The organism is Plantactinospora sp. BB1 (assembly GCF_003030385.1).
Lineage (GTDB): Bacteria > Actinomycetota > Actinomycetes > Mycobacteriales > Micromonosporaceae > Plantactinospora.
This window is the reverse complement of the sequence record NZ_CP028159.1, coordinates 7,914,905-8,307,500: the sequence shown is the minus strand read 5'-3', so window position 1 is coordinate 8,307,500 and position 392,596 is coordinate 7,914,905. Positions and strand designations below refer to the sequence as shown.

Sequence of the window (392,596 nt, the reverse complement as noted above, 5' to 3'; positions counted from 1 at the left end):
AGTGGCGAGCGAAAGCGGATTGAGGCTAAACCGGTTGCGTGTGATACCTGTCAGGGGTTGCGTGGTCGGGGTTGTGGGACCTCATGACACGAGCTGACACTCGTGTGGGGAGTTATAAAGCCAGTTGTTAGCTGAATGGTGTGGAAAAGCCAACCGTAGGCGGTGATAGTCCGGTAGGTGAAAGCAGCTGGTCTTCCTTGTGGGTGTTCCCGAGTAGCGGCGGACTCCTGTAATCTGCCGTGAATCTGCCAGGACCACCTGGTAAGCCTAAATACTTCCTGGTGACCGATAGCGGACGAGTACCGTGAGGGAATGGTGAAAAGTACCCCGGGAGGGGAGTGAAATAGTACCTGAAACCGTTCGCCTACAATCCGTCGGAGCCTTTAGGGGTGACGGCGTGCCTTTTGAAGAATGAGCCTGCGAGTTAGTGGCATGTGGCGAGGTTAACCCGTGTGGGGTAGCCGTAGCGAAAGCGAGTCTTAATAGGGCGTGTAGTCGCGTGTTCTAGACCCGAAGCGGGGTGATCTAGCCATGGGCAGGCTGAAGCGTGGGTAAGACCGCGTGGAGGGCCGAACCCACCAACGTTGAAAAGTTGGGGGATGACCTGTGGTTAGGGGTGAAAGGCCAATCAAACTCCGTGATAGCTGGTTCTCCCCGAAATGCATTTAGGTGCAGCGTCGTGTGTTTCTTGCCGGAGGTAGAGCACTGGATGGTCTAGGGGCCCTACAAGGTTACTGAAATCAGCCAAACTCCGAATGCCGGTAAGTGAGAGCGCGGCAGTGAGACTGCGGGGGATAAGCTTCGTAGTCGAGAGGGAAACAGCCCAGATCGCCAGCTAAGGCCCCTAAGCGTGTGCTAAGTGGAAAAGGATGTGGGGTCGCATAGACAACCAGGAGGTTGGCTTAGAAGCAGCCACCCTTTAAAGAGTGCGTAATAGCTCACTGGTCAAGTGGTTCCGCGCCGACAATGTAGCGGGGCTCAAGTACACCGCCGAAGCTGTGGCATTCACATTTTAACTTCGCGATCACTTTTGGGTGGTTGTGCAGGTGTGTGGATGGGTAGGGGAGCGTCGTGCCGGGGGTGAAGCAGCAGGGTGACCTAGTTGTGGACGCGGCACGAGTGAGAATGCAGGCATGAGTAGCGAAAGAAGGGTGAGAAACCCTTCCGCCGGATGACCAAGGGTTCCAGGGCCAGGTTAATCCGCCCTGGGTGAGTCGGGGCCTAAGGCGAGGCCGAGAGGCGTAGTCGATGGATAACGGGTTGATATTCCCGTACCCGTGTAGGAGCGCCCGTGATGAACCTCGTTGTGCTAACCACCCAAACCATCCAAGACCTTCGGGTTGAGGGTGGGGAGCGTGGGAACCTGGCGGGTAGTAGTCAAGCGATGGGGTGACGCAGGAAGGTAGCTGAGCCCGGCCGGTGGTTGTGCCGGGGTAAGCGTGTAGGCCGGTGTGTAGGCAAATCCGCACATCATTGAGGCTGAGACGTGATGCCGAGCCGATTCAGGTGAAGTCAGTGATCCTATGCTGCCGAGAAAAGCCTCTAGCGAGTTCCGAGCGGCCCGTACCCTAAACCGACACAGGTGGTCAGGTAGAGAATACCGAGGCGATCGGGTGAACTGTGGTTAAGGAACTCGGCAAATTGCCCCCGTAACTTAGGGAGAAGGGGGGCCGGAGACGTGAAGCCCCATGCGGGTGGAGCGTTGTATGGCCGCAGAGAGCAGGGGGAAGCGACTGTTTACTAAAAACACAGGTCCATGCGAAGAAGTAATTCGATGTATATGGACTGACGCCTGCCCGGTGCTGGAACGTTAAGGGGACCGGTTAGTCTTTCGGGGCGAAGCTGAGAACTTAAGCGCCAGTAAACGGCGGTGGTAACTATAACCATCCTAAGGTAGCGAAATTCCTTGTCGGGTAAGTTCCGACCTGCACGAATGGCGTAACGACTTCCCCACTGTCTCAACCACAGGCCCGGCGAAATTGCAGTACGAGTAAAGATGCTCGTTACGCGCGGCAGGACGGAAAGACCCCGGGACCTTTACTATAGCTTGACATTGGTATCTGAATTAGCTTGTGTAGGATAGGTGGGAGCCGGTGAAGTCCATACGCCAGTATGGGTGGAGGCAATCTTGAAATACCACTCTGGTTGGTTTGGGTATCTAACTTCGGGCCCTTATCGGGTTCAGGGACAGTGTCTGGTGGGTAGTTTAACTGGGGCGGTTGCCTCCTAAAATGTAACGGAGGCGCCCAAAGGTTCCCTCAGCCTGGTTGGCAATCAGGTGTTGAGTGTAAGTGTATAAGGGAGCTTGACTGTGAGACTGACGGGTCGAGCAGGGACGAAAGTCGGGACTAGTGATCCGGCACTTGCGTGTGGAAGCGGTGTCGCTCAACGGATAAAAGGTACCCCGGGGATAACAGGCTGATCTTCCCCAAGAGTCCATATCGACGGGATGGTTTGGCACCTCGATGTCGGCTCGTCGCATCCTGGGGCTGTAGCAGGTCCCAAGGGTTGGGCTGTTCGCCCATTAAAGCGGTACGCGAGCTGGGTTTAGAACGTCGTGAGACAGTTCGGTCCCTATCCGCCGTGCGCGTAGGATACTTGAGAAGGGCTGTCCCTAGTACGAGAGGACCGGGACGGACGAACCTCTGGTGTGCCAGTTGTCCCGCCAGGGGCACGGCTGGTTGGCTACGTTCGGGAGGGATAACCGCTGAAAGCATCTAAGCGGGAAGCCTGCTTCAAGATGAGGTATCCCACCCCGTTGTGGGGGTAAGGCTCCCAGTGAGACGACTGGGTTGATAGGCCGGAGATGTAAGCCAGGTAACTGGTTCAGTTGACCGGTACTAATAGGCCGAGGACTTGACTACAAAGTTGCTACGCGTCCACTGTGTGATTCACAGCAAACGAACAACAGTTTTGCTCCTGCGTGTGGGTAGGGGGTTGTTGTTTGTGTTGTTGATAGGGTTACGGCGGTTATGGCGGAGGGGAAACGCCCGGTTACATTCCGAACCCGGAAGCTAAGCCTTCCAGCGCTGATGGTACTGCACTCGGGAGGGTGTGGGAGAGTAAGACGCCGCCGGACATCTTGAGTTGTTCGGTGGTGGAGGTTCGTTATGTGGTGGTCGGGTGGTGGAGGTGTCGTGTGGCTGTTCAGGCATCACCTTAGCCCGTTGGTATCGGAGGATGCTAGCCGAACGGCTGATGTATAAAACGGGCGCACCCGACGGAAAGCCAACAAAGCATTTAGCCGATCCGGCACACCCGCGCCGACTCCCACGGGATGATTACCGCCTGTGAGCTGGGCGCGACACCGTGTGCCGGGCCGGGCGGGCCGCACCGGCGGCCGGAGCACGACATGATCCGGCCACGTCGGATCATCGAGCGCTGGGGGCTCGACCCGGAGTCCCTGCCCGGCGAGAACGAGGCACGACACGCCTCCTGGCTCGAACTCTTCTTCGACCTCGTCTTCGTCCTGGCCCTCGCCGCCGTGCAGAACCGGCTCACCGACGCGGTACCCGACGTCGACGAGATCCTCCGGACCGCCGGCCTCTTCGTGATCGTCTGGTGGGCCTGGGTCGGGCAGGCGTTCTACGACACCCGGTTCGACCCCGACGACCTCCGCCACCGGTTGGCGGTACTCGTCGGCATGATCGGAGCCGGCATCATGGCGGTCGGCGCCAAGGACGCCCCGGACACCCTGCTGCTGCCGATCGGCTACCTCGTGGTCCGCGGCACCCTGCTGGCGCTCTACCTCCGGGTACGCGGCATCGGGGCCACCGCGCGCGAACTGACCACCGTCTACCTCATCGGGTTCAGCGTGGGGCTGTCGTTCTGGGTCGCCTCCCTCGCCGTACCGGCACAGAACCGGGCGCTGCTCTGGCTGATCGGGCTGATCGTCGAACTGCTGACCCCGTGGCTCGGCCGACGCTGGCTGATCAAACATCCCGTCCATCCGGCACACCTGCCGGAACGGATCGGACAGTTCACCATCATCCTGCTCGGCGTCAGCCTGACCGACCTGATCGGCGCCGTGCCGACCCGGCCGTCGCCGGCCGTCGTCGTGGTGGCGATCACCGGATTCCTGATCCCGGCGTCGGTGTGGTGGGTCTACACCACCTTCGTGACCATGGGGCTGACCACGTCGCGGCTGAGCGCCGGTCTCGGCTACGCGACCGTGCACGGCGCGATCGGCTCCACCCTGCTGCTGCTCGGCTGGTGCCTGGGACAGGCGGTCCGCGAGGTCAGTACCGGCCGGGAGGACCTGCCGGAGATGCTGCGCCTGCTGATGGCCGTCTCGCTGGCCAGTTGGATGGTCGGCGGCCTGGCGCTGCAATGGATCGCACTGGGCACCGTACCGCCACTGCGGATCGGGATCGCGGCGGTCGCCATCGCGCTGGTCGGCGCCGTCGCCCTGGTGCCGCCGCCGCTGGCCCTGATGCCGCTGCTCGCCCTGCTGATGATCGGCTACGCGGTGGTGGTCAGCCGGCTCATCGTCCGGTTCGCCGGGAACCGGATCGAGACGTAGCCACCCCCGACGGACCCCGGCCGCCCGACCACCCGAACGGGCGGCCGGGCTGGCCGGGCGGCCGGGCGACGGTGGACCGGCCAGGACGAGGGATCAGGTGGCCGGGCCGGGTCAGGTCAGGCGGCGGGTGCGGTCGCGTACCCGTCGGGCGGCGAGGTGCGCGGCCGCGAAGCTCCGGCCGGCGGCGATCCGCAGCGGCTCCGGGATGTCGTCCAGCCCCCGGTAGAGCACCCGGAGCAGTTGCAGCCAGCTCATCAGGCCGGCGAGTTCCCCGCCCAGCGGGTCGGGGCGGCCCGCCGGGTCCACGGCCAACGGCCCGGCGTACCCGTCGACGGCCGCCTGGAGTGCGTGCTGCCGCGCGGTCAGCAGCGGCAGCAACTCGGCGACCGGAAACGGCACCCCGGGCCGGATCTGGTACGCGCCGAGCAGCTCGACCACCTCCCCGGCCGCCTCGGCGACGGCGGCGGCGAACCGGCGACGCTCCTCGTCGACCACCCGGGTCATGCCGTCACCTCCGCCAGCCCCAGGGCCCGCCGCAGGTGCACGCCGGTCGGCGAGCTGGCCAGTTCGACCAGCCCGCGCGGCTCGCCCTGGTAGAGCACCCGCCCGCCCCGACTGCCGCCCTCCGGCCCCAGCTCCAGCACCCAGTCGGCGTGCGCGACGACGTCCAGGTTGTGCTCGATCACGAGTACGGTCGCGGCGTACTCGTCGACCAGCCGGTCCAGTACCCCGAGCAGCCGCCCCACGTCCGCCATGTGCAGCCCGGTGGTCGGCTCGTCGAGCACGTACGCCGGGGCGCCGCCGTGCAGTCCGGTGGCGAGCTTGATCCGTTGACACTCACCGCCGGAGAGGCTGGTCAACGGCTGACCCAGCCGCAGATAGTCCAGTCCGACGTCGGCGGTCGCGGCCAGTACCGGTGCGACCCGGCGGTTGCCGGCGAAGAACTCCCGCCCCTGCGCGACCGTCATCTCCAGTACGTCGCTGATGGTCCGGCCGCGCAGCCGGTAACCGAGCACCTCGTCGGAGAAGCGGCGCCCGTCGCAGGTCTGGCAGACCAGCGAGACGCCCTCCAGCGCGCCGAAGTCGGTCTGCACCACGCCCAGCCCGGCGCAGGTGGCGCAGGCACCCGAGGAGTTGGCGCTGAACAGGGCCGGGCTGACCCGGTTGGCCCGGGCGAACTCGGCCCGGACCTGGTCGGCGACCCCGGTGTAGGTGACGACGGTGGAGCGGCGGTTGGCGTGCGGCATCGACTGGTCGATGATCACCGCCTCCGGGTGCTGGGCCCGGAACGCGCCGCCGACCAGGCTCGACTTGCCCGCGCCGGCCACCCCGGCGATCACGGTGAGTACGCCCGCCGGGATGTCGAGGCTGAGGTCGCGCAGGTTGTGGGTACGCGCGCCGACGATCGGGAGTACGCCGGTCGGGGTGCGTACCGCCGCCTTCAACCGGGTGCTCCCGGTCATCGCCCGGCCCGTCGGGGTGTCCGCGTCGGCGAGCGCCTCGACACCTCCGGCGTAGACCACCCGGCCGCCCGCCGTACCGGCACCGGGGCCGAGGTCGAGGACGTGGTCGGCCGCCGCGATCACGTCCCGGTCGTGCTCGACGACCAGCACCGTGTTGCCCTTGTCCCGCAGGGTGCGGAGCAGGTCGGTGAGCCGGTGCACGTCCCGGGGGTGCAGCCCGACGCTCGGCTCGTCGAAGACGTAGAGCAGGTCGTTGAGGCTGCTGGAGAGGTGTCGCACGATCTTGACCCGTTGCGACTCGCCCCCGGAGAGGGTGCCGGTACGCCGGTCCAGACTCAGGTAGCCGAGGCCGATCTGCACGAGGTGCCCGACCTGGGCGACCAGGGTGTCGAGTACCGGCTTGGCCGCCGGCACCTCCAGCCCGGCCAGTACCCCGAGCAGCTCCTCGGCCTCCATCGCGCAGAGTTCGGCGATGTTGTGCCCGCCGACCCGGCTGGAGAGCGCCAGCGGCGAGAGCCGGCTGCCGCCGCAGGCCCGGCACGGGACGGTGGTGGTGTAGTCCGCCACCATCCGCCGGGTCCGCTCCGCCGGCTCCGCCTGCTGGTCGAGGTAGCGGCGGCGGAACTTCACCACCGCGCCCTCGTAGCTCAGGTTGAGCGTCGAGCCGGCCACCTCCAGCGGCACCGTGCCGTCGGTGGCGTAGAGCAGGTCGTCGAGTTCGCGCTCCGAGTACGCCGACACCGGCTTGTCCGGGTCGAGCCGGCCCGACGCGGCGAGCAGGTGCCAGTCCCGGCTGCCCACCTTGAAGGTCGGGGCGAGCAGCGCTCCCTGGTTGAGCGACCGGGTGGGGTCGAGGAAGGCGGCCAGGTCGACGTCGGTGATCTCGCCGAGGCCCTCGCACTCCGGGCACATCCCGGCGGCCATGTTGAACGAGAACGCGTCGGGGTAGCCGACGAACGGCTCGCCGACCCGGGCGAAGAGCAGCCGCAGCAGCGGGGCGATGTCGGTGATGGTGCCGACGGTGGACCGGGGCCCGCCGGTCAGCGGTCGCTGGTCGATCGCGACCGTCGCCGGCAGGTGCTCGATCAGGTCGACGGCCGGCCGGGCCGAACTCGGCATGAAGGTACGGACGAACATCGGCAGCATCTCGGTCATCTGCCGCTGGCCCTCGACGGCGATCGTCTCGAAGACCAGCGACGACTTCCCCGACCCGGAGACGCCGGTGACGACGGTCAGCCGGCGCTTGGGGATCTCGACGTCGACGGCCGCGAGGTTGTGCTCGCGAGCCCCGGTGACCCGGATCCACTCGGTGACCGGCGCACCCTGCCCGGAAGATTGGACGACCCCGGAAGATTGGACGACACTCATTCCCTCAACTCTATCGTTGAACTTCCATCTTAAGAGTTGACGAGGGGGCCACGGTGTCAGCGGGGCTGAAAGTCTCAACTCCCGGGTCAGGGCGGCGGGAAGCGGCGCCGAGGGGCAGCCAGACGAAGGCCGGGAAGCGGCGCCGAGGGACGGGAAGCTAGGCGAAAGCCGGGAAACGGCGGCGGGCGGCCGGTGGCGGCGGTCCTAGTCCCGGAACGGGGTGACCGGCAGCCCGGCGACGCCGGGGTCGGCCCGGAAGAGTGCCCCGGCGGCCGGCTCCGGGTCCTCCAGGCCGAGCCGCGAGGTGGTGATGTAGAGGTCGCGCAGCTCCGGCCCGCCGAAGGTGCAGGCGGTGACCTGGCCGGCCGGCACCGCCAGCCGTACGTCGAGTCGGCCGTCCGGCGCGTAGCGGCGTACCTCCCCGCCGCCCCAGAGCGCGACCCAGACCCCGCCCTCGGCGTCCACGGTCAGCCCGTCGGGTGCGCCGTCGGCGGACTCGATCCGGGCGAACGGCCGTCGGCCGGTCAGCACGGGCTGCTCCGGGTCGTAGTCGAAGACGTCGATGCGCTGGGTCGGGGTGTCGACGTAGTACGCCAGGGTGCCGTCGGGTGACCAGGCGATGCCGTTGGAGATGGTGACGTCGGCGAGCACCCGCCGGGCCACCAGGTCGGCGTCGAGCCGGTAGAGCGCCGCCGCACCGGGCCGGGTGTCGTACGCCATCGAGCCGCAGTAGAACCGGCCCGCCGGGTCGCAGCCGCCCTCGTTCATCCGCAGGTCAGGATCGGTCCAGAGGTCGGGCAGCCGGCGTACCGTGCGAAGTTGCGGGTCGGTGAGGACGAACCCGCGCTCGACGGCGACCAGATAGCCGTCGCCGGCCCGGGGCCGGACCACCGCCGCGACGCTGTCGACGTGGTGCCGGTCCACCCGGTCCGTACCCGGGGTCATCGTCAGTACGTCGCCGGCCAGCATGTCCACCCACAACAGCCGCCCCGTCCGGGGATCCCAGACCGGTCCCTCGGCATGCTCGCAGCACGGATCCGTCACCTGCGTCGCGTCCACCACGTCGCGCTCCTTTCGACAGCCCCGATCATGTCAGCGCGGTACGGCCCGATCACGCCCGCGCCGGTACGGCCGATCGTGTCAGCGCGGTACGGCGCCGACGGTGGCGATGCCGTCGGATATCTCGGCGGTGCTGCTGGCGGCGTAGCCGAGCACCAGGCCGGGCGGGCCGGGACGTTGCCGGTGCCAGGTGAGCGGCTGCACCTTGACCCCCCGGGCCAGTGCCGCGGTCGCCAGCGCGACGTCGTCGACGGCGCCGGCACCGCCCGGAAAGGTGATCATGAGGTGCAGTCCCGCCGCCGCGCCGTGCACCACGGCGTCCGGCAGGTGGGTACGGATCGCCGCGATCATCGCGTCCCGGCGGCGTACGTGGCGACGGCGCAGGAACCGCAGTTGCCGTTCCAGCGCCCCCGACCCGATCAGCTCGGCCAGGACCAGTTGCGGCAGTGCGGCGTTGCCGAGATCCGCGGTCCGCTTCGCGTCGACCAGGGCGGCCCGGTACCGGCTCGGCGCGAGCAGCCAGCCCACCCGCAGGGCCGGGGCGAGCAGTTTGGAGACGCTGCCGGCGTAGCAGACCTGTTCGGGCAGGACCGCCCGCAGCGCCGGTACGGGTGGCCGGTCGTACCGGTGCTCGGCGTCGTAGTCGTCCTCCACGATCAACCCGCCGCCGGCCGCCCAGCGCATCAGCTCGCGCCGCCGGGCACCGTCCAGCACCACCCCGGTCGGGAACTGGTGTGCCGGGGTCAGCATGACCGCCGGGGCGCCGCTGGCGCGCAGCTCGTCGACGCGCAGCCCACCGGCGTCGACCGGGATCGGCGGCGTCGCCAGACCCCAGCTCCGCAGTTGCTGCCGTACCCCGAGCGACCCCGGGTCCTCCACCGCCACCGTCCGTACCCCGTCGGTGTGCAACACCTGGCCGAGCAGGGTCAGCGCCTGCGCGACCCCGGCCACCACCAGCACGTCGTCCGGGTCGACCGCGATCCCCCGGGTCCGGGCCAGCCAGTGCGCGACGGCCAGCCGCAGCTTCGGGGTACCCCTCGGGTCGCCGTAGCCGAAGTCGCCGGGCGTCAGGTCGTGCAGCACGGCGCGTTCGGCCCGCAGCCAGGCCGCGCGGGGAAAGGCGGCGAGATCGGGTACGCCGGGCGTCAGGTCGATCCGGGCCGGCGCGGCGCGGAGCGAGTCGAACATGTCGGGGCGGGGATCGGTGCCGAAGAGTCCGGGGGCCGGTGCCGGGGTGCCGGTCGACCGGGACGGCACGGCCGGCGCGTCGAGCGGGGCGGAGACGACGACGGTCCCGCCCCGGCCCCGGCCGGCGACGTGTCCGTCCTCGACGAGTCGCTGGTACGCCTCGGTGACCACGCCCCGGGAGACGCCCAGCTCGGCGGCGAGTACCCGGGTCGCCGGCAACCGGCCGCCCACCGGCAACCGGCCGTCCGAGATCGCCACCCGCAGCCGGGTGGCGAGCCAGTCGGCCCGGCCGCCGGCCGGCGCGTCGCCGATGTCGAGCTGGAGGAAGTCGGAGCCGGCAATGGACCGGTCGGCTGCTTCCTGTTTGGCCCTGTCCATCAGGCCATTGTGCCGGGCAGAGTGAGTGGACCGACGCCGCCGCAGGCCGGCGGAGAGCGCGCACGACGACGGGGTGAGACGTGTACTTCCAACACTCGGCCGAGATCTGGTCCGACCATCCGGAGTTGGTGGCCGGGGTCGTCGCCGCCACCGGCCTCGCCCGGAACGCCGACCCGGCGATCGACCCGGTGATCGCCGGGTTCACCGCCGCCGCCGGGACCCGCCTCGGTGCGGGACCGGCCGCCGAGCAGCCCGAGATCCGCGCCTGGCGCCGCGCCTTCGCCCGGATGGGGCTGAAGCCGACGCAGTACCGGTGTGCGGCGGAGGCGCTGCTCCGGCGCTTCGCCCGGGAGGGTTCGCTGCCCCGGATCCACCCGCTGATAGACCTCTGCAACGCCGCCTCGCTCGCCTTCGCGATCCCGGTCGGGGTCTTCGACGTCACCCGGATCGCCGGGGGCCTGGAGGTACGGCCGGCCGACGGCACGGAGACCTACCTGACCTTCTCCGGCGAGTCGGAGCAGCCGGCCGTCGGCGAGGTCGTCTTCGCCGATGCCGACGGTCGGGCCCACGCCCGGCGCTGGACCAACCGGCAGAGCGGCTACTCGGCGGTCCGGGAGGGGACCGACGAGATCCTGATCGTCGTCGAGGCGCTGCACGGGACCGCCTCGGCCGACGTCCCGAAGCTCACCGCCGCGCTCGCGGACGAACTGGCCGCGCTCTGGTCGGTCGAACCGACGACCGCGATCCTGAGCCGGGAGAGCCCGCGATTCGACTTCGGCACCTGAGGCCGCCGGCTCGGGGGCGGCGGGCTCCGGCACGTACTGTTCCGGAGACGACGAATGGGCCAGCCCCGGGGTGGGGCTGGCCCATTCGGTCGTGCGTTATGCGGAGTATCCGCGTTCGGCGGCCCAGTTGGCGAGGGTGATGGTGCTCATCCAGTACTCGCTCTGGTTCGGGTTCGCCGGGTCGGCGATCTTCACCTTCCGGCCGTGGTCGTCGTAGCCCACCTCCAACAAAAACCATCGAAAAATTTGCAACCCGGCAACAATAAAAACACTTGCTGCCAAACAAACAAACAATTTGGCACTGGCTTATCAAGCACCCTGTTGAGTTCTCAAAGAACAACCACACACCGAACACGAACCTCGCTGGGAGGACCGCCCTCGGGGCAACTTGCCCAACCTACCCGCTCGGCCTCACAGTGTCAAGCCCCAACTTTTGGGCCCGTCCGCTTCACCCGAGAGGTTCCCCGTACGCACGCACACCTGACGGTGGTCGCTTCTGTCGGGGGGAAGCCCGCAGACCGGCCGATGGCCGCTCGCGGCGCATCTGCCCGGCTCCTGCCGGCCTGGAACACTCTACCCGGTTGGTCCCGCAATCTCAACCTGACGTTCATCCGGTCGAGCGCACCACCCGGCCTCCGTCCCCGTCGGGCGGATGCCCTCCGAGAGACCGAGGTGCTCGCGGCCCGGCCTTTTCGTCCGGGGCGCCGCGCGCAGAGAGAAAGTTACGCCGCCGAGCCGCTGGGCGCAAATCGACGTACTCCTCCTCGCTGTACCGCTGTGACCTGACCGTGCCACGGTTGTCCGTGTCGGAGCGGGCCCGTCGTGTCAGAGTGGCAACCATGGCCGCGTTTGCGAGCTCCACACAGATCACCCTCGCGCAGGACAGCATCACCGCGCTCCTGCTGCCGTTCTGGCAGCTCGTGATCGGTGGGCTGGTGCTGGTGGCCGTGGTCGCCTCGGTACGCCGGCTGGCCCGCCGTGGCCGATCCCGGATGACCACCGGGCTGCTCGTGACGGCCTCCGCGATCATCGGCCTGGCCGTCGTCGGCATGCTGCTCCAGTGACCGTACGGCGGCCGGTGGGCCGATCGCTCCCGTGATCCGGGCCACCGTGGAAGCCCCCGACCGGATCGGTCCGCGCGTCAGAGGCGGCGGTTCGCCAGGCTGGGCAGCTCGGTGCGGATCTCCCGCAGCCGGTCCAGATCGAGGTCGCTGACGACGATCCCCACCGTGTCGGGCGCCTGGCCGATCACGGTCCCCCAGGGGTCGACCACCATGCTGCGGCCGAAACAGGTACGCCCGGGATCGTGGTCGCCGATCTGCGCCGCCGCCGCGACGTAACACTGGTTCTCGATCGCCCGCGCGCGCAGCAGCACCTCCCAGTGGTCCCGACCGGTGTGCAGCATGAAGGCGGCGGGCACCACCAGCAGCTGGGCCTGGCCGACGACCGCCAACTGCCGGTACAGCTCGGGGAAGCGCAGGTCGTAACAGATCGACAGGCCGATGCGTACCCCTTCGACGTCGACGGTGACCGGCTCGGAGCCGGCGGCGACGGTCTTGGACTCCAGGTAGGAGACCCGCTCCGGGATCTCCACGTCGTAAAGATGGATCTTCCGGTACGTCCCGGCGAGCGCACCCGTGCGGTCGAAGACCAGCGAGGTGTTGTAGGTGTGCTCCGGATCCGGGCCCGTCTCGTGAAACGAGCCGGCGTGCACCCATATTCCGTGCTGCCGGGCCGCCTCGGCGAAGAACTCGGCGAACTCGCCGTCGACCGGCTCCGGGGCCGGCAGCCCACGCGACGGGCCGAGATAGTCGACGTACTCCGGCAGGATCGCCAGGTCCGCCCCGGCGGCCGCAGCCCGGGCGAGCAGCTCGCCGGCGGCGGTCAGGTTGGCCTTCCGGTCGTCGCGGGCGTTGAGCTGGCAGACGGCGACGCGCATGCGGAGAGCCTACGGGGACGGTCCCCGGGTGACCAGGCTTACCGGAACGGTCGGCGGAGCGGCCTCAGGCCGAGCGCTCCTCACGCTCCCGGCGGGCGCGCCGGCCGGTGAACTCGCGCGGCACGATCGTCGGGTTGACGTTCTCCAGCACGACACCCCGGGTGATCAGGACGCGGGCCGCGTTGGGGTTGCTGGGCACCTCGTACATCACGGAGAGCAGGACCTCTTCGAGGATGGCGCGCAGGCCCCGGGCACCGGTGCCCCGCAGCATCGCCTGGTCGGCGATCGCCTCCAGCGCCGCCGGCTCGAACTCCAGCTCCACGCCGTCGAGCTCGAAGAGGCGTTGGTATTGCCGGACGAGCGCGTTGCGGGGCTCGGTGAGGATCCGGACCAGCGCCTCGCGGTTGAGGCTCCGGACGTTGGTGATCACCGGAAGCCGGCCGATGAACTCGGGAATCAGACCGAACTTGAGCATGTCCTCCGGCATCACCCGGCCGAAGATGTCGTCGGTCGAGCGCTCGGAGACCGAGCGGAGGTGCGCACCGAAGCCGAGCCCACCCTGACCGGTACGGGCCTCGATGATCTGGTCGAGGCCGGCGAAGGCACCACCGCAGATGAAGAGCACGTTGGTGGTGTCGATCTGGATGAACTCCTGGTGCGGGTGTTTCCGGCCACCCTGCGGCGGCACGTTCGCCACGGTGCCTTCGAGGATCTTGAGCAGCGCCTGCTGCACACCCTCACCCGAGACGTCCCGGGTGATCGACGGGTTCTCCGACTTACGGGCGATCTTGTCGACCTCGTCGATGTAGATGATCCCGGTCTCGGCCCGCTTGATGTCGTAATCGGCGGCCTGGATCAGCTTGAGCAGGATGTTCTCGACGTCCTCGCCGACGTAGCCCGCCTCGGTCAGCGCGGTGGCGTCGGCGATCGCGAACGGCACGTTCAGCATCCGGGCGAGGGTCTGAGCCAGGTGTGTCTTGCCGCACCCCGTCGGGCCGATCAGCAGGATGTTGGACTTCGACAGCTCCACGCCGTCGCTCGCGCCGGGCCCGCCGGCCGACTCCGCCTGGATCCGCTTGTAGTGGTTGTAGACCGCGACCGCGAGGGCCTTCTTCGCCTGGTCCTGACCCACGACGTACTGGTCGAGGAACTGGCAGATCTCCATCGGCTTGGGAAGCTCTTCCCACTTCACCTCGCCGGACTCGGCCAGCTCCTCTTCGATGATCTCGTTGCAGAGGTCTATGCACTCGTCACAGATGTAGACCCCGGGGCCCGCGATGAGCTTCTTGACCTGCTTCTGCGACTTACCGCAGAAGGAGCACTTCAGTAGGTCGCCACCGTCGCCGATCCGTGCCACCTACGTTCTCCCTGCGCTCATCGGCCAGCCTCGCTGAGCGGAGGCCCTGGCCTGCGGACGGTACACCCCGTCGGTTCTCTTCGCCGGCCGGTTCCGACCGGCCGTGGGCGGTGCAGAACCGACGTTACCCGCTGCGCGAGGTTTCTCCGACCCCCAAAACGGGTGTGTCAGAGGCCGGCCGCCGGACAGCCGGTCGGCCGGCCTCTGACCCAAGATGATCAGCTCGAGGCGTTCGCCGCGAGCAGGCCCTTCTTTCGGCTGGTCAGGATGGTGTCGACCAGGCCGTACTCACGGGACTCCTCGGCAGTCATGAACTTGTCACGGTCGATATCACGACGGACTCGTTCAATCGGCTGGTTGGAGTGTCGGGAGAGCATCTCCTCGAGCTGGGTACGCATCCGGAGGATCTCCCGAGCCTGGATCTCGATGTCCGAGCCCTGCCCGTAGCCGCCCTCGGTGGCCGGCTGGTGGATGATGATCCGGGAGTTCGGCAGCGCCATGCGCTTGCCGGGGGTACCGGCGGCGAGGAGTACGGCCGCGGCGCTGGCCGCCTGCCCGAGGCAGACGGTCTGGATGTCCGGCCGGACGTACTGCATCGTGTCGTAGATCGCCGTCATGGCGGTGAACGAGCCGCCGGGCGAGTTGATGTACATGATGATGTCGCGGTCCGGGTCGGTGCCCTCCAGCGTCAGCAGCTGGGCCATCACGTCGTTGGCCGACGCGTCGTCCACCTGCACGCCGAGGAAGATGATCCGGTCCTCGAAGAGCTTGTTGTAGGGGTTCGACTCCTTGACGCCGTACGAGGTGCGCTCGACGAAGGAGGGCAGGACGTACCGGTTGTGCACGGGCTGGAAGCCACCACCGGCAAGCAGGGTCGGGTCAGTCATCGTTTCCGCTCCTCAGCTCAGGGTCCCGGCGCCTTCCGGAACCTGCGCGGCTCCGGTGATCACCTTGTCGATGAAGCCGTAGTCCTTGGCCTCGGTGGCGGTGAACCAGCGGTCCCGGTCCGAGTCGGCCTCGATCTGGGCCTGGTCCTGGCCGGTGTGGTGGGCCACCCGCTCCTGGAACATCCGCTTGGTGTAGAGCATCTGCTCCGCCTGGATGGCGATGTCCGATGCCGTACCGCCCATGCCGCCGGAGGGCTGGTGCATCATGATCCGCGCGTGTGGCAGGGCGTAACGCTTGCCCTTGGTGCCGGCGCAGAGCAGGAGCTGGCCCATCGAGGCGGCCATGCCCATGGCGACCGTGGAGACGTCGTTGTCGATGAATTGCATGGTGTCGTAGATCGCCATGCCGGAGTAGACCGAGCCACCCGGCGAGTTGATCCACAGGTTGATGTCGCGGCCGGGGTCCTCCGCGGCGAGTAGCAGCAGCTGTGCGCAGATGCGGTTGGCGACCTGGTCGGTCACCTCGCTGCCAAGGAAGATGATCCGCTCCTTGAGCAGCCGGTTGTAGACCGAGTCGTCGAGGTTGCCACCAAGTGCGTCCGCACCGCGGGCTTCGGTCACCCGCAGGGGCATAGCTGAGAAGTCTGAACCAGTCATGGCAGCCCTTCGCTCTCCGTGCGTCTTACGCCCGACATTAACCGCTGGCCGGGGTCGTAACGTCCCGGTCCGGGCACTGTTCGCTAACAGCGCAGTTGCCGGCGGTACGGCAGCGGCGTGCTGACCGCCGGGGCGTACCCGGTGGGGTTCTGGTTGGTCGGGCCCGGAGCGGAGCGTCCGGGCCCGGCGGTCCGCGACCCCGCGCGGCTCAGTGCTCGTGGTCGTGGTCGTGCTCCTCGCCACTCGCGGCGCGGAGCTCGTCCATGTTGATCGGGTTGCCGGCCGAGTCGGTGATCTTGATCCGCTCCATCACCATGGCCAGCGCCTTGCCGCGCCGGACGTCGCCGAAGACCGCGCCGGCCGCGCCGGAGCGGACGAGCTGGTCGTAGTACTGCTGAGGGGCCATCCCGGCGCGCTGCGCCCGGTGCACGATCTCGTGCCCGAACTCGTCGTCGGAGACCTGGACCTGCTCGGCGTCGGCCAGGGTGTCCAGCAGCAGCTGGATCTTCACTCCCTCGGTGGCCGCGTCCTTCAGCTCGGCGTCGATCTGCTCCTCGGTCTTCTCCTCGGAGGTCAGGTATTCCTCCAGGGAGGCGCCGATCCGCTCAAGCTGGTCGACCATGGCCTGCTTGCGGTGCTCGACCTCCTCGCGCACGACCCCCTCCGGGGCCGGCACGTCGGCGGCCGCCACCATCTGCTCCAGGGCGCGGTCCCGGGCGGCGTAGATCTGCTCGATCTTCTTCGACCGGCTCACCCGCTCGCGGATGTCGCCACGCAGCTCGTCGAGGGTGTCAAACTCGCTGGCGAGCTGGGCAAAATCGTCGTCGAGCGGCGGAAGCTCCTTCTCCTTGACCGTGCGGACCGTCACAGCGACGTCGGCGTCCCGGCCGGCGAAATCGCCGCCGACGAGCTGGGTCTGGAAGGTGGTCGAGTCGCCGGCCGAGAGGCCGACCAGCACCTCGTCCAGCCCCGGCAGGAGCTGCTTGCTGCCGACCTCGTGCGAGATGTTGGTGGCCGAGCCACCCGGCACCTCCTCGCCGTCGACGGTCGCGGCCAGGTCGATCTGCACGTAGTCGCCCTCCTGGGCGGCCCGCTCGACCGTCTTGAGGGTGGCGAACCGCTCCCGCAGACTGGCAACCTGGGCGTCGATCTCGCTCTCGTCGATCTGGAGCTCGTCGACGGTCACCTCGACCGTGGAGAGGTCGGGCAGCGTGATCTCGGGCCGGACGTCGACCTCGGCGGTGAACTTCAGCGAGTCACCGTCGTTGAACTCGGTGATCTCGACCTCGGGCCGGCCCAGTGTCTTCACGTCGTGCTCGCGGACCGCGGCGAGAATGTTCTCCGGGATGGCGTCCTGGACGGCCTCGTTCAGCACCGTGCCCCGGCCGACCCGCTGGTCGATCACGGCGGCCGGCACCTTGCCGCGCCGGAAGCCCGGGACGTTGACCTGCGAGGCGATCTCCCGGTACGCCTTCTTGAGGCTCGGCTCGAGCTCGACGAACGGCACCTCGATGGCGAGCCGCACGCGCGTCGGGCTCAGAGTCTCGACGGTGCTCTTCACAGGCGTACTCCTTGACGGATCTCGATCTTAATTCTGGGCCGGTCTTCAGCCCATCGCCGGTCTTCAGCCCATCGAGTGTAGGCGAGCCGGCAGCGGCGGCTGACGGCGCGGGGTGGTAGGACTCACCCCGCAGCCGAGGCTCACCCGCCCCGCGACCGAGGCTCTCCCCCGCAGCCACAGCCGCGGGCGACAGTCGGGGTGGCGGGATTTGAACCCACGGCCCCTCGCTCCCAAAGCGAGTGCGCTACCAAGCTGCGCCACACCCCGTGGCGGTGAAGAGTGTATGCCGTCCGGTCAGGGTCGCGCCCGCCCGGTCTCCGTGCCGGGCCGCCGTGTCGTCCCGATCCAGCTTGATCCTGGCGTACGCGGGGTGCTGGCGCTTCCGGTTCCGGTTGTCGGGTGAGGGGTGGGCGGCTGTCGGTGAGGGGTGGGCGGCGGTCGGCGGGATGCCGGTATCCAGGGGGCGGGGCGACCCGTTAGGCTATCCGTCGCGCCCCGAGATGATCGGGGCGAGCGCGGGCGTAGCTCAATGGCAGAGCTTCAGTCTTCCAAACTGACGGTGCGGGTTCGATTCCCGTCGCCCGCTCCAGTCCTTCCGGCCCAGGTCAGCGGTGGTTTCGCCGAGCCTGGACCGTTCTGTTTCCGGCTCTGATCGATCTTGCGGGCCATTGGTGTGGGACGGGCTGGTCAAGTAGCACCTGCGCGGCAAGCGGCTCCCTCCGGTCGCCGGCCCGACAGGTAGAGGCTCACTGCGAGGATCGGTCGGTGGCCAGCCGGGAGGCACGGACGAGGACCTGGGCCTGGTCGCCGGAACGACCGTCGTAGCCGATCTTCACGCCCTCCAGCCACACCCACTCGTCCTGCTCCGGCCGATTCGCCACCAGCCGTACGCCGGTCACCCACAGCACCACCGGACCCTCTGTCGGACGGAGCCGGTCGGCGGCGGACAGCCGGATCACCTCGCCGAGCCGCACCCGAAGGTCAAACACGACGCCCCCTCGCTACCGGCGGACGTCCCGCCGAGACCGAACGCCGAGCCGGAGCGGCCAGACGGAGGCCGGCGAGGCGGACGAAGACATCGCGCCGGTCGAGCGCCTACCCGCGCTGATCGAGGACGTAGCCGGTCAGCCAACACCAGCCGTGGTATGTCGGACGGCCACAGACCACGGTCACTCGGAGCAGGATCGACCGGCCTCCGGCGAACTGGACCGACGCGTGACCATCCAGCAACAACAGGTCACCCGGCTTTGGAACCACCCGCCATCCCTCCCCACTCGTTGGACGGGCGTCGAGGCGGGCGGGCATTCAGACGGCCGTACGTCGACCGCGCGGCCTGGCGCCGGTACCCACCCCGACGCCCAGCTCACGAGCTGGGCGTCGACCCGAAGAGCGTCGAACGATGGATGACGCAGGACCGGACGCCGTACCCCCGTCACCGGCACGCGATCGGCGGCGACCTGTTCGACACGTACGCCGACAGCTTCGACCGGGTGGAGGCCGCAGCACGCCCGGCCTGGCCAGCAGAGGTGACAGCCTAGACATGACCAGGACCGATCACTACCACGAGCCAGACGCGCCGAAGGCCAACAGCATCGTTGTCGCCGTCACCGTGTTCGTTCGGGACGACCAGGACCGCGTACTGCTCATCCAGCGGGCCGACAACGGACTGTGGTCCATCCCCGGCGGCGGCCACGAGATCGGTGAGTACATCGCCGACACGGCGGTCCGGGAGACGCACGAGGAGACCGGCATCGACGTGGAGGTGACCGGGATCGTCGGCGTCTACTCCGACCCCAACCATGTCGTCGAGTACTCCGACGGCCAGGTACGCCAGCAGTTCTCCGTCTGCTTCCGGGCCGAATACCGAGACGGCAGCCCGACAACCAGCGACGAGTCACCTTCCGTCCGCTGGGTAGCACGCGACGAGCTGGACGATCTGACCATTCACCCATCGATCCGACTACGGATCGAGCACGGCTACGATCGCCGCGATCCCTACATCGGTTGAGCCAGCGACCTCCGGGCCAACCGCTGCTCCGTACGCCGCACTGCGGCCACGATCTCCGGCTCGGCCCGATTGATGAAACGGGTCACCAGATGCTCAGGTCCGTAACGGGAGCAGATCTCCGCCAACCGCTCCAGCACCTCGAAGCTCTGCCCGTCCGGACCGGTCGTCATGTCGGCGTAGCAGAGAGCATCGGTGACCGGGCCTTCTTCCCGCTCGAACTCCTCGCGCAACGCCTGGCCGAGCCCGCGCTCCTCTGCCTCCAGCCAGGCACAGGAGTGATGGGCGACCAGTGCGGTGACGCGCTCGTCAACCTGTTGTCGCCGGAGCCACCGGGCACCCGTCCAGCGAGTGGAAGCCGGTATCCACAAGTCCCGGGCTGTAGCCCACGTCGTGAAGCCACGCGGCAGCGATCAAGGTTTCCCGATCCGAGGACGGGACCGCACCAGCAGCTTCTTCTGCTTTGGCTGCGACGGCTTGGACATGTCGCCACCGGCGAGGCAGCGTCTCCTCTAGCTGTAGTGACCATGAGCGTTGTTGACGGCGTGTCGGCTTGATCCATGGAGAGACCTCCGGCGAGGTGTGAGGTGCTGACGCCCATACCTACCGGAGGTCTCTATGGCCCACCGTAACGCCCGGCTGACGGCGGGGCCGGCGACAGCGCCACCGACGAACGCCAGACCAGCAACACCCAGAGCGGTCCTACGAACCAGGGAAGTCTGCTCGATGGCCGGGAGCCATCGGCTGAACAGAGTCGTGTTCATGATGGTCCTGCCTTCCAATCGGGGGAACAACACCCCACGGGGGAAAGCCGGGGTGTCATTGGAAATCACACGTCCCGAGACCGTCACGGCCTCAAGGGACGAAAGAAGGTTCGCCCGGCACACATGCACGGGGGGGTGCTGGTACTCAGGCGAACACCATATGTAACGACCGGCGGCCCCGGATCATTCCCCGAGGCCCGGCCACCAGCCCAGGTCACAGGCGGTGGTACTCGGCCGTACGCATGGTGTAACGACCGAGGCCCCGACGGCATTCCGCCGGATGCAGACCGCGTCCAGTTGATCACGAGCGAGATTCGGACATTCGGGCCAGCCTCGCCGATCCCGCACCGACCCACACCGGGATCGACGGCGACCCGCTTCCACATGCGGTCGTATCGATGCCGCCTTATCCTGGTGCGATGTTTATCCGAAGAGTGACGTCCGGATTACTTGGCGCGACATTTGTCGTGTTCGGCACCAGTGCGGCGGCGAACGCCGACGAGACCAGACAGTTCCGTGGTGAGGGCTACAGCAGCATGGGGCTGGCGTACGACTGGGCGTACGGTCAAGCCCTGGGTCGGGCCCGGGACGCCGGATTCACCGATTGCGAAGTGATCGACAGCTACACCTGGCCGGGTGGGTACGAGGCGTGGGTCCTGCTGGAGTGCAGCCGCTGACCGACCGGGCCGGCTCGGCTTCCGGCTGGTCGTCGCGACCGAGGGACGCCCCGTTACACCGGGTTGTCGGCGTTCTCCGGCGGTTCCGCCGGGTTCAGCGCCGCGACGATCGCCTCGGCGGTACGTCGGCCCACCCCGGGCACTTCGGCTATCTCGTCGACGGTGGCCGCCGTCAGCCGTTTCACCGAGCCGAAGTGCCGCAGCAGCGCCTTGCGGCGTACCTCGCCGAGGCCGGGGACCTGGTCGAGGCCGGAGACGGTCATCCGCTTGGAGCGGCGCTGCCGGTGGAACGTGATGGCGAACCGGTGCGCCTCGTCCCGAACCCGTTGCAGCAGATAGAGCCCCTCCGAGGTGCGGGGCAGGATCACCGGGAACTCGTCACCGGGCAGCCAGACCTCCTCCAGCCGCTTGGCCAACCCGCAGAGTGCGATGTCGTCGATGCCGAGTTCGGCGAAGACCTCCGCCGCGGCGGCGACCTGCGGCTGCCCGCCGTCCACCACCACGAGCTGCGGCGGGTACGCGAACTTGCGCGGCCGCCCGGTCGTCGGGTCGATGCCCGGCCGGTCCGGGTCGGAGGCCATCTCGTCGCCGATCTCCCCGGTCTCGCCGCGCGCCTGGAGGTAGCGGGCGAACCGGCGGCGCAGCACCTCGGAGAGCGCCGACAGGTCGTCGGTGGCCCCGCGCACCACGAAGCGCCGGTATTCGCTCTTGCGCGGCAGGCCGTCCTCGAAGACCACCATGCTGGCCACCACGTCGGTGCCCTGGATCTGTGACACGTCGTAGCACTCGATACGCAGCGGCGCGGTACGCATCCCGAGCGCCTCGGTGATCTCGTCGAGCGCCTCGCTGCGGGTGGTCAGGTCACCGGCCCGGCGCAGCTTGTGCCGGGTCAACGCCTCGGCGGCGTTGCGGGCCACGGTCTCCAGCAGCGCCTTCTTGTCGCCGCGCTGCGGCACCCGCAGGGCGACCTTGCCACCGCCCCGACGCGCCGACAGCCACTCGGCCAGCGCGTCGACGTCGGCCGGCAGCGCGGGCACCAGCAGCTCGCGGGGCACGTCCCCCTCGCCCTCGGCCCCGCCGTAGACCTGGGAGCAGAAGTGGTGCACCAGGTCGCCGGTGGTCAGGTCCTCGACCTTCTCCACCACCCAGCCGCGCTGGCCGCGTACCCGGCCGTCCCGGACGTGGAAGACCTGGACGGCCGCCTCCAGCGGATCCTCGGCGAACGCCACCACGTCGGCGTCGGTGCCGTCGCCGAAGACCACGGTCTGCTTCTCCATCGCCCGGCGCAGCGCCACGATGTCGTCCCGCAGCCGGGCGGCCCGCTCGAACTCCAGCGCCTCGCTGGCCTCGGCCATCTCGCGCTCGAACCGGCGGACCATCTGGTCGGTGCGGCCGGCCATGAAGTCGCAGAACTCCTCGACGATCTGGCGGTGCTCCTCGGGCGAGGCCCGCCCGACGCACGGCGCCGAGCACTTGCCGATGTCGCCGAGCAGGCAGGGCCGGCCGATCTGCGCCTGCCGCCGGAACACCCCGGCCGAGCAGGTCCGGGCCGGAAAGACCCGGAGCAGCAGGTCGAGCGTCTCGCGGATCGCCCAGGCGTGCGAGTACGGCCCGAAGTAGCGCACACCCTTGCGCTTGGCGCCGCGCATCACCTGGAGCCGTGGGAACTCCTCGTCGAGGGTGACCGCGAGATAGGGGTACGACTTGTCGTCCCGGTAGCGCACGTTGAACCGAGGGTCGTACTGCTTGATCCAGTTGTATTCGAGCTGGAGCGCCTCGACCTCGGTGCCGACGGTGACCCAGTCCACGCTGCCGGCCGTGGTGACCATCTGCTGGGTGCGCTGGTGCAGATTCCACAGGTCGCCGAAGTAGGAGTTGAGCCGGCTGCGCAGGCTCTTCGCCTTGCCGACATAGATCACCCGGCCGCTGGGATCGCGGAATCGGTAAACCCCGGGCAGGTCGGGAATGGTGCCCGGTGCCGGGCGATAGGTAGCGGGGTCGGGCACGCCGACAAGCCTAGACCCAGGCTGGGACACCGCCCGGCGCGGCGACAGAGGGTCGACCGCGCCGGGCGAACCGGCGCTCAGGCCAGGACGATGTTGTCCCCGTCGACCGTGATCTTCTGCTCGGCCAGTGGCTTGGTGGCCGGGCCGCCCTTGGGTGAACCGTCAGTCACGGAGAACTTGCTGAAGTGGCAACTACAGTTGATCGTGCCCCCGTCGACCCCGGTCACCGGGCACTGCTGGTGGGTGCAGATCGAACTGAAAGCCTTGAACTCACCCTCGGTCGGTTGGGTGACCACGACCTGCTGGTCGGCGAAGATCTTGCCGCCGCCGACCGGGATCTCGCTCTTCTTGGCCAGTGCGGCGCCGCCGCCACCCTCGGCCGGAGCGCTCGCCGAACCGCTGGGAGCCGGAGCGCCACCGGCCGACGGGCTGTTTCCGGTGCCGTCGAGCGCGTCGTCGTCACCGGTGCCGCACGCGGCCAACACCACGGAGACGCCCACCGCACCCGCGCCCGCCAACAGCGCCCGTCGGGTCTGCGTGCCCGGCCCGGTCAGTTCGTCACTCATACCTAGCCTTCCTCTTCGGCGCCGCGCTCCTGGTCGTCCGCGGCCACGCCCGAAGACACGGATATATCCACCAACCGGTTCAACCGGACCGGCGTCAGGACTTTCCGGTACGCCGGCTCTTCGCCGTACCGGTCTTCGCGGTCGTGGCCTTCGCCGTCGTACCGGCCCGGGCGGCGCCGCCCTTCACCGTACCCTCGACGGCCCGGCCGTTACCGGCCTTCACGGCACCGTCACCGGCGCCGTTCGCCCTGGTCACGCCGCCGTTGGCGGACGCGGCCCTGGCGGTGCCGTTCGCCTTCGCGGTGCCGTTGGCCCGGGCCGCCCGGGTGGTGGCGGCACTCGCTCCCCGGGGCGGGCCGGTCAGCCCGAGCACCGGCCGGAGGAACTGGCCGGTGTGGCTCTCCGGCACCTCCGCCAGCTCTTCCGGGGTACCGGTGGCCAGCACCAGGCCGCCCCGGTGCCCGCCCTCCGGGCCCATGTCGACCAGCCAGTCGGCGGTCTTGATCACGTCGAGGTTGTGCTCGATGACGATCACGGTGTTGCCCTTGTCGACCAGGCTCTCCAGCACCCCGAGCAGCTTGCGGATGTCCTCGAAGTGCAGCCCGGTGGTCGGCTCGTCGAGCACGTACACCGTCCGGCCGGTGGAGCGCTTCTGCAGCTCGGAGGCGAGCTTGACCCGCTGCGCCTCGCCGCCGGAGAGGGTCGGCGCCGGCTGGCCGAGCCGGACGTACCCGAGGCCGACGTCGACCAGGGTCTTCAGGTGCCGGTGGATGGCCGGGATCGCCGAGAAGAACTCGGCCGCCTCCTCGATCGGCATCTCCAGGATGTCCGAGACCGTCCGCCCCTTGTAGTGCACCTCCAGGGTCTCCCGGTTGTAGCGGGCGCCCTTGCAGACCTCGCACGGCACGTAGACGTCCGGCAGGAAGTTCATCTCGATCTTGATCGTGCCGTCGCCGCTGCACGCCTCGCACCGGCCGCCCTTGACGTTGAAGGAGAACCGGCCCGGCCCGTACCCCCGGACCTTCGCCTCGGTGGTCTCGGCGAAGAGCTTGCGGACGTGGTCCCAGACCCCGGTGTACGTCGCCGGGTTCGACCTCGGGGTACGCCCGATCGGCGACTGGTCGACCCCGACCACCTTGTCGACGTGCTCCAGGCCGGTGATCCGGGTGTGCCGGCCGGGCACCAGCCGGGCCCCGTTGATCTGGTTGGCCAGCACCGCGTAGAGGATGTCGTTGACCAGCGTCGACTTGCCGGAGCCGCTGACCCCGGTGACCGCGATGAACTGGCCGAGCGGGAAGGAGACGGTGAGGTTGCGCAAGTTGTGCTCGCGCGCCCCCTGCACCACCAGCTCCCGGCCCGGCATCTGCGGCCGCCGCCCCTTCGGGGTCGGGATCGACCTGCGCCCGGAGAGGTACGCCCCGGTCACCGACTCCTCGTTCGACAACAGCTCCGGCACGGACCCGCTGTGCACGATCTTGCCGCCGTGCTCGCCGGCCCCCGGGCCGATGTCGACGATCCAGTCCGCCGTCCGGATGGTGTCCTCGTCGTGCTCCACCACGATCAGCGTGTTGCCCAGCCCCTTGAGCCGGACCAGCGTCTCGATCAGCCGGTGGTTGTCCCGCTGGTGCAGCCCGATCGACGGCTCGTCCAGCACGTAGAGCACCCCGACCAGGCCGGAGCCGATCTGGGTGGCGAGCCGGATCCGCTGTGCCTCGCCGCCGGAGAGGGTGCCGGCCGGCCGGTCCAGCGACAGGTAGTCCAGGCCGACGTCGACCAGGAAGCGCAGCCGGGCGTTGATCTCCTTGAGCACCCGCTCGGCGATCATCTTCTGCCGGTCGGTCAGGGTCATCCCGCCGAGCAGCTCGGCGCACTCGCCGACCGAGAGCGCGCAGACCTCGGCGATGTTCCGTCCGCCGAGGGTGACCGCCAGCACCTCGGGCTTGAGTCGGCTGCCCCGGCAGACCGGGCAGGGGACGTCCCGCATGTAGCCCTCGTACTTGTCCCGGGACCACTCCGACTCGGTGTCGTTGTGCCGGCGCTCGATCCACTGCACCACGCCCTCGAAGCCGGTGTAGTAGGAGCGCTCGCGGCCGTACTTGTTGCGGTAGCGGACGTGCACCTGGTCGCCGGAGCCGTGCAGGATGGTCTTCTGCGCCCGGGACGGGAGCGCCCGCCACGGGGTGTCGAGGTCGAAGTGCTCCGCCTCGCCCAGCGCCTGCAACAGCCGGAGGAAGTATTCCTGGGTCTGCCCGCCGGACCACGGCTGGACGGCGCCCTCCCGCAGGGTCCGCTCCGGGTCCGGGATGATCAGGTCGGCGTCGACCTCCTTCTTGGTGCCGAGCCCGGTGCACTCGGGGCAGGCGCCGTACGGGGCGTTGAAGGAGAAGACCCGGGGTTCGAGGTCCTCGATCGCCAGCGGGTGGTCGTTGGGGCAGGCCAGGTGCTCCGAGTAGCGCCGCTCCCGGGCCGGGTCGTCCTCGGGCAGGTCGACGAAGTCGAGCAGCACCAGCCCGCCGGAGAGCCCGAGCGTGGCCTCGACCGAGTCGGTGAGCCGCTGCTTGGCGCTCGCCTTGACGGTGAGCCGGTCGACCACCACCTCGATGGTGTGCTTCTCCTGCTTCTTCAGCTTCGGCGGCTCGGTCAGCGGATAGACCACCCCGTCGACCCGGGCCCGGGCGTAGCCCTTGGCCTGTAGCTCGGCGAAGAGGTCGACGTATTCGCCCTTGCGGCCGCGCACCACCGGGGCGAGCACCATGAACCGGGTGCCCTCCTCCATCGCCAGCACCCGGTCGACGATCTGCTGCGGGCTCTGCTTGGAGATCTTCTGGCCGCAGATCGGGCAGTGCGGCTCGCCGACCCGGGCGAAGAGCAGCCGGAGGTAGTCGTAGACCTCGGTGATGGTGCCGACGGTGGAGCGCGGGTTGCGGGAGGTGGACTTCTGGTCGATCGAGACGGCCGGGCTGAGCCCCTCGATGAAGTCGACGTCCGGCTTGTCCATCTGGCCGAGGAACTGCCGGGCGTACGACGACAGTGACTCCACGTAACGCCGTTGCCCCTCGGCGAAGATCGTGTCGAAGGCCAGGCTGGATTTGCCGGAGCCGGAGAGCCCGGTGAAGACGATCATGGCGTCGCGCGGCAGGTCGAGGTTGACGTCGCGCAGGTTGTGTTCACGCGCGCCACGGATGATCAGTCGGTCGGCCACTGTCCGCGCACTCCCGGGGAGAAAAGATATGTTCTGTCCGATTTGGTGGCGCAGAGAAGCGCCTCGGCAACTCTAGCCCCGGCGTATGACAGTTTTCCGCACCGGCAGATTCCCGCAGCTCGACGCCGCGCCCCGACAACCGCACCGGCCCCGGGTTCCGGGCCGATCAGCGCCCCGGGCCGCCCCGGCTCCGCTGCTCCTTCCGAATCCGCTTCCATTTGTACCGCTCCTCGGCCGCCAACCGCGCGTCCCGACGGCGTGTCTCGTACGCCACCTCGCGCTGGAGTTTCTGCCAGCTCGCCCAGCGCCGCGGGCTCAGCTCACCGGTCTCCAGCGCCACCTGGACCGCGCAGCCCGGCTCGCCCCGGTGCCCGCAGTCGGCGAACCGGCAGGCCGAGACGAGCGCCGTCACGTCGGCGAAGGCCTGGTCCAGTCCGGCCGCCGCGTCGAGCAGGCCGACCGCCCGCACGCCCGGGGTGTCCAGTACCGCTCCCCCGCCCGGGATCGGGATCAGCTGCCGGTGCGTGGTGGTGTGCCGGCCCTTGCCGTCCACCCCGCGTACCCCCTGTGTGGTCATCACCGTCGCGCCGGCCAGCGCGTTCACCAGCGTCGACTTGCCGGCGCCGGACGGCCCGAGCAGCGCCAGGGTCCGGCCGGTCGCGATCCACGGACGCAACCGGGCCAGCCCGGTCCCGCGCTGGGCGCTCACCGGCAGCACCTCCACACCGGGCGCCACCTGACCGAGCTGCTCGGCCACCGCCGACGGATCGGCCACCAGGTCGCACTTGGTGAGCACCAGCAGCGGGGTGGCGCCGGACTCCCAGGCCAGCGCGATCAGCCGCTCGATCCGGGCCACGTCCGGGGACGGGTGCAGCGGCTCGATCACCGCCACCGCGTCGGCGTTCGCCGCCAGTACCTGCCCGGACGAGTCCTTGTCGGCGGTCCGCCGCACGATCGCGGTACGCCGGGGCAGCACCGCCTCCACGGTCAGTCGCCGGTCCGGCCAGTCGCGGACCAGTACCCAGTCACCCGCACAGGGCAGGTTGACCGCGTCCCGGGCGGCGGCGATCAGTACCCCGCCGCCGAGGCTGGCCCGGACCGGTCCCCCGGCACCGAGCACCGTGCAGATCCCCCGGTCGGCCCGGACCACCCGGCCGGGCCGTAGTTCGTCGCCGCGTTCCGGGTACGGAGCGGCCGCGGACGCGTCCCAACCGAGGGACGCGAGATCGAAGGTCATGTCAACCCTTGTCGTCAGGAGTGAGATTCAGCAGTGGAATCCAGAAGTGGAAACGGTGGCCCCGCGCACTGCGACCGGCATGCATCCCACCTCCTCACGCCTTGCGGGTGTGTGTACCCGAACGGTAGGTGCTGGCCCGACCACACCGAAAGCCAATTCCTTCTCCGCCACTCCCGGCGCAGGCGCCGCGCCCCGCCGGCCGTCGACCGCTATCGTCGTGAGTCGTGACACTCGACCCGCTCGCGCTGCTGCCCGAGGTGGACCGGGCGACGGCCCGGCTGTTGCGGACCGTCGACGGGCTCGACGACGCGGCGATCGGCGAGCCGTCCCTGCTTCCCGGCTGGACCCGGGGACACGTCCTCACCCACCTCGCCCGGAACGCCGACAGCTTCGTCAACCTGCTGACCTCGGCGCGTACCGGTGCGGACATCCCGCAGTACCCGAGCCCGGCGGCCCGGAACGCGGAGATCGCGGCCGGCGCGGCCCGGCCGGCCGCCGCCCAGCTCGCCGATCTGCGGGCCAGCGCGCAACGCTTCGTCGACGCGGTCGCGGAACTGCCGACGGAGGCCTGGGCCGCGCAGGTCCGCTCCGCCCGCGGGCTGCGTCCGGCCGCCACCCTGGCCTGGGGGCGGCTGCGCGAGGTGGAGGTGCACCACGTCGACCTCGCCGCCGGCTACCGGACCGCCGACTGGCCGGACGCGTTCGGCCAGCGGCTGCTGCACGAGGTGGTGCACGACCTGGCCGAGCGGGACGATCCACTCGCCCTGGTGCTGGTTCCGGCGGAGACCGGGCAGCCGCTGACCGTCGGCACCGGCCGGGGTCGGCCGGTGGGCATCCCGGCGTCGGAGAGCGGCCCGGAGCTGCGTACCGTCGCCGGCCCGGCGCACGAACTGGCCGGCTGGCTGACCGGCCGCAGCGCCGGTACCAGCCTCGTCGTCACGCCGGCCGGGCCACTGCCGGCACCCCCGCCCTGGATCTGATCCGCCGACCCGACTCGGAGGCCCTGTCACATGAGCTACACCGGAGACGTCGTCACCGACGGTCCGCCCGACGTACGCGAACTGGCCGGGCTCACCGTCAGCAAGCTGTCGGTCGGCCCGATGGACAACAACGCGTACCTGCTGCGCTGCAACTCGACCGGCGAGCAGGTGTTGATCGACGCGGCCAACGAGGCGCCCCGGCTGCTGGAACTGGTCGGCGACGCCGGGCTGGCCGCCGTGGTGACCACGCACCAGCACATGGACCACTGGGTGGCGCTGGAGGAGGTGGTGGCCAGCACCGGCGCCCGGTCGCTGGTGCACGCCGCCGACGCGGACGGGCTGCCGATCCCCTCCGAGCCGCTCACCGACGGCGACCGGATCCGGGTCGGTGACCGCGAAATCGAGGTGATCCACATCGTCGGGCACACCCCGGGCTCCGTCGCGCTGCTCTATCGGGACGACGCCGACGGGACGCACCTGTTCACCGGGGACTCGCTCTTTCCCGGCGGCCCGGGCAGGACGACCAACCCGAACGAGTTCGCGCAGATCATGGACGACCTGGAGGCCAAGGTCTTCGACGTCCTGCCGGACGACACCTGGTTCTACCCCGGCCACGGCCGGGACTCGACCCTGGGCGCGGAGCGTCCGTCGATTCCGGAGTGGCGGGCCCGGGGCTGGTAGCCGGACCGGCGACCGGACCTCGTGCTGCCCGGCGCGCCCGCTCAGCGACGGACGAGCCGGGACCCGGAGACCCGTTTCACGGATCTGGTCGCCGCCGACCACCACGGAGCCATCGGCCGGGCCATCCGCAGCAGCCGTTCGGCGTTCCAGCCGCGCCGGCGCCTGGCCCGGGCGGCCGCCATGCGCCGGCCCGCCGTCAGCACGCCGACGAGCACCGCGACACCACCGAGGGCGAACGGCACCGGGTTGTGCCGGACGATCCCACCCGCCCGGTTGACCGAGGCGCCCATCATCTCGGCGCCTCGGGCGCCCTGCTCGCCGACATCCGCGGCCATCTGACCCACCCTCCGCTGCGCCTGTTCCACCTTCTGGCCGACCACGTCCGGCAGATGCGCGACCTTCTCGCGTACCGTCCCGGTGGCCTGTGCCGAGCGTTCCCGGAGCCGGTTCGTGGTCTCTTCGGCCTTCTGGCTGCCCCGGGCCCGTACGTCCGTCTTGGCCGCCAACGCCTGGACCGTTTCGCCGAGTTCGGCACGCCGTCTGTCGATCTCCGCACGGGTCCGGTCCACGTCCCCGGCGCCGTCACCCATCGTCATGACCGTCCCCGATCCTTCGCCGCGTTCCGTACCGTTTCGGCATCGGCGCGCAGGCTTCCCACCGTCGATTTCGGCATCGCCGGCGTCGCACGGCGGACCTGTTTGCGGCCGGACCGCGCGAGCAGTCCCGCGACAGCGGCCAGGACGACGCCGACGACGAGTGCGGCCAGCGCTGCCGGGATGACGTAGCTCAACGCCACCACGGCGGCGGCGACCAGCGCGGCACCGGCGTAGAGGGCCAGAGCGCCGCCGCCACCGAACAGTCCGGCGCCGAGTCCCGCTCGCTTGCCCTTCTCCGACATCTCCAGCTGGGCCAGGGCGAATTCCTCGCGGAGCAGTCCGGAGATCTGCTCGGCAGCCCGCTGCACCAGCTCGGGTGTGGTGGCTCCGTCGCCGCTGGTACTCGTGCTGGCCCGGGTGTCTGCCATGGCTTTTCCTCCCGTACGGCTGTCGGACCGGACCCGCGCGACCGACGCGCGCGTTGCGAGCCGCCAGGGTTGGGCCTCGCGGCAACGGCACCCTTCCCGTCGCGAAGATGACCGCCACAGGCGTGTTCAGGGGTGCCGCACCGCCGCCCGCACGGGCCGACCCCGGCCGGGGTTGGTCCCGAGGGTTCAGGCGACTCGGCAAAGACCAACTGCTCTCTCATGGTGCCACCAGCCATCGCCGGGCCGGGACGAAACGGCGCTTCCGCCCCGCCTGACCTGGTGGTACACCTCGGGGCCCGGTCTTCGGGGCGGCGTGCCGAAGGGCCGTCGCCACCGGGAGGGCGCGGCCGGGGCGGTGAACCGGTCCGCCCGGGGACGGGTCCACCCTTGGCGCGGTTGGCTAATGGGTGTAGCTTTTAGGCTATGACACAGATCCACTACCTCCGCCGCCCCGAGGGGCGCCTCGGCTACGAACTCTGGGACGGCGACGGCCCACTGGTGATCTGCTCGCCGGGGATGGGCGAGCTGCGCCAGTCGTACCGGCTGCTCGCGCCGAGGCTGGTCGAGGCGGGCTACCGGGTGGCCGTGCTGGACATCCGGGGGCACGGCGACAGCGACGCCAGCTTCTCCCGGTACGACGACGTCGCCCTCGCCAGCGACCTGCTCGCGCTCCTCGACGAACTCGGCGGGTCCGGCTACCTGGTCGGCAACTCGATGGGCGCCGGAGCCGCCGTGATCGCCGCCGCCGACGCCCCGGAGAAGGTACGCGGACTCGCCCTGCTCGGGCCCTTCGTCCGGCAACCCGCCGGCGCCGCCGTGCTGAACCTGCTCTTCCGGATCATGCTCGTCCGGCCCTGGGGCCCGGCGGCCTTCCTCGGCTACTACCCCAAGTGGGTGCCCGGCACCAAGCCCGAGGGGTACCGGGAGCACCTCGCCCGGGTCCGGGAGAACCTGCGCCGCCCCGGACACTGGCGGGCCTTCGTGCGGACCACCCGCACCTCGCACGAGCCGGCGCGGCAGCGGCTGCCTGAGGTGTCCGCCCCGGCCGTCGTCCTGATGGGCGCCGCCGACGTGGACTGGAAGGACCCGGCGGCCGAGGCCCGGTGGATCGGCGAACAGCTCGGGGCCGAGGTGGTGATGCTCCCCGGCGTGGGCCACTTCCCGCAGGCGCAGGCCCCCGAGGCGGTCGCCGCCGCGGTGACCCGGCTGGTCGAACGGGTCCGTTGAGTCCGGAGTGGGTCGTGCCGGCACCGTTGTCGACCGGTGCCGGCAACGCCATCTAGCAGCTATTCCAGCCCGCCGAATCGACGGTACGCGGGAGAAGCCGAAAAAGATGTTGCTCCGCACGGGAGCGGCCCCTACCGTAGTTGACACAGCGGTCGACAAACCGACAACGAAACGACAGGGAGCATCCGATGTTGTGGCAGACCTCAACGCGAGCGTGGCGGCAACTGCCGTACGCCTCGTCGAGTCACGCCATGCTCGGGCGCCCCGTCCACCTGAGCGCCGGCGAATGTGCCGAGCTGGGCGGCTGGCGGACGTAACGCGACTCCACTCGCGTTCACGCCGCCCTCCCAGACCCGGGACCGGGCGGCGTTTCTTTTACCCCACGGGTTCCACCACACAGGGGTGTGGCGCAACTGGCAGCGCAGCGGCCTCCAAATCCGAAGGTTGCAGGTTCGAGTCCTGTCACCCCTGCTTCTCCCCCGACCTCGGCCGGCGGGACCGGTACCACGTTGAAAACTCCACAGTGGATGGCATAGATAGGGCCCGGCCGGCGCCGTAGCAACGCGTCGGCCGGGCGGATCCGGGGCGAGGGAGACGGCTGACCCGCCTGTTTTGGGTACAGGAGAAACCGAGTTCGATTCTCGGGTCCCGGACGAGTTTGCGTGCACCTCGGGGCGAGCGCGCCCCACCCGGACCGTTGGAGTAGTGGTTATCTCGCCAGACTCTCAATCTGGAGAAGGCCGGTTCGATTCCGGCACGGTCTACGCACGACACCATCCGTCGGGGAATGCTCATGACCCCGACCGCCCGCTCCGGTAGCCCAACGGCAGGAGGCAGCGCGCTCAAACCGCGCACAGTGTGCGTTCGAATCGCACCCGGAGCATCTTCGCACGCGGCTGTAGCGCAGTTGGCAGCGCGCCACCTTGCCATGGTGGAGGTCCCGGGTTCAAATCCCGGTAGCCGCTCCGAACGTTCGTCACGAGTTCCGTGACAACGACGAGAGACTTTTCACGACATCGACGAGAGACAGGGAGGAATCCGGTGGACGTCCTGGTCATCAATGCCGACCTCGGCCCGCTCCACCGGGTCAGTCTCCGGCACGCCGTACGAATGCTGGTCCGGCGGGTCGCCGAGGTGCACGAGGCCGTACCCGACCGGCTGATCGGGGTCTACCCGGTCCCGACGGTGGTCCGGCTCGTCCGGTACGTCGTCACCAGGTGGCGCTTCAGTTCGGGACCGGCCTGGTCCCGGCCGGGTGTGCTGGCCCGGGACGGGCGCCGGTGCGGCTACTGCGGCGCTCCGGCGAGCACCGTCGACCACATCCTGCCCCGCTCCCGTGGTGGCCGGAACACCTGGACCAACACCGTCGCGTGCTGCGACGGCTGCAACCAGCGCAAGGCAGACCGCACCCCCGCCGAGGCGGGCATGGTGCTGCGGTCGGCGGCGACGGTCCCCGGTTGGGCCGCGCTGACCCGGCGCTGACGGCGGCCGGCGGACTCTCCCCCCGCCGGCTGTCAGTCCCAGGTCGTCTAATAGGTAGGACATGCGTCTCTGGAGCGCATTGTTTAGGTTCGAGTCCTAACCTGGGAGCGAGTTGAAATGGCTGGCAAGCCCCGCAAGTGGAGCGATGAGGATCTACGGCCGCAGTCGCTGCCGTCACCTCCTGGGAGCAGGTGACGAAGATCCTAGGCCTAGCCGGTGGGGGCGGCAGCTACCGCTCAATCAAGCTTGACCGCAATGATCGACGACGACGCAAGCTAGTTACTCTATTGAGGTCGTTCAAAGACGAGCCCTGCACCGACTGCGGGGGCAGATACCCGTTTTCGCGATGGAATTCGATCACCGCGACGATGAGGTGAAGGAATTCAATATCGCTGATGGCGTACGATCTCTGGTTCGCACCGGGAGACTGATTGCGGAGATAAAAAAAAATGCGATCTTCCTCCGGGAGCGCGATGCCCTCGTGGCCCAATTGGTAGAGGCGCCAGGTCGAGAGCCTGGTCATCGTGCGCGTTCGAGTCGCGCCGAGGGCACTTCGGGGTGGGTGCTGGTGCACAGCGTTGCCTTGCAAGCTTCGCGTGCGCGGTTCGATCCCGCGTCACTCCACGCAGGCCCGGGTAGCCCAACGGAAGAGGCCGCCGGCTCAGAACCGGTGTGTTGCAGGTTCGACTCCTGCTCCGGGTACGTACGCGCCGTCGGCGCGGTTCGGAAGGATGGCCGAGAGGTCGATGGCACCGCCCCGCTAAGGCGGACCGGCGCACCGCCGGCGGGGGTTCGAATCCCTCTCCTTCCGCTTCATGCCCCTGTAGCTCAGTGGACAGAGCGCCCGGCTACGAACCGGGAGGTCGAACGTTCGAACCGTTCCAGGGGTACGACATCGGGACGTGGCGCAGCTTGGCAGCGCGCCGCACTGGGGGTGCGGAGGTCGTCGGTTCGAATCCGGCCGTCCCGACTTCGACAGGGTCGCCGTACGTGGCGACGACGACTATCGTCTGCCCGACGAGACCGGAAGGATCATGGTGCCGAATCCCACCGAACTGCACAAGATCAACGCTCTGGTGCAGGGCTTCAAGCCCCAGGCCAAGCGGGAACTCACCGACGCGCACCGGCGTACCCAGAAGGCGCCGCCGCTCTCCGGCATCTCCCGCACCTACCAGCCGTTCGCCGACGACATCCGGGAGCAGTTGCCGCCGGAGTCGACCCGGGTGCAGTACACCGTCCAGGAGGTCCTCGACGAGGTGGCCGGCACCATGGGGCGGCTCTTCGACCTCCAGTTCCTCCAGGACACCGGCAACGCCACCGCCAAGGCCGACGTGGTGGTCGACGGGCGGACCCTGGTCCGGCAGGCACCGGTCACCTACCTGCTCTTCCTGGAGAAGCAGCTCGTCGACCTGCGTACCTTCGTCGACGGGCTGGCCACCCTGGACGCGGCGGAGCGGTGGGAGTTCGATCCCGACCGCGGCTGCTACGCGAGTACGCCGAGCCAGACGCAGAAGATGCGCAAGGTGCACCGCAACCACGTCAAGGCGGAGGCGACCGAGAAGCACCCGGCGCAGGTCGAGGTCTACACCGAGGACGTACCGGTGGGCACCTGGACCACGGTGAAGCTCTCCGGCGCCCTGCCGGCGGAGCGGGTCAAGGTGCTGCGCGGCCGGGTCGACAAGCTGCTGGAGGCGGTGAAGGTGGCCCGCGAGGAGGCGAACAGCACCACGGTCGAGGACCGCACGGTCGGCGACGAGGTGTTCGGCTACCTGTTCGGGTAGTCTCCCAGGCACCCCCGTGGAGCGGGGGGTGGCGCACCAGTGCGCCGAGACTGAGGCTGATTTGTCAGACTCATCAGAGGTGACGGTTCCAGTGGAGGTTCGAGTCCTCCCCTCGGCACTCCGGGCCGAGGTAGCCCAACCGGCAGAGGCAGACCGGCACCGAGCAGGCTGAGACTATCGCTCCAGACTCAGCACCCCCACCGATCGCCAGATCTACCGACCACGACGATCTCGACGAGATGCTGGTTCGAGTCCAGTCTGCCGCTCTCCCTGCGGCGGTCGCTTAATGGCAAAGCACGTCGACTGCAGACTGATCGTGGAGCTTAAACGCCGCTGGCGTGCGAACGGGTGGAACTTCAGGGCCCCCGGGGTCGGGCATACCCCGGGGGTCCGCCAAACTCTCGGAAGGCGCCGCCCGGTGGCGGGTGACCGGTCTTGAGGCCACAGTAGATAAGGCCTCATTCAAGACACAACCGGACGACATTGTTTTCCGCGCCCGGAGCCTATCGCCATGAAACGAGTTTCAAAATCGATCTTAGCTGCGCGCGCCTGCGAGGTGTAGCGACCGTTTCTCCGCGTTATCGCCTTGTACTCCTCAACCAACATGCGCGCGCGCTCTACCTTGACTTGACACCGCATGTAGGGAAGGATCTGACGCAGAAGTTCGACGATATTGCCGGCTCCATATAGTCGCCATGACCAGGCTTGTCTATGGTGCTCACGGTACCTTTGCTTGGCGACGAGACCACCCCCGTGAAGGCGCCGCAACTCTTCAAGTATCTCTTGGTCGGTGTTGTCAACGCAAATGACTGGCCTCCTGAAGCCTGAACCATTGCTACCGTTGACGCTCAATGTAATGGTTCCGTCGCCGTCCAAAATGCCGGCAGTCCAGGCGAGTATCCACGTCGGATAGCATGGATACAATCTATCAGATCCAATAGTCCATGGGAGCCTCAAATCACTCGCTGATCAAGGGGTCCATCAATCTCACCGAAGCGCCAAACGGCCCCTAACTTTGGCTGGTCAAGCACAGCCTGCGCCGCTAGCTCAACTGGTCAGAGCAACGCACTCTTAATGCGTGGGTTCAGGGTTCAAGTCCCTGGCGGCGTACTGCTCCGATGGCGCAGTGGTAGCGCGGCGGTCTCATAAGCCGCAGGCTCCGGGTTCGACTCCCGGTCCCGCCCCCGTTCCGGTAGCTCAGTCGGGAGAGCATCGCGTCGACATCGCGAGGGTCGCTGGTTCGAGTCCAGCCCGGAACACTCACATGGCGCCGTGGACGAGTGGCAAGAGTCGCCAGGCTTTCACCCTGGATTTCGCGGGTTCGAATCCCGTCGGCGCTACCTGTCTCCCCGCCCGGGGAGCGACGCCCGGACAGCTCAGTGGTGGCAGCGCCTCGTCCACACCGAGGAGGTCCCTGGTTCGATCCCAGGTCCGGGTACCGGCCGAACGGCCGCGATGGTGACTGTAGCTCAGCCGGAAGAGCGCCGGACTGTGGATCCGGAGGTCGCTGGGTTCGAGTCCCGCCAGTCACCCATGCGGGTGCGCCGACGCTGGAGAGTCGGGCCTGTCTGTAGAACAGGTGCTTCGCGCTGAGGGGGTTCGAGTCCTCCCACCCGCACGTCGGGCCCGATCCTCGGGCACAGCCCGGCCTCGTTTCGTCCCCGGTGGGGCGCCCCGCCTGCAAAGCGGGTGCTGCGGGTTCGACTCCCGACGAGGTCTCGATGCCCTCCACTGTGGATGCCATGGGCGCGGGCGTTGGCTGCTCGGCCGCCACTCATGATGGCGGTGTGCCCGGTTCGACACCGGGGCCCATGACTCGCCGGCCGGCGGTGGTGGTGACGGGGGTACGCCGGCCGGCGCCGAACCACGCCGCGCCCAGCTCAGGAACGAGGCGGGCTCGCGGATCGCGGAGGCCGCCCGGCCCGCCAGCCGCGTACGCCGAGGATGCCGACCGTGCTGCCGATCGCCAGGGACGCCCCGATCAGCAGCGCGTGCACCCAGAGGAAACCGGTCGGGCTGCCCTGCCCGATCTCCCCGGTCGACCAGGCCCGGGCGTCGTTCCAGATCGCGACGGCGAACCGGGGCCAGATCACCCAGGTCCACACGCCGACCAGGATCAGGAAACCGGCCCAGCGCCGCGACAACACCATGGCGGCCCAGTATGCCAGTCACACCATGGCAGCCCGGTATGCCGGTCAGGCAGCGACCCGCCCCGCCCGGCGACATCGCCCGGCACCGGCGGCCGGTCACCCCCTGACCGGCCGCCGGTCCGCAGCGGCTGCGCGACCACGTCCCCCGACCGGCCGTTGCCCCGACCCGTCCCGGCACCCCGTGACCGCGTTCCGCGTCCCCCCGGGTGGCACCGGCCGGCGGCCCCAGCCGGCCGACGCCACCCATCACCCCCCGACCACCGACAGCCGCCGTCAGCCCTGGACCGTCGCCGCGAGCCGGCGGCGTACGCCCAGCAGGACGAGGCCGCCGAAGACCATCCCGAAGCCCACCGTGCCGAGCAGCGCGAACGACTCGCCGGGCAGCAGCCCGCCGACCGACCGGGCCAGGATCCCGAGCACCATGTAGAGCCCGGCCCAGAGCACCGCGCCGACGGCCGCGAAACCCAGGAACCTCCGGTACGACATCCGCAGCCCGCCCGCGGCGAGCGGCAGCAGCGCGTTCAGCACCGGCAGGAAGGGCGCGACCATCACCATCCGGCCCCCGCCACTGCCGAGGATCCGCTCGGCGGCCGACCAGCGCGCCTCCCCGATCCACGCCCCGGTACGGCTGCGCCGCAGCCGGGCACCGAACCGCCGACCGGCGAAGAAGGTCAGCGACCAGCCGCCGAGGCAGCCGCCGATCACCGCCAGGAACGCCCCCAGACTCGCCGGCCGGCCGACCCCCACCGCGGCCAGTACCGCGACGTCGCCCGGTACGAGTACGCCGAGCAGCGGAATCGCGTCCAGCATCATGACACCGCCGAGCACCGCCAGAAAGACTCCCGACGGCAGTTCCCCCACCTGAACCAGCCAGTCCGCCACGTCAGGAACGTTACGGGCGGAACGCCACCTGGACATCCGGGTCGAGCCCTGGTAAGCGGCGTGGGCAACCCTGACTCCGCCTAGGGGTGACTCCGCCGTCCGGCGTAGGCCGGAGGTTTGTACGACTCCCGACTTCCGCCCGCACCGGCGACCCGGGGAGGCTACTGTCGGTGGCGTACGAGGCACGCCACGCACCGGGCGCGCCGCAAAGGAGACACCCATGGCAAGCGGAACCGTCAAGTGGTTCAACTCGGAAAAGGGCTTCGGCTTCATCGAGCAGGACGGCGGGGGGCCGGACGTCTTCGTCCACTACTCCGCGATCGCGACGTCCGGCTACCGCGAGCTCAACGAGGGGCAGAAGGTCGAGTTCGACGTCACCCAGGGCGACAAGGGCCCGCAGGCGGCTAACGTTCAGCCGCGCTGAGCAGTTCGCGACGCACTGACCGGGCCGGCGCGGGGAGTTCCGCGTCGGGCTCCGGCGGTTCGGCGTCGTGCTCCGGTTCGGGCAGGTCGCGGCGCTTGCGCAGCGGGCCGACCAGCAGGATCAGCCCGCTCAGCGCCAGCCCGGTGGTGATCACCCACATCGCCGGGCGGAGCCCGAGTGCCGTACCGAGGGCACCGCCGAGTACGGCACCGAGCGGGATGGTGCCGAGGTTGACCACCTGCATGGTCACGCTGACCCGGCCGAGCAGCCGGTGTGGCACGTACGCCTGGCGGAAGCCGGCCTTGATCACGTTGCCGGCGACCACTCCGGCGCCGATCACCACTCCGGCGAGCACCGGCAGGGCGAGCCGGGCATCGGGTGCGGTCATCGGGATCAGCAGTCCGAAGGGTTCGGCGCCGAGGGCGCAGAGCAGCAGCGCGCGGGCACTGCCAAGTCGCCGGGAGAGCGTGGTGGCGATCGCGGCGCCGATGACCCCGCCGAGGCTCATCACGGCGACCAGGCCGCCGACGGCACCCGGGCCGAGCCCGACCTCGCGGACCAGGAAGACGACCAGGATCGCCTGGTAGCCGATCAGGCCGAGGTTGCTGACCCCACCCCAGACGGTGAGTACCCGCAGGTAGGGATCGCGGGCGGTGAAGCGTACCCCCTCGGCGATCTGCCGGCCGAGACCCGCCGCCGGATCGGCGGCCCGGCGTGGCTCCCTGCTGCGGATCGACAGCAGGCAGGCGGCCGAGCAGAGGAAGCCGAGCACGTCCGCCAGCAGCGCGGTGGCCGCGCCGACCAGGCTGGCCAGCAGGCCGGCGGCGCCCGGACCGGCCACCTGGGCGACCGCCTCGGTGCCCTGGAGCTTCGCGTTCCCCTCGGCCAGGTCGGCCCGGTCGAGCAGGGTGGGCAGGTAGACCTGGTACGCGGTCTTGAAGAAGACGCTCACCGTGCCGCCGGCCAGCGCGACGGCCAGCAGGTGCCCGATGCTGAGTGCCCCGAGCCAGCCGGCGACCGGCACGCTGGCGAAGAGCAGCGCGGCGACCAGGTCGCAGGTCACCATCACCGGCCGGCAGCGCAGCCGGTCCACCAGGGCGCCGGCCGGCAGCCCGACCAGCAGCCAGGGCAGCCACGCGGCGGCGGTCAGCAGCGCCACCTGGAAGGTGCTGGCGTCGAGGGTGGCGATCGCGACCAGCGGCAGCGCCACGCTGGTGACGCTGGCGCCGAAGGTGCTGCCGGCCTGGCCGATCCAGAGCAGCCGGAAGTCCCGATGCCGGAGCAGGCTCATCTCTTCTCCTCGTCTCGCTCGCTCGCCGGCCGGTTCAGGGCTGGGCCGGGATGCCGTAGGCGAAGAAGAAGACCGGCTCGCGGCGCTGCCCGTCCTCGGGCAGCTCGCGGTCGCCCCACCGGGCGAGCAGGGCGAGCAGTTCGGCCTCGAACTCGGCCAGTTCGGCCGGGGTGAACCGCAGCCAGCGGTCGGTGGAGAAGGGCGCCTCACCCCAGGCGGCCCGCTCGTCGGGACCGGTGGCGTGCCAGTCCCGGACCAGCCCGACCTGGCGGTCGAGGTTGAGTGAGACGGCGGCCTGCTGCACCGCCTCCCGGGACGGGTCGTCGGCGAAGTCGGCGCTGGACCAGCGCAGCCCGGCCGAGACCAGCCGCCACCACCGCTCCCGGCGGTCCCGGGCCAGTTCGGGGGCCTCCTGGACCAGGTCGGCGGCGGCGAGCACCTTCAGGTGGTGGCTGACGTTCGCCACCGCCTGCCCGGTGCGCTCGGCCAGCGCGCTGACGGTGGCCGGGCCGTAGACCTTGAGCACGTCCATCAGCCGGCGGCGCAGTGGGTGGGACATCGCGGCCAGCACCCGGGAGTCGGTGACCTGGCGGACCTCTCTCTTCATGTACCCACGCTGACACAGGCAAGAGCAATTGCGCAAGAGCTATTGCACAACTACGGTTGCAGATAGCTGCGCCGGGCGGCTCTGCCCCGCTCGTACGCCACCCGCGCCTCGACCGCGCTCTCCAGCGCCGACACCTCGGCCACCGGCACGTCCCACCAGGCACCGCCGGCCGGCCCCGGCGCCAGCGGATCGGTCTCGACGTGCACCACCGCGGTACGCCCGGACTCCCGCGCCCTGCCCAGCGCCACCCGCAACTCGTCGACACCCCGCGCCCGGAACACCTCGGCACCCAGGCTCGCCGCGTTCGCGGCCAGATCCACCGGCAGCACCGGCCCGGCCAGCCGCCCGGTCTCCGGGTCGCGGTAGCGGTGGGAGGTGCCGAACCGCTGCCCGCCGACCGACTCGGAGAGCGCGCCGATCGAGGCGTACCCGTGGTTCTGCACCAGGACCACGATCAGCTTGACCCCCTCGGCTACCGAGGTCACCAGCTCCTGGGCCATCATCAGGTAGGAGCCGTCCCCCACCAGGACGAAGACCTCCCGGTCCGGCGCGGCCAGCTTCACCCCGAGACCGCCGGCGATCTCGTAGCCCATGCAGGAGTAGCCGTACTCCACGTGGTAGCCGAGCGGGTCGCGTACCCGCCAGAGCCGGTGCAGTTCCCCGGGCAGCGAGCCGGCCGCGCAGACCAGCACGTCCCGGGGGCCGACCACCTCGTCGAGTACCCCCAGCACCTCGGTCTGGGCCGGCAGCGGCGTGTGCCGACGCGCGTAGACCGCCCGGACCGTCGCCGCCCAGCCGGCGGCGAGCCGCTCGGCCCGCCGCCGGTGCCCGGCCGGGGCGGACCAGCCGTGCAGCGCCCCGGTCAGCGCCTCCAGCCCGGCCCGGGCGTCGGCCCGCACCGGCACCGCCGAGAGCTTCGCCGCGTCGAAGGCGGCCACGTTCAGGTTGACGAACCGCACCCCCGGATCGGCGAAGAGCGTCCGGGAGGCGGTGGTGAAGTCGGTGTACCGGGTGCCGACCCCGAGCACCACGTCGGCGTCGGCGGCCAACTCGTTGGCGGCGTGCCCGCCGGTCACCCCGAGCGCGCCGACCGCCAGCGGATGGTCCGACGGCAGCGCACCCTTGCCGGCCTGGGTCACCGCCACCGGCACGCCGGTCACCTCGGCGAACTCGCGCAGCGCGGCGGTCGCCTCGGCGTAGAGCACACCGCCGCCGGCCACCAGCAGCGGGCGGCGGGCCGTCCGCAGCAGCTCCGCCGCCCGGGCCAGCGCCGCCGGCTCCGGCACCGGCCGGGGTACGTGCCAGGTCCGCTCGGCGAAGAGTTCGACCGGCCAGTCGTACGCCTCGGCCTGCACGTCCTGCGGCAGCGCCAGGGTCACCGCCCCGGTCTCGGCCGGATCGGTGAGCACCCGCACCGCACCGAGCAGGGCCCCGGGCAACTGCTCGGGCCGGTGGATCCGGTCGAAGAACCGGGAGACCGGCCGGAAGCAGTCGTTGACCGAGACGTCGGACGCGCGCGGATCCTCCAGCTCCTGGAGCACCGGCGTCGCCACCCGGGTGGCGAAGGCGTCGCCGGGCAGCAGCAGTACCGGCAGCCGGTTGATGGTGGCCAGCGCCGCCCCGGTGACCATGTTGGTGGCACCCGGGCCGATCGAACTGGTGCAGGCCCAGGTGCTCAGCCGGTTGCGCATCCGGGCGTAGCCGACCGCGGCGTGCACCATCGCCTGCTCGTTGCGGGCCGGCAGGTAGCGCAGCCCGGGGGCACCGGCGATCTCGTGCTCGGCGAGTGCCTGACCGAGCCCGGCGACGTTGCCGTGCCCGAAGATGCCGAAACAGCCGGCGAAGAGCCGGTGCCGTACGCCGTCGCGTTCCGTCCACTGCGCGGCGAGGAACCGGAGCAGCGCCTGCCCGACGGTGAGTCTGGTCGTCGTCGTCATCGGAGCCTCCGGTCGGTGGGTGCGCCGCCGGCGGTCAGCGCAGGTCGGCAGGGGGCGGCCGGAGGTCGCGGCCGAACGGGAGCCTCGGGTCCACCGGCTGGCCGGCCCAGGAGGCGCGCACCCAGGCGTGCGCCGGATCGTCGGTGATCAACCAGGCCCGTTCCTCGGCCGGCCCGGCCATCGCGTTCAGGTAGTAGAGCGGGTGGCCCGGTGCGGCGATCGACGGGCCGTGCCAGCCGTACGGGACCAGCACCGTGTCGCCGGAGCGGACCTCGGCCAGTACCTCGATCGGCCGGGCCGCCGTGCCGTAGACCCGCTGGTAGCCGTGGCCGGGGGTACCGGTCGGGCCGGCGCCGACCTCGAAGTAGTAGATTTCCTCCAGCACCGCCTCCGCCCCGGCCCGCTCCTCGTCGTGCTTGTGCGGCGGGTACGACGACCAGTTGCCGTCCGGGGTCAGCACCTCGCAGGCGATCAACCGGTCGGTCCGGAAGGTCTCCGGGGTGGCGAAGTTGTGCACCTGGCGGCTGCACGTGCCGGCGCCGCGCAGTTCGACCCGTACCCCGTCGGCCGGTGCATAGCGGGCCGGGAACCGGCGCCGGGCCCGGGCCGACGGCAGCGCGTACCGGCCGCCGCCGGGGCTGGACAGCTCGGCCCGGGTCCCGGGCGGCAGGTAGCCGAAGTCGGTGGTCCCGGCGAAGACGCCGGAGCGGCCGACCAGCTCCATCGTCCGGTCCACATCGGACGCGTCGGCGCAGCGCAGCACCGCCGAGCCGGCCAGCGGCAGCACGATCACCTCGTCCGGCCCGGTGTCGAAGCCGATCCGCCCGCCCGGCGGCAGCGCGACCACCCGCAGCCCGGTGTGGGCCCAGCCGGCCCGCTCCGGGTCCAGCGACACCGACCACGGGCCGGCGGCGGCGCTCCCGGCCGGCCAGTGCCGGCGACCCGACGCGGGACCGGACATCAGGATCCCGTCCCGTGCACCAGCGCGGCGGCCCGGTCGACCGCGCCGGCCACGTCGTCGTCGGGCGGGAAGAGCAGGCTCCGGCCGACCACCAGGCCGCGTACGCCGGGCAGGGCCAGCGCCTCGGCCCAGGCCGCGAAGGTCCGCGCCGGGTCGTCGGCCGGATCCCCGCCGAGCAGCAGCGTCGGCAGCGTCGTCGCGGTCATCACCCGGGCCATCCCGGTGACCACCGGCAGCTTCAGCCAGGTGTACGCCGAGGTCGGGGCGAGGCCGGAGGCGATCGCCACCGACCGGACGACCGCCTCGACGTCGAGGTCGTTGCGCAGCCGCCCACCCGTCCGGCTGGCCAGGAAGGGCTCGACCAGCGCCATCAGCCGGTAGCGGGCCAACTCCCCCACCGCCCGGCCGCAGGCCGCCAACGTCCCGGCGGTGGCCGGATCGGCCAGGTCCACCCGGCAGAGCATCTTGCCGCCGTCGAAACCCATCTCGGCGATCGTCGGCGCGTCGTAGGCGGTGAACCGGTCGTCGGCCTCGAAGACCGCGCCGTGCAGCCCGCCCCGGTTCATCGAACCGACCACCACCCTGTCGTCCAGGCAGTCGAGCAGCAGCAGGTCCTCCAGGATGTCCGGGGTGCCGAGCACGCCGTCGACGCCGGGCCGGGCCAGGGCGGTGCAGAGCCGGTCGAGCAGCCGGTAGCGGTCGGCCATCACCCCGGTCGCCTGCCCGACCCCGAGCACGCCCCGGGCCGGGTGGTCGGCGGCGATCAACAGCAGCCGGCCGGTCTCGCCCAGCAGGGGGCGACGTCGCCGCCGGGCCGCCGCCGCCCGGATCGCCTCCGGCTGGCGGGCACGGACCTCCCGGAGTTGGTCGTACCGGTCGGACATCTCTCCACCTTCCCCGCCGAAGTCGACCTTTGTCAATACATAGTGACAACCTCACCTCAGCACGATGCCGTACGATGACGGTCGTGGTCCTCGCCGGTGAGCGCGGTGCGAAGGTCTCCCTGGACGGTGTCGTCATCGACCGGGACAGCCCGATGCCGCTCTATTTCCAGATCGCCCAGCAACTGGAGCAGGCGATCACCGCCGGCACGCTGCCACCGGGCGGCCGGCTCGACAACGAGATCGAACTCGCCGACCAGCTCGCGGTCAGCCGGCCGACGCTGCGCAAGGCGATCGAGACCCTGGTCCGGCAGGGGCTGCTGGTCCGCCGACGCGGCCTCGGCACGGTGGTGATGGCCCGGCCGGTGCGCCGGCCACTCGCCCTGACCAGCCTCTTCGACGACCTCGCCAGCGCCGGCCGCCGCCCCTCGACCGAGGTGCTCCGGCTCGACCGGGTGCCGGCCGGCCCCGACGAGGCGGCGGCGCTCGACGTGCCCGAGGGCGCCGAGGTGATCGCCGTGGAACGGCTCCGCTCGGCCGACGGCCAACCGCTCGCGGTGATGCGCAACTACCTGCCGCCGGCACTGGTCAGCGTGGATCGGGCCGGGCTCGGCGAGCACGGCCTCTACCAGTTGCTCCGCCGCCAGGGCGTGACACTGCAACTGGCCAACCAGCAGGTGTCGGCCCGGCCCGCGCTGGCCGGCGAGGCCCGGCTGCTCGGGGTTGCCCGGGGCAGCACGGTGCTGACCATCCGGCGCACCACCTACGACTCCGCCGGCCGCGCCGTCGAGTACGGCGCGCACGCCTATCTGGCGGCCCGCTATTCGGTGGAGATGACCCTGGTCACCCGCTGACCCGACCCGCCCCGGCCGGTTGACGGAGATCGACGGGCGGCAGGTTCGGCTGACAGCGGAAGCGCTCGCAACCTCGGCGACGCGGATCTAGCGTGACGGTATGGAGAAGCTCGCCCTGGTCGTCGGTGCCACCGGGCAGGTCGGTCGGGCCGCGGTCCGGGCCCTGGTCGCCGACGGCTGGCACGTCCGGGCCGCCGCCCGGGGCCTGCGGGCCGGTGCGCCCTGGCCCCTGGACTGGAACGTCGAACTGGTCCCACTGGACCGCGAGGACGACGCCGGGCTGGCCGCCGCGGTCGGTGACGGCTGCGACGTGCTGGTCGACACCGTCGCGTACGACGCCCGGCACGCCCGCCAACTGCTCCGGCTCGCCGACCGGATCGGCTCGGCCGTCGTCGTCTCCACCGCCGGGGTCTACCTGGACGACGCGGGCCGGGGGTTCGGCACCGAGGGAGTCCGGTTCCCAGTGCCGATCGCCGAGACCCAGCCGACCGTCGCACCCCTGGACCCGGACGCGACGGCGAGCGCGCAGACCTACGCGGCCGGGAAGGCGGCGATGGAGCGCGAACTGCTCGCCGCCGGAGCGGTCCTGCCGACCACCCTGCTGCGGGCCGGTGCGATCCACGGGCCGCACACCGTGCACCCGCGCGAGTGGCATTTCGTCAAGCGCGCCCTGGACAACCGGCCGGTACGGGTGCTGGCGTACGCCGGGGAGAGCCGCTTCCACCCGATCTGCACCGCCAACCTCGCCGAGCTGATCCGGCTCTCCGCCGCCGAGCCCGGAGCCCGGGTGCTCAACGCCGGTGACCCGGAGCCGCCGACCGTACGTGAGATCGGTGCCGCCGTGCACGCGGTGCTGGGCCACGACGCGGAGGACGTGCTGATCGAGGGTCCGTCGCCGGCACCACCGGTCGGTGAGACGCCGTGGTCGACGCCGTACCCGGTGGTGCTGGACATGAGTGTGGCGGAACGTCAGCTCGGCTACCGGCCGGTGACCAGCTACCTCGACTCGCTGCCGGCGACCGTGCGGTGGCTGGTGGACGCGGCGCACGGCCGGGACTGGCGGACCGTCTTCCCGGATCTCGCGCAGAACTACCGGACCGACTACTTCGACTACCTCGCCGAGGACGCCTGGCTGCGCCGCCGCACGCCCGGCTGACCGGACGCCGGGCCACCCGGCCGAGGGCGCGACCCGGCTGGCGGGGCCGTGACCGGCACCACCCTGCCGAGGGCGCGACCCGGCTGGCGGGGCCGCGACGGCGCGGCGGGACGCTCAGGGCGCGGCGAGTTTGGCGGCCAGCTCCGCGATCCGGTCGCCGAACGCCGCGCGCAGCGCGGTCGCCGCGTCGTCGAGGTCTTTCGAGCCGAGCCCACTGAGCACGCCGTCGATGATCTCCTGCTCGTTGACCCAGTCCTTGCCGAGCATGGTCATCTGGTTCGCCTTGACCTCGGTCAGCATCCCCTCGATGTTGTAGAAGTGCTGCCGGATGTCGGTACGGCCGCTGCCGTCCGGCTTCTGCGCACCCTGCCAGAGGATGTAGTTGACGTCCTTGGCGTACTTGAGCAGCTGTTCCTGCTCCTGATCGGACAGTGCGGGCATGATGTTCTCCCCTCCGGACGATGCCGCCGCGACGTCGCGCCGGAACTGGTTCATGTTGAAGCTCGGGTCCGTCTTGACGCTCGGGTGTCCGTAGCCGGCCGGCTGGTGCTCCTTGTGGCCGGCGATCCCCCAACCGGTACGGTCCCGCAGCGCCCGGACACCCCGCACATAGGACTCGTACTGCCGCTCGGTCCACGGCTCGCCGAGGGCGTGCTGCGCCTCGATCCCGACCAGGCCGGAGTTGCCGACCCCCTTGAACGGCCCGGCCCAACCGACCCGGACGTGGTTGCACCGGCCGGAGGCGATCACGTGCCAGTGCCCGGTGCGGGAGAGGTAGAGCTGAGCGATCGGTGGCGGCGCCGTCGCGGAGCCGTTGAGCAGGACGTGTATCTCACCGGCGTCGGTGGAGCGGAGCGAGCCGCGGGTCTCGTGGCACATGATCCCGTGTGGATCGAAGGACGTGGACCCTCGACTTCGCCAGCCGCCGACCTCGTGCACGGTGAGACCGGCGGACCGGAGCACGTCGGCTAGCCAGAGCAGTCGCATCGGTCGTTCCTCCTGACTCGGAGGCAGGTGTTCACTACTGACCGTATCCGCGACATCGACCGGAGTCCAGTCGTCCAAGCTGCCAATATGACCAAAAGCAGTGGTCAACCCATCCGAGGTCGGGTGGGGACGGTCAGCCGGCCCGCGAACTCAGAAGGCCAGGCATTCACACTCCGTCATCAGTGCCCGGACGTTGCGGACGTACTGCGGATTGGGGATCTTCAACCCGTCGTCGGTCACCACCGCCCCCGGACCGAAGTTGTACGCCGAGATCACCGCGTTCAGCAGGCAGGAGTCGAGTGCGGTGGTGCAGTCGTCGGCGGAGACCCCGTAGTCGCTCTCGAAGAAGGCGTCACCGATGTACTTGATCAGCCAGGCGAGGTAGTTCGCGCCGAGCGTGGCGTTGTCCCGGTAGGCGTCGATGTCGTACGACTGGTCGAAGCGCTGGTTGACGAAGGCGGCGGTGTCCGGCATGACCTGCATCAGCCCCACCCCGCCGTCGCAGGCGATGATGTTCGACTGCCAGCCGCTCTCCTGCCAGGCGGTCGCCTTGACCAGATCCACCGGCACCCGGATGCCCGGCGCCGAGTTCGGCCAGTAGGTCCGGCCGGCCGCCTCGGTCAGCGCCTGCTTGACCTGGGCCCGGCTGGCCTGGCTGCCCTCGTAGCGCGGCTTGGTGCAGCCGGTCTCCGGCTTCGGCGGCGGCGGGGGCAGCTTCGTCTCGGTCGGCGGCTTCGGGACCTTGCGCGGCCCCGGCTTCTTGCTGGCGGTGCGGCGCGGGGTCGCCGACGGGGTCGGCCGGGCGCCGAGCCCCACCACAGCGGGCGGCTCCGGGTCGGTCGTCGACTCGCCGGCCGCGCTCGGCTCCGCGGCGGCGGTCGGGTCGGTCTGCGCCGCGACCGTGGTGGTGCCGCCGTCGCCGCCCTGCTCGCCGTTGGCGCAGCCGACCACGGTGCCCAGCGCCAGGACCAGCGCCCCCGACACCAGGCCGGTGCTGCGTAGCCACTGCGTCATGCGAGTCCCCCGAATCTCCCGGCGCACCATAACAGGCACACCGGCGGCTCAGGGGGCCTCGACCGTCCGGCCGGCCTGGGCGGCTCCGGCGGCCGGCGTACCGCCCCGTTCCGTCGGCGACCGGGCCGCACTCCCGGCCGCCAGTGCCTCGTCCACCGAGGGCAGAGCCTCGCCGGCCGAGGGCCGGGCCTCGGCCGGCGAGGGCAGGGTCTCGTCCGCCGAGGGCTCGGGCCGGTTGGCGGTCGACGGCCCGGTCGAGGTCCGGCCGGCGCGTACCAGCCGGTCCCGGGTCGCCCAGGCGACCATGAAGACCGCCGTCCAGAGCACCCCGAGCAGCATCGAGGTGACGGTCTCGCTCGCCGAACTCCAGCCGACGTAGAGCCGGGCGGCGCCGACCGTCACCACCCCGACCGCCGCCACCGTCCAGGCCGCCACCGCCATCGGCCAGCGGCTCTGCCGGGCCAGCAACCAGGCCAGCGTGCAGAGGCTGGCCGCGACCACCGCGTTCTGGGCCGGCAGCAGCCGTACCGGCGCCCCGCTGGTCGGCCCGGTGACGTCGGTCACCAGGACCAGCACCAGCAGCGGTACGAAGGCGCCGACCGTACCGAGCACGCTGAGCAGGTCGGCCCGCCACGGCCGGGTACGCCAGCCGACCACCGCGGCGACCAGCGCCACCACCAGAATCAGCACCGGCCCGCGCAGCGCGCCGATCGCCCCGTGCGCCAGCTCGGCCACCCCGTCGGTACGCCGGGACGCGAACCACTCCGCGATCGCGCTGTCGACCACCGACAGCCCGCTCTGGGTGATCACCAAATCGAGCAGCCAGGCCAGGGCGAGCCCGGAGACGAAGAGCAGCGCCAGCCCGGCGACCAGGTTCGCCAGCAGCGTCCAGCCCGGCCCGATGTGCATCGACAGCAGGAAGAAGAGCACCCCGTACCGCCGGGCGAGCCAGCGCAGCGGCGGCCGGGCGACGGCCCGGGACAGCAGCGACCGCACCGGATCGGGATTCCGGCCGAGCCAGCGGCCGACCAGGACGATCGCCACGATGAAGACGATCAGCAGCAGTACGGCCCCGGTCGCCTTGCCGAGATAGTGGGAGACCGTCTCGTAGGACTCCCCGGCCAGATAGCCGGCCAGCACCGAGCCGCCGACCCAGGTCACCACCCCGGCGAGGTTCCACGGCGCGAACCGCCGGTACGGCATCCCGGCGCTGCCGGCCAGCCGGGGCACCAGGGTCCGGGCGAACGCCACCCAGCGGGCCGCGAACACCCCGCGCCCGCCCAGCCGGACCAGCATCGCGTCGGCCTTCGCCCAGCGCCGCTCGCCGACCCGGCTCCCCCACCGGCCGGCCCGCATCCGGGGTCCGTGCCGCCGGCCGCTGCGGAACGCCAGCGCGTCGCCGAGCACCGCTGCGACAATCATCACCACCAGCGCGGGCCCGAGTCGCAGCATCCCGGTGTAGGCGAGGAAGCCGACCGCCAGCAGGGTCGCCTCGGCCGGCATCACCAGCCCGATGATCACCGCCGTCTCGGTGGCCACCAGCAGCGCTGCGGCCAGATAGACAAGCACCGGCGGCAACTCCCGCACCACCGTCAACACATCCTGCACGGCGACCCCCCGAACACCCCGGCCAGCATGCCAGCCGCGTGGTGTGATGGCACAGCGATTCCCGCCGAGAGCGGGGTTACCTCAGGGGGAACCCGGACGCCGGCCCGGATCGCGCAGGCGGGAGGATGGAGAGCATGCAGACCCGCGGGGACCTTCGTAATGTCGCAATCATCGCCCACGTCGACCACGGCAAGACCACCCTGGTCGACGCCATGCTGCGGCAGTCCGGCGCGTTCTCGGCCCGGGCCGAGCCGGCCGACCGGGTGATGGACTCCATGGACCTGGAGCGGGAGAAGGGCATCACCATCCTGGCCAAGAACACCGCCGTGCGCTATCTGCCGGCGGACGGTTCGGACCCGGTCACCATCAACATCATCGACACTCCCGGGCACGCCGACTTCGGCGGCGAGGTGGAACGCGGGCTGACCATGGTCGACGGCGTGCTGCTGCTGGTGGACGCCAGCGAGGGCCCGCTGCCGCAGACCCGGTTCGTGCTCCGCAAGGCGCTCCAGGCCCGGATGCCGATCATCCTCGTGATCAACAAGGTGGACCGGCCGGACGCCCGGATCAAGGAGGTGGTCGACGACACGTACGAACTCTTCCTGGACCTGGACGCGGACGCCGAGCAGATCGACTTCCCGATCATCTACGCCTGCGCCCGGGACGGCATCGCCTCGCTGACCCAGCCCGCCGACGGCACCGTGCCGAGCGACAGCAGCTCGCTGGAGCCGCTCTTCCGCAGCCTGCTGGAGACCATCCCGCCGCCCGCCTACGACGAGAACGCGCCGTTGCAGGCGCACGTCACCAACCTGGACGCCTCGCCGTTCCTCGGCCGGCTGGCGCTGTGCCGGGTCCGCCAGGGCACCATCACCAAGGGTGAGACCGTGGCCTGGTGCCGCACCAACGGCACCGTGGAGCGGGTCCGGGTCTCCGAACTGCTGATCACCGAGGGGCTGGAGCGCAAGTCGGCCACCTCGGCCGGGCCGGGCGACATCATCGCGGTCGCCGGCATCCCCGAGATCATGATCGGCGAGACCCTGGCCGACCTGGAGGACCCCCGGCCGCTGCCACTGATCACCGTCGACGAGCCGGCGATCTCGATGACCATCGGCACCAACACCTCGCCGCTGGTCGGCCGGGTCAAGGGCGCCAAGGTCACCGCCCGGATGGTCAAGGACCGGCTGGACCGGGAACTGATCGGCAACGTCTCGCTCCGGGTGATCCCCACCGACCGGCCGGACGCCTGGGAGGTGCAGGGCCGCGGCGAGCTGGCGCTGGCCATCCTGGTCGAGCAGATGCGCCGCGAGTCGTACGAGCTGACCGTCGGCAAGCCGCAGGTGGTGACCCGGGAGATCGACGGCAAGATCTGCGAGCCGGTCGAGCGGCTCACCATCGACGCCCCGGAGGAATACCTCGGCGCCATCACCCAGCTGCTGGCCACCCGGAAGGGCCGGATGGAGCAGCTCGTCAACCACGGCACCGGCTGGATCCGGATGGAGTGGCTGGTACCGGCCCGGGGGCTGATCGGCTTCCGCACCGAGTTCCTCACCGACACCCGGGGCACCGGCATCCTGCACCACGTCTTCGAGTCGTACGAGCCGTGGTTCGGCGAGCTGCGCACCAGGAACACCGGCTCGCTGGTCGCCGACCGCTCCGGGGTGGCGACCGCGTTCGCGATGCTCAACCTCCAGGAGCGCGGCACCCTTTTCGTCGAGCCCTCCACCGAGGTCTACGAGGGGATGCTGGTCGGCGAGAACTCCCGCTCCGACGACATGGACGTCAACATCACCAAGGAGAAGAAGCTCACCAACATGCGCTCCTCGACCAGCGAGGAGACCGAGAAGCTGATCCCGCCGCGCAAGCTCTCCCTGGAGCAGGCCCTGGAGTTCTGCCGCGAGGACGAGTGCGTCGAGGTGACCCCGGTGGCGATCCGGCTCCGCAAGGTGGTGCTGGACGCCCCGTCCCGGGCCCGCGCCGCCGCCCGGCGCAAGCACGCAAACTGAGTCCGGTCGTACCTCACTCCGATGCCCTGGGACACGCTCGACGGTGAGCTGGCGGCGCTGCCCGGCACCGTCTCGGTCTACGCGGGGCGGCTCGGCCGCCGGCCCGCGTACACCCGGCTGCCGGACACCCCGCACTACGCGGCCAGCACCATGAAGGTGGCGGTGCTGGCCGCCCTGTACCGGGCCGCCGAGGCCGGCGAGGTGGAGTTGGACGCGCCGGTGCCGGTGGTCAACGAGTTCGACTCGGCCCGGCCGGGCGCGGGCCGGTTCTGCTGCGCGCCGGACTACGACAACGACGAGGCGGTCTGGGCCCGGGTCGGCGGCACCGCCCCGCTGCGCTGGCTCGCCGAACGGATGATCGTCCGCTCCAGCAACCTCGCCACCAACCTGGTGCTCGGGCACGTCGGGCTGCCCGCCGTCGCGCAGGTCTGGGCCGACAGCGGCGCCCGGCACAGCCACACCCGGCGGGGCATCGAGGACTTCGCCGCCCGGGACGCCGGGCTCGACAACCAGGTCACCGCGGCCGACCTGGCCCGGCTGCTCGGCGGGATCGCCCGGTCCCGGCTGGCCTCCCCCGGCGCCTGCGCCGCGATGCTGGACGTGCTGCTCGCCCAGGAGCGCGGTGAGGACCTGGCCGCCGGGCTGCCGCCGGGCACCCGGATCGCACACAAGAACGGCTGGGTACGCGGCGTCCGGCACGGCGCCGGAGTGGTCTTCCCGGACGACGCGCCCCCGTACGCCCTGGTGGTCTGCACCAGCGCCCCGCCGGACGGTGCCGGCGGCCCGCCCGGCGAGGACCGGGACGCGCGGGCCCGACGTCTCGTCGCCCGGGTCTCCGCCCTGGTCTGGGCCGCCCGACACCGGCTGGGGACCGTCGGCTGAGCCGACCCTCGATATGGTGCCTGCATGTCGATCGCCTCGGTACGCACCCACCGGCTCTCCGCTCCGCTGCACACGCCGTTCGTGACCGCACTGCGTCGTACCTCCACAGTAGAGACCCTCGTGGTGGAGGTGGTCGACGCCGACGGGCGGTCCGGGTTCGGCGAGGCACCGCAGGTGTGGCGGGTGACCGGGGCGTCGATCGGCGGTGCGCGGGCGTGTGTCGAGGAGGTGCTCGCCCCACTGCTCACCCGACGGAACCCGGACGACCTGGTGGCGCTCTGCGCGGAGGTGCGCCGGGCGGTGGTCGGCAACGAGGCGGCGAAGGCGGCGGTGGACGTCGCACTGCACGACCTGGCGGCCCGGCGGCTCGGCGTACCGCTGGTACGGCTGCTCGGCGGTACGTCCCGGCGGGTCGGCACCGACGTCACCCTGTCGGCCGGGGACGCGGTCGAGTTGGCCGGGGCGGCGAAGCAGCGGGTGGCCGACGGTTTCGACGTACTCAAGGTGAAGGTCGGCACCGACGCGTCGGGTGACCTGGCCCGGGTCCGGGCGGTACGCGCCGCCGCCGGCCCGCAGACCCGGATCCGGCTCGACGCCAACCAGGGCTGGACGCCCCGGGAGGCGGTCCGGGTGATCCGCAGTGTCGAGGACGCCGGCCTGGACGTGGAGTTGGTGGAGCAGCCGGTGCACGCCCGGGACGTCGCCGGGTTGGCCTGGGTGGCCGAGCGGGTGGACGTGCCGATCCTGGCCGACGAGTCGGTCTACGGGCTGCGCGACCTGGTCGAGGTGATCCAGCGGCGGGCCGCCGACATGGTGAACGTGAAGCTGGCCAAGTGTGGCGGGCTGGGGCCGGCCCGCGCGCTGCTGGAGTTGGCCGCCGAGCACGGCCTCGGCACGCTGGTCGGCTCGATGATGGAGAGTCAGATCGGGATCGGCGCGGCCGCCAGCCTGGTCGCCGCGTACGGCACCAGCGCCGTCTCCGACCTGGACGCCGCCTGGTGGCTGGCCTGGTCGCCGGTGCAGGGCGGCATCCGGTACGAGAATGCCGCCGTGCTGCTGCCCGACGCTCCCGGCCTCGGCATCGCCGGCCTGCACCGAACGCCCCCGCCGACGTCCTGACCCGGGCAGACCGTCCGCCACCCGCCAGAGCCCGCCACCCGTCAGAGCCCGCCACCCGTCAGAATCCGCCGCCCGTCACATCGACGGCCGTCACCTGCCGCCCGTGAAGGCAACATTCAGTGGCTTGTTGCAGTACGGCGGTAAGTTTCATATGGTCGGGCGGAGAGCGGGCGAGGACGGGTGGTACTGACATGGTGCTGCGCTCGGGGCACGAGGCCGTTGTCCGGGTCGCCGTCGCCACCCTGTGGGCGCGTCCGGAGGCGGTCCGCCCGGTGGACGCACCGGCGTTGTCCCGCCGGACCGACATCGCCGGCTGGATCTCCGGGATGACCGCCGACCAGCGGGTCGGCGAGTGCGTGCTCAGTCAGCTCCTGCTCGGCGAGCGGGTACTGGTCGAGGAGGTCCGCCCGGACGGCTGGGTCCGGGTCGTCGCCGTGGAACAGCCGGCGGCCAGGCTCGACCCGAGGGGATATCCGGGCTGGCTACCGGGCGAGCAGCTCGTCGAGGCCGCCGACCCGGCGCCGGCACCGCCGGACCTGGTCGTCGCGGCGACCGTCACCCGGCTGCACGACGCCCCGTCCGGCGCGGTGCTGCTGCCCGGGGTCATCCTGGGCACCCGGCTGGCCAGCGCGGGACCGCCCCGGGGCGGCTGGCGGCCGGTGCGGGTCCCCGACCACGGGCAGCCGCTCTGGGCTCCCGACACCCATCTCGCCCCGGCACCGAGCCGGCTGCCCAGCGCGACCGAGGTGCTCACGGTGGCCAGTCGGCTGCGTAACGTGGTCTATCTCTGGGGCGGCGTCTCGGCGTACGGCATCGACTGCTCCGGCCTGGTGCACCTGGCCTGGCGGCGCTTCGGCGTACGCCTGCCCAGGGACGCCGACGACCAGGCGGCGGCGACGGTCCCGGTGCCGCTCGGCGCGGAACGCCCCGGCGACCTCTACTTCTTCGCCCGTCCCGGCCGGCCCGTGCATCACATCGGCATCGTCACGGCCCGTCCCGGACCGGACGGCGACCGGCGGATGCTGCACGCCTGCTACACCAAGCGCCGGGTCCTGGAGGAACCGATGCCCGCCGACCGGGTCGCGACGCTGGTCGGCGCGCACCGGGTCACCGAACCCTTTCCCGGCTGAACCGACGGGGGGCCTCGACCCCGCTCCCCTCGCGGGCCAGGTGGCCCGCGAGGGGAGGTGAGAAGGTTCGCTCCCGATCCGCCGCGCCGGCGGTCGCCCGAGGCGACCTGGACGCGGCGGTCGTGTCAGCCGACCGGGACTCGGCCGTCGCGTCAGGCGACCGGGACCTTGTCGGTCGACCGGCGGTCCCGACTCGACTTGATCAGGCTGGCCACGGTCGCGATCGCCAGGGTGCCCAGGATGACGGTGAGCGAGAGCCAGATCGGGATGTGCGGCGCCCAGCTGATCGGCTCGCCACCGTTGAGGAACCCGAGGTTGTTGCCGGCCAGCGCCTCCAGCACCAGCTTGACCCCGATGAAGCCGAGCACCACGGCGAGCCCGATGTTGAGGTAGACCAGCCGGTCGAGCAGCCCGCCGAGCAGGAAGTAGAGCTGCCGCAGCCCCATCAGCGCGAAGACGTTGGCGGTGAAGACCAGGTACGGCTCCTGGGTGATCCCGAAGATCGCCGGGATGGAGTCGAGCGCGAAGACCAGGTCGGTGGTGCCGATCGCGATCAGCACGATCAGCATCGGGGTGAAGAGCCGGCGGCCGTTCTCCTGCACCGTGAGCCGGGTGCCGGAGAAGTCCCGGGAGATCGGCAGGGCCCGCCGGCTCCAGCGGATCAGCAGGTTCTCCTTGAAGTCGTCCTCGGTCGGCTCACCCTGGCGGAAGAAGTTGATCGCCGTGTAGATGAGGAACGCGCCGAAGATGTAGAAGACCCAGGAGAACTGGTTGATCAGGGCCGCACCGGCCGCGATGAAGCCGCCGCGCATCACCAGCGCCAGCACGATGCCGATCAGCAGCACCTTCTGCTGGTACTGCCGGGGCACGCCGAATCTGGACATGATGATCACGAAGACGAAGAGGTTGTCCACCGAGAGGCTGTATTCGGTCAGCCAACCGGTGTAGAACTCCCCGGCCACGGTGAAGTTGGTGGTCAGGGCCAGACCGACCCCGAAGACGATCGCGAGGCCGACGTAGAGGGCGACCCAGAGGCCGGACTCCTTCAGGCTCGGCTCGTGGGGTCGTCGGCCGATGATCACGAGATCGAGTAGCAGGATCGCCGTCAGCACGACCAGCGAGACGACCCACACCCAGGCGGACACGTTCAAAGCACTCCTCCGGCAGGCACGCGGCACCGCCGTCAGCACGCGGATGACGCGCGTCAGGCGGTGTAGACGGTGGTGACTGTCGGAGGTCTCTTCCGCCGTCGCCACGCGGAGACGCCGTGGCGACAACCTACGGTGCCGGGTCTTCGTACCGGTCTGCCGGCCGATGACCGTGTTGACGACACCGTCGCGAAGGAATACTCCCCTCCTACAGCGCCATTGTTCACCATTCCCCGTCGGTTGCGCATCTCCCCCTGTCCGGGCGACTCTGGTCACCACCGCTGACCATCCTAGGAACCTAGGTGCTATCCCGGGGCCAGACCGGGTCGGCCAGGGACCAACCGGCCGCGAGGATCGCGTCGCAGGCCAGGATCGCGGCGCGCAGCCGGTCCCGGAGCGGACCGGTGAGTTCGATCACGGGTACCCCGGACTCGGCCAGGACGGCACGAAACCGCTCGGTCATCCAGCCCCGCAGGTGTGCCCCGTCCCGCAGTCCGTCGTCGGCGAACGGCACCCCTCGGTGGTCGGTCAGCAGATAGAGATCGGGTCGGCGGGCGGCGGCCCGGACCCGGGGCGAGGTAGAACCGAGATACCGCTCCTCCCAGACGGCGGTGGCCCGGGCGTCGGTGTCGCAGAAGAGCAGCGGCCCACTCCGCCGGGCGGCGGCGTCCTCGGCCGCCTGCTGCTCCCGGACCACCGTCTCGAAGTCCGCCCGGTCCCACTCGACGTCGAAGATCGACGCAGCCGGGTCGGTACGCCGCAGCCGGCCGAGCTTCGCCTCGGTGAGTTCGCGGCCGTACTCCGGCACCCAGCGGGTGCGGTAGTGCCCGGCCAGCGCCTCGGCCACCGTGGTGGTACCGGTCGACTCGGCGCCCACCACCACGATCCGGCGGACGAACCAGGCCCGGACCGGCGGGCTGAGCATCGCCCAGTGCCGCACCGGATCGGCCCGGACCGCGGTGCCGGAGACCGGAAGGGCGGCCCGGGCCGGATCGACGGGTACGTCCACCGCGTCGAACCGGCGGGCCAGCTCCGCTCCGTACGCCTCGGAGGAGAAGACGGCGTCGACCCGGTCCGGTCCGACCGCCGCCCGGAAGACCGCACAGTGCGCCTCCCAGGCCGCCGGATCGGCGTAGTCGACCGGATGGTCGTCGTACCGGCCGACGAACCGGACGTGCCGGTCGGCGGCGTGCACCTCGCGCAACCAGTCCAGCCGCAGCTCCAGCGGGATCGACTCCCGCCGGGACGGCGCCACCACCACCGTGACGGCGGCGCACCGGCGGGCCGCCTCGGCGATCAGCGCGTGGTGCCCGGCGTGCGGCGGATAGAACTTTCCCACCACCAGCCCGTGCCCGAACTCCGGCCGGCCGGCCGCCGCCACCACCGGGTGGGCCGCCTCCGCACCCCGGCCGGGCCGCCCGGCGGGAAAGCTTCCGGCGTTCCGTGCGGTCGGCGGAGCCGCCCGGCCGGGCCGTGGTGCGGCGGCGGGGCCGCCCGGGTCGCGCACGCTCACGGGGTGGCCGGCGCCGGCCCGGGCGCCATCGGCCGGGCGGCGGCCGAGAGCCGGCGCAGGTCGGCCCGCCAGTTCCGCAACCCGAGTACGCAGAGCCCGAGGAAGACCACGTACAGCGCGGCGGTCAGGTAGAGGCCCTTGTAGGCGTAGAGCGGGATGTAGACGAGATCGGCGGTGATCCAGATCCACCAGCTCTCCACCCGCTTGCGGCACTGGCCGTACGTCGCCATCAGCGAGAGCGCGGTGGTGACCGCGTCCGGCAGCGGCACGGTCGAGTCGGTCGCCCGGTCCAGCAGCAGCCAGAGCAGCAGCGTCAGCACCGCACCGGCGCCGACCAGCACCGTCCACTCCCGACGGCCGGTCCGGCTGACCACCAGCCGGCTCCGCTGCGCACCGCCGAAGAGCCAGGCCCACCAGCCGTAGAGGCCGAGTGCGACGTAGACGATCTGGAGCCCGGCGTCGGCGTACAGGCCGGCGGTCCAGAAGAGCAGCATCAGCAGCAGCACGTTGGCGATGCCGACCGGCCAGTTCCACATCTTCTGCCGGGCCAGCAACCAGACGTTGAGTACGCCGGTCGCGAAGCCGAGCAGTTCGGCCCGGCTGGTCGGCGTATCCGCCACGGTGAATGCCGTACCGGTCAGCCAGTCGAGCATGGCGCACCTCCCGCAAGATCCTTCGGAGTTCCTACCGTAGGTACCGGCGGGCGGGACGGGTATACCCCGATCGACCAGCCCGGGCGCTGCGTGCCATGCTGCGAATCATGGTGCTGGAGATTGCCCTGATCGACGTGCTGGCCGGTCAGGAGGAGGCGTTCGCCGAGGCGTACGCCAAGGGTCACCCGACGCTGGCCGGTACCCCCGGCTGCCGGTCCGTCCGGATGACCCGGGGGATCGAGTCGCCGTCCCGGTTCGTGCTGCTGGTCGAGTGGGAGTCGATCGAGGCCCACCTGGAGAACTTCCGGGCCACCGAGCGGTTCGACACCTGGCGCTCGCTGATCGGCCCGTACTTCGCCGCCCCACCGGTGGTCGAGCACTTCACCGACGTACCGGCGCAGGGCTGACCCGCGACGCGCGCAAACTGTCGTACGCCGTCGTTAGCGTCCCCGGGAGACAACGCGGCTCCGTCGACCGACCCGAACACCGGCGCCGCTGGACCCGGCGGGTTCGGGGCCGCCGGGTCCGGCGGGTCGACGCTCGCCGGCCGCGCTAACCCGTCGAGCGAGCCGGTCACCCCGACTGTTCCGGCCCCGGCCAGTCGCCGGGCTTGCCCCAGTCCCCCGGTTCGAGGACGAACTGCCCGTACGGCACCGTCCACACCACCTCGTGACCGAGCCGGTGACCGCTGTGCCCCTCCTCGCCGTACGCGGTGCCGTGGTCGGAGCAGAGCAGCACCAGGCAGGGCCGGTCCCGGGAGGTCGCGAGGGCGAAGAGCCGTCCGATGTGCCGGTCGACGTACTCCAGCGCGGCGGCGTGGCTCTCCCGGGAGTCCCGGTCGGCGCCGGGCAGATAGTGCCGGTTCGGCTGGTGGATCGCCGCGACGTTGACGAAGAGGAAGAGCGGCCGCTCCTCCGGCACCGTCGGCAGCACGGTGGCGATCCGGTCGAGCTGCGCCTCGAAGCAGCGGGGCGCGGACACGCCGAACTCGGGCTCCCAGTGCGCCTCGGCGAAGAGGGCCGGCAGCACGCCGCCGAGCGGGGACCGGCCGTTGAAGAAGCCGACGCCGCCCACGCAGACGGTGTGGTAACCCGCCCCGGCCAGGGCCCGCACCACGTCCGGGGCGTCGAAGGTCCAGGTCTGCTCACCGGTGCTCTCGCTGCCCGGGGCGGCCGCCGCGAAGAGCCGGGTGTGCGGGCCGGGTGTGGTCGGCGTGGGCAGGAAGCCGGCGAAGAACGCCTGGTGCGCCGCGTAGGTGAAGCTGGCCGGACTGTGCCGTCGCTCCCAGACCCCGCCCGGCAGCGCACGCACCAGATTCGGCGTACGCCCGGCCGAGGCAAGCTCCTCGGCCACGTCGTACCGGAGTGTGTCCAGGGTGACGAACAACAGGTCGTGGCTGCCGATCAGCTCCTTCATGCCGCCCTCCCCACCTCTCTGTCACGTCCCGGATTCCCATGCTGCCCGGTGCCGCCGTCGCCCGCGCCCCCGGAACCCCTGCCACCCGCCCAGCGGCGCCCTGGCAGTCATCCGTCGATCATGCCAGTCACCCGTCGACCGCCACGTACCGGTCGCCGTCCCCGCCGGGGAGCGCCAGCGCACCGAGGCCGCCCTCCGGCCCGGTTCGCACCATCGTCCACTGTGGCGTCTGTCGACCACCGCCGGGCCGGCGAATGCGCTGCCGGTGCGCATCGATCGTCGTCGTGTGGCGGCTCCGGTAGGGCTCGGGGGCGGCAGAACCCTAGCAAGGCGGCCGGACATCCGACCGCCCGACGCCGAACCCTGGGGGGCGTCGGCCGTTCCACCGGCGATTCCCGCTGGCCCGGACGAGGCGGATCGGGTTGACTCTGCGGCATGGCGGAACGGGTCGCACTGGTAACCGGAGTCAGTCGCCGGGCGGGGATCGCCGCCGCGGTCGCCCGGCGGTTCGCCGCCGCCGGCTACCGGCTACAGCTGACCGGCCTACCCGGGTACGACGAGGCACAGCCGTACGGCGGCGACCCCGAGGGCATCCCCGGACTGCTCGCCGAACTGGAGCGGCTGACCGGCGACCCCGACCTGACCCGGTACCGGGCCGCCGACCTGACCTCGCCGACCGCCCCGGCCGAACTGGTCGAGGCGGCGGTACTCGCCCACGGCCGGCTCGACGTGCTGGTCGCGGCGCACGCCTATTCGACGCCCACCCCGCTCGGCAGGCTCGACGCGGACGAGATCGACCGGCACCTCGTGGTCAACGTGCGGGCGAACCTGCTCCTCGCCGAGGCGTTCGCGGCGGCGTTCGACGCCGGCTCCGGGGGCCGGCTGGTGCTCTTCTCCAGCGGCCAACGGCTCGGCCCGATGCCGGACGAGCTGGCGTACGCGGCCAGCAAGGCCGGGGTGGAGAACCTGGCCCGGCAGTTGAGCCCGCTGCTCATGCCCCGCGGCATCACGGTGAACTGCGTCAACCCGGGGCCGACCGACACCGGTTGGGCCTCGCCGGAGGAGATGACGGCCGGCGGTCACCTCTTCCCCGGCGGCCAGTGGGGGCAGCCGGACGACGCCGCCCGGCTCGTCGAGTGGCTCTGCTCGCCGGACGGCCGCTGGATCACCGGCCAGGTGATCGACTCCGAGGGCGGCTTCAACCGGTACGCCTGACGGCGCCGACCGCCGCCGGCCACGCGGCCGGTGGTCAGTTGACCCCGGCCGCGTCCATCCCGCGCAGTTCCTTCTTCAGCTCGGCCACCTCGTCGCGGATCCGGGCGGCTAGCTCGAACTGCAACTCCCGGGCGGCGGCCAGCATCTGGTCGTTGAGTTCCTGGATGAGCTGGGCCAGCTCGGCCCGGGCCATCCCCTCCCGGGCCGGTGCGGCACCGACCCGGCCCCGGCTGCGGGTCTCCGGCGTCGGCGCCTTGCCCCGGGACATCTGCCGCACCGCGCCGCCGACCCGGGTGGTCGCCCCCTCGGTGTCCTCGGCCTCCCGGTAGATGTCGTCCAGGATGTCGTGGATCTTCTTGCGCAGTGGTTCCGGGCTGATCCCGTTCGCCTCGTTGTGCGCGACCTGCTTGGCCCGGCGCCGGTTCGTCTCCTCGATCGCCTCGGCCATCGACGGGGTCATCTTGTCCGCGTACATGTGCACCTGGCCGGAGACGTTTCGGGCGGCCCGGCCGATGGTCTGGATCAGCGACCGGCCGCTGCGCAGGAAGCCCTCCTTGTCGGCGTCGAGGATCGCCACCAGCGACACCTCGGGCAGGTCCAGCCCCTCCCGGAGCAGGTTGATCCCGACCAGTACGTCGTAGTCGCCCTTGCGCAGCTCGCGCAGCAGCTCCACCCGGCGCAGCGTGTCGACCTCGGAGTGCAGGTAGCGGACCCGGATGCCGTGCTCCAGCAGATAGTCGGAGAGATCCTCCGCCATCTTCTTGGTCAGCGTGGTGACCAGGACCCGCTCGTCCCGCTCGGTGCGCAGCTTGATCTCGTGCATCAGGTCGTCGATCTGCCCCTTGGTGGGCTTCACCACCACCTCGGGGTCGACCAGGCCGGTCGGCCGGATCACCTGCTCGACCACCTCGCCCTGGGCCTGCTCCAGCTCCCACGGGCCGGGGGTGGCGGAGAGGAAGACCATCTGGCCGACCCGGTCCAGGAACTCGTCGAAGCGCAGCGGCCGGTTGTCGGCGGCGCTGGGCAGCCGGAAACCGTGGTCGATCAGCATCCGCTTCCGGGAGGCGTCGCCCTCGTACATGCCGCCGATCTGCGGGATGGTGACGTGCGACTCGTCGACCACGGTCAGGAAGTCGTCGGGGAAGTAGTCGAGCAGACAGTGCGGCGCGCTCCCCGGCGACCGGCCGTCGATGTGCATCGAGTAGTTCTCGATGCCGGAGCAGAAGCCGACCTGGCGCATCATCTCCACGTCGTAGGTGGTGCGCATCCGCAGCCGCTGCGCCTCCAGCAGCTTGCCCTGCCGCTCCAGCTCGGCCAGCCGCTCGGCCAACTCGGCCTCGATGCCGGCGAGCGCCCGCTCCATCCGCTCCGGGCCGGCGGTGTAGTGGGTGGCCGGGAAGATCAGCAGATGGTCGACCTCCCGGACCACCTCGCCGGTCAGCGGGTGCAGGTAGTAGAGCTTCTCCACCTCGTCGCCGAAGAACTCGATCCGGAGCGCCAGCTCCTCGTACGCCGGGATGATCTCCAGCGTGTCGCCCCGGACCCGGAAGGTGCCCCGGTTGAAGGCCATGTCGTTGCGGGTGTATTGCACGTCGACCAGCCGGCGGAGCAGCTTGTCCCGCTCGACCTCCTGGCCGACCCGGATCCGCACCGACCGGTCCAGGTATTCCTGCGGGGTGCCCAGACCGTAGATCGCCGAGACGGTGGCGACCACCACCACGTCCCGGCGGGTCAGCAGGGACATCGTGGTCGCGTGCCGAAGCCGCTCGACCTCCTCGTTGATCGAGGAGTCCTTCTCGATGTAGGTGTCGGTCTGCGGAATGTACGCCTCGGGCTGGTAGTAGTCGTAGTAGGAGACGAAGTATTCGACGGCGTTGTTCGGCAGCAGCTCGCTGAACTCCTTGGCGAGCTGGGCGCAGAGGGTCTTGTTCGGCGCCAGCACCAGGGTGGGGCGCTGCAACCGCTCGATCAGCCACGCCGCGGTCGCGCTCTTGCCGGTGCCGGTGGCGCCGAGCAGCACACTGTGCCGGTCGCCGCGACGGACCCTGCGCTCCAGGTCGTCGATGGCGGTCGGCTGGTCACCCGAGGGCTGGAACTCGGAGATCACCTGGAAGCGGCCGTCGAGCCGCGGAATGTCGAGCGCCATGACCTCAACCGTACGCCGACGGTGTGACAAGCCGCCGGGCCACGGTGGGTACACGATCGGCTTCGATATCGTCATTGTGTGTGTAAGATCACCGCGCTACCGTTCTAGGGTAGGCCGCTCGCGGCGGCCGACCGGGTCTGCGACAACAGCCGCCACACCGGCTGCGTCGCATCCGGCGCAGGAGTTGCAGCCCCGGCTCAGGCCGGCGAGCGCACCGATGCGGTCGCGCAGAGCGCAGACCGGCCGCCGCGAGCGCCCTTTACGTCCCCTCCCCGGCCGCTGTCCGCCGCACCGGTTGTTCTGCGGCGCCTCGCCCCTGCGGACCCTTCACCGCTGCGGACCCCTTCACCCCTGCGGGCCCCTTCACCCCTGCGGGCCCCTTCACCCCTGCGGGCCCCTTCACCGCTGCGGGCTCCTTCGCCTCTGCGGCACCTCGCCCGGGTCGGCACCTCGCCCGGGTCGGCACCTTGCCCGGGTCGGCACCTCGTCCGGGTCGCGGCCGTCCGCCGGCTCCGGCGCCGTTCACGACTCCTCCTCGGGCGGCCCCGGTTGCCAGCCGACGGCCGCCGCCCACTCCTCGGCGTACCGGTGCTCCCGGTCGAACCACGGCTCCTTCGCCTCGGCGTAGGCGTCGAGGTCCGGGCCGGCCGCCGCCAGCCGCCGTTTCACCGCCAGATAGTCGGCCCGGCGCTCGGCATCGGCCCGCAGGTGGTCGCGCATCAACAGGGCGAACCGCCAGCCCGGCGAGCCGATCTCCCGGACGTGCAGGTTGACCGGCCGGCCCGGGTCCGCGCCGCCGTGCAGCCGCTTCTCCCACCGCGAGGTGTCGCCGGGGTGGCGCGGGTTGTCCCACCACTGGCCGGGACAGCGCGGGAAGCCCGCCTCGGCGAGCCGGTCGGCCAGCGCGTCCGCCTCGGCCAGCGAGGTCACCCCGAGCTGGAGGTCGACGACGTCCTTGGCGGCCAGCCCGGGCACGGAGGTCGAGCCGATGTGGTCGACGCGTACCTCGGCCGGGGCGACGGCGTGCCGGATCCGGGCGGCCAGCCGCCGGTACTGGGCCGACCAGCCCGGGTCCGGCTCGACCAGTCGCGCCTCGGTCGCCCGTACCGGCCGGCGCTGCCGGACGTTCTGCTCGTACGGCGTCAGCCGGTCCCGCCACAGCACGTCCAGCGCGGCGTGCAGCTCGGTCAGCTCACCGTCGTTGTCCAGCAGTACGTCGGCGGCAGCGGCCCGCCGCTCGTCCCCGGCCTGGGCGCGGATCCGCTGCGCCGCCTGCTCGACGGTCATGCCACGGTCCCGGACCAGCCGCCGCACCCGGGTCGCCTCGGCGGCCCGCACCACCAGCACCAGGTGGTACGTCGGGGCGAGCCCCACCTCGACCAGCAGCGGTACGTCGTTGACCACGATCGCGTCCGGAGCCGCCCCGTGCACCAGTTCGGCGCTGCGTCGACGTACCCGGGGATGGATGATCGCCTCCAGCCTGGCCCGCGCCGACGGGTCGGCGAAGACGATCTCGCCGAGCGCTGCCCGGTCCAGGGTGCCGTCCTCGGCACAGACCCGGGCGCCGAACGCGGCCACCACCTCCCGCAGCCCGTCGGTACCGGGTTCGACCACCTCCCGGGCGATCCGGTCGGAGTCGACCACCACCGCCCCGAGGCGGGCCAGCCGGGCCGCGACGACGCTCTTGCCCGATCCGATTCCACCGGTGAGTCCGACCTTCAGCACCGGTCCAGTCAACCCGATCGCCGCCCACCAGCCAAGATCTTCGGGGTTCCGCGACCCGTCCGTGCCGCCGGAGCCGGTGGTGACGCACGGCCCCGCGCCTGCCCGGACCCGTCCGGACGCGCCCGCTGCCGCAGTGCCGGCCGGAAGAGGCCGGGGAGAAGGGCGAAGAAGTAGCAGGGGCAAAGGGGAAGGCCCGCTTCCCGGACCGGTCGAGCCGGTCCTGGAAGCGGGCCTCCGCCGCGTGTTACTCCGCGTCGGCTACTTGCCGCCGGCGAGCTTCTCCCGCAGTGCGGCGAGCGCCTCGTCGGTGGCCAGCGTGCCGGCCGGCTCCTCCGCCTGGCGGGCCGGAGTGGTGCTGCTGGACGAGGTGGCGCCGCCGCCACCGCCACCGCTGCCGGTGCCACCGGTCGCGGCAGCCGGGTTGGCCGCAGCCTCGGCGTCGGCCGCCCGGGAGTTCTGCACCTGCTTGGTGTGCGCCTCCCAGCGGTTGCGAGCCTCGGCGTACTGCTGCTCCCAGGCCTCCCGCTGCTTGTCGAAGCCCTCGAGCCACTCCCCGGTCTCCGGGTCGAAGCCCTCCGGGTAGATGTAGTTGCCCTCGTTGTCGTAGGTCGCGGTCATGCCGTAGAGGGTCGGGTCGAAGTGCTCCTCGCCCTCGACGAAGCCCTCGTTGGCCTGCTTGAGCGAGAGCGAGATCCGCCGCCGCTCCAGGTCGATGTCGATGACCTTGACCATGACGTCCGAGCCGACCTGGACGACCTGCTCCGGGATCTCCACGTGGCGCTCGGCCAGCTCGGAGATGTGCACCAGGCCCTCGATGCCGTCGTCGACCCGGACGAACGCACCGAACGGCACCAGCTTGGTGACCTTACCCGGCACGATCTGCTGGATCGCGTGGGTACGGGCGAACTGGCGCCACGGGTCCTCCTGGGTCGCCTTCAGCGACAGCGAGACCCGCTCGCGGTCGAGGTCGACGTCCAGCACCTCGACCTCGACCTCCTGGCCGACCTCGACAACCTCGGACGGGTGGTCGATGTGCTTCCAGGAGAGCTCGGAGACGTGCACCAGGCCGTCCACGCCGCCAAGGTCGACGAAGGCGCCGAAGTTGACGATCGAGGAGACGACGCCCTTGCGGACCTGGCCCTTCTGGAGCTTGTTGAGGAACTCGGTGCGCACCTCGGACTGGGTCTGCTCGAGCCAGGCCCGGCGGGACAGCACCACGTTGTTGCGGTTCTTGTCCAGCTCGATGATCTTGGCTTCGAGCTCCCGGCCGACGTACGGCTGGAGGTCCCGCACCCGACGCATCTCGACCAGGGACGCGGGCAGGAAGCCGCGCAGCCCGATGTCGAGGATGAGGCCGCCCTTGACCACCTCGATGACGGAGCCGCGGACGACGCCGTCCTCGTCCTTGATCTTCTCGATGGTGCCCCAGGCGCGCTCGTACTGGGCCCGCTTCTTCGAGAGGATCAGCCGCCCCTCCTTGTCCTCCTTCTGGAGGACGAGGGCCTCGATGTGATCACCGACCGACACCACCTCGGCGGGGTCGACGTCGTGCTTGATCGACAACTCGCGCGAGGGGATGACGCCCTCGGTCTTGTAGCCGATGTCGAGCAGGACCTCGTCCCGATCGACCTTGACGACGGTGCCTTCGACAATGTCGCCGTCGTTGAAGTACTTGATGGTCTCGTCGATCGCGGCGAGGAAAGCTTCCTCGGAACCGAGGTCGTCGACGGTGACCTTGGTGGCGCTCGAGGGGGCCTCGATGCTGCTCGTCATGTGGGCGGTTGCTCCGGTCGGATGGATGTCACAGCAGGTTTGTGTCGCGGTGACCCTTTACGCTCCGCGGATCCGTCGTCAGGTGCACCGGGCGATCGCTGCCTCCGACCGCTGGGATTATCCGACGACCGCGGACCTGCTCCCTGCCGAGGCACACGATCCGCGAGCGCATCGAACAGCTTACCGTGCGCATTACCACAGCATGCAAGCCCTCCCCGCACGTGATGAGATCCGCTGTCCACTGCTCGGGAAGAGGTCGCCGGGGGCCGTGACCGCACCCTACCCCGCACCGGTACCGGCAAACGGCGACCGACCGCGCGGCGCGCGGGTTGGCCCCGCGTGGCCGCCGGCCCGATGGGTGCCCGCGCCCGTCCGGGGCACTAGCGTTGCGGGGTGCCCGAGAACACCCTGGCCGAGCTGCCCGAGGACGACCTGCCCGGAGTGCTCCGCCGCCCGGTCAGCGACGGCGAGAGCCGGTGGGCCAACCGCCGCTGGTGGGACGCGGACGCCGACGACTACCAGGCCGAACACGGCGCGTTCCTGGGCCAGGTGGACTTCGTCTGGTGCCCGGAGGGGCTGCGCGAGGCCGACGCCCGGCTGCTCGGCGAGCTGACCGGCCGGCGAGTGCTCGAACTCGGCTGTGGCGCGGCCTCGGCGGCCCGCTGGCTCGCCGCCGAGGGTGCCCGGCCGGTCGGGCTCGACCTCTCCGCCGGCATGCTGCGGCACGCCGCGCTCGGGGCCGCCACCTCGGGGGTACGCGTGCCGCTGGTCCAGGCCGACGCCCTGGCACTGCCGTTCCGGGCGGCCAGCTTCGACATCGTCTGTACGGCGTTCGGCGCGATCCCGTTCGTGGCCGACTCCGCGGCGGCGCTCCGCGAGGTGTACCGGGTGCTCCGCCCGGGCGGCCGGTGGGTGTTCTCGGTCACCCACCCGATGCGGTGGATCTTCCTGGACGACCCGGGCGAGGGTGGACTGGTCGCCACGCACTCCTACTTCGACCGCCGGCCGTACGTCGAGCAGGACGCCGACGGCACGCCTACCTACGTCGAGCAGCACCGCACGCTCGGCGACCGGGTACGCGAGATCGTCGGCGCCGGCTTCGTCCTGCGGGACGTGGTGGAGCCGGAGTGGCCGGCCGGCCACGAGCAGGTCTGGGGGCAGTGGAGCCCACTGCGCGGCCGGCTCTTCCCCGGCACCGCCATCTTCGTCTGCGACAAACCCGTCGGCACGGCCGCCTGACGTCGGGCCGGCTCCGTATGCTGGGCCGATGAGCGCTGAGCCGGTCGCCGAGATGCCCGGCCCCTGGCAGCCGGATCCGGTCCGGCAGCGCCAGGCCGGCTACCGGCTGGAAGACCTGCTGCACCTGCCGCCGGACGCCCCCCGGGTCGAACTCGTCGACGGAGTCATCCGCGTGGTCCCCTCCCCCACGCTGGGCCATCAGAACATCTCCTACCTGCTGCGCCGGTGGCTGGGCCAGCATGCACCCGAGCACCTGCGGGTGACCCAGGCGGTCGGGGTCGCGTTGAGTCCGGACTTCACCCGGGAACCGGACGTCCTGGTCCACCGGGCCGAGGTCACGGCGGACCGGCACTTCCTGCTGCCGCACGAGGTGCTGCTCGCCGTCGAGATCGTCTCCCCGGGCACCCGCCGAACCGACCGGTTCAGCAAGCCGGCCGAGTACGCCGCCGCCGGCATCGCCACCTACTGGCGGGTGGAGCAGGACCCGGTCCGGGTGTACGCCTACCGGCTCGCCGACCGGCCCGGACGCAGCGGCAACCGGGAGTACGAACTGCTCGCCGAGGCCGACGAGGTGCTGGAACTGACCCAGCCGTTCCCGATCAAGCTGCCGATCGGCGACATCACCCCGTAAGTCCCTTTCCCGTTCCCGGTGGCGCCCCGGTTACCGCTCCGAGCCGCCGGGTAGACCCCGGTATGCCAGAGCGAAGGAAGCTGCACAAGGGCGACCGGGTGAGTTGGCGCAGCCACGGCTCCAGTGCGCACGGCACCGTCCAGGAGGAGATCACCGAACGGACGTACGCCGGGAAGCGCACCGTCGCCGCGTCGAAGGAGAACCCGCAGTACCGGGTTCGCACCGACGAGGGACGGGACGCGGTGCACAAGCCGGAGGCGTTGTTCGATGAGTAGCCGGGACGAGGACGGCCGGGACACCGTCCGGGAGTTCCGGGACGCGGTGAACATGAAGCCGGGCGAGCTGGGCAAGTGGCTGGCCACCGACGAGGCGAAGGCGGTGGGTTGGCGCAGGCGCGGCAGCGGCGGCGGTGAGTCGGTCGGGCACGAGTCCGGCCGGCGCATCATCGACCTGCTGCGCAAGCGGGCCAACCAGTTCACCGACCGCGACTTCGCGCACATGCGCAAGGTCGTCGGCTACGTACGGCGGCACATGGCGCAGCGCCCGGCCGGGGACGTCCGGAACACGAAGTGGCGGTACTCCCTGATGAACTGGGGCCACGATCCGCTGAAGGCGCCGCTGCCGGCGGTGGGCGGACCGTCCCGGAAGGCGCTGCAACGGCACCGGGAGACGGAGCGCTCCTCGGACCGGAACCGGCGCCGCTGACGCCGGCCGGCCGAGGCGGTCAGTGGTCGGCGCTGTTCCAGTCCGAACCGACGCCGACCGAGACCTCGAGCGGTACGGCCAGCGGATAGGCGCCGCCCATCTCGCGCCGGACCAGCGCCTCAAGGTCGGCCCGCTCGCCGGGCGCCACCTCGAAGACGAGTTCGTCGTGCACCTGGAGCAGCATCCGGGAGCGCAGGCCGGAGTCGCGCAGCGCGGTGTCGACGTGCAGCATCGCCACCTTGATGATGTCGGCCGCCGAACCCTGGATCGGGGCGTTGAGCGCCATCCGCTCGGCCATGTCCCGGCGCTGCCGGTTGTCGCTGACCAGGTCGGGCAGGTAGCGCCGACGGCCGAGGATGGTCTCGGTGTAGCCGTCCTTGACCGCCTTCTTCACCACCGTCTGGAGATAGTCCCGGACCCCGCCGAAGCGGCTGAAGTATTCCTCCATCAGGGCGCGGGCCTCGTCGGCGGCGATCCCGAGCTGCTGGCCGAGGCCGAACGCGCTCAGCCCGTACGCCAGGCCGTAGTTCATTGCCTTGATCTTGCGCCGCTGGTCCGGCGTCACCTCGGCCACCGACACCCCGAAGACCGAGGAGGCGGTCGCGGCGTGGAAGTCGGCGCCGGAGTTGAACGCCTCGATCAGCGCGGCGTCGCAGGAGAGGTGCGCCATGATCCGCATTTCGATCTGGCTGTAGTCGGCGGTGAGCAGGCAGTCGTAGCCCGGCCCGACCACGAAGGCGCGGCGGATCCGCCGGCCCTCCTCGGTGCGGATCGGGATGTTCTGCAGGTTGGGGTCGGTGGAGGAGAGCCGGCCGGTCGCCGCCACCGTCTGGTGGAAGGTGGTGTGGATCCGGCCGTCGTCGGAGACCGACTTGAGCAGGCCGTCGACGGTGGACTTGAGCCGGGCCACGTCGCGGTGCCGGAGCAGGTGCTCCAGCAGCGGGTGCGGCTGCTGCGCGTAGAGCCACTGGAGGGCGTCGGCGTCGGTGGTGTAACCGGTCTTGATCTTCTTGGTCTTGGGCAGGCCGAGTTCGGTGAAGAGGATCTCCTGCAACTGCTTGGGCGAGCCGAGGTTGAACTCCCGCCCGATCACCCCGTACGCCGCCTGGGCCACCGCCTTGACCTCACCGGCGAAGTGCGCCTCCAGCTCCGAGAGGTAGTCGGTGTCGGCGGCGATGCCGGTCCGCTCCATCGCGGCGAGCACCTCGATCAGCGGCTGCTCCACCTCGTCGAGGAGGCGGGCGGACTGCTCGCCGTCCAGGGACAGTTCGGCGCCGATCGCGTCGGCCAGATCCAGGGTGGCCCGGGCCCGGAGCATCAGGTTCTGCTCGACCTCGCCGTCGTTGCCGAGGCCGTCGAAGGCGAGCTGGCCGGTCTCCGGCACGTCGACCTTCAGCTCCCGGTGCAGGTAGCGCAGGGCGAGGTCGGTCAGGTCGTAGGAGCGCTGGTCGGGGCGGGCCAGATAGGCGGCGAGCGCGGTGTCCCGGGCCACCCCGCGCAGCGTCCAGCCGTGCGCGGCGAAGGCGAGCCGCGCCGGCTTGCTGTCGTGCAGCACCTTGGGGCGTTCCGGGTCGGCGAGCCAGTCGGCCACCGCCGCCTCGTCGGCCGGGGCCAGGCCGGCCGGGTCGAACCAGCCGGCCACCCCGGTCGCGGTGGCCAGCGCGACGCCGGTCAGCGCGCCGGTGCCCCGGCCGAACGAGCCGGCGACGGCGACCCCGACCGGAGTGCCGGGCCGCACGTGCTCGGCGAGCCAGCCGGCCACCTCACCGGTCGGCAGGACCTTGCCGGAGAGGTCGAACCCGGACTCGGCCTCGGGCTCCACGGCGTCCAGGTATTGGTAGAGCCGGTCCCGCAGGATGCGGAACTCCAGGGTGTCGAAGACCTGGTGCACCGCCTCCCGGTCCCAGCCCTGCCAGCGGGTCTCCTCGGCGCGCAGCGGCAGCTCCAGGTCGGAGACCAGACAGTTGATCTCGTAGTTCCGGATCACGTCGGCGAGCCGTTCGCGCAGGTTGTCGCCGGCCTTGCCCTTGATCTCGTCGGCCCGGGCGACCACGCCCTCGACGCCGCCGTACTGGAGGATCCACTTCGCGGCCGTCTTCGGGCCCACCCCCGGCACGCCGGGAAGGTTGTCGCTGGTCTCGCCGACCAGCGCGGCGAGGTCGCGGTATTGCTCCGGGCCGACACCGTAGCGCTCGGTGACCGCCGCCCGGTCCATCCGGGCCAGGTCGGAGACGCCCTTGCGGGGGTAGAGCACGGTGGTCCGGTCGTCGATGAGTTGGAACGCGTCCCGGTCGCCGGTGCAGATCAGCACCTCCATGCCGGCCTCCCGGCCCTGGCAGGCGAGGGTGGCGAGCACGTCGTCGGCCTCGTAGCCCGGCTTCTCCACCGTCGGCACCCGTAGCGCGGCCAGCACCTCCTTGACCAGGCTGACCTGGCCGGCGAACTCGCCCGGCGTCTCGGAGCGGCCGGCCTTGTATTCGGCGTAGCGCTCGGTCCGGAACGACCGCCGGGAGACGTCGAAGGCCACCACGATGTGCGTGGGGCGCTCGTCGCGGAGCACGTTGATCAGCATCGAGGTGAAGCCGTAGACCGCGTTGGTCGGCTGCCCGGTCGTGGTGGAGAAGTTCTCCACCGGCAGGGCGAAGAACGCCCGGTATGCGAGCGAATGACCGTCGAGCAGCAGCAGGCGCGGCGTGGAGGCTGTCACGATAGGCGACTCTAGTCCGAACCCCCGACACCGCATCCACCGCCGGGCCGCCCGGCGGGCCTGCGGGTACCCCCGGCGGACGCGGCAGGCCCCGGTCCGGAGAACCGGACCGGGGCCTGTCGGGTACGGGATCAGGCGACCCCGAGATATGCCTCCTTGACCGACGGGTCGTGCAGGAGTTCCTGGCCGCTGCCCTCCTTGACGATCCGGCCGGTCTCCAGCACGTAACCCCGGTGTGCCCGGGAGAGCGCCTGCTGGGCGTTCTGCTCCACCAGCAGGACCGTGGTGCCCTGCTGGTTGATCTCCGTGATGATCTCGAAGATCTGCTGGATCACCATCGGGGCCAGGCCCATGGACGGCTCGTCCAGCAGCAGCAGCTTGGGCCGGCTCATCAGCGCCCGCCCCACCGCCAGCATCTGCTGCTCACCGCCGGAGAGCGTGCCGCCGGCCTGCTTGCGCCGTTCGGCCAGCCGGGGAAAGAGCCCGAAGACCCGCTCCAGGTCGGCGGCGATCCCCGCGCTGTCCCGCCGGGTGTACGCCCCCATGTCGAGGTTCTCCAGCACCGTCATGCCGGGGAAGATGCCCCGGCCCTCCGGCGACTGGCAGATGCCCCGACCCACCCGCAGGTCGGCACGGAGGTTGGTGATGTCCTCACCGGCGAACCGGATCCGGCCCCGGGCCACCGGCCGCAGCCCGGAGATGGCCCGCATCGTGGTGGTCTTGCCGGCGCCGTTGGCGCCGATCAGGGCCACGATCTCGCCCTCGTCCACGTGCAGGCTGATGCCGTGCAGGGCCTCGATCCGGCCGTACAGCAGGGTCAGGTCCTCGATCTCAAGCAGCATCTGCCGGCACCCCCAGGTAGGCCGCGATCACCTTCGGGTTCTCCCGCACCTCGGCGGGGAGCCCTTCGGCGATCTTCTTGCCGAACTCCAGCACGACGATCCGGTCGGTGACACCCATCACCAGCCGCATGTCGTGCTCGATGAGCAGCACGGTGTAGCCGAGGTCGCGGATGCGCCGGATGAGCTGGAGCAGCTCCTCCTTCTCCGCCGGGTTGAAGCCGGCGGCCGGCTCGTCCAGGCAGAGCAGCTTCGGCTCGGTGGCCAGCGCCCGGGCGATCTCCAACCGCCGCTGGTAGCCGTACGGCAGGTTGCGGGCCAGTTCGTTGGCCCGGTCCCCGATGCCGACGAAGCGGAGCAGTGCCAGCGCCTTACGCTCACCGGCCCGCTCCTCCAGGGTGTGCCGGGAGATGCCGAAGATCTTGGCACAGGTGAGCCGGACCTGCTGCCAGGCCCGGTAGAGCGGAACCTCGGAGTCCACCACCGGAAGCTCCTCCGGCTTCGGCCGGACCCGGTAGAGCCGGAACAACGCCCCCGGCACGCTGGTGAAGTGCTGTGAGTCGGTGCCCACCATCACGTTCTCCAGCGCGGTCATCTCCGGAAAGAGCCGGATGTTCTGGAACGTCCGCGCGATGCCCATCCGGTTGATCTGGTGCGGCTTGCGACCGCTGACCCGGGTGCCGTCGAAGCGCACCTCGCCCTCAGTGGGGCGGTAGACCCCGGTCATGGCGTTGAAGCAGGTGGTCTTGCCGGCGCCGTTCGGTCCGATCAGCCCGATGATCTCACCCTTGTAGATCTGGAAGCTGACGTCGTCGAGCGCCACCACCCCGCCGAACCGGAGGGTGAGGTGGTCGACGTCGACCAGTACCTCCCGCTGGCGTGGGATCGCCCCGCCGATTTTGATCTCGTCCTTGATCTCGTCCTCGGACAACGCCTGGATCTCGTCCTTGATCTCGTCGTCAGGCATTCGCGGACACCTCCTTCGCCCGATCCTGCAACTCGCGGGCGCGGCGCCGGCTCGGTATCAGACCCTGCGGCCGGAGCAGCATGATCAGCACCAGGGCCACACCGAAGACCAGGTACCGGTACTCGGCGAAGTCCCGGAACCGCTCCGGCAGGTACGCCACCAGGAAGGCGCCGAGCGCCACCCCGGCCATGTTGCCCGCGCCGCCGACGACCACCATCGCGACGAACAGGATGGAGAGCAGTGCGTTGAACTGGTTGGGTTCGATGAACGCGTTCCGGCTGGCGAAGAGGAAGCCGGACATCCCGCCCAGCGCGGCACCGATGGCGAAGGCCCAGAGCTTGAACTTGAAGCCGTACACCCCCATCACCGCGGCGGCGTCCTCGTCCTCCCGGATCGCCAGCCAGGCCCGGCCGACGCGGCTGCGCTCCAGTCCCCGCACCGCGAAGATCAGCACGATGCCGACGGTGAGTGCCAGGTAGTACCACGGCTTCATGTCGATCAGGCCGAAGATGTCGTTGTCCGGTGAGGGCACGCCCTGCGGTCCCGGGATCCCCGCGATGCCGGAGGGGCCGCCCGTCCAGGCGACGTTCCGGGCGACGATGCGGATGATCTCGCCGAAGCCGAGGGTGACGATGGCCAGGTAGTCACCGCGCAGCCGCAGCGTCGGCCAGCCGAGGATCACCCCGGAGATCATCGTCAGGGCGATGGCCAGCGGGATGCAGATCGCCCAGGCCACCGACCAGTTCTCGGAGAGCCCGAACTGGCTCTGCAACGCCTTCACCACCGGCGACTGCTTCGAGCCGAAGAGCGCCACGGAGTACGCGCCGATGGCGTAGAAGCCGACGTAGCCCAGGTCGAGCAGGCCGGCGAGCCCGACCACCACGTTCAGGCCGATCGCGATCAACACGTAGATGGCGCAGGTGAAGAGCACACCTGCCCAGTTGTTGCCGCCCGGGATCGAGTCGGTGCGCAGCCAGGTGAGCCCCGGGATGCCGAGGTAGGGGAGGTAGTAGAGGAAGGCGAGGAAGGCGAGGAAGGCCAGCACCCGCTGCCACTTCGGCAGCGCGCGGAACCGCGCGCCGATCCCGCCGGTCACCCCGCTCACCCGACCGGTCAAGTTCCGGATGGTGTCGGTCATGCCCGTGCCCTCCCCAACGACTCTCCCAGCAGGCCGGTCGGCCGGAACAGCAGCACGACCACCAGCACGACGAACGCGGCCACGTCCTCCCAGTTCGACGAGGTGAGGGTCGCCGCGTAGACCTCGACGATGCCGAGCAGCAATCCACCGAGCAGGGCGCCCCGCAGGTTGCCGATACCGCCGAGCACAGCCGCGGTGAACGCCTTGAGCCCGAGCAGGAAACCGACGTTGAACCGGGTGTTGCCGTACCGGATGTTGTAGAGCAGCGCCGCGGCGCCGGCCAGCAGTCCGCCGAGGAGGAAGATCAGCAGGATCACGCGGTCCTTGTTCACGCCCATCAGCGCGGCGGTGTCCGGGTTCTGTGCGACCGCGCGCACGCCCCGACCGTACCGCGTCCGGTTGATGAACTGGTCCAGCGCGGCCATCATCAGCAACGCGGCGCCGATCGTGATCACCTGGGTGTTGGTGATCTGGGTGTTGCCGATCGTCAGCCAGACGTCCCGCTCGATCACGTTCGGCATGCCTTTGATCAGCCGGCCCTGCCAGACGCCGAACGCCTCGGAGATGGCCAGCGACAGCCCGATCGCGGTGATCAGGAAGATCAGCGGTGGAGCGTTCATCCGGCGGAGTCGCCGGTAGGCCACCAGTTCCACCGCGACGGCGGTGGCGCCGGAGGCCAACGCCCCGGCGAGCAGACCTGCGGCGAGCAGCAGCAACAACATGCCGATCGACGGGCCGTCGGTCGCACCGAGCATGCCCCACACGCCGAGGACCGCGAAGGTCCCCACCATGAAGACCTCGGAGTGGGCGAAGTTGATCAGCCGGAGTACGCCGTAGACCAGGGTGTAACCGAGTGCCACGAGCGCGTAGATCGAGCCCTTTGCCAAACCGTCAATGGTGTGCTGGCCGAGATGCCCGAAGAGTTCATCGAAGTTCACGAAGTCTCCCTTTTACACCGCGTGCGGCCGGGGGATCCCCCCGGCCGCACGTCGGTTGTCTGGCTCAGCTGAGCTTGATCTCCTGCTGGGCCACGAACTGCTTGGCCTTGACCTCGTAGGCCCAGATGACCACACGAGAGCGGTCGACGTCGCCGTTCGCGTCGAACTTCAGGTACTTCGAGACACCCTGCTTGTCGTAGCTGCGGACCCACTCGACCAGTTCCTCGCGGCTGGTCTTGCCGGCGGCGTAGCCCTCCAGCAGGATCTTCGCCCCGTCGTAGCCCTCGGCGCCGTAGGAGCCCGGCGCGACACCGTACTCCTTCTGGAAGTCGGCGGCGAAGGTGCCGCCGGCCTTGTCGGCGGGCAGGCAGGGGCAGGTCACGATCGCGCCCTCGGCGGCAACCTCGCCGGCACCGTTCGGGAAGCCGGGGTCGTAGAGGCCGTCGAAGCCGAGGAACTTGGCGGTCACACCGGCGGCCCGGGCCTGCTTGAGCAGCGGGGCGGCCTCGTTGGTGTAGCCGGCGTAGGCGATGACGTCCGGCGCGGCAGACTTGATCTTCGAGATGGTCGCGTCGAAGTTCTGCTGGTCGGCCTGGACCTTGTCCTCCGCCACCACGATCGGACCGAGGCCGCTCTTCACCTCGGCGATGATGCCCGCGCCGTAGGTCTGGCTGTCGTCGATCGCGAAGACCTTCTGCGCCTTGAGTACGTCCTTGATGTAGGTGACCGCGGCGCCGCCCTGGGTCTTGTCGTTGCCGACGACCCGGAAGAAGTTCTTGTTGCCGAGGGTGGTCAGCTCGGCGGCCGTCGCCGACGGGCTCACCATGACCAGGCCGGCGGCCTGGTAGGTGCCCATCGTCGCCTTGGTCTCAGCCGAGAAGTGGCCGCCGATCACCGAGGTGAAGCTGGTGTCCTGGGCGACCTGGCTCGCGACCGGGGTGGCCTGGTCGGCGTTGCCCTGGGTGTCGAACTCCTGCAGGGTGACCTGGCAGTTCGGGTTGGCGGCGTTGTGCTCCTTGACGGCCAGCTTCGCGCCGTTCAGCGACGGGGTCACCAGACCGGCGTTCGGACCGGTGAACGCGCCGAAGATGGCGATCTTGCCACCACACTCCTTGTCGCCCTCCGCGGTGCCGCCGCCGGAATCCTGGCAACCGGCTGCGGCGAGCATCGCCACCACCGCCAGTGCGGCGGTGCCGACGGCCCGTACATTCTTTCGCCTCACGGCTTATGACCTCCTCCAGATGCAGGGCGCGGCATCGGTGACGGCAGAACCTCCGCGTTGCCGTCCCGAACCTGAACCGCACACCTGCGCTACGGCTCGTGATGGCGCAGCGTAGCGGAGGCGTAATCCGTCCCGGAAGAGCTAATGGGCGGGCTTGCCAAACCGTTACGAACACGAGTGCAACAGGCCCCTCGTCCGTAACATTTGACTCATCCATAGGCTCCTATCGGCCGCTGGACAGCGCGTCTGTGATCCACAATCCGCCGCGCTCCCCGTCGTCGACGGCGAGCAGTACCCGCGCTTCGTCGGCGCGCACGACGACGTCCTGATAGACCCCGGCGGGCATCCGAACCGGAGCGGTGACCGTCTGCCAGGTTGACCCTGCGTCACCGGACGCCCACAGCTCGTGTTCGCTTCCGTTGGAGGTCGCGGCCAGCAGCCGGTCTCCGGCCGTGGTGAGCGCGCGTACCCGGGGCACCCCGCCCTGACCGGCCGCCCCGAACCGCCCGACGGCGCTCCAGCCGGAGGACCCCGGTCCGGCGGACGGCCCACCCGCCGAGGCGGCGGCGCCGCGCCACGCGCCGAAGGCGCCGCCCCGCAACCCAACCGCCACCGGCGTGCCGCCGAGCAGGACGACCCGCTGGAGTTCCTCGTACTCGTCGGTGGCCGGCAGGTCGAGCCGTTGCCACCGCCGCCCGTCCGGCGAGGTCCAGGCGAGCGGGTCCCGATCCGTCCGGCCGGCCCGGACGATGCCACCGACCAGCAGCCAGCCGGGTGCGGTGGCGATCCCCTCGAAGGCCCACGTCTCGCCGACGCCGTCGTGGGCCAGGCCGGGCGCGGCCTCCAGGATCTCGAACCGGGCGGCGTCCGGCGACAGCCAGACGGCGGCCCCGCTCATCCGGTTGCCGGCGATCAGCCAGCCGTCCGGACCCGCGCCGATCCGGGCCACGTCCATCGCCTGCGGTCCGCCGTACAGCTCGAACGGCGCCGGCACCTCGACCAGTGACCCGTCCGCCACCTGCCGCCAGGTGCTGACCCGGGGGTTGGCGTGCGCACCGCCGCGCTTCGCCCCGATCACCGCCGCACCGCCGTCGGCACAGGCCACCGAGTAGAGGACGCTGCGCTCGCCGTAGTACGACCGTGGGGTCAGCCGGAGCGAGGTCCAGGAGCGCCCGTCCGGGCTGGTCCAGGCGACGGGCCGGGTGTCGGCGTCCCGGACACCCTCCTCCGGGTTGGCGATCGCGCCGACCACGTACCACCGACCGGCACAGGTGGCGATGTCGCGGATCATCAACCGTCCCGACATACCGGACGGAACGGGCAGGGTCACCGGCTGCCACCGGGCCGTCAGGACGGGGTCCGGTTCCTCCCGGGGGGCGTCGCAGCCGGCCGCGACCAGCGCCAGGCAGAGCAGGACGGCGGCACCCGGACGGCGGAGCCGACCGGGCCGACGACGGGCGCGCGGGTGCCGGATCCACATGTGGCGAATCCTAGGTGCCGGTGCGCGCCGGATGCCATCCGTGGTCGCCGCCCGGTGTCGGCGTCAGCCCGCCTCGGCCGGCTCGGTGCCGGTGCCCTCGGCGAGGATCCGCTCGGCCACCTCACGCATCGTCATCCGGTGGTCCATCGCGGTGCGCTGGATCCACTTGAACGCCTGCGGCTCGGTCATCCCGTAGGTGGTCATCAGCGCGCCCTTGGCCCGCTCCACCGTCTTGCGGATCTCCAGGCGGTCGGTCAGGCCGGCCACCTCGGCCTCCAGGGCGGCGATCTCCGAGTAGCGCGACAGGGCGATCTCGATCGCCGGCACCAGGTCGCTCTTCTGGAACGGCTTGACCAGGTACGCCATCGCGCCGGCCGCCCGCGCCCGCTCCACCAGGTCCCGCTGGCTGAACGCGGTCAGGATGACCACCGGGGCGATCCGGCCACCGGCGATCCGTTCCGCCGCGGCCAGCCCGTCCATGATGGGCATCTTGATGTCGAGGATGACGAGGTCGGGCTTCAACTCCTCGGCGAGGCGCACCGCGGTCTCGCCGTCGCCCGCCTCCCCCACGACGTCGTAGCCCTCCTCGACCAGCATCTCGGCCAGGTCCAGCCGGATGAGCGCCTCGTCCTCGGCGATCAACACCCGCCTACGCTCGGTACCAGCCTGAATGTCGGCCACGAGCCCCTACCCCCAACTACACGTTTCCGACACCTGCCCAGCCGGGTGTCGCCGCCCTCAGCGTAGTGGGTAGTCTTATCGACGCCAGGCCCCTGTAGCCCAACGGCAGAGGCGCGATTCTCAAAAGATCGACAGTGTGGGTTCGAATCCCACCGGGGGCACGCGAAGCATCCCAAAACGGCCGACCGGAGCGCTCCAGCGACCGGTCCGGCGTCCGGCCGGTCGGCCGTCGACGCCGCCGTGACCGCCGGGCCAGGAGCGCCCCCGGGCCGACGCGGGTCGATCTTCATTCGGTACCTGTGTGCGCCGCCCCGGATATGCAATTGCTTGACTTGATCAGCGACATCGATGAAGGATTCCTTCAGAGCTGCCGTCGCGCCACCCCGCCCCGGCGATCGCTCCGGTCGCGGCCCGGCACCGGAAGGACAGAGATGACACTCAACCGTCGCTCGTTCCTCGGCAGGCTGGCCGCCGTGGGTGCCGCCGCGTCGATCGTGCCGACCCTCGCGCTGCCCGGCACCGCCCACGCCGCCACCTGGAAGAAGCGCCTGACCGGTGCCGACCTGGACACCAACAGCCGGTGGCGGGTGGCCGGCACCGACCTGGGCATCCCGTACGTGCTGGAGAACGGCTCCATCGGCTATCTCTTCGGCGACACCTTCGACACCCCGTGGCCGGAGGGCCCGCCGCTGCCCAACGACTGGCGCTCCCCCGTCATGCTGCGCTCCAACGTCCATCCGGGGGCGGCCGGCGGCGTCGTCTTCGACAGCGCGGCCCGGGTCGCCGGCAACGGCCGGGCCCCGGAACTGATGCGCAACGGCCACAACGGGATCGGCATCGACGGCCTCTGGGAGGTCACCGTCATCCCCAACGACGGGATCAGCTTTCCGGAGACCGGCCGGCAACTGATCTCCTACATGAGCATCGAGAACTGGAACGCTCCACACTGGCGGACCCGGTACGCCGGCCTCGCCTACTCCGACAACGGCAACGACTTCGTCCGTACGCCGCTGAAGTGGTGGAACAACGGCAGCAACACCGACCCGTTCCAGATGTGGACGATGCAGCGCGACGGTGACTGGGTGTACGTCTTCTCGGTCCGGTCCGGCCGCCAGGACGGCCCGATGATGCTGCGCCGGGTCCGCTGGGACCGGATGTTCCAGCCCGAGTCGTACGAGGGCTGGGGCTGGAACGGCACCGACTGGGGCTGGGGCCGCCCCTGCTCGCCGATCCTGACCGGCCGCTTCGGGGAGCCCTCGGTTCGGCGGCTGGCCGACGGTACCTGGGTGATGGCCTACCTCAACTGCGTCACCGGCTGCATCGTCACCCGTACCGCCACCGGCCCCGACCGGGTCTGGACCGCCGAGAAGGTCCAGGTGCACCCGTGGCAGGAGCCGGCGCTGTACGGCGGTTTCATCCACCCCTGGTCCAGCCGGAACCCGAACGACCTGCACCTCATGGTCTCCAAGTGGACCCGGGGACCGGACGGCCGGAGCACCGCCTACCACGTGAGCCAGTTCGTCGGCACGGTCTGACCCCGCCGGGGGCAGACCGCTCAGGGGGTCAGCGTGAAGCCCCGGTACCCGTCGGCGGCGACGCCGTCGCAGATCCTGCGGTACGCGCCCACCCCGCCGGCGTACGGCATGAAGACCCGCGCCTTGCCGGGCACGTTCGCGCCGAGATACCAGGAGTCGGTCCTCGGGTAGAGGGTGCCGCTGGCGACGGCGGCGACGTGCGCGACCCAGTCGTCCTCGGCCGAGCGGGTGGCCTCGATCGTACTCAGGCCGCGCTCGCGCAGCCACCGGATGCAGTCGGCGATCCACTCCACGTGCTGCTCGATGGAGACGATCATGTTGCTGAGGGCCGACGGGCTGCCCGGTCCGGTGATCATGAACAGGTTGGGGAACCCCGACGTGGCGAGCCCGAGATAGGCGCGGGGTCCGGCGGCCCACTTCTCCCTGAGCGACCGCCCGGACCGGCCCCGGATGTCGATGGCGGTCAGCGCGCCGGTCATCGCGTCGAAGCCGGTGGCGAGGACGATGGCGTCGCACCCGTACTCCTGGCTGGACGTCCGGACACCCCGCGCGGTGACCGCCACCAGCGGGGTCCGGCGCAGGTTGACCAGGCGTACGTTGTCGCGGTTGTAGGTGGCGTAGTAGTCGGTGTCGAGGCAGGGCCGCTTCGTCCCGAACGGGTAGCGGGGGCAGAGGTCCTCGGCGACCACCGGATCCCGGACGATCTGGCGGATCTTCGACCGGACGAACTCGGCGGCGGTGTCGTTGGCGTGCTCGTCGACCGCCAGGTCGGTGAAGGCGCTCATCAGGGCGGTGACGCTGCCGAACTCCCACCTCTGCTGGTACGTCCGGTTCCGTTCCTCGGCCCCGACCTGGAGCGCCGACCGGGTCGCCGGTGGGTGCGGGCTCGGCACACCGAAGCCCGACTCGCGCTGCTGCTGGCGGAACATCCGGTACCCGGCCTTGAGCCGGTCGCGTTCGGCGTCGGTCAGCGGCCGGTTCCAGGCCGGCATGCTGTACGCCGGGGTCCGCTGGAAGACGGTGAGTTCGGCGGCCTGCCGGGCGATGACCGGGATCGACTGCACCCCGGAGGAGCCGGTGCCGACGAGCCCGACCCGCAGCCCGGTGAAGTCCACCCCGTCGTGCGGCCACCGCGCCGTGTGATAGACCGGTCCGGCGAACGAGTCGATGCCGGGGATCTCCGGTGCCTTGGCGACCGACAGGCAGCCGGTGGCCAGCACGCAGAACCGCGCCGTGACCGGCTGCCCGTGGTCGGTACGCACCCGCCAGACACGGGTCCGCTCGTCGTGGTGCACGGCGAGGACCCTGGTGCCGAACCGCACGTGTCGGCGCAGGTCGAACCGGTCGGCCACGTGCCGGATGTACCGCAGCAGCTCCGGCTGGGCCGGATAGCGCTCCGACCAGTTCCACTCCTGTTCGAGTTCGGGCGAGAAGGAGTACGAGTAGTGCATGCTCTCCACGTCGCAGCGCGCCCCGGGGTACCGGTTCCAGTACCAGGTGCCGCCGACGTCGTCGCCGGCCTCGATGGCGCGGACGGCGAGGCCGAGCTGACGCAGCCGGTACAGCATGTACAACCCGGCGAGGCCGGCCCCGACGACCACGGCGTCGACGTGCTCGCCGGGCTCGCTCGCGGTGTCGGGTGGGTTCGTCGCCATGGGCATCCTCGGTCGGTGGGCTGCGGGAGGGGTGCGGCGGGTCGCCGGGCCGTACCGGCTCAGCGGGCCTGGTAGCCGCCGTCGACGTAGAGTTCGGAACCGGTCATGAACGAGGCGTCGTCGCTGGCCAGGAAGGCGACGCAGGCGGCCACCTCGGCGGGTCGGCCCAGCCGGCCCAGCGGGGTGAGCGCGACCATCCCGGCCTCGGCGTCGGTACCCCGGACGAAGTCCAGCAGCGGCGTGTCGATGAACCCGGGGTGTACGGAGTTGACCCGCACCCCGTGCTCCGCCCAGCGCAGCGCCAGGTTCTTCGTCAGCACCCGGACCGCGCCCTTGCTGGCGTGGTAGGCCGGCGAGGTACCGAAGCCGCCCGAGGTGCCGAAGATGGAACTCACGTTGACCACCACACCGTGGCCGGAGACCTTCAACGCCGGTGCGGCGGCCTTCAGCCCCAGGAAGACCCCGGTCTGGTTCACCGCGATCGTCCGCTCGTACTCGTGCAGGGTGGTCTCCTCGATCCCGGCGAGGTCCAGCACACCGGCGTTGTTCACCAGGATGTCGAGCCCGCCGAAGAGGTCGACGGCCCGGCCGACGGCGGCCTGCCAGGAGGACTCGGCGGTGACGTCGTGGTGCCGGAAGGCCGCCCTGCCGCCGCTGTCCCGGATCGCGGCGGCGACGGCCTCCCCCGGCTCGTCGTGGACGTCGGTGACCAGCACCGCGGCGCCCTCGTCGGCCAGCCGCAGCGCGGTGGCCCGGCCGATCCCGCCGGCCGCGCCCGTCACCAACGCCACCCGGTCAACGAGTCGGGCCACCGGTACTCCCCTCGGCTGCTCCGCCGGTCGCCGCCCGCCCCGGCCGGGCGGCCGCCCCGGCGCTCCCCGGGCTCGGCGCCGACCGGGCGCGGCGTCCACGCACGGCGACGGGCAGCCGGAGGAAGCCGCGGATCGTCGCGCTCCGGCGCCGGCTGACCCGGCCGGCGGGGACGAGGTCCAGCCGCTCGGCGATGGTCGCCAGCGCCACCTCACCCTCCAGCCGGGCGAGCGAGGCCCCCAGGCAGTAGTGGATGCCGCTGGAGAAGGCCAGGTGGTCGGCGACCTGCCCACGGGTCATGTCGAACCGGTCCGGGTGCGGATACACCTCCGGGTCGCGGTTGGCGGCACCGAGCAGGGTGATGACCCAGTCGTTCGGGCGTACCACGGCACCGGCGACCTCGATCTCCTCGTGGGCGACCCGCGCCGCGCGCTGCACCGGGGCGTCGTAGCGCAGTGTCTCCTCGACGACGGCGGCGGCCAGCGACGGGTCCGCGCGGAGCAGCGCCCACTGCTCCGGATGGTCGAGCAGCGCGTGCACGGCGTTGCCAATCAGGTTCACCGTCGTCTCGAAGCCGGCGATGAGCAGCAGGGTGCACATCGCGAGCAGCTCGGCGGAGCTGATCTCCTCCTCGGCCGCGACGAGCCTGCTGACCAGGTCGTCGCCCGGCTCGCGGCGACGCCGCGCCACGAGGTCGGTGAAGATGGCGTCGACCTCGGCCCTCGCCGCCACCAGACCCCGGAGCTGGCGTACCGAGCGGACGCCGTCCAGGGCGCCGCCGATCGCGAGTCCGTAGCGGGCGAAGGCGGCCTCGTCGACCCCTGTGACGCCGAGGAGGTCGGCGATCACGGTGATCGGCAGGGGGGCGGCGATCGCGGTGACGAGATCGAAGCTGCCACGGCCGGCGGCCCGCTCGACGAGCCGGGCGGCGGTCTCCTCGATCCGGGGACGGTACCCGGCCACCCGCCGCTGGCTGAAGTCCGGTGCCGCGAGCCGGCGCAGCCGGGTGTGCTCCGGCGGGTCCCGGTCCACGAACGACAGGTCGGTCGGGCTGGTGCCGACCGTGGCACCGAGCCCCTGCACCCCGAACCGGCGGTCCCGCAGCACCTGGTTGCAGACCCGGTGGCCGGTCGCCGCCCAGTTGCCCAGACAGGTCGGGACGATCGGCCCCACCGCCCGCATCCGGTCGTAGAGGCGGTAGGGCTCTACCCGCCCGGGGCGGGTCTCCAGCAGGGCCATCGGGTCGCGCCGGGCGAAGCCGTGGTAGGCGATCTCCGCCCGCCGTCGGTACAGCCGCAGCGCGAATGTCGCGGAGTCAACCACTCTGCCCAAGGCTCCCCCAATCCGACGACCTCGGCACCCGCACGGTCTCCCGCCAGGCCACCCGGCACGGTTCGTCGCCGCGTACCGCCACCGCCGCCGTACCCGGCAGTGGCGGGTGCAGGTCGGTGACCCACCAGGGCCCGGGCAGGCCGGCCGGTCCACCCGGTACGACGGTGCCGCTGGTCGGTGCCGCCGTACCCGTGTGGTCGACCCGCAGCCGGAGCCCGTGCCGCAGCCGTGCGCCGTCCGCCTTGACACAGGCCTCCTTGCGGGTCCACATCCGCAGGAATCTCCGTCGCCGGTCGGCCGGGTCCGGTACCAGCAGCGCGTCGACCTCGTCCGGGGCGAAGAAGCGCCGCGCGAACGCCTCCGGCGACCGGGGGCGGGGGCCGTCGGCGACGTCCACCCCCACCGGCCGGTACGCCGTCACCGCCAGCAGCGCCACGTCACCGTGGTGCGAGACGTTGTGTTCCAGCCCGTCCAGCCGGGGCTTGCCGTGCCGGCCGCGGCGCAGTACGACCAGGTGCGGGGCGCGGTCGAGGTAGCCGCCGAGCACGCTCCGGGTCAGTCCGTGCGCGACGACGAAACGCCGCCGGAGCGCCCCGGCCAGGCGGGCGGCCCGCTCCCGCTCGGCGGCGTCGAGCAGCCCGGTCAGCCGCCGGACGTCGTCGGCACCCGCCGTCAGGTCGAGCGCCCACAGGTCGACCTGATCCCCGTCGCAGCCGAGCGGACCCATCAGCGGTCCCGCCCGCCGGGTCCGGTGGTCGCGGGGAGGTCCACCGCGGCGAGCGACAGGTGGCGCAGCCGGGACTCGTACTCGACGAGGACGAGCCGGCCCGGCGCCCCGGTACCGGCCGGGTCGCCGCCGCCCGGGGTCGCGGTCGACCGGGTGGCCTCGGAGAGGTACGCCCAGCCCGACGTGCAGAGCAGGCCCGCCGGTCCCGCCACCACCGGCACGTCGAGCCCGGTCAACTGCCCCGGCGGCACCCCCGCACCGGCCACCACGCGTACCGGCCCCGGCTGCGTGGTCAGGGCCGGAAGCCGGGCCCGCAGAACCTCGCCGACCTGCCCCGGGTCGACCCCGGCATGCTGCTGGAGCAGTATCCCGCCGTCGGGCCGGGCGGGCACCCGGTCCAGGACCAGCGCCACTCCGAGGTCCCGGCTCGGCAGGTCCGCGCGATCGTCGACCTCCCAGGGCACGGTGCTCTGGTCCAGCACCAGCACCAGGGCGCGACGCAGCGGCACGCTGTCGAGGTACGTCCCGGCGACCCGCAGCGCGCTGAACGGCGCGACCCGCCCCTGGTCGCAGAGGGTGAAGGCGACCGGCGTGCCGGGGGCGGCGTCAACCAGCGAGCAGGCCGGGGACGTCCCGGGATTGAGTTCGGGCACGGCGTGGCAGAGCACGATCAGGTCGACCGAGGGCCACTCCGGGCCGATGTCGCCGACGAGGTCGTGGGCCATCGTGCTGAACGAGGTGCCGGCGCCGGCCCGCAGCGCCTCGGGTCGGAAGGTACCGTCCCGGCTCGCCACGAGATCGCGCAGGTACCGCTCGACCGCGGGCTGCACACCGGTGTCGGCACCGCCGTCGGTACCGCCGTCCGGCCCGAAGGCGCGGTGCCGGGCCGAGACGAGCCGCAGCGGCAGCCGGACGGTGGGGCCGGCCCGGACGGCCCGGGCCAGCGGTGGCGCGGCGGTCACCAGCACGCTAGCCGTCCAGCTGGCACCGCACGTAGCCGGCCAGGGCCCGTACGCTGGTGAAGTGGTGTTGTTCGAGGGTGTCCATGTCGAACTCCACACCCGAGTCGGCCTCGATCTCCATCAGCAGTTCGAGGGCACTCGTCGAGTCCAGGCCGAGGTCGTCGAAGAGCCGGGAGTCCGGCCCGATCTCCGCCGGGTCCCGGTCGAGCACCTGGGCGATGGCCCGGCGCACCAGGTCGAGAAGCTCCTCACCCGGCTCGACGTACGAGGTCGAGATACTGTGCGTCATCCTGGTACTCCCTGGTCGGACCCGGCGCTGGCCGGTTCGGTGTACAGAACTTGCGGGTTCAGCAGGTCGTCCACGGTGTCCCGGCGGCGGACGAGATGGGCCCGGCCGGCGTCCACCAGTACCTCGGCCGGATGGCCGTGGCTGAGGAAGAGCACCGGTGACGCGGACGGCCCGTACGCGCCGGACCGGAGGACCCCGACGAGGTCGCCCACCCGTACCGGCGGCAGCCGCACCGCCTTGCCGAGGGTGTCGTTCGGGGTGCAGAGCGGCCCGGTGACGTGCCAGGACTCCGAGGCCGGCTCCTTGACCCGGTTGAGCAGGGCCAGCGGATAGTTGCGCTTGACGAAGGAACCGATCCCCACCGCCGCCATGTGGTGGTTGGTCCCGCCGTCCACGATCGCGAAGTTCTCGCCCATCGACGACTTCACGTAGTTGACCCTGGTCAGGTAGACGCCGGCCGGTGCGGTGAGATATCTGCCGACCTCCAGCAGCACCCTGGTCCGGGGGTGTCGCCGGACGAAGTCCCCGACCACCGGGTTGAGCAGCCCGGCGAGCACGGCCAGGTCGAGGTCGTTCTCGCCCTCGAAGTAGGCGACCCCGAGCCCACCGCCGACGTCGACGACCTCCAACGGGAAGCCGCAGTGCCGGCTGACCCGCTCGGCCAGCTCGAAGATCCGACGGGTGTTCTCGACCACCACCTGCTCGCTGAGGATCCGGGTACCGACGTACACCTGGATTCCGATCAACCGGATCCCGGGCCTGCGCAGCCGGCCGGGGTCACCGTCGCAGAGCTGGCTCTCGTCGATGCCGAACTGACGCGGCCGGCCGCCCATGGTGAGTCCGGAGCCCTTCACCGAGAAGCGGGGGTTCACCCGCAGCACCACCGGCGCGACGACACCGTGCGCCCGGGCCCGCCGGTCGATCAGCTCCAGCTCGCCGTACGACTCGCAGACGATCGCTCCGACGCCACCGCGTACGCAGGCGTCCACCTCCTCGGCGGTCTTGCCCGGCCCGAGGAAGATCACGTCCGGCGCGGCGACGCCGGCCCGGTCTGCCGTGGCCAGCTCGGCCAGCGACGACACCTCCGCCTTGGCGCCGAGCGAGCGGAGCAGCGCGCAGACCGAGACGTTCGGGTTCGCCTTGAGCGAGTAGAAGATCTCCAGGGCGGGGTGCAGGGCGGCGCGGAGTTCGGTGAACCGTCGGCGGAGTTCGGCGCCGTCGTACAGGTAGACCGGCGTGCCGAACCGCTCCGCCAGCTCGCTGACGCTGAACCCCTGGATCTCGAACTCGGCACTCATCCGGTCACCTCCGCCAGGGTGCGCAGCCGCCGGCCGACCTCGGCGTCGAGGGCGCCGAGCCGGTCCGCCGAGTCGGCCACCAGCAGCGTGTAGAGCCGGCCGTCGAAGGTCTCCGCCCCGGGCCGCCCGGCGGCGGCGTTCACCGTCGCGAAGGTGGTCACCAGCACGCCGGTACCGCCGGCACCGGGAAGCAGCAGGTCGTCGAGCCGGTCGTGGAACGTCTTGAACGGCACCCGGGTACGCAGCCGCACCGGATAGTGCCGGGCCATGGCCCGCTGCCCCGGTGCCAGCAACAGCTCCTGCACCCGGGCCTGGTACGTCGACATGTTGTGCCGGGCGTTGATCTCGATCACCGGAAGGACCCGGCCGTCGTCCCCGACCATCGCGTCGATCCCGACCACCCCCCGGTAGCCCTCCCCCGCCAGCCGCCGCCCGATCAGCTCGCCCGCGTCCCGCAACTGGCCCCGCTCCGCCGGGCTGAGCCGGGCCGGGAAGCGGTGCCCCTGGTGCACGCCCCCCTCGGTGATCGCCTCCTTGACGAAGTCGAAGTGGACGGTGCCGGTACGCCCGACGGTCACCTGGTAGTTCAGGTCGGTACGCTTGCCGACCCACTCCTCGACGACCAGCGCCAACCGGTCGTCGCCGCTGCGTTCCGCCCGCCGCCGCAGCATGCGGTCGAGCTGGTCGAGCCGGGACCCGTCCCGGAGCACCAGGATGCCCCGGCCGGAGACCCCGAAGGCGTCCTTGACGGCGACCGTTCCGCCGGCCGCCAGGATCTGCCGGGCCCGTCCGGCCGCCGCCGCCCACTCGGCGAGCGTCTCGCTGGTCCAGCCGGCCGGCTGGGGCAGGCCGAGTTCGTCGGCGAGCCGACGGCTGTAGATCTTGCTGTTCACCCGCTTGCAGAGCGTCGCCGGGCCGCCCGCGACGGGCAGGTCGCCGGCCCGGGCGAGCCGCTCCTCCAGCACCGAGACGCCGTGCGGCAACAGTTGCGCGCCGGTCGCGGCCAGCGCCCGCAGCCGGGCCAGCACCGGCTCGTCGTCGAGCACGTCCGCGGTGACGACCCGCTCGGGATCCTGCCGCTCCGGGCAGAGCAGACCGGGCAGCGGCACGCCGAGCGCGGAGAGATAGCCGAGGAAGTCGGGGTCGGGCGCCTCCTTGAGTACGACGTGGTCGTCCGGGCCGGCCAGCAGCAGCGCGAACTCGTCCATCCGGTTCACCACCGCGCCGGACGTGCTGAACCCGGCCCTCGGCAGGCCGTACTCGCCCTCGGCCCAGTACTGCTCGACCTCGAAGTTCCCCACCACGACGAACGGCGTCCGGCCCTCCCCGACCAGGGACGCCTTCAGCCGGCTCAGGAAGTCGCCACCCGACCTCGGGAGGTCGCCACCCGACCTCGGGAGGTCGTCGCTCGACCGATGCACGTCAACCACGTGAGCCCGCACCACCGTTTCAGTGTTCGAAGACCATTGCGGAAAATGTGGCGCCGAGACCGACGGAGGCCATCAGGTAGCGGTCCCCGGGCCGGAGGCGCCCCGTCTCGACGGCGGTGGTGTAGTTGATGAACGGGTCGGCGGAGTAGCAGTGCCCGAGACTCGGCACGTTCGCCAGCAGCACCCGCTCCTCCGGGAACCCGAGGTGTCGGCAGACCCGCGCCCAGGAGTAGCGGTTGACGTTGTGCGGCAGCACCAGGTCGAGGTCGGGCAACCCCAGCCCGGCCTCGTGCAGCGCGGCCAGGATGACCTCGGCCAGGTACTCGAAGTACCGGAGCCGGAACTCGTCGGCCAGCTCTCCGGTCAGGTACAGCCCACTGTGGAACTGCCCGTAGGTGCGGGTGGCGTACGACAGCATCCGGTCGCTGGGCCCGCCGTGCCGGACGAGCACCGCGGCCGAGCCCTCCCCCATCACCGACGTCTCCGGGATGAGCTGTACACCCGGGGTGAATGCCTTCTCCCCGGCGAAGACCAGCGCCAGCCCGTCGGGGTCGCCGTCCTCGGCGAGCAGCCGACCGGCCAGGTCGACCGCGAGCAGCCCGGAGGCGCAGCCGTGCTGGGTCACCGTGAACGCCGTCGCGTGGCCGAGCCGCAGTGCGTCGCAGACCTCCCGCAGGGCGGAGACCGGGTACGGCTCCACCGCCTCGATCGTGCGGGCCTGCACCACGTACCGCACCCGGTCCTCGGCGCCGCGCAGGGCGTCGAGCTTTCCGGCCGCCGCGAGCATCAGGTCGGCCAGCGTGCCGGTCGGGTGCAGGCAGACCTCGCCGAGCCCGTAGAACCGCCGGAACACCCGGAGCTGCCGGTCGTCGATGCCCAGCCACCGCGCCAGGTCGCCGATCGGTGCCCGCGTCGACGGCGTGAACGCCGACACCGCCGCCAGCGCGGTCACGGCGGACCCTCGCCCCGGCCGACCACGGTCGACAGGTGTGCGACCAGCGCGTCGACGCTGGGGTGGTCCCAGACCAGCGTCGGTTCCAGCCGGACGTGCAGGTGGTCCTCGAGGTCCGCGCAGAGCGAGAGGGCCAGTACCGAGTGCAGGCCGTAGTCCGCGAGCGACCGGGCCGGGTCGACCTGGGCGGGTCCGCACTCCAGATAGCTGGCGACCCGCTCGATCAGCCAGGCGCGGAGGGTCTCGGTCTCGTCACCGGTGGCAAAGCTGGTCACTGCGCTCCCTCGGTTCTCTGCTGTGGTCATGCCCGCAACGGCCGGTTGGCCAGGTCGAACGAACGTCCGTCGGCGAACCGGGCAGCCAGTTCGGCGTAGAGCAGCGGGCGGCGGGCCGCGACCGGCGCCGGATCGGCCGCGACCGGCAGCCCGGCGTCGCGGGCCAGCCGGTGCAGGGCCACCACCAGCCAGCCGGGATCGCCGAGAAACGCGTCGTCCCGCTCGTGCGCCCAGACGTTGAGACACGCCGCCGCCGCGAGCACGGTGGCGTAGCGCGCCGCCAGCGCCAACGCCTCGGGACGGGCGCCGGGGCCGAGGTCAGCCGGGCGGAGCTGGCCGCACTGCGCCGCCACGTCGGCCAGTTCCGCGCCGAACGCCTCGGTGAGCCGGCACAGTGCCGGGTCACCGGAGTCGGCCACCGCCTCCCGGCCCCGGGCGAGTGCCCCGGCGAGGGTGTCCCGGCCCCCGGTCCGGACGGTCAGCCGGTCGAAGGAGAGCGGCGGCAGCGGGGCACCGCGCCGGTACAGCTGCTCGGGTACCGCCGGTGGCTCCCGGACCCAGGCCCGGCGGGCCAGGATCGGCAACTGCGGCAGCATCGTCATCAGGCAGGCGACCCGGGCGGCGTGGCCGAACCCGGCCGGTGGTACGTCGCGGAGCAGCTTCTGGAAGATCCCGTACTCACCGTCCCGGACGTAGAAGTGGGCCCCGAGCAGCAGGGAGAGCCGGTTCATCGCGTCGATCGCCCGCCCGCCGACGAAGAACTTGGACGCCGACGCCGCCACGCTCGTCTCCTCGGGTAGCAGGTGGATCGCCCGGGCGGTCACCAGCCCCATCGCGTCGGCGACGAGCAGGTCGGTGAAGACGTCCACCAGCGTGGCGCGCACGGTGGGCAGGGCGTCCACGGTCCGGCCGTAGAGCGTGCGGCCGGTGGCGAACCGCAGCGCCGTCCGGATCGCGGTGTCGAGGGCGCCGACGAGCATCGCCGGCAGGCAGGCCCGGGTGATCTGGAACGAACGGAGCGCCACCTCGACGCCGTGCCCGGCGGGGCCGAGTACCGCCGTCTCGTCGACCGGGCAGTCGCGGAACTCCACGCCGCCGAGCTGCACCCCGCGCATCCCGACGCTGGGGTACCGGCCCAGGTCCTTCATGGTGTCCGGCGGCACCACCGCCCGGTCCACCAGTACCTGCGACAGGCTCCGGCTGCCGGGCTCGGTCGCCGTCCGGGCCAGCAGCACCAGCGCGCTGGCCCGGGCCACGTTCGTCACGATCTCCTTGCGGCCGTTGACCAGCAGCCGGCCGTTGCCGTCGGGGAGCGCGGTCAGCTCGATCCGGGAGAAGTCGTTGCCGTGCTCCAGCTCGTGATAGACCGAGGCGACCCGGTGGTTGCCGAGCAGCAGCTCCGCCACCCGCCGGCACTGGTCGGGCCGGCCCGCCGCCCAGACGTTCGCACCGGCGATGAACGAACTCAGCCCGTACCCGAGGGCGAGGCCGGGGTCGCGGCGGCAGACGACCCGGGTCAGCTCGATCAGCTCGTCCAGCCGGGCCAGCCGGCCGCCGTGGACCGTCGGGACGAACTCGGCGTTGAACCCGTACTCGTCGAGGATCCGCTCGCCCTCGACGCAGGTCTCCGCCCGCTCGTCGGCCCGCAGCACGGTGGCGTGCGGAAGCGCCGACTCCGGCGCCCACGGGTCGCCGAAGCGCTCCTCCAGCGCCTCGACCCGGGACCTCCCGTCCCCCGTCATGCCAGCTCGCCTTCCACGTCGGCGACGGTGAGCAGGGTCGGCAGGCCGGCGTGCCGGATCGCCCCGGCCAGCTCGTCGAAGACCGCACCGGCCGGTGCCGGCGGGCGGTGCCCGAGCCGGGACAGCGCGAGCGTCAGGGCGGCGCGCAGCCACCGCGCCTCGTGCCACCAGTCGGCGTCGTCCCGCCGGTCCGCCCGGCTCGTCCGGTTGGCCAGCCAGACCTGGATCGCCGCCGCGGCGGCGAAGCACCACTCGTACCGCTCGACCAGCTCGAACGCCTCCGCCGAGTGGCCGTACACCCGCTGCCGCTGCCCGGCCATCTCCTCGTGCAACCGGTCGGCGAGCCGGACCAGCGCGGTACCGAGCGGCCGCAGCGGCTCGTCGAGTTCGGCGACGGCGGCCGGCAGCGACTGCACCACCGAACATCCGGTACGCGAGGTCAGCAGCAGCTCGCCGATCTCGCCCAGCCCGGGGCGCAACGTCGCCGCCGTTCGCAGCGACTCGGACTCGACGGTGCCCGCTCGCCACGCCTGGACCAGTACCGGGAAGTGGTTCGCCACCGCGCTGCGGTTGACGGCGGTGTTCCCGTCGAAGATGCCGACGATCCGGTGGTCCCGCTCCAGCTTCGCGAAGGCGCCGTGCGCGTAGATGTTGGTCATGAAGGCCCGGGCCCCGAGCAACTCGGCGCAGCCGGCGACGAGTTCGTCGACCACGGTCGGGACGAATGCCTTGACCAGCGACGACACCACCGGCATCTCCCCGGTCGCGGTGTGCGTCAACCGGGCCGCCAGGATGCTCGCCGACTCGGCCAGGAAGGCCCGGGCACAGAGCTGGCCCAGGGTGCGCCGCACGTGCGGCATGTCGATCAGCAGGTGGTCGTAGAGCCGGCGCCGGGTCAGGAAGTCCCAGGTGAGCCGCAGCGCGTGGTCGGCCGCGCCGAGCGACAGGCCGGTGCAGACCACCCGGGTCAGTTGCAGCGCACGCAGTACCGTCTCCAGTCCGGTGCCGGGCCGCCCGATCAGGGCGTCCGGCCCGACGGGGGCCGCGACCAGCTCGATGCCGCTGATGTCCGCGCCCCGGATGCCGTGGGTGGGGACCTTCGGCAGGCAGCGGAAGCTCCCGTCCGGCAGCCGCCGCTTGTCGACCAGCAGCACGCTCAGCCCGCGCGGGTCGCGCTGCGCACCCGTGCGGGCGAGGACGCAGACCAGCTCGCCCCGGGTCGCGTTGTTGACCGGGCGCTTCCGGCCGGTCAACCGGAAGCCCTCCGGGGTGGCCTCGGCGGTCATCTCGGTGGCCATCAGGTCGCTGCCGTGGCCCGGCTCGGTCAGCCCCCAGGCGACCGGCGCCCCGGCGAGCACCCGGCCGGCGAGTCGCCGGCACTGCTCCGGATCGCCGCCGACCCAGACGCTGGCCGCGCCGAGGAACGTCTTCGCGTGCGCCACCGCCACCGTCAGGTCGCGCCGGCTCATCGCCCGGACCAGGTGCACGAGTTCGTCATGGTCGCGCCAGGCGCCGCCGTACCGGGCCGGTACGTAGTGCGCCGGCACCGCCAGGCCGTCGAGCCACCGACAGGCGTCGACCGGGAAGGCCTCCCGCTCGTCCAGCGCGGTGGCGGTGGCCCGGGAGAACCGGCCGGCGTCGTCGGCGAAGGCGCCGAGTTCCGCCACGATGCCGGCCACCCCGGGGTACAGCGGGGCGGCACGGGTCGGCACCGGTGCGCTCATCCCACCGCTCCGCCCGCCGGGGCCGCCGCCACGGGTTCCGCCGGATACCTGGTGCCGACCTCGCAGCGCCGGGCCAGGGTGGTGAGGTTCGCCGCGACGGGTCGTACCGCACCGTCGAGGAACAGTTGCCGGGCCCGGTGGCGCTGGACCTTTCCGCTCGTGGTGCGCGGGATCGTCCGGGGCGGTACCAGCACGACGCTGACGGCGGCGCCGAAGGCCCGGGACAGGTGCAGTTGGAGGGCGTCGGCGAGGCGGCGCGGGGCCTCGTCGGCACGGTCGCCGTCGACCTTGCCGGGCCGGTACTCGTGCAGCAGGACCACCTCCTCGTGCGGCACCGGGATCGTGAACGCGGCGCCGACGAGCCCGACCAGCGACTCGTGGTACGCCCGGGCCTCGGCCTCGATGTCCTGCGGGTAGAGGTTGCGGCCGAAGACCACCAGCACTTCCTTGATCCGTCCGGTCACGTACAGCTCGTCGCCGTGCAGTACGCCGAGGTCGCCGGTGCGCAGGAAGCCGGACTCCCCGTCGGCCGTCACCGCCGCGAACGTCTCCGCAGTGGCCTCGGGGGCCGCCCAGTACCCCTCCGCGACGCTCGGGCCGCGCACCCAGATCTCGCCGACGGTCCGTTCCGGCAACACCTCCCGGGTCTGCGGGTCGACGATCCGCACCTCCGGCCCGGCCGCCTGGCCACTGCCGACGAGCCGGGGCAGGTACCCCCCGGCGTCGGGCCGGGCGTCGACGAGCGGGCGCAGCACGTGCCGGGTGAGCGGCTCCGCCTCCACCGGGATCACCGTGGGCCGGTTGCGGTGCCACTCCAGGCTCACCGCGAGGGTGGCCTCGGCGAGGCCGTAACCGGGGCAGACGGTCTCCGGGCGGAGCCCGGCGGCGGCGAAACGCCGGGTGAACTGCTCGACGGTGTGCGCCTGCACCGGCTCCGAGCCGTTGATCGCCACCGTCCAGCGCGACAGGTCGAGCTGGCGGATCTCCTCGTCGGAGACCCGGGCGACGCACATGTCGTAGCCGAAGTTCGGCGCCGCCGACATGTAGAGCCGGTACCGGTCGATCAGGGTCAACCAGGCGCCGGGTCGGCGCAGGAACGACGTCGGGGACATCAGCACGCTGGTGCCGCCGGAGAAGAGCGGGGTGACGACGTGGCCGACGAGCCCCATGTCGTGGAACATCGGCAACCAGCCGCCGATCGACACCGGTCCGGTGATCCCGAGCATCGCCAGGAACATCCGGGAGTGCTCCGCCAGGTTCCGTTGGCTGACCATCGTGCCGCGCGGCGCCGCCGTCGAACCCGAGGTGTACTGGAGGAAGGAGAGCGCCTCGGCGCGGGGCTCGTCCGGGGACGGGTCGGCGAGGTCGCGCCCCGTCGGTTCCCGGTCCTCGGTCTCGGCGTCGGTCGTGACGACGGGCAGCCGCGCCCCGACCGCCTCCATCCAGCCGTGCACCTCGGACGCCCGGGAGTCGGTCGTCAACACGGCGGCGCTGGTGCTGTTCCGCATGATGCCGAGCAGCCGCTGCCGCCGATAGGGATGCCGGTCCGGCTCCGGGGCCGGTACGGCGACCAGCCCCGCGTACTGGCAGGCGACGAAGGCCACCACGAACTCCAGCCCCGACGGATAGAGCAGCAGCATCCGGGAACCGGGCTGATACTCCGCGCGCAGCCGCGCCGCCAGCCTGGTCGCGGCGGCGTGGAGTTGCCCGTAGCTGAGCCGGGACTCGGCGTCCGGCGAGCGCGGATCCTCGGTGAAGACCACCGCCGGATGCTGTGGCCGGTCCCGGACATGGCGCAGCAGTTGGCCGGTGAACGTCTCGGCCAGCTCCATCACGGCTCCTCCAATCCTCGGGCGCTCCCTCGACGTGGTTCACGCATCGAGAATCGACCGCACGGTCGCCGAGACCAGGTCCCGGCAGTCCTCCGCCGAGAGCAGGTGCACTCCGGCGCGCAACTCGACGGTCAGGGTGGACTCCGAGACCGCCAGGTGGAAGTTCGTGCCCAGGCAGGGCCGGTCCAGGGTGTGCACGGCGACGGTCGGGAAGGCGTCCGCCGTGGCCGGTACGAGTCGCGGGTCGTCGACCGCCGCCGCCTGCATGACGTTCACCCCCGGCGGCGTGACGACGTAGCCGTGCTCACCGACCTGGGCCGGGGTCATCCGCTCGGTGAGCTCGTCGTGGTCGCAGTAGCCGTACGCCTGCGCCCGGACCAGTGCGGACCAGGCGCGGCCGACCACGGCGTGCAGCGAGTCGTGCGGGCGTACCTCGACGACGCAGAGTCCCGCCTGCGCGAGCGCGCAGACCGAGTGCTTGACGCCGGGCAGGTGCCGGTTCGGCACCAGCAGCATCATCGGGACCCGGGCACAGCCGAGGAACCGGGCCAGCGAGATCGCCACCGCGCCCAGCAGCACCGCGCCGCGCCCTCGGCCCCGGGCGATCGTGTCCAGGTGGTCTCCGCCGACGTCGGCCGTGGTCCGCGCGACGTGCAGGGCGTCGGCCGGCCGCTCGGCACCACCCCGGGTCATGGTCGAGATCACCTTTGCCATCTCGTCGGCGTGCCGCTGCCAGTACGCGATCGTCCTGGCGCTGGTCGCGACGCCCTGGGGTGACGCCTCGTACTCCGCGATCTCCACGGCGTGCCGGCCGACCGGCGGCAGGGCCGGCTCGCCGCCGGCCAGGTAGGCCCGGACGGCGGTCTCGAGTTCGGTGCAGAGGAGGTTGAAGCCGTAGAGGTCCGTCGCGATGTGGTGCACCGCCACGCCCAGCCAGGTCCCGCCCGGGGCGGATCCGGCGAGCGCGGCCCGGATCGGCCAGCCGGCCTCGATGTCGATGTCGCCGGCCAGCCAGCTCTCGCACCCGGTCCGGCCGTCGAACTCCCGGAACTCCCAGCACGCGCCGTCGGCGGACCACACCTGCTGGCACGGTTGCCCGTCGTGCACGAAGAAGGTGCTGCGCAACGACGAGTGCCGGGTGACGGCGAGGGTTACGGCCCGGCGGGCCAGCTCCGGTCCGACCCCGTCGGGTATCCGGATCATCCGCCGGAAGAGCAGGGTCGGTGCCCTGCGTCCGGGCGGCAGCTGTTGCTGGTGCCAGCTCCAGCGCTGGCCCCAGCAGAGCCCGGCCCGGGAGACGACGCCCTCCGTCGGGAAGTTGCCCGGCGGAGGGGGCGGCACCGGGTGCGGGGTGCCCGCCGTCGGTTCCGGAAGGAGGGCGCGCAGTCGTCGCCGGTCCGTCTTGCCGGCGACGTTCCTCGGCAGCGCGGTGACGGTGACGACCCGGATCCGTCCGGCGTCGGCGCCGAACCGGTCCGCCAGCAGCTCGGCCAGGGTCGCGGGAAGGCCGTCGGGCTCCGACCCGGTCCCGGCGACCTCCGGTACGGCGTTCGCCCGGTCCGGCCCGGCCGGGACCACCGCGGCCACCAGCAGCGGCTCCCGACCGGCGTCGGAGTCGGAATCGGAATCGGAGGACCCGACCACCACCACCGCCGCGTCGTCGACCTCGGGCTCGGCCGCCAGTACCGCTTCGACCTGGCGAGCGGTCACCGGCCCGCCGGGCAGCGTCAGCATGTCGTCGGCCCGGCCGGCGAGGAGGAGGCGTCCGGAGTCGTCGACCAGACCGAGGTCGTCGGTGCGGACCCAGCCGTCGACGAAGACGCCGGGCCGGCCGTCGCCGTCGCAGTAGCCGAGCGAACTGGGCAGCCCGGGACGCAGCCAGATCCGTCCCACCGATCCGACATCCGCCGGCGCTCCGGCGGCGTCGGTGATCCGGACCTCGGTGCCGAAGATGGGGCTTCCGACGGGTACGAGTCCGCCGGCCGGGTACCGGGGCTCCGCCGCGTCGTCGGTGGACTCCCGCAGCGGCGGATAGCGCTGCCAGACCTGTCCCCGCCCGGCCTCCGCCACCGAGTAGACGTTGGTCACGGCCGCCCGGGGGAAGCGGGTCCGCAGCGAACGGATCGTCGCGCTGTCGGAGAAGTCGGAGGTCAGGTAGATGGAGAGGACGGCCTCCACGGCGTCCCGGTCCGGCCTCGGCACGGTGCCGTCGAGCAGCGCCCGCGCGCTGGTGGCCGCGAGCAGCAGGTCGGCCGGCCGGTACCGGTTCAGCAGCCCGACGAGCGCCGCCGGCTCCCCGGGCCGGCTCCGTACCCCCGGATAGCGCAACAGGGTGCGGACCAGGCGGCCCAACGCGTCGCCGGTGTCCGGCGGGAACTCGTGCAGGTGCGGTCGCCGCGCCGGGGCACCGGCCCAGCCGGTGAGCCAGCTGAGCAGGTCGGAGTGGGTCCAGCGGACCGCCGCCGGCCGATCGGTCGTGCCGAGGGTGTAGGTGATCGCCCCGCCGGGCGGAAGCTGCCCGGTGCCCGACTGCCGAATCTCGGCGCCGGTCCGAATTCCGGCGCTGGTCCGACTCTCGGCGCCGGTCCGACTCTCGGCGCTGGTCGGGGAGCCGTCGAAGCGGAGGGTCTCCGGGACGGCTCGGCCCGTCCCGGACGCTGCGGTCTCGCTGTCGACCACCACCAGGCCGACCCGGTGCCGCTCGACGGCGCGCTCCACGTCGCCGTCGGAGAACCGCCCGGACATCGGCAGCAGGAAGCGGCCGGACCGGATCGCGGCGAAGAGGGCGACCGCGCCGAGCGCGTCGGACCGCTCGCCGAGACGTGCGACGACGCTGCCCCCGACGGGGGTACGCGCACTGATCAGGCCGGCCAGGACATCCGCCTGACGGTCCCACTCCGCGTAGCTGAGGGTGGAACCGTCCCGGCCGATCAGCGCGACCTCGTCACCGGCGGTGCTCGCGCAGATCTCCAGGGCGGCGCTCAGGGTCTCCGGCGTGTCCATCACGGTTTCCCGCCGTCACCACGGCATCCGGGCCGCCGCGCGGAATGTGGCGACAGACTCCGCGACCCGACTCCCCGACATTCACCAGTCGGCATTCTCCGAACGGCCCCTAGCCCCCGCAATGGCCACCCCCGTGACGCACGCAACGACGTACACGAAAACGTGTCAGGAATTCGCTGCCGTGATGGTAGGAAGACCTCCGGTCCGTACTCCTGTCCGATGTACTCGCCGCCTCATGCTACCGACGCCCGGTGTGCGGGCAAGAGCACCTTTGTACGCCGCACCCCGGCTGTGCCGAATGCCCACGGCGACGCGGTCGGGACCGTACGGCCCTGCTGCGCTAGCCTCGGAGAAATGACCGCCGCCGATGTCGTACGCGCTGGTGAGCTGCGCCGACGACGTCCGGCCGCGCCCGGTCGGCGACGGCACGTCGGTGCTGCCGCCCCGCCGGACCGACTGCGGCGTGCCGGCTGACCGGCACGCGGCGAGCCGTCTCGGTACGGATCGCCGGCCCCGTCCGCGACCCGGCCGACGGCCACGACAGGAGAAGGGTACGAGATGACGGGTGTCCGCACCGGTCCCCTGACCTGGGGGCAGCACATCTTCTGGTTCTACAACCATCCGTGGCGGGAAGAGAGTCACCGGCCACCGGAGTTCAGCCGGAGTCTGGAGATTCCCGAGGGCACCACCGTCTCCGCACTCCAGGATGCGCTCAACAGGTGCGTACAGAAATTCGAATCCCTTCGCACGACATATTCCCGACCGGGCACCGACCCGCCACGGCAGCACGTGCTGGCGTCGTACGAGGCACCGGTGCTGAGCTTCGAGGAGGCGCGCCGCACCGAGTTCTCCATCCTCGACCGGCCGGCCGTCCGGGTGGCGGTGCCGGACACGCACGGTGCGGTCGGCAAGGCCTATCTGGTGGTGAACCAGGTGGACCTCGACTGGCTCTCCTTCGCCATCGTGAAGCGGTTCGTCGAGTGTGACCTGGCGCGCGGCCGGCGGGGGCCGGCACCCGAGTTCAACGCCGACTTCCACAACATCGACCTGGCCCGGTGGGAATCCGGGCAGGTCGCGCAGAGCACGCGTCGGATCGAGTGGATGCGGGAGCTCCGCCGCCGGATACCGCGCAACGTCATGCCGGTCCGCCGCGACGGGTACCCGGCGGGCGACGAGGGACGCCGGGTCGTCGCGGAGGCGCTGGTACCGGAGATCCTGCCCCGGGTCGAGGCGCTGGCCCGCGCCTGCCGGGTCACCGTGCCGACGGTCGTGCACGCGGTCATCGGGCTGCTGCTGGCCGGCTGGCTGCGCCGGGACGACGTGTACCTCTACTCCGAGGTGGCGAACCGCTGGCAGCCGGAGACCCTGCACATGGTCGGCCGGGCAGCCACCGTGGTCATCTGCGAGGTCCGGGCGGACCCGGCGCAGACCGCGCGATGGCTGCTGGTGGAGACGCACAAGGCCCTGTTGAAGGCGTACTGGAACAGCCAGCGCGACTTCGGCGCGTGGCGGATGGACGGGATCAGGGAGGACGCCGAGTTCGGCAGCAGCTTCGCGCTCCCCGTCGTGGTCGACTACGCCGACGGGCTCGGCGGGCGCCCGGAACCCGGTCAGCAGCTCGACCGGGAGACGGTACGGGTGGAGACCCGCGACGGCGGCGCCAACGAGGCGAACTTTCACCTGACCCCGCTGGGGACAGGCCTGCGGATCGAACTGACCGCCGACACGTCCGCCTTCTCGCCCGAGGAGGCGGCCACCGCGCTGCGGCTGCTGGCGCAGTTGCTGCGTACCGTCAGCGGCCAGCCGGAAACGCCGGTGGCCGACCTCCTCCGGCTGGTCACCCTCGGGCCGCCGCGCGGGGTCGAGGGCCTGGCCCGGCTCGGCGAGTCACGGTTCGACGCCGACCTGATCCGGCGGCGGATAACCGAGTTCCCCGGCGTCGAGCGGGCCGAGGTCTTCGTCGACGGCCTGGCCGGCTCGCCCGTCCGGGCGCACCTGGCCGGCGCCGCCGTCGACCTGACCGGGCTGCACGAACACATGATGCTCGCCGCCGCCGGCAGCCCACTGATCCACCTGCCCACCGCCTACCGGCTGGTCCGGACCGCTCCGGACGGGACGGCGGGCGAGGCCGGCTGGCTCGCCCGGGAGGCCACCGCGCAGCTGCGCCCGCGCGACGGGTACCGGCCGACGGTCGAGGACGACGAGCGGATCCGCGCGCTCGTGCGGGTCTTCGAGAGCCGGCATCCCGGCTCGGCCTGCGACCCGGCCCGGTGTTACGCCCGGGCCGGCGGCGAGTACCTGCTGGTCCCGTCGATGATGGTCGGGCTGCGGGAGGCCGGATTCGAGGGCGCCGAACCGGCCGACTTCATCAGCCTGGCCTCGCTCGCGGCGGTCGCCCGGAAACTGCGCCGCCGGGCGGGCACGGCGGCCGACGGTGACGGCGGGTCGGGCGCATCCGTCGTTCAACCGGGTGGCCCGCCCAGTTGCACACCCGGCCGCCGGACCGATCCGGCCGGTGGGGTGCCCGGTATGGTGGCGGCGGGCGGGTCGGTGTGAGCACGCCGGCCCGGGCCGCCCGTGCCGAGGAGGTCGAGCCGACGAAGCCGACTGCCAGCGCCCCGCCCCGGGCCGCCATCTCCCGCCTGCCGGACACCCCCGGCGTCTACCGGTTCCGCGACGGCCGTAACCGGGTGCTCTACATCGGACGGGCGGTCAACCTCCGGCGCCGGGTCGCCTCGTACTGGTCAGACCTCCGGGACCGCGCCCACCTGAGCACGATGGTCGGTCGGATCGCCCGGATCGAGGCGGTGAGCTGCGCCTCCGAGCACGAGGCCGCCTGGCTGGAACGCAACCTGCTCGAAGCGCACCTGCCGGCCGCCAACCGCACCCGGGGCGGACAGGAGGTTCCGGTCCACCTGCGGCTGGACCCGGGACCCGAGACCCCCGGGCTCAGGGTCGTGCACCACCCCGGGCCGGCGTCGCAGGTCCGGCACTTCGGTCCCTACCTCGGCGGCACCCGGGTACGGCTGGCCGCCTCCGCGCTGCACCGGGTGCTGCCGCTGGCGTACGCCGGCACCGGCATCACCGGCCTCGACCTCGACCTCGCCGGCAAGCTGGGCATCGACCCGAGCCACCGGGCCCGGCTGGTCGACGCGCTGGTCGCCGTGCTGTCCCGGGAACCGGCGGCGGTGCGGGACGCCCGCGACCGGCTCTGCCAACGGCGGGACGACGCCGCCGGCCGGCTCGCGTTCGAGCTGGCCGGCCGGTTGCAGGCCGAGATCGAGGCCGTGGAGTGGATCACCTGCACCCAGCGGGTCACCCTGGCCCGACCCGACGACCTCGACGCGTACGGGTGGGCCGACGACCTGCTGGTGCGGTTCCAGGTCCGGGCCGGACGGCTCTGCGGCTGGAGCCAGCGGTCGTGCACCCTGGAGCGGGCCCGCCGGTACCTCGACGCCACCCCGCCCGACTGGGCCGAGTTCGCCGGCGGCACCGCGGAACTGGCCGCCCGGCTGGCCCGGTAACCGGCTCCGCCGGCGGTTTTCGCACCGTTCACCGTGGCGTCGCCTCGCCGTACCCTTCGGTCATGTCGATCGATCATGCAGCGCAGTCCGTACCGGACCCGGACGATCGCCGTTCCAACCCGTCGACCAGCACCCCGTTCCGGGACCTGCTGAACGCCCGGGTCTCCCGACGCGCCCTGGTCCGCGGCGGCACCGTGGTCGCCGCGACGGGTTTCCTCGCCGTCGCCGACAGCGCGCCGCTGGCGCGTACCCTCGGCGTCCCGGCGGCCGGCGCCTCCGGTCGGAGCCTGCTCGGCTTCGCGCCGGTGGCGGCGAACGCCGACGACGCCGTCACGCTGCCGGCCGGCTACCGGGCTGACGTGATCATTCCGTGGGGGACGCCGATCCGCTCCACCGGCCCGGCCTGGCGTCCCGACGGCACCAACAGCGCGGCCGAGCAGGCCGAACAGGTCGGCATGCAGCACGACGGCATGCACTTCTTCCCGCGCGGCCCCGGACCGGCCGGCAACCGGCGCGGCCTGCTGGTGGTCAACCACGAGTACACCGACCGGACGCTGCTGCACGCCGACGGCGACGCGGTGATGACCCGGGAGAAGTCGGACAAGACGCTGGCCGCCCTGGGCGTGACCGTGCTGGAGATCGCGCAGCGGGACGGCGCCTGGCGGCCGGTCGACTCACCGTTCAACCGGCGGATCAACGGTACGACCCGGATGACGTACTCGGGGCCGGTCTCGCCGCGCCATCCCGCGCTGCGCGCCGTCGGCCTGCCACGGGGAACCCTCAACAACTGCTCGCACGGGGTCACCCCCTGGGGCACCTACCTGGCCTGCGAGGAGAACTTCAACATCTACTTCGGCACCGCCGACCCGGCCTGGACGCCCGGCCCCGAGCACGACCGGTACGGGATCTCACGCACCGGGCTGGACTACCGGCTGCACCTGGCGGACCCCCGGTTCGACCTGGCGCGCAACCCGAACGAGCCGAACCGGTTCGGCTGGGTCGTGGAGATCGACCCGTTCCGGCCGGACTCCACCCCGGTGAAACGTACGGCGCTGGGCCGGTTCAAGCACGAGGGCGCGACCGTCACCGAGTCGCGCGGCCACCTCGTGGTCTACAGCGGCGACGACCAGGACGGCGAATACATCTACAAGTACGTCAGTGCGGCCCCCTGGGCGGCGATGCGGGCCCGGGGTCGCAGCCCGCTCGACGAGGGCACCCTCTACGTCGCCCGGTTCGACGACGACGGGACCGGCCGCTGGCTGCCGCTGCGCTTCGGTCACGGGCCGCTCACCCCGGCGCAGGGCTGGACGGACCAGGCCGACGTGCTGCTGCGGACCAGGCGGGCCGCCGACGCGCTCGGCGCGACCCCGCTGGACCGGCCGGAGTGGATCAGCGTGCACCCGGAGAAGTCGGCGGTCTACGCCAGCCTCTCCAACGGTTCCGGCTGGGCGCACGCGGTGACTCCCCGGACCCCCAACCCGTACGGGCACATCATCCGGTGGCGGGAGAGCGGCGACGACAACACCGCCACCACCTTCGAGTGGGACGTCTTCGTGCTCGGCGGCGACCCCGCGTACGACGACCGGGTCCGGTTGGACGACGACGGCATCTTCGGCTCGCCGGACGGGCTGTGGTTCGACCCCGACGGTCGGCTGTGGATCCAGACCGACGTGTCGAACTACGTGCTGAACTCCCCCGGCTGGGGGTACGACCGGATAGGCAACAACGCGATGCTGGCGTGTGACCCGGGTACCGGCGAGATCCGCCGGTTCCTCGTCGGTCCCCGCGGCTGCGAGATCACCGGGATCACCGTGACGCCGGACCGGCGGACGATGTTCGTCAACGTGCAGCACCCCGGCGAGCTGACCCCGGCCTGGGGCAGCCCGACACCGGAGAACCCGCGCGCGGTGAGCAACTGGCCGGACTTCGATCCCGCCGGCCGGCCCCGCTCCGCCACCCTGGTGATCCGCAAGGAGGACGGCGGGATCATCGGGACCTGACCGGTTGTCGCCCCGTCACCGCGCCGCCTCGTCACCGCGCCGGCCGCCGGCCCGCCCGGTTCGGCGCGGCGACCGGGCCCGGTCACAGCCTGACGCGGTCACGGTCCGGCACGGTCACAGTCCCGCGCGGTCACAGTCCGGCGCGTACGGCGGCGACCACCGTCTCGACCTGCTCCGCCGACAGGTGCGGGCCGATCGGCAGGCTGAGCACCTCGTCGGCGAGGCGTTCGGCGACCGGATATCCGCCGGCCGGGAAGTCGAGGCCGGCATAGGCCGGGGCGAGGTGCGGCGGCACCGGGTAGTGGATGATCGTCTCCACGCCGGACCGGTGCAGTGCCGCCCGCAGCCGGTCCCGGGCCGCCGTCCGGACCACGAAGAGGTGCCACACCGGTTCGGCCCAGGATGCCACCCCGGGCAGTGTCAGTCCGGGCAGCCCGGCGAGGTCTGTCAGGTACCGCGTTGCCACCTCGGCGCGACGGCGGTTCCACTCCGGCAGGTGGGCCAGTTTGACCCGCAGGAACGCCGCCTGGAGTTCGTCGAGCCGCGAGTTCGTACCGCGCAACTCGTGCTGGTACTTGACCCGCGAGCCGTAGTTGCGCAGCAGCCGTACCCGCTCGGCCAGCCCGGCGTCGGCAGTCAGCACCGCTCCGCCGTCGCCCATCGCGCCGAGGTTCTTGCCCGGGTAGAAGCTGAACGCCGCCACGGTCGAACCCTCGCCGACCCGGCGGCCACGGTACCGGGCGCCGTGGGCCTGGGCCGCGTCCTCCAGCACCGCCAGGCCCCGGCTGGCGGCCACCTCGTTGATCCCGTCCAGGTCGGCCGGGTGGCCGTAGAGGTGTACCGGCATGATCGCCCTGGTCCGACCGGTGATCGCGGCCTCGATCCGGGCCGGGTCCATCGTCCCGGTCCGCTCGTCCGGCTCGACCGGCACCGGCCGGGCGCCGGCCGCCGACACCGCCAACCAGGTCGCGATGAAGGTGTGCGACGGCACGATGACCTCGTCTCCGTCGCCGATGCCGAGTGCCCGCAGGGCCAGTTCCAGCGCGTCGCATCCGCTGCCCACCGTGACGCAGTGCGGTGCGCCGCAGAAGGCGGCGAACTCCGCCTCGAACGCCTCCGTCTCGGGCCCGAGCACGTACCGCCCGGAGGCCAGCACCCGGGCGTAGGCGGCGTCCAGTTCGGCGCGGAGTTCGGCGTACGCGGCGCGCAGGTCCAGGAAGGGCACCGTCATCGGAGGGCTCCCTGCCGGTGCCGCGCGGCGCCGTCCGGGGCCGGCCCCGGGCCGGCCCCGGTGAGCAGCGACCGCACCAGGGCCCGCAGCACCTGCTCGGCCGGGGCGTCGGCGGGCACGATGAGCGCCCCGTCCGGGCCGACGTCGCCGTCCCGGCCGTTGGCGGTGTCCCGGCCGTAGTCGTCGGTGTCCCGGCCGTTGTCCGTGTCGCCGTCCGGGGCGGACGCCGCCTCGATGAGCTCGGCGTGCGACCACGTGCCGGTCGGCACCGCCGGAAAGCCGCGCCAGGTCGTCAGGGCGGGATCGGAGGGCCGGCAGCGAGCCGGCCACGAGGCGGGCGGCAGGGCCAGGTTCTCCGGGGGTACGGCCGGCACGTCGCGATGCCGGAAGTGCTCCTCGTCGACGATGTCCCCCGGGTCGCAGACCTGTAGTGCCGCACCGAGGTCGAGCGCGATCCGGTCCCGGCGACCATGGTCCGACTCGGCGACGTAGGCGACCTGGTGCCCGGCCCACCACGCCCCGAGGGTGAGCGCCACGATCTCCGCCGGCCGGCGCAGGGCGATCAGCACCAGTGACCCGTCCGGATAGCCCTGCTCGGCGAAGCCCCGCCCGTACCCGCGCGCGCTCTGCTCGTACCGGCCGGCCGGCGCCGGCGGCCTGGTGCTGGCCGCGCCACGCCACAGCAGCTCGCAGACGGTTCCCGGCGCACCGGCCAGCCGGCCGGCCGATCCGGCGGTCAGCGACGACGACATTCGGGTCTCCCCCCTCGATACGACTCTCCTCGGGCCGGTGGAGCCGATGCCTCGCCTGCCGGCGGAGGCGATGGATTGACTGCCGTCCCCGTCTCCGTCCCCGGCCCCGGGATCCCGATACGGCCGCGCCCGGCGGGTCAGCCGGGTCGTACCGCCACCACCTGGCCGGCGCCGTGCCGGTCACCCGCCCGGCGCAGCGCCGCCGCCAGCGTGCCGACGCCGCGCCGCAGCTCCGCGTCGGTCACCGTCAGCGGCGGGCAGAGCTTCAACACCTCGCCGTCCCGACCGCAGGTCTCCAGCAGCAGGCCCTGCTCGAAGGCGTACCGGGCGACCAGGTCCGCCACCCCGCGACTCCGGCAGGGCAGCCCGAGCAGCAGTCCGCGCCCCCGCACCGGCCCGGCCAGGCACCCGCCGTCGTCGTCCAGGGTGGACAGTTCCTCGGCCAGCAGCGCCGACTTGCGCTCCACCTCCCGGCGCAGGTGCTCGGTGCGCCACCACCGCCTGATCGCCAGCGCGCCGGTGACGAAGGCGAGCTGGTTGCCCCGGAACGTTCCGGAGTGCTCGCCGGGCGCCCACACGTCCAGCTCCGGAGCGATGAGCACCAGGCTGAGCGGAAGCCCGAGGCCGCTGATCGACTTCGACAGGCAGACGACGTCGGGCCGCAGCCCGGCGGACTCGAACGAGAAGAACGGTCCGGTACGCCCACCGCCGGCCTGGATGTCGTCCACGATCAGGATCGTCCCGGTGCGCCGGCAGAGCGCCTGTGCCTCGCTCAGGTACCGCGCCGACAGCGGCCGGACGCCGCCCTCGCCCTGGAGGGTCTCGACGACGAACGCCGCCGGTGCGCCGTCCGGGCCGTCGAGCGCGCTCGCCAGGGCGGCCAGCGCGTGCTCGGTGCCGGGCGCGTCCATCTCGTGCGGCACCCGGGTCACCCCGGCCGGGTCCAGGGTGGGCAGCCCGGCCGGCCCGGAGATGTCGGAGACCGCGATCGAGTCGACCGTCATCCCGTGGTAGGCGCCGGTGAGGCAGACCACCCGGCGCCGCCCGGTCGCCTTCCGGGCCACCCGGAGCGCCGCCTCGACCGCGCTGGTGCCGGTCGGCCCGGTGAACTGGATCCGGTAGTCGAGCCCGCGCGGCGCCAGTACCACGTCGGAGAGTGCCCGGACGAACTCGCGCTTGGCCACCGTCGCCGTGTCCAGCCCGTGCACCAGCCCGCCGGAGCGCAGGTAGTCGATCACCGCCTCGACCAGCTCCGGCGGGTTGTGACCGTAGTTGAGCGTCGCCGCGCCGGCGAAGAAGTCCAGGTACTCCCGGCCGTCCTCGTCGTACAGCCGGGCGCCCTCGGCCCGGGCGAAGACCGCCGGCCACCGCCGGCAGTAGTACCGGACCCTCGACTCGTACGTCTCCAGTACGTCCACGCTGCCCCCGCCCTCGTCGACCTGACCACCCGTCCTCACCAACAGCTCACCAGGCACGCGGATCCTCCGCCACCAGCCGGGTGAGGGCGGCACAGAGCTCGTCGGTGACCTGCCGCGCCGCCGCCTCCGCCACCGTCGCCGGGTCGAACCGGACGCGCAGCCCGAGCCGGGCGTCCGGGTGCACCTCGACGGTGAGCGGATAGTTGTTCCGACCGGCTCCCGGCCCCCGGCGCACCGACAGGGTCTCCCCGGCCGGGTACCGTCCGCCCTTGAACAGCGGGAAGTTCTGCACCCCGACGGTGGTGTCGAAGAGCGGCCGGCCCGGCGGTGACCCGGCCGCCCGCTGCGCCTCGGCCACCGACATGTACTCGAACCGGCCCAGCCCGATCAGCGTCGACTGCACCTCCCTGAGGAAGGTCGCCACGTCGTCGTGCCGGGGCAGCCGTACCCGCATCGGCAGGGTGGTCGAGAGGAGCCCGGCCATCCGCTCGATGCCCGGAAGCGGCGCCGACCGGCCGGAGAGGATCACCCCGAAGACGAGGTCGCGGTCGCCGGTGACCCGGCTGAGCGCCACCGCCCAGGCGCCGTAGACCAGGGCGCCGAGGGTCAGCCGGCGACGCTTGCAGAAGAGTTCCACCTCGGTGGTGAACTCGGCGGAGAGTTCCCGCCGCAGCACGCGTTCCGCCGACGGGCCGGCACCCTCCGGGCCGGTCCGGGCCGGCGTGCCGGCGCCGCCGACCGGTTTCGGCAGGCCGGCCGGGTGCGGGAGGTCGGCCAGCAGCTCGCGCCAGAACCGTCGCTCCGGCCCGGGGGTCCGGGTCTGGATCCACCGTACGTAGTCCCGGTACGGTGCCGCGGGCTCGTCGTCCACGGGTCGGCCGGCCAGCAGGTTCGCGTACGCCTGGAAGCACTCCGTGAACACCAGGCTGCTGCTCCAGCCGTCCATGATCGCGTGGTGGTTGGTCCAGACCAGGTGGTGCAGGTCGTCGGCGAGCCGGACGGCGGTGACCCGGTACAGCGGTGCGGTGGAGAACTCCAGGTCGAGCCGGCCGTCCTCGGCGAGGATGTCGGCGATCCGGAACGACGCCGCCGCCGTCCCGGACCGGTCGACGACGGTCAGCGGCGGCACCACCTCGGCGTGCACCACCTGGTGCGGTTCGGCCAGCCGCCGCCAGCGGATCGCCGTACGCAGCGCGTCGTGCCGGCGGGCCACGGCCGTCAGCGCGGTCCGGAACAGTTCCGGGTGGAACTGTCCGGTCAGGGTGAAGCTGGTCTGGTTGAGGTACATGCCCTCGCCGGGGCTGTAGAGGGAGTGGAAGAGCATTCCGTGCTGGGCGGGGGTGAGCGGGTACACCTCGCGTACGCCCGGCTCGGCGCAGACGTCGTCGAGCTGGGCGCCGGTCAGGGTCGCCAGCGGGTGCCGCGCCGGTCTGCCGGGCCCGTCGACGCAGCCGGCCAGCCCCTGGGCCAGGGCGGCCCGCAGCCGGTCGACGAGGTTCACGCAGAGCCGTTGGATCGTCTCCGCCCGGTGCCGGCCGGCCGGGTACGCCCAGGTGATCCGCAGCCGACCGGCGGCCACCTCGCACCGGACGTCGAGCCCCGGTACCGGCTCGGCGGGGCCGAGCGGCACCGTCCGGACCCCGGCGTCGAGCGGCACGCCGTCGAACGCGAACCCGACCGCCTCGGCATCGGCCCGGGCCAGCCGGGCCCGCAGGTCCTGATCGGGTGACAGGTGCCGCAGCACCCCGTACGCCAGGCCGGCGCGGGGAACCCGGCGCAGCTCCCGGGCCACCGCCCGGGCGGTGGCGGTGATGTCACCGGCGACCGCCGGCAGCCGTACCGGACAGCTGCCGGTCAGCCGCCCGACCGTGCGGCTGAGGTCGACCTCCGGGAACGGCGAGTCGCGTCCGTCGTCGCGCAGGCGTACCGCGAGCGCGCCGCCCCGGGTCTCGGCCGTCGCCGTCAGGACCAGGGCGGCGAGTACCAGTTCCGCCGGGGTCACCCCGAACCACTCGGCCGCGACACCGGTCAGCCCGGCGGTTTCGGCCGCGCTCAGCTCCGCCACCACCGACCGGGCGGGGACGGTCTCCGGGCGGGCCGTCGGGTCGGGGCCGTCCGGGGGCAGCGCCGGGGCGGGCTCGTCGGCCATCAGCCAGTAATCGGCCTCGGCCCGGGCCGCGCCGGATTCCGCGTAGCGGCTGATCCGCTCGGCCCAGTACCGGTAGGAGGTGGTCGGCTCCGGCAGCCGGGCCGGCCGACCGGCGGCGATCCGCGCGCACAGGGTGCCGATGTCGGCCGTGACGATCCGCCAGGAGGCCCGGTCGAGCAGCCGGCGCAGCGCCACGAGCACCAGGTGGCGGTCTCCGGAGGACCCGCCGACCAGGGCGGCCCGGACCAGCGGACCGCTCGGGGTGCCGTCGGGCGGCGCGGCGGTGCTGGTCTCGACGATCGTCGCGGCGAGCGTCTCGGCGGCGTCGCGCAGCGCCGACGACGGATCCGTGGCACCGCCGTCGACCTGGCGGATCGACAGCGGCACCGGCCCGACGGCCGGCACCGACAGCCGCCGGCCCTGCGCGTCGACCAGCAGCCGGGCCCGCAGCATGTCGTGCTGCTCGGCGAGCGCGGCCAGCACCTCCGCCACGGCCGGCTCGCCGAGTCCGGGGGGCAGTTCGACGGCGACGGCCCGGACCGCCGGGGTCCCGGCCGGGTCGAGCAGGTCCCGCTGCCCCGGGGTGAGCGGGACCGGGCCGGCCGCCGCGCCGCGGACGACGGTCGGCGCCGCGTCGGCGTCGACGATCCTGGCCAGCTCGGCCACGGTCTGGAACTCGAACACCTGGGCGGGGACGAGCCAGAGGCCCGCGTCACGGGCCCGGGAGACGACCTGGATACCGAGGATCGAGTCGCCACCCAGCTCGAAGAAGTTGTCCTCGATCCCGACGTCGTCCAGCCCCAGCACGTCCGCCCAGATCCCGGCCAGGAGTTCCTGGGTGGGGGTGGACGGCGGGGCGTATCCGGTGGACTGCCCGGCACTCTGGTCGGGCGCCGGCAGTGCCCCCCGGTCGAGCTTGCCGTTCGGGGTCAACGGCAGCGCCGGCAGGTCGACAAAGGCGGCCGGCACCATGTAGTCGGGCAGCCGGTGCCGCAGGTGGTCGCGCAGGGCCGACGGGTCGGGCAGCCGGCCACCGTCGGCGACCAGGTACGCCACCAGCCGTACCCCGCCCGCGTCGTCGGTCCGGCCCACCACCACGGCCTGGCGTACCGCCGGGTGCCCGAGCAGCGCCAGCTCGATCTCGGCCGGCTCCACCCGGTGTCCACGGATCTTGATCTGCTGGTCGACCCGGCCGAGGAACTCGACAGTCCCGTCCGGGCGTCGCCGGCCCAGGTCGCCGGTGCGGTACATCCGCCGCCCCGGCGCAGCCGCGAACGGGTCGGGCCGGAATCGCGCCGCGGTCAGCCCGGGCTGGCCGTGGTAGCCGCGCGCCACGCCGGCACCGCCGAGGTAGATCTCGCCGACCACGCCGACCGGCGTCGGGGCCAGCCGCGAGTCCAGCACGTAGAGGCCGGTGTTCGCGATCGGGGCGCCGATCGTGATCGGTGCCGCCGTACCGTCCACCACGCCGGCCGTGGACCACACCGTGGCCTCGGTCGGCCCGTACACGTTCCAGAGCGTGCTCTCCGGGGCGAGCAGTTCGCCGGCCAGGTCCGTCGGCAGTCGCTCGCCGCCGCAGAGCCGGATCCGCAGCCCCGGCGGCACCCCGACCGACTCGGTGAGCATCCGCCAGGTCGCCGGAGTGGCCTGCATGACGGTGCCGCCCTCGTCGCACACCAGGGCGTGCAGCGCCAGCGGGTCGGTGGTCTGCGCGCGCTGCGCGACGATCACCCGTCCCCCGGTGACCAGCGGCAGCAGCAACTCCAGCACGGAGATGTCGAAGGAGAGGGTGGTCACCGCGACCAGGGCGTCCCGGGGTTCCGGTCGCAGCAGTGCGGCGAAGGAGGTCAGCAGGTTCACCACCGCCGCGTGGCTGACCTGCACCCCCTTCGGTCGTCCGGTGGAGCCCGAGGTGAAGATCACGTAGGCGAGGTCGGCGGGGTCGGCCGGCCCGGCGCCGAGGACGGCGTGGGTCCCGGCGTCGGCATCGGCATCCAGCGCGCCGGCGTCGGCGTTGGCGTCGGCGTCGGCGTCGGCGAGCAGGAGCGGTGCGGGGCCGCCGTCGGGTAGGGCTCCGGCCAGGGCGCGCTGGGTCACCACGATCGGTGCCATGGTGTCCGACAGCGCCTGGGCCACCCGCTCCGCCGGGACGGCGGGGTCCAGCGGGACGTACGCACCGCCGGCCTTCCAGACTCCGAGCAGGGCCACCACGAGATCCACGCCGCGCTCCAGATAGAGCCCGACCAGGGTCCCGGGCCCGACGCCCCGTCGACGGAGCCGGGCGGCCAGCGCGGCGGCCCGACGGTCCAGTTCCGCGTACGTCAACGACCGGCCGCCGGAGGTGACCGCCGTGGCGTCCGGGGTACGGGCCGCCTGCTCGGCCACCAGCTCGTGCGCGCACCGGGGCGGGATCTCGACGACCGGGCCGTACACCGCCGGTCCGGCCGGTGACTCCTCGGCGACGGGCAGGGCGCCGACCGGCTGCCCGGGGTCGCGCACCACCGCCCGCAGGATCGCCTGGTAGTACGCCGACATCCGCCGGACCATCGCCTCGTCGAAGAGTTCGGTGCTGTACTCCCAGCTGCCCCGCAGCCCGGCGGCGGACTCGGTGACCGCCAGGGTGAGTTCGAACTTCGCGGTACGCTGCTCGACCCGGAACGGCAGCACCGCCAGGTCGTGGAACTCCTCCTCCGTCGGCGGGCGTTCCAGCTGGTGGCTGAAGGAGACCTGGAACAGCGGCGGCCGGCTGGTGTCCCGGTCCACCACCACCTCGTCGACGACCAGCTCGAAGGGGACGTCGGAGTTCTCGATCGCCGTCGCGGTGGTCTCCCGGACCCGCCGCAGCAGCTCGGTGAAGGTCGGCTCCGCCGAGACGTCGATCCGCAGCGTCACCATGTTGAGGAAGCACCCGACGAGATCGTCCACCCCGGATTCCGCCCGGCGTACCACCGGCGAGCCGATCCCGATGTCGTCCTGCCCGGCCAGGCGGTGCAGCAACACCGCGAACGCCGCCAGCGCGACGATGTTCGTGGTCACCCCGGCGCTCCGGGTCAACGCGCGGAGGCCCTCGACCACCGGGGGCTCGACGGCGAAGCTCAGCGCCGCCCCCGCCCCGGAGCGGATCCGGCTGCGCACACCGGTGCCGGGCAGGTCGAGGACGGGCAGTCCGGCGAGCCGCTGCTGCCAGTGGTCGAGCTGGCCGCGCAGCGCCCCGGAGTGCACGAGCTGCCGCTGCCACACGGTGTAGTCGACGTACTGCACCGGCAGCTCGGGCAGCTCGGCGGGGCGCCCCAGGCAGGCCGCGGAGTACGCCCGGGCCAGCTCCGTACGGAGCAGCTCGATCGACCGGGCGTCCACCGCGATGTGGTGCAGGGTCAGCACCAGTACGTGGTCGGTGGGCCCGACCCGCAGCAACCGGGCCCGCAGCGGCGGCTCCTCGGCCAGGTGGAACGGCCTGGCCACCTCGTCGGAGACCAGTCGGCGGAGGGTCTCCGGGTCGGCGGGCACGTCGACCGCAGACAGCGCGCTCGCGGTCGCCGGCCGCACCACCTGCCGGGGGTGGCCGTCGGTGACCGGGAATACGCTGCGCAGCACCGAGTGCCGCTCGACCACCGTCTCCAGCGCCGTGCGGAGTTGGTCGACCCGCAACGGCCCGCCCAGCCGCATCACCAGCGGCACGTTGTAGTCCGCCGACTCGGGCTGGAGCTGGGCCAGGAACCACAGCCGCTGCTGGGCGAAGGAGAGCGGGAACGGCCCCGGCGAGCCGGTGGGCCGCACCTGGTGCGCGGTGGTCGGCCGGCCGACCCGGTCCAGCTCGGCGGCGAAGCCGGCCAGTGTCGGGTGCTCGAAGAGGGTACCGAACGGGACCCGCAACCCGAGCGTCCGCCGCAACTGGCCGGCCAGCCGGGCCGCCGTGAGGGAGTGTCCGCCGAGTTCGAAGAAGTTGTCGTCCCGGCCCACCCGGGACACCCCCAGCACGTCGGCCCAGAGTTCGGCCACCGTCCGTTCGGTCGGGGTCGCCGGCTCGGGCGACTTCTCGGCCTGCCCGAGCTGGCGGGCGTCCGGTTCCGGCAGCGCCCGCCGGTCCACCTTGCCGTTGCCGGTCAGCGGCAGCGCGGCGAGCGGCACGAACGCGGCCGGCAGCAGGTATTCGGGCAGTATCCGGAGCAGGTGCGCGCGCAGCGCGGCCGGGTCCGGCACCCGGTCGGCGGCGGCGACGAAGTAGCCGACCAGCCGGTGGTCCCCGTGCCGGTCCTGTCCCGCGACGACCACGGCCTCGGCCAGGTCCGGGTGGGCGAGCATCGCCGCCTCGATCTCGCCCGGCTCCACCCGCCAGCCCCGGATCTTGACCTGGTCGTCCGACCGGCCCACGAACTCCAGCTCGCCGTCCGGCCGGCGGCGCGCCAGGTCGCCGGTCCGGTAGAGCCGGCCGCCGGGCTCGACGGCGAACGGGTCCGGCAGGAAGCAGCGCGCGGTCAGGCCCGGCCGCCCCAGGTAGCCCCGGGCCACCCCGACCCCGCCGATGAAGATCTCCCCGACCGCGCCCTCCGGTACCGGGTTCAGCTCCTCGTCCAGGAGATGGATCGCGGTGTTCGCGATCGGCCGCCCGATCGGTACCGCCGCTCCGGTCAGCTCCGGCACCGCCGCCCGGTGTACGCAGCATCCGACGGTCGCCTCGGTGGGGCCGTACTCGTTGACCACCACGACCGGCTCCGGCGACTCCCGCCACGGAGCCAGCGTGTCGGCGAACAGCGCCGCACCGCCGACCACGAGCTGGCCGGTCAGCGCGGCCAGCCGGTCCGGCGACAGCTCCCGGCCGATCACGGCCAGGTGCGCGGGGGTCAGCTTGACGAAGGTGTACGGCCGGCCCGCCCCGACCTCGTCGGAGAGCAGCCGCCGGTAGTCTTCGAGCACCTCGACGGTGCCACCGGCGGCCAACGGCAGCAGCAGGTTGGTGACGGTGAAGTCGAAGGCCAGCGGCGAGTGCAGCGGTACGGTGCCGATCCCGTCCGGGCCGTACGCCCGGCTCGCCCAGTCGAGGTAGTTCAGCAGCGACCGGTGTTCGATCTGGACACCCTTCGGCTGGCCGGTCGAGCCGGAGGTGTAGATGACGTACGCCAGGTTGCCCGGACCGGCCGACTCCACCTCGGCGCCGACCTCCCCGACACCGTCGAGTTGCTCGGGGCCGGGGTCGAGCTGCTCGGGGCCGGGGTCGGCCTGTTCCAGGGTCACCGCGAGCGCCGGTACGCCGAGGTCGTCGGCGAGTTGCCGCCGGGCCGGCTGGGTCAGCACCAGCCGGGCGCCGCAGTCGTCCAGCATCGTCCGCAGCCGGGCCACCGGGTGCCCGGGTTCCAGCGGGACGTACCCGGCTCCGGCCTTGAGCACGGCCAGGCAGCTCACGACCAGCTCGGCCGAGCGCTCCATCAGCAGCCCGACGAGCTGTTCCGGGCCGACGCCGCGCCGGCGCAGCTCGGCGGCCCAGCGGTCGGCCCGGGCGTCCAGTTCGGCGTAGGTCAGGGTTCGGTGACCGTCCCGGACCGCGACCCGGTCCGGCACCAGCGCCGCCCGGGCCGAGATGAGCTGACCGGCGGACCGGTACCCCGGGTCCGTCATCGACGTACACCTCCCACCGTGGCGGCGTCGGTGGACATCCGCAGCAGCCGTTCCGCGAGGTCCGTACCGAGGGCTCTGATCCCGTCCCGGTGCCACAGGTCGGCCCGATAAGTGATCTTGAATCGCAGTGGCAGGTCCGGTGGACTCGCCAGGACCTCCAGGTGCAGATCGTCGATACAGCCACTCTCGGCGTCCCAGACCAGGCACGGCCCGTCGCGTTCGGCGTCGGCCGGAGCGCTGCGCAGTACCACCCCGAGTTGGAGCCGGCTGCCGATGTCCTGGTTGAAGGCGATCGTCACCTTGGGCGAGAGGTTGAGGACCCGGCCGCTCTCGGTGTGCCGGCCGTCCCGCTGGAACGGGCCGCTCTGCTGGCGCATCGCCCGGCGCAGCACCCCGGCGGCGCTCCGGATCGTGGCCTCCGGGTCCGGATGGGCCGGCATCCGCATCCGCAGCACGCAGAGGTTGACCAGCGACCCCACCAGGTTCCGCCGGCTGGCGCTGCCGCGATCGGTGAGCGGCGTCTGTAGCAGCAGGTCCCGCTGCCCGGTCACCGCACCGACCGCGCTGGCGAAGCCGGCCAGGATGGCCGCCGACCCGTGCCCGCCGAGCGGCCGCGAGCGGGCGTCCAGCCCGGCCATGGTGCAGCCGTCCACCTCGAAGACCAGCGCCGGGAAGCGTCCCGTCCGGAGACCCGGCTGCCAGGGCCGGACCGGGTACGGCAGCCTGAGCGGCTCCGCGTCGCGCAGCTCCTCGGCCCAGAACGCGAGGTGGCCCGCCAACCGCTCCCCGGTCATCGCCTGCCGGGACGCCCGGGCGTACGCCCCGAACGAGCCGGCCGGCGGACCGGACGGGACGGGCCGGCCAGCGCGGAGCGCGGCGTGGTACCGGTAGAAGTCCCTGGCGATCAGCGACGCCGACCAGCCGTCCACGAAGACGTGGTGCAGGTGCAGGATCAGCCTGGGCGGATCCGACCCCTCGTCGATGGCGAAGAAGCACGGGATCCGGCCGGCGGTCGTCGACGGGCCGATCGCCCCGTAGACCCGGGGGTCCGCGCCGGCCGGCAACTGCTGCACCGGTCGGGTCGGGTACGTCAGCTGCGTCTCCGGCTCCCCCGGCAGCACCGACATCCGCAACGCGTCGCGCGCCCGGACGATCCGGGTCAGCGCGGCCAGCACCGGCTCGGGGGCGACGCCGTCGCGCAGCGGCAGGCGCAGCGCGTACACCAGGGTCTCCGGGTCGCTCATCTGCTCGACCAGCCGCAGCTGTTCCTGCCCGAAGGTGAGCGGATCGCCGGTGGGGTCGAGTGACGCACCGGGTCGCATCGGACGGACCACCTCCAAGGCGTCGGGCCTGCGCTGCCAACCGGTACGGCTCCGGCAGCGCGACGCGGCGGCCCGTCGGCTCACCCCGGAGACGGCCGTGCGCCCGCCGATTCTTTCGCATCGCGGTGCGGTGCAATAGGGGCGCGGAAACCGTCGCCAACTGGCGCTTTCCGCAGTTGAACGCGAGCCGACGGTCCACCTTGTCCGGTGCCGCGCCGGGGCGCAGACTGGCCGGCAGGACGAGCCGAGGGAACCCCGCCATGCGTCACCGCGAACCCCCGCCGCCGGTGCCGAACTGATGGCCGGCGCGACCGTCCTGTTCCTGCCCTACCCGTCCACGTCGGGTAGCTGGGGCTCGGTGATGAACCTGGTCGCCCTCGCCCAGGAGTGCCGCGGCCGGGGCGACCGGGCCGTCTTCCACGCCTGCCCGCCGACCGCCGAACTTCTCCGCCGGCAGGGCTTCGAGGTGCTTCCGGTCGAGGGGGTCCCGCCGCGGGAGACACCCCGGGCCGTCGACACCTTCTACGACGTCTGCACCGCCCTCGGCTTCGACGACCGGGCCTTCTGGGACCGGGTGCTGCGCTCCGAGGAGGAGGCCGTCCAGGCGGTACGGCCGGACGCCCTCGTCTCACACATGCGGCTGACGGCGCCGATCACGGCAGCCCGGCACGGCATTCCGCTCGCCTCGTGCGGCGGGTGGTCGACCGATCCCCGGGTCCAGGCGTCCGGCACGCATCCGCTCGACGAGATGGCCGGTCAGCTCGCCAGCACCTGGTCGGCACTGACCGTACGCTCCATCAGCGAACTCGTCTTCTGGCGGGCCGACCTGCGGATGGTCACCTCGGTGCCGATCTTCGAGCCGGACTTCGTCGACCTGCCGAACACGCTCTACACCGGCTATCTGCGCCCGATGACCGAGGCCGAACCGCCGTGGAGCCGACCGGTGCCGGACCGGCTGGTGCTGGCCTACGCCAGCAACGCGCCGTGGGGCGTACCCCGGGTGGTGGAGGCGCTGGCCACCGCCGCCGAGCGGGCCGGGGCGGTGCTCTGGTGCGTGGCCCGGGCCGGTGGGCCGACCGGTCGCGTCTCGGCGCACTGCGAGGTCTTCTCCTACCTGCCGTTCGAGGCGTTGCTGGGCCGGGCCGGCGCGGTGGTCTTCCACGGTGGGCAGGCCACCGCGCTGGCCTCGCTCTGCCACGGCGTACCGGCGCTGGCCGTGCCCGGCCGGCACTACGAGCGGCGGTACAACGCCACCCGCCTCGCCGAGCTGGGCACCAGCGTCACCGGTGACCTGGCGGTACTCCGGCCCAGCCGGCTGGCCACGATCCTCCAACGGCTGCTCGACGACGACATCCGGTCCGCCGCCGCGTCGGCGCACCGGTCGACGTACGAGCACGGCGGGGTGGTGTCGACGGTGGACGCCATACACCGGCTGATCGGCTGCTGAGCAACGGCTACCGGTAGGCGCGCGCCTGGAGCTCGAACAACTCGGCGTAGACGCCGCCGAGGGCGAGCAGCTCCTGGTGGGAGCCGTGCTCGACGATCCGGCCCTGGTCGAAGACGAGGATCAGGTCGGCCATCCGGACCGTGGAGAACCGGTGCGACACCAGCAGGGTGATCGCCCCGCTCCCCTCGGTCCCGCGCCGGGTCGCCTCCCGGAAGCGCTCGAAGAGGGCGTGCTCGGCGTCCGGGTCCAGCGACGCGGTCGGCTCGTCCAGCACCAGCAGCAGCGGCTGTTCGCGCATCATCCCGCGCGCGACCGCGAGTTGCTGCCACTGGCCGCCGGAGAGCTCCGCACCGTCCCAGGCCCGGCCGAGCTGCTCGGAGAGCGGCAGCGTGATCGTCGAGCCGGCGCGGGTGAGCGCCGCCCGGACCGCCCCGTCCTCGTCGCACCGGTCGAGGTCGCCGACGCCGACCGACTCGCCGAGGGTGAACTCGAACCGCGCGAAGTCCTGGAAGGCACCCGCCAGACTCCGTTGCCAGCGGTGGGTGTCCAGGTCGGCCAGGTCCACGCCGTCGACCGTGATCCGCCCACTGCTCGGCTGGTAGAGGCCGAGCAGGAGTTTGATCGCGGTGGTCTTGCCGGCTCCGTTGTCGCCGACGATCCCGACGGTGGCACCGGCCGGCAGCCGGACGCTGAGGTCGTGCAGCACCTCGTCGTCGGTACCGGGATAGCGGAACGAGACCCGGTCGAGTTCGATGCCCCGGGTCAGCCGGGCCGGCGGGGTGCCGGTTCCGGTGCGCTTGCCACGGGCGAACTCCACCAGCCAGACGTACCGGCTCGCCATCGCCAGCGTCTGGGTCAGCTCCCGGACCAGCCCGACGGCGCCGGAGACGTACCCCTGGACGAGGCCGGCCACCGCGATCGCCAGCACCACGTCGCCCGGGGTGGCCTCGCCGCGCACGGCACGGGCGGCGACCAGCACGATGCCGCCGGCCCAGGCCGAGGTGAAGAGCAGCCAGGCGCCGGCCGCCAGCAGGGCGGCCCGCAGGTCGGCTGCGAAGAGTTCCCGGTTGGTCTCCTCGCTGACCCGGTGGAACCGCGACACGATCTCGTCGCGCAGCCGGAAGATCCGGATCTCCTTGCCGAACTGCGGCGTCGTCGCCACCCGGAACAGGTGGGTACTGGTGCGGGACGCCTCGGCGGTCCGCCCGATCGCACCGTCCCGCAACCGCTCGGCCCGGGCCGAGGTGACGAAGAGCGGGATGCCGAAGAGCGGCAGGAGCAGCAGTGCCGGGTCGGCACCGGCGAGCAGCGAGAGCGCGGAGGCGGCGCCGACGAAGAACGACACGTTGGACAGCGCCGTCCAGAGTGCACCGACCAGCAGCCGCGAGTTGCTCCGCAGCACCTCCAGGCGGTCGGCGAAGTCGGGCCGCTCGTGCGGTTCGACGGTGGGGATCGAGGTGACCAGCCGCATGACGTCCTGCTCGAAGAGCCGGGCGGCCCGCTCGGAGACGGTGGTCTGCAACGGTACGGAGATGCCGTACGCGGAGAACATCACCGCGATCATCGCGGCGAGGGTGCCGACGCCGATCCCGGCCCGGGTCCAGTCGCCGGCCAACGCCCCGTCGGTGACCAGTTTCAGCGCCAGCGCGTTGGCCGACGGTTGCAGGGCCAGCGACAGGCTGCACAGCGCGATGACGCCGACCCGCCAGCCGCCGGCCCGGATGGCGAGGCGGGTGCCCAGCCAGACCACCTGGAGCCGCTCAGCCATCGACGAACCTCTCCGCCTGTAGTCGGAACATCCGGGCGTACGTCCCGCCGAGCGAGATCAGCTCGTCGTGACTGCCGTCCTCGGTGACCCGGCCGCCGTCGAGTACGCAGATCCGGTCGGCCCGGCGGACGGTGGAGAAGCGGTGCGAGACGAGGACGGTGGTGGTGCCCGAGGTCAGGTCCAGGAACCGGTCGTAGAACTCGGCCTCGGCCCGGACGTCCAGGTTGGCGGTGGGTTCGTCCAGCACGAGTACCCGGGCACCGGCCCGTACCGCCAGCAGCGCCCGGGCCAGGGCGATCCGCTGCCACTGGCCGCCGGAGAGGTCCGCCCCGCCGGAATAGTTGCGGGACAGCGGTGAATCCCAGCCCCGTGGCATGCCGCGGATCGCCGCCAGCACCCCGGCCCGGTCGGCCGCCTCCTCCAGCGCGGTCCGGTCGTCGAGGAGGTCGAGCGCGCCGAAGCCGACGTTGTCCCTTGCACTCAGCTCGTACCGGGCGAAGTCCTGGAAGATGACGGCGAGCCGGCGGCGCCACCGCTCGGGGTCGAGGTCGCGCAGGTCGGTGTCGCCGACCCGGATCGACCCGCTGGTCGGCTCGTAGAGCCGGGTCAGCAGCTTGATGATGGTGGTCTTGCCGGCGCCGTTCGCCCCGACCAGGGCGACGGTGCTGCCGTCGGCGATGGTCAGGTCCACCCCGTCGACCACCGGACGGTCGACGCCGGGGTAGTGGAAGCCGACCCGGTCGAACCGGATGTCGCCGAGCGGCCCGGCCGGCGGGGCGGGCTCCGGCGGCACGGGCTCCGGCGGTGGCGCCCCGGACCGTCCGCCGTCGACGGTCGGGAGGGTGCCGGCCGGGGCGTCCGCGTTGCGCCGGGCCGTCATCCGGGCCTCCAGTTCCAGCAGCGACGGCAGGGTCAGGCAGCCGTACCGGATCGGGAAGTCGGCGTCCGGCAGGAACCCGCCGAGCCCGACGATGGCGGTCAGCGCGCCGCCGAGCACCACCGCCTGGGCGGCGTCGAGGTCCCCGCTGACCAGACCCAGCACGATCGGCACACCCGCCAGCGCCGCCAGCACCAGTACGGCGAGGTCGACCACGGTCATCCGCCAGCCGATGCTTCGGCGCCGCCGCCACACCGGATCCATCGCCGTCGTCCAGGCGGTGTCGTGCCGGCCCACCAGCCAGCCGCCCAGGCCGAAGAGCCGGGTCTCCTTGGCGGTCTCCGGACGCAGCGCCAGGTCCCGCAGGTACTCCGAGCGCCGCAGCCCCGGTACGTCGCCGCTGAGCGCCTGCGCGGTCTGGAACCAGATCGCCAGGATGTGCCGGCGGATCACCATCGCCCCGGCCGCCACCCCGAGCCCCAACCACCAGCGGTACTGGGCGAGCAGCAGGATCGATCCGAACGCACCGGCCTTGAGGGCGATCAGGTTCAGGTACCCGCGCGCCCCGCTGCCCGGCCCCTGCCCGGGAGAGGCGATGCCCTGCGCGGTGGAGATCAGGTCACGGGTGCCGGAATCCTCCAGGTGCGCCACCCCATACGGCCCGGTCAGGCAGGCCACCATCCGGTTGCGGAAGTTGAGGTCGATGCGGCGGACCAGTTCGCCGGTCAGCGGCTCGACGACGACGGGCAGCACGGTACGGGCCGCCGCGACGACGATCAGGAAGGTCACCGCCGGCCAGAGCCCGGCACCGTCGGCGGTCAGCCCGCCGACCACCGCCCCCATCGCCACGAACTGCACCGGGCCGGCGAGTCCCAGCAGCAGGGTCAGGGTCAGCACCGTCCCGGTCAGCACCGGACCGACCCGCCACGACGCCCGCCACAGCTCCGGAACGGCCCGGGCCGTGGAATGTCGACCGGCGCCCAGCCACCGGAGCAGCGCACCCGCCGGGGCCGCACCCACTGCCGTCATCTGAACCCTCTCGACTCGGCTCGTACCGGACCGGACCCCGTCGTCGCGGAAGCCCGTCCATCAAAGCCAATCGGTCGTGGCCGTGCAACCAGCGCAAAGTCCGGACAGTTCGGGCACGTCCCGGCGGCGCCGGAGACGATGGGCGGCTATCCCGCCGGCCACCCCGGGTCGCGGTTCGGCTTCCCGGCCGGGGTGGTGGGGACGGTGTCGATCCACCGCACGGCCCGGGGCAGCCAACCGTTGCGCAGCCCATGCGCGCGGCAGGCCAGGATCACGTCCCGTTCCGAGAGGGCGGTACCGGCCCGGCGTACCACCCGGGCCTCCAGCACGCTGCCCAGCATCGTGTGCGGTTTCGGCACCACCACGCAGTCGTGCACCGCCGGGTGTGCGTTGATGCACGCCTCCACCATTTGCGGGTCGACCACCTCGGCACCGACGTGGATCCGGTCGTCGACCCGGCCGACCAGGCGCAGCGCGCCGTCGTCGTCGAGGTAGCCGAGATCGCTGGTCCGGACCCCGTCGGACGGGAACGGCACCAGTACGCCCCGCTCGCGGTAGCCCAGCGCCACCAGGTCGCCGCCGATGGTCAGCCGGCCGGCGTCCGGCACTCCGGCGACGCCCGACCCGGACCCGTCCCGCTCGACCAGGACGCGTACCCCCGGCAGGGGCCGGCCGACCCCGGACCGGACGCTGTCGGGATCGTCGTCGTCGTTGAAGGTCACCGTGCCGACCTCGCTGCCGCAGTAGAAGCTGCGCACCACCGCGCCCCAGCGCTCGCGCATCCGGTCGAAGCGGCCGGCGGAGAGCTGCGACGAACTCGACAACCACCACCGCACCGACGGCGCCGATCCGGCGGCCGGGGAGATCCGGCCCAGCACGTCGTAGAACTCCGGCACGGCGTAGACGACCGACGGGGCCGCCGCGACCAGCGAGTCCGCCGCGACCAGCGGATCCGCCGGGGTGACCAGCAGCGCGGTGGCGTCGGCCGCCGCCGCCGGCAGGGTCACCGTGCTCAGCACGCCGGGCAGGCCGTGCGGCAGCGACGTCCAGAGCAGGTCGGTCCGGCCGATCCGCATGGCGGCGGCCAGCGACCGGGCGTTCGCCACCATCGCCGCGTGGCCGAAGACCACACACTTCGGCGTACCGGTGCTGCCCGAGGTGAGCAGGTCCAGCGCCGGGTCGGACGGGCGGCAGCGCGGCGCCCCGTCGACCGGCGGGCCGAGCAGCTCACCGGGGGTCAGCCGGGTCACTCCCCCGGCTGCCTCGGTGCCGGCGTCGACGACCTGCACCAGGGCGTCCACGATCCGGGCCTGGGCGGCCGGGTCGTGCGGGCTGTCGGTACGGGTGAAGGCGACCCGGAGCCCGGACCACCACGCGCCGGCGGCGACGGCCAGCGCCTCGGCCGGGTCGGTGAGCCCGATCGACACACCGGCGCCGCGCGGGTACCGGGCGAAGCCGGCGGCGTACCGGCGGGCCGCCCCGGCCAGCTCCGGGCCGGTGACGGCGCCGCGTTCGGTCTCCAGCACGAACCCGCTGCCGCAGACCAGCTCGGCGAGGGTGCCGGCCGGCTCCGGTGCGGCCGACATCAGCCGGCGGTGTTGTGGTCGGACGGTCCGGCGATCCGGGGGCAGATCCGGATCGGCCGGGCGCCGACGAAGCTGGCCCGGAACTGTGGCATCCAGGCGTGCACGCTGAACCTGTTGTTGGGGTCGAAGCCCGCGATCATGAAGCCCGAGCGGTCGTACCGGCCCCGCATGATCCACACCCACCAGCGGAAGTCCGGGGCCTGGCCGGTCAGGTGCCGCAGCCGCGCGGTGAGGATGATGTACCGCTGGAGGCTCAGTCCGAGCGAACCGTCCTTGTCGTACCGCTGCCGCAGCTCCCGGGCGGAGACGTTGGCGTCCTGCGGCACGAGGTCGCCCGGGGTGAGGAACCAGAGGTCCTCCTCCTCGGCCGGCGCGGTCACCAGCGGGTCGGAGGTGGCCCAGGTGTCACAGTGGAAGGTCCGGGCGGTCTCGGCCAGCGACAGGCCCTTGGGCGAGACGACCGGGATCCACCCGTCGGCCTTGGCCTGCATCAGCTCCTCGGCGGTGTACGGGCACGGGCCCAGCGAGAACTTGCGGCCGGTGACGGTCTCGATGCCGTTGGCCCGGAACCAGGTCTCGTAGTCCTGTCGCAGGCTCTCCGGCTCGAACGGGTCGGCGACCTCGGGGACGTACGCCCGCAGGTCCGTCGGGCTGATGATCCCGTCGGCGAGCAGTCCCTGCACCAGACCGAGTGCCCGGTCCCGGGTCAGCGCCGACGGCGACCGGGCGGGCGCGTACGGGTCCCGGGCCGAGGCGCCGGTGGTGCCCCCACCGATCTGGTTGTCCGTCCGAGTGTCGGTCACTGTCCCTACCTCCGGGCCGAGAATGGGCGAGAATGGGCGGCGCACCGCGACCGCACGCGCTGCGATTGTTTCTTACGATTCCGGGAGGCGGTAGTGCCACCGGGGGAGCGTTCAATTGCTTACTTCCGCAGTTGTGCACTCAGGTCGACCACTCGGTCGCGGTAACCGCTTCGACCTCGATCGCCCGGCCGCCGTCACGCCAGGACCGGTCCGCGGCTTCCAGTGCGGCGATGACCCGGGTACCGAACCAGCCATCCGAGATCGGGCGTTTGCCGGCGGCGACGCATTCCGCGAAATGGGTTATCTGTTCCATGATGGGCTCCTGCACGGCGATGTGCGGCGCCACCGTGTCCCCGTACCGGTAGGTGAGCTGGTCCGCGCCGAAGTCCGGCGACGGCTCCAGCGCCATCCCCTTGTCGTAGACCTTCACCGGCTCGTCCGGCTCGATGTCGTCGTAGACGATCATGCTCTCGTCACCGACGATGACCAGGTTGCGGACCTTCCTCGGCGCCAGCCACGACACGGCCAGCGAGGCGATCACCCCGGACGGGAAGGTCAGGTCCACGAACGCCACGTCCGGGATGCCGGCGGTGACCACGCTGCGGGCGTTGGCGCTGACCGTCACCGGCGTCTCGCCGAGCAGCCGCAGCACGATCGCGACGTCGTGCGGCGCCAGGTCCCAGACCACGCTGGCGTCGTCGCGGTGCGGACCGAGGTTGAGCCGGGACGACATCAGGTAGTGCAGTTGACCGATGCCGGTCGTGGTCAGCCGGCGGAAGATCCAGCGGACCCGGGGGCTGAACAGGAAGGTGTGCCCGACCATGAGTACCCGGCCGACCCGGTCGGCCAGCTCGGCCAGCGCCACCGCCTCGGCCGTCGACGTCGCCAGGGGCTTCTCCACCAGGACGTGACAGCCGGCCTCCAGCGCCGTGCGGACGTACTCCGGATGGGTGCGCACCGGCGTCGCCACGACGACCGCCTCGACGTCGCCCCCGGCCAGCGCGGCGGCCAGGCTCGACCGGCGGGCCACCGACGGGTAGTGCCGGCGGACCCACTCCAACCGGGCCGGATCGGGGTCGACGGCGGTCACCTGGTCGGCGCCGACCAGCCCGACCAGGTTGCGCAGGAGCTTGGCGCCCCAGTAGCCCACCCCGAGCAGCGCCACCCGCATCATCACGACTCCGTACGTCTTCGACGGTTGTCCCCACACATGACAGCGCAGCATATTTGCGTGACCGTCCACCGACCACAGTTCGAGTGCGGACTCGCACGGTACGCCGTTCACGCAGATGGTTGCCGGCCGGACGATTCGTGGATGAGACTGGCCGGCATGGCACACAGAGGCGTCCATGAATTCAACGCGGGCTTTGAGTGGCGACGCCCGGACGGCCCCTTCCGCCGCATTACCGACGAGCAGGTCGACTCGTATTGCGAGCAGGGATTCTTCGTTATTCCGAACGCGTACGACGCCGACGAGGTCGACCGGATGGCCGCCGAGATCGACCCGATCCAGGCGCGCATCAACGCGACGCTCGAACGCCGGGCCAGCGGCGACCGGCCGGGCTTCACCATCGCCTCGAACCTGGTGCTCCGGTCGCCCGTGCTGCGGCGGTTCTGCGCCACCGGCGTACTGCCCGACGTGGCCCGGGACCTGCTCGGCCCGAGGGTACGGCTCTTCTGGGAGCAGGCCGTCTACAAGCGCCCCGAGCACTCCCAGGCGTTCGCCTGGCACCAGGACAACGGCAAGGTCTTCGTCGAGCCGCAGCAGTACATCACCTGCTGGGTCGCGCTGACCGACGCGACCGAGGAGAACGGCTGCCTGAGCGTGGCACCCGGGCTGCACCGGCTGGGCACGCTGCGGCACTGGCAGAGCGAGCAGGGCTGGGTCTGCCTGGACGAGGATCCGGCCGACGCCGTCCCGGTGCCGCTCTCCGCCGGTGACATGGCCATCTTCTCCTCGGTGACGACGCACATGACGTACCCGAACCGGAGCGACTCGACCCGCAAGGCGTACGTGGTGCAGTACATCCCGGACGGTGCGGTCGCGGTCGACCGCGGCGACGACGGCGGCACCGCCATCACCCCGCAGGATCTCGACGACCGCCAGTTCCTGGTCGGCTGACCGGCGGGCCGGATGCCAACCCGACCGACCGGGCCCGCGCCTCGGTTCGTGGCCAACCCTTCCGCCGGTGGGCTGCCGGAGCGCCCCTCCCGGGCGGTGTACGACTGGCACCGCGCCCTGCCCGGCTACGCCGCCACCCCGCTGCGGGAGTTGCCGGACCTCGCCGGCCAGCTCGGGCTGGAACGACTCTGGGTCAAGGACGAGACCGATCGGTTCGGACTGCCCGCCTTCAAGATCCTCGGGGCGTCCTGGGCCAGCGAGGTGGCGCTCGCGCAGCTCGCCGCGCGGCCGGCCGTACCGGTGCTGGTGGCCGCCACCGACGGCAACCACGGACGCGCGGTGGCCCGGGTCGCCCGCCGGGCCGGCTGCCGCGCCCGGATCTTCCTCCCCGCCGACACGGCGCCGGCCCGGATCGAGGCGATCCGGGCCGAGGGCGCCGAGATCGACGCGCGGGAGCGCAGCTACGACGACGCGGTACGCGCCGCCGCCGACTTCGCCGACGCCTCGGCCGACGCCGTACTCGTCTCCGACACCGCGTTCCACCCGGCCGACCCGGTGCCCCGGGCGACCATCGACGGCTACGGCACCATCTTCTGGGAGATCGGTGACGTCTTCGCCCGGACCGGGGATCCCTGGCCGGACCTGGTGACGGTGCAGATCGGGGTCGGCGGACTCGCCGCCGCGACGGCCCGGTTCCTCCGGCACCACGCGCCGGGCCGGCCGTTCATCTGCGGAGTGGAACCAGTTGACGCCGGCTGCGCTGCGGCGTCGGTGGGCCGGGACACCCCGGCGCAGATCGAGTCCGACTTCCGGTCGGTGATGGTGGGACTGAACGCCGGCCGGCTGTCCTCGGCGGCCTGGCCCGACCTCGCCACCGCCCTCGACGGCTTCCTCACCGTCGCCGACGAGTGGGCGCTGCTCGCCCGGGACGCCCTGCGGGAGCGCGGGATACCGGCCGGCGACACCGGCGCCGCCGGACTGGCCGGCCTGCTGGCGCTGCGCCAACTCGCCGCCGAGCGGGACGATCCGGCGCTGGCCGGGGCGCGCACGGCCCGCCGCGCCCTGGTGGTGGTCACCGAGGGCAGGACCGACGACCCCGACGCGGTACCCCGCCGGTAGGCACCGCGCCGACGGGGCACCCGTCCGGCCTACCGGCCCCGGGACGCCTCGTCGAGCCGGCGCCGTACCGAGCGCGGGGTCATGTCCGTCCACACCTCTTCGATGTAGCCGAGGCACTCCTCCTCGGAGCCGGCGCGGCCGACCAGTTCCCAGCCGGGCGGCACCGGCCGACCCTGCGGAAAGATCGAGTACTGGCCCTCGTGGTTGCGGACCACCTCGTAGCCGCGCTGTCGCGGCGACTCGACCTCGCTCATGTCCTCTCCTCCCCCGACCCGCCGGGCCGGTCAGCTTCGGTCCGGATCCGCACGTCGGATCCGGCACCGGGGTCGAGCGGCAACCGGACCGCTCGGTGGACCAGTTGCAGCGCGGCCATCCGGGCGGCCACCACGTCGGCGACCGGGTGCCGGGCCAGCAGCGGCGTGACCGAACTCCAGTCCCCGCCGACCAACCGGGTCAGCGCGGCCGGGAGACCGTCGTCCGCCGGGCCGGGCGGCGGGTACGCCGACAGCAGGTGCCGGGCCCACGCCCGGCCGTACGACAGCCCGAGCCGGAAGTCCCGCTCCCGCCAGGGCTCGGAGAGCGGTCCGGCGTACGGCGTCGCGTACGCGTCGACGAGCACGTGTCCGGTCGGCCAGTACTCCCGGGAGAGCTGGTGCAGCCGCGCGAAGATCGCGGCGATCTCGGCGACCGCACCGGCGTGCCGGGACTCCGGCGCTGCGACTCCGGCTGCCGGCGGGTCCGCCCGGTCGTCATCCGGCGGCCCGCCGCGCTCCGCCCGGACGATCCGGCTCTGCCCGGCGAACGCGCCGGGAGCCTGCGGCGACCCGCTGACCACCGGGGTCAGCCCGTGCCGGTCCAGCATGGCGCAGACGGCCGGTACCGTCGTGGCGTCCGCCTCCACCACCACCGCGTCGACGAGCGGCCAGTGCGCCGGATCCACCCCGGCCAGCACCCGCACCTCGTCACCCTCGACGTCCACCTTCAGCAACGACAGCCGGCGGATCGCGTGCTCCTCGATCAGCGTCGAGACGGTCACCTGCGGCACCACGGACCGTGCCGGGGCGAAGAGCTGGTCGATCAGGTCCGTCGCCACCGCCTCGGCCAGCTGCGGTCCCCACGGGCCGTGCCGCAGCATCCTCGGCAGCGACCGAGCGAGCACCGCGGCGGTTTCGGCCAGCGTCCGGGCGTCCTCGCCGGCCGTGGTGGCGGCGAGCATGCTGCCACCGCGACAGCCGACGATCTCGGCCCGGCCGGGCTGCTGGGCCGCCACGGCGCGGACCGCGACCGGCTCCGTCCGGCCCCGGTGCAGCGCGAGGTTGCGGAGCAGGGCCGCGTGCGACGACCCGAACGGTTCGACCGCGATCACCCGGGCATCGGGGCGGCGGCGCAGGACGTCGAGCGAGAAGAGGCCGATGTGCGCACCGATGTCGAGGACCACCGGCCGGGGTGGCAGCGGACGCATCCGGCGCAGATATCCGCCGTCGGCGGCGAACTCGGCCAGTACGACTTCGGCCTCGTACGGCGTGCTGGCGAATACGGGGTGGTCGCCGATCAGCGACAGCGAGTTGTCGGCGACCCGATCGGCGATCAGGCCAATGAGCGCCGCCGCCCCGGTCGACAACCGATCCGGCGATATCCGGGCCGACAAGACCCGCAGACCGTCTTCCGTGGTGTGTGGACGAAGCTCCGATAAATAGTCAGGCAACATGCCGTACACGTCGCCCTCCTCTCGGCGAGCAAGGTCGATGCTAGCTTTGGCGCCGCCGACCCGCACGACCGAAACTGCACATTCACGTTCGACATCCCACTTGCCCTCGCCCCGGTCGCGGTGTTGGCTCTCATCTGCTGGATCGTGCTGTCGGATCGCTCGTTCCCGGAAGGAAAAACCATGACGGACAAGATGGTTGGCGTGACGGAACAGGTCGACAACGCGTTGCGCGAGGTCCTCGGGTATTTGCCGCCGGACGACGAGGACCTGACCGGGTCGATCGATTCCATGCAGAAGCTGGAACTTCTCGTCCTGCTGGAGCAGAACCTCGCCATTCCATTCCAGGACGAGGCGCTGGGAGCCGACTGGTGGGCCAGCCGGTCCGGCATCATCGGGTACGTCGAGTCCGCTCGCGCGCAGGTCGGCTCCTCCTGACCGGCGACCGGCGGACGGCCTCCGCCACCGACGCCGACTGGCAGCGGCTCTCCGGCGGCACGATGTCGCTGGTGGAGCGGCGCGGTGACGTCGTACGGCGCCGGACGGGCTTCTGGAGCCCGCCGGTGCACGCGCTGCTCTCCCACCTCGAGACGGTCGGGTTCGACCGGTCACCGCGACTGCTCGGCGTCGACGGGCAGGGCCGCGAGCTGCTCAGCTATCTGCCGGGCGAGGTTCCCCGGGCGTGGCGCTGGGTCGGCGACGACCGGGCGCTGGTCGAGGCGGCCCGGCTGCTGCGCCGGTACCACGACGCGGTGGCCGGTACGACGCTGCGGACGCTGCCCGGCTGGGATCCCTTCCTCCAGGAGCCCCCGGAGCTGCGGGGTGACCCGGAGGCGGAGGTGGTCTGCCACAACGACTTCGCGGTGTACAACTGCGTCTTCGTCGACGGACTCCCCCAGGCGATGATCGACTTCGACGGTGCCGCCCCCGGGTCACGCGGCTGGGACCTGGCCTGGACCGCCTTCAGTTTCGTCCCGCTCAATCCGGACGTGCCGGTGCCGGACCGGCCGCGCCGGCTACGACTGATCTGCGACGCGTACGGGCTGACGGACCGGTCCCGGCTGGTCGACCTGATCGAGGCGCGGCTGGAGCGGCTCCGGGACGGGATCCGCTCGCTCGCCGGCACCGACGCACCGCAGGGCGACACGCCACCGAGCCACCTGGCCTACTGCGAGCGGTCGCTGCGGCTGGTCAGGCGGCTACGGCCGGCCCTCGAATCCGCCCTGCGCTGAGCCCTGTGCGGCGCCGGCCAAGGGCTGCGCTGAGCGGGCCGAGGGCTGCGCTGAGCCGGCCGGGTGCGGGTGCGGCGTCGCCGCCCGCAACGGTGCGCAGGGGCGCCATCCGGCCGCCAGCAGTGCCACCGGGCGCAGCCGTACCGACGAGGTCAGCACGGCGTACGCGTCGGCGCCGAACCGGGCCGCGGTGGCCTCGGGTACCGGTCGCGGCGCACACCCCCGCCACCGGGCGGCGAGCCGGGCCGCCTCGACCGCCCGCAGCGGCTCCCCGTCGGCGACCACGCACACCTCGGGCAGCTTCCCGGCCAGCGCCAACCGGACGGCGCCGGCGAGGTCGTCCCGGCGTACGAAGCTCAGCCAGTTCAGTCCCGGGTCCACATAGGACGCCGACACCCCGGTCCGCTCCGGGTCCTCCGCGTAGACCGGTCCGGCCCGCAGGAAGGTGCCGAGGGTCGGCCCGGGCGCCAGCCTCCGCCGTACCGTCTCCTCCATCCGCACCGTCGCCTCGCCGAGCGGATTGCGGGGATCGGCCGGGGTGTCGTCCTCGACCCAGCCGTCGCCCGGACCGTAGACGCTGACGTTGCTCACCTGCACCCAGCGACGTACCCCGGCCCGGGCCGCCGCCGAGGCGAGCCGGCCGGCCGCCTCGACCATCCGCTCCCCGGCGGTACGGCGCGGCCCGGCCGGCGCGAGCGCGTAGACCACCGCGTCGGCACCCCGGAGCAGGTCCTCGCCCGACGCCGGGTCGGCGAGCAGGTCGCGCTCGACCACCGGTACGCCGCGCGGGACCGCCGCGCCGCTGCCCGGCAGTCCGACGGCCACCACCCCGGGCTCCGGTCGACCACCCGCGCCGAGGAGACCGGCGATCGCCCCGCCGACGAATCCCGTGCCGCCGAGCACGACCACCCGGCTCACGGCCACCCCACCGGAGCACCGGGTCGGGCCGGAATCACCATGCTGAACACCACCGATGCGATTGTCGACAGTCGCGGCAACCCGCATTCTGCTCAGTGGCCGGTGCGACGGCCAGGGTTCGACGTGGGGAGGATCCGATGGCGCTGGACCGGCGTACCGGACGGGCCGACGTCGCGGTGGTCGGCGCCGGCATCATCGGGGCGCTCACCGCGTGGCGGCTCCAGGCCGCCGGCCACCGGGTGCTGCTGCTGGCCGAGCGGCTGGTCGGTGGCACCACCGCCGGGTCGGCCGCGGTGCTCCGGACGCTCTGCGACGAGCCGGAGCTGGCCGCGGAAGGGCTCTCCTGGTACCGGCGGTGGAGCGACCAGGTGCCGCCGGCACTGGCCGCCCTGCTGCGCTGCGGCGTCGTCGTGGTTACCCCGGCGGAGGCCGCCGAGGCGGCGACCCGGGCCGGCCGGGCCGTCGCCGGGCGCTCCGGGACCCCGCCGCGGCGGTGCGACCGGGCCGAGGTCCCCGGCGGGTACGACCCGGGGGCCGGCGTGGCCTGGTACGAGCCCGACTCCGGCTGCGCCGACCCCCGGGTCGTGCTGCTCTCCCTGGTCCGGGCCTTCCTGCGGGCGGGCGGTGCGCTCCGGCTGACCCGGGTACGCGCGCTGGACCGGATCGGCGACGGCTGGCGGCTCCGCACCACCGACGGGCCCGCCTCGGACGCCTCGGCAGTCCTGCTGGCGGCCGGCGCGGCCACTCCGGCGCTGCTGCCCGATCCGGCCACCCGGCGCCGGATCCACCGGCAGCCGGTCAGCCTCGGCCTCTTCCCCGACCTCCCCGAGGCCGGCGGTGCCCGCTCCGGCGCCCCGCACGGTGCCCTGCCGGCCGTCGTGGACCTGGTGCACGACGTGCTGCTGCGCCCGGTTCGCGGGGGCCTGCTGGGGACGCTCCGCACCGAAGCGCGCGGCCGGTCCTTCCTGGACGCGCTCCGGGCCGCCGCGACCACCCGGCTGGACCGGGCCCTGCCCCGGCCACGGCTGGTCGTCGAGTCCGAGTTCGACCTCACCGGGGACGGCCAGCCCTACATCGGGCCGGTCGGGGACGGGCTGCTCGTCGCCTACGGCTTCGGCGGCCGGGGCTTCAAACTGGCACCGCCGCTGACCGAGGCGATCGCGCTGGCGATCTCGTCGGGTCGTACCCCGGCCCCGCTGCGGCGCTTCGACCCGCTGCGTACCCGGGCCGCCACCGCTGGCCCGCTCGACGTGCTGGCCTGACGGGGCACGGTCGGCGCGGTCGGCACGTGGTGGCGCGGCACGGCCGTACCGGTCAGTCGGTAGCGAACTCCAGGCACACCAGGTCACGCCGGCAGGCCACGACCACCTGGTCGGTATCCTCGTCGAGGACGGTGCCGGGCGCGGCGGCGACGCCGTTCCAGCGCAGCACGTAGCAGGAGCCCACCCGCCGGCCCCGGTACGTCGGCAGCTGGATCGGCGGGAAGATGAGCGAGCGACACCAGTCCCGCACCTGCTCGGCGTCGCGGTCGAAGTCGCTCACCTCCAGGTCGGTGAAGTCGACCGAGCTGCGGTAGAACGTGGTCGCGGCGGAGTCGTCCTGCGCGGTGGCGGTGACCGTGCCGTGCAGCAACGCCTCCAGATGCTCCTTGAGCAGCTCGAACCCGTACCGGTGGTAGGTCTGGAACAGGTCGTACGCGGTCGTGAAGGGTGGCAGCTCGAAGGCGCGGGTCGCGATCACCGGCCCGGCGTCGACCGACGGCGCCAACACGTGCAGGGTGACACCCACCCGGCTCTCGCCCCGGCGGATCGGCAGCAGCGAGGTCAGGCTGCCCCGGTAGTGCGGCAGGAGCGCGAAGTGCAGGTTGTAGGCGGCGGCACCGCCGAGCCGGGCGCAGTCCACGATCACGTCGTGCTGCAACGACAGGAAGACGTCCCGTGGCCCGAGCCCGGCCGTCTCCGCGGTGCGGTGCACCCGCCAGCCACGCCGCTCGGCGAGGGCCGCCAGCGAGGGCATCCAGGTGTCCCGTCCCGGGTCGCCGTCGTTGCGCACCACCTCGATCCGGGCCTCCAGCGCGCCGGCCGCGACCAGTGAGCCGAGCAGCCGGGCGGCCCGTACCGGCAGCCAGCCACGGCCGCCGATCGCCACCCGCATCGGCGGTTCCGCGCTCACCACGACCGCGACCCGACCGTGCCGAGCACGAGTTCCTCGGCGACCCGTCCCGGATCGGGGTCCTCGGCGAGGCGGGCGGCGGCCGCTCTGGCCGCGACGTGGTACGCCTCGTCGCCCAGGAGCTCGGTGATCGCCCGGCTCACCGCCGCCGGATCCAGGTCCGGCGCCACCACCCGACCGACGCCGAGCCGCTCGGCCCGGCGGGCGTTCTCGAAACCGTCGAGCCAGTGCGGGATCATCAGCGCCGGTACGCCCGCCCGCATCCCGGTGAGCAGGCTGCCCCGGCCGGCGTGGTGCACGATCGCCCTCGCCTGCGGCAACAGCCGGGACAGCGGGGCGAACTGGTGGACCAGGCAGTGCTCGCCCTCGGCGTCGACCCGGCCCCGGCAGACGAGGTAGAGCACCCGGAACCGGAGCCGCTGCGCCAGCCGGGCCAGGTGGGCACAGGTCGGCGGGTAGTCGTTGGCCCAGCTGTCCCCCAGGGTGCAGATGACCAGCGGGCCCAGGTCGGCACGGTCGACGAAGCGCTGCACCCGTGGCGGCACCGCGAGCCCGTCGCTGCCCTCGTACGCCGGGTACCCGGCGACGCGGAAATGGTCGGGCCAGGAATCCGTACCCGAGAGGAACAGCTCGGAGACGATCACCAGAACGGCGTCGTCGGAGAGGCTGCCGAGGGTGCTGGCGTGGGGCCGCTCCGGCAGGCCCAGCTCGCGCCGGATGGCGTTCAGCGGCGGTGTGCCGAGCCGGTCCACCAGCCGCAGCGTGCGCTCGGCCAGGGCACGCTCCTCGGCCGAGGCGCCGGCCGGCGGATAGTACAGCTCGACGATGTCGACCCCGGTCACCGAGATCAGCGGTACGCCCAGCAGTTCGGCGGCGAGCTGGCCGCCGTACTGGAAGTGGTTGGCGATCACGACGTCGAAGGGTCCCTCGGCGACGATCCGGCGGGCCGCCTCGGCCGCGGTCGGCAGCGCCACCCGGCGGATCAGCTGGGACAGCGCCTGGGACGTCTCTCCCGAGTTCTCGAAGACCTCCTGGCAGGCGCTGCCGGTGCCCAGCGGCGCGAACCGCAGGTTGGTCCGGGCGACGTCGTCCGCGTACTCCGAATATTCGAAGACGGTGACCCGGTGGCCCCGGTCCCGCAGCGACCGCCCGATCCCGAGCAGCGGAAAGAGGTCTCCGCGTGAGCCCAGGCTGGCCACGGCTATGTTGGCCACGAAACCCCCAGTTCCGTCAGTAGGTGCTGATGTCCCGGGCCATGCTTCCGCTGCGCATCGCGGCCGCGTCGATGGCGCGCAGCTGTGCGGCCATCGCCCCGGTGCGCGGGTCGTACTTGGCCGCCCACTCGTCGTAGCTCTCGATCCGGCCGGGGTCGCCGGCCGTCCGGCAGAGGTATCCGCCTCGGGCCTTGCGCCGCATGGCCGGACTCTCCGCGCCGAACCGTACGTCCACGGTCCAGCGCACACCCTCGGACTCGTTCGGCAGCGCCTGGTGGACCGTGCTCTCGGTGAAGATCACCACGTCGCCCGGCACGGTCGGCAGGGTGACCGGCTCGATGTGGCCGAGCCGCTCGACCGAGACGTTCTTGTTGCGGAACTCGTCGAACTCCGGCGGGATCACGCCGTGCCGGTGCGAGCCCGGCAGGATCTGGAGGCAACCGGCCCGGGCGTCGACCGGCACCAGCGGAATCCAGCAGGTCAGGATGTTGCCGTCGGCCGGCTCCCAGCCCCGCAGGTAGTACGCGTCCTGGTGCCAGCCGATCTTCTGGACCGGTGCCCACGGCTCGCGCGGACGGCCGTTCCAGGTGTCGTGCGCCCAGAGTTCGTCGCCGAGCCAGCTCCGCATCCGGCCGGTCAGCTCCGGGCGCCGCCACAGCCGGTACATCGCCTCGCTGACCAGCACCCGGCGCCAGGTCACCGGGCGCAGTGCCGGCAACTGCTGGCGGATCAGCCACCACCGGGTGGTGAACGGGGCGTCCTCGTGCAACTGCTCGATGAGCCCCTCGTCCCGCCACTGCCGCGCCATCCGGTCGACGACCGCGGCGAGCGCGTCCCGGACCGGTTGCAGTGCGTCGTCCGGAAGGACGCCACGCAGTACGAGATATCCGTCGTCGGCCAGCCGCGACCGCTCTTCGTCCGTCAGCGGTACCTCGGATGCGAATGCCGATTCCATGCCGGTGCTCCTCTCCATGCGCGTCCTGTCTCCGGACGCGACGGGCCGCCGGTGTGCCATAGGTATAGCGAACTTCCGCGAGGGCAGCCAGGGCGTGGAATTCACCCGGGACTCGGCGTGCAACCGCAGGAACTCCCCAGTTGTGCAGCACGCGGCCTCCGCCCGCGCGATGGGCGGATCGGCTCGCGTTGTCGGTGAGTCAGTCGGTCGGCCGTGCGGCCGACATTGCCTGGTCGTCGAGGGCCGCGGCGAGTTCGGCGACCGTACTCGCCTCGAAGAGCAGTTCGAGTGGCACCTCGGCACCGAACTGTTCCTGTAGTCGCCACAGCAACTGCATCATCAGCAGGGAGTGTCCGCCGAGTTCGAAGAAGTTGTCGTGCACCCCGACCCGGTCCACCCCCAACAACTCCACCCACAACCCCGCCAACACCCGCTCCGTCACCGAACGCGGCGCCTCGAACGCCACCTCCAACTCCGGACGCTCCACCGGCACCGGCAACGCCCGCCGATCCAACTTCCCATTCGCCGTCAACGGCAACGCCGCCAACCACACAAACACCGACGGCACCATGTACTCCGGCAACACCCGCGACAACCAGCAACCAACACCGCGCCGACGCTCTACCCACCTGGATCCACACCTACAACCACCATCGCGGACACACCGCACTCGGAGGCCAACCACCCATCAGCCGCGTCAACAACGATGCTGGTCCCTACATCTAGCCGCTGCCGGGCGAGGGAGCGAGCGGCATCGACAGCGGCGGTCATCTGAAGGAGCCTACGTAGCCGCTCCATGCCTCCCTACCCGCGTGGCGCGTGCCGGCGGTGGGAAGCACACCTACGCTGCCGGGAGTGACCGCCTCCCAGCAGCCACCTATGGCAACGCCACGCGTTGCCGCAGGCGCCCTCTTCTTCGACGCCGCCGGCCGCGTGCTCCTCGTGCGCCCCAGCTACAAGCAGGGCTGGGAGATCCCTGGTGGCTACGTCCAGCTCGGCGAGTCACCCCGCGCCGCTTGCATGCGGGAGGTTCAGGAAGAGCTTGGTCTCACAGTTGACGTGGGCGCTCTCCTCGTCATCGACTGGGCGCCCGCTGCCAACGAGGGTGACAAGCTCCTTTTCGTCTTCGACGCGGGCCCTTTCGACGGTGACCGCCAACGCCGCATCGCCTTCACCGACGGCGAAATCACCGAGTGGCGGTTTGTCGCCGTCGAGGACTTGGACGACTACGGGCCAGACCGCCTGATCCGTCGCATCCGTACGGCGATTGCAGGCAGGACCCGAGGGCGCACGATCTATGCCGAACACGGAATGATGGCGGGCCCGCAGCCTGAGACCCTGCCCGAGCCGTGAGACGTTTCTGTACGTCTTCAAGGCGGCCCTTGACGGGCCGCACGCGCCGCCGCCTGAGCGCGCGGCCGTCGCTCCGCTGCCGCTCCGACTCCGGCCACGCAACACGCCCGGCGGCTGGCGCGGAGGGCGGGAAGCCCGGTGGGCCGCCGGATGACGACACGAGATGCGCTGTAGATCACCTCATCGGGCACCACAAGGGCTACCAGCCTCTTCAGACGGGGTCAAGGTCGTTCGTCCGGTAGGGCACTCCACCTTGGCCCCGTCCGGGGAGGCTGGACGGTCTACGACACCCCGACGAGGAAATCCGCTTTCAAGCAGCTGGTAAACCAGGGCGATGCGGCAATGCATGCGGCTACTAGCTTGACTGGCGTCTGTTCCGGCGAGCCGGGAAAACTCGGTCGATCACTATCACCGGAAGCATGGCGATTGCACCGACCACGGCGAGTGCCCACCAAGGCCAGTCGCTGAGGAAAAGCCCAGCCGCTGTCAAGATGGCGAAAGTCGACAGATAGGCGAGGTACATGGGCCAGCGCATGCCGCTCAGCCTAGATGGCAGGGGCAATCCCGTCGGCCATGAGCGGTCCGCAAGAGGCCGGTTGACGGCGGCAGAGCTGCGAGAGATGAGGAGAAGCAGAACCGCTGGTAGACCGCCGTCCGCGCAGATTGTCGGGCCGCCCGTTTTGATCTCGTAATGCGTCGGTCGTCGTACGGGGATGCCACCGGACAATGCCGTGACGATCGCACGGGTTGCTGGGGGGCACCGTCGAGCGTAGGGCGATCGCTGCCGAGCCGCTTCGCGGCTTGCCACCGGAGTACGTGGTCCAGGCGCACGGTGAACCGGCGCCACGGCAAGCCGTCCCGGCCCGAAGGCCGGGACAGGAAGCCGTACGACGCCGGCCAGTCGCCCTGAGGTCGAGCGCGTGCCAGCCACGTGCCAGAAGCCGATGCCGTAGACGGTCACCAGCGGGCAGTACCGGTCATCGCCAACCCGCCGTTGACCAGGCACAACGGACAGATCAGGGCAGGCGGAAACGATCTTCCAAACTGAGGATGCGGGTTCGATTCCCGTCGCCCGCTCCAGTCTCTCGGGCCCAGGTCAGCGGTAGTTCGCCAAGCCTGGGCCGTTCTGTTTCCGGCTCTGATCGATCTTGCGGGCCATTCGCGGGCCAGTAGCGGTGCCCTTCCGGGCGGTTTTGTCGCCGCCGAGGACTTGGACACCTACGGACCGGAGCGCCTCATCCGCCGCATCCGTATGGCGATCACAGCCAGGATCCGGGGCGCACGATCTACGCCGAACATCGAATCGATGGCAGGGCGGAAGCCCCGAGAGGGTGCCCTGTCTAGTCCCGGTTGCTGCTGCTCGATGCTTGGCCTAGCCGAAGTCGATATGATCAGGTGGACGGGGTTCCGGACTTGGCGCGTCGCGGGACTGGTCAGCTCTGTAGGCGCTGCGCCCAGAAGAGGGCGTGTCCGCTGGCGCCTTCCGGGATGAAGTCCTCGGCTGTGATCGTCAGTCCCGCCTCTTGTAGCCAGGACCGGTAGGTGGGGGCGTCGGCGTGGCTCCACCACATGGTGGCGGAGCCGTCGAGCCAGTTGTCCTCGGTACCGGTCCAGGCGCTGTTGCCGACGGTGGTCAGCAGCCAGCCACCGGGGCGTAGCCAGGTGGCGATGCTGTTGAGGAGCCGGGGTTGGTCGGCCAGGGGCATGTGGATGAGGGCGTAGAGGCAGACCACGGCGTCGAACGAGCCCGGTGGCAGGTCGAGTTGCGTGGCGTCGTCACGGAAGAAGGTGCCGGTCGGTACCAGGCGGCGTGCCCGCTCGATCTGCACGTCGCTGATGTCGACGCCGGTGACGTGGTGCCCGGCGTTGGCGAGGAAGCGGGCGACCGGCACGCCGCACCCGCATCCGAGGTCGAGGACCGCTGCTGACGCCGGTAAGCGGCGATGTAGGCCCGCGAGCCAGGGGGCGTACTGACCGTCGTCGGCATCGTCCGATCGATAGTGGTAGGAGAGTGCGTCGTACCCGCGTCGGACCAAGTCGCGCTCGTCGTTGCTGCCCATCCTCGGACGCTACGAGTGCGGGTGGCGCTTGCCGACTCATTTATCGGCACAGGGCTCCTTAGGATCACAGCGCCGCGCGAGATCCTGCTCATGTCTCACGGCGCGGTCGGCGGCCCCGGGCGGCCTGTTGCCAGCCATCAGCTCCACGTCCCGCTCCTGAGCCGGGCTCGTGGGCCGGGTGGTGGCTAGTGCGCAGCAACGGGTCGTACGAGATCGTGCCGCCCGGTACCACTCCCTGACCGTCCGCAGCGTCACCGCCGGCGGGCTCCGCTGGACGACCACCACCTACAGGTTCTACATAACGGCCGACGCCGCCCGGACCAGTTGACCTGCCGCCGGCCATGGTGGTGGCGACCGCAACCTGCCGCCCGCCCTACCGTGGCCGCGCCCGGCCGACCGGGTCGCCGGGACCGGCCCACTCCTCGGCCAGCAGCCCGTAGATCAGGTTGTCCGCCCAGGTGCCCTTGGTCCAGTAGTCCCGCCGCAGGTGCGCTTCCCTGACCATGCCGACCCGTTCGCAGAGCCGCGCCGACGCCTCGTTCAACGCGTTGAGCTGTGCGATCACCCGGTGCATCCCGCAGTGTGTGAAGGCGACGCCGAGGAACGCGCGTACCGCCTCGGTGGCGAAGCCACGGCCGGAGACCGACGGGTGGAAGGCCCAGCCCATCTCGCCCCGGGACAGCGTCTCGTCGGCCGGCCACAGGATCAGGTCGCCGACCACCTCGCCCTTGTGCTCCACCACCACCGCCAGCCGGGATTCGATCCCGGTGATGCTGGTGTAGTGGATCCGCCGGCCGACCATCTCGGCCGCGAACTCCCGCGTCCACGGCTCCCACGGGATGTAGCGGGCGACCACTGGGTCGCTGTAGTAGGAGTACAGCGCGTCCACGTCGTCGGGACGGTACTGCCGCAGCAGCAGTCGCTCGGTACGGATCGGCAGTGCCAGCTCAGACATGCTCCCAGTATCGTTCCTGATCTCCGTCGCACCCGGGCTGACCCGGCACGAGCCTCGACCGACCGGCGCCGGCGTCCGGGGAAGAGGCACCGGCCTGCGGGGTAGAGACATCGGCCTGCGAGGAAGAGGCATCGGCCCGCGGGCGGGGCCGGAGGCGGCCGGGCCGGCGTGCGGCGAGCAGGGCCAGCGCGGTGACGCAGGCGGCGGGAATCAGGGCGTACCCGCTGAAGGCCAGCACCACGACGACCGCGCCGAAGGCGACGGCGGCGACCGCCCGCAGCGGCCCCGCCAGCACCCGACAGGCGGCGGCGGTGCAGCCGAGGTAGACGACCAGGAAGAACGTCGTCGGCACGTTGACCAGGGTGGCCAGGCTGATCACCCCACTGCCGAGCAGCCCGATCAGCAGGGCACCCGAGCCGAGGAGGGCGGCGACCAGCCAGGCTGGCACCGTGTCCCGGACGACCCGGCCGGGCGCCAGCGAGCGGGCCAGGCTGCCGGCGCCGGAGAGGTACGCGAGGACGGCGCCGACGGTGAGCACCACCGCGCCGACGGCGGCCACGGTCTGCCCGGCCGGGCCGACGGCGAGGGTGAGCAGCGCGGCGAGCGGCACCGACGTGCTCGCCTGCGGGCCGAGCGCGGCGACGGTGACGGCGCCGAGCGCCAGGTAGATCACGGTGGTGACGCCGAAGGCGATGCCGATGACGACCGGGAGTTGCCGGCGGGGCTCGGCGAACCGGTTGGTCAGCGGTGCGATCGCCTCCCAGCCGACGAAGGCGAGCATCAGGGTCGAGGCCGCCGGGCCGATCGCCGCCCAGCCGTGCGGCGCGAACGGCGTCCAGTTGGCGGTGCTGCTCGCCGGTGCCGCCCCGGCGACCGCGCCGACGACGATCGTAACGAGCAGCACGACCAGGCCGAACTGCACCGTGGCCGAGGTGCGGACGCCGCGCAGCGTCACCCCGAGGGTGCCGAGCAGCAGTACCGCCGCGGTGACGCAGGCGAGCCCGACGCCGCCGCCGAGCAGGTCGGCGACGTAGTTTCCGCAGGTGACGCAGACGATCGGCGCACCGGTGACCACCCCGGCGAGGAAGCACCAGGCGACCGCCCGGCCGACCCGGGGACCGAGACCCGCCTCCGCGTACGCCCGGACTCCGCCGGCCGACGGGTGACGCACGCCGAGGGCGGCGAAGACGACCGCGAAGAGGCCGGACGCGACCAGCAGGCCGGCCCAGGCCAGGATCGACGCCGGTCCGGCCCGGGTCACCGCCAGGCCGGGCAACAGCAGCAGGCCCGGCCCGAGCAGGGCTCCGACGTAGAGCGCGGCTCCGCGCAGCACACCGAGATCGGGTACGACGGCCGCACGCTGGCCGGTCAGGCTCGTCACACTGGTCATGCCATGGAGTCTTGCAGCGTACCCGAGGCACACGATGGCAAATGTGCGCGCCTGGACTCGCTGCTACGCAACATCGTTGCGTCACATGCAGATGTTGCCGCATGATGTGCCGATGGCCTCGTACGACTCCACGGACCGGGCGATCCTCGACCGCCTCCAGACCGACGGGCGGATCGCCAACGTCGACCTCGCCGAGGCGGTCGCGCTCTCGCCGTCGGCCTGCCTGCGTCGGGTACGCGCCCTCGAACAGGACGGGTTGATCGCCGGCTACCGGGCCGAGCTGGACCGGGCCCGGCTCGGGCTGGACCTGACCGTCTTCATCGAGCTGAAGGTCGGGCAGCACTCCCGGGAGACGGCGGCCCGGATCGAGTCGGTGCTGAGCGGCATCCCCGAGGTCGTCGCCTGTCACGTGATCTCCGGCTCCGCCGATTTCCTGGTGGAGGCGGCGGTGGCCAACCTCGCCGCGTACGAGCGGCTGCTGATCGACCAGATCCTGGTCATCCCGGCGATCGTGGACGCCCGCAGCACCTTCGCCATCCGCACGGTGAAGACCCGTGGCCCCCTGCCGCTGAGCCAACTCCGCTGACCCAACTCCGCTGACCCAACTCCGCTGACTCAACCTCCACCTCCGCTGACCGAGCCAGCGCGGCCGGGGACCGCCCGGCAGTCGCGAAATAGGCTGCTCGGCACCGGTACGGTGCGGCATCCTGCTGTCACGGCGTCACCGAACGTGACCCGGGTCAGGAGGTACGGCCGGCGATGGCGGTGGAGCTGTTGCTCTTCGGCGACGTGCGGGCCCTGGTCGACGGGCGGCCGGTCGATCTCGGGCACGCGCGGCAGCGCTGCGTACTGGCGGCGCTGCTGGTCGACGCCAACCGGATCGTCCCGGCCGACCGGCTGCTGGACCGGGTCTGGGGCGAGCAGCGACCCCGGCACGCCCGCAACGCGCTGGCCGGGTACGTCTCCCGGCTGCGTACCCTGCTCGGCGGCAGCGGCGGGCTCGCCATCACCCACCGGTCGGACGGATACCTGCTGACGGTGCAGCCGGACGCGGTCGACCTGCACCGGTTCCGCCGGCTGCTCGCCCGGGCCCGCTCCCTCGCCCGTCCCGAGAACCCCGACACCGGCGGCGAAGCCCCGTCAACACCGCGGATCGACGGCGAAACCCCGGCGGCACTGCTCGAAGCGGCGCTGTCGCTCTGCCGGGGCGAGCCCTTCGGCACCCTCGACACACCCTGGCTGGCCGGGCTCCGGACCACGCTCGCCGCCGAGCGGCTGGCCGCCGAACTCGACCTGGCCGATCTCGCCCTCGCCGCCGGCCGGCATGCCGAACTCCTCGGCGAACTGGCCGCCCGCGCCGCCGGGTACCCGTTCGACGAGCGGATCGCCGGGCAGGTGATGACCGCGCTCTACCGCTGCGGCCGGCAGGCCGACGCGCTCCGGCACTACCAGGAGGTCCGGTCCCGGCTGGCCGGGGAACTGGGCATGGACCCGGCCCCGGCGCTGCGCCGACTGCACCGGCAGATCCTGACCAACGACCCGGCGCTGGACGGCCCGCCCGCGCCGGCCCCGCAACGGCCACCGGCCGGCACCGCCACCACCGCGTCGCCGTCGGTGCCGCGACAACTGCCGGCGCCGCCGGTCGCGTTCACCGGCCGGGAGTACGAACTGACCGAACTGGACGGGCTCCTCGACCCGCCCTCGGATACCGGCGCCACCGCCGTGGTCTCCGGTTCGGCCGGGGTGGGCAAGAGCGCCCTGACGCTGTACTGGGCACACCGCAACGCCGACCACTTCCCCGACGGGCAGCTCTACGTCAACCTGCGCGGCTTCGACCCGGACGGCGTGGTGGTCGCCCCCGAGGAGGCGGTACGTGGCTTTCTCGACGCGTTCGGGATCGCCGCCCGGCGGGTACCGGTGGGGCTCGCCGCGCAGACCGCGCTCTACCGCAGCCTCGTCGCCGGGCGGCGGATCCTGGTCGTCCTCGACAACGCCCGCGACGCCGCGCAGGTACGCCCGCTGCTGCCCGGCGCACCCGGCTGCGCCACCGTGGTCACCAGCCGGAACCGGCTCGCCGGCCTGGTCGCGGTCGACGGTGCCCGGCCGGTCGGCGTCGACCTGTTCAGCCCGGCCGAGGCCCGGCACTTCCTGGCCCGGCGCCTCGGCACCGACCGGGTGGCCGAGGAGCCGGCCGCCGTGGCCGAGATCGCGGCCCGGTGCGCGCGGCTGCCGCTGGCGCTGGCCGTGGTGGCCGCCCGTGCCGCCGCCTACCGGAGCTTCCGCCTCACCGACCTGGCCGCCGAGCTGCGGACCGCCGGCGACAGCCTCGACCCGTTCGACGGCGGCGACCCGGCGGCGGACGTCCGGGCGGTCTTCTCCTGGTCCTACCGGGCGCTGAGTCCCACCGCCGCCCGGGTGTTCCGGCTGGTCGGACTCCACCCCGGAGCCGAGTTGACCGGCCCGGCCGTGGCCAGCCTCGCCGGCCTGCCGGTGGCGGCGGCCCGCCGGCCACTGACCGAGCTGGCCCAGGCACACCTGCTCGACGAGCGGTCGCCGGGGCGGTACGCCCGACACGACCTGCTGCGGGCGTACGCCGCCGAGCGGGCCGAGGCGGAGGAGACCGGCACCGACCGGCGTACGGCGGCGAACCGGCTGCTCGACCACTATCTGCACACCGCGTACGCGGCCGACCGGCTGCTCTATCCGCACCGGGACCCGATCGTGCTCGCCGAGCCGGTGCCGGGGGCCGGAGTCGAGTCCTTCGCCGACCAGGCCGGGGCGAGAGCCTGGCTGCACGCCGAGCACCGGACGCTGCACGCCCTGGTCGACTGGGCCGGCCGGACCGGCTTCGACCGGCACTGCTGGGAGCTGGCCTGGAGCCTGACCAGCTTCTTCAACCTCAGCGGGTACTGGCACGACCAGATCGCCGTGCAGCGTACCGCCCTGGAGGCGGCGGGCCGGATCGGCGACGAGGCGGCGCAGGCCCACGTACACCGGAATCTCGGCCGGGCCCAGACCCAGCTCGGCCGCCTCGACCAGGCCCGGACCCACCTCGCCGAGGCGGCCCGGCTCTTCGTCGCGGTCGGCGACCGGGCCAACCAGGCGCAGACCCGGGTGAACATCGCGCGGATCCTCGAACAGCAGGGTCGTGACATGGAGGCGCTCCGTCACGACCGACGCTCGCTCGACCTCTATCGGGAGGCCGGCCACCTGACCGGGCAGGCCCGGGCGTTGAACAACATCGCCTGCATGCTGACCCGGCTCGGCGACCACGACCAGGCCCGGGAGCTGTGCCGGCAGGCGCTCCGGCTCAACGAGGAGATCGGCAACCGGCACGGCGCGGCCACCAACTGGCAGAGCCTCGGCTATCTGGAATGCGCCGCCGGGGCGTACCGGGCGGCGGTCGCCGGCTGCCGGCGGGCGCTCGATCTCTTCGCCGAGGTCGGCGACCGGGCCGGCGCCGCCGAGACGCTGACCTGCCTGGGCGAGGCGCTGCACGGCAACGGTGAGCTCCGGGCCGCCGTGCGGGCCTGGGAACGGGCCCTGCTGCTGCACGACGAGATGGGCCATCCGGACGCCGACCGGGTCCGCCGGCACCTGCTCGCGGCCCGGGAGGCCGGCCGGGTGCGGAGCGCGCTTCCGACGGGTACGGCCGGCGCCACCGTGGACGGTTAGCGCTGCTGTCCCGGATGGATGGCGGTGCTGTCCCGGCTCGGGATCCGCCGCCCGGCCCGGAACGTCTCGCGGGCCGCCACCGGTGGACGGTGGCGGCCCGCTCCGGTCGTCAGGAGGCGCAAATCGCCTGGCTGACGATGAAGTCCCAGTCCTGGCTGACCGGGGTGTTCTCCACCGCGAACACCTCGACGTCGTCGAGCGCGTTGGCCGGGTAGATCACCTGAAGCGACACGCCACCGGGTGCGGCGTCGGAGATGGCCGCACCCGCACCGTGCACCCGGGTACCGGTCGGGCAGCGCGCGAACGCGATCTTCTCCGCCTCCGAGTCGCTCTGCGTCGAGGCGGTGGTGACCACCTGGTAGCCGGCCGGCCGGTTCACGCAGACCGCGTACGCGTCCACGGTCCAGTTCCCGGCGTAGCCGTTGGCGTCCTCGTGTGCGGTGGCCCGGAAGATGTCACCGGTGGCGGAGGCGCGGGACACCTGGAGTGCCACGTCCCGTCCCGGGTTGACGATCCGGGCGCCGCCGCCGAGGGCCCGCCTGGTGCCGCAGGACGCCCGCGCCTCCACCTCGACAGGTGACGAGGTCGCCGAGTTCCGGGTACCCACCACCTGGTAGCCGGCCAGCCCCGACGGACTGGCGCAGATGGCGTACGCCTGCACCCACCAGTCGCCGGTCATCGCGGCCGTGGTCTCCGAGCCGGTCACCACGTAGCTGTCCGGCGTCCCGTCGGTGCGGTGCTCCGGGAAGAGCTGCACCAGCGTCACCTTGGCGCTGTCCGCAGCGGCCACGGCGAAGGCCCAGCCCCCGCCGCCGATCACCCACTTGCCGGCCGGGCACTGCGCCCGGGCGGTGTGCGTCTGCTGTGAGTCGACCGCCGACAGCGGCGACGTCACCTTCTCGATGCCGGTCACCGCCGCGGCCGGGCCGGCGCCGGCCAACTGGATTCCGACCTGGGCGGCCAGCACGATCGTGGCGGCACCGGCCGGGGCGAACCAGCGGTACATCCGAGTCATTGCCCTGTTCCCTTCTCGTTCCGGGTCGACGATCGGCCCGGGTAACTGCCGACAACGGTGGCCGGCCGGGTTTCGGCAACTCTTCGGCGACGATGAAATCGCAGGTCAGCGGCCCACGCGGTGTGGGATCTCGTCCACTACCGGCGCGGACAGGTGGTGTCCCGGTCACTGGCCGAGTTCTGCATGCTGCTCGGCGTACCGCTGGGGATTCGGTGTCGTCGTCCTCGCGTTCCTCGGCTGACCCTGGCGAGAGGAGGCCCGCCTGCTGCGCCGTACCGACGCTGGGCGGACGGGCGGCTACCAGCCGCGCAGCCGGGGCCAGACCTCGGTCGCGTCGCCGCTGGCCGGGTCGAGCAGCAGATACTCGTCGTGCTGGGCGGCGGTCGCGCAGGCGTGGATCGGCAGGATCCGGACCCGGGTACCGACCGGAAGATCGGGCAGCGCGGCGGGGCTGTCCGGGCGGACCGTCAGGATGCCGTGCTCCTGGCTGGCGTCGGTCATCACCAGGTCCGGATAGAGCGGCCCGTCGAGCCGGGCGACCAGGCCGTACCCCTGGTCGACGGGGTGCGCCGAGGTACCCCGGTCGCGCGAGGTGGCCATCCAGCCGCCGTCGGTGAGGATCCAGCCCTTCTCCGGCCGGTGGCCGATGACCGTGACGACCACGGACATCGCCAGGTCGTCCACGGTGCAGACGCCGATCCCGGCCATCACCAGGTCGAAGAAGACGAAGTTGCCGGCCCGGACCTCGGTGACCCCGGTGAGGTCCTCCGCGAAGTGCGCGGTCGGGGTCGAGCCGACGCTCAGCACCGGCGCGGCGAACCCGGCCGACCGGAGCAGTTCGGCGGCCCGGACAGCGCTGGCCCGCTCGTTCTCCGCCGCCGCGACGAGTTCCTCCCGGGACCGGCAGTGATAGGACCCACCGGCGTGCAGCAACACTCCCCGGGCCTCGGCGCCGCCCCGCTCCAGCGTCTCGGCGATCCGCACCGCCGTCGGGTCGTCCGGGAGCAGCCCGCCCCGGTGCCCGTCACAGTCGACCTCGATCAGCGCCGGGACGGATATCCCGGTCCGGGCCGAGGCGGCGGCCACCGCCTCGGCCTGGGCGACGCTGTCGATCAGTACCTGAAGGTCCACCCCGGCGCGGTGCAGCGCCAGTACCCGGTCCAGCTTCTGCGGGGCGAGCCCGACCGCGTACAGGATGTCGGTGTAGCCGTGTGCGGCGAAGACCTCCGCCTCGCGCAGCGTCGACACGGTGATCGGCCCCGGTTCGCCGTCGAAGAGCAGCCGGGCGACGGCGAGCGACTTCGCCGTCTTGACGTGCGGGCGCAGCGGGGTGCCCAGCCGGGCCAGCCGGGACCGAAGCCGGGCGATGTTCCGGCCCACCCGCTCCGGGTCGACCACCAGGAACGGGGTCTCGGGCTGGCCCTCGGCGGGCCGTACCTCGCCGGCCGGCGCCGGCCGGGCGTCACTGGTCAGGGTCACGGCGCTCTCCTCCGGGTTGCCCGGGCAAGTCTAGGCCGCCCACCCCGGCCGGAACCGGGGCGGCCGGGGTCAGCAGCCTGTGCCGGGGCGCCGGTCAGCGCGGCGGGCCGGCGACTCCGACCAGGTTGCCCTCGGGATCGGTGAAGTGCCCGACCGAGAAGGCTCCACCGCTGTCCGGGGCGGGACCGAGCACCCGGGTCCCGCCGAGGCTCTCGGCCCTCCGCAGCGCCGCCTCGACGTCGGGAACTCCCACGTAGAACAGGACCCGGCGCTGGTATCCGGCGCCGCCGCCGACGCCGCCGTTGATCCCGGTACCGTCGCCGGTCGCGCTCCCGTCGACGAAGCCGTACTCGCCCGGCGCGGAGACCGCCTCGGTGGCGGCGTCGCCGACGCCGAACTCCCAGCCGAAGAGTTCACCGTAGTAGCCGCGCAGCGCCGCCGGATCGGTACCGATGATCTCGAAGTGCACCACCTGATGTCCCATGGTCTTTCCCTCCAGGTCACGATGTCGCGCCCACGGCCCACAGCCCACGGCTCACGGCCGTCGACCCTCCGGGGCGCGGCGGCACCTCGGCGGCACCACGCAGCAGAGGTCGGAGCCGACAACCCGTCCTCGACCTCCGGCGGCCCGGCCCAGGAGCGCCGGCCCGGCCAGCCGCGCGGCGGGGCATCGCGTACCACCGATATCGGCTGGCCACAGCGGCCTCGGGACCGCTCCCACCGGGCCCGGTGATACAGTCCACCGGCCGGCCCGACCAGGAGTGGCCGCGACCTGGATCGGGGAGGGAATGATGGGCATCACGGCCGACGAGAGCAGCCGATTCGCCGCGGTACTCGAGACCCACTCGGAGCGGCTGGTCGAGCGTTGGACCGAGGTCGTCGCCGCCTCCCTGCGGGGTCGGATGACCCAGACGGAGTTGCGCCAGCAGGTGCGGGAGCTTCACAGGGCGTTGCGCTCCGCGCTCGACGACGGACGGTTCGACCTCTCCGCCGAGGGGTCGGCCGCGCTCCGGTCCACCCTCGTGGAGATGTCCCGCAGCCGGGCGCAGCAGGGCTTCACCGCCTCCGAGACGGCGGTCAGCGTCTTCTCGCTCAAGAGCGCCCTGCTCGACGTGCTGGACGTCCATGCCGGCGACAAGCAGACGCTGGCGGACTACGTCGCCGCCTCCGCGGTCGTCGACGAACTGGGGCTGTTCACCTTCGAGCGGTACGCCCGGTCCCGGGAGGAACTGCTCAGCGAGCAGGCCGAACAGCTCCTGGAACTCTCCACCCCGGTGGTGAAGCTCTGGGAGGGCGTCGTCGCCATCCCGCTGGTCGGCACCCTGGACTCGGCCCGGGCCCAGGTCGTGATGGAACGACTGTTGCAGACCCTGGTCGACACCGGCTCGCCGTACGCGATCATCGACATCACCGGCGTACCGGCGGTGGACACCCAGGTCGCGCAGCACATCCTGAAGACCGTGGTGGCCGCCCGGCTGATGGGCGCCGAGTGCATCGTCTCCGGCATCCGGCCGCAGATCGCCCAGACCATCGTGGCGCTCGGCATCGAGTTCGGTGACATCGCCACCAAGGCGACCCTGGCCGACGCGCTCCGGCACGCCCTGCGGATGATCGAGCAGTCCCGCCGGAGCAACGGCAGCGGCACGGCCGGGACCCGGGGCGCCTGATGGACCGGGTACCGGTCCTCAAGATCGGCGACCTGCTCCTGGTTTCGATCCAGGTCGACATGGAGGACCAGACCGCGCTGGCCCTGCAACAGGACCTCTCCGACCGGATCGTGGAGAGCGGCTGCCACGGGGTGATCATCGACATCACCGCGATGGACATCGTCGACTCCTTCGTCGGCCGGATGCTCTCCACCATCGCGGCGATAGCCCGGGTACTCGACGCCGAGACAGTGGTGGTCGGGATGCGCCCGGCCGTCGCGATCACCCTCGTCGAGCTGGGCCTGTCGTTGAACGGCATCCGGACCGCGCTCAACGTCGAACGCGGCATGGAGCTGCTGGCCCGGTCGCGGCAGGAGGAGCCGGACTCGGCACCGGGCGCGGAGTCGGACACGGCGTGGATGCTCGCCCTCGGCCCCGACTCCGACCACCCGACGGCGATCACGTCTTGACCGGGGCCGCCAAGCTGACCACTCCGCAGCTCGTGACGATCAGCTCGGACGCGGACGTGGTCCGGGTCCGGCAGCTCGTCCGCACCGCCGCCGTGGCGGTCTCGCTCTCCCTGGTCGACCAGACCAAGTTGGTCACCGCAGCGAGCGAGCTGGCCCGGAACACCCTGGTCTACGGCGGTGGCGGCGGCGCCGAGGTCGACGTCGTGGACAGCGGTCGCCGCAAGGGCATCCGGATCGTCTTCTCCGACGACGGGCCCGGGATCGCCGACCTGGAGCTGGCGCTCACCGACGGCTACACCTCCGGTGGCGGCCTGGGCCTCGGCCTCGGCGGCGCCCGTCGACTGGTCGACGAGTTCGAGGTGGACACCGGCAAGGGTCGGGGGACCCGGGTCACCATCACGAAATGGGCGCGGTCGATGTGAGCGGCGACCACCGGCTCGACGACGAGGGCGTTTGGTTCCAGGTCGAGGAGCCCGGTGCGGTCGGCACGGTACGCCGGGCCGCCGAGCTGCTGGCCGGCCGGATGGGGCTCGACGAGGCCCACGCCGGCGCCCTGGCCATCGTCGCGGCCGAACTCGCCAGCAATCTCGTCAAGCACGCCGACAGCGGACAACTGCTGGTCCGGCCGGCCCGGAACAACGAGGTGGCCGGGGTGGAGCTGATCGCCGTCGACTCCGGCCCCGGCATGAGCGACGTGGTCTCGTCGACCCGGGACGGCCACTCGACCGCCGGCTCCCTGGGCATCGGGCTCGGGGCGATCGGCCGGCAGTCGAGCTGGTTCGACGTCTACTCCCTGCCCGGACGCGGCACGGTGAGCGCCGCCCAGGTCTGGCCGGCGCGGGCACCCGAGCCGGACTGGATCGCCGGGCTCAGCCGGCCGATGAGCGGCGAGCAGTCCTGCGGCGACGGGTTCGCGGTGCGTACCGTCGAGGGCCGGCGGCAGGTGCTGGTCTGCGACGGACTCGGGCACGGGCCGCTCGCTGCGGTGGCCGCCCGGGCCGCCGTACACGCGTTCCACCTCGCCCCGGCGGCACCTCCGGCGGCGGTCCTCGAACACCTGCACCGGGCGATCAGCCACACCCGGGGCGCCGCCGCCGCGGTCGCCGAATTCGACCCGGCGGCCGGGCTGCTGCGGTACGCCGGGCTCGGCAACATCGCCGGCTCCGTGCAGCACTACGACGAACGGCGCGGCCTGGTCTCCATGCCCGGCATCGTCGGTCACCAGCGTCGGACCGTACGCGAGTTCGACTACCCGTTCCCCGGCGGCGCCTGCCTGGTCATGCACAGCGACGGGGTGACCGACCGCTGGCGGCTCGCCGACTATCCCGGACTGCTGGGGCGCTCGCCGCAGGTGATCGCCGGCACGCTCCTACGGGATGCCGCCGTACGCCGCGACGACGCCTGCGTCCTGGTCGCCCGGGCCACGCCGTGACCAGGGACCGGAGATGACCGAGGGTACGGCGGCCGGCGCGGCACTGCTGCGGCTGACGCTGCGCGCCGAGTCGGACGTGTTCCTGGTCCGCCAGCGTGGCCGGGAGGTCGCCGCCGCGGTCGGCATGGAACACCAGGACCAGGTCCGGCTCGCCACCGCGCTCAGCGAGATCGGCCGGTACCTCGTGGTCACCCTGCCCACCGCGGCCCGGGCCGAGGTCGCCTTCACGGCCGCGGTCGGCGAGTCCGGGGCGACGCTGGTCACCGAGGTGAGCAGCGTGTTGCCGGCCGGCACGTCGGCGCGGACGCTCACCGGCGCCCTGCTCGTCGGCCGGCTGGTCGACACCTTCGACGTCGGCCGGGACGGTGACGCCACCGTCATCCGGATGACCCGCAAGATCCCTGCCACGACCACGCTGACGCCGGAGCGTCTCGACGTGATACGCGACAACCTGAACGCCTCGGCCGCCCGTACTCCGCTGGAGGAGATGGCCGAGCAGAACGAGCAGCTCCTCGCCGCGCTGGAGCAGACCCGGGCCCAGCGCGACGAACTCGCCCGGCTCAACGCGGAACTCGCCGAGACCAACCGGGGCGTACTCGCGCTCTACACGCAGCTCTCCGAGGAACTCGACGAGACCAACCGGGGCGTCGTCGCGCTGCACGCCGAGCTGGAGGACCGCTCGGTGCAGCTCCGCACGGCCAGCGAGGCGAAGACCCGGTTCCTGGCCAACGTCAGCCACGAACTGCGCGCGCCGGTGACCGCGGTGATCGGGCTTACCCGGCTGCTGCTGGACCCGGCCTCCGACCCGCTCACCGCCGAGCAGCGGGAGCAGGCCGAGCTGATCCGCAGCTCCGCCGCCGACCTGCTGTCGCTGGTCAACGACCTGCTCGACCTCGGCAAGGCGGAGTCCGGCGCGATCGAGCCGAACTGGTCCGAGGTCGAGCTGCGGGCCGTCTTCGGCCAGCTCCGGGGCACGGTACGCGCGATGGCCACCCGGCCCGAGGTCCAGTTGGTGGTCGTCGACCCCGAACCGCCGGCGGTTATCCGTACCGACGAGGTGCTGCTGACCCAGGTGCTGCGCAACCTGCTGCACAACGGGCTCAAGTTCACCGAGTACGGCGAGGTCCGGATGACGGCCGAGGTCGCCGACGACTCGTTGGTCGTCCGGGTCCGCGACACCGGGATCGGCATTCCGGCCGAACTCCAGGAGCGGATCTTCGAGGAGTTCTACCAGGTACCGGGGCATGGATCGCCGACCGGCGCCCGGGGCACCGGCCTGGGCCTGCCGTACGCCCGGCGGCTCTCCCGGCTGCTCGGCGGCGACCTGCGGGTCGCCAGCGAGCCCGACCGGGGCAGCACGTTCAGCGTCCACCTGCCGCTGGAACCGGTGCCGTGAACAGCCCGGAACAGGTCGGCACCGGCGCGACCATCCTGGTGGTCGACGACAGCGCCGCCAAGCGCTACCTGCTGGTGAGCTGGCTCACCCGGGCCGGATTCACCGTCGTGCAGGCGGACAGCGGCGGTGCCGCGCTCGACCGGATGGAGCGGGAGGAGATCGACCTCGTCGTCCTCGACGTACGGCTCGGCGACATGAGCGGTTTCGAGGTGAGCGAGCGGATCAAGTCCGACCCTCGGCACGCCTCCCGACCGGTCATCCACGTCTCGGCGCACGCGGTCAGCGTGGCCGACCGGGCGCAGGGGCTGACCCGGGGCGCCGACGCGTACCTCGTCGAACCGATCGAGCCGGACGAGCTGATCGCCACCACCCAGGCGGCGCTGCGCTACTACCGGGCCCGCAGCCGGGCCGAACTGCTGGCCACCCGGCTCGCCCGGCTCGCCGAGACCACCCTGGCGGTGAACGCCGCACCCTCGTTCGCGTCGATGCTGACCGCCGCGGCGAGCGGAGCGGCCCGGATCTTCGGCACCGGGGCGCTGGTCGCCGGGCAGGACGCCGACGGACGGGGCTGGGCGGCGGTGGTCGGCGAACCGGACGGGCCGGCGACGATCCAGGAGTGGGCGGCCGATCTCCGGGCGGTGCCGGTCGGCGTCGGGATGCGCACCGAGACGCCGGCCGACTGGCCGGTGCCGGTCCACCCGGACGACCGGATCCGGGTCGCCACCGCACGGCTGCGGCCCGACCGCCCGGCCGTGCAGGTGGGGGTACCGGAATCGGTGCTGGCGACCGAGTCCGCCGTACTCAGCCAGCTCGTCCAGGCGGTGGCGACGGCGGTCGAGGCGCAGCGCTCGTACGACGAGGAGCACCGGATCGCGGTGACACTCCAGCGCAGCCTGCTGCCCCGCCGGCTGCCCGCCGTACCCGGCCTCGACCTCGCCGTCTGCTACGAGCCGGCGAGCGCGCAGACCGAGGTCGGCGGCGACTTCTACGAACTCGCGATGATCGACGGCCGGCTGGTCGTCGCGATCGGCGACGTGGCGGGCCACTCGCTGCACGCCGCGACCGTGATGGCCGAACTCCGGCACGCGATCCGGGCGTACGCCGTGGAGCGGCATCCGCCGGGCGGCATCCTGGAACGGGTCGACGAACTCCTGCGCACCCTGCTGCCGGGCGAGTTCGCGACGCTCTGCCTGCTGACCCTGGAGCCCGCGACCGGCCGGATGCGGCTGGCCAGTGCCGGGCACCTGCCGCCGCTGGTCGTCACGGCGGACTCGACCGAATTCGTCGTACACCGGGCCCCGCTGCTCGGCGTACGGGCCGATCGGCCGGACGACCTGGAACTCGTCCTTCCCCCCGGCGCCACCCTCGTGCTCTACACCGACGGCCTGGTCGAACGCCGGGACATCGATCTCGACCGCCGGCTGGACGACCTGGCCGGCTCGGCGGCGACGGTCGAACCGGACCTCGACGGGTTCTGCCGGCGACTGCTGGCCGAACTCGGCCCGGTGGACGTCACCGACGACATCGCCGTGGTGGCGTTGCGCCGGCACTGAGGCCGCCGAGGCGGGACGCCGACCGGCCTTCCCGGCGCACGCCCGACCATCCGATGCTCCGCGAGCCGCCGGCCGGCGTAGCCGGTGGCCAGCGAGCGCGTGTCCGGGTTGGAGCCGGCGTCGGACACCGACGTCCGGGACCGTCGGGCGCCCACTAGGCTGCCAGGGTGGCGGACGGTGGGTTCCGGCTGAGTGTCGACTATGGAACGTCGCACACCGTTGCGGTGCTGCGCTGGCCCGACGGGCGTACCCGGCCGCTGCTCTTCGACGGTTCGCCACTGCTCTCCTCGGCCACCTGTGTGGAGGACGGCGGCACGATCCTGTCCGGTCAGGACGCCACCGACGCCGCCCGACGACGGCCACAGGGCTTCGAGCCGTACCCGAAGCGGCGCATCGGCGAGGGCACCGTCTGGCTCGGCGACCGGGAGGTCTCGGTCACCTCGCTGGTGGCCGCCACGCTGGCCCGGGTCGCCGACGAGGCCAACCGGGTCGCGGGGCCGGGCGGGCTCGGATCGGTACTGTTCACCCTGCCCGCCACCTGGGGGCCGACCCGGCGGGCGCTGCTGGTGGCCGCCGCCGTCGAGGCCGGCCTGCCCGAGCCCCGGCTCGCCGCCGAGCCGGTCGCCGCCGCGAGCTATCTGGTGGGGGCCGGCGCGCTGGACGTGCCGGCCGGTGGTCACGTCGCCGTCTACGACCTCGGCGCGGGCACCTTCGACGCGACCGTCGTCCGGCGCACCGCCACGGGCGGCTTCACCGTGCTGGCCACCGACGGGCTGCCGCAGACCGGCGGGCTGGATCTCGACGCTGCGCTCGTCGACTACGTCGGCCGGCTGCTGGCGGAGCGCGATCCGGTCCGGTGGCGGCGGCTGACCGCACCGGGTGACGACGCCGACCGCCGCGCCGCGCTGGCCCTGTGGGACGAGGCCCGCCGGGCGAAGGAGAGCCTGAGCCGCACCTCGGTGGGTTACCTGCACGTCCCGCTCTTCGACGAGTCGGTGCCGGTCGGCCGGGAGGAGTTCGAACGGCTGGCCCGGGTGGTGCTGGACCGTACCGTCGAGGTGACGGTGGCGGCGGTCCGCTCGGCCGGCCCCGGAGTGGGACCGGCCACCGTCGTCCTGGTCGGGGGCGCGAGCCGGATCCCGCTGGCGGCGACGCTGCTGCACCGGGTCCTCGGGGTGGCACCGGTCGTCACCGAGCAGCCGGAACTCGTGGTGGCCGAGGGCGCCCTCGCGGTGTCGCCGGACGACATGCTGCCCACCGGCCCCGCCCCGGCACCGCCCGGCCTTCCCGTCCCGCCGCCACCCGGCGCTCCCGTGCCGCCGCCACCGCCACCCGGCCTCTCCTCGACCGGCTCTCCCCTGGCCGGCGTTCCGTCGACCGGCGTTCCGTCGACCGGCTCTCCCCCGGCCGGCTCTCACCTATTACCGGTCGACCCGGTGGCGCCAGCGTCCGGACCACCGGTAGCGGTGCCCGGCCCGGGCGCTCCGGCCGCAGGGGCCGAGTCGCCGACCGGTCCCCCGGGCCGGTCCGCGCCGTCCCGGCGAAGCGGTCGGATCCTCCTCGCCGGGGTGCTCGCGTTGGCCGTACTGGCCGTACTGGCCGTGCTGGCCATCGTCGTGGTGCTGAATCCGTGGGACCGACCCGGTGGCGGGCCTGCCGACCCGACGCCGAGCGCCCAGGCGTCGCCGGTCTTCGCCGAGGGTACGACCATGCGACGGTTGCAGGCGGCACGGCAGATCGCGATCGGCAGCAGGTTCGACCTCCCCGGTACCGGCTACCGGGAGCCCGACGGGACGATGACCGGGTTCGACGTGGAGATCGGGCGGCTGATCGCCGGTGAACTCGGCATCGACCCCGACCGCGTGCGGTGGACCGAGGCGCCGTTGACGGGCCGGGAAGAACTCATCGAGCAGGGCCGGGTCGACCTCGTCATCGCCAGCTACACCATCACCGAGACCCGCGCCCAACGGGTCGCGTTCGCCGGGCCGTACCACCTGCCGGGGCAGCAACTGCTGGTACGGGCCGGCGAGACCGCGATCACCGGCCCCGAGTCGTTACGGACCGAGGGCTACCGGATCTGCACCGTCACCGGAACACCGCACGGCAGGCGGCTCGAAGAGCACCTCGGCGGCCGGTCGCTGGCGCTGACGTCGCTCGGCGGCTATCAGGAGTGTGCGGAGGCGCTCGCGGCCGGCAGGGTCGACGCGATCACCGGGGACGGGCCGGCCCTGGTGGGACTGGCCGCCGGCAACAGCGCCGGATTCCGCCTGGTGGGCCGGGCCTTCGATCCGCAGCCGTACGGGATCGGCCTGCGCCGGGGCGACGAACCGTTCCGGGCCTGGCTCACCGAGACGTTGCGCCGGATCGTCGCCGACGGTCGTTGGCGGGCCGCCTGGCAACGCACAATCGGCCGGTACGACGAGCAGGAGCCCACCGTCCCCGAGGCCCGCTGACTCCCCGAGACCCGCTCAAGCCCCGAGAGCCGCTCAGGCCCCGAGACCCGCCGACTCCCCCGAGACCCGCTGAGTCCGCGAGGCTCGTTGCGTTTTCCCGGTGCGGAGGCGGCGTCGGGAACATCTCCGGCGACCGCTTCTGGGCGAGCCGCGACCGTCGGAGCGGATTCCCGGCCGAGAATGTATGGCATGCCGACGGTATCCGCGAGACCGGACGGTGCGGCCCGGTGGCCGTCCCGAGCCGTATCCCGGCCCGGGACGGCGGCGAGGCCGGTCGCCGCCGGGTCGATGCTGGACTACTACCTGGTCCGGCCCGACAACCCGGACTTCGCCGGCCCGGCGGGAATCCTCGTCGAGGAGTTCGTATTGGACCGCGACTATTCGGCGGTCCGGCTCGACAGCACCGGGTGGACGGCCGGCGGCTCCCGCTGGCGGGGCGCCTCAACGTTCAGCCGGGGCGTACGTGCCGACGCCGCACTGCGGGACCGGGTCGTCGGCGCCAACCGGCAGGAGGTCGAGTTCGTCTACCGCCATCTGGGCGGAGGCGAACTACCCGGCGAGGAGGTGCTGCGCGGACACTTCGACGACGGTATCCGGCTGCCCGCCTCGGCACCGCTGCGGCTGAGCCCCGGCCGGGCCACCCCGGGCTTCACCGAAACCCGGCTCTACCGGGTCCTCTTCACCGCCGGGCTCGACCCGGACGCCCTGACCGGACTGCTCGGCACCTGGCGGATGCGACCCGGTCAGGGCGGCAGCAGCGTCCTGACCGGAGTCGTCGGTACGGCGCGACGCCGGGTCGGTGCCGACGCCTTCACCTGGGAACTGCGTCGGATCGGTGCGGGTGCCGCCTGGTGCCTGGACCTGACGGCCGACCTGGCCGGCGACCGCGACGACGCCATCGGACCACTGCTGCGCGAGCTGGCGACGGCGGCCAGGATGGCGGGGCTGATCCCGGTGACGATCGAGCGCCTCCGCTGACCGACCGGGCCCGGATTGCGGCGGGTGCCACACCCCGGTCACCGGCGCGGCAGGTTCCCCCCGCCTCCGCCTGCCCCCACGACGGACCGTGCGGAGGGCGTTCCCCCAAACGACGGACCGTGCGGGGGGCGTGCCCCCACGACGGACCGTGCGGTGGGCGGACGGGGTTCAGCGCGAACCGACCGGTACCGGGTCCCGGTGGTGTGCCCGCCACAGCCAGCCGACGTCCCGGCCGAACGACCAGCAGAGCAGGGCCAAGGCCAGCCCGACCGACGCGTACGCCAGTGGTCCGGGAAGCAGCCCGGAACTCGCCACCGCCAGCACGATGCCCTGCATCGCGGCGACGGTCTTCCGGGAGAACCGGTGCGGCAGCGCCGCGTTGAGCCACGGCAGCGCCCAGGCGGCCGCGACGAAGAGGTACCGGAGGACGCCGATGGCCAGTACCCAGGCACCGAGGGACTGCGCCAGATAGGCACTCAGGACCAGGATGAGGAAGGCGTCGACCTCCATGTCGAACCGGGCGCCGAGCGCGGAGGTCGTGCCGGTGCGCCGGGCGACCTGACCGTCGACCCAGTCCAGCGCCAGCGCCACCCCTGCCACGGCGACCAGCAGCCCGACCGGGGCCGGCGACCAGAAGGAGGCCGCCACCAGCGCGGTCACCCCGCCGACCAGGGTGCCCCGGGCCAGGGTGACCTGGTTGGCCGCGCCGAGCATCCGGGCGCCGGAGCGGCGCATCGCCCGGCCGAGCAGCAGCCAGGTGACCACCGCGTACGCCGAACCGGCGAACCAGCCGGCGGGGCCCAGCCCGACCGTGGCGGAGAGCGCCGCCAGCAGCACGAACTGGACGGCCAGCCCCACCGCCGGTCCGTCCAGCTCCGCTGGCGTGCCCACCGGTACGGGGCGACGACCATCGAGCGGTACGGATACCGCCCGCTGCCGCGCGGGACGCAGGCGGACCAGGGATGTTGCGATCGGGTGATCACTGACAGTCAACGTTCCTCCGTCACGGTTTGGCGCGATCGACGCGCCGCGTATCGTTGCCGCTGCCCACCCCCGTGGAAACGGAAAACACCCGCGTTCGGTTCATCGCACCGGGAAAGGAGTTGATGACAGTGCGTGCCCAGGCCTTCTGGCTTGCCGCACCCGGCCGGGGCGAGATCCGGTCGGTACCGCTGGCGCCGCCCGGTGCCGACGAGGTGTTGGTCCGCACTCTCCACTCCGGGCTGAGCCGGGGCACCGAGACGCTGGTCTTCGCCGGCAAGGTGCCGCCGAGCCAGTACGCGACGATGCGCGCCCCGTTCCAGGAGGGCGACTTCCCCGGCCCGGTGAAGTACGGCTACCTCAACGTCGGCCTGGTCGAGGCGGGACCGGAGCACCTGGTCGGCCGTACCGCCTTCTGCCTCTTTCCGCACCAGACCCGGTACGTCGTGCCGGCGTCGGCGGTCACCGTCGTACCGGAGGGGGTGCCGGCGTCCCGGGCGGTGCTCGCCGGCACCGTGGAGACCGCGGTGAACGCGCTCTGGGACGCCGCGCCGCTGGTCGGCGACCGGGTCACGGTCGTCGGGGCGGGGATGGTCGGCAGCGCGGTGGCCGGGGTCCTCGCCCGGTTCCCCGGCGCCCGGGTGCAGTTGGTCGACGCCGATCCCGGCCGGGCGGGAGTCGCCGCCGCGCTCGGCGTCGACTTCGCGTCGCCCGCCGACGCGGCCGGCGACCGTGACCTGGTGGTGCACGCCAGCGCCACCTCGGCCGGGCTGACCCGGTCGCTGGAACTGCTCGCTCCGGAGGGGACCGTCGTCGAGCTGAGCTGGTACGGCGACCGCCAGGTCAGCGTGCCGCTCGGCGAGAACTTCCACTCCCGCCGACTGGTCGTACGCAGCAGTCAGGTCGGTACGGTGTCACCGAACGTACGCGGGCGGCGTACCTTCGCGGATCGGCTCGCGCTCGCCCTGGAGCTGCTAGCCGACCCGGTCTTCGACGCCCTGCTCACCGGTGCCTGCGACTTCGCCGAGCTGCCGGAGGTGCTTCCCCGGCTGGTCAGCGGGGAACTATCCGCGTTGTGTCACGTGGTCAACTACGGTGACGCGGCGATCGCCCGTTAGCTCCGACAGACCGACCAGCTCCGACAGAGCCATCAGCTGCGACAGAGCGATCAGCTGCGACAGAGCGACCCGATCGGGCAACTCCGATCGGGGAAACACCAGGAGGAGATCCTTGTTCAGCATCACCGTCCGTGACCACATCATGATCGCGCACAGCTTCCGGGGCGAGGTCTTCGGCCCCGCCCAGAAGCTGCACGGGGCGACCTTCGTGGTGGACGCCACGTTCCGCCGGCCCGAACTCGACGCCGACAACATCGTCGTCGACATCGGGCTGGCCTCCGGAGCGTTGGCCGAGGTGCTGGGCGAACTCAACTACCGCAACCTGGACGACGAGCCCTCGCTCGCCGGGATCAACACCTCGACCGAGGCGCTCGCCCAGATCATCGCCGACCGGCTCGCCGAGCGGGTGCAGGCCGGGCAGCTCGGTGCGGGAGCGCGCGGGCTGACCGGCATCACCGTCACGCTGCACGAGTCGCACATCGCCTGGGCCAGCTACGAGCGGACCCTGTGACGGGAGCGGATCCCGGCGGCCCGCCGGGGCCGGGGCCACGGACGGCGCGATGAACACCGGCGACACGGGCGCCACGCTGAACGCCGGGGACGGGCGGACGGGCGCGATGAACGCCGGCGACACGGGCGCCACGCTGGGCGCCGGGGACGGGCGGACGGGCGCGACGAGCGCCGGGACCGCTTACGTGGTGCTGCCCGGGGACATCGACGACCCGGCCACCCCGAGCGGCGGCAACGCCTACGACCGCCAGGTCATCACCGGGCTGGTCCGGCTCGGCTGGCAGGTGCGCGAACTCGCCGTGCCGGGGAGCTGGCCCCGACCGGACCCGGCCGAGCGGGCGACGCTGGCCGCCGCGCTCGACGGCGTACCGGACGGTGCGGTGGTGCTGCTCGACGGGCTGGTGGCCTGCGGGGTGCCCGAGGTCGTCGGCCCGGCCGCCGCTCGGCTCCGGCTGGCGGTGCTGGTGCACCTGCCGCTGCGCGACGAGACCGGGCTGCCGCCCGATCTGGCGGCCCGGCTCGACGACCTGGAACGGCGCACCCTGCGGGCCGCCCCGGCGATCGTCGCGACCAGCGCCGGGACGGGACGGACGCTGGTGCGGCGACACGGCCTGCCCGCCGGGCGGGTGCACGTCGTGCCGCCCGGGGTCGCGGCCGCACCGCTGGCATCGGGTACGGACGGCGCCGCGAGCCTGCTCTGCGTCGCCTCGGTCATCCCCCGCAAGGGCCACGACGTACTGGTGGAGGCGCTGGCGAGTGTCGCCGACCGCCCCTGGACCTGCCGCTGTGTCGGCCCCGTGGACCGGGATCCGGAGTACGTCGACCGGCTGCGTCGCTCCGCCGCGGCGGCCGGACTGGCCGACCGGGTACTGTTCGCCGGTCCGCGTACCGGTGCCGAGCTGGCCGCCGACTACGCCGCCGCCGACCTGCTGGTGCTGCCGTCCCGGGCCGAGCCGTACGGCATGGTCGTCACCGAGGCGCTGGCCCGGGGCGTACCGGTGCTGGGCAGCGAGGTGGACGGGCTACCGGAGGCGATCGGCCGGGCACCCGACGGAGCCGTACCCGGACTGCTGGTGCCGCCCGGTGACCCGGCGGCGCTGGCCACGGCGCTGCGCCGCTGGTTCGACGAGCCGGACCTGCGGCAGCGGCTCCGGGCCGCCGCCCGGGACCGCCGGGCGGACCTGCCGGGCTGGGACGTCACCGCCGCCCGCCTCGGCGAGGTGTTGACCGCGCTGGCCCGGCAACCGGGACCGCCCCGGCAGCCACGGTCGGCCGAGGACGATCCGCCGCCCACCGGCCAGGACGATCCGTCGCCAGCCAGCCAGGACGATCCATCGCCCGCCGGCCAGGACGATCCGTCGTCAGCCAGCCAGGGCGATCCGTTGGAAGACCGCAGAAGTGAGCGCAGCGAGGGGACGGCATGACTGAGCACGGCGAGCGAACCGGGCAATCCGACGGCGGCGACGACGATTCGCCGTACAGCCTGGCCTGGCTCGGCCTGCGGGAGCCGGCCGACGCCCGGGCCCGGGCGGACGAGCTGGTGGAAGCGCTGCGTGGCCTGCTGCCGGACGCCGGCCCGATCGTGATCCGGGACCTGGGCTGCGGCAGTGGTTCGATGGGGCGCTGGCTCGCCGGTCGGCTACCCGGTCCGCAGCAGTGGGTGCTCTACGACCGGGAGGCCGGGCTGCTTGAGCACGCCCGGGACCACCTGCCGCGCACCGCCGCCGACGGCTCGCCGGTCAGTGTGCTGACCCGGGAGTGCGACCTCACCCGGCTGACCGCCGACGACCTCGCCGGGGCGTCGCTGGTCACCGCCTCGGCCCTGCTCGACCTGCTCAGCCTGGCCGAGGTGGAGCGGCTCGTCACGGCCTGCGTCGACGCCGGCTGCCCGGCGCTGCTGACCCTCTCGGTGCTCGGCGAGGTGGAAATCTCCCCGGCCGACCCGCTCGACGCCGAGATCGCCGCCGCGTTCAACGCCCACCAGCGGCGCGACACCGCCGACGGAGCGCGACTGCTCGGCCCGGACGCCGTGGACGCGACCGCCGAGGCGTTCCGCCGGCTCGGTGCGCAGGTGCGGGTCCGGCCCAGCCCGTGGCGGCTCGGCCCGGCCGACGCGGAACTGGCCGCGTGGTGGCTGCGCGGCTGGGTCGCCGCCGCCGTCGAGCACCGTCCGGAGCTGGCCGGCCCGGCCGCCGGATACCTGGAGCGCCGGCTCGCCGCCGCGACCGCCGGTGAGCTGCGGGTGGTCGTCGGGCACGCCGACCTGCTCGCCACGCAGGCATGAGCCCGTACCGACCCGCTCGGCACGCACGAGTGAGCCCGTACCGACCCGCTCGCCGGGCACGGATGAACCGCAGCCCCGGTTGCCTCGTATAACTGGCGAGACACCGATCGAAGGAGGCTGGCGGATGTGCGGGGCGAGGACGGCACGGCGGGGAGTTCCGGCGGACCGGGCGGCGTCGTGAGGCGTACGTTCTGGGCCTGGGCACGGCTGCTCGGCGGCGCCGCGATCCTCGGCTTCCTGCTGTGGCGGCTCGGCACCGAGGCGTTCCTGGACGGGCTGCGGGTGATCGACGCCGGCACCCTGCTCGCCGCGCTCGGGATCGGGCTGCTGACCACGGTGTTCAGCGCGTGGCGCTGGTGCCTGGTGGCCCGGGGGCTCGGCATCCGGTTGCCGCTGGGCAGGGCTGTCGCCGACTACTACCGGGGGCTCTTCCTCAACGCCGCGCTGCCGGGCGGCGTACTCGGGGACGTGCATCGGGCGGTGCGGCACGGCCGGGACGTGGACGACGTGAGCCGCAGCGTCCGGGCGGTGGTGCTGGAACGTTCGGCCGGACAGATCGTGCTGGTCACCGTCGGCGTACTGGTGCTGCTGCTCGGCTATCCCGCCCCGCTGCCGGCCGGGGTCGGCTCCGATCCGACCGGCCCGCTGCTGGCCGCCGTCGTGGCTGCGGCCGGGGCGCTCGGTCTCGCCTGCTGGCTGGTACTGCGGTCGCGACGGCGACTGCACGCTTCCGCTGCGGACCACTCCCCTTCCGCTGCGGACGGCGCCCCCCCGGAGCGGGTACGGCCCGGCAGCCCGGAGGCGGTCCGCCCGGCCGGTTCGCGGTGGCGCCGGGCGTGCCGGACGGCCGTTTCCGACGTACGGCTCGGGTTGCTCGCCCGGAACAGTTGGCCGGGAGTGGCGCTCTCCTCCGCCGTGGTGCTGGCCGGACATCTCGCTACCTTCGTCGTCGCGGCCCGGGCCGCCGGCTCGTCGGCGCCGGTGGGCCAGCTCGTACCGCTGATGCTGCTGGCCCTGATCGCGATGGCGCTGCCGCTGAACGTCGGCGGCTGGGGTCCCCGGGAAGGCGTCACCGCCTGGGCCTTCGGCGCGGCCGGGCTGGGCGCCTCGCTCGGTCTCACCGTCGCCGTGGTCTACGGGGTGCTCGCCTTCGTCGCGAGCCTGCCCGGAGCCGTGGTGTTGGTCACCCGCTGGATCGCCGGGCTCCGCACGACCGAAACCGGACCGACCGCGATCAGCCCGACCGTGATCAGCACGACCGCAGCCGTGGCACCTGCGGCCATGGCGTCCGCAACGCTGGCACCCGCGACCGTGGCGTCCGGCAAGCGGGTGACGGCGCGTCTCCGGCTACCCCGAGCGGTCGCGTGACCGGCGGCAAGGCCCCCCGCACGCCCTTCGCCGCCCCGGCCGGCCCGGCGGCCGTCCACGGGTCACGTCGCGGCGAACCGCTCCGAGAGGGCGTAGCGCAACAGCACCACATCGTCGATCTGGCAGACCTCGGCGAGTTCCGCCCGGCGGTCGGGTCCCCACGGAAACCGGCCATCGCCGACGAAGCGCGGCGCCCGGGAGTCGCCGACGAAGAATGGCGCGATCACCAACTGCAACTCGTCGGCGAGGCCGGCGGTGAGGAACTGGGTGTGTATCTGCCCGCCGCCCTCGACCATCAGCCGGGCCACGCCCCGGGCGTGCAGGTCGGCCAGCACCATCTCCAGGTCGACGGGGTCGCCGCTGTCGACCACGGTCGCCACCTCGCCGAGACGCTTACGGGCCTCGTCCAGGCTGGCGCTCGCACAGTAGACGATCTTGTCGATGTCACCCGTGACGAAGAACCGGGCGGTCGGGTCCAGGTCGGCCCGACCGGTCACGGTCACCTTCAGCGGTGTCGGCCGCAGTCCCCGGGCCACCCGCTCGGCCCGGCGCTGCTCCGACCGGACCAGAAGTCGCGGGTTGTCCTGGCGGACCGTACCCGCGCCGACCAGGATGGCATCGCATTCCGCCCGTACCGCATCGACCCGGTCGAAATCCGCGTCGTTGGAGAGCAGCAGGCGCGTCTCGCCGGCGTTGTCCAGGTAACCGTCGATTGACATGCCGCAGCTGAGCAGTACGTACGGCCGGTCGCCCACTTGTCGCACCTCTCCGTCGATGAACAGCCCGCGCGGTGGGTCAGTCTTCCGCATCGTCGGCGCCCGTCCCCGCCGACCTCGCCCCGATGCTGGTCAGGTGGCCCGCATCGGATGACCGCGCACCGGGTACCAGCCTCCACGCTCTGCAGATGCGCGGGCGGGCAGACCCCCGAGAGAGGCACCCTAGATCTTCAGGGCGTACGCACCCGACCCCAAGAGGGAGAACTGATGCCGCACACACCGCCCCAGGTAACCACCGCCGAGGCACCCGAAACGCTCGACGCCGTCGGGCCGGTTCCGGCCGCCACCGTCCGTCGGCAGGTGACCGTACCGCTCCGCTTCGCCGACGGCTACACCGCGACCGCGAGCGTCTTCACCTTCGACGGGCTGGTGGACGGCCGGGAGCATCTCGCACTCGGTCTGGGTGACTGGCGGAGCAGACTGGGCCAGTCCGTCGACGGCGCTACCGCGCCGCTGGTGCGGCCGCACAGCGAGTGCATGACCGGTGACGTCTTCGGCAGTCAGCGGTGCGACTGCGGCCCGCAGCTGCGAGAGGCGGTCGAGCGGATCAGCGACCAGGGCGGGTTCCTGCTCTACCTGCGGCAGGAGGGCCGGGGCATCGGGCTGTACGCGAAACTCGACGCGTACGCCCTACAGGACGTGGGGCTGGACACCTACGAGGCCAACCTGGCGCTCGGGCACGGCGAGGACGAGCGGGACTACACCGTGGCGGCGCAGATGCTGCGTACCCTCGGCGCGGACCGGATCGCGCTGCTGAGCAACAACCCCGACAAGGCGGAACAACTCGACCGGCTCGGCGTGCAGGTCGCCGAGCGGGTACCCACCGGTGTGCACCTCTCCGCCGCCAACGCCCGATATCTGAAGACGAAGGCCAACCACACCGCGCACACCATCGACCTGCCGCTCGCCGACTGAGGGCCGGTGCCGGTCCGTGTGCGGCCACCCCCGCCGGGACGGAACACCGGCCGGGCGGGACGGAGCGGATAGAGTGCCGAGATGTCGTCGTCGCCGCGCCTGGAGAAGGTCACTCCGGACAACGTCGTCGCCGCCTGCAAACTGCGGATCCGCCCCGACCAGGAGGGTCTGGTCGCGCCGGTCGCGCAGTCGCTGGCCGAGGCGTACGTCCAGCCGGAGGTCGCCTGGCCCCGGCTGGTCTACGACGCCGATCGGCTCGTCGGCTTCGTGATGGCCTTCTTCCTGGTCAGGTTCGATCCGGACGACCCGGCCGACGAGCCCCGCTCCGGGCTCTGGCGGCTGAACATCGCCGCCGACCAGCAGGGCCGGGGGTACGGTCGGTTCGCCGTGCTGGCGGTCTGCGACGAGCTTCGTCGGCGCGGGCAGGACCGGGCCTATGTGACCTGGGCGCCGGGCGAGCACGGACCGGAGCGCTTCTACACCCGGCTCGGCTTCCGGCTCGCCGGCGAGCGGATCGGCGACCAGGTGGTCGGCGTCCTGGACCTGACCGTCCCGAACGGCCAGACCTGACCGTCCCGAACGACCAGACCTGACCGCGCCGGACGACCAGACCTGACCGTCCCGAACGACCGGACGGGCTTCCCGAACGACGGGACCTGACCGGCCCCGGACGACCGGAGCGACCTCCCACGCGACCAGGGACTCGACGACGATTTCGCGTCGTCCGCACCGCGGTGCCGCGCACCGGCACGTGGCGATCCGCGGCCCGGACGCTACCCTCCGATTTCGGGACGCCTCGGCTCGCGGCCGGGGCCGCTCGCGGGCTGCACCCCTCCAGCCCGCGACGACGAGAGGAGACGGCGCATGCTTGTCGACTGGCCACTGGACCGGTTGCGCGACTACCTACCGAAGCGCGAGGAACCGTCCGACTTCGACGCCTTCTGGGCCGACACCCTGGCCCAGGCCCGTGACGCCGGCACCCCGGCGCGGTTCGCACCGTACGACGCCGGACTCTCCACTGTAGAGGTCTTCGACGTCACCTTCTCCGGCTTCGCCGGTCAGCCGGTACGCGGCTGGTTCCTGCTCCCCCGGCACAGTACCGGCCGACTCCCCTGCGTCGTCGACTACCTCGGGTACGGCGGCGGGCGCGGGTTGCCGCACGAGTGGCTCGCCTGGAGCGCCGCCGGCTACGCCCACCTGGTGATGGACACCCGGGGCCAGGGCAGCGCCGGTCACCTGGTCGGCGACACCCCGGACCCGGACCCGGTCGGCCTGCCGCAGACCCCCGGTTTCCTCACCCGGGGACTCACCGATCCGAGCAGCTACTACTACCGGCGGGTCTTCACCGACGCGGTCCGGGCCGTGGAGACCGTCCGGGCGCACCCGAGGGTCGACCCGGAACGGGTGGCGGTGGGCGGCACCAGTCAGGGCGGCGGGATCAGCATCGCCGTCGCCGGCCTCGTCGACGGGCTCGCGGCGGTACTGCCGAACGTGCCGTTCCTCTGCCACTTCCGCCGGGCCACCGAGATCACCGACGCCACGCCGTACCACGAGCTGGTGACGTACTTGCGGACGCACCGGGGCGACGTGGAGCAGGCGTTCCACACCCTCAGCTACTTCGACGGGGTCAACTTCGCCAGCCGGGCGAGCGCCCCGGCGCTCTTCTCCGTCGCCCTGATGGACGCGGTCTGCCCGCCGTCGACGGTCTACGCCGCCTTCAACCACTATGCGGGCGAGGAGAAGGAGATCACGGTGTGGCCGTACAACGGGCACGAGGGCGGGGCGGGTTTCCAGTTCCCCCGACAGGCCGCACTGCTGCGCCGGCTCTTCGGCTGACCGTGGGTAGCTCGGAGCAGCGCAGGGTCGCCGAGCCGGTCTCCGGCTACGGCGCCGCCTTCGACCGGCTCTTCGTCCGGGGCCGCGACGCGGTGCTGGCCGGCAACCACTACCGGGACTCCCCGCCGGTCGACGGCGGCCGGTGGGGGCTGTCGGTGGTGCTGCCGCCCGGTCCGGCCTGCGCCGCCCGGCTCGCGGCGGTGACCGCCGAGGCGCTCGCGGTGGCCGGCCCCGACCACTGGCCGACGGGTGCGCCGGAGGCGGCGCATTTCACGGTACGGGCGCTGGAGGCGCACCGCAGTGGCGTGCGGGCCGGCGACCCGCTGGTACGCCGGGCCAGCTCGGCGCTGCTTCGGGCCGCGGCGGCGTGCCGGCCGGTACGCCTGGTACTGCGCGGGCTGACACTCACCCCGTCCGGCGTGATGGCCTGCGGGTACCCGGTCGACCCGGCGGCGGACGAGTTCGCCGCGCGGCTCGGCGACGAACTCGGTGCCGACGCCTGGTTCGAGGCCGACTTCACCCGGGACATCTGGTACGCCACCCTCGTGCACTTCACCGGGCCGCTGCGCGATCCGGTGGGGCTGGTCGACTGGGTCGCCGCACGTCGTGACCTGCACCTGGGTGAGGTGGTCGTCGGCGCGGCCGAGCTGCTGCGCTTCCGGTTCAACGGCCGCCAGCCGGTACGGGTGTCGCTGGCCCGCGCACCCTTCGGCACGGGCACCGGCACCGGCACGGGTACCGGATAGTCCTGGCTCGGTCCGGACGCCTCCGGCCGGCGGCGGGAGGCGTCCGCGGACATCGGACGACGCGGCCACCTTCGCGGCCGGGGGTGGGTCAGCGGGCCCCCACCGGAGGCGACCGTGGCCGTATGATTACCCGGCTCCCCGACCGGTCGCATCCGACCCGTCCGCAACACGGTCGACGACGACTGTCAGATCCACGTCCGCCGCTTCTCCTCCGGCCGTCCGTGAGGAAACGATGGTCCGGAAGTCACGGGAGGAATCGATGGACTCCGACAGCGTCGACCCGGGCCGTCCGACGGAGCCGCTGCCCGCCGAGTTCGGTTCGGCCGAGCAGAACGCCGACGGCGGCGACCGGGCGAGCCCGCTCTCGCCGGTGCCGACCTCACCCAGCCTGGTCACCGACTCGGTCATCGCCCGACCGTTGCAGGAGCGGATGCGGGAGTCGGGCGAGGAGCCGATCGGCGTGGTGATCGAGCTGCGCACCCGCTACGTCGGCGGCGTGCGCCGGGCACAGTCCCGGGTGACGGAGCTGATCCGGGAGGTCGCCGACGCCGAGACGCCGGTCTGGCCGATCGGCTCGTACGTCAGCACCGCCCTGACCGCCGCGCAGATCCGCGCCCTGGTCGCCGCCGACGCCGAGGAGGCCGAGGAGGTCGCCCAGGAGCAGGCGGAGATGGAGGCCGGGCTGGCGGAGCAGGCACCATATTCCGGCCCGGCCACCGAGGAGCCGTCGGCGTCGACGGTCGGCGCCGGTCCGGCCCCGCGCTCGGCGATCCACCGCATCTGGCCCAACTTCGAGGTCCAGCCGCTCATCCACCGCTCGGTGGTGACCACCAAGTGCCAGGCGGCACACCGGGCCTTCAACGCGTACGGCCAGGACATCGTCTGGGCGGTACTCGACTCCGGCATCGACGAGCGGCACGGGCACTTCCAGCGGCACGGCAACCTGGCCCTGACCCCGCCACTGGCGCACCGGTCCTTCGTCGGCGACAGTGACGCCGAGGCGACCAGGGACGTGGCCGGGCACGGCACGCACGTCGCCGGGATCCTGGCCGGCGAGCAGATCGTCGCCGACGACCAGGATCCGCTGACCGCCGCCACGTTCTATCAGCCGGAGGCGGGCGACCTGCGTACCGAGCGGCTGCGCCTGCGGTCGATCAGCGGGATGGCGCCGCGCTGCCGGCTGCTCTCCTGCAAGATCCTCCGGGACGACGGCTCCGGTGACATGGCGGCGGTGCTGGCCGCGCTGGAGTACATCCAGGAACTCAACGACCACGGCCGGGAACTCCTCGTGCACGGGGTCAACCTGTCGGTCGGTTATCCCTTCGACCCGACCTGGTTCGCCACCGGTCTCAGCCCGATCTGCCGCGAGGTCGACCGGCTGGTGCAGTCCGGGGTGGTCGTGGTGGCGGCGGCCGGCAACACCGGCTACGGCTACGTCATCGACGCCGGTGGCCGGCGGATGCGGACGGCGTTCGACCTGACCATCAACGATCCCGGCAACGCCGAACTGGCCATCACGGTCGGCGCCACCTCGTGCCGGCCGCACGCCTCCGGCGTCTCCTACTTCTCCTCCAAGGGTCCGACCGGGGACGGCCGGGCCAAGCCGGATCTGGTGGCCCCGGGCGAGCGGGTGATCAGCGCCGGTACCGGCCGACTGCTCGACCAGGCGCGGCTGGGCGTCCCCGGCGCGACCTACGTGGAGAACTCCGGCACCTCCATGGCGGCACCGCACGTCTCCGGGGTGGCGGCGGCGTTCATGTCGGTGCACCAGGAGTTCATCGGCCGCCCGCACCGGGTCAAGCGGGCGCTGCTCGACTCCGCCACCGACCTCGGTCGGGATCCTTCGTTCCAGGGCCGTGGCCTCGTCGACGCGATGCGGGCCCTCCAGTCGGTCTGACCCAGACGCAACGGACGAGGTGCACTGATGCAGTTTCCGTACGCGGAGGTGGAGATCCGGTCCACCGGCGAGATCCACGACGACGCCCAGCGGCGGGCGGCGGTGGAGCTGGTCGCCTCCTCCGGCGCCACCGACGTACTCGTGCTCTGCCACGGCTGGAACAACGACATCCCGCAGGCCCGTCGCCTCTACCAGCGGCTCACCGACAACCTGGCGGCGGTACGCCCGGCGGTGCCCGGCACGGCGTCCCGGACCCTGGTCGTGGTCGGCGCGCTCTGGCCGTCGATCCGCTGGTCGGACGAGGACGAGGTGGCCGGCGGCGGGGTCGCGGTCGGCGACCAGGCAACGGCGCTGGTCGGGGCGATCGCGACCCGGGTCGAGGATCCGGCCCGGGCGGCGCTGCTGACCCGGCTGGTGCCGAGACTGACGGATTCGGCCGAGGCCCGGCAGCGGTTCCTCGACGCCCTGCGGGAGCAGATCCCGCCCGCGCCGACCGCACCGTCGACGGCACCCTCGACGGCACCCTCGACCGGTGCGACGGAGGTGGACGAGGACCCGCCGCCGACGGCGCTGCTGCACGCCGACGCGGAGACGGTCTTCCAGGCGGTGGGTGGCCCCGAGGTCGACCTCGGGTCCCCGGAGCGGACCGGCGGCGCCGCCACCGGCGGCATGCCCGGCGGGATGGCCGACACCACGGCCGGGGCGACAGCCGGTGGGAGGGCCGACGGCACGGCCGGCGGGGCGGCCGGGTTCGGCTTCGACCTCGACAGTGTGCTGGCCAAGGCGCGCGGGGTGCTGAACATCACCACCTACTACACGATGAAGGACCGGGCCGGGAAGGTCGGCTCAGGTGGCATCGCGACGCTCCTCTCGGAGCTGGCCGGGGCGTCGACGTCGGGCGTACGGCTGCACCTGGCCGGTCACTCGTTCGGCGCCCGGGCGCTGGCCGCCGCCGCCGTACGGCAGCCCCGGCTGCACTCCTACACGCTGATGCAGGGCGCCTTCAGTCACCACGCCTTCGCGGTGGACTTCGACGGCCGGGGCGGGAACGGACACTTCCGCTCGCTGCTGGCGGATCGGCGGCTCACCGGCCCGATGCTGATCACGCACACCGTCAACGACCGGGCGGTCGGTCTGGCGTACGCGGCGGCGTCCCGGCTCGCCCGGCAGGCCGGTGCCGGGCTCGGCGACGCCAACGACCCGTACGGCGGGATCGGCCGGAACGGGGCGCTGAAGACACCCGAGGTGGTCCAGCCCGGCGTCGAGTTGCTGGAGGTGGGCGGCAGCTACCAGTTCCTGCCGGGTCGGGTGTTCAACCTGAAAGCGGACAGGTTCATCAGCTCGCACGGCGACGTCAGCGGCCAACAGGTTGCCTACGCTCTGTATTGTGCGATCAACAGCCAGTGAGATCGGTGTCTCGGCCCTGCCCGAGGCGACGGTTCCGGCCCGCCCGGCGGGCTGAATCCTCGCTGGGCTTTGATTGACTCGGCCGCCGGTGGGTACCGTCCGCGCTGTACCCTGACGGGTCCGGTGACCTTGGAGGCGCCATGACGGACGGTCCGTTGCACGATCAACGGACGGAGACACAGCATGAGCCTCTGTTGCTCCAGGCCGAATTCGACGGGGACCAGGTCGCCGAGGTGCGCCGCGCGCTGACCGAGTGCCTCCTCGTGGCCGGCTTGACCGGAGAGCGGCTGGACGACTTCGTGACCGCGGTCAACGAGGCGATGACCAACGCGGTCCGACACGGTGGCGGAAGGGGCGAGCTGCGGTTCTGGCGGCGACGGCACCTGATCTGTGAGATCCGGGACTACGGGAGGGGCTTCGGCGATCCTCAACCGACCGTTCCGACCAGCCGTCCCCGCCCCTCCGCCAGCGGCGGGATGGGGCTCTGGCTGGCGCAGGAACTCGCCGACTCGATCGAGGTGCGCAGCGACGCCGACGGGGTCCGGGTACGGCTGAGCATGGCCGTCACCGGCCCGGCCGACGTACCGGCGGCGTCCGGACCGGACGGCACCACCGCCTCCGGCCCGAGTCACGCCCAGATCGACCGGACGGTGTGACGGTTCGTCCGCTCGGCCTCCGGCCGACCGCGCCCCTCCGGGACGAGCGCGACGGACGAGCCGGCGACGGACGAGCCGGCGACGGACGAGCCGGCGACGGACGGATCGGGGACGGGCGAGCGGGGAGCTGCCATGCCGCAACTCCCCACCCGCCCTCCCCACCGGCAGCGGGTCCGGTCAGCCGCGCGGCACCGCGTCGGCGACCGCGCCCGGCACCGGCTGGTAGCCGGTGGCCCGGGTGCTGAACGTTCCCCGGCCCTGGCTCCGGCTGCGCAGCCGGGTCGCGTAGCCGAAGAGTTCGGCCAGCGGCACGGTCGCGGTGACCACGACGGTGCCGGCCCGGGTGGTCGAGCCGACGACCCGGCCGCGCCGGGCGGCCAGGTCGCCCAGCACCGCGCCGACGGCGTCGTCCGGCACGGTCACCGTCACCTCGACCACCGGTTCCAGCAGGACCATCTCGCTGGCGGCGAGCGCCGCCCGCAGCGCGAGCCGGCCCGCCGTACGGAACGCCAGCTCCGAGGAGTCCTTCACGTGGGTGGCACCGTCGGTCAGGGTGACCCGCAACCCGATCACCGGGTGGCCGCCGAGCGGCCCGTCGGCGAGCGCGTCCCGGCAGCCGGCCTCGACCGCCCGGACGTACTCCTTCGGGACCCGGCCGCCGACGACCGTCGAGGAGAACTCGAACTCCGGTACGTCGCCGCCGCCCGCCGCCGGATCGCCGGGAAGCGGTGCCACGTCGAGGACGACGTGCGCCCACTGGCCGGCACCACCGTCCTGCTTGACGTGCCGGTACACCAGTCCGGTGACGCCACGCACGACGGTCTCCCGGTAGGCCACCTGCGGCCGTCCCACGGTCACCTCCAGCCCCACGTCCTGGCGGATCTTCTCCACCGCCACCTCCAGGTGCAGTTCTCCCATCCCGGAGAGCACGGTCTGGCCGGTCTCCGGGTCGGTCCGGACGGCCAGCGAGGGATCCTGCTCGACCAGCCGGGCCAGTGCCGAGGCCAACCGTCCGGTGTCGGTGCTCCGGCGCGCCTCGACGGCGACCGAGACCACCGGGTCGGCGGCGGTCGGCGGTTCGAGCAGCAGCGGCGCCTCGGGGGCGCAGAGCGTCGCACCGACCCGTGCCGACTTCAGCCCGACCACCGCGACGATGTCGCCGGCCGCCGCCCGGTCCACCTCGGTGTGCCGGTCGGCCTGCACCCGGAGGATCCGGCTGATCCGTTCGGTACGCCCGGCTCCGGCGTCCAGCACCACTCCTCCCTTCCGGACTGTGCCGGCGTAGACCCGCAGGTAGCTCAGCCGACCGGTACCGGTCGAGTTGACCTTGAACACGAGCGCGGTGAACGGCGCCGCCGGGTCGGCGGGACGCTCCCGCCGCTCGCCGTCGGAGGTGCTGCCGCGCACCGCCGGGACGTCCAGCGGTGACGGCAGGTAGCCGACGGCCGCGTCGAGCAGTGGCTCGATGCCGCGGTTGCGGTACGCCGAACCACAGAGCACCACCACGCCGTCCCCGTCCCGGGTCAGGTCCCGCAGCGCGTCCCGGAGCGTCTCGGCGGTCAGCGTCGACCGTTCGCAGTACTCCTCCAGCGCGGCCGGATGCCGCTCGGCGACCGCCTCCACCAGTACCCGGCGACGCCGCTCCGCCTCCGCCCGCAGCTCGTCGGGAACCGGGCCCTCGACGGGGGTCTCCGCGCCGTCGGCCCAGACCAGCGAGCGCATCGTGACCAGGTCCACCACGCCGGTGAAGTCGTCCTCCCGGCCGATCGGCAGCTGCACCACCAGCGGGGTGACCCGGAGCCGGTCGCGGATCGACCGGACCGCCGCGTCCAGGTCGGCGCCGGCCCGGTCCAGCTTGTTGACGAAGGCGATCCGGGGTACGCCGTGCCGGTCGGCCTGCCGCCACACCGACTCGCTCTGCGGCTCGACTCCGGCGACACCGTCGAAGACCGCGATCGCGCCGTCGAGTACCCGCAGGGCCCGCTCCACCTCGTCGGCGAAGTCGACGTGCCCCGGGGTGTCGATCAGGTTGATCCGGTGACCGGCCCACTCGCAGCTCACCGCGGCGGCGAAGATGGTGATGCCGCGGTCGCGTTCCTGGGTGTCGAAGTCGGTGACGGTCGTCCCGTCGTGCACCTCGCCGCGCTTGTAGGTGGCTCCGGTGGCGTAGAGGATCCGTTCGGTGGTGGTGGTCTTGCCCGCGTCGACGTGGGCGAGAATGCCCAGGTTACGCAGCAGACCAAGCGGGTGGGAAACGTTGCGGTGCAGCTCGGTACGCATGGCCGATGGCCTCTCTGGATGATCTGATCTCCGCTCTCCGACGGCGCGATTTCCGCGACGACCCTGGGCAGGACGCGGCCAGGCGGGACCCCCGGGCCGGCAGTCGGACCGACCGACGCGACCAACCGGTCGACCGACGCGACCATCCCGGCGACGACCGGGGTCGACGTCGGGATGTGGCTCAGGGAGGATTCGTCACGGATCTGCGGTGTGGCCGCGCGGGCCGACACCGGACGTCAGGAAGACGCCAGAATCACCCGGTGCAGCGACTGGGGAATGACGACAGCGGTGCGGTAGCGCACGGCCGGCTCCCCTCACTCGTCGTCGCGCGCGTCCGCCATCGATGGCCAAGATCGCGCTGGGCTGGTCACGAGTGTACTGAACGGAACCCGGACGCACAGCCCGGTTTTCCGGGCCGCGACAGGGTCCGGACCGCCCGGCGCAGCCGTGTCACTTCACGGCGCCGGCGGTCAGGCCCTGCACCAGGAAGCGTTGCAGCATCAGGAATCCGGCCGCGACCGGCACGCTGACCACCAGCGAGGCGGCCATCACCTGGTTCCAGTAGACACCGGCCTGGGTGGAATAGAGCTGGAGCCCGACCGGCAGGGTACGGCTCTGCTCGCTGGTCATGATCGAGGCGAAGAGCACCTCGCTCCACGCCGTCACGAAGGCGTAGATGGCGACCGCCACGATCCCCGGGGTGGCGACCGGCACCACCACCCGGAGCAGCGCGCCGATCGGCCCGGCGCCGTCGACCAGCGCCGCCTCGTCGAGTTCCCGGGGGATCGAGTTGAAGTAGCCGACCAGCATCCAGATGGAGAACGGCAGCGAGAAGGTCAGGTAGGTGATGACCAGGCCGAACCGGGTGCCGTACAGGGTGATGCCGGTGAGCTGGTCGATGTTGACGTAGATGAGGAAGAGCGGCAGCAGGAAGAGGATGCCCGGGAACATCTGGGTGGAGAGCACGGTGACCGAGAAGAGGGCCCGGCCGGGAAACCGGAACCGGCTGATCGCGTACGCGGCGAAGACCGCGACCAGCACCGAGCAGACCGCGGCGGCGGTGGAGACCAGCACGCTGTTCAGGAAGTACCGGCCGAGCGGGATGGTCCGCCAGATCTCGGCGAACGGGCTCAGCGTCAGCTCGGTCGGCCACCAGTGGAACTCGCCCTGCACGTCCCGCAGTGGTTTCGCCGCCGAGGTCGCCATCACGTAGAGCGGCAGCAGCACGATGACGGTGAAGAAGGCCAGACCCACCCAGCGGACCCAGCGGAACCAGCGGGGCTCAAACAGCACGGCGGCGCCTCCGGGAGGTCAGCAGCAGGTATCCGGTGGTGAGCAGGAGCAGGAAGAGCAGCAGCAACACGGACATCGCCGAGCCGAGCCCGAAGTTCCAGGTGACGAAGGAGGACTGGTAGATGTGCACCGATATCAGGTCGGCCTGGTCCGGCGTCGCCTCGCCGAACAGCACGAACGGGGTGGTGAAGTCGTTGAACGTCCAGAGGAAGAGCACCAGCGCCAGCACCAGGTTGACCGGTCGCAGCATCGGCAGGCTGACCCGGCGGATCTGTTGCGCCGGCCCGGCGCCGTCGATCGCCGCCGCCTCGTATAGCTCGGTCGGGATGTTCTGCATCCCGGCCATGATGATCAGGAAGGCGAACGGCCAGTGCCGCCAGATCGAGACCATCACCACGGCGACGAAGCTGCGGTCGCCGAGCAGCCAGAACGCCCGGTCGTCGGTGAGGTGCAGGTTCTCCACCAGCAGGTGGTTGAGCATCCCGTTGTCCCGCTGGAGCAGGAAGTTCCAGGCGATCACCGCGGCGTACCCGGGCAGCGCGTACGGGACGAGGAAGAGGGTGCGCAGCAGTCCCCGGCTGCGCATCGGGCGCTGGAGCAGCAGGGCGGCGACGAAGCCGAGCAGCCACGAGCCGGCGACCGCCAGCAGGGCGTACGCCAGGGTGATCCAGAGCGAGCGGAGCAGCGCGGCACCGATCGCGGAGTCGACGTCGAGCGCCACCCGGTAGTTGCGCAGTCCCGCCCAGGGTGCCGCCGACCAGTTGCGGATGAAGAACTGGGTCAGCTCGCGGAAGCTCATCCAGACGCCGACGGCCATCGGCACCAGGTGGACCAGCAACTCCAGTACGAACGCCGGCAGCAAGAGCAGGTACGCCAGGCCGGGCCGGCGCCAACCGGCACCGGCCCGACGACGTGCCCCGGCCGTCCCGGGACCGTCGGCTGCCCCGGCCGCCTCGGGGCGGTCACGTACCCCGGTCGAGCCGGGGTGGTCAGCCACCGGTGCCCATCTCCTGCTGGGCCTTTTCCAGCGCCGCCGCGATCTCCGGTTCACCGACCGGCTGTCCACTCGCGACCTTGGCGAACAGGTCCCGCATCCCGCTGCCGACCGTGGTCTCGAACTTGCTCTCCTCGGGGACCTGGGGCAGCGGCGCGGCGGTGTTGCCGAGTACGTCCTGGAAGACCTTGATCAGCGGGGTCTGGAAGGCGGGGTCGTCGTAGGCGTCCTTGACCACCGGCAGCGAGCCGAACGCCTTGTTGAGGATCCGCTGCTCCTCGCTGCTGGTCAGGAACTTCACCAGTTCGAGCGCGCCGTCCCGGTTGTCGGTGTTCTTGAAGATCGAGACGTTGATCCCGGCCACGTGGCTGTTCACCCGCCGGCCGCCGGGCGGCAGCGGGTCGGCGATCGGGATCGGCGCGACGCCGTACTCGTCGGGTTTCATCCCGGCGGCGGCGAGCAGGCTCATCGCGTTGCTCTGCCAGAGCAGCATCGCGGCCTTGCCCTTGGCGAAGTCACCGATCGGCTGGTTCGGCGTGCTGTACTCGGCGTTGCTGGGGTTGGCGATCCTGTGGGTGGCCATGAAGTCGATGTACTGCTTGACCGCCATGACGTGGTGATGCCCGGTGAAGTGCGGCTTGCCGGCGTCGTCGAAGAATTCCGCCCCGTGCTGCTGGCCGAAGATGAAGGCGTGGTGCGCGTTCTCGGTGTAGCTCGCCCCCTCGACCGCCAGCCCCCACTGGTCGCCCTTGGTCAGCTTCTTTCCGGCGGCGACGAACTCGGTCCAGTTCTTCGGCGGGCTGTCGATGCCGGCCTCGGCGAAGAGCCGCTTGTGGTAGAAGAGCCCGTACGCCAGGCCGTAGAGCGGGACCGAGGTAGGCGGCTGTCCGGCGGCGCCGGTCGCCGAGAAGCTCGGCCCGAGGAACCGGGCGGGGCCGCCGAGCGGCTCCAACTCCGCGGACTCGAACGGCAGGAACGCCCCCGTGGCCTGCAGCGAGGCGGACCAGGTGTTGCCGATGTTGAGTACGTCGGGTCCCTGCCCGGAGGTGGTCGCGGCCAGGATCCGGTTGAGCAGGTCCGGCCAGCCGATCACCTCCAGCTCGACCTTGATCCCGGTCTGCTGGGTGAACTTGTCGAGTTCCGGTTGCAGGACCTTCCGGTCCTCGTCCAGGCTCGGCCCCTGGTTGCTGGCCCAGTAGGTGAGGGTCTTGCCGTCGCCACCGCCACCGCCGTCGTCGCCGCAGGCGGCCAGCGGCATCAGCAGCAACACCGCCGCAGCGGTCGCGCCGACCTTCCGAAATCGCATGTCTACCCCCAGGACACCATCGCCGGAGCGGTCGGCGAGTCGCCGATCGCCATCGATAAATGGAAATCTATCGAGTAATGTCTGTCAAACCCCTGCGGGATCGCCATCCTCGACCGGCCGCGCCCGGCGGCACACCGGCCGGCGACCCGGGAACGGCGACGCCGCCGGCGAGCGGATGCTCACCGGCGGCGTCGGAGACGGATCGGGTACGACCGACCGCGCTACGGCTTCGGGATGGCCACCGCCGTGTAGGTGGTCTCCGGCGTCGGCGGGGTGCTGAACCGCGCGTTCGGCAGATAGAGCCGGTTGCCGTACGAGGCGACCGTGGTCGGGATGTCGAACCGGGGATCGGTCAACCGGGCGACGATCCGCCCCGAGCGACCGTCCGACGACATCCGGAGTACGGCCACCGTGTTGAGCCGGTTCAGCACGGCGTAGAGCGTGCGGCCCTCCAGCAGCAGCCCGTCGCCGTTGGTGAGGAGTTCCCCGCCCAGGTCCACCTGCCGGGCCACCCCGGAGGAGGGGTCCACCCGGAACAGCAGCCCGGTGTTGGACTGCACCACCAGCAGCGCCCGGCCGTCCGGTGTCCGGCAGATGCCGTTGGCGTTGTTTCCGGTGGTGTAGACGATGTCCCCGGTCAGCGGCAGGTTGCGGACCGTCGCCCGCCGGCCGGTCGACACGACGTACAGCACCGGGTTCTGCGAGTCGGTGAAGTACGCCGAGTGCGGGGTCAGCACCACGTCGTTGACGAAGCTGGTGCCGGTGGTGAAGCTGAGGTCGGCGAGCAGCCGGCCGCTCCAGGCGTCCACGATCCGGCCGGTGCCGGCCGTACCACCGGCGACGAAGAGCCGGCCCCTGCCGTCCAGCTTCAGCCCGATCGACGGGAAGCCCGCCCCCGGCCCCTGGCTGAGGACCCGACCCTTGCCGGTGGCCAGGTTGACCCGGTAGATCGAGCCGTCGGCCCGGGAACCGAAGTACGCGAACGGCAGCTCGCCGATCGTGATCCCCTCCGGCATCCAACCGTCGGGCAGGTCGAACGTGTCCGGGAACAGCCTGCCGGAGTGCGCGCTCGCCTTCTCCGGGGTACCGACCGCGGCGGCGATCCCCAGCGCGGCGAAGCCGGTCAGGACATTACGTCGGATCATGGGCGTTCTCCATCCGTACTCCTGAGTCTGTCGCAGTGCCGGAGGGCACTGGTCGCGCGAGAAGACACGCACGGGCGGATCGACGGGTTCAACTACGGTCGGGATCGACCGCCTGCCGGGACGAGGCGGCGGCCCGGTCCTACTCGTCGGCCGCGTCGTGGGCGAGCAGCGCGAGCTGGATCCGGTTGTCCAGGTCGAGCTTGGCCAGCGCGCTGGAGACGTACGCCTTGACCGTGCCGACGGAGAGGAACAGCCGGTCGGCGATCTCGCCGTTCGACAGCCCCTCGGCCACCGCCACCGCGACCGCCCGCTCCCGTTCGGAGAGCAGCCCGAACCGTTCCCGGGCCTGCTGCCGGCGCTGGTCCGTACGGCGGTGCGGGGCGACGCCCGCCACGTGGTCGATCAGGGTACGGGCGACCGTCGGGGAGAGTACCGGCTCACCGGCGGCGGCCCGGCGCACCGCGTCGACGATCTGCTCCGGCGGGGTGTGCTTGACCAGGAACCCGGCCGCGCCGTTGCGGAGCGCGTCGAGGATCGTCGCGTCGGCGTCGAAGGTGGTCAGCACGATGACCTCCGGACGGTGCCCGGAGCGGGCGGTGATCGCCCGGGTCGCCGCGATCCCGTCGAGCAGCGGCATCCGGACGTCCATCAGCACCACGTCCGGGCGTAGCCGGGTCACCGCGTCGGCGACGTCGGCACCGTCCGCCGCCTCGCCGACGACCTCGATGTCGGGCGCCCCGCCGAGCATCAGCCGCAGCCCGGTCCGGACCAGCGCATCGTCGTCGACGAGCAGTACCCGGATGGCCGGCTCGACACCCGCCCCGGCCTGCTGGCGGCCCGTCGCCGCCGGCTCGACACCCGACGCGGGCGACTCGGCCCCCGTCGCGGGCGGCTGGCGGCCCGACGCCGCCGGCTCGGCAGCCGGCGCGGGGGGCTGGTGGCCCGGTGCGTCGCCCGGAGTCATGCCGGCCAGGGTAGCCGGGTGGAGAGCCGGAACGTCCCGCCGACCACGCCGTGCTCGATGGTCCCGCCGTCCAGGGCCAGCCGTTCGGCGAGCCCGGTCAGCCCGGCACCGGCCCCGGGCAGGTCGGCGGCCGCCCGCGGCGACGGCAACGGATTGCTGATCGTGGCGACGACGCCGGTACCGGGATCGACCTCGACCCGTACCGTCACCTCGGCCTGGCCGGCGTGCTTCCGGGCGTTGGTCAGTCCTTCCTGGACGGTGCGGTAGACCGTACGCTGCACCGCCGGGCGGAGTGACTCGGCCGCACCGGGGGCGCAGACCATCTCGAACGCGACCCGCTGACCGGCCGCCTGTGCCTCCTGGACCAGTCGGAAGATGTCGGCCAGCCTCGGCTGCGGCGCCGAACGGTGCGACGCCGGCCGTTCGGCCGTACCGGCTTCCGGGTCCGGCCCGCTCCCGCCGTTGCGGTCCCCCCGCTCCGGCCGGAGTACGGCGAGTACGTCGCCCAGCTCGACGAGGGCCTGCCGGGCGTTGTCCCGGATCACCTCGATCGCCCCGCCGACCTCTCCCGGCTTGAGTGGGACACCCGCCCCCGCGTCGGCCTGGGTCGTCCGGTACGCCAGCGCGCCCGCGTGCACCGAGATCAGCGAGATCCGGTGCGCGAGTACGTCGTGCATCTCCCGGGCGATCCGCTCCCGTTCCGCCCGGCGGGCTCCGGCCAGCCGTTGCCGGTGCTCGTCGCGTGCCCGGTCGACCTCGCGACGCAGGTTGGCGATCAGCTCCCGCCGGGCCCGGACCGCGATCCCCCAGCCGAGCGGCACCAGATACATCAGCAGGATCAGCGTCATGTATGCCCCCCGGGTGACGCCGGGCGGCGGATTCTCGTACCCGAACAACAGCGACGGCACCAGGTGCAGCACGGTGACCAGCGTGGCCGGCAGCCAGTTGCGGTGCACCGCGACGGTGAGCACCATGACCAGGGCCGCGCCGAGCCCGGTCGCCGCCAGCGCCATGATCAGCACCATCGCGACGCCGAGCAGGATCGGGAAGCGCCGCCGCCACCACAGGGCCAGGCAGCCGACCGCGCCGACCCAGGGGTCGATCGTGATCATCCAGCCGGGGATCGTGTCGACGTAGTGCAGCGGAGCGGTGCGCCAGGTCCACACCCCGTAGAGCACCGCCAGGCCGAAGAGCACGGAATCCACGACCCAGTCCCGGACGCTGCGCCGCGTCCTGTCGCGCCGCGTCTCGTCGCGCCGCCTCTTGTCGCCGGGGTCGGTGTGGGCGGTCCGGGCCGGCGCGGCGGCGGTCCGGCCTCGACCGGGCCACCGAACGCGTCGGGCCAGCTCCATGCGCCGAGCCTACAAACGGTCGGCCCGTCGCCGGTCTGGTCGATCGGCCAACAGCCCTGGCCAGCCGACCAGAACCGATGGCCGACCGGCAGCGGCGCCGGGCCGGGTCCGTACCGCAACGTCCAAGGATGGGACAGCAGCAGCCGTACACCGGCGCACCGCCGACCGCCCCGGATCCGGACGACGGGGACTTCACCGGCCCGACCGTCGCGCCGTCGCCTCCGGTAAATTCCGCCGGGCCGGGCCCGGGGGTGGTGGCCGGGTCAATCGGGTTGCGCCCGCTGCGGCACCGGGTCGACCGCCGGGCCGTCGGCTGGTGGAGCACCCGGGTGATCCTCGGCGTCGCGCCGCTGGTCACGGTCCTTTCCATCGGGTACGCCGTGCTGCCCGCCGCCGCCCGTGACTGGCTCGGCCCGATCCTGCTGGTGCTGGTACCGGCCTGGTTGGCGTACCTGGTCGTGGTGCCGTCGTGGCGGTACGCCGTGCACGGTTGGGAGGTCACCCCGGAGGCCGTGTACGCGGTGTCGGGGTGGTTCGTCCGGGAGTGGCGGGCCGCCCCGATCTCCCGGATCCAGACCGTCGACACGGTCCGGGGACCACTGGAACAACTCTTCGGACTGGCCACGGTGACCGTGACGACGGCCTCGGCGAGCGGACCGGTCGTGTTGGTGGGACTCGACGCGGACCTCGCCGCGCGGACCGCCGAGCGGCTCACCGAGATCGTCCGGCAGACGGCAGGGGACGCGACATGACCGCGCCGTCCGAGACCGCGCGTGACTCGACTCCGGTGGCGGAGATCCCGTGGCGGCGGCTCGACGCCCGGATCATCTGGGTCGACGGGCTCTTTGCGCTGCTGTCGCTCGTACCCGCCGGGTTGGCCCTGCTCGTCGCCGACGAGCCGGGCGCCTCGACGCTGATCCCGGTGCTCGCGGTGGCCGTGGGCGGGGTTGTCGGCGCGGCCCGGGACACCCTGCGCTGGGTCAAGACCCGGTATCGGCTGACCGAGGAGCTGGTGGAGCTGCGCACCGGCCTGCTGGTCCGGCAACACCGCGCGCTGCGCCGGGAGCGGATCCGCACCGTCAGCACGACGGCGCGGCTGCGGCACCGGCTCGCCGGGCTGCGGGTGCTCACCGTCGGGGTCGGCCAGCCGGGCGCGACCGGGTACGAGGCGTTGCAGCTCGACGCGGTCACCCGGACCGCCGCCGACGAACTCCGCCGGGAGCTGCTGGCCGGTTCGGCGGAGACGGTTTCCGGTGGTACCGGTGCCGAGCCGCCGGGTGAGCGGGTCTTCGCCCGAATTCGCTGGTCGTGGGTCTGCTACAACGTGATCAGTGTCTGGGCGCTGGTCACGGCGGCGGGGCTGCTCTGGGGCGGCTACTGGCTGGCGCAGTCGTTCGGGTTCGACGCGGCCGGGTTCGTCGCCGGGCTGGTCGACTGGCGGACCCTCGGTCCGTGGCGTACCGGTGCGATCGCGTTCGTCGGCGTCGGCGCGCTCGGGGTGCTGGGCATGGCGGTCGCGTTCGTGACCGAGAACTGGGCCTTCCGGCTGGTACGCGTCGACACGCCGACCGGCGCCGTGCTGCGCACGTCGCAGGGGCTGTTCCGGACCCGGGAGGTGAACCGGGACGTCAGTCGGCTGCGTGGAGTCGAGATCTCGGAGCCGCTGCTCTGGCGGTGGATGGGGATGGCGGACACCAACGTCATCTCGACCGGGCTGACGATCTGGAGCATGACGCCGGCCACCACGATCCTGCCGCGCGGCCCGATCGGCGTGGCGCGGTCGGTGGCCGCCCGGGTGCTGGACCTCGACGCCGGGGCGAGCCCGTTCGCCGTACCGCTGCGTCGGCATCCGGTGGCCGCGCTGCGGCGGCGGATCGGCTGGGCGACGATGGTCACGGTCGTGGTTACCGGGTTGCTGGCCTGGCTGGGCGGTCTCGTGGCGGCGCTGCCGTCCTGGCTGTGGTTGATCGGGGTGGGGCTGTTGCCGCTGGCGCTGGGCGCGGCGGTGGTGGCGTGGCGGGCGCTCGGGCACGGGCTCGTCGGCGAGTACCTGGTGGTCCGGTCCGGGCTGGTCAGCCGGAGCACGGCGGCGCTGGCCCGTCCGGCGGTGATCGGTTGGCGGCTGCGCCAGTCGGTGCTGCAACGACGCCTCGGCCTGGCCACCCTGACCGCGACCACCGCCGCCGGCCACGGGCAGTACGCGGCGGCGGACATGCCGGCGGGGATCGTGGTCGACTTCGCCGAGCAGGTGGTACCCGGATTGCTCGCCCCGCTGGTCGGTGATGTGCCTGTCGAGCCGTCGCCTGTGTCGGTCGCCGGGCCGTCCCCGGACGCTTCACCTTTGGAGGAGACATGTCACCGCGTCGGCTGACCCGAGTGCTGCTCTGGTGTGGGGTGGTCGGACCGCCGCTGTTCGTCCTGGTGTTCCTGGTCGACGGTGCGACCCGGGCCGGTTACGACCCGACGTACCACCCGGTGAGCGCGCTGAGTCTCGGGCCGCGTGGATGGATCCAGATCACCAATTTCGTACTGACCGGGGTGCTGCTGGTCGGCCTCGCGGTCGGGTTGCGCCGTGCGCTGCGTCCGGGGCGTGCCAGCCTGTGGGGGCCGCTGGCGGTTGGCGTGTTCGGGGTCGGGCTGGTGCTCTCCGGCGTCTTCGTGATGGACCCGGCTCGCGGCTATCCGCCCGGTGCGCCGTCGGACGGTGTCATGACCAGTTGGCCGGGCGTACTGCACGACAACTTCGGCATCGTGGTGTTCGTGTCGGTGCCGGTCGCCTGCTTCGTACTGGCCCGCCGGTCTGCCGGGCGGCCGACCGGTCGCGCCTGGGTCGGGTACGACCTCCTGACCGGACTCGCCGGCCTGGCCCTGTTCGTCACCTTCGGTACGGCGTGGGAAACCGACCATCCGTCGACCGGCCTGATCCAACGAGTGATGATCGCCGTCAACTGGGCCTGGATCACGGTGCTCGCTCTCCGGCTGCTCGCAGAGAACAGTGGCCGGTCCGCCGAGCTGTCGCAGGTCGGACCCTAGGGTCAGCGCCGTACGGGTAACGGCGGATCTACGACCTCGTAATCCGCAGGCTGCTACGCCTGCTCGTCCTCGTCGTCCCGGTCCCTGAGCTGCTGAGGCCGGTACTTCCGGATGTACTCCTCGACGTCGCTACGCAGCCAAACCGAGCCAGCGATCAAGGTCTGGAACGGCGCGGGGAACCGGCGATCCGCGGTGATCTGCCGCAGCCGCGACCGGCCGACGCCGAGCATCTGGAGAATCTCGGCCGGCCCGACCAGAGGTCCCGGAGGAGGGTCCTGTCCCATCCACACGACGGTAGGCACAGGCTGGTCTACCCATCTCGACGCGCATAATGTAACGCGCACACATTGACAGGTCATCAGAGACGGGAGAGGATCCGATCAGGCCCTTGTCCGGGTGGCCATCGAAGGCGGTCGGGCAGGGTGCCGAACACGGGGCTGCTGCCGGCCCTTCTTCCAGGTCCTCCGGCGCCCGGCAGCAGCCCCCACCCGCCTACCCCAGCGAGGAGGGCAAACCCGTGCGAGTGGATGCGTACAGCTCCGACCCGCCACCGTCGTTGACGCTTGAACAACAGAACGAGCGGCTGAAGGCCGAACTGGCCTCCTGCCAGCAGGCCCTGTGCCACCTTCAGTCGCGGCTGGCCGAGGCCAAGGTCCGGCTCGGGATGATCAGCCGGATCGTCCGTGACGTCGAACGAACCAGACGCGCGCCCGGCATATGTTTCGCCGCCATTCGCGCGGCACTGTACGTCCAATCGAACCGGCTCCGCGACCTCGGTGCCGATCTGCCCATCCTATGACCCAAAACGAGGCTCAACGGACTAAATCGCCCACTACCGTTGAACGCATTATGGGTACATGATCGCCTGGATGGCGATCGCGAACTCGCCGTTCAGATGGCCGCCTTCGACCCATAGGAGTAGCGACCAGAGACCGTGTCCCGGCAAGGGCGTGCCGCAGCTTCATCGACGGTGTGGCGTGAACGCTTGTCGATCACCTCGGTCCGAGCACCCGCCGCGTACAATTACTAGAATAATTTTAGCCATGCCAATGAGGGCAACAAGCAGTCACCGAGGTGCGGGCGTAGCAAACCGCCACCAGCAAGCCATTCGCGGCCTAGCGCAGCCTTGACCCAGCAGCGGAAAACTCGAATCATAATCCCGAACTACCGCTCCGGCCTTCGACTCAGGTCGCCATCAAGAGCGCCGTTAGACGGGCGCGAGCCGAAAGTAAGCAGGCTGGCGACGGCTGCAGTGAAGAGTGCCGCCTGCACCCCAGCCGTTCCCTCCGGACTTGCAACACTTTCAGTCAGGTGCGGCAACCAGAAGGCGAGCCCTGCCAATAGGATGCCGGGACCAATCTTGAGAGCTGTCGATTTGAAGGATTCCTTCAGTCGCAAACGCGTTCTTATATCGACCTCACCCCATTCGCCCAGCGCGAGCAATCTGGCTTCATGTCCCAGCTTGAACAAAAGCTCCTCAACATCCGAGACCGTCACGATCTCGTGTATGGCCCTCTCATGTTGCCGAACACGCATAGAAACAGCTAAGGCGCGCGCTTGGTACACGTGGATGTCTCCCCGCAGTCCTCCTGCGTAGTGAACGCTGCGAACAATGTCACGGACGACATACGTCCGGTGTCTTCGAATAGCAGCGACTGCCACCTTCCGCCCCTTGTTCCGCAACAACACACCCTTATTCATCGCGATTAAGAACAGTAAATCCAGGTATAGATTAAGCGCAATGAGTATCGGTGGAGGGTAGCCATTTACCCGTCGGCTTAAGATATCCGCCATAACCCGCTTTCCGGCTAGCCGCCAACGCAAGTCAAGGAGCACCAGGGCCGAAATGTAGAAGGCAGAGGCCACCGGCACAGTTACCGCTAGAGAACGAACTAGACTCGAATCTACAGATCCGCCTAGCTCCCCTACTAGGAACTCTCTCGCTAGACGATCAACAGCTCGGTCGCCGCCATGGATAGCCCACCAAACCAGGCCACCACACAGACCTATGCCCGCCACGTAAATTACATGCTGAAGTTGGCCGATTTTCGGCAGTCTATCTATGATAGCGCCGCCAATCCCGAAAAGGAAGGCTAGAGTTAATGAAAGTAAGCATAGGATTACCCAACCACTCCCATCAAAATCGACACCCATAATAGCCGCAGACGAAGGCGGGATAGCCACAACCGCTACAATCGCTAGAAGGACATTGAAAATCTCTATGCCGCTTCGTCCCCACCATAAGTCGTACGCCACCCTACTCACAGCGGCGCGTCTAACTACCTGGCTGATACGCTGGTAGCTGTCATTCGGGACGTCGCCATAGTTGCCGATAACGTCCATCCATGCACGGTAGACGCGTCTCGACCTCGCCAAAATACTTCGAGCCTTAGCTTCGCGACCTTTCTCAATCAAGCCATCCAAGCCGTCCCTCTTCTGCGGCGCGTCATTCGGTGCCTGGCGGCCCGTCTGACTGTCCCGGACGCTAGTCATTGGCGCGACCGAAACTAAATCCATCGCCCGCCGAGGTAGAATAATTCGAAGGCAGAATTAGACCAAACCTAGCCAGTGCCGTAGCCAACATCAGACATAACCTCGTTAGATATGAGCCAGCAGGATCTCTAGCCGCCTTCGTGGCGAAATTTGTCAACTAGCGATCCATTGTGTCAGGTTTCTGTCATACATAGAGCCCTTACGTCCTGATGATGCTAGTCGCGGTGGAGCATACGGAGGCCGGAGTCGAGGCATGGCGAGATCCAGCAGGGCAGGAGCTGACTAGGATTTCGATTCCGAGCACAGTTGGTGCCCCCGCCCAGGTAATTCCATCGCCTGCGCCCCCGCTTCGCCCAATCTCGCCGTCTGTATGCCCACATCCCCGGCAATACGACGATCGCAATCAGGTCACGATTAACCCTCCCATCGACTCGAAAGGCTAAGAACGACTCGGCGTGAAACTTGCGAGGTGTACTTGACAAAGCTCAACCAGCACTGTTCCAAGGGCTCCGAGGAAAGTAGCGGTTCGCAAAACCTGATCCGGGTCAGGAAAGGTTGTTCCCCCAGTAGGATGAGCGATCTGATTCCGATCTTTCATCAGCTCGTTCAGCAGCCGCATTGCTTCCGACGTGCATTCATTATCCACATGCTTAAGCAAATGCAGTTTTAGCTTAGCTTGCTTGCCGATGTCCTTCCATAGATCGGCCATACCTACGCGTCTCATCAAGTCGGCGAGAGTCTGAGCATTCATATTAGATTCCGTTATACTCAGAACCTGCGAAGAGATTCTAATCGGGCCGCCTCCATGCGTCCCGTCGATGTTCAATGCCAAGTCCGTAACCAGTGCATCGGCTTCCATTACGGTGAAGCCGTATCTGTTGTGATTCAGGGCAACTTCGAGGGTTCCGCGCCGAAGCTCGTTTCGCAACCTTGCCGGCAAGTCGTCATACGTAGTCGCCCGACTCGCAATCTCATCGCTCAGCGCCTCGACGGACTGTCGCACGAAATACTCGAATCTCCCGCACAGGTAGAGAACCATTGACCCGGACATCAATGGCAAATCAGTGCGGAGTGTAGGAGCTACCGCCTTAAGCGCGAGAGCTTCAGCCCAAATAACGGATCCATCCATGATCTGAGGTGGAACCGAACCAGATCCGAACTCTCGAAAGCCCTTGACAAGGCCGAGAAGGTCCTCGATTCGCTTGAGGTCAGACAGGAACTCCTCAAGAATCTCGCTCAGATCGCTCATGCCGCGCCGGCTCGGAGAATAGAGCGGGCAAGCGCGACCCTATCGTGCACTGATTCGATCGTGTTACCCCGACCAACGAGAACATCGTAACGTTTAGGATCGGCAAGCGCCTCATCGAGTGCAGCACGAATGAGAACGGCTCGTGCCTCGATGTCAAGCGTCGGCTCCTCGCTCAGCGCGATCATGAGAGCGTCATATAATGGCCTGCTGAGCCGGCCGTTCGGGAGCCGGAAGGGCGCTCCCGCAAAAATCTCTAAAAATCTTTCCAGGTGACTCGCAAACTCGGTTTTCATTCGCGTCGCAGTGGGCTCATCGATACCCGCGTTGGCCTCCATGTAGCGATCTAAGATACTCCGAAGCGACCCTTGCGTGCCAGACGCGACAGCAGCCTGGAGCGCGAAGAAACGAAGCACTAACTCTGCATCGGCCAGTGACGCAAAGAGAGCATTCTTTAGGAGCGACTCAGGAGGGTCTTGCTCCTCGCCTGCAACGTATGGCGGTATCCCCCATGCTCGGGTGAACGCGGTACTCCTGGCGAGTTCTATCAGGGTTTTGTTTAGAGTTCCGGGATGAAGAGCATTTCGCAGTTCTTGTGGATTAAGCCGTATGCCGCCGGTGTTAAGGCGATTGAAAAGTACCCGACGCACGTCTAAGTCGTCACGCTCCGCCTCTCGCGTTTCAGCCAATAGCACGACCGCCGAAAGGCTCCGCCTAAGGAGGCCGCGCTGCAATATCGGTGGCAGATCAGTGAATTTTTGCCGATTCAATTCGGACCAGTACTCCAACCCAGCGAGCGGGAACTCGTTAGCGAGAAAGCCACGGATGGAATCTAGTCGTTGGCGACCGTCGATCACCTCGTACTCGTTGTAGTCTCGTTCAAATAGAAAGATTGGCGGCACCGGAATGTTGAGCAGAAACGACTCGATTAGCAGTGACTTCTTTTTATTTGACCACCTTAGCCGCCGCTGATATGCCGGAGCAATGTCGATAAGTTCTCGCCCAGGGCGGAGTGCGTGCTGGAGATAGTCAAGTTGGTAATCCTTGGTCTCCCTAACCACGCGAAGCTGACTTCTTGCATATTTCGTTGCAGCATCGATTACCAGATCCGAAGGCGAGGGTAACATCGCCGCTTCTTCCTCGTGCCACTCATCAATCTCATCAATGCCGATCTGAGTATCACCGCTCATGAGTCGATCCTAGGGAATCCCTGCCTCATTTGGACAGTCACCGGACCTTGAGCACCTCAACCTTCCACGGGCGGGGAACCGGAAGGGCATGTGAAATTTCGGTCAAATTAGCTGAGTTTGTCAAACTATCGACCATAGGGAACTTTTGCCACGCAGATGTGCCCTGACCGTCGAGAATGGCTCCCGAGAACCCACCTCATCCCGCCCTCACGGCTAGTCCGTCAACCTCGGGCGAGGTAACCATGGCCTACCATCTGTCCAAGTCGCCGATACGTCAACTGGCAGCATCCTGCCGAAGACATCGGCGTCGAGGTAATTTGCTGCGTGATGAGCGCTATCAGCCCGGCTTACCGTTGACGATCTTCCCTTCCTCGCCGTCCATACAGTCCACGTAGACCCGCCGCAGGACCGCCACGTAATGGTCCAGGTTGGCTTGCGCGCGACGGTCAGCCGGCGATACCCCAGGCCAGCGCCCCTGCTGGCGCGTCGACCATGATCCGGCGTACGACCTCCGAGCCGAGTTGCGTACGCAGCCGGGGCAGGAACCTATTCGGCAGGTACGCCATCCCCGGCATCCCGCCGTACCCGACATACCGGCTGCGCCGCGCCACGTCGCCGCCGAGCAGCAGGTGACCGGCCATCCCCTCCCCGCACACCGCCGCGATCAACTCGATCAGAGCACTGTCCGGCTGCTCCCGGTGCCGGGCCATCCCGTCGTAGCCGAGGTACGCGCCCCGCTGGGCGAGTTCCACGTGCAGCCCCGGGTCCGGGTTCCGATCCGCGTGCGCCAACACCACCCGCCCCGCCTCGACACCATTCGCCCCCAGCAGGTCGAGCACCTCGTGACCAGCACTCCCGTGCTCCAGGTGCACCATCACCGCAGCACCCGTCGCGCGGTGCGCCGCAGCCACCGCCCCGAGCACCCGCCGCTCGAACGGGCTGATCGACCAGTACCCGATTCCCGCCTTGAGCAGCCCGGCCCGCACCGGCCGCCCCTCCGGATCCAGCGCAACCGCCGTACCCGAAGAAGCTGATTCGATGTCCCGGGCCGGGCAGCCGTCGACGAGGTCCGCCCGGAATCGCGCGGCGAGGTCCGACTCCGAAGCGGTGACCAGCGGATGGTCCGGCCCGTAGTGCGCCTCCCGGTGCGCGCCCGTCGTCGCCACCACCCGCATCCCGGTCGCGGCACTGATCCTGGCCACCGCCGCCGGATCCCGACCCAGCCCGATCGGCGTCGCCTCGACCATCGCGGTGATGCCGGCGGCGAACAGCAACCCGGTCTCCGTCCGGCTGGCCGCCTCATCGTCCAGCTCGTCACCGGGCAGCAGCGGAGTGACCTGGAACAGGTGTTCGTGATAGTCGGTCGGGCCGAGCGACTCCGGCGGCACGTCGCCGAGCACGGTCCGGACGAAACTCACGAGCTGACCCCGATCACCGCACCGCCTCGGCCGCCGCCGACAGCCTCCGCACCGTCGCGGGATCCACGGGTACGTCGAAGATCTCGGCGATCGCCTGGCTCCAGCCGTGGATGAAGTACCGCCAGCCGTCGACCACGGTCAGCCCGCGCTCGTCCTGCTGCTCAGCAGCCTGGTGCAGGAACTCCAGGCTCCCCCGATAGTTGAAGTCCCAGGCGTAGCCGTCCCGGGGCAACCGAACCCCGCGCGGCAGCGGCGTCCCAGGCCGGTCTTTGCCGAGGCCGGTCGCGTTGACCACCAGGCTGCCGTCCGGCAGCGCGTCGAGCAGCGCGCCGACGTCGCCGGGATCGGCAACGAGCCGGTACCCGACGAGGTCGGCCGGCAGGCCGCCCCGCTCGACGACGTCGCGCAGGTGGGCGAGCCGGCTCGGGTCGGTGTCGGTGCAGACGATCCGGCGCGGCCGGTCGGTGCGCTGGCCGAGGTACCAGACCAGCGCCGTCCCGGCGCCGCCCGCGCCCAGACAGAGCACCTCGGCCCCGGTCGCCCCGAAATGATCGTCCGGCAGGAAGTCCCGCACGGCGAGCCCGGCGGTTATGGGGTCCTTGGCGCCGCCGCGCAGCCGGCCGTCCCGCTTCGCGATGCTGGAGATCTCGCCGCAGAGCTGCGCGAAGTCGTCCACCTCGTCGAAGAGGTCGTGCGCCGCCTGATAGAGCCGGAGCTTGTGGGTGGTGACCAGCGCGCCCAGGTGCGCCGGATCGTCCCGGATCCGCTTGACCAGGTCACGGTATTGCGCGTCGTCGGCGTCCAGCGGCAGGTCGTGCCCGACCAGCCGGTCGGTCGGCAGGCCGAGGATCTCGGCCCACCTCGGAAAGACCCGGTTGATCGACGAGCCGCCGGTGGTCACCCCGACGAAACCCATGTAGCCGGCTCCGTCCGACCCCCCGTCAGCCGATCCGCTGCGTCCGCCGTCGTCAATCCTCGCCGCGTCCACCGCTGATCCCCCTCTTGCCCTTGCCCTTGCCCTTGCCCGTGCCCTCGCCCCGCCCGTCAGTCTCCCGGCCGCTCACCCCGAGGCCGAGCCCGAGCCCGAGGCTGAGCCGGAGCCGGAGCCGGAGCCGGAGGCTGAGCCGGAGCCCGAGGCTGAGCCGGAGCCCGAGGCTGAGCCGGAGCCCGAGGCTGAGGCCGAGGCTGAGCCCGGCCCGCCGGCCGTCCGGACGGGATGCTTCGGAGTATCGCCGCCGAGCACCGCCAGCAGGTCGGCCACGGCGAGCGAGCCCATCCGGTCGATCGCCTCCACGGTCTGCGCCCCGAGGTGCGGGGTCAGGACGACCCGGTCGGCCAGATCCTCGGCGAGCAGCGGCGAACCGGCACCCGTCGATTCGGTGTCGAGGGTGTCGGCGGCATACCCGGCAATCGTGCCGGCACGCAGCGCCTCGGCGAGGGCCGGCTCGTCGACCAGGTCGGCGCGGGCGGTGTTGACCAGGAGCAGCCCGTCCCGGGCCCCGGCCAGCCACTCGGCGTCGACCAGCGGCCGGCCGCCGCCGGGGGCGTGCAGCGAGACGGCCGTGCAGCGGCGGGGCAGGTCGGCCAGGTCCGCCGGTTCGGCACCCGCCGCCCGGATCGCCGCCGCGTCCAACATCGGGTCGTACGCCAGCAGCGTGGCACCGAACCCGCGCAGCCGCTCCGCCACCGCCCGCCCGATCCGGCCGTACCCGACGAGTCCGACCGTTGACGAGCCGAGTTCCCGCCCCCGGGAGACGCTCCACTCCCCCGCCCGGACCCGGCGGTCCCCGGCCGGGATGCCGCGCAGCACGGCGAGGAGCAGTCCGACGGTCAGGTCGGCGACCGCCTCGGTGTTCGCCCCCGGGGTGTTGGTCACCACGATGCCACGTGCCGCCGCCGAGGTCAGGTCCACCGCGTCGACCCCGACGCCGTGCCGGGCCAGCACCGCGAGCTGCGGGGCGGCGGCGAGATGGTCCTCGGTCACCGGCGCGGTGCCGGCGATCCAGCCGACAGCGTCGGCCAGCAGGGGCCGCAGCTCGTGGAGCCGGTGGTCGGTCGGGCCGCGTACCACCGTGAGGCCGGCGGCGCGCAGCTCGCCGAGCAGGTCCCGGGAGCCGGACGAGAACGACCGCGAGGTGACCAGCACGTTCCGCCGCCCGCTCATGCCGACCCGCCGCCCGCCGACTCGCCACTTCCCGACCCGCCACTTCCCGACCCGCCGCCCGCCGGCTTGTCGCCCCGGGTCGCGTTCCACGGCGCCAACCGCCGGTACGCGTCCAGGAAGATCGCGTGCCGTCGCCGGTAGTCGGCGTGTCGCCCCGGATCGGGCGTGAACTCGGCGGTGACCTCGGAGAGTTCCCGGGCGGCGCCGAAGTCGTCGACCAGGCCGAGCCCGACCGCCGCCGTCACCGCCGCGCCGAGGCTGTTCGCCTCCTCCACTATGGAACGTCGCCGGACCGTGGCGCCCCAGACGTCGGCGAGGATCCGCAGCCACGCGTCGCTGGCCGCCCCGCCGCCGATCGCGTCCACCCGATCCACCGGCATCCCCTGCTCGCGGAACGCGTCGACGCAGGTGAGCAGGTTGAACGCCACCCCCTCCAACACCGCCCGGACCAGGTGCGGGCGGTCGTGGTGCCGGCGGAGCCCGACGAACGCCCCGGCCGCCTCCGGATCCCAGTACGGGGACCGTTCGCCGAGCAGGTGCGGCAGGAAGTAGAGCCCGTCGCCGGCCGCCGTGGCGGTGTCGGCCGCCTCGACGAGCCGGTCGAACCGGTCCCCGTCACCGGCCGGCTCCAGCAGGTCGGCGATCCACTCCAGCGATGCCCCACCGGCCTGCATGGTGGCGGTCGGCACGTAGTGCCCGGGTACCACGTGGTCGAAGGTCATCGTCCGCATCGCCGGATCGTGCAGCGGGCGCGGCGCGGCCAGCGAGATCCAGGACGACGAGCCGAGATAGCAGTACGCGCCGTCGGCCGGGGAGACGACTCCGGCGCCGACCGCCGCCAGTGGGCCGTCCCCGCCGCCCATCAGCACCGGGGTACCGGCCCGCAGCCCGGTCGCCTCCGCCGCCGCCGAGGTCACGGTGCCCACCACGGCGGTGGCGGGGACGATCTCCGGCAGCAGCGCCGGATCGAGCCCGGCCGCGCCGAGCAGCACGTCCGACCAGGTCCCCCGCTCCTGGTCGTACGCGTTCGTGGACGAGGCGTCGGACGGGTCGGTGGCGAGTCGCCCGGTCAGCCGGTAGACGGCATAGTCCTTGGCGAGGCAGACGTGCCGGACCCGCCCGAACACCTCCGGCTCGTGGTCACGCACCCACATCACCTTGGTCAACGAGTACGTCGGGTTCAGCCGGTGCCCCAGCAGCCTGTACGCCCGCTCCGCCCCGATCCGCTCCACCAGCTCGGCACACTGCGACCCACTCCGCGTGTCCGCCCAGATGATCGACGGCCGCACCGGCCGGTACGCCGCGTCGAGCAGCACCGCCCCCATCATCTGCCCCGAGATCGCCAGCCCCCGGACCTCGGCCGGGTCGACGTCGTGCCGGGCCAGCAGTTGCCGGGTCGCGTCGGCGAGCGCGCGCCACCAGTGCGCCGGATCCTGTTCGGCGACGCCGCCGGGGGCGTACCGGGTCGGATAGGTCACCGTCACCGCGCCGACCAGCGCGCCGGTGTAGGTGTGCAGCGACGCCTTGTCGCCGGTGGTACCGAGGTCGTGCGCGATCAGCATCGCCCGCTCACGCTCCCCGACGCACGCGCCGCCGGCCCTGCAACTGGTCGACCCCCACCGCCACCAGGATCAACGCTCCGATCGCCACCTGCAACCAGAACGGGTCGATGCCGAGCAGCGTGCCGCCGTTGTTGAGCAGCCCGACGATCAGCGCTCCGACCAGGGCGCCGAGCGCCGAGCCCCGGGCGCCGAAGAGGCTCGCCCCGCCGATCACGCAGGCGGCGATGGCCTGGAGTTCGTAGCCGGTGCCGGCGGTCGGCACCCCGTTGCCGAGCCGGGAGGCGAGCAGGATGCCGCCGAGCGCGGCCAACGTACCGGCCAGCGCGTAGACGCTGAGCAGCACCGCCCGGACCGGTACCCCGGTGAGCCGGGCCGACTCCGGGTTGGAGCCGACCGCGTAGATGTAGCGGCCCCAGACCGTGCGTCGCAGCCCGAAGCCGACCAGCAGCGCGATCAGCACGGTCAGCCAGATCAGGTTGGCGACGCCGAGGAACTCGCCGCCGGCGATCGAGGTGAAGGAGCGCGGCAGCGGCTGGATGGTCCGGCCGTCGGTGTAGAGCAGGGTGATCCCCCGGGCCATGCCCAGGGTGCCGAGGGTGACGATGAACGGCGGCATCTTGAGGATCGCCACCAGCACGCCGTTGACCAGGCCGACCGCCGCACCGGCGAGCAGCGCGAGCACGACGGCGAGCAGCACCGATCCGCTGCCGGCGGTGTCGAAGACCGCCTTCGCGGCGATCACTCCGGAAAGGCCCACCACCGAGCCGACCGAGAGGTCGATGCCGGCGGTGAGGATCACCAGGAGCTGCCCGATCGCGATGATCGCGTAGATCGAGACCTGGCGTCCGAGGTTGTCCAGGTTGGTGCCGGTCAGGAAGGTGTCGGTGGCCAGGCTCAACCCCAGGACCAGGAGTACGAGCACCGGCAGCCCGCCGAAGCCCCGGCCGAGCAGGCTGCCCAGCCCGAGTACCTCCGGCTCGGCCGTCGTGCCCTTCCCGGCCGCCGTCTCGGGCGCGGAGTCCGGTGTGGCGGCCTCGGCTACTTTGCTGTCGCGGGTGGTCATCGGGACTCCAGCGGGGGTCGGGGCGGCACGGAGGCTTGCGGTGACGAGGTCGGCGCCGTCGGCGCCGTCGGGGTCTTCGGGGTCGACAGGTCGGCGGCGGAGGTCGGCGGGCTGGTGAGCCGGAGGATGCCCTCCTCGGTCGCCTCGGCCGCCGGCAGCTCGCCGACGATCCGGCGCTCGCGTACCACGACGATCCGGTCGCAGAGCCCGAGCAGCTCGGGAAGGTACGACGAGACCACCAGTACGGCGATCCCGGTCCGGGCCATCTCGGCGATCGCCTGGTAGATGTCGGCCTTGGCGCCGACGTCGACGCCCTTGGTCGGCTCGTCCAGCAGCAGCACCTTGGCGCCGGTGCCGAGCCAGCGGGCCAGCAGTACCTTCTGCTGGTTGCCGCCGGAGAGCGAGGTGACCGGGTCGTCGAAGGAGCCGTACTTCAGCCGCAGCCCCTCGACCGCCTGCCGGACGTGCCGGCGTTCCCGGCCGCCGCGCAGTACCGGGCCGCTGGCGACCCGGCCGAGGCTGGCGATCGAGACGTTCGCCTCGATGGAGAGTTCCAGCAGCAGCCCGGACTCCTTGCGGTCCTCGGTGAGCAGCGCGACGCCGTGCCGGGCCGCCGCCCGGGGCGAGCCGGCGGGGATCGGCGTACCGTCGACCCGCACCTCGCCGCCGTCGACCGGGTCGGCGCCGAAGACCGCCCGGACGATCTCGGAACGTCCGGCGCCGAGCAGCCCGGCCAGCCCGACGATCTCGCCCCGGTGCACGGTCAGCTCGACGGGGGCGGCGAAGCCGGGGATGCGCAGGTCGCGTACCTCCAGCCGGGGCGGGCCGATCTCGTGCCGCTCGCCGGGATAGAGGTTCTGCACCGGGCGGCCGACCATCGCCTGGATCAGCGAGTCGTGGTCGTAGTCGGCGACCGGCCGGGTCGCCACCACCCGGCCGTCGCGCAGCACGGTGACCCGGTCCCCGACCGCGAACATCTCTTCGAGGCGGTGCGTCACGTAGAGCACGGTGTGCCCGGCGTCGCGCAGCGCGGTGACCCGCTCCAGCAGGGCCGCCGCCTCCCGTTCCGAGAGTGCGGTGGTCGGCTCGTCGAAGATCACCAGCTTGGCCCGGGTACCGAGGACGCGGGCGATCTCGACGAGCTGGCGGGTGGCGGTCGGCAGCGCGCGTACCGGCTGGTCCAGGTCGAGATCGGCCAGGCCGACCCGGTCCAGGTGGTCCAGCGCGGTACGCCGCTGCGCCGCCCGGTCCACGATGCCGAGGAACCGGCGCGGGAAGCGGCCCATGGTGAGGTTGTCCAGCACGCTGAGGTCGGGCAGCAGGCTCAGCTCCTGGTAGACCACCCCGATCCCGGCGTCCCGGGTCTGCCCCGGGGACGGGCGCGGCCCGAGCGGCACCCCGTCGACCGAGTACTCGCCCCGGTCCCGGGCGACCGCGCCGGTCAGCACCTTGATCAGGGTGGACTTGCCGGCCCCGTTCTCCCCGGCGAGGCAGTGCACCTCGCCGGGGAGCAGCTCCAGGTCGACGTCGCCGAGCGCCGTCACCGGCCCGTACGTCTTGGTGACTCCGCGCAGCCGTACCACCGGCTGGTGCTCGGTCATCACACCTCCCACGCTCAGCCCTTGGTCTTAGGCGGGTTGAGCAGCGCCTTGAGGTCCTCGGCGTCCACGTTGGACCTGTCCACGAGTACGGCGCCCGGGTCCAGCCGCTGCGGGGCGTTGCTGCCGGCGACCGCCATCGCCGCCTCGACCACGCCCTGGTAGCCGAAGAAGAACGGGTTCTGTACGACGATCGCGTCGATCCCGCCGGACCGTACCGCTTCCACCTCGGCCGGGTCGGAGTCGAACGCCACCACCGCGACCCGGTCGGCGGCACCCTTCTCCTGCACCGCCTTGGCGGTGCCGACGCCGGAGGTGTTGTTGTCGGCGAAGATCCCGGCCAGGTCCGGCACCCGGGTCAGCGCGTCGTTGACCTGGCCGACCGCCTTGTTCAGGTCGTTGTCGTTGACCAGGGTCTGCACGATCGTCGCCTGCGGGCACTTCTCGGCGAGCCCCTGCTTGAACCCCTCGAACCGGTCGATCAGCACCTGTACGCCGGAGACGGCCGACTCGTGCAGCACCTTGCCGTTCGGCTTGCCGGCCTCGGTGATCAGCTCACAGAGCCGCTGCCCCGCCTGGGCGCCGGCCTTGACGTTGTCGGTACCGATGAAGCCGTCGGCCTTGGTCTGCACCGCGTTGTCGACGACGATCACTTTGATCCCGCCCGACCGGGCCCGGTCGATCACGCCGTTGAGCGCGGTGGAGGAGTTCGGGGCCAGCACGATCGCCTTGGCGCCGCGCGAGATGGCATCCTCGACCAGGCGTACCTGCGGTTCGATGTCCGCCTCGGAGGTCGGGCCGAACAGGTCGAGTTCAACGCCGAGGTCGCTGCCGGCCTTCTTCGCGCCGGCCAGCATCGACTGCCAGAACTCGCTCTCGGTGGCCTTGACGATGACGTCGATCTTCGTACCGGCGATCGCCGCCGTACCGGCGTTCCCGCCACCGCCGTCGTCGTCCGAGCCGCCGCCGAAGGCCCGGCCGGCGACGACGCCGACGGCCAGGGTGACGACCGCGGCGAGCCCGGCCGCGCCGAGTGAGACGCTCTTCGTTGCCATCTGGTCTCCTATCCGTGGAAGCTGGCGCTGGTTCAGGGCTTGCCGGCCGGTGCACCGAACGGGACGAGGTCGAGGCGACCGGGGTCCCCGACGCGCCGGGCGCGCAGGCCCATGCCGTGCTCGAGCACCCAGCCGTAGTCGTGCCCGGCGCTGCCCGGATAGACGGCGAGGAAGCGGTACGGCTCGTCGCCGACGTTGACGCTGCGGTGCGCCCAGCCGGGCGGGATGTAGCCGATGGTTCCCGGGCGCATCTCCAGCCACTCGGCCCGCTCGCCGTCGAAGAGCAGCAGACCGCCGTGCCCGGCCAGGCCGAGGTAGATCTCGCCCTGCGGGTCGGGGTGCTGGTGCCCCTTGGTCATCCAGAACTCGCCGCCGGTGACGCCCGGCTGGATCGTCGTGATCGACTGCGGCAGTTCCCGGGGGACCTCGGGAACGGGTGAGGAGACGACCGTGTAGACCACCGGATCGCCGTCGGCGACCGCCCGCGCCCAGGCATCGCCGTCGGCGAAGAGCCCTTCGAGGTCGGACATCCGCCGGGTCAGGACCTGGCCCTGCGGCTCCAGCGTGGCGTTGTCGGCGCCGAAGCTGATCGCGAAGGGCTGGATCGGCGGGGTGGCGCTGGTGGTCACGTCGTCTCCCGTTCTTCGGGTTCCGTTCCGGTCCCCATCTCGGTCCAGTGTCGGCCGTGTTTCGGGTTACTGTCGTCCTGTCATTACAGGATGTCAAGGGTTCCAGCAGAGATCAGCGAAGGATGCACCGTCCCAGAGGCCGAGCCGCTGACCGGGGCTATCCCCTGTCGCGCACACTGTCGACATGGGTGCACAAACGGGGCGGGACGTTCCGGACAGCCGCTCAGCGAAACAGCCGATCACCAGCCGGCGGATGATGGCCTTCGCGGATCCGAGACCAGCGGAGGTGGCCTGCGGAGTTTGGCCGTCTCGACCGAGCCGGCGGACCTGCCGTCCGCCCCGCGACTGTGACCGGCGGACAGTGGCCTCCGCCCCTCGACTGTGACCGGCGGACAGTGCCCTCCGCCCCTCGACTGTGACCGGCGGACAGTGCCCTCCGCCCCTCGACTGTGACCGGCGGACAGTGCCGTCCGTCTCGCGATCGGGACCGGTTCGGACGGGCCGCCCTCGCCCTCCGTGCTGGCTTGGAGCCCGGCAGCGGTTCGTGGGCGCACAGACGGGGCAGCTCGACAGGCTCGCGATCAGACAACCCCTGCTCGCCGCCCCCGCCCCCGCTCGCGCCCGTCGCGGGTGGCGAGGGCGCTGGCAGCCGGGATTCTTGGCAAGAAAGGGCGCGCAGCGAACCAGAAATCGGCAAGAATCTTGCGCGCCCGACCGCCCGACCGCGGTGTCGGACGCCGAGGCAGACCCAAGGGGCCCGGGGCCGGGTGCAGGGACGGAGGCGAGGGGAGGTGCCGAGTGGGGGCGTGTCAGGCTTTCACGAGTAGGAGTGGAGTGCCGGGCCGGCCGCCGGCCGTGGAGCGGGTCAGCTCGACCTGGAACCGGCTGCGGTCGCCCCGGTGCAGGGCGAGGAAGCTCTCCACCGGGCGGCCGGACTCCCCGATGCTGATGCTGCGCAGCGCCAGCACCGGATCGCCGCGCCGGATGCCGAGCAGTCTCGCCTGGGCGGCGCTGGCCACCGCCGCCTCGACCGAGCGCACCCCCCGGACCAGCCGCACCCCGTAGGACGACTCCAACACCTGATAGAGCGACCGGTCGGTCAGATCCTCGTCGACCAGCCCGGGAGCCAGATCAGCCGGCAGGTGCGTGACGGTCCAGACCCACGGCTCGTCGTCGACGAAGCGCAACCGCTCCAGGTGGATCACCGACTCGCCGGGATCGATCTCCAGGTCGGCGGCGACGGCGGCGTCCGCCGGCAGCACCTCGACCCGGCGTACCTCGCTGCGCAGGTGACCGCCCCGGGCGGCGACGTCCTCGAAGAGCCCGGTGAGCGACTGCACCAGCCCCTCGGCGGTCTTCGGGTGCGCGACGAAGGTGCCCCGGCCCTTGACCCGCTCGATGACGCCCTCGTTCTCCAGGTCGGTCAGCGCCTGCCGGACGACGGTACGCGAGACGTCGTATCTGGCGCACAGCTCGTGGTCGCCGAGCAGGCGGTCGCCGGGCTGAAGGCGGCGACGCTCGATGTCCCGGACGATCAACTGTTTGAGCTGGTAATACATCGGCAGCGGCGAGCCGCGGTCGATCCGGTCCCCTGCCTGCATGTCATGAGAGGATAACAGGCGACGATCGGGGCGGCGGTGTGTCATACCCGCGCCCTACGCTGGCCCGATGGACTGGAAGATCGAACTCATTCCCGTGCCGGTGACCGACGTCGACCGCGCCAAGACCTTCTACGAGAAGGTGGGATTCAACGCCGACCACGACCACAGAGTGCACGAGGGTCTACGGTTCGTGCAGTTGACCCCGCCCGGCTCGGCCTGCTCGATCGTGATCGGCGACGGCATCACCGACAAGACGCCCGGCACGCAGGAGATCCAGGTCGTGGTGGCCGACGCCGAGGCGGCGCGCCGGCAGTTGGTCGAGGCGGGCGTCGAGGCGAGCGACGTCGACGCACAGCCGTGGGGAAGCTTCGTCTACTTCCGCGACCCGGACGGCAACCGCTGGTCCTTGCAGGCGATCGAGTCGCGTCCGAACGGTTAGACCTGACGCCACACCTCCGGCGTGGCGTCAGGTCATGGGTACCCGTCAGGAGCCCAGCTCGTCCTCCGCGTTGCCGGCGGCGGTGATGATGTCCCAGCGTTCGTCCCGGGTGATCAACCCGGCCTGCACCCACTCGGTGGAGGTGCGGGAGACCTTCGTCATGAACTGGCTGTGGTTCTTGAAGGGTGCCGCCGCCCAGACCTCGTCGAGGAACGACGTGCCGTCCGGCCGCTCCCGGTTCGGGACCCCGGAGTCGTGCGAGCCGAAGACGATCGCCGGCTCGGAGCGCCGGAAATAGACGTGCTGTGCCTGGGTGTCGCCGACATAGAGCGGCCGCAGCGTGTGCTCGTTGGTGGTGAAGGTGCCGTCGCCGGCCGGTACGACCGCCCGGGAGAGGTCACCGGCCAGGGTGAAGTGCCGGTAGAGCGAGAACTCCTTGAAGCTGCTGCCGGTGCCGAGCGCCGGCAGCAGCACCGGGCCGTTGAAGATCGCCTGTACGTCCCGGTCGTCGAGCGCCTTCTCCAGCCGGAGTACGAACGGGATCGTCACCTCGATGGTGTCGCCGGGCTTCCAGTTCCGCTGGATGCTCAGGTAGCTGCCCGGGGTCACCTTCCCCTTCCGGGCCACCCCGTTGATCTTGACGGAGAAGCCCTCGGCCCAGCCCGGCACCCGGAGCCGGATGTCCAGCCGTCCCCGGCCCTGCACCGTCAGCTTGGCCTGCTCGCTGCGCGGATAGTCGGTCTCCTGCCGGATGATGAACCCGTTCGCCTCCCAGGTCAGCACCGACCCGACGTAGAGGTTGACGTAGAGCGTCGAGTTGTCCGCCGACCGGAAGTAGACGGACTCCTGATATTTGGTGTGGTTCTCCAGGCCGGAGCCGCCGCAGCAGGTGCCGGTGTTGCCGTAGCCTCGGCTGCTGCCCGGGGTCAGCGGCAGGAAGTAGGTGACGTTCGGGGTGCTGGTGGACTCGCTGTCCCGCTTGGACCCGAGGATGTGGTTGAGCAGCGTCCGCTCGTAGTACTCCATGTAGGCCGGGTCCGGGTCGTGGAAGAAGAGGTTCCGGGCCACCTTGAGCAGGTTGTACGACGTACACGTCTCGGCGCCGTTCCCGGCGATCGAGCCCGCGATGTTTCCCCGGGGCTGGAACAGTTCGGCGTTGGTGTTCGCCGGCAGGTCCGGGGTGGCCGGCCAGGTGCCGCTGGTGCCGCCGTGCGCGTACATCCGGTGCGGCACCACCATGTGCCAGAAGTTCTCCGTCGCCGCGTGGTAGGTCTCCTCGGCGCCCTGGTCGAAGACGCGCAGGTAGCCGACGAACTGCGGTACGTGGGTGTTGGCGTGCAGCCGGGTGATGATGTCCCGGTCCTCCACACAGGCGTCGAAGAGGGACTGCCGGTTGTCGAAGCACTTCGCCGTGGCGAGGTATTTCGGGTCGCCGGTGATGGCGTGCAGGTCGGCCATCACCTCGTTCATCCCGCCGTACTCGCCCGCGATGTAGATGGCCCACATCCGGTTCAGGGTCTCCCGGGGCAGTACCGAGAGCCGGCTGTGCACCCAGTCGCCCATCGCGGTGACCACGGTCAGCGCCTGCGCGTTCCCGGCCAGCAGATACGCGTCGAGCAGCCCTCGCATGATCTTGTGGCAGGTGTAGTACGGCGCCCAGATCGTCGGGTACGTGGCGAAGGACTCCAGCCGGACGAACTGGTCCTCCGGATAGGCGGCCAGGAAGCCGGGGTGGCTGTATTTGCCGCTCGCCGCCATCGCCGCCTGGCAGGCCGCCAGCTCGGCGACGATGTAGTCCACCTTGTCTCCGTAGACCGAGTCGCCGGTGGAGGCGTACGCCTGGGCGAAGGCGGTGATCAGGTGGCCGCTGTAGTGCCCGCGCAGGTTGCCGGTGGCGTCGTCCCAGCCGCCCGGCGGGGTGGACCCCTCCGGCAGCGGCAGCCCGGCGGTGACCCGGAAGTTGTGCAGCACCCGGTCGGCCGGGTACGCCCGGAGCAGGTTCAGGATCCGGTCCCGCTTCTCGGCGAAGAGCGTACCGTCGAGCAGTTCTACCTGGTCCAGCCCGAACGGCTTCACCACCCAGCGCGGGTTGCGGTCGTAGAAGTCTCCCTGGGACAACCTCGCGGCGGTCACCGCCGCTCCGTCCGGCACGGCGGCGGTGCGGGCCGGCGCCGCCTGGGCGGGTGCGGCCGATGCCGCCGCGCCGGGCAGCTGGGTCGCGGCGACGGTGCCGGCGGTCACCGCGCCGACGGTACGCAGGAAACGGCGACGGTCAAGTGCGTGCTGGTCTGCGACCACTGTCAACCTCCTCGGTGGTGGCTCTGATGTCTCCCGGCACCCGCTGACGCAGATCGCGGCGCGGCAGGCACCGACGTGCTGGCTGACTCCCGATCCGTTGCGGCGCCTGACATTCCGGGGCGCGCGGTGACGCCTCGTCACCTCTCGGCAGGTCGACGCCGATGTGATCGCTAACATTCAACCAGAGACATGGCCGACCATGATTGCGACAGTTGTCGAAATTCCCGGCCCGATCGACCGCCGACAGTTCGGCTGCCTGTCCACCGTCACCGGCCGGGCGGAGCGGACCTGATCAGCGGTAGCCGCACTCGGCGCGCAGCCGGGCCAGCTCGGTTGCGGTGCCGATCCCGGCCCGGTACGACGGATGTGCGACGTACTCCCGGATCGCCGAGGCGAGGAAGTCGGGTTGCACGTTCAACTGCCCGACCGGCAGCTCCTCGACACCCGGTGGACGGCCCGACCAGGGTTGCCGGCCCCGGCGGTAGAGCGTGATGCGGGGGCTGACCGGTGCCGGCTGCGGCGGCCCACCGGGCGCCAACTCGTCCCAGTCGATGGTGGTCGCGCCCGGGAACCCGGACACGGAGATCCCGGTCGGTGCCAGCACCAGACCTGCCCGTCGGAGGAACGGCGAGACCAGCGCGCACCCGACGAGGACGGCGAACATCGCACCGTGGTAGCTCTCGGACGGCCACTCGTTGAAGCCGAGCCTGTCCCGCGCCGGTCCGCGCTCGACCACGACCATTGCGGCGGCATTCCAGAGGAAGAAGATCGTCAGGACGCACTGGAAGCGCGGAAACCCCCCGACGACGAACCGGCGGCCGGCGGCGTCGACCTGGAAGGTGGCGGGCCGCCGCCGCAGCGGCGCGACGACCCGGATGAGGACGACGAGCGGCGCCACCAGGGTGAGGAACAGCGCCAGCAGGCGGAGCAGCAGGCCGAGGCCGGCGGGGTCGATCCGGTCGGTCACCGGTTCCACCCACCAGCTCACCGCGAACCGGCTCAGGAAGGCGACGATGCCGAGCGCCAGGGCGGCGGCCCGGAGCACGCCGAGCGACATGACCGCAGCGTAGCGAGGCCGGTCAATGCCGTACCGACCGCGCGGGACAAGCCCGAGCCGCGCGAAATCCGGTGGAGCCGCCCGCCGGGCACTGGTACCAAGGGCCGATGCGAACCCCATCTCGTACCGCGTGAGCCGCAGCCTGCACACCGACCCGTACCCGAGCCGCGCCGCCCGGCGACTCGACGCGCCCCGGGGCCGGCGCGCGGCCGAGCCGAGGGTACTGCGCCGCCGCGCCCGCCTCGCGGAGCAGCAGCGTCTCGCGCCCGAGCAGGTCGACCGGCCCGAGCCGATCGCCCGGCCGACGACCCCGTACCCCCCGCCCCGGCTCCCGATCCGGGAGTCCCCGGCCCGGCCGGGTTTCCTGCATCCGGCGACCGTCGGCGACGTCACCCGGCTGCTGGACTTCTTCGGCCCCGAACTGCGGTACGGGCTGCGCGCCGTCGAACTGCGGCACGCCGTCGGCGCCGACCGGTCCGGCCCGCTCCTCGCGGCGCTACTGGTGCCGGGCGTGGTGATCCTCTACGAGCAGCCGCGACCACCCTGGACCGTCCCCGGCCAACTCCTGCCACGGTCCCGGTCCCGACTGGAGCGGGCCGGTGCCCGGGTCGACTCCGCCGCGACGTCGACCAGGATCGACTGGCCCGGTACGACGCTGCGCGACTTCCTGCTCTTCGACGGCCTGCTGCACGAGATCGGCCACCACCTGGTGCAGCACGGCAGCGGCAGGCGGACCGCCCGGGTACGCCGGACCGCCGACCACGAGCGCTACGCCGACGGGTTCGCGGCCCGCTGCCGGGAGCGCTGGACAGCCGCCGCCGCGCCCCGGGTCGCCCGTGGATAGCCCGGCCCGGCTGGTCGGCGACGGTCTGGAGAACCCGGCCAACGCGTACGCGCTGCGGGACGCCGCCGCGATGTTCGGGGTGCCGTGCCTGTTCCGGGACGGCCGGGGACTGGCCGGGCGCTGGTCCGCCGAACGGGCCGGCGGGCCGCTGCACATCATCGACAGCGCCGAACTGCTGGCGGCGGCGTCGACCCCGATCGTCGCCGTCGAGAACGCACCCGGCGCGACCTCCGTCTTCGGTACCGCGCCGCCGGCCGGGCGACCGTCGGTGGTGGTCGGCAACGAACGGCTCGGCGTACGACCGGACGTGCTGCGGGCGGCCACCCGCTGCGTACAGATTCCGATGACGGGTCGCGGGGTGAACACCCTGAACGTCGCCTCGGCGGCGGCGGTGGCCCTGCACTACCTGCTGGCGGCGGCCGGCCGGCGTACCGTCCGGGGCACCCGTCCCGGTTCGCGCCGGCCGGCCGTACTCCTGCTCGGGCCCGGCGACCACGTCGAGGCGGGCAGCACGCTGCGCTCGGCCGCCGCCTTCGGCTGGCAGACGGTGGGACTGGACGACCGGGCGAAGGTGTGGTGGGGCACGCCCCGCCCGGTACGCACCGAGGCCCGGGCCGCCGCCCGCAGCTCCCGCAACCCGCTGAAGGTGGTACCGGTGTCGGCGCAGCCGCCGCTGCCGGCCCGGCGGGTGGTGGTCGCCGGGCTGCACCTCGGCGGTCCGGCGCTGCACCGGGTCGACCTGACCGGCGGCCCGGAAACCCTGCTGGTGATCCCGGACGAGGAGGCGACCGGGCCGGCCGAACAGTGGCGGCGACTCGGCCCGACGGTGGAGTTCGCCCGGCTGGAGCTGCCGGCGGTGAACGTGCCGTACCGGTACCGGCTGGTCGCGGCGATCGTGCTCGCCGAGGTCGCCCGGCAGCTCGGTACCCGTGCTCCCGGCCGCGCCGGCCCGGCACCCCGGCACCGTCCCCGCTACGACAGCGCGCTCGCCCTGGTCGACTCCCCGGATGCCGAACTGGTCAGTCCGGCGGAGCTGGAGTCGTACTGAGGTCAGGCGGGGTCCGCACCGTCGAGGGCCGCCTGGATCAGGCCCCGGGTCTTCTCGTCGAAGGCGACCAGTCGGATCGACTCGACCGCCGACGGAGTGGAGCGGAGCGTCTGCACCGCTATCCGCGCCGCCCGGTCGGCCGGAAACCCGTAGACCCCGGTGGCGATGGCCGGAAAGGCGACGCTGCGCGCGCCCACCTCGTCGGCGACCGCCAGGCAGCGGCGGTAGCAGGAGGCGAGCAGCTCGGCTTCGCCGTACCCGCCGCCCTCCCAGACCGGGCCGACGGTGTGGATGACATGCCGGACCGGCGGGTCGAGGTCGAACGCCGGGGTCGCCACCGCCTCGCCGGCTGGGCAGGGGGCGATCGCCCCGCCCGCCTCGGCGAGCCGCGGACCGGCCGCCCGGTGGATGGCACCGTCCACACCGCCGCCACCCAGCAACGACTCGTTGGCGGCGGTGACGATCGCGTCCACGTGCTCCCGGGTGATGTCGCCCAGCACGACTTCGATGGTGGCCATCCGCCGATGATGCCAGTCGACCGGCGACCTGTCCGCACAACACCACCGCCCCGTCACCTGAGCGGACAGGTGACGGGGCGGTGGCGTTGGCTCGGGCTACAGCATCGAGACGTGCACGTGGTCGGTGTGGTCACTCGGACCGCTGTAGGAACTCCAGCCCTCGTCCGGGAACCAGATCTCCTTGTACCAGATCACGTAGAGGATGCCGAGCCGGTCCGCGTTGCGGATCAGGAACGCGGCCAGGTCGTTGCCGTACTTCATCTGGTCGTCGTTGGCAGCCCGGCTGAACCCGGAGTTGCGCAGCGACCAGTCACAGGCCCGGCCCTTCGGATGCTCGAACGGCCCACCGGGCCGGAAGCAGCCGACGAACCTCTTGAAGCCCGCCCGACGCACCTCGTTGTACATGTGGAGCGTCCGGGCGGTGATGCAGCCGCTGGTGGTCGGGTCCTTCTTGTTGCACGGCAGCCCGGGGAAGCCGTCCGCCATCCCCGGCCCCGGCCGGGCGACCGGCGAGGTGGCCGCCACCAGCCCCTTGTCGGGGCGCGAGTTGCCGCCCACCAGGGCGAGCGCCTTCTTCGCGTCCGACTGCTGCTTCTGGATGATCTTCTCTTGCGCGGCCTGCTTGGCGACCTCCTCGTCGATCGCCTTCTTGGCCGCGCCGACCTCGTTGCGCGCCTCGTTGAGCGCCCGGAGCTTGCTGTTGTTGAACAGGTTCAGCTCGTTGAGCGCCGAGGCCCGCTCGATGAACGAGTTCGACGAGGAGTCGGACGAGTTGTTGCTCAACAGCATCGAGATGGCGCTGAGCTTGCCGCTGCGGTAGGACTCGGCCGCGATCTGGCTCGCCTCCGGCGTGAGCGCCGCCAGCCTGGCCTCCGCCTGCTTCAACTGGTTGCCGAGCTGCTGCTGCCGCCGCTGGGACTTGCTGCGCTCGGCCTTCGCCTCGGCGAGCCGCTTGCCGGCGCTGGCGAGCACGTCTCCGAGCACCGGCGAGTCGGCCTCCTCCTGGGGGGCCGGTTTCGGCGCGGGCGCCGCCGACGCCTCCGACGGGACCACGACCAGAGCTGCGGCGGTGAGCAGTGCCAGGGCAGTCGCCAGCCTTCGGCGTAGGGGTGCCCTCACATGTATCCCTTCCGTCGGCCGCCGACCGGGTTAGCTGACGGGTTCGGGATGGAAGTGGTCCCTACCGCTTGCGCGGATTCACCCCAGGGGTGCGTGGGTCCCCGGCTCGCCGGGTGGCGATTAGGCGGCGATCAGCGCCGGCACCACGCGGTATCCGGCGGCTATGAACGGCAGACAGCATACCCGGTTTCACTTCCGGAATGGCAAGCCCCGTTCGCGGGTAAAAGCGTTGCCGGACAACGACTATCAGTAATCACGGCGCGTCGGACGCATCGAAGGTCATGCTTTGTCCGCCATTATCGACTAGCTGCTGTCGGCTATTTACCAAGCGCGTTATCAACCGCCTGACGTGCGGAAACGTGTCCAGGTTGGTCGGTGGCGTGATTCCCCGGTCACCGTCGGCGCCAGGGCGTTGTGCCGAACAGCACACCGGCCACCGTACCGGCCGAGAGCAGACCCGCTGTCACCGCGCCCCGGTGCTGGGACAGCCAGAGTTGCGGACTCCGTGTCCGGTACGGCGTGTCGAACGAGCCGTGCGCGCCCCGGTCCACCCCGGTGCCGTCGTCGACCGGGTGCCACAGGTTCGCCGGTCGACCCCGCTCGGCCGGCTGCTCCGTCTGCTGGCCGGAGTACCCCGTCCGGGCCAGGTACCGGTCGAGCAGGCCGGGCACCAGCCGGTTGCCGAGGATGGTGCCGACCGTCGAGGCACCGACCCAGTACTCCCGCCGGCCCGGCCGGTCGGCCGCGTGCACGATGGCCCGGGCCGCCAGTTCGGGCTGGTAGATCGGTGGCACCGGCTGGGCGCGGTTGCGCAGCCGGGACAGTACCCAGTCGAACTGCGGGGTGTTCACCGCCGGCAGGTGCACCATGGTGAGCCGGACCGGGCTCCGGTCGTGCAGCAGTTCGCAGCGCAGCGACTCGGTGAAGCCCGCGATGGCGTGCTTCGCGCCGCAGTACGCGGACTGGAGCGGGATCGACCGGTAGGCCAGTGCCGACCCGACCTGCACGATCGTGCCGCTGCCGCGCGCCAGCATCCGGTCGAGGGCGGCCCGGGTGCCGTGGACGTACCCGAGATAGCAGACCTCGGTCACCCGCCGGAACTCCTCCGGTCCGATCTCCTTGAAGGGCGCGAAGACCGAGACGATGGCGTTGTTGACCCAGAGGTCGATGGGCCCGAGTTCGCTGGTCGCCCGCTCCGCCGCCGCCTCCACCTGGCGGTAGTCCGCCACGTCGGTCTCGATCGGCAGCGCCACGCCGCCGGCCGCCCGGACGTCCTCGGCGGCGCCCCGCAGGCCGGTGTCGCCCCGGGCCAGCAGGGCGAGCCGCATCCCCCGGCTGGCCAGCAGCCGTGCCGTTGCCCGGCCCACCCCGGCACTCGCTCCGGTGACCACCGCCACCCGCGCCGCAGGTCGCCGCCGCATCCGCTCCCCCGTCCCGAACCTCCCCGGTCGCCGCGCGCCGGCTACCCGGCCGACGCCCCGACAAACTCCCGGACGCCCTCCGTCGCCGGGCCGCCACGGCACGCCGGGCCGCAACGGCACGTGCGGACGGGGGCTCTGGAGAGGCGGAGAGGCGGAGCCGGGCAGGAGGCGGGCAGTCGGAGTGACCGGCCGGGCCACCCGTCCGGGTGAGGATGAACCCCGGCCGGGCGGGTAACCGCGTCCGCGACGCGGCGGGCGTCGTCGAGGGGTGCGGCGGACGACGGTGCGGCGGGTGACGGTGCGGCGGGCGTCCGCGATGGGTGCGGCGGGTGATGGTGCGGCGGGCGGAGGAACAAGTGCGCGGCGGCGCGGTACCGGCGGCGGCCGTCGGTGCCGCGTTGGCCGTCCAGGTGGTGCCGGCCGTGACGGTACTGCCCCGGGTACGGCTGCGGTTCTTTCCCCGGCTGAGCGGACGCGGCTCGCCGGGGCACGTCGCGCTCACCTTCGACGACGGCCCCGACCCGGCCTCCACCCCGCTCTTCGTCGAGACCCTCGCCGCACACCGGACCCGGGCGACGTTCTTCCTGCTCGGCTCGATGCTGGCCCGCACGCCGGAACTCGGGCTGGATCTCGTCGCCGCCGGGCACGAGGTCGCGGTGCACGGCTGGGCGCACCAGAACCTGCTGCTCCGGGGGCCGCACGCCACCTACCGCGACCTGGCCCGGACCCGGGAACTGATCGGGGCGGTGACCGGACGGGTACCCCGGTTCTTCCGCCCGCCGTACGGGGTGTTCAGCGGCGCCGCCCTGATCGCCGCGCGCCGGCTGGACCTGACCCCGGTGCTCTGGACCTGCTGGGGGCGGGACTGGACCCGGTCGGCGACCCCCTCCTCGGTACTCGACACGCTGCGCGACGGGCTGGCCGGCGGCGGCACCGTGCTGCTGCACGACTCCGACTGCACCTCCGCGCCGGGTGCCTGGCGGGCCAGCCTCGCCGCCCTGCCCCACCTGCTGGAGGAGTGCCTCCGCCGGGGCTGGCGGGTCGGCCCGCTCGGCGAACACGGCTGATCCGGCCGCCCGGCGCCAAGAGCGCGGGGATCAGGCTCAACCAGCGGTTCGCCCGGGGTGTGCCGGTGCCCACTGCCCGGCGGGCTCAGCCCACCCGGTCGGTCAACTCAACCAGTCGGTCAACTCACCCGGTCGGTCAGCTCCCCGGGTACCGCCTCGACCCGGCTGCCGGGCACGGCGGCCACCGGTGCCGACCCGGCGGCGTCGGCCGTCGGCCGCGACCCCAGCGGGTGCCGGACCCGGGTTACCACGCCGACGTGCGCCCGCCGCGCGGCCTGGAGCGCGGCGAAGAGCCCGTACGCTCCGCGACCGACCAGCCGGTGCTTGAGCCCGACGGCGCCGCCCGGCGGCTGGTAGCCGGCGGGTGGCAGGTGCGCCCGGTACCGGGTGACGATCTCGGCGAAGAACTCGCGGCGGCGCGCGGGCGGCACCCGTCGGGGATGGCCGAGCACCTGCAAGAGGTGCCAGATCATCCGCTGGAAGATCAGGTGACGCAGTTCGGCCGGCACCGCCGGGTCCGCGTCCAGCCCGGACAGCACCCGGTCCCAGTGCGCGAAGACCTCGAAGTGCCGGTCGCTGACCGTCGCGGTGATCGCACCCTCGGGACGCTGCCGGTACGCGTAACAGCAGCGGTCCAGCAGGGCGATCCGCTGCGCGGCGAGCATCAGCGGAAAGCTGAACGAGACGTCCTCGTACCAGCCGGGTCCGAAGGTCAGGCCGAGGTCGAGGAGGAACCGGCGCCGGATCACCTTGTTGCAGGTGATGTGCAGCACCGACAGCAGGGCCGGCCGCTGCCGGAGGGTGAAGGTATCCGGCCCCGGGCCTCCGGCACCGACCTGGGAGAGCGACAGGTGCCGGGTCCCGCCGTTCGGGTAGTACCGGGTGTACGCGGTGACCAGCAGGTCGGGCCGGGTCCGGGTCAACCGCTCGGCGACGGCGGTGAGGCTCCCCTCGGGCAGCCAGTCGTCGCCGTCGACGAACCACACGTACTCGCCGGTGGCCCGGGACAGGCCGGTGTTGCGGGCCGCCCCGAGCCCCTGGTTGCGGTCGAGGGTGACCACCACCAGCCGGGAGTCGCGTTCGGCGTACCGGGCCAGGATCGCCCCGCTGCCGTCGCGGGATCCGTCGTCCACCGCCACCAGTTCGAGGTCGCGGAAGGACGTGTCGAGGATGGAGTCCAGGCAGTCGGCCAGGTACGCCCGCACCTGGTAGACCGGGACTATCACGCTGAGCAGGGTCACCGTGGAAACCTCCGGGGGAGGACGGAGACCGAATAGTAGCGCCGAGTAATCGGGCGCCACGCGTTCAGTAACTAGCGAGTGACCAAATTGTGATTTGTCACTTCGATCAACACCTGTCCGGATCTACCGGTCAACCGGTTCGCGTACCGGAGGGTCAGAGCCCCGCCACCCAGTTCCACAGGTCGACCACCCACTCGGTCTGGCGCAGGTACGCCACCCCGACCCCGGCCAGGAAGATCCCGGTGACCAGGTGCGCGCCCCGGGCACTACGGCGGATCTTGCCGAGCTGACGCTCCCAGACGACCCGGCCGACGAGCCGGGCCAGCGCGAAGAGGCCGACCGCGACGAAGAGGGTCAGCACGAAGGTGACCACCGGACTGGTCAGGTCACCCCGGGCCGAGATCGCCCAGATCCCCCAGCAGACGAAGGCGAAGAGGCCGCCCAGCATGCTCCAGTGCCGCCCGATGCGCAGCTGCCGCCAGTGGTAGCCCGGCGGAAGCTGCTCCCGCTCCTGCTCCACCACCGGCCACCCCGTACCGGTCGGCTCGTGCGGCGCCTCCGGCTCGGTACGCGGCCGAGGCACCCCGACCTGCGCCACACCCCGCCGGAAGCCCTCGGGACCCGGCGGCATCCCCGGTCCCTCGGCACCGGGCGGCATCTCGACGGTCCGCTCGGCCCACGGCTGCGTCTGGTCTGCCATCTGTCCCGTCCTCCCCATCGGCTCGGGCCCGGAACCCGCTCCAGTTCCGAGGGTAGCCAGCCGGCCAAGCCCGCGCCGAGCCGCCGTCGATCGACCGGACCGGAAGCCGATCGACCGGACCGGAAGCCGATCGACCGGACCGGAAGCCGATCGACCGGACCGGGACGATGACCTCCACGTCGTTCGACCTCCCGGCCCGGACCTCCGCCGCGTTCGGCGGGCACCGGGCACCCGCCGGTCCGGGGAGCTGCTGAGCCGGGACCGGCACGCCACCGGCCGGTAGGGTCGGCAGCATGACCGGGCGGAGCGAGGGCACCTGCCAGCTCCGGTCTGCCGGTCATGACGCCGACGGGCGGAGCGAGGAGGCGACATGACCGAGCCGGAGCGTCGACGGCGGAGGCTGCGGCACGACCCGTCGAGCGGCAGCGGCGGCACACCCGAACAGGGGCGTCGCGGCGGTGACCCGGGCACCGGGCCGGGCGCCGGGGACGACCGGGACGCGGAACGCGGCCTGCGCGGGCTGATCGGCTCGGGCGCCTCCCAGGTGAGTGTCGCGGCCGCGATGCGCGCCCGGGACGCGGCCCGGCCGACCGAGGCCGACCTCGCGAAGGCGGCCGAACGTCTGGTACTGGTCCGGCGCAACTGGGTACCCCGGGACGAGCTGCCGCGCGGCGGTCGCTGAGCGCCCGCCACCGACCAGCGGGGCGGGCGGCCCGTCCGGCTACGACGCCGGCAGTGCCGGCAGCGCGCCGGAGCGCTCGTACTCGGCGACCTGTCCGATCCGCCGCGCGTGCCGCTCGTTGCCGGAGAACGGCGTGCTGAGGAAGGCCTCCACGATCGCCGTCGCCTCGTCGAGGGTGTGCTGGCGGGCGCCGACCGCGACCACGTTCGCGTCGTTGTGTTCCCGGGCGAGCTGGGCGGTCTCGACGTTCCAGGCGAGCGCGGCGCGCACCCCGGCCACCTTGTTGGCGGCGATCTGCTCGCCGTTGCCCGAGCCGCCGATCACCACGCCCAGGCTGCCCGGGTCGGCCACCACCCGCGCCCCGCAGTGCAGGCAGAAGACCGGGTAGTCGTCGTCCGGGTCGAAGAGGAACGGCCCGACGTCCACCAGTTCGTAGCCCTGCTTGGCCAGGTGGTTGGCCAGGTGCACCTTCAGTTCGTAGCCGGCATGGTCGGATCCCAGATAGACGCGCATACCGCGCAGTCTGTCAGCCCGCCACCGGCACCCGCCGGCAGGCACGGCGACAGCCGGACAGATCACAACCCGACCCCGCCCACGGACCCGGCCGGGCCACCCGGAACATCGCCGAGCGCCCGGCACCGTACGGCGGGGTACCGCCAGTCCGCGGCAGGGTCAGTCGCGCGGCGTCTCCGCCGTGTCCCGGCCCAGCTCGGCCAGGACCAGGCCGGCCCGAGCCTTCGGGGTGAACCAGGTGCTCTTGCGGGGCATCTTCTGCCGGGCCAGGTTCACCGCGACGAAGTCCTGCACGGTCACCGGGGCGATCAGGATCGCCAGCTCCGCCCGGCCGGCGTCGACCTCGCCGACCAGCCACCGCGCCGGGTAGTCCCCACCGACGTACGTGATCCGCTTGTCGCCGGGGTCGAGCCCGAGCGCGTCCCGCAGCAGCACCCGCTCGACGAGCGCATGGTCCAGGTTCTCCACCCCGCCGCCCGGGCCCGAGGGGAGGGTGACGGCGTAGGTCGTGCCGGCCGCGTAGAGCTGGATCGTGCCGCCGGAGTCCGGTACCGCCGCCGGACCCGCCACCTGCTCGACCCGGGCGCCGGCCGCGCGCAGCCGGTCGAGCAGCTCGTCCGGGGTGCTGGTCAGCTCGCTGACCAGCCGGTTGTACGGCTGGATCGCCACCGAGCCGGGTGTGGTGACCACCGCGAGGAACCGGGGCAGCTCGCCGATCTGCGCGGCCAGGCTGCGGTGGTTGCCGTCGGCGACGACGAGTTCTCCGGCACCGGCCAGCGCCAGCAGCTCGTCCTGGCGGGGCCCCGGCCCCTCCAGCCAGATGGCGTGGGTCCGTCCCGCCTGGTCGGTGTCGGTCGCGGCCGGCGGGCCGGCGGCGTCGGTGGCCTCGGCCAGCGCCCGGTGCAGCGCCTCGCCGGCATTCGGCCGCGCACCGCCACCGCCGCTCGCAGCGCCGCCACCGCTCGCACCGCCGCCACCGCTCGCACCGCCGCCATCGCTGGCGCCGCTACCGCTGTCGCTCGCGCCGGGGTCGCCGCCGGCCCGGTTGCCGGTCTGGAGCAGCAGCACCGGCGAGAGGAGATGACCGGTCGCCTCGGCGAGCGCCACCCGCTCCCGCACCTTGGCGATGAAGACGTCCTCGTTGCGGATCACCAGCCCGGGCTCGTCCGCACTGGTGGAGATCTGGTCGGTGTCGACCATGGCGAACATCCCGTAACCGGGCTCCTCGCCCGGCGCGGTGATCCGGTAGAGGACCACGACCTGCTCGGCCGGGGTGTAGCTGCCGTCCGCCCGCGCCTGCGCCAGCCGGGCGACCGCGTCCGGCAGCGCCTCGGTGAAGGACCGCCCGACGCTCTCCGGCGCCCGGTGCGGCATCTCGATCGCGAGTGCGCTGGCTGGGTTGTCCCGGATGATCGCCGTGATCTCGGCGTCGTCGGCGAACTCGTCGTAGTTCTGGGCGCCGGTGCCGCCAGTGGTGACCCAGGCGCGGCTGATCGGATGCACGACCGTCATGTGCCGGAACGCTACCGGCGGTGCCGGAGCCGGCGTACGGATACCCCGGCCGTTTCCACCCCGTGGGCGGCCCGGACCGGTGGGGTACCGGCCGAACCGCCCGGCGGTGCGCTCAGTCGAAGCTCGGCGCCTCGGTACGGGTCCGCTTCAACTCGTAGAAGCCGGGCGTGCCGGCGACCAGGAGTACGCCGTCCCAGAGCCGGCCGGCCGCCTCGCCCTTCGGAGCCGGGGTGATCACCGGACCGAAGAACGCGACGGTCTCCCCCGGCACCGGGCCGGGAGCGTGGACCACCGGGGTGCCGACGTCCTGGCCGACCGGCTTCATCCCGGCGTTGTGGCTGGCCCGCAGCGCCTCGTCGTACTCGGTGGAGTCGGCGGCCTCGGCCAGCGCCGGGTCCAGCCCGACGTCGGCCAGCGCCGCCCGGTACAGCTCCGGGCCCCGCTCCTCCTTGGCCAGGTGGATCCGGTTGCCGAGCGCGGTGTAGAGCTTGCCGACCGCCTCGGAGCCGTGCCGCTGCTCGACCGCGATGCAGATCCGCACCGGCCCCCAGGCGGTCCTCAGCCCCTCCCGGTACTGCTCGGGAAGGTCATCCCGGCCCTCGTTGAGCACCGCGAGGCTCATCACCCGGAACCGGATGTCGACGGCGCGGACCTGCTCCACCTCCAACAGCCAGCGGGAGGTGATCCAGGCCCAGGGGCAGATCGGGTCGAAGAACATGTCAACGGACGCGCGCTCGGACACGGCGCGACTCCCTTCGTCGTCGGGGGCGGCCGAAATCGGCGGCACCGTTACAAATCTTCACCCGTGTACCCCGCACCGACAGCGGGATGAGACCGTGACATGGAGCACCAGTGCCATTCCCGCCGGCATGAAACACTCGACGTCGAGCCGTGGGGATGGCTCGGTGCTGTCAACGGGGACAGCCAGCGGGAAGACCGGATGGAGATTCACGTGCCAGGAGTGCGTAACCTGACCCAGGTCGAGGCGACGGATCGGGGTCGTCTGCTCGACGTCACCGGCTATGACATCCGCCTGGACCTGTCGTCCGCCGGGCTGGGCGCGGACGGCCGCACCTTCCGTTCGACGACCGAGGTCCGGTTCCGGTGCGCCGAGCCGGGTGCCAGCACCTTCATCGAGGTGGCCGCCGACTCGGTACGCTCCGCGACGCTGAACGGCACCCCGGTCGACCTCTCCGGCTGGTCGGCCGAGGACGGCCTCACCCTCACCGGTCTGGCCGCCGAGAACACCCTGGTCGTGGATGCCGACTTCCTCTACTCCTCCAGCGGTCAGGGGCTGCACCGCAGCGTCGACCCGGTGGACGGCGAGACCTATCTCTACAGCCAGTTCGAGACCGCCGACGCGCAGCGGGTCTTCGCCTGCTTCGACCAGCCGGACCTGAAGAGCGTCTTCACCTGGCACGCGACCGTGCCGGCGCACTGGCGGGTCATCTCGAACATGCCGGTCAGCGGCGAGGAGCCGGCCGGCGACGACACCAAGACGGTCCACTTCGCCGAGTCGGTCCGGATGAGCACCTACATCACCGCGCTCTGCGCCGGTCCCTACCACGAGGTGCGGTACACGCACGACGGTCTCGACCTCGGCTACTTCTGCCGGACCAGCATGGCGCCGCACCTCGACTCGGCGGACCTGAACCTGATCACCGTCCAGGGCTTCGACTTCTTCCACCAGCAGTTCGGCGTCCGCTATCCGCTGCCGAAGTACGATCAGGTGTGGGTGCCGGACTTCAACGCGGGCGCGATGGAGAACTTCGGCTGCGTCACGCACGCCGAGGCGCACTACCTGTTCCGCTCGCAAGAGACCGACTTCGAGTACGAGCAGCGGGCCAACACGATCCTGCACGAGCTGGCCCACATGTGGTTCGGCGACCTGGTCACCATGCGCTGGTGGAACGACCTGTGGTTGAACGAGTCGTTCGCCGAGTGGGCCAGCCACTGGGCCAACACCAACGCCACCCGGTTCTCCGACGCCTGGACGACCTTCCTCTCCATCCGGAAGAACTGGGGCTACCGGCAGGACCAGCTCTCCTCCACCCACCCGGTCTACTGCGAGATGCCGGACCTGGAGGCCGTCGAGGTCAACTTCGACGGCATCACGTACGCCAAGGGCGCCAGCGTGCTCAAGCAGCTCGTCGCGTACGTCGGGGAGGCGCCGTTCCTGGAGGGTCTGCGCAGCTACTTCGGCAAGTACGCCTGGAGCAACGCCACCTTCGACGACCTGCTCACCGAACTGGAGGCGGCCTCCGGCCGGGAACTGCGCAAGTTCGCCGCCGAGTGGCTGGAGACCTCGCAGGTCAACACGCTCCGCCCGGAGGTGTCGATCGGCCCGGACGGGACGTACGAGTCGGTGGTGGTCCGGCAGGAGGCGCCGAGCGAGCACCCGACGCTGCGTACGCACCGGATCGGGGTGGGCCTCTACGACCTGCGGGGCGACCGGCTGGTCCGGCGGGACCGGATCGAGGTCGACGTGGTCGGCGAGCGCACCGAGCTGCCCCAGCTCATCGGCGTCGCCGCGCCGGACGTGCTGCTGCTCAACGACGACGACCTGACCTACGCCAAGCTGCGGCTCGACGAGCGGTCCATGGCGACGGTGGTGCGGCACATCGCCGCGTTCGAGTCGTCGCTGGCCCGGGGCCTGTGCTGGGCCGCCGCCTGGGACATGGTCCGGGACGCCGAACTGGCCGCCCGGGACTACGTGGCGCTGGCGCTGGCCGGGCTGCCCGCCGAGACCGACATCAACCTGGTCACCGCGACGCTGCGGCAGGTCGCCGCCACGCTCACCTCGTACGCCGCTCTGCAGTGGGCGCCGACCGGCTGGGCGGAGTTCGCCCGTACCGCGGCGAGCGCGCTCGGCGCCGCCGAGCCGGGCAGCGGCCTGCAACTGGCCTGGGCCCGCACCTACGCCTCGGCGGCCCGCAGCGACGAGGAGCTGGCCGTACTCCGGGGCTGGCTGGACGGTACCGGAGTGCCGGCCGGCCTGACCATCGACACCGAACTGCGCTGGACGGTGTTGCGCGCCCTGGTCGCGGGTGGTGCGGCGGGACGGGCCGAGGTCGACGCCGAGCTGGCCGCCGACCGCACGTCGAGCGGTGAGCGGGAGGCGGCGCTCGCGCACGCGCTGCTGCCCACCGCCGAGAACAAGGAGACGGTGTGGCGCACCCTGACCGGGGACGAGGCGCTGCCGAACTGGCGGCACCGGGCGCTGCTCCAGGGTTTCCAGCACCCGGCGCAGGTCGAGCTGACCGCGCCGTACGCCGAGCGGTTCTTCCAGGTCGTCGGCCAGATCTGGAAGAACCGCGACAGCGAGCCGGCGCAGGAGTTCGTGATGCTGGCCTACCCGGCGTACCAGATCGGCGAGGAGACCATCCGGATGACCGACGCCTGGCTGGCCGAGTCGGGTCATCCGGCGCCGCTGCGCCGGCTGGTCGCCGAGGGCCGCGACGGGGTGGTCCGGGCGGTCAGGGCCCGGGCCAAGGACGCCGCGTCACCGGCCTGACCTCGCCGCCGAACTGACCGCCGCCGGGCGCCGGATCCGATCCGACGCCCGGCGCCGTCGTCGCGCCCGGAAGCGATTCGGGTACGGCCACCAGGTGCGTCCCGTTCCGACCGCCACCCCAGGTCGGGGCGGTGCGGGGGCGGCCGCCGGCCGGCCCGGGCCGTTAGGCTTCCCGATGGAGGTGGATTCGATGGCCCAACCGCGCTACGAGTGGCATCCGCCCGAGCAGGGGTGGACCGAGGACGATCTGCGCACCCTGCCTGCGGACGGGCACCGCTACGAGATCATCGACGGGAGCCTCCACGCGACCCCTCCGGCCGACTTCCAGCACCACGAGCTGGCCGACGAGATCCGCGCCGCCCTACGCGCCGCTACCCCACCGAAGTGGCGGGTGATCCGCGAGATTGGCCTCCGGGTACCGGGGGGCAACGCGATCCCGGACGTCACGGTGCTGCGACCGAGCGCCCCGCCGGACGCCATGTGGGCCGATCCGGCAGACGTGGCGCTGGTGGTCGAGGTGGAGTCGCCGAGCAGCCGGCGGCACGACCGGTTCACCAAGCTGGGCCTGTACGCCGAGGCCGGTATCGAGTCGTACTGGCGGATCGAACGCGCCGAGCGGGGCCCGATCGCCCATCTCTATCTGCGTGCCCCCGCCGGCCACTACGAGCTGCTCCGCTCGGTCCCGTCGACCGGCACCGAGCTGGTCGAGGTGCCGTTTCCGGTGCGGGTCGCCCCGGGCACCTGGCTGTCCTGACCGACCGCCCGACCGTTGGCGGGGCGGTCGGAGAAATCCGGGACGAGCGCGGAACCGGCCGGACGGGCGCCGGGTCAGGCGGCGCGGCCGGCCCGGGTGGCGAGCTGGTCCAGCCCGCTGACGATGCCGCCGGTCAGGTCGCCGCCGCCGAAGGCGGCCACCATGGAGAGCGCGGCCAGCTTGGCGTCCCGGTCCGGGATCCGCTTGCGTGCCTCGGAGCCGGTGACGATCTCCAGCACCCGCTGGTTCGGCGAGAGGGCGACGAGTACGGCGCGGGCCGGGTCGACCAGCTCCAGGTGCAGCCGCTGCGCGTGCTCGCGTACCGGTTCGGTCAGCGGACCGACGTAGACGGTGAAGACCAGCCCGGTCGACTCGTCGGCGATCCGCAGCGCCTCGTCGATCCGGAGGAGCTGGCGGGTGGTGAACGGCCCGTCGAGCACGTCCGGCCGGGTGGTGGCGCTCGGTCCGACCTCGGCCTCGGGCCGTTCGGCCGTCGCCACGCTCTTACCAGCGGTCACTTGCGCCCCCTGTCACGCCGGCGCGCTTCGGCGCGCTGATGGTCTCGATCTCGCCGCTGCTCAGGGCCCGGGCCTCGGCGCCGGCCGGCAGCGCGTTCCGGGCGGACTCGGTCAGGTGCTCGGGCGAGGAGAGGAACCAGACCGGAGTGAACTCGAAGGGCCGCCCCGGGCGGTAACGCCGGGCGTTACGGCCGCTCTTGCCGGCCCGGGCCAGCACGGTGATCACGAGCACCGCGGCGGCCGGGATGGCAACGAAGACCAGCAACGTGTCGGAAACAGACAACCTCAACGCCCCCAGGCGAAAACGGGATCATCGTGCCGGTCGGAGCAGGTGGCGAAGGTGTCCACCCGACCGACCCGGTCGCCGTTCACGGTATCGGAAACCGCCGCCCACCAGATCTCGGGGTGCCGATCCGGCCCGCGCGGCGCTCGGATCAGGCCCCGTCGACGAGCCGGGCCAGCGCCTCGGCCGCCCGCCAGCAGTCGTGGTACGTCGAGTAGAGCGGGACCGGGGCGAACCGGATCACGTCCGGCTCCCGGTCGTCGACGACCACGCCGTACTCCTTGGAGAGCCGCTCGGTCAGCGCGGCGGCCCCGCCCTGGCCGATCCGGACGGAGAGCTGGCAGCCGCGCCGGGCCGGGTCGCGCGGGGTGAGCACGGTGAGGGGCCGGTCGGGGGTGATCTGGTCGAGCAGTCCTTCGAGATAGCCGGTCAACCGCTCGCTGCGGGCCCGCAGCGCGGGCATCCCGACCTGCTGGAAGATGGCCAGGGCGCTGCGCATCGGCGCCATCGCGAGTACCGGTGGATTGGAGATCAGCCACGCCTCCACGGTGGCCGGTGGCCGGGAGACCGGTGCCATCTCGAACCGGGTCGCCTCGTCAGTGCCCCACCAGCCCTCGAACCGGTCGATCGCCGGGTCGCCGAGGTGCCGTTCGTGCACGAACGCCCCGGCCAACGCCCCCGGCCCGGAGTTCAGGTACTTGTAGGTGCACCAGGCGGCGAAGTCCACGTCCCAGTCGTGCAGCGCCAGCGGTACGTTGCCGACCGCGTGCGCGAGGTCCCAGCCGACCATGGCGCCGGCCCGGTGCCCCGCCCGGGTGATCTCCGGGATGTCCATCAGCTCGCCGGTGAGGTAGTTGACCCCGCCGAGCAGGACCAGCGCCACCCGCTGCCCCTCCCGGTCGAGGTAGTCGACGACATCCTCGGTGCGCAGGGTCTCCTCGCCGGGACGGGGGCGCAGCCGGACGACGGTCTCGTCCGGATCCAGTCCGTGGTGCCGGGCCTGGCTGCGCACCGCGTAGCTGTCGGAGGGGAAGGCGCCGTCCTCGATCAGGATCCGGTCGCGGCCGGCGGTCGGCCGGTAGAACGAGACCATCAGCAGGTGCAGGTTGACCGTCAGCGAGTTCATCACCACGGTCTCGGCCGGCAGCGCGCCGACCAGCGAGGCGCTCGGCCCGGTGAGTGAGCGGTACGACGGCACCCACGGCCGGTCGCCGGAGAAGTGACCCGAGACGCCGAGCCTGGCCCAGGTCTCCAGTTCGGCGTCGATGTCGGCCCGGGCGGCCCGGGGTTGCAGCCCGAGCGAGTTGCCGACCAGGTAGGCGGCCTCGGGGTACCGGCCGCCCTCGGCCGGGGGCACGTGGAAGAGGTGCCGGTGCCCGGGGTCGGCCTCGTCGCGGCGCCGGGCCGCCTCCTCCTGCTCCGGGGTGGTCATCCGCTCGTCACTCCTCTGTCGCTCGCCTTCGGCACGGAACGGTAGCCGCCCGCGCTACATGTCGGTCCGGGCGGCCCACAGCTCGGGGAAGACCTCCCGGGCCATGCTCCGGCGCAGCCAGGCCGCGCCGGCCGACCCGCCGGTGCCGACCTTGGCGCCCATGGTCCGGCGTACCGCCTTGAGGTGCTGGTGGCGCCAGTCGTCGAACTGCTCGGCGATCTCCACCAGGGTCTCGCCGAGCTGTCGCAACTGGTTGTCGGGTCCGGTGTCGGCGTAGATCTCCACCCAGGCGGCGGTCAGCTCGGCGCTCGGTTCGGCGTCGCCGGAGAAGTCCCGGTGCAGCAGCGTCTCCGGCAGCGGGAAGCCGCGACGGGCCAGCAGGGCGGTCACCTCGTCCCAGAGGCTCGGCGCCCGGAGCGTCTCCACCAGTTCGGCGTAGACCTCCGGCTGCCGGTGGAAGGGCCGGACCAGGGTGGCGGTCTTCAGCCCGAGCAGGAACTCCAACTGCCGGTACATCGCGGACTGGAATCCGGAGCCCTCGCCGAGCAGGTTGCGGAACCGGTTGAAGTCCGCCGGGGTCATCCAGCGCAGTCCCCGCCAGGCCGCGTTGAGCCCCTCCAGGTGCAGCGCCGCCCGGTGCAGCGGGGCGAGCGCCCCCCACAGGTCGTCGACGCGCAGCCGCTGCCGCGCCTCGCGCAGTTCGAAGCAGGTCAGCCCGAAGTACAGCTCCATGATCTGGCTGACCATCAGGAACGACATCTCGCCCGGATCCTGGCTCAGCGGCTGCTGGAGGCGGTGCAGGGTGCTCGCGTGCACGTACGCGTCGTACGGCGTCCGCCCGGCCGGTTCCAGGGTCGGCTCGCCACCGTTGGCCGCCGCCCGGGCGGCCCGCTGGGCGGCGTTCACCGGGCGTACCCGGGGTCGACCGGGTCGCCGCTGCCGTTGGATGCTCTCCACCGTCGCCTCCGTTCCGCTCTCCACTGCCGCCTCCGTTCCGTTACGCACTAGGGTCATGATCTCTCCCGTCCGGCGCCGGACGGAATGCCGGACCAACGGCGCTGCCGGCCGGGATTCGACGGTTCTACGGTTCGGTGTTGAATTGGCTTAACGTTCGGAAGGTCGATCCGAGGTTCACGATTACGTCACGGAGAGTGAGGCAGCGGTGGACGACATGGACTGGGCACTGCTCCGGGAACTCCAGGCCGATGCCCGGCTCTCGTTCAGCGAACTCTCCCGCCGGGTGCACCTCTCCCCGCCGGCCGTCGCCGAACGGGTCCGCCGGCTGGAGGAGTCCGGCGTGGTGACCGGGTACCACGCACACGTCGACCTGGCCCGGGCCGGCCGGAACGTGGTGGCGATGATCCGGATGTCCTGTTACGGGGCGCGCTGCATCCTTCGGGACCCGGACGTGCCGAGCTGGCCGGAAATCCTGGAGATCCACCGGATCACCGGGGACGCCTGCTCGATGCTGAAGGTCGCGGCCGGGTCGATCGAGGCGTTCGAGCAGGTCATCGACCGTCTCGCCCCGTACGGGCAGCCGTCGAGCACGATGGTGCTCTCCAGCCCGCTGGACTGGCACCCGGTGCTGCCCATCCCACCCACCTCAGGCGCCTGACCAGGGCAATCGTCCGGTTGTCGGCCCGCCGGAGGCGTGTGTGCGCCGGACCGGTGGGAACACGTCCCCCGACGACGGTCGCGCACCCGACCCGTGCGGCGATGCGACGGGTGCCCGGCCGAGGGGATGCACCGCCGGGGAGGGACATCATGCTCACTGCCAAGGTCGTCGGCCGTACGATCGCCGCCGGTGTCACCGTCGCCACGCTGGTCCCCGGGCCGCTGCTCGGGAACGCGGGCGCGGTACGGGCCGGACCGAACACCTTCGTCGAGGTGACCCCGAACACCGCCCAGGCGGGTACCCGGGTCAACATCCGGGCGAGCTGCGACGGCGCGAACAACCAGCAGGCCACGGTGCACTCGGACGCCTTCGGCCGGGTGATCGTACGCCCCGACAACGGCTTCCTGACCGGGTCGGTGACGATCCCGGGCAGCAAGGCTCCCGGGGCGTACGCGGTCAACCTGGCCTGCCAGCAGAACGGCAACAACGCCACCACCACGCTGACCGTGGTGAACATGAGTCAGGGCAGTCAGGGACCGGCCACCGGTGGCGGCGGTACGGCCGGCGGCCCGGGCGGGACGCTGATGATCGTCGGTGGTCTCGGCATCGTCGTGCTCGCGATCGGGTTCGGGGTGGCCGGCCGGCGACGGCGTACCGAACCGAGTAGCTGACCCGCGGACCGACGATGTTCCGCCCTCCCACGGCCGGTGGCACGTGGCGGGACCGGACGGGCCGGTGGTGGGCGCGTACCGACCGGTGGCGACGCCGGACGGCCCGGCTCGCCCGGCAGGCCACCGCGGCCAGCATCACCAGCCCGGATCCGGCCGACGGCACCCCGCCCGGCACCCTGGCCGCCGCGCCACCCCGACCGCCCCGGCGGGCGGGCCGGCGCGGTTGGGCCCGCCGCCCCGGGCCGGTACCGGTGATCAGCCTGCTGCTCGGCATCCTCGTCACCCTCTTCGGGGTGCAGAGCGTCACCGGGATCACCCTGCTGCCCAGCGGGCTGCCGTTCGGCGCCCCGGCACCGCCGCGCAAGTTCCCGGTGCTGGAGTCGAGCCCGCCGGTCGCGATCGGCATCCGGTCGCTCGATCTGGACGCGCCGGTGCATCCGGTCGGGGTCGCACCGGACGGCACCATCGAGGTGCCGGCGTCGGACCGCCGCGACGAGGCCGGCTGGTACAGCCAGAGCCCGACCCCGGGCCAGTACGGGCCGTCGGTGATCGTCGGGCACGTCGACACCCGGACCGGGCCGGCCGTCTTCCACGACCTCTCCGGGCTCCGCCCCGGTGCCAAGATCGAGGTGGACCGGGAAGACGAGTCGGTGGCGGTCTTCGAGGTCAACTCCGTCAGGCGGTACAACAAGTCGGAGCTGCCGGTCGACCAGGTCTACGGCGACTTCAGCCGGCCGTCGCTGCGGCTGATCACCTGCGGCGGGCGCTGGGTGGGCGGCTCCACCGGGTACGCCGACAACGTCATCGTCTTCGCGTCCCTGGTCTCGGCCCGGCACACCTGACCGCGCGCACCGCCGCGCGGTTCCCGGTGCGGGTGAACGGCGCGGCGGGCGGTGGTGGTGGTGGTGGTGGTGGCGAACGGCGCGGCGGGCGGCGGCGGCGCGGCTGGATGCCGGCGCCCAGACCGTTGTGGGTCTGGCTGGCCTCAGGCCGCCTCGGCCTCGCGCAGGTCGAGCCAGTCCGCCCAGCGCGGGTCCGGGGCCCGGTGCCCCAGCACCCGCCACGCGATGCCCTTCGGCGCGGTCGGCAGCGAGTGCAGCCGCCAGCCCAGCTCCGCCGGAGTCTTGTCGCCCTTGGTGTGGTTGCACTTCGCGCAGGCCGCGACGACGTTCTCCCAGGCGTGCCGGCCGCCCCGGCTGCGCGGGAAGACGTGGTCGATGGTCTCGGCCGGGCCCCGGCAGTAGACGCAGCGCCAGTTGTCCCGGGCGAAGATGGCCCGGCGGGAGAGCCCGACGTGCGTCCGGTAGGGCACCCGGACGAACCGGGTCAGCCGGACGACCGACGGCACCGGCAGGGAGTTGCGGGCACTGTGCAGGATCCCCTCCCCGTCGGCCACGCAGACGGCCTTGGCGGAGAGAACCAGGATGGCGGCCCGACGCACTGAAACGACACACAGCGGCTCATAGGTGGCATTGAGCACCAACGCTCCGGAGCCCACCGTGGGTCGTATGTCAGGCATCGCGCTCACCCTCTCGGTTGTTTTCTCGTCCGCTCCCTCGCCCGCCTGGTGCCGGCCCCGGCCCGGTGCTGGTCGGCAGCAGGCGCCGACGACCGCCCAGACCACGGCCGACGCCGGCCGATCACCGGCGTCCGTGCGCCAATAGTCCCCGATAGCCGACGCGATTGCACGTACTAATCGGGGGTCCCGCAGAAAGCTTTCACGTCCCGTGGCAAGATGACCGGTTCCGTCCCGACCCCCGGCCCGACCCGGTCGGGGGACGGCGGCGTCCGCCACGTGCCGGCGGGTCGGCCGAGACCGCCGGACGTCGGTACGGTACGAAGGCATTCGTGAACCCCGCGACGCTGATCACCGCCGCCGTACTCGGAATGCCACACGCCGCGACGCCGGCCCCCGAGACGCCGGACCCGAAGCCGAGCTGCCTGGACAACCCGCTCTGCGACCAGGTCTACCGGGTGACCAAGTCGGCGTGGTTCGCCGAGGGCAGCAACCTCTTCCTGATCAAGCCGGCCACGATCGTGCTGATCCTGCTGGTGGCGGTCCTGCTCCGGTTCCTGCTGCACCGGACCATCAACCGGCTGGTACGCAGCACCTCGGAGAGCCGGATCCCGGCGGTACTCCGGCCGCTGCGCGAACGGATCCCCAGCGCCGCGCCCGACCCGCAGGCGGTGGTACCCGAACGGCGCCGGCAGCGGGCCGAGGCGATCGGCTCGGTGCTGCGCAGCATGACCACGGCGGTGGTCTTCGCGATCGCCGTGTTGCAGATCCTCAGCGAGCTCAGCTTCGACCTCGCCCCGCTGCTGGCCAGCGCCGGCATCGCCGGCCTGGCCCTCGGGTTCGGCGCACAGACGCTGGTCAAGGACCTGCTCGCCGGGCTCTTCATGCTGCTGGAGGACCAGTACGGGGTCGGCGACACGGTGGACCTCGGCGAGGCGACCGGGGTGGTCGAGGCGGTCGGCCTGCGGATCACCACCGTCCGGGACGCCCGTGGGGTGGTCTGGTACATCCGCAACGGCGAGATCATCCGGGTCGGCAACAAGAGCCAGGGCTGGGCGATGGTCGTGGTGGACATGCCGATCGGCTTCGCCCGTACCGAGGAGGCCACCGCCGTGCTACGGACCGCCGCCGCCTCGGTCGCGGTCGACCCGGAGCTGGCGCCGGAGCTGGTGGAGCCGCCCGAGGTGGTCGGGGTCGAGCAGATCACCGTGGACGGTTCGGTGATCCGGACGGTCGCCAAGACCACCGCCGAGGGGCAGCTCCCGGTCTCCCGCGAGCTGCGCCGCCGGCTGGCCGAGGCGCTGGAGAACTCCGGCATCACCGCCGGCATCGCCGCGACCAGGATGTTCCCCCGGCCGTCGACCCCGCCGGCCGACGGGGAGACCGGCCAGGGTGGAGCGACCTGAGGCACCCCCAACCCTTTCCGGGTACGCCGACCGGCGCCCCGCCGACCGGTTGACCCGGCATCGGTACGGGGCGCCACCGCCCACGCCGGACGGTGCCGTACGGGTACCGGATGGCCTGGCCGGAGGGCCGGCCGTCAGGGGTCGCGTACCGTGCGGGCGGTCGGGTATGGTCCGTTCGACCAGTCGCAGATGTGACGATCTATCCGTTCGCCCTAGCCAGTTGTCATACGATCGGGCAGAATCCAGAACTAGCTCCCTCCCGGAGCGTAACGAAGACCTTGCTGATCAGAACGTCTGAAACGTTCCCGGCAGCCCCATCACACGTGGTCAGCGGTCGAGAACGATGGAGGCCCACCGGTGTCCGAAGAGACACACACTCCCGAGCGGCCGGCAACCTATCGGGAGGTGTTCGCCCAGCGTGAATACCGGGCGGTCTTCGCGGCCACCGTACTGACCTGGACCGGCGACTATCTCGCCAAGGCGGCCGTCACGCTGCTGGTCTATCAGCAGAGCCAGTCCGTGGCCCTCTCCGCCGCCGCCTTCGCCACCAGCTACCTGCCGTGGCTGGTCGGCGGCCCGCTGCTCACCACCCTCGCCGACCGGTACCCGTACCGGACGGTGATGGTGATCTGCGACCTCGTCCGGCTGCCGCTCTACGCGGCCATCGCGATCGACGGCCTGGACACGCCGGTGATCCTGGCGTTGCTCTTCGCGGCGACCCTGGCGAATCCACCCAGCCAGGCGGCCCGGTCCGCGATGCTGCCCCTGCTGCTCACCGGAGACCGGCTGGTCGTCGCGCTCTCCCTGCATGGCAGCGTGGGGCAGGCGGCCCAGGTGCTCGGCTACGCGGTCGGGGCCGGCATCGCGCTCTACAGCCCGGCCCTGGCCCTGCTGCTCAACGCCGTCGCCTTCGGGGCCTCCGCGGTGATCCTCTGGTTCGGCGTCCGGCACCGGCCCGCCGTGCCGCCGGAGCGGGGCCGGCGAAACCTGCTCCGGGAGACCGGTGCCGGGTTCGCCCTGGTGTTCGGCACCCCCGTGCTGCGGGCCATCGCGATCATGGTGTTCTGCGCGATGCTGTTCGCGATCGTCCCGGAGGGGCTGGCCGCGGCCTGGGCCACTGATCTCGCGGGTTCGGGCGCCGACCGGAGCATCACCCAGGCGCTGATCATGGTCGCCGCACCGGCCGGTTTCATCCTCGGCGGCATACTGGTCGGCCGGACCCTCCGGCCGGACCTGCGCCGGACCCTGGTCCGGTTCTTCGCGGTACTCGCCCCGCTGGCCCTGGTGCCCGCCCTCTTCAACCCGCCGCCGCTGGTGGTCGCCCTGCTGGCCGCGGTCGCCGGCTTCGCGGTCGCCGGGCTGTTGCCGGTGACGAACGGGCTCTTCGTGCTGGCCCTGCCGCACGGCTACCGGGCCCGGGCCAACGGCGTGATGAACACCGGTGTGCAGGTGACCCAGGGCCTGGCGGTACTCGCCACCGGCCTGCTGGCCGAGCGGTTCACCATTCCCCGGGTGGTCGGGCTGTGGAGCGCCGCCGGGGTGCTGCTGATGCTGGTGCTGGCGCTGCGCTGGCCGCAGCCGGAGCGCTTCGACGCGGCGATCGCGGAGGCCCAGCGCCGCTCCGCCGACCGGGAGGCGGCGGCCGGAGCGGCCCGTCCGGGCCAGCACCCGGCACCGACCTCCCCGCCCAACCCGAGGCCGCCCTCCTCCGAGGCGGGCATCGGCGCGGTCTGAGCCCCGAGCCGCCGCCGATCGGCACGGTGTGAGCCCCGGTCCGCCAGCGGTGGGCGCGGTTTGAGCCCGCGCAGCGCCGCCGGTGTGAGCCAGCCCGCACCGGGGGTACGGCACAGACTGCCGACGATCGCCCACCCGAATGGCAGGATGGAGCGGTGAATCCCGCAGGTGAGCGAGAGCAGACCCGCCCGTCGCCGAACTTCTTCGAGGAGATCGGCGGCGAACCGACCTTCCGGAGGCTGGTCGACGAGTTCTACGCGGGTGTCGCCACCGATCCGGTGCTCCGGCCGATGTACCCGGAGGCCGACCTCGGCCCGGCGGCGGATCGGCTGCGGCTCTTCCTGATCCAGTACTGGGGTGGCCCGAACACCTACTCCGCGCAGCGCGGGCATCCCCGGCTCCGGATGCGGCACGCGCCGTACCGGGTCGGGCCGGTCGAGCGGGACGCCTGGCTGCGCCACATGCGGCAGGCCGTGGACCGGCTGGAGTTGTCGCCGGAGCAGCACGAGACCCTGTGGCAGTACCTGGAGCGGGCCGCGTACTTCATGGTCAACACGATGGACGAGACGCCGGGGCCGGCGCACTGAGCGCTGACCCTGCCGGGGCCGCCCCTAGAGCAGCGCGCCCTCGTCGTGCAGCCAGTCGACGAAGGTGGTCGCCACGGCGGCTCCGCAGTCGAGCATCTCGACGAGCAGGGCGTCGTGCGCACCGGCGCTCAACGGCACCTGCAACTCGGCGTAGATGGGCAGCTGGCCGCGTTCGGTGGGGTCACCGACGTACGCCTTGCAGAACCGCCGGGTGTGGTTCCACTCGTTGACCACCCGGTAGGCCCGGTCGGCCCAGTCCGGCGGAACGGTCGAGTGTGGACGGGCCCGCATCACCAGGATCTCGTCGTCCGGCCCCTCCAGGGCGAACAGCACGGCGTGCCGCTCCCACATGGCCAGCAGGCTGCCGTCGCCGTCGGCGAGATAACGGACGTCGAGCAGGTCCAGCGCGTCACCGACCCGGCGGAGCGTCACCGGCGCGATCACCGGGGGGATCTCCCTGATCGAGGCCCGATCCCCGGGTCGGGCGTCGGGTTCCGGTCGGGAGTCGTGATCCGGCTCCCGGGGCGCCGGCGGCCCGACCCGGACGGCACCGTCCGACGCGATCCTGCTTCGAGTTTCCGGCTCGCCGCCACCGGCGTGGCCGGGGCGCCATGACCACCACGGCATCGCTTGCGCACCTCACTCCCCAGCGGATCCACGTGCCTACGTTGCGTTGGATCCGAGGCCCGACGGTACCCGTACAGCCGGCTCGAAGCACCCCCCCAACTACAGCCCCGGGACGGTTGGACCATACCGCCTCATCCGTTCGGATGATCACGCGCCGGTTTTATCGCAAGCTGACTGACTTTCTGTGACCATGCCACTCCGAATGGTGCGGCCAATCCGACCCAACGACCCATGATCCGCACCCGTACGGCGTCCTGACCGGGTGAGCCGGAGGAGCCGAGAAAACCCATCCGGACGATGGCCTGGACCAGCCGTTGAGAGATCTCGATCCGGCCGCCGCCGGGTACCGGATCGGTGCCGGCGGTGCCGGCGTCGGGTACCCGATCGGTGTCGGCCGATGGCGCGGTCACCACCACCGCGACGTGGTCGAGCAGGGCGTCCCGGACCGCGCGCTGGCCGACTGCCCGGCCGGCGACGCCCTCGGCGGCGGCGCCGCGCAGCGTCTGCGCCGCCGCCACCGCGATCCGGCGCAGCTCGGCACCGGCGATGGTCTCCACCACCGTGCCGGGCCCGCCCGGCACCGGCCAGCGCCAGTCGGCGTCCCGGCGACGCGGCAGCGCCGCACCGCCACGGCCGAGTTCGGCGAGCAGTTCGGCGGCGGAGACCGTGGCGTCACCCGGACCGGCCCCGGCCACCACCCGGCCCACCAGCACGTCCCAGGGCAGCCGCGCCCAGAGCACGGTCCGGTCCGGTGCCCCGGCCGCCGCACCGGGCGCCCCGGAGCGGAGCCGGACCACCGCACCCGGGTCGAGCCTGGTCAACCGGGCCAGAAAGGCACCGGCGTCCGGCAGGCCGGCGAGCCCGTGCCCGGCACCGGACGCCACCGGCCCACCAGCCGTAGCCTTCTCCGCAGCGGACACCGCATCGCTCCCTACGCTGGCTTGTCCCGGGTCACCGGCTCGACGAGGTACCGCCGGAGGAACTCCTGCTCCGCGTCGGTCAGCCGGCGCGGCCGCTGCTGTTCGAGGTCGAACGGCACCAGCACCGACCGGGCCCGGCTGGCCAGCACCGTACGGTCGAAGAGCTCGTAGGCGACGGTGAACCGGGACTGCCGCAGGTCCTCGATCCACATCTCGATGCGTACCGTCGGGGCGCGCTCGGCGGTCGTCCCGTCCAGCGCGTACCCGACCGGGCGGAGATAGTCGATCTCGTGCCGGTAGATCACCACGCCGTCGGCGAACGAGCCGACTCCCCAGGCCCGGCCGCCGGCGAACATCAACGCCACCCGCGCCTCCTCGTAGAGGGTGAGGAAGCGGGCGTTGTTGACGTGCCCGTACGCGTCCAGGTCCGACCAGCGCAGCGTGCAGTCGTAGACGTACCTGCGGCTGTCGGACCGCTCCGCTTCCGCCGGCCGGGCCTGCACCGGACTAGTCACGGGTGAGCTTGCGGTAGGTGACCCGGTGCGGCCGCGCCGCCTCGGCACCGAGCCGGTCGATCTTGTTCTTCTCGTACGCCTCGAAGTTGCCCTCGAACCAGAACCACTTCGACGGGTCCTCGTCGTCGCCCTCCCAGGCCAGGATGTGCGTCGCCACCCGGTCCAGGAACATCCGGTCGTGCGAGATGACCACGGCACAGCCGGGGAACTCCAGCAGCGCGTTCTCCAGCGAGGAGAGGGTCTCCACGTCCAGGTCGTTGGTGGGCTCGTCGAGCAGGATGACGTTGCCGCCGATCTTGAGCGTCAGCGCCAGGTTGAGCCGGTTGCGCTCGCCGCCGGAGAGCACCTTGGTCGGCTTCTGCTGGTCGGGGCCCTTGAAGCCGAAGGCCGCCACGTAGGCCCGGGACGGCATCTCGACTTTGCCCACCATCAGGTGGTCCAGCCCGTCCGAGACGACCTCCCAGACGGTCTTGTCGCCGGCCAGCCCCTCCCGGTTCTGGTCGACGTACGACAGCTTGACGGTGTCACCGATCTTGACCGAGCCGGCGGTCGGCTGCTCCAGCCCGACGATGGTCTTGAACAGGGTGGTCTTGCCGACGCCGTTCGGGCCGATGATGCCGACGATGCCGTTGCGGGGCAGCGAGAAGCTCAGGTTGTCGATCAGCACCCGCTCGCCGAACGCCTTGCGCAGCCCGTGCGCCTCGATCACGGTGTTGCCCAGCCGGGGGCCCGGCGGGATCTGGATCTCCTCGAAGTCCAGCTTCCGGGTCTTCTCGGCCTCGGTGGCCATCTCCTCGTAGCGGTCCAGCCGGGCCTTGGACTTGGTCTGCCGGGCCTTGGCGTTGGACCGGACCCACTCCAGTTCCTCGCTCAGCCGCTTCTTCATCTTGGCGTCGCGGCGCCCCTCGACGGCCAGCCGGGCCGCCTTCTTCTCCAGGTAGGTGGAGTAGTTGCCCTCGTAGCCGACCGCCCGGCCCCGGTCGAGTTCGAGGATCCAGCCGGCCACGTTGTCGAGGAAGTACCGGTCGTGGGTGATCGCCATCACCGTACCGGCGTACTTGGCGAGGTGCTGCTCCAGCCACTGCACGCTCTCCGCGTCCAGGTGGTTGGTCGGCTCGTCCAGCAGCAGCAGGTCGGGCGCCTCCAGCAGCAGCTTGCAGAGGGCGACCCGGCGCCGCTCGCCACCGGAGAGCTGGGTGACGTCGGCGTCCGGCGGCGGGCAGCGCAGCGCGTCCATCGCCAGTTCGAGCTTGGAGTCGACGTCCCAGGCGTCGGCGTGGTCCAGCTCCTCCTGGAGCTGCCCCATCTCGGCCATCAGCTCGTCGGAGTAGTCGGTGGCCATCTGCTCGGCGATCTTGTTGAACCGCTCCAGCTTGGCCTTGGTCTCCGCCACCGCCTCCTCGATGTTGCCGAGCACGGTCTTGGCGTCGTTGAGCGGCGGCTCCTGGGCGAGCAGCCCGACGGTGTAGCCGGGCATCAGCCGGGCATCACCGTTGCTCGGCCGGTCCAGGCCCGCCATGATCTTGAGCAGGCTGGACTTGCCGGCGCCGTTCGGACCGACCACACCGATCTTGGCCCCCGGCAGGAAGCTCAGCGTCACGTTGTCCAGCACGACCTTGTCGCCGTGCGCCTTGCGCGCCTTCTCCAGGACGTAGATGTACTGGGCCACGGTGCGGCCTACCTCCCACGGATGTGATGTCCCCGAATGCCGTGTTTACGACCGAGCACGACGTCGGGCTTGCTTGGACCGCGCTGTCGGTGTCACGCCGGCTCACGCGGTGCGGCGGAAAACGCCATCGTCAATCCTGACAGGTCCGGCCCGGCCCGCCCACATCACCCTCCGCCGAGCCTCCGCCGCGCCCTCAGCCGGAGCCGATGTGGGAGCCGGCACCGGAGCCGAGGCGGGAGCCGAGGCCGGACCGAACGGGTGGTCATGATCACCTTTGTGTTTTCGCACCGCGTCCCGCAGGGCAGTAACTGTGGCACTGGGGGTTAGGCACCGCAGCTACGCTCAGTACGCTCAGCGGTGGACCACCCGTCATCACCGGAGGTGCACTGATTGTGACCGTACGTAGCTCGTTCGTGGTCGTTGCGAATCGCCTGCCGGTCGACGAGGTGACAACTCCCGAGGGACGCCAGTGGCGGCGCAGCCCCGGAGGTCTGGTCACCGCCCTGCATCCGGTGCTCGCCCAGCACCAGGGCACCTGGGTCGGCTGGGCCGGCGGCGTGGGCGCCGCGCCGGAGCCGTTCGACCTGGAGGGCATCCGGCTGCACCCGGTGCCACTGAGCGCGGAGGAACTCGAACGCTACTACGAGGGCCAGTCCAACGCCACGATCTGGCCGCTCTACCACGACGCGGTGGAGACCCCGGCGTACAAGCGCCGCTGGCGTGAGGCGTACCGGCTGGTGAACGCCCGGTTCGCCGAGGCCGCGGCCGAGGTGGCCGCCGAGGGCGCCACGGTCTGGGTGCAGGACTACCAGCTCCAACTGGTGCCGGCGATGCTCCGCGAACTCCGCCCCGACCTGCGGATCGGGTTCTTCCTGCACATCCCGTTCCCGCCGATCGAACTCTTCATGCAGATGCCGCTGCGCGCCGAGGTGCTGCGCGGGCTGCTCGGCGCCGACCTGGTCGGCTTCCAGCAGCGGCTGGCGGCGCAGAACTTCGTCCGGCTGGCCCGGCACCTGCTCGGCCTCCGCTACGAGGGCCAGATGATCCAGGTGGACGGCCGGCAGGTCAAGGCGGGTGCGTTCCCCATCTCCATCGACGTGGCCGAGATGGAGCGGATGGCCGTCGACCCGGCGGTGCAGGCCCGGGCCAAGCAGATCCGTACCGAGTTGGGCGACCCGAAGACGGTGATCCTCGGGGTGGACCGGCTCGACTACACCAAGGGGATCGAGCTTCGGCTCAAGGCGTTCCGCGAGTTGCTCTCTGACGGAAAGTTGACAGTTCCCGACGCGGTTATGGTGCAGGTTGCTACGCCAAGTCGGGAACGGGTGGAGCACTACCAGGCACTCCGGGTCAAGGTGGAACGCGAAGTTGGTCGAATTAATGGCGAATTCGGCCGGGTCGGCGTACCGGCCGTCCATTACCTCCATCAGTCGTACAGTCGCAGTGAACTGGCCGCGCTCTACTGCGCGGCCGACGTGATGATGGTGACCCCGCTGCGAGACGGAATGAATCTGGTGGCCAAGGAGTACGTAGCAACACGCGCCGACTCGGGCGGCGCCCTCGTGCTCAGTGAGTTTGCCGGCGCCGCCACCGAGCTGCGCCAGGCATTCCTCTGTAACCCGCACGACCCGGACGGAGTCAAGGACGCGCTGCTGCGCGCGGTCCACGTCGACAAGGTCGAGGCCCGGCGCCGCATGCGCATCATGCAGCGCCACCTGCGTACGCACGATGTCGGACACTGGGCCCGGTCCTTCCTCAACGAGTTGGGCGTACCCGAGACGGAGGACGAGTGAAGGTTGGTTCCCTGCTCGACGGGGGTCCGCGCACCCTCGACGGGATCGACCCCGAACTGCGGTCGGCCATCGGCCGGATCGCCCGGGTACCACAGCTCCTGGTCGCCTGCGACTACGACGGCACGCTCGCGCCGATCGTGGAGGACCCGACCAAGGCCGTGCCGCTGCCCGAGTCGGTCGCCGCGGTACGCGCGCTGGCCGCCCTGCCGCAGACCACCGTCGCCGTGGTCTCCGGCCGGGCCCTGCGTGACCTGGCCACGCTCTCCCGGTTGCCCAGCGAGGTACACCTGGTCGGCAGCCACGGCTCCGAGTTCGATATCGGTTTCGTCGAGCGGCTCTCCCCCGAGCTGATCGAGGTACGCACCCGGCTCCGCAACGAGCTGCGCCAGATCGTCGCCGGCCGGGGCCGGGTACGCCTGGAGACCAAACCGGCCAGCATCGCGGTACACACCCGGGGCGCCGACCCCGAGGTCGCCGCCGAGGTCGTCGCGGCGGTGGACGCCGGCCCGGCGATCTGGCCGGACGTCACCGTGACCCGGGGCAAGGAGGTCATCGAGCTGTCGGTGATCCCCACCAACAAGGGCACCGCGCTCGAACAGCTCCGCACCCAGCTCTCGGCGAGCGCCGCCCTCTTCCTCGGCGACGACGTCACCGACGAGAACGCCTTCGCCAAGCTGCACGGCCCGGACGTCGGCATCAAGATCGGCCCCGGCGAGACCAGGGCCACCTTCCGGATCGACGAGCCGGTCGACGCCGCCCGGGTGCTCGCGCTGCTGCTCGAGGTACGCCGGAACTGGCTCTTCGGCGAACGGGCCGTACCGATCGAGCGGCACTCGATGCTCGCCAACGGGCGTACCGTCGCACTCGTCACCCCGGAGGCGAGCCTGAGCTGGCTCTGCCACCCCAAGCCCGACTCGCCGGCCATCTTCGCCGACCTGGTCGGCGGCAACCCGGCCGGCTACTTCAGCATCGCCCCGGAACGCGGTGGCCTGCCGCTCGGCCAGCGCTACCGGACCGGCACCATGACCGTGGAGACCCGCTGGTCCGGGCTGACCGTCACCGACTGGCTGGACCGGCCCTCCACCGACGGCGTGCCGAGCGGCCCGGCGGTGATCAGCGGCGACTCGACCCTGGTCCGGGTGCTCAGCGGCGCCGGCCGGGTCCGGCTGGACTTCGCCCCCCGGCCCGAGTTCGGCCAGGTAGCCGTGCAGCTCCAGCCGCTCGGCGACGGGCTGCTGGTGCTCGGCTCCAACGAGCCGATCGCGCTCTACTCCCCCGGCGTCGAGTGGGAGATCGTGAACGACGGCGGCTACGAGACCGCCCGCGCGGTGGTCGACCTGGCCGCCGCCGGTGGCCAGGTCACCTGCGAGTTGCGGTTCGGCTCGCACAGCCTGGAGCACCACCGGGTACCCGTGCAGGAGCGGCAGGCGGTGGCGGAGCAGCCGTGGCGGGACTGGGTCGCCGGGCTGCGACTGCCCAGCACCGCCCGGGACCTGGTCGGGCGGAGCGCGCTGACCCTGCGCGGCCTGGTGCACGAGGCCAGCGGCTCGATCCTGGCCGCCGCGACCACCTCGCTCCCGGAGGAACTCGGCGGGGTACGCAACTGGGACTACCGGTACTGCTGGCTGCGCGACGCCGCGATGACCGCGCGGGCCCTGGTCGACCTCGGCTCGCTCGCCGAGGCCGAGGGCTTCCTGCGCTGGGTCGACGGCTGCGTCGAGCGCACCGGCGGGCACCCGGAACGGCTGCACCCGCTCTACACCGTCGACGGCTACGAACTCGGCGCCGAGGCGGTCATCGACACCCTGCCCGGGTACGCCGGCTCCCGGCCGGTCCGGGTCGGCAACCTCGCCAACCACCAGCTCCAACTCGACGTCTTCGGGCCGGTCGCCGACCTGCTGGCGGCCGTCGCCGACCTGCGCGGCGAGGTACGCGACACCGAGTGGCGGGTGCTGGAGAACATGGTCGAGGCGGTGGCCCGGCGCTGGCACGAACCCGACCACGGGCTCTGGGAGGCGCGGCTGCCACCGCGGCACCACGTCTACTCCAAGGTGATGTGCTGGATGACCGTGGACCGGGCGCTGCACGTGGTGCGGCGGCACGGCGACGGCGACCGGCCGGAGTGGGTGGAGCTGCGCGACCGGATCGGGCACAACGTGCTGGAGTTCGGCTGGCACGCCGGTGCCGGCGCCTACACGGTGGCGTACGGCGACGAGGAGATGGACGCCTCCTCGCTCTGGATCGGCCTGTCGGGTCTGCTGCCCGACGACGACCCCCGGTTCCTGGCCACCGTGCTGAAGGTCGAGGCCGACCTGCGCAGCGGTCCGGTGGTCTACCGCTACCGGTGGGACGACGGGCTGCCCGGCCGGGAGGGCGGCTTCCACATCTGCACCGCCTGGCTGATCGAGGCGTACCTGCGCACCGGTCGGCGGTCGGACGCGGAGGAGCTCTTCACCCAGATGGTCGACACCGCCGGCCCGACCGGCCTGCTCCCCGAGCAGTACGACCCGATCTCCGAACGCGGCCTCGGCAACCACCCCCAGGCCTACAGCCACCTGGGCCTGATCCGCTGCGCCCTCCTCCTGGACAACATGCTCAAGTCCTGACCCCCTCCGGGGGGGTGATCCGCGCGCTACTTCGGTGCTGTGGTGGCCTCACGGCGTCCGTGAGGCCACCACATTCCGGCACCTGCTGCGCGCCTGCCCTACGGGGCGGAGGAGGGGACCGCGGCGAGGGTGGTGGCCACCTCGCCGAAGACCACGACCGCGGGAGGGCGGAAACCGGCCGCGAGCGCGTCTGCGGCGACGGCGGCCAGGGTCGACCGGAGCACTCGCTGGCCGTGCGTCGTACCCTCCTGCACCACCGCCGCCGGGGTCTCCGGCCGCCGGCCGTGCGCCCGCAGCGCGGCGGCGATCGCCGGGAGGTTGTTCAGCCCCATCAGCACGACCAGGGTGCCGCGCAGCCGGGCCAGCGCCGACCAGTCGACCAGGGAGTCGGGATGCTCCGGCGGAAGGTGCCCGGAGACCACCGTGAACTCGTGCGCCACGCCCCGGTGGGTCACCGGGATGCCCGCCGCAGCCGGAGCGGCGACCGAGCTGGTCACCCCGGGGACCACGGTCACCGGTATCCCGGCGGCCGCACAGGCCAACGCCTCCTCGCCACCCCGACCGAAGACGTACGGGTCGCCGCCCTTGAGCCGGACCACCCGGGCGCCGGCCAGGGCGCGCTCCACCAGTACCCGGTTGATCTCCTCCTGGGCGGCGGCCGGACCGTGCGGGATCTTCGTGGCGTCCACCAACTCGACCTCGGGATGGAGTTCGTCCAGGAGCAGCCCGGGGACCAGCCGGTCGGCGACGACCACGTCGGCCTCGGCGAGCAGCCGCCGGCCCCGGACGGTGATCAGCTCGGGATCGCCGGGCCCCGCACCCACCAACGCGACCCGGCCGACGGGACGCTCCGGCAGCCCGGCCAGCACGGCTGGGGCGGCCACGGTCGTCTCGGAGCCGTCGACCCCGGCCCGTTCCGCCGACAAACCGCTGCCGTCGGCAACGGCGCCGTCCGACCCGCGGGCATCCTGATCGTCAGCCCTGCGCTTGCCGTCTCCGTCTCCGTCGGCGTCGGTGTGGGCGTTGTGGTTGCCGCCGGGGTTGTGGTTGCTGTCACCCTGACCGTGCCCGTTGCCGTTGGGTGGGTTGGTGTTTCGGGTGCTCAGGTGCGCTGGTAGGGCGTCGTCCTTGACGGCGGCGTCGGGGGTGGCGCCGTCCGGGCCGGGTGGCGGGGGTGGCTCTGCCGCGACACCGGAGAGGGCGCCGGTGATCAACTGCTCTCGGATGGCGTCCCGGACCGCCACGGCGCGCCGAGGGTCGCCGCCGCCGAGCACGGCGACGGTGAGCGGGCCGTACCGGGTCACCGCCGGGGTCCAGGCGGTCGCGGCGTCGCGGTCGTCGGCGCGTACACAGAAGATCTGCCGCTCGAACGCGGCGGCGCTGACCGCCTCGGCGGCGGCCGGGTCGTCGACCGCCACCTGCACCAGCCAGGCACCGTCGAGGTCGGCCGGCGCGAACTCCCGGGCCACCCACTCCAGCCGTCCCGCGTCGACGTGGGCCCGCAACGCCGGGGTCAACTCGGGGGCGACCACCACCACCCGGGCCTCCGCCTCCAGCAGCGCCGGCACCCGCCGGGTCGCCACCGCCCCGCCGCCGACCACCAGCACACGCCGGCCGGCGAGCCGCAGCGCAAGCGGATACATGATCATTTCTCCGACACTCCTGCCGCGTCGAAGGTGGCCACCTCGTGCAGCACCCGCACCGCACCGGCGACCACCGGATAGCCAAGCAGGGCGCCGGTGCCCTCGCCGAGCCGTAGGCCCAGATCGATTATCGGCAGCAGACCCAACCGGTCCAACCCGGCGGTCGCGCCCGGCTCGGCCGAGCGGTGCCCGGCGACCATCGCGCCGACCGCGTCCGGGGCGAAGGCCGCCGCCGCGAGCGCGGCGGCGACCGCGCTCACCCCGTCCAGCAGCACCGGGACCCGCCGCGCGGCACCGCCCAGGACGAAACCCGCCAGCGCCGCGTGCTCCAGGCCGCCGACCGCGGCGAGGACCCCGAGCGGATCGGCCGGATCGGGTACGTGCCGAGCCAGCGCCGCCCGGACCACGGCCACCTTGCGGGCGTACGTGACGTCGTCGATCCCGGTACCCCGGCCGGTGGCCTCGGCCGGGTCGATTCCGGTGAAGGCGGCGATCAGCGCGGCGGCCGCCGTGGTGTTGCCGATCCCCATGTCACCGGTCAGCAGGATCCCGGCACCGGAGTCGAGCAGTTCGTGTGCGACCCGGATGCCGGTCTCGACCGCGCTGCGTGCCTCGTCCCGGGTCAGGGCGGGCCGGACGCTCATGTCCCGGCTGCCGGCCCGGACCCTGGCGCTGATCAGCCGGGGCGCCGACCGCGCCGACCGCTGTGCCGGCACCTTCACCTGGGGCAGCGGGGTGGCCACCCCGACGTCGACCACGGTGACCGTCGCGCCGATCTGCCCGGCGAACGCGTTCACCACCGCACCGCCGGCCAGGAAGTTCCCCACCATCTGCGCGGTGACCTCCTGCGGCCACGGGGTGACCCCCTGGGCGTGCACCCCGTGATCGGCGGCGAAGATCGCCACTGCGGCGGGCTCGGGCAGCGGCGGCGGACAGACGCCGGCCAGCCCGGCCAGCCGGATCGAGAGTTCCTCCAGCGCGCCCAGTGAACCGGCCGGCTTGGTCAGCCTCGCGTGCAGGTCCGCGGCCGCGGCCATGGCCGCCTCGTCGAGCGGACCGATCCCGGCGAGGGTGGCGTCCAACATCATTCCTCCAGGATTCCGGCCAGCGCGGCCACGAACAGGTCGGTGGTGGCAGTGTCCCGTACCGCGAGGCGCAGCCAGTCGGGGCCCAGACCCGGGAAGGTGTCCCCGCGCCGTACGGCGAAACCCCGGTCGCGCAGGGCCAGCCGTACCCCGGCCGCCCCGGGCAGGTGCACCAGGACGAAGGCGCTGGCCGGGGTACCCGCGACGCGTACCCGGGGCAGCTCGCCGAGCCGCCGGACCAGGTACGCCCGCTCGACGGCCAGCCGGGCGGCGATCCGGCGCTCCGCCTCGACCGCGCCGGGCGTGGCGCAGGCCGCCGCCGCCGCGAGCGCGGGGCTGGAGACCGCCCAGAGCGGTTGTACCGCCGCCAACCGCTCGACCAGCTCGGCCGGGGCGAGCAGGTAGCCGATGCGGAGTCCGGCCAGTCCCCAGGTCTTGGTGAGGCTCCGCACGACGACCAGCCCCGGGAGGTCACGCCGGCTCGCCAGCGACTCGGGCTCGGCGATCCCGCCGACATCGGCGTCGGCCGTAACGGTGGAGTCGGCGGTGACGGTGGAGTCTTCGGTGACGGTGGAGTCGGCGAAGGCCTCGTCGACCACCAGTACCCGGCCGGGGCGGGCCAGGCCGGCCAGTACGTCGGCCGGGTGGAGTACCGAGGTGGGGTTGGTGGGGTTGCCGACGAAGACGAGATCGGCGTCGGCCGGTACCAGATCGGGGTCCAGCCGGAAGTCGGTCTCCGGCGGCAGCAGCACCCGCTCGACCCGGTGCCCGGCCGCGCGTAGCGCCGCCTCCGGCTCGGTGAACTGGGGATGCACCACCACCGGCCGGTGGGCGCCCCGGAGCGCCTGGGCGAGCAGCACGAACCCCTCTGCGGCGCCTGCGGTGAGCAGTACCTCGTCGGCCGGGCGGCGGTGCCGGGCGGCGACGGCGGCCCGGGCCGGCGCCGGATCGGGATAGCCGGCCAGCGTCTCCAGTGCGGCGACGATCGGTTCCCGCAACCAGGCCGGCATCGGGTGCCGCTGCACGTTGACCGCGAGATCCACCAGACCGGGAGCGAGTTCGACGTCGCCGTGGTGGCCTAGATCCGGCCCGTCCGGGTCGAGCTGAGCGGGGGCGTGCCCGTCGGGCTGAACTGGGGCGTCCGGGTCGGGCTGAGCGGGCGGTGCGGGGGCGGGCCGGTGCATGGGCATGATCCTGCCGGGCGCCCCGGCGCGGGGGCCAGCGCCGTCCCGGAGCGGATCGGGAGCGGTCGAACCCGCCAGCCCGGAGACTCGCACATTCGCGAATCTTTATCATGTTTTACCGAGATTTATCATAGCTTGGAAACGTGACCAACCCCACCACCCGCTCCGCCTCTGGTCGACTCGTACCCCTGCTCCGTGCCGGACTGATCGCCGGTGTGGTCGTCGCGGCGGCGTTGTTCCCGTTCGTCGCGGTCGGTGGACTGGCCGCCAAGGCCGGCGCCGACCTGGTGGAAAAAACCCCGGCCGACCTGCTCGCCTCTTCGCCCGCGCAGACCAGCTACGTCTACGCCGCCGACGGGACCACCCTGATAACCACCTTCTACGAGGAGCACCGGCGGTACGTGCCGGTCTCCCAGATGTCGCCGTACATCCAGCAGGCGATCGTGGCCTCGGAGGACTCCCGGTTCTACGAGCACAACGGCGTCGACCCCAAGGGCGTACTCCGGGCCTTCGTCGCCAACCAGCAGGCCGGCGGAGTCTCCCAGGGCGCCTCGACGCTGACGATGCAGTACGTCCGGATGGCCCTGCGGGACAGCGCGAAGACGCCGATGGAGGCCCGGCAGGCCACCGAGCAGACGCCGCTGCGAAAACTGCGGGAGATGCGGCTCGCACTCGACCTGGAGAAGGAGACGACGAAGTCGCAGATCCTGGAGCGCTACCTCAACTCGGCCTACTTCGGCCACCGGGCGTACGGCATCTACTCGGCGTCGGAGATCTTCTTCTCCAAGCTGCCGAAGGACCTCACCCCGGTCGAGGCGGCCACCCTCGCCGGGCTGGTGAAGGCGCCGACCACGTACGACCCGGCCAGCTCGGACCGGAAGGCCGCCACCGACCGGCGCAACTACGTGCTCGAGCGGATGGAGGCGATGGGCTACCTCTCCCCGCAGGCCACCGCGGCGGCGAAGGCGGAGCCGATCCAGCTCCGCCTCAGCAACCCGCCGAACGACTGCGTCTCGGTGCCGGAGGAGCACAACAGCTGGGGCTTCTTCTGTGACTACCTGAAGGCGTGGTGGGCCGCACAGCCGGCCTTCGGCAGCAACTCCCTGGAGCGCCTCGACCGGCTGCGCCGGGGTGGCTACACCATCGTCACCAGCCTGGACCCGAACATGCAGAAGGTCGCCGACGACCAGGTGCAGGCCGGGGAGGCCAACGGCAGCCCGTACGGACACGGCCTGGTCGCGGTCGAACCCGGCACCGGGTACGTCCGGTCGATGGCGGTGAACCGGTCCTACTCGCTGGACCAGAGCGAGAACGGGCCACACTCCGACCCGAGCAAACGCAACCGGATGAAGGGCAACTATCCGAACACCGTGGTCCCGCTGCTCGGCGGCGGGGATCTCCCCGGCTACCAGGCCGGTTCGACGTTCAAGATGTTCACCATGCTCGCGGCGCTGGACGCCGGGCTGCCACTCAGCACGGCGTTCAACTCCCCGCACCGGTTCGTCTCGATCTATCCGGACGGCAGCGGCGGCCCGACGGACTGCGGCGGGTACTGGTGCCCGTCCAACGCCAGCGGCGCGATGAGCGGCAACCAGACCATGTGGTCCGGCTTCGGCAAGTCGGTCAACACGTACTTCGTCTGGCTGGAGCAGAAGGTCGGTGCCGAGAACGTGGTCCGGCTCGCCGAACGGCTGGGTTTGCAGTGGCGTACCGACATCGACAAGCGCCAGGCGTCACCGAGCCAGGCGAACAAGTGGGGTTCGTTCACCCTCGGGGTCTCCGACGTCACCCCGCTGGAGATGGCCAACGCGTACGCCACCGTCGCCGCCGAGGGACGGTTCTGCGAGGCGCTGCCGGTCAGCTCGATCGTCGGGCCGGACGGCACCCCGGCGACGTACCGGACCGGGTCCGGGATGGATCTGGAGATTGCGCTCCCCCGGTGCAGCCAGCAGGTCAGCGCCGACGCGGCCCGGGCCGCCACCGACGCCGCCCGGTGCCCGACCGGGGACACCCCGGCCCGGGGCTCCTGCGGCGGCTGGTCCACCGCCGACCGGGTACGGGGCATCGTCGGTCGGCCGGTGGCCGGCAAGACGGGTACCACCGACAGCGACCGAGCCGCCTGGTTCGTGGGCTACACCCCCGAACTGGCCGCCGCGAGTTTCCTCTCCGACCCGGACAGCCCGATGAACCCGGTCGGCTCGGGTCCGGCGAACAAGCCGATCGACGCCGTCGCCGGGTTCCTCAAGGGCGCGCTGAAGGACCAGCCGGTACGCCAGTTCAACCCACCCTCGGACGAGATGACCGGTTGACGGGAGGCGTACGGCGCGGGTGGTCAGTGTCGGTGCAGGTCGGCGACGACCAGGGACCAGACCTCCAGGTCGACCCGGCCGCTGTGCACGTACCCGGCGTTGCGCAGCAGCCCTTCGTAGGTGAACCCGGCCTTCTCGGCGACCCGTCGAGAAGCGGTGTTGCCGGGGGCCACCCGTAGTTCGAGACGCTGGAAGCCGTGCTCCAGGATCAACGCGACGGCTATCGCGTCGACCGCCTCCGCCGCCATGCCGAAGCCGCGCGCCTCCGGCGCGACCGCGTACGACACCTCGGTGACCCGGCCTCCCCAGTCCGTACGCTTCGTCCACAGGCAGCCCACCAGCCGCTCGTCCTCGCGCCGGATCATGCCGTAGTGGTCGCCGTTGCCGCTGTCCCGCCGTTCCTGGGCCATCTCCGTGCACCATGCCTCGGCGTCGATCTCGCCAAGTTCACGCTGTAACGGCAGCCAGCGCCGGGTCTGCTTGTCGGCGAAGATCGCCGAGACCGCCTGCGCGTCCGTGCCGCGCAACGGCCGTACGTGCACCCGTGGCGTCGACACGGTCAGGGTCGGAAAGCGGCGCACCGCCACCTCTCCGCTCATTCCGCCGACTCACCCCATTCGCCGCCGGGTCGCCTCCCGACCGTCTCCCACCGGCCCGGCCGGCTGCCGATCCGGTCGTGCCGAACCGCCCACTCGGTCACATCCGCCACCTCATATCGGCTCATGCCCGCCGGGCCCGACATTCACGCAGAACACTGGCTCCCGGAGGTGGCGCCGACCCGCCCACCGGGGGCCGGGGAGGGCCGTCCCCGGGGTTCGGAGGCAGCCGCCCGCCCGGTCACCGACCGGATCACCCCACGGGTCCGCCAGCCGGACTGCTCGGTACCGCACCTGCGCTCCGCTCGGTCCCGGTCGTCCCGCCCGGTCCGGCGGCGTCCGCTGCCGACTCGGTACTCGTCCGGGCCGCCCCGGGCGCCGTACCCGATCCGTCGCCGGCCCGGGACGGACCCGGCCGGTCCGCGCTGCCACCGGGCACCCGCTGTTCGTCGACGGGCACCGGCTGCTCCTCTGCGGGCACCGGCCTCGGACGTGGCGCGGCCATCGCTGCGGGAGACTCGACCGCGCCGGCCGGCCGTGGACGGCTCTGCGGTGTCGGTCCTGCCCCGGCTGGACCGGTGACCGGCCTCGGCGCACCGGCCGACCCGGACCGGCCGGCTGCTCCGGATGACGCGGCGCCACCGTTCGGGGGATGACCACCGTTCGGGGGATGACCACCGTTCGGGGGATGACCACTGTTCGAGACGGGGCGACCGGCGGGTGCCGGTGGCGACACCGGAGCAGCCGGTCCGACCTGTCCCGACGGTGAGACCGGAGCGGACGGTGAGATCGGGACCGACGAGGAGATCGGGGCCGACGGTGAGACTGGGACGGACGACGAGACCGGGGCCGGCGGTGCCGCCGGGGCGGACGGTGGGACCGGGGCCGGCGGTGCCGCCGGGGCGGACGGCGGGACCGGGGCCGAGGGTGCGACCGGACCCGGTGCTCCGGCCAGCGCGGGTGACACCGGCGCGGTCGGGGCGGTCGGGCCCGAGGGCGGAACCGGTCCGACCGGGCCGGCTGATGCCACGGCGGACGGCACGGCGGCAGCCGGGGTGGCCGGGACGGCCGGCGACACCGGAGCCGGATTGGCTGAAGCAGGGTTGGCCGGGGCAGGGTTGGCCGGGGCAGGGGTACCCGCCGGGGCGGGCGTACCGGCCGACGCGGAGGCGGCGACCAGGCGGCTGGCGATCACCGGGCTGCTCGCCCAGTGCAACGTCAACTGGGAGGCGTGCACCCGGCGCCAGACGAACCCCTCCGGCGGGCCACCGCCCCAGCTCCACGCCGGGGTCTGCCCGGCCCGTGGGGTCAGGACGCCACGGTGCTGCTTGTAGCCGACCACCCGGGCGCCGAGTCGGGCAACCGGGGTGTCCGCCTGCGCCGTCGCCTCGCGGTAACCGACCACGGTCCGGTCCAGGCTCGTCCCGGTGGCGTCCAGCACCCCGCACATCGGGCGGCCGTCGAACTCGCGGGCCAGCCAGAGCAGCCCGGCGCCCTCGGCGATCACGGGTCGACCGGTACGCGCCAGCTCGGCGACCGCGATGCAGAGCCGGCGGTTCGCCGACAGCTCCTCGGCGTACGTCTCGGGCAGCGCACCGCCGATCACCAGCGCGCCGGCCTCCGCCGGCAGTGTCTCGTCGCGGAGCGGATCGAAGGGGATCACCTCGGCACCGGCCGCCGCCAGCAGTTCCGCTGTCTCGGCGTACGAGTACGACAGGGCGGGGCCGCCGGCCAGCGCGACCACCGTACCCGTGGCGGGTGCCTCGCCGACCGGCCCCAGCTCGGCGAGCGCCTCCGCCGCCGACCAGGCGGTCACCGGTACCCGGGGTGCGGAACGGGCCAGCGCCAGCAGCCGTTCGAGGTCGACGGCTCCGGCGATCGCCTCGCCGAGCCGCCGCACCCCCCGGTACGCCTCCACGCCGCGCTGCATCACCGGCACGACACCGTGCTGCCGGGACGGCAGTACGGCGGGCAGGTCCCGGCGACGCAGCGCCCCGAAGACCGGTACCCCGATGTCGTCCAGCGCGTCCCGGAGCAGTTGCTCGTGCCGGTCCGAGGCGACCCGGTTCAGGATCACGCCGCCGAGCCAGAGCATCTCGTCGTACGCCCGGAAGCCGTGCGCCAGCGCGGCGACCGACTGGCCCATCGAGCCGACGTCGACGACCAGCACCACCGGGGCCCGCAGGGTGGTGGCGATCGCGGCGGTCGAGTCGACCTCGGGCCGGCCGGCCAGGCTGTCGAAGAGCCCCATCGTGCCCTCGACCACCGCGATCTCGGCGTCGGCGGAGCCGTGCGCGAAGAGCGGGGCGATCCGCTGCGAGCCGACGAGCCGGGGGTCGAGGTTGCGGCCGGGCCGCCCGGCGGCGAGTCCGAGATAGGCGGCGTCGGTGTGGTCGGGGCCGACCTTGAACCCGGCGGCGTCCAGCCCCCGGGCGGCCAGCGCGGCAAGCAGGCCGACCGCGATGGCGGTCTTGCCGTGTCCGGATGACGGTGCGCTCACCACTACGCGCGGCGCGGCGATCATGGTCGGCTCCTCGGGGCGCGGTCACCGGCCCGTGCGGGCGGTGCGGAGGTTCTGGTACGGACGGTGTGGTGGTGCGAGGGACGGCCCGGCCCGACCCGTCGATCGAACCGACGCGCGTGAGGATACCCGGCACCGCGCGCCGCGCCGGCCCGCCGAGCCGGCCACCTGGGAAACCGCCGGAACGGTCCGGGTAGCCTCGTGCTGTGTACCGGTTCCTGCTCACCCCCCGCTGGCTGGGCATCCTCGCGCTGACCCTGGTCGCGGCCACGGTGATGGTGCTGCTCGGCAACTGGCAGTTGAGTCGCTACCAGGAGCGGGCCGCGATCAACGAGCGGATCGACGAGACCGCGACGTTGGCGCCGGTGCCGGTGGACCAGGTGCTGCCCCGGCCGGGTGGCGCGGCCGGCACCGTCGGGCAGCCGCCGCCGGCCGGTGCGGCCTGGACCCGGGTCACGGTCACCGGGCGGTACGACAGCGCGAACGTGATCCTGATCCGCAGCCGTACCGTGCAGAGCAGGGTCGGCTTCGAGGTGCTCACCCCGCTGCGGCTGGCCGACGGCAGTGCCGTGCTGGTGGACCGGGGCTGGATCCCGCCGCTCCCCGGCGGGAGTGCGCTGGCCCGGCCCGAGATCCCGGCCGTACCGTCCGGTGAGGTGACGGTGGTGGGCCGGGTGCACCTGTCGGAGAGCAAGCCAGATGCGGTCACCCGGCGGGACGGTCGGATCGAGACGCGGCGGATCGCCGTACCGGCGCTGGCCCGGGAGTTGCCGTACCCGGTCTACTCGGCGTACCTGCTGCTCGACGAGCAGACCCCGGCCGCCGACCCGGCCTTCTCCGCGATACCGATCCGGCACGAGAACGACTGGCAGAACGGCGGGTACGTCGTGCAGTGGTGGCTGTTCGCGGCGCTGACCCTGGTCGGCTTCGGCTGGGCGGCCCGTCGGGAGGCCCGCGGCGACGCGCCGGACGGTGACAGGAACCGGGACCGGGCCGCTGGTCCGGCCCGGCGGGACGAGCCGGCCGCCGCACCGAGCCCCTGAGCCCGGCCGGCGGGTCGACCGGCGGTCGGGCGTGGGACATCGACGTACCGGGTACACCTCGCGGTGGCGGCGGTCACGGTCCGGGTTAAGGTCTGCGGAACGGGCCGGGGTGGCACTGGGGAGGAGCCGGCATGAGCGTGGACCCGACCGGAGCGCCGGACGTGCCTCCGCCGCCGACCGATCCGTGGCCGACCGACGCCTCCGTCTCGCCCGGCTATCCGCCGTCGCACACCCCGGACGACCCGCCGACACCGACGCCGGCTCCGGGCCACCCGGGCCAGTCCTACCCGGTACCGGCGCAGCCGCATCCGGTTCCTGCGCAGCCTCATCCGGTTCCTGCGCAGTCCTATCCGGGCGGGAGCCAGGCGGGCGGGGGCCAGCCGGGCGGTGCGGCGGCGTGGCCGCCCCCGGCCGGATCGGAGCCGGTGGTCGCGCAGATCGGCGAGATCGCGGTCACCCCGTCGACGGTACGCACCCCGAGCGGCGACCTGCCGCTGGCCGGTTCACAGTGGCACGTCGCGGACTACTGGCAGAGCGAGCAGAAGACGCCGACCTGGGCGATCGTGGTGGCGGTGGTCGGCTTCTGCGTGCTGACCGTGTTCAGCCTGCTGTTCCTGCTGATCAAGGAGACCGTGCACCGTGGCACCGTGCAGGTGACGGTGACCAACGGGCTGCGGCAGTACGTCGCCCGGATCCCGGTCAGCGACCAGTTCCAGGTGCAGCAGATCCATCAGCAGGTCAACTACGCGCGGTCGCTGGCCGCGATCTGACTGGCTGCCGGCTGTCCCCCGGTCAGGCGCCGTACCGGCGCTGCCGGCCGGCGTACGAGCGCAGGGCGCGCAGGAAGTCGACGTACCGGAAGCCGGGCCAGTACGCGTCGCAGAAGTACAGCTCGGAGTAGGCCGCCTGCCAGAGCAGGAAACCGGACATCCGCTGCTCACCACTGGTCCGGATGATCAGGTCGGGGTCGGGCCGTCCCTGGGTGTAGAGGTGCGCCGCGATGTCCTCGGCGGTGAGCCGCTGGGCCAGTTCGGTCGGGGACGTACCGGCCCGGGCCGCCTCGTCGAGCAGGGAGCGGATCGCGTCGACGACCTCGGCCCGGCCGTCGTAGCCGACCGCGATGGTGAGGTGGAATCCCGCCCCACGCTCGGCGGTCGCGTCCCGGGCCAGCTTCAGCGCGTGTCGGGTCGAGTCGGGCAGGGTGTCGAGCCGCCCCGCGAGGTGCAGCCGCCACCGGCCGGGGCGTTCGGCGAGCCGGGCGGCGACGATCCGCTCGACCACCTCCATCAGGTACCGGACCTCGTCCGAGGGCCGTTTCCGCAGGTTGTCGGTTGAGGCGACGAAGATCGTCACGTGTTCGATGCCGAGGTCGGCGCACCAGCCGAGCACCTCGTCGACGTGCTCCGCGCCGTACCGGTGACCGACGCTCGGGTTCTCGAAGCCCTGCTTGCGGGCCCACCGCCGGTTGCCGTCCATCACCATCGCCACGTGCCGGGGCAGCGAGCCGCTGACCAGTTGCGCCCGCAGGCGGCGGGCGTAGAGCCGGTAGAGGGCGTTCCGGAAGATCATTGCCGAACCGTAGCAACCGCTGACCAGTTGCCGGTGGTACCGCGACGGCGGTCAGTCCGGGCGGCGACCTGCGTGAATGGCGCGTACGGTGTCGATGGTGTCCGCCTCCGCCGCGCTCTTGTCGTCGCGGTAGCGCAGCACCCGGGCGAAGCGCAGCGCCACGCCACCCGGATAGCGCGGACTGCTCTGCACGCCGTCGAAGGCGATCTCCACCACCTGTTCGGGTCGTACCCGGACCACCCAGTCGCCACGCTCCACCGCCAACTCCTGGAACCGCTCGGTCTGCCAGCGCAGCAACTCGTCGGTCAGCCCCTTGAAGGTCTTGCCGAGCATCACGAAGCCGCCGGTCTCGGGATCGCGGGCACCGAGATGGAGGTTCGACAGCCAGCCCTTGCGCCGGCCACTGCCCCACTCGACGGCGAGCACGACGAGGTCGAGGGTGTGCCTCGGCTTCACCTTGACCCAGGCGGCACCCCGCCGCCCCGCGTCGTACGCCGCGTCGGGCGCCTTGACCACGATGCCCTCGTGTCCCGCGTCGACGGCGGCGGCGAACGCCGTCGACGCCTGCTCGACCGTGTCGACGGTGATCCGCTCGACGAGCTGCGCCGGGGAGACGGTACGGGCCAGCGCGGCCCAGCGCTCGTGTCCGGGCGCGTCGAGCAGGTCGACGCCGTCCAGGTGCAGGATGTCGAAGAAGTACGGCGTCAGCACGACCCCACCGCTGGTGTTGGCCGCCGCGGCCACTGCCGGAGCGACGGCCATCGGACGCTCCGGGGCGGGGATCTCGGCCGGTGCCGTCCCGGAGCTGCCGATCCGGGGCACTTCGGAGATGTCCACCGGCCCGACCTCCCGCGCCGAGCCGGCCGTCGACGGCGCGACCGGCGCTGCCCCGAAGCTCCGGGCGCCGCCCGCGACGCCGCCAGCCTCCGTCCCGCCCGCCGCGCCGCCGCCGGCTCCCGCCTCGCCCGAGGCGTCGCCGATCGCTCCCGCCTCACCTGAGGCGTCGCCGGCAGCTTCCGTCGCGCCCAAGGCGCCGTCGATCGCTCCCGCCTCGCCCGACGCGCCGTCACCAGTTCCCGCCGCTCCCGGGGTGCGGGCGGCCTCGTCCCGTACCGCTCGGCGGGCTCCCCTGGTGGCCGCCCGGCTCGCGGTCTCCTGGAACGGTCGTGGCCGGCCGGAGGCGTCGAGTGCGATCGCCTCACCGTCCAACACCAGCTCGCGGGCGGGCAGGGACCGGACCGCCGCCACCACCTCGGGAACCCGGGTGGTGATCTCGTCGAGGCTGCGGGTGAAGACCGCGATGTCGTCGCCGGAGCGGTGCACCTGGATGCGGATGCCGTCGAGCTTCACGTCGACCACCGCCGGCAGCCCGACAGCGGTCAGCGCCTCCTCGACCGAGGCCGCGCTCTGCGCCAGCATCGGTGCGAGGGGCCGGCCGACCTGCAACGCGAACCCGGTCAGCGCACCCGAGCCGCCGGTGAGCGCCGCCGCCGCGACCGTCTTCAGGTCACCGGCGAGCAGCAGGGCCCGGCGGACCGCCGGCAGCGGCACCTCGGCCGCCCGCGCGATCGCCTCGGCCAGCAGCCCGGCCTGGGCGCCCTGCCGCAGTTCCCCGCTGAACAGGCCGAGCAACAGCCGCCGCTCCTCGACGGTGGCGGCGCCGAAGAGGGCGGCCAACAGCTCGCGGCGGCGCTGCTGCGAGCCCGGCCCACGCACCTCGGCCAGCTCGGCTATCGCCGCGTCGACTCCGGCCACCGTCAGGGTCGGCTGCTCGGCCGCCGGCGGCAGCTCGCGGAGGCTGGCGTAACCGACCCCGGTCTGCCGCTGGCGCAGCTCTCCGGCCAGATAGCCGGAGCCGGCGACGAGTTCCTCCGGGGCGAGGTTTCGCAGCGCCTCGGCGAGCAGCTCGACCTTGGCCCGCCGCCCGGAGGTGGCGGCGACAGCGGCGGAGGTGGCTGCCAGGTCAACGAAGCGCACGGCTCCATCCTGGCAGCCACCGCCGACATCTTTTCGGCCGGCCCGTCTTCATCCCCCGGCTGAGCTGGGCGGGGACGCTCAGACCGGGGCAGGTTCCTCGATGCGTAGCCCCCGGGCGCGCACGCTGTCGGCCACCCGGGCGAGGGCGGCATCGAGCGCACAGAGAACGGTGGAAAGCTCGCCGAGCTGGTCCCGGAGCGCATCCTCGGACCACGCGGAGACGTCGACGTCCCGCAGCGCACTGACCGCGGCGTCGAGCCGCGCGATGGCCTCGTTCGTACTCATGTTCTAAATCTTACCGCCTCGGCGATCCCGCCGGGCGCTTTCTCCGCTTTCTTCCCGCGAACCTCCGTTCGTGAGACGAGTGGGCTATCTTTCGGGTACGGACATCCATCCGTCCTCTGTCCACACTCCCCTCCAGCCAGACGCGGTCCGTTCCCGGACCCGGGCTCCGGCGAGACCCCCCGGAGAGTCATGACGAACGCCATCCTCCGCCCAGGCAGCCGGCTCGGCGCGGCTGCCGCCGCAGTGCTCGCGACGCTCGCCCTCACCGCCGCACCCAGCCCGGCGCACGCCGCCGCACAGCCACAGTTGCAGATCACCAGCGCCGTCGACGCGACGATCGACGCCGCCGGCACCACCATCGGCTTCCGGCTGCGCAACACCGGGGACGCACCGGCCACCGACGTCGGTGCGGTCTACGACGCCCAGCCCACCACCGACGACGTCATTTTCGTGGTCCCGGCCGGCCCCGAGGACTGCTACCAGTCCCGCAAGGCGGCGGACTGCCGACACGGCGAACTGGCGGCCGGCCAGGAGCGGGTGGTCCAGCCGTTCATGCTGCGCAGTGGTCCGAACGCCCGGCCGGGTCCGGCGGGGGTGGTCCGGGTCAGCGTCACGGGCCAGGGTCCCGACGGCGCGGTCTCGGCGACGTACGAGCTTCCGGTGACGATCCGGGCCACCGGCTCGGGCCTGGTGGCCGAGGTGGATGACATCGGTTCCGAGGCGCAGCGGGTCGGCGGCGGTGACCGGCGCCCGCTGCACACGACCGTCTTCAACTTCGGCACCCGGACGCTGCCCGGCTTCGCCCTGACGATCACCCTCCCACTCGGGGCGACCTTCGTCGAGCGCTACGGAGACTGCGTCTACGAGGACGATCTGCCCGGCGAGCCGCCCACGGGTTACGTCTACGGCCCGCAGCGGGTGACCTGCCAGATGCACCTGATCCTGGAACCCGGTTCCGGGGTCGCCTTCTCCGACCCGGTCTCCGGCGACGCGGCGTTCAACGTCGTCTTCGGCAAGAACCTGCCGGGGCCCGCCGAGCAGACCGGGCGGTTCGAGGTCGGCGAGCTGGACCAGCCGCTCCCCGAGGCCCAGCGCCGGGCGGAAGCGCCGGCCGGACCGTCGCTGGCCGACAGGGTCGCCGAGCTGCGGACCAGGGCGGAGCAGCGGGCCGGAAGCGGGCAACGCGACCGGATCACGCGGACCACGCCGGGGCGGGCCACGACCGGCAGCACCGCGCCGTCCCCGGCGGCCGCCGGGGCGGAGCCCAACGTCGACCAGTTCAGCATCTGGACCAAACCCAACAGCCAGGATCTGGAGGTACGGGCAACCGAGGTCACCGGTTCGGTCGGTGACACCGTGGAGGTGCCGTACACGATCACCAACCACGGGCCGTCGGACGGCGGCGCCGCCTGGCGGATCGTCGCGCCGAGCGGCACCGTGCTGCTGCCCAGCCAGTGGTGCACGTTCCGCGACGAGCAGGGTGAGCAGATCGCCGAAGCGACCGAGGTCGACTGCGGTACCGACAGCCGGTGGCTGGCGACCGCCTCCGGCGAGGGCGTGGTCTCCTCGGTCGTACGGGTGAAAATCACGTCGACACCGGGTACGAACGGCAAGATCACTATCCGTGGTCTGGGCCCCTCCACGGAGACCGGCCCGAAGAGCAACAGCGCACAGCTCGTGATCAACCAGCCGGGCGGCGGTGGCGGCGCGGACGATGACGACGGACTCCCGATCACCGGTGTCCGGACCGGCCCCATCGCCGCCGTCGGGGCCGGCGCCCTGCTCCTCGGTGCGGTACTGCTGCTACTCGGCCGGCGGCGCCGGCCGGCGGCACCTCCGTCCGCCGAGTAGCCGGCAGGGAGGCCCGGCGGCAGGCACCGTCGAGGCGGGCGTGCTCCGGGGGTCGTGACCGGCGATCCGGTCCCGACCCCCGGGCCAGCTCAGGAGGCCCTGACTCCCGGGCCAGCTCAGGAGGCCCCGACTCCCGGGCCAGCTCAGGAGGGCCAACTCCCGGGGCAGCTCAGGAGGCCCCGGCGTCGGTCATACGGCGGTCTTGCGGCCGGTCAGGCGGCGGCGGCCTCGGCGACCTTGGCCAGCAGCAGCGCCTCGGCCAGACAGACCCGGGCGAACTCGCCCAGGTGCAGGCTCTCGTTCGGCCCGTGGGCCCGCGCGTACGGGTCCTCGACCCCGGTCACCAGAATCGCGGCGTCCGGGAACATCCGGCGGAACGTCTCGATGAACGGGATGGAACCGCCCACACCCATGTCCACCGGCTCGACGCCGTCCCAGGCGGTCCGGAAGGCGGCCCGGGCGGCGTCGTACATCGGGCCGGAGGCGTCGATCACGCACGGCTCGCCGTCGTGTTCCAGCGTCACGGTGACGCTCGCCCCGTACGGGGTGTGCCGGCGCAGGTGCTCGGTCAGCGCGGCGTACGCCTTCGCGGCCTGGTCGCCCGGGGCCAGCCGGACGCTCAGCTTCGCCTTCGCCGACGGAACCAGCGCGTTCGGCGCCTCGGCGGTCGGCGGTGCGTCCAGCCCGATCACCGAGATCGCCGGCTTGTTCCAGAACCGGTCGGTCAGCCGCCCGGTGCCGATGAACGAGACGCCGTCGAGCATTCCGGCCTCGGTACGCAGCCGCTCCTCCGGATAGTCGACGCTGGCCCCCGGGGTGCTGACCAGCCCCTCCACCGCCACGTCGCCGGCCGGGTCGTGCAGGGTGGCGAGGAGCTGGCAGAGCGTGGTCAGCGCGTCCGGTACCGCGCCGCCGAACATGCCGCTGTGCACCGCCTGGGAGAGGGTACGGACCTCCACGAAGCAGTTGACGATGCCGCGCAGCGAGGTCGTCAGCGCCGGTACGCCGATGTCCCAGTTGCCGGAGTCGGCAATCACGATCACGTCGGCGGCGATCTCGTCCCGGTGCTCGACGAGGAGCCGTTCCAGCGAGTCGGAGCCGTACTCCTCCTCGCCCTCGACGAAGAGCACCACGCCGACCGGGAGCGCGTCGCCGAAGGCCCGCAACGCGGCGACGTGGGCCAGCACGCCGGCCTTGTCGTCGGCGGCGCCCCGTCCGTAGAGCCGGCCGTCCCGTTCCACCGGCTCGAACGGGTCGCTCTGCCACAGGCTCAGGTCGCCGACGGGCTGCACGTCGTGGTGCGCGTACAGCATCACGGTCGGTGCGCCGGGTGGGGCGGGACGTCGGCCGATCACCGCCGGCTGGCCGCCGGACCGGACCACCCGCACGTCGAGGGAGCAGCCGCGGAGCAGTTCGGCGACCGCCTCGGCGGACCGTTCGACCTGGGAGTGGTCGAAGCCGTCGAAGGCGATGCCGGGGATCCGGACCAGCCGCTCCAGGTCGGCCCGTACCCCGGGCAGCTCGCGCTCGATCGCGGCACGCAGTTCGGACTCGGTGCGGATAGTCGTGGTCATGGCAAAGATCGTATGCGCCGCCGGCCGGGGCCGGTCGTCGGAGTCCCCCGGGCCTGCCCGTCCGATCGCCGCCGACCTCGCCGATCCGACTCTCGGGGACGCTCGCCATCCGCCGAGGGTGGTGGCCGGCGGGCGGCTGCTACCGGGTTTCCTCGTCGCGCGGTTCCGGCCCGTCGTCGTCGGCCCCGCTGCCCGGACCGGCGGTGCCGGCCGGGTCCGGCTTGCCGCCCCGGCGGGTACGCCCGGCGGCCCGGGCGGCGGCCTCGCCCGCCGCGTTCACCCAGGAGCGGGCCCGGCCCGCGCTGCCGCCGGCCCACTCGCCGAGGTCACTGGCGCCGTCGCCGAGCCGGCGCAGCAGACCGACCAGCGGGTCCTGGGAGCGCCCGAAAGCCTCCCGGTACGACTCCGCCGCAGCCTTGATCTCGGCGGAGACCGAGGTCAGGTCGTCGTCCTCCCGGCGCGGATAGTCGCCACCGAGCAGCCGGGCGTACTCGCCGGAGTCGACCCACCTGCGCAGGTCCGCCGCCCGGGCCACCGGCACGGGGTGGGTACTCCAGGCGGTCATCCGGATCTTGTGCAGGCTGTCCCGGAGGTCGCCGCCGCCGTCGTACTCTGATGCCTGCTCAAGGAAGGCGGCGGTGTCGATCTGGCTCAGGTCCCCGCCGCCGGCCATCTTCATCAGCACCCGCAGCGCGGCCGCCGGGTCCTGGCCGGCGAGCAGCCCGGCCCGGTCGCCGGAGAGTTCCGCCTTGCGCCACCACTCCAGCATCGCGGCGATGATCGCCCGGAGTGCGAGCGCGCCGACCGGCAGCCAGCTCAGGTTGGCCGCCCATCGGGTCAGAATGGTCAGAATGGTCTTGTAGACGGCGTGTCCGCTGCCCACGTGGCCCAGCTCGTGGCCGAGCAGGAAACGAAGCTCGTCGTCGTCGAGCTGGTTGACCGCGGCCGAACTGATCACGATGAACGGCCGGTCGAGCCCGATCGCCTCACCGGTCAGCCACGGCGACTGGGTCACGAAGAGTTCCGGCAGCTCGGCCACGTCCAGCGCCGCGCCCGCCTCGGCGTAGAGCCGGTAGACCCGGGGATACTGCCGGTGGTCGACCCGGATCGCGGCGGCCAGATAGGAGAGCCGGAAGCCGCGCTCGTTCCACATCCCGAAGAACGCCTTGACCACGTCGTCGAAGCCGCGCAGCTCGCGCAGCGCGGTCAGCGCGCCACGGTCGGCCGGATGCTCCCAGGCGCGGGAGCTGATCCCGCTGAGTGTCAACCTCCGTCGGGCCGGAGTGGGACTCGTGCCGTCGGTCGTCATGGTGTCCCCCCGCCCGCCGCTGCGTCGGCCTCTCCTGCCGATCGTGCCGCAGCGACCCGGATACGTCCATAAGCGGACCAGGGTCAGTCCGTCACCGGACGCGGACGAAGGCGGCGGCCTCCAGCGCAGGGCCGGCGGCGCCATCCACCACCAGGTCGGCCCGTTCGGCGGTACGGTCCGCGGCGAAGTGCGCCCGCTCACCGCGACGCCAGACCGTGAGTCGAGGTGCCAGCGCGGCGCCGTCCCGGGCCAGGGTACGGTCCCGGCACAGCCGCGCCGGTGCGGTCACGAAGACGGCGAGGCTGAGTTCGGCGGCGATCACCGCACGGGCGCTGGAGACTCCTTCGACGATCACCACCGGGGCGGGCGGCACCACCGTCCAGTCCGGCCCGAAGCGGCCACGGGTCCAGTCGTAGCGGCGGTACCGTGCCGGGCGGCCGGCCCGCAGCGGGGCGAGTATCCACTCCTCCAGCCGGGGCCAGAAGGTGAACTGGTCCGCCCAGCCGTCGAGCAGGTCGTCGGTGTGCACCACCGGCGTCTTCGGTCCGTCGGCCGGCGTCTTCGGCCCGTCGACCGGCGTCTTCGGCCCGTCAGCCGGCGGGTTCCGTCCGTCGGGCGGCGGGTTCCGTCCATCGGGCGGCGGGTTCCGTCCGTCGGCCGGATTGGTGGAGGGTCCGTCGGCGGATCGGAGGGTGTCGTCGAGTGCCGGAGCGGCGTCGAGCGCGGCCGCCAGCCGGCTGGCGAAGACCGTCTTGCCGGCTCCGCTCGGCCCGTCGACGGCGACCAGCCGGGTCGGTCCCAGCCGGGCCGGCCGGCGCAGGATCCGCGCCGCCAACTCGGCGTACGCCTCGACCACGGGTGACATCCGGCCGACCCTACTCCGGGCTGACCTGGGCCGGGAGACACTGATCCGGTGTCGGATCAGGATCGGGGGGTGGCCGCACTGCTGGCTCGCTCCCGTGTCGGGGTACGCCGGTTGACGCCGCTGGAGACGCTCGCGGCCGGACGGCGCGGGGCGCTGCTGGTGGACACCCGTACCGATCAGCAGCGGGCGGAGCAGGGCGAACTGCCGGGCGCACTGGTGATCGACCGGACCGTACTGGAGTGGCGACTCGATCCGGCGAGCGGGTCGCGGATCCCGGAGGCGGTCGGTTACGACCTCGAAGTCGTGGTGGTCTGCCGGCAGGGTTACAGCTCCAGCCTGGCGGCGGCCAGCCTCCGCGGCGTCGGTTTGTGGCGGGCGACTGACCTGATCGGCGGCTTCGAGGCGTGGCGGCGGGCCGGACTCCCCCGTGCCGACGGCCCGGCCGACGTGCGGAGGTGATCCCTGCCCTCGACGCGACAGCCCTGAGCCTCCCACCACCGTCGCCCGGCAGCCCCGGAGCCTCCCGTCTGTCTCTTATACCCCTCTGACCAAAACAAAACACCGCGACCCTCACAACACAGTTCCACTCCTCTCCCAAGCAACACTAAAGGGTTACGGCGGTTATGGCGGAGGGGAAACGCCCGGTTACATTCCGAACCCGGAAGCTAAGCCTTCCAGCGCTGATGGTACTGCACTCGGGAGGGTGTGGGAGAGTAAGACGCCGCCGGACATCTTCTACGAAGTGGCGCCACCCGCATGGGTGGCGCCACTCGTGTTTTACCTGACCTGTGTCGGCCCGGGACGGGTCTGACGACGCGCCCGCGCTCAGCGCACGCGGCGCTCAACCCGGTGCCCGCGCCTGACTCGCGCTCCGCCTGCCGATCAGTCTCGGCTCTGTACGGCGTTTCGGATCTCCCGTAGCAGCGTGGCGGACTCGTCCAGCGGACGACCGGCGAACATGCCCATCGCGATGCTGCCGTGGTCGGCCCAGCCGCAGAAGACCAGCTCGCCGTCCCGGATCGGGGCGGTACCGCACTTCATCACCCCGCCGAGCGGACCGGCGTCCACCTCCCGAACGCCCGAGACCTCGCTGTCCTCCTCCGAGGCCAGGTCGAAGAGGCGATCGAGGTCCCGTTCGGGCTGCCAGACCAGGGTCGTACCGCCGAAGAGCAGGACGCTGCGGTCCGGGCCCGCCGGGTCGGCGTAGACGGCACCGAAGCTCTCGGCGAAGTTGATTTCGGCGTTGACGGCGGTCCGGAGGTACTCGATGGTCGCCCGGGCGCCCTCGCTCTCGTCCCGGGTGAGCCCGGCGACCTCGACCGGCGTGGCGAGGGTGGCGTCCTTCTGCTGCATGATGCGCCAGCCCACGGTGCCGAAGACGGCGGCTCCGGCGACGGTGACCGCGAGTACCGAGCCGAGGACGATCTTCCGGCGGCGTGACGACGGCTTGCCGGCCGGGCCGGCGGCACCAGGCTCGCCGTCGGGTGCCGGAGTGACGTCGACCGCCTCGGCTTCCCGGCCGGTCCTCTGGTGCAGCACGATCGGTTCCGAGGTGATCTCGATGGCACCGGAATCGGTCGTGGCAGGCCGTTCGGAGCGGGGAGCATCGGACATAGCCGCCACCGTACGCGACGGGAGGTGGCGCACGACGGGCCCGGCGCCCAGGCTCGTAGACTTCGAGGGTGACCGAGACTCTGGATGCGAACCGCGCCGCGGCCCCGACCCTTTCCGCCCAGTACCAGCCGGGCGAGGTAGAAGGTCGGCGCTACGAGGAGTGGGTAGCGGCCGGGCGTTTCCGGGCCTCGGCCGAGAGCGACAAGCCCCCGTTCACCATCGTCATCCCGCCGCCGAACGTCACCGGCTCGCTGCACATGGGCCACGCCTTCGAGCACACCCTGATGGACGCGCTCACCCGGCGCCGCCGGATGCAGGGCTACGAGGCGCTCTGGCTGCCCGGCATGGACCACGCCGGCATCGCCACCCAGAACCTCGTCGAGCGCCAGCTCGCCAGCGAGGGGCTCTCCCGGCACGACCTCGGCCGAGAGAAGTTCGTCGAGCGGGTCTGGCAGTGGAAGGCCGAGTCGGGTGGCAAGATCCTCGGCCAGATGCGCCGGCTCGGCGACTCCGTCGACTGGGACCGCGAGCGCTTCACCATGGACGAGGGGCTGTCCCGGGCGGTACAGACGATCTTCAAGAAGCTCTACGACGACGGCCTGATCTACCGCGCGGAGCGCATCATCAACTGGTGCCCGCGCTGCCTTACCGCCCTGTCGGACATCGAGGTCGAGCACACCGACGACGACGGCGAACTCGTCTCGATCCGCTACAGCGACGACGTGGTGGTCGCCACCACCCGGGCCGAGACGATGCTCGGCGACACCGCCGTCGCCGTCCACCCGGAGGACGAGCGCTACAGGCACCTGATCGGGACCGAGGTCGAGTTGCCGCTGACCGGGCGACGGATCCCGATCGTCGGTGACGAGCACGTCGACCCGAGCTTCGGCACCGGCATGGTCAAGGTGACCCCGGCGCACGACCCGAACGACTTCGAGATCGGCCAGCGGCACGACCTGCCCTCGCTGACCGTGATGGACGAGCGCGGCGTCATCACCGCGCCCGGCCCGTTCGAGGGACTCGACCGGTTCGAGGCCCGGCCGGCGATCGTCGCCGCGCTGCGCGAGCAGGGCCGGATCGTCGCCGAGAAGCGGCCGTACACGCACGCGGTCGGGCACTGCTCGCGGTGCCGTACGACGGTGGAGCCTCGGCTGTCGTTGCAGTGGTTCGTCAACACCGGGCCGCTGGCCCGGGCCGCCGGCGACGCGGTGCGGGACGGCCGGGTCAAGATCGAGCCCGCCGACATGGCGAAGCGGTACTTCGGCTGGGTCGACAACATGCACGACTGGTGCATCTCCCGGCAGCTCTGGTGGGGGCACCGGATCCCGGTCTGGTACGGCCCGGACGGCGAGGTGCGCTGCGTCGGCCCGGACGAGGAGCCGCCGACCGGCGACGGCTGGACGCAGGACACGGACGTGCTGGACACCTGGTTCTCCAGCGCGCTCTGGCCGTTTTCCACCCTCGGCTGGCCGGAGTCCACGCCCGACCTGGCGAAGTTCTATCCGACCAGCGTGCTGGTGACCGGCTACGACATCCTCTTCTTCTGGGTCGCCCGGATGATGATGTTCGGCCTCTACGCGATGGACGGCCGGCAGCCGTTCGACGTGATCGCGCTGCACGGCATGGTGCGTGACCAGTACGGCAAGAAGATGTCGAAGTCCTTCGGCAACGTGGTCGACCCGCTGGACTGGATCGAGCGGTACGGCGCCGACGCCACCCGGTTCACCCTGGCCCGGGGCGCCAACCCCGGTCAGGACGTGCCGGTCAGCGACGAGTGGTGCCAGGGCTCCCGCAACTTCTGCAACAAGCTCTGGAACGCCACCCGGTTCGCCCTGATGAACGGCGCGCACGTGGCCGGCGAACTGCCCGAGCCGGCCCGGCTCTCGACCGTGGACCGGTGGATCCTCTCCCGGTTGCAGCAGGTCACCGCCGAGGTGGACGAGCAGTTCGAGGCGTACGAGTTCGCCAAGGTCTGCGACGTGCTCTACCACTTCGCCTGGGACGACGTCTGCGACTGGTACGTCGAGCTGGCCAAGCCGGTGCTGGCCGGCGGTGGCGAGCCGGCCGAGGTCACCCGCCGGGTACTCGGACACGTGCTCGACCAGTTGCTGCGGCTGCTGCACCCGGTGGTGCCGTTCGTCACCGACGAGCTCTGGACCGCGCTGGCCGGTACCGAGAACGCCGGTGCGGACCCGGCCGGGGCGTCGGTGATGACCGCCGCCTGGCCGGTGGCGGTGCCGACGCTGCGCGACGAGGCGGCGGAGCGCGAGGTGACCGAACTCCAACGGGTGGTCACCGAGATCCGCCGGTTCCGTTCGGACCAGGGGCTGCGGCCGGCGCAGCGGGTGGCGGCCCGGCTCGACGGGCTGGCCGGGGCCGGCATCGCCGCGCACGAGCCGCTGATCCGCTCGCTGGTCCGGCTGGACGAGGCGGGTTCGGACTTCGCCGCCAGCGCCACGCTCGCCGTCTCCGGCGCGGTGACGGTGGCACTGGACACCCGGGGTTCGATCGACGTCGCCGCCGAGCGGGCCCGGCTGACCAAGGACCGGGCCGCGGCGGAGAAGGAGATCAGCCAGGCCCGGGCGAAACTCGACAACCCGGCCTTCCTCGCCAAGGCGCCCGCGCCGGTGGTCGACAAGATCAGGGACAGGCTGGCGGCGGCCGAGGCGGACCTGGAGCGGATCGCCACCGCCCTCGCGGCACTCGGCTGACCGGCGACGGGGTGCGGATCGAGGGTTTGCGGGTGCGGGACGGCGGTGTGCGGTGGTCAGGGTACGGCGGTCGGGAGCGTGGCGGCGGTCGGGAGTGCGGCGGCGGTCGGAAGCGTGGCGGCGGTCGAGAGTGTGGTGGTCCGGCGGAACGGGCGGGGGGCGTACGGTGCGGGGACGAGGAACGCGGTGAGTGAGCGTACGGAGCGGGCGGCCGAGTTCGCCCGGGTCGAGGCGGAACTGGCCGATCGCGGCTACACCCGGATGGTCTTCGACCTCGGGCGGATCGAGGAACTGCTCGACGTGCTCGGCAGCCCGCAGCGGGCGTACCCGGCGATCCACCTGACCGGCACCAACGGCAAGACGTCGACGGCGCGGATGATCGACTCGCTGCTCCGGGCGTTCGGGCTGCACACCGGCCGGTACACCAGCCCGCACCTGGAGACCGTGCGGGAGCGGATCAGCCTGGACGGCGAGCCGATCAGCGAGGAACGGTTCGTCTCGGTCTACCGCGAGGTGGCGCCGCTGGCCCGGCTGGTCGACGAGCGCGCCGACGAGCCGCTGACGTACTTCGACATGACCACGGCGCTCGCCTTCGCCACCTTCGCCGACGCCCCGGTCGACGTGGCGGTGGTCGAGGTGGGGCTCGGTGGGGCGGAGGACTCCACCAACGTGCTGGGTGCCGGGATCGCCGTCATCACCCCGATCGGGCTCGACCACACCGAGTGGCTCGGCGACACCATCGAGGACATCGCGCTGCACAAGTCGGGAATCATCCACAAGGGCGCCACGGTGATCTCGGCGGTCCAGCCGGAGGAGGCCGCCGGGCCGATCCTGGAACGCTGCGCCGAGGTGGGCGCCACCATCGCCCGGGAGGGCGGCGAGTTCGGCGTACTGCGCCGGAGCATGGCGGTCGGCGGCCAGGTGTTGTCCTTGCAGGGCCTCGGCGGGGTCTACGACAACGTCTTCGTACCCCTGCACGGGGCGCACCAGGCACAGAACGCCGCGATCGCGCTCGCCGCCGTCGAGGCGTTCCTCGGCGCGGGCGCGTCCCGCCAGCTCGACGTCGAGACCGTCCGGCAGGGCTTCGCCACCGCCGACTCACCCGGCCGGCTGGAGCGGGTGCGGTCCGCCCCGACGATCCTGCTGGACGGGGCGCACAACCCGCACGGCATGGCCGCCACCGTCACCGCACTCCAGCAGGAGTTCGCGTTCAGCCGGCTGATCGCGCTGGTCGGCGTACTGGAGGACAAGGACGCCGCAAGCCTGCTCGAACTCCTCGAACCCGTGGTCGACGCGATCGTGGTGACCCGGAACAGCTCGCCCCGGGCGATGTCGGCGGCGGCACTCGGCGAACTGGCCGAGGAGGTCTTCGGACCGGACCGGGTCGAGGTGGCCGAGGAACTGCCGGACGCGATCGAGGCCGCCGTGGCGCTGGCCGAATCCGACGTGCAGGGCGAGCTGAGCGGGGTGGGTGTGCTGGTCACCGGCTCGGTGGTGACCGTGGCCGACGCGCGACGGCTGCTGAAGCGATGAGCGCGCCGGACGAGGCGGTCAACCCGGCCGACCGGGCCGTCGACGGCGGCGGTCGGACGGGTGCGGCGGGCCGCGTCGACGACGGCGGCTCGCCGGGTACCCCCGGTGGTCGGCCCTCCGGGCTGCGGGACCCGGGGCGGGCGGTACGCGGCCTCGGCGCCCTGACCCTGAGCGTCGAGACGCTGGTGCTGCTGCTCGCGATCCAACCGATCCGACTCCTCGGCGGCGACCTGGGCGGCGCTGCCATCGGGGTGGTCGTCGGGCTCGCGGTGTTGGCGGCCGTACTGGCGGGCTGTCTGCGCCGGCCGTGGGCCTGGCACGCCGCCACCGTCCTACAGGGGCTGCTGCTGCTCGCCGGCTTCCTGCACTGGTCACTCGGCGCGCTGGGGCTGATCTTCGCCGCCGTCTGGGCGTACGTGCTGCACGTCCGGCGGGTCATCCTCGGCTGACCCGGGCGGCGGCCGGCGCACCGCGTACGGCTCAGCCGGTGGCCCGGCTCCGCCACTGGGTGAGCGCGATTCCGTGCCCGTCCGGGTCCCGGAACGCGGCGGCCCAGAGTTCGAGTTTGGCGCCCCGGTTGACCGCCCGGGGGGCGTAGGTGAACTTCACGCCCTTGCCGAGGAGTTCCTCGTAGACGGCGGTCACGTCGTTCACCTCCAGGTTGAGGTGGACCAGCCGCCGGTTGATCGGCGCCACCTCACGGATCGCCCGCAGCACCAGCCGGGTCGCGCCGGAGGCGAGGATGGCGTTGCCCTCGCCACCGTCGATCTCGAAGAAGCCGAGCAGGTCCCGGTAGAACGCGATCGACCGTTCGAGGTCGGTGACCAGCAGGGTGATCCCGACCCCGGCGATCGGCCCGGACCCGCCGAGCCGAGCCGGCGGCTGGGTGGCGATCAGGTCCGCCAGGATCGCCTCGTCGTCCGGGTCGGCCACCTGGTCGCCGGACGACGACGCCGCGCCGGCTCGCGGGTCGAGATCCGGCTCCTGGTCCAGATCGCGGTCCCGGTCTTGGTCCAGATCGCGGTCCAGGTCGTGGTCCAGGTCGTGGTCCAGGTCGCGGTCCCGGTCCGCCGCGGAGGCGCGGCCGGGGACGGGGGCCGGGTCGGGGTCGTCGAGTGGGATGTCGATCTCGTCGTACGACTCGTCGTACGACTCGTCGTACGAGCTGTCGGCCGGGCCGGCCAAGCGGGGGCCGGAATCGTCCGCGGCGGCGCCCGAGCGGGCGGCGTCGGTCTTGGTGGGTTCCGGGGTCACCGGGGCCGGGTCGGGTGCTTCCCAATCCGGATCGGCCGGTGCCGCAGCCCTCCCCGGGCTGCCACCGGACCGGGCCCCCGGGATCGGGGGAGTCCCGGGCCGCCGCCCGGTGCCGTCGTCGGGTGTGTCACCGCCACCGGCCTCCGTCGGCGGGACGTCGGGCTCGGTCGGGTGCGGCGCCGGTGGCGCGTCGGGGACGGGTCCGGCAGCGGCCGGGGCCGGACCGGCGGCGGTCGGGGTCGGAGTCGGGCCGGGGCGGGGTCGGCGGGTCCGGCCGCCCGGGCCCGGGGTCGGCCGGGAACGGCGGGGCAGCGGCGCGGTGGAGGGCGGGTCGACCAGGGTCCCCTCCAGCACGATCGTTCCGCCGGGGGTCTGCCGCATCACCACCGGCTCCTCGCGGGGCGTTGCCCGGTCGTCCCGGAGCGGCTCCAGATCGTCCCGGAGCGGGGCGAGATCGTCCTCGGTCAGGGGGTCGCCGACCGGCGGGCCACCGGGCGGTGCGGCGGCGTACGGGTCGTCCCGTCCACCCCGGGCCCACGGCGGCGCCTCCTGCCCGATCAGGATGTCGTCGTCGACCGGGTCGAAGTCGTTGAACTCCGGCGGCAGGTCGCCGCCGGCCGCCGCCTCGGCGTGGGTCAACACCTCGTCCCAGAGGATCCGGACGTGCCGCTGGTCGTCGATCGCCACCATGATCGGGAGAGTGGCGCCGGGATCCGGCCACTTCGACACCGGTACCCGGGGATCGCGGATCCGCACCGACCGGCCCGGCACCCCGGGCGCGTCGATCACGATCTGGAGTTCGCAGCGGCCGAAGGTCGACGAGGCGGGCGGCTCGGTGACGCTGTGTACGTGTCCGATGCCGGTCACCCAGGCCCGGGGACCGCTGCGTACGGCGGTGACCGCGACGAGCGCGATGGCCAGGGCGAGCAGTGCCACCCCGAGTACGGCGATCGCCCAACTGCGCATCCCGAAGCCGAACAGGATGACGAAGGTGGCGAAGGTGCCCAGCACAGCGGCGACCAGCTTGCGCACCGGCGCGACCTGGCGGCGACGACCATCTGCCACAGTGGACCTCCCTGGTTAAGGCCAGGCTAGGCCGGATCTGGCGGGAATGGAACGACCCGAGGCCGGTACGCGACCCCCGTCGCCCGATCGGTCCGGTCGTACGCCGGCCCGAACGTGCCGACCGGCCGGTCCGGGTCGACTCCGGCGTCGGGGCCGCTGGGCGCCGACATACGCTGGCCCCTGCCCAGCTCTCCGGCCGTACCGAGGGGTCTTCCGTGGTCAGCAGCGGTTCCGCCGAGCGTACCCTCGTGTTGATCAAGCCCGACGCGGTACGGCGCCGGCTGGTCAGCGAGATCCTCGGCCGGTTCGAGCGCAAGGGCCTCGGCATCGACGCCATGGCGCTGCGCCGGATGGACGACCGGCTCGCCGACCTGCACTACGCCGAACACGTGGGCCAGCCGTACTATCCGGCGCTGCGGGAGTTCATCACCTCCGGGCCGCTGGTCGCGCTGGTGCTCTCCGGCTCCGGCGCGGTCGGGATGGTCCGTGGGCTGGTCGGCGCGACCGACGGGCGTCGGGCGGTCCCCGGCACGATCCGTGGCGACCTGGCCTGCTCGTCCCGGGAGAACCTGGTGCACGCGGCCGACTCGGTCGAGACCGCCCGCCGGGAGATCGCACTCTGGTTCCCCGAGTTGACCTGACCGGCCGGCGGCCCGGGCGCCCCGGCGACGGTCCGCCGCACCCCGCTGACGGTCAGCCCGCTGGCGAACCGCCCGCTGGTGATCAGCCTGCTGGCGGTCGGCCCGCTGGCGATCGGCGCGCTGGCGGTCGGCCTGGTCAGGACCCGGCCCGGTCGGGACCGGCCCGGTCAGGACGGGGGTGGCGGCGGGGTGGCGGGTGTGCCGGTCAGCGGCAGTGCCCTGAGCGCCGCCGTGGCGACCTCGATCGCGGTCCGCCGGGCCATCGCGGTGACCTCGGGGCCGGTGCTGCCCTGCCAGAGCCTGAGCACCCCGACGGTGAGCAGCAGCGGGCCGTGTGCGAGGAGCAGGCGCGCCTCGCCGGGTACGAAGCCGAAGCCCTGCTCGGGGTGCGGGCCGAGGGCCGTACCGGTGGTCAGCCGGGCCCGGCTGGCGCCGACCCGGATCACGTCGGTGGCCCGGCGGGCGTCGGTGGTGGTGTAGCTCAGGGTGAACCCAGGGGTGCACCGGGCCGAGTGGGCCCGGTCGGCGACCCGCTCCGCCGCTGCCGCGCTGGCGAACCCGGTCACCGTGACCTCCATGATCGTGGTCGCCCGCTCGACCGAGGTGAACGAGGCGATCGGGTTGACCTCGACCAGCCCGGCGAAGATCGGCAGTGGCGGCGTGAACGACTCCCCGGGGCGGGCCTCGGCGGTGAACAACCGGCACGGGGTGATCTGCACCGAGGCGAGTTCGTCCTCGGCGAGAAGCGACGGCGGCGGCACGGTGCCCCGGGACCGGACCGTGGTCGCCAGGGCGGCGAGCACCGCCTCGGGCTGGTAGGGCGGCCCCGGCGCCACGCTGGGCGGCGCCGTCGAGGCCGGCGGTGGAGTCGGTGGCACCGGGCGGCTGGGCTGGGCCGTACCGGGCTGCGGGGTACAGGCGACGAGGGCGAGCAGCGCCGTCCCGACCGCCAGCGCTGGTGCCGTACGCATCCGTCCCCCGATCCGTGCCGTCCGGGCAGCGTAACCGCCGTGCTCGGGGCGGCGCTGCCCGGACGGCGGGGGGACGGGGTGTCGCCGGCAGGCGCCCGGCCGGGGATATCGGGTGGGAGCCGCAGCGACGGTCGAGTATCGTTGACGGGCACAGGCGTCGACCCGGCCATCACCGGCGAGCCTCCGGAAGAACAGGTGGAAACACCCCAGTAGAACCGGACGGGACCGGCCCGTCACAGCCGGCCAACGAGCGGGTGGTCGATTCCCGACCGCCAAGCGGGGTGGTACCGCGGGCCCACGGCCGCGCCGGCTTCCGGCGTACCAGGGCTCGTCCTCGCAGACCACGGTCAGTGAGCTGCGACGAGGAGAACGACCCGCGATGGCGTACCCGAAGAACGCCCCCGCCGGCACGGGCGTGCCGGCCAGTCCGGAGCTGCCGGCGGTCGAGCAGCGCGTGCTCGACCACTGGGTGGCCGACAAGACCTTCGAGGCCAGCGTCGAGGGCCGCGACCCCGGCCCGAACGGCGCCAACGAATACGTCTTCTACGACGGCCCGCCGTTCGCCAACGGCCTGCCGCACTACGGCCACCTGCTGACCGGCTACGTCAAGGACCTGGTGCCGAGATACCAGACGATGCGCGGCCGGCGGGTGGAGCGGCGCTTCGGCTGGGACTGCCACGGCCTGCCGGCCGAGGTGGAGGCGGAGAAGCAGCTCGGCATCACCACCAAGGCGGAGATCCTCGACCTCGGTGTCGGGCGGTTCAACGACGCCTGCCGGACGTCGGTGCTGGCCTACACCCGGGACTGGGAGCGGTACGTCAACCGGCAGGCCCGGTGGGTCGACTTCGGCAACGACTACAAGACGCTCGACCTCAGCTACATGGAGAGCGTCATGTGGGCGTTCCGCCAGCTCCACGACAAGGGGCTGGTCTACGAGGGGTTCAGCGTGCTGGCGTACTGCTGGCGCTGCGAGACCCCGCTGTCGAACACCGAGACCCGGATGGACGACGTCTACCGGGACCGGCACGACCCGACCCTGACCGTCTGGTTCGAGCTGACCCCGGACGAGTCCGCCCCGGAGCCGCTGCGCGGGCCGGTCCGGGTCGGGGTCTGGACCACCACGCCGTGGACGCTGCCGTCGAACCTGGCGCTCGCGGTCGGCCCGGACATCGAGTACGCGGTGCTGGAGCGGGACGGCCAGCGCTACGTCGTCGGCGCCGCCCGGCTCGGGGCGTACGCGAAGGAGCTGGACGGTTACACCCAGGTCGGCACGGTGTACGGCCGGGACCTGGTCGGCCGCCGCTACACCCCGCTCTACGACTTCCTGGTCGAGCGGGGCGGGCCGAACGCCTACCAGGTGCTCGGCGCGGAGTTCGTCACCACCGAGGACGGCACCGGGGTGGTGCACCTGGCCCCGGCCTTCGGCGAGGACGACCAGAAGGCGTGCAACGCGGCCGGCATCCCGACCGTGGTGACCGTGGACGACCACACCCGGTTCACCGCGCTGGTCCCGCCGTACCAGGGCGAGCAGGTCTTCGACGTCAACAAGTCGGTGATCCGGGAGCTGAAGGAGCGCGGGGTGGTGCTCCGGCAGGACACCTACACCCACGCGTACCCGCACTGCTGGCGCTGCGACACCCCGCTGGTCTACAAGGCGGTCTCCTCCTGGTTCGTGGCCGTCACCAAGGTCAAGGACCGGATGCTGGAGCTGAACCAGCAGATCAGCTGGACTCCGGGGCACGTCCGGGACGGCTCGTTCGGCAAGTGGCTGGCGAACGCCCGGGACTGGTCGATCAGCCGGAACCGGTTCTGGGGCTCGCCGATCCCGGTCTGGAAGTCGGACGACCCGCAGTATCCACGGGTCGACGTCTACGGCTCGCTCGCCGAGCTGGAGGCCGACTTCGGGGTCAAGGTCACCGACCTGCACCGGCCCGGCATCGACGAGCTGACCCGGCCCAACCCGGACGACCCGACCGGGCGCTCCACCATGCGCCGGGTGCCGGAGGTGCTGGACTGCTGGTTCGAGTCCGGTTCGATGCCGTTCGCCCAGGTGCACTACCCGTTCGAGAACCGCGAGTGGTTCGAGCACCACTACCCCGGGGACTTCATCGTCGAGTACGTCCCGCAGGTGCGCGGCTGGTTCTACACCATGCACGTGCTGGCGACCGCGCTCTTCGACCGGCCGGCGTTCCGCAACGCCGTGGTGCACGGCATCGTGCTCGGCTCGGACGGGCGCAAGATGTCCAAGAGCCTGCGCAACTATCCGGACGTCTACGAGATGTTCGACAGCTACGGCTCGGACGCGATGCGCTGGACGCTGATGTCCTCGCCGGTGCTGCGCGGCGGCGACGTGGTGGTCAGCGAGACGACGATCCGGGACTCGGTACGCCAGGTGCTGCTGCCGTACTGGAACGTCTGGTACTTCTTCTCGCTCTACGCCAACGCGGAGGGTTACCAGGCCGTCCGGCGTACCGACTCGACGCACCTGCTCGACCGGTACGTGCTGGCCAAGACCCGGGAGCTGGTCGAGGCGGTGCAGGGGCAGCTCGACGTCTACGACATCTCCGGCGCCTGCGGTACGGTCCGCTCCTTCCTCGACGCGCTGACCAACTGGTACGTCCGGCGGTCCCGGGACCGGTTCTGGTCCGGTGACCGGGACGCCTTCGACACCCTCTACACGGTGCTGGAGACGGTCAGCCGGGTGCTGGCCCCGCTGGCCCCGCTGACCGCCGAGGAGGTCTGGCGCGGGCTCACCGGCGAGCGGTCGGTGCACCTGACCGACTGGCCGGAGGCCGCCGAGTTCCCGGCCGACCACGAGCTGGTCGCCGCGATGGACGCCACCCGGGCGGTCGCCTCGGCGGCGCTCTCGCTGCGCAAGGCAAAGGGGCTGCGGGTCCGGCTGCCGCTGTCGTCGCTGACCGTGGCCAGCCCGGCCGCCGCCACCCTGCGGCCCTTCGCCGACCTGGTCGCCGACGAGGTGAACGTCAAGGCGGTCACCTTCAGCGACGAGCTGGCCAGCTACTGCCAGCAGGTGCTCACGGTGGTGCCCCGGGCGCTCGGCCCCCGGGTCGGCAAGCAGGTGCAGACCGTGATCAAGGCGGTCAAGGCCGGCGACTGGACGCTGGTGGACGGGGTACCGGAGGCGGCCGGGGTCCGGCTGGAGCCGGGCGAGTACGAGCTGAAGCTGGTCCCCGCCGACGCCGAGCACTCCGCGCCGCTGCCCGGCGGGGAGGGCGTGGTGGTGCTGGACACCGCCGTCACCCCGGAACTCGCCGCCGAGGGCCTGGCCCGGGACGTCGTACGGGTGGTGCAGCAGGCCCGCCGCGACGCCGGGCTGGACGTGTCGGACCGGATCGAGGTGCTGCTCGCCGCTCCGGCGGAGGTCGTCTCGGCGGTCGAGGCGTACCGGGACTTCGTGGCCCGGGAGGTGCTGGCCGACTCGATCGGCTTCGCCGACCAGACCGACTCCGTCGGCTTCGCCGACCCGGTCGACGGCTTCGCCGGTGAGGTCGGCGAGGGCGACCGGGTGACGGTGGCGGTACGCCGCCGCTGAGCGGTCCGTCGCGCTGAGCGTTGCCGGGTGCGGTCCGACCGGTCCGGGTGGGTGATCGAGACGGTCACCTACGCGGACCGGTCGGCCGTCGGTTAACGTGACAGCGCCCCACTACCTCGACCGCCGGAGGTCCCGTGCCGCTGCTCTACACCATCGGCCAGTACACCGTCGGCACCGCGATGCGGGTTGCCTGGCGTCCGACCGTGGAGGGCCTGGAGAACGTCCCCGCGACCGGCGGCGCGATCTTCGCGGGCAACCACCTCTCGGTCGCCGACGAGCTGTTCCTCGGCTCGGTGGTGCCCCGGCACCTCGCCTTCTGGGCCAAGGCCGAGTATTTCACCGGTACCGGGGTGCGCGGCTGGATCACCCGGTCGGTGATCAGCGGGCTCGGTGCGATCCGGGTGGAACGGGCCGGCGGCCGAGCCGCACTCTCGGCGTTCGACGGGGCGATCCCGGTGCTCCGCGCCGGTGACCTGGTGGCGATCTACCCGGAGGGCACCCGGTCGCCGGACGGCCGGCTCTACCGGGGGCGTACCGGGGTGGCCCGGCTGGCCCTCGCCGCCGAGGTGCCGGTGATCCCGGTCGGGGTGATCGGCACCGAACGGGTCCAGCCGATCGGGGCCCGGTTGCCCCGGCTGGGCACCGGAAAGGTGACCATCCGGTTCGGCAAGCCGATGGAGTTCGTCGGCCGCCCGACGGACCGTACCTCGTTGCGGCAGATCACCGACGAGATCATGGCGGAGATCCAGAAGCTGACCGGGCAGGAGTACGTGCCCCGGTACGCGCCGGCCCGCAACGCGGCGGAGAACGGCGGCTCGTAGACCCCCGTCCGTCCGCCGCCGCTGGGCGTCGGCCGGCTCAGCCCGTGCTGGGGCTGCCGCCGCCGGAGCCGACCGGGTCCCGCACGATGATGTTCTCCCGCAGCGTGGTCAGCAGCTCGGAGCTGTCCGCTATCGACAGTCGGGTGAATAGGGCGGTGGCCAGGCTGCCGTGGTCCCCCCAGGTGCAGACCACCACCTCGTCACCGTCGGCCCGGCCCGTGCCGCAGCTGCGGTACTCGCCGCGTACGCCGGTCGGCACCGACTCGACCGAGGCGACCCCGTACTCGTCCTGGAGCCGGGTGACCTCCTCCTGCACCGCCGACTCCGGGCTGAGCCGGAAACCGGTACTGCCGAAGATGACCACCCGCTTGCCGTTCGAGGCCCGGTAGACCCCGGCGAACGCCTCGCCGCCGTTGAACCAGTTCCGCCCCTGGACCTCCTGCTTCAACTGCTCGGCGGTCTGCCGGCCGGACGCGTTGTCCAGCAGCCGCAGGTCGAGTACCTCACTGGGCAGGGGATCCTTCGGCGACGCCGGGTACTGGTCCCAGACCGGCTTGGCGTAGTACGCCGGGATGCCGCAGCAGCAGGCGATGCTGAGCAGGGTCAGCGTGAACATCACCCGGGGCCAGCGGCGTCGTCGGCGTACCGGCGGAACGGGTGCGGGCGGCGCCTTGCGGAGCGGTGGTGCCTCCGGCCGGCGCCGTTGCTTCGCCGGCCGGGGCGGGGCGACCGGCGGTGGCGGCGGCTGCTTCCGGGGCGCTGGCGCGGCCGGCGGTCGGGCGGCCCGAGCCGGCGGTGGCGGTGGCGGTGGCGGTGGCGCAGTCTGCGGCGGTGGCGGCGTGCGCGGTGCCGGTGCGGTGCGCGGTGCCGGTGCGGTGCGCGGTGGCGGTGGCGGCGGTGGGCCGGTCGGCGCGGGGAAACGCCGGGTCACCGGCAACTGCCGGGCCGGGGGTGGGCTGACCGGCGCGTCGTAGCCGACCGGTGGATGACTCGCCGCCGGCGGGTGGCCGGCGACCGGCGGGTACGGCGGGTGCGCCGCCCACGGGTCCTCGGCGGCACCGGCCCAGGGGTCGACCGGGGTGGGGATCTCGTCCTCGTCCGCCTCGACGGCCGGCATCCGCAGGGTCGGATCGGGTGGCCGGGTGCGCGCCGTCGGTGCCGCCGCCTCGTCGGGCTCCTCGGGGCCGCCCCGGAACCAGCGACGCTTGCGCGGCCGGGGCGGTGGTACGGCCGCCGAGCCGGTCCAGCGCGGCGCCGCGACCCGGGTAGGGGCCGCCTCGTCGTCCTCCGGTGACGCTGCCGGCGTACCGGCCCCGGCCGGCGGCTCGGGGCCGGCGGCGGTCGGGTCGGGATCGGCGGCGGTCCGGTCGGGGCCGGCGGCGGTCCGGTCGGAGCTGACGGCGGTCGGGTCGGGGCTGGCGGCGGTCCGGTCGGGGCTGGCAGCGGCCGTGGAGGCGGACGGTGGGGCACCGGCCGGGGATGGTGGCCCGTCGACCGTGGCGGGCGATTCTTCGGCCACGTCACGTTTGGTGGGGGTGGAGTGCGGTTCCTCGCTCGGGGGAGCTTCGGAGGCGGCCGGGGACGGTGGTCCTTCGGCCGGGGACCCTTCGTCGGGGCCGGGCGGCGGTGGCACCGCCCCGTCGGGCTCGGCGAGCGTGGAGGTGGCGGTGGAGGCCGCGGGGTCGGGCGACCGCGGCGTGGGCCGGGTCGGTTGGTCGAGCTCGGCGTCGACATCGGCGTCGGCGTCGACATCGGCCGACCCGTCGGCGGGTCCGTCCGGCCCGGCCGGGACGTCCACGGCCGTGTCGTCCGGCTCGCCGGTCCGGCCCTGCCGGTCAGCGGCGGCATATTCCTGCTGGTCGGCGGCGCCACGCTCCTGCCGGTCAGCGACTCGGCCGTCGTGCTCGTCGTCGGCCGGGGCATGCTCGTCGTCGGCCGGGGCGTGCTGGTCGCCGGACGCCACGGTCGACGGTCCGTCGGCCGGGGGCGGTCCGGCCGGCGTGGCTCGGCCCGCCGGTACGGTCTCCTCCGGCTGGGGCTGGGGCATTGTGCGGATCTCCTCTCGCGCCCGTCCGAGGTTAGTACCGCCCGACCAATCGGTCGTTCCACGCCGGATCGTACGAGCGTCTCGGACGGCGGGGAAATCCCGGCGAGCGGGCGTGCGTGGCACGTTCCGGTGGAAACACCGCATCGGGAGGGGCCCGGGGACTACCGCGCCGAGGTGCGGGGGTGGCGCGTACCCTGGATGGTTGGTGTTCCAACGGAGTGTCCCGGGAGGTTCCATGAGCGCCGCGTCGTCCGCCGCGGAAAGGTCAGCGGCGATGACGGTCTGGCCGCAGCTCGAGCAACTGCTGCCCCAGGTCAGCAAGCCGATCCAGTACGTCGGCGGCGAACTGGGCGCGGTGGTGAAGGAGTGGGAGTCGGCGGTCGTCCGTTGGGCGCTGATGTATCCGGACGCGTACGAGGTGGGCCTGCCGAACCAGGGCGTGCAGATCCTCTACGAGGTGCTCAACGAGCTGCCGGACGTACTGGCCGAGCGGACGTACGCGGTCTGGCCCGACCTGGAGCGGCTGATGCGCGCCGAGGGCGTGCCGCAGTTCACCGTCGAGGCGCACCGGCCGGTCGGCGCCTTCGACCTCTTCGGGATCTCGTTCGCCACCGAGCTGGGCTACACCAACCTGCTCACCGCGATCGACCTGGCCGGCATCCCACTGCTCTCCGCCGACCGCACCGACGCGCACCCGGTGGTCGTGGCCGGCGGGCACGCCGCGTTCAACCCGGAACCGATCGCGGACTTCATCGACGCGGCGGTGCTCGGCGACGGCGAGGAAGCCGTACTGGAGATCACCGAGATCGTCCGGGCCTGGAAGGAGGAGGGCAGCCCCGGCGGGCGGGACGAGCTGCTGCTCCGGCTGGCCCGGACCGAGAGCGTCTACGTGCCGCGCTTCTACGACGTCGACTACCTGCCCGACGGCCGGATCCAGCGGGTCGTGCCGAACCGGGCGGACGTGCCGTTCCGGGTGCACAAGCGCACGACGATGGACCTGGACGCCTGGCCGTACCCGAAGAAGCCGATCGTGCCGCTCGCCGAGACCGTGCACGAGCGGTACGCGGTGGAGATCTTCCGGGGTTGCACCCGGGGTTGCCGGTTCTGCCAGGCGGGCATGATCACCCGGCCGGTACGCGAACGTTCGATCACCACCGTCGGGCAGATGGTGCGGGACGGCCTGGAATACTCCGGCTTCCACGAGGTGGGGCTGCTGTCGCTGTCATCGGCCGACCACTCGGAGATCGGCGACATGTGCTCCGGCCTCGCCCAGCAGTACGAGGGCACGAACGTCTCGCTCTCGCTGCCGTCGACCCGGGTCGACGCGTTCAACATCGAGCTGGCCCAGGAGCTGTCCCGCAACGGCCGGCGTACCGGGCTGACCTTCGCCCCGGAGGGCGGCTCGGAGCGGATCCGCAAGGTGATCAACAAGATGGTGTCGGAGGAGGACCTGATCCGCACCGTGGTCACCGCCTACACCAACGGGTGGCGGCAGGTGAAGCTCTACTTCATGTGCGGGTTGCCGACCGAGGAGGACTCCGACGTCCTCCAGATCGCCCGGCTCGCACACGAGGTGATCAAGGCCGGCCGGGCCGCCACCGGCTCCAAGGACATCCGCTGCACCGTGTCGATCGGCGGCTTCGTGCCCAAGCCGCACACCCCGTTCCAGTGGGCGCCGATGGAGCGCCCCGAGGTGATCGACAACCGGCTCAGGCTGCTCAAGCAGGCGATCAACTCCGACCGGTCGCTCGGCCGGGCGATCGGTTACCGCTACCACGACGGCGAGCCGTCGCTGATCGAGGGGCTGCTCAGCCGGGGTGACCGCCGGGTCGGCGCGGTGATCAGGCGGGTCTGGGAGAACGGCGGCCGGTTCGACGGCTGGAGCGAGCACTTCTCCTACCGGCGCTGGGTCGACGCCGCCGCCGAGGTGCTGCCGACCTTCGGGGTCGACCTCGACTGGTACACCGTCCGGGAGCGGGAGCAGACCGAGGTGCTGCCCTGGGACCACCTCGACTCCGGCCTGGACAAGGACTGGCTCTGGCAGGACTGGCAGGACGCCCTCACCGAGTACGAGCAGGACGACTGCCGGTGGACGCCGTGCTTCGACTGCGGCGTCTGCCCCTCCATGGACACCGAGATCCAGATCGGTCCGACCGGCAAGAAGCTGCTGCCGCTGACGCCGGTCAACACCGGCCTGCGGCTGCCGGCCGGCACCGGACACTGACCTGGACCGTTCCCGCCGGAGCAGTCGACTCCGCAGGGGAACGGGCGCACCCCGACCATCCGCACCCGAGGAGCGGCACGATCAGCAGAAAACCACAGCCGGAGGGCGGCCAGGCGCCGGTCGTACAGCGGATCCGCATCAGGTACGCCAAACGCGGTCCGCTGCGGTTCACCTCACACCGGGACTTCGCCCGAGCCTTCGAGCGCGCGTTGCGCCGGGCCGGCGTACCGGTGGCGTTCTCGCAGGGCTTCACCCCGCATCCGAAGATCTCCTACGCCAGCGCGGCCCCGACCGGGGTGGCCAGCGAGGCGGAGTACCTGGAGATCGGGCTCCAGCGGCCGGTGGACCCGACCGAGCTGCGGATCGCCCTGGACGGCGTGCTCTCGCCCGGACTCGACGTACTCGACGCTGTGGTGGCCGGCGGCGGCAGCCTCGCCGACCGGATCGACGCCTCCCGCTGGCGGATCGAACTGCCCGGTGTTGCGCCGGATGTCCTCCGTGCCGCCGTGTCGACCTTTCTGGCCGCCTCCGAGGTGCTGGTCGAGCGGATGACCAAGCAGGGACGACGCGTCTTCGACACCCGTGCCGCCGTCACGACCATCGATGTGATCGAGAGGACCGAGGCACCTTCCGGGGTCGCGGGCGTACCGTGTGCGATACTCGAAGTGGTCGTACGGCAGGTCACCCCGTCCGTACGGCCCGATGACGTCCTTTCCGGCCTCCGCGTGGTGGCCGACCTGGAGCCGCCGGTGCCGCCGAGGGCGACCCGGCTGGCACAGGGCACGCTGACCACGCAGGGGGAGATCGTGGATCCGTTGGAGGCGGATCGCGACGGGACCGCCATCGGCGAACGCCAGCCGGAAGCCCGGCCGGCGGTCAGGTAGGCAGACTTCGGCGACCCGGTCACCTTGACGCGTCACCGGAAATACTTTGCGGCAACCCTGCGTGGCAGCGCTCACCCGCGCCCGGGGAAGCCAGAACTGGAGAACGTCCATGCTCGAGAACGAGCCAGAGGGCGGAGACCGGACCGGCGCTGAGCCGGCCGTCGACGCCACCACCGCAAGCGGCAACACCGGCGACACCGGTAGCACGGGCGCCGGAGGCGGCAGCCCGGAGAGCGCCGGCGCGGAGAGCGCCAGCCCGGAGAGCGGCGGTGCCGAGGCGCCGGCTCGTCGGCGTACCACCCGGCGCCGCACCTCCAGCCCGTCCAGTGAACCGGCGCCGACCGGCGTACCGGCCGAGGCGCCCAGCACGGCCCGGACCACCAGCGGAGAGGCGCCCGACGCCGAGGTGCTGGCACCGGTGGCCGCCGACATCGAGCCCGCCCCGAAGGCGACCCGGCGACGCCGCAAGGCCACCACGGCGGAGAAGAAGGACGACACCGGACTTCCGGCCGGCGAGTCGGCCGCGGCCGTCGACCCGGGTACCTCCGCCGCCGGTGCCGACGACGCGGCCGCGATCGAAGCCGTACCGCCGGTGAAGGTGACGCGTACCCGCCGGAAGAAGGCGGCGCCGCCGGCCGAGCCGACCGACGCGGCCGTCGCCCCGCCGCAGGCCGTCGAGAGCGCTCCCGCGGCGGCCGGCGAGGTCCCGGTGACCGGGTCCGACGTCGGCGCCCCGGCCGCCCCCGAACTGACCGGCGGAGCCGGCCTGCCGGCGGCCGGCGGCCCAGCCGAGGCCGAGGCCGAGGTGGTGGCCGAGGAGACGCCCCGTGGGCGTCGGCGCCGCGCGGCGCTCTCCGCGCCGACCGTGCTGTTCATGGCTCCCGAGCCGGAGACCCCGCCGGCCCGGGTCGGTGCGGCGGTCGAGCCCGCTGCGGCGACCCGACCGACCGAGGCCGAGGCCGAGGGTGAGCCGGTCGAGCCCGTCGAGGGCGCCCGACGGCGTCGCCGTGGCCGGCGTGCCGCCGAGCCCGCCGTGCCGGAGGTCGAGGCCGAGGTCGAGGCGGTCATTGACGAGGAGGCCGCCGACGTCACCGACTCCGACGTCGAGGCCGACGAGGACGAGGAGAGCGCGGCGGCCCGGCGCAGGCGGCGACGCGGCCGCCGGGGCCGGGGCCGGGGCAAGGGCGGTGCCGACGACGTCGAGGACTCCGAGGAGGGCGACGAGCCGGCGGCCCAGGCCGAGGAGGGGGCCGACGACGACGAGGACGAGGACGGCGAGGCCGGCGACGGGGTCACCCGACGCCGCCGCCGACGTCGGCGCAAGGGCGCCGGGGAGACCGACGGCGCGGCGGACGACGGCGTACCCACGGTCATCAAGATCCGCGAGCCCCGCCGGAGCGTGGACGAGGTGCAGGGCGTCTCCGGCTCGACCCGGCTGGAGGCCAAGCGCCAGCGCCGCCGGGACGGTCGTGAGCAGCGGCGTACCCGGCCGCCGATCCTGAGCGAGTCGGAGTTCCTGGCCCGCCGGGAGGCGGTCGACCGGGTGATGGCGGTACGCCAGCGCGGCGACCGGACCCAGATCGCCGTACTGGAGGACGGGGTGCTGGTCGAGCACTACGTCACCCGCGCCTCCGCCGGCACGATGGCCGGCAACGTCTACCTCGGCAAGGTGCAGAACGTGCTGCCCAGCATGGAGGCGGCCTTCGTCGACGTCGGGCGCGGCCGCAACGCGGTGCTCTACGCCGGAGAGGTCAACTGGGACACCACCGGCCTGGAGGGGCGGGCCCGCTCGATCGAGCAGGCGCTGCGCTCCGGCGACTCGGTGCTGGTGCAGGTCACCAAGGACCCGATCGGGCACAAGGGCGCCCGGCTGACCAGCCACATCGCGCTCTCCGGGCGGCACCTGGTCTACGTGCCGCACGGCAACGCCTCGGGGATCAGCCGCAAGCTGCCCGACACCGAGCGCAAGCGGCTGCGGGACATCCTGAAGAAGCTGGTCCCGGACGGTGCCGGAGTGATCGTCCGGACCGCCGCCGAGGGCGCCAGCGAGGACGAGCTGGCCCGGGACGTGAAGCGGCTCCAGGCGCAGTGGGAGGACATCCAGGCGAAGGCGGCCGAGGGTGGCGCCCCGGTGCTGCTCTACGAGGAGCCCGACCTGGTGATCCGGGTGGTCCGGGACCTGTTCAACGAGGACTTCCGCGAGCTGGTAGTGCAGGGCGACGAGTCGTACGACATGGTCGAGTCCTACCTCTCGCACGTCTCGCCCGACCTGGTGCCCCGGCTGCGCCGGCACACCGGTACGGCGGACGTCTTCGCCGAGCGGCGGATCGACGAGCAGATCCTCAAGGGGCTGGACCGGAAGGTCTTCCTCCCCTCCGGCGGCCACCTGGTGATCGACCGTACCGAGGCGATGACGGTGATCGACGTCAACACCGGCAAGTACACCGGTGCCGGCGGCAACCTGGAGGAGACGGTCACCCGGAACAACCTGGAGGCGGCCGAGGAGATCGTCCGGCAGCTCCGCCTCCGTGACCTCGGCGGCATCGTCGTGATCGACTTCATCGACATGGTGCTGGAGTCGAACCGGGACCTGGTGCTGCGCCGGCTCACCGAGTGCCTGGGCCGGGACCGGACCAAGCACCAGGTGACCGAGATCACCTCGCTCGGCCTGGTCCAGATGACCCGGAAGCGGATCGGTGCCGGGCTGCTGGAGGCGTTCAGCGAGACCTGCGACTGCTGCAAGGGCCGTGGCGTGATCATCCACACCGAGCCGGTGCCGGAGAAGTCCCGCCCGGGCGCGGGAGACAAGGTGAAGGCGGTCGCCTCGGCCACCGGTACCTCGGCACCGGCCGCCGCCCCGGCCTCGGAGGCACCGGCCGGCGGCGGTCGGCGCCGGGGCCGCAAGGCCGCCGCGCCGGAGCGGGTCGTCGTCGAGGTCTCGGAGTACGAGGACACCATGGGGTACGACCTGTCCCGCTACGAGGCGGAGACCCCCGAGGCCGGCGACGTCGTCGAGGCCGCACCGGCCGAGTCGATGCGACTGGCCGGGGCCGGTGACCCGGACGGGATCGAGGACACCGGTGACCTGGACGCGGAGGGCGAGGGCGCGGAGATCGGCGGCGGTCGTCGCCGGGCCCGACGTGGCGGTACCCGCCGCCGCACCCGGCCCTGACCCGGCGCCGTCGGCGGAGACGGTTGCTCCGCTGACGCCGCTGGTGGCTAGGCTGGGCTCACTCCCTCGCGATCCCGGGCCGGGCGTCCGACCACCGTCGGCACCGCCCCGCTCGGGACCGGCCGCCCCCCGACAGGAGAAGACCATGCGACGCCTGCTGGTGACCGCCGCTATCGCCACCGCGCTGTTCGCGGCCGCCGGCTGCTCGGGTGAGCGGGACGGTGTCGCCGGGCCCGGGCCCTCCGGCGGCCCGTCGGCCGGCGTGCCGTCGTCGTCGGCCACCGCGACGCCGGGCGCCAGCCCGGGCGGTCCGGCCGGGTCACCGCCGGTGGAGACCAGCCCGGCCGGCGGCAACGGCAAGGAGGTCTGCGCGGCGGCCACCAAGGCGGCCACCTCCTCCGTGCAGACCTTCGTCTCCGAACTGGGCAAGTCGCTCCAGGCGGCGGGAAGCGGCGACACCGCCGGGGCGCAGGCGGCCCAGCGCAAGGCGGAGGCGGCGTTGCAGACCTGGGGCGCGGCGATGCGGGAGCAGTCCGCCCGGGCCACCGACGAGCGGCTCAAGACGGTACTCGCCGAGATCGCGACCGAGGTCGGCACGATGAAGGCCAGCGTCGAGTCGGTCGACGAGAACAAGCTCCAGCAGTTGCAGCAGCGGCTGGACGTGCTCTGCCCGAGCTGATCCCGACCGGCCCGGCAGCGCCGAGGAGGGTGACGAGCCTGGTCACCGCCCCCGCCGCCCGGGCCGATCGGCAGGCCCGGTTTGGGTGAGCGGCCCGTCATGGCGTACGCTAACCTGCGGCGCTGATTACGCGCCACGTTCTCGCGTGCCCGCCCCGCACCTCCCGTGCGGTCGAGCGGACCGTCGCGAACAACCACCCGCAGCCTCAACGACAGGGAGTCCGCGTCCGATGTACGCGATCGTCAAGACCGGCGGCAAGCAGTACAAGGTCGCCGAGGGCGACGTGATCGAGGTCGAGAAGCTGGTCGGCCAGCCCGGCGACGCGATCAAGCTCGCCGCCGTCCTCCTCGTCGACGGGGACAACCTGGTGACCGACGCCGCGCAGCTGGCCAAGGTCGCGGTGTCCGGCGAGATCGCCGCACACACGAAGGGTCCGAAGATCCGGATCCACAAGTTCAAGAACAAGACCGGCTACCACAAGCGCCAGGGTCACCGCCAGCCGCTGACCCAGGTCAAGGTGACCGGCATCTCCAACGGCAAGTAAGCCCCAGCGGAAAGACAGGTCGTCCTCAGATGGCTCACAAAAAGGGTGCGTCCAGCTCGCGGAACGGTCGCGACTCCGCGGCGCAGCGACTCGGCGTCAAGCGGTTCGGTGGGCAGGTCGTCAGCGCCGGCGAGATCCTGATTCGGCAGCGGGGCACCAAGTTCCACCCCGGTGACCTGGTCGGTCGCGGTGGCGACGACACGCTCTTCGCGCTGGCCGCCGGTGCGGTCCAGTTCGGCACCAAGCGCGGCCGCAAGGTCGTCAGCATCGTGCCGTCCGAGCGGTAACGTCAGCTTTTCCGGCGGAGCGGGCCGCGGACCTGGTGTCCGGGCCCGCTCCGCCGTTTCTCGGGCACCGGTCGACCGTGCCCGGCCGTCCGGCCGGGCGACCGACCTGTGCCGTATCCGGCGCCGCCGGTCGGCGCCGATGAAAGGATTGCAGCGTGACGACGTTCGTTGACCGGGTCGTACTGCACCTGCAGGCCGGTGACGGCGGGCACGGTTGCGTGTCGATCCACCGGGAGAAGTTCAAGCCGTTCGGCGGGCCGGACGGCGGCAACGGCGGACACGGCGGCAGCGTGTCCCTGGTGGTCGACCCCCAGGTGCACACCCTGCTCGACTTCCACTTCCGGCCGCACGTCAAGGCCGAGAACGGCAAGGGCGGCGCCGGCTCCAACCGGGACGGTGCCAACGGGCACGACCTGGTGCTCAAGGTCCCGGACGGCACGGTCGTGCACGCCATGGACGGCACGGTGCTGGCCGACCTGGTCGGCGCCGGCACCACCTTCGAGGTGGCCCGGGGCGGTCGGGGCGGTCGGGGCAACGCCTCGCTGGCCAACGCCCGGCGCAAGGCGCCCGGCTTCGCCGAGCTGGGCGAGCCGGGGGACCGGCTCGACGTCGTACTCGAACTCAAGAGCGTGGCCGACGTCGGCCTGGTGGGATTCCCGTCGGCCGGCAAGTCCTCGCTGATCTCGGTCCTCTCGGCCGCCAAGCCGAAGATCGCCGACTACCCGTTCACCACGCTGGTGCCGAACCTCGGCGTGGTCCGGGTCGACGAGCACACCTTCACCGTCGCCGACGTGCCGGGCCTGATCCCCGGTGCCGCCACCGGCAAGGGGCTCGGGCTGGAGTTCCTCCGGCACATCGAGCGCTGCGCGGTGCTGGTGCACGTGGTGGACGCGGCCAACCCCGAGCCGGGGCGCGATCCGCTGGCCGACATCGACGCCATCGAGGCGGAGCTCTCCGAGTACGGCGGGTTGGCCGACCGGCCCCGGCTGGTCGTACTCAACAAGATCGACGTACCGGACGGGCGGGACCTCGCCGAGATCGTCCGCCCCGACATCGAGGCCCGTGGCCTGCGGGTCTTCGAGATCTCGGCGGTGACCCGCGAGGGGCTGCGCGAGCTGACCTTCGCGCTGGCGGAGCTGGTCGAGCAGTCCCGGGCGGTGGCGCCCGACCTGGAGCCGACCCGGATCGTGATCCGGCCGGTCGCGGTCGACGACGCCGGCTTCACGATCGAGACGGCACCGGACGGCGCGTACGTGGTACGCGGGCAGCGGCCGGAGCGCTGGGTCAAGCAGACCAACTTCGACAACGAGGAGGCGGTCGGCTACCTGGCCGACCGGCTGGCCCGGCTCGGTGTCGAGGAGCAGCTCGCCAAGGCGGGTGCGGAGCCGGGCAGCCTGGTCCGGATCGGGGAGCGGGAGTTCGACTGGCAGCCGACGCTCTACGCCGGTGCCGAGTACGTGCCGAGTGCCCGGGGCACCGACAGCCGGCTGGCCGATAAGGTGACCCGGCCGACCGCGGCCGAGCGGCTCGCCGCCCGCAAGGCCCGTCGGCAGCGGTCGCCGGAGGAGGCGACCCCGGACCCGACCCCGGACGGCACCGTGCAGCGGCCCGACGGCAGCACGGCGCCGGACGCGGACTAGTTAGCTGCGCCGGACGTGGACTAGTCCGCGGCGCCGGACGCGGATTAGGTTGCTGTGCCGGGACGCGGATTAGCGGCGCCGGACGCGGATTAGTTCGCTGCGTCGGCGTATCGGGTCCACTTGGCCGAAACCTCGACGAAACGCCTGGTGGTTACCGTCGACGGTGTGCTGATCGAGTCGCGTGCGTCGTCGGATCCCGAGCTGGCCGCCCTGGTGGTGGCCCAGCAGCGTGAGCTTCGGGAAGCCGACGGCGGTCTGGACGGGCAGGTGTTCATGCCGCACGACGACGCCCGCTACCTGGTGGGCGTGATCGCCGGCCGGGCGGTGGCCTGCGGGGCGATCCAGACGCTGGACCGGGACACCGCCGAGGTCAAGCGGATGTACGTCCGGCCGGCCCACCGGGGTCAGGGCCTCGCCCGGCAGATGCTCGGCGCGCTCGAGGAACTGGCCCTGCGGGCCGGGCAGACCGTACTGCGGCTGGAGACCGGCAGCTACCTCCCCGGCGCCATCCAGCTCTACCTCTCCTCCGGTTACGTGGAGATCCCCGCCTACGGCGAATACACCAGCAACCCCTACAGCGTCTGCTTCGAGAAGCGGCAGCCGGCCACCTCGGGGAGAGAGCGGCTGCCCGGACGGGCCGAGGTCACAGCTTCGCTGGGGTAGCCCTCAGGGCAGCAGCCCCAGCGCGCGCTTCGCCCGGTGGACGGTGTCGGTGGCGTTGTCGCGGGCCCGGTCGGCGCCGTCGGCGAGTACCCGCCGGACATAGCCCGGATCGCGGGCGAGTTCCGTGTAGCGGAGCCGGATCGGCCGGAGCATCGCCTCGACCGCCTCGGCGACCGCGTTCTTCAACTGGGCGTACGAGCCGTACCCGGCGGCCAGGTCGGCGGGGGAGCCGCCCAGGCAGGTCGCCAGGATCTCCAGCAGGTTCGCCACACCGGGCCGGCGCTGCGGGTCGTACTCGACGGTCCGGCCCGGGTCGGTGACGGCGCGCAGCACCTTGCGGCGGATCACCTCGGGCGGATCGAGCAGGAAGACGGTGCCGGCCTCGCTGCTGCTGGTCTTGCCCATCTTGGCGGTCGGGTCGGCCAGGTCCATCAGCCGGGCCGACACCGTCGGATGGACCGCCCGGGGGATGGTGAAGGTGTCGCCGTACCGGGTGTTGAACCGGGTCGCCACGGCGCGGGTGAGTTCGAGATGCTGGCTCTGGTCGTCGCCGACCGGCACCTCCTGCACGTCGTGCAGCAGAATGTCGGCGGCCATCAGCACGGGATAGCTGAGCAGGCTCAGCCGGACCTGCCCGTGCCGCGCCGACTTCTCCCGGAACTGGATCATCCGGTGTGCCTCGCCGTAGCCGGTGGCACACTCCAGCAGGTAGTGCAGTTCGGTGTGCTGCGGCACCTGTGACTGCACGTAGAGCAGCGCCCGGTCCGGGTCGAGGCCGGCGGCGAGTAGTACGGTGGCCTGCTCCAGGGTCAGCGCCCGGATCTGCGCCGGTTGGTGGGTCACGGTGAGCGCGTGCAGGTCGGCGAGGAAGACGATCGTCTCGGCCCGGTACTGGCCGGAGACGATCGGCCGGATCGCACCGACCAGGTTGCCCAGGTGCAGGTGGCCGGTTGGTTTGAGGCCGGTGATCCGGCGCAGCGCCGGTGCGTTCGGGGCGAGTGCGGTGGCTGCCGGAAGTGCGGTGCTCGGGGCCATGACGGGTGCTCCTTACCGGTGTGGCGGTCGCCCCCGGGTGAGCACATGCGAAACGGCCGCCCGGAGGGCGGCCGCTGGCTGTTGTTCGGGTACGCGGATGCGCGGGCCGCCCGTCAGGGCAGCCACCAACCGTTCGAGGTCATCCGCACACCTCCACGGTAGCAGGGCGGCGTAGCGGCGGGGCGGTCCACCGGGTGCCCCGGTCGGCGGGCTCGGGCCGGCGGCTCCCGGCGAGCGGTCGGCGGCTCCCGGCGAGCGGTCGGCGACGGTCGTCAGCCGTCACCGGCGCTCGCCGGGGAGCCGGTTCGGCGGGTCAGCCGGTCGGCACCACACCGACGTTGAGTTCGGCCACCGAGGTCCACCGGTTGCCGCTGACCTCACCGAGGGCGCGGAGCCGGACGTACCGGCCGCTGGTCGGCGGGATCGTCACCGTCTGTTCCGCCGCGCTGTTCGGGAAGGTGCCGGTGGCCACCGGGGTGCCCCAACTGCTCCGGCTGTTCGACACGTACACCTCGTAGCCGGTGATCCGGCCGCCGGTGTTCGAGCCCTGCCGGGGCAGGTAGTACAGCCGGTTGACCGTCCGGGCGCTGCCCAGGTCGAGGTCGATCCAGTGCGGGTGCGCCGGGTTGGAGAGCAGCCGCTGGGTGTGCCAGATCGACGAGCTGCTGCCGTCCCGGACGTTGTTGGCCCGGCCGTTGACCAGGAGCGTCTCCTGGCTGTCCGCCCCGGCCACGGTCCAGGCCGACTGCGGCAGCCGGGTGCTGCCGGACTGCGGGTTGTAGGTGGCGGTGTAGCTGGTCGGGGTGGTCGGGGCGGTGATCACGTGGGTCTGCGCCCCGCCGTCGGACCAGGAACCGAAGACGTACGGCACGCCGCCGAGGGTCTGCGGGGTGACCGCGCTGACCGTGTTGCTGGACCCCTGGATGACGGTACGGGTGAAGGGTGCCGCCTGGGCCGTCGCGCCGAAGACCAGTTGCAGGCCCGGCGGGCTGGAGTTGAAGGTCAGGTCGACGGTCTCCGGGTCGAGCCGCACGCTGGTGCTGTGCGACAGTCCGCCGCTGTCGGTGGCGGTGAGCACCAGCTCCAGATAGGACGGATACTCGTGGTCCGGCCCGAACATGCTGCCGCTGGCGCCGGTGAAGTCCTGCAACGTGTGGATGTGGCAGTTGTCCAGCGTGTAGCAGTGGTGCAGCAGCATCCGCCAGTGCAGCGCGCTGGCCGGCAGGGTGCCCTGGTCCGGGTCGGTCGCGTGCCCGGTGAAGCTGATCGTGTCGTTGACCGCCCAGGTGAAGTCGCCGCCCGGACTGTCGATCACCGCGGTCGGCATGCTGTTGCCGGTCTGGATCGGCACCGTCTGGGTGCCGGAGGCGTTCAGCGTGTCGTAGACGGTCAGCCGGGCGGTGTACGGGCCGCCGGCCGGATAGGTGTACGTCGCCGTCGCCGTGGTGGCGTCGACGGTGCCGTCGTTGGTGAAATCCCACTCGTAGCGCAGCCGGCCGGCGTCGGCCGGGTCCGCGTCGGAGGAGCCGGTGCCGTCGAAGTTCACCGTCAGCGGCGCCGTCCCGGAGGTGGGGGAGGCGGCGATGGAGGCGACCGGCGGCTGGTTGCCGGGGAAGTAGCGGATCCGGCGTACCGAACCGGCGTGGTCGACGTAGTAGAGGTCACCGCCCGGCCCCATGGCCAGGTCGACGGGATTGGCGGCGGCGCTGCCGAAGGTACGCCGGCTGCTCGCCACCGGCAGCCCACCGGGTGCGGCGGGCAGCATCGCCCAGATGCAGTCCCGGGAGTAGTCGGAGAAGAAGAGCGCGCCCGCGTACTCGGCCGGATAGCTGCCGCCGGCCGCCGGATAGAAGGCGGCACCCGAGACCGACGAGCTGCCGGTCGGACACGCCTCCCCGGCCACCACCCGGGCCGCGTGGTCGTACGTGTAGAACGGGGCCGTCTGGCCGGCACCGCTGTAGAGGCTCTCGCACATGTCGAGGTTGGCGCTGTCGTAGCCGCTCTGCCGGCCGGCGCCCTCGAAGCACGGCCAGCCGAAGTTGGTGACCGAGGCGGTCGGGTCGACCACCCGGTTGACCTCCTCCCACCGGGTCCAGCCGACGTCACCGGCCCAGACCTCGTTGGTGCCGGGCCGGATGGTGAACCGGAACGGGTTGCGCAGCCCCTGCGCGACGATCCGTCGGGTGTTCGGGTCGGGGCTGGCCGCCGACGGGTTGCCGGGGGCGGCGGCGCCGGTCAGCGGGTCGAGCCGCAGCACCGTACCGTCCAGGCTGGTCGGGTCGGCGGTGGTCCGGGAGTCCTGGGAGCGCAGCGCGCCGCCTTCGGCGGTCGGCGGGGACATCGTGCCGCCGGGCGGGTCGGCGCAGGGGTTCGGCGGGGTGCCGAGCTGGCCGTAGTCGACCAGGTCGTAGCTGGCTCCGTCCCCGGCGGTGGCGTAGAGCATCCCGTCGGCACCGAACCGCAGGTCACCGGTGGCGTGGCTGGCGTACTGCTGGCACCAGTCGTCGATGAAGACCTGCTCGGTGCCGGTCATCGTGTTGCCGGCGGCGGTCAGCCGGGAGAGCCGGCCGGTGACGATGCACCGCCCGCCGTTGGTACCGCCGACCGAGGCGCAGTTGTCGTTCCAGTACGGCGCGGTCTGCCCCGGTGGGGCGTCGTAGGCGTAGAGCACGTAGACGTACGGCTGGGTCGGGAAGTCCGGGTGCAGGGCCAGCCCGAGCAGTCCCCGGTCGTGTTGGTTGTGCACGTTCGCCGACAGGTCGGCGAAGACGGTGGCGGTGGTGTCGGCGAGGTCGTCGTACACCTTGATCCGGCCGCCCTTCTCGGCGACGAAGACCCGCCCGTCCGGGGCGAACTCGATATTGGTCGGCTGGTTCAGGCCGGTGAAGACGACCTGTTCCTGGAAGCCGGTCGGCAGCACCACGGCGGCGGCGGGTGCCGTACCGGAGATCGGTGCGGCCAGCGCCGCGACCAGCGCGACCGCGACTCCTGTCCGTAGTAGGCGGTTGACCGGTGACGGTCGTGCGGAAGATGGCATTCGTTCCCCCAACTTGGCGCAGCTCCAAGCAGTGCACGGTGCGACCTTCGCACCGGTCCGGGACCGGGTGCACAAAGGACCTGTCACGCTAGGGGGAGGGGCGGGGCGCGGCAGCCCGGTCCCGCCCGGAGTGAGCATCTCGTGACTACGGGCTAACCGTACGTCATCTGATGTATGGGGATGATGCCGCCCGGATCACGACGCACCGCCTCAGCGGATCATCGGAGAGTGCCTGTCCGGTCGGGCGAACCGGTTCCACCCGACCGGCCGGCCGCCGCCACACGGCCGCCCGGGGTGCGCAGCCGCCCGCTGCGCCGCCCCGGTCAGTCGAGGTCGAACTCGCCGTCCTGGGCGCCGGCCACGAAGGCGTCCCACTCGGCCTGGGTGAAGACCAGCACCGGACCGTCCGGTTCGGCGGAGTTGCGCATGCCGATCAGATCGTCGACGAACGCGATCTCGACCGCGCCCTCGGAGTCGTCGCCCTCGGCCCGCTGCCACACGGCGCGGGACAGGTCGAAATCACCCTTGGGGTGCTGCGCCATCGTCGGTTCCTCCATAGCGTGATCTGGCCGGGACCGAACCGTCCGCGGACCCATCGTGCAGGATAAGCGGATGCCGAGCCTGACCCGGGTAGCGGCGGCGGAACGCGCCGCCCTGCTCACCGTGGAGTCGTACGACATCGAACTTGATCTCACCGGGTCGGCGGAGCGGTTCCGGTCGACCACCACGGTCCGGTTCCGGGCGGCCACGCCGGGGGCCGGGACGTTCGTCGAGGTCAGGCCGGCTCGACTGCTCGGGGTACGACTCAACGGCGCCGAGCTGGACCCGGCCGCCCTGGACGACAACCAGTACCCGCTGACCGGGCTGGTCGCCGAGAACACGCTGGTGGTCGAGGCGGAGATGGCGTACTCGAACAGCGGCGAGGGGCTGCACCGCTTCGTCGACCCGGCCGACGGCGAGACCTACCTCTACGCGATGTCGGGGATGGACAACGCCCAGCGGATCTTCGCCTGCTTCGACCAGCCCGACCTGAAGGCGCCGGTGACCCTGGCCGTCGTCGCGCCGGAGGAGTGGATCGTCGCCTGCAACGGGCGGCTCGACAGCGGGCCGGTCGCCGGGCGGTGGGTCTTCGCCCCGACCCCGCCGCTGGCCACCTATCTCGTCTCACTGGTCGCCGGCCCGTACGCGGTGCGCCGGGCCGAGCACGACGGTATCCCGCTCGGCCTCTACTGCCGGCGTTCGCTCACCGAGCACCTGGACCGGGACGCCGAGGAGATCCTCACCGTCACCCGGCAGTGCCTGGACCGGCTGCACCGGCTCTTCGGGGTGCGCTACCCGTTCGGCAAGTACGACCAGGCGTTCGTGCCGGAGTTCAACATGGGCGCGATGGAGAACCCGGGCCTGGTCACCTTCCGGGACGAGTTCCTGCCCCGGTCGGCGGTGACCGACGCCGAGCGGGAACAGCGGGCGAACAGCATCGCGCACGAGATGTCGCACATGTGGTTCGGCGACCTGGTCACCCTGCGCTGGTGGGACGACCTGTGGCTGAACGAGTCGTTCGCCGAGTACTTCGGCACCCGGGTCACCGCCGAGGCGACCCGGTTCGACCGGGCGTGGACCACGTTCGCGCTGCGCCGCAAGGCCTGGGGCTACGCCGCCGACCAGCGGCCCTCCACCCATCCGGTCGCGCCGACGGAGGTGGCCGACGCGACCGAGGCGCTGGCCAACCTCGACGGCATCTCGTACGCCAAGGGTGCCTCGGTGCTCCGCCAGCTCGTCGCCTGGCTCGGCGACGACGCCTTCCTGGCCGGGCTGCGGGGATACTTCGCCGCGCACCGGTTCGGCAACGCCACCCTCGCCGACCTGCTCGCCGCGCTCGCCGCCGGCAGCGGCCGCGACCTGGCCGGCTGGGCGGCGGTGTGGCTGCGGCAGCCGCAGCTCAACACCCTGCGCACCGAGGTGCGGCTGCGCGACGACGGGCACTACGCCGAGGTCGCCCTGGTGCAGACCGCCCCGCCGGAGCATCCGGTGCTGCGCCCGCACCGGATCGGTGTCGGGCTCTACGATCCCGACCCGGCCGGCGGGGGGACCGCGCTGCGGTTGCGGGACCGGGTCGAGGTGGACCTCGACCCGGCGGCGGACGGCGGCCGTACGGTGCTGCCCGGGTTGACCGGTCAGCCGGCGGCCCGGCTGCTGCTGCCCAACGACGGCGACCTGACCTTCGCCAAGGTACGCCTGGACGCCGCCTCCGTCGCCGCCGTGCCGGCGGCCCTGCCCGAGCTGGCCGATCCGCTGGCCCGGGCGCTGCTCTGGGCGGAGGCGCTGGACGCGGTGACCGACGGGGAACGGCCGGTCGCCGACCTGGTGGCGCTGGTGGTGGCCGCCCTGCCCGCCGAGACCGAGGTGGTCGTGGTGCAGGACGTGCTGGCCCGGACCCGCGACCTGCTCGACCGCCATCTCCAGCCGGAGGTCCGGCCGGCCGCGCTGGAGCAGCTCGCCGGGGCCTGCACGCGGCTGCTCGCGGTCGCCCCGCCCGGCGGCTCGGGGCAGCTCGCCGCGGCGCGCGGCTGGATCTCCTCGACCGTCGAGGTGGCCCGGCTGACCGGCTGGCTGGCCGGCAAGGAGGTGCCCGACGGGCTGGCGGTCGACGCCGAGCTGCGCTGGGCGGTGCTGGGCCGGCTGGCCGTACTCGGTGCGGTGGGGGAGCCGGAGGTCGCCGCCGAGCAGGCCGAGGACCGAAGTGCCAGCGGGGCGGAGCGGGCCGCCACCTGTCGGGCGGCGCTGCCGGACCCGGCGGCCAAGGAGCACGCCTGGCGGCTGCTCGTCGGCGAGACGAGCCTGTCGAACCGGCTGCTGGAGGCGACGGCGCGCGGGTTCTGGCAACCGGAGCAGGCGGAACTGACCGACTCCTATGTGGAGCGGTACTTCGCCGAGATGCCGGCGGCGGCGCGGCGGCGTACCCCCTGGGTCGCCGACCGGGTCGCGGCGCTGGCCTATCCGCGCTACGCCGTCTCCGCGCGGACCCGGGAACTGGCGGCGGCGCTGCTGCGCCGGGACGACCTGCCCTCCGGCCTGCGCCGGGTGGTGGTCGACGAGGACGACGACCTGCGCCGGGCGCTCGCCGCGCGGCGCTGAACCCCCGGCCGGGCCGGGCCCTCCGGTGGGCCGGAAAATGCGATCTGGCTCATGCTCGCCGGACCGGGCGGCGCGTCCGGCTTACGATCAAGCCGTGGAGGCAGACATCCGGCGGATAGGGATCATGGGGGGTACCTTCGACCCGATCCACCACGGGCACCTCGTCGCCGCGAGCGAGGTCGCCGACCGGTTCGAGCTGGACGAGGTGGTCTTCGTGCCCACCGGCCAGCCGTGGCAGAAGGCCGACGAGCCGGTCAGCTCGGCCGAGGACCGCTACCTGATGACCGTGATCGCGACCGCCTCGAACCCGCGCTTCCAGGTGAGCCGGGCCGACATCGACCGGGGCGGCCCGACCTACACCGTCGACACGCTGCGCGACCTGCACTCGGAGTACGGCCCGAAGGTGCAGCTCTTCTTCATCACCGGTGCCGACGCGCTGGAGAAGATCCTCTCCTGGAAGGATCTCGACCAGATGTTCGAACTGGCCCATTTCATCGGGGTCACCCGGCCCGGTTTCGTCCTCTCCGACGCGCACCTGCCGGCCGACACGGTCAGCCTGGTCGAGGTGCCGGCGATGGCCATCTCCTCGACCGACTGCCGGGCCCGGGTGGCCGCCGGTGGGCCACTCTGGTATCTCGTCCCGGACGGTGTGGTGCAGTACATCGCCAAACGGAGGCTGTACCGGGGGTGATTCCGCCCGGTTTCATGCTCATCGTTCGTTAACCGCCGGGCCGTACGGTCCCCGGGTGTGAGAGGCTAGAAGGGTCCGACGGTTGATCGAAGGAGAATGGTGACAGCTTCCGACCGCGCCCGTGAGCTGGCAACGGCCGCCGCGCAGGCCGCCGCCGACAAGAAGGCGCAGGACATCGTCATCATCGACGTGGCGGACCAGCTAGTGATCACCGACGCGTTCCTGCTCGCCTCCGCGCCGAACGAGCGGCAGGTGACCGCGATCGTGGACGCGATCGAGGAGGCACTGCTCGCCCTGCCGGAGAAGGCCAAGCCGGTCCGCCGCGAGGGTGAGCGGGCGGGCCGCTGGGTGCTGCTCGACTACGTCGACCTGGTGGTGCACGTCCAGCACAGCGAGGAACGCGAGTTCTACGCGCTCGACCGGCTCTGGAAGGACTGCCCGACGATCCCGTTCGTCGACCGGGACCTGGTGGAGGCCGAGGCGGGCATCGCCGAATGACCCGGCTGATCGTCTGGCGGCACGGCAACACGGACTGGAACGCCGCCAACCGGGTGCAGGGCCAACTCGACGTACCACTCAACGACCTCGGCCGCGAACAGGCGACCGAGGCCGCGCCGCTGCTCGCCGGGCTGCGCCCGGACGCGATCGTCGCCAGTGACCTGCGGCGGGCGGCCGACACCGCCGCCGCGCTGGCGGCGCTGACAGGGCTGCCGATCCGCACCGACCCCCGGCTCCGGGAGCGGTTCTACGGGCAGTGGCAGGGGCTGCTGATGACCGAGGTGGCGCAGCGCTTCCCCGCCGAACACGCCCGCTGGCGCAGCGGTGACCCGGATCCGGGCGCCGAGGTGGAGAGCCTCGACGACCTCGGCAAGCGGGTCGGCACGGCGTTGCAGGAGGCCGCCGACGCCGTACCGGGCGGCACGGTCGTGATCGCCACGCACGGCGGCGGCGCCCGGCAGGGCTGCGGCTATCTGCTCGGCTGGGACTCGACCGTGCTCCGGTCGGTCGGCTCGCTGAACAACTGCCACTGGACCGAGTTGCGGCACGACGAGGTACGCGGCTGGCAGTTGCGCGGGCACAACGTCGGCCGCCTGGTCGCCCCGGGCCCGGCCCCGGCCCCCGTCTGAGCCGCTCCCGGCGGGTCCTCCGCCCGGTTGGGTCACCATCCGGTGGCCGGCCGGTCGTTCCGGCGCCGGTGATCGGCTAACGTGCCGGAATGCCTGTCGCGGTCGTCACCGACTCCACCGCCTACCTGCCGGCCGAGTTGGCCGACCGGCACCGGCTCACCGTCGTACCGCTGATCGTCGTCCTCGACGGGACGCCGGGACGGGAGGGCGTCGACGTCGGGCCGGCCGACGCGGCCCAGGCGCTGGCCGCCCGGCGGTTCGCGATGAGTACCTCCCGGCCGGCGCCGGAGGAGTTCGTCGAGACGTACCGCCGGCTCTTGGCCGAGGGGGCCGACGGCGTCGTCTCGGTACACCTGTCGGCGGAACTCTCCGGCACGGTGGAGGCGGCCCGGCTGGCCGCCGCCGAGCTGGGTCCCCGGGTCAGCGTGGTCGACGCCCGGTCGACCGGGATGGGTCTCGGTTTCCCGGCGCTCGCCGCCGCCTCGGCCGCCGACCGGGGTGCGGGCCTGACCGAGGTACGCCGGGCGGCGCTGGACGCCATCGACCGGACCAGCACCTTCTTCTACGTCGACACCCTGGAGTTCCTCCGGCGCGGTGGCCGGATCAACGCCGCCGAGGCGCTGCTCGGCACCGCCCTGTCGGTGAAGCCGATCCTGCACATGGCGGACGGCGGCATCGCGCTGCGGGACCGGGTCCGGACCGCCGGACGGGGACTGGCCCGGCTGGTCGACCTCGCCGTGGAGGCGGCCGGGAGCGGTGAGGTCGAGGTGGCGCTGCACCATCTCGCCGTACCCGGGCGCGCGGCCGAACTGGCGGAGAAGCTCGGCGGGCGCCTCGGTGACCGGCTCCGGGCCAGCTACGTCACGGAGGCCGGCGCGGTGATCGCCACGCACACCGGACCGGGACTGGTCTGTGTTGTGGTGCACCGCTTGTAGCTGGCCGCGCCCGTCTTGTCGCCTTCTGGCCGCGCCCGTCCTGTCGCCCTGCTGGCGTTGTCGGCCTTGTGGCGTTGCTGGCCGCGCAGGGTTGTTCGCGTTGCTGGCGTTGTCGGCCTTGTTGGTTTTGTCGCGACAAGGCGGCTTCTTGCCCGGTAGGCGTTGACCGGGGTCGATCTGGGTGATCTTATGGGACAGTAAACCTTCCTAAGAGATTGTGGTCGTCCGTCACCCCCGCCGACGCCGCGAGCAGGAGGAGCAGCGTGTCCAGATCCCGTCTCCGCGCCAGAACGTCCCGGATGATCGCCGCCGGAGTACTGCTGTCGACCGCCGTGATCGTCCCGTACGCCGGTCCCGGCGCCGCCGCGCCGGCCGCGCAGGCCGCCCCGCCCGGCGCCGAGGTGCGGATCGCCGCGCCACCCACCTTCACCCACCCAGGCGTACTCGTCAGCCGGCCGCAACTCGACTTCGTCCGAGGCCGGGTCAACGCCGGGGCGCAGCCCTGGAAGGGCGCCTACGACCAGATGATGGCCAGCGCCTTCGCCTCGCTGAGCCGTACCCCGAAGCCCCGGGCGGTCGTCGAGTGCGGCTCGTACTCCAACCCCAACAACGGCTGCACCGACGAGCGGCAGGACGCGCTGGCCGCGTACAGCCTGGCGCTGGCCTGGTACATCACCCAGGACAGCCGGTACGCGGAGAAGGCGATCCAGATCATGGACGCCTGGTCGGCGACGATCCGGGACCACACCAACAGCAACGCCCCGTTGCAGACCGCCTGGGCCGGGTCGAGCTGGCCCCGGGCCGCCGAGATCATCCGGTACACCTACGGCGGCTGGTCCTCGGCCGGAATCAGCCGGTTCGGCGCGATGCTGCGCGACGTCTACCTGCCCGAGATCATCAACGGCAACGCGACCAGCAACGGCAACTGGGAACTGAGCATGATGGAGGCCTCGCTCGGGATCGCGGTCTTCCTGGAGGACCGGGCCGTCTACGACCGGGCGGTCGGCAAGTTCCGCGACCGGCTGCCGGCCTTCCTCTACCTGAGCAGCGACGGGGCGTACCCGCGCGGCCCGGCCGGCAGCAGCATCGACACCCGGGCCGAGATCGTGTCGTACTGGCACGACCAGGAAATCTTCTCCGACGGCCTCTCCCAGGAGACCTGCCGCGACTTCACGCACACCGGGTACGGCATCTCGGCCATCTCGCACGTCGCCGAGACGCTCCGGCACCAGGGCCAGGACATCTACCCGGAGATCCAGGACCGGCTGCGGCACGCGCTCGGCTTCCACGCCAGGTACGAGCTGGGCGACGCCGTACCCTCGACGCTCTGCGGCGGCAGTTTGACACTGGGGCTCGGCCCGGTCACCGAGGTGGCCTTCAACGCCCTGAACAACCGTCGGGGCATCCCGATGACCCGGACCCAGCAGCTCACCGAGCGGCAACGCCCGGCCGGCACGAACTATCTCTTCGTCGCCTGGGAGACCCTGACCCACGCCGGCAACCCCAACTGATACGTCGGGTCGCCGGCCGGTACGCGGTCGGCCGGCGACCCGGGTCGCCGCGGCGCTAGCACAGTTTTGCTTGATCAGGGCGTTGTCCACAGTGGCGCCGTTTGTCCACAGCCGGTGGTCCACGGCCGGTAGGACGCTCTCTACGTCGCCTACCTTCGCCGGGTGTCCGACGACGACGAAACAGTGGTACGGCAACGCCTCTCCCGGCTGCTCGGCGGCCGCGCCATCCCGGCGGAGCGGTCGGCCGCCGGACCCGCTCCCGCCGGCACCGGACCAGACCCCTCGGCGGACCCACCGGCGGAGCCGGGGCGGCTCGCCGGTCCGGGCGCCTTCGACCCGGCCGGTCCCGGCGCCTTCGATCCGGGACGGCGTGGGGTCAAGGCCCTCGCGGTGGTGGCGGTCGTCGTGGTGCTCGGCGCGGCCGGCTGGGCCTGGCTGTCCCGGCCCCGGACCGAGCCGGTCGCGCCCCCGCCCGCCTCGGCGGCGACCTTCGCACCCGCATCGTCGACCTCGGGGGCCGCGGTCGGCGCCGCCGAGGTGGTGGTCGCGGTCGCCGGCAAGGTACGCCGCCCCGGCCTGGTACGCCTGCCCGCCGGTGCCCGGGTCGCCGACGCCCTCGAATCCGCCGGCGGCGCGTTGCCCGGCGTCGACGTGGCGTTGCTCAACCTCGCCCGCAAGGTGACCGACGGCGAGCTGATCCTGGTCGGGGTGACTCCGCCGCCCGGGGCTGGCCCGGCCGGCGCCGGCCCGCCCGGGGCACCCGGTGGAGCCACCGGTGCCCAACCGGGCGGCGGAAAGGTCAACCTCAACACCGCCACCGTGGCGCAACTCGACACACTGCCCGGGGTCGGCCCGGTGCTCGCCCAGCGCATCGTGGCGCACCGGGAGGAGCACGGCGGATTCCGCTCGGTGGCCGACCTCCGTCAGGTCACCGGCATCGGCGACGCCCGCTACGAGGACCTCAAAGACCTGGTGACGGTGTGACAGACCGCCCCCGCCCCCGGCACCCCGTCGACCCGGCGAACCAGATCGGTCCACCGGCCGATACCCGAAATCCGACGACCGGACTGAGGGCTTCGTGGGCCGGTGGACAACCCTCGGCGGCGAGCCCGCGAGTCTCGACGGCGAGCCTGCGAGCGTCGACGGTGAGTCCGCCGGGTCCGGCGGCCCGGCTGCTCGGCGCGACGGCGAGTCCGCGAGTCTCGACGGCGAGTCCGCCGGATCCGGCGGCCCGGCGGCAGGGCGCGACGGCCAGTCTGCGGGCTTCGACGGCGAGCCCGCCGGGTCCGACGGCAGGACCGCCGGACGCGGGTCAGGACGCGGCAGAGGCGGCCGAGCCGCCTCGACGGCCGCCGGACCTGCGGTTGGCCGGGCTGGCGGTGGGCGCCTGGCTGTCGGCGCTGGCCGGGCTCCTGATCGGCACCGGGCCGGCCGTGCTGGTGGCGGTGCTGGCCGGGGGCGCCGCGCTGGTCCTGGCCTTTCGGTCGACCCGCCGGCTGCCGGCGGTACCGGGCCGGCACGGCTGGGTGGTGGTGACCGTACTGCTCGGTGTGGTCTGCGGGAGCGTGGCCACGGCCGCCCGGTCGGGGGTGAGGGACGCCCCCTCGATCGCCCGATTGGCCGAGGAAAGTGCCACTGTCAGCGCCGAGCTGGTGGTCCGGGAGGATCCACGGCCCATCGGCGGGGTCGCCGGCCGGCCGGCGACCTATCTGTTGTCGACCCGGCTGGTCTGGGTCGCCGGGGAGGCCGGGAACGACAAACTCAGCGTGTCGGTCCGGATCCTGGTGCTGGCCAGCGACCCGGACTGGCGTGGACTGCTGCCCGGCCAGCGGGTTACCACCACCGGGCGACTGGCGCCACCGCGCGGCGGCGACCTCACCGCCGCCGTGCTGACGGTCAGCACCCCACCCGTGCTGCGCGGGACCCCGTCCTGGGCGCAGCGGGCGGCCGGCACGTTACGGGCCGGGCTGCAACGGGCCTGTGCGCCGCTGCCCACCGAACCGGGCGGGTTGCTGCCGGGACTGGTGGTCGGCGACACCAGTCGGCTGGAACCGGCGGTCGAGGAGGACTTCCTGACCACCGGGATGACGCACCTGACGGCGGTCTCCGGCTCCAACGTGGCGATCGTGGTCGGCCTGGTGCTGCTGCTCGCCCGGTGGGGCCGGGCCGGGCCGTGGCTCGCCGCCGTCCTCTGTGGCACGGCGCTGGTCGGCTTCGTCATCCTGGCCCGGCCGTCGCCGAGCGTCGTCCGGGCCGGCACGATGGGCGCGATCGGTCTGCTGGCGCTCGCCGTCGGACGCCCCCGGGCAGCCCTACCGGCGCTGGCCAGCGCGGTCACCGTACTAGTGCTCGTCGATCCGGAGCTGGCCGGCGACCCGGGGTTCGCGCTCTCCGTACTGGCCACCGGTGGGCTCCTGCTGCTCGCCCCCCGGTGGCGGGACGCGCTGCGGCAGCGGGGTGTACCAGCGGGTGCGGCGGAGGCGTTGGCCATCCCGGCGGCGGCGCAACTGGCCTGCGCCCCGGTGGTGGCCGGACTCTCCGGCACCATCAGCCTGGTGGCCGTACCGGCGAACCTTCTCGCGGTGCCGGCGGTGGCACCGGCCACGGTGCTCGGGGTGACGGCGGCGGTGCTGTCGCCGTTCTGGCCGGCCGGTGCGGAGGGTGTGGCGTGGCTCGGCAGTTGGCCGGCCTGGTGGCTGGTCCTGGTGGCCCGGTACGGCGCACGCCTGCCCGCCGGGACGTTGCCCTGGCTGGACGGGGTGCCCGGCGGGCTGCTGCTCGGAGCCCTGACGGTGGCGCTGCTGGTCGCCGCCCGTCGGCCACCGGTGCGCCGGCTCGTCGCGGTGGTCGCGGCCGCCGTGCTGGTCGGTGCGTTGCCGGTGCGGCTGATCGCCACCGGATGGCCGCCGACCGGCTGGGTGGTCGTCGCCTGTGCGGTGGGTCAGGGCGACAGCCTGGTGCTGCCGGTCGGCGTCGGCCGGGCGGTGGTGGTGGACGCCGGTCCGGACCCCGGGGCGGTGGACCGCTGCCTGCGCCGGCTCGGCGTACGGGAGGTGTCCCTGCTGGTGGTGAGCCACTTCCACGCCGACCACGTGCAGGGGGTGGACGGGGTGTTCCGAGGACGTCGGGTGGCCGCTGTGGTGGTTCCGCAGTGGCTGGAGCCGGTCGAGGGACGCGGCACGGTCGAGCGCGCGGCCAGTGCCAATGGCGTACCGGTCGGCGCGGCCGGGGCGGGCTGGACCTATGCGGCCGGCCCGGTGACGCTGACCCTGTTGGGGCCGCCGCACCCGATCCGGGGCACCCGTTCGGACCCGAACAACAACTCGCTGGTCCTGCGCGCCGAGGTCCACGGTGTCAGCATCCTGCTTACCGGGGACGCCGAGACCGAGGAGCAGCAGGCGTTGCTGGAGGTCGTACCGGTCGCCCGGCTCCGGGCGGACGTGTTGAAACTCGCTCACCACGGCTCGGCGTACCAGGAACCGGCGTTCCTCGACGCCGTACGCCCCGCGGTGGCGCTGGTACCGGTCGGCGCCGACAACGGGTACGGGCACCCCAACGCCCGGGTACTCGCCCGGCTGTCCCGGGCCGGCGCCAGGGTGCTCCGGACCGACGAGCAGGGGGATCTGGCGGTGGTCGAGCCGGGCAGCGGGCGGCTGTCGGTGGCGGTCCGGGGGCTGGACCCCGGCGACCCGTCCACCCGGTGAGCCTTCTCGTGGTCCTCGCCGACCGGCGCGTGCGGCAGGTACCCGTTCGGGTGCGTCGGTTACCGCCCCGCGTGGTGACGCCGTTACCGTCCGCTCCGGCGGTACGCTGCGATCGGTCACCACAACCACTGGCGTGGAATGCCAGGGTTAAGATAAATGTCTGGATTTGCACTAAGTGCGGGGTCAGCCGCAGCGAGCCGGGTGACCAGGCCCGATGGACGCACGCCACGTGCGACGATGACCTCGTGACCCCCGCTAGTCTCGCCCCCGTCGTACTCGTGCTCGGTGACGAAGAACTGCTCGCCACCAGAGCGGTCGCCGGAGTGGTCGACGCGGCCAGAGCCGCCGACCCGGACGTCGACGTACACGACCATGAGGCGGGCGCGTTGGGGCCGGGGGAGATCGCCGAACTACTCGGACCGTCCCTGTTCGGCGGTCGGCGGGTGCTGATCGTCCGGGCTGGACAGGACGCCCGGAAGGATCTGGCGGCGGCGCTGCTGGCGTACGCGAAGAATCCCGACCCCGAGGTGCAGTTGGTGGTCGCGCACGCCGGTGGAGCCAAGGGCAAGGCCTTCGCCGACGGCCTGCGGGCGGCCGGCGCGGAGGTCGTGCCGGCGGCGAAGCTGAAGAGCCACCGGGACCGCGTCGCGTTCGTCCGGGACGAGATCCGGCGCGGCGGTGGCCGGTGCACCGACGACGCGGCCGAGGCGCTGCTCGCGGCGGTCGGCAACGACCTGCGCGAACTCGCCTCCGCCTGTTCCCAGTTGCTGGCCGACACCGACGGGCGGATCGGCGTCGACACGGTGGCCCGCTATTACCGGGGGCGGGCCGAGGTCAGCGGGTTCACGGTCGCCGACGCGGCGATGGCCGGTGACGTGCCGGGCGCCCTGGAGGCGCTGCGCTGGGCGCTGCACGTCGGGGTGGACCCGGTGCCGATCGCCGACGCGATCGCCGACGGGGTACGGACGGTGGCCCGGGTCAGTTCGGCGGGCCGGGGCAGCGCCTACCAGTTGGCGAGCAGCCTGGGCATGCCACCGTGGAAGATCGAGAAGGCGCAGCGGGTCGGCCGGGGCTGGACCCCGGAGGGGCTGGCCGACGCCATGTACGCCGCCGCCGAGTGCAACGCCGCCGTCAAGGGCGGCTCCGACGACCGGGGTTACGCCCTGGAGCGTGCCGTGGTCGCGGTCGCGGCTGCCCGCAGGGCGAGCGCTTCGCGATGAGCACGGCGACGGCGGTGCCGGCGGACGAGGAGCGGCTACGACCGCTCTACGCCCGCGTGCTGCGGCTCCGGCACGTCGACCCGGGCGGGATGCTCTGCTTCGTCTTCTTCGAGGGCACCGTGGCCCTCGGCCTGCTGCTCGCGCTCGCCGAGCTGGTGAGCTGGTGGGGCGTACTCGTCCTGCCCGCGACCGTCGCGGTGATGGTGAAGGTCAACGACGTGGTAGCCGCTGCGGTGCTTCGGTCGGCGGCCCGGGTGCCGACGCAGGAACGGGAACGGTTCCGTCGGCAGCTCCAGCCGGCGGTCGGCCGGGCCAGCGTGCCCAAGCGGTCACTGGTCGGGTCCGGGCAGACCCACCGGCTGACCGCGCCGCGACCCGGTGTCGCAGCCGACGACGGCGCGCCGGCCCCTCGGACCGCCCCGGGTAACCGGCTGCCGGCCCGGTTCCTGGTCGCCCGCCCGTTCAGCATGACCGCGATGGTCCGGGCCCGGCTCGAACTCGGCGCCCGCCGTCGACCCCGTCCCGAGGCGGTCACGCCGGACCTGATCGGCCCGTCGACCCCGGCGAGCCGGTCGTCGAAGGGCGACGGCCGGCTGGGACAGGAGGTCGGCGGTGTCACCGGGCGGGAGGCCGGGCGGCCACGTCTCGGCCTGCCGCAGACCCGGCAGGCAGCACCGCCACCGGCAGCCGCCGCCCGGGCCCGGAACAGCGGCCTGGCCGAGCGCCTGGACCAGCGGCCGGAGCGCCGCTGGGTCTCCCGGCAGGATCCGATCGACACCGGCCGGCAGTCCGCCAGACGCCGCTACCGATAGCCGGGCCGCCGAGGGAATCGACACCGGCCACGTTGAGCCCGAGCGTGAGATGTGGCCGTGCCGGAAGAACACCTGACCCGAAGACGTGGGCTGGCCGTGCCAGAAGAACACGTGTGGCCCCCGAGCCGGCCGGCTCGGGGGCCACACGTCAGGTGTGTGGTGTCCCGCTTGTCAGGCGGAGAGCGACTCGAGCCGCTTGGCGATCGCCGACTTGCGGTTCGCCGCCTGGTTCTGGTGGATCACGCCCTTGCTGACCGCCTTGTCGAGCTTGCGCGAGGCGTCCCGCATGAGCTCGGTCGCCTTGGCGCTGTCTCCGCTCTCGGTCGCCTCGTGGAACTTGCGAATGGCGGTCTTCAGCGACGACTTGACCGACTTGTTACGCAGCCGGCGCTTCTCGTTCTGCCGGTTGCGCTTGATCTGGGACTTGATGTTCGCCACGCGACAGCCTCGTCCTAATAGCTAGGGTTACGTTTGCCTTTGATGCGCGGGCGGCGACGCACGTCGGAGTACGGCCCGTGTCGGCACGCGCGAAGAGCCACGTTACCAGGTACGCCCCGCCGGGGCCAAAACAGCCCATCGCCGCCCCGCCCAGCTCACCGCCATCCCTGCCGCTCGGCCAGCCAGTCGAGCGCGGTCTGGGCACTCCACCGCTGGTGCGCCCGGATGTGCGGGGAGCCGGTGTCGCTGCCGGCCGCCGCGCGTACCAGCCAGTATCCGGAGAGTGCGGCGAGTGCGGCGTCCAGCCCGTCGGCCGGAGCGTCCAGTCCCGCCGGATGGGTGGCGAACAGGGCGTCGGCGTCCAAGCCGCTGGCGTACGCGGTGACCAGCAGGCTGGCGAGGTCGAACCAGGGCGGCCCGTAGCAGAGCCACGTCCAGTCGCAGAGCCAGGCGACTCCGGCCCGGTCCAGCAGTACGTTGTCCACCCGCAGGTCGCCGTGGATCATCGACGGGCGGTCGGCGTACCCGGGCAGCCGGGCCTCCAACGCGGCGAGTTCGGGCAGCCGGTGCCGGGCGACGGCGGGGATCTCCGGCAGCGTCTCCCGGCCGGCGGCCAGCTCGGTCCACCAGGCCAGGTCCGCCCGGGCGAGGTCGGCGAGCCGGGGTACGCCGAGCGCCGCCAGTTCCACCGGGGGCTGCCGGAGCGCCGCCGCGGCGGTCGCGTACGCGTCGAGGGTCGCCGCCAGCTCGGCCGGCGCCCAGGGCAGCCCCGGCATCCGGCCGTCGATGGCGTCCAGGCAGATCACGTGGTACCCGGCGGCGGTCAGCGTCCAGCGGGGGCGGGCGACGGCGAGCCCGGCCGGCAGTACGGCGGTGATCGCCGCCTCCCGGGCGTACCAGTCGCTGAGGTGTCGCTGGTCGACCAGGGACGCCGCCTTGACGAAGACCCGGTCCCCGGCGACGGTCTGCAAGACTCCGGCGAATCCCCGGGTGAAGCCGCCACCGGCGGTGCCGGCCCAGCTGACCCGGGCGCCCAGCCGGGCGGTGATCGCGGCCCGCAGGTCGGCGGGGAGATCGGCCCAGCCCGGGCGTACGGCGGTCGCGTCATACGGTCGGGGCGGTACCGAGATGGCGGCCATGTCGTCAAGTCTGCCCCGGCCCGGCCGACCGGCCGGGATTTCGGCCCGCTGTCGCCGGCCGGGGCGCCCCCCGCTGCCGGGCTCGGGTGCCTGCTGTCGCCGGGCTCGGGTGCCCGCTGTCGCCGGCCGGAGTGCAGGCCCGCCGCCGGGCGGATCGGCCGCCGCCGGCCGTGTTCCGGCGGCGCCCCGGAAGCCCCTGGGATGCGGAATCCCGGTGATGGTGACGGAACTCGCGGCGGTGATCCGGCGGCCTCGGCCGGGCACCGTCCGGCGGCATGGGAACATAGAAGGCCCATCGTCGTCAGCCAAGCAGAACGGACCGCCGTGCCACCGACGCCCGACTCCGGCGCGAACTCCCCTGGTGCCACCGACCCCGGCCGCATCAGGAACTTCTGCATCATCGCCCACATCGACCACGGCAAGTCGACGCTGGCCGACCGGATGTTGCAGCTCACCGGCGTGGTCGACCCCCGGCAGATGCGTGCCCAGTATCTCGACCGGATGGACATCGAGCGGGAGCGCGGCATCACGATCAAGAGCCAGGCGGTCCGCATGCCGTGGACCGTGCGGGAGGGCGACCAGCAGGGCGAAGAGGCCGTGTTGAACATGATCGACACGCCTGGGCACGTGGACTTCACCTACGAGGTGTCCCGGTCGCTCGCCGCCTGCGAGGGGGCGATCCTGCTGGTCGACGCCGCCCAGGGGATCGAGGCGCAGACCCTGGCCAACCTCTACCTGGCGCTCGAGAACGACCTGCACATCATCCCGGTACTCAACAAGATCGATCTGCCGGCCGCCCAGCCGGACAAGTACGCCGAGGAGTTGGCGCACCTGATCGGCGGGGATCCGAGCGACTGCATCCGGGTCTCCGGCAAGACCGGCGAGGGCGTGCCCTACCTGCTGGACGAGATCGTCCGGCAGTTCAAGCCGCCGGTCGGCGACGCGAAGGCGCCGGCCCGGGCCATGATCTTCGACTCCGTCTACGACGTGTACCGGGGTGTGGTGACGTACGTCCGGGTGATCGACGGCCGGATCGAGGCGCGCGACAAGATCAAGATGATGTCCACCGGTGCCGTGCACGAGCTGCTGGAACTCGGCGTGATCTCCCCGGAGATGCAGAAGGCGGGTGCGCTCGGCGTCGGCGAGGTGGGCTACCTGATCACCGGCGTGAAGGACGTCCGGCAGTCCCGGGTCGGTGACACCGTCACCATCAACGCCCGACCGGCGAGCGAGGCGCTCGGCGGCTACAAGGACCCGAAGCCGATGGTCTACTCGGGGCTCTACCCGATCGACGGCTCCGACTATCCGGCGCTGCGGGACGCGCTCGACAAGCTGAAGCTCAACGACGCGGCGCTCAGCTACGAGCCGGAGACCTCCGCCGCGCTCGGCTTCGGCTTCCGCTGCGGCTTCCTCGGCCTGCTGCACCTGGAGATCATCGGCGAGCGGCTGGAACGGGAGTTCAACCTCGACCTGATCTCGACGGCCCCCAACGTGGTCTACCGGGTGGGTCTGGAGGACGGCAAAGAGGTCACGGTGACCAACCCCAGCGAGTACCCGACCGGCAAGGTCGCCGAGGTGTACGAGCCGGTGGTCCGGGCCACCGTGCTGACCCCGAACGACTACGTCGGCGCGGTGATGGAGCTCTGCCAGGGGCGGCGCGGCTCGTTGCAGGGGATGGACTACCTCTCCGCCGACCGGGTCGAGCTGCGCTACACGCTGCCGCTCGCCGAGATCATCTTCGACTTCTTCGACCAGCTCAAGAGCCGTACCAAGGGCTACGCCTCGCTGGACTACGAGCCCACCGACGAGCAGCGCTCCGACCTGGTCAAGGTCGACATCCTGCTCAACGGCGAGCCGGTGGACGCGTTCAGCGCGATCGTGCACAAGGACAAGGCCTACAACTACGGCGTCAACATCGCGGCGAAGTTGCAGAAGTTGATCCCCCGGCAGCAGTTCGAGGTGCCGATCCAGGCGGCGATCGGCAACCGGGTGATCGCCCGGGAGACCATCCGGGCCATCCGCAAGGACGTGCTGGCCAAGTGCTACGGCGGTGACATCAGCCGGAAGCGCAAGCTGCTGGAGAAGCAGAAGGAGGGGAAGAAGCGGATGAAGATGGTGGGCCGGGTCGAGGTGCCGCAGGAGGCCTTCATCGCCGCCCTCTCCACCAGCGACTCCGGCGACGGCAAGGGTGGCGGCAAGAAGTGATTCCCCGGGGGTACGGCCCCGGCGCGTCCTTCTGTCCCCGGTGCGCGGCGGCCCTGCCCGGCCCCGCACCGACCACCTGTACCCGGTGCGGCTACCAGCTCTTCGTCAACGCCCGTCCGACCGTCGGCCTCGTCATCCTGGACCGTCCGTCGTCCGGGCCGGCCGCTCCGGCGGTCGCGGAGCCGCGCTTCCTGGCCCTGCGTCGGGCGGCGGAACCGATGATCGGCCACTGGGAGACGCCGGGCGGGTTCTGCGACGGCTGGGAGCACCCGGCCGAGGCGGCGGTCCGGGAGGCCCGGGAGGAACTCGGGGTGTCGATCACCCTTGGTGACCATCTCGGCATGTACGTCGGCAGCTACGAGTTCCAGGACGAGATTTTGCCGGTCCTCGACAACTTTTTTCTGGCCACCCTGGACGACCCGCGGGTCGTGCTCGACCCGGCCGAGTCTGCCGAGCTGAGCTGGTTTTCCCTGGTGGATCCGCCACCGCTGGCCTTCGGCACGATGGACGTGGCGGTTCGGGAGGCGGCGCGACGCTTGGGTGCCTAGGGCGGTTTGAGATTTTCGGCCTTCGGGAATCTACCAGTCACCACAACAACGTGTGACGCATCCGAAGGAGGACGGCCGTGGAACTCACCGTCTGGGGTATCATCACCGCGCTCATCGTCGGTCTCGTTATCGGCGCCCTCGGTCGTCTGGTCGTACCAGGCCGCCAGGACATCCCGATCTGGCTGACCATGCTGATCGGTGTCGGCGCCGCGCTGCTCGGTACGGTCATCGCCCGGGCCGCCGGTATCGCGACCGAGACGGCCGGCATCGACTGGATGGAGCTGCTGATCCAGGTCGCGCTCGCCGCCATCGGTGTGGCCCTGGTGGCCGGAGTCGGCCGTCGGCGCCGAGTCAGCCGGTACTGAGCACCCCGCTCCCCGGTAGCAAGGGGCGTCGGCCGACTCTCGGCCGGCGCCCCTGCTGGCGTTCTCGCCCCGCTTGCCGCCGGAGCCGTCGAGCCCGCTTGTCGCCGGGAGCCGTCGAACCCGCTGCCGGCCGGAGCGTCGAACCCGCTGCCGGCGGGAGCGGCAGATCGGGCCGGATCGGTCTGGCGCCGATTGCCGGGAACCGCTAAATTCACCACGGCCGTACGATCGACTGTCGTGATCGACTAGCCGGCATCACCTATAGTTGTGAACGTCCATTCGCATTTGCTCAAATGATCTCCCCATGTTACGCTCTGTAAGTGTCCACGGACTCTCTCCCGGGAAGCGTCAGGGTGTCGCCTCTACAGCTTTCGGATCAGCATCCCAAGGTCGCGTTGTACCTTGAGGCGTACACCCCCCTGGTCGAAGAGTGGTTCTCCGCGCTGCGGGTTTCCAGTGGGCTGAGGGAATTGCGGCAGGACGGGCCGGGCCGGGATCTCGTCGAGAATCTGCAAAGGCTCGACCAGCTTTTCCGGGACCTGGTCGACGGCATGTTCGCACACCCGACACCGGTGCTGGAGCGCGCCGTCGCGGTCGTGGCCGCACACCGGGAGGCGGTCGTCTGGGAGGACCAGCTGGTGCCGAGTCCGGGTGCCGGTGCCGAGGAGCTGGCCGCCTCGCTGCGACACAAGTTCAAGCGCAACATCAGCCTCGCCCTGCTGGAGGCGTTGATCTGCCTGGAGTCGGCCCTGAGCTACGGGCGGGACACCCTGGGCCTGTCCGGAGAGACGCTGGAGCGCACCCTGCGGGGCAGCACCTCCATGCTGGCCAGCCTCTCCGTCCTGCACGACCAGCAGGAGATGGCCCGGATGCGGCAGTTGACCGGCGACCCGACCGAGATCCAGCATCCGAGGTTCACCGTCGCGGACATCGTCCGGGGCGCCTTCCGGATCGGGCCGGACAAGTTCCGTGCCGTCGGCCCCGAGGGGCAGCAGAGGATCCGGTTCGGCAGCGTCCCGCCGCACGGGGTCGAGGTGACCAGCCCGACCATGAAGTGTCCGGCGCACCGGCTGACCAACGAGGAGGGCCAGCCATTGAATAACGAGCTCTGGGCCCTTCTCATCGACGTCTACCGGATGTCCGGTCGGCTGGCCTAGCGCGACCCGAACGGTGCCGGTCGGCTCGGCTGAACATGAATGGTTCGGCAATTCCGTCGCGTTGGCGTCCGCGTTCCGCGGGGAGAATAGGCGCCGACCGGTCGTCGCCGTCCACCCGAATCGGCGACCGCATCCCGGCCGAGGCGGCAGGCTCGTCGCGAACCACTTCCTACGGCATCGGTAGAACTGCCAATGCGACGGGTGAATTACCCAGGGTTATGCGCCGGTTCCATTCAGCGCAAAGGGTTCCGGAACCGGCGGCCGGAAATCACCGGCCGGCTGACCGGTCGGGGTCCGGCCCGATCTCCGGAAACAAAGCGGTGGTGACTGCGCCGGCCCCGACGGAATCGGCACAGCCACCACCCTCGGCCCGGAAGCTCAGCGCAGCCAGGGGATGCTGCGGTCGAGCAGACCGCGCTCCTTCAGCTCCTTGCGCAGCGGGATCTCGTCGTCGACGTACCCGTTCCAGTTGATGCCCCAGTAGTTGGCGGTGTGCGTACCCTCGCCGAGCAGCTGGCGCTGCACCGGGGTCCGGTTCTGGTACCACTGCCCGTTCTTGTCCGGGTGCAGCTCGTCCAACGGGCGGATCCACCGGTAGGTGTAGCCCACGAAGAGCATCTTCCGGGTGATGTTGGAGAGGTTGGTGGACCGGGAGTGCCACTGCCGCCGGTCGAAGATGAAGGCGTCGCCGGGGTTGGCCGTGATCTCCACGGTCCCCTCCGGGTCCGGGTTCTGCACCGTCAGGTCGGCCGGACGCGGCAGCGAGTTCCACAGGTGGCTGCCCGGGATGACCTTGGTGGCACCCCGGCCCTTCTCGGAGAGGTCGGAGAGCACGTACGCGACCTTGAGCGAGAACATCGGCCGGGGCAGGTTCGGATCCATCGTCTCCGGGTCCGAGTTCTGCCGGTAACCGTCCTGGTGCCAGCCCCAGTACGGCTTCTCCGGCTCCAGGGCCGGCGGGGTGACGTCCAGGTGGTTGTGGTGGGTGTAGATGTTCCAGCCCGCGAGGCCCCACATGTAGGGGAAGGAGATCGGGTGGGTGAGCAGCTCGCCGAAGAGCTCGTCCCGCTCCAGGAAGCCGAGCAGGTGCAGGGTGCCGTCCTTGGTGGTGTTGCCCTTCGCCTTCTCCTCGGCGTAGACCCGGTCGACCGCCGCCTCCAGGGCCGCGCGGTGGTCCTCGGTCAGGACGTTGCGGAGCAACAGGAAGCCCTGCTCGTGGAACTCCTTGCGATCCGTGTCACTGATCGGCTCGTAGCCAGTGCGGCCGCCGTAGTCGAACACCGCGTCCCCTCCCCATAGGGTGAAACTCTTTCTGAGCACAGGCTGCCGATCGTAACTCCCTCCGCAAGACCCGCAGCCCGGCGCTCGGCCGTCGGATCGGCGGCGGCCATCCGGGGGTACGCAGGGCAGCGAGCCTTTGACACACGGCAACGAAACGGTCGAAAAATGGGGGAGTCTGTGGCGATCTGACCGTTTGTGCAATCACTGCCAGTTAGTGATCGTTCCGGGAAGCAACAGAATCGCCGGCGGATCAGTCCGCGAAGGCGGCTCAGTCGGTGAAGACCTCGGCGACCACCTGGTGCGGTGTCGGCGGTACGCCCTTGACCGGCGCCCAGGTGCCGCCGTCCGCCGTCCACTGGAGGTCGCCGAAGCGCACCGTCTTCACCCCGTGGTCGTCGGCGTGCGACACCAGCCAGTGCGCGTAACGCCAGCCCACCTGCGGATCCGTCGTCGGTACGGCCAGACCGGTCAACTCGGCTGGTACCGAGGTCTCCAGCCGGCCCCAGTCGAGCTTCAGCCCGGCGGTCAACGCCACCGCCGCCGCGTTCCCGCGCATCGCCGGCTCCCGGCCCACCGTGCAGGCCACCGCGCCGGTGGCGTTGCCGAGCAGGGCCCGGGTCAGCACCTCGGACTCGTCCGCCCACTGCTGGTACGCGTTGGGGAAGGCCGACCGCTGCACCCGCTGGGCCGCGACCGTGACCTCCATCTGCTCCCAGCCCCGGACCCTCTTCAGCGCGTTGTAGAACCTGGTCGCGGCGTAGCGCGGATCCCGGATCTGCTCCGGCGTGCCCCAGCCCTGACTCGGCCGCTGCTGGAACAGCCCGACCGAGTCCCGGTCGCCGCCGGCCAGGTTGCGCAGCCGGGACTCCTGGAACGCGGTCGCCAGGGCCACCACCACGGCCCGCTCCGGCATCTTGCGCCGGATGCCCACCGCGGCGATGGTGGCCGCGTTCGCCATCTGCTCGGCGTTCAACGTGACACGGCCGTCCGCCTCGACCACGCAGCCGGGGGCGGCGCTGGGTAGCGGCAGCTTGTGCCCGAACTCCCGGGCACCCAGGTAGACGCCGAATCCGGCAACCGCCGCGAGCGCCACGCCCGCCGCCACCACGGCCCGAGTCCGCACCGCCACCCCCTGCCCGATAGTCGGACACAGCCTACTTCGACCGCCCAAAATCCGGACCGGGTCACGGTCGGGTCAGCGGCCGGCCGGGCCCGAGTCAGCTACCGGGTACCCACCGGGCGGGCCGTTTCTCCCCGAACGCCGCAACACCCTCGCGCCCCTCCTCCGAGTGGAAGTACCGCACCGAGAGGTCGCGCAGCCGCGCCAGCTCGGCCCGGAAGCTCTCCGTCGAGCCGCGCCGGAGCAGCTCCTTCGCCCCGGCCAGCGCGCCGGGGGCACCCCGGACCAGCGCCAGGCAGTACGAGGCGACCGTCTCGTCCAGCGCCTCGGCCGAGGTGACCGTGGTGACCAACCCGATCTCGGCCGCCCGACGGCCGTCGAAGGTGTCCCCGGTCAGATACAGCTCGGCGGCGGCCCGTGGCTGCAACCGGGGCAGTACGGTCGCCGAGATCACCGCCGGGATCACCCCGAGCCGTACCTCGGTGAACGCGAAGGTGGCCTCCTGGGCGCAGATCGCCACGTCGGCCGCCGCGATCAGGCCGAGGCCACCGGCCCGGGCCGGCCCGCCGATCCGAGCCACCACCGGCTTCGGGCACTCCCAGATCGCCGCGAGCACGTCACCCAGCATCGCCACCGGCACCGTGCCCTCGCGGTACGCCGCCGCCGTCTCCTTCAGGTCCGCACCCGAGCTGAAGACCGGCCCGGTGTGCGAGAGCACCACCACCCGGACGTCGTCGTCGGCCGCCGCCGCGCCCAGCGCGTCGAGCAGTTGACCGAGCAGGGCGCTGGAGAGCGCGTTGCGGTTGCGCGGGCTGTCCAGGGTGAGAGTTGTCACTCCGTGCGTGGTAGACACCCGGACGAGCGGATCAGGGGCTGAGGTCATGCCGGCACACTAGTCCCATGCCTGGAGTGCTCCCAGCGGGCGAGCCCGTACCCGTCGACGGGGCGCTGCCCGCCGCCGCCCTGGCCACGGTGGGTGACCGCGGCTTCGGCGTCTACGTCCACGTGCCGTTCTGCGCCAGCCGCTGCGGCTACTGCGACTTCAACACGTACACCGCGACCGAACTCGGCGGTTCGGCGGGCCGGGACGGCTACGCCGACCAGGTACTCGCCGAACTGCGCCTGGCCGACCGGGTGCTGGCCGATCGGCCGCCGGCCCGGGTCGACACGGTCTTCGTCGGCGGCGGTACCCCCACCCTGCTGCCCCCGGACGACCTGGCCCGGATCCTGGACGGCATCGACCGGACCTGGGGACTTGCCGCCGACGCCGAGGTCAGCACGGAGGCGAACCCGGAGTCGGTGACCCGGGAGTCGCTCAAGGCGCTCCGGGCGGCGGGCTACACCCGGATCTCCCTGGGCATGCAGTCGGCCGCCCCGCCGGTGCTGGCGATCCTCGACCGCCGGCACACCGCCGGCCGGGCCACCGAGGCCGCGCAGGAGGCCCGGGAGGTCGGCTTCGACCACGTCAACCTGGACCTGATCTACGGAACGCCGGGGGAGCGGGCCGAGGACTTCGCGGCGTCGCTTCGGGCGGTGCTGGCCGCCGGGGTCGACCACGTCAGCGCGTACGCCCTGATCGTCGAGGACGGCACCCGGCTGGCCGCCCGGATGCGGCGCGGCGAGCTGGCGTACCCGGACGACGACGTGGCGGCGGACCGCTACCTGGCCGCCGAGGCGGCGCTCTCGGCGGCGGGTTTCTCCTGGTACGAGGTCTCCAACTGGGCCCGTACGCCGGCCGCGGCCTGCCGGCACAACCTGCTCTACTGGACCGGCGGCGACTGGTGGGGCCTCGGCCCCGGCGCGCACAGCCACGTCGGCGGGGTCCGCTGGTGGAACGTCAAGCACCCGTCGAGTTACGCGGCCCGGCTGGCGGCGGGGCACTCCCCGGGGCAGGCCCGGGAGGTGCTCTCGGCCGAGGAGCGGCGGACGGAGGAGGTGCTGCTCGGGCTCCGGCTCGCCGCCGGGCTGCCGCTGTCGGTCCTCGACGACGCCGGTCGGGCGGCTGCGGCCGGAGCCTGCCGGACCGGTCTGCTGGACGGGGCGGCGTACGACGCGGGGCGGGCCGTGCTCACCCTGCGCGGCCGGCTGCTGGCCGACGCGGTGGTCCGGGACCTGCTGCCCTGATCCGACCCGTTTCGACCCCGGATGGCGCGATGGCCCGCGCCGGAGCCGGCGCGGGCCGTCGCGGAGACGGTTCGGGCGTTACTTGATCATGCGGATGGTCATCGGGTACCGGTACAGCACGCCCTCGTTGGCCTTCATGCCGGCGATGACCGAGAAGATCAGCACGATCACCCAGGCGATCAACGGCAGGAAGAACAGCACGATGGTGCAGGTCCCGACGATCAGCGAGACGATCGAGATGATGCCCCAGGTGATCTGGAAGTTGAGCGCCTCGACCGCGTGTGCGCGTACGGTCGGCGACTCGTTGCCCTTGGCGAGCAGCGCGACCAGCGAGGCGATGAAGCCGACCACGATGCCGCCGAAGTGCGCGATCAGGGCCCAGGTCTTCTCGTCGCTGTTGGCGTAGCCGGACGGTGCCGGGGCGCCGTACGGGTTGCCCGGCGGCGGGTAGCCACCCGGCGGCGGGTAGCCGGCGCCCGGGTACCCACCCGGGGGCTGACCGCCGGGGGGCGGGTAGCCGCCACCGGGAGGTGGGTAACCGCCGGCCGGCGGGTAGCCGCCGCCGGGCGGGGGATAACCGCCACCGGAGGTCGGATAGGTCCCGCCACCTGACGTCGGGTACGTCCCGCCACCGGAGGTCGGGTACGTCCCCGCGCCCGAGGTCGGGTACGTCCCGCCGCCCGAGGTCGGCGGGGGCGTGCCGGGCGCACCGTACTGCGGTGCGGCGGGCGGGGGGTACCCCTCGCCTGGTGTCGGGTATTGGCCCGGATTCATCGGGGTGGTCGGGTCCTGGGGCGGACCGCCGTATTCTCCGGGAGGGCGAGGCGGTTCAGTCATGGAGGTCACGGTAGGACTCCCGATCAACCAGCGCCAGCCGCCCCCCGAATCGAATCTGGACAATGGCCGACCGTACCTGCTAGGTCCACCGGGGTAGGGTGTGCTGGCAAGCCTGTTGTCCAGGTTCGGATATCCCCTCCAAACGATCATCGCGCCGGGTACGCCTTGGTCGTAGACTGGCACTCGCTACAGTCGAGTGCCAGGGCGGACCTGGCCCGACCGTCGTGGTCGCCCCGGTCGTTTCGCCCAGCCGGGGCCGGGACGTCGCAGGGAGGTGAGGATGGGTCTCGACGACCGCAAGCTCGACGTGCTGCGCGCGATCGTGGAGGACTACGTCGCCACCCAGGAGCCGGTCGGCAGCAAGGCCCTGGTCGAGCGGCACCAACTCGGGGTCTCCCCGGCCACCGTCCGCAACGACATGGCCGTGCTGGAGGAGGAGGGCTACATCCGGCAGCCGCACACCAGCGCCGGCCGGGTGCCCACCGACCGTGGTTACCGGCTCTTCGTGGACCGGCTCTCCCGGGTCAAGCCGCTCACCCCGGCCGAGCGCCGGGCGATCGAGCGTTTCATGGTCGGCGCGGTGGACCTCGACGACGTGGTGCACCGTACGGTCCGGCTGCTCGCCCAGCTCACCCGGCAGGTGGCCGTGGTGCAGTACCCGAGCCTGGCCCGCTCCGCCGTCCGGCACCTGGAACTGGTGCCGATCTCCACCACCCGGCTGATGCTGGTCATGATCGCCGACACCGGTCGGGTGGAGCAGCGGCTGGTCGAGCTGCCCATCCCGATCACCGCCGACGACGTGACGGACCTGCGCCGGCTGGTCAACGAGCGGCTCGTCGGCAAGAAGCTGGCCGACACCCCGCCGCTGGTCCAGGCGCTGGTCGAGGAGGTGCCTCCGGGGCTCCGCCCGGCGATGACCACGCTCGCCACGGTGCTGCTGGAGACCCTGGTCGAGCGGCACGAGGAGCGGATCGTGATGGCCGGCACCGCCAACCTGACCCGGGGCGGACTGCTCGACTTCCAGGGTTCACTGCGACCGATTCTCGAGGCGCTCGAGGAGGAGGTCGTTCTGCTCAAGCTGATCGGCGAGGTGGAGCCGAACACCCTCCAGGTGCGCATCGGCGACGAGAACGAGATCGACAACCTGCGGGCCACCTCGGTGGTCAGCACCGGATACGGTCCGGGTACGACCATCGTCGGCGGACTCGGCGTGTTGGGGCCCACTCGGATGGACTACCCGGGCACCATCGCCACGGTGCGGGCCGTGGCACGCTACGTCGGCGACGTGCTGGCGCAGAACTGACCACCAAGCTCACCCCTGACGACCGGCGGACGGTAACGCGAGACAGACATGAGGACACGGAACGCAGTGGCCAAGGACTACTACGGGATTCTCGGCGTCAGCCGGGACGCCTCCGACGACGACATCAAGCGCGCCTACCGCAAGTTGGCGCGGCAGTACCACCCGGACGTTAATCCGGATCCGGAGGCACACGAGAAGTTCAAGGACATCAACGCCGCGTACGAAGTCCTCTCGGACGACCAGAAGCGGCAGATCGTCGACCTCGGTGGCGACCCGCTGGCTCCCGGTGGCGGCCCCGGTGCCGGCCCGGGCGGTGCCGGCGGGCCGTTCGTCGGCTTCCAGGACATCATGGACGCCTTCTTCGGCGCGGCGGGTGGCTCCCGGGGGCCGCGTCCGCGTACCCGGCCGGGTGCCGACGCCATCCTGCGGCTCGAACTCGACCTGCACGAGACGGCCTTCGGGGTCGAGGCGCCGATCGCGGTGGACACCGCCGTGCTCTGCACCACCTGCACGGGGGCCGGCACGGCGCCCGGCACCCACCTGGCCACCTGCGAGGCGTGCGGCGGGCGGGGCGAGGTGCAGTCGGTCCAGCGCACCTTCCTCGGCCAGGTCGTCTCGTCCCGGCCGTGCACCGTCTGCCAGGGGTACGGCACGGTCATCCCGCACCCCTGCCCGACCTGCGCCGGGGACGGCCGGGTGCGTACCCGTCGCTCGCTGACCGTCAAGATCCCGGCCGGGGTCGAGGACGGCATGCGGATCCGGCTGGCCCAGCAGGGCGAGGTCGGCCCCGGCGGCGGTACTGCCGGCGACCTCTACGTCGAGATCCACGAGCGGCCGCACGACGTCTACTCCCGCAAGGGCGACGACCTGCACTGCCGGGTCACCGTGCCGATGACCGCCGCCGCACTCGGTACCCGGCTGACCATCAAGACGCTGGACAGCGAGGAGCCGGTCGACGTCAAGCCGGGCACCCAGCCGGGCTCGACGCTGCGGCTGCGGGCCCGGGGAGTGCCACACCTGCGCGGTACCGGCCGGGGCGACCTCTACGTGCACCTCGACGTGCGTACCCCGACCAAGCTCGACGCCGAGCAGGAGCGGATGCTGCGCGAGTTCGCCAAGACCCGGGGCGAGGAGGTCGCCGAGCTGACCAAGCAGGGCGGCTTCTTCTCCCGGATGCGCGACGCCTTCAACGGCCACGCCTGACGGCCACGCCTGACGGCCACGCCTGATTGGCGCGTCGTCCGGCCGGCGAGCCGTGCCGGCCGGACGACCCGCTAACCTGCTCGCCGTGAGCGCGCCGCTGTTCCTGGTCGAGTCGTTGCCGCCGGACGACTCCGTCACGCTGGACGGTCCGGAGGGGCACCACGCGGCGACCGTGCAGCGGCTGCGTACCGGCGAGGAACTGCTGCTCGCCGACGGACGCGGCGGCACCCTGACCGCCGTGGTCACCGCCGTCGGCCGGGGCACCCTGACCGCCGCGGTCACCTCCCGGCGGTACGTCGACCCGCCCGACCCGAGGCTGGTGGTGGTGCAGGGCATCGCCAAGGGCGACCGGGCCGAGCTGGCCGTGCAGGCGATGACCGAGGTCGGGGTGGACGAGATCGTGCCCTGGGCGGCGGAGCGTTCGGTGGCGCAGTGGCGCGGCGACCGGGGCGCCCGGGCCCGGGACCGCTGGGCGGCGACCGCCCGTGAGGCGGCCAAGCAGGCCCGCCGCGCCTGGCTGCCGACGGTCGCCGGCTCGGCGCAGGCGCCGGACGAGTCGACCCGGGCGGTGGCCCGGCGGGTCGCCGAGGCGGCGGCCGGTTTCGTGCTGCACGAGGAGGCGCGGGCGCGGCTCGGCACCGCCGACCTGCCGCCCTCCGGCGACATCGTGCTGGTGGTCGGTCCCGAGGGAGGCGTGTCGCCGGCCGAGTTGGCGACGCTCACCTCGGCGGGTGCCGTACCGGTCCGGCTCGGCCCGGAGGTGCTGCGTACCTCGACCGCCGGGGTCGCCGCCCTCGCCGTCCTCTCCACCCGCCTCGGCCGATGGTGACCCGCAGTTCAAGATTCTTGTAGATCTGCGGTCAGCTCCGAACCACAGATCTACAAGAATCTTGCGGGAAGGGGTGGGTCAGCGGTCGAGGGTTGTGGACTGGCGTATGTCGGCGATGCTGTGCGCCGCCTCGACCCGGTAACGGCCGGGGCGGGTCTGCCAACCGTCCCGCTCCCAGACCTGGAAGATCCGGGCCGGCAGGGGCACCCGGACCGTCGCCGCCGCTCCGGGAGCCGCCTCGGCAGCGGCGAAGCCGGCCAGCCAGCGGACCGGACGGTCCGGCTCGGCGGCCTCCGGGCCGACGTACACCTGCACCACCTCGCGGCCGGGGCGGCGACCGGTGTTGCGGACGGTGACCACCGCGACCGGCCCCTCCGCCCCCTCCTCGACGGTCAGCGACTCGTACGCCCAGTCGGTGTAGCCGAGGCCGTGCCCGAACGGGAAGAGCGGTGCGGCCCGCCAGCCCCGGTAGCCGACGAAGATCCCGTCGGTGTAGTCGAGCACCCCGTCGACCGGGGTGGTGGAAAGCGCCGGGCAGTCCTCCGGGCGGCGTGGCCAGGTGGTGGGGAGCCGTCCGCCCGGTTCCGCCCGGCCGAGCAGCACGTCGGCGAGCGCCGCCCCGGCCTCCTGCCCGGGAAACCAGGTGAGCAGGATCGCCGCCACCTCGTCGGCCCAGGGCATCAGCACCGGGGAGCCGGCGTTGACCACCACCACCGTCCGGGGATTGGCCGCCGCGACCCGCCGGACCAGCTCGTCCTGCCGGCCGGGCAGCGTGAGCGTGCTCCGGTCGAACCCCTCCGACTCGACCTCCTCGGTGGTGCCGACCACCACCACCGCCACGTCGGCGTCGGCGGCGATCCGGACCGCCTCGTCGAGCAGGGCGTCGTCCGGGGCGACCGCGGGCTCGGCGTGCCCGAGGGTGACGGAGACGAAGCCCGGGTGCTCGCCGTCGACCATCCGGCGGGTGAGCCGTACCTCGACCGGCTCACCGGCCCGTACGGCGATCTCGAACCGGCGCTCCACGGTGGCCCGGAAGACGGTGCCGGGCTCCTCCGACGGCTCGTAGAGCGGGCCGTCGAAGATTTCCGTGCCGTCCACGGTGAGGGTGAGGACCCCGAAGCCCTCGACGGCGAGCCGGGCGGTGCCGCTGCGCAGCGGCGTGTGCACGGCGGCGAGTTCGATGCTGACCAGCTCCTCCGGCGGCAGCCCGTCGGGCAGCTCACCCATCCAGCGCACCGTCGCCCGGTCCAGCTCCGTCCGGTAGCGCTCCCGGCCGTCGGCGTCGCGCAGCGTCGCGGTGATCGGCGTCCAGGCCACCCCGCCGGCCGCCGGCAGCCGGAGCCGGGGGTCGGCGCCGACCGCGTGGTCGAGGTCGGCCTCGGGCAGCGCGGCGGTCAGCCCGGCGAGCGGGGAGATGGCGTGCGGCGGCACGACCAGCGCACTGCCGCCGCCCTGGATCTGCGCGTCGTCGGCGAGCGCGCCGAGCACCGCGACCCGGCGCAGCTGACCCGGATCGAGCGGCAGCAGGTCGCCGTCGTTGCGGGCCAGCACGAAGGAGCGGACCGCGACCGCGTGCGCCAGGGCGGCGCCGTCCGGCGGGCGCGGCCGGTCGGCGGGGGCCACCGCCGGGGGTACGCCGTCGAGCAGCCCGACCCGGCCGGCGAGCCGGAGCACCCGGCGTACCTTGTCGTCCACCTCCGTCTCGGCGACCGTGCCGGCCCGGACGGCGGCGACCAGCGCGGCGCCCCACGGGTCCCCGGCGGCCGGCATCACCACGTCGAGGCCGGCGTTCGCGGACGCCTCAGTGCTCCTCGCCGCCGTCCAGTCCGAGACCACGATCCCGTCGAAGCCCCACTCCCGCTTGAGCAGGTCCCGGAGCAGGCCGGCGTGCTCGGTCATGGTGTGCCCGTTGACCCCGTTGTACGCCGCCATCACCGCCCAGACCCCGGCGGCGACGATCCGTTCGAACGGGGCGAGGTAGAGCTCTCGGAGCGCCCGTTCGGAGACCCGGACGTCCACGGTCATCCGGTCCGTCTCCGAGTCGTTGGCGACCAGGTGCTTGACCGTGGCCCCGACGCCGAGGTCCTGTACGCCGGTGACGTAACCGACGCCGATCTCGGCACTGAGCAGCGGATCCTCCGAATAGCACTCGAAGTGCCGGCCGCCGAGCGGGCTGCGGTGCAGGTTGACGGTGGGGGCGAGGAGCAGGTGGATGCCGTTGCGCCGGCATTCGGCCCCGAGCACCCGGCCCGCCTGCCGGGCCAGCGCGGGATCCCAGGTGGCGGCCAGCGCGGTCGGGCTGGGCAGGGCGATCGACGGGTTGTCCGGGGCCCAGCGGACGCCGCGTATCCCGATCGGGCCGTCGGACATGACCAGCGAGCCGAGCCCGATCTCGGGTACGGCCGGCAGGGTCCAGAAGTCCTGGCCGGAGAGGAGCCGGACCTTGGTCTCCAGGTCCAGCGCGGCGAGCGCCCGTTCGACCACCGCCTCCGCCGGGTCGGCCACCGCGTCCGCCCCGTCGGCCTTCGTCCCGTCCGCCCCGTCGGCCGCGTCCGCCCCGTCGGCCTTCGCTCCGTCGGCCTCCGCCGTGTCCCGCCGATCCACCGTCATCGTCGCGCCCCTTCCACCGGCCGGATATCGATCATCCTGCCAGTCCGGGCCGCCGCCCGCCGCCCGACGACCACCGCCCGATTTCCGGACTACTCCGGTCGGCGTCGTCCGGCGCCGGTCGGCGTCGTTCGGCGGCGGCGGTCAGGTACGCAGGTAGGAGGCACCGTTGAGGTCCACGATGGTGCCGGAGGCCCACTCCGCCTCGGGCGAGGCCAGCCAGTGCACGGCGGCGGCGATCTCCTCCGGCCGGGCGATCCGGTTGAACGGGCTCTGCGCCCGGATCGCGTCGCCGCGCGGCGCCTTGAGGTGCTCGTTGGTCATGTCGGTCTCGACGAAGCCGGGCGCGACCGTGGCGACCGCGATGCCGTACGGGGCGAGGGCCACCGCCAGGGACTGGCCGAGCGCGTTCAGCCCGGCCTTGCTGGCGCCGTACGCCGGCTGCGTCGGCTCGCCCCGGAACGCGCCCCGGGACGAGACGTTGACGATCCGGCCACCCGGCTGCGGCAGGTGCCGGGCGGCACACCAGATGGTGTTGGCCGCGCCCAGCAGGTTGACGTCGAGGGTGCGGCGCCACTGCTGCTGCCACTGCTCGTAGGAGGACTCGAAGACCGGGTGCCCGGCATCCGCACTGCCGAAGACCCCGGCGTTGTTCACCAGTACGTCCAGGCCGCCGAGCCGGTCGGCCGCGTCGTCGACCATCGCGCGTACCTCCTCCGGGTCGGCCAGGTCGGCCCGGACCACCACGTGCCCCTCGCCGGGCAGGGCCGCGACGAGTTGCTCGGCCAGCGGCGTCGAGTCGCGGTGGTGCACGGCCACCCGATCGCCTCCGGCGGCGAACGCCGTCGCCACCGCCCGCCCGATCCCCCGGGACGCCCCCGTCACCAGCACCGCTCGTCCAGTCATCCGGCCATGATGCCGGTCGCCGCCCACCCCGGCCCGACCGGGCCGGCCCGGCCCGTGCCGGAGCGCGCCGGCCGGGCCGTGTCGCGCCGTGCGCTAACGGTGCCGTGTCGCGCCGTGCGTCAACCGGACCGCGTCGTGCCGGGTGCCGGCCGGGCCGCGTCGTGTCGCGTGCCGGCCGGGCCGCGTCGTGCCGGGTGCCGGCCGGGCCGCGTCGTGCCGGGTGCCGGCCGGGCCGCGTCGTGTCGCGTGCCGGCCGGGCCGCGTCGTGCCGGGTGCCGGCCGGGCCGCGTCGTGCCGGGTGCCGGCCGGGCCGCGTCGGGCAGGGGCAGCCCCTACGATGGCGATGATGGAGACCAACTGCCTGTTCTGCCGGATCGTCGCGGGCGAGATCCCGGCCACCGTCGTCCGGGAGACCGACACCACGCTCGCCTTCCGGGACATCGACCCGAAGGCACCGGTGCACGTGCTGGTGATCCCGAAGGAGCACTACGCCGACGTGGTGACCCTGACCGAGGCCGATCCCGGGCTGGCCGGCGACGTGCTCGGCACCGCGGCGGTGGTCGCCGAGACCGAGGGACTGGCCGCCGACGGCTTCCGGCTGATCTTCAACACCGGCCCGTACGGCGGGCAGGAGGTCTTCCACGCCCACGCCCACGTGTTGGGCGGCGCGCCGCTGGGGCCGATGCTGGCCCGCTGAGCGCGGCTTCCCCCGCCCCGCCCCACCGGTCGGGAAACCCGCGCGGACCGGGGCGGCCGGGGCGGTGGCCAGCGGGGACGGCCAGGTGGGCGGGCGTTAGGATCCGTGATCTTGGCGAAGGGATCGCCGGCGAGGGGGCATCGTGGCCGAGGGAGACGGACGGTTCGAGCGGCTGGTCCGGCAGGCGCAGGCCGAGTCCCGGATCCCGGCGGTCTCCGCCGCGCTGCACCGGGCCGACCGGCCGCTGCGGACCTGCACGGTCGGCACCACCGGCAACGACGCGCCGCTGGGCCCCGGTACGGCGTTCCGGATCGGCTCGGTGACGAAGACCTTCACCGCCGTACTCGTGATGCAGTGCCGGGACGACGGCCTGCTCGACCTGGACGACCCGATCGGCGCGCACCTCGACGTACCGGCGCACGGCGAACTGACCGTACGTCGGCTGCTGTCGCACACCTCCGGGGTGCAACGCGAGCCGTACGGCGACATCTGGGACACCCTGCACACCCCGGAACTCGACGAGTTCCTCGCCGACCTGGCCCGGGCCGAACGGGTGCTCCCGGCGGCCCGCCGCTTCCACTACTCCAACCTCGGCGCCGCGCTGCTCGGCCAGGCGGTCGCCCGGCTGCGTGGCGGTACCTGGGCGGAGGTGCTCGCCGACCGGGTACTCGGTCCGCTCGGGCTGGCCGACACCCAGCCGCAGCCGCCGGCCGGCGCGGCGACCGGGTTCCTGGTCGACGCCTACTCCGACCACGCCCGGCCGGAGCCGAACACCGACCTCGGCGCGGTCGGCCCGGCCGCGCAGCTCTGGAGCACCGCACCCGACATGGCCCGCTGGGCGGCGTTCCTGGCCGACCCGGCGGCGGTGGACCCGGCCGGCGCGGTGCTCCGGTCCACCACCCTCGACGAGATGCGCTGGCCGCTGACGGTGACCGACGAGTCGCTCTGGACCGCCGGGTTCGGGCTGGGACTCATCCTGCTGCCCCAGCGGGACGCGTCGGGCGCCGCCGAGCGGATCACGCACGTCGGGCACGACGGCGCGATGCCGGGCTTCCTGGCCAGCGTCTACGGCCGGCGTGGCGGGCCCGGCACCCCGGGGGCGATGGGGTGCGCGGTGCTCGGGTCCTCCGGTACCGGCGTGGCGGTGAACGACCTGACGCACCAGCTCCTGGCCGCCTCGGCCCAGGACGATCCCGCCGACATCGTGCCGTGGGCTCCGGGCGAGCCGGCTCCGGAGCCGTACCGTGGGCTGCTGGGCCGCTGGTGGGGCGAGGGCTTCGAGTACGTCTTCTCGTGGCGGGACGGCACCCTGCGGGCCCGGGGCGCGGCCGATCCGGCCGGAAAGCCGCCGGCCGTCTTCGCGCCGCTGCCGGACCGGCCGGACGTGCTGCGTACGGTCTCCGGCCGGGAGGTCGGCGAACTGCTCCGGCTGACCCGGGACGACCGGGGCGAGGTGGTCAGGATGCACTGGGCCACCTACCGCTTCACCCGCCGCCAGGAGACCTTCGACCGCTTCGACTTCCGCGCGAGCTGACGGCTGGTGCCTCCCGTGTGGTTCCCGCCGGCGCGCCGGGCCCCGACCCGTGCCGGAGCGGCGTCACCGCCGTCCCGTTACGCCCAGGTAGTCCAGGTCGGCGGGGGTGCCGGCCGGTCGGCGAGCGGACCGGCCGCGCCGGCCTCGCGGCGGCGGGGCGGCTCGGTGGGCTCCTGCGCGGACGGGGTGCGGCACGCCCTGCCCGGGCCGGCGGTCGGTGGCGGAAATGGGCAGCGTGCCGTCGGCGTTGAACAGATACGATGACTCCAACGTCCGCACGTCGCGCGACCGGCCGGGAGACTCCCGGCGGCGCAGCGGCACCGAGATCGGAAGCAGGTGGCACAGGGCCTCGGGCCCGACCCATGACCGGTACCCCACCCCCCGGGCAGCCCCGGGTGCAGACCAGGATCACGGTCCCAGACCCCAAGATCATGGTTAATCTGCTCGGCGCGGGCGACGAGATCCTGCGGCTCATCGAGCGGTCGATCCCCAGTGACGTGCACGTCCGGGGAAACGAGATCACCCTCACCGGTGCCCCTGCCGACAACGCCTTCGCCGAGCGGCTCTTCACCGAGCTGCTTGAGTTGATCGAGAAGGGCGAGACACTGACCACGGACGCCGTGCGGCGTACCCTCGGCATGATCGAGCAGGGCGGCACCGAGCGCCCCGCCGAGGTGCTGACGCTCAACATCCTGTCCCGGCGCGGCCGGACCATCCGGCCCAAGACGCTGGGCCAGAAGCGGTACGTCGACGCGATCGACGGCAAGACCATCGTCTTCGGCATCGGCCCGGCCGGCACCGGCAAGACCTACCTGGCGATGGCGAAGGCCGTGCAGGCGCTCCAGGCCAAGCAGGTGAACCGGATCATCCTGACCCGGCCGGCGGTCGAGGCCGGCGAGCGGCTCGGCTTCCTCCCCGGCACCCTGCACGAGAAGATCGACCCCTACCTGCGGCCGCTCTACGACGCGCTGCACGACATGCTCGACCCGGACTCCATCCCCAAGCTGATGGCCGCCGGGACGATCGAGGTCGCGCCGCTGGCATACATGCGGGGCCGTACCCTCAACGACGCGTTCATCATCCTCGACGAGGCGCAGAACACCACGCCCGAGCAGATGAAGATGTTCCTCACCCGGCTGGGCTTCGGCTCCAAGATCGTGGTGACCGGTGACGTGACCCAGGTCGACCTGCCCGGCGGGACGACCAGCGGCCTGCGCGCCGTCCGGGACATCCTCGAAGGCGTCGACGACGTGCACTTCGCCCAGCTCTCCAGCTCCGACGTCGTGCGGCACCGGCTGGTCAGTGACATCGTGGACGCGTACGCCCGCTGGGACGCCGAGCGGGAGTCCCAGCAGCAGGGCCAGGGCGTGCACGCCGTACCGGGACGGACCGCGCACGGCGGCCGGACCGGCCGGCGCCGCTAGACCGGCCGACAGTGCGGCCACCACAGCTTCCGACAGCGCATCAGGGGAACCAGTTGTCCATCGAGATCGCCAACGAGTCGGGGAGCAGCGTCGACACCGACGCCGTGCTCGCCGTCGCCCGGCACGCCCTCGACGAGATGGGAGTGAACTCCCTCGCCGAGCTGTCGGTGCTGCTCGTCGACGTCGACTACATGACCGAGCTGAACCACCGCTGGATGGGTGGGGACGGCCCGACCGACGTACTCGCCTTCCCGATGGACGAGGGGAGCGTCGACCACGGGCCCGGCGAGGTGAACGGCGGCGAGCCGGCGCTCCTCGGCGACATCGTGCTCTGCCCGGAGGTGGCCGCCAAGCAGGCCGCCACGGCCGGGCACTCGGCCGCCGACGAGCTGCACCTGCTGACCGTGCACGGCGTACTGCACCTACTCGGCTACGACCACGCCGAACCGGAGGAGGAACGGGAGATGTTCGCGCTACAGGCGCGGCTCCTGGACAGCTGGCGCGCGACCCGGACCCAGTGATGCCTGGTCATTTAGCCGCGCTGCCCGCGCCGCTGGCGTCCACCGTCAGCGCCCCGGGCGGCCTACCCGATCTCGCACTGCTCTTCTTCGCCGCCGGCCTGGTGGTGCTCGCCGGCATCTTCGCGATGGCCGACGCCGCGCTCGGCGCCGTCTCCCCGGCCCAGGCCGGTGAGCTGGCCCGGGACGGCGTACGCGGCGCGCGTACCCTCCAGGTCGTCGCCGCCGACGCGGTGCGGCACATCAACCTGCTGCTGTTGCTGCGACTGCTCTGCGAACTGACCGCGACCGTGCTGGTCGCGCTCGTCGCGGTGGACACCTTCGGCGCCGGCTGGACCGCCGCCCTGGTCACCGCGGGCGCGATGACGGTGGTCAGCTTCGTGGTGGTCGGCGTGGCGCCGCGCACCATCGGCCGGCAGCACGCCTACACGGTCGGCCGGGTCACCGCGCCGCTGGTCCGCTGGCTGGGCCGGGTGCTCAACCCGCTCGCCTCGCTGCTGATCCTGATCGGCAACGCGGTGACCCCGGGGCGCGGTTTCCGGGAGGGCCCGTTCGCCACCCAGGTCGAGCTGCGCGAGCTGGTCGACCTGGCCGAGCAGCGCGGCGTCGTGGAGCACGGCGAACGGCAGATGATCCACTCCGTCTTCGCGCTCGGCGACACCATCGTCCGCGAGGTGATGGTGCCGCGTACCGAGATGGTCTGGATCGAGGCGCACAAGAGGCTGCCGCAGGCGCTGGTGCTCTTCCTCCGCTCCGGCTTCTCCCGGATCCCGGTGATCGGCGACAGCGTCGACGACGTGCTCGGGGTGCTCTATCTCAAGGACGTGATCCGGCAGACCCAGGGCGACGACCCCGCCGCCGCCGAGCGGCCGGTCTCCGAGGTGATGCGGACCGCCACCTTCGTACCCGAGTCGAAGCCGGTCGACGACCTGCTCTCCGAGATGCAGGCGGCCCGGACCCACATGGTGATCGTCGTCGACGAGTACGGCGGCACCGGCGGGTTGGTCACCATCGAGGACATCCTGGAGGAGATCGTCGGCGAGATCACCGACGAGTACGACGTCGAGCGCCCGCCGGTCGAGCGCCTCGACGACGGCCAGGTGCGGGTCACCGCCCGGCTGCCGGTCGAGGATCTCGGCGAGCTCTTCGACGTCGAGTTGCCGGCCGACGAGGTGGAGACCGTCGGCGGGCTGCTCGCCCAGTCCCTCGGCCGGGTGCCGCTGCCCGGTGCCTCGGCCGACGTGGGCGGGCTGCGGCTGATCGCCGAGGGCACCACCGGCCGGCGCAACCACATCGACTCCGTACTGGTCCGCCGGCTCACCGAGGCCGACGAGCCGGAGCAGCAGCAGACCGCCACCGACCCCGAGTCCCGGGGCGCACAGAACACCCGGGAGCAGCACTCCCGGGCCGAGGAGAGGCAACCCGCCGATGCCTGACCCGTCCGCCCCACCGACCGCCCCGGTCGGTGGACACACCCCGTCGGCGACGGTCGAGCTGACCGCCGAGGACACCAAGCTGGTGGTCCTGGCCCGGGGTGCCCGGGGCCGGGTCGGCGCGGTGGAGGGCGCGGCAGTACGCGACCAGGACGGCCGGACGTACGCCGCCGCCAGTGTCTCGCTGCCGTCGCTGACCATCACCGCGTTGCAGCTCGCGGTCGCCTCGGCGGTCGCCGCCGGAGCGACCCGGCTGGAGGCCGGTGCGGTGGTGACCGAGGCGTCGACGCTGGACGGCGCCGGGCACGCCGCCGTCCGGGACCTCGCGGCGGACGCGCCGATCCACGTCGCCGCCCCGGACGGCACCCTGCTCGGCACGGTGCTGGAGTGACCGCACCCCGCTCCGCCGGCCAGCAGGCAGGCGGCCGCTCCACCGGCCAGGCGGCCGGGCACCGCTCGACCGGCCAGGCGGCCGGCTACCGGGCCGGGTTCGCCTGCTTCGTCGGGCGGCCGAACGCCGGCAAGTCGACGCTGACCAACGCGATCGTCGGGCAGAAGATCGCGATCACCTCCAACAAGCCGCAGACCACCCGGCACGTGATCCGGGCCGTACTGCACCGGCCGGACTCGCAGCTCGTGCTCGTGGACACCCCCGGGCTGCACCGGCCGCGTACCCTGCTCGGCGAGCGCCTCAACGACCTGGTCCGGCAGACCTGGAGCGAGGTCGACGTGATCGGCCTCTGCATCCCGGCGGACGAGCCGATCGGCCGGGGCGACCGGTTCATCACCGGCGAGCTGGCCGAGCTGAAGGCCAAGGTGCTGGCGGTGGTCACCAAGACCGACCTGGTGGACCGGAAGCGGCTGGCCGAGCAGTTGCTCGCGGTCAGCGAGCTGGGCGACTTCGCCGAGGTCGTACCGGTCAGCGCGGTCTCCGGCCACCAGGTGGACACCCTGGTCGACGTGATGACCGGCTACCTGCCGCCCTCGCCGCAGCTCTATCCGGACGACATGCTCACCGACGAGCCGGAGCAGATCCTGGTCGCCGAGCTGATCCGGGAGGCGGCCCTGGAGGGGGTCCGGGACGAGCTGCCGCACTCGATCGCGGTGGTGGTCGAGGAGATGATCCCCGAGGACCGGCTGATGAAGATCTACGCCGACGTCTACGTGGAACGCTCCAGCCAGAAGGCGATTGTGATCGGCGCCCGGGCCAGCCGGCTCAAGGACGTCGGCATCCGGGCCCGGCAACAGATCGAGGAGCTGCTCGGCACCCGGGTCTATCTCGACCTGCACGTCCGGGTGGCCAAGGACTGGCAGCGGGATCCGAAGCAGCTCCGCAAGCTCGGCTTCTGAGCCCGGTCGCGGATCGGTCGGGGGAGGGGACGCGAATGCCGGCACGGCTACTGGTCACCGGCGCGGCCGGGCGGATCGGACGGCTGCTCCGGCCCCGGCTGGCCGGCCCGGAACGGTTCCTGCGGCTGCTCGACGTCGCCGAGCAGCCTCCGGCGGCGCCCGGCGAACCGGTGGAGATCGTCCGCGCCGACCTGCACGATCCGGTGGCGCTGGCGTCGGCCTGTTCCGGCGTCGACGCCGTACTGCACCTAGCGGCGATTCCCGGCGAGGACACCTTCGCGGAACTGCTCCGGGTGAACGTGGCGGGCACCCAGAGCCTGCTGGAGGCGGCCCGGGTGGCCGGGGTACCCCGGGTGGTGCTCGCCTCGTCGATCCACGCGGCCGGCTGGTACCGCCGGGCCGGCAGCAGCCCGGAGCCGGCCGGCGTACCGGCACCGACCGGGCCGGACGGGGTGCCGGCGACGGCGCCGCCCCGCCCGGACACCTACTACGGCTGGTCCAAGGCGGCCGTCGAGTCGCTCGGCAGCCTCTACGCCGACCGGTTCGGCATGGTGGTCTTCGCGCTGCGGCTCGGCGCATGCTTCCCCGAGCCGCCCGGGATCAGCGGGCTGGAGAACTGGATCTCCCCGGACGACTGTGCCCGGCTGGTCGACGCCTGCCTGCGGTCGGACGCCACCGGTTTCCGGCTGCTCTGGGGGATCAGCCGGAACAGCCGGCGGTGGTGGTCGCTGGCCGAGGGGCGGGAGATCGGGTACGAGCCCGAGGACGACGCCGAGCCCTACGCCGACCGGGCGCGTCCGCTCGACGGCGAGGAGGCCACCGCCGGTCTGGTCGGCGCGCAGTTCTGTGCCTATCCGCTCGGCGAGCGGCAGTGACCCGACGGGTGACGGGGCCGCGCGGCCGGACCGGTGGCGTCTCCGGCCCTCGGAGAGCGCATGAAATCGGTGCATGTCGAAGGACGGCACTGGGTAGGGTGCGGATCCATGGGAAAAATCCTCTCCGTCAACCTGGCCGTGCCCGAGCCGAACAGCGCCAAGGCGGTCGGGACCACCGGCATCAACAAGCGTCCGGTGGACGGGCCCGTACTGGTCCGGGCACCCGGGCCGAAGAAGGTCGGGCTGGGCAGCGGCCTGGTCGGTGACCAGATCTTCGACCTGGCGCACCACGGCGGCGACGACCAGGCGGTCTACGCGTACGCCCGGGAGGACTACGACTGGTGGGAGGCGGAACTGGGGCGCCCGCTCCCCGGCGGCCTCTTCGGGGAGAACCTGACCACGGTCGGGCTCGACGTGAACGGGGCGGTTCTCGGCGAGCGGTGGCAGGTCGGCTCCGAGCTGGTGTTGCAGACCACGTTCGGCCGGATCCCGTGCGCCACCTTCCAGGTCAAGATGGGGCTGCCGCGCTGGCTGAAGCGGTTCACCCAGGCGGCCCGGCCGGGGGCGTACCTCCGGGTGGTGCGGCCGGGGCAGGTGCGCGCCGGTGACGAGGTGACGGTGTCGCACCGGCCGGAGCACGGGGTGACGGTCGCCGAGGGGTTCCGGGCCTGGATGTCCGAGCCGGAGCTGCTGCACCGGCTGCTCGCCGTCGAGGAGGCGCCGGAGGAGTTGCGCGAGCAGGTCAGGCGGCGGTTGGGGGTCTGACCCGGTAGGGGTGTCCGACGGCGGTTCCGGGCCGTTCGCCGCGAATTCCCGGAGGGTTCATCGCGGAACCTGCGCGGGATCGGTTGTCCGGGCGGGGATGCGGGGTACGAAGGCATCCTGTCCCCTCCTCCCGGCGACAAGTCAGGCTGATGCGAAACCGGTACTACGACCTGCTCCGCTGTCTTGCCATCGTCCGAGTCGTCGTCTACCACGTCACCGGTTGGGCCTTCCTCACCCTGGCGTTCCCGGCCATGTCGGTGATGTTCGCGCTCGCCGGGGCGTTGATGGCCAGTTCCCTCGACCGCTGGGGTCCCGCGGCGGTCGGCCGGCGGCTGCGTCGACTGCTGCCGTCGCTCTGGCTGGTGGCGCTGCTCTTCGTACCCGCGATGCTGCTCACCGGCCTGGCGCCGTCCTGGCGGCTGGTCTTCTGGGTACTGCCGCTGGCCGACCCGCCGGCCAACTCCTGGGGCGCGCTGACGCTGAGCGTGGTCTGGTATCTGCGCGACTACCTGTGGTTCGTCGGAGTCTCGCCGCTGGCCCGCTGGCTGTTCCGCCGCTGGCCGGTGCCGACGCTGCTCGCCCCGTACCTGCTGCTCGGGGTCGTCGAGTTCGGCTATCCCGAGGCGCCGGGACTGCTCCGCGACTTCGGGCTCTACTACGGGGCCTGGCTGCTCGGCTTCGCCCAGCACGACGGGCTGCTGCGGCGGATGTCCCGCCGGCTGCTGCTGGCCGTCGCGGTACCGGTCGGCGCGGTCGGGCTCGCCTGGACCCTGAGCCACCAGGGGCCGCGCGGCTACGACCTGAACGACGTACCGCTGGGCAACGCGCTCTGGTCCGTCGCCTTCGTGCTGCTGGTCTTCGGCTTCGCTCCCTCGGCGGTCGCCCCGGTCGACCGCTGGGCGCCGCTGCGCCGGGCGGTGACCGTGCTGAACGCCCGGGCGCTGACCGTCTATCTCTGGCACATGCCCTTCGTGATCGCCGTCAACGAGCTGCTCTCCGGGCTCGGGCTCGCCCATTCCTCCGCGCTCGGCCTGGCGGCCCGGCTGGCCGCCGTCGCGGTGCTGGTGGCGGTCGCGGTCGCGCTCTTCGGCTGGGTCGAGGACGTGGCGGCCCGGCGTCCACCGTGCCTGCTGCCCGGCGGCACCGTCCGGGCGTCGGCCGGCGGCGCCACGGCGGCGGTCCGGAGGGAGCCGGCCCGGGGTACGCCGGCCGGCGAGCCCGCCGGGCTCAGTTCGACCGGACGGTGATGTCGCCGCTGCCGGTCTGCATGTCGAGTACGGACTTCGCGGCCGGGTCGTTCGGCACCCGCACGTCGGTACTGCCCGAGTCGGCGTGCGCGGTCACCTGGTAGCCGCCGGCCGGTACGGTGACGTCGATCGAGCCGCTCGACGCGCTGGCCTGGACCGAGCCGGCGGCGACGAGGGTCAGCGAGATGTCGCCGGAACCCGTCTGCGCGCTGACCTTTCCGGCGCCCAGCGAGCGTCCCTCGATCGATCCGGAGCCGGCCCGGGCCGAGACGGTGCCGGGTACCCGGTTCAGCCGGATGTCCCCGGAGCCGGTCTCGACGCGTACCGCGCCGCTCGCGTCGGTCACCGAGATGTCGCCGGAGCCGACCTTGATGTCCACCGTCGTCAGCGCGGTCAGGGTGACGTTCCCGGAGCCGTTCTCGCCGCGCAGCGCGACCCCGGCCGGGGCGAGGACGTCGTAGGAGACCCCGCAGTGCTTGCCGCAGTCGGTGTCCAGGACGAGCTTCGTGCCCTCGATCCGGTAGGTGGCGTCGTTCGGCTCGGGGCCGCGGTACTGCACCACCCGCTCGATCCGGACGTTCTGCACCGCTCCGGTCCGGATCACCACGTCTCCGGCGCCGGGGAGCACCTCGATCTCGGTGATCTTCACGTCCTCGGTCCGGTCGTAGGTGAGGCGCTGTTCGGCGAAGCCGTCGCAGCCGGCGAGGCCGATCAGGGCGACCAGGGCGAGACCGCCGGTCAGGGCGGTGGTCCGGGAAACCAGCATTGCCGAAGGGTATGGCGGCGGCGGGGCCCGGGACATCCGGGTCCGCCACCGACCGACCCCGATCCGACCCTGAGAACCGTCTCAGGGTCGCCGACCGGGGCAGCGTCGGGCGGACCGGGCGACCGGCGGGGTCCGGCGGCAGGGAACAATGGGCGGGTGCCCGGGTACCGCCGACAGCTCTACCGCGACGACGCGGTGGTGCTGCGCGTGCAGAAACTCGGCGAGTCCGACCGGATCATCACCCTGCTGACCCGCCGGCACGGCCGGCTGCGGGCGGTCGCCCGGGGGGTACGCCGGACCACCTCGCGGTTCGGTGCCCGGCTGGAGCCGTTCGGCCACGTCGACCTCCAGATCGCCGGTGACCCGAAGGGCGAGCAGGGCAGCTCGCTGCACTCGATCAGCCAGGTGGAGGGGATCGCGCTCTACGGCAAGGCGTTCGTCTCCGACTATCCCCGCTACACGGCGGCGAGCGCGATCGCCGAGACGGCGGAGCGGCTCACCCCGGTCGAGCGGGAGCCGTCGCTGCGGCTGTTCCAGCTCACCCTGGGCGGGCTGCGCGCGCTCGCCGACGGTGAGCACGCCAGCACGCTGGTGCTGGACGCCTACCTGCTGCGCGGGATGGGGCTGGCCGGCTGGGCACCGGCGCTGGTCGCCTGCGCGGTCTGCGGTACGCCGGGCCGGCACGGCGCGTTCTCCGTACCCGCCGGGGGTTGTGTCTGCCCGGACTGCCGGCCGCCCGGCGCCGCCCATCCGGCGCCGGCCACCCTCGACCTGATGGCCGCGCTCGCCTCCGGGGACTGGCGGACCGCGGACGCCGCCGAGCCGCCGCACCGCCGGGAGTGCAGCGGGCTGGTGGCGGCACACCTGCAATGGCATCTGGAGCGGGGGTTACGCTCCTTGCCGCTGGTCGACAGGGGATCGACCGGTGAGCGGACCGAGCGGGCGCGGCACCTCCCGCGCCCCGACCCGGCGGACGTAGCGAAGGAAGCACAGTGATCCGAGCGATGACCAACCGGGGCCGTCGGGGCCCGGTGCCACCGACCCCGCACCCGTCCGGGGCCCGCCCCCCGGCGCTGCCGGTCGAGGCGCTGCCGAAGCACGTGGCGGTGGTGATGGACGGCAACGGGCGCTGGGCCAAGCAGCGCGGACTGCCCCGGACCAAGGGTCACGAGCAGGGCGAGTACTCCCTCTTCGACACCATCGAGGGCGCGATCGAACTCGGCATCCCCTATCTGTCGGCGTACGCCTTCTCCACGGAGAACTGGCGGCGCTCGCCGGACGAGGTGCGCTTCCTGATGGGCTTCAACCGGGACGTCATCCGGCGCCGCCGGGACCAGTTGGTGGAGCTGGGGGTCCGGGTCGTCTGGTCCGGGCGGGCCGGCCGGCTCTGGAAGAGCGTGATCTCGGAGTTGCAGACGGCCGAGGAGATGTCCCGGGGCAACTCGACGCTGACCCTCCAGTTCTGCGTCAACTACGGCGGGCAGGCCGAGATCGCCGACGCGGCCGCCGCGATCGCCCGGGACGTCGCCGCCGGCAGGGTGGATCCGGGCAAGGTCAACGAAAAGATGATCTCGCGGTACCTCTACCACCCCGAGGTGCCGCCGGTCGACATGTTCCTCCGCCCCTCCGGCGAACAGCGGATCTCCAACTTCCTGCTCTGGCAGAGCGCGTACGCCGAACTGGTCTACCTGGACACCCTCTGGCCGGACTTCGACCGCCGCCACCTCTGGTACGCCTGCGAGCTGTACGCGCAGCGGGACCGCAGGTTCGGCGGTGCCCTGCCCAACCCGGTCGCGCCCGGACCGGCACACGGCTGACCGCGCGGGCCCGCGGAAGACGGTTCGACTTCGAGTCGAAAAACAGGTGCGCCCGGGGAGCGAACCGGGCTATGGTCCAGACATGCGGTACTGATGCCCCTTCATCCGAGCCGACCCGCCCGCCTGTTCCGCGCGGCGCGGGTGCCAGCGCTCCGGGCGTCCGTGCCGTTCCGCCTTCTCCGGCGACCCGTCACCGATCGGTGACACCTCCGCGAACGGACTCCCGGGATCCCATTCCCGCGCGCCGCTGCCGCTGCGCAAGCAGGGCGGTCCCGACCAGGAGGAGAGAACACCGTATGCCTGCCAAACGAAAGTCCAGGAAGACCACCGGCTCGACCGGTAAGGGCGGTTTCCCGGCCCGGGTCGCCCGGCCGGCGGACGACCCGATCGAACTCGCCGCCCCGATCGTGCTGCCGGGTGACGACACCCCGACCGGGTCGCCGGGTGACGACAGCCCGGCACGCCCGCGGCCGGCGGCGCCGAAGGCGGGTCCGGCGATCCGCAACGGCGGCGGCCCGGCCGGTGTCGGGCGTGGTCGGGGCAGTGCGTCGTCCCGCCAGTACGCCTTCCGGCGCAGCTGAGCCGGCCGCACCGATCCACCGGGAACGGCGCCGGGCCACCCGCCCGGCGCCGTCCGCCCTGTCCGGGGGAGGCCCCCGTCGCCGAATCGCGCGCACACGGTGGCGCCGACCGGCCTCCCGATGGAGCTGATCCAATGTGATACTTACTCGACTTCCGGTGACGGGGTGGCTGGTCCGCGGGGCGGTGGAGGGTCGGGATGACGGGCGAGGTCTCCGGGGCACAACCGCTCCGGCCCACCGATCCACGCCAACTCGGCCCGTGCGAGCTGGTCGGTCGGCTCGGTGAGGGCGGCATGGGCACCGTCTACCTGGCCCGGCTGGCCGATGCGCGGACGGTCGCGGTCAAGGTGATCCGGCCGGACCTGGCGCACGACGCCGAGTTCCGGCGCCGGTTCCGGGGCGAGGTGAAACGGGCCCGGCAGGTGCCGCCGTTCTGCACCGCCGAGGTACTCGACGCCGACCCCGACCACGACCCGCCCTACCTGGTCGTCGAGTACGTCGACGGCCCCAGTCTGTCCACAGTGGTCGCCGACCGTGGCCCGCTCACCCCGGGCAACCTCTACGGACTCGCGATCGGGATGGCGACCGCGCTCACCGCGATCCACGGCGCCGGGGTGATCCACCGCGATCTCAAGCCGAGCAACGTGCTGCTGCCGCCCGGCAGCCCGAAGGTGATCGACTTCGGGATCGCCCGCGCGATGCACGGCACCGCCGCCGGTACCCGTACCGACCAGGTGATCGGCACGGTGGCGTACATGGCGCCGGAACGGTTCGAGCCGGCGACCAAGGGGGTACTCACGCCGGCCGCCGACGTCTTCGCCTGGGGCGCCGTGGTGGCGTACGCCGGCACCGGGCGTACCCCGTTCGCCGCCGAGACACCGGCCGCGACGGCGGTACGGATCATGACCGAGGAGCCCGATCTCGACGGGTTGACCGGACCCCTGCGCGAACTGGTCGAACTGGCGCTGGCCAAGGAGCCGCACCGCCGGCCGAACACCCGTGACCTGCTGGACCGGCTGCTGGCCGGCGGGCCGGGCCGAACCGGGCAGGTCGCCGAGACGCTGGTCCGGCAACCGGACCTGCTGGCTGCGGCCGAGCAGGCGCAGGCCGTCACCGACCAGCGCCCGCTCGCCGAGACCGCGCTGGTCGGACGTTCGGCGGCCGGGCCCGGCACGGCGAGCCCGCCCGGCGCCCCGGAGCGGTTCGCCGGCAACCCGTACGGGCTGGTCGTGCGGGACGCCCCTCCGCCCGGCACCTCCGGCGTGACCGTCCCGGGAGCCGTCGATCCGGCAGCCGCCGCCGGCCCGCCCGGTGTGGCCCAGCCCGCGCCGCCGCCCGGTCAGCCGGTCGCCCCCGCCGCACCGGACCGTCGAGGAGGCGGCCGGTGGGGGACGCTCGCCAGCGCGCTCTTCGCGCTCGTCGGACTGCTGGGCGCGGCGGTCACCGTCGGCTACGCCAGCGGGGTGCTGCCGCCCGGCGCGGAGCGGCCGGGAGTCGGCCAGACCCCACCGGGTCCGCTGGCCAACGCCGGACCCGGCGCCACGATCGGTGGCCCGACCGGGCCGGCGAGTCCCACCCCGTCCGCCGGGGCACCGCCGCCCGGCCGGGTGGTGGTCGCCGATCCGCTGACCAGGTCCGGCCTCTGGACACCGAGGACGGACCAGCGGCACCGGGTCGGCTGCGAGTTCGACGGCGGACTGGTGGTCTCCAAGCAGAGCGACGGCCCGTACCGGTGCCCGGGGCCGCAGCGGGTCTGGGCCGACGTACGGGCCGAGGTCGACGTCGTCCTGGTCGAGCCGGTCAGCTGCGCCGGGATCTGGTTCCGGTTCACCGACGCGCAGGGCGGGTACGTGCTGCGGATCTGCGCCGACGGGTACCACCTGATGCGGCACGGGCCCGATGCCGCGCTCGAGGCCGGCGACTTCCCCTTCCCCGCGGATCGGCGGCCGAACGGCCGGATCCGGGTCGGCGTGGTCGCCGACGGCGAGGAACTCCGCTTCTATCAGGACGGTCGGCAGATCGGCGCGGCCCGGGACGACGCGCCGGTGGCCGGCCGGGTGGTGCTGGGCATCTTCTCCGACCCGACCTCCGACCCGGACCGGGAGCCGTCCTACCGGGTCTCGTTCGGCGACATCGAGATCGCCACCCTGGACTGACCGGGCCCGCGCCGCCCGGCGGAGACTGGTCGGCGCCGCGCCGCCCGGCCGGGCGCGTCTGCCGGCGGGGCCCGGTCGGGTCAGCCGACCAGCGGGCGGAAGGCGCCGAGTGCGACGCTGACCGCGAGCGCTCCGCCGGCCAGCATCGCGGCCCCGGCGACCAGGGCGGCGTCGGCGACGGTGAACCGCTGCCGGCGTGCCGACGTACGCGGCGAGCCCGAGTCGAAGCCCCGGGCGTCCATCGCGGTGGCCAGCCGGGTACCCCGGCGGATCGCCCCGACCAGCAGGGCGAACGCCGTCGAGCCGAACAGCCGCAGCCGGGCCAGCGGATTCCGTCCGGCGTCGACGCCCCGGGCCCGCCGGGCCAGGCTCAACATCCGCCACTCCAGGGCGAGCAGCGGTACCAGCCGGAACGCGGCCAGCGCCCCGATCGCGAACCGGGGCGGCGCCTTGACGTTCTGGATCAGCGCGTCCGTCAGGTCGGTGGGATCGGTGGTGGCGAAGACGAGTACGCCGGGCAGCGCCACCGCGATCACCCGCAGCGCCATGCCGAGCGCGGTGCCGAGTACCCCGGTGGTGACCTCCACCGGCCCGGCCTGCCACAGCAGGCTGCCGGTCCGCTCGGCGGCGAAGAGCACCAGGGTGCAGAGGATGCCGAGGGCGCTGAGCAGCAGCGTCCAGGCCCGGCGGGCCAGTGCGGCGTACCGGACGCCGAAGAGCGGCACCACGGCGAGCTCGAAGGCGATCGCCACCGCCGGAGCCACCGGGTCCACCGTGACGATCAGCGCCACCGAGAAGATCATCGCGGCGGCGACCTTGGCCACCGGGTTGCGCCGGGCCAGCGGTGCGCCGGGGGTGGCGATCGGCTGGTACGGGATCATCGGGCCCGCCCCGCCGCCCGGGTCTGCCCCGACTCCGTCGCCCCGTCGCCGCCGAGCCGGATCGTCCGGTCGGCCAGCGCGGCGACGAAGTCGGCGTCGTGGGTGACGGTGACGATGCCGTGCCCGTCGTCGCGGAGCCCGGCGAGCAGGTCGACCAGTTCGAGCCAGGTACGCCGATCCTGGCCGAAGGTCGGCTCGTCCAGCACCAGCAGCCGGGGCGCGGTGGCCAGCGCGGTCGCCACGCTCAGCCGCCGCGCCTGCCCACCGGAGAGGGTGTACGGGTTCGCCGCCGCCAACCGGTCCAGCCGGAGCCGGACCAGCAACTCGTCCACCACCGACCGGACCGTCGCCTCGGGCCGGCCGATCCGGCGCGGCCCGAGCGCCAGCTCCTCGAAGACGGTGCCGCGGACGAACTGGTGCTCCGGATCCTGGAAGACCGAGCCGATCCGGCCGGCCAGCACCGGCGCCCGCCACCGGTGCGGTGCGGTGCCGGCGTGCCGCCCGGCCAGCTCCGGGGAGGCCGACAGCCGGCCGCTGCCGGGCCGGAGCAGCCCGCCGAGCAGCAGCGCCAGGGTTGACTTGCCGGCACCGTTGCGGCCGAGCACCGCGAGCGCCTCGCCGGCGCGTACCCGCAGGTCGGTGCTTGCCAGCCGGGGTGGCAGGCCGAGCCGGTCGGCGGTGAGCAGCGCCTCGCCGGGTCCGGTCGCGGCCCGGCGCGGTGCCGGCGGCGGCCCCGGCACCCAGACCCCGGCGGCGGCCAGTGCCGTGCCGTGCGCCGCGAAGATCCGCTCCGGCGGCCCGTCGGCGCGTACCCCGCCGCCCGGTTCGAGCACCACCACCCGGTCGACCAGTGGCAGCGCCTCCGACACCCGGTGCTCGACCAGGATCAGCGTGGTGTCGTCGTCGACCGCCGCCCGGACCGCGTCGCGGACCAGCTCGGCGCCGGCCGGGTCCAGGTTGGCGGTCGGCTCGTCGAGCAGCAGCAGTCCGGGCCGCAGCGCCAGCACCCCGGCCAGGGCGAGCCGCTGCTGCTCGCCGCCGGAGAGCGCGGCGGTGGACCGGTCCAGGCCGTACGGGAAGCCGACCCGGTGCAGGGCCTCGGTGACCCGGGGCCAGATCTCCGTCGCCGGTACGCCCCGGTTCTCCAGGCCGAACGCCACGTCGTCACCGGCCCGGTCCATCACGAGCTGGGTCTGCGGGTCCTGGAAGACGATCCCGACCCGCTCCCTCGCCTTGCGCGGATCGAGCCCGTCGATCTCGACGGTGCCCTCCTGCTCGCCGGAGTCCTCGGCGAGCAGCCCGGCCAGTGCCGCCAGCAGGGTGCTCTTGCCGGCACCGGAGGCGCCGAGCAGGAGTACCCGCTCGCCGTGCCCGATCCGCAGGTCGACGTCGCGGACCGCCCAGGCCCGCCGGCCCGCGTGCCGCCAGCCGAAGCCGCGCAGCCGCACCTCACTCATGCCGGCACTCCGCTTCGCTGCGTGCCGTCATGAGGCTCATCCGCACTGAGCTGGCTGATTCGCTCGCTCCGCTCGCTCACGACGGCACCACCGCAGTCGCGCCGCTCACACGGCGGTGCGGTCTCGACCGGCCGGGAACCGGTCCAGCACACCGGTCTGGGCCAGGGCCCGGGTGAGCGCCCAGCCGCCGGCACCGGCCAGCACCGCCGAACTGAGCACGGTGAAGAGGAAGACCGGCAGCCGGAACGAGTCGAAGTCGTACTCGGAGTAGTAGCGGATCTGGTCGAAGATCGCCGCGGCGAGCCCGGCCAGCAGGCCGGAGGCGACCGCCACCGGCAGCCGGAACGAGCGGTACCCGACGGCGAGGAACGCCAGCTCGGCGCCGACGCCCTGGGCGAGCCCCTGGAGGATCGCGACGGTGCCCCACTGGCTGCCGAGCAGCACCGAGACGAAGGCGGCGAGGAACTCGCAGTAGAGCGCCGCACCCGGCTTGCGGATCACCAGGCCGCCGAGCACGCCGGGTACCAGCCAGATGCCGTAGATGACCGCCTGGGCCGGCGGGAAGAAGGTGAAGGCACCCTCGGTGGCACCCCAGACCAGGTTCCAGGCCCAGAAGATGACCCCGAACGCGACCGCGATGACCGAGGCGACGACGATGTCGACGGTGCGCCATCTGGTGGTGGTGGACGAACTCATGGGCATGCCTCCCAGTCGCGTGGCGAACCAGGCAAGACGCACGCCGCAACCCGGGACGGCCCGGACTGCGGCGCGGCTGGAGACTCGACCGAACTCCCTGCGCTGGCATTACCCAGATCAGGTTCGAGGGTCTGCGGGTGTGTCACCCGCACTCTCAGCGCTGTGCGCTCCCCTGTCGGATGTGCTGTTGTTCCGCAGACCGTACACCGGATGCCGCGGTGCCGACAGCGGTGGAACCGGCGGATGTGGCGGCGCCCACCAGGTGGCGGGATAGGGTGGATGGCCCAGATCAACATCTCGAAGGGACGCGTGCGGCGTGACACTCAGCCCCGAGGGCTATCTCGACGTGGTCACCGAGACGATCGGGCGGGTGGCGGTGGCCGCCCGGGACGGCGTACGCCGGGCGGCCGACCTGGTCACCGACGCGCTGCGGGCCGGTGGGGTGGTGCAGGCGTTCGGTACCGGCCACTCGGAGGCGCTGGCCATGGAGATCGCCGGCCGGGCCGGCGGGCTGGTCCCGACGAACCGGATCGCGCTGCGTGACCTGGTACTGCGCGGCGGCGAGCCGGTCGAGATCCTCGGCCCGACCCTGGAGCGGGACCCGACCGTGGCCCGCCGGCTCTACGAGCTGACCCCGATCGACCCCCGGGACGTCTTCGTGATCGCCTCGAACTCCGGGGTGAACGGCACCATCGTCGAGTTCGCGTCGCTGGTGAAGGAGCGCGGTCACGGGCTGATCGCGATCACCTCGGAGCAGCACTCGGCCCGGGTCGCCTCCCGGCACCCGTCCGGCCGGAAGCTGAGCGACCTCGCCGACGTGGTACTCGACAACGGCGCCCCGTACGGCGACGCGACGCTGCCGCTGCCCGGTGGCGGCGCGGTCGGCGCGGTCTCCTCGATCACTGCCGCGCTCCTCGCGCAGCAGGTCGTGGTGGAGGTGGTCCGCCGGCTGGTGGAGGCGGGGGAGACGGCCCCGGTCTACCTTTCGGCGAACATCCCGGACAGTGACGACCACAACAACAGCCTGGAGGCGCGGTACGCCGGCCGGATCCGCCGGGGCGGCTGACCCGGCACGCTCCGACCTCCCAGGCCGCCCGGTTTGGTCCCGGTACCGCCTCCCCGTCCGCTGACGAGCCTTCCTCGCGTTTCACGTACGGTCGGTCAGGGCACACTGCTGCGAACTTGACCGAGGGGGAGGAGGCCCAGGTGGCCGTGGAGACGGAGAAGCAGCGTTGGCAGCGAAACTTCGCCGACCTGTTGCAGGAGCTGCGAGTGGCGCAGACCGGGGTGCAGATCCTGTTCGCCTTCCTGCTCACCCTGCCCTTCAGCAACGGCTTCCCGCGAGCCACGGAGTTCCAGAAGGACACCTACATCGTCGCGTTGCTGGCCGCCGCCGCGGCCACCGCGCTGATCATCTCGCCGGTCGCCTTCCACCGGGCGCTCTTCCGGCAGGGGCGCAAGCCGGAACTGGTCCGGTTCGCGCACGGCATGGCGACCGGTGGGCTGGCGTTCATGCTGATCGCGATGGTCAGCTCGGTACTGCTGATCACCGACTTCGTGCTGCCCCGGCCGGTGGCGTTCGTGCTCAGCGGGGTGACCGGGATCTGGTTCCTGACCTTCTGGGCCGTGCTGCCGTTCCTGCGCCGCAACTGGGGCGAGGCCGACGAGGACGACGACGAGGAGCCGGCCACCGCCCGCCCCGACGCGGTCGACTGAACCTCTCCGCTCAGCGCGTCATGTCGTAACTCTCTGCAATCCATACTGGACAGTAGACGTGTTCGTTTGATCGGCTTGTCTACTGTGGCTGATCGGAGGAAATACCCCAGCTCGTCGCCGCTTTATTGATCATTGTCATCTTCGCCTGGGCGGGTCGCCCCCTACACCGAGGCCCTTGACGGAGAGTTATACGCGGAACGACAACTACGGACCGCGAGAGGCGAGGATGAGCGAGGTTCTGGGGGGACTGTCGACCGGGAGCTCGGTGGCGGTGCTGGTGGGCCTGATCGGGGGGTCGGGGCTGTTGGTGCGGGACCGCGACGGGCACCGGGTCGTGGAGCTGCGGGGTCTGCGTCGAACAGACGGGGGCGAGGCGGCATGAGGAGCGGGGACAACGCGGTGGTGCGGGCCGAGTCGGCCGCCCGGTTGGGGGACCGGGGCCAGGCCGAGTCCGAGGTGAGCTTCGAGGCGTTCTGCCAGCGGAACTTCGTGCTGGTCGAGCGCTTCCTGCTCGCCCAGTGCCCGGACCGGGGGCTGGCCGAGGACGCCGTACAGGAGGCGTTCATCACCGCCCGGGACAAGTGGGAGCAGATCCGCGACTACGAGAAGCCGCTGGCCTGGATGTACAAGACCGCCCGGTACAAGCTGCTGGTGCTGCAACGGCGCCGCCGGCAGGACGTGACGGTCAGTCTGGAGGAGGTGCCGCCGGAACGGCTCGCCGAACCGGCCGACCCGGCGGAGGCCCGGGAACTGCTGCGCGGCTGGCTGCCGAGGCTGCCACCCCCGGCAGGCCGAGGTCTTCGTACTGGCACTCGACGGCTGGTCCGACGACGAGATCGCGGCCATCCTCGGCATCGCCTACAACACGGTGCGGACCTACCGGCAGGAGGCGCGGTCCCGGTTGAAGGAACTCGCCCAGCAGGCGGGCTTCGACACGCCCTCCGGGAGGGAGCGGGGATGAACCTGGACGACATCCTGTCGCTGGCCTCCGACCGGACGCTCAGCGAACTGGAACGGGCCCGGGCCCGCCGGGCGACCCGCCGGGTGCAGCAGGAATACCAGCGGGCGCTCTCCGAGGGCCGGGACCTGACCGGCGACATCGAGGTACGCGATCCGCTGACCACCGACACCGACGAGGTGGCCCGGATCACCCGGGCGGCCCAGTTGGCCAAGCTCGGCACCGTGACCTGGGTCCGGGCCAGCGGAGAACTGACCTGGTCCGACGAGATGGCCCTGATCCTCGGCTATCCGCCCGGCACCCTCCGGCACTCGGTCGCGACGCTGACCCGACTGGTCCACCCCGACGACGTCGACGGGGTACGTCGGGTGGTCGAGTCGGTGTGGCGGGACCGGACCGTCCGGGAGACGACCTGCCGGGTGATCGGCCCGGACCGGGTCACCCGGTACGTGCACTGCCACCTCGAATACGTCGTCGACGCGGAGAACCGGCCGTACGGCATCATCGCCACCGGCCGGGACATCACCGAACTCGAACTCGCCCGCCAGGAGCAGGCCCGACTGGCCCGCCGCCGCGAGACGGTGCAGGCGGAACTGGCCGGCCGGGACCCGGTCACCGGGCTCTTCCACCGGGCGAGGTTCGCCGACGAGATCGACACCGCCCAGCGGGGCGGGCCCGGCGTGCTGCTGGTGGTGGCCGTCGAACCGGTCGGCCCGGCCACCGGCCCCGACGCCGGGCTCGACCCCGATCCGGAGGGTGAGTTCGGCGGCGACGCGGACGAGCAGCAGCGGCTGGCGGTGGCGGTCGCCCAGGTCGTCCGCCGGGTCGCCCGCCGCACCGACGTCTGCGGGCTGACCGGTCCGTACGAGTTCGGGGTGCTGATGCAGCGCACCACGCTGAGTTCGGCCACCGCGCTCGCCGAGCGGATCATCGACGGCATCCGGTCGCAGTCCTTCGTGCTCGGCCGGACCCGCCTGGTCGACGCCTGGGGCGGCCTGGTCCGCTACCAGGGGCGGGACGGCAGCCGAGGCGTCGACCTGATCGTGGACGCCGAGACGGCCTGGCGCCGGGCCCGGGCGACCGGCGTCGACCGGGTCGCCCTGGACCAGCCGGCCGCCGAGGACGAGCGCCGGGAGCTGTGCCGGAGCCGGGTACGCGCCACGGTGGCGGAGAACCGGTTCACCCTCTACACCCAGCCGATCCTCGACCTGCGACTCAACCAGATCACCCGGCAGGAGATCCTGCTCCGGGTGGTCAACGACGGCGGGCAGGCACACTCGGCGTCGACCCTGCTCGGCGACGCGGAACGGCTGGACGAGATCCTGCCGATCGACCGGTGGGTGATCGACCGGACCATCGAACTCATCGCCCGGGGCCCGCGTACCTCGCACTACCAGGTGAACCTCTCCGGGCGATCGCTCGGCGACCCGCACCTGCTGGAGCGGGTACAGCAGCGACTCCAGCAGTACGACGTCGATCCCGGCCAGCTCACCTTCGAGATCACCGAGACGGCGCGGATCGGCAACCTGACCGAGGCGCACAACTTCGCGTACGGGATCCGCCAGCTCGGCTGCCAGCTCGCGCTCGACGACTTCGGCTCCGGGCACGTGCCGTTCGCCTTCCTCACCTGTTTTCCGGTGGACCTGGTGAAGGTGGGTGGCGAGTTCATCGCCGGCATCGCGCACTCGGTGGCGAACCGGGGCATCGTGCGGTCGATCGTCGAGATGTGCCGCGGGTTGGGCATCCGGACCGCCGCCGAGCACGTGGAGGACGAGGCCACCATGGATCTGCTCCGCGACTACGGGGTGGACTTCGCCCAGGGGTACCTGGTCGGCAAGCCCAAGCCGGTGACCAGCCCGGCGCGTACCCCGCTGGTGCCGGCCGAGCCGGAGGTCGATCCGGAGCGGGAGCTGCGGGCCGCCACCGGATAGCCGCACCGACCGTCGGCCGGCTCACCGTAGCCGGTCGACGGTCCATGCAAAGTCCCGGGGCCGATGGTCGTCATTAAGGGGTGTGGAAGCCCGAGCAAGGTCGTCACCGGCCGTCGACCGGCAGTTCGCGACAGCCGTCCTGCTGCTGGTGGTGCTGGTGGTCGCCGGCCTCACCGCCGGCTGTGCCGCCGATCCGGCACCCCGCTCGTCGGCCGGCGAAGGTGCCCGGCTGACCGCGAGTGGTCCGGCTGACCGGCCGGCAGCGCTCGACCTGGCCCTGCTCCAGCCGAGCGGACTCGGCACGGGATGGCGGCAGAGCCCGCATCCGCCGGAGCCGCCGCCGTGGCCGTGGCTCCAGGCCGACTGCCCGGCGTACCGGGCGGAGGACTATCCGGCCCAGCGGCATCGCAGCGCCGCCGTGCAGCGCCGCTACCGGCACGAGCCGACCGAGCTGGTCGCGACGCAGGTGGTCGAGGCGTACGAGCCGGGCTGGGCGGTGCGGGCCCTCGACGACGTGCGCCGGGTGGTGGGCACCTGCTCCCGGTACGACGCCTACGGCGCCAGCATCTCGTTCACGCTTCTCGACACCGGCCTGCCGCCCACCGACGCTGTGCTGGTGCGGGGGCGGATCGAGTCGCCGGGGGCGCCGGCCCGGTCCACGCTGCTGGTGGCGGTACGCCACGGCGACCGGCTCTCGACGCTGAACGTTCCGGGGCCGGTGGACCGGGACACCGGGTACGCGGTGGCGAAGAAGTTGGCGGACCTCCTTGACTAGCCGTCGCGGGCCGAGCCGCCGGGAGTTGCTCGTGGCCACCGCCGCCGCGTTGCTCGGCACGGGTGCGGCCGGCACCGGGCTGGCGTACCGGTGGGCGGGGTCGGCGGGTGCCAGCCCCGGGCCGGAGACGGCGGCCAGCCCGCCCCGACCGACGCCCAGCCCGACCCCGGACTACCCGGCGCTGGCGCGTACCCGGATCGAGCGTTACCTGCGCGGAGTCGGTGGCCGGGTCACGCTCGCGGTGCGGGACCGGACCAGCGGCCTGGCGGTCACCGCCGGCACCCGGCGGTACCAGACCGCCAGCATCGTCAAGGTCGACATCCTGGCCGCGTTGCTGCTGCGCCGCCAGGACCAGGGGCGCAGGCTCAGCGCGAACGAGCGGCGACTGGCCCGCTCGATGATCGTGGTCAGCGACAACGCGGCGGCGAGCGGCCTCTACGCCGCCATCGGCTACCGGTCCGGGCTGACCGCCGCGAACCGGACCCTCGGGCTGCGCCAGACCACTCCGAGTTCGAGTTGGGGGATGACCACGACGACCGCCGCCGACCAGCTCCGGCTGCTCACCGCGGTCACCGACCCGACCGGCCCGCTCGGCGACGAGGGCCGGGAGTTCCTGCTCGGGCTGATGGGTGAGGTCGACAAGCAGCAGGACTGGGGGATCACCGCCGCCGCCGGTCGGGCCGGCACCACGAGCTACGTCAAGAACGGCTGGACGACGGTCGACGCCGACAACGGGCTGTGGCTGGCCAACAGCATCGGCCGGATCGTCGAGCCGGGCCGGGACTGGCTGATCGCCGTGCTCTCCGATCACCATGCGACGCAACAGAAGGGGATCGCGGCGGTGGAGAAGGCCGCGAAGTACGCCCTCACCGAGCTGCGCGCGATCCCACCGGTCGGTGGCCCGCCGAACTGATCTGATCGGCCGGCAGGGCCCACCTGCCAGCTCGCCCCGCTTGCCGCGCTTGCCGCGCCTGCCCGCTTGTCCGCTTGTCCGCTTGTCCGCTTGTCCGGAGAAGGCTCCGCTGGCCCGGCAGGTACCCCGTGCCGGAGACTGTCGAGCTGCCCCACCTGCGCACCCGCAGCGCGCTGCCTGCCCGGCTTTTGTCTGCCCGGCTGCTGTCTGCCCGGTGCGCTGTCTACCCGGCTGCTGTCTACTCGGGCGCCGGCCGTGTCGGGCGGGTGCCGTCCGGCCGGCGCTCGGTGCTCACCTGGACGTCAGAGGCGTTATCTGCCCGGCGTAGCGCCTCTGGCGTACAGGTGACCGAATCCCGGCCGGCCGCCGTGGCTCAGGGGTCAGTGGGTACTGACGGTGTGGACGAAGGTGCGCCAGGCGTCGGTGCTGAAGGTGAGCACGGGGCCCCGGCGGTCCTTGCTGTCGCGGACGTGTACGGCGTCGGGGAGGTTGTCGGCCACCTCGACGCAGGTGTTGCCGCCGTTGGAGGAGCGGGTGGAGGTGCGCCACTGGGCGTTGCTCAGGTCCATGTCTTCGCCGCTTCCTTGAACAGGTCGAGGGAGTGCTGGCGCGGCAACGCCTCGCTGCGGACGCATTCCCACGCCTCTTGCAGGCTATCAATCTCGTCCGGCAGCGTGACGATCTGACCACGGAGCAGATTGTCCAGATGGCCGAGCCAGCCGTTGCCCTCCAGCGCGGCCAGCACGAACGGCCCGGCCAGCCCGGCGTACATGCCGATGCCGGTCGGCACGACCAGCAGGTCGGCGTTCGGCAACTCGGCCATCGCGATCAGGTGGTCGAGCTGCTCCCGCATGATCGCCGGAGTCCCGATCAGCCGGCCCAGCACGGTGGCGTCGAGCACCGCGAAGAGCTGCACCGGCATCTCCCGGGTGAGGATGGTCTGCCGATCCAGCCGGACGGCCACCCGGCGCTCGATCTCCTGCTCGGTGAGCCGGCTGCCGGCGGCGATCACCGTCCGGGCGTACGCCTCGGTCTGCAACAGGCCGGGCACCAGGTTCGGTTCGAACGTCCGGAGTATCCGTGCGTTCCGTTCGGCGTCCCGCCACGAGCGGAACCACTGGTTGTCCCGGGTGGCAATCCGAAGCAGCTCCACGAAGAGGCCGCCGGTGTCAAGCTCGCGGTCCGCCAGGGCCAGGTAGCGGAAGTCCAGCGGGCGGGTGCCGGTCTCCACCGCGCTCACCAGGGAACCGGAGAAGCTGATCCGCCTGTCGCGTCGCGGCGCTCAGAGCGTGGGCGCACAAGCGGGGCAGCTCGACAGTCTCGCCAACGCACTGTCACTCCTTGGGCGGCGGTGCGTCTGCCCGCCGCCCGACCCGGTGGCAAGCCGCGAGCCCGGCACCGGTGGCGGGCCGCGCGCCCAGCCCGGCGGCAGGCCGCGCGCCCGGCAGGGCGGCCCGGCGCCAGGCGCGCTGCCAGGGATGACGGCATGTGCATATTTTGTGCTACCGACGGGTAACAAAACCGGGTAGCGTTGGTGGTGTATTCGGCCGCAGCACGTCAAGGGGGTTGCCCGCTCCGCCACACGGAGTGATGAGCGCGGGTGACCCCTCACCGCCGTACTCGATCGAGGGGGTTGCCGTGACCACGACAGAGCAGAACAGGCCGGCGGCGAGCGGATCGGACGGAGTCGGGCCACTGCCCAAGGAGGCCGGGCAGGTCTCCGAGCGGGAGGCCCGGCAGGTCGCCGAGGCCGCCCGGGAGACCGAGTGGCGCAAGCCGAGCTTCGGCAAGGAACTCTTCCTCGGCCGGCTCCGGCTGGACCTGATCGACCCGTGGCCGCAGCCCGACCCCGAGCGTGCCGCCGAGGCGCAGCAGTTCCTCGACCGGCTCGACACCTACGTCCGGTCCGAGGTGGACGGCGCGGCGATCGAGCGGGACGCCGAGATCCCGGACGAGGTCTTCGCCGGACTCGCCCGGCTCGGCAGCTTCGGAATGAAAATCGACAAGAAGTACGGCGGCCTCGGCCTGAGCAATCTGCACTACTGCCGGGCGCTGACCCTGGCCGGCTCGGCCAGCCCGGCGATCGGCGCGCTGCTCTCCGCGCACCAGTCGATCGGGGTGCCGCAGCCACTGAAACTCTTCGGCACCGACGAGCAGAAGCAGCGCTTCCTGCCCCGGCTGGCCGCCGGTGAGGTGTCGGCGTTCCTGCTGACCGAGCCGGACGTCGGCTCCGACCCGGCCCGGCTGGCCACCACCGCCGAGCCGACCCCCGACGGCACCGGCTACCGGCTCAACGGGGTCAAGCTCTGGGCCACCAACGGCACCGTGGCCTCGCTGCTGGTGGCGATGGCCCGGGTGCCGGCGTCCGAGGGGCGGCGCGGCGGGATCACCGCGTTCGTCGTCGAGGCGGACTCGCCCGGGATCACCGTCGAACGGCGCAACGCCTTCCTCGGGCTGCGCGGCCTGGAGAACAGCCTGACCCGCTTCACCGACGTCCTCGTACCCGCCGAGAACGTCATCGGCGGCGAGGGACGCGGCCTGAAGATCGCGCTGACCACCCTGAACACCGGCCGGCTCTCGCTGCCGGCGATGTGCGTCGGCGCCGGCAAGTGGTCGCTGAACGTGGCCCGGGAGTGGGCCGCCGAACGGGTTCAGTGGGGACGGCCGGTCGGCGGGCACGAGGCCGTCGCCAGCAAGCTCGCCTTCATCGCCGCCACCACCTACGGCATGGAGACGATGCTCGACCTCTGCTGCCTGCTCGCCGACGACGACACCAACGACATCCGGATCGAGGCCGCCCTGGTCAAGCTCTACGCCAGCGAGATGGCCTGGAAGATCGCCGACGAACTGGTGCAGATCCGGGGCGGGCGCGGCTACGAAACCGCCGACTCGCTGACCGCCCGGGGCGAGCGGCCGGCCGCCGTCGAGCAGATCCTCCGCGACCTGCGGATCAACCGGATCTTCGAGGGGTCGACCGAGATCATGCACCTGCTGATCGCCCGGGAGGCGGTCGACGCCCATCTCTCGGTGGCCGGCGACATCATCGACCCCGACGCCGAACTCGGCCGGAAGGTCCGGGCCGGGGCCAGGGCGGGCGCGTTCTACGCCAGGTGGCTGCCGACCCTCGCGGTCGGACGCGGGCAGAACCCCGGCGGGTACGCCGGGTACGGGCCCCTCGCCGGTCACCTGCGGCACGTCGAGCGGTCGTCCCGCAAACTGGCCCGGTCCACGTTCCTGGGGATGTCCCGCTGGCAGGGGAAACTGGAACACAAGCAGGGCTTCCTCGGCCGGATCGTGGACATCGGCGCGGAACTCTTCGCGATGTCGGCGGTCTGCGTACGGGCGCACGCCGAACGGGAGACCCGGCCCGAGGGCGTCGAACTGGCCGACCTCTTCTGCCGGCAGGCGAGGGTGCGGATCGCCGCGCTGTTCCGGGCACTCTGGGAGAACACCGACTCGGTCGACACGGCGGCGGCGAAGCGGATCCTCGCCGGCCGGTACGCCTTCGTGGAGGAGGGTGTCGTCACCCCGCCCGCCGACCTGCCCTGGGTCGCCCCCTGGCAGCCCGGCCCGTCGACCGCCGAGGACGTACGCCGCCGGATTCCGAAGCCGGGAGGGGGAAACTGAGGCCGGAGGGTCAGGTCAGTAGAGCCAGGATTCCTTCGGGGCGGTGAGCGGAGCCAGGGTCTCCCAGAGTTCCTCGGGGATCGCCCAGGTGGCGAGCCGGGCGGTCTCCGGGATCCGCTCCGGGCGGGACACCCCGACGATGGTGGAGGTGATCCGGGGGTCGCGCAGCGAGAACTGGAGCGCCGCCGCCGCGAGCGGTACGCCGTGCGCCGCGCACGCCGCCTCCATCGCCCGGATCCGGTCCAGCATCGCGTCGTCGGCCTGCCGATAGGCGTACTTGGTGAACCGGGCGGGACCCTTGGCCAGGATGCCGCTGGCGAAAGGGGCGGCGTTCACCACACCGACGCCGAGCGAGACCGCCTCGTCGATCAGGTCACCGGCCGAGCGGTCCACCAGGGTCCACCGGTTGTGCGTGATCAACGCCGCGAAGTGCCCCGTACGCAGGTATCGCGCCATCAGCTCCACCGGGCCGCCGGCCACCCCGAGGTGTTCGATCACGCCCTCGCGCTGTAGTTCGAGCAGCGCCTCGACCGGGCCGCCCGGCGCCATGCCGGCCTCGAAACTGATGTGCTCCGGGTCGTGCAGATAGACCAGCGGCAGCCGGTCCAGGCCGAGCCGTTCCAGGCTGCCCTCGGTCGAGCGGCGCATCTGCGCACCGGAGAAGTCACCGGTCCGCATGTCCCGGTCCACCTTGGTGGCCAGCACGAAGCCCTCCGGCACGCCGCCGATCCGGCGCAGCGCGGCGCCGACCCGTCGCTCGCTCTCCCCGTCGCTGTAGCCGGCGGCGGTGTCGAGGAAGTTGAACGGGCCGGTCAGCGCGGCGAGCGCGGTCTCGGTGCCGCGTTCGGCGCTGACGTCGTACCCGAAGAGGCCCGGCATGCTGCCCAGCGGGCCGCCGCCGACGCAGACCGGCGTGACGCGCAGGCCGGTGGCGCCGAGCGGGCGGCGGGGGAAGGCGTCCGGCGGTTGCTGTTCTCCGTGCACGACCGCACCCTACTGTGACCTGGCTGACTGCCGGTCATGGGGCGTCCGGGTGTCTCGTCTCTATGGGTGAACCCGACGAGCGGAGATGTCATGTCCTCGGAGCTCTACGCCGAGCTGCGACCGCAGGCGTTCGCCATCGCCTACCAGATGCTCGGCAGCGTGAGCGAGGCCGAGGACGTGGTGCAGGAAGCGTTCCTGCGGATGCACCAGACCCTGCGCCGGGGTGAGTCGATCGCCTCGCCCCGGGCGTACCTCGCCACCCTGGTCACCCGGCTTGCCATCGACCAGCTGCGCTCGGCCCGGGTGCGCCGGGAGAGGTACGTCGGCGAGTGGCTGCCGGAGCCACTGGTCACCGACCCGTCACCGGCCGAGTACGCGGAGACCGCCGACTCGCTGTCGCTGGCGTTCCTGGTGCTGCTGGAGAGCCTGACGCCGCAGCAGCGGGCCGCGTTCCTGCTGCGCGAGGTGTTCGACTATCCGTACCCGGAGGTCGCCGAGATCGTCGGCACCGATGTGGACGGTGCCCGGCACCTGGTCGCCCGGGCCCGCAACCATCTCCGGGAGCGCCGGCCGCGCTATCACGCCTCCCGGCGGCAGCGGCAAGAATTGGCCGAGCGCTTCTTCGCCGCAGCCGGTCAGGGCGACCTGCGGGCGCTGGAGGAACTGCTGGCGCAGGACGTGGCACTGCACGGCGACGGCGGCGGCAGGGCGCCGGCGCTGGGGCGGCCGCTCAACGGCCGGCAGCGGGTGGCCCGGGCCCTGCTGGCCGGGATCTCGGCGCTGCCCCGCCTCGGCGTGCGCGTCCAGCTCGCCGAGGTCAACGGCCAGCCCGGCGCGATGGCGTTCGATTCGCAGGACCGGCTGGTCGGGGTGATCGGGCTCGGCATCGCCGACGGTCAGGTCCAGACGATCCACTCCGTCGTCAACCCCGACAAGCTGCGGCACTTCGGCCCGGTCGGCGACCTGGCCGCCCTGGTGCGCGCCAGCCGCCAGCCCCGCCGACCGCCAGCCGACAGCTGATTATCCGTGCTCGAAAGGAAATCCTGATGAACCTGGCTCTGTGGATCGTCACCGGCGTACTGGCCACCGTCCTGCTGGTCAGCACCTCCAAGATGTTCGTGCCCAGGGAGAAGATGGCGGCCATGGGTGGCCACGCCGCCCAGTGGGTCCTCGACTTCAGCCCCGGCGCACTCCGGGCCATCGGAGCCGTCGAAATCCTGGCCGTCGCGGGCCTGATCCTGCCCGCCGTACTCGACATCGCGCCGGTTCTGGTGCCGGTCACCGCCACCTGCGTGGCGCTGCTGTTCGGCGCGGCGGCGGCGATGCGTCTCCGCCGTGGCGAGCGGGCGACGATCATCGGCGACCTGGTCTATCTCGGCATGGCCGTCTTCGTGGCCTGGGGTCGTTTCGGCCCCGAGTCCTTCACCGGCTGAGCCGGCGGCCCGGCTGTCCCTCCGTCAGCCTTCTCTGTCCCTCCGTCAGCCTTCTCAGGTGATCCTCGAAGGTGGCGGCGGTGGCGGCGTCAGCGGCGTACCGGGGTGGCCCGCAGGCCGAGCGCCCGCAGCTCCAGCGCCGCCAACGCCTCCACCGCCGCCGGGTCACCCCGACGCCACGCCTGCGCCACGTCCGGGTCGATCCGGGTCAGCCGCCGGATCGGCTGGTTCGCCAGCGCCCGCAACGCCAACAGGTCCCGGCCGGCCGGCGCCGACCGCAGTGCCCGGGCCGCACCGGCCCGCCGCATCCAGCGCACCCGCAGCGGCAGCCACCCCAACAGCACCACCCCGAGCGGAAACACCAGCAGCGCCAGCGCGAGCGCCAACGCCAGCTCGCCGACCAGCTCCTGCTGCTCCCGCCCGGCGTCCGCCATCGCCCGCGCCGCCCCGGCGGCCTTCTCGAACGGCGAGGTCAGCTCGTCACCCACCACCGGTACCCGGCCGATCTTGCCGCCCGCGTCGGCCAGGTTGTCGGCCAGTCCACCGCCGGCCCCCTCCAGCTTCTGTCCGGGTACGGCGAGCTTCTGCACCAGGTCGTGCAGCCACATGGCGGCCCGGATCCACAGATAGATCCAGGCGACGACGAGCAGGTCGGTGAGGAGTTGGCGGGCGGCGGTCGGGAAGCGATCGGCGTAGATCCTCATGCCGGTCAGCGTGCCACGGGCCGGACCGTGTCGCCGACCGGCTCCGAGGAGGCCGAGCGGGCTGCCGGTGTCGCGCCGGCCTGCGCACGGCCGATGGGCCGGGGAGCCCTCCCCGGCCCCCCGGCCCACCGTCCTCCGTCGTCAGCCTCGGCCCTCCGTCGTCAGCCTCGGCCCACCGTCCTCCGTTGTCAGCCTCGGCCCGACACGATGGTGTAGTCCACCCCGCCCAGCACGAACTTCTCGCCGCCCTCCCGGGCCGGTCCGACCTGTAGCACCTGGAGCACGTACGGCTTCTGCCCGCCCTCGCCGACCGCGAAGCTGAGCTTGACGACGGGACGCTCCTCCGGATTGATCAGCAGGTCCCTGATCTGTGCCTTGTTCGGGTCGACCTCCAGCTGGGTCCGACCGACCACCCGGACGCCGTCACCCGCCCGGCCGGCTCGTACCCAGCGCTCGAACAGCTCCGGGCCGAGGTCGACCAGGATCTTCAGGTTCGGCGCGCCCTGGTCCGCCGGGCGGAACACGAGATCGAAGTTCGCCGGCACCGGCAGCGCGTTCGCCAGCGCGTACGGCCGGTCGACCGGCGGCCCGCCCGGGGTGGCCGGGACGGTGTTGGCGTTCTTCCAGGCGAGGTTGTTGTTGTACTGCGTGTTGATGGAGGTCGTCGTCCCCTCGAAGTTCATCGGGTCGGTCTCGGACTCCCAGCGGAGCAGCAGGCAGAAGTGGCCGATGGAGGGGACGTTCGGCCACGCGATCGAGGTGACGGTCTCACCGGGTGCGACCGGCAGGCTCTTCGAGCCGATCGGGGTCCAGTGGGCCGGCCAGTTCGCGGCGCCACCCGAGGTGGTGTAGTACGCACGCAGCGTGCCGGAGCTGATCCCCGACCCGTACGGGCCCGGGTTCCGGAGCTTGACGAAGATGTAGCTGGTCGACCCCACGACCGGGTTCGTGTGCGACGCGCACTCGATCGCGCTGGGGCAGATCTTGACGTCCGGGCTGTTGAAGAAGGACGAATAGATCGCCCCGTGCGGCTCGTTCCCGACGTCCGACGCGGTGTCCTTCATGAACACGTCGGTACGCGCGGAGACCGCCGCGCCGGCCTCCGACCCGTTGCCGACGCCGCCCAGGGCGGCGCCACTCGTCGAGACGGTCAGCAGCGTCGCCAATACCGCGCCGAACAACACTCCGGCGGTTCGGAACAGACGTGGACTCGCAGTGGTCATTTGGGGGTTCCTTCTCCTCGGGTACTGGGGCGATGAGCAATGAGGAGCGCGCTCGTACCGGGCCGGCAAAAGGACTCTAATCCAATGGTCGGAGGCAATGGAACAGGCGAATAATTCGATTGCCGCGCGTGCCCGCATATGCCGGGGAGGGAGTAATTCTCGAATAAGGCGGAATGCGAGCGGAAGAATTACGTGCCTATTTGTATCAACGGAGCCCGACGGTCCTCTTGTACGGCCACACCTGTCCGGGCGCACACGACGGCCCCGGCGGCGGTCGAGGGTGGCGGCGGTTGCCGGTGGCGGCGGAGCATCCGGGTCGGTCGGCTCAGCGGAGCGTCCGGGTCGGTCGGCTCAGCGGAGCGAGACCCAGCTGGTCGCCACCGCGTAGTCGGAGGTCCGCGCGTGCAGTTGGACCGGACCGGGCGGCGGCGGACCCAGCGAGAAGAAGCCGACCGGGTCCACGGCGACCTCCTCATAGGGGCCGCCCGGGGTGCGGGCGACGACCCGGCCGCCGCGAGCCGGTGAGAGCTGGCCGACGATGCCGGTCCCGGTCACCTCGATCGCGACGACGACCGGACCGGCGTGGAACGCCAGGGCGCGGGTGGAGCCGGTGGACCGGGTCAGCCCGGCCGGCTCGGGGTCGCACGCCGAGTCGAAGGTCAGCTCGGCGACGGCCAGTTCGGCGTCCACGGTCCGCCAGCTGAACGCCGCGTACGCGGCGGTCAGGAACTCCTCCGGCGGTGGCCCTGCCTCGCGCAGCGCCGCACCCAGCTCGCTCAGCAGGGCGTCGTCATCGGCCGGCGGCCACAGCCCCATCGCGGTCACCTCCGCTCCCCTCGGCGTCCGAGGACGCCCCGACGAACGCGGCGAGCGCGGGGGAGTTGCGCAGCTTCCGCAGGCAGCGTGCCTGCGAGGGGCCGATGCTGCCGATCGGCATGCCCAACCGCTGCGCGATCTCCCGGTAGCTGGTCGGGGGATCGGCGACCAGCAGGGAGAGCAACTCCCGGCAGCGCGCCGGAAGCTGGCCGAAGCCGTCCCGTAGCGCCTGCCGGCGTTCCGCCCGGAGCAGGTTCTCGTCCGGCGTTCTGAAGTCCGGTGGCAGCAGGGCGCCGATGGTCGCCTCGACGGCCTCGTCGAGCGGGTCGAACGGCTGGGTACGCCGGCCGACCCGGACCAGCCGGTAGCACTCCCGCCGGGTGGTGGTGGCCAGCCAGGTGGCCAGGGCGGCGGGCTCGCGTACCCGGCCCAGGTGCTCCACCAGGCGCAGCCAGACGGTCTGATTCACGTCGGCCGCGTCGGTCCGGTTCAGCCCGTGCGCCCGGATCACCGACAGGACCAGTGGGGCGTAGCGGCGGACCAGCTCGACCCAGGCGAACTCGTCGCCGTTCGCGGCGGCGGAGACCAGACCGGCGAGGATCGCGTCGCTCGTCGGGACCTCCGGTGCCGGGCCGGCGTCCGGACCCGTGGCGGGATCGGGCTGCTCAGTCAACGAGTACGCCGTAGTCGGGGTGCCAGTCGGGCTCGCCGAGCAGGACCAGCCGGGCCTGCTCGGCGTCGAGCCCGGTGGCGCTCATCAGGGCGGCCAGCCGGCCCGAGACGTGTGCCGCCGCGAAGGAGGTGCCGGCCCAGGTCGCGTACCCGCGGAACTCCTTGACGGGCCGGCCGGGCAGCAGCAGCCGGCCGTCCACGTAGGTGCTGGTCCGCTCGCCGACGGCGCAGGCGTCCACCCAGGACCCGAAGCCGCTGTACGCGGCCGGCAGCAGCCCGTTCGCCCCCTGGCTGACCGCCGCCACCGCCACCACCTCCGGCAGCGCGGCCGGCCAGGCCGGCCGGGCGGTGCCGGCGTTACCGCTGGCCGCGACGACGACGCTGCCCGCCCGCTTGCCGGCGAGGACGTTCGCCAGCGGCAGTGGCGGCAGGTCGTCCTGGGTGAAACAGCCCAGCGACAGGTTGACGATCGACACGTCCGGGCCGAGTCCGGCCAGGGCCGCCGCCAGCATCTCCTCGTCGCCGACGCCGGTCGGGTTCAGCGCCGGCTCGGGGTCGAACGACACGCCCGGGGCGGCCTGCCGGACCACCCCGGCGACGAAGGTGCCGTGCCCACCCTGCGGGCCGAGCACGTCGCTGTGCAGGTAGAGCGGGTCCTCGTCGTCGACCTGCGGCAGGTAGCCGCCGCCGAGCCACTCCGGATGGCGGGCGCCGGCCAGTCGCCAGACCCCGGTGTCGCAGATCCCCACCGTCACCCCGGCGCCGTCCCCGGCGTGCGCCGGATCCGGGGCGGGCAGGGCGGCGGCGACCTGCGGTGGCCCGCCCGGGTTGCCCATGATGTTGCCGTAGCCGAGCAGCACGTGGTGCGGTTGCACCCGGGGTATCGGTTGGTCGGGCCACTGCCGTGGATCGCGCAGCTTCGCCACGACCGAGGGGACGTGGGCCTCCCGGTCGAAGCGCAGCCGGGTGACACCGGCGAACTCGCCGCCCCGGGTGACCGGATGCCCGGCCTTGCGCAGTGCGGTCACCACCCGTTCGGCGTCCGGGTTGGCCACCAGCAACTGCCGGGGGCGGTAGAGGAACTCCCGGCCGGGCTCGTCGTGGACCAGCACGTCCGGATCGGCCGCCAGCAGTTGCTGAAATGCCCGCTGGTACGCGTCGTCGTCGCTGCCGGCGAGGGCGGGCCCGGGCCGGAGTCCGGCGCCCAACGGGGTGGCTGCGGTCAGCGCGGCCAGCGCCATGAGATGCCGGCGGGACAACCGACCGATCGGGCGCGGCGCGACGGGACGGTCAGGCGACACCGGTCCTCCCAAATGAACGAAAGAAGTGCGGTCGGCGGGCGCTTCGGCGGGCCAACTCCCCGAGACATTCCCCGACCGTGTCGATTGTTTTCCAGTGATAGTCGATTGTCAATAATCGCGGATCCGTGAGGGGTCGTGGAATCGTCGCTTTTCGGATAACCGTACAGATTGACCCAAGGTCATCGATCGGGGATTCTGTCCGCATGGGTGACAGCGCCGGCTCCGTCGCTCCCACGGCCCGGGCGGCGCTCGACGCCGTACAGCGCTATCCCCGCGAAGCGATCATGCTCGGTCGGCGGGTGCTGGCCACCGCCCACTCCGACGCCGACGAGCGCTCCACCGCCGAGCGGGCGATCGGGCTGGCGCTGCGGGAACTCAACGACCTGCCGGCGGCCCTGCGGCACCTGCGCCGTGCGTTGCGCGCCGCCGGCACGCCCCGGGTGGCGGCACTGGCCAGGATGAGCCTCGGCTACGTACTCGCCAACGCCGGCCGCACCTCCGCCGCACTGGCCGAGGTCACCTCGGCGCTGCCCGAGCTGACCGGCGCCGACGCCGGGCGGGCCCGGATGCAGCGGGGCGTGGTGCTGCACTTCCGCGGCCAGTTCGAGGAGGCGGTCCGGGAGTACGGGATCGCGGTGGAGATCGCCGGGCGCGAGGGCGACCTGCTGCTGGAGGCGCGCGCCCGGAACAACCGAGGGCTGCTCAACGCGCACCGGGGCGCCACCCTCGGCGCCGACGACGACCTCGGTTGCGCCGCCGCCATCTTCCAACGGCTCGGACTCGACCTGGCCGCCGCCGACGTCCGGTGGAACCTCGGCATCGCCGCGAGCCACGGCGGCGACATCCCCGGGGCGCTGCGCCGCTTCGCCGCCGTCGAGGAAGAGTACGCCCGGCTCAACGTGCCCCGGCCGGCGCTGCTGCTGGACCGGTTCGAGCTGCTGCTCTCCGTACCACTTGTCGACGAGGCGGTCGAGGTGGCCAGCCTCGCCGTACGCGAGCTGCGCCGGCGGGGGATGGCCTCGGATCTCGCCGAGGCGCTGCTCGCCCGCGCCCGGGCCGCGCTGCTCGCCGGTGACCTGGAGACCGCCACCACGGCCGCCGCCGAGGCGCGGGTCCGGTTCCGCCGGCAGGGGCGACGCACCTGGGCCGCCTTCGCCCGGCACGTCGAACTCCGCGCCGAGCTGCGCCGGGGTACCCGCTCGGCGGCGCTGCTGACCGCGCTGGTGCGTACCGCCGACCAGCTCGACGCCACCGGATGGCCGGGACCGGCGCTGACCACCCGGATCGAGGCCGCTTCGCTGGCCACCGCGCTGGGGCGTACCGGTCGGGCGGCGGAACTGCTGGCGGTCGCCGCCCGGGCCCGCCGCCGGGGTACGGCGTCGCGGCGGGCGCAGGGCTGGTACGCGCTGGCGCTGTCCCGGCGGCTCGACGGCGACCACCGGGGCGGCGCCCGCGCGTTGCAGCGCGGACTGGCGGTACTCGACGGCTACCGGGCCGCGCTCGGCGCCACCGAGTTGCGCGCGCACAGCGGCGCACACGGCCAGGAACTCGCGGCCGAGGGAGTCGACCTGGCGATCACCTCCGGTACCCCCGCCCAGGTGCTGGCCTGGACGGAGCGGTGGCGCGCCAGCGCGCTGCGGATGCGGGCGGTGCTTCCGCCGCAGGACGTCGGGCTCGCCGCCGCCCTCGCCGAGCTGCGGATGGTCAGCGGTGCGCTGGAGGAGGCGCTGCTCGCCGGCCGCCCGGTGACCGCGCTGCGCCGCCGCCAGGCCCGGCTAGAACGGCAGATCCGGGAGCTGGCCCGGGGGGTCGACGGCGACGGCGGGCTGCTGGCGCCGCCGGGTGTGCAGACCCTCGGCGAGTGGCTCGGCGACGCCGTACTGGTGGAACTGGTGGCCCACCGGGAACGGCTCCGGGCGGTGCTGCTCCGGGACTGCCGGGCGACCCTGCACGACCTCGGCCCGCTGGAGGCGGCACTGCACGCCGCCCGGCTGCACCGGTTCGGTCTGCGCCGGCTGGTCGTCACCGGGGACACCCCCGACGCGCGGGCCGGGGTCGAGCACGCCGCGTCGGCCCTGGACCGGCAGCTCTTCGGGCCGCTGCGGGCGCGCCTGGCCGACCGGCCGCTGGTGATGGTGCCGATCGGGGCGTTGCACGCGGTTGCCTGGGCGGGGTTGCCGACCTGCGCCGGACGGCCGGTGACGGTGGCTCCGTCGGCGACGGCGTGGCTTGCCGCCGCCCGCCGTACGCTGCCGGACGGTCCGCCGCTGCTCGCCGCCGGCCCGCGCCTGCCGGCCGCCGAGACCGAGGTACGCCTGCTGAGCCGGGTACTGCCCGGGGCGCGGCTGCTGGCCGGCGAGGGCGCGACCGCCGAGGCGGTGACCACGGGGCTGGACGGGGCCCGGCTGGCGCACATCGCGGCGCACGGGACCTTCCGGGCCGACAACCCGCTCTTCTCCACACTGGACCTCGCCGACGGACCGCTGACCGCGTACGAGTTGGAGCGGCTGCCCCGACCGCCCGGCTGTGTGGTGCTCTCCGCCTGCGACTCGGGGCTGTCCGGGGTACGCCCCGGTGACGAGGTGATGGGCTTCACCTCGGTGCTGCTGGCCCTCGGCGCCAGCAGCCTGATCGCCACCGTGCTGCCGGTGCCGGCCGATCTGACCAGCACGCTGATGCTGGACCTGCACCGCCGGATGGGTGCCGGCGCCCGGCCGGCGTCGGCGCTCGCCGCCGCCCAGCGGGAGTTCGCCGCCGACGGCGACGGCTCCGCGCAGGCCACGGCGGCGGCCTTCGTCTGCTTCGGGGCGGGCTGACCCCGGCTCAGCTCACCGGCCGGCGCAGTCAGGGCAGGTGCCGAAGATCTCCAGGGTGTGGCTGACGTCGGAGAAGCCGTGCTTGTTGGCGACCCGGTCGGCCCAGCTCTCCACGGCCGGCCCCTCCACCTCGACCGTACGCCCGCAGGCCCGGCAGACCAGGTGGTGGTGGTGCCCCTCGCTGCACCGCCGGTAGAGGTGCTCGCCGCCCGGCGGGCGCATCACGTCGATCTCGCCCGCGTCGGCGAGCCCTTGCAGGGTGCGGTAGACGGTGGTCAGGCCGACCCGTTCGCCACGGCTGCGCAACATCGCGTGCAGGTCCTGGGCGCTGTGGAAGCCCTCGACCTCACCGAGCAGGGCGCTGACCGCGCTGCGCTGTCGGGTGTTGCGTACCGCCGCGCCGCTCTCCGCCGCCGCCATCTCGCCCTCCTCGCGTCGTGTCAGGTGCCTGCCGCCGGACGTCCCCCGTCAGGTGGCTTCCCCCGAATGGCTCACCGCGTCCGCCACGATATGCGCGATGTGCTCGTCGACCAAGGTATAGGCGATTTCCCGACCGCGCCGCGAGCCGCGTACCACCCCGGCGCCGCGGAGTACCCGCAGGTGCTGGGAGACGAGCGGCTGCGGGGCGCCGAGGGTCTCCACCAGTTCGTGCACGCACCGTTCGCCGTGCGCGAGTTCGCTGACGATGGCGAGCCGGATCGGTGCGGCGAGCGCTCGTAGCAGCTCACCGGCGCCCGCGTAGGCCTCGTAGGCGTTTGTGCCCGTCACCCCGTAACGGTAACCGTTGTTAACGGCGTACCGCCGTTCGGTGCGCGGTTCCAAGGTCAACCGGGACCGGCCCGGTCGACGGGGCCGGGTCCTGGGCGGCTTGCCGGGCGGCGTCGAGCACCACGTCACAGGGTTCGACGTGCGGATCCGGCCCGGGCACGGCACGGCGTCGGGCCACCGCCCGGCGTACCGCCACGGCCACCGAGGCCACCAGGAAGAGCCCGATCGCCAGGATCACGATGGTGGCCCCGAGCGCGGTGTTGGCGGTGCCGGCCAGCCACACCCCGGAGCCGGAGGCGAGCAGCCCCAGCCCCATCGCGGCGAGCATGGTGCCGAGGAAGCCCCGGGTGAACAGCTGCGCGGTGGCCACCGGCACCACCATCAGGGCGCTGATCAGCAGCAGCCCGACCGCCCGCATCGCGATGGTCACGGTCACCGCCGTGGTCACCGCGAGCAGCAGGTTCAGCGCCCGGACCGGCAGGCCGGAGACCCGGGCGTACTCCTCGTCGTGGCAGATCGCGAAGAGCGCCGGGCGCAGCGCGACCATGGCGGTCAGGACCACCGCCGCGAGGACCACGATCACCACCAGATCCTGCGGCGACGTCGTGGTCAGCGAGCCGAAGAGGTACGCCATCAGGTTGGCGTTGCTCCGGCTGCCGGAGAGCCCGACCAGCATCACGCCACCGGCGATGCCGCCGTAGAAGAGCATCGCCAGGGCGACGTCGCCGGAGGTCCGGCCGCGTTCCCGGATCAGCTCGATGCCGATCGCGGCGACCGCGGCGACGATCACCGCCGTCAGCACCGGGGACCGGTCGAGCAGCAGCCCGACCCCGACCCCGGTCAGCGCGACGTGTCCGACCCCGTCACCGATCAGCGACATCCGGCGCTGCACCAGATAGATGCCGAGCGCCGGGGCGGTCAGCCCGATCACCAGCGCCCCGACCAGGGCTCTGATCATGAAGTCGTACTGGAAGAGACTCATGCCGGCCCTCCGCTGCGCTCCGTGCCGGCATGAGGCACATCGACACTGTGCTTGCTGATTCGCTCGCTTCGCTCGCTCACGGCCGGCTGCCCCACATCCCTGTCGACTCCTCCGGCGCGTGCGGGTGGACGTGCTCGTGTCCGGGCGCCGCGTGGTGCCCGGCCGGTTCCGGTACCGCGCCGTCGTGCGCGATCGTTCCCTCGTGTACGACCACCGCCCGGGTGATCACCCCGGCCAGTGGCCCGAGTTCGTGCGCGACCAGCAGCACCGTCCCGCCACCGGCGACGAACCCGCGCAGCGCCTCGGCGAAGGCGTCCTGGCTGGCCGAGTCGACCCCGGCGGTCGGCTCGTCGAGGACCAGCAGCTCCGGCCGGCCGGCGAGGGCCCGGGCGATCAGGGTGCGCTGCTGCTGCCCGCCGGAGAGGGTGGCCACCGGGTCACCGGCCCGGTCGGCGAGCCCGACCGCCGCCAGCGCCTCGGCCACCGCCGCCCGGTCGACCCGCCCCGGCGGCCGGAACACGCCGCGCCGGGCCAGCCGTCCGGAGGCGACCACCTCGGCCACGGTCGCCGGTACGCCGCTGCCGGCGCCCATCCGCTGCGGCACGTACCCGATCCGGGCCCACTGCCGGAACCGGCGCTGCGGGGTGCCGAACAGGGTGACCGTCCCGGCGGCCAGCGGCACCAGCCCGAGGATCGCCCGGATCAGGGTGGACTTGCCGGAGCCGTTGGCGCCGAGTACGGCGACCACCTCGCCGGGGTCGACCCGCAGGGAGACACCGCGCAGCACGGCCCGGTCGTCGTAGGCGACCACGCCGTGCTGCACGGTGACGACAGGTCCGGTCATGAGCATCCCAGTCCGGTCCTCAGGGCCGCGAGGTTGCTGCGCATCACCGAAAGGTAGTCCCCGGTACTGCCGGGTTGCAGGCCCTCGATCGGATCCAGTACGGCGGTCTTCGCCCCGACCTCCCGGGCGATCGTCTCGGCGACCTTCGGGCTGACCAGGGTCTCGAAGAAGATCGTGCTCGTGTGGTGCTCCCGGGCCTCGGCGGCCACCTCGGCCAGCCGCTGCGGGGCCGGCTCGTCCTCCGGGGTCAGCCCGGAGATGCCGATCTGCTCCAGCCGGTAGCGCTCGGCCAGATACCCGAAGGCGGTGTGGCTGGTCACCAGTTCGCGCCGCTGGCAGTTCGCCAGCCCCTTGGCGTACTCGGAATCGAGGGTCTCCAGTTCGGTGCGGAGCGCCTTCGCCCGGGCGGTGTAGTCGGCGGCCCGGTCCGGGTCGACCGTGCCGAGCCGCTCGGCCAGCTTGTCGGCGATCCCGGCGAGCCGGGTCGGGTCCAGCCAGACGTGCGGGTCCTTGCCGGCCGCTCCCTCCGCCTGCTCGGCGCCCTGGCCCTCGTGCCCGTCTTCGCCCTCGTGTTCGTGTCCGCCGGCGGTGGCGGCCAGCAGCGGCTGCACGGTGGCCACGTCGAAGGCCCGGTCCTCGGCCTGCTGCTGCACCGCCTCGTCCACGTTCGGCTGGAAGCCGGCGAGGTAGACGACCAGTTCGGCGTCGCTGACCTGGCCGACCTGGCCCGGGTTGAGTTCCAGGTCGTGCGGCTCGGCGCCGGGCTTGGCGAGGTTGGTCACCCGGACGGCGTCCCCGCCGACACGTTCGGTGACGAACTGGAGGGGATAGAAGGCGGCGACGACGTCGACCCGGTCGGGGTCGGCGCCGCTGCCGTCGTTGCCACAGGCGGCGGCGCCGGCCAGCGCGAGCAGGCCGGTGGTGGTAAGGGCGACGGTACGGAGGGCGGAGCGGATCACCATGTCATCCACTCTCCGCGACAATGAGAATGATTGTCAAAAACGCATGCTTGCATGGAACCGCGTCATACGCTCGGCACCGGTCGGGGAACCGGCAGCTGGCGGGTGGCCATCAGAGGATCTTCATCAGCGCGGCACCGACCAGCAGGGTCAGGATCACCAGCCGGAGGATCCGGGTCGCCGGGCGCTGCACCGGCCAGGTGGTCACCAGCAGCGCGGCCAGCCCGGCCGCGATCGCCAGCAGCAGCGCCCCGCCGACGATCCCCGGCGCGAAGAGGGCGACCAGCATCAGCGCCAGGGCGGCCAGGAACACACCCGTGGGGTTGACCCGGGCCAGGCGGGTCAGCAGAACGCTCTGCGTACGCTGCATTCCACAGACTCTACGAGATCTCGGTGCCCGGGCCGGTGAGCTGTCGTCAGCGACACCCCAGCTCGCCGGGCCCCGGCACCCGGCAGGAGGCGTACGTGCTGGTGACCAACCGCTTCGTGGTGGCAGAGGAGACCGCCGGAACCTTCACGGAACGGGCGCACGCCGCGCTGGCCGCCCTCGCCGCCCGGCCGGGATACCGCCGGGGCCAACTGCTGCGGGCCCTCGACGACCCCCGGCACTGGTGCCTGGTCACCGAGTGGGAGTCGGTCGGTACCTACCGGCGGGCCCTCGGCGCCTTCGACGTCAAGGTCAACGCCACTCCGTTGCTCGCCGAGTCGCTGGACGAGCCGTCCGCGTACGAGACGCTGGCCAGCGCCGAACCGGACGGCCAGGTCGAAGTCACCCCGAGCGACCGGGCCGCTGACTCCGGCCGGTGATGCGCCGGGCACTACCCTTGCCCCATGACCGTTCCCGGACCGCCCGGCGGGCCGTCGTCCCCACCCGAGCCCGTCCGGGCCGACGACCCGGCCCCACCCGGTGGCGCCGCCCCGCAGCCCGGCCCGCCATCGCCGCCCGCCGGATACGGTCCGCCGCCCGGATATGGCCCGCCACCCGCCGGGTACGGTCCGCCGCCGCCCGGCGGGTACGGGCCGGTGCCGACCGCCGGATATGGTCCGCCACCCGCCGGATACGGTCCGCCGCCGAGTGTGCCGGCGCCGCCGCCGGGCCCCGGTGCGGAGCCGCTCTTCGCCGCGCCGCCCAGCGAGGGGCGTGGGGCGCGGTTGTGGCTGGGGCTCGGGGTGGCCGCCCTCGCCGTCGTCCTCTTCTGCGGCGGTGGCGGAGCGGCCCTGGTCGGCCTGTTGATCTCCGGCTCGCAGGCGTTGAACGAGCAGGCCAGGACGGTGGTGACCGACTACTTCGACGCGCTCGACGACGGGGACTTCCGCAAGGCGTACGACCTGCTCTGCGACTCCGCCCGGCAGCGGGAGTCGCCGGCCGAGTTCGAGCGCCGGGTCAGCGCCGAGCCGGAGATCGACTCGTTCCGGATCGGCGACGTGTCGTTGACCAGCGAGTTGAGCGTGCCGGTGGACGTCACCTATGCCGGCGGGGGACAGGACAACCTCCAGGCCCTGCTGGACCAGGACCAGACCACCGGCGGATTGCGGGTCTGCGACATCAGATGACGCGACATCGGATGACGCGACATCGGATGAACCGTGCCGGCCCGCCGGGCGGCGGCGGTACGGCCGCCGAGGTGGAGTAATCTGCTGGGCTCGGGCCGCAGGCGACCGTACCGTTGTGCGGAGTACCGCCCGATCCAGGTCCGAGTGCCGTCCCTGTCCGCCTGTTTCCCTGACCGTCCCGAAGAAGTCCCCGCCGGCCGCCAGCCGGTGTAGGAGGTAGCCATGCCAGCCGACCGTATCGACGCCGTCGTCAGTCTCGCGAAGCGCCGAGGCTTCGTCTTCCCGTCCAGCGAGATCTACGGGGGCACCCGGTCGGCCTGGGACTACGGCCCGCTCGGCGTGGAGTTGAAGGAGAACGTCCGCCGCCAGTGGTGGCGGGCCATGGTGCAGCAGCGGGACGACATCGTCGGCCTCGACTCGGCGGTGATCCTCGCCCGGGACGTCTGGGCCGCCTCCGGCCACCTGGACGCCTTCGTCGACCCGCTGACCGAGTGCCAGTCCTGCCACAAGCGGTTCCGGGCCGACCACCTCGAAGAGGCGTACGCGGAGAAGCACGGCAACCCGCCGGCCTCGCTGGCCGAGCTGAACTGCCCGAACTGCGGCAACAAGGGCACCTTCACCGAGCCGCGGATGTTCAACGGCCTGATGAAGACCTACCTCGGCCCGGTGGAGAGCGAGGAGGGCCTGCACTACCTCCGGCCGGAGACCGCGCAGGGCATCTTCGTCAACTACAACAACGTGGCCGCCTCGGCCCGGAAGAAGCCGCCGTTCGGCATCGCCCAGGTCGGCAAGTCGTTCCGCAACGAGATCACCCCGGGCAACTTCATCTTCCGGACCCGGGAGTTCGAGCAGATGGAGATGGAGTTCTTCGTCGAGCCGGGCACCGACGAGGAATGGCACGAGTACTGGCTGCGCGAGCGCTGGAACTGGTATATCGACCTCGGTCTCTCCGAGGAGAACCTGCGCTTCCTGGAGCACCCGCAGGAGAAGCTCTCGCACTACTCGAAGCGGACCGTGGACATCGAGTACCGGTTCCGGTTCGGTGGCACCGAGTTCTCCGAGCTGGAGGGCATCGCCAACCGCACCGACTTCGACCTCTCCACGCACAGCAAGCACTCCGGCGTCGACCTGTCCTACTTCGACCAGGAGAAGCAGCAGCGTTGGGTGCCGTACGTGATCGAGCCGGCCGCCGGGCTGACCCGGGCGGTGCTCGCCTTCCTGCTGGAGGCGTACGACGAGGACGAGGCGCCGAACACCAAGGGCGGGGTCGACAAGCGCACCGTGCTCCGCCTCGACCCCCGGCTCTCCCCGGTGAAGGTGGCCGTGCTGCCGCTCTCCCGCAACCCCTCGCTCTCGCCGAAGGCGAAGGACCTGGCCGCCGCGCTGCGCAAGCGTTGGGTGGTCGAGTTCGACGACTCGCAGGCGATCGGCCGTCGCTACCGTCGGCAGGACGAGATCGGTACCCCGTTCTGCGTCACCGTCGACTTCGACACCCTGGACGACAACGCCGTCACCGTTCGTAACCGGGACAGCATGACCCAGGAGCGGGTCGGCCTGGACCGGGTCGAGCAGTACCTGCTCGAGCGCCTGCCCGGCTGCTGACCCGGCGGGGTCCGGCCGGCCCGGCCCGCCTGGTCACCGGGGTCCCGCACGGACGTGCCATGCTCGAACGCGTGACCACGACCGACCTCGCGCCACCGGCCGCTGCCCGCCCGCTGAAGCTGGGCGGGCATCCGGTCTGGCCGCCGGTGGTGCTCGCCCCGATGGCCGGGATCACGAATGTCGCCTTCCGGCGTCTCTGTCGGGAACAGGGCGGTGGCCTCTACGTCTGCGAGATGGTCACCACCCGGGCGCTGGTCGAGCGGAACCCGAAGACGCTCCGGATGGTGGCGTTCGGTGGCGACGAGCGGCCGCGCAGCCTCCAGCTCTACGGGATCGACCCGGAGGTGACGGCGGCGGCGGTCCGGATGGTGGTCGAGGAGGACCTCGCCGACCACGTGGACCTGAACTTCGGCTGCCCGGTGCCGAAGGTCACCCGCAAGGGCGGTGGGGCCGCGCTGCCGTGGCGGCGCCGGCTCTTCGCCCGGATCGTCCGGGCGGCGGTCGAGGCGGCCGCCCCGGCCGGGGTGCCGGTGACGGTCAAGATGCGCAAGGGCATCGACGACGACCACCTGACGTACGTGGAGGCGGGGCTCGCCGCCCAGGAGGCCGGGGTGGCGGCGGTCGCGCTGCACGGGCGTACGGCCGCGCAGCGGTACTCCGGTACGGCGGACTGGGACGCGATCGGCACCCTGAAGCAGGCGCTGGACGTGCCGGTACTCGGCAACGGCGACATCTGGGAGGGCGACGACGCGCTGCGGATGGTCGCGCACACCGGGGCGGACGGTGTGGTGGTCGGTCGTGGTTGCCTCGGCCGGCCCTGGCTCTTCGCGGACCTGGCGGCGGCCTTCGACGGCCGCCCGGTACGCCGGCTGCCGGCCCTCGGCGAGGTCGCGGCGACCATGCGCCGGCACGCCGAGCTGCTGGTCGAGTGGTTCGCCGGAGGCGACCGGCCCGACACCGCGGAGCGGGACGGCTGTGTCGACTTCCGCAAGCACGTCGCCTGGTATCTGAAGGGTTTCCCGGTCGGCGGCGAGCTGCGCCGGGCCCTGGCGATGGTGAACAGCCTGGCTGAGCTGGACGACCTGCTCGGCAAGCTCGACCCGGCCGAGCCGTTTCCGCTGGAGACGCTCGGCCAGCCCCGGGGCCGGACGAACTCGCCGGGCAAGGTCTTCCTGCCGGACGGCTGGCTGGCCGACCGGGACAGCGCCGAGGTGCCGGCCGGCGCGGAACTCGCCGACTCCGGCGGCTGAGCGCCGCCGCACCGCGCGCGGGGCCGGCAAGACCGCCGGGCAGTTCGACCGTGGTCCCGACATGTCATCGGTTCCGGTCATCGGTTCCGGGACTGTCGAGCTGCCCCGTCTGCGCCCACCCCCGACCGAGCACGAGCAGGCGACCGACCGAGCCGGTCAGGCGATCGGCACCGGCTGGTCGTCGGCGGGCGGCGGCGCGTCTCCGGCCGGCGCCGCCGCGCCGCCGCGCGCCGTCGATCCGGCGGGCCGGGGCTCGGGTACGACCGGAGCGCCCGCCCACGGCACGTCGGGCGAGCGGTGGAAGGTGATCCCGGCCGTGCTCCAGCGCACGCCCTGGCCGGCCAGCCGCAGCCGGAAGTCCGCCCAGTCCCGGGCCCGTGCCGGCGACCAGCCCAGCTCGGCGATGGCCGGCAGCCGGGGGAAGGTCATGAACTCGATGTCGCCGACCGTCCGGATCGTCTCCGTCCAGAGCGGCGCCTCCACCCCGAGCACCGCCTCGGCCGGTACTCCGGCCAGGTAGTCGCCGGGATCCCAGTCGTACGCGTCGCGGACCTCGACCAGTCCGGCCCAGTCCTTGCCCAGCGGGGTGGTCGCCGAGTACTTCATGTCGAGGTAGCTGCGGTTGCCGGGGGAGAGCAGCAGCTTCGCGCCGTCCCGGACCGCTGCCGCCACCGTCGGATCCTCGGTCGCGGTGCCCCAGTACTGGACGACCCGGCCGGCGCTGTGCTCGGCGACGGCGAGCTGGTGCCAGCCGAGCACCCGCTTGCCGTGCCCGGTGACGATCCGCTGGACCCGGTTCATGAACCGGGTGTAGGCGGCCCGGTCCAGGGTGAACGCCTCGTCGCCGCCGACGTGCAGGTAGCGGCCGGGGGTGAGCGCGGCGACCTCGCCGAGTACGTCGTCGATGAACCGGTAGGTCCGCTCGTTGTCGACGGCGACCGCGCTGAACCCGACGTCGGTGCCGGTGTACTCCGGTGGCGCGACGCCGTCCGGGGCGAGTTCGGCGTACGCGTTCAGTGCCGCGTTGGTGTGCCCGGGCAGGTCGATCTCGGGTACGACGGTGATGTGCCGGGCGGCCGCGTACGCGACGATCTCGGCGTATTGCTCCTTGGTGTAGTAGCCGCCGGGGCCGCCGTCCACCTCGGTGGATCCGCCGATGCTGGCGAGTCGGGGCCAGGAGTCGACGGCGATCCGCCAGCCCTGGTCGTCGGTGAGGTGCAGGTGCAGGTGGTTGAGCTTGTACCGGGCCAGGTGGTCGACGAAGCGCAGCACGTGCGGTACGGCGAAGAAGTGCCGGGCCACGTCGAGCATCGCGCCCCGGTAGCCGAACCGGGGCTGGTCGTCGATGGTGCCGCCGGGGATCGCCCACGGGCCGGGCTGCCGGCGGGCGGACTCGATCTTGGGCGGCAGCAGTTGCCGCAGCGTCTGCACCGCGTAGAAGAGGCCGGCGGCGGTGCTGGCCCGGGCCACCACGCCGGAGGAGTTGATCTCCAGGTGGTAGCCCTCGGCCGAGCCGGCGCCGCCGGGCTGCGGCTTCCGGGAGCGGCCGGTCGATCCGTCGTCGCCGGTGAGCAGCAGGGAGATCCCGCCGGGCCCGTCGGCCTGGCCGGCGGTGACCACGGGCAGCGGATAGCCGGTGGGGCGGCGCAGCAGCTCCGCCAGGTGTCGGCCGACGGCGCTCGCCTCGGGGCCGGGGGTGGTCCGGATCGTCGTGCCGGGGGTCAGGATGAACTCCACCCCGGCGGCCGGCTCGACCCGGGCAGGGGCGGGGAGCACGTCGGTCAGTCGGGGCGGGGTGTCGGCCGGGGTGCGGGTGGACCGGGACTGAAAGGTGGTAGGTCGCACGGCAGATCTCTCCGGGGGGAGCCGCAGGTGATTTCCGGGCAAATCTCATGAAACGTACGTACGAAATGGCCGCGTGTCAAGGGTTGGTCACCCTGTGGTACGACCCTTTCCGTGGCACCTGGTCGATCCAGCCCAACGCCGAGGCGGCCCGATTTCTTCCGGCTGACTGATCTTGCTCATGGGATCGTTCCCACACAACCTCGCGAACACGTACAGCCCTCGCAACTGTGCGGATTGTCACCGAACGGTCCCAAGCCGCCCGTCGGTCCCTTAGCCTTCGCCCACCAGTAGCCGGCGATTCCCGCTGGTACGGGCAACCGTCCCCTGGGTACGTAGAGAGCGGCTAAACCTTCGTTCAGTGTCGAACGGCGCACGTGGGAGGGTCCGTTGACAGCGCAGCAGACGGCGGGACACAAGTACGTTTACGACTTCACCGAGGGCAACAAGGACCTGAAGGACCTGCTCGGTGGCAAGGGCGCGAACCTGGCCGAGATGACCAACCTCGGGCTGCCGGTTCCACCGGGCTTCACCATCAGCACCGAGGCCTGCCAGGCGTACCTCGCCACCGGGAGCCAACCCGACGGGCTGGCCGACGAGATCGACGCGCACCTGTCCGCGCTGGAGGACGGGATGGGCAAGCGGCTGGGCGACCCGGCCGATCCGCTGCTGGTCTCGGTCCGCTCCGGAGCCAAGTTCTCCATGCCCGGGATGATGGAGACGGTGCTGAACGTCGGGCTCAACGACGCCAGCGTGACCGGCCTCGCCGCCCAGGCCGGCGGGAACGAGCGCTTCGCCTGGGACTCCTACCGCCGGCTGATCCAGATGTTCGGCAAGACGGTCTGCGACGTACCCGGCGAGGATTTCGAGCACGCCCTCGACGACGCCAAGCGGGCCAAGGGTACCGAGAACGACCTCGACCTCGACGCGGACGACCTGCGGGCGCTGGTCGACGCGTACAAGACGATCTTCAGGAAGCACACCGGGCGGGACTTCCCGCAACAGCCCCGGGAGCAGCTCCGACTCGCCATCAACGCGGTCTTCGACTCGTGGAACGCCGAACGGGCCGTGCTCTACCGGCGGCAGGAGCGGATCCCCGCCGACCTCGGCACCGCCGTCAACGTCGTGGCGATGGTCTTCGGCAACCTCGGGCCGGACTCCGGCACCGGAGTGGCGTTCACCCGCGACCCGGCCAGCGGCGCGCAGGGGATTTACGGCGACTACCTGGCCAACGCCCAGGGCGAGGACGTGGTGGCCGGGATCCGCAACACCGTCCCGCTGCAACAGCTCGAAGAGCTGAACAAGCCGGCGTACGACGAACTGCTGGCCATCATGGCCCGGCTGGAGGAGCACTACCGCGACCTCTGCGACATCGAGTTCACCATCGAGCGCGGCAAACTGTGGATGTTGCAGACCCGGGTCGGCAAGCGCACCGCCGCCGCCGCGTTCGTGATCGCCGCCCAGCTCGTCGACGAGGGCCTGATCGACCTGGACGAGGCGCTGCACCGGGTCAACGGCGCACAGCTCGCCCAGCTGATGTTCCCCCGGTTCAGGCTCGACGCCGACCCGACCCCGCTGGCCACCGGCATCGGCGCCTCGCCGGGCGCCGCGGTCGGCAAGGTGGTCTTCGAGGGGAGCCGGGCGGTCGAACTCGCCGACGCCGGCGAGGACGTCATCCTGGTCCGCCGGGAGACCAACCCGGACGACCTGCCCGGCATGATCGCCTCGCGCGGCATCCTCACCTCGCGCGGCGGCAAGACCAGCCACGCCGCCGTGGTCGCCCGGGGAATGGGCAAGACCTGCGTCTGCGGCGCCGACTCGCTCGACGTCGACGTCCGGCAACGCCGGTTCATTGTGGACGGCCAGACGATTTCCGAGGGCGACGTCGTCTCCATCGACGGCACCACCGGCAAGGTCTACCTCGGCGAGGTGCCGGTCTGGCCCTCCGAGGTGGTGCGCTACTTCGAGGGCAGCGTGGACGGTGCGACCACGGACGATCCGCTGGTGGCCGCCGTACACCGGATCATGACGCACGCCGACGCCAAGCGGCGGCTGGGCGTCCGGGCGAACGCCGACACCGGCGAGGACGCGGCCCGGGCCCGGCGGTTCGGGGCCGAGGGGATCGGCCTGTGCCGCACCGAGCACATGTTCCTCGGTGACCGCCGCGCGCTGGTCGAGCGGCTGATCCTGGCCCGCAGCGACGACGAGCGGCAGGCCGCGCTGGCCGAACTGCTGCCGTTGCAGCGGGCCGACTTCGGCGAGGTCTTCCGGGCGATGGACGGCCAGCCGGTCACCGTCCGGCTGATCGACCCGCCGCTGCACGAGTTCCTCCCCTCGCTGGAGGAACTGGCCGTGCACGTCGCGGTCGCGCACGAGCGCGGCGAGGACGCCGCCCGGGACGAGGCCCTGCTCAACGCGGTACGCCGGATGCACGAACAGAACCCGATGCTGGGCCTGCGCGGGGTGCGACTCGGCCTGGTCATCCCGGGCCTCTTCGCCATGCAGGTGCGGGCGATCGTCGAGGCGGCCGTGGAGTGCGCCAGGGCCGGCGGCAACCCGAAGCCCGAGATCATGGTCCCGCTGGTCGGCGCGGTCCAGGAGCTGGAGACGGTACGCGCCGAGGCCGAAAAGATCATCGCGGAGGTGACCCGGGAACACGCCGTCGAGGTGTTGATCGGCACCATGATCGAGGTACCCCGGGCGGCGCTGACCGCCGGGCAGATCGCCGAGGCCGCCGAGTTCTTCTCCTTCGGCACCAACGACCTGACCCAGATGGGCTGGGGCTTCTCCCGCGACGACGTGGAGGGTGCCTTCTTCTGGCGCTACCTGGAGCTGGGCATCTTCGGCATCTCGCCGTTCGAGTCGATCGACGCCGACGGGGTCGGCCGGCTGGTCCGGATCGCCACCGACGAGGGCCGGGCGGCCCGCCCCGGCCTCAAGCTCGGCGTCTGCGGCGAGCACGGCGGCGACCCCGAATCGGTGCACTTCTTCCACGAGGTGGGGCTGGACTACGTCTCCTGCTCACCGTTCCGGGTCCCGGTGGCCCGGCTGGAGGCCGGCCGCGCGGTGATCGAGTCCACCGGCTCCGACAGCCGCTGACCCTCCGATCCCGTCCCGTACGCGTCGCCCGGTACCGGTGCTGGCCAACGCCGTTCACCACCGGTACCGGGCCGACGACCGGTCGCGGTCAGCGGGCGACCGCCAAACCGAACGACGCCCGGCACGTGACGCCGCCGGACGGGCCGGGGTGCGGCCCCGGCGCCGTGCCGGTCACTGCCGGCCGGGGAAGCGCCGGTCGCCGGAGGAGGACCAGAGGCCGGCCGGGAGGGCGGCCATCGGAGTACGGGTGGCCAGCGGTGCGTCCGGGTCGGTGGCCGGCGGGATCGCCGTCGCCACCGTCGGCTGCCGTACGGCGTCCCAGAGCGCACCGAGTCGCTGGGCGGTCGGCCGGGCCTCGGCGTGCAGCCGGAGCAGGTCGGTCTCCGGCCGGACCACGGTGGTGAGGATCGCGTCCGCACCGGCCGGATAGACGACGACCGAGCCCTCCGCGCCCCGGACCACGGCCTCGTGCAGCGACCCGTGCCCGACCAGGTCGGCGAAGCGGCTCCCGATCCCGAGCCCCGCCGCGGAGAGGGCGGCGATGTGGTGCGGATCGGTGTCGGGCAGGTCGCTGACGACCAGCAGCCCGTCCACGGCGGCGAGTATGGCACCCGATATCTCCGGTACCGCGCGTCGCAGCCGGTGCAGTTCGGCCAGCAGGGCGGCATCAGTGTTCACTGGTGACTCTCCTTGGGCGTTGGTCCGTGCCGCTGGACTTTGCTCGGTGCCGTCGCTCGTCGCCTGTGGCCTCGTTGCCGCTCGACGTCGCCGGGTGCCCTCCGACGGTGCTGCCACGTCGTCATGAGACGCGGTCCGCGCCGCCCGGGTCGGCCGGCCGCCCCCGGTGGAGCGCCACCCGCTGCTCGCCGACCGCCGCCGGGGTCGGTGGTCCCCCGCCCGGTAACCTTCCGACTCCGGCACGCTACACCGAGCGAAGTCCCGACGCCGTCCCATGACCATCGGCAATCGTCCGGCAACTCTCGGCTGTTTGGCGGTTGCGTACGGATCGCCAGGTCAACCGCGTGGTGTGTCGGGGCTTCGTTGGCGCGCCCGACTCGGGAACCCGGGCGTAACCTGAGCGACACGCGAACTTCGTTTCCCTCGTGACGGAGGTGTGGCCCATGGGCATCGTGTGGGAGAACCTGGTGGTCGATGCCGCCGATCCGGCTCGGCTCGCGCGCTGGTGGGCCGAGGCGCTCGGCTACCAGATCGTCGCCGAGTTGCCGGACGAGGTGGAGATCCGCCGGACACCCGACACGCTGCCCGGCCTGATCTTCGTACCGGTGCCGGAGGGCAAGGAGACGAAGAACCGGCTGCACATCGACCTGCGCCCGACCGACCAGGAGGCCGAGGTCGAGCGGCTGGTCGACATGGGTGCCCGGCACGTCGACGTCGGGCAGTCGGCGGACGACACCTGGATCGTGCTGGCCGACCCGGAGGGCAACGAGTTCTGCGTACTCGCCCGGCGGAGTTGACGGAGCCGGGGGCGGCCGGGTGAAGATCGGTGGCGTGGTCAGCCAACCTGACGCGGAGCGCCGGGTGGCCGAACCGGCGAAGGACAGCGGCTACGGGCGGAGCCCGTACCAGCGGGACCGGGCCCGGGTGTTGCACTCGGCGGCGTTCCGGCGGCTGGCCGCCAAGACCCAGGTGCACACCGCCGGCACCGACGACTTCCTCCGGACCCGGCTCACCCACTCGCTGGAGGTGGCCCAGATCGCCCGCGAGATGGGCGGCCGGCTCGGCTGCGACCCGGACATCGTGGACGTGGCCGGGCTCGCGCACGACCTCGGGCACCCGCCGTTCGGGCACAACGGCGAGGCCGCGCTCGACGTCCTCGCCGCCGACTGCGGCGGCTTCGAGGGCAACGCACAGACGCTGCGGGTGCTGACCCGGCTGGAAGCCAAGGTGTACGGCCCGGACGGCACCTCCGCCGGACTCAACCTGACCCGGGCCGCCCTCGACGCCACCTGCAAATACCCCTGGCAGCGCCGGCCCGGCGAGCGCAAGTTCGGGGTGTACGCCGACGACGCCGACACCTTCGGCTGGCTGCGCCGGGGCGCCCCGGACGGCGACGTCCGCTGCCTGGAGGCGCAGGTGATGGACTGGGCCGACGACGTGGCGTACTCGGTGCACGACGTCGAGGACGGCATCCACGGCGGCTACCTGCGACTCCGGCTGGCACAGTTGCGGGCCGACCCCGACGAGCGGGCCGCGCTCTGCGCCGACGTCGCCGGGCGGTACTCGACCGAGTCGGCGGACGACCTCGCCGAGGTGCTGGCCGGACTGCTCGCCGACCCGGTGCTCGCCCCGCTCTACGACTACGACGGCAGCCACCGGGCCCTGGCCGCGCTGAAGGCGAGCACCAGCCTGCTGACCGGGCGCTTCGTCGCGGCGGCCGTCGAGGCCACCGAACGGCGGCACGGCACCGGCCCGCTGCGCCGGTACGCCGCCGAACTGGTGGTACCCCGACGGATCCGCGCCGAGTGCGCGCTGCTGAAGGGGATGGCGCTGCGGTACGTGATGCGCCGCCCCGGCGCGCAGGACTGGTACGAGCACCAGCGGGAGATCCTCGCCGAACTGGTGGCGGCGCTGCTGAGCCGGGCGCCGGAGGTGCTCGACCCGGTCTTCGCACCACTGTGGAAGGCGGCGCCGGACGACCGCACCCGACTCCGGGTGGTGGTCGACCAGGTCGCCTCGCTCACCGACCCGGCGGCGGTCGCCTGGCACGGGCGGTTGTGCGACCCCTGACCGGCGACCGGGCATCCGCCTACCAGTCCGAGTTGGAGCCGTCCACCCCGAGGATGACCTGGTCGAACGAGTTGCCGTCGTTGTCGTCGGTGTAGCAGACGCTGACCTCACCCCAGGGGGACGAGGTGAGCGCGATCTGCTCCTGCCGGCCGGTGGTGGTCTGCCCGAGCACCTGACCGGGCAGCCGGCCGGTCCCCGTACCGTCCGGGTTGAAGCCCCGGGCCGCGACGTCCTGGGCGGCGGTCGCCACCGTCCAGCCCACCACCGCGTTGGCCTGGTCGTCGATCCCGACGCTCGGCGCGACCGCACCGGCGCCGGTGGAGACCTCGACGTCGTCGTGCCGGGCCGCCGCCGCGCTGCTGAACGAGCGCAGCCAAACCCCGGCCGCACCGGTGTGGTCGGACTCCCAGGCCACGGCGAAGTCGCCGGTGAAGTTGGCCGCGATCGCGGGCCGGCGCTGCTGCCCGCCGCTGGCCGAGTTGGCGATCCGGCGGGAGAGGTTCACCGCGCCGTTCGACCGGGCGAACCGGGCCAGGCCGACGTTGTACGACCCGTTCGCGTCACCGTCCTCGTCCCAGACCACCAGCGCGTCACCCGAGGACGAGACCGCCACGTCCGGCCGGTGGTGCTCGCCGGTCGACTGGCTGGCCGGCACCTCGTACGCCTTGCTGGTGTTGCCGGTGTAACCGGCGACCCGGACGGTCGCCGGCCCGGTGCCCTGGACGTCCTCCCACACCACGCTGAAGCCGACCGCCGTGCTGCTGTTCGGTACGCCGTCGGGGTCCACCGCCACCTTCGGATGGAGCTGCTGGCCGTCGGCGGAGGCGTTGGCCCGGCCCGAGGCGAGCACGCTGCCGGTCGGCGAGACCACCCGGTACGGCACGTTGTAGAAGCCGTTGCCGTCCGGGTCGTCCGCCCAGACGACCACCGCGTTGCCCCGGTCGTCGATGCCGACGTCCGGGGTGACGTGCTTCCAGTTCGTCCCGGAGGTGCCACCGGCGGAGAGCTTCAGCTCGTAGACCGGGGTGCCGTTGTCGAACACCCGCAGGTAGATCTCGGAGTGCGCGTCGTCTTCGGGCGCGGTCGCGTCGCGGTCGTCCTCCCAGACCACCGCGACCCGGCCGTTGCGGTTGGCGGCGATCGCCGGCACGTCCTGGTCGCCGCTGGCGGTGCTGTTCGCCGTGGTCCAGGTGACCGGCGCGGCGGCGACGGCCATTTCGGCCGGGGCCGGGGCCGGGACCGCCCGGCCGGTCGGCGCCGGCCCGGCCGTAATGGTCGGCCTCGGAGTCGGGGTACCGCCGGAGGGCGCGGCGCCGGTGGGGATCGGAGTCACGGCGCCGGTCGGGGAGGGGGTCGGGGCGGTCGGGGCGACCGGGCTGGGCGGTGTCGCCGGCGCCGGGCTGGGCGACGTCGCCGGTCCCGGCGTGGGCGACGTCGTCGGGACGGCCGGCGCCGGCACGGTCAGCAGGGAGGTGACGAGCAGCGAGATGACGGGGTTCAACGGAGGTACTTCCTCTCAGCCGGCCTGGAGGCCGGGGCGGCCCTCGGCGATGACGAACGAACCGACGGTGGAGACCGGGGCACCGTGCTCGGTGACGCTGGCCACCGCCCGGAAGTCGGCCCGGAGCTGGGTCCGGCCGATGGTGGTACGCACGTAGCCGCGCCGGTTGGAGAAGAACCTGATGTGCGGGTTCACGCTCCCGTTCGGGATCGCCGTGTCGGCGGAGCCGTTGCCGCCGGACGAGATCGAGGTGCAGACCAGTTCGGTGCCGATCATCGCCGAACCCGGGTTGGCGTAGTCGGCCTTGAGGTCGTTGGCCCAGGCCTGGTGCACGTCGCCGGTCAGCACCAGCGGGTTGCGTACGCCGCGCTGGGTCCAGCCCTGCTGGATCCGGGACCGGGAGGCGCGGTAGCCGTCCCAGGAGTCCATGTTCGCCGCCCCGGCCGCGTCGAGCTGCCGGGCGAAGAAGACCTGCTGACCCATGATGTCCCAGGTGCCGAGCCGCTGGCCCAGGCCGTCGAGGAGCCAGGCCTCCTGGGCGGCGCCGGTGAGGGTACGGCCGGGCAGGTCGGCGTCGGCGCAGACCTTGCGACCGTCCCCGCAGGCCTGGTCGTCCCGGTACTGCCGGGTGTCGAGCATGTGGAAGGTGGCGAGCTGCCCCCAGCGGATCCGCCGGTACAGCCCGATGCTGTTGCCGGACGGCGCCGAGCTGGGCCGCAGCGGCAGGTTCTCGTAGTACGCCCGGTAGGCGGCGGTACGCCGGGCGGTCCACTGTGCGGCGGTCAGCGCCGGGGAGTTGTTCTCCCGTACCGTGCCGGCGTAGTTGTTCTCCACCTCGTGGTCGTCCGGCACCAGCAGCCACGGCGCGGCCGCGTGCGCCGCCTGGAGGTCCGGATCGGACTTGTACTGGGCGTACCGGCGGCGGTAGTCGGCCAGCGAGACGATCTCGGCGCCGACGTGTTCGCGTACCGAGCCGGTGGTGGTGGCGTCCTCGTAGAGGTAGTCGCCGAGGTGCAGTACCAGCCCCGGGTTCTCCTCGGCCATCCGCCGGTAGGCGGTGTAGTAGCCGGACTCGTAGTGCGCGCAGGAGGCGAAGGTCATCACCAGGTCCCGGCCGAAGCTGCCGGCCGCCGGCGCGGTCCGGGTACGCCCCACCGGCGAGATGTGTCCCTGGGCCCGGAACCGGTAGAAGTAGTCGGCGTCCGGGGCGAGACCACCGGCGACCACGTGTACCGAGTGCGCGTCGACGTATCGCGCGGCGACCGAGCCGGCGGCGACCAGCGAGCCGAACCGCTCGTCGGCCGACACCTGCCACTCGACGGTGACGTCCGCGTTGGCCATCCCGCCCTGTCCGTCGGCGTTCAGCGGCGACGGGGCGAGCCGGGTCCAGAGTACGACGCTGTCCGGTGCTGGTTCACCGGAGGCGACGCCCAGCTTGAACGGGTAGGGGGTCGCGGCCACGGCACCCCGCAGCGGCAGCGCGACCGTGCCGACGGCACCGAGTCCACCCAGGACGAAGATGCGGCGATTGATCTTCTGCATGGCCGGTAACCCTGGATCCTCCGGATTAACGGGGCAAGCACCGTCGCGAAACCCCAGATGACACCGGGCTGTCGCATCGAGACGGGCGGATGCGCACACCGGCTCCGGCGCCGCTTGCCGGCGGGCCGATCGGGGGCGGCGCGGTCGGCCACCGGGTACCACCCCGCTGCCGGAAGCCTGGCCGGAGGTCGGTCACGCACCCGCTGTCCCGAATCGGGTCCCGAGCATCGGGCCGTCCCGAATCGGCCGGTCCGGGGCGGCCGGCCGTGGCCGTACGCCCGCCCGGATTACCCGATCATGGCCGCACGCCCGCGCCACAGGTGGAACCCTCCTTGATAGGACCGCGTCTCGACGAGGAGGTGGAGTGGGCATGGACTCCAGGACATTCGTGGTGGACGGCGGCACCAGCGGGCTCGGGAAGGAGGTCGCCCGGATCCTCGCCGCCGACCACCGGGTCGTGATCCTCGGCAACGTCCCGGACGAGGTGTCCCAGGCCCGTGACGAGCTGGGCTGCGACGGCATCGTCTGCGACATGTCCCGCAGCGAGCAGGTCCGGGACGCCCTCGCGGAGATCGTCGCCCGGTACGGCTCGATCGACGGCCTGGCGCACTGCGCCGCGATGTGGGCCGGCGGCAGGCTGGAGGAACTCTCCCCGGAGACGATCCGCCGGGCGATCGAGGTGAACGTGCTGGGTACGGCGTACCTGCTGCACGAGGCGCTGCTGCGGATGCGCGAACAGGGGTACGGCAACATCGTCTACGTCAGCGCGCTCGCCACCGACGTGCCCCGGCCGGGCATTCCGCTCTATCGGGCGACGAAGAGCTTCGGCACCAGCCTGGTCGAGTCGCTGGCCGAGGCGCAGGGCACGAACAGCATCAAGGTGATGGAGATCCACCCCGGCCCGATGCCGACCAGACTCCAGGAGCGGGTCGGCGCCGAGTTCCTCGACACGATCTTCGCGCTGCCCGAGCAGGTGGCGACCGAGGTCGTCCGGCTGCTGCTGCTCGGCGGGGACGACCTCTACGTCTCCGGGCAGAGGGTGCTCCGCGCCGACGGGCGTTGGTAACCCGCCGGCGATGGTCAGCGCCGGGCCGGCCTCCGCCGAGCCGCCACCCTCGGCGTGGGCGCCGCTGCGGGTGGCGACCTACCGCAGCCTCTGGGTGGCGATGCTGGTCGCCAACATCGGCACCTGGATGCAGACCGTCGGGGCCCAGTGGCTGCTGATCGACGAACGGAACGCCTCCACCCTGGTCTCCCTGGTGCAGACCGCCAGCGCCCTGCCGATCCTGCTGCTCGCGCTGCCGGCCGGTGCCCTGGCCGACACCCTCGACCGGCGGCGGCTGCTGATCGCCGTGCAGTTCTTCATCGTCGCGGTGGGGGTGGCGCTGACCCTGCTCACCGCGACCGGGCGGATGCCACCGGCGCTGCTGCTCACCCTCACCTTCGCCTTCGGGGTCGGGCAGGCGCTGACCCTGCCGGCCTGGGCCGCGATCATCCCCGACCTGGTGCCGCGCAACCTGTTGCAGTCCGCCTCCGGGCTCGGCTCGATCAGCGTGAACGTGGCCCGCTCGGTCGGCCCGGCGGTGGCCGGCCTGCTGATCGCCTGGACCGGCGTACCGCTGGTTTTCGCCCTCAACACCCTGGCCTTCCTCTTCTTCGCGTTCACCCTGCTCCGCTGGCGGGCCGGCACCTCACGTTCGGTGGAGGTGCCGGAGCGGTTCACCGCCGCGCTCCGGGCCGGCGGCCGGTACGTCCGGCACTCGCCGATCGTGCAGCGGCTGCTGCTGCGGGCGCTGCTCTTCCTGGTACCCGGTAGTGCGCTCTGGGCGCTGCTGCCGCTGATCGCCAACCAGCGGCTCGGGCTCGGCGCCGGCGGGTACGGCGTCCTGCTGGCCGCGCTCGGCGCCGGTGCGGTGGCCGGCGGGCTGGTGCTGCCCTGGGTCCGGAGCAGGTTCTCGCCGAACCTCTTCCTGCTGGTCGCCGGGCTGACCTACGGGGCGGCGATGCTGGTGGTGGCGCTGGTACCGGTCGAGGCGGTGGTGCTGGTCGCACTGGTGCCGGCCGGCCTGGCCTGGGTGACCGTGCTCTCCAACCTCAACGCCGAGATGCAGCTCTTCCTCCCCGGCTGGGTACGCGCCCGCGGCCTCGCCGTCTACCAGGTGGTCTTCGCCGGAGGGCAGGCGATCGGCGCGCTCGTCTGGGGCGTCGTCGCCGACACGGCGGGGCTGGTCCTCGCGCACGTCGCCGCCGGGCTGCTGATGCTCCTCGGCGGGCTCACCGTGAAGATGTGGCCGCTGCCGGACCTGCGCGCGGTGGAACGGGACCCGGCGACGCACTGGCCCGACCTGGAACTGGTGCACGAGCCCGACCCGAGCGTCGGGCCGGTGATGGTGGTGCTGACGTACACGGTCCGGGAGGAGCGGCGGGAGGGGTTCGTGGCGGCCATGCAGGAGGTCCGGGCGGCCCGGCAGCGCACCGGCGCGTCGCGCTGGGGCCTGTTCCGGGAGGGCGAGTCGGCCGACCTCTTCGTGGAGGTCTACGAGCTGCCCTCCTGGGACGAGCACCTGCGGCAGCACGGCGGCCGGCTGACCAAGGCCGACCAGGCCGCCGAGCTGCGCGCGCTGGAACACGCCGAGGGGCTGCCGCAGGTGAGCCACCTGCTGCCGGCCCAGGCCAACCCGTGACGTGACGTGCGCTCCTCACCCGCTCAGGACTCGACCGGCTCCCGGGGGCCGATCGGCTCGCGGACCAGCGCGCCGTCGACGTAGCAGTACTGCCAGTCCTCGTGCGGCTCGATCGAGCGGATCAGCGGATGCCCGGTCTGCTCGAAGTGCGCGGTCGCGTGCCGGCCCGGCGACTCGTCGCAGCAGCCGACCGCGCCGCAGGTCAGGCACATCCGCAGGTGCACCCACTCCTCACCGGCGTCGAGGCACTCCCGGCAGGCGTCTCCGTCGGTCTCGGTGATGTGGATCCGGTCCAGGTGGGTGCAGGCCGTGCTCATGGTCTCCTCGCGGACGTAGCGCCAGCGCGACCGGAGGAGCTGGTCCGGGATGACCCGGGCAAGATAGCGGGACTGCGCCGCGAACATCGGGCTGAGCACCGCGAGGATCAGGACGTAGAGCGCGACGAACGGCCCGATCCGGTCGTCGAGCCCGGCGCCGAGGGCCAGGGTGGCCAGGATCAGCGAGAACTCGCCCCGGCCCAGCACGGTCAGCCCGACGTTGGCCGCACCCCGCTGGTTGAACCCGAAGAGCGAACCGGTGATCAGGCCGGAGCCGATGTTCGCCACGATCGTCACCCCGACCGCGATCGCCACCGGTACGGCCACCGAGCCGAACGCCCCGATGTCGATGCTCAACCCGAAGCCGACGAAGAAGACGGCGGCGAAGACGTCGCGCAGCGGCAGGACGAGTCGCTCCACCCGTTCCCGTACGGCGGTCCGGGCGACGACGAGGCCGATCATGAGCGCGCCGATCGCGTCGGAGACGCCGACCTCGGCCGAGAGCCCGGCGACCAGTACCACCAGCCCGACCATCCCGATGGCGAGCAGTTCGTCCTCGCGGGCGCCGATCACGGCGCCGATCGCCCGGGCGCCCCACTTCGCCACCGCCACCAGCAGCAGCAGGTAGCCGAAGCTCATCCCGATGTGCAGCGCGATGTCGCCCGGGGAGGTGGCGCCGGCCAGGATCGGCGAGAGCAGGGCCAGATAGATGGCGAGGAAGAGGTCCTCGATCACGATGATGCCGAGGATGACCGGGGTCTCGGCGTTGGTCAGCCGGCGCAGCTCGATGAGGAGCTTGGTGGCGATCGCCGAGGAGGAGATGCCGAGCGCCCCGGCGATCACGAACGCCTCGGGGGTGCCCCAGCCGAGGGTGAAGCCGAGCGCGAGCCCGGCCCCGACGTTCAGCCCGATCGAGCAGGCGGCGGCGATGAAGAGGCGCTTCCCGCTGCCGAAGACCTGCCGTACCGGGAACTCGACGCCGAGGTTGAACAGCAGCAGTACCAGGCCGATGGCGGCGAGCAGGGCGAGGTCCTCGGGATGCTCGACCAAGACCGGGCCGGGGGTGGCCGGCCCGAGCAGGATGCCGGTCAGCATGAAGAACGGCACGCTGGGCAGGCCGACCCGGCGGCCGGCCCGGGCCAGCAGGCCGGCGACCAGCACGATCGCGCCGAACCCGATCAGATCGGCGTGCATGGGGTCTCCAATCGGATGTCGTCGCGCCGGGCGGGGGCCCCGGTGACGTCAGGCGAAGGGCGGGCGGAGGTCAGGCGCGGGGGGTGGGGCGCAGAGGGGTCGGGGCTGGGGGAGGTCGCGCGGAGGGCTGGTGGCGGCAGGCCGGAGCGGGTCAGGCGAAGAAGGTCCCGCCGAGCACGGCGCCGACCTTGCGGGACTGCTCCTCGGAGAGTTCGACCACGGCGGTGGGCTCGTCCGAGCGGGAGGTGAAGACGTAGAGGTCACGGGTGCCGTCCCGGCGTACCACCACCGAGACGCGGGTGCCGCCGTGCCCGAGATCGATGTCGTAGCGCTTGCCGATGCCCGGCAGCTCCTGCACGTGTACGCCCTGGCCCATGACCCTCTCCCCAGACGAATGGCCGCCCCCACAGCCGGGTGGTGGTCGGTGACCGGCCGGTCAAGGGGGTGAGTGCCGCCAGCCTACGTCTCCACCGGGCGGATCGGCGGCCCCGGGGCGCCACCGGGGCCAGACTTAGGGTAGCCTAAACTAATGGCGGAAAGTTCGAACGGAACCGGGGTCAGGTACGCCAGCGTACTGCGCACGGCGTGGCTCACGCCGCACATGATCCGAGTGGTGCTCGGCGGGGAGGGTCTGGCCGGGTTCGCGGCCGACACCTACACCGACCACTACGTAAAGTTGATCTTTCCGCCGGCCGGCGTCGACTATCCGGTGCCGCTCGACCTCGACATGGTCAAACGCGAGCTGCCCCGCGACCAGTGGCCCCGGCTGCGCACCTACACCGTGCGGGCCTGGGACGCGGTGGCCCGGGAGCTGACCCTGGACTTCGTCTACCACGGCGACGAGGGGCTGGCCGGTCCGTGGGCCGCGGCGGCCCGCCCCGGCGACCGGGTGATGTTCCGGGGCCCCGGCGGCGGGTACGCCCCGGATCCGCTGGCCGACTGGCACCTGCTGGTCGGCGACGAGAGCGCCCTGCCGGCGATCGGCGCGGCGCTGGAGCGGCTGCCGTACGCCGCCCCGGCCCGGGTCTTCCTGGAGGTCGACGGCCCGGCCGAGGAGCAGCACCTCGGCACCGAGGCGGACGCCGAGATCGTCTGGGTGCACCGCGCCGGCCGGGTCGTCGGCGAGGCCCTGGTCGAGGCGGTACGCGCGGCCACCTTCCCGGCCGGCCAGCCGCACGCCTTCGTGCACGGCGAGGCGTACTTCGTCCGCGAGCTGCGCCGGATGCTCCGCGGCGAACTCCGGGTGCCGAAGGAGCGGCTCTCCATCTCCGGCTACTGGCGTCGCGGCGACGACGACGAGAGCTGGCGCTCCGCCAAGCCCGACTGGAACCGGCAGGTCGAGGCCGAGGAGTCCGCGGTCGTCGTCGGCTGAGCCGCGTCGCACCGCCACCCCTTCACCGTGCACGTCAGCCCGGCAGGGCAGGATGTAGCCCGGAGGGGGTGAGGCGGTGGCCGGGCGGATCCGCGACGAGGACATCGCGCTGGTACGGGAGCGCACCTCGATCGCCGACATCATCTCCGAGACCGTCACGCTCAAGTCGGCCGGCGGTGGCAACCTCAAGGGCCTCTGCCCGTTCCACGACGAGAAGACCCCGTCGTTCACGGTCGCACCTGCCCGAAACGTCTACTTCTGTTTTGCCGGCGACACCCGGGTGCTGACCCGGTCCGGCGTACGAGAGATCGGGGACCTGGCCGGTGGCAGCCACTCGGTGCTGACCACCGGGGGGCGGTGGGTCGAGGCGCCCTTCTACTCCTTCGGTGAGCAGCCCGTCCTGCGGGTGCACCTGAGCCGCAACGGGCAGAGGAAGGTTGTCCGGGCGACGGCGAACCACCGCTGGTTCGTCCGGGCAGGGCGAGACCGCAAGCGGCACCTGGAGCGGGTGACGGAGCAGCTGCGGACAGGTGACCGGCTGGCCTACACCTATCCACGGTCGCTGACCACCCGTGACGGTGGACACGAACTGCGCCCGTCCCCGTACGGGGTGGCTCGGGGCATCGTCTTCGGCGACGGGACCCTGTTCGGCGGTGGGAGTGTCGCCATGCTCTACGGCGACAAGGACACGGAACTGCTCAAGTGGTTCCCACTCAGTCACACCTACCAGCGGGAGAACGGGCTGGCCGTGTCCGGGCTGCCGGCATACTTCAAGACGGACCTGCCGCCGCTCGACGAATCGCTGTCGTACCTTTTCGGCTGGCTGGCCGGCTATTTCGCGGCGGACGGGGACGTCGCCGCCGACGGCTGCATCTCGCTCGACTCCACCTCGCGGGAGCACCTGGAGTTCGTCCGCGACCTCTGCACCAGGATCGGCGTCGGCAGCTACGGGATCCGTGAGTACATCCGGACCGGCTTCAAGGACTACCTCCGACCCGACGGGGAGCTGGGCTACACCGGGCCGGTCTACCGGCTGACCCTGATGGGTTCGGACCTGCCGGAGGACTTCTTCCTGATCTCCGCCCACCGGGAGCGGTTCCTCGCCCATCGCGAGGCGTACGAGCGCCGGGGTTGGACCGTCGAGCGGGTCGAGGACCACGGCGAGGTGGAGGAGGTCTTCTGCCCGGTGGTCGAAGGCACCCACGCGTTCGTGCTGGAAGACAACATCCTCACCGGCAACTGCCACGGCTGTGGGGCCGGCGGGGACGCGATCAAGTTCCTGATGGACGCCGAGCACCTGACCTTCGTCGAGTCGGTCGAGCGCCTCGCCGACCGGGCCAACATCCAACTGCGCTACATCGAGGCCGGCCCCGCGCCGATCCGGCCGCAGCAGGGGCAGAAGCAGCGGCTGGTCGCCGCGCACGCCGCCGCCGCCGAGTTCTACGCCGGTCAGCTCGGCACCGCCGGGGCCCGGGCGGCTCGGGAGTTCCTGGCCCAGCGCGGCTTCGACCGCGCGGCGGCGCAGACCTACGGCTGCGGCTTCGCCCCGGACGCCTGGGACCTGCTCACCAAGCACCTGCGGCAGAAGGGCTTCACCGGTCAGGAGCTGGTCACCGCCGGGCTGGCCCGGGAGGCGCGGTCCGGCTCGCTGATCGACCGGTTCCGGCGCCGGCTGCTCTGGCCGATCAAGGACCTGACCGGCGACGTGATCGGTTTCGGCGCCCGCAAGCTCTTCGACGACGACGACGGCCCGAAATACCTGAACACGCCCGAGACGCCGATCTACAAGAAGTCGCACGTGCTCTACGGCATCTCGCAGGCGAAGCGGGAGATCGCCCGGCAGGGGCGGGCGGTGATCGTCGAGGGGTACACCGACGTGATGGCGTGCCACCTGGCCGGCGTACCGACGGCGGTGGCGACCTGTGGCACGGCGTTCGGCGCGGACCACATCTCGGTGCTCCGCCGGCTGCTGATGGACACCGACGCGGTGGCAGGCGAGATCATCTTCACCTTCGACGGTGACGCCGCCGGACAGAAGGCGGCGCTGCGGGCCTTCGAGGACGACCAGCGGTTCGTCGGGCGTACCTTCATCGCGGTCAGCCCGGACAACATGGACCCGTGCGAGCTGCGGTTGGCAAAGGGCGACCTGGCGGTGCGGGACCTGGTCGCCCGCCGCGAGCCGCTGGTCGACTTCGCGCTGCGCCAGGTGCTCAACCGGTACGACCTGGACACCGTCGACGGCCGGGTGGAGGCGATGCGCCGGGCGGCGCCGCTGGTGGCCAAGCTGAAGGACCGGGAGAAGCGTCCGGAGTACGTCCGCAAGCTCGCCGGTGACCTCGGGATGGAGATCGAGCCGGTGCAGCGGGCGGTACTGGCCGCCGCCGCCGGGCAGGGGGCCGGGCAGTCCCGTCGGGGCAACGGGGCCGGGCCGACCCCGCCGCAGCGGCCGGCACCGGTGGAGCCGGTGGTGGACAACCCGCAGTCGCTGGTGGAGCGGGAGGCGCTGAAGCTCGCCCTCCAGGTGCCGGTGCTGGCCGGCCCGATGTTCGACGCGCTCGCGGCCGAGGTCTACCTGCACCCCGTACACCGGGCGGTGCGGGCCGCGATCGAGTCGGCCGGCGGCGCGGCGGCGGCGACCACCGGCGCGGTCTGGATCGAGCGGGTCCGGGACGCCTGCGACGACCTGGCCGCCGCCGCGCTCGTCGGCGAGCTGGCCGTGGAGCCGCTGCGGCTGGACACCGACCCCGATCCCCGGTACGTCTCGATCACCCTGGCCCGGCTGGAGTGGGGCTCGGTGACCAGCCGGATCCGGGACCTGAAGTCGAAGGTGCAGCGGGTCAACCCGACGGCCAACAAGGACGAATACTTCGCGCTCTTCGGTGAGCTGCTCTCCCTGGAGCAGCACGCGCGAGCCCTGCGCGAGCAGGCGATGGGGGGTCTGTAGCCGGTGGAGGCGTTCAACCTGTTCCGCCGTGGCCGGAAGCTGCCGGCCGATCAGCGGCCGCCGCTGGAGTCCGGCGAGCGGGTGCTCGACTGGGCCCGGGTGGGTGACGGCGAGGAGATCGTGGTGGTCACCGACCGTGGGCTCTGGCTGCCCGGGGACGCCACCCGGCTGGGCTGGCACGGCGTGCACAAGGCGGTCTGGTCGGGTCGGGACCTGGCGGTCACCTCGGCCGAGCTGGTCGAGGAGCGGACCGACTACCGGGTGGTGGCCGACGGGCCGGTGCGCACCTACCTGCTGGTCGACCCGGGTGACGTACCGCACCAGGTGCGGGCCCGGGTGACCCGGTCGGTGGCGTACACGGCACATCACCGGCTGCCCGACGGCGGCCTGCGGATCGCGGCCCGGCAGGTGCGCGGCGTCGACGGCCTGACCTGGACCGTCCGCTACGACCCCGGTACGCCGGTCGACGACCCCGCCGTGCTGGCCGAGACCGACCGGCTGGTGGCGGCGGCCCGGTCCGGCACCGACCCCGACCTCTGAGCCCGCCGGCCCCGGAAACTCGCTGGGGCGTGTCGGACCTGACGGTTATGGTCGAGCCCGTGGCTAAGGACGGGATTCTCATCCAGGCGCGAGGGTTGGTCAAGCGCTTCGGAGACTTCACCGCCGTCGATGGGATCGACGTCGACGTGCGGGCGGGGGAGGCGTTCGGGTTCCTCGGCCCCAACGGTGCCGGCAAGAGTTCGACGATGCGGATGGTCGGCTGTGTCTCGCCGCCGACCGGCGGCGAGCTGCGGATCATGGGGATGGATCCCCGGCGGGACGGGCCGGCGATCCGGTCCCGGCTCGGCGTCTGCCCGCAGCTGGACAACCTCGACCCGGAGCTGACCGTCCGGGAGAACCTCACCACCTATGCGCGCTACTTCGGCATCCCGCGCCGGGTGGCCCGGGAGCGCGCCGCCGAGCTGCTCGACTTCGTGCAGCTCGCCGAGCGGGCGGGCAGCAAGGTGGAGCCGCTCTCCGGCGGCATGAAACGCCGGTTGACCATCGCCCGCGCGCTGGTCAACGAGCCCGACATCGTGCTGCTCGACGAGCCGACCACCGGGCTGGACCCGCAGGCCCGGCACCTGGTCTGGGAGCGGCTGTTCCGGCTCAAGCAGCAGGGGGTCACGCTGGTGCTGACCACCCACTACATGGACGAGGCGGAGCAGCTCTGCGACCGGCTGGTGGTGATGGACGGCGGCCGGATCGTCGCCGAGGGCTCGCCGCGCGCGCTGATCGACCGCTACTCGACCCGCGAGGTGGTGGAGCTGCGCTTCGCCGGTGAGACCCAGGAGGCCTTCGCCGGCAAGCTGGACGGGCTCGCCGAGCGGGTCGAGGTGCTGCCGGACCGGATCCTGCTCTACGTCACCGACGGCGACGCCGCCGTGGCCGAGGTGCACGCCCGGGCGCTCACCCCGGCCAGCGTGCTGGTCCGGCGCAGCAGCCTGGAGGACGTCTTCCTGCACCTGACCGGCCGGACGTTGGTGGACTGAGATGGCGCTCCTGGAGGCCACGGCGGCGACCCGCCCCCGGGCCGGACTCGTCGGGCGGTTCCCCGCGCTGGCGGTGCTCGAATACAACCTCGTCGCCTACCGCCGCACCTGGCGGGCCGGCGTCTTCTCGTCGTTCCTGCTGCCGCTGCTCACCATGGTCGGCTTCGGGGTGGGCGTCGGGGCGTACGTCGAGGCGCCGGTGGCCGGGGTGCCCTACCTGGACTTCCTCGTCCCGGGGTTGATCGCCTCGACCGCGCTCCAGGTCGCGATCGGCGAGTCGACCTGGCCGGTGCTGGGCAACTTCGAGTGGATCAAGATCTACTTCGCCCAGGCGGCGACACCGCTGCGGGTGGCCGACATCCTCGGCGGGCAGCTCGGCTTCGTGCTGTTCCGGGTGCTCACCAGCAGCCTCTCCTTCCTGCTCGTGGCGGCGGCGTTCGGCGCGCTGCACTCGCCGTGGGCGCTGGCCACCCTGCCGCTGGTGGCGCTGATCGGGGCGGCGGTGGCGGCACCGGTCTTCGCCTACAGCTCCTCGGTGCGCAGCGACAGCTATCTGGCGCTGCTGTTCCGGTTCGCGGTGATCCCGATGACCCTCTTCGCCGGGGTCTTCTTCCCGGTCGAGTCGCTGCCGGTGGTGCTGCGCTGGCTGGCCTACGCGTCGCCGCTCTGGCACGGCGTGGACCTGTGCCGGGCCGCCACCCTCGGCGTCGCGCCCGCCTGGTCGATCCCCGGTCACCTGCTCTACCTCGGCGCCTGGGTCGCCGTCGGCTGGTGGCTGGCGCACGCGGCGTTCCGCCGCCGGCTGGTGGTCTGAGCCACCGCCGGCCGACCGCCCTCCGTTCCCGTCCGTTCCGATCCGAAGAGAGAGGCTTCCGTGGTCAGCATCGTCCTGCCTCGGCTGATCAGCTTCGAGGGCGCACCCCGCCGCGCGGCCTCGGTGGCCGAGCGCAACGTCGCGGCGCTGAAGTCCGCGTACTGGGTGGTGCTGATCTCGGGCTTCTTCGAGCCGTTGCTCTATCTGCTCTCCATCGGCGTCGGGGTGGGGGCGCTGGTCGGCGACCTGACGCTGCCGAGCGGCACCGTGGTGACGTACGCGGCGTTCGTGGCACCGGCGATGCTGGCCGCCTCGGCGATGAGCGGGGCGCTGGCGGAAACGACGTTCAATTTCTTCGGCAAGATGAAGTACATGAAGCTGTACGACGGGATCCTCGCCACCCCGGTGCAGCCGTTCGAGATCGCCCTCGGCGAGCTGGGCTGGGCGATGCTCCGGGGCAGCCTCTATTCGGCGGCGTTCCTGGCCGTGATGGTGGGGCTGGACCTGACCAGTGGGATCCGGGCGTTGGTCGCCTTTCCGGCCGCCGTACTGGTCGGCTTCGCGTTCGGCGCGCTGGGCATGGCGCTCTCCACCTTCATGCGCAGTTGGCAGGACTTCGACCTGATGGGCTCGGCCCAGTTCGCGCTCTTCCTCTTCTCCGGGACGTTCGTGCCGGCCGAGGCGTACCCGTCGGTGCTGCGCTGGGTGGTCGAGGCGACGCCGCTCTACCGCGCGGTGCACCTGGTCCGGGGCATCACCGTGCAGGGCGGCGGCTGGGGCGAGCTCGGCGACGTCCTCTACCTGGTCGGGGTGACCGCGCTCGGCCTGGTCGTCGCCGGACGCCGGATGGGCCGGCTGCTCTGCAAGTGAGCCCGCGAGTCCGCACGGGCCCGGTCCGTGGTGGGTCGACCGCACCGGCTACGGCGGTTGGACCGACGCGGCCTCCCGTTGCGACTACCGTGAGTAGTTGACCGGTAGCCCGGTTCGGCGGTGGTCGCACCGTCCCGGGCGGCGCCGTTCGAGGGAGAGCGGGATGGCCGAGGAGCGACGGACCGGCAGTCCGGGTCGGCTGCCCCGGAGTGCCTGGGGCACCGTGCTGCGGCGGACCCTGCGCGAGGCGCAGGAGGACAACGTCACCGACTGGGCGGCGGCACTGACCTACTACGGGGTGCTGTCGCTCTTTCCGGCCCTGCTGGTGCTGGTGGCGGTGCTGGGCCTGCTCGGCGACGCGGCGGTGCGCGGTGTGCAGGACGTGATCCGGGACGTCGTGCCGGCGGCGTCCGCCCGGGACATCCTGCTGACCGCGATCACCCAGGTCCAGGGGAGTACCGGCACGGCCGGCCTGGTCGCGGCGCTCGGCATCCTCGGCGCGTTCTGGACGGCGTCCGGCTACATCGGTGCCTTCAGCCGGGCCGCCAACGCGATCTACGACGTGCCGGAGGGACGGCCGCTCGCCCGTACCCTGCTGCTCCGGATCGGCCTGACCGCCCTGATCGGGCTGCTGGTGCTGATCAGCCTGGTGCTGCTGGTGTTCAGTGGGCGGCTCTCGGCGCAGGTGGGCCGGCGGCTGGGTGTCGGCGAGGCCGGGGTGACGGCCTGGGACATCGGCAAGTGGCCGGTACTCGTGCTGCTGGTCAGTCTGATCTTCGCGGTGCTCTACTGGGCGGCACCGAACGCCCGGCAGCGCTTCCGGTGGATCAGTCCCGGTAGCGTCTTCGCCGTGCTGGCCTGGGCGGTCGTCTCGGCCGGCTTCGCGCTCTACGTGAGCTACTTCGCCTCGTACAACCGGACCTACGGCTCGCTGGCCGGGGTGATCGTCTTCCTCGTCTGGCTCTGGCTCTCCAACGTCGCGATCCTGCTCGGTGCCGAGTTGAGTGCGGAGCTGGAGCGGGAGCGGACGATCCGGCTGGGCGGGTCGGCGGAGCGGGAGCCGTACGTCTCGCTGCGGGACGACCGCAAGCTCAGGAAGCGGCGGGGTCGCGGTGAGTGACCCCGCGCTTTCCTTGATCAACAACTAACTTTCGTCCGTTGGGACAAAAGTTAGCGTCATCTTGGATGAAGCTCTAGACATCCGCTCCGGAAGCCTCCTACTGTGTCGAACACAACGCGCTGGCGTTGCGTCGACGCGAACGTGAGCCTGACGGAGGTGACTCCCTGTGCGCACCCCGGAAGCGCTGCACCTGCGGCTGCTGCGGCTGTTGCGCGACCAGGGCGCGGTGTCCAGGGCCGAACTGGCCGACCGGTTGCAGATTCCTCGGCCGCGCCTGCTCGCCGAGCTGGAGCGGCTGGTCAGCCTCGGTTACGTCGCGGAGGCCGGACTCGCCGCCTCCCGGGGCGGTCGCCGTTCCACGCTGGTCGAACTCAGCCCTGACCTACGGTTCGCCGCCGTCGACCTGGGCGCCAGCTCGATCGACGTCGAGGTGGTCAACGGCCGGCTCGAACCCGTCGCCGCGTACGCCGAGACCACCGACATCCGCTCCGGCCCCAAGGTGATCCTGCAACGGGTGCACGAACTCCTGCACAAGGCGAGGGTCGACGGGGCGTACGAGCGGCTGCACGCCGTCGGCATCGGCGTACCGGGGCCGGTGAGCTTCCGGGACGGCGTACCGGTGTCGCCGCCGATCATGCCCGGCTGGGACCGGTTCCCCGTCCGGGAGCTGCTGACCCGCGAGCACGGCTGCCCGGCGGTGGTGGACAACGACGTCAACATAATGGCCATCGGCGAGCGGCACGGCGGGGTGGCGCACTCGGTCGACGACTTCCTGTTCGTCAAGATCGGCACCGGCATCGGCTGCGGCATCTACCTCTCCGGCGAGGTCTACCGGGGCACCGACGGCTGTGCCGGCGACATCGGGCACATCCAGGTCGACTCGCACGGCCCGATGTGCTCGTGCGGCAACGTCGGCTGCCTGGAGGCGCTGTTCAGCGGTGCCGCGCTGGCCAAGGAGGCCACCGTGGCGGCCCGCAGCGGCACCTCACCGGCGCTGGCCGAGCGACTCGCCGCCACCGGTACGGTCACCGCGCTCGACGTCGCCGAGGGCGCCATCGAGGGGGACGTGACCTGCATCCGGCTGATCCGCGACGGCGGGCGGCGGGTCGGCGGCGTACTCGCCGGCCTGGTCAGCTTCGCCAACCCGTCGATGATCGTGATCGGCGGCGGGCTGGCCCAGCTCGGCCACATCCTGCTGGCGGAGATCCGCAGCGTGGTCTACCGGCGCTCGCTGCCGCTGGCCACCGGCAACCTGCCGGTGGTGCTCTCCGAACTCGGTCCCCGGGCCGGGGTCACCGGCGCCGCCGTGCTCGCCACCGACGTCGCCTTCGCGGAGGCGTCATGACCGGCCGGAGCGCGAGCCCCGGCCGGCCCGGTCGGTCGGGTCGTGGCGGCGACGAGCCAAACGAGGAGACGTCATGACCGAACCCGACGAGCGGTCCGGCGACGCCGAACGGACCGGCGCCGACGTGACCGGTCCGGCCGGCGCGCCGCACCCGGACGGGACCGGCCCGGTCGGCGACCCGCCGCCGCTGGTGACCCCGCCCGCCGACACGGTGCCCGGCGAGGTCGTCCTCCGGCTCACCGACGTGGTGAAGACCTTTCCCGGGGTACGCGCTCTGGACGGGGTGCAGTTGGAGGTGCGGGCCGGCGAGGTGCACTGCCTGCTCGGCCAGAACGGCGCCGGCAAGTCGACGCTGATCAAGGTCCTCTCCGGTGCCCACCAGCCCGACTCGGGGCAGGTGGAGTGGCTCGGCGAGCCGGTCACCTTCGGCAACCCGCAGGCCGCGATGAAGGCCGGCATCGCCACCATCTACCAGGAACTCGACCTGGTCGAGGACCTCTCCGTCGCCGAGAACGCCTTCCTCGGGCACGAACCGAAGACCCTCGGCTTCGTCCGGCGCGGCTACATGGCCCGGCAGACCCGGGAGATCCTGGGCCGGCTCGGGCACCCGGAGATCCCGCCCCGCCGGATGGTCCGCGCACTGCCGTCGGCCGGCAAGCAGATCGTCAGCATGGCCCGGGCACTCTCGCACGAGGCGCGACTGATCATCATGGACGAGCCGAGCGCCGTACTGGCACACGACGAGGTCGGCAACCTGTTCCGGATCATCCGGGAGCTGACCGCGCAGGGCATCGCCGTCATCTACATCTCGCACCGGCTGGAGGAGATCCGCGAGATCGGCGACCGGGTCACCGTACTCAAGGACGGCCGGACCACCGCGGCGAACCTGCCGGCCCGGTCCACCCCGACCCGCGACCTGGTCAGCCGGATGACCGGCCGGACCATCGAGTACGTCTTCCCGGACCGCCCGGCCGAGACGCCGGCCGCCGAGACCCTGCTCGAGGTGCGCGACCTCGGCCGGGAGGGCGAGTTCGCCGACGTGTCGCTGACCGTGCGGGCCGGTGAGATCGTCGGCATCGCCGGCCTGGTCGGCTCGGGCCGCTCCGAGCTGCTGGAGACGATCTTCGGGGCCCGCCGGCCCACCTCCGGCACGGTCTCGATGGCCGGCCGGCCGGTCCGGCCGGGCAGCGTCGGCGCCGCCGTCCGGGCCGGGATGGGGATGGCCCCGGAGGAGCGCAAGAGTCAGGCGCTGCTGCTCGGCGAGCCGATCTACCGCAACGTCACGCTGGCCACCTTCACCCGCTGGGCCCGGCTGGGCTTCACCGACGCGGGCCGGGAGCGGGCCGAGGCGAACGAGGTCGCCGACCGGCTGGAGCTGCGGCCTCGGGACGTCCGGCGACCGGTCCGGACGCTCTCCGGCGGCAACCAGCAGAAGGTCGTGGTCGGCCGCTGGCTGCTCGGCGACACCAAACTGCTGCTGCTCGACGAACCGACCCGGGGCGTCGACGTCGGCGCCCGGGCCGAGCTGTACCAGGTGATCCGGGCGCTGGCCGCCCGGGGAGTGGGCGTACTGCTGGTCTCCAGCGAGGTGCCGGAGGTGCTCGGCCTGGCCGACCGCGTACTCGTGATGCGGGAGGGCCGGGTGGTGCACGAGGCCCCGGCCGGAGAACTCGACGAAGACACCGTGCTCGACCTCGTGATGGCGGGGTCGCTGATGGAGGGGGCGCCAGCGTGACCGAACGTACCGAGACCGCCGCGCCGGCGGGAACGGCGCCGCCGGTTGACCGGCCGTCGCCGGTGTCGCCGGCACCGGCCGGAGCGCCGGTGCACAAGGGCGCCGGTGCGCCCGGGAACGGCACCGGCCGGTGGAGCGGCGACGCGGCCGAGACGTTCCGGCGCAACCTGGGCCTGGTCGGGGTACTGGTGGTGCTGATCATCATCGGCATCGTCACCCGCCCCGACCTGTACGGCGACCCGTCCTGGGTACGGGCGAACATCTTCTCGATCCTCACCCTGGCCTCGGTGGTCGGCGTGGTGACGGTCGGGATGACCTTCGTGATCATCGGTGGCGGGATCGACCTATCGGTCGGCGCGATCGTGGCGCTGGCCGGGGTCTGGAGCACCACGGTCGCGACCCAGAGCTACGGCGCCGGAGGGATGATCTTCACCGCGATCGTGGTGGCGGTCTGCGTCGGGCTGGTCAACGGCTTCCTGATCTCGTACGGCCGGCTGGTGCCGTTCATCGCCACCCTGGCCATGCTGGTCGCCGCCCGGGGACTGGCCGCCGAGATCTCCGACAAGCAGACCCAGGTCTCCAACAACGCGACCATCAACGGCATCGCGAGTACCGACCTCCTCGGCATCCCGGTGCTGGTCTACATCCTCGCCGCGGTGGTGGCGGCCGGCTGGGTACTGCTCAACCGCACCACCTTCGGCCGGCGTACGGTCGCGGTCGGCGGCAACCCGGAGGCGGCCCGGCTGGCCGGCATCAACGTACGCCGGCACAGCATGCTGCTCTACGCCCTCTCCGGCCTCTGCTGCGGAATCGCCGCGATCATGCTCACCGCACAGGCGAACTCCGCACAGGCGGCGATGGCGAACCTCTACGAACTCGACGCGATCGCCGCGGCGATCATCGGTGGCACGCTGCTCAGCGGCGGCCGGGGCACGATCATCGGCTCCCTGCTCGGTGTGATCATCTTCGCCACCATCACCAACCTGTTCGCGATCAACGGCCTCTCCACCGAGGCGCAGAACATGGTCAAGGGCGGCATCATCGTCGCCGCCGTACTGGTCCAGCAGTTCCGGTTCAAGTCGGTCACCCAGCTCCTCGCCCGAAACAAGCTCACCTCGACGAACTGACGCACCGCAGCAATCCGGTGGCGCCCGCCGCCGGTGGCCCACCCCGGCCGCCGGCCGGTGGACCCCACCCACCTCACCCCACCCGAAGTCGAAATAACCAGGAGGTCGTCATGACCCAGCACGATCCGCTCCGGCCGGTGCGTGACCTGTCCCGCCGCCGGCTGCTGCTCGGCGGGGCGGCGGTGGGCGCCGGTGCCCTGCTCACCGCCTGCACCAGCAACGAGACCGGCTCCGGTGGCGGCGGGAACGAGCAGGTCAAGGAGGCGGACAACGCCGCCAACCCGAACAGCGCGCCGGGCCAGCGGGTGGTCATCGGCTTCTCCGCCCCGGCCGCCGACCACGGCTGGCTCGCCGCCATCACCAAGAACGCCGAGGCGCAGGCGAAGGTCTACTCGGACGTGGAGTTCAAGACGGTGGCCGCGGGCGCGGACGCCGCCGCCCAGCGGGCCGCGCTCTCCACGCTGATCTCGCAGAAGCCGAACGTGATCGTCATGCTGCCGCACGACGGCAAGGAACTGAACGCCTCCGGGCTGGAGGCGATGAAGGCCGGCATCCCGGTGGTCAACCTGGACCGGGCGTTCCCGGACGCGCTGGCCTACCGGCTCCAGATCAAGGGCGACAACTACGGCATGGGCGTCGCGGCCGGCCGCTACATCGGCGAGCAGATGAAGGCCAAGGGCATCGCCAACCCGATCATCGGCGAGATCG

At 72.3% G+C, this 392,596-nt stretch carries 324 protein-coding genes, 20 tRNA genes, 3 rRNA genes, 9 pseudogenes and 2 riboswitches (2 of these 358 cut by a window edge); of the genes and pseudogenes, 183 read left to right on the top strand and 173 right to left on the bottom strand.

Features of this window, described 5'->3' with window-relative positions:
* The 3 genes from C6W10_RS36480 to C6W10_RS36470 form a co-directional block, all read left to right on the top strand.
* Nucleotides 1-2,864, top strand: a 23S ribosomal RNA gene (locus C6W10_RS36480) (it extends 246 nt beyond the left edge of the window).
* 98 nt (nucleotides 2,865-2,962) lie between these two features.
* Nucleotides 2,963-3,079 (top strand): 5S ribosomal RNA (rrf, locus tag C6W10_RS36475).
* 273 nt (nucleotides 3,080-3,352) lie between these two features.
* Nucleotides 3,353-4,522 carry a low temperature requirement protein A gene (locus C6W10_RS36470; protein WP_159079648.1) on the top strand — a complete coding sequence of 390 codons (1,170 nt, stop codon included), beginning with the start codon at nucleotides 3,353-3,355 and terminating at the stop codon, nucleotides 4,520-4,522.
* A gap of 111 nt (nucleotides 4,523-4,633) precedes the next feature.
* On the opposite strand, the gene C6W10_RS36465 is transcribed toward C6W10_RS36470, so the two are convergent.
* The 4 genes from C6W10_RS36465 to C6W10_RS36450 all read right to left on the bottom strand — a co-directional run bounded on the left by C6W10_RS36465 (nucleotide 4,634) and on the right by C6W10_RS36450 (nucleotide 9,978).
* Nucleotides 4,634-5,026 carry a hypothetical protein gene (locus C6W10_RS36465; protein ID WP_107263494.1) on the bottom strand — a complete coding sequence of 131 codons (393 nt, stop codon included), beginning with the start codon at nucleotides 5,024-5,026 and terminating at the stop codon, nucleotides 4,634-4,636.
* Entirely contained in the window at nucleotides 5,023-7,353 is a 2,331-nt protein-coding gene (locus C6W10_RS36460) for an excinuclease ABC subunit UvrA (RefSeq protein WP_107263493.1), read from the bottom strand. Before C6W10_RS36460 ends, C6W10_RS36465 begins: the two co-directional genes overlap by 4 nt.
* Before the next feature lie 204 nt (nucleotides 7,354-7,557).
* Nucleotides 7,558-8,415 carry an SMP-30/gluconolactonase/LRE family protein gene (locus C6W10_RS36455; RefSeq protein WP_107263492.1) on the bottom strand — a complete coding sequence of 286 codons (858 nt, stop codon included), beginning with the start codon at nucleotides 8,413-8,415 and terminating at the stop codon, nucleotides 7,558-7,560.
* Nucleotides 8,416-8,493: 78 nt separating this feature from the next.
* Nucleotides 8,494-9,978, bottom strand: a complete 1,485-nt coding sequence (locus tag C6W10_RS36450; protein WP_107263491.1) for a PLP-dependent aminotransferase family protein — start codon at nucleotides 9,976-9,978, stop codon at nucleotides 8,494-8,496.
* An 80-nt stretch (nucleotides 9,979-10,058) separates the two neighbouring features.
* Here C6W10_RS36450 and C6W10_RS36445 point away from each other — a divergent pair, with 80 nt between their 5' ends.
* Complete coding sequence (locus C6W10_RS36445; RefSeq protein WP_107263490.1) at nucleotides 10,059-10,763, top strand: B3/4 domain-containing protein; 705 nt, start codon at nucleotides 10,059-10,061, stop codon at nucleotides 10,761-10,763.
* A gap of 96 nt (nucleotides 10,764-10,859) precedes the next feature.
* Here the strand turns inward: C6W10_RS36445 and C6W10_RS39290 are convergent, their stop codons facing one another.
* Nucleotides 10,860-10,985: a hypothetical protein gene (locus tag C6W10_RS39290; RefSeq protein WP_255419728.1), complete on the bottom strand. Its 126-nt coding sequence runs from the start codon at nucleotides 10,983-10,985 to the stop codon at nucleotides 10,860-10,862.
* A gap of 617 nt (nucleotides 10,986-11,602) precedes the next feature.
* On the opposite strand from C6W10_RS39290, the gene C6W10_RS36440 reads away from it, so the two are divergent.
* Nucleotides 11,603-11,827, top strand: a complete 225-nt coding sequence (locus tag C6W10_RS36440; RefSeq protein WP_107263489.1) for a hypothetical protein — start codon at nucleotides 11,603-11,605, stop codon at nucleotides 11,825-11,827.
* Between the two features lie 77 nt (nucleotides 11,828-11,904).
* Here the strand turns inward: C6W10_RS36440 and C6W10_RS36435 are convergent, their stop codons facing one another.
* The 6 genes from C6W10_RS36435 to C6W10_RS36410 all read right to left on the bottom strand — a co-directional run bounded on the left by C6W10_RS36435 (nucleotide 11,905) and on the right by C6W10_RS36410 (nucleotide 17,431).
* Nucleotides 11,905-12,702 (bottom strand): carbon-nitrogen hydrolase family protein, encoded by a 798-nt coding sequence (locus C6W10_RS36435; RefSeq protein WP_107263488.1) that lies wholly within the window; start codon nucleotides 12,700-12,702, stop codon nucleotides 11,905-11,907.
* 64 nt (nucleotides 12,703-12,766) lie between these two features.
* Nucleotides 12,767-14,059, bottom strand: a complete 1,293-nt coding sequence (gene clpX / locus C6W10_RS36430) for an ATP-dependent Clp protease ATP-binding subunit ClpX (RefSeq protein ID WP_101367583.1) — start codon at nucleotides 14,057-14,059, stop codon at nucleotides 12,767-12,769.
* Nucleotides 14,060-14,277: 218 nt separating this feature from the next.
* A complete protein-coding gene (locus C6W10_RS36425) occupies nucleotides 14,278-14,946 on the bottom strand; it encodes an ATP-dependent Clp protease proteolytic subunit (protein WP_101367584.1) in 669 nt (222 codons plus the stop codon).
* A 12-nt stretch (nucleotides 14,947-14,958) separates the two neighbouring features.
* Nucleotides 14,959-15,603: a ClpP family protease gene (locus C6W10_RS36420; protein WP_107263487.1), complete on the bottom strand. Its 645-nt coding sequence runs from the start codon at nucleotides 15,601-15,603 to the stop codon at nucleotides 14,959-14,961.
* 208 nt (nucleotides 15,604-15,811) lie between these two features.
* Nucleotides 15,812-17,164 carry a trigger factor gene (tig, locus tag C6W10_RS36415; RefSeq protein ID WP_107263486.1) on the bottom strand — a complete coding sequence of 451 codons (1,353 nt, stop codon included), beginning with the start codon at nucleotides 17,162-17,164 and terminating at the stop codon, nucleotides 15,812-15,814.
* Between the two features lie 193 nt (nucleotides 17,165-17,357).
* A tRNA-Pro gene (locus C6W10_RS36410) sits at nucleotides 17,358-17,431 on the bottom strand.
* 248 nt (nucleotides 17,432-17,679) lie between these two features.
* On the opposite strand from C6W10_RS36410, the gene C6W10_RS36405 reads away from it, so the two are divergent.
* Nucleotides 17,680-17,753 (top strand) — tRNA-Gly (locus C6W10_RS36405).
* Between the two features lie 157 nt (nucleotides 17,754-17,910).
* Here the strand turns inward: C6W10_RS36405 and C6W10_RS36400 are convergent.
* On the bottom strand, nucleotides 17,911-18,153 hold the full coding sequence (locus C6W10_RS36400) for a hypothetical protein (RefSeq protein ID WP_107263485.1): 243 nt from the start codon (nucleotides 18,151-18,153) through the stop codon (nucleotides 17,911-17,913).
* Between the two features lie 414 nt (nucleotides 18,154-18,567).
* Between C6W10_RS36400 and C6W10_RS39285 the strand changes: the two genes are divergently transcribed.
* The gene (locus C6W10_RS39285; protein WP_255419735.1) at nucleotides 18,568-18,702 is read left to right on the top strand and encodes a hypothetical protein; all 135 of its coding nucleotides are present in this window, start codon (nucleotides 18,568-18,570) and stop codon (nucleotides 18,700-18,702) included.
* 2 nt (nucleotides 18,703-18,704) lie between these two features.
* Nucleotides 18,705-19,172, top strand: a complete 468-nt coding sequence (locus tag C6W10_RS36390; RefSeq protein ID WP_107263484.1) for an NUDIX hydrolase — start codon at nucleotides 18,705-18,707, stop codon at nucleotides 19,170-19,172.
* On the opposite strand, the gene C6W10_RS38195 is transcribed toward C6W10_RS36390, so the two are convergent.
* Both C6W10_RS38195 and C6W10_RS39860 read right to left on the bottom strand, forming a co-directional pair.
* On the bottom strand, nucleotides 19,160-19,540 hold the full coding sequence (locus C6W10_RS38195) for a hypothetical protein (RefSeq protein WP_234361544.1): 381 nt from the start codon (nucleotides 19,538-19,540) through the stop codon (nucleotides 19,160-19,162). The two genes, C6W10_RS36390 and C6W10_RS38195, sit on opposite strands and share 13 nt — an antisense overlap.
* On the bottom strand, nucleotides 19,479-19,673 hold the full coding sequence (locus C6W10_RS39860) for an HD domain-containing protein (protein ID WP_369938733.1): 195 nt from the start codon (nucleotides 19,671-19,673) through the stop codon (nucleotides 19,479-19,481). Before C6W10_RS39860 ends, C6W10_RS38195 begins: the two co-directional genes overlap by 62 nt.
* Before the next feature lie 679 nt (nucleotides 19,674-20,352).
* Between C6W10_RS39860 and C6W10_RS36380 the strand changes: the two genes are divergently transcribed.
* Complete coding sequence (locus tag C6W10_RS36380) at nucleotides 20,353-20,610, top strand: hypothetical protein (RefSeq protein WP_159104896.1); 258 nt, start codon at nucleotides 20,353-20,355, stop codon at nucleotides 20,608-20,610.
* 53 nt (nucleotides 20,611-20,663) lie between these two features.
* Here C6W10_RS36380 and uvrC read toward each other — a convergent pair whose 3' ends face one another.
* The 4 genes and pseudogenes from uvrC to rsgA form a co-directional block, all read right to left on the bottom strand.
* Nucleotides 20,664-22,616, bottom strand: a complete 1,953-nt coding sequence (gene uvrC / locus C6W10_RS36375; protein WP_107263482.1) for an excinuclease ABC subunit UvrC — start codon at nucleotides 22,614-22,616, stop codon at nucleotides 20,664-20,666.
* 77 nt (nucleotides 22,617-22,693) lie between these two features.
* Nucleotides 22,694-23,182, bottom strand: a complete 489-nt coding sequence (locus C6W10_RS36370; protein WP_107263481.1) for a Rieske (2Fe-2S) protein — start codon at nucleotides 23,180-23,182, stop codon at nucleotides 22,694-22,696.
* A 268-nt stretch (nucleotides 23,183-23,450) separates the two neighbouring features.
* Nucleotides 23,451-26,384, bottom strand: a pseudogene (gene uvrA / locus C6W10_RS36365) (excinuclease ABC subunit UvrA); the annotation flags it as partial.
* Between the two features lie 166 nt (nucleotides 26,385-26,550).
* Nucleotides 26,551-27,621: a ribosome small subunit-dependent GTPase A gene (gene rsgA, locus C6W10_RS36360; protein ID WP_107263479.1), complete on the bottom strand. Its 1,071-nt coding sequence runs from the start codon at nucleotides 27,619-27,621 to the stop codon at nucleotides 26,551-26,553.
* A 224-nt stretch (nucleotides 27,622-27,845) separates the two neighbouring features.
* Here rsgA and C6W10_RS36355 point away from each other — a divergent pair, with 224 nt between their 5' ends.
* A complete protein-coding gene (locus C6W10_RS36355) occupies nucleotides 27,846-28,601 on the top strand; it encodes a maleylpyruvate isomerase family mycothiol-dependent enzyme (RefSeq protein WP_107263478.1) in 756 nt (251 codons plus the stop codon).
* A 30-nt stretch (nucleotides 28,602-28,631) separates the two neighbouring features.
* Entirely contained in the window at nucleotides 28,632-29,282 is a 651-nt protein-coding gene (locus tag C6W10_RS36350) for an MBL fold metallo-hydrolase (RefSeq protein ID WP_107263477.1), read from the top strand.
* 41 nt (nucleotides 29,283-29,323) lie between these two features.
* Here C6W10_RS36350 and C6W10_RS36345 read toward each other — a convergent pair whose 3' ends face one another.
* Both C6W10_RS36345 and C6W10_RS36340 read right to left on the bottom strand, forming a co-directional pair.
* Nucleotides 29,324-29,878 carry a DUF3618 domain-containing protein gene (locus C6W10_RS36345; protein ID WP_107263476.1) on the bottom strand — a complete coding sequence of 185 codons (555 nt, stop codon included), beginning with the start codon at nucleotides 29,876-29,878 and terminating at the stop codon, nucleotides 29,324-29,326.
* On the bottom strand, nucleotides 29,875-30,306 hold the full coding sequence (locus tag C6W10_RS36340; protein ID WP_107263475.1) for a phage holin family protein: 432 nt from the start codon (nucleotides 30,304-30,306) through the stop codon (nucleotides 29,875-29,877). Before C6W10_RS36340 ends, C6W10_RS36345 begins: the two co-directional genes overlap by 4 nt.
* A 423-nt stretch (nucleotides 30,307-30,729) precedes the next feature.
* Between C6W10_RS36340 and C6W10_RS36335 the strand changes: the two genes are divergently transcribed.
* The 20 genes from C6W10_RS36335 (at nucleotide 30,730) to C6W10_RS37710 (ending at nucleotide 36,515) form a co-directional block, all read left to right on the top strand.
* A complete protein-coding gene (locus tag C6W10_RS36335) occupies nucleotides 30,730-31,533 on the top strand; it encodes an alpha/beta fold hydrolase (RefSeq protein WP_107263474.1) in 804 nt (267 codons plus the stop codon).
* Between the two features lie 398 nt (nucleotides 31,534-31,931).
* Nucleotides 31,932-32,004, top strand: a tRNA-Trp gene (locus C6W10_RS36330).
* A 220-nt stretch (nucleotides 32,005-32,224) separates the two neighbouring features.
* Nucleotides 32,225-32,297: transfer RNA gene (locus tag C6W10_RS36325), tRNA-Glu, on the top strand.
* A gap of 45 nt (nucleotides 32,298-32,342) precedes the next feature.
* A tRNA-Leu gene (locus tag C6W10_RS36320) sits at nucleotides 32,343-32,416 on the top strand.
* 9 nt (nucleotides 32,417-32,425) lie between these two features.
* Nucleotides 32,426-32,498 (top strand) — tRNA-Gly (locus C6W10_RS36315).
* A 76-nt stretch (nucleotides 32,499-32,574) separates the two neighbouring features.
* On the top strand, nucleotides 32,575-33,015 hold the full coding sequence (locus C6W10_RS36310) for an HNH endonuclease (RefSeq protein ID WP_107263473.1): 441 nt from the start codon (nucleotides 32,575-32,577) through the stop codon (nucleotides 33,013-33,015).
* A gap of 36 nt (nucleotides 33,016-33,051) precedes the next feature.
* Nucleotides 33,052-33,123: transfer RNA gene (locus tag C6W10_RS36305), tRNA-Gln, on the top strand.
* A 367-nt stretch (nucleotides 33,124-33,490) separates the two neighbouring features.
* Nucleotides 33,491-33,566 (top strand) — tRNA-Leu (locus C6W10_RS36300).
* 78 nt (nucleotides 33,567-33,644) lie between these two features.
* Nucleotides 33,645-33,717, top strand: a tRNA-Leu gene (locus C6W10_RS36295).
* Nucleotides 33,718-33,740: 23 nt separating this feature from the next.
* Nucleotides 33,741-33,826 (top strand) — tRNA-Ser (locus tag C6W10_RS36290).
* 6 nt (nucleotides 33,827-33,832) lie between these two features.
* Nucleotides 33,833-33,905 (top strand) — tRNA-Arg (locus C6W10_RS36285).
* Between the two features lie 6 nt (nucleotides 33,906-33,911).
* Nucleotides 33,912-33,985: transfer RNA gene (locus C6W10_RS36280), tRNA-Pro, on the top strand.
* Nucleotides 33,986-34,049: 64 nt separating this feature from the next.
* Complete coding sequence (locus tag C6W10_RS36275; protein ID WP_107263472.1) at nucleotides 34,050-34,796, top strand: hypothetical protein; 747 nt, start codon at nucleotides 34,050-34,052, stop codon at nucleotides 34,794-34,796.
* Between the two features lie 1,036 nt (nucleotides 34,797-35,832).
* Nucleotides 35,833-35,906, top strand: a tRNA-Lys gene (locus tag C6W10_RS36270).
* 76 nt (nucleotides 35,907-35,982) lie between these two features.
* Nucleotides 35,983-36,055: transfer RNA gene (locus tag C6W10_RS36265), tRNA-Val, on the top strand.
* A 7-nt stretch (nucleotides 36,056-36,062) separates the two neighbouring features.
* Nucleotides 36,063-36,136 (top strand) — tRNA-Glu (locus C6W10_RS36260).
* Between the two features lie 25 nt (nucleotides 36,137-36,161).
* Nucleotides 36,162-36,234: transfer RNA gene (locus C6W10_RS36255), tRNA-Val, on the top strand.
* A 20-nt stretch (nucleotides 36,235-36,254) separates the two neighbouring features.
* Nucleotides 36,255-36,328 (top strand) — tRNA-His (locus tag C6W10_RS36250).
* 3 nt (nucleotides 36,329-36,331) lie between these two features.
* Nucleotides 36,332-36,414, top strand: a tRNA-Tyr gene (locus C6W10_RS37715).
* A gap of 28 nt (nucleotides 36,415-36,442) precedes the next feature.
* A tRNA-Cys gene (locus C6W10_RS37710) sits at nucleotides 36,443-36,515 on the top strand.
* A 161-nt stretch (nucleotides 36,516-36,676) separates the two neighbouring features.
* On the opposite strand, the gene C6W10_RS36245 is transcribed toward C6W10_RS37710, so the two are convergent.
* Together C6W10_RS36245 and C6W10_RS36240 are read right to left on the bottom strand one after the other, a co-directional pair.
* Entirely contained in the window at nucleotides 36,677-36,946 is a 270-nt protein-coding gene (locus tag C6W10_RS36245) for an SCO4848 family membrane protein (RefSeq protein ID WP_107263471.1), read from the bottom strand.
* Nucleotides 36,947-37,219: 273 nt separating this feature from the next.
* Nucleotides 37,220-37,828, bottom strand: coding sequence for a DedA family protein (locus C6W10_RS36240; protein ID WP_107263470.1), 609 nt, complete (start codon nucleotides 37,826-37,828; stop codon nucleotides 37,220-37,222).
* Between the two features lie 220 nt (nucleotides 37,829-38,048).
* Here C6W10_RS36240 and C6W10_RS36235 point away from each other — a divergent pair, with 220 nt between their 5' ends.
* Nucleotides 38,049-38,252: a cold-shock protein gene (locus tag C6W10_RS36235; protein WP_101367032.1), complete on the top strand. Its 204-nt coding sequence runs from the start codon at nucleotides 38,049-38,051 to the stop codon at nucleotides 38,250-38,252.
* On the opposite strand, the gene C6W10_RS36230 is transcribed toward C6W10_RS36235, so the two are convergent.
* From C6W10_RS36230 to C6W10_RS36210, 5 genes are read right to left on the bottom strand one after another with little or no spacing between them, the layout of a single operon-like run.
* The gene (locus C6W10_RS36230) at nucleotides 38,233-39,543 is read right to left on the bottom strand and encodes an MFS transporter (RefSeq protein ID WP_107263469.1); all 1,311 of its coding nucleotides are present in this window, start codon (nucleotides 39,541-39,543) and stop codon (nucleotides 38,233-38,235) included. The two genes, C6W10_RS36235 and C6W10_RS36230, sit on opposite strands and share 20 nt — an antisense overlap.
* Before the next feature lie 34 nt (nucleotides 39,544-39,577).
* Entirely contained in the window at nucleotides 39,578-40,150 is a 573-nt protein-coding gene (locus C6W10_RS36225) for a helix-turn-helix transcriptional regulator (RefSeq protein ID WP_107263468.1), read from the bottom strand.
* A gap of 50 nt (nucleotides 40,151-40,200) precedes the next feature.
* Nucleotides 40,201-42,087, bottom strand: a complete 1,887-nt coding sequence (gene iolD, locus C6W10_RS36220) for a 3D-(3,5/4)-trihydroxycyclohexane-1,2-dione acylhydrolase (decyclizing) (protein ID WP_107263467.1) — start codon at nucleotides 42,085-42,087, stop codon at nucleotides 40,201-40,203.
* A gap of 34 nt (nucleotides 42,088-42,121) precedes the next feature.
* Nucleotides 42,122-43,048, bottom strand: a complete 927-nt coding sequence (gene iolB / locus C6W10_RS36215; protein WP_107263466.1) for a 5-deoxy-glucuronate isomerase — start codon at nucleotides 43,046-43,048, stop codon at nucleotides 42,122-42,124.
* Entirely contained in the window at nucleotides 43,048-43,932 is an 885-nt protein-coding gene (locus C6W10_RS36210; RefSeq protein ID WP_107263465.1) for a deoxyribose-phosphate aldolase, read from the bottom strand. The genes iolB and C6W10_RS36210 overlap by 1 nt, the downstream gene beginning before the upstream one ends.
* A 74-nt stretch (nucleotides 43,933-44,006) precedes the next feature.
* Between C6W10_RS36210 and C6W10_RS36205 the strand changes: the two genes are divergently transcribed.
* Together C6W10_RS36205 and C6W10_RS36200 are read left to right on the top strand one after the other, a co-directional pair.
* Nucleotides 44,007-44,783 (top strand): GntR family transcriptional regulator, encoded by a 777-nt coding sequence (locus C6W10_RS36205; protein ID WP_199853069.1) that lies wholly within the window; start codon nucleotides 44,007-44,009, stop codon nucleotides 44,781-44,783.
* A gap of 100 nt (nucleotides 44,784-44,883) precedes the next feature.
* Nucleotides 44,884-45,939, top strand: a complete 1,056-nt coding sequence (locus C6W10_RS36200) for an NAD(P)-dependent oxidoreductase (protein WP_199853813.1) — start codon at nucleotides 44,884-44,886, stop codon at nucleotides 45,937-45,939.
* 114 nt (nucleotides 45,940-46,053) lie between these two features.
* On the opposite strand, the gene C6W10_RS36195 is transcribed toward C6W10_RS36200, so the two are convergent.
* The 3 genes and pseudogenes from C6W10_RS36195 to C6W10_RS36185 form a co-directional block, all read right to left on the bottom strand.
* Nucleotides 46,054-46,926, bottom strand: coding sequence for an N-acetylmuramoyl-L-alanine amidase (locus C6W10_RS36195; RefSeq protein ID WP_107263464.1), 873 nt, complete (start codon nucleotides 46,924-46,926; stop codon nucleotides 46,054-46,056).
* 150 nt (nucleotides 46,927-47,076) lie between these two features.
* Nucleotides 47,077-47,940 carry a lytic transglycosylase domain-containing protein gene (locus tag C6W10_RS36190; RefSeq protein WP_107263463.1) on the bottom strand — a complete coding sequence of 288 codons (864 nt, stop codon included), beginning with the start codon at nucleotides 47,938-47,940 and terminating at the stop codon, nucleotides 47,077-47,079.
* Nucleotides 47,941-48,156: 216 nt separating this feature from the next.
* Nucleotides 48,157-49,548, bottom strand: a pseudogene (locus C6W10_RS36185) (DedA family protein); the annotation flags it as partial.
* 134 nt (nucleotides 49,549-49,682) lie between these two features.
* Between C6W10_RS36185 and typA the strand changes: the two are divergent.
* The 4 genes from typA (at nucleotide 49,683) to C6W10_RS36165 (ending at nucleotide 54,682) form a co-directional block, all read left to right on the top strand.
* A complete protein-coding gene (gene typA / locus C6W10_RS36180; RefSeq protein ID WP_107264569.1) occupies nucleotides 49,683-51,551 on the top strand; it encodes a translational GTPase TypA in 1,869 nt (622 codons plus the stop codon).
* Nucleotides 51,552-51,572: 21 nt separating this feature from the next.
* The gene (locus tag C6W10_RS36175; protein ID WP_107263461.1) at nucleotides 51,573-52,433 is read left to right on the top strand and encodes a serine hydrolase; all 861 of its coding nucleotides are present in this window, start codon (nucleotides 51,573-51,575) and stop codon (nucleotides 52,431-52,433) included.
* Between the two features lie 24 nt (nucleotides 52,434-52,457).
* Entirely contained in the window at nucleotides 52,458-53,552 is a 1,095-nt protein-coding gene (locus C6W10_RS36170; protein WP_107263460.1) for a mandelate racemase/muconate lactonizing enzyme family protein, read from the top strand.
* A gap of 191 nt (nucleotides 53,553-53,743) precedes the next feature.
* A complete protein-coding gene (locus C6W10_RS36165; RefSeq protein WP_107263459.1) occupies nucleotides 53,744-54,682 on the top strand; it encodes an NlpC/P60 family protein in 939 nt (312 codons plus the stop codon).
* Between the two features lie 152 nt (nucleotides 54,683-54,834).
* Here C6W10_RS36165 and C6W10_RS36160 read toward each other — a convergent pair whose 3' ends face one another.
* From C6W10_RS36160 to pnuC, 3 genes are all read right to left on the bottom strand, one after another.
* Entirely contained in the window at nucleotides 54,835-55,833 is a 999-nt protein-coding gene (locus tag C6W10_RS36160; RefSeq protein WP_107263458.1) for a TerC family protein, read from the bottom strand.
* A gap of 295 nt (nucleotides 55,834-56,128) precedes the next feature.
* On the bottom strand, nucleotides 56,129-57,337 hold the full coding sequence (locus C6W10_RS36155; protein WP_234361543.1) for an AAA family ATPase: 1,209 nt from the start codon (nucleotides 57,335-57,337) through the stop codon (nucleotides 56,129-56,131).
* Between the two features lie 2 nt (nucleotides 57,338-57,339).
* Nucleotides 57,340-57,996, bottom strand: coding sequence for a nicotinamide riboside transporter PnuC (gene pnuC / locus C6W10_RS36150; RefSeq protein ID WP_107263457.1), 657 nt, complete (start codon nucleotides 57,994-57,996; stop codon nucleotides 57,340-57,342).
* Nucleotides 57,997-58,103: 107 nt separating this feature from the next.
* Here pnuC and C6W10_RS36145 point away from each other — a divergent pair, with 107 nt between their 5' ends.
* Nucleotides 58,104-58,403 (top strand): antibiotic biosynthesis monooxygenase, encoded by a 300-nt coding sequence (locus C6W10_RS36145; protein ID WP_107264567.1) that lies wholly within the window; start codon nucleotides 58,104-58,106, stop codon nucleotides 58,401-58,403.
* 166 nt (nucleotides 58,404-58,569) lie between these two features.
* Here C6W10_RS36145 and C6W10_RS36140 read toward each other — a convergent pair whose 3' ends face one another.
* Nucleotides 58,570-59,412: an STM4013/SEN3800 family hydrolase gene (locus tag C6W10_RS36140; protein WP_107263456.1), complete on the bottom strand. Its 843-nt coding sequence runs from the start codon at nucleotides 59,410-59,412 to the stop codon at nucleotides 58,570-58,572.
* 435 nt (nucleotides 59,413-59,847) lie between these two features.
* Here C6W10_RS36140 and C6W10_RS36135 point away from each other — a divergent pair, with 435 nt between their 5' ends.
* Entirely contained in the window at nucleotides 59,848-60,627 is a 780-nt protein-coding gene (locus tag C6W10_RS36135) for an SDR family oxidoreductase (RefSeq protein WP_107263455.1), read from the top strand.
* Nucleotides 60,628-60,661: 34 nt separating this feature from the next.
* On the opposite strand, the gene uvrB is transcribed toward C6W10_RS36135, so the two are convergent.
* The 3 genes from uvrB to rpsA form a co-directional block, all read right to left on the bottom strand.
* Nucleotides 60,662-62,773 (bottom strand): excinuclease ABC subunit UvrB, encoded by a 2,112-nt coding sequence (gene uvrB, locus C6W10_RS36130; protein WP_107263454.1) that lies wholly within the window; start codon nucleotides 62,771-62,773, stop codon nucleotides 60,662-60,664.
* A gap of 522 nt (nucleotides 62,774-63,295) precedes the next feature.
* Entirely contained in the window at nucleotides 63,296-64,498 is a 1,203-nt protein-coding gene (gene coaE / locus C6W10_RS36125; RefSeq protein WP_107263453.1) for a dephospho-CoA kinase, read from the bottom strand.
* 258 nt (nucleotides 64,499-64,756) lie between these two features.
* A complete protein-coding gene (gene rpsA, locus C6W10_RS36120) occupies nucleotides 64,757-66,271 on the bottom strand; it encodes a 30S ribosomal protein S1 (protein WP_107263452.1) in 1,515 nt (504 codons plus the stop codon).
* A 393-nt stretch (nucleotides 66,272-66,664) separates the two neighbouring features.
* On the opposite strand from rpsA, the gene C6W10_RS36115 reads away from it, so the two are divergent.
* The 4 genes from C6W10_RS36115 (at nucleotide 66,665) to C6W10_RS36100 (ending at nucleotide 68,846) form a co-directional block, all read left to right on the top strand.
* Nucleotides 66,665-67,510, top strand: coding sequence for a class I SAM-dependent methyltransferase (locus C6W10_RS36115; protein ID WP_234361542.1), 846 nt, complete (start codon nucleotides 66,665-66,667; stop codon nucleotides 67,508-67,510).
* Between the two features lie 28 nt (nucleotides 67,511-67,538).
* Nucleotides 67,539-68,141, top strand: coding sequence for a Uma2 family endonuclease (locus tag C6W10_RS36110; protein WP_107263451.1), 603 nt, complete (start codon nucleotides 67,539-67,541; stop codon nucleotides 68,139-68,141).
* Nucleotides 68,142-68,203: 62 nt separating this feature from the next.
* Entirely contained in the window at nucleotides 68,204-68,416 is a 213-nt protein-coding gene (locus C6W10_RS36105; protein WP_107263450.1) for a DUF2945 domain-containing protein, read from the top strand.
* A complete protein-coding gene (locus C6W10_RS36100; protein WP_107263449.1) occupies nucleotides 68,409-68,846 on the top strand; it encodes a DUF3140 domain-containing protein in 438 nt (145 codons plus the stop codon). The genes C6W10_RS36105 and C6W10_RS36100 overlap by 8 nt, the downstream gene beginning before the upstream one ends.
* A 19-nt stretch (nucleotides 68,847-68,865) precedes the next feature.
* On the opposite strand, the gene polA is transcribed toward C6W10_RS36100, so the two are convergent.
* The 8 genes from polA to C6W10_RS36060 form a co-directional block, all read right to left on the bottom strand.
* Nucleotides 68,866-71,553 carry a DNA polymerase I gene (polA, locus tag C6W10_RS36095; protein WP_107263448.1) on the bottom strand — a complete coding sequence of 896 codons (2,688 nt, stop codon included), beginning with the start codon at nucleotides 71,551-71,553 and terminating at the stop codon, nucleotides 68,866-68,868.
* A gap of 131 nt (nucleotides 71,554-71,684) precedes the next feature.
* Nucleotides 71,685-72,395, bottom strand: coding sequence for an ABC transporter ATP-binding protein (locus tag C6W10_RS36090; RefSeq protein ID WP_107263447.1), 711 nt, complete (start codon nucleotides 72,393-72,395; stop codon nucleotides 71,685-71,687).
* The gene (locus C6W10_RS36085) at nucleotides 72,385-73,359 is read right to left on the bottom strand and encodes an ABC transporter ATP-binding protein (protein ID WP_107263446.1); all 975 of its coding nucleotides are present in this window, start codon (nucleotides 73,357-73,359) and stop codon (nucleotides 72,385-72,387) included. Before C6W10_RS36085 ends, C6W10_RS36090 begins: the two co-directional genes overlap by 11 nt.
* Nucleotides 73,352-74,497: a branched-chain amino acid ABC transporter permease gene (locus C6W10_RS36080; protein WP_107263445.1), complete on the bottom strand. Its 1,146-nt coding sequence runs from the start codon at nucleotides 74,495-74,497 to the stop codon at nucleotides 73,352-73,354. Before C6W10_RS36080 ends, C6W10_RS36085 begins: the two co-directional genes overlap by 8 nt.
* Nucleotides 74,494-75,435, bottom strand: coding sequence for a branched-chain amino acid ABC transporter permease (locus C6W10_RS36075; RefSeq protein WP_107263444.1), 942 nt, complete (start codon nucleotides 75,433-75,435; stop codon nucleotides 74,494-74,496). The genes C6W10_RS36080 and C6W10_RS36075 overlap by 4 nt, the downstream gene beginning before the upstream one ends.
* Before the next feature lie 64 nt (nucleotides 75,436-75,499).
* Nucleotides 75,500-76,657 carry a branched-chain amino acid ABC transporter substrate-binding protein gene (locus tag C6W10_RS36070; RefSeq protein WP_107263443.1) on the bottom strand — a complete coding sequence of 386 codons (1,158 nt, stop codon included), beginning with the start codon at nucleotides 76,655-76,657 and terminating at the stop codon, nucleotides 75,500-75,502.
* A gap of 223 nt (nucleotides 76,658-76,880) precedes the next feature.
* Nucleotides 76,881-78,137: a hypothetical protein gene (locus C6W10_RS36065; RefSeq protein ID WP_107263442.1), complete on the bottom strand. Its 1,257-nt coding sequence runs from the start codon at nucleotides 78,135-78,137 to the stop codon at nucleotides 76,881-76,883.
* Nucleotides 78,138-78,200: 63 nt separating this feature from the next.
* Nucleotides 78,201-78,818, bottom strand: coding sequence for an ANTAR domain-containing response regulator (locus tag C6W10_RS36060; RefSeq protein WP_107263441.1), 618 nt, complete (start codon nucleotides 78,816-78,818; stop codon nucleotides 78,201-78,203).
* Nucleotides 78,819-78,906: 88 nt separating this feature from the next.
* Between C6W10_RS36060 and C6W10_RS36055 the strand changes: the two genes are divergently transcribed.
* Both C6W10_RS36055 and C6W10_RS36050 read left to right on the top strand, forming a co-directional pair.
* Nucleotides 78,907-78,979: transfer RNA gene (locus C6W10_RS36055), tRNA-Leu, on the top strand.
* Nucleotides 78,980-79,249: 270 nt separating this feature from the next.
* The gene (locus tag C6W10_RS36050; RefSeq protein ID WP_107263440.1) at nucleotides 79,250-80,353 is read left to right on the top strand and encodes a DUF4185 domain-containing protein; all 1,104 of its coding nucleotides are present in this window, start codon (nucleotides 79,250-79,252) and stop codon (nucleotides 80,351-80,353) included.
* Nucleotides 80,354-80,373: 20 nt separating this feature from the next.
* Here the strand turns inward: C6W10_RS36050 and C6W10_RS36045 are convergent, their stop codons facing one another.
* Genes C6W10_RS36045 through C6W10_RS35980 form a run of 14 tightly spaced genes read right to left on the bottom strand, consistent with a single transcriptional unit; the run spans nucleotide 80,374 to nucleotide 98,384 of the window.
* Complete coding sequence (locus C6W10_RS36045) at nucleotides 80,374-82,008, bottom strand: NAD(P)/FAD-dependent oxidoreductase (protein WP_199853812.1); 1,635 nt, start codon at nucleotides 82,006-82,008, stop codon at nucleotides 80,374-80,376.
* Between the two features lie 59 nt (nucleotides 82,009-82,067).
* Nucleotides 82,068-82,820 (bottom strand): SDR family NAD(P)-dependent oxidoreductase, encoded by a 753-nt coding sequence (locus C6W10_RS36040; protein ID WP_107263438.1) that lies wholly within the window; start codon nucleotides 82,818-82,820, stop codon nucleotides 82,068-82,070.
* Nucleotides 82,804-84,141: a cytochrome P450 gene (locus tag C6W10_RS36035; protein ID WP_234361541.1), complete on the bottom strand. Its 1,338-nt coding sequence runs from the start codon at nucleotides 84,139-84,141 to the stop codon at nucleotides 82,804-82,806. The genes C6W10_RS36040 and C6W10_RS36035 overlap by 17 nt, the downstream gene beginning before the upstream one ends.
* Complete coding sequence (locus tag C6W10_RS36030; RefSeq protein ID WP_107263437.1) at nucleotides 84,134-84,877, bottom strand: 4'-phosphopantetheinyl transferase superfamily protein; 744 nt, start codon at nucleotides 84,875-84,877, stop codon at nucleotides 84,134-84,136. Before C6W10_RS36030 ends, C6W10_RS36035 begins: the two co-directional genes overlap by 8 nt.
* Nucleotides 84,877-85,839, bottom strand: coding sequence for a hypothetical protein (locus C6W10_RS36025; RefSeq protein ID WP_159104895.1), 963 nt, complete (start codon nucleotides 85,837-85,839; stop codon nucleotides 84,877-84,879). The genes C6W10_RS36030 and C6W10_RS36025 overlap by 1 nt, the downstream gene beginning before the upstream one ends.
* Nucleotides 85,840-85,846: 7 nt before the next feature.
* Nucleotides 85,847-86,128 (bottom strand): acyl carrier protein, encoded by a 282-nt coding sequence (locus C6W10_RS36020; protein WP_107263435.1) that lies wholly within the window; start codon nucleotides 86,126-86,128, stop codon nucleotides 85,847-85,849.
* Nucleotides 86,125-87,426, bottom strand: a complete 1,302-nt coding sequence (gene lysA / locus C6W10_RS36015) for a diaminopimelate decarboxylase (protein WP_107263434.1) — start codon at nucleotides 87,424-87,426, stop codon at nucleotides 86,125-86,127. The genes C6W10_RS36020 and lysA overlap by 4 nt, the downstream gene beginning before the upstream one ends.
* Nucleotides 87,423-88,856 carry an ATP-grasp domain-containing protein gene (locus tag C6W10_RS36010; RefSeq protein ID WP_234361540.1) on the bottom strand — a complete coding sequence of 478 codons (1,434 nt, stop codon included), beginning with the start codon at nucleotides 88,854-88,856 and terminating at the stop codon, nucleotides 87,423-87,425. Before C6W10_RS36010 ends, lysA begins: the two co-directional genes overlap by 4 nt.
* A 19-nt stretch (nucleotides 88,857-88,875) precedes the next feature.
* The gene (locus tag C6W10_RS36005; RefSeq protein ID WP_107263432.1) at nucleotides 88,876-89,808 is read right to left on the bottom strand and encodes a ketoacyl-ACP synthase III family protein; all 933 of its coding nucleotides are present in this window, start codon (nucleotides 89,806-89,808) and stop codon (nucleotides 88,876-88,878) included.
* Nucleotides 89,805-90,083 (bottom strand): acyl carrier protein, encoded by a 279-nt coding sequence (locus tag C6W10_RS36000; protein WP_199853066.1) that lies wholly within the window; start codon nucleotides 90,081-90,083, stop codon nucleotides 89,805-89,807. Before C6W10_RS36000 ends, C6W10_RS36005 begins: the two co-directional genes overlap by 4 nt.
* Before the next feature lie 26 nt (nucleotides 90,084-90,109).
* Nucleotides 90,110-91,825 (bottom strand): acyl-CoA dehydrogenase, encoded by a 1,716-nt coding sequence (locus tag C6W10_RS35995; RefSeq protein WP_159104894.1) that lies wholly within the window; start codon nucleotides 91,823-91,825, stop codon nucleotides 90,110-90,112.
* The gene (locus C6W10_RS35990; RefSeq protein ID WP_107263429.1) at nucleotides 91,822-93,549 is read right to left on the bottom strand and encodes an acyl-CoA dehydrogenase family protein; all 1,728 of its coding nucleotides are present in this window, start codon (nucleotides 93,547-93,549) and stop codon (nucleotides 91,822-91,824) included. The genes C6W10_RS35995 and C6W10_RS35990 overlap by 4 nt, the downstream gene beginning before the upstream one ends.
* Complete coding sequence (locus tag C6W10_RS35985) at nucleotides 93,546-95,381, bottom strand: fatty acyl-AMP ligase (RefSeq protein ID WP_107263428.1); 1,836 nt, start codon at nucleotides 95,379-95,381, stop codon at nucleotides 93,546-93,548. Before C6W10_RS35985 ends, C6W10_RS35990 begins: the two co-directional genes overlap by 4 nt.
* A gap of 39 nt (nucleotides 95,382-95,420) precedes the next feature.
* Nucleotides 95,421-98,384, bottom strand: coding sequence for an AMP-binding protein (locus C6W10_RS35980; RefSeq protein ID WP_107263427.1), 2,964 nt, complete (start codon nucleotides 98,382-98,384; stop codon nucleotides 95,421-95,423).
* Nucleotides 98,385-98,942: 558 nt separating this feature from the next.
* Here C6W10_RS35980 and C6W10_RS35975 point away from each other — a divergent pair.
* From C6W10_RS35975 to C6W10_RS35965, 3 genes are all read left to right on the top strand, one after another.
* Nucleotides 98,943-100,940 carry a condensation domain-containing protein gene (locus C6W10_RS35975; protein WP_107263426.1) on the top strand — a complete coding sequence of 666 codons (1,998 nt, stop codon included), beginning with the start codon at nucleotides 98,943-98,945 and terminating at the stop codon, nucleotides 100,938-100,940.
* The gene (locus C6W10_RS35970; protein ID WP_159104893.1) at nucleotides 100,937-101,908 is read left to right on the top strand and encodes a GIY-YIG nuclease family protein; all 972 of its coding nucleotides are present in this window, start codon (nucleotides 100,937-100,939) and stop codon (nucleotides 101,906-101,908) included. The genes C6W10_RS35975 and C6W10_RS35970 overlap by 4 nt, the downstream gene beginning before the upstream one ends.
* Before the next feature lie 62 nt (nucleotides 101,909-101,970).
* A complete protein-coding gene (locus tag C6W10_RS35965; protein WP_107263424.1) occupies nucleotides 101,971-103,908 on the top strand; it encodes a PhoX family phosphatase in 1,938 nt (645 codons plus the stop codon).
* 130 nt (nucleotides 103,909-104,038) lie between these two features.
* Here C6W10_RS35965 and C6W10_RS35960 read toward each other — a convergent pair whose 3' ends face one another.
* The 5 genes from C6W10_RS35960 to C6W10_RS35940 all read right to left on the bottom strand — a co-directional run bounded on the left by C6W10_RS35960 (nucleotide 104,039) and on the right by C6W10_RS35940 (nucleotide 116,393).
* Nucleotides 104,039-105,139: a DegT/DnrJ/EryC1/StrS aminotransferase family protein gene (locus C6W10_RS35960; RefSeq protein ID WP_107263423.1), complete on the bottom strand. Its 1,101-nt coding sequence runs from the start codon at nucleotides 105,137-105,139 to the stop codon at nucleotides 104,039-104,041.
* Nucleotides 105,136-105,891, bottom strand: coding sequence for a hypothetical protein (locus C6W10_RS35955; RefSeq protein WP_107263422.1), 756 nt, complete (start codon nucleotides 105,889-105,891; stop codon nucleotides 105,136-105,138). Before C6W10_RS35955 ends, C6W10_RS35960 begins: the two co-directional genes overlap by 4 nt.
* Before the next feature lie 137 nt (nucleotides 105,892-106,028).
* Nucleotides 106,029-107,354, bottom strand: a complete 1,326-nt coding sequence (locus tag C6W10_RS35950) for a diaminobutyrate--2-oxoglutarate transaminase (RefSeq protein ID WP_199854116.1) — start codon at nucleotides 107,352-107,354, stop codon at nucleotides 106,029-106,031.
* Between the two features lies 1 nt (nucleotide 107,355).
* Nucleotides 107,356-115,071 carry a non-ribosomal peptide synthetase gene (locus tag C6W10_RS35945; RefSeq protein ID WP_107263420.1) on the bottom strand — a complete coding sequence of 2,572 codons (7,716 nt, stop codon included), beginning with the start codon at nucleotides 115,069-115,071 and terminating at the stop codon, nucleotides 107,356-107,358.
* Complete coding sequence (locus tag C6W10_RS35940; protein WP_159104892.1) at nucleotides 115,068-116,393, bottom strand: condensation domain-containing protein; 1,326 nt, start codon at nucleotides 116,391-116,393, stop codon at nucleotides 115,068-115,070. The genes C6W10_RS35945 and C6W10_RS35940 overlap by 4 nt, the downstream gene beginning before the upstream one ends.
* Before the next feature lie 298 nt (nucleotides 116,394-116,691).
* On the opposite strand from C6W10_RS35940, the gene C6W10_RS35935 reads away from it, so the two are divergent.
* A complete protein-coding gene (locus C6W10_RS35935; RefSeq protein ID WP_107263418.1) occupies nucleotides 116,692-117,840 on the top strand; it encodes a glycosyltransferase in 1,149 nt (382 codons plus the stop codon).
* Nucleotides 117,841-117,847: 7 nt separating this feature from the next.
* Here C6W10_RS35935 and C6W10_RS35930 read toward each other — a convergent pair whose 3' ends face one another.
* From C6W10_RS35930 to C6W10_RS35910, 5 genes are all read right to left on the bottom strand, one after another.
* On the bottom strand, nucleotides 117,848-119,608 hold the full coding sequence (locus C6W10_RS35930) for an ABC transporter ATP-binding protein (protein ID WP_107263417.1): 1,761 nt from the start codon (nucleotides 119,606-119,608) through the stop codon (nucleotides 117,848-117,850).
* Entirely contained in the window at nucleotides 119,601-121,514 is a 1,914-nt protein-coding gene (locus C6W10_RS35925) for an ABC transporter ATP-binding protein (RefSeq protein WP_159104891.1), read from the bottom strand. The genes C6W10_RS35930 and C6W10_RS35925 overlap by 8 nt, the downstream gene beginning before the upstream one ends.
* 146 nt (nucleotides 121,515-121,660) lie before the next feature.
* The gene (locus tag C6W10_RS35920; protein ID WP_107263415.1) at nucleotides 121,661-123,100 is read right to left on the bottom strand and encodes a class I adenylate-forming enzyme family protein; all 1,440 of its coding nucleotides are present in this window, start codon (nucleotides 123,098-123,100) and stop codon (nucleotides 121,661-121,663) included.
* Nucleotides 123,100-123,903, bottom strand: coding sequence for a hypothetical protein (locus tag C6W10_RS35915; protein WP_107263414.1), 804 nt, complete (start codon nucleotides 123,901-123,903; stop codon nucleotides 123,100-123,102). Before C6W10_RS35915 ends, C6W10_RS35920 begins: the two co-directional genes overlap by 1 nt.
* Nucleotides 123,904-124,042: 139 nt before the next feature.
* Nucleotides 124,043-125,077: a Gfo/Idh/MocA family protein gene (locus tag C6W10_RS35910; protein WP_159104890.1), complete on the bottom strand. Its 1,035-nt coding sequence runs from the start codon at nucleotides 125,075-125,077 to the stop codon at nucleotides 124,043-124,045.
* A gap of 156 nt (nucleotides 125,078-125,233) precedes the next feature.
* Between C6W10_RS35910 and C6W10_RS35905 the strand changes: the two genes are divergently transcribed.
* Nucleotides 125,234-126,025 (top strand): phytanoyl-CoA dioxygenase family protein, encoded by a 792-nt coding sequence (locus C6W10_RS35905; protein ID WP_159104889.1) that lies wholly within the window; start codon nucleotides 125,234-125,236, stop codon nucleotides 126,023-126,025.
* Between the two features lie 48 nt (nucleotides 126,026-126,073).
* Complete coding sequence (locus C6W10_RS35900) at nucleotides 126,074-127,144, top strand: pyridoxal-phosphate dependent enzyme (RefSeq protein ID WP_159104888.1); 1,071 nt, start codon at nucleotides 126,074-126,076, stop codon at nucleotides 127,142-127,144.
* Nucleotides 127,145-127,173: 29 nt separating this feature from the next.
* On the opposite strand, the gene C6W10_RS35895 is transcribed toward C6W10_RS35900, so the two are convergent.
* Together C6W10_RS35895 and C6W10_RS35890 are read right to left on the bottom strand one after the other, a co-directional pair.
* Entirely contained in the window at nucleotides 127,174-127,398 is a 225-nt protein-coding gene (locus tag C6W10_RS35895) for an MbtH family NRPS accessory protein (protein ID WP_107263411.1), read from the bottom strand.
* Entirely contained in the window at nucleotides 127,395-128,765 is a 1,371-nt protein-coding gene (locus C6W10_RS35890; protein WP_159104887.1) for an FkbM family methyltransferase, read from the bottom strand. Before C6W10_RS35890 ends, C6W10_RS35895 begins: the two co-directional genes overlap by 4 nt.
* 267 nt (nucleotides 128,766-129,032) lie before the next feature.
* Here C6W10_RS35890 and C6W10_RS35885 point away from each other — a divergent pair, with 267 nt between their 5' ends.
* The gene (locus tag C6W10_RS35885; protein ID WP_159104886.1) at nucleotides 129,033-129,287 is read left to right on the top strand and encodes a hypothetical protein; all 255 of its coding nucleotides are present in this window, start codon (nucleotides 129,033-129,035) and stop codon (nucleotides 129,285-129,287) included.
* A complete protein-coding gene (locus tag C6W10_RS35880; protein ID WP_159104885.1) occupies nucleotides 129,221-130,081 on the top strand; it encodes an aminoglycoside phosphotransferase family protein in 861 nt (286 codons plus the stop codon). Before C6W10_RS35885 ends, C6W10_RS35880 begins: the two co-directional genes overlap by 67 nt.
* Here the strand turns inward: C6W10_RS35880 and C6W10_RS35875 are convergent.
* Nucleotides 130,049-130,999, bottom strand: coding sequence for an NAD(P)-dependent oxidoreductase (locus C6W10_RS35875; RefSeq protein WP_159104884.1), 951 nt, complete (start codon nucleotides 130,997-130,999; stop codon nucleotides 130,049-130,051). The genes C6W10_RS35880 and C6W10_RS35875 overlap by 33 nt on opposite strands.
* A 137-nt stretch (nucleotides 131,000-131,136) precedes the next feature.
* Here C6W10_RS35875 and C6W10_RS35870 point away from each other — a divergent pair, with 137 nt between their 5' ends.
* Nucleotides 131,137-132,261 carry an FAD-binding oxidoreductase gene (locus tag C6W10_RS35870; protein WP_107263406.1) on the top strand — a complete coding sequence of 375 codons (1,125 nt, stop codon included), beginning with the start codon at nucleotides 131,137-131,139 and terminating at the stop codon, nucleotides 132,259-132,261.
* A gap of 52 nt (nucleotides 132,262-132,313) precedes the next feature.
* Here C6W10_RS35870 and C6W10_RS35865 read toward each other — a convergent pair whose 3' ends face one another.
* The 4 genes from C6W10_RS35865 to C6W10_RS35850 form a co-directional block, all read right to left on the bottom strand.
* Nucleotides 132,314-133,174 carry a formyltransferase family protein gene (locus tag C6W10_RS35865; RefSeq protein ID WP_107263405.1) on the bottom strand — a complete coding sequence of 287 codons (861 nt, stop codon included), beginning with the start codon at nucleotides 133,172-133,174 and terminating at the stop codon, nucleotides 132,314-132,316.
* Entirely contained in the window at nucleotides 133,168-134,385 is a 1,218-nt protein-coding gene (locus tag C6W10_RS35860) for a glycosyltransferase (protein WP_159104883.1), read from the bottom strand. Before C6W10_RS35860 ends, C6W10_RS35865 begins: the two co-directional genes overlap by 7 nt.
* 16 nt (nucleotides 134,386-134,401) lie before the next feature.
* The gene (locus tag C6W10_RS35855; protein ID WP_159079445.1) at nucleotides 134,402-135,340 is read right to left on the bottom strand and encodes a phytanoyl-CoA dioxygenase family protein; all 939 of its coding nucleotides are present in this window, start codon (nucleotides 135,338-135,340) and stop codon (nucleotides 134,402-134,404) included.
* Between the two features lie 199 nt (nucleotides 135,341-135,539).
* On the bottom strand, nucleotides 135,540-135,899 hold the full coding sequence (locus C6W10_RS35850; RefSeq protein WP_199853811.1) for a phosphopantetheine-binding protein: 360 nt from the start codon (nucleotides 135,897-135,899) through the stop codon (nucleotides 135,540-135,542).
* 35 nt (nucleotides 135,900-135,934) lie between these two features.
* Between C6W10_RS35850 and C6W10_RS39035 the strand changes: the two are divergent.
* Both C6W10_RS39035 and C6W10_RS35845 read left to right on the top strand, forming a co-directional pair.
* A pseudogene (locus tag C6W10_RS39035) lies at nucleotides 135,935-136,066 on the top strand (integrase core domain-containing protein); the annotation flags it as partial.
* Nucleotides 136,067-136,195: 129 nt separating this feature from the next.
* Entirely contained in the window at nucleotides 136,196-136,693 is a 498-nt protein-coding gene (locus C6W10_RS35845; protein ID WP_234359116.1) for an NUDIX hydrolase, read from the top strand.
* 1,433 nt (nucleotides 136,694-138,126) lie between these two features.
* Here the strand turns inward: C6W10_RS35845 and C6W10_RS35840 are convergent.
* From C6W10_RS35840 to C6W10_RS35830, 3 genes are all read right to left on the bottom strand, one after another.
* Complete coding sequence (locus tag C6W10_RS35840) at nucleotides 138,127-138,753, bottom strand: class I SAM-dependent methyltransferase (protein ID WP_107263402.1); 627 nt, start codon at nucleotides 138,751-138,753, stop codon at nucleotides 138,127-138,129.
* Between the two features lie 373 nt (nucleotides 138,754-139,126).
* On the bottom strand, nucleotides 139,127-139,708 hold the full coding sequence (locus tag C6W10_RS35835; protein WP_107263401.1) for a GNAT family N-acetyltransferase: 582 nt from the start codon (nucleotides 139,706-139,708) through the stop codon (nucleotides 139,127-139,129).
* Nucleotides 139,701-141,098: an APC family permease gene (locus C6W10_RS35830; protein WP_107263400.1), complete on the bottom strand. Its 1,398-nt coding sequence runs from the start codon at nucleotides 141,096-141,098 to the stop codon at nucleotides 139,701-139,703. Before C6W10_RS35830 ends, C6W10_RS35835 begins: the two co-directional genes overlap by 8 nt.
* 112 nt (nucleotides 141,099-141,210) lie before the next feature.
* Between C6W10_RS35830 and C6W10_RS35825 the strand changes: the two genes are divergently transcribed.
* Both C6W10_RS35825 and C6W10_RS35820 read left to right on the top strand, forming a co-directional pair.
* Entirely contained in the window at nucleotides 141,211-141,684 is a 474-nt protein-coding gene (locus C6W10_RS35825) for an Lrp/AsnC family transcriptional regulator (protein WP_107264561.1), read from the top strand.
* Between the two features lie 173 nt (nucleotides 141,685-141,857).
* A complete protein-coding gene (locus C6W10_RS35820) occupies nucleotides 141,858-144,773 on the top strand; it encodes a BTAD domain-containing putative transcriptional regulator (protein WP_107263399.1) in 2,916 nt (971 codons plus the stop codon).
* Between the two features lie 109 nt (nucleotides 144,774-144,882).
* On the opposite strand, the gene C6W10_RS35815 is transcribed toward C6W10_RS35820, so the two are convergent.
* The 3 genes from C6W10_RS35815 to C6W10_RS35805 all read right to left on the bottom strand — a co-directional run bounded on the left by C6W10_RS35815 (nucleotide 144,883) and on the right by C6W10_RS35805 (nucleotide 147,751).
* The gene (locus C6W10_RS35815) at nucleotides 144,883-145,788 is read right to left on the bottom strand and encodes a hypothetical protein (RefSeq protein WP_159104882.1); all 906 of its coding nucleotides are present in this window, start codon (nucleotides 145,786-145,788) and stop codon (nucleotides 144,883-144,885) included.
* A 297-nt stretch (nucleotides 145,789-146,085) separates the two neighbouring features.
* Nucleotides 146,086-147,267, bottom strand: a complete 1,182-nt coding sequence (locus C6W10_RS35810; protein ID WP_199853810.1) for an alanine racemase — start codon at nucleotides 147,265-147,267, stop codon at nucleotides 146,086-146,088.
* Between the two features lie 94 nt (nucleotides 147,268-147,361).
* Entirely contained in the window at nucleotides 147,362-147,751 is a 390-nt protein-coding gene (locus tag C6W10_RS35805) for a VOC family protein (RefSeq protein ID WP_107263397.1), read from the bottom strand.
* Between the two features lie 307 nt (nucleotides 147,752-148,058).
* Between C6W10_RS35805 and C6W10_RS35800 the strand changes: the two genes are divergently transcribed.
* The 8 genes from C6W10_RS35800 to C6W10_RS35765 all read left to right on the top strand — a co-directional run bounded on the left by C6W10_RS35800 (nucleotide 148,059) and on the right by C6W10_RS35765 (nucleotide 157,195).
* Entirely contained in the window at nucleotides 148,059-148,934 is an 876-nt protein-coding gene (locus tag C6W10_RS35800) for an STAS domain-containing protein (protein ID WP_107264559.1), read from the top strand.
* Nucleotides 148,934-149,383, top strand: coding sequence for an STAS domain-containing protein (locus C6W10_RS35795; protein ID WP_107263396.1), 450 nt, complete (start codon nucleotides 148,934-148,936; stop codon nucleotides 149,381-149,383). The genes C6W10_RS35800 and C6W10_RS35795 overlap by 1 nt, the downstream gene beginning before the upstream one ends.
* The gene (locus C6W10_RS35790; protein WP_107263395.1) at nucleotides 149,380-149,805 is read left to right on the top strand and encodes an anti-sigma regulatory factor; all 426 of its coding nucleotides are present in this window, start codon (nucleotides 149,380-149,382) and stop codon (nucleotides 149,803-149,805) included. The genes C6W10_RS35795 and C6W10_RS35790 overlap by 4 nt, the downstream gene beginning before the upstream one ends.
* On the top strand, nucleotides 149,787-150,815 hold the full coding sequence (locus C6W10_RS35785; protein ID WP_107263394.1) for a SpoIIE family protein phosphatase: 1,029 nt from the start codon (nucleotides 149,787-149,789) through the stop codon (nucleotides 150,813-150,815). The genes C6W10_RS35790 and C6W10_RS35785 overlap by 19 nt, the downstream gene beginning before the upstream one ends.
* A gap of 13 nt (nucleotides 150,816-150,828) precedes the next feature.
* Complete coding sequence (locus tag C6W10_RS35780) at nucleotides 150,829-152,211, top strand: HAMP domain-containing sensor histidine kinase (protein ID WP_107264558.1); 1,383 nt, start codon at nucleotides 150,829-150,831, stop codon at nucleotides 152,209-152,211.
* Nucleotides 152,208-153,764, top strand: a complete 1,557-nt coding sequence (locus C6W10_RS35775; RefSeq protein WP_107263393.1) for a fused response regulator/phosphatase — start codon at nucleotides 152,208-152,210, stop codon at nucleotides 153,762-153,764. Before C6W10_RS35780 ends, C6W10_RS35775 begins: the two co-directional genes overlap by 4 nt.
* A 167-nt stretch (nucleotides 153,765-153,931) precedes the next feature.
* Nucleotides 153,932-156,217: a transporter substrate-binding domain-containing protein gene (locus tag C6W10_RS35770; protein WP_107263392.1), complete on the top strand. Its 2,286-nt coding sequence runs from the start codon at nucleotides 153,932-153,934 to the stop codon at nucleotides 156,215-156,217.
* A 189-nt stretch (nucleotides 156,218-156,406) separates the two neighbouring features.
* The gene (locus C6W10_RS35765) at nucleotides 156,407-157,195 is read left to right on the top strand and encodes a hypothetical protein (RefSeq protein ID WP_159104881.1); all 789 of its coding nucleotides are present in this window, start codon (nucleotides 156,407-156,409) and stop codon (nucleotides 157,193-157,195) included.
* A gap of 168 nt (nucleotides 157,196-157,363) precedes the next feature.
* Here C6W10_RS35765 and C6W10_RS35760 read toward each other — a convergent pair whose 3' ends face one another.
* Entirely contained in the window at nucleotides 157,364-158,086 is a 723-nt protein-coding gene (locus C6W10_RS35760) for a CDP-alcohol phosphatidyltransferase family protein (RefSeq protein WP_234359118.1), read from the bottom strand.
* Nucleotides 158,087-158,301: 215 nt separating this feature from the next.
* Between C6W10_RS35760 and C6W10_RS35755 the strand changes: the two genes are divergently transcribed.
* The 5 genes and pseudogenes from C6W10_RS35755 to C6W10_RS35735 all read left to right on the top strand — a co-directional run bounded on the left by C6W10_RS35755 (nucleotide 158,302) and on the right by C6W10_RS35735 (nucleotide 163,456).
* Nucleotides 158,302-159,294, top strand: a complete 993-nt coding sequence (locus C6W10_RS35755; RefSeq protein ID WP_107263390.1) for a zinc-binding alcohol dehydrogenase — start codon at nucleotides 158,302-158,304, stop codon at nucleotides 159,292-159,294.
* A 112-nt stretch (nucleotides 159,295-159,406) separates the two neighbouring features.
* A complete protein-coding gene (locus tag C6W10_RS35750; RefSeq protein WP_107263389.1) occupies nucleotides 159,407-159,805 on the top strand; it encodes a 6-carboxytetrahydropterin synthase in 399 nt (132 codons plus the stop codon).
* A 184-nt stretch (nucleotides 159,806-159,989) separates the two neighbouring features.
* A pseudogene (locus C6W10_RS35745) lies at nucleotides 159,990-161,030 on the top strand (glycosyltransferase family 4 protein); the annotation flags it as partial.
* A gap of 194 nt (nucleotides 161,031-161,224) precedes the next feature.
* A complete protein-coding gene (locus tag C6W10_RS35740) occupies nucleotides 161,225-162,088 on the top strand; it encodes a class I SAM-dependent methyltransferase (protein ID WP_107263388.1) in 864 nt (287 codons plus the stop codon).
* 177 nt (nucleotides 162,089-162,265) lie between these two features.
* Nucleotides 162,266-163,456, top strand: a complete 1,191-nt coding sequence (locus C6W10_RS35735; protein ID WP_107264555.1) for a lysylphosphatidylglycerol synthase transmembrane domain-containing protein — start codon at nucleotides 162,266-162,268, stop codon at nucleotides 163,454-163,456.
* Between the two features lie 62 nt (nucleotides 163,457-163,518).
* Here C6W10_RS35735 and C6W10_RS35730 read toward each other — a convergent pair whose 3' ends face one another.
* Nucleotides 163,519-164,211: a dihydrofolate reductase family protein gene (locus tag C6W10_RS35730; protein ID WP_107263387.1), complete on the bottom strand. Its 693-nt coding sequence runs from the start codon at nucleotides 164,209-164,211 to the stop codon at nucleotides 163,519-163,521.
* Between the two features lie 228 nt (nucleotides 164,212-164,439).
* Between C6W10_RS35730 and ribA the strand changes: the two genes are divergently transcribed.
* The 7 genes from ribA (at nucleotide 164,440) to C6W10_RS35695 (ending at nucleotide 171,689) form a co-directional block, all read left to right on the top strand.
* Nucleotides 164,440-165,147, top strand: a complete 708-nt coding sequence (ribA, locus tag C6W10_RS35725; RefSeq protein ID WP_107263386.1) for a GTP cyclohydrolase II — start codon at nucleotides 164,440-164,442, stop codon at nucleotides 165,145-165,147.
* 81 nt (nucleotides 165,148-165,228) lie between these two features.
* A complete protein-coding gene (locus C6W10_RS35720; RefSeq protein ID WP_107263385.1) occupies nucleotides 165,229-165,717 on the top strand; it encodes a GNAT family N-acetyltransferase in 489 nt (162 codons plus the stop codon).
* 294 nt (nucleotides 165,718-166,011) lie between these two features.
* Complete coding sequence (locus C6W10_RS35715) at nucleotides 166,012-166,983, top strand: acetylxylan esterase (RefSeq protein ID WP_107263384.1); 972 nt, start codon at nucleotides 166,012-166,014, stop codon at nucleotides 166,981-166,983.
* Nucleotides 166,984-166,985: 2 nt separating this feature from the next.
* Nucleotides 166,986-167,729 (top strand): hypothetical protein, encoded by a 744-nt coding sequence (locus C6W10_RS38190; protein WP_199853809.1) that lies wholly within the window; start codon nucleotides 166,986-166,988, stop codon nucleotides 167,727-167,729.
* Nucleotides 167,730-167,988: 259 nt separating this feature from the next.
* Nucleotides 167,989-169,626, top strand: coding sequence for a S8 family peptidase (locus C6W10_RS35705; RefSeq protein WP_107263383.1), 1,638 nt, complete (start codon nucleotides 167,989-167,991; stop codon nucleotides 169,624-169,626).
* A 27-nt stretch (nucleotides 169,627-169,653) separates the two neighbouring features.
* Complete coding sequence (locus C6W10_RS35700) at nucleotides 169,654-171,033, top strand: hypothetical protein (protein ID WP_107263382.1); 1,380 nt, start codon at nucleotides 169,654-169,656, stop codon at nucleotides 171,031-171,033.
* A gap of 194 nt (nucleotides 171,034-171,227) precedes the next feature.
* Entirely contained in the window at nucleotides 171,228-171,689 is a 462-nt protein-coding gene (locus tag C6W10_RS35695; RefSeq protein ID WP_369937520.1) for an ATP-binding protein, read from the top strand.
* 177 nt (nucleotides 171,690-171,866) lie between these two features.
* On the opposite strand, the gene fusA is transcribed toward C6W10_RS35695, so the two are convergent.
* The 7 genes from fusA to C6W10_RS35660 all read right to left on the bottom strand — a co-directional run bounded on the left by fusA (nucleotide 171,867) and on the right by C6W10_RS35660 (nucleotide 180,876).
* Nucleotides 171,867-173,969 (bottom strand): elongation factor G, encoded by a 2,103-nt coding sequence (fusA, locus tag C6W10_RS35690; protein WP_107263380.1) that lies wholly within the window; start codon nucleotides 173,967-173,969, stop codon nucleotides 171,867-171,869.
* Between the two features lie 450 nt (nucleotides 173,970-174,419).
* A complete protein-coding gene (locus C6W10_RS35685; protein ID WP_234359119.1) occupies nucleotides 174,420-175,262 on the bottom strand; it encodes a carbohydrate ABC transporter permease in 843 nt (280 codons plus the stop codon).
* Nucleotides 175,252-176,259: a carbohydrate ABC transporter permease gene (locus tag C6W10_RS35680; protein WP_234361538.1), complete on the bottom strand. Its 1,008-nt coding sequence runs from the start codon at nucleotides 176,257-176,259 to the stop codon at nucleotides 175,252-175,254. The genes C6W10_RS35685 and C6W10_RS35680 overlap by 11 nt, the downstream gene beginning before the upstream one ends.
* A complete protein-coding gene (locus C6W10_RS35675) occupies nucleotides 176,252-177,562 on the bottom strand; it encodes an extracellular solute-binding protein (protein WP_107263379.1) in 1,311 nt (436 codons plus the stop codon). The genes C6W10_RS35680 and C6W10_RS35675 overlap by 8 nt, the downstream gene beginning before the upstream one ends.
* A gap of 221 nt (nucleotides 177,563-177,783) precedes the next feature.
* The gene (locus C6W10_RS35670) at nucleotides 177,784-178,707 is read right to left on the bottom strand and encodes an SMP-30/gluconolactonase/LRE family protein (RefSeq protein WP_107263378.1); all 924 of its coding nucleotides are present in this window, start codon (nucleotides 178,705-178,707) and stop codon (nucleotides 177,784-177,786) included.
* A 139-nt stretch (nucleotides 178,708-178,846) separates the two neighbouring features.
* On the bottom strand, nucleotides 178,847-179,671 hold the full coding sequence (locus tag C6W10_RS35665; protein ID WP_107263377.1) for a response regulator transcription factor: 825 nt from the start codon (nucleotides 179,669-179,671) through the stop codon (nucleotides 178,847-178,849).
* Nucleotides 179,668-180,876: a sensor histidine kinase gene (locus tag C6W10_RS35660; RefSeq protein WP_199853808.1), complete on the bottom strand. Its 1,209-nt coding sequence runs from the start codon at nucleotides 180,874-180,876 to the stop codon at nucleotides 179,668-179,670. The genes C6W10_RS35665 and C6W10_RS35660 overlap by 4 nt, the downstream gene beginning before the upstream one ends.
* 275 nt (nucleotides 180,877-181,151) lie before the next feature.
* Here C6W10_RS35660 and C6W10_RS35655 point away from each other — a divergent pair, with 275 nt between their 5' ends.
* Genes C6W10_RS35655 through C6W10_RS35645 form a run of 3 tightly spaced genes read left to right on the top strand, consistent with a single transcriptional unit; the run spans nucleotide 181,152 to nucleotide 184,056 of the window.
* The gene (locus C6W10_RS35655; RefSeq protein ID WP_107263376.1) at nucleotides 181,152-181,775 is read left to right on the top strand and encodes a PH domain-containing protein; all 624 of its coding nucleotides are present in this window, start codon (nucleotides 181,152-181,154) and stop codon (nucleotides 181,773-181,775) included.
* Nucleotides 181,772-183,394, top strand: a complete 1,623-nt coding sequence (locus C6W10_RS35650) for a PH domain-containing protein (protein WP_107263375.1) — start codon at nucleotides 181,772-181,774, stop codon at nucleotides 183,392-183,394. Before C6W10_RS35655 ends, C6W10_RS35650 begins: the two co-directional genes overlap by 4 nt.
* Nucleotides 183,376-184,056: a DUF998 domain-containing protein gene (locus tag C6W10_RS35645; protein ID WP_107263374.1), complete on the top strand. Its 681-nt coding sequence runs from the start codon at nucleotides 183,376-183,378 to the stop codon at nucleotides 184,054-184,056. The genes C6W10_RS35650 and C6W10_RS35645 overlap by 19 nt, the downstream gene beginning before the upstream one ends.
* Nucleotides 184,057-184,109: 53 nt before the next feature.
* On the opposite strand, the gene C6W10_RS35640 is transcribed toward C6W10_RS35645, so the two are convergent.
* Nucleotides 184,110-184,340, bottom strand: a complete 231-nt coding sequence (locus C6W10_RS35640; protein WP_107264551.1) for an AlpA family transcriptional regulator — start codon at nucleotides 184,338-184,340, stop codon at nucleotides 184,110-184,112.
* A 233-nt stretch (nucleotides 184,341-184,573) separates the two neighbouring features.
* On the opposite strand from C6W10_RS35640, the gene C6W10_RS35635 reads away from it, so the two are divergent.
* Nucleotides 184,574-184,855 (top strand): hypothetical protein, encoded by a 282-nt coding sequence (locus tag C6W10_RS35635; protein ID WP_159104880.1) that lies wholly within the window; start codon nucleotides 184,574-184,576, stop codon nucleotides 184,853-184,855.
* 365 nt (nucleotides 184,856-185,220) lie between these two features.
* On the opposite strand, the gene C6W10_RS37705 is transcribed toward C6W10_RS35635, so the two are convergent.
* From C6W10_RS37705 to C6W10_RS35585, 12 genes are all read right to left on the bottom strand, one after another.
* Nucleotides 185,221-186,399 carry a hypothetical protein gene (locus C6W10_RS37705; RefSeq protein ID WP_159104879.1) on the bottom strand — a complete coding sequence of 393 codons (1,179 nt, stop codon included), beginning with the start codon at nucleotides 186,397-186,399 and terminating at the stop codon, nucleotides 185,221-185,223.
* A gap of 589 nt (nucleotides 186,400-186,988) precedes the next feature.
* On the bottom strand, nucleotides 186,989-187,798 hold the full coding sequence (locus tag C6W10_RS37700) for a HEPN domain-containing protein (RefSeq protein WP_159104878.1): 810 nt from the start codon (nucleotides 187,796-187,798) through the stop codon (nucleotides 186,989-186,991).
* Nucleotides 187,795-188,985, bottom strand: a complete 1,191-nt coding sequence (locus C6W10_RS35630; RefSeq protein WP_199853807.1) for a DUF262 domain-containing protein — start codon at nucleotides 188,983-188,985, stop codon at nucleotides 187,795-187,797. The genes C6W10_RS37700 and C6W10_RS35630 overlap by 4 nt, the downstream gene beginning before the upstream one ends.
* 446 nt (nucleotides 188,986-189,431) lie before the next feature.
* Entirely contained in the window at nucleotides 189,432-190,403 is a 972-nt protein-coding gene (locus tag C6W10_RS35625) for a phosphotriesterase (RefSeq protein ID WP_107263371.1), read from the bottom strand.
* A 13-nt stretch (nucleotides 190,404-190,416) separates the two neighbouring features.
* The gene (locus tag C6W10_RS35620; RefSeq protein WP_107263370.1) at nucleotides 190,417-191,319 is read right to left on the bottom strand and encodes a shikimate dehydrogenase; all 903 of its coding nucleotides are present in this window, start codon (nucleotides 191,317-191,319) and stop codon (nucleotides 190,417-190,419) included.
* Nucleotides 191,320-191,463: 144 nt separating this feature from the next.
* On the bottom strand, nucleotides 191,464-192,567 hold the full coding sequence (locus tag C6W10_RS35615; protein ID WP_107264550.1) for a phosphoglycerate dehydrogenase: 1,104 nt from the start codon (nucleotides 192,565-192,567) through the stop codon (nucleotides 191,464-191,466).
* Nucleotides 192,564-194,129 (bottom strand): xylulokinase, encoded by a 1,566-nt coding sequence (gene xylB, locus C6W10_RS35610; protein WP_107263369.1) that lies wholly within the window; start codon nucleotides 194,127-194,129, stop codon nucleotides 192,564-192,566. Before xylB ends, C6W10_RS35615 begins: the two co-directional genes overlap by 4 nt.
* Before the next feature lie 7 nt (nucleotides 194,130-194,136).
* The gene (locus C6W10_RS35605) at nucleotides 194,137-195,192 is read right to left on the bottom strand and encodes an ABC transporter permease (protein ID WP_107263368.1); all 1,056 of its coding nucleotides are present in this window, start codon (nucleotides 195,190-195,192) and stop codon (nucleotides 194,137-194,139) included.
* Nucleotides 195,189-196,793, bottom strand: coding sequence for a sugar ABC transporter ATP-binding protein (locus C6W10_RS35600; protein ID WP_107263367.1), 1,605 nt, complete (start codon nucleotides 196,791-196,793; stop codon nucleotides 195,189-195,191). Before C6W10_RS35600 ends, C6W10_RS35605 begins: the two co-directional genes overlap by 4 nt.
* 14 nt (nucleotides 196,794-196,807) lie before the next feature.
* Nucleotides 196,808-197,845 carry an ABC transporter substrate-binding protein gene (locus tag C6W10_RS35595; RefSeq protein ID WP_107263366.1) on the bottom strand — a complete coding sequence of 346 codons (1,038 nt, stop codon included), beginning with the start codon at nucleotides 197,843-197,845 and terminating at the stop codon, nucleotides 196,808-196,810.
* A 32-nt stretch (nucleotides 197,846-197,877) separates the two neighbouring features.
* Nucleotides 197,878-198,474, bottom strand: coding sequence for a glucose-6-phosphate isomerase family protein (locus C6W10_RS35590; RefSeq protein WP_199853806.1), 597 nt, complete (start codon nucleotides 198,472-198,474; stop codon nucleotides 197,878-197,880).
* A gap of 809 nt (nucleotides 198,475-199,283) precedes the next feature.
* Nucleotides 199,284-200,075, bottom strand: coding sequence for a GntR family transcriptional regulator (locus C6W10_RS35585; protein ID WP_107263365.1), 792 nt, complete (start codon nucleotides 200,073-200,075; stop codon nucleotides 199,284-199,286).
* A 67-nt stretch (nucleotides 200,076-200,142) separates the two neighbouring features.
* Between C6W10_RS35585 and C6W10_RS35580 the strand changes: the two genes are divergently transcribed.
* Nucleotides 200,143-200,514, top strand: a complete 372-nt coding sequence (locus C6W10_RS35580) for a VOC family protein (protein ID WP_107263364.1) — start codon at nucleotides 200,143-200,145, stop codon at nucleotides 200,512-200,514.
* Nucleotides 200,515-200,559: 45 nt separating this feature from the next.
* On the opposite strand, the gene C6W10_RS35575 is transcribed toward C6W10_RS35580, so the two are convergent.
* Both C6W10_RS35575 and C6W10_RS35570 read right to left on the bottom strand, forming a co-directional pair.
* Complete coding sequence (locus C6W10_RS35575) at nucleotides 200,560-202,812, bottom strand: glycoside hydrolase family 127 protein (protein WP_199853805.1); 2,253 nt, start codon at nucleotides 202,810-202,812, stop codon at nucleotides 200,560-200,562.
* Between the two features lie 292 nt (nucleotides 202,813-203,104).
* Nucleotides 203,105-203,869, bottom strand: a complete 765-nt coding sequence (locus tag C6W10_RS35570; protein ID WP_107263362.1) for a hypothetical protein — start codon at nucleotides 203,867-203,869, stop codon at nucleotides 203,105-203,107.
* 130 nt (nucleotides 203,870-203,999) lie between these two features.
* Here C6W10_RS35570 and C6W10_RS35565 point away from each other — a divergent pair, with 130 nt between their 5' ends.
* Together C6W10_RS35565 and C6W10_RS35560 are read left to right on the top strand one after the other, a co-directional pair.
* Nucleotides 204,000-204,713, top strand: coding sequence for a hypothetical protein (locus C6W10_RS35565; protein WP_107263361.1), 714 nt, complete (start codon nucleotides 204,000-204,002; stop codon nucleotides 204,711-204,713).
* Nucleotides 204,706-205,761, top strand: a complete 1,056-nt coding sequence (locus tag C6W10_RS35560) for a TrmH family RNA methyltransferase (RefSeq protein WP_107263360.1) — start codon at nucleotides 204,706-204,708, stop codon at nucleotides 205,759-205,761. Before C6W10_RS35565 ends, C6W10_RS35560 begins: the two co-directional genes overlap by 8 nt.
* A 2-nt stretch (nucleotides 205,762-205,763) precedes the next feature.
* Here C6W10_RS35560 and C6W10_RS35555 read toward each other — a convergent pair whose 3' ends face one another.
* From C6W10_RS35555 to C6W10_RS35545, 3 genes are all read right to left on the bottom strand, one after another.
* Nucleotides 205,764-206,279: an O-acetyl-ADP-ribose deacetylase gene (locus C6W10_RS35555; protein ID WP_107263359.1), complete on the bottom strand. Its 516-nt coding sequence runs from the start codon at nucleotides 206,277-206,279 to the stop codon at nucleotides 205,764-205,766.
* A 96-nt stretch (nucleotides 206,280-206,375) separates the two neighbouring features.
* The gene (locus C6W10_RS35550) at nucleotides 206,376-207,398 is read right to left on the bottom strand and encodes a hypothetical protein (protein ID WP_107263358.1); all 1,023 of its coding nucleotides are present in this window, start codon (nucleotides 207,396-207,398) and stop codon (nucleotides 206,376-206,378) included.
* Between the two features lie 3 nt (nucleotides 207,399-207,401).
* A riboswitch (cyclic di-AMP (ydaO/yuaA leader) is annotated at nucleotides 207,402-207,535 on the bottom strand.
* 255 nt (nucleotides 207,536-207,790) lie between these two features.
* Nucleotides 207,791-208,819: an SDR family oxidoreductase gene (locus C6W10_RS35545; RefSeq protein WP_107263357.1), complete on the bottom strand. Its 1,029-nt coding sequence runs from the start codon at nucleotides 208,817-208,819 to the stop codon at nucleotides 207,791-207,793.
* 332 nt (nucleotides 208,820-209,151) lie between these two features.
* Between C6W10_RS35545 and C6W10_RS35540 the strand changes: the two genes are divergently transcribed.
* Entirely contained in the window at nucleotides 209,152-209,886 is a 735-nt protein-coding gene (locus C6W10_RS35540) for a polysaccharide deacetylase family protein (RefSeq protein ID WP_107264548.1), read from the top strand.
* A 119-nt stretch (nucleotides 209,887-210,005) separates the two neighbouring features.
* On the opposite strand, the gene C6W10_RS35535 is transcribed toward C6W10_RS35540, so the two are convergent.
* Entirely contained in the window at nucleotides 210,006-211,127 is a 1,122-nt protein-coding gene (locus tag C6W10_RS35535) for a glycosyltransferase family 2 protein (protein WP_159104877.1), read from the bottom strand.
* A 154-nt stretch (nucleotides 211,128-211,281) separates the two neighbouring features.
* A complete protein-coding gene (locus C6W10_RS35530) occupies nucleotides 211,282-211,827 on the bottom strand; it encodes a hypothetical protein (protein WP_107263355.1) in 546 nt (181 codons plus the stop codon).
* Between the two features lie 370 nt (nucleotides 211,828-212,197).
* Here C6W10_RS35530 and C6W10_RS35525 point away from each other — a divergent pair, with 370 nt between their 5' ends.
* On the top strand, nucleotides 212,198-212,509 hold the full coding sequence (locus C6W10_RS35525) for a hypothetical protein (protein WP_107263354.1): 312 nt from the start codon (nucleotides 212,198-212,200) through the stop codon (nucleotides 212,507-212,509).
* A gap of 39 nt (nucleotides 212,510-212,548) precedes the next feature.
* On the opposite strand, the gene C6W10_RS35520 is transcribed toward C6W10_RS35525, so the two are convergent.
* The 3 genes from C6W10_RS35520 to C6W10_RS35510 all read right to left on the bottom strand — a co-directional run bounded on the left by C6W10_RS35520 (nucleotide 212,549) and on the right by C6W10_RS35510 (nucleotide 215,276).
* A complete protein-coding gene (locus C6W10_RS35520) occupies nucleotides 212,549-213,022 on the bottom strand; it encodes a ribose-5-phosphate isomerase (RefSeq protein WP_107263353.1) in 474 nt (157 codons plus the stop codon).
* Between the two features lie 159 nt (nucleotides 213,023-213,181).
* Nucleotides 213,182-214,534 carry a DUF1015 family protein gene (locus C6W10_RS35515; RefSeq protein ID WP_234361537.1) on the bottom strand — a complete coding sequence of 451 codons (1,353 nt, stop codon included), beginning with the start codon at nucleotides 214,532-214,534 and terminating at the stop codon, nucleotides 213,182-213,184.
* 112 nt (nucleotides 214,535-214,646) lie between these two features.
* Nucleotides 214,647-215,276 carry a DsbA family protein gene (locus C6W10_RS35510; RefSeq protein ID WP_107263352.1) on the bottom strand — a complete coding sequence of 210 codons (630 nt, stop codon included), beginning with the start codon at nucleotides 215,274-215,276 and terminating at the stop codon, nucleotides 214,647-214,649.
* Between the two features lie 219 nt (nucleotides 215,277-215,495).
* Between C6W10_RS35510 and pepN (C6W10_RS35505) the strand changes: the two genes are divergently transcribed.
* Nucleotides 215,496-218,048, top strand: coding sequence for an aminopeptidase N (gene pepN, locus C6W10_RS35505; protein WP_107263351.1), 2,553 nt, complete (start codon nucleotides 215,496-215,498; stop codon nucleotides 218,046-218,048).
* A 190-nt stretch (nucleotides 218,049-218,238) separates the two neighbouring features.
* On the top strand, nucleotides 218,239-218,802 hold the full coding sequence (locus C6W10_RS35500) for a Uma2 family endonuclease (RefSeq protein ID WP_107264546.1): 564 nt from the start codon (nucleotides 218,239-218,241) through the stop codon (nucleotides 218,800-218,802).
* Nucleotides 218,803-218,876: 74 nt separating this feature from the next.
* Here the strand turns inward: C6W10_RS35500 and C6W10_RS35495 are convergent, their stop codons facing one another.
* The 4 genes from C6W10_RS35495 to C6W10_RS35480 form a co-directional block, all read right to left on the bottom strand.
* The gene (locus C6W10_RS35495) at nucleotides 218,877-219,302 is read right to left on the bottom strand and encodes a DUF5130 family protein (RefSeq protein ID WP_234359681.1); all 426 of its coding nucleotides are present in this window, start codon (nucleotides 219,300-219,302) and stop codon (nucleotides 218,877-218,879) included.
* Nucleotides 219,303-219,306: 4 nt separating this feature from the next.
* Nucleotides 219,307-219,585 carry a hypothetical protein gene (locus tag C6W10_RS35490; RefSeq protein WP_107263349.1) on the bottom strand — a complete coding sequence of 93 codons (279 nt, stop codon included), beginning with the start codon at nucleotides 219,583-219,585 and terminating at the stop codon, nucleotides 219,307-219,309.
* A 169-nt stretch (nucleotides 219,586-219,754) separates the two neighbouring features.
* Nucleotides 219,755-221,035 carry a kynureninase gene (gene kynU, locus C6W10_RS35485; protein WP_107263348.1) on the bottom strand — a complete coding sequence of 427 codons (1,281 nt, stop codon included), beginning with the start codon at nucleotides 221,033-221,035 and terminating at the stop codon, nucleotides 219,755-219,757.
* Between the two features lie 54 nt (nucleotides 221,036-221,089).
* The gene (locus tag C6W10_RS35480; protein ID WP_107263347.1) at nucleotides 221,090-222,049 is read right to left on the bottom strand and encodes a tryptophan 2,3-dioxygenase; all 960 of its coding nucleotides are present in this window, start codon (nucleotides 222,047-222,049) and stop codon (nucleotides 221,090-221,092) included.
* A gap of 148 nt (nucleotides 222,050-222,197) precedes the next feature.
* Between C6W10_RS35480 and C6W10_RS35475 the strand changes: the two genes are divergently transcribed.
* From C6W10_RS35475 to C6W10_RS35465, 3 genes are all read left to right on the top strand, one after another.
* Nucleotides 222,198-222,650 carry an Lrp/AsnC family transcriptional regulator gene (locus tag C6W10_RS35475; protein ID WP_107263346.1) on the top strand — a complete coding sequence of 151 codons (453 nt, stop codon included), beginning with the start codon at nucleotides 222,198-222,200 and terminating at the stop codon, nucleotides 222,648-222,650.
* Between the two features lie 149 nt (nucleotides 222,651-222,799).
* Nucleotides 222,800-223,321 carry a hypothetical protein gene (locus tag C6W10_RS35470; RefSeq protein ID WP_234361536.1) on the top strand — a complete coding sequence of 174 codons (522 nt, stop codon included), beginning with the start codon at nucleotides 222,800-222,802 and terminating at the stop codon, nucleotides 223,319-223,321.
* 14 nt (nucleotides 223,322-223,335) lie between these two features.
* Nucleotides 223,336-224,163, top strand: coding sequence for a class F sortase (locus tag C6W10_RS35465; RefSeq protein WP_107263345.1), 828 nt, complete (start codon nucleotides 223,336-223,338; stop codon nucleotides 224,161-224,163).
* Between the two features lie 143 nt (nucleotides 224,164-224,306).
* On the opposite strand, the gene C6W10_RS35460 is transcribed toward C6W10_RS35465, so the two are convergent.
* The gene (locus tag C6W10_RS35460) at nucleotides 224,307-224,840 is read right to left on the bottom strand and encodes an HNH endonuclease (RefSeq protein WP_107263344.1); all 534 of its coding nucleotides are present in this window, start codon (nucleotides 224,838-224,840) and stop codon (nucleotides 224,307-224,309) included.
* 368 nt (nucleotides 224,841-225,208) lie between these two features.
* On the opposite strand from C6W10_RS35460, the gene C6W10_RS35455 reads away from it, so the two are divergent.
* The 3 genes from C6W10_RS35455 (at nucleotide 225,209) to C6W10_RS35445 (ending at nucleotide 228,564) form a co-directional block, all read left to right on the top strand.
* Entirely contained in the window at nucleotides 225,209-226,243 is a 1,035-nt protein-coding gene (locus tag C6W10_RS35455) for a mechanosensitive ion channel family protein (RefSeq protein WP_107264544.1), read from the top strand.
* A 357-nt stretch (nucleotides 226,244-226,600) separates the two neighbouring features.
* The gene (locus C6W10_RS35450) at nucleotides 226,601-227,977 is read left to right on the top strand and encodes an MFS transporter (protein WP_107263343.1); all 1,377 of its coding nucleotides are present in this window, start codon (nucleotides 226,601-226,603) and stop codon (nucleotides 227,975-227,977) included.
* A 155-nt stretch (nucleotides 227,978-228,132) separates the two neighbouring features.
* On the top strand, nucleotides 228,133-228,564 hold the full coding sequence (locus C6W10_RS35445) for a globin (RefSeq protein WP_107263342.1): 432 nt from the start codon (nucleotides 228,133-228,135) through the stop codon (nucleotides 228,562-228,564).
* A gap of 24 nt (nucleotides 228,565-228,588) precedes the next feature.
* Here C6W10_RS35445 and C6W10_RS35440 read toward each other — a convergent pair whose 3' ends face one another.
* The 4 genes from C6W10_RS35440 to ettA form a co-directional block, all read right to left on the bottom strand.
* Complete coding sequence (locus C6W10_RS35440) at nucleotides 228,589-229,191, bottom strand: YbjN domain-containing protein (RefSeq protein ID WP_107263341.1); 603 nt, start codon at nucleotides 229,189-229,191, stop codon at nucleotides 228,589-228,591.
* A gap of 131 nt (nucleotides 229,192-229,322) precedes the next feature.
* Complete coding sequence (locus tag C6W10_RS35435) at nucleotides 229,323-230,111, bottom strand: hypothetical protein (RefSeq protein ID WP_199853804.1); 789 nt, start codon at nucleotides 230,109-230,111, stop codon at nucleotides 229,323-229,325.
* 11 nt (nucleotides 230,112-230,122) lie between these two features.
* Nucleotides 230,123-230,626: a thioesterase family protein gene (locus tag C6W10_RS35430; protein ID WP_234361535.1), complete on the bottom strand. Its 504-nt coding sequence runs from the start codon at nucleotides 230,624-230,626 to the stop codon at nucleotides 230,123-230,125.
* Nucleotides 230,619-232,295 carry an energy-dependent translational throttle protein EttA gene (gene ettA, locus C6W10_RS35425; protein ID WP_107263338.1) on the bottom strand — a complete coding sequence of 559 codons (1,677 nt, stop codon included), beginning with the start codon at nucleotides 232,293-232,295 and terminating at the stop codon, nucleotides 230,619-230,621. The genes C6W10_RS35430 and ettA overlap by 8 nt, the downstream gene beginning before the upstream one ends.
* Nucleotides 232,296-232,687: 392 nt before the next feature.
* On the opposite strand from ettA, the gene C6W10_RS35420 reads away from it, so the two are divergent.
* Together C6W10_RS35420 and otsB are read left to right on the top strand one after the other, a co-directional pair.
* Entirely contained in the window at nucleotides 232,688-234,088 is a 1,401-nt protein-coding gene (locus tag C6W10_RS35420) for a trehalose-6-phosphate synthase (RefSeq protein ID WP_101367673.1), read from the top strand.
* An 11-nt stretch (nucleotides 234,089-234,099) separates the two neighbouring features.
* Nucleotides 234,100-236,694: a trehalose-phosphatase gene (gene otsB / locus C6W10_RS35415; RefSeq protein ID WP_107264543.1), complete on the top strand. Its 2,595-nt coding sequence runs from the start codon at nucleotides 234,100-234,102 to the stop codon at nucleotides 236,692-236,694.
* Nucleotides 236,695-236,792: 98 nt separating this feature from the next.
* Here otsB and cobA read toward each other — a convergent pair whose 3' ends face one another.
* Genes cobA through cobC form a run of 3 tightly spaced genes read right to left on the bottom strand, consistent with a single transcriptional unit; the run spans nucleotide 236,793 to nucleotide 240,606 of the window.
* Nucleotides 236,793-238,337 (bottom strand): uroporphyrinogen-III C-methyltransferase, encoded by a 1,545-nt coding sequence (gene cobA, locus C6W10_RS35410; RefSeq protein ID WP_234361534.1) that lies wholly within the window; start codon nucleotides 238,335-238,337, stop codon nucleotides 236,793-236,795.
* 2 nt (nucleotides 238,338-238,339) lie between these two features.
* Nucleotides 238,340-239,422: a nicotinate-nucleotide--dimethylbenzimidazole phosphoribosyltransferase gene (gene cobT / locus C6W10_RS35405; protein ID WP_107263336.1), complete on the bottom strand. Its 1,083-nt coding sequence runs from the start codon at nucleotides 239,420-239,422 to the stop codon at nucleotides 238,340-238,342.
* Nucleotides 239,422-240,606, bottom strand: coding sequence for an Rv2231c family pyridoxal phosphate-dependent protein CobC (gene cobC / locus C6W10_RS35400; protein WP_107263335.1), 1,185 nt, complete (start codon nucleotides 240,604-240,606; stop codon nucleotides 239,422-239,424). The genes cobT and cobC overlap by 1 nt, the downstream gene beginning before the upstream one ends.
* Nucleotides 240,607-240,749: 143 nt before the next feature.
* On the opposite strand from cobC, the gene C6W10_RS35395 reads away from it, so the two are divergent.
* Entirely contained in the window at nucleotides 240,750-242,915 is a 2,166-nt protein-coding gene (locus C6W10_RS35395; protein ID WP_107263334.1) for a transglycosylase domain-containing protein, read from the top strand.
* Between the two features lie 23 nt (nucleotides 242,916-242,938).
* Here the strand turns inward: C6W10_RS35395 and C6W10_RS35390 are convergent, their stop codons facing one another.
* Together C6W10_RS35390 and C6W10_RS35385 are read right to left on the bottom strand one after the other, a co-directional pair.
* A complete protein-coding gene (locus tag C6W10_RS35390; protein ID WP_107263333.1) occupies nucleotides 242,939-243,514 on the bottom strand; it encodes a GNAT family N-acetyltransferase in 576 nt (191 codons plus the stop codon).
* A 250-nt stretch (nucleotides 243,515-243,764) separates the two neighbouring features.
* On the bottom strand, nucleotides 243,765-246,035 hold the full coding sequence (locus C6W10_RS35385) for a cobyrinate a,c-diamide synthase (protein WP_107263332.1): 2,271 nt from the start codon (nucleotides 246,033-246,035) through the stop codon (nucleotides 243,765-243,767).
* Between the two features lie 203 nt (nucleotides 246,036-246,238).
* On the opposite strand from C6W10_RS35385, the gene C6W10_RS35380 reads away from it, so the two are divergent.
* Together C6W10_RS35380 and C6W10_RS39030 are read left to right on the top strand one after the other, a co-directional pair.
* Nucleotides 246,239-247,075 (top strand): SURF1 family protein, encoded by an 837-nt coding sequence (locus C6W10_RS35380; RefSeq protein ID WP_107263331.1) that lies wholly within the window; start codon nucleotides 246,239-246,241, stop codon nucleotides 247,073-247,075.
* Nucleotides 247,076-247,206: 131 nt separating this feature from the next.
* Nucleotides 247,207-247,845 carry a hypothetical protein gene (locus C6W10_RS39030; RefSeq protein ID WP_234361533.1) on the top strand — a complete coding sequence of 213 codons (639 nt, stop codon included), beginning with the start codon at nucleotides 247,207-247,209 and terminating at the stop codon, nucleotides 247,843-247,845.
* Between the two features lie 22 nt (nucleotides 247,846-247,867).
* Here the strand turns inward: C6W10_RS39030 and uppS are convergent, their stop codons facing one another.
* From uppS to C6W10_RS35360, 3 genes are all read right to left on the bottom strand, one after another.
* Nucleotides 247,868-248,644, bottom strand: a complete 777-nt coding sequence (gene uppS, locus C6W10_RS35370; protein WP_107263330.1) for a polyprenyl diphosphate synthase — start codon at nucleotides 248,642-248,644, stop codon at nucleotides 247,868-247,870.
* A gap of 51 nt (nucleotides 248,645-248,695) precedes the next feature.
* Nucleotides 248,696-250,621 carry an ATP-dependent DNA ligase gene (locus C6W10_RS39025; protein WP_107263329.1) on the bottom strand — a complete coding sequence of 642 codons (1,926 nt, stop codon included), beginning with the start codon at nucleotides 250,619-250,621 and terminating at the stop codon, nucleotides 248,696-248,698.
* A gap of 78 nt (nucleotides 250,622-250,699) precedes the next feature.
* On the bottom strand, nucleotides 250,700-250,906 hold the full coding sequence (locus tag C6W10_RS35360; protein WP_101367685.1) for a hypothetical protein: 207 nt from the start codon (nucleotides 250,904-250,906) through the stop codon (nucleotides 250,700-250,702).
* 189 nt (nucleotides 250,907-251,095) lie between these two features.
* Between C6W10_RS35360 and C6W10_RS35355 the strand changes: the two genes are divergently transcribed.
* Nucleotides 251,096-252,757, top strand: a complete 1,662-nt coding sequence (locus C6W10_RS35355; protein WP_159104876.1) for a hypothetical protein — start codon at nucleotides 251,096-251,098, stop codon at nucleotides 252,755-252,757.
* A 212-nt stretch (nucleotides 252,758-252,969) separates the two neighbouring features.
* Here C6W10_RS35355 and C6W10_RS35350 read toward each other — a convergent pair whose 3' ends face one another.
* From C6W10_RS35350 to C6W10_RS35340, 3 genes are all read right to left on the bottom strand, one after another.
* Nucleotides 252,970-254,331: a dipeptidase gene (locus tag C6W10_RS35350; RefSeq protein ID WP_107263327.1), complete on the bottom strand. Its 1,362-nt coding sequence runs from the start codon at nucleotides 254,329-254,331 to the stop codon at nucleotides 252,970-252,972.
* 139 nt (nucleotides 254,332-254,470) lie between these two features.
* The gene (locus tag C6W10_RS35345; protein WP_107263326.1) at nucleotides 254,471-255,640 is read right to left on the bottom strand and encodes a M48 family metallopeptidase; all 1,170 of its coding nucleotides are present in this window, start codon (nucleotides 255,638-255,640) and stop codon (nucleotides 254,471-254,473) included.
* A 91-nt stretch (nucleotides 255,641-255,731) separates the two neighbouring features.
* Complete coding sequence (locus tag C6W10_RS35340; protein ID WP_107263325.1) at nucleotides 255,732-256,505, bottom strand: uridine kinase; 774 nt, start codon at nucleotides 256,503-256,505, stop codon at nucleotides 255,732-255,734.
* A 48-nt stretch (nucleotides 256,506-256,553) separates the two neighbouring features.
* Between C6W10_RS35340 and C6W10_RS35335 the strand changes: the two genes are divergently transcribed.
* Nucleotides 256,554-256,964 carry a rhodanese-like domain-containing protein gene (locus C6W10_RS35335; protein WP_107263324.1) on the top strand — a complete coding sequence of 137 codons (411 nt, stop codon included), beginning with the start codon at nucleotides 256,554-256,556 and terminating at the stop codon, nucleotides 256,962-256,964.
* Nucleotides 256,965-257,118: 154 nt separating this feature from the next.
* A 5S ribosomal RNA gene (rrf, locus tag C6W10_RS35330) occupies nucleotides 257,119-257,235 on the top strand.
* Nucleotides 257,236-257,387: 152 nt separating this feature from the next.
* Here the strand turns inward: rrf (C6W10_RS35330) and C6W10_RS35325 are convergent.
* The gene (locus C6W10_RS35325; RefSeq protein ID WP_107263323.1) at nucleotides 257,388-258,119 is read right to left on the bottom strand and encodes a hypothetical protein; all 732 of its coding nucleotides are present in this window, start codon (nucleotides 258,117-258,119) and stop codon (nucleotides 257,388-257,390) included.
* A 68-nt stretch (nucleotides 258,120-258,187) separates the two neighbouring features.
* Here C6W10_RS35325 and C6W10_RS35320 point away from each other — a divergent pair, with 68 nt between their 5' ends.
* The 3 genes from C6W10_RS35320 to C6W10_RS35310 all read left to right on the top strand — a co-directional run bounded on the left by C6W10_RS35320 (nucleotide 258,188) and on the right by C6W10_RS35310 (nucleotide 262,812).
* Complete coding sequence (locus tag C6W10_RS35320) at nucleotides 258,188-260,830, top strand: valine--tRNA ligase (RefSeq protein WP_107263322.1); 2,643 nt, start codon at nucleotides 258,188-258,190, stop codon at nucleotides 260,828-260,830.
* 261 nt (nucleotides 260,831-261,091) lie between these two features.
* The gene (locus C6W10_RS35315) at nucleotides 261,092-262,363 is read left to right on the top strand and encodes a folylpolyglutamate synthase/dihydrofolate synthase family protein (protein ID WP_369938732.1); all 1,272 of its coding nucleotides are present in this window, start codon (nucleotides 261,092-261,094) and stop codon (nucleotides 262,361-262,363) included.
* Entirely contained in the window at nucleotides 262,360-262,812 is a 453-nt protein-coding gene (locus tag C6W10_RS35310; RefSeq protein WP_107263321.1) for a DUF4233 domain-containing protein, read from the top strand. Before C6W10_RS35315 ends, C6W10_RS35310 begins: the two co-directional genes overlap by 4 nt.
* Before the next feature lie 31 nt (nucleotides 262,813-262,843).
* Here the strand turns inward: C6W10_RS35310 and C6W10_RS39855 are convergent, their stop codons facing one another.
* A complete protein-coding gene (locus C6W10_RS39855; RefSeq protein ID WP_369937498.1) occupies nucleotides 262,844-264,682 on the bottom strand; it encodes a VOC family protein in 1,839 nt (612 codons plus the stop codon).
* Nucleotides 264,683-264,897: 215 nt separating this feature from the next.
* Between C6W10_RS39855 and ndk the strand changes: the two genes are divergently transcribed.
* The gene (gene ndk / locus C6W10_RS35300; RefSeq protein ID WP_107263320.1) at nucleotides 264,898-265,323 is read left to right on the top strand and encodes a nucleoside-diphosphate kinase; all 426 of its coding nucleotides are present in this window, start codon (nucleotides 264,898-264,900) and stop codon (nucleotides 265,321-265,323) included.
* A gap of 167 nt (nucleotides 265,324-265,490) precedes the next feature.
* On the opposite strand, the gene C6W10_RS35295 is transcribed toward ndk, so the two are convergent.
* Nucleotides 265,491-266,294 (bottom strand): hypothetical protein, encoded by an 804-nt coding sequence (locus tag C6W10_RS35295; RefSeq protein ID WP_107263319.1) that lies wholly within the window; start codon nucleotides 266,292-266,294, stop codon nucleotides 265,491-265,493.
* Nucleotides 266,295-266,673: 379 nt separating this feature from the next.
* Between C6W10_RS35295 and ileS the strand changes: the two genes are divergently transcribed.
* Nucleotides 266,674-269,847 carry an isoleucine--tRNA ligase gene (ileS, locus tag C6W10_RS35290; protein WP_107263318.1) on the top strand — a complete coding sequence of 1,058 codons (3,174 nt, stop codon included), beginning with the start codon at nucleotides 266,674-266,676 and terminating at the stop codon, nucleotides 269,845-269,847.
* Between the two features lie 134 nt (nucleotides 269,848-269,981).
* Nucleotides 269,982-270,668 carry a 1-acyl-sn-glycerol-3-phosphate acyltransferase gene (locus C6W10_RS35285; protein WP_107263317.1) on the top strand — a complete coding sequence of 229 codons (687 nt, stop codon included), beginning with the start codon at nucleotides 269,982-269,984 and terminating at the stop codon, nucleotides 270,666-270,668.
* A gap of 37 nt (nucleotides 270,669-270,705) precedes the next feature.
* Here the strand turns inward: C6W10_RS35285 and C6W10_RS35280 are convergent, their stop codons facing one another.
* Nucleotides 270,706-272,715, bottom strand: coding sequence for a hypothetical protein (locus tag C6W10_RS35280; RefSeq protein WP_107263316.1), 2,010 nt, complete (start codon nucleotides 272,713-272,715; stop codon nucleotides 270,706-270,708).
* A gap of 235 nt (nucleotides 272,716-272,950) precedes the next feature.
* On the opposite strand from C6W10_RS35280, the gene C6W10_RS35275 reads away from it, so the two are divergent.
* The 8 genes from C6W10_RS35275 to C6W10_RS35240 all read left to right on the top strand — a co-directional run bounded on the left by C6W10_RS35275 (nucleotide 272,951) and on the right by C6W10_RS35240 (nucleotide 282,808).
* Complete coding sequence (locus C6W10_RS35275) at nucleotides 272,951-274,939, top strand: TIGR03960 family B12-binding radical SAM protein (RefSeq protein WP_107263315.1); 1,989 nt, start codon at nucleotides 272,951-272,953, stop codon at nucleotides 274,937-274,939.
* 137 nt (nucleotides 274,940-275,076) lie between these two features.
* The gene (locus C6W10_RS35270; RefSeq protein WP_107264539.1) at nucleotides 275,077-275,823 is read left to right on the top strand and encodes a TIGR03936 family radical SAM-associated protein; all 747 of its coding nucleotides are present in this window, start codon (nucleotides 275,077-275,079) and stop codon (nucleotides 275,821-275,823) included.
* A gap of 109 nt (nucleotides 275,824-275,932) precedes the next feature.
* Nucleotides 275,933-278,995 (top strand): Rne/Rng family ribonuclease, encoded by a 3,063-nt coding sequence (locus tag C6W10_RS35265; RefSeq protein WP_107263314.1) that lies wholly within the window; start codon nucleotides 275,933-275,935, stop codon nucleotides 278,993-278,995.
* A 145-nt stretch (nucleotides 278,996-279,140) separates the two neighbouring features.
* Complete coding sequence (locus C6W10_RS35260) at nucleotides 279,141-279,674, top strand: hypothetical protein (RefSeq protein WP_107263313.1); 534 nt, start codon at nucleotides 279,141-279,143, stop codon at nucleotides 279,672-279,674.
* A 229-nt stretch (nucleotides 279,675-279,903) separates the two neighbouring features.
* On the top strand, nucleotides 279,904-280,218 hold the full coding sequence (gene rplU / locus C6W10_RS35255; RefSeq protein WP_101367568.1) for a 50S ribosomal protein L21: 315 nt from the start codon (nucleotides 279,904-279,906) through the stop codon (nucleotides 280,216-280,218).
* Nucleotides 280,219-280,247: 29 nt separating this feature from the next.
* Entirely contained in the window at nucleotides 280,248-280,505 is a 258-nt protein-coding gene (rpmA, locus tag C6W10_RS35250) for a 50S ribosomal protein L27 (RefSeq protein ID WP_101367567.1), read from the top strand.
* 155 nt (nucleotides 280,506-280,660) lie between these two features.
* Nucleotides 280,661-282,145, top strand: a complete 1,485-nt coding sequence (obgE, locus tag C6W10_RS35245; RefSeq protein WP_107263312.1) for a GTPase ObgE — start codon at nucleotides 280,661-280,663, stop codon at nucleotides 282,143-282,145.
* A 165-nt stretch (nucleotides 282,146-282,310) separates the two neighbouring features.
* A complete protein-coding gene (locus C6W10_RS35240; RefSeq protein WP_107264538.1) occupies nucleotides 282,311-282,808 on the top strand; it encodes a GNAT family N-acetyltransferase in 498 nt (165 codons plus the stop codon).
* A gap of 3 nt (nucleotides 282,809-282,811) precedes the next feature.
* Here the strand turns inward: C6W10_RS35240 and trpS are convergent, their stop codons facing one another.
* From trpS to C6W10_RS35225, 3 genes are all read right to left on the bottom strand, one after another.
* Complete coding sequence (gene trpS, locus C6W10_RS35235; RefSeq protein ID WP_107263311.1) at nucleotides 282,812-283,843, bottom strand: tryptophan--tRNA ligase; 1,032 nt, start codon at nucleotides 283,841-283,843, stop codon at nucleotides 282,812-282,814.
* Nucleotides 283,844-284,156: 313 nt separating this feature from the next.
* A complete protein-coding gene (locus C6W10_RS35230) occupies nucleotides 284,157-286,880 on the bottom strand; it encodes a PQQ-dependent sugar dehydrogenase (protein ID WP_107263310.1) in 2,724 nt (907 codons plus the stop codon).
* Between the two features lie 323 nt (nucleotides 286,881-287,203).
* Entirely contained in the window at nucleotides 287,204-287,422 is a 219-nt protein-coding gene (locus tag C6W10_RS35225; protein ID WP_101371446.1) for a DUF397 domain-containing protein, read from the bottom strand.
* Nucleotides 287,423-287,492: 70 nt separating this feature from the next.
* Here C6W10_RS35225 and pepN (C6W10_RS35220) point away from each other — a divergent pair, with 70 nt between their 5' ends.
* The 10 genes from pepN (C6W10_RS35220) to C6W10_RS39850 all read left to right on the top strand — a co-directional run bounded on the left by pepN (C6W10_RS35220) (nucleotide 287,493) and on the right by C6W10_RS39850 (nucleotide 300,015).
* On the top strand, nucleotides 287,493-290,015 hold the full coding sequence (pepN, locus tag C6W10_RS35220) for an aminopeptidase N (protein WP_107263309.1): 2,523 nt from the start codon (nucleotides 287,493-287,495) through the stop codon (nucleotides 290,013-290,015).
* Nucleotides 290,016-290,109: 94 nt separating this feature from the next.
* The gene (nadD, locus tag C6W10_RS35215) at nucleotides 290,110-290,706 is read left to right on the top strand and encodes a nicotinate-nucleotide adenylyltransferase (protein WP_107269989.1); all 597 of its coding nucleotides are present in this window, start codon (nucleotides 290,110-290,112) and stop codon (nucleotides 290,704-290,706) included.
* Between the two features lie 99 nt (nucleotides 290,707-290,805).
* Nucleotides 290,806-291,204, top strand: a complete 399-nt coding sequence (gene rsfS, locus C6W10_RS35210; RefSeq protein ID WP_107264537.1) for a ribosome silencing factor — start codon at nucleotides 290,806-290,808, stop codon at nucleotides 291,202-291,204.
* Nucleotides 291,201-291,833 (top strand): histidine phosphatase family protein, encoded by a 633-nt coding sequence (locus C6W10_RS35205; protein WP_107263307.1) that lies wholly within the window; start codon nucleotides 291,201-291,203, stop codon nucleotides 291,831-291,833. Before rsfS ends, C6W10_RS35205 begins: the two co-directional genes overlap by 4 nt.
* A gap of 89 nt (nucleotides 291,834-291,922) precedes the next feature.
* Nucleotides 291,923-292,768 (top strand): DegV family protein, encoded by an 846-nt coding sequence (locus C6W10_RS35200; RefSeq protein WP_107263306.1) that lies wholly within the window; start codon nucleotides 291,923-291,925, stop codon nucleotides 292,766-292,768.
* 263 nt (nucleotides 292,769-293,031) lie between these two features.
* The gene (locus tag C6W10_RS35195; protein WP_234361532.1) at nucleotides 293,032-294,279 is read left to right on the top strand and encodes an alginate lyase family protein; all 1,248 of its coding nucleotides are present in this window, start codon (nucleotides 293,032-293,034) and stop codon (nucleotides 294,277-294,279) included.
* A 162-nt stretch (nucleotides 294,280-294,441) separates the two neighbouring features.
* Nucleotides 294,442-295,263, top strand: a complete 822-nt coding sequence (locus C6W10_RS35190) for a ComEA family DNA-binding protein (protein WP_107263304.1) — start codon at nucleotides 294,442-294,444, stop codon at nucleotides 295,261-295,263.
* 272 nt (nucleotides 295,264-295,535) lie between these two features.
* On the top strand, nucleotides 295,536-297,983 hold the full coding sequence (locus C6W10_RS35185; RefSeq protein ID WP_107264536.1) for a ComEC/Rec2 family competence protein: 2,448 nt from the start codon (nucleotides 295,536-295,538) through the stop codon (nucleotides 297,981-297,983).
* Between the two features lie 245 nt (nucleotides 297,984-298,228).
* Complete coding sequence (gene holA / locus C6W10_RS35180; protein ID WP_107263303.1) at nucleotides 298,229-299,203, top strand: DNA polymerase III subunit delta; 975 nt, start codon at nucleotides 298,229-298,231, stop codon at nucleotides 299,201-299,203.
* Nucleotides 299,200-300,015, top strand: a complete 816-nt coding sequence (locus C6W10_RS39850) for a hypothetical protein (RefSeq protein ID WP_369937490.1) — start codon at nucleotides 299,200-299,202, stop codon at nucleotides 300,013-300,015. Before holA ends, C6W10_RS39850 begins: the two co-directional genes overlap by 4 nt.
* A 171-nt stretch (nucleotides 300,016-300,186) precedes the next feature.
* Here the strand turns inward: C6W10_RS39850 and rpsT are convergent, their stop codons facing one another.
* The gene (gene rpsT, locus C6W10_RS35170) at nucleotides 300,187-300,453 is read right to left on the bottom strand and encodes a 30S ribosomal protein S20 (RefSeq protein WP_107263302.1); all 267 of its coding nucleotides are present in this window, start codon (nucleotides 300,451-300,453) and stop codon (nucleotides 300,187-300,189) included.
* 155 nt (nucleotides 300,454-300,608) lie between these two features.
* Entirely contained in the window at nucleotides 300,609-301,592 is a 984-nt protein-coding gene (locus tag C6W10_RS35165) for a phosphotransferase (RefSeq protein WP_107263301.1), read from the bottom strand.
* Nucleotides 301,593-301,916: 324 nt separating this feature from the next.
* Here C6W10_RS35165 and lepA point away from each other — a divergent pair, with 324 nt between their 5' ends.
* From lepA to C6W10_RS35145, 4 genes are all read left to right on the top strand, one after another.
* On the top strand, nucleotides 301,917-303,797 hold the full coding sequence (gene lepA, locus C6W10_RS35160; RefSeq protein ID WP_107263300.1) for a translation elongation factor 4: 1,881 nt from the start codon (nucleotides 301,917-301,919) through the stop codon (nucleotides 303,795-303,797).
* Entirely contained in the window at nucleotides 303,794-304,345 is a 552-nt protein-coding gene (locus tag C6W10_RS35155) for an NUDIX domain-containing protein (protein ID WP_107263299.1), read from the top strand. Before lepA ends, C6W10_RS35155 begins: the two co-directional genes overlap by 4 nt.
* Before the next feature lie 77 nt (nucleotides 304,346-304,422).
* Nucleotides 304,423-304,710, top strand: coding sequence for a GlsB/YeaQ/YmgE family stress response membrane protein (locus C6W10_RS35150; protein WP_107263298.1), 288 nt, complete (start codon nucleotides 304,423-304,425; stop codon nucleotides 304,708-304,710).
* Between the two features lie 395 nt (nucleotides 304,711-305,105).
* Complete coding sequence (locus tag C6W10_RS35145; protein ID WP_107263297.1) at nucleotides 305,106-305,867, top strand: hypothetical protein; 762 nt, start codon at nucleotides 305,106-305,108, stop codon at nucleotides 305,865-305,867.
* A 378-nt stretch (nucleotides 305,868-306,245) separates the two neighbouring features.
* On the opposite strand, the gene C6W10_RS35140 is transcribed toward C6W10_RS35145, so the two are convergent.
* The 3 genes from C6W10_RS35140 to C6W10_RS35130 all read right to left on the bottom strand — a co-directional run bounded on the left by C6W10_RS35140 (nucleotide 306,246) and on the right by C6W10_RS35130 (nucleotide 309,151).
* Nucleotides 306,246-307,148: a phytanoyl-CoA dioxygenase family protein gene (locus C6W10_RS35140; RefSeq protein WP_107263296.1), complete on the bottom strand. Its 903-nt coding sequence runs from the start codon at nucleotides 307,146-307,148 to the stop codon at nucleotides 306,246-306,248.
* Between the two features lie 268 nt (nucleotides 307,149-307,416).
* On the bottom strand, nucleotides 307,417-308,277 hold the full coding sequence (locus C6W10_RS35135) for a hypothetical protein (protein ID WP_199853803.1): 861 nt from the start codon (nucleotides 308,275-308,277) through the stop codon (nucleotides 307,417-307,419).
* Between the two features lie 88 nt (nucleotides 308,278-308,365).
* A complete protein-coding gene (locus C6W10_RS35130) occupies nucleotides 308,366-309,151 on the bottom strand; it encodes an enoyl-CoA hydratase-related protein (protein WP_107263295.1) in 786 nt (261 codons plus the stop codon).
* A 17-nt stretch (nucleotides 309,152-309,168) separates the two neighbouring features.
* Here C6W10_RS35130 and hemW point away from each other — a divergent pair, with 17 nt between their 5' ends.
* Nucleotides 309,169-310,392 carry a radical SAM family heme chaperone HemW gene (gene hemW / locus C6W10_RS35125; RefSeq protein WP_107263294.1) on the top strand — a complete coding sequence of 408 codons (1,224 nt, stop codon included), beginning with the start codon at nucleotides 309,169-309,171 and terminating at the stop codon, nucleotides 310,390-310,392.
* Between the two features lie 78 nt (nucleotides 310,393-310,470).
* Here hemW and C6W10_RS35120 read toward each other — a convergent pair whose 3' ends face one another.
* Complete coding sequence (locus tag C6W10_RS35120; RefSeq protein WP_107263293.1) at nucleotides 310,471-311,229, bottom strand: DUF4870 domain-containing protein; 759 nt, start codon at nucleotides 311,227-311,229, stop codon at nucleotides 310,471-310,473.
* Between the two features lie 280 nt (nucleotides 311,230-311,509).
* Between C6W10_RS35120 and hrcA the strand changes: the two genes are divergently transcribed.
* The 3 genes from hrcA (at nucleotide 311,510) to C6W10_RS35105 (ending at nucleotide 314,564) form a co-directional block, all read left to right on the top strand.
* Nucleotides 311,510-312,532 (top strand): heat-inducible transcriptional repressor HrcA, encoded by a 1,023-nt coding sequence (gene hrcA, locus C6W10_RS35115; RefSeq protein WP_107263292.1) that lies wholly within the window; start codon nucleotides 311,510-311,512, stop codon nucleotides 312,530-312,532.
* 66 nt (nucleotides 312,533-312,598) lie between these two features.
* Complete coding sequence (dnaJ, locus tag C6W10_RS35110) at nucleotides 312,599-313,735, top strand: molecular chaperone DnaJ (protein ID WP_199187901.1); 1,137 nt, start codon at nucleotides 312,599-312,601, stop codon at nucleotides 313,733-313,735.
* A gap of 85 nt (nucleotides 313,736-313,820) precedes the next feature.
* Entirely contained in the window at nucleotides 313,821-314,564 is a 744-nt protein-coding gene (locus C6W10_RS35105) for a 16S rRNA (uracil(1498)-N(3))-methyltransferase (RefSeq protein ID WP_107263291.1), read from the top strand.
* 78 nt (nucleotides 314,565-314,642) lie between these two features.
* Here the strand turns inward: C6W10_RS35105 and C6W10_RS35100 are convergent, their stop codons facing one another.
* Nucleotides 314,643-317,174, bottom strand: coding sequence for a glycoside hydrolase family 3 C-terminal domain-containing protein (locus C6W10_RS35100; RefSeq protein ID WP_107263290.1), 2,532 nt, complete (start codon nucleotides 317,172-317,174; stop codon nucleotides 314,643-314,645).
* 141 nt (nucleotides 317,175-317,315) lie between these two features.
* Nucleotides 317,316-318,077 carry an SDR family NAD(P)-dependent oxidoreductase gene (locus C6W10_RS35095; protein ID WP_107263289.1) on the bottom strand — a complete coding sequence of 254 codons (762 nt, stop codon included), beginning with the start codon at nucleotides 318,075-318,077 and terminating at the stop codon, nucleotides 317,316-317,318.
* 343 nt (nucleotides 318,078-318,420) lie between these two features.
* On the opposite strand from C6W10_RS35095, the gene C6W10_RS35090 reads away from it, so the two are divergent.
* From C6W10_RS35090 to C6W10_RS35045, 10 genes are all read left to right on the top strand, one after another.
* Nucleotides 318,421-318,774, top strand: coding sequence for a histidine triad nucleotide-binding protein (locus tag C6W10_RS35090; protein ID WP_107264534.1), 354 nt, complete (start codon nucleotides 318,421-318,423; stop codon nucleotides 318,772-318,774).
* 142 nt (nucleotides 318,775-318,916) lie between these two features.
* Nucleotides 318,917-320,308 carry a serine hydrolase gene (locus tag C6W10_RS35085; protein WP_107263288.1) on the top strand — a complete coding sequence of 464 codons (1,392 nt, stop codon included), beginning with the start codon at nucleotides 318,917-318,919 and terminating at the stop codon, nucleotides 320,306-320,308.
* A 362-nt stretch (nucleotides 320,309-320,670) separates the two neighbouring features.
* Nucleotides 320,671-321,732: a PhoH family protein gene (locus C6W10_RS35080; protein WP_107263287.1), complete on the top strand. Its 1,062-nt coding sequence runs from the start codon at nucleotides 320,671-320,673 to the stop codon at nucleotides 321,730-321,732.
* Nucleotides 321,733-321,785: 53 nt separating this feature from the next.
* Complete coding sequence (ybeY, locus tag C6W10_RS35075; protein ID WP_107263286.1) at nucleotides 321,786-322,253, top strand: rRNA maturation RNase YbeY; 468 nt, start codon at nucleotides 321,786-321,788, stop codon at nucleotides 322,251-322,253.
* The gene (locus C6W10_RS35070; protein ID WP_107263285.1) at nucleotides 322,253-323,686 is read left to right on the top strand and encodes a hemolysin family protein; all 1,434 of its coding nucleotides are present in this window, start codon (nucleotides 322,253-322,255) and stop codon (nucleotides 323,684-323,686) included. The genes ybeY and C6W10_RS35070 overlap by 1 nt, the downstream gene beginning before the upstream one ends.
* Complete coding sequence (locus tag C6W10_RS35065) at nucleotides 323,679-324,074, top strand: cytidine deaminase (protein ID WP_107263284.1); 396 nt, start codon at nucleotides 323,679-323,681, stop codon at nucleotides 324,072-324,074. Before C6W10_RS35070 ends, C6W10_RS35065 begins: the two co-directional genes overlap by 8 nt.
* Nucleotides 324,071-325,033 carry a GTPase Era gene (era, locus tag C6W10_RS35060; protein ID WP_234361530.1) on the top strand — a complete coding sequence of 321 codons (963 nt, stop codon included), beginning with the start codon at nucleotides 324,071-324,073 and terminating at the stop codon, nucleotides 325,031-325,033. The genes C6W10_RS35065 and era overlap by 4 nt, the downstream gene beginning before the upstream one ends.
* 35 nt (nucleotides 325,034-325,068) lie before the next feature.
* On the top strand, nucleotides 325,069-325,908 hold the full coding sequence (locus tag C6W10_RS35055; protein WP_107263283.1) for an NAD(P)-dependent oxidoreductase: 840 nt from the start codon (nucleotides 325,069-325,071) through the stop codon (nucleotides 325,906-325,908).
* Between the two features lie 108 nt (nucleotides 325,909-326,016).
* Nucleotides 326,017-326,673: an MOSC domain-containing protein gene (locus tag C6W10_RS35050; RefSeq protein ID WP_107263282.1), complete on the top strand. Its 657-nt coding sequence runs from the start codon at nucleotides 326,017-326,019 to the stop codon at nucleotides 326,671-326,673.
* 149 nt (nucleotides 326,674-326,822) lie between these two features.
* Nucleotides 326,823-327,920, top strand: coding sequence for an acyltransferase (locus C6W10_RS35045; protein WP_107263281.1), 1,098 nt, complete (start codon nucleotides 326,823-326,825; stop codon nucleotides 327,918-327,920).
* Here C6W10_RS35045 and C6W10_RS35040 read toward each other — a convergent pair.
* On the bottom strand, nucleotides 327,901-328,686 hold the full coding sequence (locus C6W10_RS35040) for a DUF4097 family beta strand repeat-containing protein (RefSeq protein ID WP_107263280.1): 786 nt from the start codon (nucleotides 328,684-328,686) through the stop codon (nucleotides 327,901-327,903). The two genes, C6W10_RS35045 and C6W10_RS35040, sit on opposite strands and share 20 nt — an antisense overlap.
* A 156-nt stretch (nucleotides 328,687-328,842) precedes the next feature.
* Here C6W10_RS35040 and recO point away from each other — a divergent pair, with 156 nt between their 5' ends.
* The 4 genes from recO (at nucleotide 328,843) to C6W10_RS39280 (ending at nucleotide 333,240) form a co-directional block, all read left to right on the top strand.
* Complete coding sequence (gene recO / locus C6W10_RS35035; RefSeq protein WP_107263279.1) at nucleotides 328,843-329,682, top strand: DNA repair protein RecO; 840 nt, start codon at nucleotides 328,843-328,845, stop codon at nucleotides 329,680-329,682.
* A gap of 8 nt (nucleotides 329,683-329,690) precedes the next feature.
* Entirely contained in the window at nucleotides 329,691-330,503 is an 813-nt protein-coding gene (locus C6W10_RS35030; protein ID WP_199853596.1) for an isoprenyl transferase, read from the top strand.
* 296 nt (nucleotides 330,504-330,799) lie between these two features.
* Nucleotides 330,800-331,084 (top strand): hypothetical protein, encoded by a 285-nt coding sequence (locus C6W10_RS35025; RefSeq protein ID WP_107263277.1) that lies wholly within the window; start codon nucleotides 330,800-330,802, stop codon nucleotides 331,082-331,084.
* A 197-nt stretch (nucleotides 331,085-331,281) separates the two neighbouring features.
* Nucleotides 331,282-333,240 (top strand): serine/threonine-protein kinase, encoded by a 1,959-nt coding sequence (locus tag C6W10_RS39280; RefSeq protein WP_107263276.1) that lies wholly within the window; start codon nucleotides 331,282-331,284, stop codon nucleotides 333,238-333,240.
* 80 nt (nucleotides 333,241-333,320) lie between these two features.
* Here C6W10_RS39280 and C6W10_RS35015 read toward each other — a convergent pair whose 3' ends face one another.
* The 3 genes from C6W10_RS35015 to C6W10_RS35005 form a co-directional block, all read right to left on the bottom strand.
* Entirely contained in the window at nucleotides 333,321-334,121 is an 801-nt protein-coding gene (locus tag C6W10_RS35015; RefSeq protein ID WP_107263275.1) for an energy-coupling factor transporter transmembrane protein EcfT, read from the bottom strand.
* Nucleotides 334,118-335,578 (bottom strand): ABC transporter ATP-binding protein, encoded by a 1,461-nt coding sequence (locus tag C6W10_RS35010; RefSeq protein WP_107263274.1) that lies wholly within the window; start codon nucleotides 335,576-335,578, stop codon nucleotides 334,118-334,120. Before C6W10_RS35010 ends, C6W10_RS35015 begins: the two co-directional genes overlap by 4 nt.
* Before the next feature lie 105 nt (nucleotides 335,579-335,683).
* Nucleotides 335,684-336,274, bottom strand: a complete 591-nt coding sequence (locus C6W10_RS35005) for an ECF transporter S component (protein WP_107263273.1) — start codon at nucleotides 336,272-336,274, stop codon at nucleotides 335,684-335,686.
* A 76-nt stretch (nucleotides 336,275-336,350) separates the two neighbouring features.
* A riboswitch (TPP riboswitch) is annotated at nucleotides 336,351-336,458 on the bottom strand.
* 132 nt (nucleotides 336,459-336,590) lie between these two features.
* On the opposite strand from C6W10_RS35005, the gene C6W10_RS35000 reads away from it, so the two are divergent.
* The 7 genes and pseudogenes from C6W10_RS35000 (at nucleotide 336,591) to C6W10_RS34980 (ending at nucleotide 342,567) form a co-directional block, all read left to right on the top strand.
* A complete protein-coding gene (locus C6W10_RS35000; RefSeq protein ID WP_107263272.1) occupies nucleotides 336,591-337,340 on the top strand; it encodes a sugar isomerase domain-containing protein in 750 nt (249 codons plus the stop codon).
* A gap of 140 nt (nucleotides 337,341-337,480) precedes the next feature.
* Entirely contained in the window at nucleotides 337,481-337,990 is a 510-nt protein-coding gene (locus C6W10_RS34995) for a DUF6328 family protein (protein ID WP_107264533.1), read from the top strand.
* Between the two features lie 378 nt (nucleotides 337,991-338,368).
* Nucleotides 338,369-338,650, top strand: a pseudogene (locus tag C6W10_RS39845) (RNA polymerase sigma factor); the annotation flags it as partial.
* A gap of 145 nt (nucleotides 338,651-338,795) precedes the next feature.
* Complete coding sequence (locus tag C6W10_RS39840) at nucleotides 338,796-338,951, top strand: sigma factor-like helix-turn-helix DNA-binding protein (RefSeq protein WP_369938731.1); 156 nt, start codon at nucleotides 338,796-338,798, stop codon at nucleotides 338,949-338,951.
* Nucleotides 338,948-340,879 carry an EAL domain-containing protein gene (locus tag C6W10_RS34990; RefSeq protein WP_369938730.1) on the top strand — a complete coding sequence of 644 codons (1,932 nt, stop codon included), beginning with the start codon at nucleotides 338,948-338,950 and terminating at the stop codon, nucleotides 340,877-340,879. Before C6W10_RS39840 ends, C6W10_RS34990 begins: the two co-directional genes overlap by 4 nt.
* A gap of 82 nt (nucleotides 340,880-340,961) precedes the next feature.
* Nucleotides 340,962-341,654: a hypothetical protein gene (locus C6W10_RS34985; protein ID WP_107263270.1), complete on the top strand. Its 693-nt coding sequence runs from the start codon at nucleotides 340,962-340,964 to the stop codon at nucleotides 341,652-341,654.
* 31 nt (nucleotides 341,655-341,685) lie between these two features.
* Nucleotides 341,686-342,567, top strand: a complete 882-nt coding sequence (locus tag C6W10_RS34980; RefSeq protein ID WP_107263269.1) for a serine hydrolase — start codon at nucleotides 341,686-341,688, stop codon at nucleotides 342,565-342,567.
* Nucleotides 342,568-342,947: 380 nt separating this feature from the next.
* Here C6W10_RS34980 and C6W10_RS34975 read toward each other — a convergent pair whose 3' ends face one another.
* A complete protein-coding gene (locus C6W10_RS34975; protein ID WP_107263268.1) occupies nucleotides 342,948-343,136 on the bottom strand; it encodes a DUF397 domain-containing protein in 189 nt (62 codons plus the stop codon).
* Nucleotides 343,127-343,807, bottom strand: coding sequence for a DUF5753 domain-containing protein (locus C6W10_RS34970; RefSeq protein WP_234361529.1), 681 nt, complete (start codon nucleotides 343,805-343,807; stop codon nucleotides 343,127-343,129). Before C6W10_RS34970 ends, C6W10_RS34975 begins: the two co-directional genes overlap by 10 nt.
* Before the next feature lie 398 nt (nucleotides 343,808-344,205).
* Between C6W10_RS34970 and C6W10_RS34965 the strand changes: the two genes are divergently transcribed.
* Nucleotides 344,206-346,194, top strand: coding sequence for an acyl-CoA dehydrogenase family protein (locus tag C6W10_RS34965; protein WP_107263266.1), 1,989 nt, complete (start codon nucleotides 344,206-344,208; stop codon nucleotides 346,192-346,194).
* 15 nt (nucleotides 346,195-346,209) lie between these two features.
* Here C6W10_RS34965 and C6W10_RS34960 read toward each other — a convergent pair whose 3' ends face one another.
* Nucleotides 346,210-347,178, bottom strand: coding sequence for an aldo/keto reductase (locus C6W10_RS34960; RefSeq protein WP_234361528.1), 969 nt, complete (start codon nucleotides 347,176-347,178; stop codon nucleotides 346,210-346,212).
* Between the two features lie 90 nt (nucleotides 347,179-347,268).
* Here C6W10_RS34960 and C6W10_RS34955 point away from each other — a divergent pair, with 90 nt between their 5' ends.
* Together C6W10_RS34955 and C6W10_RS34950 are read left to right on the top strand one after the other, a co-directional pair.
* Entirely contained in the window at nucleotides 347,269-348,198 is a 930-nt protein-coding gene (locus C6W10_RS34955) for an RNA polymerase sigma-70 factor (protein WP_234361527.1), read from the top strand.
* Nucleotides 348,199-348,224: 26 nt separating this feature from the next.
* Nucleotides 348,225-348,611, top strand: coding sequence for a DoxX family protein (locus tag C6W10_RS34950; protein ID WP_107263264.1), 387 nt, complete (start codon nucleotides 348,225-348,227; stop codon nucleotides 348,609-348,611).
* Between the two features lie 89 nt (nucleotides 348,612-348,700).
* On the opposite strand, the gene C6W10_RS34945 is transcribed toward C6W10_RS34950, so the two are convergent.
* The 5 genes from C6W10_RS34945 to C6W10_RS34925 form a co-directional block, all read right to left on the bottom strand.
* The gene (locus C6W10_RS34945) at nucleotides 348,701-349,315 is read right to left on the bottom strand and encodes a hypothetical protein (protein WP_107263263.1); all 615 of its coding nucleotides are present in this window, start codon (nucleotides 349,313-349,315) and stop codon (nucleotides 348,701-348,703) included.
* A 188-nt stretch (nucleotides 349,316-349,503) separates the two neighbouring features.
* A complete protein-coding gene (locus C6W10_RS34940; RefSeq protein ID WP_159104875.1) occupies nucleotides 349,504-350,538 on the bottom strand; it encodes a hypothetical protein in 1,035 nt (344 codons plus the stop codon).
* A 351-nt stretch (nucleotides 350,539-350,889) separates the two neighbouring features.
* Nucleotides 350,890-351,354, bottom strand: coding sequence for a hypothetical protein (locus tag C6W10_RS34935; RefSeq protein WP_107264531.1), 465 nt, complete (start codon nucleotides 351,352-351,354; stop codon nucleotides 350,890-350,892).
* Nucleotides 351,329-352,027, bottom strand: coding sequence for an RNA polymerase sigma factor (locus C6W10_RS34930; protein ID WP_234361526.1), 699 nt, complete (start codon nucleotides 352,025-352,027; stop codon nucleotides 351,329-351,331). Before C6W10_RS34930 ends, C6W10_RS34935 begins: the two co-directional genes overlap by 26 nt.
* On the bottom strand, nucleotides 352,020-353,327 hold the full coding sequence (locus C6W10_RS34925) for a S8 family serine peptidase (protein WP_234361525.1): 1,308 nt from the start codon (nucleotides 353,325-353,327) through the stop codon (nucleotides 352,020-352,022). Before C6W10_RS34925 ends, C6W10_RS34930 begins: the two co-directional genes overlap by 8 nt.
* Before the next feature lie 203 nt (nucleotides 353,328-353,530).
* Between C6W10_RS34925 and C6W10_RS39570 the strand changes: the two genes are divergently transcribed.
* Nucleotides 353,531-356,143: a CHAT domain-containing tetratricopeptide repeat protein gene (locus C6W10_RS39570; RefSeq protein WP_107263260.1), complete on the top strand. Its 2,613-nt coding sequence runs from the start codon at nucleotides 353,531-353,533 to the stop codon at nucleotides 356,141-356,143.
* Nucleotides 356,144-356,155: 12 nt separating this feature from the next.
* Here C6W10_RS39570 and C6W10_RS34915 read toward each other — a convergent pair whose 3' ends face one another.
* From C6W10_RS34915 to C6W10_RS34890, 6 genes and pseudogenes are all read right to left on the bottom strand, one after another.
* On the bottom strand, nucleotides 356,156-356,563 hold the full coding sequence (locus C6W10_RS34915) for a Fur family transcriptional regulator (RefSeq protein WP_107263259.1): 408 nt from the start codon (nucleotides 356,561-356,563) through the stop codon (nucleotides 356,156-356,158).
* A gap of 48 nt (nucleotides 356,564-356,611) precedes the next feature.
* Nucleotides 356,612-356,911, bottom strand: a complete 300-nt coding sequence (locus tag C6W10_RS34910; RefSeq protein WP_101367512.1) for a helix-turn-helix transcriptional regulator — start codon at nucleotides 356,909-356,911, stop codon at nucleotides 356,612-356,614.
* 213 nt (nucleotides 356,912-357,124) lie between these two features.
* A pseudogene (locus C6W10_RS34905) lies at nucleotides 357,125-357,893 on the bottom strand (metal ABC transporter permease); the annotation flags it as partial.
* 76 nt (nucleotides 357,894-357,969) lie between these two features.
* Nucleotides 357,970-358,737 (bottom strand): metal ABC transporter ATP-binding protein, encoded by a 768-nt coding sequence (locus tag C6W10_RS34900; protein ID WP_107263257.1) that lies wholly within the window; start codon nucleotides 358,735-358,737, stop codon nucleotides 357,970-357,972.
* Nucleotides 358,734-359,699 carry a metal ABC transporter substrate-binding protein gene (locus C6W10_RS34895; RefSeq protein ID WP_107263256.1) on the bottom strand — a complete coding sequence of 322 codons (966 nt, stop codon included), beginning with the start codon at nucleotides 359,697-359,699 and terminating at the stop codon, nucleotides 358,734-358,736. The genes C6W10_RS34900 and C6W10_RS34895 overlap by 4 nt, the downstream gene beginning before the upstream one ends.
* Before the next feature lie 109 nt (nucleotides 359,700-359,808).
* Nucleotides 359,809-360,066: a hypothetical protein gene (locus C6W10_RS34890; protein ID WP_107263255.1), complete on the bottom strand. Its 258-nt coding sequence runs from the start codon at nucleotides 360,064-360,066 to the stop codon at nucleotides 359,809-359,811.
* 95 nt (nucleotides 360,067-360,161) lie between these two features.
* On the opposite strand from C6W10_RS34890, the gene C6W10_RS34885 reads away from it, so the two are divergent.
* The 4 genes from C6W10_RS34885 (at nucleotide 360,162) to dusB (ending at nucleotide 364,102) form a co-directional block, all read left to right on the top strand.
* Nucleotides 360,162-360,503: an antibiotic biosynthesis monooxygenase gene (locus tag C6W10_RS34885; RefSeq protein ID WP_107263254.1), complete on the top strand. Its 342-nt coding sequence runs from the start codon at nucleotides 360,162-360,164 to the stop codon at nucleotides 360,501-360,503.
* A gap of 270 nt (nucleotides 360,504-360,773) precedes the next feature.
* Nucleotides 360,774-361,250: a hypothetical protein gene (locus tag C6W10_RS34880; protein WP_107264529.1), complete on the top strand. Its 477-nt coding sequence runs from the start codon at nucleotides 360,774-360,776 to the stop codon at nucleotides 361,248-361,250.
* Nucleotides 361,251-361,472: 222 nt separating this feature from the next.
* Nucleotides 361,473-362,852, top strand: coding sequence for a glycine--tRNA ligase (locus tag C6W10_RS34875; RefSeq protein ID WP_107263253.1), 1,380 nt, complete (start codon nucleotides 361,473-361,475; stop codon nucleotides 362,850-362,852).
* 71 nt (nucleotides 362,853-362,923) lie between these two features.
* A complete protein-coding gene (dusB, locus tag C6W10_RS34870; RefSeq protein WP_234359138.1) occupies nucleotides 362,924-364,102 on the top strand; it encodes a tRNA dihydrouridine synthase DusB in 1,179 nt (392 codons plus the stop codon).
* Between the two features lie 156 nt (nucleotides 364,103-364,258).
* Here the strand turns inward: dusB and C6W10_RS34865 are convergent, their stop codons facing one another.
* The gene (locus tag C6W10_RS34865) at nucleotides 364,259-365,947 is read right to left on the bottom strand and encodes a beta-N-acetylhexosaminidase (RefSeq protein WP_304598405.1); all 1,689 of its coding nucleotides are present in this window, start codon (nucleotides 365,945-365,947) and stop codon (nucleotides 364,259-364,261) included.
* 387 nt (nucleotides 365,948-366,334) lie between these two features.
* Here C6W10_RS34865 and ppdK point away from each other — a divergent pair, with 387 nt between their 5' ends.
* Nucleotides 366,335-369,043, top strand: a complete 2,709-nt coding sequence (gene ppdK / locus C6W10_RS34860; RefSeq protein WP_107263250.1) for a pyruvate, phosphate dikinase — start codon at nucleotides 366,335-366,337, stop codon at nucleotides 369,041-369,043.
* 171 nt (nucleotides 369,044-369,214) lie between these two features.
* On the opposite strand, the gene C6W10_RS39000 is transcribed toward ppdK, so the two are convergent.
* The gene (locus tag C6W10_RS39000; RefSeq protein WP_234359137.1) at nucleotides 369,215-369,721 is read right to left on the bottom strand and encodes a roadblock/LC7 domain-containing protein; all 507 of its coding nucleotides are present in this window, start codon (nucleotides 369,719-369,721) and stop codon (nucleotides 369,215-369,217) included.
* A gap of 443 nt (nucleotides 369,722-370,164) precedes the next feature.
* Here C6W10_RS39000 and C6W10_RS34850 point away from each other — a divergent pair, with 443 nt between their 5' ends.
* Together C6W10_RS34850 and C6W10_RS34845 are read left to right on the top strand one after the other, a co-directional pair.
* On the top strand, nucleotides 370,165-370,518 hold the full coding sequence (locus C6W10_RS34850) for a VOC family protein (protein WP_107263248.1): 354 nt from the start codon (nucleotides 370,165-370,167) through the stop codon (nucleotides 370,516-370,518).
* A gap of 34 nt (nucleotides 370,519-370,552) precedes the next feature.
* Nucleotides 370,553-371,791, top strand: a complete 1,239-nt coding sequence (locus tag C6W10_RS34845; RefSeq protein WP_107264528.1) for a deoxyguanosinetriphosphate triphosphohydrolase — start codon at nucleotides 370,553-370,555, stop codon at nucleotides 371,789-371,791.
* 19 nt (nucleotides 371,792-371,810) lie between these two features.
* Here the strand turns inward: C6W10_RS34845 and C6W10_RS34840 are convergent, their stop codons facing one another.
* The gene (locus tag C6W10_RS34840; protein WP_234361524.1) at nucleotides 371,811-373,292 is read right to left on the bottom strand and encodes a hypothetical protein; all 1,482 of its coding nucleotides are present in this window, start codon (nucleotides 373,290-373,292) and stop codon (nucleotides 371,811-371,813) included.
* A 15-nt stretch (nucleotides 373,293-373,307) separates the two neighbouring features.
* Nucleotides 373,308-374,834, bottom strand: a complete 1,527-nt coding sequence (locus C6W10_RS34835) for an alkaline phosphatase (protein WP_107263247.1) — start codon at nucleotides 374,832-374,834, stop codon at nucleotides 373,308-373,310.
* Between the two features lie 370 nt (nucleotides 374,835-375,204).
* Between C6W10_RS34835 and C6W10_RS34830 the strand changes: the two genes are divergently transcribed.
* Nucleotides 375,205-375,900 (top strand): SDR family oxidoreductase, encoded by a 696-nt coding sequence (locus tag C6W10_RS34830; RefSeq protein ID WP_107263246.1) that lies wholly within the window; start codon nucleotides 375,205-375,207, stop codon nucleotides 375,898-375,900.
* Between the two features lie 10 nt (nucleotides 375,901-375,910).
* Nucleotides 375,911-377,518 (top strand): MFS transporter, encoded by a 1,608-nt coding sequence (locus C6W10_RS34825; protein WP_107263245.1) that lies wholly within the window; start codon nucleotides 375,911-375,913, stop codon nucleotides 377,516-377,518.
* Between the two features lie 23 nt (nucleotides 377,519-377,541).
* Here C6W10_RS34825 and C6W10_RS34820 read toward each other — a convergent pair whose 3' ends face one another.
* Nucleotides 377,542-379,029, bottom strand: a complete 1,488-nt coding sequence (locus C6W10_RS34820; RefSeq protein WP_107263244.1) for a cation:proton antiporter — start codon at nucleotides 379,027-379,029, stop codon at nucleotides 377,542-377,544.
* Between the two features lie 151 nt (nucleotides 379,030-379,180).
* Entirely contained in the window at nucleotides 379,181-379,405 is a 225-nt protein-coding gene (locus C6W10_RS34815) for a potassium transporter TrkA (protein ID WP_107263243.1), read from the bottom strand.
* A gap of 153 nt (nucleotides 379,406-379,558) precedes the next feature.
* Between C6W10_RS34815 and C6W10_RS34810 the strand changes: the two genes are divergently transcribed.
* From C6W10_RS34810 to C6W10_RS34760, 13 genes and pseudogenes are all read left to right on the top strand, one after another.
* Nucleotides 379,559-380,401: a siderophore-interacting protein gene (locus C6W10_RS34810; RefSeq protein WP_107263242.1), complete on the top strand. Its 843-nt coding sequence runs from the start codon at nucleotides 379,559-379,561 to the stop codon at nucleotides 380,399-380,401.
* A 76-nt stretch (nucleotides 380,402-380,477) separates the two neighbouring features.
* Nucleotides 380,478-380,666, top strand: a pseudogene (locus tag C6W10_RS39835) (CHC2 zinc finger domain-containing protein); the annotation flags it as partial.
* A gap of 402 nt (nucleotides 380,667-381,068) precedes the next feature.
* Nucleotides 381,069-381,350 (top strand): annotated as a pseudogene (locus C6W10_RS39830) (LAGLIDADG family homing endonuclease); the annotation flags it as partial.
* A 291-nt stretch (nucleotides 381,351-381,641) separates the two neighbouring features.
* Nucleotides 381,642-383,345: pseudogene (gene dnaG / locus C6W10_RS39825) on the top strand (DNA primase); the annotation flags it as partial.
* A gap of 3 nt (nucleotides 383,346-383,348) precedes the next feature.
* Entirely contained in the window at nucleotides 383,349-383,885 is a 537-nt protein-coding gene (locus C6W10_RS34800) for a hypothetical protein (RefSeq protein WP_234359135.1), read from the top strand.
* 59 nt (nucleotides 383,886-383,944) lie between these two features.
* Entirely contained in the window at nucleotides 383,945-384,877 is a 933-nt protein-coding gene (locus C6W10_RS34795) for an ABC transporter ATP-binding protein (RefSeq protein WP_234359134.1), read from the top strand.
* A 10-nt stretch (nucleotides 384,878-384,887) separates the two neighbouring features.
* On the top strand, nucleotides 384,888-385,691 hold the full coding sequence (locus C6W10_RS34790) for an ABC transporter permease (RefSeq protein ID WP_369938729.1): 804 nt from the start codon (nucleotides 384,888-384,890) through the stop codon (nucleotides 385,689-385,691).
* 60 nt (nucleotides 385,692-385,751) lie between these two features.
* Nucleotides 385,752-386,561: an ABC transporter permease gene (locus C6W10_RS34785; RefSeq protein ID WP_107263238.1), complete on the top strand. Its 810-nt coding sequence runs from the start codon at nucleotides 385,752-385,754 to the stop codon at nucleotides 386,559-386,561.
* A gap of 163 nt (nucleotides 386,562-386,724) precedes the next feature.
* Entirely contained in the window at nucleotides 386,725-387,681 is a 957-nt protein-coding gene (locus C6W10_RS34780) for a YihY/virulence factor BrkB family protein (protein WP_199853802.1), read from the top strand.
* A 166-nt stretch (nucleotides 387,682-387,847) separates the two neighbouring features.
* Complete coding sequence (locus tag C6W10_RS34775) at nucleotides 387,848-389,026, top strand: ROK family protein (RefSeq protein WP_107263236.1); 1,179 nt, start codon at nucleotides 387,848-387,850, stop codon at nucleotides 389,024-389,026.
* Between the two features lie 73 nt (nucleotides 389,027-389,099).
* On the top strand, nucleotides 389,100-390,761 hold the full coding sequence (locus C6W10_RS34770) for a sugar ABC transporter ATP-binding protein (protein ID WP_107263235.1): 1,662 nt from the start codon (nucleotides 389,100-389,102) through the stop codon (nucleotides 390,759-390,761).
* Entirely contained in the window at nucleotides 390,758-391,888 is a 1,131-nt protein-coding gene (locus tag C6W10_RS34765; protein ID WP_107263234.1) for an ABC transporter permease, read from the top strand. Before C6W10_RS34770 ends, C6W10_RS34765 begins: the two co-directional genes overlap by 4 nt.
* Nucleotides 391,889-391,998: 110 nt before the next feature.
* Nucleotides 391,999-392,596, top strand: partial view of a substrate-binding domain-containing protein gene (locus C6W10_RS34760; protein ID WP_107263233.1) — the 5' portion only. The gene runs 485 nt beyond the window's last position; the window shows 598 of its 1,083 coding nt (coding positions 1-598); its start codon is at nucleotides 391,999-392,001; its stop codon lies off the right edge, out of view.

Bases quoted from the DNA above. Each gene is read 5' to 3' on its own strand.
- C6W10_RS36470 (WP_159079648.1), top strand. From the start codon at position 3,353: ATGATCCGGCCACGTCGGATCATCGAGCGCTGGGGGCTCGACCCGGAG.
- C6W10_RS36465 (WP_107263494.1), bottom strand. From the start codon at position 5,026: ATGACCCGGGTGGTCGACGAGGAGCGTCGCCGGTTCGCCGCCGCCGTC.
- C6W10_RS36460 (WP_107263493.1), bottom strand. From the start codon at position 7,353: ATGAGTGTCGTCCAATCTTCCGGGGTCGTCCAATCTTCCGGGCAGGGT.
- C6W10_RS36450 (WP_107263491.1), bottom strand. From the start codon at position 9,978: ATGGACAGGGCCAAACAGGAAGCAGCCGACCGGTCCATTGCCGGCTCC.
- C6W10_RS36440 (WP_107263489.1), top strand. From the start codon at position 11,603: ATGGCCGCGTTTGCGAGCTCCACACAGATCACCCTCGCGCAGGACAGC.
- C6W10_RS36435 (WP_107263488.1), bottom strand. From the start codon at position 12,702: ATGCGCGTCGCCGTCTGCCAGCTCAACGCCCGCGACGACCGGAAGGCC.
- C6W10_RS36425 (WP_101367584.1), bottom strand. From the start codon at position 14,946: ATGACTGACCCGACCCTGCTTGCCGGTGGTGGCTTCCAGCCCGTGCAC.
- C6W10_RS36420 (WP_107263487.1), bottom strand. From the start codon at position 15,603: ATGACTGGTTCAGACTTCTCAGCTATGCCCCTGCGGGTGACCGAAGCC.
- C6W10_RS39285 (WP_255419735.1), top strand. From the start codon at position 18,568: ATGACGCAGGACCGGACGCCGTACCCCCGTCACCGGCACGCGATCGGC.
- C6W10_RS36390 (WP_107263484.1), top strand. From the start codon at position 18,705: ATGACCAGGACCGATCACTACCACGAGCCAGACGCGCCGAAGGCCAAC.
- C6W10_RS36380 (WP_159104896.1), top strand. From the start codon at position 20,353: ATGTTTATCCGAAGAGTGACGTCCGGATTACTTGGCGCGACATTTGTC.
- C6W10_RS36370 (WP_107263481.1), bottom strand. From the start codon at position 23,182: ATGAGTGACGAACTGACCGGGCCGGGCACGCAGACCCGACGGGCGCTG.
- rsgA (WP_107263479.1), bottom strand. From the start codon at position 27,621: ATGACCTTCGATCTCGCGTCCCTCGGTTGGGACGCGTCCGCGGCCGCT.
- C6W10_RS36350 (WP_107263477.1), top strand. From the start codon at position 28,632: ATGAGCTACACCGGAGACGTCGTCACCGACGGTCCGCCCGACGTACGC.
- C6W10_RS36345 (WP_107263476.1), bottom strand. From the start codon at position 29,878: ATGACGATGGGTGACGGCGCCGGGGACGTGGACCGGACCCGTGCGGAG.
- C6W10_RS36340 (WP_107263475.1), bottom strand. From the start codon at position 30,306: ATGGCAGACACCCGGGCCAGCACGAGTACCAGCGGCGACGGAGCCACC.
- C6W10_RS36335 (WP_107263474.1), top strand. From the start codon at position 30,730: ATGACACAGATCCACTACCTCCGCCGCCCCGAGGGGCGCCTCGGCTAC.
- C6W10_RS36275 (WP_107263472.1), top strand. From the start codon at position 34,050: ATGGTGCCGAATCCCACCGAACTGCACAAGATCAACGCTCTGGTGCAG.
- C6W10_RS36245 (WP_107263471.1), bottom strand. From the start codon at position 36,946: ATGGTGTTGTCGCGGCGCTGGGCCGGTTTCCTGATCCTGGTCGGCGTG.
- C6W10_RS36235 (WP_101367032.1), top strand. From the start codon at position 38,049: ATGGCAAGCGGAACCGTCAAGTGGTTCAACTCGGAAAAGGGCTTCGGC.
- C6W10_RS36230 (WP_107263469.1), bottom strand. From the start codon at position 39,543: ATGAGCCTGCTCCGGCATCGGGACTTCCGGCTGCTCTGGATCGGCCAG.
- C6W10_RS36225 (WP_107263468.1), bottom strand. From the start codon at position 40,150: ATGAAGAGAGAGGTCCGCCAGGTCACCGACTCCCGGGTGCTGGCCGCG.
- iolD (WP_107263467.1), bottom strand. From the start codon at position 42,087: ATGACGACGACGACCAGACTCACCGTCGGGCAGGCGCTGCTCCGGTTC.
- iolB (WP_107263466.1), bottom strand. From the start codon at position 43,048: ATGTCCGGTCCCGCGTCGGGTCGCCGGCACTGGCCGGCCGGGAGCGCC.
- C6W10_RS36210 (WP_107263465.1), bottom strand. From the start codon at position 43,932: ATGTCCGACCGGTACGACCAACTCCGGGAGGTCCGTGCCCGCCAGCCG.
- C6W10_RS36205 (WP_199853069.1), top strand. From the start codon at position 44,007: ATGACGGTCGTGGTCCTCGCCGGTGAGCGCGGTGCGAAGGTCTCCCTG.
- C6W10_RS36200 (WP_199853813.1), top strand. From the start codon at position 44,884: ATGGAGAAGCTCGCCCTGGTCGTCGGTGCCACCGGGCAGGTCGGTCGG.
- C6W10_RS36195 (WP_107263464.1), bottom strand. From the start codon at position 46,926: ATGCGACTGCTCTGGCTAGCCGACGTGCTCCGGTCCGCCGGTCTCACC.
- C6W10_RS36190 (WP_107263463.1), bottom strand. From the start codon at position 47,940: ATGACGCAGTGGCTACGCAGCACCGGCCTGGTGTCGGGGGCGCTGGTC.
- typA (WP_107264569.1), top strand. From the start codon at position 49,683: ATGCAGACCCGCGGGGACCTTCGTAATGTCGCAATCATCGCCCACGTC.
- C6W10_RS36175 (WP_107263461.1), top strand. From the start codon at position 51,573: ATGCCCTGGGACACGCTCGACGGTGAGCTGGCGGCGCTGCCCGGCACC.
- C6W10_RS36170 (WP_107263460.1), top strand. From the start codon at position 52,458: ATGTCGATCGCCTCGGTACGCACCCACCGGCTCTCCGCTCCGCTGCAC.
- C6W10_RS36165 (WP_107263459.1), top strand. From the start codon at position 53,744: ATGGTGCTGCGCTCGGGGCACGAGGCCGTTGTCCGGGTCGCCGTCGCC.
- pnuC (WP_107263457.1), bottom strand. From the start codon at position 57,996: ATGCTCGACTGGCTGACCGGTACGGCATTCACCGTGGCGGATACGCCG.
- C6W10_RS36145 (WP_107264567.1), top strand. From the start codon at position 58,104: ATGGTGCTGGAGATTGCCCTGATCGACGTGCTGGCCGGTCAGGAGGAG.
- C6W10_RS36140 (WP_107263456.1), bottom strand. From the start codon at position 59,412: ATGAAGGAGCTGATCGGCAGCCACGACCTGTTGTTCGTCACCCTGGAC.
- C6W10_RS36135 (WP_107263455.1), top strand. From the start codon at position 59,848: ATGGCGGAACGGGTCGCACTGGTAACCGGAGTCAGTCGCCGGGCGGGG.
- uvrB (WP_107263454.1), bottom strand. From the start codon at position 62,773: ATGGCGCTCGACATTCCGCGGCTCGACGGCCGCTTCCAGGTGATCTCC.
- rpsA (WP_107263452.1), bottom strand. From the start codon at position 66,271: ATGACGAGCAGCATCGAGGCCCCCTCGAGCGCCACCAAGGTCACCGTC.
- C6W10_RS36110 (WP_107263451.1), top strand. From the start codon at position 67,539: ATGAGCGCTGAGCCGGTCGCCGAGATGCCCGGCCCCTGGCAGCCGGAT.
- C6W10_RS36105 (WP_107263450.1), top strand. From the start codon at position 68,204: ATGCCAGAGCGAAGGAAGCTGCACAAGGGCGACCGGGTGAGTTGGCGC.
- C6W10_RS36100 (WP_107263449.1), top strand. From the start codon at position 68,409: ATGAGTAGCCGGGACGAGGACGGCCGGGACACCGTCCGGGAGTTCCGG.
- C6W10_RS36090 (WP_107263447.1), bottom strand. From the start codon at position 72,395: ATGCTGCTTGAGATCGAGGACCTGACCCTGCTGTACGGCCGGATCGAG.
- C6W10_RS36085 (WP_107263446.1), bottom strand. From the start codon at position 73,359: ATGCCTGACGACGAGATCAAGGACGAGATCCAGGCGTTGTCCGAGGAC.
- C6W10_RS36080 (WP_107263445.1), bottom strand. From the start codon at position 74,497: ATGACCGACACCATCCGGAACTTGACCGGTCGGGTGAGCGGGGTGACC.
- C6W10_RS36065 (WP_107263442.1), bottom strand. From the start codon at position 78,137: ATGTGGATCCGGCACCCGCGCGCCCGTCGTCGGCCCGGTCGGCTCCGC.
- C6W10_RS36050 (WP_107263440.1), top strand. From the start codon at position 79,250: ATGACACTCAACCGTCGCTCGTTCCTCGGCAGGCTGGCCGCCGTGGGT.
- C6W10_RS36045 (WP_199853812.1), bottom strand. From the start codon at position 82,008: ATGGCGACGAACCCACCCGACACCGCGAGCGAGCCCGGCGAGCACGTC.
- C6W10_RS36030 (WP_107263437.1), bottom strand. From the start codon at position 84,877: ATGGGTCCGCTCGGCTGCGACGGGGATCAGGTCGACCTGTGGGCGCTC.
- C6W10_RS36020 (WP_107263435.1), bottom strand. From the start codon at position 86,128: ATGACGCACAGTATCTCGACCTCGTACGTCGAGCCGGGTGAGGAGCTT.
- lysA (WP_107263434.1), bottom strand. From the start codon at position 87,426: ATGAGTGCCGAGTTCGAGATCCAGGGGTTCAGCGTCAGCGAGCTGGCG.
- C6W10_RS35995 (WP_159104894.1), bottom strand. From the start codon at position 91,825: ATGACGGGGGACGGGAGGTCCCGGGTCGAGGCGCTGGAGGAGCGCTTC.
- C6W10_RS35990 (WP_107263429.1), bottom strand. From the start codon at position 93,549: ATGAGCGCACCGGTGCCGACCCGTGCCGCCCCGCTGTACCCCGGGGTG.
- C6W10_RS35985 (WP_107263428.1), bottom strand. From the start codon at position 95,381: ATGGAGCTGGCCGAGACGTTCACCGGCCAACTGCTGCGCCATGTCCGG.
- C6W10_RS35980 (WP_107263427.1), bottom strand. From the start codon at position 98,384: ATGGACACGCCGGAGACCCTGAGCGCCGCCCTGGAGATCTGCGCGAGC.
- C6W10_RS35975 (WP_107263426.1), top strand. From the start codon at position 98,943: ATGACGGGTGTCCGCACCGGTCCCCTGACCTGGGGGCAGCACATCTTC.
- C6W10_RS35965 (WP_107263424.1), top strand. From the start codon at position 101,971: ATGTCGATCGATCATGCAGCGCAGTCCGTACCGGACCCGGACGATCGC.
- C6W10_RS35960 (WP_107263423.1), bottom strand. From the start codon at position 105,139: ATGACGGTGCCCTTCCTGGACCTGCGCGCCGCGTACGCCGAACTCCGC.
- C6W10_RS35955 (WP_107263422.1), bottom strand. From the start codon at position 105,891: ATGTCGTCGTCGCTGACCGCCGGATCGGCCGGCCGGCTGGCCGGTGCG.
- C6W10_RS35945 (WP_107263420.1), bottom strand. From the start codon at position 115,071: ATGACGGACCCGGGGTACCGGTCCGCCGGTCAGCTCATCTCGGCCCGG.
- C6W10_RS35940 (WP_159104892.1), bottom strand. From the start codon at position 116,393: ATGCGACCCGGTGCGTCACTCGACCCCACCGGCGATCCGCTCACCTTC.
- C6W10_RS35935 (WP_107263418.1), top strand. From the start codon at position 116,692: ATGGCCGGCGCGACCGTCCTGTTCCTGCCCTACCCGTCCACGTCGGGT.
- C6W10_RS35930 (WP_107263417.1), bottom strand. From the start codon at position 119,608: ATGGCTGAGCGGCTCCAGGTGGTCTGGCTGGGCACCCGCCTCGCCATC.
- C6W10_RS35925 (WP_159104891.1), bottom strand. From the start codon at position 121,514: ATGACGGCAGTGGGTGCGGCCCCGGCGGGTGCGCTGCTCCGGTGGCTG.
- C6W10_RS35920 (WP_107263415.1), bottom strand. From the start codon at position 123,100: ATGTCGGCCGCACCGGAGCCGGCCGGCACCCTCGCCGAGCTGGTCTGC.
- C6W10_RS35910 (WP_159104890.1), bottom strand. From the start codon at position 125,077: ATGATGCGGGTGGCGCTGCTCGGGGTGGGCTACTGGGGCGCCAAGCTC.
- C6W10_RS35905 (WP_159104889.1), top strand. From the start codon at position 125,234: ATGGCACACAGAGGCGTCCATGAATTCAACGCGGGCTTTGAGTGGCGA.
- C6W10_RS35895 (WP_107263411.1), bottom strand. From the start codon at position 127,398: ATGAGCGAGGTCGAGTCGCCGCGACAGCGCGGCTACGAGGTGGTCCGC.
- C6W10_RS35885 (WP_159104886.1), top strand. From the start codon at position 129,033: ATGACGGACAAGATGGTTGGCGTGACGGAACAGGTCGACAACGCGTTG.
- C6W10_RS35870 (WP_107263406.1), top strand. From the start codon at position 131,137: ATGGCGCTGGACCGGCGTACCGGACGGGCCGACGTCGCGGTGGTCGGC.
- C6W10_RS35855 (WP_159079445.1), bottom strand. From the start codon at position 135,340: ATGGAATCGGCATTCGCATCCGAGGTACCGCTGACGGACGAAGAGCGG.
- C6W10_RS35840 (WP_107263402.1), bottom strand. From the start codon at position 138,753: ATGGGCAGCAACGACGAGCGCGACTTGGTCCGACGCGGGTACGACGCA.
- C6W10_RS35835 (WP_107263401.1), bottom strand. From the start codon at position 139,708: ATGTCTGAGCTGGCACTGCCGATCCGTACCGAGCGACTGCTGCTGCGG.
- C6W10_RS35830 (WP_107263400.1), bottom strand. From the start codon at position 141,098: ATGACCAGTGTGACGAGCCTGACCGGCCAGCGTGCGGCCGTCGTACCC.
- C6W10_RS35825 (WP_107264561.1), top strand. From the start codon at position 141,211: ATGGCCTCGTACGACTCCACGGACCGGGCGATCCTCGACCGCCTCCAG.
- C6W10_RS35820 (WP_107263399.1), top strand. From the start codon at position 141,858: ATGGCGGTGGAGCTGTTGCTCTTCGGCGACGTGCGGGCCCTGGTCGAC.
- C6W10_RS35815 (WP_159104882.1), bottom strand. From the start codon at position 145,788: ATGACTCGGATGTACCGCTGGTTCGCCCCGGCCGGTGCCGCCACGATC.
- C6W10_RS35805 (WP_107263397.1), bottom strand. From the start codon at position 147,751: ATGGGACATCAGGTGGTGCACTTCGAGATCATCGGTACCGATCCGGCG.
- C6W10_RS35800 (WP_107264559.1), top strand. From the start codon at position 148,059: ATGGGCATCACGGCCGACGAGAGCAGCCGATTCGCCGCGGTACTCGAG.
- C6W10_RS35795 (WP_107263396.1), top strand. From the start codon at position 148,934: ATGGACCGGGTACCGGTCCTCAAGATCGGCGACCTGCTCCTGGTTTCG.
- C6W10_RS35785 (WP_107263394.1), top strand. From the start codon at position 149,787: ATGGGCGCGGTCGATGTGAGCGGCGACCACCGGCTCGACGACGAGGGC.
- C6W10_RS35780 (WP_107264558.1), top strand. From the start codon at position 150,829: ATGACCGAGGGTACGGCGGCCGGCGCGGCACTGCTGCGGCTGACGCTG.
- C6W10_RS35765 (WP_159104881.1), top strand. From the start codon at position 156,407: ATGCCGACGGTATCCGCGAGACCGGACGGTGCGGCCCGGTGGCCGTCC.
- C6W10_RS35755 (WP_107263390.1), top strand. From the start codon at position 158,302: ATGACAGTGCGTGCCCAGGCCTTCTGGCTTGCCGCACCCGGCCGGGGC.
- C6W10_RS35740 (WP_107263388.1), top strand. From the start codon at position 161,225: ATGACTGAGCACGGCGAGCGAACCGGGCAATCCGACGGCGGCGACGAC.
- ribA (WP_107263386.1), top strand. From the start codon at position 164,440: ATGCCGCACACACCGCCCCAGGTAACCACCGCCGAGGCACCCGAAACG.
- C6W10_RS35720 (WP_107263385.1), top strand. From the start codon at position 165,229: ATGTCGTCGTCGCCGCGCCTGGAGAAGGTCACTCCGGACAACGTCGTC.
- C6W10_RS35715 (WP_107263384.1), top strand. From the start codon at position 166,012: ATGCTTGTCGACTGGCCACTGGACCGGTTGCGCGACTACCTACCGAAG.
- C6W10_RS35705 (WP_107263383.1), top strand. From the start codon at position 167,989: ATGGACTCCGACAGCGTCGACCCGGGCCGTCCGACGGAGCCGCTGCCC.
- C6W10_RS35700 (WP_107263382.1), top strand. From the start codon at position 169,654: ATGCAGTTTCCGTACGCGGAGGTGGAGATCCGGTCCACCGGCGAGATC.
- fusA (WP_107263380.1), bottom strand. From the start codon at position 173,969: ATGCGTACCGAGCTGCACCGCAACGTTTCCCACCCGCTTGGTCTGCTG.
- C6W10_RS35675 (WP_107263379.1), bottom strand. From the start codon at position 177,562: ATGCGATTTCGGAAGGTCGGCGCGACCGCTGCGGCGGTGTTGCTGCTG.
- C6W10_RS35670 (WP_107263378.1), bottom strand. From the start codon at position 178,707: ATGATCCGACGTAATGTCCTGACCGGCTTCGCCGCGCTGGGGATCGCC.
- C6W10_RS35665 (WP_107263377.1), bottom strand. From the start codon at position 179,671: ATGACTCCGGGCGACGCACCGGGCCACCAGCCCCCCGCGCCGGCTGCC.
- C6W10_RS35655 (WP_107263376.1), top strand. From the start codon at position 181,152: ATGGGACAGCAGCAGCCGTACACCGGCGCACCGCCGACCGCCCCGGAT.
- C6W10_RS35650 (WP_107263375.1), top strand. From the start codon at position 181,772: ATGACCGCGCCGTCCGAGACCGCGCGTGACTCGACTCCGGTGGCGGAG.
- C6W10_RS35645 (WP_107263374.1), top strand. From the start codon at position 183,376: ATGTCACCGCGTCGGCTGACCCGAGTGCTGCTCTGGTGTGGGGTGGTC.
- C6W10_RS35640 (WP_107264551.1), bottom strand. From the start codon at position 184,340: ATGGGACAGGACCCTCCTCCGGGACCTCTGGTCGGGCCGGCCGAGATT.
- C6W10_RS37705 (WP_159104879.1), bottom strand. From the start codon at position 186,399: ATGGACGTTATCGGCAACTATGGCGACGTCCCGAATGACAGCTACCAG.
- C6W10_RS37700 (WP_159104878.1), bottom strand. From the start codon at position 187,798: ATGAGCGATCTGAGCGAGATTCTTGAGGAGTTCCTGTCTGACCTCAAG.
- C6W10_RS35630 (WP_199853807.1), bottom strand. From the start codon at position 188,985: ATGAGCGGTGATACTCAGATCGGCATTGATGAGATTGATGAGTGGCAC.
- C6W10_RS35620 (WP_107263370.1), bottom strand. From the start codon at position 191,319: ATGGGTTTCGTCGGGGTGACCACCGGCGGCTCGTCGATCAACCGGGTC.
- C6W10_RS35615 (WP_107264550.1), bottom strand. From the start codon at position 192,567: ATGAGCGGGCGGCGGAACGTGCTGGTCACCTCGCGGTCGTTCTCGTCC.
- xylB (WP_107263369.1), bottom strand. From the start codon at position 194,129: ATGCTGATCGCGCACGACCTCGGTACCACCGGCGACAAGGCGTCGCTG.
- C6W10_RS35605 (WP_107263368.1), bottom strand. From the start codon at position 195,192: ATGACCACCCGCGACAGCAAAGTAGCCGAGGCCGCCACACCGGACTCC.
- C6W10_RS35600 (WP_107263367.1), bottom strand. From the start codon at position 196,793: ATGACCGAGCACCAGCCGGTGGTACGGCTGCGCGGAGTCACCAAGACG.
- C6W10_RS35595 (WP_107263366.1), bottom strand. From the start codon at position 197,845: ATGGCAACGAAGAGCGTCTCACTCGGCGCGGCCGGGCTCGCCGCGGTC.
- C6W10_RS35585 (WP_107263365.1), bottom strand. From the start codon at position 200,075: ATGCAGGCAGGGGACCGGATCGACCGCGGCTCGCCGCTGCCGATGTAT.
- C6W10_RS35580 (WP_107263364.1), top strand. From the start codon at position 200,143: ATGGACTGGAAGATCGAACTCATTCCCGTGCCGGTGACCGACGTCGAC.
- C6W10_RS35570 (WP_107263362.1), bottom strand. From the start codon at position 203,869: ATGTCGCTCGGCGTGCTCCGGGCCGCCGCCCTGGCGCTCGGCATCGTC.
- C6W10_RS35555 (WP_107263359.1), bottom strand. From the start codon at position 206,279: ATGGCCACCATCGAAGTCGTGCTGGGCGACATCACCCGGGAGCACGTG.
- C6W10_RS35545 (WP_107263357.1), bottom strand. From the start codon at position 208,819: ATGCGGCGGCGACCTGCGGCGCGGGTGGCGGTGGTCACCGGAGCGAGT.
- C6W10_RS35540 (WP_107264548.1), top strand. From the start codon at position 209,152: ATGGTGCGGCGGGCGGAGGAACAAGTGCGCGGCGGCGCGGTACCGGCG.
- C6W10_RS35530 (WP_107263355.1), bottom strand. From the start codon at position 211,827: ATGGCAGACCAGACGCAGCCGTGGGCCGAGCGGACCGTCGAGATGCCG.
- C6W10_RS35525 (WP_107263354.1), top strand. From the start codon at position 212,198: ATGACCGAGCCGGAGCGTCGACGGCGGAGGCTGCGGCACGACCCGTCG.
- C6W10_RS35520 (WP_107263353.1), bottom strand. From the start codon at position 213,022: ATGCGCGTCTATCTGGGATCCGACCATGCCGGCTACGAACTGAAGGTG.
- C6W10_RS35515 (WP_234361537.1), bottom strand. From the start codon at position 214,534: ATGACGGTCGTGCATCCGATCAGCCGCGCCTGGGTCACCACTGGCGGC.
- C6W10_RS35500 (WP_107264546.1), top strand. From the start codon at position 218,239: ATGGCCCAACCGCGCTACGAGTGGCATCCGCCCGAGCAGGGGTGGACC.
- kynU (WP_107263348.1), bottom strand. From the start codon at position 221,035: ATGACCACCCCGGAGCAGGAGGAGGCGGCCCGGCGCCGCGACGAGGCC.
- C6W10_RS35480 (WP_107263347.1), bottom strand. From the start codon at position 222,049: ATGACCCTAGTGCGTAACGGAACGGAGGCGGCAGTGGAGAGCGGAACG.
- C6W10_RS35470 (WP_234361536.1), top strand. From the start codon at position 222,800: ATGCTCACTGCCAAGGTCGTCGGCCGTACGATCGCCGCCGGTGTCACC.
- C6W10_RS35465 (WP_107263345.1), top strand. From the start codon at position 223,336: ATGTTCCGCCCTCCCACGGCCGGTGGCACGTGGCGGGACCGGACGGGC.
- C6W10_RS35460 (WP_107263344.1), bottom strand. From the start codon at position 224,840: ATGCCTGACATACGACCCACGGTGGGCTCCGGAGCGTTGGTGCTCAAT.
- C6W10_RS35455 (WP_107264544.1), top strand. From the start codon at position 225,209: ATGCCACACGCCGCGACGCCGGCCCCCGAGACGCCGGACCCGAAGCCG.
- C6W10_RS35440 (WP_107263341.1), bottom strand. From the start codon at position 229,191: ATGCCGTGGTGGTCATGGCGCCCCGGCCACGCCGGTGGCGGCGAGCCG.
- cobA (WP_234361534.1), bottom strand. From the start codon at position 238,337: ATGTATCCGCTTGCGCTGCGGCTCGCCGGCCGGCGTGTGCTGGTGGTC.
- cobT (WP_107263336.1), bottom strand. From the start codon at position 239,422: ATGTTGGACGCCACCCTCGCCGGGATCGGTCCGCTCGACGAGGCGGCC.
- cobC (WP_107263335.1), bottom strand. From the start codon at position 240,606: ATGCACCGGCCCGCCCCCGCACCGCCCGCTCAGCCCGACCCGGACGCC.
- C6W10_RS35390 (WP_107263333.1), bottom strand. From the start codon at position 243,514: ATGAGCGGAGAGGTGGCGGTGCGCCGCTTTCCGACCCTGACCGTGTCG.
- C6W10_RS35385 (WP_107263332.1), bottom strand. From the start codon at position 246,035: ATGATCGCCGCGCCGCGCGTAGTGGTGAGCGCACCGTCATCCGGACAC.
- C6W10_RS39030 (WP_234361533.1), top strand. From the start codon at position 247,207: ATGAGCGTGGACCCGACCGGAGCGCCGGACGTGCCTCCGCCGCCGACC.
- uppS (WP_107263330.1), bottom strand. From the start codon at position 248,644: ATGATCTTCCGGAACGCCCTCTACCGGCTCTACGCCCGCCGCCTGCGG.
- C6W10_RS35360 (WP_101367685.1), bottom strand. From the start codon at position 250,906: ATGAGTACGAACGAGGCCATCGCGCGGCTCGACGCCGCGGTCAGTGCG.
- C6W10_RS35355 (WP_159104876.1), top strand. From the start codon at position 251,096: ATGACGAACGCCATCCTCCGCCCAGGCAGCCGGCTCGGCGCGGCTGCC.
- C6W10_RS35350 (WP_107263327.1), bottom strand. From the start codon at position 254,331: ATGACCACGACTATCCGCACCGAGTCCGAACTGCGTGCCGCGATCGAG.
- C6W10_RS35345 (WP_107263326.1), bottom strand. From the start codon at position 255,640: ATGACGACCGACGGCACGAGTCCCACTCCGGCCCGACGGAGGTTGACA.
- C6W10_RS35340 (WP_107263325.1), bottom strand. From the start codon at position 256,505: ATGTCACCCGTGGTCGAGGCGTACGCCGAGTTGGCGGCGCGGATCCTG.
- C6W10_RS35325 (WP_107263323.1), bottom strand. From the start codon at position 258,119: ATGTCCGATGCTCCCCGCTCCGAACGGCCTGCCACGACCGATTCCGGT.
- C6W10_RS35315 (WP_369938732.1), top strand. From the start codon at position 261,092: ATGGTCTTCGACCTCGGGCGGATCGAGGAACTGCTCGACGTGCTCGGC.
- C6W10_RS35310 (WP_107263321.1), top strand. From the start codon at position 262,360: ATGAGCGCGCCGGACGAGGCGGTCAACCCGGCCGACCGGGCCGTCGAC.
- C6W10_RS35295 (WP_107263319.1), bottom strand. From the start codon at position 266,294: ATGCGTACGGCACCAGCGCTGGCGGTCGGGACGGCGCTGCTCGCCCTC.
- ileS (WP_107263318.1), top strand. From the start codon at position 266,674: ATGGCGTACCCGAAGAACGCCCCCGCCGGCACGGGCGTGCCGGCCAGT.
- C6W10_RS35280 (WP_107263316.1), bottom strand. From the start codon at position 272,715: ATGCCCCAGCCCCAGCCGGAGGAGACCGTACCGGCGGGCCGAGCCACG.
- C6W10_RS35275 (WP_107263315.1), top strand. From the start codon at position 272,951: ATGAGCGCCGCGTCGTCCGCCGCGGAAAGGTCAGCGGCGATGACGGTC.
- C6W10_RS35265 (WP_107263314.1), top strand. From the start codon at position 275,933: ATGCTCGAGAACGAGCCAGAGGGCGGAGACCGGACCGGCGCTGAGCCG.
- C6W10_RS35260 (WP_107263313.1), top strand. From the start codon at position 279,141: ATGCGACGCCTGCTGGTGACCGCCGCTATCGCCACCGCGCTGTTCGCG.
- rplU (WP_101367568.1), top strand. From the start codon at position 279,904: ATGTACGCGATCGTCAAGACCGGCGGCAAGCAGTACAAGGTCGCCGAG.
- rpmA (WP_101367567.1), top strand. From the start codon at position 280,248: ATGGCTCACAAAAAGGGTGCGTCCAGCTCGCGGAACGGTCGCGACTCC.
- trpS (WP_107263311.1), bottom strand. From the start codon at position 283,843: ATGGCCCCGAGCACCGCACTTCCGGCAGCCACCGCACTCGCCCCGAAC.
- C6W10_RS35230 (WP_107263310.1), bottom strand. From the start codon at position 286,880: ATGCCATCTTCCGCACGACCGTCACCGGTCAACCGCCTACTACGGACA.
- C6W10_RS35225 (WP_101371446.1), bottom strand. From the start codon at position 287,422: ATGGCGCAGCACCCCAAGGGTGATTTCGACCTGTCCCGCGCCGTGTGG.
- pepN (WP_107263309.1), top strand. From the start codon at position 287,493: ATGCCGAGCCTGACCCGGGTAGCGGCGGCGGAACGCGCCGCCCTGCTC.
- C6W10_RS35205 (WP_107263307.1), top strand. From the start codon at position 291,201: ATGACCCGGCTGATCGTCTGGCGGCACGGCAACACGGACTGGAACGCC.
- C6W10_RS35200 (WP_107263306.1), top strand. From the start codon at position 291,923: ATGCCTGTCGCGGTCGTCACCGACTCCACCGCCTACCTGCCGGCCGAG.
- C6W10_RS39850 (WP_369937490.1), top strand. From the start codon at position 299,200: ATGAGCACGGCGACGGCGGTGCCGGCGGACGAGGAGCGGCTACGACCG.
- C6W10_RS35165 (WP_107263301.1), bottom strand. From the start codon at position 301,592: ATGGCCGCCATCTCGGTACCGCCCCGACCGTATGACGCGACCGCCGTA.
- C6W10_RS35130 (WP_107263295.1), bottom strand. From the start codon at position 309,151: ATGACCTCAGCCCCTGATCCGCTCGTCCGGGTGTCTACCACGCACGGA.
- hemW (WP_107263294.1), top strand. From the start codon at position 309,169: ATGCCTGGAGTGCTCCCAGCGGGCGAGCCCGTACCCGTCGACGGGGCG.
- C6W10_RS35120 (WP_107263293.1), bottom strand. From the start codon at position 311,229: ATGACTGAACCGCCTCGCCCTCCCGGAGAATACGGCGGTCCGCCCCAG.
- hrcA (WP_107263292.1), top strand. From the start codon at position 311,510: ATGGGTCTCGACGACCGCAAGCTCGACGTGCTGCGCGCGATCGTGGAG.
- C6W10_RS35100 (WP_107263290.1), bottom strand. From the start codon at position 317,174: ATGACGGTGGATCGGCGGGACACGGCGGAGGCCGACGGAGCGAAGGCC.
- C6W10_RS35095 (WP_107263289.1), bottom strand. From the start codon at position 318,077: ATGACTGGACGAGCGGTGCTGGTGACGGGGGCGTCCCGGGGGATCGGG.
- C6W10_RS35090 (WP_107264534.1), top strand. From the start codon at position 318,421: ATGATGGAGACCAACTGCCTGTTCTGCCGGATCGTCGCGGGCGAGATC.
- C6W10_RS35080 (WP_107263287.1), top strand. From the start codon at position 320,671: ATGACCGGTACCCCACCCCCCGGGCAGCCCCGGGTGCAGACCAGGATC.
- C6W10_RS35070 (WP_107263285.1), top strand. From the start codon at position 322,253: ATGCCTGGTCATTTAGCCGCGCTGCCCGCGCCGCTGGCGTCCACCGTC.
- C6W10_RS35065 (WP_107263284.1), top strand. From the start codon at position 323,679: ATGCCTGACCCGTCCGCCCCACCGACCGCCCCGGTCGGTGGACACACC.
- C6W10_RS35055 (WP_107263283.1), top strand. From the start codon at position 325,069: ATGCCGGCACGGCTACTGGTCACCGGCGCGGCCGGGCGGATCGGACGG.
- C6W10_RS35050 (WP_107263282.1), top strand. From the start codon at position 326,017: ATGGGAAAAATCCTCTCCGTCAACCTGGCCGTGCCCGAGCCGAACAGC.
- C6W10_RS35045 (WP_107263281.1), top strand. From the start codon at position 326,823: ATGCGAAACCGGTACTACGACCTGCTCCGCTGTCTTGCCATCGTCCGA.
- C6W10_RS35040 (WP_107263280.1), bottom strand. From the start codon at position 328,686: ATGCTGGTTTCCCGGACCACCGCCCTGACCGGCGGTCTCGCCCTGGTC.
- C6W10_RS35030 (WP_199853596.1), top strand. From the start codon at position 329,691: ATGACCAACCGGGGCCGTCGGGGCCCGGTGCCACCGACCCCGCACCCG.
- C6W10_RS35025 (WP_107263277.1), top strand. From the start codon at position 330,800: ATGCCTGCCAAACGAAAGTCCAGGAAGACCACCGGCTCGACCGGTAAG.
- C6W10_RS39280 (WP_107263276.1), top strand. From the start codon at position 331,282: ATGACGGGCGAGGTCTCCGGGGCACAACCGCTCCGGCCCACCGATCCA.
- C6W10_RS35015 (WP_107263275.1), bottom strand. From the start codon at position 334,121: ATGATCCCGTACCAGCCGATCGCCACCCCCGGCGCACCGCTGGCCCGG.
- C6W10_RS35010 (WP_107263274.1), bottom strand. From the start codon at position 335,578: ATGAGTGAGGTGCGGCTGCGCGGCTTCGGCTGGCGGCACGCGGGCCGG.
- C6W10_RS35005 (WP_107263273.1), bottom strand. From the start codon at position 336,274: ATGAGTTCGTCCACCACCACCAGATGGCGCACCGTCGACATCGTCGTC.
- C6W10_RS34990 (WP_369938730.1), top strand. From the start codon at position 338,948: ATGAACCTGGACGACATCCTGTCGCTGGCCTCCGACCGGACGCTCAGC.
- C6W10_RS34975 (WP_107263268.1), bottom strand. From the start codon at position 343,136: ATGGACCTGAGCAACGCCCAGTGGCGCACCTCCACCCGCTCCTCCAAC.
- C6W10_RS34955 (WP_234361527.1), top strand. From the start codon at position 347,269: ATGTCCTCGGAGCTCTACGCCGAGCTGCGACCGCAGGCGTTCGCCATC.
- C6W10_RS34950 (WP_107263264.1), top strand. From the start codon at position 348,225: ATGAACCTGGCTCTGTGGATCGTCACCGGCGTACTGGCCACCGTCCTG.
- C6W10_RS34945 (WP_107263263.1), bottom strand. From the start codon at position 349,315: ATGAGGATCTACGCCGATCGCTTCCCGACCGCCGCCCGCCAACTCCTC.
- C6W10_RS34940 (WP_159104875.1), bottom strand. From the start codon at position 350,538: ATGACCACTGCGAGTCCACGTCTGTTCCGAACCGCCGGAGTGTTGTTC.
- C6W10_RS34935 (WP_107264531.1), bottom strand. From the start codon at position 351,354: ATGGGGCTGTGGCCGCCGGCCGATGACGACGCCCTGCTGAGCGAGCTG.
- C6W10_RS39570 (WP_107263260.1), top strand. From the start codon at position 353,531: ATGGGTGACAGCGCCGGCTCCGTCGCTCCCACGGCCCGGGCGGCGCTC.
- C6W10_RS34915 (WP_107263259.1), bottom strand. From the start codon at position 356,563: ATGGCGGCGGCGGAGAGCGGCGCGGCGGTACGCAACACCCGACAGCGC.
- C6W10_RS34900 (WP_107263257.1), bottom strand. From the start codon at position 358,737: ATGACCGGACCTGTCGTCACCGTGCAGCACGGCGTGGTCGCCTACGAC.
- C6W10_RS34895 (WP_107263256.1), bottom strand. From the start codon at position 359,699: ATGGTGATCCGCTCCGCCCTCCGTACCGTCGCCCTTACCACCACCGGC.
- C6W10_RS34890 (WP_107263255.1), bottom strand. From the start codon at position 360,066: ATGCAGCGTACGCAGAGCGTTCTGCTGACCCGCCTGGCCCGGGTCAAC.
- C6W10_RS34875 (WP_107263253.1), top strand. From the start codon at position 361,473: ATGCCAGCCGACCGTATCGACGCCGTCGTCAGTCTCGCGAAGCGCCGA.
- C6W10_RS34850 (WP_107263248.1), top strand. From the start codon at position 370,165: ATGGGCATCGTGTGGGAGAACCTGGTGGTCGATGCCGCCGATCCGGCT.
- C6W10_RS34835 (WP_107263247.1), bottom strand. From the start codon at position 374,834: ATGCAGAAGATCAATCGCCGCATCTTCGTCCTGGGTGGACTCGGTGCC.
- C6W10_RS34830 (WP_107263246.1), top strand. From the start codon at position 375,205: ATGGACTCCAGGACATTCGTGGTGGACGGCGGCACCAGCGGGCTCGGG.
- C6W10_RS34825 (WP_107263245.1), top strand. From the start codon at position 375,911: ATGGTCAGCGCCGGGCCGGCCTCCGCCGAGCCGCCACCCTCGGCGTGG.
- C6W10_RS34820 (WP_107263244.1), bottom strand. From the start codon at position 379,029: ATGCACGCCGATCTGATCGGGTTCGGCGCGATCGTGCTGGTCGCCGGC.
- C6W10_RS34815 (WP_107263243.1), bottom strand. From the start codon at position 379,405: ATGGGCCAGGGCGTACACGTGCAGGAGCTGCCGGGCATCGGCAAGCGC.
- C6W10_RS34810 (WP_107263242.1), top strand. From the start codon at position 379,559: ATGGCGGAAAGTTCGAACGGAACCGGGGTCAGGTACGCCAGCGTACTG.
- C6W10_RS34780 (WP_199853802.1), top strand. From the start codon at position 386,725: ATGGCCGAGGAGCGACGGACCGGCAGTCCGGGTCGGCTGCCCCGGAGT.
- C6W10_RS34770 (WP_107263235.1), top strand. From the start codon at position 389,100: ATGACCGAACCCGACGAGCGGTCCGGCGACGCCGAACGGACCGGCGCC.